Raw genomic sequence first — 346769 nt, 5'->3', positions numbered from 1 at the left:
CTGAAGGGAGCGCAAAGGTAAGAGATCATTTCCGACTTCCAAACCCCGCAGCAAAATTAATTTTTTCCGTTTTTCAAACTCTTCCAGAGCAGCTCCCCGCTCTCCCCCGTAACACCGTCTGCGTCGTTTGGGAGTGCAAATATCTACCTTTTTTATTTATCGGCAAGAATCATAACAAAGAAAATCGCAAAAAATTAGATGGATTTTCGCAGTGCTTTAATTATCAGGACTTTTGTTTTTTGTAGAGTGGTACAGTACTACAAGGCTCTCCGTACATTATGGATTTTGCACGGCTCTGTATAAGAGAAATTATTTTGCCGTAAGCGAATAAAGGAATAGGGAAATCACTGCACCCTTTGACCACAACTGGCCTATCTACGAAAGATTCTAAATCTAATTTTCTTAGACAATCTTCGGAAATCATCACTTCAAGCTCCTTTAAATCACCAATAGCAAAGCCACGGGCAATGGAATTGAGATAGGTAGCTACTAACATAAAAGCCCAATTTGGTACTATAGCATCAACTGTACAGGTAATCGCGACCCATTTTTTTTCATACTGAGTCCAATTAATTTCCTTCAGAGCGGCACGAAAGTCTTTTTCTCTTAAGATCAATTCCTGAAATAGAAATGGTTTCAGGTCAAAAACCACTCGTTCTTCCCGAGGATAGATTTCTTCCAGATTGATCGTGATAAGCGGGCTACTCGCTACTCTATTAACTATCTCGCTCATATTAGCAATGGATTCTTTTTTGATTGAAGAGCTTTAAACTCTTTCAGGTAATTTGGGACGAAATAAGCCAAGTCGGCAAATTCTTCTCTTTGAAACTTCTCATAACCCAATGCCCCTACATAATTCGCTGAAATTGGAATATCTAAAAAAACAGCATTTGGGTGCAGGATAACCTCCGACACTTTCTTTACAGCATCCCCTACAAAATACACCTTACCCCTATCAAGCAAACAAGTGAATGATTCCTCGTCGATGATTTCAGAGTCAAGTTTGTTAACTGAGTGTAATTCCTGATCGAAAACTTCCCGATAAACTTCCATCCGTCTCGCATCGAGCATTGCCACGATCAGCCCATTGTCATTTACATAAGATTTCGTACCATAAGCCATTGCTTTCAAGGTACTGATTGCTATCAAAGGAATTTCTCTGGCAAACGCCAATCCTTTGGCAACCGAAACTCCAATTCTCAATCCTGTGTAGGATCCAGGTCCTTCAGATACAGCAACAGCCTCTACATCTTCTACGGTAAGTTGACATTCGTCCAAAAGAGTATCTATCATCCCCATGAGCTTTTCTGAATGAGCTCCCGGGAGATCAAGTGACTTCTCTCTTATCAATGCTCCACTTTCATGTAGTGCTATAGAACATATCGGTGTAGAAGTCTCCAAAGAAAGAATAACTGCCATACTCTTTATTTTGATGAGGCTGTTAAAACCATTTTTACTTTCTCAAGATCCTTCAAATACTCTTTCGCCAACATTACATCCTCGTCATCCTGCAATCCTGATTCAATCATTCCTTCTTGAAAATAATACCTGGAAACTATCTCCTGAGAAAGAATTTTCTTTATCTCTTCTTTATTAGTCACCAAATCTTGCTCTTTACTGTGATTAACTCTCTTTTCGAGAGAATCAATCTGCGCCTTGATCTCATCGTAGTAATCTACTTTTTCAGCATTCTTGCGCATGTCCTCCACAGATTTCTCTAAGTAGGTTGTGTAATCGTACTCTTTTCCTTCTAGCCAACTCACGAAATCAGCATAGTCTGAATCTGAAATCTCAAAAGTGGCTGCATCTGCAATCTGAGGATGATCATAGAAATACTTCGTACCATAATCAAACACATGATTTCTCGCAACCAAACTATATGAAATCGGCGCATAGCTTTTTTGTTCTACGCTCTCATCAGGCTCAATTCCTGCCCCATCCAATACTGTTCTCCCGTTTTTGGTTTGAAATGCCTTTCTCAATGAATCTGGAACAGTCACCAACTCGTTGCTTTCTCTACTTTGCAAATAGTCAATGGCTTGAATACAGCGACCACTTGGAATGTAGTATTTGGCGGTAGTCACTTTCATCTGGGCATTGTAGGTCAATGGAACTGTAGTTTGCACCAACCCTTTACCAAATGATTTTCTTCCTAATAAAACAGCCCGATCGTAATCCTGTAGCGTACCAGCAACAATCTCTGATGCAGAAGCACTATGCTCATTAAGCAAAACAACCATCGGAATATCCTTATCCACAGGGGTTTTGGTAGTCTTATAGGTGTAATTCACATTTTCAAGCTTACCTATAGTCTTCACCACTTCTTTTCCTTTTGGAATAAATAGGTTAATAATCTCAACGGCTTCATTAACCAAGCCACCTGGATTATCCCTAACGTCCAAAACCAATCGATCTATGCCTTGGCTTTTCAAATCAACAAGCGCATTTCTTACTTCCGTAGAAGCATTGGTAGTGAACTCGGCCAACTTAATGTAACCTGTATTGTCGTTCAATTTTCCGTAATAAGGAACATTCTTGATCGCTATTTTCTTACGAATCACATCAAACTCAAGCGTATCCTGATCTCTTTTAATTTGCAGATGCACAGGCGTATTAGCAGGGCCTTTAAGAAGTGTAGAAACATCTGACGTTCCCAAGGTCGTCACGTCAGTAGAGTCTATTTTCAATATATAATCAGCTATCTTCAGGCCGACCGTCTGCGCAGGAAACCCCGTATAAGGCATGATTACCATGCTTCCTTCTCCCCGATTTCCTATCAAAGCACCAATCCCAGCATATTCCCCAGTCGTCATCATTCGATAATCATCCGAATCCTCCTCAGGAACATAAGTCGTATAAGGATCCAATTCCTCCAACATCGCATTGATACCGATGGTCACTAATTCATCTGGATCAATATCATCCACATAGTAGGAGTCTAGTTCACGTATGAGTGTAGCGAAAATGTCAATGTTCTTAGCTATCGCAAATAGCTTGTCGTTCTTAGGATTGAATGCAAAAAATCCGGTAAGTGCAATTGCTCCCAGTAGGAAGATCAGCAGGGATTTTTTCAATGATTTATGCATGCTGTTTTTGGTTTTCGCTTACAATAGTGGCAAGTTTCTTTAAAGCCAGGATAATTTTAGTCTGAATTTCTGAAAATTCCATCAGATCGGAACTTACATAAATTAAGCCAATCGACATAGCTGGGGCTGTGGGAGGAATCAACGCTTTGTTAAGCCTATAGGCCTCGCGCATCCTTCGTTTTACAAAGTTTCGCCCGACAGCCTTTTTGATCTTCTTCTTCGAAACGGAGAAAAGCACCTGAGAGGTTCCACTACCCTGATCCTTTTTAACAAAAAATTGGACTTTAAAGGGGTACAAAAAAAAAGAGGAACCTTCGTTAAAAAGTTCCTTGATAAGTTTGTCGGCATGAAGCCGCTCACTTTTTGGGAGTCTGTAATTCATCACAAGGACTATAATCGTACGTGAACATACGAAAATCAGTGCTAAGAATTACTTCTTCAATGTCTTTTCAGAAGAAACAGTCAACTTGTGTCTTCCTTTTGCTCTTCTAGCTTTCAGTACTCTTCTACCGTTAGCAGAAGACATTCTTTCTTTAAAGCCGTGCTTATTTTTTCTTTTTCTACGAGAAGGTTGAAATGTTCTTTTCATGATCGAATATCTTTATCTAATTGCTTGCTTGATTAAGTCTCCTTGGTTTGCCTCCCAAAAAGGAATGCAAAGATAAGTACCATTTCCTTAAATGCAAACAAGCCAAATAACATTTGTTTGAATTCATTCAACTTAACCACAATGAAATTCCTAATAGAATCCCAAAATCCAGTATCTCAATTCATACAAATCACGCTATACATTCCTGTAAGGCATCTTTCACAGGTGCGACTACAGCTGCCCGCTTGGAGAGCAGGACGTTATCAGCTTTCAAATTACGTTCAAAATATTCGAGGTCTCCAAGTTATCTCACCAAATGGAGACACAATTTCTCATTCCAAGTTGACTAAAGATCTATGGGAATTCAGTCCCGACCATGTGGGAGAGTACCAGATTCGTTATGAATATTACTGCGCTAAGATGGATGCGGGCTCTTGCTGGGTCGATGACGAGCAACTTTACCTGAACTTTGTTAATTGCTGTTTTGAGGTGGAAGGTCGTTCCGAAGAAAGGATTACAGTAGAAATAAATCACCGGCAGCACTTTCAGTCTTGTACTACCCTACTCAGCGAAAACAATGAATATTTTGCCTCCAATTTTCAGCATTTAGCGGATAGCTCCTTTCTAGCTTCGCAAAGCATAACTCACCAGTCATTTGAAATCGATGAAGTCAAATTCCATTTATGGTTTAATGGAGAAATTCACTTTGACCTTTCAAAATTCAAAACCGATGTGAGGGAATTCGCAGAAAAGCTTATCGAGGCTTTCGGGGAGTTTCCGGTAGAGGAATACCACTTCATCTATCAACTTCTGCCCTATTCACATTATCATGGTGTCGAGCATCAGCGCGGAACGGTGATTACATTTGGCCCTGCTGAGAGTTTGGCAGAAAGAAAGCATAGAAATGAACTCATGGGTGTGAGTTGTCACGAATTGTATCACGCCTGGAATGTGTGCCAGATCAGGCCTATCGAAATTATGCCTTACGATTTCTCCAAAGAAGCCTATCATGAAGCCGGATGGATGGTAGAAGGTGTCACAACTTACATGGGAGATATTTTCTTGTTGAGATCAGGATACTTCTCCCTTGAGGAATATTTCCAAACATTTGAAAAAGTCCTGAACCGTGAAGCAGTGAATTTCGGCTGGCAAAATCAATCCATCTTAGAGTCCAGCTTTGATCTCTGGATAGATGGCTATGTGGCTGGAATACCTGATAAAAAAGTGAGTATTTACACCCATGGTGCTTTGATAGCGTTTTGTCTAGACGAGATGCTTTTGGATGAGAATTCATCTCTTCATCAGGTGCTGAAGATGCTTTGGAAGAAATTTGGGAAAACGAAAATTGGCTATACGCTGGAAGAAGTGTGGGAAGTGGTGCTTTCACAGACTAGCCATCCTATCTATTTCAATCAGTTCTACGACGACTTTATCGCAGGAAAAGAAGATATTTTCCCATTGGTGGAGAAACACCTATCATCGCTTGGTTTTGATCTCACGAAAAAATGTAAAGATGATAGCTTAGCCTCAGATTTTGGAATCATCAAATCAGAGGATGGTAAGGTTGCGAAGGTTCATCCAAAAAGCGAAGCGTATTCCAAACTCCAAATTGGAGATATCATCAAGAAGCAAGAAATATCTGAATCAACTATTAAGTTATCCCTCGATAGATTCGGGAGAAAAATAGAAGTGGTCCTAACTAAATCCAGCGAATTTCTATTTAAAGACTATCAGATTTTAGACAAAAAAAACAACCCTAAAAGAGTTGTTTGGATTGGTAGATAAAGCAAAAGGGCTGACAAAGCTGACAGCCCTTTCTTAACTAACTATTTCAATTCTTAATTGAACACCGAGTCATCCAAATCTTGGTTGAACTCTATAGATGTGATATTAGCTTTAAGAGGCATAGGCAACATGCTGTTGGTGATGACCATAGTCATCGGCATCATCAAACCATCTACTTCTTTGTAATCTTTGTAAACAATTTTCCCAGCAGCGGGAGATTCAGTCTGAAGCTTTAAACCAGAAGCAACACTATAATATTCCGTAGTGTTTCCATCTCCACCAGCATCAAACGCCAGCTTATAGGCTTGCTCACCTTCCACTTCAGCCGTTCCTTCAAATGTGACAGCGATTCCTAAATCATCTAGATACAACTCACGGAAAGCATAAATCTGGTTTTTCAATACTGCTGCAACTTGCTCATCAGTCAACGTTTGCTCCTGCCCCATTGCAGAAACAGTACCAGCTCCGTCTTTGACGACAGTCTTTGACATTACATTACCATTCACCTCCGTGACGTTTAGCATGCGCTCATTTTTCTGATCAGTTATTCCCTGGATGAGCAATTTCATTCCTTGAATTTCGGCTTCCATGTTCATTTCCACGTTATAAATCGCCTTCATCTTGGATTCTCCACCTGTGGCTTTGATGTAGTTATCGATCACTTCTTTGACCGAATTCTCATCTTTGACTATGATTGAACCTTCTTCGGCTACCACATGAGCTTCTGACGCCATTGGAGCTACCAATAGGCTAAATGCCAGTATTATTATTGTCTTTTTCATTTGATTTATTTAGTTAAAATCTGCTTCAGTCAATTCTGGATTAATTTCAAGATTAGTGATTTTTGCCTCCAAAGGCACAGGAATCATAGCTGATTTAATCGTTTGGGTCATTGGAATCAAGACGCCATTTTTCTCTTGATAATCACTGTAAAATGTATCTCCTGAAACTGGGTTTTCATTTTTGATTTTCAATCCAGATTCTACTGAGTAGTAATTGGTTACCGATGACCCTAATGGAGTTGCCACGATTACCTTATATGCTGGAGTTCCTTCTACATCCTTAATGCCATCTAGCGTCAAGGTATACCCCATTGTTCCAAAATATAATTCTGGTATAAAGTAGGTTCCAAGTTTAGCAGCATCAACTTGCTCATCGGTCATAGCCATGGATTGACCTTGAACACTTGCCGTACCTTTACCATCCTTCACGACCGAAGTCTGCATTACATTCCCTCCTACTAGGGTCTTTTGGGCAAATCTCATATTGGCATCATCATGAATCAACTCAATGGTTAACTGAGTACCCATCACTTCGGCCACCATTTCTAATTTTGCCGCTTTGATAGCACTTGCTTTAGCTTTTCCGCCAATTGCAGCTATGTAGTTTTCAATCACTTTTTCAGATGTCATATCTGCATCTACAGCTGCCATTTCTTTGGCAGGGAAGCCCATATTGTCAAACATCATGACCTCTCCAAACTGAGCTAATTTATCCTTGATCTCAGTCCCGTTACCCACTGCTGTAATGTACAGTTTCGAAGGATCAATTAGATCATCAGCTGTTTTGTTAATATCTGCTACGGTCAGCGCATTCATTTTTTGCAAATACGTCTCGTAGTAATCTTTTGGAAGGTCATAACGCTCGATATTCAATGCAAAACTTGCTATGGTAGAAGGACTCTCAAGCGATCTTCCAAATGAACCTGCCAAGTTGGCTTTCGCTTTATCCAATTCTTCCTGCGTTACTCCATCTTTTACCAGTCTATTGATTTCATAGATGAATTCATACACTGCAGAATCCGTCACTTCTGTACGTACCGACGCATTGGCAGAGAATTGACCTACCAATTTGTCTGGAGCAAAAGAGGAATAGGCTCCATAAGTATAACCTTTGTCCTCACGGAGATTCATGAAAAGGCGGGAAGAAGAACCTCCACCAAAAATTTGATTTAGCACTCTACTTGGAATATAATCTTCATCGCCAACTTTCAACTCAATCGGCTGAGCAATATCAATTACCGTCTGTACTGATGAACTTCTATCCACCAAGGCTACCATATTCTTATCTGCTGGCGCAGGCTTAGGATACGTAAATGATGGCACATCACCCTGCTCCCAGTCACTGAAATAAGACTTCACCACTTTCTCCGCTTCTGCTTTACTCATATCTCCGACAATTGCCAGGTAAGCTACATTTGGTTTGAAAAATGTCTCGTAATACGTTTTGATATCTTCCACCGTCACATTTGTCAAAGACTCTTCAGTTTGGACTTCGCCATATGGATGGTCTTTTCCATACACCATCGCATTTGATAGTCTGCTGGAAATAGCACCTGGCTCATCTTTGCTGGTTGCCAAAGCAGTGATCGATTGCTTCTTCAACTTATCTAATTCCTCTTGAGGAAAAACCGGATTGAACAGGACATCAGTCATCAAATCAAGAACTTTGTCCTGATGTTTTTTCAAAGAAGAAGCAGAAACAGATGTAGAAGATGCCCCTAGAGATGCACCGATAAAATCGATTTCCTCATCCAGCTCATCTTTTGTACGGTTAGCTGTACCAGCTGTAAGCATTTCACCTACAAAACCTGTCATCCCAGCTTTATCTCCTTCCATGATCGGGTCTCTTTCAAATACAAGTGTGAAGGATACTCTAGGCAGTTTATCATTCTCTACTACAAAAACTTTCAAGCCATTCTCTAGGGTAAAAGTCTCTGCTTCGCCAATTTTTATTACCGGTGCTGGCCCTGCTTTTGGAAACTGGCTTCTGTCCACCTGAGCAAAGCTCACGATAGACACCAAAAGGCTCAATACAAAGGATATTGTTATTTTCTTCATGTCATTTCGATTTTAAGGTGATTCAATTACTGAGCTGCTTCGGCAGATTTTGGTAAATAATACAATACCACACGGCCATCCAACGTCAAATATTCTTTGGCTACTCTCTGAAGGTCTTCCTTGGTGACTTGACCATAGGCGTCCATTACCTTATTGACATAATTCGTATTGCCATAGATCACATGAGCTTCAGCAAGATTCTCTGCTACACCCGCCATGGAGGAATTTCCACTCACAATATTGTTTTCCATGATGTTTTGTAGCTTTTCAAAATCTCGGTCAGAAATGCCTTCTTCCTGAACCTGTTTCACCAGTTTATCGATTTCTGTCTCCAGATCCTTTGGTTCTACTCCCATATTTGTGATGCCATACATGATAAAAATACCTCCATCTTCTAAGTCAAGAGGAATTGCAGCAAGTGCCAACGCTTTTTGTTGCTTATCTACCAACTCCTTGGTCATCAAGGAAGAATTCCCTCCTGTCAAATACGTAGAAAGCATAGACATTGCATAGGAATCCTTGTGAGTTTTAGGTGGAAGATTGTAAGCCTGAATCACTGCTGGAATCTGAATATTGTCATATACTATATCCCTGATTTCGGCAGTTTTCTTAGGTTCTGTAATATCAGGTCTGTAGATCTCCTTGGTTCCTTTTGGGATTTCGGAGAAATATTTCTTCACCCATTCTTCTGTCTTCGCATAGTCTATATCTCCAGCTATTGTCAACGTAGCATTGTTTGGCACATAGAAATCCTTATAAAACTGCTGAAACTCCTCAATAGAAGCCGCATTCAAATCATCAAGCGAACCTATTGGAGCCCAGCGATACGGGTGAACAGAATAGGCTCTTTTCAACGTTTCGATTAAAATACTACCATAAGGTCTGTTGTCGTAACTCTGGCGTTTCTCCTCTTTTACTACCTCACGCTGCGTCTCTACTCCAGTTTGATCTACTTTGGAATGCAGCATGCGCTCACTTTCCATATAAAGCGCCAGCTCTAACTCATTAGAAGGCAGAGACTCGTAGTAATAGGTAATGTCATTTGAAGTGTAAGCATTCAAAGTACCTCCGTGCGACTGGATAATATTCATGTATTCTCCCCTTTCGATATTCTCCGACCCTTCAAACATCAAGTGCTCAAAAAAGTGTGCAAATCCAGTTCTATCCGGTTGCTCATTCTTAGATCCTACATGGTAAAGAACCGATGTCACCACGATTGGCGTGGTATTGTCCTGGTGCATGATCACATGCAGCCCATTGTCCAAGTCAAATTCCTTGAACTCAATTTTGGTTTGAGCAAAAGCAGGAATACTCAGCATTCCTGCTACTAACCCCAAAGCAGTAAGTTTTCTCATCATTGTATGTTGGATTATATTCTCATTGATAAAATCTTTGAATGGTAACTTCAAAAGACAAATTCAAACTTATTGTTCACCATTCATCCTAAATTTCCCTAAAAAAATAACATTTAACTCTAATCTAAAAATTTAGGAAGATATATTAATAAAAAATAAGGCCCTGAATAATCATTTTTCAGGGCCTTATTTTATGGATTTAGTCTTGCTAAAATATCTTTTGCTTCATGCCATTGAAGCCTAGGACCAAATTGACTTACAATTTTCGAACTCGCCATGGATGCAAGCTTCCCGCTTGAGGCATAACTGTGCCCGTTTGTAATGCCATACATAAAGGCTCCCGCAAACATATCTCCTGCTCCGTTCGAATCGATCGCGGTTGTTGCATAAGGTTCGATATCAATAAAGGTATCTCCATCGAAGATCATGGCACCGTTTTTCCCCTGCGTGATTACAAAGTGCTTAGCTACTTTCTTCAATTCCTCACGGGCTTCAAGCAAATTATCCTTTCCTGTGAAAGTCATCGCTTCTTCCTCATTAGCAAAGAGTAAATCCACACTTGCACCGATCACCTCAGTCATGGGGTCTCTAAAGTACTTCACCATAGCCGGATCGGAGAAAGTCAAGGCTACTTTTACCCCATTATCTTCAGCGATTTTCTTTGCATGCTTCATCGCTTGCTTACCATTCTCAGAAGTGATCAGGTAGCCCTCGATATATAAATATTGAGAATCTTTAATCGCTGCTTCGTCCACATCTGCAGTGGAATAGGTCTGTGTGATCCCCAAAAACGTATTCATCGTACGTTCAGCGTCTTCAGTCACCATCACTAGGCATTTTCCTGTGATACCTTCCGCCAAACTGCTTTCATTCAAGTTGTGAGAGACACCCGCATCCTTCATGTCATTCATATAGAAGTGGCCAAGTTCATCATTTGCAACTTTACAGGAATAGTAGGATTTACCTCCAAACTGAGAAATAGCGATTACTGTATTTCCTGCTGAACCTCCACATTGCTTCTTTGCTTCTTCGGTGTTGATCACCGCCATGAGAGCATTTTGACGATCCTCATCCACCAAAGTCATGAGCCCTTTCTCCACGCCATTGTCAGTAAAAAACTGATCTTTTACTTTGAATTCTATATCTACTAAGGCATTCCCTATGCCGGTTACGTCGTATTTTTTCATTTTTTATTCTGTATTGGAAAATTTTAAAATTGAAATATTGGAAAATTGATTTCAGTGGTTATCGATACTTCGATATTCAACATTCAGCATTCTTCATTCGAAATTACTGTTAAAAGATTAGGCTTAAAGAGACTTCAAAGGCTAATTGGGAGAATATCTCAATAGCATAAAAAGATCTCGTAAATCATAAATCTCAAATCGTAAATGGCGAAGGTCAATCAAATATGCGGTGTCTTTCGAATGGCTTTTCTCGATCAAACAAATAACGGTAGGTATGATGTGTCTTATAAATATCTGCCAAAAGCTGTTCACAAACACGCATCATCTTTGGATTGAAATCGCCAATCCAGTTCATCTCGATAGTTTTGTATTGGAAATCAGGCTTGCCGCTCATCTTGTCGTAGGTGATTATCATCGCACTCTCCACCCCTTTTCCCTGATGCTCCGGCACTACACCAAACACCAAACCCAGCATTTTGTTGGGAGGTGAGAAGGTTTTGTACCAAAGAAATTTGAGTTTACCGATCAAGTCCATTTTGCCATTCACATGCTTGAAGATCTGGTTAATTTCCGGAATCTGAATAAAGAAGGAAACGGGTTCGCCTTTATAAAACCCGAAGTAAATCAGCTTTTCGTCAATAATCGGTTTCATCTTGGCAAACATCATTTGTGCTTCTTTTAGCGCAAGTGATTTCCCCATGTGCCTTGCCCAGGCTTTATTATAGACAGTCATAAAGTATTCCGGCGCCTTTTCCTTTAGCTCCTTTCCCTTCAGGTAATGGAATTCATAGTCAGGATTATCCATAACCACTTTTGCTCTGGCTATCATTTTCTCATCAAAGCCTAAGCCCTGAACATTTCTCGCGTAGGTAAACTGCTTGAAGTAAATCTGGAAACCGTAATCCTCGAAGAACTTTTGGTAGTATTTAAAGTTCCACGGCATATTATAATTAGGCTCTGTGAATCCATCCACGAGCAATCCCCACCATTTGTCGCGCTCTCCAAAATTAATCGGTCCGTCCATGGCTTCCATTCCTTCGCTTTCCAGCCAGGCTTTTGCCGTATCAAAAAGTAAAAATGCCGCATCTTGATCGTCAATACATTCAAAGAATCCTAAACCTCCTGTCGGTTGTTTTTCCTTCATCTTAGGATTGATGAAAGCTGCTACACGACCGATGGTTTCTTGTTTGTCATTTTGCAAAATCCAGCGCTTGGCTTTGGCTCCATTTCGAAATAGCTTATTGGTTTCTTTATGAAAAAGCCCCTCGATATCTGCGTCAAGAGGCCGGATCCAATTTTTTTCATTTTTATATAACCTCACAGCCATCTCGATAAACTCTTTTTGATGGGCTGGCGTGGTGACTTCGATCAATTGCATTCGGGTGATTTTAGAATGCTAAATTAGGTAGATCGGGTGAAAGGGCAAAAATGAGTATGAGGATGGATTGTTTTTAGCCGCTAAGACCGCGAAGAAAGCGCGAAGTAAAGGCAAAATATCGCATGAATTGAACATTAAACTAAAACCAAATCCAAAAGATCAATTCTCTCACTACCATAATAACACCTCCTATCATTAAGAAGTAGATCAAAGCATTTCTCCGGAATTTGTATTCGTAATTGAATTTGTGAAGACCAACTTTGTCAGGAACAATAACCTTTCGGTATAAATAAACACCTATTTCAAATAGGATTATACCGACTAAAATCAACATCTCTTAATTTTTTAAATGCTGCTTCTGGAGAAGCAGCATAACAGTGATTATGTATACCTCAATTCAATTGCTCCAGCAGATTCTCACGGTACCGCATACCAATAGGTATCATTTTACTCCCAATTTTAATTTGATTCCCTTCGATAAATTCTACTTTGGAAGTATTAATGATAAAGGATTTGTGTGTTCTCACGAAAAGCTCCTTCGGTAATTCAGCCTCCATTTTCTTCATCGTCGAAGTAATGATCAACACCTGATTTTCCAAATACACTTTAGCATAATCTCCGAAAGCCTCAAAAAATAAAACATCCTCAAAAGCTGTTCGGTAAAGCTTTTTATCCACCTTCAGCATAATAAACTCTGGAGAATCCTGCTGAGTCTTCAGGCGCTCTCTTACTTTCTGTATGGCTTGCAAAAAGCGATCAAAGGGAATTGGCTTCATCAGGTAATCGACAGCATTAAGTTCAAAGCCATCCAAGGCAAATTCCGGATATGCTGTAGTGAAAATTACCAGAGGCTTATTTGATAAGCTTTTATAAAAATTGATACCAGAAAGCTTAGGAAGATTGATATCCAGCAGAAGCAAGTCCACGGGATTGGACTCAATTCCTGAGATTGACTCCAATGCATCTTTGTATTCTCCAGCGAGAATTAGATCTGGATGATCAGAAATGAATTGTCTCAAAACATCCCGGCTGAGCGGTTCGTCATCTATGATTGCACATCGGATCATATAAGTGTCAAATTAACTCGAAATTCGGATTTGGTTTTTAAAATCTCAAACTCATGAGATTTTGGATAAATAAGCTCTAACCTTCTTTTCACATTTTCAAGACCAATTCCTCCATATTTCCCTTTCTCCATATCATCAATCTGACCCAATTTATTCCTGATCGAAAAAGAGATACCTGTATCCACCTTCAGCTTGATTTCTATAAATGCATGTTTAGAATCATCTTTCATTCCATGTTTGAACGCATTTTCCACCAAAGGGAATAACAACAAAGGTGCAATCACCACACGGTCCAAATCACCTTCAATTGTAAACCCGACTTTGGATCCCTCTTCTAACCTGAGTTTTTGCAACTCGATGTAATTTTCAAGCATTTCCACTTCTTTGATCAAAGGCACTTTATCCTCTTCCACCTCATAAAGCATGTATCGAAGCAAATTAGAAAGCTCCAAAACTGTTTCAGAAGTCTGATCGCTTTTGGCCAAAGCCTGCGAATAAATGCTATTCAGGCTATTAAACAGAAAGTGAGGGTTAATCTGAGTTTTCAGAGAATTGAGTTCAAGAGACAATTTCTCTTTCTCAACTTGCTGCAGTGTGTACCAGGATTTTGACAATTTTATAAGCGTAGTCAAAATCAGATAAATCAAGAAAATACTCAGCAAGACCTGCCACTCTGTGAAGGAAACCATATAGAACTCAGAATCCAATAGCGGAAACATTACCTCAAACGTGAGTTCATGAATCACATAAGTCGCCAATAAAAGCAAGGGAATGCTCAGAAAGTAAAGCAGGTATTTTCCTTGGTCGAGAAACCTGGGAATCAGTACTCTTAAATTGAAATAAACTAGAAAGAACAGAGGAACATGGAAAAGCAAGGCATAAAAAACATCTATAAACTTGAAGACACTCGATATCGAAAAATAATTTCCGATCGCATAAATGGAAAGTATCCAAAAAACCGGATGCTGAAACCATTTTGAGTTGATGAGCTTGATCATAACTCCTGATTAGCTGGCTTTTTGGTAAGTCTCCGTATCCTCAAACACCGATTCATCATCAGAATATTTGTCGATAAATTTCTGAATTTCCTTAGGCTGAGCTGTAATTAGGATCGTTCCGTCCACATTTTCATGTCTCAATCGGATCAGATTACTTTCAAAAAGCTTATTCAGTTTTTGTAAATCAAAAGGAGTCAGGTATAGTTGCATATCGCTGAATTTCAATTTAGCAAAAGTATGCACTGGAATCATATTAGAACCTAAACCCTCAGCTGAATAAGGATCGTCAGGATACAAGTCTAGAAATAAGTCGTTCCCTATTTTGGCAATATGGCCTTTGAATTTAATTAAATCCCCACCTTCCATAATCTCAATAGCGTATTCTTTATTTTTAGATAAGTCGGCAGATTCGGATGAACCAAAAAAATTAGGCCCGGAAGAAGTATTACTAAATTCAACATAATCTTCATCATTCATCTCCCATCGACCTAATAATTCCGGGAAATATACTAGCGTATCATCTGTGTAAATAGGAAACAGTGAATACACACAGGAATTTAATAAGACTACCAAAAGTCCAATTGCGAGAATTGATTTTGCTTTTTGCATAATTAGAATATTTGAGTTGTTGACAGGCTCAAATTGGCTAATTAACTAAGATCGAGAAAAAAATCTCTATGAACACAGCAAATCTCCAGACGAACAAGGGATTTTAAGGATTTAGATTTTTTGGGGTTCTTCGAAATCTGCATTATGAAAACCAAAAATGCTGCTTTCGGAAAAGCAGCATAACTAGTGTCGTTGTCCTGCTTCTCCAGAAGCAGGACTTATTATATTTATCCCTCCACATTAGCATACAGATCAAACTCCGTTGTGCTGCTTCTGGAGAAGCAGCACTATAGAACTAGTACAATCCTACTTTTACCAATCCTTTCCTGCCAGCATAATCTCTCGCGGAGCTGAACAAATATTCCTCTGGTTCATCTACAATCATAGCTTCAACCGGATTTTGATGAATGTAATGCAGTTTCTGTTCCAAAAAATGATTTGATTCGACAGCTACTGCATGGAGCCCATCCATCCAAAACTTATAATTGGTTATTCTACTTTGACTAGCTCCTTTTTCTTTAAAAGCTTTTAAAATCCAAGAAGCACGAGATTCTATTGATTCTTTTTCCAAACTAGCTAAGATCTTTTTTGCTGTAAATTTCTTAAAATCCTGAAGTGTATCACTGAGTCGAAATGCTTCTTTCGACCTGCATAGCAAATGAAGGTGGTTAGACATCAAGCACCATGCAAAAATCTCTAATCCTTTTCTGTCAATACAGAAATTTAGGCTTTCGACTACTTCTAGTTTGTATTCTTTTCTGGTGAAAACATCTATCCATTCCACAATTGTTAGTGTCAAAAAATAAATAGCATGTTGGTCTGAAACCTGGAAAGGCCTCATAAAAATCAGTTTTAAAAGTCTGTTCAATATAGTAAAAATGCTGCTTCAGGAGAAGCAGCATAACCTACTTTACTACCTTATTCCTCCACATCCGCATACAGATCGAACTCTGTAGCATCAGTAACTTTCACATTTACAAAGTCCCCAACTCGGCAATAGAATTTTGAAGCATCGATCAACACTTCATTATCCACTTCAACAGAATCGTATTCTGTACGGCCTACGAAGTGACCGCCTTCTTTTTTATCAATTAGGACTTTGAAAGTCTTGCCGATTTTCTCTTGGTTCAAATCGTAAGAAATCTGTTCCTGAATCTCCATCAAGTTGTTTGCACGCTCCTGCTTCACTTCCTGTGGAATGTTGTCTTCCATAGAATAAGCATGCGTGTTTTCCTCATGAGAATAGGTAAATACTCCCAAACGCTCAAATTTCATTCGCTCTACAAAGTCTACCATCTCCTGGTATTCCTTTTCTCCTTCACCTGGATGACCAGCAATTAGGGTTGTACGTATCGCTATATCAGGCAAAATATCACGGATGCTGTGAATTAAGTTTTCTTGTTTTTCGCGAGTTGTACCTCGACGCATAGCCTTCAGCACATCAGTAGAGCCATGCTGCAAAGGAATGTCCAGGTAATTACAGATATTCTCCCGCTCCTTCATCACTTCGATTACGTCCATCGGGAAACCAGTTGGATAGGCATAATGTAGACGAATCCAATCAATGCCATTCACATCAGAAAGTCTGCGCATCAACTCAGCGAGATTCCGCTTTTTGTAGATATCCAATCCGTAATAGGTAGAGTCCTGAGCGATTAAAAGTAACTCCTTCGTTCCGCCAGCGGCTTTATGCTCCGCTTCCTTCACCAATTCTTCAATTGGTCTGGAAATGTGTCCGCCACGCATAATAGGAATAGCGCAGAAGGAACAAGGTCTATCACAGCCTTCGGAAATCTTCATATAGGCATAGTGCGAAGAGTGTGTCAATAAACGCTCTCCTACCAACTCATGCTTGTAGTCTGCTTTGAATTTCTTCAAAATCGCTGGCAAATCTCTAGTGCCAAAAAATGCATCGACCTGAGGAATTTCCTTCTCCAGATCATCTTTGTAACGCTGCGAAAGACACCCTGTCACATAGACTTTGTCCACCAAACCTTGCTCTTTGGCATCCACATACTGCAAAATGGTGTCGATAGACTCCTGCTTTGCATTGTCAATAAACCCGCAAGTATTGATAATGATGATGTTATTGTCATCCGTGCCCGACTCGTGGGTAGCGTTGATGCCATTGCCTCGAAGCTGGGTAAGTAGCACCTCCGAATCAACAAGATTCTTGGAGCAACCCATGGTTACAATATTGACTTTGTCTTTTTTTAACGTTCTCGCTTTCACAGTTTTCCTACTTTTTGAGGCTGCAAAGGTAGACAAAAAAGTAGCTTCACACTTTTTTGAATTTAAAATTTGAGAATTTGAAATTTAAAATGAGCCTAATCTCTAAACATAAACCACCTAGCCCAAGTCTCATGACTTGTGCTTACCAATTTGCAGTCTTCAGACTGCCTCTATTAAAAAGGCAGCTCTTTCTATTCTTGCAAGTGAAAACTTTCAGGATTGGGATTAATTTTAACTAAACTTCCGAGGTTTGTAAAACCTCAAAGGTTTTGCTTCTCTGATAGAGTTTATGCGAGTTTCAAAATTTTAAATTCTTCATTTTAAATTCTTCAATACCCCGTTATCTCCTTCAACAACTCGAAAAAACCCTTCTTCCGCTCAGAGTTGATTCCCCAATCAACTGGCACACTTTGATACCCTTCTTCAAATCCCTCATCCTTCATGCGGAAATCAAAATAACCCCAGGAAGCGTAGGCGGAAACCGCAGCGGTAAAATTGTTTAAATCCTGATCAAAATTGAAATGATCGTCTTCATTGTAAACGATTGGTTTATCCATATATCCATTCACCTTACGAGTCGCTTCCACCTGCTCAATAATCTTTCTCGGATCTTTCACACCATTGCCATGAAGCAAAATAAAATCGGAAGCTCGCACGACATTTTCCTTTGGCACTTCTCCCCCACCATAGCTAGTGCTCACAAGAAATCGAAACCCATTTTTCTGCTTACTTTTCACCAGATCTATCAATTCATGAACTCGCTCAGGCTGAAGAATTGGATGATCATAGCGAATATTACATTCATTGTTTACTTCGATTAGCACATTTCTATAATCTTTGCTGTGCAACCAGTCAATTACATTGCTCACAGCATTTACCACAGCTTTTTCATCAGCAAGGTTTTCATCCTGCCCAAAATAAAACAGTCCAAGCATAGGCGCCATTCCCAATTCATCTGCTTTATCCAATATCCTCTCCAAGCGATTGAAATAAGCAGGTCGTAGCTCTCCACTTTCGGTGTAGGCAGAATTGATCCAAGGCTGACTTTGAGAATAGCCGTACGGACTTCCTCCCTGCAGGTTAATCGTAAAGGATAACAAGCCGTAAGACTTCCATTTAGCCATATGGCTTACAAATTCATCCGTATTCCGATCTGCATCCCATTTCTTAGTGTCTGGATACACCCAATTTTTAACAGTTTCCGCATTTAGATCATCAAATACTCCTTGCACCATTCTTGAATTCATCAATAAACCTTCAATAGTATGTCCATTCCATATTTGACCAGCATAAGTCAATTCATTATTGATATAAAATTTATCTGAAGAAATGCTGACTAAAGTTTTGCGTGGAGTTTGGGAGAATACAGCAAGGGCAGTTAAAAAATAAATACTGACTAAAAGGGTGAGTGACTTGATTTTCATAGGTGCTAGATTTTGGGTTAAAGTTATGTTCTCAATTTCCATTTTCTTTTGGACATCAGCCTATTACCAAATGATTTTTTTGCTTTCTTAAGCCAATATTATCTAAAGATCATTTCCAACTACATAATCTTAAACTAAGCTTAACTCGCTTTCTGAGTTGGAGCAACCCCTTTTTTCTACTTTTGAGACGTACAGCAAACTTTTTAACTCCTTGCATTTATTTTTCGCCCCGATTCACGTCGGGGCCCTTTTGCAGGGCGCGGATTCTTCCTTTGCCTTTTTGCTTCCTTCCTGTAACTTAGGATGGAAATCGCCATTCCATGGAAATCACTACCGCAACTTTAGCTTTCGACCGAAAGAATCTAACTGATCAAAAACTGATAGAACTCTACGAATCGCTCATCATACCTCGCAGGATCGAGGAAAAAATGCTGATTCTATTACGCCAAGGTAAAATATCCAAATGGTTTAGTGGCTGGGGTCAGGAAGCAATTTCTATTGGGGTAGTAAATGCTCTGAATGAAGACGAATTCATCCTTCCCATGCATAGAAATCTGGGGATTTTCACTGGAAGAAATATGCCTTTGGAGCGACTTTTCGCGCAGTTTCAGGGAAAGCTTTCGGGTTTCACCAAAGGCCGGGATCGCTCCTTTCACTTTGGCTCAATCGAGCATCATATCGTAGGAATGATCTCTCATCTTGGCCCTCAGTTAGCCATTGCAGATGGAATTGCTTTAGCGGATAAGCTATCGCAAGAAAAGAAAGTAACGGTTGTTTTTTCAGGAGATGGTGCAAGTTCAGAAGGTGATTTTCACGAGGGTTTGAATGTGGCAGCGGTCTGGAAATTGCCTGTAATCTTTGTGGTGGAGCATAATGGCTACGGACTTTCTACACCGAGTGAAGAGCAATTCGCCTTCAAACACTTCACAGACAAAGGTCCTGGATATGGAATGGAAGCTATTCGAATCCAAGGAAATAATGTACTCGAAGTATATACTGCCATCAAAAATCTAGCTGAAGATATCCGTCAAAACCCACGCCCTGTTTTAGTAGAAGCCATCACTTTTCGGATGAGAGGACACGAGGAAGCTTCAGGAACCAAGTACGTTCCGAAGCAACTGATGGAGGATTGGAGCAAACTGGATCCCGTGGAAAACTACGAGCACTTCTTGGAAGAATTAGGCGTGCTAGATGGGAAGTCAAAAGAACGGATTAATAAAAAAGTCAAAAAAGCCATAAATGATGGGTTGGATATTGCCTTCGCTGAGGAAGCCATTTCCCCTAACCTAGAAACTGAACTAAGGGATGTTTATGCGCCATTTTCGCAGGAAGTTATTTCACCTTCTCCAAACTCGCCAAAATCCGAAAAGCGACTAGTTGACGCAATCTCAGATGGGCTCCGTCAATCCATGGAAAAATACCCTAATCTCATTCTAATGGGTCAAGACATAGGAGATTACGGGGGAGTTTTCAAAATCACAGATGGTTTCAAGGCACAATTCGGTGCTGATCGAGTGCGTAATACACCACTTTGCGAGAGCGCGATCATAGGAACTGGACTTGGACTTTCCATCAGGGGCTACAAAGCCATGGTTGAAATGCAATTCGCTGATTTTGTTTCTGTAGGCTTTAATCAAATAGTCAATAATCTGGCAAAAATCCATTACCGTTGGGGACAGCAAGCTGATGTGGTAATTCGCATGCCAACTGGCGCTGGAATGGCTGCCGGACCTTTCCATTCCCAATCCAACGAAGCTTGGTTTTTCCATACTCCAGGACTTAAAATTATCTATCCATCCAACCCTTACGATGCGAAAGGCCTGCTGAATGCGGCTTTCGAAGATCCAAATCCATACCTCTACTTTGAGCATAAGGGAATGTATAGATCTATAAGCGCTGAGATTCCAAACGAATTTTATACCGTTGAAATTGGCAAAGCAAATTTGGTAAAAGAAGGAGGCGAAATTTCCATCATCACCTATGGAATGGGAGTTCATTGGGCATTGAAAGCCACGGAAGAACTGGGTTTGTCAGCCGATATTTTAGATTTGAGGACGCTATTGCCTTGGGATAGCGAAGCAGTAAAAACTACTGTCAAAAAAACAGGTAAGGTTATATTCTTACAGGAAGATTGCCTGACGGGTGGAATTGGAGCTGAAATATGTGCTTGGATTTCAGAACATTGTTTTGAATATTTGGATGCTCCTGTCATGCGGGAAGGAAGTCTGGACACCCCAGTTCCCTTTGCATCGAATCTTGAAAAACAGTTTTTGCCAGTAGAGCGATTTAAAGAAAAACTAAAGCGATTGAATGAGTTTTAAGCAGATTCAAAATTCATTTTTTTAGTTTACCCTAGTGTAATCCTAAACCCAGGAAACCATTTTCTAACCCAAATAGACCATAATCGAATTATGCCTTTGGCGATAATAGGATTAAAAGTATTTTTCACCTAATAAATAATTGCGTCTATTATCGTATTCACAACATTCCAATTTATTTTATCAACCCTTTTTAAATACTCAAACTATGAGAAAAAGCTATTTTAAATTACTATTAACATTACTTTTTGCCCTGTCTATTTCGCTAGTCAAGGCCCAATCTTATGTAGGAAGCACAGTTGATAATTATAGCGGTGTTCATTCCGTGCTTATCAACCCGGCAAATGCTGCCGATTCCAGAATGAAATTGGACATCAATCTTTTTTCTGTCAGTGCTTTCGTCGGAAATGATTTCATCAGCATTGATCTCAGTGATATCAGTAAATTCGATAATGGTTTTGACTTTGACACAGATGCCGAAACAAACCCAATGGACAACAATAATTTCTTTGGAAATATAGATGTCCTCGGCCCCTCTGCCCTTTTCAATCTCAATGAAAAAAGTAGTATAGGAATCACTACGCGTGCAAGAGCATTTTTCAACATCCATAATATTGGCGGCGAGCTTTACGAAGTCACCTCTGGCGATGAGGATGTAGATAATTTCAATGTCTCAATGGATGATCTTTCAGGAGTCGTCCACGCTTGGGCAGAATTCGGACTTACTTACGGAAGAGTAGTTGTGGAAAAGGATAAGCACTTCTTAAAGGCTGGTGCCACAATCAAATACCTAGCTGGTGCGGGTGGAGTTTTTGGATTTAGCCCAAATTTATCAGCTAATTACAATTCTACAAACGAAGCACTTACTACGGCAGGTAATCTGAATTATGGTTACACTTCTGGTTTTGACTCAGAGGAAATTGATTTTGCAGATATCACGGGTGGTTTTGGAGCAGATCTGGGAGTGGTGTATGAATTTAGAGATTCAGATAATTGGGATGAAAACCCTTACAAATTAAGAGTTGGGCTAGCTGTGACGGATATCGGGGCTATTAATTACAGCGGCACAAGTAATTTCAGATATGACATGAATGCCACAATTGATGCTAATGAATTTGACGAAAAAGACCTAGAGGAAGTTCTTGCGGACAATTACCCAGGGTCAGAAACGTTAGAAAAAACTAAGTTTGGCCTACCAACAGCTATTCAGGTTTTTGCTGATTATAGCATCACCAATAGGTTTTTTGTGAGTGCTCAAGGAGCACTCTCTGTAAAAAAAGTATCTGATATTCCTGTCAGCAATATTATCAATGCATTCTCAGTCACTCCTCGATTTGAAATGAGATGGATAAGTGTTTACAGCCCTATTAGTGTAAGACAATACGATTCAAGCCTAGCTTGGGGTTTTGGTTTCCGGGCTGGTCCTGTAACCATAGGTTCAGGATCAATTTTGACAAATCTAATTTCCAGCTCTTCCAAAAGTGCTGATGTATATGTAGGCTTGAAAATTCCATTGTATAAGGTTTCCCCTTATTAATGCAAAAAGGTCAGGGATTTCGAAATCCCTGACCTTTTTTACTTACTCTATGACTTTTTCAAATCTGAGCTCTTAGTAATTCCAAAAACTTCCGATCAAGTTTCTCACCGTACCAGTCTTCATATTCCACGTCTTTTCTTCCGGAATTCATTACTCCAAAAGCTCCTGAAAATTCCCAAATCCCAAACCCAATTCCATTTTCTTTTAAAACTGTCAGCACGTCCCCAAACCAACTCAGAAATACCTCATGGGGAGTTTCATTATAGCAGCCGCATTCTCCGCAATGCACACCAATTCCCTGATCAACTAACGCTTTCCAAGGCGCATAATACCGTCTGATTTCTTCAATGCCAAGCGTCCTTTCCCCTTGCGTCAATGGCCAATCTACCGGAGGAACAGTTGAAGGATCTTTATACACCCAACCTGCTTTATAATGTGAAATCGGGAATGGGTGATACCCTCGGCAACTTTGCGCCAGCTCCAAATCCGCAAATTCTGGCATTGCCGTACCTCCCCCACCATTTCCATCCGCTATCACTAATCGAGACTTTTTCACTGATTTGATGGTTTCCAAAGCAGCTTTGGCGACCTGATGATAATCCACTACATCTACTGGTCCCCCCGGACTGTGCTGATCATTGGGATCTTCACGCTGATAAGGCTCGTTGACCAGATCAAAGCTTAATTTCTTCTTAGAGATTCCTTTGTATCGCTTTGCCCACATTTCCCAGTGCGCACAGAATGCATCTTGTGCTTCCTGATCTTTCCAGAGATTATAGGGTTCTACAAAGCCTGCGTTGATGCAAAAACCAGGTGCACGATGCAGATTCAAGCTTACATGCAAACCCTGAGAAATACAGCGCTCGACGAGTTCGTCCACTTTATCCAATCGACTTTCGTCAAAATTCAATACCTCGTCTGGACGAATCGGACGGGAGCGATCTATATCCAGGTAGCTTGGATAGGAAATAGGAATTCTGGCAAAATCAAATCCCCAATCGGCGATCCATTTCACGTATTCTGGTTTGGTGGGTCTGCCCCGATCAGGATGATCTGAGAAAAAGTCCAATAGGTTAAAGCCTTTCCAGGCGGGTAGTTTGTTTTTGGATTTGGCAATTTCGGCAAAAGCCTGAAGTGAAGTACTGCCAGCTAAGCTAAGACCTGTACCAAGCAAAGCGGATTTTTTAAGGAAATTCCTTCGGGAATCTGAGGTGTTCATGGGTTAATTTTAGGTTTGACATCATCAAGATACTAAAGTCCGCTAAAGCAACAGATGAGTATACATAAATGGCTTCTTCTTTACTTTTTTGGAATTCGCTAAACAAACACACCTATTTGTTCCGTATGCATAGCTAACTATTATGATTGTCAGCAATGATGCCAGTAGCGATAGTTTCTTTGCTTTACAGGACGTCCCGATAGTTATCGGGAGACCGATGACCGAAGTGGCCTAAATGCCAACTTTTACCATATTAGAAGTCGCTTTTAGGCCTTTACTGGTGCGATTGCGGATTTACATAACTAACTGTAAGTTTATGCGGAAATCTATACTCCTTCTTCTTTTTCTAGGCATCGCGACAAGTCTAAAAGCGCAGTTTTTCATAGCCGGAGGACACTTCAAAGGTGGCATACCTGTATCGAAGTTGAAGCAAGCAGTGGACAAAACATTTTTCCCAACCCTATCCGGAATACTACTGTATGAATTCTATGCTCAACCTATTCAGGCTGGATTGGAAGTAAGCTACGGAATCTATGGGACGAAAATGGAAGTTAGAAATGACCTCTACCCTGGTTTTGTGGAAGATTTTCGGATCAGAAGAAATAATAATTACACCTCGGGCATGGCGGTCTTTAGATACCTTCCTTCGATGACTAGCAAGCTTACTCCTTTTGTGGAAATACAGGTAGGTGCCAATTACCTCTATTCGAGATTCAAAATACGACCTACTATTTTTGAAGATGTAGTGGAAGCAGGCAAAGACATGCAGGATTGGGCTTTTGCATACAAGGTCGGCGGAGGAATACAGGTTCCCCTGCCGGGAATCGATGGAGGAAAATTGGAACTGCGAGTGAATTATCAAGATGGCGGCAACATGCAATTCCTAACTAGAGGCGATACTAATTATTTACCGGATAAAGGTGATGGTGAATTTGAATATAAACCTCGGAATAGTCCGCTGCAGCTTATTAACGTTTCAGTGGGGATTGTCGTGTATGATGCTTTTAGGTGAGTGGAATTTTTTGTAGGAGAATGACTCTAAGGCCGCTCTTAGGGTATTTACTAGTAGCAAAATCACTTTATTTTAGAAAAGACACAAGTCTTGGTAACTTATTTGGCAAATTCTGATTGGGATTTAAATTTTTTTAGGAGTATAGATGTTTTGAATTGTTATGGCCTGCGAAATCTTATAGATCAAAGATGGGATTCACTTTTCAACCTCATAAATCTGCCTTTTTTTGCATTTTTAGTTCTTGCTTATAATTTTTTCGATTCACCTATTGTTTTTGTAAAAAAAAAAAAACGGTTTAGTTGTAAAAAATTTTAATTACAATAAATCAGAAGTCGGGGATGTGAAAGTGAAAAACGACTTAAAAAATTAAAGAGTAGCCGCGCTAAACCGAAAAGCGAATGAGTAGGTAATAATTGTTTTAATAGATCATATATGAAAAAGAAAATTTCAACTTTAATGAGTGGGTTAATCCTATCCGCTAGCTTGTTTGCAGTTCAGCCTGTATTTGCCGTTGAACAAACTGGCGAATTCGAAAAAGAATATTGTGCCATTAGTTCTGGCTTAAAATGTAAACAAACTGGCACAAGTTGCGACGGAAAGCAAGTTTGTTTCTGGAAAGATCTTAAAGATGTGGCAATTGTAGTCGGCTCAATTGTAGGCACAGTTGCTGCAATTGATAAGCTTGCTGAATAACAATTATTATGCGGCCTTCAATGAAGGCCGCTTTTGCTAATTTATATTATATGAAAAATATCTGGCTCACTTTAGTATGCTTTTTTTTCCTGATAGGATGTTCACAACACATCGAGAGACCTTCTATAGTAATAGAAATCAATCATAAAGCTTTAAACCAAAACACATTGACCTTAAGTGGATCCAAAATCATCCTGATTGATTCTCTAACACTACCTTTTTACGATTATTTCCAATTGATCGAGGAAGAGGACAATTCTTATTTGATTGGGATGAATAGGCAAAGTGTCTCACTAGATTTTATTCCTTTGGGCGGAAATCAGCCTATTCGCCATTTAGCATTTGATGACGATGGGCCTGGCGCAATCAGTCCAGATTTAGATATTTTTCACTATTTCGGAGAAGACAGTATCGTAACGATTCAAGATCGTGACAATCGCTTAAAAGTTTTCAATAGTGATGGAGAGCTAGTAAACTCATATCCCAAAAAGATCCGAGACTCAAAGGGTATGGAAATGTATACAGTAGCTTACTCCTATCTGGGTCAATGGCCAGTTTTTCTGGATTCAGTCTGGATTTTGCCTGTATATCCAGATCTTGATGTGAAATCAAAAGGCTACTATGACCGCAATAAATTCATGGTCTTTGATCCAGTGAATAATGAAGTACTTGGTGAATTTGGGCAATACCCTGGTATCTACAAAGGAGACAACTACTTTGATATCTTACGAGAACCTAGTCTCACACACAATTCTGACTGTAGTTTTTTGGTGACTTTCCCTGCTGACCCTAGTATATATGAATACCAATTAGATCAAGATTCAGTCATTTGGCATCAGTATCCAACTTGGAATAATTTTCAAAATGAGGGAGTGAAAAGAGATTCTGATTTTCAACAGTTCGTCAATCACTACTTGACATCGGCATGGTTTCAGCAGTTGACATACGATCCCTTTCATCATGTCTATTATCGCTTTGCGAAAGAGAAACAAGAACTCCGAAAGGCTAATGGTGAGAAAAAAACAGCATTTGAAGCGGACTGGATGGTTTTTATTCTGAGTGAAGCCTTGGATCCGATTGGCTTCTATAGCTTGGATGCTGTGCGGTTTAATCCCATGTTCTCATTTGTGACGCAGGAAGGTTTATACATCTATGATAATCAACGAGCTAATGATGACCAAATGGTTTTTGGGGTATTCGAATTGGAAGACAATTAGTTTACTGCTTCTTTTAGTAATATTCTCCTGTGCAGAGAATAAAAAAATGGAGTCGTATCCTTATCAGAAGGATTTTCAAGAATATTTGAAGGCGATAGGAGCCGAAATCGTAACTGACGAGGTGATTTTGCTTCCATTAGACAGTTGTAGCTTGTGTGTGGATCAGGTATTAGCCGATTTGGAATACACAAAAAAAGTGATCTCGGTAATATTGTCTGGCAATCAAGTCTCGAATGAGCGACTGGAAAAAGTGAAAAAGTTAGTAAAAAACGAAAATCTGAAAATTCATACTGATGAAGGCAGTAAATCTAAATCCTATGATTTGAATGCATTTAGCCCAATCCTAATCAATACATCTAAAGATAACTTTTCCTATGTATCAATATCTCCACAAAATTCTGCTGCTTACCTTCTTGAGTAGCGCACTTATCATTCAACTTCTTTCCGCTCAGGAAGCAAAGCCAGAGCTCGTTTATGGGTGCGGTAACTGTGTGATCACTTCGTTTCTTCCTATGGGAGAAAACAAAGTCCTGATTTATGCGACTAATAACAAGCCTACGAAACGCAAAATGTATTTACTTGACGATTCGAACCTGATCGTCGATGAAATGAAGATCGATGCTGCCCAATCATTTGTGAAGGTGAATGACTCTATCTTCAGTCCTTTGGATGTAAACTATTCGGTGATGATCAAAATAGAAGCAAATGAGTTGAAGGTAGCGGAGGCCTATGAATTTCACCATGGCATCACGCATGGCATCAATACGCCCAATACTTTTATGAATCCTGAGTATATTATTGGTTTTGATTACATAAAGAATGAACTAGACACAGGTGTTCAGCTTTATTTGATAGATCGGCCAGAGAAGAAATTCATTAACTCCAAGAGATTCCATATGAGTTATGATCTCAAGGAGTTTCCACCTTTTGACTATGGCTCTCTCACCAAAGATGATACTACTGTTATCTTTCAGCCCTATGGCAAGCTGATAGGTAAATCAGATGACACCTTCTCCAGATACTTTGGCTATAAGGATGGGATGACCTATATCTGGGCTGCAACACATAAAACATTCATCCGACTAGATAAAGATGGAAATATGCGAAGAAGTAAGCTACCTATAGAAAATGAAAATACCGAGATGAAGATGTATTATGACAATGTGAGTGGTGAGGCCTATTTTCTGACTTGGGAGTCAGGAATGGAAGAGGAAAACGCAGTCTATAAGCTCTACCGACTTACTGAAGAGGACAAGCTTCAATCTCTTTACAAATTAAGTTTCTTTCCTATGATCATAGATGATGGTTACGCCTATGAAGGGAGAGCGGCGAAGAAATCATTTGAAGTTTATAAATATCCGCTGAAAGGACAAGTCTCCGAAAAAGTGGTTCCGTTTGGGTTTGATGAGAATTGAATAGATTGATTTGAAACTAGCAAATTTCTGTGAGTGGAGAGATTCACCGAGGCAAAATTTTCTACCTCATAAAGGCAACAGAGAATTTGACTACAATCCACGCCAAAGCCCGCTTCAGCTGATCACGGCTTCGGTGGGGATTGTGGTTTATGACGCGTTTAGGTGAAAAAGCACTCACTTATATATTTTCTCTCGTATAAACTGCTCATCAATTTCCATCTTTTTATCTGGCTTCTCGTCTACTAACCGGTGAAAAACTAATTTTCCCCGGTTTTGCTTGGTAAGATTTACTGAGTCACTTTTTATGCTGCTTTGCTTGACTATTTCTACCGATTTAAGGTAAGACTTACCTTCAACTTTAAAGTAATCTATACGGAAATTCACATCACCTCTTGTATAGGAACGCATTAAATTTCCATCATCCTTATAGGGAGAAATTACTTCAATACTTCTGATATGATAGGTATTCCGGTCTATTTCGAAAGAAACCCTAGAACCAGCTGACACTTTGGTAACCTTAACAAAAATCTCTTCGCTTATAGAATATAAATCTTCAAAAAACCAGTCGCCTGTAAAAACCATTTTGGAATCTATAAACAAAGCTTTCTCAAAGGTATTTTTTAATGTGAAAAATTGTGTAAAATATGTATCATCACCCTCAGGCTTGTCAAATGGAAAAGTAAATTGAATCAATTCAGCTACGCTGATAAGTGAATATTTCTGACTTCCCCATAGCTGACTTACATTAATTAAATAGGCCTTATCGTTTCCTACATACTTATTCTTTCCCTTTGCAGTACGAAAACCTTGCGCTTCTATCAATACTTCCATGGAATAATTAAAGTTAGGTTCGTCATCTTCTATGATTTGTTCCTCGTAGGTAGCAAGCCCTGTATAGTCTTTGGTATAAAATGTTTTATCCGCAAGATCAATGGTTTGCTGCAAAAACTCCTGTGGAGAGACACCTATATCAATCACCTTAAATTCTGCTAACTGAATTTCAGATTCCTTAAGTTGAATAAAATTAGGTTCGTCCCGTTTAAGTTCTGCTATAGGTATGGATAATGACTGAAATCCCATGTAAGAAATAATCAACTGTCCATCCAGATCTTTTGCTTGGATTTGGATTTTGCATCGACCATCTCCATCAGACACCGCACCATAGAGTGTACCCTCTACCTGTATGTGCGCATAGGCAATGGGGCTATTGGTCTCGCCAGCGAGTATAGAAAATGAATAGGTTTGTGCAAACAACTTTTGATTGGTCAAAAGACCAAACATCAGTAAGGATATGTATATCGTCCGTATCAATAATTTAGTTTAAACCTGTAAACCACTATTTCCTCATTATCAGGATTATCCAGAGAGCCATCAGCATAGTAATAATCCTCGATCTTTCCGATTACACTAAAGAAGTTAGGAACTTCCACGTCTCCTATCAGACGCTTTTGGTGATAAATCTGCATGCGTTGGGGATTTGTTCCCAGCTCAAAGGAATTGGGATCAGGATTGCCGGTGGTGTAGGTTCTGAAGACCAACTCGTCTTCTGGGATTACCTTAATGTACTTGTAAAATCCCTTTTGAGTTTGATTAATTCGCCAGTAATCCTCCCAATCTTCTACCGTACTAACTTCCCGGTAACTTTGATCCATACCAACTCCCATATTGCCAAAGGCCTCCTGAACTTCAAAATCCTCATCCAGAATATAGATAAGTGAATCGGGTTCAAAACTGATATAAACTTCCTCTTCCAAAAAATCGTGGAAGTAATAATCGAAATGAGGTAAATAACTGTAGTTCAGATATATCGCAGGCCTTTTGCCCAACAACTCTACCACCTTGCCTGTATTTAGATCTACCTTGCCATAAAGAGGAGCTTTCTCATAAAACTCCTTGTGCATTACAAAATTGAACCCTGGGTTTGAGGACTCTATTTTGGTATAGAGAAATCCATCTCTGACTTCCAGTTGATTTCCCCAATATTTCACCTCATATATTCCAATATCATCTACTTTAGGATTTGATTCAACTTCTTTTATATCACTTGAATGACTGAAGTCCAATAATGTTCTATTCAAAAGACTGTTTGATTCATTGAATTCAAACAAAGTCCATCCATTCATAAAAAATTTTCTTCCTTTATAACTAGTATAAGTCTGAAAAACAGGTATCTCTGATGGACCTTCTCCATTAGAAATTGGGATTCGCAAAAACTCACCATCTTTATTGAATTCAATAACCTGCATAGAGAGGCGATCCAAAAAAAGTAGCTTATCCTCCTCAAGCTCTACTGATCCTTTACCAACAAAACCTTCATAGTTAAACTGGACTTGCTCCAACTCCAAGTTCTGAATTACAATATTTGTTGGATCCTGAGAGGTCGCTGTCTCCGAAAGCTCCTCGGTCTTTTGCTGTGCACAGCCAAAACTCAGTGCTAGTAGTAGAATAAAAACACATCTCATTTGAAAGTATGATTAAGTTAGAAAAGGCTCTTCAAACACCTGATGATGAGTTATTGATCCCTAAAAATGAATTGACTCGAATTAGAGATTCTTCTCTTTTATAATTTATAAAAGAATCCAGCTCTTAAAAACTAATTTAAAATAAAAATCGAAATCATTAGTTAAAAAATGCTAATCAACTGCTAATCAAGTAACAACAAGTCTCAATCCTCCACCAACCTCACTTTATAAAACAGGTTATAATCCCGCTCTACTTCTCCGTCGGCAGCTTTGATGATTAGCGTACCATCTGGCAGACCAAGATTTACCGACCCTGCCACTGGGAACTCATTCAGGATTCCTATTTGACGATCTCCTTTCACGATTATATTTCGCAGTTTTCTATACTTGATCATTGCATCTCTATATTCAGGATCTGACTGGAAATTCTCTCCTTTGGCTCTAAAGCCATTATATATATCCTCAGGCATAGCTGTATAGAACTGCACTAATTGATAATCACCAAAAGCTTTGATATCAGCGAAACTTGGATAAATCATCGCTTCTTTTTCTGTATCTGCTACATGTCCCTCCCTATCTGGATGACTTAACTCTACTCCAGTTTCATAAATCAGTTCGTAACCATCCAACCTATACAAGCCCATTTGATTTCCTTTAACTGGCAATGAAGCCACCTTTTTTGTTTTGGGATTGTAGCTTAAGAATGGATAACTCTCACCAACCCATTTTTGGGTTTTCTTAGGTTCCCAATCCTCAGGATAGGTATTTACATAAGTTATTGAATCCTCATCCAGATCATAAATAAAACCAGCGTTCGCTTGGTTATAAAAATCCGCTCCAATCTTCTCATGATCAATTGCTGCTTTGGAAAAGGAATTAGGCTCCTCACCTACTATAAATGATTTTCCCTGTTCTTCAAAAACAGAAAATGACTGCTTATAATTATAAATGGATAGGGAATTCAATTCCACTAGGGTGCCATCAAATTTCTTGATCTTTTTGAAATCCAAATTGTACAAACTGAAATCCATGGTTCCGGAAAATTCTTTAAAGAGATACCCCTCCTCACCATAAAATCGGCCTTCAGCCACCATTTGAATCTGATCGGGGCCTTCACCGGCTATATCACGATTGTCAATAATCTTCCCTTCGCCATTCACCAAGAAAATATTACCTTTTCGAAGTTCCTTCATCAGATACAAATCCTTGGAAGGCAAATAATCTAAAACTGCTAACATTTCCAGCGCATCCACCATAATAGAGTCTACTACTTCAAACTGTAGCACTTGAGCTGGGTTAGCTGGGTTTGAAATGGTTTCTTTTTCAGAACAGGAAAAAAGTACAGTTGCAAAAAGTGTGGTAAGGCTCAAAAGAAGAGATTTAGTCATAGTAAAGAGTTTTGATTTTAAAGTTAGTCGGGAAAGGTGGGAATTATAGGACAAAGGATCTAATATAAATGAAATCATCCCTGCAAATCTAAAAATAATTTTTAGATTTGCAGGGATGATTCACAGGCTAATCGAGAAACCATTCTTAAAATCTATATCACAGTTTCCTGTGACTGGAATAGTTGGGCCTAGGCAGGTAGGTAAAACCACCCTAGCTAAACAGCTATTGCTTAACACAAATACTATTTATCTGGATTTAGAAAAAAACTCTGATCTAAATAAACTGAATGATCCTGAATTATTCTTCTCCCAAAATCAAAACAAAACCATCATCCTAGATGAAATCCAACATCAGCCTGCTATTTTCCCTTTACTGAGAGCTCTCATAGATGAAACTAGAAAGCCGGGACGATTTATTATACTTGGTTCTGCATCTCCTTCTCTGCTTCGTCAAAGTTCTGAAAGTTTGGCCGGACGGATCAACTACCTGGAAATGATGCCGTTTTCTATTTTGGAAACTAATGAAAAAATAACGAGCCAAGATCTCTGGATTTATGGAGGGTTTCCTGAGCCTGCCTTGTCACATGATTCGGACTTCGTCCAAGATTGGTACCGCAGCTTCACCACAAGTTACATTCAGCGAGACTTACCTCAGTATGGATTACCCGCAGATCCAAGGGTAACAAGGCAATTTTTGATGATGATTGCCTCTGTACATGGAGGGGTGCTCAGCTATGCGGCTTTTGCCAAATCATTAGGATTGACCGCGCCCACGATCAAAACTTACCTTAGCTTTCTGCTAGATGCATTTCTCTTGAGAGAGTTACCCTCTTGGTCAATCAATACAAAGAAGCGCCTTGTCAAATCCCCCAAACTATATTTTCGCGATACGGGAATGCTACACTATCTGCTAGGGATCAAGAATATGGATAGCATCTTTGGAAATGTTGTTTTAGGCAGTTCATGGGAAGCATTTGTCATTAATCAAGTTGCGATAGTTCTAAAATCCGATGACGAAATGTACTTCTATCGCACGCAAGACGGTTCAGAAATTGACCTCTTGATCAGGCGTAATAACCAATGGCTTGCAGCCGCAGAAATCAAATTCAGCCTTAGCCCCAAGCTCACCAAAGGCACCTATCTAGCAATGGAAGATTTGGGGATCGAAAAATTACACGTTGTAATTCCACGGGAAGAAAATTACCCGATGGCAAAAAACATTCAGGTGGTGGGGATTACACATTTCATCCAAATGATTTCTGTTTAACAATCTTTGTAAATATGAAAAACCCTTCAACTTCCCGCTAAGGGTAGTTTGCTTTGGGTGACACCTCAACTGTTTCCCAACTCCGCTGCGCCGCCGCGCCGCCGTGAGAAAACTCTGAAAAACCCCTTGCGCCTCTGCGCCTTGGCGGGAGCTATCTTTTCTATGATGGTTTTTTTCCACAACAACACCGGCAACACCCAGAACACCCCCACCATACTGAAAATCAATCCTCCGATAGTTCCTATAGCTAACGAGAACCAGAAAATCTCATTTTGCCCTTCTATAATAAATGGAATCAATCCAAAACAAGTGGACAAAATAGTAAGCAAAATTGGAATAGCTTTTCCGGCTACAGATTTCAAAACATTTCGATTGTATAATCCTTGACTTCGGTTGTTCAGGTCATTGACAATAAAAATCCCCGCATTCACGGCCAAGCCTCCCAGCATCACAAAGGCAGCATAACCGCCCTGATCGAAGTAAAAATCAAAGAGAGAAAAAATCAGAAATAGCCCAATGAAACTGATTGGAATAATCGCAATGATGTAAACTGGCTGCTTGAGGTTTTCAAACAATACCGAGCAAATCATAAAAATCCCAATAATGAGCAAGCCCAATAAGCCATATTGACGCTTTTGCTGATCATAATTCCAGCTATAGGAATCCTTCTTCGCCTCATACCCGATCGGCATAGTCATCTTCATTTCGTCGAGCACTTCATCCAAATATTCATCCCCAAACTTCCTCGAACCCATGTATTCGAAAGCTACAATTCGGATGTATTGCCTGTTTTCTTTATGAAGTGAATTGGTAGTCGTTTCTTTGGTTAACGTACCATAATCGGAGACTTTGTAGATTTTATTTTCACCTCCGATCAGTCCTTTCTGCTCCATGTCAAACTTACTGAAGTCGGCAGCATTACGTTCTCTAATCATCAAACCGTAATTTTTCTCCTCCAGTGTCAGAAAAGTCGACGTTCTCTCGGGCTTTGACATGTCCTGCAACGCAGTCAAAACCTCATACTGGTTCGTCTGCCCCAGTGCCATTCTATTCTGATCCAGGCGAAGTACATATTCCTCCGTTTTTTGCTCTCCGTACCCAGCCCGTTCATTTGTTTTTACTTCTTGGATTCGCTTGTGAAGCAAAAGCTTTTCTGCCAAAACATTGGCTTGCCGCTCCAATTCATCAAAATTGTAGCCCTTCATTTTCACTCGATAGCTAGGAATCTGATCACTGGAACCTCCGGTATAGAACCCTTGTCCTACACCATAGATATTCCATTGAGCTCCAGACCAATCCGTTGACTTTACCGATAGTTTCCCCTTCAGCTGATAAGGCAAAGCACCATTTTCATAAGCTTCTTTAAACGTGATTTCTATACTCCCCTGCTGGCCATTATACACTGAGGTAACGAATTGATCTATGCCCTGCACATCATCCAGGAAAGATTCGAACTCTCGCATAATAAAGTCCATCTGCTCGAGTGTATTACCAAAAGGAAGGCGACAGTACACGTATAGCTTCGTCTTTGCAGCCTCACGATAGCCACTTTTCTCATACACTCCCCGCACAAACATCCGCATGGATCCTCCCAGTGCTTTGTCTACATAAGGACGGATTTCCTCCTGATAGAAGGTATTACCCACGGTCTTGTTGTACCACTCGTGATCATCCCATTTGGCAGGGAGGAAAAATATTGGGGTTCCAAAAAGCAAAATAAGGAAGATGATAAATGTCTTTCTGTATTTGGCCGTCCAAGCTATACTTCTTTCGTAATTCCTCAAATACTTAACACGCTTCCGCAACTTGGGAAGCGTCAATTTGCGGCCTTGCTTCACAGACTCCTTGAACATCACCTGATAGAAGGCCGGCGTAAATACCAAGGCTATCAAAAGCGAAATACCCAACATAACCGAAACTACAATGGAAAATTCCGTAAGGTTTTTGCGGTCTTCCTCTGGCAAGAAAAAGACAATCATCAATGCAGCAATGGTGGTCATGGAAGCTGCCAAAAGCGCAAGAAACACCCGACGGTTTTTGTGCTTGTGCAAGTGATCAATCATGATGATCGCATTATCCACGATCAACCCAAAACTAATCGTCAATCCTGCCAAGGAGTACATGTGGATATCTACTTTCAGGAAATAAAGTACAATCGCACAAAGGCTCAAATTTGCCAAAATCCCTAAAAAGAGAATACTCAGGTATTTGATGTTTCTATTGATAAGAAAAATGAAAACCACCAAAATCAGGATCGAGAGTCCAGATCGTTTATAGATTTTATTCAATTCCTTCTCTAAGTATTCCGTATCGTCGTTTTCCAATCGTACCTCAAACCCAGCTGGAAGTGATTTCCCAGCGTCCTCAATTGCCAATTTCAGCTGTTGAGCTAGTAGGACTTTATTCACTCCATCGCGGTTGTACACGGTAAGTGTCACCGAATTATTCCCATTGATCCTGTAGTACCTGGTCGCCTCAGCTTCTTCTAAGGTCATGCTTGCCACATCACGAAGTCGGACTTCTTTTCCGCCAGTTTCGCTGATGACCAAATTTTCCAGCTGATCCTTGTCCTGAAGTGAGCGGTCTACTTGTACAAAGAGCGTCTGACCCTCATTATTCATCACTGCACCCGGAAATGTCAACCCAAATGCACTCTGAATGCTATTGGCCAACTGATTTCTGGTGACGCCAAAAGATTGCATCTTCTGGATATCGTAGGTGACAAAAAGCTGTAAGTTATTTGCTCCCAGCACTTCCACTAGCTCCACCTCCTCGTAGCGCGTAAGGGCAGGCTTGAGGATATCCTCCGCTATTTTCTTGATTTCAAAAGAAGCAAATGGTCCATTCACACTATAGGTCAAAATCGGGGACTTCTCCTGCGAACTAGTCTGAGAAGATTGTGACACCGAAGGATAACCAACACGCTGATCCATCTGTGGGTAAATCTGCCGGATCATGCTGGAGATCTCAAACTTCTTCATCTCCATATCAGCCTTCTTGTCGAAAGTCAGCGTAATGGAGCCACTGTTGTAATTGGAACTTGAATTGATTTCCTTCAGCTCAGTTAATCTCGAGAAAGCACCTTCCAAGGGAGATGTAGCCAGCTTCTCTACAATTTCAGGAGATGCATTAGGAATGCTAAACCGCACTGATAAAATTGGTGACCGAGCCCTGGGATTCAGATCCACAGAAAGCATAGGGATCACTGCCAACCCAAGGATGGAAACGACTACAAAGACTATCAGAATTCTGAAAGGAGTCATACTATGTCGTTTTCAGTGATTTCTTAGAAACTGTAAACCAGTAAGCCAAAGGCACAAAATACAATGCGGTAAGTGTACCGATAGTCAACCCCCCGATTACTGCAAAGACCAATGGGCGCTGCAAATCAGCTCCCAAACCGCTGCTAAACACGATTGGAATCAATGCCAAAATAGTCGTAATCGAAGTCATCAAGATAGGCTTGAGACGAATCTGACCAGCTTTATGAAGTGCCATTTCCAGTGCTTGTGCGGCAGAAATATCATCCGACTCCACATAAGTTGTTCGAAGCCTATTAATGGTATCGATCTTCAGAATAGCATCGTTTACCATGATCCCGAGCATCACCACAAGTCCAATGGCAGACATGACATTCAGCGAAGCTCCGAAAATCCAAAGTACCAAAAATGCTCCACCGATTCCCAAAGGAAGCGTAAACACCACGATCAATGGCTGGATAAAACTCTCAAACTGAGCTGCCAAAATAAAGTAAAGTAGCAACACAGATATCAACAAGATCCCAATCAACTGGCGGATATTCTCCTTGTCCTTGAAGTACTGACCGACTACAGTTACACCGAGATTTTTGTCCTGTCCCCAGCGATTGTATGCACTAACGTTCTCATCCGGATTCTCAGCGGTCACATTCAGAGATTGATAAATACCTCCTTTATCAGCAGTCACATATTTGTAATGATCCTCGTACCCATATTCTACAAATTCGCCAAGAATATATGAAGTCGTATCCGAGGCCACCACTCTGGTAGTGCGAAGGATATCTTCAAACCGTGCATTTGGCTCCTTCAATCGGATTGGAGTGATCTCTCCAAAGCGTCGAATATCGGTAATCGTATAACTTCCAAATAACCTGGAAATTTGAGTTTGAATAGCATCTACTGGAACCTGATAGGTAGCCATCTTATCTGCACGAAGCGTAAAGACCACTGACGCTTCTTTCATCAACCCAGGTCCTCGCTCCCACTCTTGAGTTGGGAATTGACTGAGCCAAGGATCCATTTTATCCTCCGGAACTGGTTCCTTGGATGCCAGATCTTTCCATCTCACTTCGTAGAAAGGCATGTCAGAACTGAACAACTGATCAAAGGCATTTGGCGCATCCCCCAGCGTAAAGGATGCTTCTGGATAATTTTTTTTCAACGTAGCTTCGAGATCTTTGATGGCCACTTCCTTTTCTTCTACAGATGGGAAAAGGAAATAGAGTAAGGATTGCTGAATGGAGTTTTCCCCATCGAAAAGTAAAAATTGCTTTACACCTACATCCGCTTCAGCCTGAGAATATGTTCCTTCAAGACTTTTGAGGAGCGTCACTACCCGATCTCTATTTTCTGAAGCAGAAATCGGCTCAGACCAATCCACATCAAGGGTCGCGTCCAGCTTCTCTATCTCTGGGAGCCCGGTCGTTTTTAGCATCAAACTAACTCCCAACCCAAGTGGAATTAGTAATAAAAATACCAGCATTGCTGTTTTCCTGCTTCCACTTATTTTGCGGTAGCCAAATTCATACAATCCTAAAACCTTACTAAAAAACCTTCCCTCTCCATCATCATAGGCTTTTTTGCTGCGCGAAAACAGCAGAAAATACAGCATTGGTAGCAGGATAAAAGCCACTGCTAGGGAAACTGAGAGAATTGCCGTCACCGCTACTGCCTGATCGAAAAACAAAGCCCCTGAAATCCCACTCAAAAACACCAACGGCACAAACACTGCCAGCGTAGTCAATACAGAACTAATAAGCGCTCCCATCACCTCATCCACACCTTCTACACAAGCTTCGAACAGCGGTAAACCACTTTCCCGCTTCCGGGTAATATTATCCAAAACGATGATTGCGTTATCAATCAGCATCCCGATCCCAAGTGCCAAACCTGAGAGGGAAATGATATTGATCGAAAGATCAAAAAAGTAGAAAATCAGAAAGGAAATCAGCAAGGAAGACGGCAAACTCACGCCAATAATCAGCGGAAGTCTGTAATCCTTCATAAAGAGGAAAAGCACTGCGAAAGCGAAAACACCTCCAAAAAGTAAGGAAGTTTCCAAGTTGGAAATGGCAGCATTCAGGAGATTTGACTGATCCTGAGTGATCTCAAAATCCACTTGAGGATAATCCTCTTTGAATAACTCGATCGCCTCTTTGAGTGCAGGAATCAACTCGTTCATTTTGGCGGAAGCCTGCTTGTGAACAGTAATCACCAGACTTTCCTGAGTACCAAAAAGGTGATACCCCAGCGTTTCCTGCGTCTCATAATTTACCTCGGCAAGTTTACCCAATGAAATAATCACACCTGAAGATGCCGCTACCGGCAAGCTCTCAATGTCTTTTGGTGTATCAACTCTCGTCGCCAATCGAAGGTAGTAACGAAACTGCCCATCCTTCACAGAAATGCCCGGAAGCTCTGAATTACCGGATTGGATCGCCGAAATCACATTTTGCTGGGTCATACCTAAAGCGGACAATGCCTCCTCATTTGGCTTTACGGTGATAATCCTGTCCTTTTTTCCATTGATATCCACCAGAGAAACTCCGGGAAGCTGCTCTATTCTTTTCTTGAGGACATTTTCAGCCAATAAACTTACTTCTACTTCATCCGCTCCTTCTTTTGGCACCACCTGTACACGAGCGACAGGAATATCTGAAGTATTGATTCGGATGACTTCCGGACGTCCCAGATCTTGCGGCAGTCCATTGGTCAATCGGTCTATTTTCTCATTGACGTCGATGTAAGCCAACTCCATCTGCGTACTATAGTCAAAAGTTAAGCGGATCGTCCCCACTTCTGACCCTGCTTTGGAATCCATTTCCTCCAGGCCGTTCAGCGTGATCAATCCTTCTCGGATTGGATTCAGGACATTTTGCTCTATAGCTTCGGGAGAAGCATTGGGATAACTGACCTTCACCACGATTTGCGGTACGTCGATCGGTGGCAAAAGCGAAATTGGCAGTGTGCGTAGGACGATGAAGGCAAATACCATCAACGCCATAAAAGTCATAAAAACTGCAATCGGCCGGGCCAGTAAAAATCTAACCATGGCTTATTCTTTTACGATTTGAACCGGAGCTTGATGCGCAAGTTGAAGGTTATTGGAAGTGATTACGGTGCTGTTTTCTTCGAGACCATCGAGAATCTCCACTTCCTCTCCATTGTCTTTGCCCACTTCTACGTAATTCCATTTTGACTCTTTGTTCTCTATGGAGAACACTACCGCTCTTCCTGATCGGTAGACTAGCGCATCTTTCGGAACTACTAAGGAGTTGCTTTGCGGAGCACGGATTATTGCCCTAGCATTCATACCTGGCAGGAGATTTTTATTTGCTGCCAAAGTAATGGATACCTGCACTAATCCACTTTCATCTACTTTAGGATTGATTCCTGTCACACGGCCTCTAAGGGCAGTTTGGGTATTGGAAATTGGATAAACCTCAGCATTTTGGTTGATGGATATCAAGCTAATCTCAGACTCCAGCACTTTTACTTTCAGAATGAACTCATTGGTTCCTAAAATCTGGCAAAGCTCAGTACTTGCACCGACCAAACTTCCTGCTTTGTATTTGAGATCCGCCACCTGCCCTGAAATCGGAGCTTTTACGACGCTTCTATCAAATGCCATTTGGGCTTCTTTGAGCTCTACCTCACTAAGAAAAAGACCTGACTTGGCTCGAAGTTGTTCATCTACCACCGCTTTTTGGGCATCATTATCTGAGCTGAAAAGTGTTTCAAAACCCATTTTCTGTGATTCATACTCAGCATTAGCATTTCTAAGAGATATTTTTGCCTTCTCCAATCTGAATTCTGCTTCTGTAGGATCCAGCGTAGCTATAACATCTCCTTTCTTGACAAACTGCCCTTCCCGGACATTTACTTCAAGTAGGTAGCCTGCTTGTTCTATTACCGCTAGAACTTCGGCGCCTGCTTCAAGTTTCCCAGTAGCATTGATTAGGTAATCGAAGCTTTTGCGCTCAGCCGTGGCGACATTTACCTCAGTGGCGGCAACTTCATTTCGAAAGGATTCTGTGGGAGCTTCTTCGACCTTTTCCTTATCTTCCTTACAGGCAGAAAATAGGACTATTAAAAAACCGAAAAGTAGTAGAGTAGAGTTTTTCATTGAAATAGTAGTTTCAGCTAATAAGAAACTAACTAATTCTTCAATGTCAAAATATTTATTTTCAAAAGGATGTTAATGATTCTAAAAATCTGGTAAAGAGGTGTCAATTTCTTTGGAAGGCGGGCTAATGGCTAGATCTACAGGCCTTAACCTCATGGTAGCAGGAGGATCGTCTCCAAAATATTCTATAAGTCTATCGATCTCCTCAATAGTTTCCACTTCGATTCGCACACGAGTAATTCCATCATCCAGCAAACCTAATTGAGTGCCTGCCGCACGGGACAAATCAATGATTCGTCTGGAAGTTTTTGGAAGTCTATCGTTAATCCTCACCCATACAAACTCGCCTGTATCTTCCCGAGTCACTTTGACAAGGGTATTAAATGGCAAAGTTTTATGCGCTGCTGTGAGGCTATCCATATGAAAAACCTCACCATTGGACGTTTTTCTTAAGTGGAATCTGCGACCATAGAAGCTAGCCACTCCCTCTTGTATCAACAAGGCATCAGGCGGCAGTTCGGGCTGATTTGGCTCGGAAATAAGCGAAGCCACCAAAATAAGAAGCCAATTCCACATAGGTAATCTGAATTTCGCCAGCATTTCCAATAAAGATGCCAATTTATGTCAATTGTATCAAATGGCTTGCAGTAAGTCATCCACTGAAGTAACTTAGTTCTTCATTCATTTTTAGCTACGATTATGATCAAAATCCTCCACACCGCAGATTGGCATTTGGGAAAAAGACTTCAGGAATATTCCAGACTGGAGGAGCAAAAACTGGTTTTGGCAGAAATCCAGGAAATAGCAGATCAGGAAAATGTTGACCTGATTCTATTGGCAGGAGATATTTTTGACACATTCAATCCTAGTCATGAAGCTGTAGAATTGCTGTACAAATCTCTTCGCAGGCTTTCAAAAGGAGGAAAAAGACCAATCATAGCTATCTCCGGCAATCATGATAGCACACAATTCGTAGAAGCTCCGGATCCCCTGGCCCGTGAAATGGGGATCTTTTTCTATGGAAAATATGACACAGTCATCCCAACAGGTAAACTTGATAACGGAATAGAAATCACACAATCCGCCACAGGTTTTGTGGAGATGAAACTACCCGAAATTGATTTTCCAATCCGGATAATTTTAGCTCCTTATGCAAATGAGGCTTCTATGAAAACCTACCTAGGCGAAGGTGACCGTGAGGAGGAATTCCGCAATCTGATGGGAGCAAATTGGTCAAAAATAGCAGATCAGTATTGCGATGAGCAAGGAGTAAATCTCTTTGGTGGACACTTTTTCTTTATGAAAGAAGGAGAAAAAGCAGAGCCAGAACCTGAGTCCGAGCGGCCTATTCTCCACGTGGGAGGAACGCAGGCGCTATTCACCAGAAATATTCCTTCACAAATCCAATACGCAGCTTTGGGACATTTGCATCGCTACCATTCAGTTGGTCACGAGCATTGCCCTGTAGTTTATTCCAGTTCGCCCCTCGCCTACTCTTTTAGCGAAGCGGATCAGGAAAAGCAAGTGGTGATCATCGAAGCTGAACCTGGAAAGTCAGTTAGGTTTACGCCTGTCGGTTTAAAAGAAGGAAGAGCGCTGTATCGAAAAACCTTCGATAACCTGCCCGACACCTTAGCATGGCTTGAAGAGAACCCTTATTGCTTTGTGGAATTGACTTACATCACCGAAAGTTCTATCGAAGCCGCAACCCGGAAAGCGATTATGAAAGCACATGACGGCATCGTCAATCTGATTCCGCAGATCAAAAATCCTTTGGGTCGGGAAAACTCCAGTCTTCAGGTCGAAGACCTAGGAAAAGATATGGAAAGCCTTTTCAAACTATTTTACCAAAGTGACAAAGGTCAGGAGCCAAATGAGGAATTACTCTCGATTTTTAAAGAAGTCATCAGCCAAAACGACGAAGCATGATTCCTATCAAACTTGACATTCAGGGATTATACTCCTACAAAGAAAAGCAGACAATAGAATTTGATAAGCTGACGGCAGCGGGACTTTTTGGAATTTTTGGTGCAGTGGGTTCTGGAAAATCCTCCATTTTGGAAGCAATTCTTTTGGCGCTTTATGGAAGTACGGAACGGCTTTCTGATCGCGGAGAAAAGAATAGCATGGTCAATCTCCAAAGTGATCTACTTCTTTTAAATTTCGAATTCAGCTCGGGTAAAAACAATGCAAAAACATATTTAGCACGCTATTCAGCTAAGAGAAATCCGAAGAATTTTGACGACATCAAGCCAGCTGAGCATACTTTCTATGAAAAAGTAGATGGGAACTGGGAGCCGATTTCAGCTAGGGCGGAAGAAATCGTCGGTATGAAAAAGGAGCATTTCAAACAGACAGTCATTATCCCTCAAGGTAAATTCAGAGAGTTCATCGACCAAAAACCTTTGGATCAGGCAAAGATGATGAAAGAGCTTTTTGGTTTGGAGCGATTTGATTTATCCTTCAAAACCGGCTTACTTCTAAAGGCTGTGAAAGAGCAGAAAATCCGTTTGGAAACTCAATTGCAGGGCTTGGAAGAATATTCAGAAGAAGTACTGATAGAAAAGCAAGGTCATTTTTCTGAGCTAAAAACCCATGCAACTGACGCTTCGCAAAAACTAAAAATTACTGAAACTGAAATTCGGCTTCAAGAAAACCTGCGAGCTAAAAACCAGCAATTGCTGAAGTTCAGAACTGAGAGAGAGAGTTTGAATATTCAACGTCCCGAAATTGAAAAACAGCGTCAGCTACATTCAGAATTCATCAAATCCAAAACCCATCTTCGCCCTGTTTGGGACCTGCTTCGTGACACCAACGCTGACTTGGAAAAGTATAAAGTAAGCGTAATTGACTGTGAGCGCTTTAAAATAGAGTTTGCAAAAGAAGTTGCTGATCTGGAAAAAGAAGAGGAGGAGCTCAAAAAAAAGAATCAGGAGCGACCACAAAGGGAAGCAAAAATCCGTGATTTGAAAAAAGTCATAGAAATCCAATCCCTAGAAACTCAGCGAGAAGTTGCGAATGCCACTTTGCTTAATTTGCAACCCTCAATAAAGACTAAAAAAGAGGCTCAAAAGGCATTGGAAACAAAAATTACTGAGCTAGAAACTGAGGCGGAAAAGATAAGCTCTACAGACAGCGCACAATTGGCAAACCTTATTAGCTCAGCTAAAGACTGGAAAACCCTAGAAGTTCAATTGAGCAGACTACAATCTGAAGAGCATGAATTAACAAAGGAAGTAAAGCGAATCGAAGAAAAATTGGAAGCTCTGAAAAGCACTATACCTGCTAAAGAAGACTCTTTCGAAAATTGGTTAACAACCCAGAAAGCAACTATTCAAAAACTGGAGAAAGAGCGCGATATCCTGATGCAAAAGCAAGGACTTGCTGCGCATGTTCATTTGCTTCATAACGGAGAGGCTTGTCCACTTTGCGGATCTTTGGATCATCCAAGTCCACTTCAAGGCGATGATGAAAATACCTTAGCCCAAAAAGATCTTGAAATTCAGGAAGCAAAGGTACTTTTAGATCAGATTCAAACTTCTAAATCCAGTTTCGGAGAGTTGACATTTCATTTAGAAAACAATCAAAAAAATACTGCCTCAAAAAGCTCTGAATTACTAGAAACGAAGCAAAATCTCAGCTCTTTAAATGCTACTTTAGCTAAAGAGGGAATAGAATCTCACGAAGCACTACTTTCGAAAATTCAGGCAATAGAAAGAAACTCTCAAAGTCGGGAAAAGCTGATCCAAGAAGTAAAATCCCTTCGCAAAAACTGGGATGCAGAGCGAATTTCTATTGATCAATCTGAAAAGGAATTGCAACAAGCACAGTTGAAACTGCAATCTGTACTATCCAATATTTCCTCGAAGAAAGAAGAAATTCGAGATATGGTTTTCTGTAAACAGTTTTTCACCAAAGAATCTGAGCAAATCCGATTTGCGATAGATAAAGTGGAAAAAGACATAGAAGACGCATTGAAATCACTGGAAGGAAAGCAAAAGCACTTGCGCGAAAAACGTAGTGTAGCGGATAAAAACTTAGCCGACTTATCAAATTTCATTCAGCTGCGTGATGAGAGTTCGACAAAGCTCGAAAAGCTAACCGCAGATTTTGAAGCTTTGAAAATCAAGCATGGCTTCCAAGATGAGGAGCGATTGATTAGTTTATTCCAGCATTCACTGGATGCGGAGAAGGTAGCTCGGGAAGTTGCGGACTTTGACAGGAAGCATGATATCGCCGAAAATAGAATTCAAGAATTGGAAGCCGAGAAAGGTGTAGCCGATTTTCAGGAACAAGCCTTTCAGGAGCTTTCTACTTCCTTCGAAAACTTAAAAACCAACGCTGAATCTTTCCAAAATCAAGTCTTATTGCTAGACAAGGAAATACAGGAAGCAATCTCAAAATTAGCCGAAAAGAAAAGTTTGCAGGCTGACTTTGTCAAACTTGAGGTCAGAGAAAGCTATCTCAAAGAATTGGACAATCTATTTCGAGGCAGTGGTTTTGTAAAGTTCGTAAGTTCAATTTACCTGAAGGAGCTTTGCAACACGGCGAATGTGCGCTTTATGAAGCTTTGCAAAAATCGACTTAGCCTGGAAATTGACGATAACAATACCTTCTGGGTAATTGACTATTTGAATGGAGGCAAGAAACGCCTACTCAAAACGCTCTCTGGAGGTCAGACTTTCCAAGCTTCGCTCTGTCTAGCATTGGCTTTGGCAGAAAAAGTAAAAGCCCTGAACCAAGCTGATCAAAGTTTCTTCTTTATGGATGAGGGTTTTGGTGCCTTGGATAAAAATGCCCTTCGGGTGGTTTTTGAAACACTCAAATCACTGAGGCATGAAAACCGAATCGTAGGAATCATTAGTCATGTGGAAGATTTACAACAGGAAATTGGCGTCTTTGCTAATGTGGAATTGGATCCTGAGCTTGGATCCCAAGTGAGTTATTCTTTTTGACACATAAAAAACCTCTGACAAACTGCCAGAGGTTTTTTTGAATTAAGAAAACCTATTTACAATATATTCTCGTTGACCCAATCAATTTCTTCCTGACGGATAGTATGATTGGAATCCTTGAAAATCGACAATTTCACTTTTGCCCCCATCCTGCTCAGTAGGGTTTCTGATTCTTTTATTCTAGAAAGGGGTACATGAAAGTCTTGCTCGCTACTTCCAATAAAGATTGGGGTGCCATCAAAATCACCAGAATATTTCTGTTCCTGAATAGTCTCACCAATTAACCCACCCGTGAAAGCGATTACTCCCGCAAGCTTCTGAGGATTTTGTGCAGCAAACTCAAGGCTAAGACAAGCCCCCTGGGAAAAGCCAATAAATACGACGTTTTCCGAAGGAATACCAGCGGCAGCAATTTGATCCCATGCATCTTTAATAGAAGCTAATGATTCTTTTAAAGCTTTCTCATTTGCCTCATCCGGAGCCATGAAACTGTAAGGATACCATGAACCTCCTTCAGCTTCTGGAGCCAAAAGCGCATAATCATCTAGCTTAAGGTACTTCGACAGACCCAAAATACTTTCTGCATTAGCGCCTCTACCATGAATTAGAATCGCAGCTTTTTTGGCTTGATCCAAGGGAATACCTGCTGTTTTTATCTTAGGCATAAGACTCTACATTTAATTTTACTGGAATCAAACTCTCCTCTAGTTTTTTGCGATTTGGCTCAGCCCATTCAGGCAGTTTGATCAACTCACCCAAGTGCGCTTCATCCTCATCAATTGCAAATCCTGGTTCGTCTGTAGCCACTTCGAAAAGAACTCCACCTGGTTCACGGAAATAGATGGAAGTAAAGTAATTTCTATCTTTCACTTCAGTCACCTGATAGCCATTTTTCATCAGCTTATCCTGAACTTGAAGTTGCGAAGCTGCATTTTCTGTGCGGAAAGCAATGTGATGAATTGTTCCTGCACTTTGCATTCCACGGCTCCCAGATTTATCAATCACTATGTCCACAATATCTCCTGGCTTGCCAGCTGTACCATATCGAAATCTGCCATTTTCCTCTCCTATAAAGCGGTAATCCATGTGCTCAGTCAGCAACTTTTCAGTCAACTCCTTAGCTCTTAGATTTAAAGTAGCTCCATAGAAACCTTTAATCGAATGCTCAATTGGCACCTGTCCATAAGACCAGCCCGTTCTATCATCCTGATCATTTGCGATCAACTCAATTCCCATGCTGTCATGATCTTCAAAACGGATCAATTGATCACCAAATCTGGTCAGTTTATCTGAAACAGCAACTCCGAACTTTTTCAATCGCTCAATCCAATAATCCAAAGAACCAGCAGCTACTGAAAATGCAGTGTAAGTAACCTCCCCCGCTCCTTTGGAACCTTTGCGAGCGCCAGTAAAAGGGAAAGTGGTAAATACTGTACCAGGCCTTCCCAACTCATCTCCGAAATAGAAATGGTAAACTCCGGGCGCATCAAAATTGATTGTCTTTTTCACTAATCTCAATCCGAGAATTCCGGTATAGAAATCAATATTTGCTTGTGGGTTTCCAGCAATCGCAGTGATGTGATGGATACCTGTGATTAATGATTGCATAGATTTTCCTTTCTTTTTATTATAAAAAAAGCTGCCATATGGCAGCTTTTAGATTATCCGTTTGCTTCGACAGATTCTTCAACTTGCTGCACTAATTGAACATTGAGGAGTAGACGAACTTGATCACTCACTACTACACTTCCCGCCTCAGTCACTGCTGACCAAGTTAGACCGAATTCCTTTCTGTTGATTTTTCCTTCGATTTCAAAGCCTGCTTTAGTTTGTCCGTAAGGATCACCCGCTACTCCTCCGAAATCAACATCAAATTCTACGTTTTTAGTAGTTTCTCTCAAAGTCAAGTCACCTACTAATTTATATTCGCCTCCGTTATTCTTGATTTTTCCTGAGAAAGTCAATTTAGGATGATTTTCGGCATCAAAGAAATCTGCTGATTTCAAGTGATTATCTCTGTCTTTTTGATTGGTATCAATGCTGTTGATCTCTGCAGAGAATGAAACTGCTGCTCCATCGAAATCCTCAGATGAACTTTCTGCTGAACCTTCGAATGATCTGAAATAACCTGTTACTGTAGAGATAACCAGGTGTTTTACTTTGAAAGATACTTCAGAGTGTGTTGGGTCGATAATCCATTTTGTAGTGCTCATAATGTTTGTGTTTTAGTTAAATTTTTATTTGTATTGATATTAAATGTATAGACACGTATTAGTGTAAATTTTTTAGCCTCGTAATTTATCGAGTAGTGTATTCATCATAACTACTTCTTCCTCATTGAGTTTGATTACCTCATTGTTAAAACCTTCCATGTAAGCTTGTAATTCATTTAAAACCTGTAGCCCTTTATCAGTAATTACAATATCAACCTGTCGCCTATCAGAAGGACATTCCCTTCTTTCTATCAAGAGCTTAGCTTTTAATTTATCTACCAAACGACTTGCATTTGACATTTTGTTAAGCATTCTATCCTGTATAGAAGACACGGTAGTTGGAACTCCATTTTGCCCCCTTAATATTCTTAACACATTATATTGCTCTGGAGAAAGATCAAAAGGCTTTAAAATACCATTTTGAGCTGAAACCAAATAACTGTGAGTATAAAGTAAATTGACCACTAATTTATTATACGGGTCTTTGAACTCCTTCTGTTTGATCGCCTCTTCTAGACTGCCCATATCTTTTGTTATTGTATTTAATGTATATACATGTAAATGTAGTAAAAGGTTTCAGAATGCCATAAAATTTTTGAAAAAAATGAAAAAAGGCCTCAAATGAAGCCTTAGATGCATTAATAATATTTATTTGGTTCTACCCTGAATTTAATGGAAAGGTAAGTTGGCCGCTAAACTAATATCTACAGAAGAAAGTATAGCTTCTGTTTATTATTGAATAATTTTTCTTGAGAGAATCAACATCTCATACACCTTCCTCCATTTTATATAGGCTTTATCTTTGTTACTTTTTGGCGGCCAAAAAGTAACCAAAAAGCCCTGAGCCTCGGTCTTTTCTTTCCGCTGATACCTTTTTTTATTCATTTTAAACAGCAATGCAGCGGAATTTTGTTCTGGATTTCACACCTAAAAATGACTGGATCTCCCTCGTGCCTCGGGAGCTAAGTCATTTTCTTAACGGTGTTCAACCCATTACAAAACCGAAAATCCCGCAAGGCTCACCCATCCGGATGATAACCTCCGGAAACCATCATCAGAAACAAATAACTAGTAAACTCCATTAAAATCGTGGTAGTACCATTTATTTTAACCCGAGTAATTCTTCATCCAGAAGATCAACTTCTCTCAATCAGCCAGTCTCCTATTAATCGATTAACTTCTTTTGGTTTTTCTATAGAGCTACTATGCCCAGCACCGATGATTCTATGCAACTTAGACTTTGGAATACTCATTTGGATAAACTTTGATTTTATTGGTTTGGTTGCTATATCTTCATCGCCGACAATCACCATAGTAGGACAAGTAACGCTTCCTAATTCGTGTTCTATTCCCTTTCTATAAATCACTCCTTCCACGGCCCCTGTGATATTTCTTTTATTTGCCTTTAACTGTGATTTCCAATAATCAATTTTCTGAGCGTTCAGCGGATCTTTTAGCCAGCTATCCGCAAACATGATCTTCATAACTTTGCTCGCCACCGGTGGTACTACCCCGAGCCATTTCACGATTCCATTGAGTGTTTTGTATTTAGGCAAGTTTTCTACAGGTTCTGAATTGGCAGAGGTCCCTAGGAGAATGAGACTTTTGATCAATTCAGGAAACCTAGCAGCCAATCTCATCCCGACAAATCCCCCCATCGAAAGTCCTACAAAATGTACTCGACCTACGCATAGTTTTTGGATCAACTCTGCTGCATCTTCAGCGAGAGTATCCATATCAAATGGACCTTTCACTTCACTCTTTCCCTGCCCTCTATGATCATAGGCAATCACCCTAAAACGTGCCTGCAGAAACGCTATTTGATCCCTAAACATCTTGTGACTCCAAAGTAAACCATGTGAAAAAACAATGGTTTGCTCCCCAACTCCTTGATCCGTGTAGAAAATATCGACTCCGTTTACTTTGATTTGGGGCATTCTATTTTTTGTTTTTATGGTTACTCTTCCCAATCAGGAAAAGTCTTTCATACTCAATTTCAATTTATCTCTTTTCTAAAAATCTAAACCAGGCTGAGTGATTGTAAACCCTTCAGCCTCTTTTTGCCTATCTACTATAACCTTCACATCCTCCAAAAGTTTTTTAGAATCATAGACTATTCCATCCTTGACAGTATACTTTACGCCTCCTACTCTGATTGGTTTATTATTCTCGTCTATCCGGATTGCGCCTGTGCCGTAAAGTACTTTCAGATTTTGAAGTGGATTTTCTTCCAAAATGACAAAATCCGCCAACTTACCTACTTCTACTGATCCAATTTCCTTTTCCATGCCCAGCAGTTCTGCCCCATATAAAGTAGCAGACCTTAAAACTTCCAGTGGATGAAATCCAGCTTCTCTTAACAATTCAAGTTCTCTGATATATGCAAAACCATAAAGCTGATAGATAAATCCTGAGTCAGACCCTGTAGTCACCCTACCTCCTTTATTCTTATACTCATTTATAAAAGTCATCCACAGCTTATAATTTTCCTTCCATAGAACTTCCTCTTCAGTAGTCCAATCAAACCAGTAAGAACCATGGGACTGACGACTTGGGGCATAGAATCTCCAAAGCGATGGAAGTGTATATACATCATGCCATTCCGCAGTGCGGGAACGCATCATATCCCGATTGGCTTCATAAATATTAAATGTAGGATCAAGTGTAAAATCCAATTCAAGCAATTCATCCATCACCTGATTCCAATGATCAGATCCAGGTTGAGCGGCTTGCTTCCAAAGTTTGCCTGCCTCAGCAAACCTATGCTGCTCATTTTGGTAATTATAGTCTAATCTAAAGTCTTGAATCGTTCGATTTTCAAATAAGGCCTCTGGCAAACCGTACCAATGCTCCATTGAAGTCAATCCAGCTCTGGCGGAATTCAACACATTCCATCGAGCTACATCCAACTGTTGATGATGCATAGCAGAGCGAAGTCCAATTCTCTTGTTTTCAGAAATTGCAGCTTCCATTACCTCTGGATTTGCCCCAAAAAATTTAATCCCATCTGCCCCTTTTTTCGCATTCTCATTAACCCATGCCTTTGCTTGCTCTGCCGTTGTGATTGGAGCTTTTGCTCCTTGACCGAAACTGGTATAGGCTAGGATTCGCGGAGCTGTAATTTCATTGGCAGCTGATCTTTTCTTTTGATCAAGAACCCAATCCAATCCGTTCCCTGCCGATGGATCTCTAATCGTTGTGATGCCATGAGCCATCCAAAGCTTGAAAACATATTCAGCAGGCGTCCCCTGACCTCCCCCTCCTATGTGTCCATGAGCATCGACAAACCCCGGAAGCAAATAGTGTCCTTCTAGTTCATAAACTTTGTCATCTGGACCCGCTTTTGGCCTACGGTTTTCATTAATTGGCATCCCAGGATAGCCGACAACCTGAATCTGAGCTATCCTGTTTTTCTCAACGACAATATCTACAGGGCCTACCGGAGGTGCACCGGTACCATCTATCAGGATCACACCTCTTAATATCAACCGTCCATATTGTCCATCGCCTTCGGTTCTGTCTGGAGCGGCTTTTATTTGGCAAAAGGCTGAAAAGGAAAGATAAAAGCCAAAAATGGCCAGGAATAAAAGTCTTTTTTTCATAGGTGATGGTCTTATTCAGCAAATAAGTTAAGTCAAAAAGTCACAACAAAAAACTGAAAAATGACAAAGTAAGGACACAAAAAAGCCCTAAGGACAATTCCAAAGGGCTTTTTTGAGGATTGTTGGTGGAAATTATAAATCCTTAAACTTCTCCATGATGTCTTCAGAAATTCCTGTGAAGGAATATCCGCCATCATGAAAGAGATTTTGCATAGTAACTAATCTGGTGTAGTCAGAGAACATCGTAACGATATATTCTGCACAAGCTTCTGCTGAAGCATTTCCCAATGGAGAAAGAGCTTCGGCAAAATTGTAGAAGGAATCAAATCCGCCAATACCAGTTCCCGCTGTTGTTTTGGTTGGAGATTGAGAGATGGTATTTACTCTAACTTTCTTAAGCTTACCGAATCTGTATCCATAGCCACGTGCGATGCTTTCTAACAAAGCTTTGGCATCAGCCATATCTGTATAGAAAGGGAATACTTTCTGAGCTGCGATATATGAAAGACCGACGATCGACCCCCACTCATTCATCACATCTTGCTTTTCAGCTACCTGCATCATCTTGTGAAAAGAGATAGCAGACACATCGTAAGATTTCATTGCCCAATCGTAATTCAGATCACCGTATGATCTTCCTTTTCTGATGTTTGGGGACATTCCGATGGAATGCAAAATAAAATCGAAGTTACCTCCAAGATACTCTTTTGCTTCAGCGTAGAGTTTCTCGATATCTTCTGTGCTCGTCGCATCCGCAGGAATCACAATAGTATCGCATTCCTTTGCAAGGTCATTGATAGCACCCATTCTCATGGCGATTGGTGCATTGGTCAATACAAATTTTGCTCCTTGCTCTTTCGCTTTAAGCGCTGTTTTCCACGCAATTGAGTTCTCGTCAAGAGCACCGGTGATGATTCCCAGTTTTCCTTTTAGCAAATTATCTGGCATATAGCTAGGGGGTTATTTTCAAAAATTACTGCCCAAAAATAGGAAAAAATAATCATTCACGCCTCGAAATTGATGCAATGAGGCAATTAGCGACGAAGCAACTCCTTTGCACTTTCTATTGCCGAAGCCGATGGTGAGGCTCCCGCAATCATTTTTGCCAACTCCATCACTCGCTCTTCATTTTCGAGCAATTTGATTTTGCTGACGGTTTTCTCAGATGAGTTGTCCTTATAAACAAAATAATGGAGATCACCCTGTCCTGCTACCTGAGGCAAATGCGTAATGCAAATCACCTGATGTCTTTTGGAAATGTCTTGCATCATCCCAACCATTTTCAACGCTACCTCACCTGAAATCCCGGTATCAATCTCATCGAAAATCAAGGTAGGCATGGCCATTTTATCAGCCATCAGGTATTTGATGGCAAAAAGCAATCTGGAAAACTCACCTCCTGAGGCTACTTTTTTCAGGGGCTGAGGAGAAGATCCTTTATTGGCTGAAAAGAGCAATTCGATCTCATCCATCCCATTTACTGCTGGCGCAATCCCCTTGTGTTCCATGACTACTTTGGAATTCTCCATTCCTAATCCGGCAAGTAAGCTTTCCAAAGACTTTTGGAAAGCAGTAAAACTCTCTTGCCTTTTCATACGAAGAATTCTTCCTGATTGCGCAACTTGTGCCTGACTCTCTTCAAGAAACTTCTTTGCTTTTGCTAGCGTTTCGTCAAGATTCTGAACTTGAAAAACCTTATCAGCCAGCTCTTTTTCAAGCTCCATTAATTCTTCTACAGAAGCTACTCCATGTTTTTTCTGAAGCTGATAGATTTTACTTAGCCTATCCCGAGTTTCATCCAATTTCTCAAAATCAACTTCAACCTTATTCTCCTCATCTCCAAGAGTCTCTTCTATGTCCTTCAACTCAATATTCACTGCCTGAAATCTTTCTCTTAGGCTAGCAAACACATGCGCCAATCTTTCCAATGATTGCATTCCTTGCTGAATCTGAGACATTCCTTGGCTGATCCCAAATTGCTCATCTTGGAAGAGATTCAGCATTTCATTGATCTTCAATTTGATCTCTTCAGCATTCTCAAGGATTTCCTGATTAGATTCCAATTCGGCTTGTTCCCCTTCCTTCAGTCCTAAAACACTCAATTCTTCTAGTTGGAATTGATTGAAATCTGCTTCCTTCTGTAGCTCAATTGCCTTTTTAGTCAGCTCATTGAATGATTTTTGAGCTTTTTGAAAAGATTGATAATCCGCTTTGTAATTTTTAAGTTCTTCCTGAGTTTGCGCAAAGGCATCTATTAAGCTGAGCTGATAGTTTCCTTCTCCTAGCTGCAAGGTGTCGTGTTGGGAATGGACATCCATCAAATAGCTACCTAGCGTTTTCAAGGCATCTAATAAGACTGGGGTGTCATTAACGAATGAACGGGATTTGCCTGCTGGACTGATTTCCCTTCTAATAATACAAATTGGCTCGTAATCTAACTCAGCCTTATCAAAAAAATCCTTCAAGCCGTAGTTTGCCACATCAAAAACTCCTTCGATAACACACTTTTTATCTTCATGTAGCAGGACCTTGGTATCTGACCTGTTCCCTAGAAGCAAACCTACAGCGCCAAGCATGATGGATTTACCAGCGCCTGTTTCGCCGGTAATCATACTAAGACCTTGACTTGGCTGCATATGCAGTTTGTCAATCAGAGCATAATTAGAAATGCTGAGAGATTTGAGCATGGGTAATGAGTTCGTTTGGGCAAAACTAAAAAATCGAGCTTAGCTTTTCAGCAGCTCATTGTACTTTCTCGCATTATTCGGGTCAACTTCCAGAAGTAGTTCGACAATTTCTGTCCTAATCTCCAAAGAAGCGTTTTTCATAATCGAGGTAATCTCGTCGCTTTTGGCATCCATAAATGAGATTACGAAGATGCCATTTGGCTGGGTTTTATTTGCCTCCGCCAATATCCGGATGGCCTCAAGCATATTTTGATACGCTTCCTCTGGCTTAATCTGAAGAATATCCAAACCTTGACGATGATATAAATAATAAGCATCTCTAATTACAGAAAAAACCGACGAAGTATAAATGTCATTATTTAACGCATATCGATTTCGACGATCTGATGTACTCTGTGTCCACCCTGGCCGACCGGATTGCTGTGCATTATTTACAATATCATTTGCTGCAGCAAAGAATTCACTTCCACCTCTACTTTCAAATGTATCATAATCCAAGCCTAAGGCTATCTGAGCATAAAATGCCAGCAAGGAACTTATATTATTTAAAAAGGTAAAACGATTAAATTCCAGGGGCTGGGATTCTACGTAATCAAAACTCCAATTTCGATCTGCAAAATTAAAAACCAAGCTCTCATAGTTCGTACCATACACTGGCCTCACCGTCTGGATTTGGACGGTAGCATTGTATGTTCCCACTTGTGGCACATCATTTATCGTTATCAACAAATTCCCTTTGATACGTTCTTCAGGCCGAAATTCATCTGTTGTCCATGACCTTCCATTTAAAAATTGCTCAAAACTGGTCTTCATCTGAGCGAAAATATTGGTATTCTGAATTCTTGCGCGATCACTATTAATGATCACCGTAAAATTTAGCTCCTGAGAAAACCCAGTGAATATTTGACAAAAGAAGAGTAGAAGGATAATTCCTTTTTTCATGTATTTAAGTTAATCTTTCTTTGGCCACAAAGTCAGTTCGATCCCATGGCTTTCTAGATGCATGAACTCCAAACGATTAGTATATAGATATAATTGCATGCCTTGGATCATGATCGATTTCATAGTCCTAAAATAAGGAAATATAAAGGCTCAAACCCAAACAGGGATATTTTTGATTTGATCTATAATAAGATTAGCGATTTGGTTTTTAGGAGCCACATCCGACTCCACCTCTAATCCCGAAGCATGAAAAATATGCACCTTATTTGTATCTACTTGAAAACCTGCTCCAGATTCCTTCATGGAATTAAGCACAATCATGTCAAAATTCTTCTTCCCTAACTTGACCTGCGCATTTTTAGCTTCATTTTCTGTCTCCAAAGCAAAGCCAATATGAACTTGATTTGGCCTTTTCTCAGCCCCAAGTTTTGCGGCAATATCTACGTTTTTGACTAAAGAGAGCAATAGCGTAGAATCACTTTTTTTAATTTTCTCAGGGGCGATTTCTGCAGGCGCATAATCAGCTACTGCAGCAGCAAAAACACAAATATCCATTTGATCATGGATTTTTGAGGATGCTTCATACATCTCTTTGGCTGACTTTACATCCTGCCAATGAAAATTATCCTTATTTACTTTTAATGAAATCGGACCTGAAACGACAAAAACATCTGCTCCTCTGGACATAAAAGCATTTGCTAATGCGAGTCCCATTTTCCCACTGGAATGATTGCTGACGTACCTTACAGGATCTAGGGCTTCTTGGGTTGGCCCCATAGTGATCAGTACTTTTTTTCCTTTGAAATCAGTCTTGGTGGTGAAAAACTTCTGCACTTTAGAAACAATGTGCTCTGGCTCCATCATTCTACCTTTCCCTGATAATCCACTTGCTAATTCTCCGGATTCAGCATCGAGTATGATATTCCCGGATGATTCTAATTTCTGAATATTTGATTGTACAGAAGGATGCTGAAACATGTCCAGGTCCATGGCAGGCGCTACCATCACCGGGCATCTAGCTGACAGGTAGGTAGCAGATAAAAGATTATCGCAAATGCCATTTGCAAACTTGGCAAGGGTATTAGCACTTATAGGTGCTACTAAAAATAAATCCGCCCATAATCCTAGCTCCACATGGTTATTCCAAACACCAGTTTCATCTTTTTGAAATTGGCTTAAAGCAGGGCGCTTGGATAGTGTTGCTAGGGTGAGCGGAGTAATAAAGTCAAAAGCAGAAGTGCTCATAATAATTTGCACTTCTGCTCCTGCTTTAACTAGTAATCGAGTAAGAAACGCGGATTTATAGGCAGCTATACTACCCGTCACTCCTAAGATAATTTTCTTACCCTTAAGGCTCATAGAATTATTCAGCCGTTGGTTCCTCAGGGAATCGGCTATAAACTTTGCCTTCCATGAATTCTTCCATTGCTAACGTGCTTGGTTTTGGCATTCTTTCGTAAAACTTAGAGATTTCAATTTGCTCTTTGTTTTCAAATACTTCTTCCAAATTATCAACAGTAGAGGCAAACTCAGAAAGCTTCATATTCAACTCTTCTTTCAAAGTGTTGGAAATTTGCTTCGCTCTTTGACCTACAATATGAAGAGACTCATAGATATTCTCTGTTTTATCAGCGATTTTATCAAGATCTCTTGTAATGATTGATGGATTAATTGCCATATTCTTGTTTGATTATAATTCTATTTTATTTCTACTTTTTCTATTGTCTTGTTCTCAAGTGCCTTTGCTTTTTGCTCAGCCAAGCGTTGATTGTAGTCGGCTAAAAGAACAGAATGTGAGTCTAATTCTTCTTTAGCCTTCTCTTCAATATCTTTCACTTTTCCTGTAAAAGCGCTATTTGGATATCTACGATAAAATGAAGTTGCAAAACCTAAAGCATCCTTCAATCGATCTTCCTTTTTCAAAAACGCACTGTTCTCGGCATATCCAGTGCTTACCTCAACTAGCTTGTAAGCAAGCTCTTCATTATGCTTACTGTCTGGATAATCTTTCATGAAATTCTGAAAGTTGATAATGCAGGCCCTATAATAATCACCAGGGTACAAACCATCTTTCAGTCTATAATACATAGAAGACTCCATATAGGCTTTTTCCTCAAATCTTCCTTGCAAATCAACTAGCATTTCCATCGCACGCTCATAGCTTGCAGAGGCTGGGAATTTAGTCACGAACTGTTGTATCGCAGACACTGCTTCCTGAGAACTCTGTTGATCAAGGTTGGCATCAGGAGCATCCAAGTAAAGGGAATACGCATTCATAAATAATGCTTCTTCAGCAAGAGGGCTCCTATTATATGTTCTGTAGAAATTACTGAAGTAGCCAGCAGCTTCTATGTATCTTTTAGTCTTAAAATGGCAATTAGCATAATTGTAATCTGCCAATTCTGCCTTCTCACTCCCTCTGATAACCGGCAACACCTTATCGTAAAGGATTATAGCTTTATTGTATTCTCCCTCCTGATAATATTTGTTGGCACCTGCGTATAATTCCTCCCAATTCGTGCTCTTCTCAAGCTTGTTGAATGGGCCGCAAGAACTCGCAGCAAGTATGATAAATAGTAATAGAATGGATTGTACGCGCATTTTCATTTTCAAGACCGCAAATATACGGGATAATTTTTCGGATTCAAATGGATGATTGCTAGTAGGTCAAGTCTTACTTCTTGACAACGAGCTTCTTGGTCACAATATTTTTATTGTCCAAGAAAAGGGTGTAGAAATATATCCCAGGATTGAAATCGGATACGTTGATTGGAAGAGTGCTTCGTTCTGGATCTAATTCATAATCTGCGATAGGATTTCCAATAAAGCTATTTATTGAAATTCTTGCTTTAACAGATTTGTTTTTAATGTTATAGTCAAATTGAGCAGTTCTGACACTTGGATTTGGATACACATCACTTAATACAATATCCTTGTAATCAAATTCATCAACTTTTTCTGATGGATCATCAACTTCATACCTAGCTTCAACGACAAATAGATCTCTTAAATTGCTCTCATTCACAAAAGATAAATCAAAAGACCCTCTTGTTTCAGCGATTCCCATATCAAAAACCAGATACAAATCAGTAAGTAACTCACCAGGTTCTAACGTCAATTTTATTTTAGCTAGGTCCTTTTTGGGGTCGTAGCATTTATCTCCAATACATACACTGACCTTCTGTGAAGACCCAATATTTCCACGAAGACTTTTTAACAGGTAAGTTTTTACTTGATTGGATTCGTTTTGAAGGATGATGGTTTTTCGCTGTGTAGAGCCTAAATCGCCTCGAAATTCTACTCCATCACTCAATACACGCACCTGTTGAGCCTCCGAAAATACGGGAACCAACAGCCAAAGCCATGTAAAAAATATGAGTAATCGTTTCATGTAAAGTTTTAATCGATAAGCCTTCAGTGTTGTAACTGTATTCAATATACGGACAAAAATATACCAATGGCTATGTATTAACAGAAAAATGCGGTTAAAATCTGTTAACCCTAATGAAATTTTTTAGGCGCTAGTACGTTAAGCCAAACCTAACACCCCCTACAACCGTGATGGAATCTTTTTTTCTGGTTTCCAACCGCGTTTTTCCAGTGATTTTTGTATCTCTTCCTCTGTAGGCAAAATTAATTCAACATCCGGCTCATTGAATAAATTTTCTGCATCTAGATCAATTTCTTCAGGCTTTCTCCACAAAAAAATATCTTCAAGTGTGGGCCTTTCCTCAAATCTCCAATTAAACCCTTCTAATCTGGAATTTTCTTCTGTAATAAGTTGGAAAGGAGTGAATTTGCCGTCAGGTTTGATCCCATAGGTGACACGTTGTATAGCACCATCCTTAAACCTGAGTTTGATATTCGCACTGAGCGTTTTATTGATCCCTTGGGAGATTGTATCTGCCTGCAAAGCAAAATAAAGAGATTCTCCATTGCCTTCAATATCAATCCTATCCATCTGGCCATCTCTAAAATACCCATCCATAGTTCGACCCTTCATCTGGTTGAAGTTCATAATTGTATCCTGAGTGATGACAAATACTTTATCCTTCATGAAGACCCGCTCCAGTTCTTCATTTGCAATATAAAAAACCATACTATCAGCGGTAATTTGGCTTTTTTGATTCCACATCACCGGGCTTTTAAATAACTGTATTGAAGAATCCGCATAATTATAAACCAACGAATCTGCGACACCAGACATATCGGATTTCACTAACCTCACCGACCTAAAAGCTAATAAATATTTCATAGAATCAGCTTCACCGTCCTGAGAAATCAAGGAATCTGAAGCCATGTAAAGTGTGTCTTTTTCAAAATACCTCCTTACCAATGCATTCCCATGAACCAAACTATACTTTCGCTCATCCCAATACTCTCCAACATCCCCAAACACTTCCACTTGCCGTTCTTTATTGAGCACACTCACATTTTCTTTACCCTCATAATAGGCATCCAGCTCGCTGTAGTACAACTCCTTCGCCTTAATCCTACTTGTTTCTGTCTCCACAACACCTTCATAGAACCTGAATTTCTTACCCTGAGTATCATAAAAACTACCATTTTGAGCATCGAGGGTATTTCCTTCTGTTGATATCAGATTGGTCAGGCCTTTAGTTTCAGCAGTCTTCGGAATGGTCAAGTAAACCAAATCATTGGTTTTCATGGTATAGTCAGGGTTTACCAGTACCACGTCATTTTTGAAGGTGATTCTCTCAATATTTACTTCATATGTTCCTCTCTCACTAGTCAATACATTTACAGAGTCAACTACTTTCCCTTCATTGAAATAATATGCAATGTTCGCCTCACGGTCATAATCAAGGAATTCGGTAGTAAGTGTAGTTTTTTGGTTAGTGAACACGACATTTTTCCGAAGCTTAGCCAGCTTTGTATTTCCATCATACTCAGCGTATTTGCTAGTAGTCTGTACTGGGTCTTCAGTGTCCACTATTCTCACATTCCCAAAAAGGCGTGCTCTGTTTTCCAACCTGAAGAAATGTGCAGAATCACAATAAATTAGCGAGTTCTGATGCTTCATCTTCACATCCCCTACTAATCTTTCATACCCCTGACTACCGATTAACTCACCCGCACTATTAATCTCCAAAATGGATGTTTCTTGGGCTTGAGAAGAAAATGAAATGACCCAAAAACTCAGGACAAAGAAGAAAATACGAAATAAGGCTGGAGTCATAGCTGCACGAATGTGGACAAAATTACTAGAAAATGATATTTTTGATCAATGGTTGAAGCTTTTATCCGGCATATCCGGAACAAATCAATTTTAAATCCCTCCAAAACCTACCTATTGGCAAGCAGTGGCGGAATGGACAGCATGTGCTTAGGCAATCTTCTTACCAAAGCATCAATCCCTTTTGAAATAGCCCATGTTAATTTTCAGTTGCGGGGAGAAGAAAGCGACAAGGACGAAGAGTTTCTTAGAAATTGGGCTAAATCTTTAAGCATTCCTTTTCATGTTCATCTCGCTGACACCTACAGGTTCGCATCCGAAAGAAATATCTCTACGCAAATGGCGGCAAGAGAGATTCGCTATGATTGGTTTGAGAAATTAAGAGCAGAAAGAAACTTAGAAGGGATAATCATAGCACATCATGAGGATGATCAGATTGAAACTATCTTTCTAAACTTACTTCGAGGTACTGGTATTGAAGGTATTTACGGCATGGCCGAGCGTAGAGGCTGGATAATCCGGCCGATGCTACCTTTCAGCAGAACAGAAATTCAAGAATTTGTTCTGGAAAATGGTATTGAATGGAGGGAAGATAGTTCAAATGAAAAAACCGACTACAAGCGAAATAAACTTAGGCACATCAGTTTGCCAGCGCTTTATGAAGTAGCTGATGATGCAAAGTCAAACCTACTGAACAGCTTTGCCAGACTAAAAGATACAGGAAAGGCTTTCACAGCACTTTTTGAAAACTGGAAATCTGAGAAAATCACAGAATCTGAAGACCTTCAAATCCTATCATCGAAGGACTTAATCCGAAATGCAGGCGCTTCATCCCTATTGTACTTTTGGCTTCGCCCTTACGGATTCAATTCTGATCAAGCCCAGGATATTTTGGAAACCTGCCAATTCGGCGAATCTGGAAAGCTATTCGAAAGCAGCACTCATCTGCTCAATATTGATCGTGATCACCTGATATTAGCACCTATCCCGGCAGAATTTGATCCTATTTCTATCACTAAAAATGACATTGAGTTTTTCTTACCTGAAGGCAAGTATGACCTCCTTAAATTAGAAGCCCAAGAAGCTATAGACAAAAGCCGTCAAAACGCCATGCTTGACTTGGAACGTTTGAGTTTTCCACTTGAGGTTAGGACTTGGCAGGAGGGTGATAGATTTATTCCCTTGGGCATGAAAAATGCAAAGAAAATCTCTGACTTTTTGATAGATTTGAAGGTACCTGTGGTGAAAAAGCGGGGAATAAAAGTATTAATTTCAGAAGATCAAATAGCCTGGGTAATTGGGTATAGAATTGCTGATTGGGCAAAATCAACAGCAGCTACACGTAAATTACTTTATCTAAAAAAGCAATAAGCAATGCGGAATCCATTTTCTAAAACATACACTGAAGCTGAGGAAAATATGTTCCATTTTCTTGGACAGATCAAGTTTTTTGAAAATTTGAAGGATAAAGAAATGGCTCGATTTATCCCTGCTATGCATCATAGAAAGTATGTTAAAGATGAGGTGGTGTTCTTCAGCAAAGATCCAAGCCAGGCGCTTTATTTGGTCAAAAGCGGTGATATATCCTTAACTATCGACGTCAAGGATAATTTTGAAACTATTCTTGAAATCAAAAGAGGTGAGGCATTTGGAGAAAACTCATTAATTGAAAATGCAAAGAGAACTTATACTGCGCTAATTGTGTCAGATGAGGCTGAATTAATAGTTATCCCTCATTTTGCCATACAGGAAATTTTTGATAGTAACCCAAAGATCAAGGCAAAAATGATGACATCACTGGCGGAGTATTATAACCAAAACAATCAAAGACTTTTCCGCTCTTACAGAGAATCCTTTGGCTTCTTCAGCCTCCGTCAAATGTTTGAATAAGACAGTTCAAACCTTAAGCTTACACTTTTGTCAAAAAACCTTAATTCCTTCCAAAGTATTTGAGGCTCAGTTTCGATTCCTAGGCATTGTTTAATAACTTAGCGCCGCTTTTTAACGCAATATATATTCATATAAAAATCTATAAATCTAATGAGCAAAGTAACCGTAGTAGGAGCTGGTAATGTAGGCGCAACTTGTGCAGACGTTTTAGCTTATCGCGAAATCGCTGAGGAAATCGTACTAGTTGATATCAAAGAAGGCGTTGCTGAAGGTAAAGCACTTGATATTTTCCAAAAAGCACCTATCAACCAGTACGATAGCCGTACCACTGGAAGCACGAATGATTACACCAAAACTGCTAATTCAGATGTAGTAGTGATCACTTCTGGACTTCCTCGTAAGCCAGGTATGACTCGTGATGATTTGATCGAAACGAATGCTGGCATCGTGAAGTCTGTGACTGAAAACGTGATCAAACATTCTCCTAATGCAATCATCATCGTGGTTTCTAACCCACTAGATGTAATGACTTATCAGGCACACATCACTGCAGGTACTTCTAGAAACAAGGTGATCGGTATGGCTGGTATCTTGGATACAGCTCGTTACAGAGCTTTCCTTGCTGAGGAGCTGAACGTATCTCCAAAAGAAATCCAGGCTATCCTAATGGGCGGACATGGTGACACCATGGTTCCACTTCCTCGTTACACTACAGTAGCTGGAATCCCGGTAACGGAATTGGTAGCTAAAGATAAGCTTGATGCAATCATCGAAAGAACCAAATTCGGTGGTGGTGAGCTCGTGAAGCTGATGGGTACTTCTGCTTGGTATGCTCCAGGATCTGCAGCTGCGCAAATGGTAGAAGCTATCTTGAAAAATCAAAGAAGAGTATTCCCAGTTTGTATCAAACTTGAAGGTGAATACGGAATCGATGATTGTTACCTTGGAGTACCAGTAATTCTTGGCAAAAACGGTGTTGAGAAAGTATTGGAACTAGACCTGAACGCTGAAGAAAAAGCGCTTCTTGAAACTTCTAGAGGTCATGTGAAGGAAGTAATGGAAGTTTTGAACAAACTAGGTAAGTAATACTAGTTCTTTTATATATCAGACCTGAGATTCTCTTGCTTGTGCAAAGGTTTCTTAGGTCTGATTTTTGTAATATGCCGTCTGAACCATCGCTGAGCCTGTGAAGATCTGGAAAAGCCTTCTTATACTTTTTACCACCCTACTCCTCGCTGCTGGAGGTTTTTGGATTTACAAATCCTACTTTTCTTCTCGCAATGTCAATAGCTTAGAAGTAATCAGTCAGAATGCCGTTTTTGTGTTTGAAACCTACGAAGGCGCAAACCAATGGAATACCCTAGTAAATGACCCTGTTTGGGATATTTTAAAAGCATTTCCAGCTTTTCAAAGACTATCTGATCAACTCATCACCTTAGATAGCCTGAATGGAGGAACAGGCGAAATAGCAAAATCTCTAAAAGGACAACAAGCCACCGTCAGCCTTCATTCCACAGGGATTGAGACATTCGAACTACTTTTTACTATAAATCTCAAGCCATCCACCACTACAGATTTCATCGAAGAAATCAAATCACGTCTCCCTGCAGGGTCAAGATTCCAATCAAGAAAATACTCTGATCAAGATGTATTGGAATACTACAATGCAGATAATAACCGACTTTGGAGTATTTCACTTCTAGGAGATTTGGCAGTGGTATCATCTTCCTCCTTCTTAGTGGAAGAAGCCATTCGCTTTTATGTAAATGAGGATCAATTAAGTTTTTACTCGCTGGCAAAAGCTATCCCGTATAATTCTGATGCGCAAGGTCGACTGATCATCGATGGTAAAGGATTATCCAGCCTCCTGAAGGGTGTAGGTGGATTGAGAGAAAGCCCGACAATTGCTGCTTTGGAAATTATGCCTGGGGTAGCGTCTTTGGACCTTACTTTGGAAGAAAATCAGCTGGTTTTCAAAGGACCGGTAGTGTATGGAGAGGAGGTTAATTTCACCCCCTCTATTCAGGCAAATCTTGCATCTATTGAGGATGTTATCTCTATTAGAACGCTTGCGCTGACCCAGATTAACCTGGAGAGCATCTATGAAACACAGAAAATCACTAATCGCGCTTTTATAGCCAGAGCAACATTCAGTGGAGATATTCAGAGAAAACTGCTTGACAAGGGGTTTTTAGACTCATTTACAGGGGAATTATATTTATTGGATCTAGAAAATACTGGTGGGGCAGATCAAAATCTGGCTCTATTGGCTCGGACTAGAGATGCTGATCTTGCTATCCAGCAACTCAAAGAATTTCAAGAAAGCGAGAGCGACGAAGGTTCTGATTTCTATTCAGGTCATGAGATTCTTTATCTATCCGAGGAAGATTTTCCTGCACATTTATTTGGAGGAAAATTCCCAGGCTTTGGGCAGACGTTCATTACCTCAGACGAAGATGTGTTAATCTTTACCAATTCTCAGCAGGCAATGAAGCTGATGCTAGACGACATCAATTCTGGTAGTACCTGGGGAAAATCTGCTAGAGCCCCAGAAGCCAAAAAAGACTTGACCCCTACCGCTGGCTTTAGTCGCATTTATCTTACTGATAACATTTGGGATACTTGGACAAAAAAAGCAAATCCATCCTGGAGTTCATTCTTACAGAAATATTCAGAGGCATTTCTTTCCTTCCCTTGGGTTTCCTTCAAAATAAATCAGATACAGGACAAAACAGAAGCCACTCTTAGTTTTCCCTATGACGGTGGATCCAAGCCAAATATTGAAACAACTGATGCAATATCCTTGCAGCCAAGCAATAGGATTTCCTTTGACCACCAGTTAATCTATGGTCCAAAATCAATCATAAACTATCAGGACAATACGGAAGATTTATTGGTACAGGACCAGAATAATGTCCTCTATTTAATCAATTCTGCTGGCCAGGAGGTTTACTCAGAGCAACTTACAGGACCTATTGTTTCAGATGCATTTCAAATTGATTACTATAAAAACGGTAAGCTTCAACTGTTAGTCGCAACAGCTGATAAAATCTATGGAATTGATAGACTAGGCACTCCCCTACCTGGATATCCTTTTGGAGCAAATGCTGAGAAAATCACCCATCTCAACCTAGTCGATTATAGTAACTCTAAAGATTATCGCTTTTTCGTCAGCACAGAAGCTGGCAATTTATATTTAATTGACAAAACTGGTAACAAACTGGAAGGTTGGAATCCTAATCGCATTGGAGCCAAAACCATAGGTGCACCTGCGCATTACCGTGTTCCCGGAAAGGGGGATTACATGGTAGCATTAGCTGAAAATGGCGCACTTCACCTTTTTAACCGAAGGGGCGAAAGTCAAGCTGGTTCTTCAATCAAACTTGGTGAATCATTTACTTCTGGTTTGATATCTTGGAGGGATCCGAGCTCTAGATCCAGCCAGTTGGTGGGAATTACCGCAAATGGTGAGGTAATTCATACTAACTTCAATGGAGAAGTTGGCTATAGAAACCAACTGGTCAAAGATGATCGTGATAGTGAGTTTTTACTGATTCCTGATCAGAAACAGAACGATTTTGTATTTATCTCACGACAATATAACGAAGTAAGTGTCCTAGATAGAAGTGAAAAGAGGCTGTTCAGCACAAGAGTCTCGGACGAGAATCTACTCTATCAATACTTTGATTTCGGTTCTGACAGACAATTATTCGCAATCACTGATCTTAATCAAGGCTTTTGCTATCTGTATGATCTGAGTGGGAATCTACAAACCACCATGCCTCTAGAGAGTACTGGCACTATCCAAATTACCTATCAGGCATCTTTAGATCAATATTTAATCAGAACAGTGAGTCGTTCCACACTTACAGAATTTCAATTAGCTAATTAAGCAGAACCAAATTTTCTTTGGCTTGGGCTAGCGAATGGCTAACTTGCAAAAAATCACAGATTCTACTCATGCCGAAAAAGTATTTCCTTTCCTTATTCCTGCTTATTTGGGTTAGCACTCACTCTTTTTCCCAGCTTGTCTTAGATAATCAGGATGATTTAGAAGCTGCCAGCTCAGTAAATCTGAATTCTCCTTACCATACCACTCTCTCTTTTTTCTATAATCTGGAAGAAGGGAATTATCAGCCTGAAAATGCAGCTAAAACACTAGATCTCTCAGATGTTGAAGGTAAAAATGGAGAGCGCCTGGCAGTAAAACTGAAGCAGATTTTTGAGGGAAAAGGAATTCTCATTCGCACAAACGATATTCCAAACGAGCAAAACTATTCCGACAGCACCTCTGCAAAAAATGAGAACATTTATTACTTCGATAAGAAAAAACTACCGGGAATATTTCTTCAAAAAAATGGCGACACTTGGCAATACTCTGCTTTCAGCGTAAGTCAAATAGATAAACTTCACTCTGAGACCTATCCTTTCGGTACCGCAAAGCTTCTCAATATACTTCCCAAAATTGGAAATGAACAATATCTGGGTCTCCATCTTTGGCAATTAGTAGGCTTATTCGTCCTTCTTTTATTGGTATTTCTTGCGCATTGGTTGTTCACCTTGGTTGTTGACAAACTGATACTTTACCTATTTAAAAGATACGGCTACGGCAAGGTAGGTGAAGATTATATCCTGCCCGTCGCCCGGGTTATCAGCATCTATTTTATAGTGGTTTTACTTTCACTTTTTATCCGGGTATTGCAGTTGCCGATAGAGATCTGGTCTTGGATAGTGATTGTATTTAGAACACTTAAGCCTTTCCTGATCACTATCATTTTCTATAAATTGGCAGATGTGGTAGCTGCTTATTTCACCAAGTTGGCTACTAAAACAGAGTCTACTTTAGATGATCAGTTAGTGCCATTGATGCGGAAAACCCTTAAGGCTTTCGTCATCATTGTAGGAACCCTGTTCATTCTAAGAGATGGCCTAAATCTGGATATTATCCCATTCCTGACTGGTCTTTCCATTGGTGGTGTAGCCATTGCATTAGCAGCTCAGGATACGATCAAAAACTTTTTCGGTTCAGTTATGATTTTCATTGATAAACCTTTCCAGGTCGGGGATTGGATTACCTCTGGTGACATCGACGGTACCGTCGAAGAAGTTGGATTCAGATCTACCCGAATCAGGACGTTCAGAAATTCACTGATGTACGTGCCAAATGGCAAAATAGCAGATGCTATCTTAGACAATCATGGATTAAGACAATACAGAAGGTTTTATACCACCTTGACAGTCACTTATGACACTCCACCTGCACTCATTGATGAGTTTGTAAAAGGTCTAAGAGAAATTGTTTTGGCACATCCTGAAACTCGAAAGGATATGTTTCATGTGTATTTCAACAATTTATCCTCTTTTAGTCAAGACATCATGTTTTACATTTTCTTCGAAGTGCCAAACTGGGGTGAAGAATTGAGATGCCGACATGAAATTTTGGTTCAAATTGTAAAGCTTGCAAACTCACTTGGGGTGCGATTCGCATTCCCGACCCAAACCTTGCACATGGAGTCATTCCCCGAAAAGAAAACGCTAGTGCCCGAATATCATGGTCAATATGAAGCGAAGCTGAATGACTTCCTAAAGTCAGAGCTGAAACGAAAAGACGATTAAAAACCTATTTGACCTCAAAGGTTCTTGTGTACTCCTTAGTATCTCCTTGAGGCGTTTTAGATTTCAGCGTGACCTTATACTTTCCTTTTAGATCAGGAAGTTTGATTTCCATTGAATTACGTACAGCAGCTGACTCAGGGGCATCAGACCAGTAAAGAACTGTTCTCCAATCCATGATTCGCTCTTCCTCTATTGGAGCTGAAAAGAGCCTTTCGGTAGATTTCACCTTCGGCTGAATACCTACATAGTCCAGATAAATCGCATTTGACGGTATAGGGAATCCTCCAAAATCATTCTTATATGAACTGAAGCTCATTACCCCTGGAAATTTCTCTTCATTTAAGAAAAACGTCCGAGTCAACACGTCTAATTTTTTGAAATTAGTAGGATCGAAAGAAGCTAGTACATCCGAATCAAAAACAACCAATGCATCAATTAGCATTAGAGGATTGGAGTCAAAGACTGTAAACATAACATTATCCAAAACTCGAAACTCCTTCTTTTTCTTTACATTCCTTTGCGAAATCTCAGGGACATATTCCTTAATCACCGTACCAACCGTCTCAAACCTGATGTAGTCGTCTAGTAGGTAGGTACGATCTTCCAAAAACCCTGTTACCACCGGCATTTGGGTGGCATCATACTCATTGACGAAATAACCCTCTATCTGCCCACCTTTCAACAATTCCTGTAGGTAAATCTGATCTTCAGGACTTATTTCGAGTTGAGGGAAAATAAAATCCTTTTTAAAATGAGTCACTGGAGCAGGAGAAACTATACCAAAATCTAGTAAAGACTCATTTCCATCAGCTTGAGCAACTAAATATTTCCAATTTCGCATCCCTCCTGCATCGAAATACAAGCTACCGTTTGCATCAGGACGATCTGTAAAAAGCGCTGACTTTTCACCATGTAGGGACATGTAATACAATTTGGTAGTATCAATAGCTGTCTCTTCAAGTTTCGCTTCAATGACGTGCCCAAAAAGCTCCGGAATCAAACTATGCTTATCTATAGACTCGTAGGCAAACGAGGAAGAGATTATCCCTTGCTCAGCTATGAAAGGATTCAATGAGGCTATACTCACATTACTAATTTCAATATCAGTTGGAAAATCTATTTTTAGAGTTGTACCGGGAGCGCTCACCTGCTGAGACAGCACGATCTCACTTGACTCATGAATTCTAGAAACCACCTTTCGTTCAGCCACTACTGTAGGAGGAACGGTTTTATTAAATACGGTGATGAATTGTTGGACCAATCCTTCTTCCAAGTTTTGGTATGGGCTTATTCTGGTAAATACCCGAAGCAAGTAATTATCGGATGGCAGGTTTGTCGGAATCTGAAGAAAGTTAAAACTCTGGCCATGCTCTAAGGGCATCTTGGCTATTGCAACTGACTCATTATAACGATTCAGCAATTCTGCATAAATAATCTTCGAGTCTGTAGGGATGTCTCCAATCATAGATTGGCTGTTAATCCAAACTCGTTCGCCTCCAAAATAGATCGTCTTTGGAATAGTAAAAGAGACAGTTTCATTCTCACTAGTCTGTCCTAAAGTCACTGTGATAAAACCCAGAGAAAAAATTAATACGGCGAGGCATTTATGTGATAAGTTCATATTAATCCTCCCAGAAATCAGGTTTTACATTTGTTCCTCTAAGCGTACAATCAGTACATGGTCTAGGCGATCCTCGATACCCAATTGGCTCCAATTCATTGAACTCAGAAAAAATTGGAAAAACAGGAACAAAGCTGCCACTAGCGAATGATTGGGCATATTCAGTTTTGGGTATGGTATCCGGTTCAACAAAACATCCTCCATAAGCGGGCTCATAGACAATCCAAGGTGCTACTTCTTGCACAGATATAAACAATCTCTTTTGTCTAATCGTACCCAAGCTTACGAATCCTACCACAGGTGCATCAGGATCCTGATCATTGTTGATGTTTCCTCCTATATTTGAAGGTAAGGGACTAAAAATCGAACCAATATCATCTGAGTTTTTACGAAGTATCTCCCAGAATTCTGACGCTTTTTTATCCAAGGCTTTCTGGGAAATCAAAATACTGTATTTTAATCCCAGTCGCTCATCATTTTTCAGAATTTGGGTTATTGACTGTCTGAAAACGAATTGATCTTCAAATCTTGAAGATGTTTCCAAGATCAAATCAGAGCTCACTGAACCTCGATAGCATAAGTCAGTTCTTTCATCTTGATCCCTATAAACTATATCTGCTGTCTCAGGATCAAATTTATAATAAGACAGGAATTTAGGGCGAAAAGAATAGGTCTCCTCAAATGTCCACAAGAAATCATCCGCGTTTTCGTCTCCTTTAGTGGTCAAATAAACTTCAACTCCAAGCTCATTTTCCACAAAACCCACATCAATGATCTCAGGCGTGAGAATGGGCTGTAGCAAATCAGAAGTATAGCTTCTTCCTTCATTGGTTGAGATGTAGAGCCTGTAATTCTGATTTTCAGGAATATCATACGCAAACTCAAATTCTCCAGAGCCTAAATCTGTTAAAGGATATTGCTCGCCAGATTCTGATCTCAGAAAAACTACAGCAGATGGATAGCTAGGTAAATAAGAATTAGTAGTCTGAATATTCTGGGTATAACTTAGCTTTAACTTGCTAGGTAATCCCTCTGTATCCAAATACCCCTCCACTACCAAAACAGAAAGATCTGCGGGTTCAATTTCTGGATTGAATGGCTCTCTGCATCCACTAAGGAGCATCCCACAAAATAATATAAGTAGCACAAGTCTATTCATCAGAAACGGAAATTGTAGGTAATAAACGGAATAGGCTGAGCAAATATTGACAATTGATAACCTCTTAATTGACCTTCTACAGGAGTGTAATAAACGGAGTAAGGATTGCTTCTACCTAACAAATTATAGACTCCAAGTGACCAGGAGGAATGTGCCAATTTTTTAATCTTGTGACTCCCCTCCAGGTTGATGGAAAAGTCCACTCTAAAATAATCTGGTATTCTGTAGGCATTGCGATCCGAGAAATACACACGCTCTGATCCTGCATATTCAAACTTAGAAATAGGCAATGTGATTGGACGACCCGTGCTGTAATTAACATTTAAGGAAGTATTCACTCGCTTGCTCAATTCATAATTGGCGGTAACTACCAAGTGATGCGGCTGATCAAAATTACTGGAGTAAAAGTCTCCATTATTAATTTTCTCAATACTTGGGTCATCTGAGGTTCTCATCAACGAACGGGAATAAGTATAAGCAATAGATCCCTGTAGCAAGCCTGTGCTTTTCCTAAGCAAAAGCTCCACGCCGTAAGCTTTCCCATCAGAATTTAATACATCCTGTTCTATATTTTCATTAAGAATAATATTAGCTCCTGATCGATAATCCAGCAGGTTATTCATGTAGCGATAATAAACTTCTGTAGAAAACTCCAGCTTATTTTGCGCAAGATTTCTATAATAACCCACAGACGCCTGTCCTCCAGTTTGAGGCCGGATATAGGTATCGCTCAACTTCCAGGAATCAGTTGGCGCTATGGATGACGTGTTGGACAACAAATGTATATTCTGTCGCATGGTGTTGAACCCAGCTTTAACAGAAGACCTATTATCTAGGGTATACCTTGCGGAAACCCTGAATTCAGGTCCATGATAGGTTTTGACATTTTCGCCATCAGCAAAAGTCTTCTCTCCTATCACATTACTGTCGGTTATCGGAGCTCCTTCCACATATTGGTTCACGGTCATGGGCCCCAACAATTGATAGAACATATACCGACCTCCATAACTCACTGATAGCTTTTCTGAAACTGTAAATTCATCTCCAAAAAATAATGAGACCTCTCGGGCATTTTCCTCATCCAGCTCTTTTTCCAGTACAATGGATTCGGAACCATAGGGACTATTCCTTCCAGGATTTAGCTTATACTGAATACCATGCACTCCAAAATTGAAAATATGCTTATCACTTTTTCGATATTCAAAATCAGCCTTTAAAAAGAGTTGATTAACATTAAATCCAAAATCGAAGGAATTAAGAGGGTTCTCTACTCCGATGATTCCAAATTCATAACTATCGCTCCCAACAGTAAATCTTCCTTCCAAGGCATCATTGAAGAAGTGCTTCCATCCTAATGCAACATTTACATTTTGGTAGGAGTAGGTAGTATCAGGGTCAAATCGAAAATCATCTTGACTCAAATAAGCGGTCAACTCCAACGTGTTTTGCTCATTAATAGAATGCTGAATATTTGCGTTAATGTCATAGAAGGTGATTTTGCTATCATTCAAATCAGCTTCCTCGTCCAAGAGGTTTAAAGCCCAATCCGAGTAAGTTGTTCTTCCTCCAATCATAAAGGTCGTCTTATCACCGATCGGACCATCCAGACTCAATCTACTCGTAAGGATACCTATACCACCAGATCCACCAATTTTGTCTTTTCTTCCAAATTTTGGGTCCACTTGCAATACAGAAGAAAGTCGTCCACCATAGTTGACAGGAATAGACCCTTTGTAGAGTTCTACTCCATTTACAAGGTCTGCATTGAAAGCAGAGAAAAAGCCGAAAGCATGCGTGGGGTTGAAAATCGTAGAGTTTCCATAAAGAATTAAGTTTTGATCAGCTGCTCCACCACGAACATTAAATCCAGAGGTAGCTTCACCAACTGTATTCACACCCGGCATTATCAGAATTCCCTTGAGCACATCCACCTCACCCAAGACCGCAGGAAGCCTTTTTACCTCTGCAATACTGATGGACTGAACCCCCATATCCAGCTTATTCACGTTCGAAAGCGCCCCAGAACTTACTACTACTTCATCAAGGGAAAGTATGGTCTCCTCGATACTCATATTGAATACTCCATCTCCTTTCAAATCTATTTGACGCTGCTCTTGAAAGCCTCCAATATTTTGCACCCAGATGGTATGTCTTCCCTTTGGAAGGGTGAGCTGATACTTTCCATTCTGATCTGTAGCGACCTGATTGTAGTCTACTTTCTCCAAAACAATCGCTCCATTCATTGGCTTGCCAGATTCAATGCTGCTTACCACGCCACTCAATGTTGCTGTTTTAGACTGTGGATTATCCGCTGTCTTCCCAATCACAAATCGCTTGTTCTTATCAAATGCACCTAAGGAATCTCCAGGATTTGCCAGATTATCTTGCCGCTCTTGAACCAAAAAATAATCCTTTGGGAATTCAATCTGAATTTTTGCACCCTTTGTGATCCAAATTCTATTTGACATATCAACTGAATAGGTCAGGCCGGTCTCAGCAAGTGCTTGATTCAAAATCATCCTGATATCCGAATCGTTTGCCTGCAAATTGACTTGAAGATTCTCTATATCTCCCTTTTTGAAGAAAAATTTATAAGTAGATTCTGACTCGATCCGTTCTACAAATCTTTCAAATGGCACGCCTATATACATTCCTGTAAACTTAGGGTTGTATGTCTGAGCCTCTAAATCTGTAAAAAAGAAAACAACTAAAATCAGGAGTAGAATTTTTTTCATTCGGCAAAACCGTTAAATGCGTTTGTACTAGCTTCTCTTAGTTTTGCTAATTCCAGGATATACCTTTCTTTATCGGTAGAAAAATAAAGAGACTTGCCTTTGAAATATTTCCTCACTTCCTTCTTATTGACCCCCAAACTCTTAATGGCTTGTTTTTTTCTCCGAACAAGTACAAATTCACCATCATACCAATAGAAAAAATCCGAGAACTCTTCGAATTTGTGAGTGAATTTACCTACCTCTTTTATTGGGTCTTTAGTCTTGTAATATTTTTTCAATACTTTGATTTTGCCATCACTCTCCACCCTGTAAAACCCATTCTTATCGTGCAGATAGCTTTCATTTCCTTCATATTTCCGAAATACGCTTCCATCTTTGAGTTGAAATTCCTCCACCTTTTCGGCATTAATTAAAATCTTTTGTCGGTGAATTGGGTGGAAAGTAATTACTTCATCCGCGTTTTCATCATATATTAATGGGACTTCTGTATACTTAATTTTATTGATGAACAGTGTACCTTCTCCAAAAGTCCTGTCCAGATAATAAGGGTCGCCTTCATAGTTTCTCGGCGATTCTTGATATTGACCTCCCGTGATGAGCTCTTGAAAATAGGGTAGCTGATCCTTGTATAAAGACAAATAATTCTGAGACTGAGCAAACGAGTTGGCAGCAATCAGAAAAAACAGAAGAAAAGGTGCGAAAAAATTTATTTTTAGCATATGTTGGGCGCTATACTAGAACAGATTAATTTCTCTTTTGGCTAGAATAGTCTGAACGGTAGTTATAGTATTTGAATGGAATAAGCCTTCCATATTTTCAATAAACCTAAGATGAATAGAAGAAATTTACTTAAAACTATTACGCTAGGAGCCACTGCTCTTCCTATTTTACCCGCTTTTGCCTCTACTACGCAAAAAAAGAATGCAACGATACAATTTTCTCTAAACACGAGCACTTTGCGTGGGCATAAACTTGATCTACCAAAGATCATAGAAGTTGCCGCCAAGGCAGGTTATGATGGAATAGAACTCTGGATCTCAGAATTGGAAGCATATCTAGCGACAGGAAAATCACTGGCTTCGCTGAAAAAACTTTTCTCAGATGCAAACCTAATTGCAGTCAATGCCATTGGCTTTGCGCCATGGATGGCTCAGGATTTGGCCAAAAGCAAAGCGGGGTTTGAGCAGATGGAAAAGGAAATGGGAATGCTGGCTGAAATCGGATGCAAACGTGTAGCTGCTCCAGCTATCGGGGCAACAGATCCAATAGACTTGCTTGCAGCCGGCGAGCAATACGCCCGCTTGATCGCTCTGGGAAGGAAAACAGGCGTCATGCCTCAACTGGAGTTTTGGGGTGCTTTCGAGCCCTTTCATCAGTTAGGTCAGGCTTTGGCCACCGCCGCAGCAGCCAATGACCCAGATGCCCGATTGCTCCCGGATGTCTATCATTTGTTCCGTGGCGGCTCTGGATTTGAAGGATTGAAACTTATCAATGGAAGTGCCATCGAGGTATTTCATATGAATGACTTTACTTCCAAACCGAGGCTAGACCAAAAGGACAGTGATCGGGTATATCCAGGAGATGGTATAGGCCCAATGAAAGAAATAGCTGCTACTCTCAAGGCAATGGGTGGTAATAAATTCCTGTCACTTGAGCTTTTCAATGAAACGTATTGGGCGCAGGATGCGCAGGAAGTAGCGAATACAGGCTTGAAGAAAATGAAGCAGTTTTTTTAGAATAAAAAATGATTATAATCAAAAACCCCTTTCAATTGAATGTGAAAGGGGTTTTCGTTTGTAGCTACTTTTCCATTTGATCAACCTCCTTCAAAAAACTTATCAAACCTGGGAAAAAATTCTCAGGATCATCGTATTGACTTAAGTGGCTCCCATTGGGACAAAGTAAAAATTGACCATTTGGCAACTCATTTGACATCCACTCTAAATGAGCTGGATCCATGGTGTCATGAGTACCTGCTATGACTAACGTGGGAACAGTAATTTTCTTTAAATCTGCCTTTCGATCCCAGCCTGCCAATGATGCACCTGGAGTTATCCCAAATTCACTATACCCCTGCATATAGACATAAACCTCAGGATTCACTTCTCCCATCATTTTGTTTATTTCCGCAGGCCATTCATCAGCAGGCTTGCGGAGTACATGATAGGGATAATGATGCTCACCCAGCAATTCCATGTAGCGAGGATTTTCGAAGTCATTGTTCTTCTCTATTTCCATCAGCTCAGCAAATACTTCTTGAGGCATTTGAGGACCTAGAACTTCCTTAGCATATTTTTCATAGTCATCTAGGCTCGCCATCATATTGGAAATGATTAATCCTTTGAGATTCTCCTGATGTTGAAGTGCGTATTCTATCCCCAGCATTCCTCCCCAAGATTGGCCATAGAGGTAGAAATTATCTTTGTTAAGCCCCAGTGCAACTCGCACTTGCTCCACTTCATCCACAAAACGGTCGATTGTCCAAAGAGTGGAATCACTCGGCTGATCTGAAAATGCCGATCCCAACTGATCGTACCATATGAATTCGATTCCTTCTTGGGGTAGAAAGTCTATGAAATTCGAATATTGCTGATGAGTCATCCCTGGTCCACCATGAAGTAGCAAGACTTTAATGTCAGAATTTTCACCTACTCTCTGAGTATACACATTGAATTCTCCCTTTGGAGTTTGTATTGGGATCATCTTGATGCTTTCCTCAAACTCATCTAAAGTTGATTCTGATTCGATAGACTCAGTTTGATTGGATGCTTGACAGGACGAAAAGATAATTGCTGCTGAAAGAACTAGAAACCAACCCGTTTTCATAAGTAAGCCATTTTGTGAATTGTTAATCTAGCAGAAAGAAATCATAGATTCAACTTGAAATGAGCTTGATTTTCTTCATAGGATACGGTAGCTTCTTAAAGCTACGACCATAAAAAAATCCAAGCCTCTCGACTTGGAATTTTTAGACTAATAATTCAGACTTCTGACTTTATATTTCAGACTTTTTCAATCCAATCTACTCCAGTATCCTTCCATGCTCTTGCATATGCTGAAACCGTATCAACTTCAATCAAAACCCATGTCCTCGCTTACCTAATACAATTATTGGTTCTTGAAATTGAATACAGTCTACCTTTTCAAACGTAATCATGGGAACCATACTTTTTATACCTTCAGAAAAATTATCCTCTAGATTTTCAGCACCAATCATTTCAAAAATTATAGGAAAAACTATCAAACAGCCTTTATAAGAAGTTAAATCAATATCATCCAAACTTTTTACAAAACCCATTTCAAGCTCCTCCATGATTGGACGAATTTCACCATCTGCATTTTCAAATTTTGAAATTTCAATCTCTTCGTTAGTAGAAACATAAATCAATAGAGTATACCCCATATACTTTCTATTCGAATTTGCTGGCTTAATTTTTAAAACAAGATTCTGAATAACACTAGTATTGAAATCTTGACTGAAAACACTTTTTGAGATAGTTTGAGAATTACAGACCCAAGCAAAATTTAAAATGAAGGCAAAAGTTAAAAAGCTACGCACTGTATTAAGGTAATTTTTGACTTGATTAAATTATCAAATGACGACAAGGTTATCGGCAAATAACACCTTGAAGAGTTCAGATTTATAAATATTTTTATCGTAAATCACCAATTCTTCAATAGCAACGGAGGCAAAGAGATTGTTAAACAACACATAATCAGGGTAAAACACTTTACTAAGCTCCATTAATTGTTGGGCTTTTTCTATTTGAATTTCAGAATGATTCGATTAATGCTTGAATCATAACCCTTTCAAATCCCTCGCTTACCTGTTACAATTAGTGGCTCTTGAAATTGAATACAGTCTACCTTTTCAAACGTAATCATGGGCATCATACTTTACTGAAGTCATATCCTTTGAGTCAATTTCACGATAGTAACTTTATCAGAAATTATACAATCGAAATCATTGAATTTAATATTAGGATAAACACTCATAATTCCTTCTTCTAAATTATCCTCAAATTCAAAATATGAATTTGTCACCACTAAAACAGGAAATACATATAGACAACCTGAAGGAAATTCAATTCCAAGATTTTGAAATTTTTCGTTCAACTTCGATGAAATAGTTTCATCAATTTCTTGCATGGAAAATCTTTCATCACTTTCAATTATCGCAGTCGAAATTTTTTTATCATCAGAGATAGATAAAACCAAAAAATAACCCTTGTACTTTTTCTTAAATTGTTCATTAGGCCTAATTTCCAAGATCAAATTTTGAATGATTAACTTCTTGAAATCTTGAGGAATTGCATATTCCTGTATTTCCTGCCCAAAATTCTGGACAGGAAATAGAAATAAAATTAATATGGTTATTATAACGGATCGCATGCTGATATTTCACCTTTTTTTAATATACTATTAAATTGGTTCAAAACATGGGTCTTATTAAGTTATAATATAAATGGAGAAAAGGCTAGGAGCATTTTAAGAATGAATACCAGGCTCCTTTAAGCGTTATTCAAAGAGGTAGGTTTTCATTTCTAGACTTACATTAAATTCATGGCAGAACCATTTTTGAAAGAAAATCAAGGTAAATATTTAGCCCGAAAATCAATAATGATATTTCAAAACTATATAGCACCTAATGAACTTTGACATGTTAGCCATTCAAAAAGAGTTCATAATTTCTTTATACAACAAATTCATAAAAGACTAAAAATAAAGAGGACTAGCTAATAATATGACATTCAGATCAGTTAAATATTCGTCAATTTACTACATCTTTTCCAAACTGACGACTGAAATTTTCTCCCAACCCTCCAAGACTCTTTCATAAAATGCCAATCCACGAGAACCATCCATCAAATCTAATGTACCAGTTTCGATGTAAATCACAACAAATTTGCCATTCTTGAAGAAAATAGGTTTTGAAATAATTTGGTATGATCTATACATATTCGAAAGATCAAATAAGCCAGACTGTTCAAATTTTTCTGGATGAGTAGATAAAATATTCTCAATTTCCTTTTGATTGATCAAATGGATGTGACTATCCAACATAGCTGAATCAAAAACAAACCTGTCAGTAGATTGAATTAAAATGGTCTCCCATTCAGTAGAACTCAAAAAACTATTTAGATTTTTAGAAGAAAGTCCCTTCAGCTCTGTGAGATCTTCGATGTCAGAAGAATTTTCTAAATATTCAACGGCCCAAGTGCTATTGGCCTCTGATTGCAATAAAATTAGAGAGTCATTTAATATGTTCTCATAGGCAAACAACCAATTTACAAATTCATAGACATGGTGAGAATTATTATTAGAAGATGGACTTTGGTCACAACCTACCAAACAACTTAATACTATAAAAACACCAATAATTTTCATTTCATTCACAAGCTTTTGTACCAATTGAAACAACTCCTTTATGACTTCCAGTCAATTCTGAATAATACACACTATTAATCCTTACCTTTTTCGCACTACTCAATGAATTATAAACATCAGTATCAGTAAGTCCTGCCCACGCCATATCCATAAAGAAATCATTGTTGTCTAAGACTGACGATGGATACCCTAAAGATTCAGCAAAATAACGCAATTCTACTGCTATATCGTTCAAAAACATATTTTCAACAAATAAATTATGATGAATAGGGTTATAATTTATATTTCCAGAAACATTATATTTACTTATATAATAATTTAAAAGACTGTTCAAATCTTGATTTGCAGAAGGAAAATCCTCTAAAAAAAGAAAGTACGCATGTAGTATTTCATGCAGAATGGTCCGACCAATAGAAAGATCTGAAGCCCTTGATAAAATAGATTTATTCAAGGTAATTTTAGCCTCGTTATTAACCAAAAATGGCTGTGTACAACCAGCCGCAGAATTCGGACAATCCCCGTACTCAAATTTTACATTAAAATTATAAGGCGGTAAAAGTGAACCTGAGAATTTTTCAAAAATTCTTTTAAACCCTTCTTGTGTTGAACCAATTAGTTGATTTACAATCAGCTTATGGCAAGTTGATAACTTAGCCAAATTTATTTCTTCATCCTCATCACAATCCACAGTAACTCCTTCCAGATTTCCTTCAGGAACTTCACATTCTTCATCAGTTGGAGTGGGATCACCTCCACCGCCTCCGCCCCCACCAGTATCACCAGGAGTAGGAGGAGCCATCACCAATTCACATTCCATTCCATTCGTAGTAGTTCCAATTTCTTCCGGTGTTGTACACCCAATACCCTCAAAACAAGTATATTGGAACCAGGTGGTCTCAACTACGTAACAATAAAGTTGAAAGTTGGAGGTTCTTGCAGACGTACCTGCTCCCTTCTTTTCTTGGGTCTTTAAATCCTTAATCCTATGGGTTTTTACCCCATCTTTAACCCTCCAGCCACTGATGAAATCACCATTCCATCTGTAAAAACGATACACCCCAGAGAAATCCGTCGGAATTTTTTGATATCCACCCTCCATAAAATCTTTCAATTTGAATTTCTTATCCGGGCTATCTGGATAAATATTCAAAAAATAAGGGACATAACGCCCATCTTGCTTTGGAAAGAGAATTAAGGTTTGGAGTACTGATGTTTTTTCCAACTTATCTGTTTTCAAATGCTTTGGAATGGCAATTTCCTCAAAATCAAATTGAACCTCAATAACCTTCTTTCCATCCGATTGATGGTACACTTTGGATTTAGACCAGTCAGGCTTTCCTTTTCCATTGTTGACTTTTCTTGCATTTTCTTGACCTCGATTCTGATTTTCAAAGCCCTCATACCAAGATTTCGCCGCTACTATATCTGAGTTTTCAAGCTTAGAAACTTCCTCAAGTTCCTGCTCAATACAGGATGACGCAAGCAATCCCATAAAGACTGCCATCAAAATTCCAACTAACCTAAATAATGGTTTGGTTTGGTTAATATATCATATTATCAAAAATTTAATACCTCTAATAAAACCTATAAACTACATTTTTCAAAGAAAAAAATTGAAAAATATTTAGTCACGAAACTAATGACAACTTTTCAATTACAAGTGGAGAGGTTTCAAGAATAAAAAAATCCAAGCCTTTCGACTTGGATTTTTTAGACTAATAATGCAGACTTCTGACTTTATATTTCAGACTTTCTCTATCCAATCCACTCCAGTATCCTTCCAAGCTCTCTCATTTGCAGAGTTGATTACCGCTTCGCAAACTTTCTGCGTCTCAAATGCATCGCGGAAGGTAGGATGGCAAGCTTCTCCGGTTTCTAAGCTATGGAAGAAATCTGCCACTTGGTGAATAAACGAGTGCTCATACCCAATGGAAGTGCCAGGAATCCACCATCTATCCATGTATGGATGATCGCCATCAGTTACGTGAATAGATCTCCATCCACGAACTTCTCCTTCGTCACTGTGATCAAAATACTCTAGACGAGTCAAATCGTGTAGATCCCAGCGAATGGATGCATGCTCACCATTAATTTCAAATGTGTAAAGTGCTTTATGGCCTCTAGCGTAACGAGTCGCTTCGAACAAACCCAAAGAACCATTATCGAAATGACAATGGAAAACACAGGCATCATCTATAGTTACCTTTTTCTTTTCTCCTGTTCCTTGATGAACCCGTTCCTTGATGAACGTTTCGGTCATAGCAGACACGTCTTTAATCCCACCATTCAGCCACATTGCAGTATCAATACAATGCGCCAGCAAATCACCAGTCACACCAGAACCTGCAGCATCTGCATCCAATCTCCAAAGTGCATCTCCTCCTTGAGGTAAATCTGGGCTAATAGTCCAATCCTGAAGGAAGTTCGCGCGATAATGGAAGATCTGCCCTAACTTACCTGAAGCAACGATTTTCTTAGCAAGTGTCACAGCTGGAACTCTTCTGTAATTGTACCAAACAGTGTTTTTCACACCAGCTTTCTCCACAGCTTCCACCATTCCTTTTGCCTCAGCAACAGTTCTAGCAAGGGGTTTTTCGCAAAGAATCATCTTACCAGCTTCGGCAGCTGCAATAGCAATCTCAGCATGCGTATCGTTTGGTGTACAAATGTCCACTGCATCGATATCGTCTCTTTTTAGGAGCTCTCTCCAGTCAGTTTCTACAGATTTGTAGCCCCACTGATCTGCAAAGGCTTGAGCTTTTTCTTCTCTTCTGGAGCAACAAGCCTGCAATACTGGAACGTATTCGTACTCTGGAAAAAAGTCAGGAACTCTTTTATAACCATTGGTATGTATTCTGCCCATTAGTCCAGTACCGATGAGTCCTATTCTTATTTGCTTTTTATTCATAATTGTAAAATTTTAAAATTGAAAGATTGGAAGATTGAGTTCACATGGTTTAAAAGTACGATAGTGGTAAAGTTTAGACTTAGAGGAGTTATAGTTTTGAAATTATAGTCAATACTATCTAAGCTCTCGTAAATCGTAATTCGTACTTCTCAAATCATTCTTACCATCCATGTGCATTTCTCACTTTCACCAATGCCGCAAGGATATCATTCCAGGTTTGCTGGTCGTTCATCACTGCATTTGGGAACATGCATCCATCCCAGCAGATATGCTTGAACGCTTTGGTTAATTCGCCTTTCTCATCGCGAAGCCAATAGCCAGCATCGTGAGCAATATCTAAAACTCCATTTGGATCAGTGGCTTGGCAATGTCGTCCTGTCTTATCATGAGACCCTGAACCGAAAACCGATCCGTCATTTTGAGCAACGTGGAAATCAATAGTCCAAGGTCTGAGTGCATCTGTAACAGTTTTCAAAGCTGCTTTTACAGCTTCTCGATCTTTTAGATCTGCGTCTTTAGGAAGTATTCTGTGCTCTGGAGCATTGTAGCCCATAGTATACAGAAAGGTATGCGACATGTCTGCCTGGAAACCAATATTCGGTCGATCAACCATCTCTAGCAGCTCCACCATGTATTTCCAGCTATGCATCGCGCCCCAGCAAATCTCACCTTCAGTCGCAAGTTTCTCACCGTAGCCAGCCGCTACATCACAGGCTTCACGGAATGTTTCTGCAATAATTTTCGTATTTCCAGCTGGATCTTTAGCCCAATCTTCTACGCCAGCAGCCGAATCAATTCTAACTACACCGTAGCTTCGAACGCCAAGATCATTTAGCTCCTTACCGAATTCACATGCTTTGCGAACCATTTCTACAAAAGTCTTGCGCTGATCAGCAGTTCCCATCGCAGATCCAGCCCAAATCGGCGCGACTAAAGAGCCTGCAACTAAATTATGTTTTTGAAGCTTTTCCGCTAGAATCTTGGTTTCATCAGAATTATCCAATTTGAAATGAGGCTCAAGCAAACCTAAATCGACTCCGTCAAATTTCACCCCATCAACTTCAGCTGCTGCTGTCATCGCCAGAAGTGAATCAAACGGAATTACAGGTTCAGAATCTGCTCCTTTGCCCACTATTCCAGGCCAGGTAGCATTATGTAGTTTTGGAAAATTATTTTGACTCATTGTTAAGTGGGTTTTTAGTTATTAAATACGGACCGAAGCTGGGAGACAGAAGACGGAAGAAGTCCCCCTTTCAGTATTAAGCATTCGATGTTCTACATTTATTGTTTTCTAGTTTGCTAACTGAATACTGCGACTGAAATCTACTTTATTCCAGTACGTTCAAGTCCGGATTATCAGGACCAAAATGCTTCAGCATGACAATAGGATCAGTCTTGGAGTGGTTGGTGATTTTCACTCCTGCCTGCGCAGCCTTTTCAGAGACAAAATACTCATCATGTGTCAACTGTCCAAAGCGAATCAAAGCTGGAGTTTCAATATCCCAATCATTCATTTTGCCATAGCCTTGCATCATGATCATTCCGTATGCTGCAGAATCTTTGATGGTTACTGTTTGCCCAGGGAAAATTGTCAGCTCTTTAGCACTGTAATCATGTGAACGGTAGCAAATCCATTTGTCATCGTACCCCTTGGCATTCATTTCTGCTCTATCTTCAACTGGAATTGGCTCCATGTAATGGTTATCCATAATGTTTGGATTGACATTCAAATCCCAATCAATCATCTCGACCAATAAGTCATAGTCACCCCAACGATCTTTTGGAGTGGCATTCCAAAGCAATTCATCTGGAATGATTGCTTCGTTCACCAAAGACTGGTACATGGCAAAAATATCAGAAGCTTTCTGCGGCTCATAGGTACACAAAGAACCTGGAGCATGAAGCATTCCTGGAGGCACATTCCAACCCGTACCTGGCTGAAGTCTAAAAGCCTGAGAATAGTTAGTGATTTTATTATCTCCTTTATTGAAATTCTTCAGGCACTCAAGAATAGTTTCTTTGGATGTTCCTGGAGCAATTCCAAAGAAAGTGTATGGGAAATCTCCCCCATGATTATTCACTTGAGGAGGAAAATAATATGCTTCTGGCTTCCCGTTTTGCCCAGTCAGCTTACCAAACTCATCACTCGGATGAATGTGGTGTGGAAGTGGGCCCATGTTGTCAAAAAACTTGGAGTACATAGGCCAGGACTTGTATTTGTCCCAAAGTCTGCTACCTATAATTTCCCCTCCTAATTCGTCTATTGCATCTTTCAAGAGAAATAACTCCGTCTTGCCGCCTTCTTCGAAAGCAACATGACTCAAGCCCTCATTCTTGCTAGTCAGCGGGCCATTTTCAGCTGGCGTGGTAGATGAAAACCAACGTTCATCAATACCTCCACGCTCACCGCCTAAACTATAATAATCATCTGGATGAAGCTTGATTCTTCTGCCTGGCACACAAAATGACCGAGGCACCCAAGTTGGGGTTAATCTAAGGATTCCTTCTCCCTGCTCGAGAGCTTTTTTTGCTAAACTCATGGGTTTATTAATTTGAAATTTGAGATTCTTTATTTGAAATTGAATTGGAAGACTGAAACATTGAAAAATTAGAAAATCCTTCAGAGCATTTCATCTCTTCACATATTTTACATTTTAAATTCTTTGACTGAGGCCCCCTTTAGCACTTCCATCTTGATTTCGTAGGTCCTGCTTTCTCCGGGTTCAAGCAAAATCAATGTTCCATTTTCACGAGCAGCGGCTTGACCGATTGGAGGATTTGTAGCTGGTTCTAGTGCGGTTACATATTCATTTTTACCCCAGTGCTGCCAGTTGATGAGCCAAGGCATTTGCTTTTTGGAGAATGAAATACTTAAGCCAAGCTCTAATTCGTCATTCATATATCCACAAGTGACCTGATCATTTTGGTCCGCTTTTGGAACTATGAAAGCCACATCTTCACCAAAAGCCGAGTGCTCGTCTAATGGCGCTGCGCACTTGGTAAACTTGTTTTGCTTATTAAAATCCGACATAGAATCATCATTATCCCTAGGTTGGATGTCGCCTCTCCATACTATTCGTGTACCCTCATTGATCAAGGGCCAGCCGCAATTGATATGGTATAACACCATGTGAGGAGCAGGTAAATTTCCCCGATTGAAGACCTGGTCTTTGATGTTGATTTCTGCCCTACCTAAAGTTCCTGAAATGGTTCTTTTCAATTCCAGGCTTGGACCAAAAGTCGTTGTCTCACGAATGACGCCTACGATTTCAAAATCCAGATTTCCAGAATAAATATCCGGCTGCTTGATAGAGATCAGTTCGGCAGGTGTATTACTGTAATTGCCATGCAATCCGCGACTTCCAGTATCATCTTCATTAGGAGGACCCATAGAGGAAATCCCGCAGGTAGTCAGCAATCCACCACCGAATGTTCTTAACCAATCAATTCCTTGATTGGAAAAAGGTTGGGAAGCCACATGTCCCGCATTGCTGATCCAAGATAGGCTATGTTCATTGTGAAAGGCATCCAGAATATCCATACCGCGATCCAGCACCACTTTATAGCGGAGTCCTGTGCCAGTATTAATCCAAGCAATACGGGTCCCACGTCCTGCACCGTTATCAAGAATGGAAGTTTCTATTCCGCCTACCTGACGAAAATTGGACAATTTACCTTTCCAATTGGATGGATCTGAGAGGTTCATTATTGGGTCTTTGACTAGTCTGTAATCTATTAAAAAGGCCTTCCGACACTGTCCTGCCCTATATGGGTCAGGTTTGAAAGATCGGGAATAAGTTATGCAACTTATGAGAGAGAAATTAGCCGTTAATAAAAAAATGGGCCCAAGTTTTTCAACGTAGGCCAATTGATTATTACGTATGGTTCAAGGGTTCAGACTTGGACCTAAAACATTGCAGTCTTTAAACTGCTCTTTTACTCAACTTGAAATATATCAAACAGCCATTAAATCCAACTAGTTAATGAGTAAAAAGTGACTAGCGTTTTTTTGCAGTCCGGAGACTGCATAATGATGAGTCCAAGACTGAAGGCTTGAACTAGACGCGTGTAGCAATTCCGAGTCAGGATAAACAAAAAATGCCCCATACTTTTCAGCAGGGGCATTTATACTATTAATCTTAATATTCTACTTATTGCTTCAGCATAATATCCTTGTATTGAACTTTCATCGGTGGTCCGACATGTACCTGCACACCGAGGTATCCGGATTCCATTCTGTTTTTAGGGTCTTCATCATGTACCTCAGACATCAATTGACCATTGACGTAGTGCTTTAAAACATTGCCTTTAGCCACAATGTGAATACTATTCCATTCACCTGCCTTGATCAATGCCCCAAGCTCTGCGCGATCTCCTATTTCCTTTTCTACATTAAGGCCTTTCCAGGCATTCCGCTCTACAAATTCACGGACTCCTACACCTTCAGGCTGAGAGGTGATTTTTGTCTCCTGACCTCTATAGGCCAAGGTAGCTCTCTTGCGTTCTTCGTAGTTTTGACCGGTATAATTATTCTTCCCGTCAATATCTGCTTGGTAACCTTTCAAAGCATAAGGCACATCTTCTACCAGTTCACTTCGGTAATTAATGCCAGAGTTTCCACTTTCAGAAATCATAAACTCAGCTTTCAGCTCAAAATCTCCTGGCTGTCCCCCTTGCCAAATCAGGAAGGTATTAGCTTTCAATAGCGTTTCTGGAGTGATAGTACCAGTAATCGCTCCGTCTTGCACAGACCAATACACCGGATCCCCGTCCCAGCCAGCCAGCGATTCCCCATCAAAAATAGACTTGAATTCAGCCTCTGCACTGATCATTGGTTCTACAGCAATAGTTTTCTCCGATGGCTGCTGGCAATTCACCAATCCAATAACCATCATTGCACCAAAGCCTAAGGCTTCAATTCTTAACCATTTAGACGTAAATAGATTTTTCATTCTTCTGCTTGGGCTTTAGTTTGATATACCTCATGATTAGGATTGCCACCGGACACTAAGTAAGCCATCAAATCTTTCAGCTCTTCCTCATTCAATCTGTTGATCATTCCTGGCATCATGATAGAGATTTTGGAATCTTTGACTAGGACCACATTGCTTTTCTCCACTTTACGCAAAATATCAGGAGAGAATGGATTCTGGGAAACTGAGTAACTAGTTCCATCTTCATTGATTATTCTACCCATCACAGAGCTTCCATCTTTCAGTTCAATCACGCTTGCTACATATTGCTCAGAAATCTCATCACTTGGGTTGATGGTAGCTTCCAAGATATCTTTTGTAGAGAACCGTGTTCCCAACTGAGATAAATCAGGCCCAATGATTCCACCTTGACCACCCATAGTATGGCAAGAAAGACACTGAGATGCTGCAAACATTGCTTTTCCTTTAGCTAAATCTCTACCATGTAGATCTGCCATTAAAGGCTCTGCTTCTTCCACTGTCCATCTTCTACCTGGGCCTTCTGGTTGAATATCCGTATTGACTAGGTCGTTTCCATTTCCCGTTAATAGTGCAGCACCAGAAAGTTCATTGTATTTATCAAAATCACTTTTTGCTACATGGGACAATGCCATTTTTCTAGCTCTATCAATAAAGCCAACATAGCTACGACCTCCTTTATACTTGAACGCATCCTGAATCCAAGTAAAATATTTCTCATGAAGTTCTGGGGTCCAACCAGCTTCTGCCCCACCAAGAACGGTAGCAAGATATGTCTGCTGTGCTGGCGGAACATTTGCCAACATATTTGCTATGTCCAATCCGTACTGCGGATTTCTCATGATTAGATCTGAAGAAGAAGTAAACGTCTTCTGATAATCAGGATCATCTTTCGCATTTTCAAGAAGTGCCAAAGTTTTCTCAACTGCATCAGGAGCATCCAAATACACTAGAAGCACAGCCAATGCACGGTCAAGATTATTATTATTTGCTGGGTAATTCGAATCCAAATAAGCTACTAAATCAGATTTGAGCGAACCTGTTGGCTCACCTTGTCTAGCTAATATCAGTTCAAAAGCACGCAATAAATCTTGCTTACCTTTTTCATTCAAACTCTTATAATCAATCCCCATCAACGCCTGGATCATTGGGGCTCCAGCTCCTTTTTCTGAATGTCTCGCTAAAGCAATCATTGCCTGAGTCAAAACTACCGGATCTTTCTCTGCCAGTGCTTTGGCTTTCCATGAGCTTATTGGCTGATGTTCTACTGCTATTCTGGCAGCATACTGTACAAATCTATCTGGGCTATTCAAGTGTGACCAAGCCAGATCTAGGCCTGAAGCTGGAGCTCCATCTACGTGAAGGGCTTCTAGTTCACGACGGGTTTTGGCCTCAGCAGGAAGATCGTCCATTGTCAATGAGCCTTCATTTCCTTCTATGTCTCCTTCATAATAAACTCTATAAAGATCTGATTCCAATCTCCTACCCCCAGTCATAAAGTACATCGCTCCGTCAGGACCAATTACCCCATCTGTCAAAGGCAATGGAGAACCAGAGATAAATTCTTCCGCATTGGCTTCATACGTACCTCCTTTTGGAGTCAAAGTCATAGAATAAATAATTCCAAAACTCCAATCAAATGCAAAAAGTGAGTTTCTGTACTTAGCAGGGAATTTAGCACCTGTTCCAAACATTACATTGGTAGGCGATCCTTGTCCTATGTTCTGTGTAGCGGGTAGGTTATCAGGATAGTTTGGTGACCACTTCTGGTTACCTGTTCTCCATCCATACTCACTTCCTGAAGTTACGTGACAGATTCTAGTTGGACGGTACCAAGGCATTCCAAAGTCCCACTCCATGTCAGAATCATAGGTAAATAAATCTCCAACTTCGTTGAATGCAATATCAAAAGGGTTTCGGTATCCAGCTGAGATTAACTCCCAATTCTTTCCTTCGGGGTCAATGTTCGCTACCCATCCACCTGGAGCCATTCTGCTGTTTGCATGCCCTCTTGGATCTTTGATTTCCGGGAAAAGATTGTCTTCCTGCCATACTTTAGGAAGTCTGTAAGAATCCATTTCTGGCACATCTGTATGATTTCCGGCTACAATGTAAAGTGACTTACCATCTGGCGAGAGCTTGATGCTATGAGGTCCATGCTCACCTGGCTGACCAGTAAAGCCTTTGATCTTAGTTACCGACTCATATTGATCATCGCCATCCAAATCCTGAATTCTATATAAACCAGTGCTTTCTTCAAAAATCTCATTCCCATTGTGATTTACCATCACATATAGACTGTTAAACGCATACAACAATCCTTGAGCATAACCCATTCCTACCTGCGGCTCAGCGACATTACCGATGATCAGTTTTTCCACTTTTGGCTCCAGAGATGCAGCACCAATCTCAGGGATTTCTAATCTGTATAGAAAACCATATTGATCAGCTGTGATCAGTCTGTTTTTATCATCAAAGGTCATCGCGACCCAAGAGCCTTCATCCTTTTCTCCTGGACTTAGTAGGTGTTCTGCCACAAATCCATCTGGCAGGTTTAGCTTATCTAATTTTGGGTTTCCAGTAAGCTGTCTTGTTTTGGATTCTTCCACGTTATCAGATGCACAGGACACTGAAAAGAGGGCCAGCACTGATAAGAGAAATAAATTCCTTATTGAATAATTTAATCTCATAGGACAAGTGTTAATTGATAGCAATAGTTAGATTTTTAAATTGGCGAATAATTTCTCAACTCAGAAACCACTCATGAAATATACTGTCTATTTTTTTGCTTAGTATTCTTTCAGAAAGTAACAAAAGCAAAAATCAGAAAACCCAACAGTATAGATATAATCATACCTATTTGTTGGGTTATCCTAATCTTTTAATATTAGAAATAAGGACTCAAGTCAGACTCTGCTGCTGGATAAGCATAAAACTTCTTGATGTTGGTAAATGCATTACTTCTTGGAACTGCTCCAGCTATTGGTGGGTAGTAGTAATCAAGAGGGTTTGCAATGATTCGCTGTCCATAAGGCACGATTATTTCCTCGATCCTATCGGTTCTCACTATATCAAACCAACGTTTGTTTTCAAAAGCAAGCTCTACTCTCCTCTCTTTGAAGATAGCCTCTCGCATCTCTGCTTGACTAGTTGCAGTAGTAGGCAAAAGTCCTGCTCTCTCTCTAACATCATTTAAGTATGGCGCAGCCTCACCTGGTTTACCTTGTTCATTAAGCGCTTCTGCCATAAACAATAGAACCTCTGCATAGCGATAGATCACCCAGTTAGTTCCTGTGTTATTATGCTGAGAGTGGTGTTTTGCATGCTTTTTAATGTAAGGATAGTTCTTGTCATCTCTGAAGCTACCCGCAAGGAAAACATTACCGATAGAAGCTTCTTTTCTCAAATCACCTGCCTCGTAAGCAGCAATAATATCTGGCGTAGGGATATTGTTTCCTTCTCCATCAATATTTTGAGGATTGCTTGTTCCCATGATAGGTTGAAGCTCAGCTGCACTGATAGGCCTTGGCATAAATTGATAAATAAAATTACCATTCAATCCAGCTGCCCCCTCAATAAACTGAACTTCAAACACAGACTCCATATTATTCTTGTTTGAGGTATTCCCAGGAAAAGCCATTTCATAACTTGGCATCAATTGATACCCATGAGTTAATACAGGAGATAAGATCTGTTCTGCTGCAGACCATTTCTTTTGATGGATATATACATTTGCTAAAAGGGTTCTTGCCGCCCCTTCAGTTGCTCTGCCTGGTTCCTGATTCGCTTTTTTTGGCAATAAAGGAACTGCCGCTACCAAATCTTGCTCAATCTGAGTATAAATTTCTGCCTCAGTAGCTAAAGGAAGTGCTGCCTCTTCTCTGGTAGCAACCGGAGTCAAATGAAGTGGAACAGATCCAAAATACCTGACTAATTCAAAATAGGCATAAGCTCTTAGAAAAAGCGCTTGACCCTTCACATTTGCTTTAGCAGCAGCATCAAAATCAACGTCATCTATTAAAGAAAGTATTTGATTCGTTCTTGAAATAATGAGGTAATCCTGTCTCCATTGGTTCAATACGTGTGTATTAGCAGTGGTACCATTAGATTCAGGCACTGAGAAATCAGCTAAATCCTCTTGGTTATCCGTCGCACCAAAGAGTACATTTCTTGCATAGTAGGTATTATCGGAGTGCATCTCTGATAGTAACCAGGAACGGTCATTTGTAATTGTCCTCAGCGGAACGTAAGCTGCATTTACAGCCTGTTCAAAGTCAGTTTGATTTTTGAAAAAGGTAGCCGAACTCAATTGAGTTTCTGGGACTACCGTAAGAAAGTCGTCGCAGCCTGTGAGTGCTATAGTTGACACTAAGAAGGCTAAGATATATTTTTTCATTTTTTTTCTTTTTTAGGTGAATGAATGAGGTGAACTACTTTCGATTAGAAAGTAACATTAACACCAAAAGTGATTGTACGAGGCACTGGGTATCCAGCCAAATCCACACCTGGACTTAGGTTTCCTCCATCTCCATTTCCGTTGTTCTGCATACTAACCTCTGGGTTTGATCCACCCCAATAATCCGTAAATACCCACACATTCTGAGCAGAACCATAAATTCTTGCTGATTTGAATGTTTTTGGTAGATTCTTGAATGTATATCCTACAGTGATATTTCTAATGGTGAAATAAGAGGCATCATACACGAAGTTGCTATTTGCCCAGTCACGTTCTATACCAGTCACGTTACCGCCACCTACTGTAGTTCCAAAAATACCTTCACCAGGATTCTCTGGAGATCTAAAGCGATCAGCTACCTTAGCTACCATATTAAACACCCCGTCTAAATTCGCAGTAGAATACAAGTGTCTCATATACAACTGATTTCCCTGAGACCCTGAAGCTGTGATGCTTGCATCCCAATTTTTATAAGCGAAATTATTGATGATACCATAGGTAAAATCCGGGAATGGATTTCCAATAATAGTTCTATCATCATTATCCCCACCGTTTGTAATAACTCCATCACCGTTAATATCTGCAAGCTTAATACTTCCTACAGTAGATCTGCCTGGGACTTTTGGAGAGTTTGCCAAATCTTCTTCATTGGCATAATTTCCTAATTTTTTAAGTCCATAAAATTGTCCGAAAGGCTCTCCTACTTTAGTGATGTGATAATCGCCATAAACTCTATCAATACCATCTGCAAGCTCAAGCACTTCATTTCTATTAAATGAGATGTTTGCATTGGTAGTCCATCTAAAAGCTCCTGTTGTATTTACCGAAGTAACTGAAAACTCATGGCCCCAGAATTTAATCTCTCCGATATTATCATTGAAATTGGTGAATCCTGATTCTTGTGGCACCTGCACTGCATACAGCAAGTTTGTAGTATTCTTGGTATAATAATCATACACGAAGGTGATTCTATCTTCCCATAAGCCTAGGTCCAAACCTATATCAAATTGGGTGGTAGTCTCCCAGCCTAAGTTTCTATTGCTCAATGAGGTAACCGCTGCACCAGGGAATACGGTATTCCCAAAAGCAGCATTAATCGTATTATTAACCAATGCATATTGAGTATAGTTACCAATATTATTGTTACCCGTAACTCCGTAGCTAGCTCTCAATTTGGTAAAGGAAACTGTAGAACTAGTATTTAGGAATCCTTCATCAGAAAGTACCCAACCCAACGAAGTGGATGGGAATATCCCCCAACGGTTATCTTCTCCAAAACGTGATGAACCATCACCTCTAACAGATGCAGTGAATAGATACTTCCCTTTAAAATTATAAGTAAGACGAGAGAAAATTGAAGTCAAAGCCCACTCGTTTACATCTGAAATCGTACCACCTCTGTTAATATTAATCGCTCCTTGAATAGTAGGAAGTCGATCGTCAGCATAGGTATCTGCTGCTATTCTCGTACGATCTTGTCTAAATTTCTGATTGGAAAAACCTAACAACATTTGAAAATTATGATCTCCTATAGAGTTGCCATAGGTGGCAATATTTTCATTCAGCCATGATAAATTTTGATATTCGTCTCTCACTGACCTTGCCACAGTTGGGATGGCCACATTGATTTGATTAGTGGCAGTGGAAGGGTTGAAGAAGAAGTAGTTGGAGTTGTTGAGTTCCGTATTAAAAGTGGTCTTAAGTGATAAACCTTTAATTGGCTTCCATTCAAAATAAGTGTTTGCTAATACATTGATGACTTTCGTCTCATTTGTGATCTCATCTGCCGATCTCAACCAGTTTGGATAAGCAAAGATATTTCCTGTATTGGCAGGGAATCTATTAAACGAGGTCAATTCTCCATTTTCCTCATAAATCGGCATCACCGGCCATGTGTGGAGTGCATTGAACAAAATACCTGTTCCTCTTGATCCATCGGTTTGCGGCGTGTTGTCATACACATAACTAGGAGCAACATTGATTCCCATGTTTACTTTTTCAGAAACGGCATAATCTGTATTTAATCGAAGTGAATACCTTTGGTAGTCAGTATTTCTTACGACTCCTTTCTGATCAAAAAATCCGGCAATAACTGCCGTATTAACCTTCTCCTTATTAGAAGTTACTGTCAAGTTGTATGAAGTAACAGGAGCTGTTTCTAGCATCGCACCATACCAATCATTATCATTATTTCGATAATCAGCAGGATTTTGGAAAATCTCAGGTACAGGCTGACCGGCATCTGTATAATATTCCTTCTTGAATTGAGCAAATTCTTCAGCATTAAGCATTTCCAAACGGCCATTTTCAGGAACTGTCTGCCAGCCTGTAAAAACATTTAGATTTACATTAGTCTGTCCCGCCACACCTTTTTTTGTAGTAATCAGGACCACACCATTTGCAGCTCTAGATCCATACAGCGATGTGGATGCCGCATCTTTCAATACAGTGATCTCCTGGATTTCGTCAGGATTCAAGGCATTAATATCACCTGTGATCGGAAAACCATCCACAACATATAAAGGCGAACTACCACCTGAAACTGACAATTGGCCCCGAATACGAACATTCATTCCTTGACCCGGCTTTCCTGTAGTCTGATTAATTTGAACTCCAGCCAATCTACCCTGAAGCTTTTGGGCTACAGAAGAAACTGGAAGATCTTTTAATTCCTTTTCGCTGACGGATTGAATTGCACCTGTAAGCTCTTTCTTGATTTGGCTACCATAACCTACAACTACTACTTCAGAGAGGTCAGAGGTAGAATATTTAAGCGTCACTAAAATATCAGTTGAATTTTGGGTAACTACCACTTCATTCGTGGTAAATCCAATAAAGCTGACTACCAACGTCTCGCCAACTGAGGCTTGGATGGTAAATCCACCGTCAATGTCTGTTACGGTTCCTGATTGTGTGCCTTTTACGGAAACTAGAGCTCCTGGAACAGGCTCATTATCATCTTCAGACACAACTTTTCCTTTCACTGTTATCGACTGTGCAAATGATGAGGACACAGATACGATAAACAAGGCTAATAAAAACCCAACAAACCGGGTTTTTATTAATAATTGATAATTGTTTAGCATAGGATTGGGTTTAATTATTAATTATAAAACACAACCAATTAACCTCTCTAATACCCCTTTCCTATCCTGCACTATCCTGAAACAAACCATCTTAAAACATATTTAAAAAAATATGCTATACAACAGCACTGTACAGGATAGTTATATAAATTAAATTATATAATAGAATAAAAAACAGCATAAGTAAATAATAGAAATATAATAACAAACACTACCACACATAAAATAAAAACTAGGCATTAGCCCTAATAAATTGAATATCCCGAGCTTTATCCCTATTATTAGACTCCCAATGCTTATCCTAATAATATGCTTAAAAAATCCTCAACTAACCTCTTCCTCCTCGCTCTAATAGGGCTCATCAGCTTTCAATGCTCTCAAAAAGAAACCATTGAATTAAAACCAAACGCCAGAATTGCCCTGATTGGAAACAACTTAGCGTCTAGAATGATGGACTATGGAAGTTTCGAGACAGAAATGCAACTCCGCCATCCTGAGAAAAATCTTTACATCAGGAACCTTGCTGACCCAGGTGACACCCCTGGCTTTAGACCTAGATCTGGCACTAACGATCCTTGGGCTTTTCCTGGCGCTGAGGCCTTTCAGGTAGAATATGCTACTCCTTCCGGGAGCATAGGCCATCTGGAAAAGCCTGATGAATGGCTGACAAGACTTCAGGCAGATATCATCATTTCTTTTTTTGGATACAATGAATCCTTCCAAGGGGTAGATGGATTAGAAAACTATAAAGCAGAGTTGGATGCTTTTATCAAGCACACCCTGCTCCAGAAATACCACGATACGCTTTCTCCCAAGCTGGTCATCGTGTCCCCTATAGCTTTTGAGGACTTGTCAGAGAAAATTGATGTCCCAGACGGCAAAACAGAAAACGAAAATCTGAATCTCTACACTGTAGCAATGCAGGAAATCGCAGAGAAAAATGAAGTAATGTTTGTAGACGCATTTAATCCAAGCAAACAATGGTATCTGGAATCTGAGGAAGACCTGACAATTGACGGTTCACAGTTGAATGAAGCTGGCTATAAAAAATTAGCCGTTCTTCTTTCGGATGAGATTTTTGGAGAAACACCGATCAAGAACGAAGCAAATCGAGAACTAGTGCATGAAGCTGTGCAGGAGAAAAACTGGTTTTGGAGAAATGACTATAAAATCCCCAATGGAGTCCATGTTTTCGGAAGAAGATACGATCCTTTTGGTCCAGATAATTACCCATTTGAATTAGAAAAAATCCGTCAACTAACCGCAATTAGGGACACAGCAATCTGGATGGCTAATCAGGGAGAAAAGAAAGATCTAGCTGAGGCAGATTCACATACCAACGTACTTCCAGAAGTAGAGACAAACTATAACCCTGAAAAAAATGGCGACCTAACCTACCTATATGGTGAGGAAGCACTTGCCAAGTTAAAAGTTGCGCCTGGCTATAAAATCGAACTTTTTGCATCTGAGGAAGAATGGCCAAACCTTGCCAACCCAGTTCAGCTTTCCTTTGACAACAAAGGAAGACTTTGGGTGGCGACTATGCCAAGTTATCCTCATTACAAGCCCGGAGATTCAAGACCAGCAGATAAATTGTTGATCTATGAAGATACCGACAATGACGGTAAGGCAGACAAGGAAACTGTTTTCGCGGATGATCTTCATATTCCAGTTGGATTTGAACTGGCAGCAGAAGGAGTTTATGTTTCTCAGGGAAACAATCTCGTAATTCTGTATGATGATAATAATGACGACAAGGCAGATCGTAAGGAAGTTTTGCTGAGCGGTTTTGACGATCACGATACCCACCATGCCATTTCGGCCTTTACTACTGATGAGTCTGGAGCTATTTATATGGCGGAGGGAGTTTTCCTTCATTCCAATGTGGAAACCTCCTATGGCCCAGTCCGAGCGACAAATGGGGGATTCTACCGATATACCCCAAGCAGACATAAACTGGAGCGCGTGGCTCAGGTAAGCATCCCAAACCCTTGGGGTATTGCCTTCGACGAATGGGGACAAAACTTCTATGCTGAGACCTCTGGCCCAAATGTAAATTACATGATGCCAGCTTCCTTACTTCCTCGCTATGGAAATGCAAACAATAAAGGAAGAAACTTGATTCAAAAAGACCAGATGGTTCGTCCTACCTCTGGTTTGGAATTTATCTCAAGTAGACATTTCCCAGATGATGTGCAGGGAGACATGATCATCAATAACACGATCGGTTTCCTAGGAACAAAACAGCATCAGATGATCGATGAAGAAATCGGTTTTTCTACCAAATGGAGACAGGATTTACTTTCATCAACAGATAGAAATTTCCGTCCGGTTGATATGGAGATTGCTCCCGATGGTTCGCTTTACGTAGTTGATTGGCATAACATCCTTATTGGTCACATGCAACACAATGCCCGTGATCCATTGAGAGATCATCAGCATGGCAGAATCTACAGAATCACCTACCCTTCCAGACCTTTGGTCACCCCAGCCAAAATCGACGGCGCGAGTATACCTGAGTTATTGGAAAATCTAAAATTACCAGAATACAGAACCAGATACAGAACTCGCCGGGAACTGCGTGGAAGAGATCAGCAGGAAGTGTATGATGCTGTGGCTGAGTGGGCTGAGAAATTGGACAAAAGCGATCCAAGATATGAGCACAATGTGCTTGAAGCACTTTGGGTAAGCTGGGGTATCAATAAAGTAAATAAAGATCTATTGGAGCAAATGCTGAAAGCTAAAGACTACAGAGCTAGAGCTGCTGCGGTGCGAGTGCTACGCTATACAGGGCATCAGGTTTCCAACCAAAAAGAGCTAATGACTGAGGCTATCAAAGATGAAAATGGTAGAGTTAGACTTGAAGCAATCGTAGCTGCATCTTGGATGCCAAGAGAAGCAGGTCTCGAAGTACTGTCAGCCGGAGAAGATACAGAAATGGAAGAATGGATCACACCAGCTTATGAGGCAGCAGTTGCACATATTTCCGGACTGTCTGTGAAAGAGAAAAAAGAAGAGGACATCAAGTCTTCTCTGACCGGATCGGATAGAGAACTATTTGTGCTTGGTAAGGAGATCTACGCCAGAGAAGGCTTCTGTAGCACCTGTCACCAGCCCGACGGCCAAGGGCTTTCTGCTTCAGGTTTTCCTCCACTTGCTGGCACTCCTTGGGTAACAGGCAATGAAGAGCGTCTGATCAAAATCGTACTCAAGGGGATGATGGGACCGATTACTGTGAAAGGAAAAGATTATCCTGGACAAGTACCAATGACTCCTTTCGAAGGTATGCTGGATGACTCGCAAGTAGCAGCAGTGCTTACCTTCGTGAGAAATTCCTTTGGGAATCAAGCTTCTGCCATTTCACCTGACTTAGTGAAAAAAGTACGAGAAGAGGTCAAAGATCACACAGGGTTCTTCCAGCCTGCTGATTTGCTGAAAGCACATCCTATGGAAAAATAGTTGGCAGTTGGCAGTTGGCAGTTGGCAGTTAAGAATATTTGGGTCAGAGGGATTGAGTTCCTTTTGGCCCATTATTTTTAAATAAATTAAAAGAGAGAGTACTCATTTAACTAATATTACCTTATGAATTTACTAAACCAAATCACCTCGAATCCAGATACAATTGCCTTTGCAGATGTCATCGCATATATCGACACAAATTTCAATTTCACTCCAACCCGTTTTACCAATGGCGACACAGTAAATGAAGCCGGGCAAAACAATGGCAGCTGCAAGATCTTTTCCTTTGCCAAACTTCAAAACCTCACTAAAGATCATACCTTGGCACTTTTTGGGGATTATTACAGAAAAGATGTAATAGAAAATCCAGAAGGAACAGATCATCAAAATATCCGCAACTTTATGCAATCCGGATGGGATGGGATCAAGTTTGAGGGAGAGGCTTTGTCGGAGAAGTAAGGCTCAGTGGTCAGTGGTCAGATTTCAGTATTCAGTATTCAGTCTCAGTGTTCTGCACACTGCGACTGTTCACTGTTTACTAATTAATCTTCTCCGCTTCCAGCCTTTTCACAGTATTATTAAAAATTTCCCGCATTTCAATAAGCGTATTTTCATAGCCTTTCTTTCCAGCTAAATTCTTTTTCTCTAAAGGATCTTTGTTCAGATCATACAACTCTTCGTGGGCCAAGTCATCCTGATATCGGAAATATTTCCAATCCTTGGTTCTGATCCCTTCACTGGCCGCAATGATTTTGACTTTCCAAAGATGCTCTGCAATAAATTCACTCCTTTCAATGGCAGGATTTTCCCCAATCACGTAATCAGCCAAGCTAATCCCCTGATATTCCTGTGGCAAAATGCCATTTGCAAACTCAAGCACAGTGGGCGCGATATCAATGTTTAGCGCAAAGTCAGAAATCACTCTATGTCCAGGATTTCTTGGGTCATAGATAATCATAGGTACTCGTAGTGAATTATCATACATCAGCCATTTCCCTGCAAGTTGACGCTCGCCCTGGAAGTAGCCGTTATCACCCATAAAGATGATTACCGTGTTTTTATCCATGCCTTTTTCGGCTAGCGTCTTGCGGATTTTCCCGATTTCCAGGTCTACTTCAGAGATCATTCGGTAATAGCCCTTCATACTCTTCTGATATTTCTCCTGAGTATCATATCTCCAATACCAGCGTGTACGATTCTCCCCTGTTTTTACATATTCTGGCTGCTGATCAAAGTATTTTTCCTTTGATAAAAGCGGCTTGGGAAACTTGACATCAGTATATAAATCATCCACATCCGTAGACCAGAAATATTGCTCTTCTGCAGGATCATGAGCATGCGGAGCAGAGAAACTCAGCGAAAGCATAAATGGTTTACCTGCAGATTGATTCTTGATAAATTCCTGAGCTTGGTGGGAAGTGTACTTTGTCAGATGAACAGTATCCCCATCGATAGTTTTATAGAAATACCCACGTCGATCAGCAAATTTCCCATTTCTATCGTAACTATCACTCACGTCAAAAAGCTTCGAGAACCCTGGGTAATTCACTCCAAACTTTCCAAAAAAACCGGTTTCATAGCCTAACTTTTTCAAATGAGCCGGATAGGAATTCTGAGCGTATCCTTCATTTAGCTCCTGACCAAAAGTATAGCCATGCGTCCTCTCATAAAGTCCAGTTAAAACACTTGCTCTACTGGTTGCGCAAATTGGAGTCGTGACAAAGGCATTTTTAAAGTAAACTCCTTCTGCCGCCAATTTGTCCATTTCCGGAGTTTGGATGATCTCATTTCCAGAAAAACCTAAAGCATCCCAACGCTGATCATCCGTAAGAATAAAAATGATATTGGGTTTTCCCTGCTGTGCAAAAGCTGTGGTATTAAGTAGTATAAAGAGGCAAAAAATGAATTTTTGAAGGGTTAGCTTATTTTCCATAGATTCTAAAATAGAGAGAAAAGGTCTACTTAGGTATCCTGTCGCATCCTAATTTTATTTGGAATAACAGAATTTCCATCAATCAAAAAAGAAAGCGCTTCCAAAAGAACCTTACTAAATTACTTTCTCAAAAAACAATTCAATCCTAATCCTAATGAAGCTTTTTTACATATTCCTGCTTTCAATCCTACTCTTACCTTTTCAAGACAGTGAGGATAAATCTGAATATTTGCGTGAGGTGAAAACCGAGCTTCAAAAAAAATGGCCCGGCAACAGAACGGTTAATTTGGTTTTTCATGGACACTCTGTGCCATCAGGTTATTTCAAAACTCCAGTTGTGAATACACTGGAATCCTATCCATTTTTAGCCTACAAGGAAATCACTGCTCTGTATCCATTTGCGGTAATTAACTTGATCAATACTGCCATTGGGGGTGAAGACTCCAAATCTGGTTCTCTCCGCTTTGAGTCAGATGTGCTAACTCACAAACCTGACGTGCTCTTTATCGACTATGCGCTAAATGACAGAAGGATCGGACTTGATAGTGCAAAAATAGCCTGGGAATCAATGATCCAAAAAGCGCTGAAAAAGGACATTAAAATCATCCTATTGACACCTTCTCCTGATCAAAAACTAGATCTGAAAGAAGATGACACCATTTTGGATCAGCATTCAAATCAGATTCGTCAACTTTCTAAGAAATACAATATCGGCTTAGTCGATAGCTATGAACTTTTCAAAAAGGAAGTGGCCTCTGGAGATAGTTTACCTAACTTAATGTCCCAAGGAAATCACCCAAACGAAAAAGGCCATGCCCTAATCGCTAAGGGGATTTTGGAGTATTTTAAATGACTTTTATATGTACTAAGCCTACGGCTCTCCTGTTTGTTTTATTACTTCATATCCACGGGCTAAAGCCCATGGTTACAAAATAACCCGAGCCTACGGCTCTATTTATAGCGAAAATTTTAACCCTAGATTTTACTTTAAAAAGCATTAGGCTGGATATATTATTTAAGGTTGGGCTCTAGGTCTACAAAAAAGCCGTAGGCTTGATCGATACTTTAGGACAGGACTTCAGTCCGGTCTACTGAGCCTAACTCGGTGTCCAGAGTACCGTAGGCAAGGAACATTTATATCAGTCCCATTCAACATGCACCGAGCCTAAGGCTCTCCGACTTAAGCAGCACCTTGGTTTATCCATGGACTGAAGTCCATGGTTACAATATCAAACGAGCCTATGGCTCTTTCTGCCCAAAAATTTATCTTCCTTGATACATGATGTACAGCTAAGCTTTATAGTACACAAAAGTTATAGGCCAGCCTACTAGGCAAGCTTGGCTGATCATATAGCTAAGGATTCAAACCCTTGCAACTAACGCATCAATGAAAACCAGAGTACCGTAGGTACCGCTCATTTTGTAGGTCTGGACTTCAGTCCGGTCCACTGAGCCTAACTCGGTGTCCAGAGTGGCGTAGGCAAGGGACATTTATTCTTAGTACAAAGAACAAAATCACCTCATATCAAATCCTGAAAAAGATACTTTTCATCGTAATCAATTTTAAATTTTATGAGTAATTCTAAATACTCTTCCCTAAAGGTTTGCTTCTTATGATGCTGTTCTTGATTTTCTATGTATTTAAACACTTGGTCAATCTGAGATTGGCTGTAAGAAAAAACTCCATAACCCTCTTGCCACTCAAAATGATCCTTAGTCAAGTGATGGTCATTAATATATTTCGATGACTTTGCCTTGACCTTTTGAACTAAGTCTGAGACTGATACAACTGGTTTTAAACCTAGAAAACAATGCACATGATCCTCAACTCCATTCACTATAATCGTTTTACAGCCTGTTTCATTGATAAGATTGCCTATAACTCCTTGAATTTTGGGACGCCATAACTTGTCTAAAACTGCATTTCTGTATTTCACTGCAAAAACTGCTTGCAGGTAGATTTGATGATAGGTATTTGCCATAGTTATTAAAATTTTATGTTCCGGGCCTACTGGTCTCTTACTTGTTTAATTTTTATTTATCGCGCCAATGGCTCTTCCTTAACTTTCACATTTTTGCCATAAGGATAATTCCACAGATATAAAGTAAAATCCATTTGAATAATCATTCTCTCTACTTATTTCACGATGAATACCTATTTAATCCAAAAGCCGTAGGCTTGATCCATTTTGTAAGGCTGGACTTTAGTCCAGTCTAAACTGTCTAACTAAATTCTCAAAGTGCTGTAGGCACGGCACATCTCCATCTACAACCTAATATAATAACAACAAGTACTATTTAGATATACTAATATCTAGTATTTTAACCATCCTAAAACCATTAAAAATGAAACCCATTAACCTCATATTTTTACTTTTTTGTCTGATTATTATAGGTTGCACTGGCCAAAAAAACATCCCCACCAATACCTTAGACAAAAGCTCTACCGAAGAGAATTTTCACCTCTATCTCCTGATGGGCCAATCCAACATGGCTGGCAGAGGGGAAGTGGAAGCTATCGACACGCTCAGCCATCCACGCGTATTGATGCTGGATAAGGCAGAAAACTGGGTATTGGCAAAAGATCCCATGCACTTTGACAAGCCTGCTGCAGGCACTGGTCTTGGGCTGACTTTTGGGAAAATAATGGCTAACGAAAACACAAATATCAAAATAGGGCTCATTCCTACCGCAGTAGGAGGAAGTTCTATAAACGCCTGGTTTGCAGATTCTATCCACAGACAAACCAACACCTATCCATACGACGACATGATTCGCCGGGCAAAAAAAGCGATGGAATCTGGCACTTTGAAAGGTATCATCTGGCATCAGGGAGAATCAGACTCCAATACGGAAGCAGGTGTTACCGAATACACACAAAAATTTGAGGCTATGTTGAATGCTCTCAAATCAGATTTGGGAATAGCTGACATTCCTGTAGTCATTGGTGAACTAGGCTACTTCTTCTATCCCAAAGCACCTTTTGCTGAAGCTATGAACGGAGTAATTCGTGATATTGCTGCTTCACATGATTGTATAGGCTTAGTCACCGCCCAAGGGCTGAATCACAAAGGAGACGACACCCATTTTGACTCGGATTCTTACCATGCTCTTGGGATTCGCTACGCTGCAGAAATGCTAAAAGTGCAAACAAACTGTACTACCATTTACAAATAAAAACACCCTATAATTCAACCCAAATGAGTTACCTCAAACACTATTTAAGCTTCGCTTTCCTATTAGTTTCTACAAGTATTTTTGCGCAGCAGGATCTTAAAGCATCATACAATTATGGGAAGTCTGTGGCCGTTTTTGGAGGCTCTGTCTCTGTCATACCAGAAAGTGAAGTTGCCAAAAATATGTGGAAAGAAAAGCTGGGAATGACGGTTACAAATTTTGGTGTTGGAGGAGCTGGCTTCTCTTCTCTTCAAGGCAAATCATTACAGCAGCAAGTGGATGAGGCTGGAGTTTTCGACATTTATATACTTTGGGCCTCCACCAATGATTACACCAATAAAAGAGAAATTGGCAGCTATACTGACTACTCGGAGTTCGATGGTTTTGATGAAGAGAAGCTGGTAACTCAAGCTGGAGGGATTAATTACTGCATCAAGAAAATCTACGAAATCAACCCGAAAGCTCAGATTTACTTCTTCACGTCCAGCAAAGCATTCAACGATAGAGGTGCTTATGACCCATTTACCGAAAATGGAATGGCCGAGCACGTAAACATGCAAAAGAAAATCTGCCAACTACATGGCATACCTTACTTGGATCAGTTTACTTTAGGTGGTTATAATACGTATAACAAGGATCTCTACTATACCGATCCTATCCACATGAATGAAGCTGGTTATAAGAAAATAGGCGAGCTTCAGGTGGCATTTTTAGCGTTTCCAGATTGAGAATCTCAACAAAAAATTGAATAATTACGACTAATCATTCAGTCCCTTTCCACTGAGAATCTGCGGTATCAACTTTTCCACTCTAGCCTCTCTAGTTTTAGCCTGCTTTGCTGTCGCAAAATGCAATAGATAGCCTCGTTGTCGTCCAGGTGTCAGGGAATAAAAAGCCTCTTTCAACCCTGGATCAGCATCTAATTTGACTTGAAACTCCTCGGGAATGTCATATTCTTTAGTCTTTTTCAATTCTACTTTCAATCCAGCTTTCTCTACCTCAATCGCTTCAAAAACATAAGACTTCAATACCTTACTCAATTCTATTATCTCTTGAAGATTCGTAAATCGAATCTGCCGTGCACTCTGTACATTCTCGGTTTGCTGAATCAGGATACCCTCTGCATTATTAAGCAAAGCTCCCTTGTGAAAAAGCAGCGCACAGTATTCCTTAAAGCCATGAATCAACACCACATTACTTCCTTGAAAGGTATAGCAAGGCACTCCCCATTTCAATTCCTCGATCAACCCACAGTCAAGAATTAATCCTCTCAATTGCTTGTATTCCTTTTGCCATTTAGAAGCTTTGTCAAAAAAGAAGTCAACTTTTGGATTCATTTTAAAACAATTATTTAGCGGAAGATCAATTTAAACTATAATCCCAACATCGGAAGTTGCTTTACTTGGTGATAGGTTAAAGCAGCTTTGATGCAGTTTTTTAATTCAGTTTCCGGAATTTCTTCATCCATTTTAAAGACAATCGCCCTATTCCCTTCATAGGCAAACACCTCATCGTATGCCAGGCGGAAACTGGGCACCAGTTTACTCGTACATTTGAAATACATCGCATATTGATCAGGATTTTTGGCTTTCCAGTCCATACGAATGGTACTTCCTTTTTTAGCAAGAAAGCTTGGCTCTCCCCATTTGAGCGTTTCCTCCAAGCTCGACAACCCAATTTCCTCAGCAACCTCCAACACCAATCGGCGAAGGTTTAACATTTTATCACGAACCGAGTCTGGATACTTCGAAAAAACTGCTGCTACTTCTAGGTTTGAATTTAATTCCATCTTCGAATTTATTAATAGTACCCTATTTTCATTCCTTGGCCTTTAAACCATCTACTTCTAGGAATTTTTCTTTGAGTTGACTTAGCCCAAATGCTGCTGCCGAAGCAGTAAACACAGAGTAGTCAAACCCTGCTTTGAGCCCAATGGAGAATGCCATTGATAAAGCAAAGATCAACATCAGAACACCACTCAGTTTAGCAAAAAGCTCTGTTTTAAATCCCAACAGAAGAAATAAAGCGAAGGCAATTTCAGCTATTGTAGCAATACCTGCTAGCGCTGGTATAATCGAAACTGGCATCCAGGGATTGATAAGTGCTGTGTAATCCACGAAGCTCTGCCAATTACCCCAAACTGAAACTTCTGCTGGCCACATTCCAAAACGATCTGCCACAGCAGACAAAAATGAAAGGGAAATCGCCAGTCTTAAAAACAGTTTAATGAATTTACTTTTCATGCTTTACTAATTTATAACTCAAAAACATCTCTAATCCTGGCTATTCGAAACCCCTTTTCCAACACCAGTTTTGTCTCTTCACTATTCGGATCTATCACCGGATTGGTATGATTGAAATGGATGAATACAACCTTGGATTTTTCTTCAGTAGTTAAGCCAGCAAACTTCGCCATACTTTCCATAATAAATGGATGAGGAATCTCTGACATATCCCGATTATCAAGCTCCTTCCCACTGAAAAACGTCGCATCTACAAATGCAAAATCCACTTTCCTTATTTCATCTACAATATCCTTCTCCCACTTTTCCCATTTATCAATATCAGGAATAAAAAGTGCACTCTTATTAGGACCAATAATCTTATACCCGACAGTTTCGGAGAATTCATCCCGATGTGGAACTTGTAGCGGTATCACTTGTAATTGCTCGGATAGGATAACTGGTTTTTCATTTTCAATAGGTACCAAGGAAATATTTTCATTGTTCACCAACTGGCTCCAAGGCCCATCATTCTGAAGAAATTCCGTCATTCTCGGCATGGCAAATACGGGTACTCTTTTGGCATCCCGAGCTTCTTTTCCCAAAAACATCAAGCCCGCGTAGTGTCCAATATGTGCATGAGTCAAGAAAATCCCATCTGGCATTTCACTTTTACTTTCAGAACCAAAACTCTTCAAAGTTTTCACCTGTCTAGTGATGTCTGGTGTGGCTTCGAAAAGGTAATTTTTATCAGTTACAGCATCAAACAAACCTAAAGAAACCACCTGTCTGTCTTTATCTGGATTTTCGAAAAGATCCTTGCAGCATTCCTTATTGCAACCGATGTGGGGAGATCCTCCGTCTTGAATTGTGCCGAGAACGACTATGGAGGTTACCTTTGAAGTGCTTTTTGGAGCTTCTATGGCACTACTTCCTGTTGGAGTCTTGCTTTCGCAAGCGAAAAAGAAAAATGAGAGAAATAAAAAAGCAAAAGAACTCTTATACATGAGTCATTAGGTCAATTGGAGGCTAAATACTAAACTAATCCTCAAGATAAGCATCTAACAATTGACAGGAAAATACTTTACGGGATCAAGGTTTTTTCGATATCTCCAGATGCAAAATCGGATAGGGCTTGCCAGTGCCATCCAATTCAGATCGCCCAATGATTTCAAATCCATTTTTCAGATAGAATGCTGTCGCTTTTGGATTTTGCTCATTGACGTCCACTTTGGATACGCCAAGATTCTCTAGCGCATACGTTAATAGAGCTTTACCTATGCCTTTTCCTGCAAAGACGGGATGGACAAAGAGCATTTCCAGATTGCCTTCTGCCACACCGGAAAAACCTAAAATTTTGCCAGAATCATCCCTAACACAATTCAATTCCACAGCTTTTAAATACTCATTCAAAATCAGTGGCTTGAAAAACTGGATATCTTCTTCCGGTAAAAACTCATGCGTAGCACGGACGGAAGCCTCCCAAAGCTCTACAACTTGCGGATATTCTGATGGTGCTATTTTACTGATTGGGTAAGTCATAAACTTTTGGATTTTGTCGCATTGCGAATAAGACTTTAATGGCAAAGGAGCGATATATTTAATACCGAGCAGTGCTAGGTAAAAAAACCTACACCAATTCCGCGTTTCCGATTTGCTTAGCAATCCCATCCCAAAGCGATATTCTTTGCTGAAGTGCTTGTTTGGCAACTTCCAAGGTCTCTTCCCATTTCTGATCATCATTTCCACAGAGTTCTGATATCATTTTTAAGGACAAAGGCCCATGCTCATCGCCATCCAATTCTATATGTCGTTCCAGATAATATCTCAGTTTATTGTAGTGAACATTCTCTACATCCGCCTGTTTCAAGATCGAAATAAACATATCCGGTATCACATCTTCCCTTCCAAAAGTAAATGCGGAAGCAATTAGATGAGGTTTTTGGGTTGCTATCACTGCAAAAGAAAACTTCACAAATTCTTCTACGCTCTCATGTACCTCGACTTCTTCAAATCCTTCAGCAATGCTCATTCCTTCCTGAATATGTTGGACAAATCTTTGGATCTGATTTGTACCTGCTCCAAGTTGAATCATGGCATCTAAGTACATTTCATAATGACTTTTAGGCTCGCCCAATTCATTAATGTCACTTTCCTCTCCGTGAACAATTTCATTGATAAATCTGGCCAGAGTAGGATTTTGGCTAGGAGTCCAAGGGATCTGCACAGTGGTCAATTTCATTTGAAGCGCCTTCAGCAATGACATGAAATCCCAAACTGCAAAGGCATGGTTTTCCATGAAAAGTCTGATATCATCAAGATTCTGAAGGTTACTATAAAGCGGGTGATGCTGCAATTGGCTTCTCAAGCCAGAGATTTCTTGCTCTATATGAGCAATTCTATTCGTGTTAATCATGTTTTCCTTTTCGGTGAGAAATTCGATTTGGCATCAAACCATACGAAGCAACTCATCTATTTGGATGCAAAACTGAAAAAAATACAGGAAGAGTTTTATACTTTATTTAATTTTTTACAATTTAATTAAATATGTATATCCGCTTTTCTACCAGTACGGAGGCAAAAGCAATATAGGATATGTTAAACTTAAATAATGAGGCCGCTTCGGTCTTCGGTCATCGGTCTTCCGACCAGTTAAGCAAAGATTTTAAGGTTACTGGCATCATGGCGGATAATCATATAATTAAAAAGCTTCTGAATTAACAAAAAGGAAAATCCGTGCCTATTCCCATCCAGAAATCACTGTGATAAAAAAGTAGATCGTAATAATAAACCTGAATTGACCTAAACCTTCTTTCGAAGTGACAAGCCTCCCACCAATATGGAAATTCCTGCCACCACAGGTCCAAAAACAATTAAGAAAGAGTCACCAGTATTGAGAATTCCAGTGTAAGTACCAATCGTGATACCGGCACCTATAAAAGTTAAAACGGCTCCAATCCCAATCATTTCCTTTGATTTATCCCGATGTGACTTTTGAATTAGACCCCGATGGATCTGATTATCCAACAATCTAATGATGACCTTTATTTCCTCTTCCTCAATGTTATTCTTTTCCATCTCCTTCCTGGCGTCATAAAGATCAAAGTCCTTATCATTGATCTTCTGAAGGTAGTAATCGACAATTTTTGCTCTTTCCATTGGGCAGATAAGAAAAACTAAACAGTAAGCTAAAACTAATAATTTTTCAAATCTCCTTTCTACTCAGGTTTCAAAAATTATCAATTAAAAGACTCCCGAAAAGCCAGTGGAGAAAGATTGGTTTTGCTCTTGAATATCACACTGAAAGGTTGTGGAAGAAATGGGCTTTAAGAAAAGGTAACTTTCCCAAAAACTCAACAACCCTAAATTTGTACCTTAGCAAACACTCCTTCAAGTCTCAATTCAATAAAATGCAAAAACCTAGACTGACTTCACTCCTTGCAACCTATGCGTTGCTAGTTATTTTATCGATTGCCTGTACCACCAAGGAAAAAGCTATATCTCCACCCAATATCATTGTGTTTCTGGTAGATGATATGGGCCTAATGGACACTTCAGTTCCCTTTCTTACTGACTCAGAAGGCAACCCGGTCAGTTACAATTTGAATGAATTTTATACCACTCCAAACATGGAGAAGTTGGCAAGTCAAGGCATCCGTTTTTCCAATTTTTATGCCCACTCGGTTTGCTCGCCTTCACGAACTTCCATTCTCACAGGCCAAAACTCCGCCCGTCACAGAGTCACCAATTGGATTAGATCTGAGGAAAATAACCGAACAGAATTTGGCCCAACTGATTGGAACTGGAATGGACTGACCAAAACCTCCTTGACTCTTCCTAAGCTTTTGCAGCAAAATGGCTACAAGACAATCCATGTTGGTAAAGCCCATTTTGGACCATTCAACAGCGAAGGTGAAGACCCACTGAATCTTGGTTTTGATATCAATATTGCAGGAAGTTCTATAGGTCAGCCAGGTAGTTATTTGGGTACAGAAGCCTTTGGACATACAGGTGGAAATAAATCAAGGGCAGTTCCCGGTTTGGAAAAGTACCATGGTCAGGACATTTTTCTGACTGAGGCATTGACGCTAGAAGCAAATGCAGCTATCACACAAGCGAAGGAAGAAGGAAAACCTTTCTTTCTTAACATGGCGCATTATGCAGTGCATGCTCCATTTTATTCTGATCCCCGCTTTGCGGAAAAGTATAAAGACTCCGGCATGCCGGAAAAAGCTCAAGCCTACGCCACCTTGATTGAGGGAATTGACAAATCTCTGGGTGACATCATGCAGCATGTGAAGGAGCTAGGATTAGGAGAAAACACACTAATACTATTTTTGGGAGATAACGGTTCGGATGCCCCCCTGCCAATAGAAAATGACTACAGCAGTTCCACTCCGCTAAAAGGCAAAAAAGGAAATCACTGGGAAGGCGGAATGCGGGTTCCTTTCATCGCTGCTTGGGTCAGTCCAGATAACAATTCTCCAAGGCATCAAAAACTACCTATCGCCCAAAATGCAATTCAGGAACAAGTTGGAACTATCATAGATCTGTTTCCTACCCTTTTAACATTGGCAGACATTCCAAATCCCGAAGGACATATCTTGGATGGTTTCCCGCTTCAAACTCAACTAAATGCTGAGCAAAACTCGAGTAGAGACGAGCTGTTTTTGAATCATTTCCCACATGGAAATCACCGCTCCAATTACTTTACCAGTTTGGTAAAATCAGAATGGAAAGTAATCTATCATTATCCTGTAGATGGAGAAGCTACTTATGAGCTTTTTAACCTAAAAGCGGATCCATTTGAAATGGAAAATCTTGCTGAAAGCAATCCAGCCCAGCTAAGGATTATGATGGAAGCTATGGCAAATGAAATGAAAGATAAAAGTGCTAAGTTTCCTGAGAAAGATGGTAAGATATTAGAGTTGATCGTGCCTGAGCAGGTCAAATCCCTATAATAGTTTCGGTATATTAGTTCACCATCTCTTCTATTACTTTCCCAGCTTTTTCATCTGGATAATCCATTCCTAGCAATTTGAAAATAGTGCGTGCGATCATGGCTGATTGCCATTGCCCTTGTACCTTCATTTCTCCTCCAGCTGGGGTATCCGGCCCTATAGCCGCCATCCAGATTTGTCCTGCATCTGGAATAGATGAGCCGTGACCTCTCCAAGAAGTTTTGCTGGTGCCACGCCCGTGATCTGTAGTGATGATCAAGGTAGTCTTGTCTTTGTACTGTGGGTCTGATTGCACGAAATCCCAGATTTCTTTGATGTAGGCATCTGTTTGTTTGGCTGACCAAAGGTACTGATCGTAGTGATTTTCGTGCGCCCAATCATCCGTCTCTCCATAGGATATATATAGTACTCTTGGCTTCTGATTTTTCAAAGCCGCCATAGCATAATTCTGCGTGAAGACATCCAATCTCACCCCTCCCCATGGACCACGGATTTCGGATTGCATTTTATTGGTCAGCAATTCTTCAGGGCTTAGGTTATCACCTTCTGCAATATCAAAACCAGCATTTACTGGCACTCCGCTACGTTCTTCATTTACTATGTAAGGAAAAACATCCCATGACCCAAAGGCCAGTACTTTTCCTTTGAACTCAGGTTTCTGGTTTAAATACTCCAGAAAAGTCACATTTGGATTGTTGATTTTATCGTTGCTGGTAATTCGCTGATCATCTGCGAATCCACTTAACACTTCATTGTAACCCGGATAGGAAAACCATAAAGCATTACTGTTATATACCATATTACCATAAGCTCGGTTACCATAGATTTGACCATGATTAGCAATGGTATTCCATAAAAAGGGAAATAGCATCTCCCTGCGCTTACTTGGATTCACTTCCCAAAAATCAGGTAATAAGGAACCAGGCGTCTCAATCATTCCAGTATCATCCACCAGCAAGGAATCCGCACCTGTGAATACTTCCTGCCATCTCATTCCATCCAAGGTGATCAAAATAACATTTTCAGTTTTGTATTCCTGAGCCTCCACCTTCGCTGTTTGAATAATGAGTAATGCAAAAGCAGCCCATATGATTGATTTCTTAAACATGGTTTTCTTTGAGATTTTGAAAATTGATATGTGAAAAGACAAGTTACCAAAAGTAATCTTAAGCAGGTGGAAGGGGGATTACTAGAAGATTATCATAGAATGAATTTGCCTATTTTGAGATGGTTTGGAATAAAATCCCGTCCGTAAAAATTAAGCCCGGTAATAGGCATCGCTATTACCGTGCTTACCAGCTCACAAAAGGTTTATCTATTCCGACGTAATCCAGCTAAGCCATGGATTATTGCTCACCAAAAGCAAAACTATTCGAAATAATTCAACTCTGAGGTTATAAACCTAAGGCAACAAATTGAATCCTCCTTTGGTAAGAATCACTGTATTGGCATCAAATGAAGCATTTGGTAAAAGCTCTATCATCCCATCGCTTTCCAAGCCTGTCACCACCGGGACTTTTTCCAGTCTATATCCAGCTTCAGACTTTTCCCGTTGTACCAGCACATAGCTTTCTCCTTCCGACACCACCACAGCAGTGACCGGAACAACCCAAGCTTCTTTTGGATCCTGAATTAATTTCGCCTCCAAGAACATTCCTGGAAAAAGTAAAGCTTCCTCTTTTTCATCCGGCAAATGCGCATGCACATTGATCTGACGCTCATTATTGATCGACTGACCTACGACAAATACTTCAGCTTCCAAGGTCTTGCCTGGAAGATCTGGAATGGTAACGAGTACTTTTTGACCTTTATGGATATTTGCAGCATCTTTTTCGAACACCACCAATTCTATATGCAAATGCTCTTTACTGATAATAGTCATTGCTTTCCCCCCCACCGACAAAAATGAGCCCTGCACCAAATGAATCCCATCAACAAAACCTGCAATTGGTGATAAAACGGGAACTTTAGAACGAATATTCTCTGGCTTCAACTGATCAGCGTTGATATTAATTAAAGCCAATTGACGTTTCAAGCTTTCTGCCTTGGCTTTGGTAGCCTGAAAATCAGCTTCAGCTTTAAGGAAGTTTTTCTGTGAAGCGATTTTCTCCCCAAATAAGGTCTCTTGTCGTTCGTATTCTGCTTTTAGGTAATTCAGTTGACTGCTTGTCTCCAAATAATCCTGCTGCAAACGGATGAAGTCTGTGTTTTCCAAGTAGAAAAGCACTTCTCCTTTTCTTACAGGCTCACCTTCGAGTTTATTCAAACCACTTACGTAGCCACCGAAATAAGCCGAAATCTCCTGAATACCCTCTACCGGAACTTTTACCATGCCTTGCACGGAAATTCCCTCTGAAAACTCCTCGAGTTTAGGACTTCCCCAAGTCATTTTCATCGTCTCAAATTGCTTCTGCGAGACAGTAATGAAAGGTCCTGAAGTTGTTCCCGCCTCCACTTCCACTCCTTCGGATTCGGATGTACCAGATCCTGTGCATTGAAAGAAAAACAAGCTACTCGCCAAAAGGGAAGCAGAAAAGATTGATTTTAAGGTGTGATTCTTCATCAGTTCAGAAGGTAGTTGATTTCCAAAATAGTTTGTTGATAAGCAAATTTGCTCTGCAGGTATTGCAAGGTGATCGTCCTAGAGTTCTCCATTAACTGCACATACTGGAGAAAATCAATTTCTCCCTCTTGATAGGATCTCCGGGCCTGTTCTAGGATCTGAAGCGAAAGCGTTTTGCCTTCTTCCTCGTAATAGGTAATCACTCGGATGTTCTGATCCAGCTTTCTGTGCAATTGCTGAGCACGGTTTTCCAGCTGGTTTCTGTATTGCTCCGCTTCCAATTGGATCTTTTGCTGCTGGAATTCACTGCTTTGCACATTTGCTTTTTGAGCTCCATAAAAGAGCGGAATTGACAATCCCGCCTGAAAGCCAGGGTAGACTTTAGCATTCGCTCCTGGGTTTGTCCCGCGAAACACATCCAAGTTAATGTCAGGGAGAAGCTTTCGCTTTTCGGTCTGAATCTGATACCCGGATTGAGTCACAGCACTTTCATAATAGGCCACGCCTGGGTGTGAGGACCAGTCCTGCATCAAAGAAGTATCAAAATCAATCGCTTCCTCAGCGAGCACCAACTCGCCCTCCCAATTCAGTAGAAGCTTCAACTCATCCATGGCCATCAGGTAATTCTCGTTGGCCTCAGATTTCTTCAGACTGATCTCCTGACGCTTTCCTTCAGCAGTCAGCTTCTCCAGGTAATTGCTTTCTCCGGTTTCAAATTTTCGCGAGGCAGCTCGGGAAAACTCCGCATAAAGTGAATCTAAGTAGTCGTAGTTTTGGATCAAATCCTGCCAATACCTCACTTCAATGAAGCCTTTGCTTATTTGACCTTCCAGCTTTCTTTTTTGCAACTCAAACTGACTGAGCTGCATCTCGGCCCCTGCTTCCAAGGCGTTTTTCTGAGCGCCATAAAGCGTAGGAAAAGCAAGGGTTTGACTTATCCCCCACTTTCTGTTGTAAACCCCGTTTTCAGCGATGTCATTTTTATCTTCGGAATAATACACATTAGTCTTATCCAGATTCCAGCCTTGGCCGATCTTGGCATTCGCCATCTCCAGGGATTTGTTGGCAGCCTGAAGGTTGAGATTTTGCTCCATCCCTATTTCAATTGCCCGTTCCAATGTCATCGGAGTTTCCTGCCCAGTAGCAGAAAAAGAAAACACTGAAATCAGTACCAAGGAAGCCAAGACTTTTTTGGAAGTAGATGAGGAACCTCCTGTTTTAGTTTTGAATAAAACGTACAATACAGGAAGTACAATTAGGGTTAGGAAGGTGGCTGAAATCAGACCTCCAACTACCACCGTTGCTAGTGGACGCTGAACTTCTGCTCCTGCGGAATTGGAGATTGCCATTGGCAAAAAGCCAAGTGCAGCCGCTGAGGCAGTAAGCAAAACCGGTCTCAACCGCTCTTTGGCTCCTCTAATCACCAAGTCTTTGATATTGGTATAATGTGATTCCATGGATTTGAAATGTTCGATAAGTACGATTCCATTCAGTACGGCTATACCGAAAAGTGCGATAAATCCTACACCTGCAGAAATACTGAATGGCATGTCCCGCGCCCAAAGCAAAAGCACTCCTCCTATGGCAGAAAGTGGAATGGCCGAGTAAATCATCAGCGCGTCCCTTGAAGACGAAAAAGCAAAATATAAGAGAATGAAAATCAGGAGAAGCGCCACTGGAACAGCAACCATGAGTCTGTTTCTGGCTTTCTGAAGGTTTTCAAACTGCCCCCCATAATCCACCAGATAGCCTTCCGGCAACTCAATCTGATTATTTACAATAGCCTGAATATCATCTACTACAGATTGTAAGTCACGATTTCGCACATTCACGCCGATTACTACTCGGCGTTGGGTATTATCCCGGGAGATTTTCGCAGGTCCTTTAGTATAGCTGATAGTCGCTAATTCTGAAAGAGGTACAGAACCCCCATTGGGAAGCTGAATGGAAGCTTGTTCCAGATTTTTGATATCCTTGCGGAAAGGCTCCGCAAATCTCACCACCAGGTCAAATTGCTTTTCACCTTCGAAAACCGTCCCAGCCGTCATCCCCGCAAATCCCATAGTAACGACTTCATTCAGGTCTGAAATATTCAATCCAAACTTGGCAATTTTACCACGGTTGTATTCGATTTTCATTTGTGGTAAACCATCCACTTTTTCCAGAATAATATCCGCTGCACCTTCTACACCCTGTATTGCAGCTTCGATTTCCTGAGCTGTAGAAAGCAACACATCCAAGTCTTCCCCAAAAACTTTGATCGCCAAATCAGCTCGCACACCTGTGATCAATTCATTGAATCGCATCTCTATGGGCTGGGTAAATTCATATTCCATTCCTGGAATCACTTCCAGCGCTTCTTTGAATTTCTCTGCCAACTCATCTTTGGTTTCCACAGTAGTCCATTCCGAACGGGGCTTCAATGTCACGATTACATCACTTTCTTCCATGGACATGGGATCAGTCGGGATTTCCGCCGCACCAATCCTAGTCACTACCTGCTTTACCTCAGGAAATTGTTTGAGAATGTTTTCAATCTCCGTGATCGTTTCCACTGTATTGGTGAGCGTAGTTCCAGTTTTCAAAAATGGCTGAATCACAAAATCCCCCTCATCCAGTGTAGGCACAAATTCGGACCCCATGGTGGCAAAAATCATGATTGCTCCCACCAAAAGGCCAAAAGCAGAAATCAGTACTACTTTGGTATGATCCAAGGCCCAGGTAATCGCTGGTTCATACACCTTGTTTATTGCATTAATAATTCGTGTAGAAATATTCTTTGGGCCCGGAGGAGTGGTCTTTAGGAATAGGGCTGAAACGACTGGAACATAAGTCAATCCCAAAATCATAGCGCCAACCAAAGCAAAGGAAAACACTTCCGCCATAGGTCGGAACATTTTTCCCTCCACCCCGGTAAGTGATAAAATCGGGATAAATACGATGATGATAATGATCTGTCCAAAAATGGCAGAATGCATCATTTTCGAAGCTCCATTGAAGGATATTTCATCCTTTGCTTGCTGCTTTTTGAGGGCAGAAACTCCAGCAAGTTGGTGATCGGCACGGGTAAATTGATAGGCAATGTATTCCACAATAATCACCGCTCCATCGATGATAATCCCGAAGTCAATCGCCCCCAAACTCATCAGGTTGGCATCTACACCGAAGAGATACATCATGGACAGGGCAAAAAGTAACGCCAATGGAATCACGGAGGCAACTACCAATCCCGACCTGAGATTACCAAGCAACAATACCACCACAAAGACTACAATCAAGCAACCTAGAATCAGATTTTCCGCAATTGTAAAAGTGGTTCTTCCTATTAGTTCAGAACGATCTAGAAACCCGTTTATCACCACACCTTCAGGAAGAGAGTTCTTCATTTCTTCCAAGCGTTCTTTCACACGGTCTATGGTCCCTTTGGAATCAGCACCTTTCAGCATCATCACCTGACCAAGCACTTTTTCTCCTTCTCCGTTTGCTGTGATAGCACCAAATCTATTCGCATGGCCAAACCCCACTTCAGCAATATCCTTTATATAAACTGGCGCGCCGTTTCTTACTTCGACTACTATATTCCCAATATCTTCTAAACTGGAAACGAGGCCTTCACCACGAATGAAAAAGCTTTCATTGGTCTTTTCAATATAGCCACCACCTGCGATAGAGTTATTTTTTTCCATGGCATGAAACACATCAGCGATGTCGATTTGCATGCCTTTCAATCGCTCAGGGTTGATCGCAACTTCGTATTGCTTAAGGAATCCTCCCCAAGTATTTACTTCTACAACACCTTCGATTCCAGAAAGCTGCCTTCTGACTACCCAATCCTGAATAGTTCTAAGATCTGTCGTGCTATACTCATTTTCGTAGCCAGGTTCTACATCGATCACATATTGATAAATCTCACCGAGACCAGTAGAAATAGGCCCCATTGTCGGAGTCCCAAAGCCAGCCGGAATACTTTTTTCAGCCATTTTGATCCGCTCAGCGATCAACTGTCTCGGGAGGTAAGTCCCCATTTTATCTTCGAATACAATGGTAACTACTGACAATCCAAACTTAGAAACGGAACGGATTTCTATGATACCAGGGAGATTGGCCATTTCCAACTCCACTGGGTAGGTCAGGTATTTTTCTACATCCTCCGTCGCAAGATTTCGAGAGGTGGTAATCACCTGTACTTGATTTGTAGTCACATCTGGGACTGCTCCTATGGGAAGATTGCTCAGCGCAAAAACCCCAAAACCTATCCAGGCGGCTATAAAAATGAATATGATGAGCTTATGCCCTATGCTCCATTGAATGATTCTATCTAACATACGGGAGGTAATAATTGAATCACAAAAATGTACTATTACCTTCTCAATGCCCTAAAAACTCTCTTAAGATTGCCTTAAACTTGATTACTAAAAAATCAATCTGAAGATGCTTCCTCTACCTTTTTCACTTTCTACCTCCACTTGTATTTCGGATTCGAGAGCGAGTTTTTTTACTATTGCAAGACCTAGGCCTGTGCCTGGAACCGCGGCGCCAGTTTCATCAAGTTCCCTATAAAATGGATCAAAAATCTTTGCTAAAGAATCACTTGTAATACCTTTCCCTTCATCTTTTACCAAAATAAATGGAGCCCCTTCATGACTTCCTACTTGCATAATAATTTTAGAAGAGGAGGAAGAGTATTTGATGGCATTTTGTAGGAGATTGTTCAAAATCATCTGAAGTGACTTTTCATTGACAAGCCGGAAAATCGGTTTAGAAAGGTTTGTTTCAAATAGGATTTCTCGACCAGACTCCTCTGCTGATTGCTGTGCAAAAGCTTGTGTAAACGAAGTTAACTCAACCTCATCCCGCACCATTTTCCCTTTTCCAACTCTAGCCAGAGAAAGCAATTGATCGATCATCTCTGACATGCGATCTATGCTTTCTAAAGCCAATTTGACTTTTTCCACATACTCCTCGGAAGTTCTTGGCTTGCGAATAAGCACTTCTAATGTCCCCCGCATCACTGCCAAGGGAGTTCTCAACTCATGCGATGCATCTGAGGTGAATTGCTTCTCCCGAGTCAAAGCTTGCTCCAATCTAGCCAGCAAATCATTTATCGATCTGGTAAGCTGGGCAATCTCATCATTGGGTTCGGCTACAGGAATTCTCTCATTTAAATTGCTCTGCGAAATAAGATTGGTCTTCTGAATGATTTTTTGAATAGGCTGGATACTTTTCCCTGCTAGAAACCTCATCGACAAAAACAGGGAAATGAGTATACCGGGATAAAGTATGAGTAGGATATTTCTAAGGTTGGTAAGCAACTGCCTGGCATCCTCAAAAGACTTTGCCACCAACATAAACCCCTCTCTTTTCCCCGCATGATTAAGGGGGATTTGCATCTGTCGAACTTCCCTGCCACCGGTTTTTAAAGTCCAGGCTTCATTTTTCTCTCTTTTATCTCCAGAGAAACTCAGGTGATTCTCACCAAGATTCGGCGATTTATCCATGGAATTTCCCTGCATATCTACAATCTCAATGAAAATCGGATTGAGCTGAATCTGGCTATGCTCCTGCTCCTGCCACTCATCCTTGTGCACAAAACGAATCTCGCCATCCACCAGGAAAATCTGCCCTACGTGCTTATCGGTCTCCAGCTTGAGCTCACGATCTATACTTTGGACCACAGTAAAATCCACCACCAAATAGATAATCGCAAACACAACCAATACGATCATGGCTGTGACTAAAGTTAACCTACTCGCTATGCGTTCCTTATATGAAATAATCATAAATCCTTCGCAATATATCCTACCCCACGGATAGTCTGAATGTAATCTTCATTGGTGGTAAAGTGGAGCTTTTTCCGGAGGGAATTCATAAAAACGTCAATCACACCTGTATTATACTCGAAGTGAATATCCCAAACATCCTCGATAATTTGGGTGCGTCGGCAAACCTGATTCTTGTTTTTCATCAGGTATTCCAGCAAAGAAAATTCTTTTTGTGTCAGCTGAATCTCTTCTTCATTCTTAAAAACTTGATGCCTGTCCGTAAAAAGAGTAATTGGTCCAAGGACATATTTTTCTTCAGAAACCACCTTTGTTCTCAATTGTACCCGTATTCGCTCCAATAATTCGTCGAAATGAAAGGGTTTCTTGATGTAATCGTTCGCTCCGGATTGCAAACCAGTAATGGTCTCATCTACGGTGTCTTTTGCCGTAAGAAAAATAACAGGGGTACTTGGAAATTGCTTTCGAAATTCGCGACAAACTTCAACACCACTTTTTAAGGGTAGCATCCAATCCAAAAGCAACAGGTCATAATCACCGCTTAGCGCAAGCTGAAGTCCTTTGTCTCCGTTTTCAGCTATATCCACCGCATAGGATTCTTCTTCCAAGCCTTGTTTTAAGAAACTGGAGATTCCTGGTTCATCTTCTACAACTAAGATTCGCATGATCGAATGTATTTTAACCACCAAGAGCACAAAGCTTACCCACAGGTCACTTCTGATTTCTCCTTTGTGATTGATTTTGCTCCGCAAAAGTTACAAAATCAATCTATGTCAAGTAATTCTATTGCTTAAGATTGTCTTAAAGTTTTTCCAATAGCTCTATAATTGGTATTTATAGAGCGACGACTGAGGATCATTATTGGCGATTCCCCCTTTTTTAAAGGGGAAAATGGGATTTTCAAAATATCAATCCCCACATTACATCCAGCTTCTGAAGGTGCAGGAAAATATTAAGTAGCGCCCTCAGCGAAACCTCCGTGCACACCGTGGTAAAAAATAAAAAAGACCTTCCATTCTCAGAAGGTCTTCAATAGCTTATGCCATTTCAGCAACTCTTGGTTGAGCCGGCTTTTTCTTGGATGGTTTTTTCTTTCGCTTATTCCACCAGATCAAGGTTCCTGTAATTGGAAGCGAGGTTGCAATCAAACAAGCTACAAACCATAGAAATTTCGAAAATTGACCAAAGATATCTCCTACATGCAGGGATTTTACAGATCGTCCCACCTGCTGACGCCATGGCAAATCTGAAAATAAATTGGCCTCTGTCACCGATAAATCTGCAGCTGATAGTTTCAATTGATCTGCACCTGCTCTGGCAAAAAAACCTGTTCTATACTTACTTACAGAGATAGGATCAGAAGGTTTTGAAGGTAATGAAACTCGGATATTTCCGGGGTAAGGAAGCTCTGTGTTAGTTTTTGCAAAAATATCCTCCAAGGACAAAACCTGAGCAACAGCACTTTCAATCTCCGCTTCTTTTCGAGGCTCATTTCCTCCACGCCCTTCTGCTCCTCTTCCGCCACCAGCAGCCTGACCTTTGGCAGGGGGCTCCTGATAGATATCCCAAGTCTTTTGCCATCCTTCTCTATACCATTCATAGGACCAGAAAGGACCGGTAGCTCCCATAATAAAAAGAAAGATCAGTGAATAAAATGCCAGTGTATTATGAAGGTCATGATTTACACGCTTCCAGTTAGCCGACCATTTGATTTTTAATCCTTGCTTCCAGCTTTTCACTTTATTAGGCACCCAGATCACAATTCCAGTAATTACACCAAGGAGAAAGAGCAAGGTTGCCACACCATTAATAAACCTGCCCAGGTCACGATTACCCATACTTTCCAAAATGGGTTCCTCTATCCTATCCAGCAACAACCATCTGTGAAGACTGAACATATAGCCCATAAATTCCGAAGTAGCAGTTTTATCCGAACTGTTACCCAAAATCTCTGCTGTATATGGATTTACATAGAAAGTACTTCCTCTACCCTCTTCCCCCTCTTTTTTCAAAGTAAACTGTACACTGCGATCTGCATCTTCATTCCACATCAATCCCACGACGTTGGACGCAGAGTTGGCTTCAACCGCGCTTTTCAATTCATCTGCAGACAAACGGTCACCGGCTTGCTCCACAAAGTATAGTTCTGAATCCATGAACTCCCGGATTTCAGTATTGTACACATAAATAGTACCGCTAAGACACACTGCAATCACTACCAATCCGGAAATCAATCCGGCGTACAGGTGAACTTGATCAAAAATATTACGGATACTTTTCCAGGCAGAAGTTTTTTTTGCTTGCATAAAATGGTGCGTTCTAAGGAAGTAAGTCTTGATTCTGTGGCAAAAATAAAAAAAGAATTTTATTATTTAGATTTAATCTAAAGAAAACACAAGAATATTTTTCAGGATTTATCTCCTAAAGGCAAGCAATTGAGATAACCTAAGTCACAAGGCAATGCTTTTTTTATACTCAAACTTCCTTAAACATTTACATTCCTGATTTACAAGGCTTTATTAAGGAGCGAATTTAGTTACATGAGCGACAAGTAAGTTCAAACCCTGTTTTTAATTTTTTATCAAAAAAAATTGTCATTTATGTTCATTATAAAACCACTAATTGATAATTTGACAGCATATATCAGATTTTATTGATTTTTTTTAACCACATATTTAAAAAACTATCAATTCTATCAAAGCAGTTATCAACTGAATCATCCATGTCAGATAAAGAAATAATCGAACGAGAATTAGTTGAAAGGATTAAAAATGATGATGAATCAGCTTTCATTGAAGTTTATGATCTTTTCTGGAAAAAGCTATTCAACTTTGGCTTCAAGAAACTCGGTAAGAAAGAAATAGTTGAAGGCATTGTTCAGGAAGTATTTATTGATTTTTGGTCAAAAAGGAGAAAACTGGAAATCCACACCTCTCTCACCTCATATTTATTCACCTCGGTAAATTACCGTATCATAAACCAATACAAGTCGCAAAGCATCCGGGATAAGTTTACCGAAAAGGAAAAATCCAAAGGAGAACAAAAAACTTCATCAGCAGAAGAAAAAATTCTTTACAACGACCTGAAATCCAATATCAAAAAGGTGGTAGGCGGATTTCCTCCCCAACGTCAAAAAGTTTATAAACTTCGATTCAACAAAGGGCTAAGCTATAATGAGATCGCCCAAAACCTGGAAATATCCGTGAGCACAGTGGAGAAGCATCTCATGAGAGCCTTGAAAGATCTTCGCATTAGCCTTAGAGAACACACCACGGCTGTTTTATTTTATGTTGGTTTAGATCCACTTTTTGAATTACTGATGCCAGTATTTATCCCCTAGCCTATTCCTTTGAAGACAGCCCAAACGCTATCATTTTTAGATTTTTCTAGCCAAAAACCGCAAAAGGTACTTTTGTAAAAAATATTACATCAGGGTACTATTTTTACCTAAGCAGCACCAAAAAATGTATTTTTTTAAAAAACTTGGTTTTTTTTTCACTTGTGAATAGAGGATAATTATGTGTGAATTGACATATATAGTATAACACGAAATTCATGATGGAAAACAATTCCAAAATATTTCAAGATGAAAATTCAGAGTCTAACACAACTCATGAATCGAACTATTTAGACCAACTAGATGAGGCAGAACAACAGGCTCTGAGAAAGAGAATACTAGTAGGAATAAAGTCAGGAATCAGAAGACGAGAGGAAAAAGCCATACAACAAAGGAAAATACTTCACTTTTCAAAAATTGCTGCTTCGTTTTTACTTCTAATTGCACTAAGCTTTGGACTATGGCACGCGGTAAAACAAGAAGTGATACTATATAAAACAGGATCAAACGAAACGTTGAAAATCACCTTACCTGATGGATCTACCGCTTTACTAAATTCCAACTCATTACTTTCCTATAGCTATAGTTGGATAAATGGTTTTGAAAGAAAAGTGGATTTAATCGGTGAGGCATATTTTGACATTGCAAAAAATGACGACATAAAAAGATTTCTGATCAATGAAGGTAAAGTAATAGAGGTTGAAGTCTTTGGAACTGAATTTAACTTTAAAAACCAACACCCTATTCACAAACTGACACTAATTGAAGGAAGTGTGAAACTGGGATATCAGGGAGAAGAAGGTGAGACAAATCGAATGGTATTACCAGGAGAAACAATAAAACTGAACCTAGAGAAGAATCATATAGAAAGTAAAACAGTCCCTGACCCTCTAAGACTTCTTGCCTGGCAGGATCGTAAGCTTCGCATGCAAAACGAAAGCCTAGAAGACATCCTGGGAGTGGTGACTGAATTATATGATTTGGAATTAATTGATCAAAAAATACCACCGACCAACCAACTTATTTCAGGAAGCTTACCGCTAACCGATAATCCCAATGAAGTGATCAATAATATCGAAGTGCTTTTCAATACAAAAATCAACCTTGACAAAAATTTAATCAGAATACAATAGAATACCGCTTGCCTTTCGGCCGGATCGCAAGCAAACCGAATACCATAGAAAATTAAGTTCGAGCAAAAGCTTTAGGCCTAAAACCCAAAGCTCAAAAAGTGCACTAGTGAATCCTAGGTAGTAACCATACCCAAGGGATTGAATGATCAGCAATTAGCCCAAAATAAACGCGAGTAATCATTCTAACCACTAACCTATTCATCTATGCTCATCAAATTTACCCGTTATCTATTGGTTGCCGGGGTAACAGGAGTGCTGGCACTCCCAATCTCTGCACAAGGCCAAAATCTCACACAATTCGCTAAAGGTCCAACTTTTAACGTGAAGTCGGAAAATAAAAACCTAGAATCAACGCTCAAAGAACTCGAAGATCTTTATGCTATTTCTATAGCCTACCCTACTTCAATTGTTGATCCTTACACAAAAATTCCTGCAGCTATAAATTCGAAGCTTACTGCGGAAGAAAATTTACAACGTATCCTGAAAGGAAGTCAGATAAATTTCAGAAAAGGTGCTGGAGACTTTTACATGTTAGAATCCTCACAAACTCAAGCACCCATAGCACCTGCAAACAACTTTAGCTATCAAATACCCACTGCTACTGTTCAGAATATTGAAAGAACCATTAAAGGTGTTGTATTAGACGATGATCAAGTTCCCATTCCTGGAGCCAGTATTTTGATCAAAGGAACGATGAACGGAACTGTCACTGATATAGATGGGAAATTCTCACTCACATTGACTGACGAAACAGAAGATCCTATCCTTATGGTATCATTTATTGGGTTTACCACTCAGGAAATAACAGTGGGGTCAACATCAATGTTCACCATCGAATTAGCATCATCTGATTTAGCACTAAATGAAGTAGTAGTAACGGCTTTTGGACTGGAAAGAGATAAAAAAGCCTTAGGCTATTCCACTCAAAGCGTAGATGGTAGTGCTCTCACTGAATCACGTCCTTCTAATGTGGCAAACAGCCTCTCTGGTAGAGTCGCCGGAGTACAAGTGACAGGCAACTCTATGCCTGGAAGTGGTGCACATGTAGTTATTAGAGGCTCATCCTCTGTGGCGGGTAATAATCAACCACTTGTTGTAGTAGATGGAGTACCGCTGGAGCAGACCTCCAGCAGGCAATACGGAAATGGACTTTCTGAAATCAGCCCTGACAACATCAAGGAAATGACTATCCTAAAAGGCGCTACAGCTGCCGCATTGTATGGCTCACGTGCTGCAAACGGTGTCATCATGGTCACTACTAAAAACGGAGCTGGTTCGAAAGGGATAGGTATAGAGTTCAATAGCAATATGACTATGGACAATCCCTTAGTTAAACCAAATTTTCAGAATACGTATGGCGGAGGTTCCGGTTATAGAACTTGGTATGTAGACGGAAGAAACGGTTTTGATGCGGATGGGATAAGAGGCACCGCGGGTGTAGATGAAAGCTGGGGAGCCCCAATGGATGGCAGTTTAGTTCCTCTTTGGTATTCAGCTCCCGAACGCGTTCCATTGCTTCCACAGCCTAACAACTGGGAAGATTTTTGGGAGACTGGGCAAAGCGTAACAAATACAATCGCACTTTCCGGAGGAAATGACCAAGGAAGCTTTCGGGTAGCAATTGGAAGATTAGATCAGACAAGTATCATGGCTGACAATGATTACTACCGAAACAACTTCAAACTGAACACTTCTTATAAGTTCGTCCCTAAACTTCAAATGAGTGTAAATGCAGAATATATAAAATCAGGATCAGACAATAGAGGTTTTACAGGTAGCCAGGACTTTATCTGGGCCCACAGACATACGGATTACACCAAGCTGAAAAACTGGGAAGATTACTATGATATCCAAAGACAAACCTTCCGACCAGGAGACGATTACCCTTATGCTAACTGGCAACATGAATACTTTTCAAATCCCTTTTTCAACCAGAAGTATCTACCTAGCTCTAATGAAAAAGATCGCCTAGTAGGTAGTATCGCACTAAATTATGACATCAATGAGCATTTCAGCATCATGGCAAGGTCAGGAACTGATTACTGGTCTGATACGCGCATAAATATCAACAGCGCTGAAAGTTTCAAAAACAATGTCAAAAGATTTGGCTCCTACACTGAATCCGTTCTAAACAGTCAGGAAACCAATAGTGATGTTATCTTGACATTTGACAAAGACTTGTTTCCAAGACTTTCCTTGAAAATCCAAGCTGGAGCAAACAATAGAGTAAATAACTACAAAAGCACTTCGGTGAATGTAGGACAGCTCACGATAGATGGGCTTTACAACTTAGGCAATTACGCTAGCCCGGTCACGCCATCTAGCACCATCAGAAAACAAGTAGTGAATAGTGTCTTCGGGTCCGCCCAATTTGGATTCAACAATTACCTATTCCTTGATGTAACGGGTCGAAACGATTGGTCTAGTACTTTACCGACTAACAACAACTCATTCTTCTATCCATCGGTGGCGTTGAGTGCTGTTTTGACAGATATTTTCAATGTTCAGTCAGACATTCTATCCTTTGCAAAAATAAGAGGGAGTATAGCACAAGTTGGTAATGACGCCGATCCATACCTCCTAAATCAAGTTTATTCGTCAGAAGGACTGTGGGCAGGCACCACCCCTACCTATGCTGAATCTAATGAAATAGCTAATAGAACATTAAAACCTGAAATCACCACTGGAAAAGAGGTAGGCTTAGATTTGAGGTTTTTTGAAGGAAGAGCCGGCATTGATTTCACTTATTACCATCAATCTACTGTCAATCAAATCTTAGCAGTATCTATCTCTACAGCTTCAGGGTATTCCAGCCAAATTCTTAATGCAGGTGAGATCACAAACCAAGGGATAGAACTGACAATTAATGCTACTCCAATCAATACTGCATCCGGATTTAGCTGGTATTCCGCATTCAATTTTGCGAGAAACAGGAATAAGGTGGTTGAACTAGCTGAAGGTTTGGAAAACTACATTTTAGCAACTCAAAACTCATTGACGTCCGAAGCAAGAGTGGGTCAGCCATATGGTACGCTTTATGGAAGAAGATATGAGCGCAGTCCAGAAGGAGAAATCATCTATAACAATGGCCTGCCAGTTTTGGAAAGCGGAACTCACATTTTAGGCAATATACAGCCCGACTGGATCGGTGGATGGAGCAACTCATTCGCTTACAAAGGACTTGAGCTCAACATGTTGATTGACATGAAAATGGGCGGAGATATTTTCGATGTAGGAACTGGTCTTGCCAGAAAAACAGGACAATATGCTGAAACTGCTATTGGTAGAGAAGAAGGTGTAATAGGCCAAGGTGTCAAGAATATAGGCACTTCAGAAGAACCAGTTTATGTACCAAATGATGTCATTGCTAGCGCGGGAACATTCTGGAATTCCCAAAATCCGAGAACGTACCACGAATCGGGAATTTTTGACGGGACTTATGTAAAACTCCGTGAACTGTCTGTGGGATATGTATTCCCAAAAAACTTCCTGGGCAATAAGTTCATACAAACAATGAAGCTATCATTTGTAGGAAGAAATCTGGCGATGCTATATAAAAACCATCCCCACATGGATCCAGAAGTTGATGACAAAGGTGGGAACGGTCAAGGGTTTTCTTATGGAGAAATGCCCTCTACCCGAAATCTGGGATTCAATCTTCACGTGACATTCTGATCTAATTCTCTACCTATAAAGAACTTATCATGAAATCAAACATGACTCAGACGTCATCAACAGACATTATTATTTACCATGTGAGATTCCATGTGGCCAAAAACATCAAATAATAAACACATGAAAAGACTATATAAATCAACCATCGCCATACTTCTTCTCTCTTTTGGTACGCTTTCGTCCTGCACCAAGGATTTTGAAGAAATCAACACCGACCCTAACAATCCTGTCTCTATTTCCCCTTCTCTACTTCTGCCAAATGCCATACAAGTAGTAGTAGACAGATACTGGGGGCACAGCACCCGATACCAGAGACTGAATATAGATGCCGCTATGTGCTGGATCCAACATCTATCCAGAAACATCTATATCAATGCAGAAGGAGACAGCTATGAAATACCACTTACCATTTCTTCAGGCACCTGGAATAGTATATATAATGAATCGCTGATCAATTTCGAACGGGTTAAATCCTTAACGGCCGCCGGAGCAGAATATGAAAATGCCAACTACTTAGGAATAGCAATGACAATGCAATCCTTCTCATTTGCATACCTGACGGATGTATTTGGCCCAATACCCTATTCTGAATCCCTAAAAGGAACAGCAGAAGAAGCCATTAACTCTCCTGCATACGATTCAATGGAGGAAGTTTATGCTGGAATTTTAGCTGATTTAATGGAGGCGAACGATCTCCTTTCCACATCGGGACCAGCTGTTGTTGGAGACATCCTCTTTAATGGGGATATCATGAAATGGAAACGTTTTACGAATTCCCTCGCTTTGAGAATGGCAAACCGACAGGCAGCTAAAAAACCTGCAGAATCTAGTGCTATTATGACTCAGATTCTATCTGATCCTGTAAAATACCCAATTATCGAAAACAACGCCCAAGCGGCCGAACTAACTCATTTCGATGTAATTGGAAGCAGAAACAAAATGTTTGATGTATTCTCAACTCGCTCAGACTGGAATATCAGTACTACACTCATCAACAAGCTACTTGAACTTGATGACGAAAGAATCACTGTTTATGCGCAACCATTGGACGATGGTACCTATGCTGGATTGCCAAATGGACTTACAGATGCAGCAGCTGGCACCTTCAACGCTTCGCGAATTGGACTAAAATATTTGGACCCTACGGCTCCTAGTGTACTAATGACCTATGCTGAGGTGGAATTCATCAAAGCAGAGGCTGCATTAGATGGGGATATAGAAGGTGATGCCTCAGCATTTCTTGAAAGCGCGATCAAAGCATCATTCCATCAGCAAGGTCTAACCATGCCAAGTGATTACATGAGCCGAATAGGCGGAGTAACCAAAGAGAGTATCATGACTCAAAAATGGATTGCTCTTTTCGGGCAGGGAGTTGAAGCATGGAATGAATATCGTCGTACAGGCTATCCAGTGATGTCTGCTCCCCATCCTAGCTCGGTCTTTTCCAACGAAGGTGTACTGCCTACCCGAATCGAATACCCTACTTCAGAATACTCCCTTAATAAGACTAATCTGGACGAAGGTGTCAGCAAACTTGGCGGATCTGACAACATGAGAACTCCACTTTGGTGGGTAGAATAACCAAATCAACCTCTAATCATTCAATTCAATTTCTTATGAAAAAGTCATTCAACATATACTTACTAGCGGCAGCTTTCATCACCCTTGCTTTCTCTCAATCCTGTGTGGAAGCAGAAGATTTGGTAACACCAAATGTAGCTTCTCCGGTTTTAATCCTACTCGAAGGAACTTCCTTCGGGGCAACCTCACCTGTCACCGTAGGATCCAAATTTTTGGAACTGGATAAGACCAATATTCTGGATCATACGAAAGGTATAGATTCTATACCTGTTCCAAATCTAGATATCGCGGTATTCATCAACAATACGAATGAAGTGGCCAGACTAGTAACCGGCACTGATGGCGCAGCTGATTTGGTAGTCTCTTGGGCTGATTTGGGGCTCTCCGAGGCTTCCAGCGGAAATTCTGTCAGATTAGAATTCGCAGGAACTTACAAAAATGTTCCATTTAGAAAATACCACACCATAAGAGTCAACTAACACTTTTAATAACATCAAAAAATCATTCAACAACCTTATTAAATCATGATAAACAACTCTATTAACAGACGAACTTGGATCAAATCCAGCCTAATGGCAATGGGAACAATGGCTGTCGCTCCAGCTTTTGCACTACCAAAAAATAAAGCATTGGCCGCATATCAGCCAGACTCTATTCTAAATGAGCACATCCCTTTGTTTAAATACAATGAAGCACGGATAGTTGCCAAGTTAAATGCAAATGAAAATCCTTATGGGCCTTCACCTAAAGTAATTAAAGCCATCTCTGACTCTATTTCCTTAGGCAATAGGTATGGACATGGAGAAGCAAAAGTACTCATCGATATGATTGCCGAGAAAGAAGGCGTGACACCTGATCACATCATGCTATCTCCAGGTTCATCAGATATTCTGGAAAAAGTTGCATTCGTACAGTTCATGAATGGCGGTAACGTGGTATCTGCAGATCCATCTTATATGTCCTTGATGAATACCGCGCAGAAACTAGGAGCCACCTGGAAGCCTTCTCTATTAACGGGTGACTTTCAGCATGACCTAGATGCTATGGCTAAAACCGTTGACTCAGAGACTAACCTTGTCTACATCTGCAACCCAAACAACCCGACAGGCTCCATCACAGACGCCAAGAAACTCAAAGCTTTCTGTTCGACTGTTTCTGAAAAAACACCTGTTTTCGTGGATGAGGCGTATCTAGAATTCCTTCAAAAGCCTGAAGAATCTTCCATGGTAGGACTCGTAGCTGAAGGCAAAGATGTAATCATCGCCAGAACCTTCTCTAAAGTCCATGGAATGGCCGGCTTAAGAATCGGTTACATGGTAGCACTTCCAGAGCGTATTGAAAGCATCACGTCGAAAGTAAGAAGTACAATGGGACTTTGCGTCACTTCTTTAAATGGGGCTATTGCAAGCTTAAAGGATCCTGGATTTATTACGAGTTGTAGAGAAATGAACACCGAATGCAGAGAGTACACTAAAGGTGAAATCGCGTCTCTTGGGTATGATATTATACCTTCAGAAACCAGCTTTATGATCTTCCCACTACGTATGGAGGGACAACCATTCATGAAAGGTATGTACGATAGCGGAGTAGGTATTCGAGTATTCAATATCGACAACAAACCATGGTGCCGAGTAAGCATGGGCACAAAAGAGGAAATGGAAATTTTCGTAGACGCTTTCAAAAAAGTGACAGCCTAGTAAGCAAAAATTCGTATGAGTATTGCACTTCAGAAGACTCTATCGCTGATTCTATTAATAGTTATTGGGATTTTTCTCCAGAAAAAACTACAAAATGAGGATCAGAAAAAAGGGTTAAAAACCATAATTCTAAACATCGCCTTACCGGCAATGATTTTTGTGGCTTTGTTGAAAATCGAAATCAACCCGGACCTTCTAATTCTTCCGGTATTGGCATTGGTTTTTAATATTGTGATGATCATCATTACCAAGTTCTCGCTACCATTCTTTGGTATCAAGGCAGATAGTCCGGCTATGCGAACACTGATGTTGCTTCTCCCTTCTCTTGCACCAGGGTTAACTTGTTTCCCATTTATTGTAGAATATCTAGGAGACGATGTACTGGCTTGGGCAGCACTTGCTGACATTGGCAACAAGTTATTCGTCTTAGTTCTAGCCTATTTGTTAGCAATGTCTTGGTATTACAAAAACCAACAACTCAAGGCTAAATCTAATGGGCAAAAGGTAAAAGAATTACTTCTAGCTATGGTAAGCGAGCCAATAAACCTGGTGATTTTAGTCGCCATTGGATTACTTAGCTTTGGATTTAATATGGAAAGTATGCCAGCATTCCTTAGCTCATCCATTGTTATGATGAAAGACATGATGACCCCGCTTGTCCTCTTATTCATCGGGATAGCAGTGATCTTCAAATGGGACCAGCTACGAATGATTTCATCTATCCTGACCTTTAGGGCAGGGTTCACCTTCTTACTTAGCGGATTATTCATCTGGCTTGTACCAATGCCTTCTGAGGCCGCAGTCTTACTGGCTGTAGTATTTCCTCAAAGCGCCGTTAGTTTTTGGCCTTTTGCACACATGTCCGCAATCAGAAAGCTTGAGTATGAAAATGAATCTCAAAAAGGCAATCCTACCTTTGACCTTGATCTTGGTATCAACGTTTTAGCAGTTTCTATGCCGTACAGCACCTTGTTGATTCTAGGTGTTTTTACATCAGGGAGCTATTTCACATCCCCACTACACGTCATCTCCATAGGAGGACTGCTAGTTGGAACCGCGTTGATTCCAAAGGCAATTCAAGTAGTCAAAAACGCAGATTTCAGTTTTGAAAATTTGAGAGAAAAAGTGCTTAAAGACAGTTCAGTTGAATAATACGATGTAGGTTAATAGAATAACCGATAGGTCTACTAATCAAAAATGCCCTAGCAAATTGCTGGGGCATTTTTTATACTATTTGGCTATGCTTTTACAAAGAACCTATCAACTCTGTGATTGGGTTTGGTTTTGGTGATTTTGATTATCTCTGATGGTGAAGAAATTAGAATCTACATTATTGGAAATCGCATTGATTTTCAATTGAAGACTATCGAGATATTCATGTAGTCCAAAACCAATAATCTCTCCCACTTCTGCAAATTCTAGCTTCGAACGCAATTCGCCAATTGCCTTCTCGGAGGAATTCATATATCCTCCGCCTAAATTTCCGGAAATATTGTGCAGGCATTTCTCTGCTTCTTTAATACAGTAGTAAATAGATCTAGGGAAATATTTATTCAGGACCAAAAACTCTACAACATTGGCAGATTCAATATTTCCATACAATCTCCGATAAGTATTGAATGCGGTGACAGATTTCAGCAATGCCATCCAATGCAAGAAATCGAGAGGCGTCCCTACCTGCTGATCTGCAGGCAAAAGAATGTGATACTTCACGTCCAAAATCCTAGAAGTCTTGTCAGCCCGCTCAAGATATTGCCCTAGTTGCCTGAAATACCAGCCTTCAATCCTCGCCACACTACTATCAGCAATCCCGTAAATCAATAAGATTTGGTTTTTAACCTTTTCAAAAAATGGCCTTGGATCCTCTTTCTTCCACACCTTTTTCTCCAAGCCTTCCTGCATCATATAATAAAGTTCATTGGCTTTCTCCCAAGTCTCCTTGTTGAGATTTTCCCGTATTATACGGGCATTCTCACGGGCATTCTTAATAGTTGAGAGCATTGAGTTCGGATTCTCGGCATCAAACCCTAAGAAGAATAAAACCTGATTTCTTTCGTAGCCAGTACACTTTTTCTCATAAAGAGCCAAATCTCCAGTAGCAGCGATCAGTGGATGCCACTGCTCCTTGAGATCTACAGGAAGATCCTGCATCAGATTGAAATTCACATCAATAAATCGCGCATAATTCTCCGCACGCTCCAGGTATCTACCCAGCCAATAAATACTATTCGCTACTCTACTTAGCATATTCGTTCTGTTATTTTAATATAAAACCCAAGTATCCTTACTGCCTCCTCCTTGCGAACTGTTCACCACCAGGGAACCTTTCTTTAAAGCAACTCTGGTGAGTGCCCCAGGAATTACTTCTATTTCCTCTCCATATAAAATATAAGGCCGCAAGTCCACATGCCTGCCACCAATTCCTTCATCAGTCAAAGTGGGTACGGTGGAAAGTGACAAGGTGGGCTGAGCGATGTAATTGGTTGGATTGTTTTTGATGAGTTCACGGAATTTCGCATGTTCTTCAGCATCCGCCTTAGGGCCGATCAGCATTCCGTATCCGCCCGCAGCGTTCGTTTCTTTCACTACCAATTCTTCAATATTATCCAATACGTATTGCCTGTCCTTCTCTTCTCGGCACAAGTAGGTCGGCACATTATTCAGGATTGGTTCTTCGTCCAGGTAATATTTTATGATTTTTGGAACATAAGCATAAACGGCTTTATCATCTGCCACACCAGTGCCTGGCGCATTTGCCAATGCGATATTTCCTGCCTTGTATGCTTCAAAAAGACCAGGAACTCCTAGCATAGATTCAGGATTGAAGGTTTCCGGATCCAAAAATGTATCATCTATCCGTCGGTAAAGCACATCGATCTGCTGCAATCCTTTGGTGGTCTGCATATACACACGCTTATTTTCTACGATAAGGTCCACACCATTTACCAGCTCTACGCCCATTTGCAAAGCGAGGTAGGAATGCTCATAGTATGCAGAATTATAAATCCCTGGAGTCAGTACTCCAACAACCGGCTTTGGCTTATCGGAGAGATTCTGAAGCATACGAAGGAGTTTTGTAGGGTAATTCGAAACTGGCATAACCCCTTTTTGATTGAAAATATCCGGGTAAACTCGCTTGATGATTTCACGACTCTCCAGCATATAAGAGACGCCTGATGGACATCGAAGATTATCTTCCAAAATGTAATACTCTCCATCTTTGGCCTTCACCAGATCAGTTCCAGTGATATGACACCAAATGCCTTTGGGAGGAGTGAGTCCAATGCAGGGCTCGAGGTAATCCTTACTTTTCAGGATAAGCTCTGAAGGCACTATTCCGTCCTTCAGGATTTTCCGCTCATTATAAATATCCTGAAGGAAAAGATTCAGCGCATGAGTTCTTTGCTTCAGTCCAGCTTCCAATTTCTGCCATTCCGAATTGGGTATTATCCTGGGTATAATATCCAGATGAAGGATTTTTTCCATCCCCTGATTGTCATGATAGACATTGAAAGTCATCCCCATCGAGCGCTGCGTCTGATTGGCAGAATGTTGCAGATGATTCATTTTCCTAGAACTAGTCTTCTTCAGGTGATTGTAAAACTCCGCATAATGCTCTCTGATCTCCCCTTCTGCGGAAATCATTTCATCGTAATGTTCTCCTGCGTTATATCCGTCTGTCTTCATAAGTTTATTTAAAATCAAACTAGGTTCAAAAAGATAGATGAAAAAGCGTAATTGTCAAAAATTTTAAGAAAATAGGCTCAAATTTCGATTAAAATAAATAATAACACCACATTTTGTTAAAAACAAGATTCATTTCTTACAAATACTTCAATGATGACAATCCAGTAGTTTATCTTATCCTCCATCATAAGTTATGAATTTATTCTTGCCTTAGATTGCATTGTTGGCAGAACTGTTGATTAAAAAATTCTATTTTCGAACCATGGTGAAAAGACTTTTAAAAATTCAGGACAATCAACTGGTAAAGAGAATTACGATTTGGAGACAAATCAAAGACGGACTTTTCATAGCTATCGGAGTTGTGATGGCTAGTATTGGCTTGAAAGGCTTTTTGCTCCCCAACGGTTTTTTCGACGGTGGTGCAATGGGCATGTCCCTACTTCTGGAAATGCTCACCCCAGTCAACCTTTCTGTACTTATTATCTTAGTCAATTTGCCATTCATCCTGTTAGGTGCCAAACAGGTTTCCTTACAGTTTGCCCTCAAAAGCTCAATTGCCATCTTTGGCTTAGCTTTTTTGGTACACTTCATAGAAGTTCCAGCAATCACTGCAGATAAACTGCTCATTGCCGTATTTGGAGGATTCTTCCTTGGGTCTGGAATTGGTTTCGCTATTCGTGGCGGTGCAGTTATCGATGGCACAGAAGTATTGGCGATATCAGTCAGCAGAAAATCAAGCCTAACGGTAGGGGATTTTATCACAATTTTCAATGTTTGCCTTTTTATAGTTGCGGCAATATTCGTAGGAATAGAAACGGCGATGTACTCCATGCTGACTTACTTCTCAGCTTCCAAAACGGTAGATTTCATCATCAATGGCGTAGAAGAATATTTAGGTGTGATGATCATGTCTCCACACAATGAAGACATCAAACAAATGATTTCTCACGATCTAGGAAGAGGAGTAACGGTGCTCAAGTCGGACGGAGGCTATGGCGACAAAGCCAATCAACTACCGGATAGAAAAGTATTATTCTGTGTGATTACTCGACTGGAAGTCACCAAAATGTTGTTAGAGATAGAAAAAATTGACTCCAAAGCCTTTGTAATCCAATACCCTATTAAGGATACTAAAGGAGGGATGATTAAGAAGAGACCGTTGCACTGAAATGAGCAATGGACAATTTTCAATTATCAATTTTCAAAGTTTAGTCAACTTGATCATTGAAACTTGAATTTGATAATTGATAATTTATTGCATCATATTCTTCTTCGTATTAAAGATGATCTTACCAAAAATCGCGCAAAGTTCTTCTGATTCCTTCAAAAGAACCGATCGAAGAATTGCATCTCCAAATTCAGAATAGGTTAATATTTTCAAGGTTGATCTAGATTCTTTTAACTCCTTTAAAACTATCCCATTTTTGTGCACAAAATCCTTTTTGCTCTCGGCACCTTGTGCTTCACCATAATTAAGGCACCCACCAGTAGCAGATCTAATTAATTGATTTCGCAAATGATTTTCGGCAAAAGTATCGCCTAAAGAATTACAAAATTTGATGGTTTCTCCAGCAAAACGAACTAGCCGTTCTTCTAAATCATATTTCTTATCCATAAAAAACCATTAAAAAAGCCCAATCGAATTTAATCCAATTGGGCCAAAATTTAATGATCAATTTTCAATGGTCAATAATTAAATTTCAAGGTTGAAGTCCTCAACACTTGTCCATTGAAACTTGAGTTTGAACTTTGATAATTTATGAAATCGTCGATCCACTCGCAGTTCCTTCATGCGGAACCATCAGCTTCAGTTTGCCGTCTTTGTCTTCTGCCATCAAAATCATTCCTTCAGAGTCGATTCCCATCATTTTTCTTGGGGCCAAATTGATCAACATAGTCACTTGCTTGCCTACCAAAAATTCAGGCTCGAAATGCTCAGCTACACCGCTAAGAACTGTTCTTTCACCTAGTCCAATATCAACTTTGAGTTTAAGTAATTTCTTGGATTTTGGCATTTTCTCCGCTTCCAAAATAGTCACTACTCTCATATCCAGCTTCGCAAAATCATCGTAGGTGATTATCTCCTTCATTGGAGTCACTGGTGCATTTTCAGCTTCATTCATCTTCTTGGCATCTAATAGTTTTTGTACTTGTTTTTCTACGGTTACATCTTCGATTTTTTCGAATAGCAATCCCATCTCTCCCAGTGAAGTTCCTGCTTTGAGAAGCTCACCTTGACCAGCCTCGGACCAGTCTATTTTTTCCATCCCAAAAAGATCCACCAGTTTCCCAGCAGTGAAAGGCAAGAAAGGCTCTGATACAATCGCAAGATTCGCAGCGATGTTCAATGCAATGTTTAAGATAGTTCCAGTACGGGCTTCGTCGGTTTTGATAACTTTCCAAGGTTCTGTGTCCGCCAGGTATTTATTGCCCAAGCGGGCCAAATCCATCACAATTCCCAAAGCCTCTCGGAATCGGTATCGCTCGATGGATGCGGCAATTTTCTCAGGGAATTCTGCCAATGCATCCAAAACCTCCTGATCATAGCCAGTCAATTCTCCACGCTGAGGGATGGTTCCCTGATAGTATTTATGTGTCAAAACCACGGCACGATTTACGAAATTCCCGTATATAGCAACCAGCTCTGAGTTATTTCTAGTTTGGAAATCCTTCCAGGTAAAGTCATTATCCTTAGTCTCAGGAGCATTAGCAGTCAGCACATAGCGAAGCACATCCTGCTTGCCTGGAAACTCCTCCAAATACTCATGCAGCCAAACTGCCCAGTTTCTGGAAGTGGAAATCTTGTCACCTTCCAGGTTCAAAAACTCATTTGCAGGGACATTATCTGGCAAAATATACTCCCCGTGGGTTTTAAGAATCGCAGGGAAAATAATGCAGTGGAACACGATGTTATCTTTTCCGATAAAGTGCACCAACTTAGTGTCTTTATCTTTCCAATACGGTTCCCAATCGATTCCCTTTTCAGCAGCCCATTCTTTGGTAGAAGAAATGTATCCAATCGGTGCATCAAACCAAACGTAAAGGACTTTGCCCTCCGCGTCTTGCAAAGGCACTTTGATTCCCCAGTCCAAATCACGGGTCATTGATCTAGCCTGCAAACCATCACCAGCTTCCAACCATGATCTACATTGTCCCAGTACATTATTTTTCCAATCTTCAGCGTGATCCTCTAGCACCCATTTTTTCAGAAAACTCTGATACTTCGCCAAGTCCAAAAACCAATGCTTGGTTTCTTTCAATACTGGAGTTCTTCCGCTTAGTTTTGACTTTGGGTTGATAAGATCTGTAGGGCTCAGCGAACTCCCACATTTCTCGCATTGATCACCATACGCATTTGGATTGCCACATTTAGGGCAAGTCCCTTCAATATAACGATCAGCCAAAAACTGATTGGCTTCCTCGTCATAATATTGCTCTGTACTTTGCTCGAGGAACTCGCCTTTTTCATACAAATCCTTGAAAAATCCCTGAGCAGTCTCATGATGGATCTGAGCAGAAGTACGGGAGTAGTGATCAAAACTGATCCCAAATTCCTGAAAACTCCCCTTCATGATCTGATGGTAGTGATCCACTACTTCCTGAGGGGTTTTACCTTCCTTTTTAGCTTTGATCGTAATCGCAACTCCATGCTCATCCGAACCACAGATGTATGCCACATCCTTGCCTAAGCTTCGCAAATAGCGCACATAAATATCTGAAGGGATGTAACATCCAGCTAAGTGACCAATGTGAAGTGGGCCATTCGCATAAGGAAGCGCAGAAGTAATGGTATATCTTTTGAAATTGGTATTGCTCATAATCATTCTAAGATTCGAAATAGTAAACCCCGCTTTGAAATATAAAATTCATTGCAGAATAAGGGTGCAAAGATAGGGAAATCAGGCTTAGGCTGCCTTAGGCATTTGCAAATTCATTACGGGCTTCATCTGTTAGAATGCCTTTATAAATAATAGAGATAGCCTGATCGTAGATGTCTGCAGGAGGAATCTTCATTCCATGTTGAATTGGCTCAGGAAACTGTGCGATGAATTTCGGATCCATAAGAGACTGTATCGCGGTAGCATAGAGCATCACGACCAAATTGACATTAACAGCAGGATTAACCAAACCCTCACTAATCCCTTGATCCAACAATTGTTTGAATCGTATATAAGCAGATTCCTTTATGTACTGCTCCAAGCCCTCCCAAATTTCAGGCGCATGTTCCCGCAGGTCTTCGAATAACTCAGGATTAATTGGGCCTAGCAGGGAAGCCATCACCGTCAATGTAGATTTAAGCTTCAGGGGAAAAGAAATGTATCGATTATCTACAATTGCCTCCACTTTGGCTGTGAGCTTAGTTTTGGTCACTTCAAAGGAAGCTGCCAGCAATTCAAATTTTCCTGGATAATACTTATAAAGTGTCTTTTTGCTCATGCCTAGCAACTGGGCAATATCGTCCATAGTGGTATGGCGATAGCCTTTTTCCAGAAAAAGCTTGTACGCTGCATCCAGAATTTTGCTTTCAATATTGGCTTTATTAGGCATGGGAGGGACAGAAATAATCAACAGCAAAGGTTTAAAATAATGCGAGGATATGCAATAGACTGCTACCGTCACTCCCCATAGCTGGGCTGATCGTATGAGAAAAAAATATTTGGTACTGTAAAAATTGGAAATAATACGAAAGCAAAATATTTAAACCCAATTTTACTTGACAGATTAGGTGAAAAAATTACTATTTTGGATTCTGACTACCTAAACAACCCATCAATTCAGATAGCAAAGGTCAAAATGATTGTAAGAAGCCGGTTTAATTCTGTAAACTCGATACTATTACCTCTCTTGCTTATTTTATTACTGGGTGCACTCGCCCTTCTTATAATATTCATTTCCTTCGAAGATGTAAAGAATGGGAAGGTAAATTCAATTTTCAAAACGCCAATCTATGGAAGTCTTATTCTATTTGTAGCGATTATTGGGACCGTCATTCACTACATAAAAATGTGTAAATCTATCGAGATTGATAGCAAGGGAATAAACGTCAGCAATCTTTTCAATAAGCAATCTATACTCTGGAGCGAGATTAATACGATTGAATTGATCGGTAAAAGCCAAGTTGCAAATTCCCCCTTGGACGCAACAATCCTTAACCTCAAAAATGGCAGGAAAATCGACTTAATAGCTTCCCGTTATGAAAATATGCCTGCCATCAGAAAAACGCTCCAGCAAATAATTGAGAGCAATGATCAAATTTTGCTCAGCCCACTTAAGGCAACTTCGAAAGTTGACACTACTGACACTATACACCTCAGTAAAATGACAAAATACAGTGGAAACCATATCCTATCATTTAATGGAATTCTGCTTTACGGGTGGATAATCTTCTCAATTTTTATAGTATTTACTTATCCTAATTCTGGAGGTCTAATTATAGGACTCGTTGTAATGTTTGGTGTCTTATATGGTTCTCTCGGCCTCCAACTTCACTATTTTTATATGGACCAAAAAAACCTAGTAGTAAAAAATCATGTATGGCCATGGGTGAATGATAAATACCGAATAGAAGACATTAAACAAGTCATAATAGAAGCACCATATAAAAAATCAACCTCATTAAGAGTAATCACAAATGGCTTCATCTCAAAACTGTATTCTGGGGGAAGTTTGAAATTCAGTATGTGGAAAAAGTTCTTAAAGGATATTCAAAATTTTAATATTGACGCAAAAAATGAAGCTGGCTTTTAGCGCACCATAATTCCTTCGTGCATGTTTCAGCTCATTATGTTTTGTCCTTTCATCTGATAGAATTAACATTTCCATTTCTCCTTTCTTGGCGATCTCTGCGACTTTGCGGTAAGTATATATTATTTTTACAAGCCCTAATTTTTCTAAAAAGCCCATGAATCCACAGGAAGCCGAACAGCGAATTGCCCAACTGAGCCAAGAAATCAACTATCACAACAACCTCTATTACCAGGACAGCAATCCTGAGATCTCGGATTTTGAGTTCGATAAGCTTCTGGAAGAACTGATCGCTTTAGAAACCAACTTCCCTGATTTGCTCGATCCCGACAGTCCAAGTCAGCGGGTCGGCGGGACGATCACCAAGGATTTTCAAACGGTGGAACATAGCACCAAAATGCTTTCGCTGGGAAATACGTATTCTGTAGAAGAACTTGTAGCCTTTGATGAGCGAGTAGTCAAGGGACTCGGACACACGGATTTTGAATACTTCTGTGAAATGAAATTCGATGGTGTTGCCATCTCCTTAGTCTATGAAAATGGGCGTTTGGTAAGAGCTGTCACACGAGGCGATGGATACCGAGGAGATGATGTCACTGCAAATGTGCGTACGATCCGAAATATCCCTTTGGAAGTAAAGGGTGACAATATTCCGGCAAGATTCGAGGTGCGTGGAGAGATATTTTTACCCTTGAAAGAATTCCAGAAAATCAATGCAGAACGTGATGAAGCAGGCGATGCCCTTCTGGCAAATCCTCGAAATGCAGCTTCTGGTACGCTGAAAATGCAGGATTCCTCCATAGTCGCCAAGCGTAGACTGAATTGCTATTTCTACCAGTTGCTTGGTGATGAACTCTCTGTAAATACACATTCGGAAGCGATTTCCCTCATTGAAAAATGGGGGTTCAACGTCTCTCAAACCTATAGAAAAGTAGCGGACATCCAGGCAGTTATCAATTACATAGAAGACTGGAAAGACAAGCGCTTTGAGCTTCCCGTTGATACTGATGGAGTAGTTTTGAAAGTCAATAATTACGATCAACGCGAGGAACTGGGTTTTACAGCCAAGAATCCCCGATGGGCGATTGCTTACAAATACAAGGCAGAAAGTGCGGAGACGGAACTGCTATCTGTGACGTATCAAGTCGGACGAACAGGCGCGATTACGCCAGTAGCGAATCTTTCACCTGTGAGTTTGGCAGGAACTACGGTGAAGCGGGCTTCCCTCCACAATGCCAATGAAATTGAGCGCCTGGATCTACATGAGGGTGATTTTGTCTTTGTGGAAAAAGGCGGAGAAATCATCCCGAAAATTACTGCGGTAAATCCTGACAGAAGAAGTTCAGAAGCAAAACCTATTTCCTACATCACCCACTGCCCGGAATGTGGCACTGAACTGGAGCGCAAGGAAAGTGAAGCCAAGCATTACTGCCCAAATGCGGAATCCTGCCCACCACAAGTACTGGGAAGAATTGAACACTTTGTGTCTAAACGCGCAATGGATATAGATTCCATGGGAACGGAGCGTATCAGAGCCTTGATAGACCAGGGATTCATCATTGACCCATCTGACATTTATGCTTTGGAAGCTAAAAAAGAAGAATTGCTCGGACTGGAAATGTCTCAGGATCAATATGAAACCGAAGGTGATGGCATTCTTTATATCACCTTAGAAAAGGCGCTCTATGCTTTAACTGAAGGAATTACTTCTAAGCAGGTTCATGATTTCTTGGACGAACACACCGAGTTACCGTTGGCAGAAGTGCTGAAGGCTTTTCAGGATCAAATCAGAAAATGGAAGAAGAAAGTACCTTCCAACACTGCAATGATCGATTACCTAATTTCGAATCTCAAAGATCACAACCTTCCCAAGCTTGAAGATTACGTTCCAGTTGCTGTAGTTCTGGACCTATTCCTGAGCAGAAAAGTAGATTTCAACCAAGTCCTTGAAGTCAGCAAAAAAGAAGGAACGGTTCACGGAATTCTTCTTAAACTCAACCTTGATCTCAATCAGGAATTAACAGATCGGATCAAAAAACTCAAAGCAAATACCTTTCAGGACGGAGTCATCAAAAATATGATGGAAGGAATTGCCACCTCTAAAAATCAGCCTTTCGAAAAAGTTCTTTTCGCATTGGGGATTAGAAATATCGGCGAGAACACCGCTCAGTTGCTTGCCAGACATTTTGGTACAATTGAGAAATTGGAAGCTGCTACTTCTGAGCAGTTATTAGATATTAATGGTGTGGGAGAAACGCTGGTTCATAGTATTCACGACTTTTTCGCACAGGCAAAAAACCAAGAGATCATCACTCGCCTGAAAGGTTTCGGATTGAAATTCGAAGTGGATGAAAGCGAATCGGTCAAACTTGGGAATTCACTTGAAGGCAAGAGAATTTTAGCCAGCGGAAAATTAGTGCATTTCAAACGCGATGAAATCAAAGACACCGTCATAGCACATGGTGGACAGTATATTTCCTCAGTATCCAAAAATCTTGATTTCATCATCGAAGGCGAAGATATGGGGCCAAGCAAAAAAGAAAAGGCTCAAAAGCTCGGCGTTCCTATGATTAGCGAAGAGGAGTTTTTGAAGATGATAGGTGGTTCGTAGGGGCGAATCATCATTCGCCCTTTTATAATATCCCTACCATCAAGATTTGTAAAACATATCATCATCCCAATTAGAAGGATTGTTCAAGATGTAATTGGAGATATTGGCATGTGATCTTTCATTCCGAATTACATGGTCATGATAGCTCCTTTGCCACACATTATAGATATCTGTATTTGCCCGATGCCATTTGGTTACACCGATCTTATATCCTCTAACAATGGATCCTATGGTTTTTGAAGGTGACTTGAATTCTGTGTTGGGTAGTTGAAGGGGCGAATCAATATTCGCCCTAGCCCCTTCATGGTAATTGGGCGAATGTTTATTCGCCCCTACAGAATCAACAATTTCAATGATTCCATGAATATGATTTGGCATAACAACAAATTCATGAAGAACAACTTCAGGATAATGTAACGGTATCTCAAACCAACCCTCTTGAACCACCCAACCAGATTTACTAAGGGACATGATTTGTCTCTTTCCTCTTTTCAAAATTTCTCCAAAAAAACATTCTCGCCTATAGCAGCAGATTGTAATAAAATATAGACCAGCCTTAGAATAATCATATCCCTTTAATCTAACAGATCGACGATGATGAAAATTAGGATCGTATGTCATGATAAATAAAAATTTGGTCATTAATCATTCTAAAAAATCATATTAAATATACCAAAAATCAATTTCAACATGATAGGTAGGGGCGAATAATCATTCGCCCTATCGGAACAATGGTTGAGATTGAATCTGGGCGAATATTGATTCGCCCCTACGTAGGCGTTTTTTTCAAAAAACAGAATGTCAATTCCTCTCATCCCATTATCTTTAGCCTCCCAAACCTTATACCCATGCACCAACTTAAAGGAACCGGCGTAGCCCTTGTCACCCCATTTCATGACGATTACTCTATTGATTTCGAAGGACTAAAACGTCTAATCGATCATGTGATCGACGGCGGAGTGGATTATTTGGTGGTTTTGGGTACGACTGGGGAGACAGTTACGCTTACCTCTACAGAGAAAAAACAAGTGCTAAATGCCTGTTTAGAATACAATGCCGGACGTGTGCCTGTAGTCTATGGCATGGGTGGCAATAATACCATGTCGGTATTGAGTGATATCGCAAACACAGATTTCACTGGTATTACGGCAATTCTATCTGTAAGCCCATATTATAACAAACCTACTCAAGCAGGGATTGTTGCGCATTACAAAGCAATAGCCGATGCTTGTCCAGTGCCAGTGATTTTGTATAATATCCCAGGCAGAACGATGTCTAACATCACGGCCGAAACCACCCTTAGTCTCGCTGAGCATTCCAACATCATCGGCATGAAAGAAGCTAGTGGAAACTTGGAGCAGTGTATGCAAATCGCTGCTAAAATGCCAAAAGACTTCTTGCTTGTTTCCGGTGATGACCTAATGACCAAAGCTCTCTATAGTATTGGCGGATCGGGAATTATCTCCGTGATGGCAAATGCGCTTCCTGCGACATTCAAAGCCTTGTGCCATGGTTCAGAAGAAGAAAGTCTTCAGGCCGCATTTTCGCTCTTGCCGCTGAATAGCCTTATGTATGAAGAAAGCAATCCTGTAGGGATTAAAAATCTACTTAGTCACATGGGAATTTGCGACGATCAGGTAAGACTACCCATGTTACGTGCAAGCTTAGGTCTAAACCAAAAGATCAAAGCAGAATTTCAAAAACTCAAGTAAGAATGCAAAATGCCAGATCGATATCTGAACTCAACAGGCTGATACAATTGGCCTTGGAGACGGAATTGGATCCGGTGATTTGGGTGATCGGTGAAATCGCAGATTTTCGCCAGGCTCCGCAAGGGCATGCCTATTTTGAATTAGTAGAAAAGCAGGGAAATACCGTACAAGCGAAGATCAAAGCAAACCTTTGGTCTTTTGCCTATAGAGCCGTAGCAGCAAGATTTGAATCTATTACAGGATCCAGCATCAAGAACGGCATGAAAGTACTAGCTCAAGTAGCAGTGAACTTCCATCCTGTCTATGGACTGAGCATCAATGTAAAGGATATCGACCCCTCCTTTTCCTTGGGTGAAAGAGCTAGAATCCGCCAAGAAACCATCGATAGACTTTCCCAGGAAGGTTTGCTTCGTCTAAATGGAAGGCATATTCTACCTGCAGTTATCCAGAGAATCGCGATTATCAGCAGTCCGACCGCAGCTGGTTACGGTGACTTTGTTAATCAATTGGAAAATAATGCCTACGGTTACCAAGTTTATCACAAGCTATTTCCTTCAGCAATGCAAGGAAATGAAGCGGTGGTCTCTTTGACCAGAAGCTTGGATGAAATAGATGGGTTAAAAGAAGAGCTGGGAATAGAAGCCGTCGTAATAATACGGGGTGGTGGTGCACAATTGGATTTGGATTGCTTTGATGATTACAGGCTTGCTGCCAAAATTGCAAATTTCCCGCTACCGGTCTTAACTGGAATCGGGCATGAGCGGGATGAAAGCATTGCAGATTTGGTGGCACACACCAAACTCAAGACTCCAACAGCAGTGGCCGAGTTTTTACTTTCAGGCTTTCGGGAATTTGAAGAGAATCTTGGATTGGCAATGCTTCGTCTGGATCGGGCAACGCGACAAAAACTTGCCGAAGAGCAAAACAGAATCCATCAAACCTCTCATCAGATAAAGGCTTTGGCGGAAAGCCGACTGAAACTTGAAGCAGAGAAGTTAAATTCTTCGATTACTCGCATACGAATTTCTGGAAGAAACATACTTCAGATTCAGGAAAACAACTTGGCTTCATTTGAGAAAAACATGATTCGGGGATTGGATACTTTTTTGAAAAAGGAAAAGCAAAACCTAGACTCCAAGGAATCTTTGCTTCGCCAATTGGATCCAGCCTCCATATTAGCCAGAGGATACACGCGCTCAGAAATCTATGGAAAGCCCATTAATACTGCAAAAATCCAGCTAGGGGATAATTTGCAAACCCATACGTCCAAGTATAAAATCAGCAGCACAATTACACAAATTGAGGAAAAATGAGTGAACTAAAGTACAATGAAGCTATGAGCCGATTGGAGACAATATTGGCGGAGCTAGAGGAAGGAAAGAAAAGTGTTGACGAACTTTCTGCACTAGTAAAAGAAGCGGCTGAGCTCGTGAAATCCTGCAGAACTAAGCTAAAAACCACAGAGGAGGACATCAAAAAAGCCTTTGAAGGCGCTTAAATTTTTATTTAAAATATACTTTTTTCCGCTTTTATCTGTTTTAAATATAATTCCATGCAGGGTATTGGCATATTTGTTGCCAAATTTGCAATCAAGTCCTACGCTAAGGTCATTTCACTTATTTAGGAATCTCTATTATGTCAACTCTTTTCAAGCTTTCCGCACTAGTTATATTTCTTTTTGCCAGTATAAATTTACCGGCCCAGAGCTTTTATAAAGAGAAAAATTCGAGAGACAATATTCTGAGCATTGGGGTTGGTCCTTCTTTCGCTTATATGGATAATGGTGGACAATACCGAGCTATAAATTTTGAAATAAAGCCTTCAATTTCTGCTTCATTGACCAAAAGGTTAAATGACCGATTTGAGGTAAGGGCAACCGGTGGCTTACAATGGATCTCTAGTGGAGGTGACCCTAACAAAGCTGTAACCGATATATGGGCCGCGAACAATTCAGCATTTACCGCAGTAGGATCTGTTTATTATTTTGACATTATGCCAAGTATGTATGTTGTCCCTTTTGGAAATCATATGAACAGAAGCATGTTTAATTTCTACATTGGCCTTGGCCTTGGAGTAATGCATGCAAACACAGATCAAACCAAATCTTTTAGTGAAGATGAAATACCGACCAATGAAAAAATCACCACAGGTTATGTACCAATCAGAGGCGGAGTGAGCTATACGCTTGGGCCGTATTCAGACATTGCTTTGGAAGGGACCTTGCTAGCAACTTTCACCGACAACCTAGATGGAAATGTAGGTTTCAATAGATTTGGAGACCATCTGGTACAGGGACAAATCGTTTATAGAAGATATTTCTTCTCCCAGTTTAAGGATTAAAAAACCATACAAGACACATTGAAAAGAAAGCCCGTTCATCTCTGAAGAACGGGCTTTCGTTTGTTTAGGAAGTCACCTCCAAAAATTTCCGAGGAAGGGAGATTAGCAGATTTTGGTAAATACCAGGAATTCTAATCAGGAAGTAATCCTTATTCCCTTTCTCAATAACTTCTCCAGTCATATTCTGAAGAGGCCCGCCGATGACTAGTACTTTTTCTCCTGGATCAATACTAGACCCGTCAGATTCAACGCCTACACCAGTTTCTATAACCCGCTTAATAATATCCAGATCTTCTTCTCGTACAGTGGCATGATTCCCGGAAAAATGAACAAATTTAACTCCTCCAGGAACCTGTAGACATTCCCAAAGTTGGTTTCGTTTCGTTTTAACGAAAACATACCCATTGAACATGGCTCTTTGCACTTTCTTCTTACGGTCCGACCATTGCCGCAGCTCCTCAATCATCGGCAAATAGACTTCAAAGCCTCTTTCCTTCAATCTATCTGCCACTTTCTTTTCAGATCGTGAAGTTGTGTACATCACATACCACTTTAGTTCTTCCATCTCTTCATTCAACTATTTGGGATGGCGAACTTACAAATTCCATGCTTGAAAGGGAAAAAATATATCCCTCAAAACATAAAAAACCTCCGAGACATAGCCCCGGAGGTTTTAACAAAAAAAACCACCAACCTTAATCCAATCAAGATTTAAGTTTGCTGATTCTCATGTTGAGTTTATCTGCCAACAAATACATGACTGGTACGATGACTAACGTAAGGAAGGTCGCAAAGGTTAACCCAAATATTACCGTCCAAGCCATCGGCCCCCAGAAAGCTGCGTTATCCCCTCCCACATAAAACTGTGGATCAAATGAGCTAAGCAAAGTCCCGAAATTAATGTTCATACCAATCGCTAAAGGAATCAATCCTAATACCGTTGTGATCGCAGTCAACAACACTGGACGTAGTCTGGTTTTACCAGATTCCACAATACTTGCTATCATCAGTGGGAAAGGCAAATGCTCTTTTGGCCCCATACCAAGCTCGTCTCTTTTTCGCTCACGCACCAAGTTGGTGTAGTCAATCAACACGATCGCATTGTTTACTACAACACCGGCCAAGGAAATAATCCCGATACCTGTCATGATCACAACGAAATCCATATTGAAAATCACTAGGCCCAAAAACACCCCAATGGTACTCAAAACAACCGACGCCATGATAATAAATGGAGTGGTAACGGAATTAAACTGCGCCACTATGATTAAGAAAATCAAGGAAACTGCAATTCCCAAGGCGCCCATCAAGAACTCCATTGATTTCTGCTGCTCTTCCTGCTCACCAGTGTACTTTACTGAAATTCCATCAGGCACTTCGTGGTTTTGAAGAGCTGCTTGAATCTGTGAATTCACCACAGTGGCATTGTAGCCATCGAGCACATTGGAATAAATCGTTATGGCTTTCTCTAGATCTTTTCTTTTTACCGATCCATAGGTAGAACCATATTTCACTTCAGCTACAGCTGATATAGGCACTTCTCGTTTCTCACCAAACTTATCTCTAAAGCCAATCTTCTTATTGACCAAGGTATTGATATCGTATCTAAAACCTTCTTTTAACCTCAGCTGAATAGGATAATCATCCTCTCCTTCTTTGTATTTGGAAACTTCCAAACCAAAAAGCGCAGTCCTAAGGTCAGTTGCTATTTGGGATGTGGAAAGCCCAAATCTCCTAGCTTTTTCACGATCTATATCCAAAATAACTTCTGGGTTGCCAAGTGACAAATCAGACTTCAATTCTTCAACACCCGGAATATTTTGATCGTTTAGGTATTCTCTTGTTTTGTTGACAAAAGCAATCAACTGATCATAGTCTTCTCCAGCAAACTCCAAATTGATCGCTTTTCCTACTGGAGGTCCATTTCTCTGCTTATCTACAGTCACCAAAACACCCGGATATTTCACAGCCAAGTCACGAATCACCTCCATAGCACCATTCGTATTTACGCCTTGTCTGTCGATGTAATCCACAAATCCTATGGTGATCTTGGCTTTGTGCGGAGTTGGCTGATTGCTCGGCCCCTCAATTGGATCGCCTGTACCTTCGCCAACCTGGGAAATAACAGACTCCAAAATATCCTCATAATCTGCTAGCGCCACCATTAGTTCGTCTTCCATCTCATCCACAAAATCATTTGTGGCTTCTATATCCGTTCCGATTGGAAATTCCACAAAGACATTGATCAGCTGCGGCTGGTTATCTGGAAAAAAGAGTACCTCAGGAGCTCTAACTACAAGCAACATCAGGGATAAAACTAGCAATAAGACAGTTCCGCCTAAGAACCCGTAGGGCTTTTTACCATTGAGCGCATAAGTCAATATAGACTCATACATGTTTTCCAACTTAACCAAAAACACTGTCTGAAACCATCGGATTGCCTTTCTCAGCAGAAAGACATTGAAGACAGTCAGCAAGGAACCAATTAGCATCAAAGAACCGAAAGCTGTCCAACCTATCAGATAAAACAGTGTAGAGAAAACCAATAAAACCCCTGCTACAATGATGGATTTTTGCTTCGGCTTATCTTTTGTTACATCCTCAACTTTCATATATAGCGCGGTCAACACTGGATTTATAACCAGCGCTACAAAAAGGGAAGATGATAATACGATAATCAAGGTAATAGGAAGGAACTTCATAAACTCCCCTACCGTATCCTGCCAAAAAGCCAGTGGAAGGAATGCAGCCAGCGTAGTAGCAGTAGAGGTTATAATCGGCCAGGCTACTTCTCCCACACCTTCTTTTGCTGCTTGCACAGCGCTCTTTCCTTCGGACATCAATCGATAGATATTCTCTACCACCACAATACCATTATCCACCAGCATACCCAGTGCAAGAATCAAAGAGAAAAGCACCATGAGGTTCAGTGTAATCCCAAATGCATTCAGCACCAAGAATGAAATAAACATGGAAAGTGGGATCGCGATACCTACAAAAAGTGCGTTCCTGAAACCTAGGAAAAACATCAATACCAACACCACTAGAATCACCCCAAAAATGATGGAGTTTTCCAAATCAGAAACTTGAAGTCTGGTCGCTTTAGACTGATCGTTTGTAATAGTAATTTCGAGATCCGGAGGAAACCTATTTGCTTTAGTTTCATCTATTATCTCCTTGATTTTATCTGCAGCATTCAACAAGTTCTCTCCACTACGTTTCACCACGTTGATCGTGACTACCGGTAGATTCTTGCTTCTGGCATAAGTCGTTCTCTCTTTATAAGTATCTTTTACCTCTGCTATATCCCGTAGGTAAACGATCTTCTGATTATCAGTTTTGACGATAATATCCAACAAATCCATAGGATCTGTAAATTCACCATCAACACGTAGGGTGCGTTGAAAATCTCCAGCACGAATATTTCCTCCTGAGATCGTTACATTTTCTGACTGAATCGCAGAGGAAATATCACCAAAACTCACCCCAACTGATTCCATTTTATAGGGATCGGCGTTGATTTGAATCTCACGCTCTACAGTCCCAGCTAAGTCGGCCTTGGATATTTCAGCAAGTTTCTCAATCTCATCCTCTAGATATTCCCCAAATTTCTTCAATTCTGCTTCTGAGTAATTACCCGAAATATTCACATTCATAATCGGGAAATCGGAGGTATTGATCTCCAATACATTTGGATCTTGATCCAAGTCTGTAGGTAATTCGCTCTTTGATTTATCTACAGCATCCTTTACATCCTGTATCGCCTTAGAGATTTCCACACCTGGATTGAACTCTACTACTATAGAGGAAAAGTCCTGAACTGATGTGGAAGTGATATCCTTTACGTCGTTGATAGATTTGAGCTCCTTTTCAATCGGTCTGGTGATTAGATTTTCCATATCCACTGGGGAATTCCCAGGATAAGGTGTGCCCACATAGACTGTAGGTATTACAATCTCCGGAAAACTCTCCTTTGGCATATTGCGATAAGCACTTAAGCCAAGAAAAGAAATGATCAGTGTAAGGATCACCACTGAGGTGGAGTTATCTACAGATAAACTGGATAACCCAAACTCTCGTGTTTTTATTGGTTTTTGATTTTCCGACATCTTTTTACAACTGAGCTATATTCACATTGAAATTATCTCCTACTTCTCTGAAGCCTTTATCTACAAGCACTTCATTGCCTTCTAAACCTGCTAGGATTTCAGTATCCTTATCAAAAGTCTTTCCTCGCTCCACATATTTTTTCTTCGCAATCCCTTCTTCTACTACAAAGATGTAATCACCCTTATTGTCACTCAGAATCAAATAACTTGGTACAGTCACTGCGTTATTATTTTCATAATCCTGGATTTTCAAAACAGAAATCATATTTGGCTTCACCATCGGCATATTCGGGAGATAAACCTCCACTTTGAATGTTCTGTTATTTGGGTTGATGATCGCACCTACAGCAGACACCTTGGTCTGAATATCTTTATTGATCGATGGAAAGTTCACATCCACTGAGTCTCCTTTAGCCAAAACTCCCACATAGGACTCAGAAATATCTGCCTCAATAAATAAATCACTTTCACCTACAAATTGAAACATCGGAGCACCAGGCTGAACCAATTCTCCCAACCTCACTTGAACAGTTTCTATAGTACCAGAGAAAGGCGCACGAATTACCGACTTAGACAATTCAGTTTTCAAAGAAGCCAAGTTTCTCTCGAGTCCTTCTTTCCTGTTTTTAGCTTCCAAGTACTGAACTTCAGTTCCGATCTGCTGCTTCCACAGTCGATCTTGCTTTTCAAACAGCGTGGTAGCAAGGTCTAAGGTATTCTCCAACTCATCGATTGATCTCTGAATGGATTCTGAGTCGATTCTTGCCAAGACTTCGCCTTTCGCCACTCTCATCCCTTCCATCGCCGGTACTTCCAGAATTCTACCGGAGGTCTCTGCACTGATGCTTACGTTCTTTTTGGAAAGCACCGATCCGGTAACTTCTACGTAATGCTCAAATCTTCCCTTCTTAGCCTGAGCTGTAGTGATCAGAATCGATTTATGATTTGCTTTCGCAAACTCAGGATCAAGCTGAATTAACTCCGCTTCCAACTCCTTAATTTGATTGGTAATTTCGTTTGACTCCGTTTTAAGCTTTTCCAATTCAGCTTTTTTAGCCTCTACTCCATCTTCAGAAGCACAGGAAATGCCAACCAAAGCAAGTGCGATCAAGGGTAAAAATTTATATGTTGCGTTCATGATATAGTGATATTGTCGTGATTGAATGATTCTCTTGCTAGAAAGAGAAGGTCGGTTTAGTCAATGATACCTTCTTTTAAAATCCCCAGCGCCTTTTCCAAGTCAACTTTGGAAATTAGGCCATCGTAAAGAGCACCGAGGTAATTGATTTCTGATTCTATTAATGCCGCATCAGCTTCTACTACTTCTAAGTTGGAGCCTACACCTTCATTATATTTGATTTTGGAAATATCGTAGACTTCTTGAGCTAGTGCCATACTTTCTTTTTGCACAGCCAATACTTCCAAATCATTCGCTAGATTTTGCTTTGCTTGATAAATCTCTAATTGAATATTCTGTCCCAAATAGAATCTTTGGTTTTCTAGCTGCTGCAGTTGAATTCTATTACGCTGAATTCTAGCGCTTTTAGATAATCCGTCAAAAATCGGAATGTTCATCGACACCCCAATCATCGAAGAACTGAACCAATTTATCGATTTGAAAAGTGTATTGAATGAATCTCCTGCACCTGATCTATTGAAATTAGCACTGAGATCCAGCGTCGGCATGTATTGAGATGTATTATACTTAAGATCCAGTTGGGCCAATTCTAGGTTGGTTTCCAACTGATCCATTTCCACTCGGTGCATTCCTTCCATAGTTTGAAGAGCGGCTATGTCTTCTTCAGGATTAAGCTCAGCTAAGGTTTCAGTGATAACGATGTCGTAATTTTTCGGAAGCCCAAGCTGGATTTTCAAAAGTTGCTTAGAAATATCATAGGCAGTGATGCTTCGCTTTAATTGGGAAAAGGTATTGTTTCGTTGAACCTGAATCCTGGAAACGTCAACTTTTTCTGTGAATCCAGCTTGATTCAGGGCTTTTGTTTCTTCCAGAAGTGAATCAATTCTAGTTAGATTCGCCTGCGAAAGCTTAATTCGTTCTGCATTGACCAAAACCCCGAAGTATGCTTTTTTCACATTTTCAATGACATCGTTCTCCACCTTTACCTTGTCAAATTCAGTCAATGCTTTGTAGGTTTTTGCAGCTCTTAAGCCAACGAAAAAAGACCCATCAAATATCATTTGAGTCAAATTAACTCCTGCATTTGCTGAATAGTTTACTCCAAATCGTGCAGGTATTACATCAGAAGGATTGGTAGGATCACCGAAAGGTGGCTCATTTGGCAGGAATACCACCTGCACCAATGGGTTATAATTTATCCCTACAGTTCCGTTTATCTGGGGTAATCCAGCCGCCGTCTCCTCCTTAATTGTAGTCTGAGACACCATCACTTCCAGCTTGGCATTCTTGGCATCTACATTATTCTCTAAAGCATATTGCAGCGTCTCCTTGAGGTTGAGCTGCAGTGTCTCCAAAGGCTGAACCTCTTGAGCATTTGCATCCAACTTGAAAATGCTAAAGGCTAGAATCGTTAGTAAATAAAGCTTTGATTTAAACATGATATAGTTCTAAAAGGGATCTGTACTCTATTTTATTAGGTGAATGAGCTGATTTTCGAAAGGGTATTAAACTGAATTCTGATGTTGCAAATATGATTGCCTGCCTTTTTCGGTAAAGATACCATGTAAAAAATGATCTAGCATCTCCACATGCAGAGATAATAAGCTATAATCATTTCTATTGTAATTGGTAGGGTTCATAGCAGCCGTAATTTGATCAACGCGCATATTTGCCAAGACTTTAGCGTTTATTTCAGGGCGAAAATAGCCAAGAGTCTTGCCTTTCTCTATCACATTGACGATATCTGTCACAATAACATTCTGTTTGAACTCATTAAACATTTCCCACACCTCAGGAAAATACTTTTGAATTTCGAGCAACACCATAGGGTTCAAGGTAGCAAGGCGCTCACGAACCATTCTGGAGGTAAACATTAAATGTTCAATCACCCCATCTTCTTGTTCCAAAATCTTGTTTAATGATTCTTGATCTTCCTTTAGTGCCAAAGAAAAAGTCTCCATCACTAGCTCCTTTTTATCTTTGAATTCTTGGTAGATTGTTTTCTTGGATATTCCAGCCAAGCGCGCAATATCCTCCATGGTAATGGCTCTTACACCATACTGGCTAAATTGCTCACTTGCTATTTCTAAAATCTTCTCTCTCATTTACTTTAATCAACTTGTAATCCGGGCGCAAAACTACGGAAACTTTCATCTACTTGAAAGTTTCTGCCGTATCAAAAACGAACAATATTTGGCATTAATAAAAGTACTATTCAGAAAAGCGCGCGAAAGCGGACATATTCTCTGGATTTTGAAATTTTCAGTGGAGAGGAATTGGTAGCAAGACACCAGTATCAAGTAGCAAGACCTTAGACATAAGATTGGAGAAACAGGTAGCTTCAAGTCTTCAGATCTGTCCGATCTCAGACGGGCTTGGATCTTCTGTTATGAAGTCTTCTGACTTCGTATTTCAATTTCAAAACTTCGCAGCCTGAAGACTGCATGGTAATAGGCACGAGACTAACTATTCAAGATTCGCTCAACTCCTCGGAAATCCCGTAAATCGTATTTCATATTTCGTAAATCAAAACAGATTGCTTTCGCACTAACAAATCCTCTCTCCTCTCGAACTGAAAACTGAGACTGACCTCTGAAAACTGATCAGTATATTTTTCAATCTTTCAATTTTCAAATTTTTCAATCTACCTCTCAATTCCGTACCTTTGCATCTTACCAGCCAAAGGACATGATTTTCTTCTTTGAATCCCCTCTAAAAACCGTTTACGCTGTACAATCTCCACAACCTTTCGCTCCAGAAGACCTAGAAAAGCTGACTTGGCTTTTCGGCGGAGCTACAGCCATCAACACACCATCACTTTCCGGAAAATACTCAGGACCTCGCAAGGAAATGATTACTCCATGGTCAACTAACGCCGTGGAAATCACTGCAAACATGGGAATTCCAGGCGTAATTCGTATCGAGGAGTTTTTCCCGATGAATGAAGGTGACCAGATCGACCCTATGCTACAAAAAGCATACGAGGGAATAGATCAGGAAATCTTTGATATTCACCTGCAGCCGGAAGCGATCGTAGAAATCCACGATATCGCTGCATATAATAAAGAGCATGGCTTGGCACTCAGCCAGGTAGAAGTGGATTACCTGGACAATGTTTCCAAGCAATTGGAGCGTCCACTGACGGATTCTGAGGTTTTCGGATTTTCCCAAGTGAACTCGGAGCATTGCCGACACAAGATTTTCAACGGTACGTTTATCATAGATGGAGTGGAAAAGCCACAGACGCTTTTCCAACTCATCAAAGAAACTTCCAAAGCGCATCCTAACCGTATCGCTTCTGCCTACAAGGACAATGTGGCCTTTGTAGCCGGACCAAAAGCACAGCAATTCGCACCGAAAACAGCGCATCAAGCGGACTTCTTCGAAACCCGTGACATCGATACGGTGATTTCCCTGAAAGCTGAAACACACAACTTCCCAACTACCGTGGAGCCATTTAACGGTGCTGCCACTGGAGCTGGGGGAGAAATCAGAGATCGTATGGCTGGCGGAACTGCCTCTATTCCTTTGGCAGGAACGGCAGTTTATATGACTTCTTATCCTCGTTCCGAGAAGGGAAGATCTTGGGAAAGCAAGCTTGCTGAGCGTCCTTGGTTGTACCAAACGCCTATGGATATTCTGATCAAAGCTTCCAACGGAGCTTCTGATTTCGGAAACAAATTCGGTCAACCGCTGATCTCCGGATCTCTTTTGACTTTCGAGCATGAGGAAGACGGCAAGCACCACGGTTTTGATAAGGTAATCATGCTGGCTGGTGGCGTGGGCTTCACCAATGCCAAGTACACTAAAAAAGATGCGCCAAAAGCCGGTGATCAGATTGTGATCATGGGCGGCGACAACTATAGAATCGGAATGGGCGGTTCGGCTGTTTCTTCCCTGAACACCGGAGAACTTTCCAACGCAATCGAGCTAAATGCAATTCAGCGATCCAATCCTGAAATGCAAAAGCGTGTTTCCAATGTGATTCGCGCCATGGCTGAGAGCGAAGACAACCCAATCATTTCCATCCACGATCACGGAGCTGGTGGACATTTGAACTGCCTTTCTGAATTGGTGGAAGATGCCGGAGGAACAATCCACATCGACCAATTACCGGTGGGTGACCCTACCCTTTCCGCTAAGGAAATCATCGGAAACGAATCCCAAGAACGTATGGGATTGGTGATTGGCAAAAAGGATGTAGATACCTTACATCAGATTTCTGACCGTGAGCGTGCGCCATTCTATATAGTTGGCGAGACAACTGGAGATATGCATTTCAAATTCGAAAATGGCAAAACTGGAGAGAAGCCAGTGGACTGGAACCTGAGCTACATGTTCGGTTCTTCCCCTAAAACCATTTTGGAAGACGATACGACCAACTCAACTTTTGCGGAAGCAAGTTATGAAGCTGACCTGATCCAAGCCTATGTACGCGAAGTACTCCAGCTGGAAGCGGTAGCATGTAAGGATTGGTTGACAAATAAAGTAGATAGATCCGTGACAGGTCGTGTGGCTACACAGCAGACCGTCGGTGAGATCCAACTTCCACTGAATGACGTGGCTGTGATGGCTTTGGACTTCACGGGAAACAAAGGAATCGCAACTTCCATCGGTCATGCGCCAGTGGCAGCTTTGGCAGATCCTGAAGCAGGTAGCCGATTAGCGATCGCTGAGGCGATGACCAACTTGATTTTTGCACATATTCAGGACGGCTTGCAGGGGATTTCCCTTTCTGCCAACTGGATGTGGCCAGCCAAAAACAAAGGTGAAAACGATAGATTGTATAGAGCGGTTGAAGCCGTATCTAAGTTTGCCATTGATCTGGGCGTGAACATTCCTACAGGAAAGGATTCCCTTTCCATGACTCAGAAATATCCTGACGGAAAAACGGTTTACTCCCCGGGAACAGTGATTATCTCCTCCGTGGGTGAATGCTCTGATGTACAGAAAACCGTGAAAACTGCCTTGAAACCTATCAAAGGGAGCAGAATCCTATACATAGATTTCTCCAAGGACGACTTCAAACTTGCGGGTTCCAGTTTCTATCAGGCCTTAAATAAAGTCGGAACTGAAACTCCGGACGTCAAAAACCCTAGATATTTCGCGAAGGCATTTACCGCAGTTCAGGATCTGATCGATCAGACTTGGATCCTGGCAGGACACGACATTTCTTCAGGTGGATTGGTAACAGCCCTGTTGGAAATGTGCTTCCCGGTGCAAAATATTGGGTTGAAAGTAAAACTGAATCGCCTTCATGAGGCTGACATGGTGAAAGCGCTATTTGCCGAGAATCCAGGAATCCTGATTCAGGTAGCCGATGACCATGCAGTGGAAACCTTGTTGGTGGAAGCTGACATTGATTATGTGGAGCTGGCAAAAGTGACTGATTCTGGAAACATTGAGTTTGCAGGAAAAGACCTGACGCTTGATATCGCTGAGCTTCGTGATGTATGGTTCAGATCTTCTTACTTATTAGACAGAAAGCAAAGCGGAGAGCAACTAGCGAAAGACCGCTTTGACAATTATAAAAATCAACCGCTTGCATTTGAGTTTGCAGAAGGATGGAAAGGCAGTTTCGCAACTGCTGGACTAGATCCTTTCCGCACTACCAAAGGCAAGGCGAAAGCAGCTATCATCCGTGAAAAAGGTGTGAATGGCGATCGTGAGATGGCTTACTCCCTTTGGTTGGCTGGCTTCGAAGTGAAAGACATTCACATGACCGATCTGATCGCAGGTCGTGAAAACCTGGAAGACGTACAGATGATCGTCTTTGTGGGTGGATTCTCCAACTCCGATGTACTGGGATCGGCCAAAGGCTGGGCAGGTGCCTTCCTATACAATCCTAAGGCTAAGCAGGCGCTGGACAACTTCTATGCAAGACCTGACACCTTGAGTTTGGGCGTATGTAACGGTTGCCAACTGATGGTAGAACTTGGCCTGGTCACTCCTGATCATACCGACAAACCGAAGATGCTGCACAATGCATCCCATAAGTTTGAATCTACTTTCGTGAACGTAACCATCCCGCAAAACGAATCTGTGATGCTAGGCTCACTTAGCGGACAGAGACTAGGCGTATGGGTAGCACACGGAGAAGGCAAGTTTGCACTTCCTCAATCCGCAAGCGACTACAACTTCGCGATGAAGTACAGCTACGAGGCCTACCCAGGCAATCCAAACGGTTCCGATCACGCTACTGCAGGTATCGCTTCCGCAGACGGTCGTCACCTGGCGATTATGCCTCACATAGAGCGAAGCCTGAAGCCTTGGAACTGGGCTCACTATCCTGCTGATAGAAAGGATGACTTTACACCATGGATGGAGGCTTTTGTGAATGCACGCCTTTGGGTTGAAAATCACACTTCTTAAACTTCGATATTCATCATTCGACGTTCAGCATTCGATATTATTCTGATTGGAAAATTGAAAGATTTGAAGATTGAAAAATTCAGAACCTCAAACAACAAAATATCCCTTAGAGCAATCTGAGGGATATTTTTTGGTATAGGAATAAGTGTATCTTGGACTAGGTTTTTAGAAAGAAGTGAGGGATTACAGGAATTTTGGTTGGGAGATAATGGAAACTGAAAAATAGTGCAGCACTACAAACATGTGACGGTAAACACTTCGCCACATCTTTGCAACACACCTTGTGAAAAACTGGACAGACCAAAGGATTTAACCAAATCATCCAGCCCATTGGACAAATTAGATACATGAAAAATAGCTGCAATTACGAATTTAATGACGTGAGCGAAAATTATTAAACCAACAATTTTGAATAAAAAAAGAAGCACTGCAAGTTTGAGAATTACTTTTTCAATATTCTTAACAGCTCTTGGAGCTATCATATTTATACTTTTCATAGGAGAACTTGCATACGAAGGTTGGATAAATTTTTATACCATCAATTCCGAAAGAGCTGGACAGACAGGCGATTTCATTGGAGGAATAGTTGGTAGCATTTTCACTATTGTTGGAATTGTTCTTCTCTATGAAACTCTTTCACTACAAAGGCAAGAATTTATTGCAAGTCGTAAAGTTTTTCAAACCCAACAATTCGAAAATAAATACTTCTCACTAATTCAACTTTATAATAACATCGTAAATTCATTTCATTTAGAAATCAACAATCACTCATATAAGGGTAAAGAGTTCTTTGCTAAGAAGAAACAAATAATTCTGAGTACATTCATCCCGGCAAATTCCTATTTTAAAGATCAAAAACAAGCAATTGCTTTATATAGTAATTTTTACATAGCTGAGAGAGAAATATTAGGACAATATTTCAGAACTCTTTATCGAATATTTGAACTTATAGAAACAACTATTGAAGACACTGAAGAAAAATTGAGTTACATAAAAATCATTCGCGGTCAATTATCCGAAAGCGAACTGTTTTTTTTAAAATACAATGCTTGGACGACATTTGGAGAAAAATTCAGACCCTATATCATCAACCACAATTTAGTAAAGCATCTTCCAATCCTTGAAAGGATGGAATTCAATCAATTTAAAAAGCAATTAAATAGTGAAGAAAAATCATCGGCTGTGAGCTTAGTATTTGAAGAAATAAACATTTTTCTAAAAACAAAAAATACGGATTACTACAAAACATACTTAAAAGGAATGTTTGCCTTTAAAATTACGCGAGCTAGAGAAAAAGTAGATATCGAAATTTTCCGAACCAACACGGCGACCTTTTCAAATTTTTTACAAGAGGGTTATGGACTAAACAACCTTTCAAATAAAGATATTGAAAAATTGCTTAAATATTGGTTTTTAGAATTTTTCTATTCTCGACACTATATTGAAAACAAAAATCCAAATTTAAAATTCAAAGTTGATATTCAAACAATCAGTCCTACAAAATTTAAAATCATTTGTAACATTTATTCTAGTGATGGATTCGAACTAGCTATCTAGAATTAGAAATTTTGAACTTCTTTAACATGGATTTTGGTCCTAAGATTAATATTTTTAACTCAACGAAAATCATCAGCTCGCCAAGTAGCTAAGCTCACGTAATTAGAGACCGCTACTTTCAATTGCTCAAACTCATTATAGAATGAAAAAAAAATCAGCCACAATTTTAAAAGATTATGATAGTGAAAAATTCTTGCTGGAAGAGTTTGGGGAAGTTATTCATACACTAACTAAATCTCTAATAGGAAAGGAGCTTAATCCCCATCAAATTAATTTTAGAGTTAAAAACAAAGACAGTCTATCTAACAAGCTATTAAGAAAGAGCAATAAGTATACTTCCATAAAGGATATCACAGACATAGTTGGCCTTAGGATTATCACTTATTTCGAAGATGACATAGATAAAGTTGCAGAAATATTAAAAAAAGAATTTGAGATTGACTATCCTAACTCAGTAGATAAACGTCAAGTTGAAGCAGATAAATTTGGATACAGAAGCCTACATTATGTAGCATCACTAAATAAAGAACGTTTAGCACTAACGGAATACAAGAAATTTAAAACATTAAAATTCGAGGTTCAAATTCGAAGTATTCTCCAACATTCTTGGGCAGAAATTGAACACGATCTAGGATACAAAGGAGAGAGTGAAATTCCAGAATCCGCAAAGAGGACATTTTACAGAGTAGCTGCACTTTTAGAACAAGCCGATATTGAATTTTCAAAACTAAGAAAGGAAATTTCCGAGCATGAGTTATTAATTAAACAACAAATTACTACTCCTTCTTCTACTATAAAGATTGACAAATCGGCTATTATAGCCTTTATTAAAGAAAGTAAAACATTAATTAGCATTGAGCATTTATTTGAAAGCGTTATTTGCAAAAGAGGAACTAGTTCAGATTCATCTGTTGTACCGGACGCTGTATTACCTTATCTTCAAAAGATGAAAATAGTATCTGTAAAACAATTAGATGACTTATTGGCAGAAAATAAGGATGAATTAATTAACTATGCAAATAAAGAATTCCAATCCAGAGCGGATCCAAAGCCTAAAACATTCATTCCTGGTGCCGCCTTATATTGGTTAATGAGTATGTTAGACGATAGAACAATTCCTTCGAACAAAGGCACTGCAAATAAGAAACCTCAAATCCAAAAACCAAAATAATTATTAGTCTTCAGCATTTTGTTGAAGTGAAAACAATTGTTGCCTCTACTGGTTTTTCGTAGTGCTTTAACTAGATCTAGGAGTGAGTTTGTAAATATGCTTTCAGATTCTGACAAATTTGAAATTGCTTTAATAATATCAGATACTTGAAGCTGTCAAATTGAATTACTAATTTTCAGAATGGAAGACTCACTATCACTTGGGGTGCAAAACGCAGAAACTTCAATTGCATTCATTAACTTTTTGGCAATCATTATCTCAGTTATTGGATTGCTGATATCTGGAGGTGTATTTCTTATGCACTTTCGTAGGGACAGGAGAGAATCTCAGGCATTAGAAAGAGCAAACAGACTTGATATTGGCGCATTTGTTCTAGTTGCGAAGTACTATGAGTATAAAGGTCATGACCAATTCACTGGTGAATTTCAAGAAGAATATAAACTTGAAATTCCATATCAAATCCATAATAAAAGCAATTTTCCAATAATAATAGAAACAGTATTTACAGTTTTTAAAAACCCAGAAAGTGGAAAACACATAAAGACTTTCGAACAAGATTTCTCCAGAGGTCAAATTGTTATTCAATCGTTAAGTTCGAAAAATTTTAAATTGAACATTCCTATGGCAGATGAAAATAGAATAAAAGAAGTCATGGATATGTCCATCAATCTACGAATAATGATTAGAGGAAGTGTCAATCCTTTTTCATTTGCACCTCAAAAATTGGAAATAGAATTTGATCATTAAAATAATCGTAATGTAAAATCAACCTCCCCCTCTCGGCGTAGTTTGATCGCTCGTGGCACTGGGTGTAGTTTGCCTGCCCTACAAGCTGCCCCATGGCTAAAAACATTCACAGGATGTTTTTTACGCCTTGTCCTACCCAAATAACTTTTTGATAGCAATTTCATTCGTTACCAATAATCAACCTCAATCAAACCTTTCAATCCCGAGTAACTTGCCCGCCGTGGCGGGATTCCTGGCGCTCGAATACAAATAATCTTCCGGCTTTTCTACAATTCCAGATCTTACAGGATTATCGTGAATATACTTCATTCGACTTTCTATGATTCTCGGACGATGAAGTTCGATCGCATGATTATCATGCGTCCAAAACTGTAAGTCACCAGACCTCTTGTTGAATTTCATATGATAATCAAAAACTATTTATAGCCATTCCCGCCAACTTTTCTGGAGAGAGTGGATAGAATCAAAGTAAATATTACATACTGAGTCAAAAATCAATAAATGAATTGTTTGAGAATTCAGTTTATTTTAAGATTCTCTTAATTTCCTTATATGATTGATTTTCCGCTTGAAGTTGAAGCAGTACGAAATTTAACAAAGCTATCATATCAGAACATTTTTCCATTGATTCTTCATCGGTCATTGAATGAATAGCTGTAGAAGAAATATCCCAAAGTTTCGAAATAGGATTATTACCAAGGGAAGCCATTGTTTCAGGAATTAAGGAGTTTGCAAATTCATAAACTTTCTTTTTTTCAATTCCCTTATGTTGATTTTCAATTTCTTCTAACACTTCAGATTGTTCTTTAGTAATTACATTTTTCAAAACTAATAACACCTCTTCCTCTACAATTCTGCGCAAATAAACCATGCATCCAATTCCATATGCATTGCCATAGAGATTCATAGCTTTTTGATACAATTTCCGGCCTTCTTTTGATAATACTTTCAGTACATCAGGGTTTAATTTGTTGTTAAAGGGTGGGTATTGACCAGTTTTCAAAGCAAAAATTTTATGTTCAGGCTTATTAATAGATTTATCAGAAAATACTCGCAAGCTTAATGTAATATATTCAAACCTACACTTTTGACATGGAGCTTTAAAATATTCTTGAAATTCAAAGAAGCCATCATTATCAATCAAATCCATTAAATATCCTGTTTCGGGATGTTTTTCTACCGAAATTCTGAAACGTAGTTCAGAAACCAACTTATGAGTAGTTTCAATATCACATCTCTTACAAAAACAATTAAAACCTAATTCGTGAAGTCCACTAGGGAAAAAGATTAATTCTTCTTTATCTAGTTCAGCTTTTTGATAAAGTGGGAATCTTTCTAAAACTTCTACAATGAGGTTTGGCATAACGTGGCTTTTAAGCAATATATTAAAATTTTCATCTAACCTCGCCTACTCTTATAGTAATTCTAATCGTACCAACGATCAATATGCTCACCCCGTCTGGTTGTAGTTGAATTGTTTTCTAAGGCTAGTTTGCCTGCCCCATTATCTTCACCGATAAAAAATAAGCGTTGAGCAGCATGTATAAAACCTCTTAAAATTAGAATTTACAAAATTATCAATGGCGCCTAGTGAACTGGAGCCATCAATCTTATCCTTGAGAACTCTAACGACTATTATGTACTAACCAAATCGCAGGAGTCCTACCATTCTATTTCCCTTCCAAGTTCTCTAACTGAATTCCAAATAAATAAAGAAAACACTTTTATTAGTTAAACTTTACCAATCAGTAGTGGATGCTCCTAACATTCTGCTTTTGAAATCGTCAATAAGTTTATTCGCATCTTCTTCAAACATTGCAGTAGTATAACCTAGTTCAGTCCCCATACTCTTCTGCGAATAAAACTGGCCATTTGGCGGATCAACTTCTATTCTACATCCTTTCTCTTTTACTCTTAATGTAATAATAGAATACAATGCATCTCTTGAAGCAACGTAAGGACTAGTGCTAACATACCCAGGTCTTACAATGTATTTTCCCTTAATTGTACCTGATTCCTTGTCTGTAAATTGAATGACACTTTCAGCATTATTAAAAGTTTCAACCATCCATTCATTTGCTAATACATAATTTCGCTCTTTATCATGGTCATTCTCAAATGTGGCTATTTTTGGTGGTGGAGTCTCTTGAAGTGACCTAGATCCTACGCATGACACAAATAGAATTGATGCAAGGAAATAAATACTTGACAGTTTTATCTTTTTCATAATGGGTAAACTAAAGTTTAAAAATTAACTGATTAATGTAAATATAATTTTTTACCTAGAGATCACAATTTTTTTAAAAAAATCAGTTATTTATATCCCCACTGATCGAAGACTAAGCGTTGAAGCCACTAGACGTTGCTTTCAACTACGCCTTCCTACCCTTCAGAATTTGTAATTCTCTCTATATAAAAGCTCTTTTTTGAATTAATTAGGTTCAATGAGGTTCCTATTTCTCAATCATCTTTTTCAATAACTCCACCTTTTCCCGCTCGGATTCCAAGAGGCGTTCATAAAGCTTTTTATTTTCTTCAATTACCTCAAAAACCTTATCCAATGCATTAAAGGTGCAATTGGAAGCATGGATAGCACCATTATTGGCACTTTGATCATTAAAATAGTTGAAGAAATTAATCACATTTTCATCAGAAAAATTCTTAATCGCTTCCGCCGGAACCTTTAAAATCTCAGCCACCTGACGCAAGAGCTCCTCCTCCACTTCTTCCTTTTGCTCCAGCAGGCTGATTTTCTTCTGGGACCAGTCAGGCCCGAGTTCGAAGGCCAGCGATTCCTGTTTGATGCCCATCATCTCACGAAAACGCTTGATATTCCTGCCGTGGTGAATTTTTTCGTTCATAGTCTGAAGTATTAGAAAGGGAAATTAAGAAAATCTCCCCAAAGTGTTTAGACTAATTTATTCCTTAGTGATGAGATCAGCAAGGAAATGGAGGTATAGCCTGATAAAACGAGACAAAAGGTGTCGGGAAATGTAATAAAGAATTGACATTCATCATATCATGATCCCAACGGGATCGAACCATGAATAACCACGGGTGAAACCCGTGGCTATGAGGGCAAATGTATGATACCCCATGACCCCGAAGGTGGTCGAACTGCGCAGCTGTCCTGCTATCCAGCTCTGAGCTCATTTCATGAGATCTACCCAAAGTGTTTAGCTGACAAGGTTGTAGGACGAATGATTTATGGTTTGTGGTGTATTTTTTAATATCGGCCATGCCTATGGCATTTCATAAATCATGGGTTTATCATTTTACCAGCCATTGAAATGGCTGGCTACAGGATCGGTCATGCCTACGGCATTGATGCTAGAACGGAATCGGAAAGGAACTGATTTCACAATTACACTATCGTAGTCTCCCCTTTCTGAGTTTTAATTTTCTACCCATACGAAATACTCCTAATACCATGAATCATGAGAGACAACCCACCTGAATAAACTATTCCTTTTCCAGAATGGGATATTCCTTCATGGAATAGTTCACCCCGGTGAATCCTATGAATTTGGATGCATGTCTAATCCAAAAGTCAATCTCTATGAACTATGTCACCAATTACAACATCGGCAATGGAAGCAGAACTATCATTGCTTCTGAGGTCAACACTTATACTACAGTGCAGTTGTTTATTCCACAGCACCTATCTAAGGAAGAAGAACAAAACCCAATTCAGGTATTCTCTCAGTTCTTTGAGACGGAGTATCCATTACCTAAGGCTAAAATCGCAATAGAAGATATGGCTTTAAAAGTTGCCTATGATATCCCACCCCTGTCGTGGAACGTAAAAGAACAAAGTATCTATTTCATTATCCAATTTTCACGCCTTTTGGAGGCAGCTTATCTTATCCGAAATGAATCAAAAATATGCTGGAAGGTTGAAAAGATATCCAAAGAAAACATGGTCCCAAAAAAAGTGCTTAACAAAGGCAGGAACCTTGAAACTATCTTCCCTTATCTCCTAAATTCTCATGACCCACAAGACTGCAAAGATCCCTGCCTAAATTTGCAAGCCATTTTTTTTGACACCCCGATCCAAGAGCTTCTGGATACCTTTAGAACCTGGGGTAAATGTGTCTCAGCTAATTTAAAAGTTGATAAAACCCAACTTTGGAATTCACATTTAGATTTAAGAATTTTTACAATTATTCTCGAGTCCAGCCATCTGATCTATGTGCGGAGTCAAAATGGTAACGATCAGCTTCCTGCAGGGTAAACTAGCACTATTGACCCTCCACCCTTGCCTGTCATCTTCCCGGTATCAAGCCTATCCACATTTTACAAATCCAACCCTAATAAGGGATACATTTCAAATAATTAAACCATATCATGACCAATAGTAAACCAATCTATAAACAGTATAAGAACAATAATATATTGCTCTTACACTGTTTATTCTATGCTAAAACATAATTTTTTAAAAGATTTTTCTAGTGCTATTTCACACAAAAACCTATATTCATCTGTAAATCAAACAGTAAGCATATGGCAAGGATCACTAACTCCATACTAGAGGGGCTATCTGGAAGCGTGGGAGAATTGGTTTTCTACAAAGTGGGTGGGAAAACATATAGCCGCAGGAAACCCGGTAAACAAAGTAAAACTACCAAAGCGAAAACATCTGAAAGAAAGCGCAACTCCCAATCGGTCACTACCCAGACGCAAAAGTTCCTGAAGAATATCGCACATGTATTACGTTTTGGCTATCAGAACTTCGAAAATGGAGCTAGCAGACCGTATCATGCGGCAGTTTCTTATACCATGAAAAACTCCTTCAAATTCGAAGGCACTACTGCATCAAAAATGCTGGATATCAGTTTAGTGAAAGTCAGTCGGGGAAGCCTTCTAGGACCTCAAGATCCTAAAGTAGAACGGGTTCCTGAAGGAATAAAATTCACTTGGACAGATAATTCCTGGCAGGCAGCTGCAACCCCTTATGATAATGTGTTTGTCTTCCTGCTTTCATCTGAAGGAATTCAAAGCGGTTCAGAATGGGAGTTCCTCGGGAATACCAGAGATAAAGGAAGTCATGTTCTACCGGTTTCAAGTGTGTTAGACCATACAAAATGGCATGCCTGGATTGCCTTCAGCCAAGAGAACCCGTGGACGAAAAAGAAAGATTTATCGGATTCTGTTTATCTGGGAATTGTGTAATTTGAATAATAATCTTTTTTTAATAATTACTCCAATATCTTACGCTCACTCAACGAAGAAGAATCATTATGATAGGCCTAGTTAATAACTAATTTTTTGTATTTTATTAACTTTAGGAAGTGGCTGAAGCTCAAATTTTATCCAGTCACAAACCCAACTATGGAATTTGAAAAAACAATCACTCGAATTGGCGATTTTTATTCGCCACTTTCCTTAGCATGCCAGCATGATCTTATTGTCAATTCAAAAATCAGCACATTTAAAAAAGGTGAGATAGTCGTCCGGGAAGGGCAGTATTCTGAAAAAGCTTATTTGATTGTAGAAGGCTGTGCACGTGCATACTATTTAAAAGACGGAAAAGATATTTCTGATTGGTTTGCTTTTGAAAACCAATTTATGGCCTCCATAGTAAGTTTTTTTAGCTCAAAACCCAGCCCTCATTATGTTGAATTTTTAGAAGACTCGATAGTTCTCGAATTTTCAAAAGACACCTTTGAGCGCCTTTCCCACAAGTATCATGACTTTGAGCGCTTTGTCAGCAAGGTCGTGACCGAGACCATGCTAGGTCTATGCGAAAGGCTTTATACCATCCAATTCAACAAGGCAGAAGAACGCTATAAGCATTTGCTAAGTCTCCATCCTGATATCACCAACAGAATTCCACTTACCCATATTGCTTCCTATCTGGGGATCACACTTGAGACCTTGAGCAGAATAAGAAGCCCAAAAAATAGGACTTGATCTATATCAAATGAAAGCTCTGCCATTAAAATGACCTTTGGAAAAAGAATCAAAAAATGGAAGAAAACAACAAACTACCTACATCAATGTGGGGAAAATGGTGGGAGCCTATCCGAAAGTGGTTTTACCCAGGTTGGCTGATCTATGAAACATCACTTCGCTTTTATGCCTATGCAATTTCTGTATATCATTATTTTTTGGGAGATCAAGAAGATCTAGTCTTTTATATTGGGAAAATCGCTACTAGAGCCTTAGCGCTTTTTTGCAGTATTTTCACCTTCGCTGTTTGTACCGTTTTTTTAACAGTACCTGCTTGTTTCATGCTCTATCATTTTTTCAAAACAGAGAATTTGACAGGGACTTTTTATGAAGAAAAGCTGAAACCTATATTCTGATTGCCATGAAATCGAACCTGCCTGAGGCAGACAGGTATGAAGAAAGCGATTCATCATGGGATGATGATTATTCACCCTGCTAGATTCCACATGGCTTTAAACAATAACTTTATAAACACATGAAAAAGATTCTAATCATAAATGGTCATCCGGATGCGGAAAGCTTCAATTATGGATTATCCAAAGCCTATAAAATAGGTACGGAAAAGTTGAATGCTGAAATCAAGGAAATTAATATCAGAGATTTGGAATTCAACCCAAACCTACAATTTGGCTATAGAAAACGAACTGAACTGGAACCGGATTTATTGGATGCCCAAGAGAAATTAAAATGGGCTGAGCACTTCGTTTGGATTTATCCGGTTTGGTGGGGCTCTGTACCTGCAATGATGAAAGGTTTTTTGGACAGAGTATTACTTCCCGGATTTGCATTTAGCAAACGAGAAAATTCCTTATGGTGGGATAAGCATTTTACAGGCAAAACTGCAAGAATAATTTGCACCTTAGATCAGCCCGATTGGTATTACAAATTGGTCTATAGCAGCCCAAGTCATAATGCAATCAAAAAGGTGACACTGAATTACATCGGGGTAAAAAAGGTACACACAACAGCCATCGGCCCCATACGACTTTCCAAAGAAGAGTTCAGAGTAAAATGGCTGAGGAAAGTCGAAAAGCTCGGAGAAAAGGGATTATAAAGCTAAACATATGATTATTAATTCAGAGAAGTCATCTTAATAGAATTGAGCAAAATCCCCCATGGCACTGGGTGTAGTTTGCCCGCCCTGCAAACCGGCCCAAGGCTAAAATCATTCACACAATGATTTTTTAACGCCTTGTCCTACCCAAATATCTTTACCAATTTTTAATTGGTTTAACAGCACTACCAATAATCGCACGTCTGGGTGTAGTCCGATCTTTATCTAAAGGTAGTTTGTAACTACGCCTTCCTATCCTTATCAATTTGCAATTGATCTTTATATTTGGGAGAAATTGCAAGCTCTCCTTAATTAATATCACTATCTAATCTTTTCGAGTAGAATGTATCTAAATCAAGAAACTGAAGAAAGGAAGGAGAAGATTAAAAGGCGCGGAAGTAGAGTCATCATGATTACTTTTGTAGGGATCTTCATTCTTATCATGGTCCTGTTTATAACCGGAACTCAACTCCAACGCGATACGGAAATCAAAGGAAGAGTCCTTTTCAGTTTATATAATCACGGAGACTATTTAATCGTTTTGACGAACCAAATAATTTCGGCTCCAGCTATGGGAGATGAACTCCAAGGGAACTTTATTATAGGAGATGAACTTCAAAAAAACTCCGGCTCGGACACTTTAACTGTTAACTCAAAAAAACATATTTTGCTGAAATTTCAAAACATTGAAAATTGATTAACAATCCACTTTTTAGCACTGGTCTGAGTATAGTTTGTACCTCCGCCCAAATCATTATGCAGTAATAACATCAATAAATATTCCTACCTGGAAAAGAAACCTTATCAGGATCACGACTCTGGTCTTTCAGCTTTTTCATGTGTCATTGCAACACAAATCTTCAATCCAGAAATTGGACGATAAATAAAATCCTAGTAATTGGGACCCGGAATTCCTGGGATTAAAAACAAAAATAATTCTGGAACTACCCAAAGCCCGAAGATAATCATGGTCGAAATTCTTAATTTGGCTTTCGAAACAACCAAAAAGTCATTGGTCTATATGGGGATAATCGCAATAGGCCAATCGGATTTGGTGATAAGAAAATTGGCTTTCAAGCATAAGCCAACATTTTAAATCATATCATTATAAATGAAGCTATTTGACAATTTACAGACTAAAAAAATACCTAAAGGAACAATTCTCCTGTCCAAAGGAGATTCTTGCAGATCCGTTTATAAGGTAATTAAAGGTTGTTTAAAAAGCTATGTAATCGATAAATCAGGAAAAGAACACATTCTACACTTTGCCTCTGAGGACTGGATAATGACCGATATGGACAGTTTCATGAACCAAAAGCCATCCAATATATTCATAGATGCGATTGAAGACAGTGAGGTGGCATTTCTTACTTCCTCAACTTACAACGATATAAGTCAGTTGGATCATGGTGATTTGCTTGAACAAAATAAAAAACTAGTCAATAATTTAATTACAACCAATAAGCGCTTAATTAACTTATTAAGTGCCACCGCCGAAGAGCGGTATATGGATTTCATAGAAACCTACCCCACACTGATTCAAAGACTTCCACTTAAACTAATCGCTTCCTATCTAGGAATGACGCCCGAATATTTAAGCGATGTCAGGCGAAAATTAGCCCAAAAGTGATTTCTTAAGATACCTTAATTTTTATCTTTTTTATTGTACCCACCTTTGTTGTGTAAAAACAATTAAAAGATAAAAATGACAACAACAGCAAAATCAAAAGGGCTAACCATTGCTTTATGGGTAGCTCAAGGGTTAATTTCTCTAACCTTAATTTGGGCAGGTTTCACCAAATTATTTCAACCAATTGAACAAACCGCCGAAATGTTGCCTTGGGCACTTGATAATCCTGGGTTATTAAAATTCACGGGTATCATTGATTTACTTGGCGGCATAGGTATCGTTTTACCGGCGGCTTTAAGAATACAGCCAAAACTAACCGTTTTTGCAGCCTACGGAGTCATTGTATTAATGATAGCTGCCAGCATTTTTCATATATCCAGAGGCGAAGCATCACTTATCGGCATGAACATATTCTTCCTTGCACTTGCTGTTTTTGTAGCTTGGGGCAGAACGAAGAAAGCCGCTATCACTTCCAAATAAGACAGTTTAATCAAAACAAATTCATTATGGTTTTAATAACAGGCGCAACAGGAAATTACGGTAAATCAACCATCGATTTCTTACTTCAAAAAGGTTTCTCTTCCTCAAACATCGTTGCATTAGTAAGGAATGAAGAAAAGGCTTCCGGTTTAAAAGAAAAAGGAATTGCGGTCAGAGTCGGTGATTATGACAATTACACACAATTAGTTGAGGCTTTTGAAGGTATTGACAAATTACTTCTGATTTCAGGTTCTGACATGGTAAACCGTGACAAGCAACATCAAAACGCCGTGAACGCTGCGAAAGAGGCTGGTGTCAACCACATCATATACACGAGTTTTGAGCGTAAAAACGAAACTGAAACATCTCCTATCACTTTTGTTTCTGCCACTCATATTGCTACCGAAAATTGTTTAAAAAGTAGCGGATTAGACTATACAATTTTGAGAAACAGTTTGTATATGGATATGCTACCCATGTTTTTTGGTGATAAAGTAGTGGAATCAGGTATATTTTTACCAGCAGGAGACACCAAAGCTGCCTTTGCACTAAGAGTGGATATGGCAGAAGCTACCGCTAATATTTTAATGACCGAAGGGCACGAAAACAAAACCTACAATTTTAGCAACAGCGAAAATGTATCTATTCCGGAAATGGCTGGAATCATAAGTGAAGTCGTTGGAAAAGAGATCCCATACCACAGTCCGAGCCAAGAGGTCTATGTGGAAACCTTAACTAAAGCAAATGTTCCCTCAGAATATATAGGGATGTTTGCAGGATTTTCGGCAGCTATCAAACAAGGAGAATTCACAGTTGAAAATTCGGATTTAGAAAAAATCCTGGGAAGGAAACCTATCACAGCGAAGGAATTTTTGACCAAAGTGTATGCTTCCTAAAAAGGTCGAACAGTCAACCATAAAATATTATAACGGTTTGGGTATTAACTCAAACCGTTATTGTTTTAAACTAAGTACATTTTTTTTGTTCTGAACAGAACCATAGTCCACCTCAATCAAACCTTTCAATCCAGAGTTCCTGGCCGTGGCGGGATTCCTAACACTGGAATACAGGTAATCTTCTGGTTCCTTCTCTCTCACTGATATTTTTGAATGGTGCAGACTTGATATCGGCCATGCCTATGACATTTTGCCAACTATTTGATTTTTTTTACCAGCCATGGAAATGGCCGGCTAAAAGATCTGTCATGCCAAAAGGCATTAATTCCACAAAATATCATTTATCAGTCCCATCGGGACGGTTTCAACCTCTGGAAAAATTGATAGCACTATCATCTGGCAAAGTCCCAGTGGGACGGGCCATATCTATTCATCCAAAAGGACTGAGTGTAGATTGTAGTTATTCCCAACCTTTTTCACCTTCCACCCATTCGCACTCCCCCTAACCAAAACAAACGATTCCGTAGTATTGGCAAAACTCAAGACCGCTCTTTGCTATGCATTTACTAAATTGGCTGATAATAATTCCTAAAATAATTTACATGAAATCAACTCTATTAACCCTTTTACTCGCCTTCTCCCTGATAGTTTGCAAAGCACAGGACAGTAGGCCTGGACCACAGCTACCGCCTGAAACAGGCGAAACATTCAAAGTTGGGATTGCAGGCTACACCTTTGTGAAGTTTGATCTGGACAAGACACTCGAAACATTGAAAGCCTTGGATGTTCATTATCTCTGCATCAAGGATTTTCATTTGCCAATGACAAGCACAGATGATGAAATTGCTGCTTTTCATGAAAAACTGAAAGCCAATGATATCACAGGATATGCTGTTGGTCCGATCTACATGAAATCTGAGGCCGAAATCGATAAGGCCTTTGACTATGCAAAAAGAGTTGGGGTAAAACTGATCGTGGGCGTTCCCAATGTGGAGCTGCTTCCTTACGTTGATAAAAAGGTGAAGGAGTATGATTTCAAATTCGCCATTCATTTGCACGGGCCGGATATTAAAATCTATCAGGATGCCGACGATGTTTGGAACCACACCAAAGATCTAGATCCTAGAATTGGCATGTGTCTGGACATTGGCCACGACACAAGAAATGGAAAGGACCCAGTAGCCGATATGGAAAAATACCACACCCGCGTATTCGATATGCACATTAAAGATGTAACAGCCCCTACCAAAGATGGATATTCACTCGAAGTAGGACGTGGGGTCATCGACTTTCCTGCAATGGTAAGAATGATCAGAAAAGTTGGTTACACAGGCGTATGCAGTCTGGAGCATGAGAGGAATCAGAACAATCCATTTATGGGGATTGCCGAATCCATAGGGTATTTTCGGGGAGTGATTGAAACGACTAAAGAATAGATTTCGAAGTAATCTTAATAGCAAAAAGGCTGAATCCTAAGGGGTTCAGCCTTTTTTAATTGGGATTTCTCATCTTGCCAAAGGCGAACCAAGTAGAAGCCGAGAATGCAATTCTGGGTGAAAGAAAATGAGTCAACGAGCTCAGAGTGCCAAGGGCAGGATCTGTAGTATAAATTTACGCCCACTGAGGGTAGTTCAAAAAACCCTTCACCAAATGTAATCCACTAAAATTGCCGGCAACAAATACGGTTTCCTATGCTTACCAATTGAAATTATTTAAACCCTCCGATAGCTATAACAGTAGTCACCCACACAATAACACAGGAGATAAAAATACCTATGGTATTTGCCAAAAAAGCCTTTTTCTTATCCATCCCGAAAAGATAACCTGCGATAGTACCGGCATAGACTCCAGTGCCCGGAATTGGAAGCAAAACAAAAAACATAAGACCCCAAAACCCATATTTTTGGACATTTTTACCAGCACCCGCTTTTGCTCTACGCCCTACAAAAATTGCCGCCTTCTTGTAATGATACCATCGCAAGAAATAACGATTAACTACGTCCAAAAAAAATGACATAACAGGGAATACCAACACATTTGCAACAAAGCAAAGTGCAAAAGCTAAATAGATATTTATATCATTTAGTAACGCGTAAGGAATACCTAGTTTCGCCTCTCCAAATGGAGAAATGCTCCAAAGCATGGCGATAATTATTTCCAAGAACATGTAGTGGTGATTAGGTGCTGCAAAAATAATGATTTTCCTATCTGCTACCGCTTAGCAAGCAAGCAAATCATCGCAATGTTAAAACGACCTTTCTGTTAAAAGGATTCCATTTTTTCAAATATCTTGAACTATCCCATGAACTTTGCCAGTACCCACTATACCGATTCGTTTACCTGGCAATTAAAATTCAAATAAGCTGCTTCCGATTGAAAGCAGCTTCTTTGTCTATTTGCTGCTGTTGATATTGACCACCTATCTGATTTATTGAAAGGTACAACAAGAAGGAAAAATTGATCAAATTTGCCTCCACTCAGGTGATTCAGGAAAAGGGCAAGGAACTTAAGAATACTCAAACTCAATTTCTAAAGCTAAAGACCGAGAAATTAAAGCAGGAAATTCAGCTTAAGGACATGGAACTTTCTCCCCGCTTAACATCCAACAACTCGCTACTTCCCAACCTTATACCCCCCAAAGAGATTTTATTTGAACCACTATTTATATATTTTAGGGAACTGGAAGTATCAATCATTTATATAGTTTAAGACAAAACTGCATGCAGGATCAAAATAGTCTAGGGTATTGCAAAAAGTGCGAAACCAAGCTAAGTGGTAGTTATTGTTTTTACTGTGGCGCACCTGTAGAGCTAAAAAGGATTGATAGAAAATACGTGTTCAATGAGATCGGAAGTGTTCTCAATTTTGATAAAGGTATTTTATATACAGTTAAAGAACTGCTCTTGCGACCGGGTAAAACAGTTCAGGAATTTATCCTGGAGGATAGAAACCGAATCGTAAAACCTATTGTCTTTATAATAGTCTGTTCATTGATCTACACCCTGTTCCAACAGTTATTAAATTTTGAAGATGGCTATGTGAACTATTCACAGGCGGACGATTCTACCAATTCACAGATCTTTGAGTGGGTGTCAAATAACTACGGTTACGCCAATATTGTCATGGCCTTATTTATCGCGCTATGGATCAAGATTTTCTTTAGAAAATACGGTTACAACTATTTTGAAATCCTCATTCTGCTCTGTTTTACAATGGGAATGGGAATGCTCTTCTTTGCCTTTTTTGGAATAATTGATGGTCTAAGCGGTCTAAGAATAATCGACAAAGGCATGTTAATAGGAATAGTATACATTGCTTGGGCCATAGGACAATTCTTCGATAAAAAGAAGATCTTCAACTATTTAAAAGCATTTTCCGCCTACCTCCTTGGCTTCTTAACTTTTTCAATAACAGTAGTAATGATTGGCTTCTTGATTGATTATTTGAAGTAAAAAAAGCTGGCCCCACTTCCTAAACTTTCTACCGATTATACCATACAAAGGAGACAGATGCGCCTTCTCAATCTATACCCATCTAAAGGCACTTTATGACTGAATCAATAACATCCAACTTCAAAATTTTCCACCTACTATTTTCCTACCTCCTTCTCCCCACTTTGCAACCTTACTACCAACTGCTCACAACTCCTACTCCTGCTCCGAGCTTTTCTTAGACTTTCTATAGGTATAATTTGGGTAGATAGCACGCTTGGCAAAGCGGTTGATTTTGTCGCTATTGATCATTTTTTGAAAAACCTGTGGAGTCACACCAAAGTATTCGTAGGTATTCCCATCCACAAACGTGATTTCCAATACCATACCCTTGTGATGATAATCAGCAATTCCCGCAACATTGATCGTCTCTGTGTATGCATCTAGGTTAGCTGTATGGGTCTCTGGAGCAATACTCACTAAAAAATGATACCCATCTATAATCCTTCTACTTTGAAGCTCCGCCTCCACTTTCATCGCATCGCCATCTTGGAATTTGTCAGGATGCCACTCCTTCACCAAGTTGCGGTAAGTCTTCTTAAGAGTTGCCAAATCGATTTCTTTTTCTACTCCAAAGAGCTTCTTGTATTCGTTGATGCGTTTCATTCGTGTTTTTTCTTTGCGGCCGCAAAAGTAGGTTTTTATTTGACGGTAATTGCTACTTAATCTTGCCTTTATATAGCAACTCCATTTTTACTACGCTAAACTTTGAATCGCACAACCCTAAAAAACTCAAACCTTAAATTCCTATATTTATTCAAATGCTCGCAAAGGCGATTAACAGAATATCAGACTTTTAACTAACAGACCATGAAAGATTTTTTCATAAGCTATACTGCAAATGATGTTCAGTGGGCTATTTGGATCAGCAAAATCCTCGAAGAGGCTGGCTACACCACTGTTTTGCAGGCAAAGGACTTTCGGCCGGGTTCCAATTTCGTGTTTGAAATGCTCAAAGCTACAGAAGCCAATAAAACGATAGCCGTATATTCTGCTGCCTATTTTGCATCTATTTTCACTATGCCCGAGTGGGGCGCGGCATTTCACTCCGACCCAACTGGCGTAAACCGGGCCATTATTCCTATCAAGGTGAAACCTGGCGAAGTACCAAAAATGCTGCGATCTATTGTCTATGTGGATGTGGTGGGCAAGGATCAGGAAACTTCCAAGCGATTGATCTTGGATGCTGTAGCCAAAGAAAACCCATTTGATTGGAGTAAGGCTGAGTTTCCAGGATCAGAAGCACCCTCTCAGAAGCATACAGGTCTTTCATCTAAAGAAGTCGCTGAAAGTTTATTGGAAATTCTGGATACTGCCTGGACTACTTTCCAAGCTCAGGTAAAACTCCGAAACAAACTTGCCCAAAAGCTCAAAAACCGAATACCAAATACCAAGCGCCTTCAATACGAGGAATTTTTTCATGAGTATTTTGATCAGATGACAGCAGATGAACTCATTCTTCATCGTACGATTCGGGCTTACACCTCCAATGTTTTAGCGGAATACAATCAATCTGCTTTGGATCTACTCAAGCAAAACCGAGCGCTCCTTTCTGATATCCCTAGGCTCAAAGAACTGAAAGCCCACTTAGAATTATGGCTCGCAAAGTTCAAAGGCATCTTTGAAAGCACTCCTTCCAGCTGTTTGGTCTACGTGGGCGTAGAAGAGAAAAAAGGCTTTCCTGTGGGGATAGAAGGAGAATTGAGAGAGTATATTGGGTGAGGGGGAAGTTTGGAAGTGGGATTTTGGAAATGCGATTGTCGAAATACGAGAGGCAGGGTAATTTGAAATACGAGGTACGAAATGGGAGTAGAAACTATCGAATGATGAATAATGAAGGTCGAATATTGAAGTAAAGAACACTTTACAACCTTCATCGCCCCTTCTGGGTGTAGTCAGATAGTGATAGCACTGGGTGAGTTTGCAACTACACCCATCTAAAGAAAATAATTCGAATCAAACGATTTACAAATTCGGAAAGAAATAAAGCTGTAGTTATAAACTACAACTAGTCCTGGTCCACGTTCAAATAGTAGGTGTAAAGTCCTTACGTTTTCGCATGTTCTGTTTTTTAACTGGAATCAACGAAAGAGCAAAAAGACCGTCCCGAAGGACAGCCTTTTCTAGGATTAACTCGTCGTCAAACACTTCAACCCTTTTTCACTTATGATAATCAATTAGCGCTTAGTCATTTGTAGATTGGATGTATGCTACCGTCTGCCTCACCCAATCCGATTCCTGATTCAGCTTAACGTCCGGCTGCACTCCCACCTCTTCATAGGCGATAAATTCTCGCTGACGCATATCGGTAGGATAAAAATTAAAAAGACCAGAAGGCGAATTATAGCTTTTACCATAATTTGACCCGTAGCTAATGGCACCATAAGTCCTCTGTCCGAGTTGAATGGCATCAAAATCATCCTTCAGACGTACGGTAGTCATTTCAGCATTGGATCCAGTAAAAAAATTGGTGAGCACATAGATGTTAACCTTCTTCTTTTTCAGTTCCTTAAGTATTGGAAGCGAAATTTTGTCCGCTCCACCCCCATTGTTTCTGAGATCAATGATCAGATTCTTTGCGGTAAGGCCTCTCGGGATCTCGGCGATAAGCGCATCCCGTTCTGCTGGCTTGGTTACTCGGTTAAAACTATTAAGCCAAACGTACTGAACATCATCCGTCAAGTGGGAAAGTTGATATGCTTCCTCCTCCGGCTTATCTATCCATGCATAGTTGCTTTCAAGGTCTTCCTTCAACACAGAAGGGAATAGCATCCCATGGTCAAAGAATTGAGCTTTTGAGAATTTGAGGTTTTTCTGGCTCGTTCCATAGTGGATGATGTCGTAATGTGACTCGATGTTGGAGTGCTTGAGGTAAGCGAAGATTTGCCCCGGCTCCCAGATTTCAACTTGCGATGATAGAATCACCCCCACCAAACTGTCTGGAGTAACGCGATACACTCCCATCTTTAGCTTGCTGCCAATTTTATAAATTCCTTCTACCTCATCCAGTCTTTTCCCTTCCAGACTTTTTGCCAAATTGGCCACATTTCTGTCGGTCTTAGGGAAATTTTTAAACGCATGACTGTCTCTATATTCTGCTAAGAAACTAGAATCCTGAAGACTTTTCTCCGATAGCCCCAAGGGATTCTCAGTGAGCGCAACATGCTTGTCCTGCACCATGTACATCAGTTGATTCAGTGCCCAAAAGCAATCCAATTTACTCAGCTCCTCATTCATCTGAGCTCTTAAGCTTAAGTAATTCTCCTCGAATTTCGCCTTCTTATCGCCTCTGATCTGGTCCTTGAATGAAGCGGTTGTCTGGACTTGCTCATATACAAAATCCAGTTCGGATGCGCAATCGCAATTGGGTTGTGCTGCCAACTTTAAGTTGAAATTAAGCAGCAGCATTAAGATGAATACCTTTTTCATAGAGATTGAATTATGTGTTTGACTGATTCAAACATACAAACTCAAATCTACCTCTGAAGACAATAAACAGGGATTGTGGCGAAAGTGCGCTATTCTGTGGTGAAATTTACCGCAGCTTTCAAGGACTCCAAGTAAGTCTTGGAGACAGGCACTTCTATCCCTTCACTTAGCCGGATAAACAATTTCCTATTGCCAGTTTTCCACTGATTAAAATGAGCTGGATTGATCAAAAAAGAGCGATGCGTTCGGATCAGTTCTGGGAGTTGTTCCTCTATGGTAGAAAGTTTATTCCGGATCAATTGTGTTTTTAAATTTTCACCCTCTTTGAAAAAAACCTCTATGTAATTATCGGAAGATTGTATGTAAATCAAATCCTCCCTTTGCAGTCGCAGTCCTTCAAAATTGCCCACTCCACGAATCTCTATTTTATCCTTTTCCAGTTGTTTCTCTTTGTATTTCCCAAAAGACCAGCGACCGATTGCCAGAATGGGAAATACTGTCAATGCTGCCGGCAGATAGATAGCTTTCGCAAAATAGTCAATGGTGTAGGCGTAAGGATTTGCATCCATCACGATATAAAAATAAACCAACCATGTAGTAACAAACCCGATCAAAATCAACGTGACCATAAAAATTAGCTCTGAGCGAAGATGCCACCTCCCTTCTTTTCTGGCTAGCCATGATTGAATAGGAAGACAAAGTAAATACCCTACCGCCCCGAACAACCCATAAATCGGCAGAAACTTCAGTTTATCGACTTCAGGAAGCTGTCCTACGTCAAGGGGCTCTGTGAAAAACAAGAAAATAAATATCCAGATTGCCAGACCTAGAGCGATAATCAGGTGATGTTTGATGAATGGGTCGAAAGGGTAGGTATTTTTCAACTTTTTTCTTTAAGCTACAATACTATTTCAAAAACTGACTCCAAAACTGCAAACTTGATTTGAAATTTATCTGTCTGTCTGGGTGTGTTCAGCTTGTTCTTAGAAAGAGAAGGCTGTTCGATGGCCTCATGAAAGTGCAATGATTTACTTATATAATTGTTCTCAAAGATTCCAGTCACTTTCGATTCTTTGCTTATCTGGCAGGAAGACCGATGCCTCATGACCAAAGCGGCCTCCATTCTTAAGTTTTAGATATCCTTTTTGCTTTAGACCCCATACTGGCACAAAAGCGGCTATACATATTTACTTACTTAGATTTTTGCCAATTATTAAGCTTAATCCGATTTTTTAATCCTGAGGCTCCTTGATGAGAACAAAGGAATTTTCCAGTAAAAAACATAATAAAAGGTATTGCAATTGGAAGTTATCTGAAGATATTCGTCCGCGCTAAATCAGAGAGAATTAGGAAGTTGAACTGACTCAACTAATTGATCTCCCAAAACATGGTACAGAAAACGCCCTTAGTTATTACGGTAAGCTTAAATCTACTTTTTAGGGTAGACTTTTAAAAAAATGAAATGAGTTTAATAGATAAAATCAAAAATAAATACATCAGTCTACCAGTAGCAATCCTAAAAATTCTATTCATTGGTTATATAGATTATATAACAGGAGATGAATTTGGCTTTTCATTTTTTTACCTTCTTCCAATAGCTGCATTATCCATTTCTCCTAAAGCAAATGTGTCAGCAATTATCTTTTGCTCTACCTTGGCATCAATTGAATGGTTTGTTTCCGAATACCTTACCAGAGAATACACCTTACTTTTCTTTCCAGTTTGGAACGCCGTAGTACGACTTGCATTCTTTATTTCGGTAGGCTTACTGTTATATTACCTGAAGGCAAATGAACAGAAACTTAAGTCGTTAAATGGCCATTTGAAAGCCATCAATAATGAAAAAAATAAGTTTATTGGAATAGCTGCGCACGACATAAAAGGTCCGCTAGGCATCATTCATGCCTTTTCTGAAATTTTAATTGATGATTATAAGGAAGAGTTCAATTCTGAAGTAACAGAGATCCTGAATATTATCAAAACAACGAGTAGCAATAGCATCACAGTGGTTAGAAACTTACTGGATGTTTCAAAAATTGAAGCTGGTCAACTCTCACTAACTTACAAGACGCAGGACTATATTTCGTTTATCACGAATCAGGTTCATATCAATCAAATTTTGGCAAAAAACAAGGACATTGATATCTCACTTGAGGTGGAGAAAGATCAGCTATTTTCAGATTTTGACGAACATTATTTGAGTGAAGTAATTGGCAATTTTTTATCTAACGCAGTTAAGTACTCTAATAGAAATACGGCAGTTTTAGTAAAGGTCTCTGTAACCAAAACACACGAATTACTCACGGAAGTTATAGATAATGGAATTGGGATTTCAGAGCCAGAGCAGCAAAACCTTTTTAACTATTTCCAAAAAACAAGCTCCAGACCAACTGAAGGTGAGGAAAGTACCGGATTAGGCTTGGCGATTTCCAGACAGATTATCAGGTTACATCAGGGGCAAATTGGTGTAAAAAGTTCTAAAAACAACGGCTCTAACTTTTTCTTCAGCATACCACTAAAAAAACCGATTAGTTAATAGATTTTATGATTATCCATAATGATGCCATTCGAAAGAGCAGCATCTTTGTGGATTTCCGAGCTGGGGCGCTTTATGAAACAGGTGAACTTGCTATACCTATTGCGGAGGGAACCATCACGGAAGTTGATGTGAAAGCGGATATTGTCGAATTAGTAAAAGGAATTCACCCAGGTAGAAGCTCAAGAGAAGAAATCACCCTTTTCAAATCTGCTGGATTAGCAAACGAAGATCTCGCTGCAGCCCTATTTGCTTACAAGAGCTTCTAAGAATTACTTTTCAGGGGCCTGATTTCCAATGGAAACCTATCTTCAGTTGGCTTTTAAATTCCCGTTTTACGCATAAGCATTGAGGCGTCTAAATTGGCTTAGATTTAGCTAAGAGAAATTTGCAAAAAACTACAGCACCCTTTTCTATTCTAATATTGAGAAAAACATGAAAACACCTCTCTTTCTCTTCCTATTTCTGATTACAACCGCTTTTGCGCAAGCTCAGACAGAAATAACCGAGCAAATCAAAACGGATCGTGATAATCAACTGAAGGAGCTCAATGAAAAGCTGAAAAATAACGAAGAGATTGTAAATCGACTCACTGAAAAGCTCGCAGCCACTGACAACAAAACAGCTTCGGATAAGGAAAAAATTGAGGATATGGAAAAACTCCAATTCGCGCTAGATACAAGGTTAAAAATCCTGGAAGAAGCTCCTAAAACCAAGATAAATCTTAACGGACAGCTCGCTTTCACAGAATTGCTGAGCATCCAACGGGACATACAGCCTCTAGAGCTATTTCTTACCTCACAGTCATTTTTTGATCAGTTGGGAAGCATTGGCAAAATCCAGCAATACAAGTCCTTTACGACTTGGAAAACTGAGTTTGATAAATGGTATGAGAAAGATGGTAAATCAGATGCCATGTCTGGTTTACTTCAAAATTCACTTTCATTGATTTCCACGGCATCTTCTACCGTGCCCTTATATGGAACAATGGTGAACACCGCAATTTCCGGAGTCACCAGTCTTATCGGAACGCTAGGTAAAAAGGAAAAAGACCTATACGATAAGACTCCAGAAATGCTTAGAATATTGACTATCTCCAGTCAATTTGAGCAGCAAAAGTCAATCATAGATCATGAATGGAATCTAATCAATCAGGAACTAGAGCAACTTCAGAAGGAAAATGCGCTGTTGCTAAATGAGCAAATGAGCTATTTTGGCATTGATAAACAGCGTTTTGAAAGTAGATATCTAAAAGCCACACTTGACTCTGAGAGAGAGCAATTCAAGAATGAGTGTAGAAAATCAATTTCAGATAAGATCTCATATTTGGATAAATCACCTGACACTAAAGGAAAATGGCTCGGTCAGGTAGAAACTTACATGTATAAAGTCCAGTCGTTACGACTTAGATTTGGTCAGCTCACTACGAGAATGCTGGCTAATATTGATCAATACGATACTCTCTTGAAGAATTATTCTGACCCAGCAAAATTCCCTTTAGAATTTACCTCTAAAATAATGGCAATGAATAGCCCCCTTAATAACCTTAGAAACAAATTCTACTCCAGCTTCAATCCTGCCAAATACGTAGAAGACTCGGCTGTGATGTATATAGAAAGGCAATAGTTAATTTCCTGTTTAAGGTTGAGAAACTGATTTAAGAATGACTTGTTTTATTGACCATCTCAGCTATTCTCAAACATCCAAAGTCCACCTTCCCATTTCGCCAATCCTCTGTAAAGTCTCCTCAGTGATGTACCTCTTTTGATCGATTTGCTGAGGTTGCTCTCTACTGCAGAAATAACTGTGAATGCTCCTTCTTACATTTTCTGTCTCATTCATGGTGCCCCCATGCCATACGTGGGAATTAAAGATGAAGACCGAGCCTGCAGGCGCGATAATCCGGATTTCATCGGGATGCTTGTCCAAAGGATTAGCCATCACTTCATCGGGAAGAGCACTTAGTTTATGGGACTTTGGTACGATCCGTGTTGAACCATTATTCTCTGTAAAGTCATCCAAAAGCCAAATGCTGTTACAAACTTTGTAGGCTCCATTGACTACTGTATTCTTCCAATCGACATGGAGTTTCTGAAGGCCCATACTAGGTTTTGCAGCCCTGTAATTGAGAGAGGAAAGCTTATATTGCTGCCCCAAAACAGCTTCAATACCTGCCAGCACTCGAGGATGGGTGTAAAAAACATCAAAGATCGGCCCCTTATTTACCAAATCAGCTAGGCGGTCCGCTCCTTCCTCTTTTGGGTGTCGGATATATTTTGATTCTGCCAATTCTGCCCCTGCATTTTCACCTTCAGACTGCATCAAATCGGCTACTCTATCATTGATTTTTTTGACCTCTTCGTCGGTCAGTAGCTGACCCAAATTAAGGTAGCCATAAGTTTCCAAAAATTCGATTTCCTGTAAGGTAAGCATAGCTAGATATTTTACTCTAAACTACGAATTGGCAACCAAAACATTGAATCTCCAATGATAAATAACGCAGGAATTGTAATCAATCCACAGCTGCGTAATTAGCCAGAAGTTAACTTGTGTCTGGAAAGACTTTTAAGCAAAAGGAGGATTTTTCAGTTTTGCCATTATTGAAAAGATAGTAACTTCAGAGAATAATGGTCAAGAAGATCATAATTTTTAGCCTGACTATGAATACACTAAGGCTAAAAAGACCATACTTTTCCCCTCAAAAAATAAAATCAACTCCATGAAACCTTTCCTTTTTTTTCTCGCAATAGCCAACCTTTTTTTCAGCTGTTCCAATTCTGAATCCTACGATATCCTGATCAAAAATGGTCAAATCGTAGATGGATCTGGAAATTCTAGCTATGTGGGAGATATAGGAATACGGGGAGATACCATAGCTGCCATCGGGAATCTTCAAGATGCAATTGGGAACTCGGAAATAGACGCTACTGGTTTGGTGGTGGCTCCAGGCTTTATCAATATGTTGAGCTGGGCTACAGAGTCTTTGATCGAAGACGGTAGATCTCAAAGCGATATTCGACAAGGCGTTACTTTGGAAGTATTTGGTGAAGGCTGGTCCATGGGCCCTCTCAATGAAGAAATGAAAGTGGATGAGGAAAAATCACAGGGAGACATTAAATACCCGATCAGCTGGAGGACGCTCAGTGAATACCTTGATTTTCTTGTGAAAAAAGGTGTTTCTACAAACGTGGCTTCCTTCATAGGCGCCACCACAGTGAGAATCCATGAACTTGGATACGAAGACAGAGCTCCAACGGCAGAAGAATTGGAATCCATGAAATCCCTGGTTAGGCAGGCTATGGAAGAAGGTGCATTAGGCGTGGGGTCTTCCTTGATCTATGCGCCAGCTTTTTATGCAAGTACCGAAGAACTAATAGAACTCTGCAAGGTAGCTGCAGCCTACGATGGCATGTATATTTCACATATGAGAAGTGAAGGAGGCAGGCTTCTGGAAAGCTTGGACGAATTGATCCGAATTGCTAGTGAAGCTAACATCAGGGCAGAAGTTTACCATTTGAAGGAAAGCGGACAAGCTAATTGGGGTAAATATGATGCGGTGGTTGCCAAGATAGATTCGGCAAGAGTTGCCGGTTTAGAGATCACTACTGATATGTACACCTACATCGCTGGAGCCACTGGTTTAGATGCTGCGATGCCTCCATGGGTACAAGAAGGCGGCTATAATAAATGGGCTGAGCGCTTGCAGGACCCTTTTATCCGTAAAAAGGTACTTCAGGAAATGAAGACTCCTACCGATGAATGGGAAAGTCTGATGCAAGCGGTAGAAGGACCTGAGAAAATGATTTTAGTTGGATTTAAAAATGACAGTTTGAAATACCTCACTGGAAAGACCTTGGCGGAAGTGGCGGAGCTAAGACAACTTTCTCCTGAAGAAACTGCTATGGATTTGGTCGTTCAGGATGGAAGCCGGGTTGGAACCATCTATTTCCTGATGTCTGAAGAAAATGTAAAAAAACAACTAGCACTTCCCTATATGAGTTTTGGCTCAGATGCTGGCTCCTACTCCATAGAAGGAGTATTTCTCAAGTCAAGCTACCACCCTAGAGCCTTTGGGAATTTTGCCAGGGTTCTCGGCAAATATGTTCGTGAGGAAAAGGTGATCACATTAGAAGAAGCTATTTACAAATTGACAACTTTGCCTGCTACCAACTTGAAAATCAAAAAACGTGGTGCATTGAAAGAAGGATATTTTGCAGATTTGGCAATTTTTGACCCTGCTCAAATCCAAGATCATGCGAGCTTTGAGGAGCCTATGCAATATGCCACTGGTATGGTACACGTTCTCGTGAACGGAACAGCAGTGCTCGAAAATGGCGAACATACAGGAGCATTCCCAGGTCAAGTGGTTAGAGGGCCAGGGTTTAGACAATAACCTATAAGTGACTGAATTTGACTCACTAATTTGAAAAGTCTCGAAAAGTAACCTCGCAGCAAAAGTATTTGCTTCCATGCTAGTACCTAAGTCCCAGTGAAAAGTAACCAATATGTATATGCGCTTTTGTGTTGGTATGGATCAAAAGCAACAAAGGGTATCTTAAACTTAAGAATTGAGTCCGCTTCAGTCTGTCCCTCCAGTGCGGGAGTCAGCGTTCTTCCGACCAGATAAGCAAAGAATCCAAGGTGACTGCCATCTTTGCGGCTAATCCTATTAAACAATTCTATCTCAGCGGATTTATATTTTTACTTGGAGGAGTTTTCATTAGCACAGAGAAAATATCAGAAAGGATCGATATGAAAAAAACGTCAAGAGGCCACTAACCAAATAAAAGAATTTGAGTCCTTTCCTCTAAGGATTTGTATCTTTCCGCAGTGAGAAAACTCTTAATACCAACTATTGCAGCTCTTATTTTTATAGGCGGACTAGTTTCACTGCTATTACCCTTTATTCCATTGGGCTGGCTACTAATAGCACTTTCTTCCTTGCTGATGGCTCCATATTTTAAGGTAATGCGGAAGTTTATTGGGTGGCTAGCCACAATAGATAAAACTGGATTTGTAGAAAAAGCAGGAGAAAAGGCATCTCACCTATACGAATGGGCAGGTGATCCCAAAAGAGCTGAAGAGCTGAAAACTATAATTGAGGAAAACAGCAAGGACGATGGGCAAAAAACAGCTAGAGAGGAATAAACCTCCCTTGCCTATTTTTTATTCTTATCGCGCTCTTCGTTATCTACAGTTTCCTCCTGTACATCATTCTTACGGTCATTTTCCCGTTCAATTTCATTGAATTCTTCTTTTTTAGGAGGTCTAGTTCCTCCTGACTGCCCGGGTGTTTTTCGCGTGGTCCCTTTATCTACTTCTTCTTTCTTTCCCAGTAAATACGCTGAAAATATCCCTGTAGGTTGATTGTTTATAATAAGCATGTTGGTGGTGGTTTTTAATGTAAATCAGTAAATGAACAAATTTTCTTCAGTTCCGAAAATTTATTCCAGGTCGTTACCCAATCCTTCAATTTCCTCTACAGCTACCCTTTTGATGAAGTCATCGTAATACTGATTATCCTCATCTGAATAGGTTCCATAAGCATTAAGCAGAAAGCCCTTTTCACCAGTATCGCTGTGAAGTAAATAAATCACAGCCATATCGGATGGATCTGATTCACCTTCGAACCTGTAAACCTTCACGATCTTTAATTGCTCAGGCTGATAAATTTTGTCTGATCCGTCAAACAAAGCCCCTGCTTGTCTTATGGTTAATTCCTTTCCATATCCTTTTGCAGGCAATTGATTTAATACCTGAGAATAAGTAGTCATTGATTTGGAAGTGCTCATGATTTTTATGTTTATAAAAAAAGCGAAATATTCATTTCAATGTCATATAGCAAGACCAATTCCATCGATGACTTTAGACTTATTAAAACTTTTAAAAAATCAGATAAGCCTTCTAAACGATAAGCAAGGGCATTTTGATTTTTTTTAGCTGTTCCCCAGGCAACCGAAGCATAAGGATAGAAGCGGTTGTTCTACCCCAAAATGGGGTGTTTTTTTTTAAAAATAATTTGGCAGAAACCAGTAAAGAAGCCGTTCCTAGTATTTGAATCTACCAACTGAAACAACACAAAAATAAGCGCCTTGATCTGATTTTATTTCAGTTCAAGGCGCCAAGGTTTTTCCTTTCTTCTTTGATCAATTCCCTAGACTTGCTAGGAAATTATCTACCACCATACTCAAATATTCATTTAGCGCTTGTTGCGTTTTTGCTTTGTAAGCCGCTCTATCAGCCTTTACCTGATGAGATACTTCGAGTTCCTTATCATTGGTATACGCAACCCCATTATAAGTGGTATTGTAACTCACATCTGGCGCGACATATTCCTTAAATTTCTTTTCTTCCATCACGCCAGGGATTTCTATCCCACCTTTTGGGGAATATGACAAAATAGTATTTGCTCCTGACCCATTCATCCCACCTTTCCAAACAATCCGTGCAGCGATTCTGGATGTTTCTATTTTAGAACCTAATAATCCTTCAGCAGATTTAGCAATAGCCACTTCAGGTATTTGGTATTGTACCACACCTTTCATCTTGGTAGCATCTGTCACGTAAGAGCTATTCCCCTCAATAGTCACAAATTGAAAGCTGATGTTCGCTTCAAAAACGGGAATATCTCCCAAATCTTTGGATAATTTAGGTGTAGTATCTACAATAAAAGACCCTTTGGTCTTACCGTCTTTATTCATTGATTTATAGAAATAATCAAAACCAGTAGGCGCTGTAGTTACATATCCTAGTAGTTGTGCTTTCGTAGGAGTTCCTCCTTGGGTCTTTGTCCAATCGCTATAAAAATCAGTTTTCTCCGCTACATCGGAAGTCACAATTTCAATTCCTGCATCGGTTAGTCTTTTTACGACCATAGCGTAGGCATTGTCAGTGATTTCCTGCATGTCTGAAATCTCCACTCCAGTCATACCGACAGCCATCTCTGCTCTGGTCTTGCCTCCCGCACTCGCCTCCGAACTTGCAGCGATCAACTGGTAATTGATATTAAATTGATTTAAATAAATCTTCTTAGGAGCATCCTTCAATTTTTTTTCACCGTAGCTATTATCGCTGAGATTTTTGCTGGTTACGAGTTGCCCATTTGCGATTGTGCAGACAAAAAAGGCAAAGATTAATAAAGTATTTTTCATGGTTTCGAATTTTTATGTTCTGGTTCATACAAATGACTTAATTAATACCCCTTGTTTCAATAAGGTCGATTAGGTATTTTGGCATACCTAATAGTAGGTATATAAGCTAAAATCTGTCGCATTGAGAGTTATCAGCATTTTGTTTTTTTGTCTCTATAGTTTTGCCTCATTTGGACAAACTGAACTGATCGACAGCCTTCAAAACATTTTAAAAAACCAACCAGATGATTCGACCAAAGCAACTGTTTTGGGTGACCTATGCTGGCATTTGAAATACTCTGATCCTCCAAAAGCTTTGGAGTATGGCTATGAGTCTATTCAGATTGCAGAGAAAAAGGGATATCTAGCTTTGCAGGCTTATGCGTCCAATAATGTAGGGGTAGTTTTTTGGGCTAAATCCGATTACGATTCAGCAGCTTATTACCTGGACAAAACGCGCGAACTGTACTCCTCTCTCGAAAATGAACGTGGTGTGGCGGTGACATCTGTGAACTTGGGACTCATCCTTCAAAACATGGGAGATTATGATACTTCCTTGGAATATCAATTAGAAGCACTCCGGATTGTCAATAATTTAGAAGATCAAGGCTTGAAAGGAAGTGTACTGACTAACATTGGAAATGTGCATTTCCTGAATGAAAAGTTTGACAAAGCGAAATCCTACTATTTCGAGGCGCTGGAATTCAAAAAATCACTTCCAGATGATCAATTCCGACAAAATCTTCAAAAGACTTTATTGAACATAGGGAATGTATATGATCGCTTGAATAATCAGGATTCTGCTATTTATTATTTCCAGGAAGCACTGCCCTATGCCATTGATGCTAATGACACAAAAAGCCAAGCATTGATCTACACAGATTTGGGACATGCATATTCAGAAAAAGGAGACTACATACTTGCCAATAATAATTTCGAAAAGGCAATGAAGATCTATTCCTCTGGCAGCTATGAGAATGACTATGACTATTCTATACTACTTTATTCGCTAGCTCAAAATGAGCTTAGAAGAGAAAACACTAGAGGTGCAATTACATTCGCTGAGCAGAGTTTAGAACTCTCGAAGAAACTGAATAATCTAAATCGCTTAAAGGATGGCTATGGGCTTTTGGCGGAAGTCTATGAAGCAAATAATCAATTTGGGGATGCGCTGAATGCGCATAAGTTTCAGAAAATATATGCTGATAGCTTGCTGAATATCGAAACGAACAAAGAAATCGCAGAACTGGAAACCAAGTATGAAACAGAGAAGAAGGACCAACAAATCATTTTATTGGATCAGGAGAATAGTCTACAGCAGGCTACCAATCAGCGGAATTTCATCATTATCCTAGCCTTATTCTTTGTCTTACTTCTCCTACTGTTGGTGTTTTATCTCTGGAGAAAGCAATCCAGAATCAGCCAGCAAAAGGTTCTTAGTGAGCAAAAAACCAGACTTCGCGAAGCTCAAATTCAAGCGGTGATTTCCAGCGAGGAGAAGGAAAGAAAGCGTTTTGCTTCCGACCTCCACGATAGCATGGGTCAATTAGTGAGTGCATTGACTATGAATATCCAAGGCTTGAAGAGTACCAGCAATGATCCGCTGGTGCGAAATGAAATTGTAGACAACTCCACTGTTTTACTCAATGATATTCAGCGGGAGATCCGTAATATCGCCTTCAACCTCATGCCTCAGGTTCTGACAAAGGAGGGATTAATTCCAGCTTTACAGGAATTGATCGCTAGAATCAACAAATCAAACCAGGTAAATGCGAAAGTGCAGGTATTTGGCATTGATGCCCGGTTGAATGAGGTTTTTGAAATCTCACTTTACAGAATTTTGCAGGAGTGGATATCCAATATTTTAAAGTATGCCGAAGCAACTGAGATCTTAATTCAGTTTACCGCGCATGAGGAGGAGATCATTATCACTGTGGAAGATAATGGGAATGGGTTTGACCTAAACACCTTTGAAAACAGCAAAGGAAATGGATGGAGAAATATCAATACCCGGCTTAATCTCATTAAAGGATCAATGGACATAGACACCATGCAAGGAAGAAAAAACACCATGCTCACCCTTATCCTAGACAAATCACTTGCCTTTAAAACAACTCAGGTAGAGATGAATACCTAGTCATAGGTATTGAAACATAGTCCAAACACAACGTACTTTGAAACAAAAAGATGTTGCGTTTATTTAAAAGTAAGACAGAAAAACTGATGAAGAAGTACCGAATACTTTTAATAGATGATCATAAAATCTTACTGGAAGGCACACAAAGTCTTCTCAGCGGACTGGAAGACTATGAGGTCGCAGCAGCAGCCAGTAGTGGCAAAAAAGCGATCGAACTTCTGAAAACTCAGGATTTTGACATCCTTGTCACCGATTATGAGCTACCTGATTTTTCAGGCTTGGAAATCATCAAAATCGCTCATTCCATCAATCCTGACATCAAAGTTATCGTGCTCAGCATGCATGATGACCCATCGGTAGTGAGAGATTTACTCAAGGAAAATATCGACAGCTTTGTGCTGAAAAATGATGCCCATTCTTCTTTGATGCAAGCCCTTGACAAAGTCACTTCAGGAAAGAAGTACTTCAGTGATGAAATCTCGGAGATACTGGTAAGGCAGCTTAATGCTCCTACGGAGAAAAGCGATCTTTCACCCCGAGAAACAGAAATCATTAAACTCATAGCTAGGGATTTTTCTACAAAGCAGATCGCAGAAGTACTGTTTATCAGCGAGAAAACAGTAGAAACCCATCGTAAAAATATTCTCCGAAAGATCGAATGCTCAACCTTGGTAGGTTTGGTCAACTATGCCCATGCACATAATCTAGTGTAGAATCTTAGGTTTCTCTTATTTTTCAGGAACTAAAATGTCTCTTAAAAAGGAAAGTATTTTGCCCCCTCAATAAAGGGCGAAAAGAGTTACTTACGGATTGGAAAAACAGAATGAAAATCTTAAGATAAATCAACGTTTAGGCTGCAGCATCCAACTTTTTGTCCTGAGTAATTTTATCCACCACTAGCGCAATCGCTCCATCACCTGTAACATTACAGGCAGTTCCAAAGCTATCCATAGCAATGTAAAGTGCAATCATCAACCCAACCATTTCCTCGCTGAATCCAAGCATGGATTGAAGTACTCCAATTGCTGCCATAATTGCTCCTCCAGGTACTCCTGGTGCTGCTACCATTGCAATACCCAACATAAAAATAAATCCTGCAAACATCCCAAAATCAAAGGGAACGCCTTCCAAGATCATCAAAGCCATAGCACAAGCAGTGATTTTCATGATACTTCCTGACAGGTGAATCGTTGCACAAAGTGGAATGACAAAGCCAGCGATTTTAGGAGAAACTCCATTTTTCTCAGCTTGCTCCAGCGTCACTGGAATAGTAGCTGCTGAGGATTGTGTTCCTAAAGCCGTAAAATATGCCGGCATCATAGTCGCCAATAACTTAAAAGGATTCTTTTTGACAATCGCTCCTGTGATCACATATTGAAGGATCAGCAAGAAAATATGCATGGCAAAGATCACCCCGATGATATTCAAGAATACAGATAAAATGGAATAAACCTGACCGCTGAAAGCCATATTTGCGAAAATCCCCAAGATGAAAATTGGCAAGAGTGGTATGATTACATTCTCGATCACCTGCATGATGATGGTTTCAAAGTCCTTTACCACCTTTTTCAACGTGGAATTCTCCTGATACGAAAGTCCCAATCCAATCACAAATGCCAAAACCAAAGCAGACATTACATCTATCACGGCAGGTATGGTGATACTGAAATAAGGCACTAAATCATTTCCTCCCTCGGTTACCTCTGCTGCTTCATTTACATGGGAAGCTAGAAGAGATGGGAAAATAGTAGAAGAGGTAAAATAGCTCATAAAGCCAGAGAACAGCGTAGATCCATAAGCTATTGCGGCAGTGATAAGCAGTATTTTCCCGGCACCTTTACCCAAGTCAGAGATTGCCGGCATGATCAATCCGAGGATAATCAAAGGAATGGCAAAATTCAAAAATTGACCAAAAAAGGCATTAAAGGTCGCGAAAACCCGATTGATGGATTCCGGCAAGTACAGACCAAAAACTATCCCTAACACGATAGCGATGAAAACTTTGAAGAGAAGATTAGAGAATAATTGCTTCATTTATTTCTGGAATTCTTATGGAGAAAGGACAATAGCCTTAGGTTTTTCGAAGTGCTAAGATATAAGAATAGGATTTTAGAATTGGATCGATTCATATTTATTCAAAAGCTCAGATTCAAGTCACTTAAATAATTGAGGGAAGTCATTGCCACCTAATTGTCACACCATTCTCCTTCAATTTCCTCTGTATCAGGATAGTCAAATCAATTTCATTTAACATATTGGAGCAACAATAACCCCCAGACCATGCAAAGAACTGCTTTAATAAATATATCTCTAGCTTTCTCGATTTTTCTCTACTCTAATATTCTAGCGATTGCGCAGACTCAGGAGCCACCAAAGTTAGTCGCCGGTTTCCCTGTCAATTATGATGAAGATGCCATTCCTCCTTATACTTTACCTGAGATACTCACCCTGGAGAATGGTAAAAAAGTTACTAATTCAGAGATTTGGATGCATGAGCGAAGACCAGAACTATTAAATTTTATTGCAGAACTTCAATATGGAAAAACACCTCCTGCTCCAAAATCGATAGCCTTTGAAGTTTATGACAAAGAAAGCAAGGCTTTAAATGGCAAGGCAATTCGCAGGCAGGTCAGAATATATTTAACTGAAAACAGCAAAGAGCACCCAATGGATTTGCTCATTTATTTACCCAGGAATTCTAATAAGAAAACACCTGTTTTCTTCACCATTTCCTTTACTGCAAATAATCTAACCGTAAACGATCCAGAAATACGAGTTGGTGAAATGTGGAATAAATCAGGTGAAAAAGTCAAAGCAGATCAGCCAAGTGCTTTTCGGGCTACTAATGTGGAGCAATTTATAGACGCAGGATATGGTTTCGCCACAGTTTACTATGGAGATATAGATCCAGATTTCAAGGATGGTTTTGAGTACGGAATACGCAAGGATTTTCTCAAGCCTGGCGAAACGGAGCCTCAAAGCGATGAGTGGGGAACAATCTCAGCTTGGTCTTGGGGACTCAGCAGAGCCATGGATTATTTTGAAAAAGACGAGCAGATTGATGCCAGTCGCATTGCCTTAATGGGTGTTTCCCGATTAGGAAAGACAGTGCTCTGGACAGGAATAAGAGATACTAGATTCAAAATGATCATTGCCAGTTGCTCGGGTGAAGGTGGAGCTGCTATTGCAAGAAGGGATTATGGCGAAAACATCAAGCATATGTCTGACTCCTCCAGGTATGGCTACCAGTTTGCCCCAAACTATCATGCCTATTCCACGCATGTAAATGACTTTCCTTTTGATGCTCACACGCTCGTAGCGATGATTGCCCCCCGACCTATACTGCTTCAAACAGGAAATACGGATTATTGGTCAGACCCTAAGGGTGAGTTTATAGCCGCTCAGGAGGCTATCCAAGTCTATGAATTATTTGGAGAAAATGGTCCAAAAAACCATGAAATGCCTGCTCCGGGAGACATTTCATTGCTGGAAAACAAACTTGGATATTACATGCATGATGGTGGTCACGGGACTATTCCCTCTGACTACCCTGTCTTTATCCAGTTTATGAAGAAGTTTTTTGTAATCTCTAAACCATTGGAATTTCGGTGGACAGAAGAACGAAATTGCCTCAATTATTAAGTGGATGAATTTTAGTTTGAATTTACCTTTTCAAAAATCAGGTAATGCTGAATTGGTAGGAATTTTCCATTTTCCACCAAATCAAACCCATTAGCTTTCAACTCCTTCTTTGCCTGCTTTTCGGTCATTTTATGAAGTGGCTTGATTGCAATACTCGGATCCTCACCTTTGTATTCGAGTAATACTATTTTACCGTCTGGCTTGAGCGATTTATATATAGCACTAAGCATCTCCTGCGGATACGCGAGCTCATGATACACGTCAACCATGATAACCAGATCCACTTCTCCCTCGGGCAGATTAGGTGATTGCTCAGTACCTTGCACTGGAATCACATTCTCAACCCCTAGCTCATTACTTCTATTTCGGATATAATCGACTGCTTCTTCTTGAATATCCACAGCATAGACTTTGCCCTCACTAACTAAGGGAGCTATTCTAAACGTATAATATCCAGAACCAGCTCCTATGTCTGCAACTACACTTTTGGAAGTGACCGGTAGATTTTCCAATGCATCGGCAACACCTTCTTCACGTGCTCGTTCTGCACGCTCCAACCAGTCCTTTCCAGCAAAACCCATGACTTGGGATATCTCCCTTCCCAGATAGACTTTACCCGAACCATCCCAATTTGGATTTTTAAAAGTGTATGGATCTTCGGTTGTTGTCTGTGCCTGACAGGAAAAATTGAGGATAAAAAAGGCAGTGAGTAGTAAGATGATTGCTGACTTTTGCATATAGGAGCTTTTTAAGTTTAACTCCTATAACTCATGTATGTTTCAAAAATCACGACAATAGAAAACCCCGATTCCTTTCAGAATCGGGGTTTGTTTTATTACTCAACCCCGGTCTGTGTCTTACAGACCGGAACTATGAATGTGTTAAGTGGTTTGTGGAGACCTGCCTACCGGCAAGGCAGGCACAAACTAGGGCAACTGATGGAGGACACAAGCCACCGAGGTCAACCCACCTAATTAAGCTATCTTATCAAAGATTTACTTTCTCATTTTCTTATAGGCATTGATCAAGCCATTGGTAGAGCCATCGTGGGCGGTAACTTCCTCATCACCTTTAAGCTCAGGAAGAATTCCAGATGCTAGAACCTTACCTAGCTCCACTCCCCACTGATCGAAGCTGAATATATCCCAAATAACACCCTGAACGAAGATTTTATGTTCGTACATGGCAATCAAAGCGCCGAGGGTATAAGGAGTGATTTCCTTCACCAAAATGGAATTGGTAGGACGGTTACCTTCGAAAACCCGATGCGGAGCGATTTCTTCGATTTGCTCGTCTGACTTAGCGGCAGCTTTCATTTCTGCTTTTACCTCTTCGAGAGACTTACCTTTCATTAGGGCTTCTGTCTGGGCAAAGAAGTTGGAGAGCAATTTCTGATGATGATCACCAATCGGGTTATGGGAAATCGCCGGAGCGATGAAATCACAAGGAATCAAGTGTGTGCCCTGATGGATCAACTGATAAAAAGCATGCTGACCGTTTGTCCCAGGCTCACCCCAGATAATCGGTCCAGTAGTATAATTCACTTTTTCACCGGAGCGACTTACGTACTTGCCATTGCTTTCCATATTTCCCTGCTGGAAATAGGCGGCGAAACGGTGCATGTACTGATCGTATGGCAAAATAGCTTCAGAACTCGCACCAAGGAAATTAGTATTCCAGATACCTATCAACGCCAGGACAACCGGAATATTTCTGTCAAACTGAGTATGACGGAAATGATTATCCATCGCATGAGCGCCAGATAGTAGTTTCTCGAAATTGTCAAATCCGATGGTACATGCAATTGGCAAACCAATGGCAGACCAAAGGGAATACCTTCCTCCTACCCAGTCCCAGAATTCAAACATGTTTGCTGTATCAATTCCAAATGCTTCTACCGATTTGGCATTAGTAGAAAGCGCCACGAAATGCTTAGCCACTGCAGATTCATCCTTTGCATGTTCCAAGAACCAATTACGTGCAGAATGCGCATTAGTCATGGTTTCCTGCGTAGTGAACGTCTTGGAAGCGATAAAAAATAGCGTAGTCTCAGGATCTACTTTTTTAAGCGTTTCGGCCATATGGGTTCCATCTACATTGGAAACGAAGAAACACTCAATATCAGGGTTCTGATAAGGCTTCAAGGCCTCCGTCACCATTACCGGACCTAGGTCAGAACCACCAATCCCGATGTTTACCAAAGATTTGATCGGCTTACCTGTGTAGCCAAGCCATTGTTTATTTTGGATTTTATCTGCGAAAATCTTCATTTTTTTCAAGACAGCAGAGATATCTTCCATGATATTATGTCCATCCAGAAGTACAGTCTCATCCGCAGGATTTCTCAGCGCAGTATGCAATACCGCCCTCCCTTCAGTGACATTGATAGGCTTTCCAGTAAACATATCTTCAACCGCCTCATGTAGGTTGCACTCATTAGCCAAATCATAAAGTGCATCAAGGATGTCCTGATTTACTCTATTCTTCGAAAAATCTACCAGAATATCTTCCATCGAAATACTCAACTTATCAAAGCGCTCCGGCTGATCAAATTGAGATAGAATGGTCATGTCTTTATGTTCTTCAGCAAGTTGTTTTAATCTTGCCCAGGCTGATGTGCTAGTGGGATTAATTGCGTTCATTGGTTTGTTTGATAGGAATGAGTCACAAAAATAAGGTTTTACTTCAGGGATAAAAGAGATTTGAATTAAAGTGAGACATAGGCTTTAGTTCAAATGGTTTTCAATTTCAGATTTGTTTGATTATAATTAAACTTTACTATTAGTCAATCAAATATGGCGTTCAAAAATACCTTTCGATTTTTTCTCCTAATAACAGCCTTTCTTGGACTTAGCTCCTCGCTTTATAAATCTCAGGATACCCAAATAGTCCGATTGAATAAGCATTTCTACCCGATAGCCGAGGCCGATACCATCAATTATTTCTACAAAGGAATTATTGTCAATCTTAGCGACAGCACATCCATAGAGCGCATTTTCAATCTGAAAAATCAAATAGTTAAAGTTACCCGATATGGTCATAACCAAGAGGGGGATTTTCCTGAGGAAAACACAGAGACTTATGATGAAAATGGGAAGTTGACTTCCAAGAAAATCAAGAATCGCAACAATGGTTTCTACCATGCTATATACTATTCCAAGGGCGAAAAAATAGGCGAAGTGCTTTTTCAGGGTGAAAAGAACTTTGAAATCAGAAAGGCAGGTAGTGAGGAAGTAATTACTGCAGATGAAAATGTGTTTGAGCCAAAGCCAAAACTAAATCAGGATCTTTGGAATCAAACACTGATGCAAAACCTGAAATACCCTGCATTAGCTCGGAGAGATAGAGAAGAAGGAACCGCTATTCTTGGGATGTATGTAAATGAATTTGGTGAGCATGGTGGTTTCGAGTTAGCCAATCCAGAAAATGTAAGTGAATCTTTGGCGCTAGAAGCACTTCAGGCAGCCAGTAAATATGAGGGAGAAATTACTCCTGCTACTAACCATGATGGAAATACGATAGATGCCTGGTTATATATTCCGGTAAGGTTTAAGCTGGATTAGTCTTTCAGTGATTTTAAATGGAGAAAAACGAAAAATTAAATCAATACGAACTGAGAAGATTGGTAGTTAAACAGCGAGAGCAATCAAGGAAACTTGAGTCAATTGCGTTAACAATTCTAACCGTCGCCTCGCTGATTCTGGTAATTCTATGGGGAATCTTACGTACTCAATAACAAAGTTATACAACCAACAAAACCCGCCATTTCTGACGGGTTTTGTGATTTCAAAAGAGCCAAAACTAATTAAAGCCAAGCTCAAAACTAGCAGAGGCTTGCATCGGTCATCCGACAACCAACACCCAACTCCCCTAATCCTTCAAGAAATCCCTCAATACATAATTCAGAATTCCGCCATGCTTGTAGTAAGCAATCTCAACTTCTGAATCCAGTCTCGAGCGTACTTGAATTTTCTTCTCCTGAGATTCTGAAGTGACAATGACTTCGAATTTCTGCGAAGGCTTCAGTCCATCCTCAATTCCGGTAATAGTGAATTCCTCTTTTCCACTTAAACCTAGACTCTCGGCAGTTTCACCTGGCATGAACTGAAGTGGCAAGACTCCCATTCCCACCAAATTACTTCGGTGAATACGTTCATAGCTTTCAGCAATTACGGCTTTGATGCCAAGTAAGTTGGTTCCCTTTGCAGCCCAGTCACGTGAAGATCCTGATCCATATTCTTTTCCAGCTAAGACTACTAAAGGCACGCAAGCTGCCTGATATTTCTCAGAAGCTTCGAATACACTCATTTCTTCCCCGGAAGGAACATAAGTAGTAAACCCACCTTCTTGGGTACTTAATTGGTTTTTAATACGAACGTTGGCAAAAGTACCACGAACCATCACCTCGTCATTTCCTCTCCGCGAACCATAGGAATTGAAGTCCGGTCGCTCCACTCCTCTTCCGTTTAGGTATTTTCCCGCAGGAGTATCAGGTCTGAAAGATCCTGCCGGAGAAATATGATCTGTAGTGATAGAGTCACCCAGTTTCAAAAGAACTCTTGCGTTTGTAATGTTTTTAGGTTCTGGTACATCTACCGCAATCCCCTTGAAAAATGGCGCTTCCTTGATGTAGGTACTGCTATCATCCCAAGGATAGATTTCTCCTTCACCGGATTGTAATTCTTTCCAAATGTCATTTCCTTCGAAAATCTCACCGTAGCTTTTTTCATAATCATCTGGTGTAAGGACTTTTCTGGCAACCTCAGCTATTTCCTCATTAGTTGGCCAGATATCCTTCATAAATACAGGTTCCAAATTCGGATCGTAGCCAATCGGCTCATTATATAAATCCACGTCCACACGACCTGCAATGGCATAAACTACCACTAGCATAGGCGACATGAGGTAATTCATTTTCACCTGCGGGTGCACCCTGGCTTCAAAGTTTCTATTTCCGGAAAGGACAGAAGCTACGACTAGGTCGTTATCCTCCACTGCTTTCGCAATGTGTCTCGGAAGCGGTCCTGAGTTACCAATACAAGAAGTACAGCCATAACCCACGGTGTGGAATTTTAGCGCCTCTAAGTCTTCAAGTAACTCTGATTTCTCCAAGTAATCGGTCACCACCTTCGATCCTGGAGCCAAGGAAGTTTTCACCCAAGGCTTCACATCCAATCCCAATTCCCGCGCTTTTCTGGCCACTAATCCTGCTCCAAGCATTACGGAAGGATTGGAAGTATTGGTACAGGATGTAATTGCTGCGATGACGATAGAGCCATCATACAATTCAAATTTCTCGTTATGAAGATTAACTGAAACAGTCTTCAGACCATTTTTAATCTTAGTTTTGATCTCGGTCTCTGCAGGTGCCTCAACTCCCGATTGATCTTCAGTTTGTCCTCCTCCTTCTTCAAGGAAACGGGATACTTCTTCTCGCTTATCGATAGGAATATATTGACGACCATGAACTGACTCCAAGAGCTCTCCGAATTTCGGTTTGAAATCTCTCACCAAAATCTTATCCTGTGGACGTTTTGGGCCGGAAACAGTAGCTTCAACGGTTCCCAAATCCAATTCCACTACAGAACTGTAATTGATCAGATCCTCGTCTTTTCTCCAAAGCATGTTGGCCTTGCAATAATCCTCCACCAATTTGATCTGATCAGCTGAGCGATTGGTTTTTCCCATATAATCCAACGTACGATCATCAATCGGGAAGTAAGTCACAGTACAGCCAAATTCCGGAGACATATTGGCAATGGTAGCTCTGTCAGGGACGGAAAGATTATCCAAACCTGGCCCAAATACCTCTACAAACTTACCCACTACGCTGTTTCTTCTAAGTAACTCCGTAATGGTCAATACCATATCCGTAGCCGTGGTACCTGCCGGCAAATTACCAGTCAACTTCAGGCCGACCACTTCAGGCATAATAAAGTAAATGGGCTGACCTAGAATAGCTGCTTCCGCTTCAATTCCTCCTACTCCCCAGCCTACTACTCCGATTCCATTCACCATAGGTGTGTGGGAATCTGTCCCGACAAGCGTATCTGGAAAAACCATCCCATCTCGCTCAATTACTCCCTGAGCTAAATATTCTAAGTTTACCTGGTGGCAGATCCCCATACCTGGAGGCACCACTGAAAAGTTATTAAAGGTTTTTTGTGCCCATTTCAGGAATTTGTAGCGCTCAGAATTCCGTTCGTATTCCTTTTCTACATTCTTTTGATAACTGTAATTAGTCCCAAAATAATCCACCTGCACCGAGTGATCTATGACAAGATCTACTGGAATCAATGGATTAATTGTACTTGCATCTTTACCCTTTCGATGCGCTTCCGAACGTAAGGATGCTATATCCACCACCGCCGGAACTCCTGTAAAATCCTGCATCAGAACTCGAGCAGGTTTAAATGGGACATCTTTATCGGAGGGTTGCGGTGACCAATTCATCAAGGTTTCAAGATGCTCTTTAGTAATCGCAAAATCATCAAAATTTCTCAGCGCATTTTCCAATAAAATCCGGATTGAAAAAGGTAAGTGCTTTACCGAATGACCGCTAGCATCTAATTTCTCTAAACTCCAAAATGTATGATCTCCTTTTGAAGTTTTCAATGTAGTTTTAATCTGGAATGGGTCTTGACTCATGTTTGCTATGGGCTAAGGTTAAAAATAGATTCACTTAACTAACTCAAAATTCCTGCTTAGGATTCCATACTTTACATTTGAAATAAAGTTTCCCCATTTTGCAGGCCGATTATTCATCTTTAATTTAACTTAAGAAAATCAAATTTTTACATGGGTTACCTCATCCTTCAAGTATTCAGTGTCTTTTTTATATTCGCTACATTTTTCCCTTTAGTCAAGCTGGATTACTGGTGGGTACGTATTTTTGACTATCCAAGACTGCAGAAATTGGTCATCATCATTGGATTGACGGTTTGTTGGATCAGTTCCCTTGGCTGGTCAGTTTCACTTGAGGCGTATTTCTGGATTACTGCACTGGGAATTTCAGCTATCTACCTGAGTACCAAAGTCTGGCCTTTCAGTCCTTTTGGAAAAAAAATGATCGAAACGGTATCCTACAACGAACAGTCAGGCATCAGCCTTTTGGTGGGAAATGTCTATCAATACAACAAACACTATGAGAAAGCTGTCGCACTAGTCAATTCAGTAAACCCAGATTTAATATTTTTTGTGGAGACGGATAAGGCATGGGAAAGAGGCCTTTCTGAAATAGAAAATGATTATCCAACTCAGATTAAAATCCCGCTAGATAATACCTACGGATTGCTACTTTATACCCGAATGGAAATTGTGAGACAGGAAATAAATTACCTGATCAATGAAGAAATTCCTTCGTTGGAATTAGATATAAAGCTTCGAAATGGGGAAATAATTACCATTTATGCGATTCACCCAACTCCTCCCGTGCCGGGCGAAAATGAAAAAAGTACGGAAAGAGATGCAGAAATATTGATGGTTGGAAAAAAATCAAAGGCCAACCCGAAGCCATCTCTGGTCATAGGAGACTTGAATGATGTGGCGTGGAGCTACACTACGGAGCTGTTTTTGAAAAATTCTGAAATGGCTGACCCTCGTCGTGGCAGAGGTTTATTTAACACCTTTCATGCGAAAGTCCCACTTTTCAGATGGCCATTGGATCATATCTTTTTAAGCAAGCACTTTGGGGTGGCTAGTCTAAAAGTTCAAAAAGGTATAGGATCAGATCACTTCCCTATTTCATTGAAGGCTGTGTTGACACCGACAAACGATACAGAAACAATTAAAGCAAATGGGGAAGAAAAAGAAGAAGCCCGCGAAAAGATTTCCCGCGGGCTCGATGAAAATGATAAAGACTAATTTCTGTTAGTTGTCTGCCTTTTCTGCAGCTTTTGCCTTTCTCTTAAAACCTTTGTTGAATGGCCAGGTATATTCCAAGGCTTCCATTCCACGGTTCAAGTTATAAGTAGCTGAATCGGTATTTTCCAAGGTGCTTTTCAAGGTCTCAGCGAATTCAGGATCATTTAAAAGCATTCCCAAAGAATTATTAGGATCGTTGAACTTATCAGTAATCGCGCTCAGCTTCTGAGTCATTTCTTCAGAATTAGCCGCTGTTTGCTTGAAGCTTTCCATTGTTTGCTTCAACTCATTAGCCATGGTAGTATCGGTCACTAGATCATTAAAGAGATTTCCCTCCTGATTCAATTTCGAAGTAAACTTATTCAACTCAGCAATCATACGATTGCTATTGATGGATGCTTGATCCAAATTTCTAACTATCGCTCTGAAGCTTTCTGCCATTAAGGAGTCGGTCAACGCCGCACCCACCATGCCATCACCAGCAGCAAGTTTGCTAGTCAGGTTTTTAAGGTTGCCTGTGATTTCTACTAGATTCTCATTATTCACCTGCAGCGTTTCCATCATCTGGTCTGTATCCAATGGCATCACTGATTCCAGTCTATCACCATCCTCTACTGGTGGTGCCAAAGTAGTACCGCCATAGATGACGATGATCTTGTTACCAATCAATCCATCAGAGCTGATAGTGGCTTTCGAATCCTTTCTAATAAATTCCACCACTTCTTCCTCCACGTTCATTTCAATTTCTACCTGAGAATCTCCGTAAAAATTGATTTTACGAACAGTACCGATCTTCACACCGGAAAACCAGATGTTGTTTCCAGTCTGAAGACCTCCAATATCATCGAAAACAGCTTTTAGCTGAATCGCCTTTACAAATTTTTTCTGCTGGCCACCAAGTGTCAAAACACCTGCAACCAGGATAGCAATGCCTAAAAAGACAAAAATGCCAACTATGACTGATCTTTTATTTTCCCCTCTCATGAGTTGATGAAATTATAATCGTAAAATGATTTTATGCGTTTGTCTTCTGCGTGAGGAAAGACCTCCTCAAAAGTTCCGACAGCGTCAAACTGTCCATCCAACAATACTGCCATACGATCCCCTGTATCTTTAGCACAGGTCAAATCGTGAGTAATAACGATGGATGAGGTATTATACTCCTCTCGTACTTGCGTGATAAGGCTATTGATCTCTCCGCATGTAATAGGATCCAATCCTGCCGTTGGTTCATCATAAAGCATTATTTCAGGCTCCAAAATCAACGTACGCGCAACACCTATTCTTTTCTTTTGACCTCCGGAAAGCTCTGATGGCATTTGGTTGATAGATTGAGGTAAACCCACACTATCCAGCAAACCTTCGATTTTCATGGTGATTTCTTTCTTAGTCAGGTTCTTTATATTCCTCACCAAGGGAAACTCCATGTTTTCACGAACTGTCATACTATCATATAGCGCTGAGTTTTGGAATGAAAACCCAATTCTCAGACGCAAAGCGTTCAATTCTCTTGTGCTTAAGGTGGAAACTTCCTTACCCAGCACATTCATAGATCCAGTATCCTGTTTTAAAAGCCCAACCATTATCTTGATTAGAACTGACTTTCCAGATCCTGATTTACCTAAAACCACAAGGTTTTCTCCCTTGTGTAGATCCAGATCAACCCCTTTCAATACATCTAAGTCCCCAAAAGACTTCTCCAAACCGCGAATTTCTACAACCTTCTCTTCCATGATTAAAATGCTCGGATTGCGTTAACGATCTGAAGAACCAACAGTTCTTCTATAAATATTAGGAACATCGCCATAACCACTGCTGCATTTGCCGCCCGGCCTACACCTTCTGTTCCTTTGGATGAATTATATCCCTTGTAACAGCCCACTATTCCTATGGTAAAGCCGAATAAAATTGACTTCAATACCGAAGAAATGATGTCCAGAAATGAAATAGATTCAAATACCTGAACAAAGAAAGTGGTCAAACTCACTTTCTCATTAGCACTTACACTAAGAAACGACCCCATTAGGGCTACAAAGTCTGTGTACATCACAAGCAATGGTATCATCAGAGTGGTTGCGATCACCCGCGTCACTACGAGGAAATTAAAAGGATTCGTCGCGGATACCTCCATCGCATCAATTTGCTCAGTCACCTTCATCGAGCCAATCTCAGCACCTATACTGGATCCTACCTTACCGGCAGCAATCAGTGCAGTAACTAGTGGTCCCATGGCCCGAACTACCGCAATGGAAATCAGCGATGGCAACCATGAAGTAGCTCCAAATTCTGAAAGGGAAGGTCTGGATTGGTTAGTAAATACGATACCTACAATGAACCCTGTAAGTGAAATCAAGGGTAACGATTCAACCCCTATACGGTAACATTGGTGAATGACCTCCTTAAATTCATAAGGTGGTACAAATACCTCCTTGAAGAATCGCCTTACAAAATTCCAAGCGTCCGCCAATCCGGTAAAAAACCTATCTATTTTCTTTGAAAGCAGGGGCTTTCTGTCTTCTGCTTTTTCAGTCATACATTCTTTCTGATGGCTCGAAATTAATTAAATTATTCAAAAGGATGGGTGTCATATGCCTCAAAGTCCAAGGATTGATCTTAAGTCTGAATCACTTAGTGGCTTTTCGAAAATTTCACTGATTCTTTTATCTGCATTTGCACGCTCAAACTCCTCCCGATCCACTGACCCTGATTGTAAGATTATCCGTGATTCTGGACTTACTTTTTCTACCTCATCTACAAAATCCCAACCGCTCATTTCCGGTAAATTCAGATCTACTAACAGAAGGTCCACATGAGCTGTCTTAAGATATTCCAAGGCTTTACTTGGCGTATCGAAATACACAAATTCAGTTCCCGAATTAATTTTTAACAAACGCTTCTCTGTTAAAATTTTTTGGATCCTATCGTCATCTAGTAAAAGTATTTTTTTGATCGGGGATATTTGCATCGAGGAAGTTAACAGTTAGGGTTGTGAGTTAATAATACGAAGATTAAAAAAATCTACCTCAAAAGTCATAATCTCATGCATTACTCTTGACCCATACAAAACACTTGGTGCTCACAGGAACTGGTTTATCTGATAAAAAATTTAGGAATGTGAATGTTTAACGTTCTGCTCGTCGAAATGATCCTTTTTCAGAAGCGTGACAATTTTTAGGCGAGACTAATCTTTTTAGCTAAGACAAATTATGATAGACCTAAATACGACTTAATAATCATATAATCAGCTTATTAACACACAAATTAAAAAGTAAAGCTTCTTAACCATACTGACAATTCTGAATCCTTTCGAAGAATCTCCAATTAGATCAGCTTTTAGCAAACCGTAGAATATTTTGCAAAGAAAAATTCCAATTTCACCCTAAATCAGAGTCTGCATTTTGAGTTTTCACCGCTGTTAAACGTTCGAAATCATTTCAAAATAAATTAAGAATTGACAGCAACTGAATGATCAATTCTACTCTTCCACCCTTGTATACCGAATAAAAATCTGCTCAGAAAAAGAGTTAGCAAACAGCACATGTCAGAAGTAGGTTGAGAGAAAAAATCATGAAATACAGAGCCAACACGCTTTGATTATATAATTCGGATTGTCCTTTCTTAACTCTCCTTTTTACCCAACCTATGGATCCTGTCCCACTGGAATCTTACTCAACCCGCCCTCCTGTTTTCCCAATGTGGGAATAAATACCTAATAAGTAAACGAAATCCCAAGCCTGCTTAGCGTTTAAATTGCGATCTAATACCCGAAGATTTATCGGCCATTTTCTTCTCCTTTTTTAGCTCCATTTACATCTCCAAAAATAATTTCAAGATCAAAACCGAGGCATCAATTTCAGCAGCATTTTCCAGACACTTTAGGCTGCATATCGGGGATTACAATCCGCCCTTAGAAAACGGGAACTAACAGAATCTTTGAAGTGAAAATCACCTTGGTTTTACACAGAAACACCAAGTATGAAGGTTACTTATCAGCAATCCTAGTGACCTCTTTCAGGTGAGTAATTAGCTTGCCTCACCTAGGAAGATTTGATTTTAGAATATTCAACAATTACTTCTTAGAAGACTTTCTCCAATTTCCGGTATTCAGACCATAGCCTACAAAAATCCCGAAATAACTACCCTTGGTAACTTGTGTAACTTCACCGATCTGAACAGAATTAGACATCAATGGATTGGTATAGTTGTTCAATCCGGTAATTCCCTGTTGGTATCTCAACCCTACCAAAAAATAATTCTCTTTCTTCGTCATAAACTTCTTACCTACATCTACTCTAATAGCGGTGCCGATCCTATTGATTTGCTGAAGGCTGGATTCTCCTGAACCCTCAAAGCCATTCATCGCACCAAGTGAAGTACTGGTAGAAAGTGTCAATCCGGGCTGGACGTAGAAATCCTGCTTTTTAATAGTAAAATTATACCTCCCTCCTATGGAAAAGGAAGGGGTGTACGCTGGCGGAACTAGGGAGCGGAAAAGATAAAATTCATTTGTTGGATTTTTAATCTCATTTCTCATCCCATTTCTGTAAAACCCAAATTCTGAGTACAAATCCCATTTTTCAGAAATTGGAAATAAAAGACTTAACCCCGCATTTGCCCCAATACTGTTATCCATAGGCACTTTACTCCCATCCACAGAATTTGTGGCAGTAGAAAAAGAGCTAATAGCCCCAGCGCTTATTTCAATGGAAATATTTCGCTGTGCTAAGGCTGAAACTGAAAAGTATAGGAATACGATGAACAGTAGTGAGTGTTTCATGACAAGTTGTATAGGAAGGTTAGTAAAAGAATTAGTTAATCAAAAATACAGCTGAGGATAATCAACCCTAAACTTCAAGTCTAAATTTTTCTTAATCAGTTAGTTAAAAAACCTTACCTACTTATTTCTTACTTTTAACGGCTAATCAAGTCTCCGGATAACTAAATTTGAAAATGAAAAAGCTATTCTTTACCCTGATCCTTGCATTCACTGCTAGTTATTTTGCCATAGCACAAACCTCCACCTACGACGAAGCCCTTGCGAAAGAAGTAGGCGCCGATGACTATGGAATGAAGAAATACGTGATCGCATTCCTATACCGGGGAGACCGTGTCACTGAGTATTCAGATGAGCAGCGAGCAGAAATCCAAGCCGGACATATGGCAAATATCAATCGACTGGCTAAGGAAGGTAAAATGGTCATGGCGGGCCCATTCTTCGGAAATGAAGAATTGCGTGGACTCTTCTTCTTCGCTGTGGAAAGCGTGGAAGAGGCAGAAGAACTCACAGCTACTGATCCTGCCATAAAAGCTGGAGTACTCAAAATGGATCTGAAAGAATGGTATGGTTCGGCAGCCCTGATGCTAATGAGCGACCTTCACAGTAAAGTGGCAAAAGTCGAAATCTAGAATAATGAAAAGGCTAGCTTATCCGTCAAAAGCTCCAATGCACGGATAGACTTGACTGAATTGCCCTTTTCATTCAATTCAGGACTCCACACGGCAATGCTGAACTTATGCGGCATTACGGCGGCTACTCCACCTCCTACCCCAGATTTCCCGGGCATTCCCACCCGAAAAGCAAATTCGCCAGCTTCATCGTAAAAACCGCATGTGAGCATCACAGCATTCACACGTCTTGCATGGCTCTCTGATAGGATTTGACGGTTGGCGAAAATGGAGTACCCGTCATTTGCTAGAAAGGAAAAGGATTTGGCCAGATCAACGCAACTCATCTCCATGGCACAGTGAGAAAAATACACTTCCAACACTTCATCAATTGGATTGTCAAAGTTTTTGAATGATTTCAGAAAATAGGCCAAAGCAGTGTTCCGCTCCCCATGGGCTTTTTCCGAATTCTTGACATCTGGATTGATTTTCACACAGGTCTCTCCAGCCAGCTCATTTATAAAATCAGTAATCTGCTCAATGGGGCTTTCAAACTTACTACACAAGGCATCGGTAATAACCAAAGCTCCGGCATTGATAAATGGGTTTCTCGGAATTCCCTTCTCATATTCAAGCTGAGCAATGGAATTAAAGGGATCACCGCTGGGCTCCACATTCACGCGAGTCCATAGCTTCGAATTAAAGCGATGAAAAACCATGGTGAGGGTATGAACCTTGCTGATGCTCTGGATAGAAAATGGGACCTGATAATCTCCTACGCCGTAAACATTGCCTTTGAGGTCCACCAACGCTATCCCAAACTGATTTGGATCTACATTGGCGATTTCAGGTATGTAGTCGGCGACTTTTCCCTTAAGATTCTCTTCTTGCACCTCATTATAAACTTCTTCGATTAGCTGCTGGTAGTCCATTCTGGAAAAGTGTGGAAAATTGGGAGAGAAAGAAAGAGATTTGTGAGAAAAGCTGGAAGACGGGAGACCGACGACAGAAGCCCGCTTCGGTTTTCTGTCTTCTGTCTTCGGTCTTCTGTCTCTTTTTCAACAAGTAAAATCACACTCTTCTAATTTCTACCAAAGTTTAATAAAAAAAACAAATACCTCAGAATCTTATGTATATAATATTTTTATATATTTGGTGACGCTAGGTAATACAGCAAATTCATGACGAACAATAATCTGATCAAAGGCTCGCTCCAAACCATCATTCTCAAGCTACTCGAGGAGAACGAAAAGATGTATGGCTATGAAATCACCCAGCGGGTAAAGGAACTGACTGCCGGGGAAATCAAAATCACCGAAGGCGCACTCTACCCTGCGCTGCACAAGCTGGAAGCTGAGGGATTGCTTAGCACCGAGATTCAGCAGGTTGACAACCGCGTGCGGAAATATTATAGCTTAACCAAAGACGGACAAAAAGAAGTGACGAGTAAGATGTCTGAGTTGCAGGGCTTCGTGGAAAATCTCCAGCGTATCCTTACTCCAGACCTTAAACCTGGTTTTAACATTTAATTTTTTTTAATATGAGACAGCTTTCAGCACCAGAACTTGATCAGGTAAAAAGAGCTATTGCAGCCAAGGAATTGACTTCAGCGGAAATTCTAGTGGAAATTTATGATCACTATGTAAGCCATCTGGAGAGTTTTGAAAGCACGGAATTCGAAGCAGAACTGGTTGAGTTGGAAGAAAAATTCAACTACTCCTATTGTCATGCGCTTCAGGCGAAATTCATCAAGGAAACAAAAAAGGAGATCTTTAATCTTCAGTGGTCAATTTTCAAGACCTACTTCACGTGGCCAAGATTTCTAATTACCTCTGTGTTCCTAGTCATTTATTTCCTCTTTTGGATGGATGTTGCCAACAAAACCAAAGTGCAACTTTTGATCATTCCAATTGTGGCAATTGTGATTCTATCAGCTTGGATTTTCTATGGGTCTTTTAAAAAAGTATCGAAGATCAAACAAATGATTGCTAGCCCAAAAGTGATTCAATCTTCTCTTTTAGCTTCTATCATGATGCAGCTCTCTCTGATTACTTCTTCATTTAATTTGATGATTTTGCTTCCAAAAGTTTTTGATGTGCCTAATTATTTGGAGAGTCCTTATTTCATAGCTGGAACATTAATATTGTCCTTTATATACGTAAGCTATTCCCTGACGCTTTATGAAGCCTGGAAACTCAAAACTAAAACCGCACTAATTTGAAACTCACCTCCGACCAAATCGCACAAATTCAGTCTTCTCTTTCCTGCGGTAACATCTTCTATGATGACATTAGAATGGAATTAGTAGATCACTTTGCAACTGAGATTGAAGAAAAGATGGACGGGAGCACATCCTTCGATATACTGCTCCAAGAAAAACTTAATGAATTTGACCAGAAGAAATTTCAACGAACTCTCCTACTTCAAAGTCATGTAGGAATGCTGAAAGCTATTTTCAAAAAAATGCTTTCTTTTTGGCTACTCTTTAAAGTAATGTTCATGACCTACCTAATTGGGGGTATTGTTAATCTTTTCTCCACCTATACGCCTGAATTCGCAGAGCGGGTTTTGAAGACAAGCTTTATTTTAACGTTTCTAGTGATTGCTATATTTGGATTGATCAGAACCAGCTTGCTCAAAAATTCTCAAACTGTAGCTGCAGGAAATACATTGTTTATGGTCGCGATGCTAAGTCAGTTTGCATTGCAAACAGAATGGTTGCAATGGACTGGATTTAGCAATCAATCCTTGTTATATGCCTTTGCCTTTTGGTTTTGCCTCCTATTAGTTGCAGGATTTAGAGTACTTTCAGGAACAGTCAAAAGAGTACAGCTTGTATGAAATTATCCCCTTCCCAAATTGACACCCTCAAAAAACTGATTTCCTATAAAGGCTATCCTGAGATCGATTTGCAATATGAGATCCTGGATCATGTAGCCTGCAAGGTGGAAATGCTTTTGGAGGAAAACCCAACACTGTCACTAGACGATGCTTTCCGCAAAGTCCACGGTGAATTTGGGATTTTTGGGTTTTCTGATCTGGCTGAGTCTTATACCAAAAGTATAGAAAGACGCTATCGAAGATTTTTTTGGGAAGAGTTTGTGGATTTTTTCACGAGCCACAGAATCATTTACCCTGCAGGGATTGGATTTATTCTGTATTGGCTGAGTGTTAATACAAGACCGTTTGGGGATGAACTGACATTACCCGTCTGGGCTGTTCTTTTCTTTTTCGCAGGACTAATTTTTATTGCTGCAAGATACTATAGGGTGAATAAAAGTCTTGAGAACTATGTGGCATATAAAAGCACTAACAATTTTATGCTAATCCTTAATTTCTTTTTGCAACTCAATGTAAACGGTTTAAGATTTTTTGAGAACCCAGGTTACGTTATAAATTTTACTTTCAAAGGAGTTTTAATGGTAATTGGCATTCTGCTTATAGCCATATCATTTTTATCAATTTTTCTTTTACCTAAAGTGCTGGACAGATCCATCGCTGAAACCAGAAAACTTCAGGCGATTTATGAATCATAATTGATTCGTACAGGCAGGCTGCCAAAAGCCTAACTGCATCAAGAACACTATTCAATTCACGGGATTTCAGACTTTTAACCTTAGATTTTATAATTCCATAACCTTACTCCAAAATATTATTTGTACTTTTGCGCCTTCAATCAGGCAAACCATGCAGAATATTCGGAATATCGCGATCATCGCACACGTTGACCACGGCAAAACTACACTCGTGGATAAAATCATCCATGCATCTAAGATCTTTAGAGAGAATCAACAGTTTGACGACTTGATTCTTGATAACAATGACCTAGAGCGTGAAAGAGGAATTACTATCCTTTCCAAAAACGTATCGGTTCGATACAGAGACACTAAAATCAACATTATCGACACACCTGGTCACGCCGATTTCGGAGGTGAAGTAGAGCGTGTATTGAAAATGGCTGATGGCGTAATTCTTTTAGTGGATGCGTTTGAAGGTCCTATGCCGCAAACCCGATTTGTATTGGGTAAGGCACTTGACCTAGGCTTGACTCCTATCGTAGTTGTAAACAAAGTAGATAAGGAAAACTGTCGCCCTGACGAAGTTCACGAGTCAGTATGGGAATTGATGTTCAACTTGGACGCTACTGAAGAGCAATTGGAATTCCAAACGCTTTACGGTTCTGCTAAGCAAAACTGGATGGGTCCTGATTGGAAAAACCCAACCGATTCTATCATTCCTTTGCTGGATGCGATCGTGGATCATATCCCAGCTCCAAAAATCGATGAAGGTACACTTCAGATGCAGATCACTTCTTTGGATTACTCCAGCTTCGTAGGTCGTATCGCTATCGGTCGTATCAAGAGAGGTACGATCAAAGTAAATCAGCAAATCGCCCTGATGAAAGCTGATGGCACTGTGAAGAAAATGAAAGTGAAAGAACTTCACACCTTTGAAGGTCTTGGCAAAGCTAGCGTAGAAGAAGCATTTGCAGGAGATATTTGTGCCGTAACTGGTATCGATGATTTCGAAATCGGTGATACTATCTCTGACGTGGAAAATCAAGAAGCTCTTCCAAGAATCTCTATTGATGAGCCTACGATGAACATGCTTTTTACCATCAACAACTCTCCATTCTTCGGTAAAGAAGGAAAATTCGTGACTTCCCGACACTTGAGAGACCGTTTGATGAAAGAGACTGAGAAAAACTTGGCACTTCGTGTGGAGCCAACTGACTCTGAAGACAAGTTCTTGGTTTACGGTCGTGGTATCCTTCACTTGTCTGTTTTGATTGAAACGATGAGAAGAGAAGGTTACGAACTTCAGGTAGGTCAGCCACAAGTAATCTTCAAAGAAATCGATGGTGTGAAATGTGAGCCTATCGAAACTTTGGTAGTAGACGTACCTCAGGAGACAGCTGGCAAGGTGATTGAATTGGCTACTCAGCGTAAAGGCGAGCTGCTAATCATGGAGCCAAAAGGAGATCTTCAGCACTTGGAATTCAACATTCCTTCAAGAGGCTTGATCGGTTTAAGAAACAACATGCTTACTGCTACGCAGGGTGAAGCAATTATGAACCACAGATTCACTGCTTACGAACCTTTCAAAGGCACTATGCCAGGTCGTACCAATGGTTCGTTGATATCTATGGAAGGTGGTCAGTGTACTGCTTACGCGATTGACAAACTTCAAGACAGAGGTACTTTCTTCGTAGATCCAGGAGATGAGCTTTACACAGGTCAGGTAATCGGAGAAAACTCCCGTGATAATGACATCGTGGTAAACGTGCAGAAAGGCAAGAAATTGACTAACATGCGTGCTTCAGGTTCTGATGACAACGTGAGAATTGTTCCAGCTAAGAAGTTCTCTCTGGAAGAGTCTATGGAATACATCCAAAAGGATGAGTACCTAGAAATCACTCCTAAGTCTATCCGAATGAGAAAAATCTATTTGGACGAAGGCGAAAGAACAAGAATGGCGAAAAAAGATTCTTAATTAGAACGTAGAGTCAATACTATATTGAATCCCTCAGACGAAAGTTTGAGGGATTTTTTTGTGGTTTTGTCAACCACAAATGCCAATTGAAATTATAAAGCGGACACCTAATTAAAATCACATTTCATATTAATCCCAAAGAGTCATGACCACGTGAACACTTATTTAACCTCCCACTTGATCAGAATGGTGTCTGTCAGATCAATAGATTTGATTTCAAAGCCTGCTGATTGACTTTGGCTCGAACCGTACCCTACAGAGGTTCCTCTTAGCATTATTCCAGGTACACGGTCAGCCTTTGAGTAAGTGATTTCTTCTATTTCTCCGAGAGTTTTCCCTGTGGATTGGGCAATTAGCTCAGCTTTAAACGTCGCATCCTGAATAGCCGCTTTGATCAGTTCGTTTTTAATTACTTTCAGTTTCTCATCCGAGATGCCAAACCTAAAATTAAACTGCGTACTTGTTCCTCCATCAGCAAAGCGATTAATTATGGTTCCTAATTGTTCTTTGGAAAAAGGGAATTCAGCTTCAATCCGTTGAACCCCGATAAATCCATCGTTGGAACGCGTATCGTTTGAAAACACAAAATTTTCCCGAACATTGAAGTCTGAGGTTTTGATTTTTTCTTTTTCAAACCCCAACTCAGAAAGTATAGCATACAAGCTGTCGGTCTTCGTATTGAGCTGGGTGATGGCTCCTCCAAACTTTGGATCTTTCGTCTCAACAGTAATATTCAAAAATCCTACATCCGGCTTTTCACTAATTTCACCAGTACCTTCTACCGAAATTGTAGTGTTTTGGGCATTGACAACTGAAGTACTGATGAATAATAATATCAAAAACAAGCGAGCTTTTTTTATCGCAGTCATATGTAATAGTTTGTTTTGCTTTACCATTGTCCATGAACCTCCTCACGGACGTATTTATCATAAATAGTCTTGACAGCCACCATCTGTTCATTAGTTAGCGGAGGCAATTGACCGGCAGCTACGTTTGATTCTAATTGAGAGGACTTTGATGCTCCGGGGATCACCACACTCACTTCTTTATACATCAATACCCATCGCAGCGCAATCGCAGCTAATGTCCCTTCTCCTTTGAATAGATCCCGTAGCTCTTCCATAGCCGCAAAACCCTTTTCCAAAGGAACTCCAGAAAATGTCTCCCCCTTATCAAATGCTTTTCCTTCCCGATTGAAATGGCGGTGATCATCTTTAGAAAAATTTGTCTCCGGAGTAATTTTTCCTGAAAGCAAACCACTAGCTAAAGGAACCCGGACGATCAAGCCTACATCTTTTGACGCCGCATGACTAAAAAGCTCTTCCGCTGGTTTTTGCCGAAACATATTGAAAATTACTTGTACTGTAGAGACAATCTCATACTCCATAGCCATCTTAGCCTCCTCTACTTTCTCTACACTAACGCCCATAGCTGCAATCTTCCCTTCCGCTCTCAACTTCTCAAACAAACCAAAAACCTCATCCCTATTATATACAGAAGTAGGCGGGCAATGCAGCTGAATCAAATCCAGACGATTCAACCCTGTATTCCTCAGACTATCCTCCACATGACGGCGTAGTTTTTCGATAGAATACGTTTCATTGATATGTGGTTGTATGCGTCTCCCACATTTAGTAGCTACATAGATCTTTTCACTACGCTGGCGCACCGCATCTCCCACTGCAGATTCACTAAGTCCAGCATCATATACATCAGCTGTATCAACAAAATTAATTCCTTTGTCAAATGCAGTATGAAGAATTTCTTCTGCAATTTTTGGATCAAAAGGACTTCCCCAGCCACCTCCAACTTGCCAGGTTCCCAGTCCTATTTCAGAAATTTTCCAACCGGTTTTGCCTAAAATTCTATAATTCATACTGCTGATTATTAAAAGTAAAGAGAGGTTTATGATGGAAATGGCAGGCTTAATACTAACCAATTATTTAAAAGTAATTTAAATATTTATCTTTAGAATCACGGTTCAAACCAATATTTGTCCGTAAGAATAAACCTTCTAAGCCTTAAGCCTAAAACCAAATCAAATGAAGACAAGACGACAATTTATTAAAACAATCGGCGTGGCAAGTGCCACTGCTGTCTTACCTATAACCTCAATCGCTAAAGAAATGGCAAAACAGAAAATGATTCATCAAGTATATTTTTGGCTACATGACACAGCCAATACACAAGAGTTTCTTACCGAAGCAGTGCCTATGCTGGGTAGATGTAAAACTGTCGGCAAATTCGTAGCAGGTACGCCAGCCGCCACAGAAGATAGAGACGTAGTGGACCATAGCTTCCAAGTTGCTTGCACAGCATATTTTGACAGTTTAGAAGATCAGCTGGTATACCAAACAGATCCTCTACATTTGGAGTTTATAGACAAATACTCACACATGTGGAAAAAAGTCCAGGTATACGATATTGCGATCTAATTAAGATCTAAAAGCACCTCTTACTCGTATTTAATTAAACAACAGCTAAGCATGGCCTTATGAAAAACTCAAAATGGATTTTCGGACTAGTAGTCATTCTCTTTTGGTCATGCCGGGATAAGGAGGAGATCGTTCCTGACCCCCAATCCGAACTAGTAAGAGGTGCTATTTTTGAATCTATGCAAGAATGGTATTTCTGGAATCAGGAACTTCCGGCTGTTGTCAACACTGCTAATTATTCTTCCAATGAGGAATTTCTAGATGCAATAATTTTCAAGCCACTGGATAGATTCTCCTACCTTACTACCCAGGAAGCTTTTAATAATGCCTTTGTAGGAAGAAATGCAGGTCATGGTTTTGGTTTTGCTTTCGATGCCACTGAGAGATTGTATTTAACTTTTGTTTATGATCAAGCTCCTGCAGGTCTTGATGGCTGGCAGCGTGGTTGGGAAATTTTGGAAATAAATGGAAAGCCCATATCAGCTTACAAAACAAGCACGGGAGGGTATGATTTTCAGCTAGGGCCTTCCGATCCAGGGATTACCAATTCCTTCACCTTCAAATTACCGGATGGTTCTACTACCACTAGATCAAATATGAAAGCTGAGTACCAATCCAACTCGGTATTGCATAAAGAAATCATAGATGTAAAAGGTAAAAAAGTAGGATACTGGGTGTACCAAAGTTTTAAAGCTACGGCAGGTCAGTCTCCCACCAAAAGTCTGGAGGTAGATGAATCAATGGCGTTTTTCACGGATGCAGGAATTGAGGAGTTGATCATTGACTTAAGATACAATGGTGGAGGCTCGGTAGCAGTCGCAGAACAAATCAATAATTACCTGATTCAGACTTCCAATTCGGATCAATTGATGTACAAGAACAAATTGAATTCCTTAAAAACTAATCTTGAGAAATCTGTGAATTTCAAGAAAATTGGAAATTTGAATTTAGACAAACTGATCTTCATTACTTCAAGAGGCTCTGCCTCAGCGTCCGAATTGGTCATTAATTCATTGAACCCGTACTTTGATATCACCCTAGTCGGAGACAACACCTTTGGTAAGCCTGTGGGATCTTTCCCCCTTTCTAACTACAACAACACATTAAAGGATAACAATGTGGAGTTGGTACCAATCACATTTGCCACTGCAAATTCAGAAGGTAAAGCTGAATACTTTGATGGATTCCCAGCGGACTTCGCCGTCGGAGACACCCCACAGTTTAACTGGGGAAACCAAAACGATCTTCGGTTAGCAGCTGCACTTAGCGTGATTGAAAATGGAAATGTGGGTGGAAGGCTTGTCAGTTCTTTTTACAGACCAAAATGGGAAATGATTGATCAGTTTAAAGGTTTAGAGCAGGAATTCCCAGCTTATTGATCGCTATTTCTTCCTATGCCGATCAATCAGTACGTCCATTACCTCATCTAACTCATACCCCTTCGCTTCCAGCAAAACTAGGTAGTGATAAAGCAAATCCGCCGCCTCTCCCATAAATAGCTCCTTATTGTCATCCTTAGCTTCGATCACAATCTCCACAGCTTCCTCACCTACCTTTTGCGCAACTTTGTTGATGCCTTTGGCGAAAAGAGAAGCAGTATAAGACTTATCAGTTGGGTTGTTTTTGCGGTCTTTGATAATCGCTCTCAATTGATCTATAAATCCAGTTTTGGATGAATTCACCTCATCAAAACAGGTATCCGCTCCTGTATGACACACAGGGCCTATTGGATTGGCTTTTACTAAAATTGAATCTCCATCACAATCAACTGAAATGCTTACCAACTCCATAAAATTACCGGAAGTTTCCCCTTTAGTCCAAAGACGGTTTTTGCTACGGCTGAAAAATGTAACCTGATTGGTTTCCTTGGTTTTTGCTAAAGCCTCTTCATTCATGTAGCCCTGCATTAGCACTTTGCCAGATATCGCGTCTTGCACTATAGCCGGCACCAAACCATCCATTTTTTTAAAATCTATGTTCATATTTCTAACCTTTGAGGTTTTCAAAACCCCGAAGGTTTTGTTTATTAATTTGTAGTATTTACTTGACTTCGATCCCGGTAGCTATACGGGATGCTCAGTCTGACACAGGCTCCATTTCTTACTTTATCAGATCTAGAATCTAGCGTCTTGATACTTATGTCTTATGTCTCTTTTACTTCCTTATACTGATTTCAGAATCGGAGAGATACCTCTTCAACTCAGGAATCCCAATTTCCTTAAAGTGAAAAATGCTTGCCGCCAAAGCTGCATCTGCTTTGCCAAAGGTAAACACATCTTTGAAATGTCCCATCGTACCGGCACCGCCTGAAGCAATCACAGGAATGGAGAGCGCAGATGAAATTTCCGCCAAAAGCTCATTGGAAAATCCTGACTTTGTCCCGTCATGATCCATGGAAGTCAGCAGAATCTCTCCAGCTCCACGATCACACACTTCCTGAGCCCACTCCTGAGTTTTCAGCAAAGTTGCCTTTCTCCCCCCATGTGTATGTACAAAGTCAATTCCATCCACATTTCTAGTATCGATAGCAACCACAATGCATTGAGAACCGAATTCAGCTGCCATTTCATTGATGATCTGTGGGTTTTTCACTGCCGAAGAATTGATGGAAATCTTATCTGCTCCAGCATTAAGCAATACTTTTACATCCTCCACAGTAGAAATCCCTCCGCCTACTGTAAAAGGAATATTGATTGCTTTGGCCACTTTTGTCACCAATTCCGCTAAGGTTTTACGCTTATCCACCGTTGCAGTGATATCCAAAAACACTAATTCGTCAGCCCCTTCGTCAGAGTAGATCTTCGCCAACTCCACCGGGTCACCCGCATCACGAAGCTCCACAAAGTTCACTCCTTTAACCGTTCGGCCTTCTTTGATATCTAGGCAGGGAATTATTCTCTTTGTTAACATTTTATAGTATTCAAAACTTCAATATTCATTATTCGGCATTATTCATTCGAACTTAAAATTTTTGATTTACGAAGTACGATTTACGAGATCAATTTTAGTGTTAAGCATTATCCCAATATTTAACCCTTCAGGATAGTCAGAATTAGAAATGTCGATTGAGGTTCAATTCAATCTCGTAAATCCAAAATCGTAATTCGTAAATACACTAGTAAATCAAACAAACGCCGCCAATTCCTCCAACGTCACTCTTCCCTCATAATACGCCTTTCCAACTATCGTCCCATAGACACCGATTTTTTCCAGTTCTTCCAGATCTTTAACTGAGGAAACACCGCCACTTGCGATCAATTTTACGCCAGGGATTTCTTCTAAAATCTCTTTGTATAAATCCGTAGATGGCCCTTGAAGCAAACCATCTTTTGCCACATCAGTACAGATCACATAGCTAATTCCTTTAGCGACATAGTCTTTGATAAAAGGAATCAAATCCACGGAAGTAGTTTCTTCCCAACCTCCAACAGCGATTTTTCTATTTTTTGCATCAGCACCCAGTATTATTTTCTCAGAACCATAGTTTGTGATCCAGCTTCCAAAGAGCGCTGCATTCTTCACTGCAATGCTTCCTCCTGTCACCTGCTTGGCTCCGAGGCTAAATGCTTTTTCGATTTCCTCATCCGCTTGAATCCCTCCTCCAAAATCAACTTGTAGGCTTGTTCCTGAGCTGATTCTCTGCAAAACATCCGCATTCACAATCTTTTTAGCCTTGGCTCCATCCAAATCCACCAGATGTAATCGTTGAATACCGGCGCCTTCAAAGCGCTTGGCCATTTCCAACGGATCGTCATGGTATTCTTTTTTGCTGCTGTAATCGCCCTGACTAAGTCGGACGCACTTGCCTCCGATGAGGTCGATTGCTGGAATAATATACATTAGGATTGGAATGTTTTAATAGTGAAAGATTTGAAAATTACGATTTACGATATGGGATTTACGAGCTCAATTGTAGTTTTCCACATCCTACCCATACTTAGCCCTTCGAGATGTTAAGAATTGGGAATGTTGATTGAGGTTCAAGCCAATCTCGTAATTCGTAAATCGAAAATAATTGGCTTTAAATACTGAGGAAATTGCTTAATAATTTCTCTCCTACTAAACCGCTTTTCTCAGGATGTGCCTGAATAGCATAATAATTATCTCGATGTAGCATGGCTGAGAAATCATGAATATAATGGGTCTGAGCTATCGTTAAATCGCTCAACTCAGCATAAAAGCTGTGCACATAATATACAAATGGCTCTGCAGGCAAGTCTTTCAAGAGTGGAATATCCGCAAGATTCTCCAATTCATTCCAGCCCACATGTGGCACTTTGAATTCCTGAGAATTCTCTGGAACAAAGCGCTTCACCTTCACGGGAAAAACCCCCAAACACTCGGTATCGTTTTCTTCAGAATGCTCACAAAGCAATTGCAAGCCCAGACAAACACCTAGAAAAGGCTGTTTCAGGTCTTTGATCAAGGTATCAAGCTTTCGCTCCTTCAAGTACCGCATTGCTGTACTAGCTTCGCCTTGACCAGGGAAAATCACTTTATCCGCGGCTCGGATTACTTCTGGATCATCCGTCAATTCAGCGTTTGCACCTAGCCTCTCCAAAGCATAGAGCACCGACTGCACATTGCCGGAATTATATTTAATGACTGCTATTTTCATTTTTAAGTATCAAGACGCTAGACACAAGATTCAAGAATAGTAGTCTCTCATCTTATGTCTAACGTCTAATGTCTATTTCCTTTTTTCTAAAAGCATCTCCTCAAGAACCTCCTCTATTTCAGGCAGCGACTCATACAGTTGCTCGTAATTCTCGATCACAAAGTATTTATCCTGAAAGCGATCTTTCCAGTATTCCTGATTCATTATCCTTCGAACATCATATTTCAGATGGGCTGGTTCATTTGAAAGGCTGAATTTAGTCTCTCCTGCCGAACTTAGGATCCCCGCGCCGTATATTTTTAATTCACCATCCTCACGAATCAACCCAAATTCTATGGTAAACCAATAGATCCTGCTAAGCAATTGTATCGCCCAAGGGTTATCAATGTGCTTCAAAGCAATCCCTGCGAGCTTTTCTAGAAAGTCTACATAAGGTTGATTAGTCAGCAAGGGCATATGAGCAAAAGCGTCATGAAACATATCAGGTTCTTCCAGATAATCAAGCTGCTCCATCGTGCGAAGCCAAGTAGAAGATGGAAACCTTCTGTTATTCAGCAAGCCAAAGAACAGGTCATCATCGATGAGGCCCGGAACCACCTGCACTTCCCATCCAGTGCTTTTTGCTAAAACCTGATTTAGTTCTTCGAAATTGGCGATTCTATCAGCAGAAAACTTCACCATCTCCACACCTTCCAGATAAGCTTTGGAAGCGGCCTTTGGTAGATTCGGCATCTGTCGCTCGAAGAGAATTTTCCATACTTTGAAGTCCTCCTCTGTGTAAGATTCATACTCCTGCTTAAGCTTTTGGAGTCGGGGATCACTAAAGACCCAGTTTTTTTGTTTTGTGTTTGCGTTCATGGTATTTGGGTATATTCTGTTTCGATTATTACAAATTCTTTACTCGAGCTATTTGGTCTAACTCAGAATTAATTATCTGACTTATTTCTTCCGCCTTATCAACTATCATAAAATGTTCTCCTCCTTCTATTAATATTGAATTTTTATCACCTGTAGGAAGTATTAACTTATCATTCGCCCCCTCAATTTTTAAAACTCTTTCAATTTTTTGTTCATTTCTCCAATTCAACAACTCCTTAACAGCCCATTTGGTAAAATTCAAATTAGAATCATCCAAAATCTCGTGAAGCAAAGTCTTGTTTTCCGTACCAAAAAGGTAGTATGCCAAACCTCTTGGAGGATCAAAAACCCACTTCGGCAGAAACCTGACAAAGCCAATTTTACCTATGAATCTAAAAATTGATCTTAAATCCTTCCTTGTCTCTGCTGATGAAATAAGAATAGTTAGAGTTGGTTTCAACTTTTTACTCATTTCAACAGCTATGAGTCCTCCGAAACTTACACCTAAAACACCAAAATCTTCCGTTTCATCAATTTCAGAGGAAAGTCTAAGAGCATAAGATTCAATGGGCTCATCCTTAAAGGGATCAATCCAATCAATCGGTATAAAATCCGCATTGAGAAATATATTTTCAAAGACTCTTTTATCAGCTCCCAAACCGCTTATTCCATAAATTTTCACGTTGTTCTAATTTGAATTAGCAACTGATAAAAATTTTAATGAAAACCGTGAAATAAAAAAGGCCCATTCCACTAGGAATAGGCCTCTATATATTTTTACCAAAAATCCATAGTCATCCTATTCCTTCATTGAAGATGGTAGTAAGAATGATGTACGTAAGTTCTTGGTGTCGGATTCACTTGAATTTTTTCATTTGAAATGCTTCTTTGCATTTCATACTGCTAAGATAGGCAATGTATCATCAAAAGCAATTTCCTTAAAATCTATCTATATTTTGCGCAGCTTTAAAAAAAACAGAGCCCCCAAACGATCGGAGGCTCCTGCAAGCAAAGAGTGAAGATTAATTATACCCAAAATTACCAATTCTGACGAATGATAAAAGTCATCCAAGTAATATTTACTATTTACTCCATCATACTTTTCTTTACACTACTCCTGATTCTGGGGCTTTTTATCGTAATCCCCTTAAGCATCAGTCCAGCAGGAGGGAAAATATCTTTTTTGTTTATTCGGATTTGGGCAAGGGTATGGTCTTTTCTATCTGGAATTCGATATGAATTCCACGGTCGTGAGCTTATCGATCGATCTCAGTCTTACATCTACATCTTCAATCATCGCTCTTTTCTGGATGCTGCTATAATTCCGCTTGCCATTCCTCAGCAAGTAAGAGCGCTGGGTAAGAAAGAATTATCCAAAATCCCTTTATTTGGCTGGGTGGTAGGTAAAGTTGCTATCTGGGTAGATAGGACTGATGCCGAATCAAGAAGGAAAAGTATAGATCAGTTGGTGGTTTTTCTAAATCAAGGGATCTCGGCTGTGGTGGCTCCTGAAGGAACCCGAAATGACAGTGATGCTCCTTTGCTACCTTTCAAATCCGGGGCATTTCGTTTATCCGTAGAAACAGGCATTCCTATCCTACCCATTGCTGTTATCGGGGCCAACAAGGTGATGAAAAAGGGATCACTTCTTATATGTCCAGGTAAAGTCAAGATTTATTTTTCCAAACCGATTCAGCCCAGTTCAGCCTCTGAAAATGCGGTAAATGAACTTTCGGAAAAATGCCACTCAAGACTAGAAGCGATGCTTCTTACACATGAATAATGTTATCCTTGGGCTCTTCGTCAATGGCATCGATAGTCAACTCTTCAAAGAGAATATAAATCGCTAAATAGCTCATTGGAATAGTGACAAAAATCCCAACAATAAAAAAGAGTAACCCTGCAATATTGAGCGCGAGAAGTACCAGTAGAAATAGGAAAAACTTCAGCCAATTTGTTTGAATTAGTTTACGGCTAAGCTCCATAGAAGTCCAGAAATCAAAGCCTCCAAAAATCACAAACAAGAGACAGAATAAATACCCTACCAGCAGGTAAACCCCGGGTATTATTAGGAGCAATATACCTCCCACAATTAAAATAGAGCTGATCAAATTAGTAATAACCAGATTCCACCAATATTTAAACCCATCAAAAAAATTCTGAAAATCAAGATATTCTTTTTGACTTTGCCGGTTAGCAACCAAGTAAAAGCCGCAGACCAATGCAGGTGCTAAGAAGATACTATATAGAAAGGTATAGTCTTTTAAGTAAAGCGTAAATCCCGCTTGAATTGCACCAACCAAAACCATAAAGCCGATATGGAATAAAGCACGGGATTTGAACATCTCCCAGGCTTTTTCAATGATATCTCCTATGTTAAAATCTACTCCGGAATCAATGATTCGCTGAATTTTATCTTGATTCATATTTAATGTATAATATCGGCAATGATGTCCATCATCCTCTTTTTTTTGATCTAGCGGACGGAAGACAGAAGACGGGAGATAAGTGGCCTCAATGCTAAAGGATATTCTTCTTCGGTCTCCCGTCTTCCTGGTTGCTAAACCAAGAAATTTATGGTTATTGGCAACAGAGAGATAAATAAAATTACTTAGTAAAAGCTTCTAATATATCATGCTTAGTGATGATGTGAATCTGATTTTGCACATCACGAACGAGCACTGCTTTTTCCTTTTCCACCATAGAAGAAAGTACATCTAGCGTACTATCCAATGCCACGAAATGCATGGAATCCTCCATCACATCAGCAACAGTAGCATCTTTCAACGATGGGTTATCAATGATTCTAGCAAGCAATTTATTATCAGTCAGGCTACCTACTACCTCTTCATTTTCCATCACTGGAATCTGAGAAACACTGGTTTTATTCATCAAGCCTATCGCACTTTTTACTGAATCAGTTTTCAAAGTCGAAACCAATGAATAAGCGCCGTTTCGCTGCGCTATGATATCTCTAGCAGTGGAGAAGGTTTTGTCTTCCAAGAAACCATGATTTCTCATCCACTCGTCATTGTAAACTTTACCAAGATATCGCGTACCATGATCTGGAAGAATAATCACCATCTGATCGCCTTCCTTCAGGTTATCCTTAGCCCACTCTAAAGCTCCATGAACAGCCGATCCGCATGACCAACCTACAAACAAGCCTTCTTCTCTGGCCAAACGTCGGGTCATCACCGCAGAATCTTTATCAGTCACTTTGATAAAGTGATCGATCATATCGAAGTTCACATTCTTTGGAAGAATATCTTCTCCAATTCCTTCGGTGAGGTATGGATAAACTTCTTTCTCGTCAAAAATTCCAGTCTCTTTATATTTTTTGAAAACCGAACCGTACGTATCAATTCCCACGGTCACCACATTTGGATTTTGCTCTTTCAGATATTTAGCTGTTCCACACATAGAACCGCCAGTGCCTACTCCTGCAGCATAATGGGTGATTTTTCCGTCCGTGTCATTCCAAATTTCAGGACCTGTGGTCTCGTAGTGAGCTGCTGTATTGGAGAGATTATCGTATTGATTTGGGTAAAAAGAATTCGGGATATCCTGATTCAATTTCTTCGCAATAGAATAATAGGAACGTGGATCTTCAGGAGAAACGTTTGTAGGACAAACGATCACCTCTGCTCCCACGGCTTTTAGGATATCTATCTTCTCCTTTGACTGCTTATCTGCCATAGTGAAGATACATTTGTATCCTTTAGCTACTGCTGCTAAAGCCAAGCCCATTCCTGTATTTCCCGAAGTTCCTTCGATGATCGTCCCTCCTGGCTTCAGTAAACCTGCTTTTTCTGCATCTTCCACCATTTTGATCGCCATACGATCTTTCATGGAGTTGCCGGGGTTGAAGTATTCCACTTTCACCAGCACCTCGCCTTTGATATGCTTTGCAAGTTTATTCAGTCTGATCATCGGAGTATTTCCGATGGTATCGATTATTGAGTTGTAGATCATAGTCGGTTACATTTGGTCCTATTTGGTAATCAAAAATAAAGGAAATTTCCGGGGGAAGCGATTACAGGAAAGTTAAAACAGAATAAAATTCTGCATTATCAAACCAATTATGACCTGGGAACTCGAAAAGCTGCGACTGAAAACTGAACAGTGAGACTTGTTTACACCTCTTTGAATTCCAATCGCTTCAATACATCGAGCGTCACGTGCATAAGGATCGCTGCGACGAAAAACATCCCAAATGTCCCCCCAAACAGTGCCCAGACAAACTGCTTAGATGCAATAAATGCTACTACGCTAAATGCCAAAGCAGGGAATAAACCGAAAAAGACAATACCCCCAATCATAAACGGCTTGATCAATTTTCTATCCCAACCCTCATCCAAAGCGATTTGAGGAATGATATTTATTCCAAAACCCACTAAATATACCTCTACTGTCGCAACTAGAAATAGCGGAATAATGAACCAGTTTAATCCAGCTATAAATACTGCTGGAATGATCAGTGCTAAACAAAACAAAGTGATTTGGAGTATATCCAGCTTGATCATATTCCAAAACTTGGAGGTCCAAGATGCTGGAATCAGAATGAAAAATGGCTTTTTCAGATCTCCCACATTTGCTCTGCCTATTCCAGCAAAGAAGTATAGAAACAGCATAATCAAGAGATATCCATAGACAAAGTAATGGGAAAACCACTCAAAAAGGGATAGCACAGCCAGAACAATCCCTATTCCAACCATAATTAGAGAGTACAGTCCAAATAGTGGGTGAAAATCCTGTCGTGAACTGTGCACGTAATTTCTCCAGTAAAAGGCCTTGGCACCAGTCCCAAAGTCGGGAAGAGCAAGCTTCTTTTTAGTATTTAGACTATAAGAACTTTCTCCAACCTGTTTTTTGCCTTTTACTTTTTCTAGCTTTTCCTCATTGGACTTGGTGGCTTCGAGTACATCTTCATAATAATAACCGGAGAATCTAATCACCAATTTCAAAATCACAAAATAGGATATACCGTAAAGTAAAATGAAGCCAATAGACAGGATGGCATTTCCATGTGATAAGTAGCTACCAATCCCTCTACTCCAACCTACAATCGGAAAAAAATCAAACCAGGGGGAAGAAATCCAAGCAAACATTCCTTGCCAGAATTTCTCTGCCATCAAACCAGGAATGATAATCATCCCTGACAATAAAACGGCTAAAACGATCACCCCAGTGCGAATGAACTCCATCACATCGTACTTAGAGTTTAGTGTGTAAACCAAAAATTTGATCGGGGAAACAATGAAAAAGAATAAGGCAAAAGCCAGTATTAAAAAGATAAAGTTTGCTACAGTAAGGTCAAATGTGTCAATCGCCTGACTTGACCCATATCCCACAAAGATGATTGCACCGCCTAAAGAAGGTAAAATTGACCTTACCATATAGTAAATCAGAATATTCTCTGGCTTGACAGGTGCGGTAAAAAGTAAGTTTACATCAGCCATTTTGAAAAAGCTGACATTTTTTTTTGTGGCGCTATACAACTGATAAATGAGAATAACCAAGGCCAGTATTGTCACTCCTCCCACGATATTTTGCAAGGCAAAATTCACTTCAGGTAGGCCATTTATATCCAATTCTGGCAGTTCCTGGCTAGAGGTATCATCATCCCTGTTTTTCATGCGCAGCCAATACATGAAAAATATGTATCCAGCTATAGCTGCATATGGCAAAAGCCGCATCGGGTTTCTAAGAATTAGCTTAATATTATTGATCAGAATGAGAATATCCTTTCTGAACAGCAGTCGGATTTCATTCATCTTTGGTCATTTCTAAAAAGAGATCCTCTAAAGTAGTTCCTTCACCTTGCAGAGATTGTATCTTCAAGTTTGCCACAGTATCATTACCGACGATATTTCCATCCTTCAAAATCATCACTCGATCAGCGATAGATTCAACGCTATCGATTAGGTGAGTACTAACCAAAATGGTTTTTCCAGCTTCCTTTAATTCTCTGAAAACTTTCTTGGTGTTTTTGATCGCTTTTGGATCCAAACCGATCATCGGTTCATCAAAGAAAAGCACTTGTGGATCTGGAAGTAATGCACAGCAAATCGATACCTTTTGACGCATTCCTTTAGACAAGTCACGTCCGAGTTTATCTTTTTTATCTGCTAATTCAAATAACTCTAAATATTCATTGGCTTTCTCTTTCCACTCTTTCACTCCGTAGGCTTGGGCAATGAACTGCATATGTTCCTGTACGGTAAGCAAATCATATACATAGGGAGTCTCTGGAATGTAACTAAAAAGTCGCTTAGCCTCCACGCTCAAATGATCGAATCCGCCTAAAGTAATTTCCCCGGATGTTTTGCGAAGCAGGCCAACAATACATTTCATAGTTGTACTTTTCCCGGCACCATTCGGCCCCAACAGTCCAACTACCTCCCCACCTTGTAGTTCAAAGGAAATGTCATTGACAGCATTCTGCTTGCCATAAGTCTTTACAAGATTAGTAACACTTAGCATAAAAATAATTTTGAGATTTAACTGTGAACTGATTTCAAATTTGAAATTTCTAATCTCAAATTAAATTATCCTTTTGAACCTGCCAGTAAGTAAAGCACCGCCATTCGTACCGCAACACCATTTTGCACCTGCTCCAGAATAATAGAGTGATCCGAATCAGCCACATCTGAGCTTAATTCCACTCCTCGATTGATCGGCCCAGGATGCATGATTACGATTTCCTTATCCAACTGACTCAAAAGCTTCTTATTGATTCCGTAATAAAGTGAATACTCTCTTAAGCTTGGAAAATACTTGATTTGCTGTCTTTCTAGCTGAATTCGCAGCACATTGGCCACATCACACCACTGAAGTGCTTTTTTTACATCCAGCTCTACTTTCACGCCGAGACTGGCGATGTATTTTGGAAGCAAGGTAATTGGTCCGCAAACCATCACTTCAGCGCCTAACTTTTGTAGGCAAAAAATATTGGAAAGTGCTACTCTGGAGTGCAGAATATCTCCGATAATGGCGACTTTTTTCCCAGCTACATCTCCTAGTTTTTCTTTGATTGAAAAGGAGTCCAGCAAAGCCTGAGTTGGATGCTCATGTGTACCATCACCAGCGTTGACTATGTTAGCATTCACATTTCTAGAAAGAAAATGTGGGGCTCCGGGACTGGAATGTCTCATGACCACCATATCTACTTTCATAGAAAGTATGTTATTGACTGTATCTACAAGTGTCTCCCCTTTTTTCACTGAGCTATTGGAAGAAGAAAAATTTACCACATCAGCGGAAAGTCTTTTCTCAGCAAGTTCAAATGAAAGTCTTGTGCGTGTAGAATTCTCGAAAAACACATTCGCAATGGTGATATCACGCAGAGAAGGCACTTTTTTGATCGGCCGATTGATGACTTCTTTGAAATTCGCTGCCGTGTCAAGAATAAGCTGGAGATCATCCTCTGTGAGGTTTTTGATTCCAAGGAGGTGTTTCGTACTGAGTTGCGACATGGTTAAGCTTTAACTTTCTCTGTGATCCAAATTGCGTCTTTTTCATTCCCCTGCGCTGCCCATTCCACCAGTACATATTGGCTTTCCAGCGTATGCACACGGACTCCATAGTAATCTGGCATGATAGGATAATCCCGGGTGAGCTTGCGATCTACCAGCACCATAAGTTCGACTTTCTGAGGCCTGCCAAATGCGATCATCGCATCCATAGCTGCCCGTACTGATCGTCCCTTATAGAGCACATCATCAACCAAGATTACTTTTTTGCCTTCTACTAGAAAGTTGATTTTTGTTTCGTTGGCTTTGAGCGGAAAATCTCTCCTGCGAAAATCATCTCTATGAAAAGTAGCATCGAGATACCCTGAGGGAACTTTCACTCCTGAAATTTCTTCCAGAAGTTTTACGATTTTATCCAACAATATCGGCCCTCTCGGCTGCAAACCAAGAAGTACGGTATTGTCAAAATCATCGTGATTTTCGATCAGTTGGTGACAGAAACGTCTGAGTATGATCTCAATCTGTCCTTCGTCTAAGACAAGCCTTTTTTGCATGGGGTAGATTTGCGGGTAAATATAAAAAGAAAATCTAGTCTGGGAGTTGTTCTGGCTTATACAAATCCCCGTCTACCACTATTTTGGTGAGAAAGTAAACTTCCCGGATTTCATCTGCTCCAGCTTCATTCAGGAATCTAACACGTTGGGTTCCGGAGAGCAAAAAGTACCTATCATACCAATGAATCAACCTTAAACTTGCCAAGTTCGTGTCACGAATACGTTCCTTCTCATTGACCAAACCTAATTCAAATTCCTGATTTTCGAAGATTTTTTCACCATTTCTGAAAAAACTCAACTTTATAATCTCGTCTTCCACATACATATGGTAAAAATCCTCCCCAACTATCGCAACTTCCCCAAATGCTTCCGGATAAGTCGTTATAAATTCATCATACGAGGTAGCATTGTCCCATAGAACCTGCCCTGTCTTTGCAACTTTTGCGAAGTGCGCAGATACATATCGATACTCAGGTACAGTTTGGTAGCTACTTGACATTGGGAAGCGATTGGCTAAATAGGGATCTGAAAACGTAGTAGCCCCCATTCTGCTCCATCTATCATATCTATATCCTGCGGTGGGAGAATACATTCCGTTTTGAAATCCAGACCTGCTATTTGAGACTGAATATTGATCAAAATAAACGTAATAAGCATCCGGTGTTTGCCGAACGTCTCGTATAGAATAAATACTATTTATACTAGGTATTCTTTCTTTCTCAAGTTCTTTTAGTATTTCGGCATCCCTCTTTCCTTTAGTTTTTTCGTTGAGGTAATTATAAAAATTTGGAAAATCGGCTAAGGTGTAAAGTTTAAAATCAAACTCACCAAATTCATTGATATCCATGATATACATTCCTTGATAAGAATTCCTCCGCTCTAAACCGAAAGCTCCTATCATTGCCTCTTGGTAATTACCCGAAGAAAGTAAAATCCCGTCTATTATTTCTTGACCTGGATCTGCAAACTGATCCACTTTCACTTCCTGGATCACATTTCCGGTCATATCATACGTATTGATAATGATATCACGATTTCTGTAAGCCCCCTTCCTACTCAGTACCACTTCCAATGACCGGATCTCAGGATTTTTTTTGATTTGGAGAATCTGCGTATCATTCCCATAAATCCCCTGTAGGGTATGAACACTTTTGGTCAATATATCATGGATTTGCAAAACTGGTCTACTATCCGAACTCCCCATGAAAATGGCTTTTTGATCTTGCACCAAAAACTCCACTAATTCCATATCGAGGACATTTTCTATCACAAACTCTAGCCCTTGCTTAGTCTGCAAATCCACTTGAAGCAAATACTTATCGGCATTCAGAGCGTACCCTTCAGTGAAAAGAATAAAAAGCTGATTTTGATCTACATCATATCCCAGCATATCGTACCCGTCTTTGACAGGAAATTGAATAACCCCTTCTTTAGAATCCAACCGACTATCAGCAATAAAATACTGAAACACTCTCTTCATGTTCAATCCCTTGTCGGGGAGTGTCCTGAAGCAAACTAATCCAGCTTCTGACTCTATCATTTCAAATAATGGAGCATCCAACTCAGACTCTACTTCAAAACGTTCAATAAATCTGACCTGTGCAAAGATCCCATGACTTAGTACTGAAAGAAAAAGTAGTAGAAGTATCCTTTTCATGAACCCATTTTTAGAAGTAAATCAAATGCTTCTTTGCCTACCGGCAGCACAGAAAGCCGGGATTGTTTTAGCATAGGCAAATCGGATAGCCTATCCTCATCCTTAATGGCAGCTAGTGGAATTGCATTTTTCAAAGGGCTTTTCACCTTCAGTTTTACAGCTGTCCAAGCCTCGTCCTTCGGGTCAGGGAATTGTTCCTGACTCACTTCAGCTATTCCTACGATTGCTTTTTCCTTGCCACTGTGATAAAAAAACACCAAGTCTCCCATTTGCATTTCTCTAAGATAGTTCCGAGCTTGAAAATTCCTCACACCATCCCATATATCTTCATTTTTTGCTACGAAATCGCTCCAAGAATATGAACTTGGTTCAGATTTTACCATCCAGTATTTCATGATATATTTTGGTTGAATGTTAAAAAGTCCTCGACTTGAATAACGTAAATGCATTCTTTCTGTTCAAATCCATTAGAAATAAGAATCCATCTCACTCCTTTCCAATGCTTTGCAAAGCTGATCTAGATAGAATATCACATTTCAATTTTAAGTTAACCCATAGCCCCTTAAATTGAAACATTATTTCAAGACATTTGTCTCATCACTTTCATTCAACCCGATAAATTTTGGATCATAAGACTCTTCTGAAAAAAATCAAACTCAGCATACAGCTGATGGAACTTCACGACGAAAACCCATTCAAAATACGCAGCTACCAAAGTGCGCTGATTTCCTTAGAACGTGGAGATCAGGACATTATGTCGCTAAGCGAAACAGAACTAGCAAAGATTCAGGGAGTTGGAAAAAGCATGGTCGATGCTATACAGCAACTCAAAGAAACCGAGACTTTCTCTTTTCTAGAAGAACTGCTTGCCAAAACTCCGGAAGGAATCTTGGAAGTGCTACAGATTAAAGGATTGGGACCGAAGAAGGTTAAAATGCTTTGGGAGGAACTTGGCATCACTTCAACTCATGAACTTATGGAAGCCTGCCAGTCTGGAAAGGTCGCCAAAATCAAAGGATTTGGAGAAAAAACACAGCATACGGTTATCCAGAATCTTGAATTCAAAGCTTCCAACTCTGGAAAATGGCTTTATGCAGATATTGAGCAAATCACCGGACATTTAAAAGAATCATTTCTAGCGTTAGCTCCAGAGGCAGATTTGGCACTTGTAGGGGATTTTGCCAGACAGCTGGAAATCATCACCGAGGCAGAATTTCTATTTGCCTCAGATGAATTACCTACGGTAAAGTCCCAAATCAAAGCAATGGACTCGATCGAATGGATCTTACTGGAGTCCGGACCGAGAACCTTGCGTGGAAAAATGAAAGATATCGACCTCCGAGTTTCAGTTCATTTTTGTTCCAAAGCTGATTTTCTTTGGAAAAAGCTTTCCTTAACAGCCGCACCACTTCATCTGGAAGCACTGGTGGATGAAAAAGAAACTGTAGCTCAAAAACTTCAGAAAAAGGATTACTCTAGTGAAGAAGAGTTTTTCAGTATTAACAACCTCCAATTTATCCCAGCGGAAATGAGAGAAGGTTTTGGGGAGATAGAACTGGCAAAGGAGAATAAAATCCCTGAACTATTAACAGACCAAGACCTCAAAGGAATTCTTCACAATCACTCCACTTATAGTGATGGAAAACACAGCCTGAGACAAATGGCAGAGTATTGCAGGGAGCTAGGATATGAGTATTTAGGAATCTCTGATCACAGCAAAACAGCTTTTTATGCCGGGGGACTGACAGAAGATCAAATTCTAAAACAACATCAGGAAATCGATGCACTGAACGAGGAAATGGCTCCTTTTCGGATTTTCAAAGGTATAGAAAGCGACATTCTATCTGATGGAAAGCTGGATTATTCTGATGAAGTTTTGGCAAGTTTTGACTTTATCGTTGCATCCGTTCATTCCATTCTGAATATGGATATCAAGCGAGCTACCACTCGGCTGATAACCGCGATTGAAAACCCTTACACTACGATTTTGGGCCATCCTACGGGAAGATTGCTTCTTCGTCGTCAGGGATACCCAATCGATCACAAAGCCATCATCGATGCCTGCGCGGCAAATAATGTAGTCATTGAAATCAATGCCAATCCTTGGAGATTAGATCTAGATTGGAGATGGGTTCGCTACGCCATGGATCAAGGTGTGATGCTTTCTATCAATCCAGATGCACATGCGATGGAAGGCTATGCCGACATGAAATTTGGCGTACTCGTAGGGAGAAAAGGAGGGCTGACTAAAGAAATGACGCTGAATGCTTTAAATGGAGACGAGATAGGGAATTATTTTGATAAAAGGCTGGAAAATTTGAAAGTCAAAAAGTGAAAACCTTGAAAGGAAAGAATAGAAGCTCAGAAGTCTTGTATCTTGCGACTTCAATCAAGGACTAACACATGAAATGGACTAATCACCCACCCAAAATCATCCTTCAGCGCTCGTTTTTATTTGGGATCACTGGCATTGTACTCTGCTTTCTTGCGCTATTGAATTCATATTTAAGAGTATTGGATGCGCCAATGGGTCCTTTAAACGGTGTCGGATTGGCTTTGCTGTTAGTTGGATTGAGTTTGGCTGTATTGGTGATCCGTCAGCGAAAACTTACCCCAGAAATCAAAGAGAGGGCGCAAAAGATGATTGTAGTATTGGCGGTGGGATTGCTTTTTTTTATTTTGACTCTATAAAAACAAAAACTAAGCTGTTATTTTTTCCGTAAGCTCTGAAGCAATTAAACTTCAGAGACCTATGAAATCGCACCTTTCTTACTTCGCAATTCTATTTTTCCTATCTACTTACACCTATGCTCAGCAAGCTGATAATTCTGCTAAACCAGAATTCAAAATAGTTACAATTGTAGAATCAATAAGTTTGAGGGGAAATGGTGAGTCAAGGATAATTGATTCACAAACTGAAGTAGATGATTCTGAATATGCATCTTTTAAAACAGACGGATCCAAAGCTAAAAACAGGGCACTAGAAGGAAAGCATATCAAAATCGACAAGTTAGAAGAAATAAAACTGCGTAATATATTCGATGGATTTGAGGTCGCTCCTAAAAACGTAGCATTCAATGACGCAATGACTTCATCTAAAATCAATAGCATGGTGAAAGAGGGATGGAACCTAGTTTACGTCACTTCAGCAGTAGAAAGCGATGCTGGAGATGGAGACCTAAATGGCATATTAATCACTCGGCTATTTTTTTCTAAGTAAATACGAACCCAGGCGTTTATTAGCACAAAAAGGCAATTAGCTAGTGATTTCTTTATAATCTTCAATCTGTGTAAGCATTTCTCTGGCTTTCATAATAGGATCCCATTCATAGTTGCCAAATAGGAATTTAAACCAACGCTTGTCACGGTTTTCATAGCGAATATTGACAAACAACCAGATAGCAAGTCCTGCAAATGCAAATGTAATAAGCACTTGAATGACCCAGAAAACAGGGTTTCCGGTTCCTATCCAAGAAGAACTTAGAAAGAATGTTGTCCAAAATGGCAGTTGTAACATAAGAATACGCGTAACCCATAAAGTAGAAGATAGCAGGCTCGCAATCTTTTTTTGTGTGCTGATCACTGGTGAATTGATGCTTACTACCGAAATCAGAATCAACTGATAAAGGTATACTCCCACGGCTATTTTATTTACCAATGAGATAAACCCGAAAGAAATCAGAAAGAAGTAGTTTCCTACAGGAAACAGATTAATCAACAATACGTCCAAGAAAAATACCCAGAGAATCCCCACCAGAACTGTGACTATTTTGATGGGCCTCATAGCCGTCAATTCACTTTTCACCTTCATTTTGGTGATATCTAAAGCATTTTTGCGATTGAAAACCAGCTGTTCTTGAAGCCTTTCATCGTAGGATTTCCAAATTTGTTGCAGTTCTATATCTTCCATGATTTTCTTTATTGAGCTGTGATTTTCTTTTTCAATTGTTGTTTGATTCGAGAGAGCTTAGTTGCCACATTGCTTTCTGATAAGCCTAGTACTTCGCCAATCTCAGGGTACAAATAACCATCTAAGTAAAGTAGGATTAGCGCCCGATCGACTTCCTTAAGTTCTTTGATTAGAGACTGTAAAAGATCCCTTTTTTCATTTGCTTCGCTTTTATCCTCTGCCAAGTAAATGGCGGTTTCAGACAATGGCTGAATAATCTGATTACGCTTTCGAGTTTTTCTATAATTAGAAATAGCCACATTCAAAGCGATCCTGTACATCCAAGTACTCAACTTAAAATTCGGATTGAAACTAGGGAAAGCCTTCCATAGCTGTAGGATGATTTCCTGAATTAGATCCTCGCGATCATCTTCATCCTTGCAATAGGAATTTGCGACTTTGTAAATGATCCCTTTGTTGGATTCAATGCTGGTCAGGAAATGTTCTTTTTCTACGGACAAGGACTCGATGGTTGGCTGTAAAACTCTTTCAAACTATTATTCGCAGATCATTCAAAAAAATCACAGTCATGAAAATAAAAATTTAGAATCGTTTATGATTATTATAATTATCCGCAAAGATGCCTGTCACCTTAGATTCTTTGCTTATCTGGCCGGAAGACCGATGACCGATGACTCCCGCACTGGCGGGACAGGATGAAGCGGCCGCAATCCTTAGGTTTAAGGAGGTATCCTTTTATGTTTTTGACTCCATACTGGCGCAAAAGCGGAAATAACTAATGATTTTTCAAAATGAAGGAATTGAACTAAGTAGAAGTCAAAAAAATCAAAATTCCATTTTTGAAAAAATAAGTCAATCGCGTCACTCTGCGAAACCTCTGTGATCCTTGTAGTTAAAAAAAAGCCCCGAACTCGTCATTCGGGGCTTTCAATCTAATTAAAGCAACTGATTAATCAGCTTTCTCTTTTTTCTTTACTACAATAGTCAATTCTGTGCCTTCTCCAGAATAATCGGCAGTGATAATATCGCCTTCAGAAAGATCTCCTTTCAGGATCTCCTCAGCAATAGCATCTTCAAGGTATTTCTGAATAGCTCTATTTAGCGGTCTCGCTCCATATTGCTGATCATAACCTTTCTCCGCCAAGAATTCTTTGGCTTTCTCAGTCAATTCGATCTTATATCCAAGATCTGTGATTCTAGAGAACAATTTGCCTAAGCTGATATCGATAATCTTAAAGATATGCTCTCTGGTCAGAGAGTTAAATACAACGACATCATCCAATCTATTTAAGAATTCTGGGCTAAATGCCTTTTTCAATGCAGATTGAATCGTTGACTTCATCACTTCATCCATATTATCAGATCTGGCCTGACTGGCAAAGCCAATTCCTGCACCAAAATCTTTCAAGTCACGAACTCCGATATTAGAAGTCATGATGATAATTGTATTTCTGAAATCTACTTTTCTACCTAAACCATCCGTCAAGACACCATCATCCAATACCTGCAGAAGAATATTAAATACATCTGGGTGAGCTTTCTCGATCTCATCAAGAAGTACAACTGAATACGGTTTTCTTCTGACTTTCTCCGTCAACTGACCACCCTCTTCGTAACCAACATAACCTGGAGGCGCTCCTACTAATCTGGATACAGAGAATTTCTCCATATACTCAGACATATCAATTCTAATCAAAGAATCGTCTTTGTCGAAAAGGTAAGTTGCCAACATTTTGGCTAATTCAGTCTTTCCAACACCAGTAGGTCCTAGGAAAATAAAGGAACCTATTGGCTTTTTAGGATCTTTCAATCCTACTCTAGTTCTCTGAATGGCCTTAGTCAACTTCTTGATTGCCTCGTCCTGACCGATTACTTTGCCTGACAAATCACCGTTCATATTCAAAAGCTTAGCGCCTTCTTTCTGAGCGATTCTTTTGGCAGGAATACCTGTCATCATAGCAATCACTTCAGCTACATTATCTTCTTCTACTGTAAATCTCTTAGACTTACTTTCTTCTTCCCATCTATTTTTAGCTGTTTCCAATTGCTCGAGCAATTTCTTCTCCTTATCCCTCAACTGAGCCGCTTCTTCATATTTCTGAGATTTCACCACTCGGTTTTTCTCAGTTTTGATGTCTTCTACCTCAGCTTCAAGTTTAAGAATATCTTCCGGCACATGGATATTATTGATATGGACTCTGGCTCCTGCCTCATCCAAAATATCTATAGCCTTATCTGGCAAGAATCTATCGGAAATGTATCTATCGGAAAGTTTCACACAGGCAACTATAGCCTCATCGGTATAATTCACATTATGGTGATCCTCGTACTTATCCTTTATATTATTCAGAATCTGCACCGTCTCCTCTGGAGTAGTAGCATCTACCATCACCATCTGGAATCTACGAGCTAGTGCACCGTCTTTCTCGATATACTGACGATACTCATCAAGTGTAGTTGCTCCGATACATTGGATTTCTCCACGTGCCAAAGCAGGTTTGAACATATTAGACGCATCCAAAGATCCAGAGGCTCCACCAGCTCCTACGATAGTATGAAGCTCATCGATGAAAAGAATGACGTTTGGAGATTTCTCAAGTTCATTCATCACCGCTTTCATTCGCTCCTCAAACTGACCTCTATATTTGGTACCCGCTACTAGGGAAGCTAGATCCAACGTCACTACACGCTTGTTGAAAAGCACTCGTGAAACTTTCTTCTGAATGATTCTCAATGCTAAACCTTCAGCGATTGCTGTCTTACCTACCCCAGGCTCCCCGATCAAAATCGGATTGTTCTTCTTTCTTCTTGAAAGAATCTGAGCAACTCGCTCGATTTCTTTCTCACGACCGATAATTGGATCAAGCTTATCGTCTTCAGCCATCTTGGTCAAATCTCTACCGAAATTATCCAAGACCGGCGTTCTAGACTTCTCTGCTCCTGGCTTAGACGCACCAGAACCACTGCCTGTAGAACCGAAAAGCTTAGAACCATCATCATCGCCATCTTCTGCCTCAGCTTTGGAGCGAGGAGTAGAGTCAGATGACATTTCCAGCATCTCTTTTACCGAATCGTAATTGATTTCAAATTTGTTAAGTATTTGCGTGGCGATGTTGTCTTCATCTCTCAAGATGGAAAGAAGCAAATGCTCCGTACCAATTAGCTGACTTTTGAAGATCTTCGCCTCCAAATAAGTTATTTTCAATACCTTCTCTGACTGTCTGGTCAGAGGGATATTTGCCATATTTTTGACGTTGTGATTTGCGGTGCCTTTAACAGCGCGTTCTATCGCGTTCCGCAATTCATCCATTGGCACTCCCAATTTCTTAAGAATGGAAACAGCAACACCTTCTCCTTCGCGAATCATCCCCAGCAAGAGGTGCTCTGTGCCAATGTAATCATGTCCAAGGCGAAGAGCTTCTTCGCGGCTAAGAGAGATCACCTCTTTGACTCTGTTCGAAAATTTTGCTTCCATTTAATTCCTATCTGATTGTTTAATAATCCTGTACGTATGTTACCGAATTTGTTTTAAAAACACAATCCTTTTGCAGATTGTTCAATGTTTTTTTACAGACTTTAATACTATGCTTTTAGATGCTGGCCCTTCGCAGAACAACAAATCCAGAATGCTAAGGTTGGGATCAAAGTCTAAGCCAAAAAGTTGAAAATAAGACTCAGGCTGATAGTATTCTCGCTCTGAAAAGGGCACTGAGGGCACCAGCTGTCCTCTTATGTCCTGCATCAAGGAAAGATCCTCATCTTTGTTATACACCCGCATCTTGACAGGCATCCCAAGAAGTTTAAGACAGATTGTCAGCAAATCCCAGTTTAGATCCCACAAACTCTCCGTATTCTGACTGAAAACCTTCTCAAAATAAGGGAAATAATATTCATAGAAAGGGGCTTTCCCATATGCACTTTGAATCCCGCGGAGGTGGATTTTCGCCCAATTCTGTGTGTAATCAATCTTAATCTTTTGGAGAGAGAGCCGAGGTCTTCTACCTTGGATCGGAACACTGAGCGTCCCCGTTTTATTCGCTAGACGGATTTGAGTTCGGTTGAAATAGGATTGCCTTTGATATCGTTCTTCTGGAAAAAAGATCAACTCCTCCGCATCAGCAATAGCAGCGAAAAATTCAAGATTCGGAAAATAATGCAGATCTACTGCAATGCGCTTTACCATCCTAGTCTAATTCCTCCACTTTCCCTAAGCCTTCTCGGAGCACTTCCACTTCGTATCCAGTACAGTCCAATACCGTTGAGGCGACATTTTGCCCATAACCTCCATCAATTACAACATCGACGAGATGCTGAAATTTCTCAAAAATCAGTTCCGGATCAGTACTATACTCGATCACCTCATCTTCGTCATTGATGGATGTAGTGAGTATCGGATGCCCCAATTCAGACACCAGCATGCGAGGCACATTGTGATCTGGGACTCTAATTCCGATTGTTTTCTTTTTGCTGTGCAAAATCTTGGGCACCTGATTGCTCGCTTCCAAAATAAAGGTGAATGGGCCTGGAAGCCCTTTTTTCATCATCTTAAAAACCGGTTTATCAATCATTTTGGTGAATTGGGAAATATTGCTCAAGTCGGCACAGATAATCGAAAAGTTGTGCTTTTTGGGATTGATTCCCTTGATTTTGCATATGCGCTCTACTGCACGCAAATTCATTATATCACAGCCCATGCCGTAAACAGTATCTGTAGGATAAATCACCACACCACCATCACGGAGAATGGATGCAATTTCTCTGATCTTGTCAGGATCAGGGTTTTCCTCATATAGTTTTATCAATTCAGCAGGCATATTTTTTTATCTATTTGGCAGAAATTAAGCTATCCCCTATATACTTTATCTACGTGGAAGGAGGAGCGATGGCAGATGACCAAAGTACCACCAAAGCTAGTGTTCAACACATAATAGTTTATATACATATTTCTAATAAAAGGAGATTTACAAGTTCAAAGTTCATTTGATATAATTAATTAGTTGATCCTGAATCTTGTTCCAATTTTCAAATAGCTCATCAACGATAGGAATATCGGCCGGTGCCCAATTAAGGGATTTTATATTTTCTTTTGATACCCAACGTACTTCCTGATGTTCAAGCAGTGTAATTTCTCCACTCTGCCAACTGCAAACAAAGGGCAATAATCGTATCAGTTTGCCTGCAGAATAAGAATACTCACTAGACTTCAATGCAAGACGTGTGCAGACAGAAATTGCCAATTCTTCTTTTATTTCTCTTACAAGACAAGCTTCCGGGCTTTCATTTTTTTCAACTTTCCCACCAGGGAATTCCCAAAATCCTGAAAGATTCATAGTATTAGATCTTTGCGCGCAAAGCACCTTCCCATTCAAAAATATAAGAGCGCAGCTGACTAAAACCACTTCCATGAGACATAATTTTGTCTAGAAAGATATCACTACCTTACCTCAGGCACAAACTCCAACTTAGATTTTTCCCTATTTTTGGCATCAGTATGCTAAGCGAAAAAAGAAAAAACATCTACCTCGTCCTAGTCATTGCCTTTTCGGTTATGGCTATCTCCCTGAGTTTCTATTTCTACCAGATATTCTTCAGCCCAAATGTGCTGATAGAGTCTGATCAGAACTATATGTTGAAAATAGGGAGTAATGACACATTCAAAACCGTATCAAATAAACTTTATGACAATCATGTGGTAAATGACTTGGTGAGTTTTGGCTTTTTAGCCAAAGTCATGGACTACCAGGAAAACGTAAAACCAGGACTTTACACCATCGAACCAAAGATGACAAACCTGGAATTAGTAAGGTTACTTCGGTCAGGCAGGCAAACTCCTATCCGAGTCACCTTTAATAATGTGAGAACCAAGGAGGATTTAGCGGAAAAAATCACTGCTAATATGGAGATTTCCAAAGATCAATTTCTTGACTTAATTCAAGACTCAGTATATATCCGAAAGTTTGATTTTGATGAAGAAACTATCATGTCCATGTTTATCCCAAATACCTATGAAGTTTGGTGGAATACAAGCGCTGAGGCACTTTTTGATAGAATGCACCGGGAATATGAAAGTTTTTGGACAGAAGAGAAAAAGCAAAAGGCCCGCCTACTTGGGCTTACTCCTAAAGAAGTCAGCACCCTCGCCAGTATTGTTCAAGCTGAAAGTCAAAAATCTGATGAGCGACCAAGAATCGCCGGAGTCTACCTAAACCGATTACGGTTAAACATGCCACTTCAAGCTGATCCGACATTAGTTTTTGCACTTGGAGATTTTGAATTGAAACGTGTGCTAAACGTCCATAAAGAAACTGATAGCCCCTATAATACTTATAAGTATGCCGGCCTACCTCCTGGCCCTATAAACTTACCCGATATCAACTCATTGAATGCAGTACTAAATGCAGAAGATCATAAGTTTTTATACTTCTGCGCAAAAGAGGATTTCTCAGGATATCATTCTTTTGCTACTAATTTAGCGCAGCATAATGCAAATGCAAGAAGGTATCAGGCCGCACTTAATGCAGCCAAGATTTACTAAGTATGTATCAAGCAGAAACTCAAATTCGTGTAAGATATGCTGAGACTGACCAAATGAGTTATGTCTATTATGGTAATTACGCGATGTACTTCGAGGTGGCCAGAGTGGAAGCCATGCGGAGTATTGGTTTTTCATACAAGGAAATGGAGGATGAGGGCGTGATGATGCCTGTTGTGGAAAGCCATTTCCAATATCTGAAACCAGGCAAATATGATGAATTACTTACCATTAAAACCACTATTCCAACCCTCCCTGGAGTCAGAATCAGGTTTGAATATCAGGTCTTTAATTCGCAGGGAGAATTAATCACAGAAGGTTGGACTATTCTAACTTTCCTCAAAAAAGACAGTCATCGTCCGACCAGACCTCCACATAATTTGTTAGCTTTATTGAAAGCGTATTTTCAAGAAGTAAGGTAAAGTGATCAAAACAAAAATCCTTAGGTTAGAAGTCAAGTTACTTTGGCAAGCACGCAAGCTTAAGAAAATTCATTTCGGCGATCCGGACAAGAACTTGTTTGATGTAGGAAGGATATTTTTGGTTCAACTACAAAAGGATGATATCATCGAGCGTGCAGGGTCAATGGCATTTAGCTTCACTATCGCCCTATTCCCTTTAATTCTTTTCTTGCTAAACTTGATCCCCTACCTGCAGGACATTTTCCCATACATTACTACGCAAAATATCCTGACCTTTATCCAAGAAATACTACCTGTAGAAGTATATACCCAATCGGAAAACACCATCATGGATATTGTTTCCAAGCCAAGACAGAGCATGCTATCCTTGGGTTTTTTCTTTGCATTATTTGCTTCCACCCAGGGAGTAATGTCTATGATGAATTCCTTTAACTCCGTTTACCAGACCAAAGACAACCGTGGTTTCCTTCAAAGCCGAGGAATCGCAGTGAGCATTGTGATGGTATTGGCATTTACGGTGATCACCGCCAGCATAGTCATGATTGTGGGAGGAGTATTAATCAGAAGACTAGATGAGCTTCAGGTGTTCAATTCGGGATTTATGATTTTCTTATTTTCCAGCCTGAAATTTCTGATATTACTTTTGATGTTTTACATCACTACTGCATTCATTTTTAGATTTGCTCCTGCAGTTCATGACAAATGGAATTTCTTTTCTACAGGAGCCAAATTAGCAGGGCTATTGATCACGTTTGGATTTTATGGCTTCTCCTTTTACTTAAATAATTTTGCCAGCTACAACAAGCTATATGGTTCAATAGGCACTTTGATTGCGTTGATGCTATGGCTTCTGATCACCTCAATTATTGTGATTGTATGCTTTGAGGTGAATGTGAGTTTGGATTTGGTAGAAGAAAATAAGAAGCGTAAAAGAAGTGCGGAACCGGATAGTTCTACTTTAGACACAGAAAGTATTATCGCGGAATAAATATAGATCTGCAATTTTTGTATCCTATCAACCAGAACCACCACTATTCAAAAGATCTACCTCCATTTTTATTATTCAATTTGAGCTAGAACCCGGTAGAAAAGCCCAAAATTTTATTTGGAAACTCTTTCAACCTCATTTTTTTTAAAAAATAATCCCTAAACAATCAGCGGGTTAGAACAAAAAGGCAAAAGAGGCTTTGTAAAAGTTAGCTTTTAATTTACCTTTGCAGACCAAATCAGGGAATTATCCCTGAAGACGACCTAGAGGAATGGCAGAGCGGTCGAATGCGGCGGTCTTGAAAACCGTTGTACCGTGAGGTACCGGGGGTTCGAATCCCTCTTCCTCTGCACCACAAAACCCTAACTATCTGCAAAATTGATAGTTGGGGTTTTTGCTTTTCTAGGCAATCAAAGCATTTCTATAGTTCTAGAAAATGGTTTGTTAGAATTACCAACTTCTAACACAAAATATAGATAGCTAGCTATTTTACTCTATTTTCAAATAGGAGATAATTAACCTTAAAATTATTCGCTGGCCTTATCTAGCTCCTCAAATCCTTATCAATTTTTAACATTAAGCTGACAATGGGTTCCAAACTTGCTAACAACCAATCAACACCCTGATTATCATTGTATTGCTCTATAAAAGCATTAAAGATAAATTTTATTCAGGTCAGTTGAGACCATTTTATGCTAGCTAAAAAAAGCAGCCAGATCAGCCAGAAAAGAATTCATTTTGCTTAATATTGAGTTTAAATTACTCTTCAAATAACACCATGGGAAAAATCATTGCCATAGCCAACCAGAAAGGCGGAGTAGGCAAAACTACCACAGCGATGAACTTGGCAGCTAGTTTGGCTGTCCTGGAATTTAAGACCCTGGTGATTGACGCTGACCCACAGGCTAATACCACTTCTGGGTTGGGTCATGATCCCAAATCCATCAACACCAGTATTTATGAATGCATGGTGGATGGAATTGATGTGAAAGAGATTATCCATAAGACTGAACTCGAATACCTAGATTTGGTGCCTTCCCATATCGACTTGGTGGGAGCGGAAGTCGAGATGATCAATTTGGATAATCGGGAAGAAAAGATGAAAGAGGTAATTCAAGACCTCAAAGAATTGTATGACTTCATCATTATCGATTGCTCACCTTCCTTAGGATTAATTACGATCAATGCGCTAACTGCTGCCAATTCAGTCATAATCCCCGTTCAATGTGAATATTTCGCCTTAGAAGGCTTAGGGAAATTATTGAACACCATAAAAATCATTCAAACTAGACTAAATCCAGATCTGGAAATTGAAGGCATTCTACTGACCATGTATGATGTACGACTGAGACTATCTAATCAAGTGGTGGAAGAGGTTAGATTGCATTTCAAAAACATGGTTTTTGAAACTATCATCCCTCGTAATGTAAGACTCAGCGAAGCTCCTAGCTTTGGCTTGCCTGCTATTTCATTTGATGCAGATGGAAAAGGAGCAGTAGCATATTTGAATCTGGCGGGTGAAATAGTACAGAAAAATGATGTACAAAAAGTGACCAAATAACTATGTCAGATAATAAACCTAACCGAAAAAAAAGTGTCTTGGGAAGAGGCCTTGGAGCCTTGCTTGAAGATAGTCCTGCCAAACACAAATCTGAGGAGATTTTACCTGAGGTAGTTAAAACAGGAATTTTCGAAATCCCTCTTGACCAAATTCAAGTCAATCCATTTCAACCCCGTGTTCACTTCGACACTGCTGCTTTAGCCGAACTTGCCGAATCAATCAAAGTTCAAGGCATCATTCAGCCCATCACAGTCCGTAGACTCGACACAGATGAATACCAGTTGATATCTGGTGAACGTAGATTTCAAGCTTCAAAAATTGCAGGACTAACTCAAATACCGGCTTATGTCCGCACTGCAAATGATCAGCAGATGCTTGAGATGGCTTTGATTGAAAATATTCAACGTGAAAATTTAAATGCCCTAGAAATCGCCCAATCCTACCAGAGGCTTTTAGCAGAATGTGACTTAAAACAAGAGGAATTAGGTGATCGGGTCGGTAAAAACAGAACTACTGTAAATAATTACCTACGACTATTAAAACTTCCACCTACGATTCAGGCAGCGATCCGGGATCAACAATTGTCAATGGGTCATGCCCGCGCTTTGATTAATATAGAGGATGTAGATAAGCAACTCGCTATTTTCAAAAAAGCGGTTGAAGAAGAGTTAAGTGTAAGGAAAGTAGAGGCTTTAGTAAAAGCTTTAAATGAAGGCAAGCCAGAGAAACCATCAAACAAAGAACTTGATCCAGTTCGCAAATACGAAATCAACAAACTCCAGCAGCGACTTGCCTCACACTTTGGGACTAAAGTAGCATTGAAGTCCAACCCAAAAAATAAGGGTGAAATTAAAATCCCTTTTAATTCTGCATCTGATCTTAACCGAATTCTGGAAATCCTAGAAATCATCTAACATTGAGGTTCATCTTTTGCCATAGACTAATTCAACGTAAATCCCCACTCATTCTAGTGGGATTTTTGGTTTTTTGTTTTAGTCTAAGCTCAGCATCTTTTGCTCAGGAATTAGAGGAGAATGAACAGCCAAAGGCTTCCAAGTCAGAGGCCGATTACTCCTTGCTGCCGAAAAATCCAAAAAAAGCAACTATCCTCTCAGCAATTTTGCCAGGCGCTGGACAGGTTTACAATGGAAAATCGTGGAAAGTCCCTTTAATTTATGGGGGTATAATCACCGATATTTACTTCATAAATTTCAATAACAGGCGATATCAAATATTTAAGCAAGCTCTTTCAGATTTTGATAACGACCTTCCAACTGATTTCCCGAGCTTAAATCGGGATGGATTGGTTCGAAATGTAAATTATTGGCGAAAAAACCGTGATCTTTGCTACCTACTATTAGTCGGTATTTATGCCTTAAACTTAATAGATGCAAATGTAGACGCGCATCTATCCGGTTTTGACGTATCGGACGATATCGCATTAAAATTCGAGCCTCACTACGAAAGATTTTCTTCAAACAATACTTCGGTGGGGCTTTCTGTAAAACTCAACTTTTAAATATGAACATTTTACTTCTCGGATACGGGAAAATGGGTCAGTTAATAGGCCAACTCTCAGAATCACGTGGCCATAGTATAGCAGGAAAAATCAATATTGACAATCTTACTGATTTAGATTCTCTAGACCCTGCTACTATCGATGTAGCGATCGAGTTTAGTCAACCAGAAGCTGCTGTTGAAAACATTAAGTGGGCGATTGAACGAGGTATTCCGATAGTCTCGGGCACCACTGGATGGCTTGATAAAAAGCCAGAAATTGAGCAATTAACTAGGTCTAAAAATGGAGCCTTTTTCTACGCTTCAAATTATAGCGTTGGAGTAAACATCTTTTTCAAGGTGAATGAATTCTTAGCAAAACTAATGAATGAGACTACTGGCTATAAAAGCTCAGTGGAAGAGATCCACCATAAAGCAAAAAAAGACGCTCCATCTGGAACAGCCATCACTTTAGCCGAAGGCATAATCAAAAATATAAATGAATTGAATAGCTGGAATTTGTCCGAAGGGGCGAGCGAAAATGAACACTCTCTTCCTATTACTTCCAAACGTATAGATCCAGCTCCTGGGACACATATTATCCGGTACTCGTCAGAAATCGACGATATCGAAATCACTCATACAGCTCATAGCCGTCAAGGATTTGCTCTTGGCGCTATTTTGGTGTCTGAGTGGATTCAAGGAAAGAAAGGTGTGCTTTCCATGGATGATTTTCTATCTTTCTGAACCTAAAAACTAATCATGAGTAAGTCAACTAAGAAAAAATCAGCTGCCCGAGAATGGGGGGATGCCTTGATTTTTGCAGTAGTAGCAGCCAGTTTAATCCGCTGGTTACTATTAGAACCCTTTACAATTCCCACCGCTTCCATGGAAAAATCACTATTGGTTGGGGATTTTCTATTTGTAAGTAAGATGCATTACGGGACTAGATTTCCGATGACTCCACTGCAGGTACCACTAACTCATCAAAAAATCTGGGGAACAGAAATTCCTTCCTATTCAGATGCTATCCAATTACCTTACTACAGACTCCCGGGTTTTTCAGATGTCGAGAGAAATGATGTGGTAGTTTTCAACTATCCTACTGAATTCCAATACCCTACCGATCTGAAAACTAATTATATTAAGAGAGCTATAGGGATTTCTGGTGATGTGGTTCAAATAAAGAGTGGCGACCTATTTGTTAATGATCAACCCGCCGAAAAACCTGAGGAAATGCAGTATTCCTATGATGTGATTTCAAATAGACCTCTTACAGTAGATTTTTTCAAAGATTATGACGTCAACCCTGATAGCTATATACCTTTTAGTGATGGGTCGGGCTACTTAGTATTCGGTACTGAGGAGGTGATCAATAGATTGGAATCATCTCCAGTGATCACTTCAGCGACTAAGCGTATTGAGAAGCCCAAGGGAGATTCACTCATTTTCCCTGATGGACTAGCTCTAGGTTGGAACCGTGACAATTTTGGACCACTTCAGGTTCCTGCAAAGGACTGGACAATTCAAATGACCGCAGACAATGTAATGAGATACGGATCTACCATTGTGAATTATGAAGGACTTGAAAATGTAGAAGCCAAGGACGGCCAACTTTTCATCGATGGTCAAAAAGTAGACAGCTATACGTTCAAGCAGAATTATTACTTCATGATGGGAGATAATCGCCACGATTCACTGGATTCTCGCTATTGGGGTTTTGTACCTGAGGATCATATCGTCGGCAAAGCTTGGTTCCTATGGCTCTCTCTAGATAAGCATGAATCGATGTTCAGCAAAATTCGCTGGAGCAGAATATTCAACGGAATTAATTAAGCATAAAGCCCTGAAATATTTCAGGGCTTTTCCTTTTACCAATCAATAGCTTTTTTACCCTTACCAATTAGATACTCATTTGCTTTTGAGAAATGCTTGCACCCAAAAAACCCGCGATATGATGAAAGCGGACTTGGATGAGGAGCTTTAAGCACTAAGTGTTTTCTAGAATCTATTAATGCTGATTTTTTTTGAGCATATGCTCCCCAAAGTAAAAACACGACGTTTTCACAAGTATCACTGATCGTGCGGATCACCTCATCTGTAAACTCTTCCCATCCTTTTTTCTGATGTGAGCCCGCCTCATGAGCTCTTACAGTCAGGGTCGCATTTAATAAAAATACTCCTTGATCTGCCCAGCGGGTAAGATCTCCATATGCGGGCGTTGGCTTCCCCAAATCAGATTCAATTTCCTTAAAAATATTCTGCAGACTTGGTGGAAAAGGAACTCCCGGTTTTACAGAGAAGGATAACCCATGCGCTTGCCCTGGACCATGGTATGGATCCTGTCCCAGAATAACAACTTTGACCTGATCTATAGGGCAATGATTGAATGCACTAAAAATTTCTTTGCCTGGTGGGTAAACCTTAGTGCTTGCATATTCGTCTCTGACAAAAGAAACTAAGTCTGTGAAAAACTTCTGTTCAAATGTTTTGCGCAAAGCCTCGTTCCAGCTTGGTTCTATATTTACTACCATTGGTATTTATTGAAATTAAGACTATAAATCATATCTTTACGAACTTTTAAATTGTTTTATTTTATGGTAATAGCAGTTACATCTGGAATTCAGGTTAGTGTTGAAGTCACTTACCAGTCAGAATTTTCAAGTCCACATCAGCACCATTTCGTATTTACTTACAAAGTAACTATTGAAAACAAAAGCAGCCAAACAGTACAGCTATTACGAAGAAGATGGGAGATTTTTGATGCGGCAGAAACTAAAAAAATTATTGAAGGTGACGGAGTGGTAGGACAGCAGCCAATTTTAGAACCTGGAGAAACCCATAGCTATGTATCAGGCTGCAACCTCAAATCAGGCTTGGGCAAGATGACTGGAGTTTACAGTATGGAAAAACTTTTTGACGGAACTAAGTTTGATGTGACTATCCCGGAATTTCAAATGATCGCAAGTTACTTCCAAAACTAATTTGCTTACTAAAGTTTACCCACTTCTTTCCTTTGTCAGATATTGGCTAATGAAAGAGGATAAATACTCACTTCAGTCTCCATTATTATTTAGTACCTACCAGGGACTTCAACATTATTTTTATTCGAGAAAGGAAGAAGACCTGGAAATTGAAGCTTATAGACAGAACCTTCTCAATTCTGATGAAATAATCGAAGTCACAGATTTTGGAGCAGGCTCAAAAAGTGTGAACACCACTCTTAGAAAAGTCTCTGCTATAACAAAATTCAGTACAAGCAATAGAAAATTTGCCCAACTGTACCAATACTTCTGCACACTTACCCCGGCGGCAACTGTATTAGAACTAGGAACATGCATGGGGATTACAAGCAGATATCTATCTAAAGTTACTCAAGGAGTCCTTTTTACATTTGAAGGAGCAGAGGAGATTGCAAGGGTAGCCAAGCCAAACCAAGATTTTAAAAACATCCGCATACAAGTTGGAGAACTTAGAAACACTCTCCCAGCCACATTGAATATGTTGCAAAATGTGGATTTCGTACTCATAGATGCCACACATACATACGAAGCTACCATTCATTATTTTGATCAAATCCTAAAAAAAACCCATTCCCATTCCATCGTCGCTATAGGCGATATACATTGGTCAAAAGAAATGGAACTGGCTTGGAAGGAAATTAAAATGAAACCAGAAGTAAAGCTCAGTTTAGATTTCTATGAGTGTGGGATTGTTTTTTTTAATTATTCTGGACCTAAAGCGGAGTACGTCCTAGATTATTGAGTTTTCCAATATCATAAATATTTCAGCCCCCATTCGCTCTGGAATTGAGTTGTAACATGGAGCTATGGTCTTTATGGTAAAAAATTGTTCAAAAAGATTAAGGTATTCATCTTTTTTACCCCCAAAAGGCGGTCCATCGAAGTCAAATTCCTTATCAAACCAAACACCCACCAATTTTCCGTTTGGCTTGAGTAGCTCCTTCATTTTTTTAGCATAATTGATTCTCAATGTAGGATCCAGAGCACAAAAAAACGTTTGCTCCAATATCAAATCGTAAGAACCTTCATGTTCAAAGAAATCCTGATGATGAATTTGATCAGCAGGAAACTCTGGATGAATACTTCCAAATCGTGCCAAAGCAGTAGTTGAAAAATCCAAAATATGCACATTTTTAAAGCCCTCTTTTACGGCATAAGCTACTTCATAACCCGAGCCAGCTCCAGGGACCAAAACTTCTAAGCTCTTATTTTTAATTTGGTCTAAATATTGTACCAAAGGAGGTGAAGCATAACCAATATCCCAGCCAGTTTTGCCAGCAGAGTATCTTTCAGTCCAATAATCTTTGTCTAAAAAAGTCATTCTAACGTCCTATTCTAATGAATACTGAATTTGAAAAAAATACGCCCCAAAAGAAAGATCAGGGTAAAAATATTATAATTATTGTATTGATACTTCTAGTAATCATAAGCGGTATCAAACTCTATACGGATTACATAGATCGAACTAAAAAAACAGAAGAGATCCTATTGCTTTCTACTGAAAACAATGACCTGAACAAGCGTCTGGATTCTGTCACTTATCAGTTAGATCTTAGAATTCAGGAAATCGAGAAACTTGGAGGAGATGTTCAGGCACTTGAGGAGGTCCGTGATCAATTGATAGCCGAAAGAAACACGTCAAGACAAAGAAGCTCTGCAGAGATAACCGCATTAAATGAAAAAATAAAAAGTTACAATTCTATGATCGTTGAGAAAGATCAGGAAATCCTAGAATTACGTGCATTGAATCAACAGCTTTTTACAGAAAATCAAGATTTAAAAACTACCCAAGCTGAAATAGAAGAAGAAGTCGCACAACTTAATCTTCAAAAGGAGGATCTTCAGGCTAAAGTCAATGTAGCGTCTATGCTGAAAGCTGAAAACATTGAAATTGCTGCTGTCAATTCCCGGGGCAAAGAGCGAGTAGAAACTACTAAAGACTTTAGAAATCGTCAGATCGAACGGATCAAAGTAAGCTTCAATCTAGCCGATAACAAAGTAGCTGAAAAAGGACCTAGAAATATCTATGTACAAGTTTTAGCACCAAATGAGCAGCCCATTTTTGATGTTGCTAAAGGTTCAGGAACCTTTATGATGGATGGTGCGGAGAAATTCTATACTGTAAAGCAGGATGTCATATTTGATAACACAGAGCAGGAATTGACATTTTTCTATGAAAAAGGCTCTGATTATGTATCCGGAACTCATCAAGTCATAATATTTGTAGATAACTACCAAGTCGGCTCAAAGACTTTCACAGTGAAATAATTCAAGCCTCCTTCGGGAGGCTTTTTTTTAGACATAAGCTCCTTTTGATTTAGCTAGTTGTTTGGAATACAGGAGTATTTACCCTACTTTTGCATCCTGTTTATTAAATTCCTTAAACACATTAAAAAAATGTTCCAAAGAAATTACGAGACGGTATTCATTTTAACTCCCGTTTTATCTGATGTTCAGATGAAGGATACTGTCGACAAGTTTGTGAACTTGTTAAAAGAACTGGGGGCAGACGTTATTAATGTGGAAAATTGGGGTCTTAAGAAAATGGCTTATACCATTGAGAAAAAGACTACAGGTTTCTACGTTATGGTTGAATTCAAGGCCGATCCTACGCTTATCCGCAAATTCGAAATAGAATTTAGAAGAGATGAGAAAGTGATGAGATTCTTGACTACTGTTTTGGATAAGCATTCAATTGTTTATGCCGAAAGAAGAAGAAAAGGAGAGTTTAACAAAAAAGTTGAAGCTAAGGAGGAAGCCACCAAATGACATTAGTTAACGAGCCAATCAATAGAGGCGAAATCAGAAAAAAGTATTGCCGATTCAAAAAGCACGGCATTAAGTACATTGACTACAAGGATCCAAATTTCTTATTGAAGTTTGTCAATGAGCAAGGTAAAATTCTTCCTAGAAGACTTACTGGTAACTCTGCAAAATTCCAGAGAAAAGTAGCTCAGGCTATCAAAAAAGCAAGACATTTGGCGTTGTTGCCATTCGTAACCGATGGGTTGAAATAATCGTCCAATCACAAAAGATCATTACAAATGGAAATCATACTAAAAACAGACATCAAAGGTCTTGGCTATAAGAATGACTTGGTAGATGTAAAGCCAGGGTACGGAAGAAATTACTTGATCCCTCAAGGTTTCGCAGTACTTGCCACTGGATCTAACAAGAAAATTCTTGCTGAGAATATCAAGCAAGCTGCTCACAAAGCAGAAAAGATTAAAACTGAAGCTCAGAATATCGCAGAAAAACTTGAAGCTCTTACGTTAGAGATCAAAGCGAAAATCGGTGAATCAGGTAAAATCTTCGGTAAAGTAACTACTCTTCAGATTGCTGATGCACTAGCAGCTCAAGGTATCGACATCGACAGAAAGAAAATCTCTATCAATACGCCAGTTGATGGTGCTGGAGAATTTGCTGCAGAAGTTGACCTTCACAGAGAAGTGAAAACTAACGTAAAATTCAACGTATCTGGAGAATAATCACTCCTAACATTGATAAAAATAAAACCCCGATCACTCGGGGTTTTTTTATGTTTAATTCAATGCTTTTTCAAGGCTCTCTACCAATTTTTTAGAAACTGCCTTGCTATTTTTTTCTCTAGCTTCTTTGAAAAGCTCTAGAGCGGCCTGACCTTTTTCGATTACGCCTACTGGATTCTGATCATTTTGGAAACTTACCCAGCACCAAGATAATTCCGCAGCCAAAGTTTCTGATTTCAACTTTGTTAATTTCTGTACCACCTCAGGCACTGTTTTTTCTAATTTGTCAACTTGCATAGTAGATAATGGTTTAATAGTTTGTCAATATTTCGACAAAAATGAATAAACATTTCTAATTAAGCAACATAACGCACTCACTATTAACAATATCACAATTTTAAACCCAAATATTTTCAATTATTAAAAAAGAGAATTAATGGTTTGAAAAACAAAAAAACGAGTCCACTAAAATTAAAAGCGCTTTATTTTCAGCTGATTAAAAGATAATTAAGCCTAAACACAAAAAATGTTTTCGGGCTAGCTTGGAAAAAAAGAACCAAGACTTTACCTTTGTGACACTTTAAGAGAGACCCAAAAGGAATCTCATCCAAAACTGGTCTATGGTGTAACTGGCAACACGTCTGATTTTGGTTCAGAAGAGTCCAGGTTCGAGCCCTGGTAGACCAACAGAAAGTAAAAAGCCGCTGAAAATTCAGCGGCTTTTTTTTGTTTGGTCGAGACCTAAGACAACCTACTCATCTCCAACACCTGGATTAGCCTATTTATATCTTCGGGGGTATTAAAGACATTCACTGAAATTCTCAAATTCCCCCCTCTATTAGAAACAGAAACTCTATTTTCCAGCAAATTATTTTTCAAAAGCTCAGGATCAATATACTCAGGAAGTTTTAAGCCAAAAAGATGATAAGATGTGTATTGTTCATCTTCAAGCACCACATTTCTGCTTTTCAAGTAATCATAAAGTGGTGCAGTGAGCTCACTGCAATATTTCTCTATTTCCGCCACCGTCCATTCGTTGATCTGCTTTAGTGAGGCATTTAGCATAGGCAAAAGAATGAAATTACTCATCTCGCCTACATTGTATCGCCCTGACTCCTCTGTGTACTCGTGGTCGTATTTTGTCAAATTGCCAAAATCCTGAGAATTGGTACGATTGAGCCAAGACTCTTCCAAAGGCTCTCCGCCATCAAACGCTGGCCCAAAGAAGGAAATCCCAATCCCATAAGGGCCAAAGAGCCATTTGTAACTTGCACAGATCAGGGCATCAATTTTAAAGCGCTTTACGTCCATCTCCGCAGCACCAGTAGACTGTGTGCCATCTACAATAAAAATAGCTCCTTCAGTTTTACATTTTTGACCTATACTCTCCAAATCGAATTTCAGACCACTCATCCAGTGTACAGAAGACATCAGCACCACGGCTGTCTCTGAAGTTATGCTATCAAGTATTTTCCTGTTCCAACTTTCTCCTGGAGTAGAAGCATCCTTATCAGGACCTATTACCCTTAGTATCGCTTGATTTTTGTCACACCAGGTTTTAAGAGAGAAGTACCCACTCGGAAATTCATCCTCCAAAACGATCGCATGCTGACCAGGCTCACAAGAAATATTACCAAGTGCTGTAGCAAAGCCATAGGAAGTGGAAGGAATCAAAGCCACTTGTAAGGGATCACAATTTACTAAATCAGCAAACCTCCCTTTTACTTCCTTGGCGCCTGTAAAGAAGTCTTCCGGAGCTATGCTAGTGGGGTTTCGTTCTCGAATTAATGCTTCTATTGCAGCTTGCTCAGATACCTTCATGAGCGGTCCTTTATAGCCGCAGTTGAGGTAATGAATATCAGGATCAAGGCTGAATAGGTGTTTTTGAGATTCCATACGCGTTGAATTATTTCATATTACTAAAACACAGTTTGACCAAGCCAAACTATTACTCTAACACACGTAATCTATATGCGTTCATTGCATATCTACCTAAATGCTCAGTCAAGCGATAATTCGCTATTGCACCCACTCCTGCTCCCACAACTGGAATTAATTGTGCTAGCTTGGCGAGGTCGATGTAGTCTCTATAATCCAGTTGAAAGGTCTTCCAGTCAAACTCCTTGAAGTCTTTTGGCAAAGTACTTCTATATTCTTCCCAGTTTTCAATAAGCCCAATCAGATCATTCCTCCTGTGCTGGGATGAGAAACTTAGCTGAAAAACATAAAGGAGAAACAAACGCTCTTGGAAATCTTTTGTATCAAAACCGTAAAGAGCTGCTATATCAAAAAGCATCTTCATTTTGATCGTCAGAAACGCCGGAAAATCTGCAAAACCCATCAATATTCCTCCAGCTCCGGTCACCGCACCTTCAACGGAAGCAGTATTTCTATACCACTTGATTCTACTTCTTACTTTGAATTCCCGCTGCTTTAAAGTCAAACTCTCATCTGGTTTTGGCACAATCCAGCTCGAGCCAGTAAGCACTACTTTCACCATATTCTCAATGGCTGCTGTCACTACTTTGTGGACTTTTTCAGGAATCCAGCTATTGATTTTATTCTGTACCCCATGCGTTAAGCGCCCGCCGAGACTTGGCTTCTTTTTCATTCTATACTGCCAAAGCGCGAGTTCGGCATGGGCATAATGTAAATACGAGTCCATTTGATATCTATATTAAAAGTATTTGGCGTTTTAATTAGCCAATTATAGCATACGCATATAACTAAAGAAAGTAATAAATCATTCTAAACTTTTTAACCAGTGCACCTTTTAAAAAAGAAAAACCGCCTTGATAGAGGCGGTTTTTCTTTTTACAGAATTGCTATTCTATTTATATAAGCCATTGAAGAGCATCTTAAACGTACCATGTGACTGAGCTCTGAAGGTAATCTCTGGCCCAAAAGCATAGAACTTTCCTTTTCCTATTTTAGCTTCAAAGGCGGTGACACCATTTTTCAGATAGGATTGCCCCCATGCCCATCCGCTTCTCAATGGCTCCTCTTCTCCAAACCAAGCAATTGGTTTTACCCCCTTATTTGCAGCAGAAGGTGCCAATTTGAATACCGGACTTCTATTGAACATGATATAAGCTTCTTCTCCCATCCCATAGTTGATCGGTACAGAATTATCTACGTGCATTTCCAACACAGAACCTGGCACATAATACTTCTCTCCGCTCAGCGATCTGGCTTTGCCATTGGCATCGACTTCTACAAGTGCGTCCTCTACTGGCAATCCAAAGTGAAAGGCAAGTTCTGTAGCTGAGCCTACCGAAATAACCTCACCACCATTTTCAATAAATTCTTTCAATTGAGGAACAGACTCTTCTGCCGTGAAGCTCCCTAACATATGTCGATACTTCTCATCGATTTCTTCTGGCTTGGGTTGTGATCTACCATAGCCCCTAGAACCAACTGAAGGAATTCCTGAACTGATAAACAATAAAACATCATATTTATCATTCAGACCGCCAGCATTTATTTCTTCTGGGAAAATCAATTGGTAATCAAAGTGGAATTGCTCCATCATCCAACGAACCCAACCTGAAGGCATAGACCCACCGTAGTAGTCATACAAACCAATTCGTGCTGGTTGAATCTGGGTAGCGTTTTTGGGCATAGAGGCAGGCACAGGATACACACCATACTCTTTGGCTGCCACTTCCAACTCCTTTTTACCCCCACTCACATAAAACGAGCCTGTAGGCAAGCCATCGACGGGAGCAACAGTTCTATAGACCTTTACTTTGGCTTTTAGCAAATCATTCACTGCCATAAAACTGTTATTGTTTCTGGCATCAAGTAAATAACCAGAACCATTTGCAAGGACTTTGGAAGGCGGTGATTGGATTTCACCGTATGGGATTCGCTCAAATGGACCTTCAAAACCTTCGTATAATTTATCTACTTCCACTCCCATTTGCAAAGCTAATGTCCAGCCTGCTGCATCATACGGACGAATTGGAGGTCCACCAGGGTAGAGAAAATCATTTGGATGATCTTGCGCCTCAAACATGTCAATCACGTGGGGGCGGAATGCTTGGGCAGTTTTCACGATAAATGAATTAGCAGGATAGGTTTTACCATTTACAGTAAATTCCTCTGTAGCCTTTTCCACCAAAATACCCGACTTGATCAGCGCGTTCATGAACTTCACTGCTGTAGGAAAATCAGGTTGATCTGCAGAAAGAATATAACCTCTAGGATCCCGATTAGCAGGGTCTGTATAAACGGTGTCATAGAATTGTGTCGGGAATCTTGATCTAGTGCTATTTTCATCTCCCTTGCTTTTCTGAGCTTCTTTGAATGCATCTTCGACAGCTTGCGCATATTTAGGATACATAGTCCAGTTATCTTGGCTGCCTTTGTCAATAGACTTCCTACCCATCAAATAAATATTCATAAGCAATTCATCTCCGTGACGAACGGCATGGTTGAAGATTGCATAATTCAAGGAGACTGAATAATCAATCGACTGTCTAAAATGCCATTCCTGAGGAGTGACCGGATACGGAGTTCCGTTATTCGGAATCAAACGCTCTGGTACCAAAGGTATCTCCATAGGCGTAGGATTGCCTATGATTTCAGTCAGTATCCCTATGATGTTATGATAATAAGGTGTTGTGCGCAAGCCACCATTCCACCACGTGGAAAAAACTGATCCATCTAGTCTGGTATAGCCAGGCCGATCTTCTTGGTGCATTCTATTGATCATAGCAGCGCCTACTGCATCAAGACTAGTGATGATCAGCGGATCAAACACGTGATTGAATGGGTCCCTATATGGAGGGCCAGCTACTACGGTTCCTGCCGGGCCAGTCTGATGGTGATTGTAAATTACCTGAGGAATCCACTCTACATACTGCTGAAGTGACATATTAGCCGCCTCACTCATATTATTCATATAGAAATCACGGTTGTTATCGTGTCCTACATATTTCTGATAGAGAATAGGGATATTTTGATCGCGCTCTTTTGGATCTTCTTTTCTCATGTACCAGTCAGACATGATTTCCATCCCATCCGGATTAGCATGTACCAGTAGAATAATGACATTATCTAAGATTTTCAAAGTCTCAGCATCATCTCTAGATGCTAGTTGATATAGCGTTTCGATCAACTGGTGTGGACCTACCACCTCGTTAGCATGCAGACCACCATCGATCCAAATCACTGGTTTACCTTCGATAGAAAGTTTTTCTGCTTCCTCTTTTGTTATTTCAGCATGCGCAAGAGTCTGTGAAATTTCCTTGTATCGATCGAGTTTTTCGAAGTTGTCTGGAGCCGTCACAATCATCATAGGCTGAGATCTCCCATATTCGGTTTTGCCTATTTCAAGCATTTTCACCCGATCACTCGCATCAGCCACTTTCTTAAAATAAGCCTCAGTCTGAGTAAAATTGGCAAGCTGGTAATCATCTCCAATGTTAAAACCAAAGTGGGATTTTGGTGTTGGGACAGACTGCGCAAACACTCCGAGTGTCAAAGAAGTAAGCAGTATTATTAGTGTAATTTTTAATCTCATATGTATATGGGTTGATATAATTCTGATATTTCGCATTCTAAAATAGTATGAAAAAAGAGGCCATCATTGAATGAATGCCAGTTTTATCGAAATTTTACAGGATCGGAAAATTGAGTAAAAAAAGTACAACTATTAGAAGATGTAACTCAATATCAAGAAATAGCAATAATTAGAAACATCAACTGTAAAGTAGAGCTTTGTATAAATTTCAAAATTTGTTCCATGTACCATTAAATTTTGTACGACATAAAAATTCTCAGAATGTGCTTAATCCTCCCATAAACCAAAATTATATTCTGAATCAACAACAAGTATCATAGCCATCCATTCAAAAATTATTACTTTTGATCTTAAATCCATTCCACATCTTTCCCGAAAAAAACAACTAACCATGTCCGAGGTTAAAATCTTTTCAGGCACTAACAGCCAAACTCTTGCACAAAAAGTAGCTAAAAACTATGGCAAAAAGCTAGGTGATCTCACCCTTTCTAAGTTTAGTGACGGTGAATTATCTCCCAGCTTTGATGAATCCATTAGGGGCTGTACGGTCTTTTTGGTCCAAAGTACTACACCTCCTAGCGATAATCTTTTGGAGCTATGTCTGATGATAGATGCAGCCAAAAGAGCCAGTGCGTATAAAGTTTGTGCGGTAATTCCTTATTTTGGATATGCCCGACAAGACAGGAAAGATAGGCCTAGAGTTAGTATTGCTGCAAAAGCAATTGCCAATATGATCACTTCAGCAGGAGCAGATCGCATTATGACTTGCGACTTACATGCCGGACAAATTCAAGGTTTTTTTGACATACCTTTGGATCATTTAAATGGATCAGCTATTTTTGTGCCCTATTTGAATTCGCTAAGGCTGCCGGACATGATTTTTGCATCACCAGATGTAGGAGGAGTGGCTAGAGCCAGAGCTTATGCTAAGCATTTTGAAGTAGAAATGGTCGTCTGTGATAAGCACAGAAAAAGAGCCAACGAGATTGCTTCAATGCAAGTAATCGGGGATGTAGAGGGTAAGGACGTTATACTTGTAGACGATTTGGTGGACACAGCAGGCACACTCTGCAAAGCAGCCGAAATGGTCATGGAGAAAGGAGCTAATTCTGTAAGAGCCATTGCAACACATGGAGTTCTCTCAGGAAAAGCTTACGAAAACATCGAAAACTCAGTTTTAGAAGAATTGGTCATCACTGACACCATCTTCCCAAAACAACAATCATCCAAAATCAGAGTATTGACAGTAGCAGATCTTTTCGCAAAGGCAATTCATGCCGTGACTGGAAATACTTCTATCAGTTCTTTGTTTATATAAGAACCAATTTAATACAAATACACTATGAAATCGAGCTTGGAAAAGCATCTCAAGGAGGGATGTAATCCATAATGCGAGATTCCATATGACAATTAAAAATCAATAATTACATATGAAAAATCTAGAGATTATAGGGTTTAAAAGAGCAAATCTCGACAGTGCCAGTCTTTCTGAATTGAGAGAATCAGGTAATGTTCCCTGCGTGGTTTACGGACCTGGTATCAAAGAGCAGATTCACTTCTACTCTCCAATCATCCTATTCAGAGACTTGATATACACTCCTGAAGTTCATATGGTTTCTTTGAATATCGAAGGAACTATCATCAAGGCAGTATTGAAAGACGCACAGTTTCATCCAGTTAGTGAAATGCTGATGCATGCTGACTTCGTAGCATATGCAGAAGACAAGCCTATCAAGTTTGAGATCCCTGTTAAAGTATCAGGAAGCTCTCCAGGACTTGCAAAAGGTGGTAAATTAGAATTAAAAACTAGGGTATTGAAAGTTAAAGGTCTTGCAAAAGATTTCCCAGACGTCATCCCTGTTGATATTTCTAACCTTGATTTAGGTAAATCATTCAAGGTTGAGGACTTAAATGTAGAAGGCTTTGAAATTCTTACTAGTCCAAATGTTTCTATCGTGACTATTGGTATTCCAAGAGCACTTAGAGGCAAGAAAGGCGGAGAAGAATAATCTCAACTTCTTAATCATTCAAAATCCTGCCCGTAACTGGGCAGGATTTTTTATTTTCAAGCCGGATAGCTACAAAAGATGAAATACTTAATCATAGGCCTAGGGAACATAGGGCCAGAATACGAACTTACCAGGCACAACATTGGATTTTTGACCGTGGATAGACTTGCAGATGCGAAGCAATGCTCATGGAAAAGTGATCGTCTTGCCTTCAAAACAGAATTCAAGTTTAAAGGCAGAACAATTCACCTAATCAAACCAACCACTTATATGAATCTTAGTGGTAAAGCAATGAACTACTGGATGAAAGAACTACAAATCCCAAAGGAAAACACCTTAGTAATCGTAGATGATGTAGCCATTCCCTTCGGGAAACTTCGAATGAAACCCAAAGGAAGTGCTGCTGGTCATAATGGCTTGAAAAATATCGAAGAACTTACAGGAGGACAAAACTACCCAAGGTTGAGAATGGGAATTGGAGACGATTTTCCTAAAGGTAGACAAGTCGATTTTGTGTTAGGGAAATTCACCCAAGATGAATTCGCTGAATTACCCACTATGATGGATAAAGCGATAGAAATGACTCTAAGTTTTTGTGCGACAGGAATTGATCGCACCATGAATCAATTTAATGATTGATTAATATGCATATCCGCTTTTCAACCAGTAACGTGGCAAAAGCAATGTAAGTAATGTTAAATTTAAGACCCGACATCGGTCAACGATCTTCCAACCTGATAAGCAAAGATTCTCAGGTGACTGGTAACATTGCGGATAATCATAATTGATTAAATAAGATTTGGATTTCCCCAAATCTAGGTCTTTCTTTGCATCACTTCAGGCAACTGATTTATAAAGAAGAGGCGAGAGATTAGGCTCTATGACCCTCTGGCAACCATCCCGAAACGGAGAACGGTGCCAAATCCTACCCTTTGCGGGAACTATAGATTGGCTTACTTCACAATAATCCCTTTTAGTTCGTTTACCGCTTTTGGGTTTGATTTTCTCAAATCTGCTTGATTAGTCATGTCAAAATATTAACTGATCAATAAATGAGTAAGCATTTCGAAACTAATTCTGTACGGATCTCCACTTCCAAATCCAGCCAGAGAGAGCATTCTGCTCCGATTTACCTTACATCTAGCTTTACATTTGACTCTGCCGAAGAAGCCAGAGCCACCTTTGCTGATGAAAAAGAAGGAAATATCTATTCTAGGTATGCCAACCCCAACTCCAGTGATCTCATTGAGAAAGTTTGTGCAGCGGAAGGAACTGAAGATGGGTTTGCAACCGCATCAGGAATGGCTGCGATGTTTGGAAGTATTGCCGCATTGCTTCAGCAAGGAGATCATGTACTAGCTGCCCGTTCCCTATTTGGTTCTACGCACCAGCTGTTGACTAAAGTGTTTCCGAAGTGGGGGATAACCTCTACCTACGGAGATATTTCAGATTATCTAAACTGGGAAAAACTCGTACAGCCCAATACCAAAATGCTCTTTATTGAAACTCCATCCAATCCAGGTTTGGAAATAATCGATTTGGAATGGGCTGGAAAATTCGCTGCTGCACACAACCTAATCCTAGTTGTTGATAATTGCTTTGCAACGCCATACTTACAGCAACCAACTAAGTGGGGCGCACATATTGTGACTCACAGTGCGACGAAATACATTGATGGTCAAGGAAGAGTACTTGGAGGTTTGATCTTAGGAAAAGCCGACTTGATGAAAGAAGTGCAGTTTTTTGCCAGACATACAGGTCCTGCCATTTCTCCATTCAATGCTTGGATTCTTGCCAAGAGTATGGAAACCCTAGGCTTAAGAATGGACAGACACTGTAGTAACGCGCTGAAAGTTGCGGAATATTTTGAAGGCAACTCTGAATTGCTAGCCGTAAAATATCCTTTCTTGAAGTCACACCCACAATACGAAGTAGCTAAAAAGCAAATGAGCCAGGGAGGCGGTGTGATCACACTTGACCTGAAAGGCGGAGTACAACGCGCTCAGCGATTTATAGACAAACTTCAGATGATTTCCATTACAGCAAATCTTGGAGATAGCCGAAGTATAGTGACGCATCCAGCATCGACTACGCATAGCAAACTATCTACTGAAGAAAGAGCTCAGGTGGGGATCTCGGATGGACTAGTAAGACTATCCGTGGGTCTGGAGCACTACGAAGATATCATACAAGATGTGGAAAGAGCAATAGACTCCTCCAAATAAAAAATGCCCCTGAATACATATCTTTAGGGGCATTTACATTTTAAACCAATTTTTTATTTACCATGTAGTATGTTTCATTGTAGGGAATGCTCTGATTATATCACTAAGGCTTATTTGACCTAAAAGCACGCCATCTTTCATTACTGGGAATCTTCGGATTTTATGTTCTAAAAATAAAGATGCTGCATCGAATATTGATAAATCAGGAGAAAGTGTAAGCACATCAACGGACATGTGTTCACTTACTTTTGCTGGAAACTTCGGTGTATTGGTATACTTCCCTTTGATTATCTCCTTGAGACAATCCACTTCTGAGATAATGCCAACCAGCCCACCGGATGCATCTATTACAGGTGCGCCTGAAATTTTCCGCTTGGTGAGAACCTCCATCACCTGATCGATGGTATCATCTGGCTTGAAAGTAATCAAACTGGTACTCATATACTCTTTGACGAGAATTTGTGGAATCGGGGCTTTTTTGGGCTCTGCCATCCTTACCCCTTGATAACTTTTTACCATAAATTAAAAATTAAAGTTGAAAGAATAAATTACTGAATATATACTACAATTAAAAATTATAGTTTAAAAAATAGATATAATCAGTACTATATTTTTAAAATCGTCATCAATTCAAAATACACTAAACCCCTCTACAAACAAAGAGTCACTTATAATTAAGTGACTCTTTGTTGAATTAATTAAACAGGAAGGTAACTTGACTTATCCTGCTATCACTTTCAAAAATTGTTCAACCACTTCCTTGTCAATTCTAAGATGGTGTGTGAATGATTGTGGATCATCAGAGAATGACAAATCTGGGTTTACAAATTGATTAGCGGAAGGAATTCTAGTCTTGCAGGAAGCGTGGATTTCTTGCAAAAATCCAGTTTTCCTCAACTCCAACACATGCGCTGGTTTAGTTCCTCCACCTGGCATAATACTAATCCTACCCTGAGCTTTCACGAGTAATTCTTTCAGGATATCCATCCCTTCGGTTACAGAATTTTTACCTCCAGATGTCAATATTCTATCAAATCCACAGGAAATGATTTTCTCCAAGGAATCAAAGAAATCAGCTGAAGCATCAAATGCACGATGAAAAGTACATGGCTTTCCAGAGGCTGCTCGTAAAAGAGTTTTACAAGAATCGCTATCCACATACCCCTGATTATCCAAAACACCAAAAACAAAACCATCAGCACCATGCTCCCCAAGCAATTCTATATCGCGCTTCATCACCATCAATTCCTTTTGAGAGTATGCGAAATCCCCTCCTCTTGGACGGATCATTACAAATACAGGAATATCTATTTCTGTCTTTAGAAATTTTAGCATTCCTATGCTTGGCGTCTCTCCACCCTCCGGAAAATTAGCACAAAGCTCCAATCTATCCACTCCAAATTGAGCTGCATCTAAAGCTGCCTCAACATTGAACACTGGAGATTCTAAGATTATTTTACTCATCCTTTTTTGAAATGAGAACCCGAGTCAATCATTACATTGTTTTGCAGCGTCGCTTGTGCAAAGTTGAAACCTGGATGAACGGCATAAGCCCCTACTTCTCCATCTTTATTCATAGCTAGGAATCCAGCTTGTATATCTTTAATATCCTTGCTGTTTTTTGCAATCAAACGTCTAACTGCTTCTTCACACGCTTCCTGAGGAGTGCGTCCCTGACGCATTAACTCAACGATCAAAAAGCTTCCGCAAATCCTAATAATCGATTCGCCAAGTCCTGTTGCAGTAGCTGCTCCTACTTCATTATCTACAAATAATCCAGCCCCAATTATCGGGCTGTCCCCCACTCTTCCATGCATTTTGTAGGAAAGCCCACTCGTAGTACAACTTCCTGCAAGATTTCCTTTCGCATCCATACCAATCATTCCGATAGTATCGTGGTTTTCAATATTGATCACAGGCTTGTATTGGCTAGTTTCCTTCCATTTAAGGTAGGCTTTTTTTGCGCCGGGGCTCAATTCCTCTTTCTCTATAGGAAAGCCTTCAGCAATAGCCAACTGCTTGGCACCCTCTCCTACTATCATTACATGAGGAGTTTTTTCCATCACCACTCGCGCCAGTGAAATCGGATGCTTCACTTGTCTCACGAAAGCCACAGCTCCACAGGAGCCGTCACCAGACATAATTGAAGCATCAAGAGTGGTAATCCCCTCCCGGTCTGGTAAGCCTTGCAAGCCTACTGAAAGGTTACTTAAATCTAATTCCGTATCCTTTACCCCAGTTTCAACCGCATCAATAATACTTCCTCCTGACTTCAATTTTTCAACCGCGGCAGCATTTGCTGGCAATCCATGATTCCAGGTAGAGAGGATTAGGGGCTTTTCTCCTTTGAAAAGCGAAGGAGCTGTTGCTTCCGCTATAGATGATACTCCAGGTATAAATAAGGCAGAGCCCATTAGGGATTGCTTGATAAATTTTCTTCTTTGTGACATTCGCGTTAATTTAGAATCAGGCCTCAAATTATTAAAATTGGAGCTAATTAGGCTAACCATCCTTCACTTCATTTAAAATCCGTTGATGAAATAAGCCGTCCAAGGCAACTGAAAACGAGAATATCACTGATCAAATTATCTCCATTATACCAACCTCAAGTAATATAATACATATGAAACCCTACCTACTAGCTGAATCAAACTGGAAAACACTAAAAGATCATCGTTTTGAATTGGCTGTGTTGCCTTGGGGAGCAACTGAAGCGCATAATTATCATATGCCCTATGGTACGGATGTCTATGAAGCAGATGCTGTAGCCAGTGAAGCTGGAAGAAAAGCATGGGAAAAAGGAGCCAATGTCACAATTATGCCTACTATCCCATTTGGAGTAAACACTGGGCAATCAGACATCTACCTGGACATCAACCTAAATCCTAGTACGCAGCTATTAATTCTTAAAGACATTATCACTGTGCTGGATCGTCAGGGAACCAAGAAGCTATTAATCCTAAACAGCCATGGAGGAAATGATTTCAAGACCATGCTTCGTGAGCTGGGACTGCAGTTTCCTGACATGATGCTTTTCACCTGTAATTGGTTTCAGGCTCTGGACAAAACGAAATACTTTGAAGAAGCGGGAGACCATGCTGATGAAATGGAAACTTCCATCATCATGCATCTACATCCAGAGTTGGTTTTACCGCTAGATCAAGCGGGAGATGGGGCGGAAAAAAAATCTAAAATTCAAGGAATAAAAGAGAAATGGGCTTGGGCTGAGCGGAAATGGTCAGAAGTCACCGAAGATACAGGAATTGGTAATCCGAAAAAATCCTCACCAGAAAAGGGCAAGAAATACCTTGAGGACGTGACTGATAAAGTGGCTCAACTTATGGTAGATATCTGCCAAGCAAAAGCTGGAAATCTTTACGAATAATTAGTCCATAGCAGCCTCCTTAATTACTTAACATTCTCTTTGTCAAGGCAAAAGAATAATTCTTCCTAATCTAGATTAACCTTTAATTTTCTTTTTTGCTTGCAGCAGGTCTAAAAATCTGAAAGAATTCGTCAGTAGATCGGATTTCTTCAAAAATCGGATCTACCAGAGCTTTTTGATAAAGCAATTCACTGGAATGGATCGCTCTGTCCAACTGCAGAAGCGCTACTTCTGCTTGGCCACTTTCGGCTGCTATCATAGCCAGCCCATAAAAACCATAGCCATAGTTTCTCCCAGCCATAACAGACTCCTCAAAAGACAGACTAGCATTCGCAAAATCCTTTGCAAGATAATAGGCCAATCCCTTGTTGAAAAAATCCTTAGGCTCGGTATAGTTGTAATTAAAACGAAGTGTGGCCAACTTATAATCACCTCTCAAAATATCCAATGCACCTCTCAAGCTTTCATTGTACCTGAGGAAATTATCATTCCGAGTGAGTACTGAAGCATCCGAAAGTTTCTTATACGCCTCCCAAGTTTTGCCCTGCAGAACCATGATCTGCCCTTGATTATGTAGCACATAGGGATTGGTGTCAATTTTGGCAGCTTGGTACAGAAGCTCATTTGCTTCTTTCCACAGCGCATCTTTCGCCTCCTGATCCAGGGTTCGCTGTGCCAAGCGCATCTTTACTACTGCCAAATTATTATACGGAATCACAGACCGAAACAATTCCGTCATCTTACTGTAGATCTTAGCCTTGTCTTCCAACCTAGGGGTAGTTTCTCCAGCAATAGCCCAATCAGCCATATCAAGCTCAGAATTCCCATTACTTTGCTCAAGTGCTTTTTGGAGAATCATAGACTGAGCCTGATTAAGCCCCAGAAGAGGTTTAGCTACTACTTCAATTTTTGCAACTCTCAGATTTGGGAATAAATCACTTGCCACTTGATTAAAACCTGATATTTTTCTTAATGCCTGAGATTGAGTCTGATAATCCAATTCATTTAACAATACTGCATAGTACTGATCCTTACGCTGTGTAGAAATTTTTTCATACTCACGGAGCAGCAAACGAAAATCGAACCAGTCATTCCATCTCGAAGACACTTCTAAAAGGCTATCTCTTATCGAAATATTAGATTCTTTTAGCAATCTATTTACTGCCTCTGCTCTATCCATCCCTAGCTTACTGCTACTACCTTCTGCAGTTTCAGGAGATTGCACGCCAGTGATTTTAAATGATAAAACTGACGAGTTCTCAGTGAGGAAAGTCTTCAAATCGGCGATTGCTTGCGTGTTTGCACTATTCATTTTGATAGTGGAAGACCCAGCATCGAATTTGATTAAAAACTCTTTGGACCGTGACAGATCTGTATCCATGATTCCTGTCGATATAAAAAGCCCTACCTGAGGAATAGGTTCATCGTAATTCACCTTCCCTACTTTCGCCAGTAATGGCGTTGTTATTACTCCCCGCGCCAAAACCTTCTTCTGATACGGTTCATCAAGCGCTTTTTTCCCTTGAAAAAACTGAATTTCCAGAAAAGCTCCTTCCATCCAAGGCTCATAGGCTAAAGTAAAGGATTGATTATAAGAGTAGTCCCCTACATTTTTGGTCAACTCAAGTGCTTCAAAAAGCAGGGAGTTTTCCGAAGATTTGAGAAGAACATTAATTTTAGGATTTTTGGGACTAAGGGCAGATTCAATTGGAATTGTACCTGTCACTTCGAATCTCACAGAATCTCTGATAAACTCCAACTTACCCGGGACCACTTTCGAATCTTCCAAAAAGTCAGTTTCGGGCATAATTATTGAACCGCAAAGTATTGGGAATAAAACAAATAATAACAAAACAGGCTTTTTCTTAAACAATAGGTCTAACATTCTTATTTATTAATTCACCAGACTTTTTTCTAAATTTACCGCAACGAAATCATCTATAACCATGGAAAAGCTGAAAATATTTTTCGAAGAAAGAGCCTTTGGGGTATGCTCACGCTTGGGTGAAAAACTCAATTTTCCAATTGACAGTATTCGTTTATTCTTCATTTATGCCTCATTTGTCACAATGGGCTCACCGGTTATTCTTTACGTAAGTATGGCCATGACTATGAAAATCAGAAAGTTTTTCAGGAAAAAGAACAATCCAGTTCTTTTCGATTAAAGTTGATCAAAGGTCTTTTTCCCTAGAACTTTCCAGTTCCAAAAGATCAGACCTACCTTCCCCCTTCTTGGTATTTCCTTTCTTCCTTCCATGGTAGGATGGAATTTATTTATTGCTTTCTTTTTATCTCCAAAGTGTTTGTAAGCATTCAAAACTGCTTTCGCAAATTCTTTTCTGCCTTGGCTCATGTAGCTAATTGCAGCAAGATGCTCTAACAAAGACTTGACCATAAAAATTTTGAGGAATCTTGATGAGCTCTCATTCTTATAAATCATACTCAGACTATTTCTAATATTCAGGTATAATTTCTTCGGACTTGCTCTGTCAAGCGTGGCTCCTCCTAAATGATAGACTGCCACTGGTCCGTAATAGCCAATCTTCCAGCCTGATCTTCGCATTCTCCAACAAAGATCTATTTCCTCCATATGCGCAAAAAAATCTGAATCAAATCCAGACAAATCGTGGAATAATGAGGCATTAACTACCATACAGGCTCCTGAGGCCCAATCCACATCAATTATGTCATCGTATTTACCAGAATCTTTTTCTATAGTTTCCCATATTCTACCTCGACAGTAAGGGTAACCATAGCGATCCAAAAACCCTCCACCGGCACCGGCATAGTCAAACACACCTCTCTCCTTCCATGAGAGAATTTTTGGTTGGAGTGCTGCGTAGTCCTGATGAGCCTTCATCCAAGTGACCATAGTATAATCCCAATCAGGGCTTACTTCCACATCGGAATTCAACAGAATGTAATATTCATACTGTCCCCTAATCGTAGCCAAACCAGCATTATATCCTCCCGCGTAACCAAAATTTTCCTCAAGTTTGATTTGCTTGATCTGAGGGAAGTTAACGTCTAAAAAATCTATGGAGTCGTCAGTACTTGCATTGTCTATCACCCAAACGTCATAAATACTATGCATACAAACTGAAGGAAGAAATGTCTTTAGCATTTCTTCCCCATTGTAATTCAGTATGACGATGGCACAGGTTTTCATCCAAACATGCTGCCTAGATCCATTCCAGGAATATTAGGCATCATTCCTTCGGTGGCTGCTTTCATCTCAGCTTTGATTTTCACATCAATAGAGGTCATCGCTATATTCGTAGCCGCGACAATCAGATCGCTCAGCATTTCCTTGTCCTTAGATGAGATCAATGAATCATCAAAGTCAATACTTACTACTTTTCTATCACCATTCACAGTGACTTTCACCATACCAGCACCAGATTCACCAGTTGATGTAAGGTGAACAAGCTTAGCTTGAGTTTCTTTGATTTTTGCTTGGGCTTCTTTCACTTTGCCCATCATGCCCATTATATCAAACATATGTTCTTAATTAAGTTATACCCACCAATTGTGAGTTAAATTTTACTTTAATCGCTCTATAGCTTCTTCTAAACTTACAGATTCTTGAATTCCTGTTTCTAGGTTTTTCAAAGCAATTTGACTGCTTTCAATCTCCGAATCCCCACAGATTCCAACAAATGGAATTGACTTTTTCGAAGCAAAATCAAGTTGCTTTTTCATTTTTGTGACATCTGGATATAGCTCTGCTTTGATTCCCGCAGCTCTGAATTTCTTCAACAAGCCTAACGCATAAACAAATGCTTTTTGGTCAAAGTGCGTCAACAAAACTTTGGTGCTCTGAAGACTGTCCTCTGGAAACAAGTTCAATTCCTCCAGCACATCGTACAGACGATCTACACCAAAAGAAAAACCAACTCCAGACATTTTCTCCTTCAATCCGAAGTTCTCAGTCAGATTATCATATCGACCACCTCCACTGACGGATCCGATGGACACATGGTTTACTTTCACCTCGAAAATTGCACCTGTATAATAAGAAAGTCCTCGAGCAAGCATGATATCTAAATCCACAAAATCTAGACTTTCACCCATCTCTCCCAAGATTTGGAACACTTCTTCCAATTCGCTAACTCCCTGAATACCTATCTCACTGTCAGCCAAGAACTCTTTAAGAAACGCTAATTTACCGGTCTGATCAGCTTCCAATTGCACAAGCGGAGTCAATTTCTCTATAGAATCAGCAGCAAAACCTCGCTCAGTTAATTCCTCTTTGACTTTTTCCCAGCCAATTTTATCCAGCTTATCTATCGCCACGCAAAGCGGTGCTTCCTTGCCTGCTTCCCCGATTGCTTCAGAGATGCCTGTGAGTATTTTTCTGTTGTTCAGCTTGATGCTGTAATCGCTCAGTTTCAGTTTCTCAAAAACCGAACGGATCATTAGAATTATTTCTGCTTCGCACAGCAAACTATCCGTCCCTACCACATCTGCGTCACATTGATAGAATTCTCGGTATCTTCCTTTCTGAGGACGATCTGCTCGCCAAACTGGCTGAATCTGAAAACGCTTGAAAGGAAAAGTCAGCTCATTCCTATTCATCACCACAAAGCGGGCAAAAGGCACCGTCAAGTCATAACGAAGTCCTTTCTCAGAAACCTTCGGTAAAGTATTCTTAAATCCAGCATGAAGATCAGCCTCCTGCACATTCTTGAGGTAATCTCCGCTGTTAAGGATTTTAAACAATAACTGATCTCCCTCATCTCCATATTTTCCAGTCAGCGTACTGAGGTTCTCCATAGCAGGAGTTTCGATCTGATTGTAGCCAAAAAGTTGAAACGTACTCTTAATGGAATCTAGAATATAATTTCTTCTGGCCATCTGGATGGTTCCAAAATCTCTGGTTCCTTTTGGCAGACTCGGCTTTTGCATAGCTTGTTTTTGGTGATTAGCTGCCAAATTTATTCAAAAAAAAGGAAACGCTCCTTGATATCGTGAAAGTCAAAGAATTAAATCCTAAATTATTTTAGGCAGAAAAGAAATGTTTGTTTACTTTTGCGACTCGTTTCGAAACAATACTATTAAAAATATACGACCATGGCAGTTACTACACTGAAGAGAAAACTTAAAAGAAAAAGACAATCTCAGACCACACGTGTGATTAAGATCAAGCAATTGTCTGCTCAGCCTGTAATCAGAAACGTGGACGTTGAAGAGCTTAAGAAGTCTTTCACGAAATAAGTATTATTTCTGAAAAAACATTTAAGGCGGTCATTTGATCGCCTTTTTTTATGTTCTTTTTTGAGACTTTAGATGCAAGACTTAAGACAATAGAAGTATCTTCAAAATAGAAGATCTCTCCAACTGCTTACCGTGACTGATTCCTTAGAACTATCGACCTAATATATTTCACTTCTTGCCTCTAACACTAGTCACAACTCACAAAACCTTCCCCCTCTTCCCCAATTCCACCACTCGGAGATTTTTGACTTGCCCGGCCTCCAAGTCAAATAACAACATTGTCCGCATCACATGAAAGCCATGCTGACCTATAGCTCCTGGATTCATGTAGAGACAATTCACTGTCTTATCAAATTCAACCTTACAAATATGCGAATGCCCACAAATGAATAGTTGAGGTGAAGATTCTTTGATTCTTGCCTTGATGCCAGTTGCGTAGCGGGGAGGTTTACCCCCGATATGGGTCATCAGCACCTTCACTCCTTCTAGTATAAATTCCTGCCATTCTGGATAAGTCTGCTGAATAGAACTGTCATCTATATTTCCAAAAACAGCCCTCACAGGCTTTCCTGTAGGCAATGCTTTCATCACATCCTCACTTCCAATATCTCCAGCATGCCAAATTTCATCAACTTCATCCAAATAGGTGAGCGTTTTGTGGTCTATAAAACTGTGGGAATCGGATATGAGAGCGATCTTGGTAGGCATTTGATGTTAATCTTGCTAAATTTTCATTTCAATATGGAATAGCAAACTCTCACATCAAACTCTCGACCATGAAACTTCAAAAAATTCTTTTCCTGGCAATTGCCATCGTCCTAGTAAAAATAGACTTTGCGCAAGCTCAAACATCTGAAGTAAAAACCCTTAAGCCAGCTCAATTTGAAGAGCTAATGAAAAACAAGGGAGCAGTAAGAGTGATTGACGTACGAACACCCGAAGAAATAGCTGAAGGAAAAATTCCAGGCGCTATTACTATTGACATTAAAAACGAAAATTTCAAAAGCGAGATTGCTAAGCTAGATAAGAAACGAACCTATTTGGTCTACTGCAAAGCAGGAGTCCGGTCAGAAAATGCAGCGAGTATCATGAAGGTTGCAGGATTCACTCATTTATATTCATTGGATGGGGGAATAGATGCTTGGCGTGAAGCAGGAAAAACTATAGAAAAATGACACTGATCAAATCAATTAACCCCTACACAAACGAAGTATTAGCAGAATTCCAACCCCACACTGAAGAGGAACTTGAAGCCAAACTAAGTGCAGGATCCATGGCATTCTCAAGTTGGAAGGATACTAGTTTCTCAAAAAGGGCCGAATTGATGGGCAATGCGGCAAAGGTATTGAAAGATAACCGTGAGAAATATGCTAAAATCATTTCCTTGGAAATGGGAAAAGTTCTCAAAGAGTCTTTAGCAGAAGTTGATAAATGCGCTTTGGCATGTAATTATTATGCCGAAAATGCGGCTGAGTTCTTGAAAGAAGAACCAATCGAATTGCCTGACGGCGCGAGAGCTAAAGTCATACATCAGCCGCTTGGGATAGTCTTGGCAGTAATGCCATGGAATTTTCCTTTCTGGCAGGTATTCCGTTTTGCAGCCCCAACATTGATGGCTGGTAATGTCGGCGTTTTGAAACATGCTTCCAATGTCCCACAATGCGCTTTGGCAATTGAGGAAGTTTTAACGGAGGCAGGTTTTCCTGAAGGTGCCTTCCAAAGCCTCTTGATAGACTCCAAGGCGACCACCAACCTTATTGAGGACGCACGCATAAAAGCAGTCACCCTTACGGGAAGTGAAAAAGCTGGCGCATCTGTCGCATCTACAGCTGGAAAACATATCAAAAAATCTTTGCTTGAATTAGGTGGAAGCGATCCATTCATAGTTTTGAAAGACGCTAATATTAAGAAAGCAACAGAAACAGCTGTAAAAGCAAGAATGATAAATTGCGGACAAAGCTGCATTGCGGCTAAACGATTTATCGTGGAGGAAGATGTCTACGAGGAGTTTTTAGCTCATTTCGTTGAGCACTTCAGCCAATTGAAACAAGGCGATCCTATGAATGAAGAGTCAGATTTCGCATGTATGGCTAGACCAGATTTAGCAAAAGAACTATATACTCAACTAGACAAATCTGTAAAAGCCGGCGCTAAACTCATTTACGGAGGAGAAGCACCGGAAGAAAATTCAGCTGTATTTCAACCGGCAATTTTAACGGACATACCTACTTCAGCTCCCGCCTATTCAGAGGAGCTTTTTGGACCTGTAGCTACTATTTTCAAAGTCAAAAATGAAGAAGACGCAATCGCCATAGCCAATGATTCAGAATTTGGATTAGGCGGGTCCATTTGGTCTGAGAACAAGGAAAAAGCAGAACAATTAGCCTCAAAAATCGAAAGCGGTGCGGTCTTTATTAATGCCATGGTAGCTTCCAATCCGCACCTACCATTTGGTGGGATAAAAAAATCTGGATATGGGCGAGAATTGAGCAGATATGGGATTTTAGAGTTCGTTAATTCGAAAACTGTCTATTTGGGCTAATCTATTAGGGATTAAGCGGTCTTTATTTTTGGTTTTGGCCAATTCCTTTCTATTTTTACGAGCCAAAATTTTGTCATAAACTAATGAGAGAAATACAGTTTCGAGAAGCCTTAAGAGAGGCAATGTCCGAAGAAATGAGACGTGATAAAGACGTTTTTCTGATGGGCGAAGAAGTTGCTGAATATAACGGAGCATATAAAGTATCCCAAGGAATGCTAGATGAATTCGGTCCGGATCGTGTCTATGACACACCGATTGCCGAGCTTGGCTTTTCAGGGCTTGCTGTAGGAGCTGCGATGAATGGATTGAAGCCCATTGTGGAGTTCATGACTTTCAACTTCTCTCTAGTAGCCATAGATCAGATTATCAACTCCGCAGCTAAAATGCTAGCTATGTCAGGTGGAGCTTATAGCGTACCGGTCGTTTTCAGAGGTCCAACTGGTAATGCTGGTCAGCTGGGAGCTACACACTCTTCCAACTTCGAAAATTGGTTTGCCAATACTCCAGGCTTGAAAGTGATTGTTCCTTCTAATCCTTACGATGCAAAAGGCCTTATGAAAGCCGCCATTCGTGACCCAGATCCAGTGATCTTCATGGAGTCTGAGGTGATGTATTCTGACAAAGGTGAAGTGCCTGAGGGAGAATACTTGCTTCCAATCGGCGTGGCTGATATCAAGAGAAAAGGAAAAGATGTCACAGTGATTTCATTCGGTAAAATGATGAAAGTAGCTCTAGAGGCTGCAGAAGAAATGGCTAAAGAAGGCATTGAAGCGGAAGTGATCGATTTGCGTACAGTTAGGCCTATTGATTATGCTACTTGCATAGAATCAGTAAAGAAAACCAACAGAGTAGTGATCGTAGAGGAAGCTAATCCTATCGCAGGTATTTCATCTGAATTGACCTATCATTTCCAGCGGTATGCCTTTGATTACCTAGACTCTCCAGTTATTCGTGTGAACTCTATGGATATTCCGTTGAGCTACTCACCTACTTACATCGAAGCTACTTTGCCAAATGTAAAGAGAACTGTAGATGCGATTAAAAAGGTCTGCTACAAAAACTAGTCAATCTATTTTAACATATCAAAGCCAGATTTCATTGATTTGAAGTCTGGCTTTTTCATTTTTATCATTATCCGCAAAGATGCCAGTCACCATAAATTCTTTGCTTATCAGGCTGTAAGACAGATACTCCGGCTACGCTCAGCACAAGTGTCCGTAAACCGAAGTGGTCTCAATTAAGTTTTACTTATCCTACCTTGCTTTTGCCACCTTACTGGCAGGTTAGCGGATATTCATTCTTAATGAAGTCATTGGTTACAATAAAAGAAAATCGGAAATAGTTAAGAGATTGGAATGGGTAAGTCCTCAAGCTATCTGCTTCGCAGTTTTCTTACTTTGATCAAGTAGTGTTCCTTGTCTTAAGCTCTGCAATCACGGCAATTAAGAAGCATAAAAAAACCCACCCATAATTCAGGGTGGGTTTTCTAAATATAACCCAATCTACTATTTAATACTTACGCTTATTTGTTTTGCTGCATCTCAGCTGCTCCTCCATCGCCTCCGCTTTTCAAATCATCGTTAGTTACAGATCTCTTCTTTCTCTTATTCTGATCTACACTTAACTTACCGATTCTGTAGCTGAAATTGATTTTGAAGTTCATGTTACGCATGATGTTCGTGCTATTCTGAACGATAGTAGCTGTATTGATTTCATTCTTCATCTTAAACTCCTTTGTAAGGAAGTTATCAGCGCCAAAACCTATAGTGCCTCTCTTCTCATCAAACTGCTTGTTGATTCCCATTCCATACATGTAGAATCCTCCTGATGAACCTTGCAACTGAACCTGGCGACCTCTAGCAAAAGTAAAAGCCTGAATCTGCCAGTCATTTGGTAAAGAGTAGTTACCAAACAATCTTCCGCTAACTACAAAACCTTCATTCGATGCTGCATACTTAGGATCAGTCAGGCCATTGTCAAGCATGGCGTAATATGCATCCACACTTGCATTTAAAGAGATTTTGTTATTGACACTAATATTTGTGAAGATGTTAGTACCTATAGCATTCTCCTGGCCGATATTGTCATACCCTGTGTAGATCACTCCGTCTTCAGCTACAGTTCTGATTGATTGAATAGAACCGGAAGTATTTCTGAAAAAACCACTAAAGCTTACCATTGTGTTTTTGAAGAAGGTACTATAGCCTAACTCATAGTTATCCGTGTATTCAGGATCCAATTCTGGATTACCCTGAGAAACCTGAAGCGGGTTAGATGAATCAATGTTTGGATTCAAATATCTAAGCGATGGACGTGAAATTCTTCTATTATATGAAGCTTTGATCATGTTACCATTTGCCAATTTTCTACTCAAGTTCAAGCTAGGTACAAATGTACCGTAGGAAGGAATGTCAGCCGCAGTAGTCTCAGTCTTAAAGTCAGCATTGATCGTAGTGTACTCGTATCTTATACCTGGCTTGATTGTATAGTTTTTAAACAAGGTAGCTGTGTACGAAACATAACCTGCAGTCACATTCTGATCATAGCTAAATGCATTACTCAAATTTGGATTTGGATTCTCGACATATGCTCCATCTGCTCCATCAGCTTGGAAGTAAGCAAAGTCAGAGTAAGCTTTTCTCAAGATATTTTTAGCGCCATATTCTAAAATCGACTTACCTTCTTTTCCAAGTGGCTCTACTAGGTCAAGTTGAACGGTAAACTCTTCATTTTTGCTTGGGTTATTATTCTTCAATCTTGAATCGATTGTAGACATATCTTCTTCAAAAAGGGTGTTTACAAAGGAATTTTCGCCGTTGTTTCTGCTATACAAAGTCAACAAGGAGATTTCCTTACCTTTCTTCTCAAATGTTTTAGTATAATTTAAGCTGACATCTACCGAATTCGAGTTATCCTTAGTGTCTGTTTCTCTCAGTTGGTTTCTTACTAAAACGCCATCCAAGTAATTTTGAGTCAGGAAATTCTCCTGATTGCTGCTTCTGTTTCTAATCCCAAAATTGACAGCTGCGGTCAAGAAGTTGTATTTATTCACCTCATAATCTACACCGAAGTTATATCTTCCAAAAAGCTGATTGCTTTTAGTATCAGCAGATTGTTGGATAGTGGAAATAGAATTATCTGGGTTAGTCACTAATTGTTTATTGGCAAAACTACCGTTGATATTATACCCTGACCTACCATGACCTCCTAATGTGAATCCAAACTTACCTTTTCTAGCACTTGCATTAAGCCCCAGATCAGAACCTCTTAGACCAACTCCTGTACGGATATTTGCAGACATCCCCTGAAGGTTATTCTTTTTGGTAATGATATTGATAACACCAGAAGTACCTTCTGCATCGTATTTGGCAGAAGGAGAAGTGATCACTTCTACCTCTTTAATCTCCTCTGCAGGAATTTGCTTCAATGCATCAGTGATGCTGCTTGCTGCAATAGCCGAAGGTCTCCCATCAATCAAAACAGTGATATTGCTACTACCTCTCATGGACACGTTTCCATCCAAATCCACAGATAACATGGGAACTCTTCTCATCACATCCGTGCCATCACCACCAGCAGTAGTTCTATCATTTTCAGCTTTATAGATTGTACGATCCACACGCTCTTCGATCAAATCACGCTGTCCTTGCACAGTTACTTCTTCCAAAGCTAAGCCTTCATCAGACATTTCGATTTCGCCTACATTCACGTCTCCTGTTTTGGATTCAACTTTGATTCCACTTACGGTTTTGGTTTCAAAACCTAAAAAGCTAAGCTTCAAGTCATAGGTACCTGGAGCCATACCCGTGATAAAAAACTTACCGTCACCATCAGCAACAGCTCCAGCGATACTGGTTTCGCTCCCCGTTGCATATAGAGCGACTGTAGCATAGGCTACAGGTTCACCCGAACTAACATCCTTGGCTATACCAACGATTTTAGCAGGAGTAGTTGCATTTACAGTAGTCTGCTGGGCCATTAAGCCACTTGTGCTGATTAGTAGTAGAGCTGCGATAATGTTTAATAACTTTTTCATGTATTGTAGATAATTGCTCAGTTAGGCTGGTGAAGGAAAGTGACTGTACTTATTATTTATCAGAAGCCCCTTTCGTTTACACCAGATTTTTCAAATTCTTGGGCCTCGTGCTTATTGTTACCACAAAACAACAAGGTTTGTTTCGCAGTTTTCAACCAAATAGACGGCTAGGGTGTATTCATCGACAAACACCCCGTTTCGTCTGACTAAAGGCCAATATTTATCTGCGAATCGCTTTATCTAGTCAATGGGACTTTTGGCAGTCTTATTCAGCTAATTCGTAGATTATATTTTATATAAAGAAGTGCTTTGCGTTAGTTTGAGTACTGAAAATCAGATTTATGATCAATCTAAGTCCCAAAAGGAGCGTCTCTATTCTTGTACATATTCTTGGCTGGTCCATGCTCAGTACGGTACTCCTCCTTCTATCTCCTCTCTCATGGAGAATCGATATTCCGGTTGAGTTTTGGGTAAGGCAGGTGTTTATGGCTCTTCTTTTAGTGTGTCTTTTCTATGTGAATATGCTCTGGTTTGTGCCAAAGGTTCTACTCAAAGGAAAACACGCGATCTACCTCATATCCATTATACTTGGAGGAGTTTTTTTTGTAGGAATTCTTATTTATGCGGACAACTTTCTACATCTACCGGAATTGCTGCATAAAGCTTTCAACCCAGATGAGCCCTATATTCAAAAGCCAAGAAGAGTTTCAGGAGACATCTTTAACGTAATGCTTTACTTATTAACTATAGGTATCAGTACTTCGGTGGCTTCGGTACAGAAATGGCAAAAAGATGAGGCACTGAGAAGAGAACTGGACCAACAGAGAATCAACACAGAGCTGTCTTACCTTAAGGCGCAGATCAATCCGCATTTCTTTTTCAATACACTTAATAATATCTATGCACTAACTAATCTGGATGTGAAAAAGGCTCAGGAAGCTCTTTTGAAATTATCTAGAATGATGCGCTACGTATTGTACGAAAACCAGAAAAATGAAACCCTTTTAAGTAGAGAGGTTAGCTTCATCAACGATTACATTGAATTGATGAAAATGAGGTTGACTGAAAAAGTCACGCTAAATATTTCCATCGACGAACCAAAGGATGACTTAGTGATCGCACCTATGCTTCTCCTTCCATTTATGGAAAACACTTTCAAGCATGGAGTAAGTAGCCAGCAACAAAGTGAGATCATGATTAAGCTGGAAATCATGGGAACTACCGTCTTCTTTGAAACGAGAAATCACATTTTCCCTGTCCATATAGATAGCCCGGAAGCCAAAGAAAATGGCATTGGACTGGTAAATACCCAGAGGAGATTAAGTTTGCTTTACCCAGATAAGCATAGACTGAAATTTGGAAAAGACGAAGCTAAACAAGAGTATTGGGTAAACCTTACTATTAATCTCGAATGAAATCGACCATGACTCAAGCGTCAAAGAATGTGATGAATATAAATTTTGGGAGATTCCATAGCGTGTCCCGATTTTTCGGGATGATGGCTAAAAATCAAATTATAAGCTCATGAAACTCAACTGCGTTGCTATAGATGACGAGCCTCTTGCTCTTGAGTTATTGAGTAAATTCATCGAACAAACCTCCTTTCTAAATCTCATTGGTAAGTTTTCTAATGCAATTGAAGCCTTAGGCTTTATCAATCAAAATGAGGTTCAGCTTGCCTTTATGGATATCCAGATGCCTGATTTATCAGGCATGGAGTTAGCACGGGTATTGGACGGAAAAAAGAATTCTGATAAAACCAGAATCATTTTTGCAACAGCCTATCATCAGTTTGCCATAGAAGGCTACAAAGTAGAAGCGCTGGATTACTTGCTAAAACCGTACAGCTACGAGGACTTTTTGAATGCAGCTACTAAGGCCTTTTCCTACTTCGAAAAACAAACTAAAACCAAAACTGAAGGCCCAATCGCTGAACCTGCTGCTCCAGAATATATTTTCCTTAAAGTAGAATATCAGTTAGTCAAAGTGATGCTTAAAGATATTGGGTATGTAGAAGCATACAAGGATTATGTGAAAGTGCATTTACTTTCCAAGCCCAATCCTTTGCTTTCATTGACCAGCTTGAAAAGCATGGAAGAACTGCTGCCTACTGACAAATTCATGAGAGTTCACAGATCTTATATTGTGGCGTTGGACCACATAGACTCCGTGTCAAAAAATGTAATCCAAATCGGTAAAAACCACATCAGCGTAAGCGATAACTATAAAGAGGCTTTTCTGGAGTTTATGAGTAGGTGGATGAATTGAGGTGGTTTTGATCAAAAAAATGCTGTTTCCGAACCCGAAAACAGCATCTCATTTTATACACCTTTATCAATTAATCTTGACATAGGGGGTTGATATTGTACAATAAGCATTCGGCGGGCAAATGAATGAAAGTTGAGTAAAATCAAGTTCAATAGCATAATCCGCAATAAACTCATTCCCACCTGAAAGCGTTAAATCTGCTTTTGGCATGTAATAGATATCAAAGAAATTCATCGTGTATGATTCCTTCCATTCTAAAGTGACTTTTTCATCGACTATTGTATAAGTACCATTAAAATAGGATCTATAGCCTAGTATTTCATCCTTACCTGCTTCAGTGGTATAATTTTCAGCATAAAATGTACCGTCAGATTTTAAATTCAGCGTATTAACTAGATCGAGTTTTCCTCCTGTCGTTTCAATTTCAACAGTAGACACATATTTACCTTCTATTCTTGAATTTGGAGATGGTCCCTCTACATCTTTGCAACTAAAAATGACTAGAACTATAGCGATCAAGGGGAAGAGTTGTGTTTTCATAATGGCTTGCAATTTAAGTAAAGATAAAATTTGGTTAGGATAAAGAACAACGAAATCTTAAACTTTACGGAGAGTAGTTCCCAAACGCTACAGTTTAGTGCCCAGCTTCAGGAGAAGCGGGACAACTCAGGATTCGCTACTCCAAAACTCCGCCCCCTCTGCGCCCGCCGCTGTAAATACGTCAAAAAGCAAAAAACCCGATCTCTCGACCGGGTTTTGAATTATTATCTTCTGCCTTTTCCTGGAGGAAGCATCTTGCTCATGGCAGCTTTGGCACCGCCCATTTTGTTCATTTGCTTCATCATCTTACGCATATCTGCAAACTGCTTCATCAGGTTATTCACCTCCACGATCGTTCTACCAGATCCTGCAGCAAGTCTCTTTCTTCTATTACCATCGATAATATCAGGTTGTTCCCGTTCCGCCGGAGTCATCGATCTGATAATTGCTTCGATCGGTTTGAATGAATCATCATCGATATCTAAGCCCTTTATGGCTTTACCCATTCCTGGGATCATCCCTAGCAAATCTTTGATGTTACCCATTTTCTTCACCTGCTCCAGCTGGGAAAGGAAATCATCAAAGTTGAAATTATTTGAACGGATCTTCGAATTGATTCGCTTCGCTTCGTCTTCATCAAAGGACTGCTGCGCTCTTTCCACCAAGGAAATCACATCTCCCATTCCCAAGATTCGCTGAGCCATACGATCTGGGTGGAATACATCCAGATCTTCCATTTTCTCACCCGTAGAAATAAACTTGATCGGTTTATTCACGACGTGGCGGATGGATATCGCCGCACCACCTCGAGTATCGCCATCGAGTTTGGTGAGCACAACTCCGTCGAAATTCAAACGCTCATCAAAGGTCTTGGCAGTATTCACTGCATCCTGACCAGTCATGGAATCGACTACAAAAAGTGTTTCAGATGGATTCAAAGCTTTTTTCAAAGCCTCGATCTCATTCATCATCGCTTCATCCACTGCCAAACGACCCGCAGTATCGACTACAACCGTTTTCTTTCCTGTCTTTTTTGCATAAGCGATCGCATTGTTAGCGATTTCTAGCGCATTTTTATTCTCGGGCTCAGCGTAAACTTCTACTCCGATCTGCTCACCTAATACTTTCAACTGATCAATCGCAGCTGGCCTGTAAATATCACAAGCTACAAGTAAAACCTGACGGCCTTGCTTCTTCAAGTGTGCGCCTAGCTTTCCAGTAAAGGTGGTTTTACCAGAACCTTGTAGACCTGAAATCAAAATAATCGAAGGATCACCGGAGATTTTGATGTCCTCCTTTTTCCCTCCCATAAGCTTGGTCAACTCCTCCTGGGTGATTTTGATCAATAACTGCCCTGGAGAAACGGCGATCAAAACATCCCGACCAAGCGCTTCTGTCTTGATCGTATCAGTGACTTCTTTGGCTACTTTATAGTTAACATCGGCGTCAATCAAAGCTCTTCTGATCTCTTTGACGGTTGTTGCGACGTTTATTTCGGTGATTGTCCCGGTTCCTTTCAGCGTTTTGAAAGCCCGGTCTAATTTTAAACTTAAATTATCAAACATTCCTTATGTGGCTATTTGGTGCAAAAGTAATGAATTTCATGAGCTATAGAAAGGAGTCTATCATCTATTCCCGCTTGATACTACCTATTTTTGTAGCAGGCGTTTGCCCATAAATCCCTAATTTGCGTCCGCATCCATTATCCAAAGAAAAACTCTTTTCATGCAGCTGAATTTCAAAAAAGACGTACTTCCCCATTTATTGGGAATCGCCATTTTCTATGCTATTGTAGTCGTTTATTTCGCTCCTGTAGTATTGCAGGACCAGGTGATCATGCAAGGTGACATTCTCAAATGGGAAGGATCAGCTACGGAAGCATTGAATTATCGAGAAGCCACAGGAGAAGAGGCACTATGGACAAACAGCGTCTTTGGCGGTATGCCGGCCTACTTTGTCAGTCTGGAGTTCGCAGGTGATATAACTACATCTCTTCTTTCCATCATCACGCTAGGTCTTCCCCATCCCGTAAATAGTCTTTTTCTAGGCATGGTGGCTATGTACGTACTGATGCTCACATTCGGTGTAAGGCCAGTTTTTGCGATCATTGCTAGCGTTGCATTTTCGCTTAGCTCCTACAATCTTCTGAGTTTGGCGGCTGGGCACAATGCTAAAATCTGGGGAATATGCTTAATGCCACTCATTCTACTCGGGATTCACTTGGCATTCAAAAAGAAACGGATACTTGGAGCCGGTGTATTGGCGCTTGGGTTATTACTTCAATTGAAGTTTAACCACGTCCAAATCACCTATTACACCTTGATAATCGCCGTGATCTATGTCTTGGTGAGACTTATTTTTGAATGGAAAAAGGAAGGTTTCGCAGAAATCGGAAAAACAATTGCTTTCTTACTATTAGGTGCCATATTAGCCGTGGGCGGAAATATCGGACGCCTGGCAACCGCAATGGAATACGCTCCTTATTCAACGCGTGGCAAAGCGACTTTGGAATCTGCCTCTGCAGGCTTGGACAAGGATTACGCATTTTCCTGGTCAAATGGCAAGCTCGAAACCCTCACTTTATTAGTACCAAATTTCTATGGAGGAGGAAGTAGCACGCCACTTGGAGAAAACACGGCATCGGAAAAAGCTTTGCGAAGCAATGGACTAGATCCAGCTCAAATCAATGGATTCCTGAAAGGTGCACCTACTTACTGGGGAGACCAGCCTTTCACAGGTGGACCTATTTATGGAGGAGTGATTCTCGTATTTCTTGCTATCATAGGAATCTGGGCTGCACCAAAAGAGAGCTTGTACACTTTTGGTGGGATCATCATTCTTTCGTTGATGCTTTCATGGGGAAAGAACCTGAGTTGGTTTAACTACCTACTTTTTGACATTTTACCAGGATACAATAAATTCAGGGCTGTCTCCATGGCTTTGGGAATGACACTTTTTGCTATTCCAGCTTTGGGAGCCATTTCATTGGAAAGAATTTATAGAAGTAAGGATTTTAAGGCCCTTTATATTGCAGGGGCTGCTGTTGGAGGATTATTGCTAATCCTGGCGGTAGGCGCAGGGATTTTCAGATTTGAAGGAGCTGCTGATTCTGGCTTACCTGATTGGTTGATAAACGCACTACGTCAGGATCGAAAAGCTATGCTTTCGGCTAGTGCCTGGAGAAGCTTCGCTCTCGTCGGAGCCTCCTTTGCTTTGATTTATTTTGCACTGAAAAATAAAATCTCTGATTTAGTTCTTGGCCTGGCAATATTTGGGTTGGTGACCATAGATCTCTGGTCTGTTAATAAGCATTACCTAAACGATGATTCTTATCAGGCAAATCCTGCGAGAACCTATTTCACCGAAACTCCTGCGGATCAGAAAATCGCCAAGGATGATTCCTATTTCAGGGTTCTAGATCTCACGGAAGGACTAACCTCAACTGGCAAATCGCCATATCGTTTCCACAGCCTTGGTGGATATCATGGAGCCAAAATGCGGAGATACCAAGATCTACTAGACAATAGATTGAACTTCGAGTTGAATGATTTTGTAAAAAAAGCACAGGAAGGCAACTTTGATTTTGAAGGTATTCAGACCATCAACATGATGAATACCAAGTATGTCATCGCTGGGACTGCGGCTAACTCAGTTTTTGAAAATCCTGAAGCAAATGGTCCAGCATGGGTTCCATCGCAGATAGTTACTGTACAGACAAATCAGGAAGAAATGGATGAGTTGGGCAGGATAGACACCAAAACTCAAGCGACTGTAAATACTTCTGAATTCGGTGAAATAAATGCCGGATCAGGTGAAATTACGCATACTTACTATGCTCCGAATGAGTTGAAATATCAAGCGGAAATGAGTGCGGAAGGCTTGGTTGTTTTCTCAGAAATCTATTATCCAGTGGGCTGGACCGCGACAATCGATGGGAAAGAAACTGATATTCTGCGAACTGATTACCTTCTTCGTGGATTGATAGTACCAGCAGGAACTCATGAGATTGTTTTCAAGTTTGAACCTAAAAGCTACACTGCTACCAAAACACCTATGATCATTTTCCAATACTTGATCGTATTGTCCCTGATCGCTGGGGTGTTTGTCACGATCAAGAAAAAAGATGGAAGAGGATAAGGATAACGTCTTCAGTTTTTATGATCAGTTTGCCGAAAACCAGGAAAAACCTGGGATAAATTCCCGCCACCTAAACATCCTGGATAAGATCAAAGCTACTGGGTTAAATGCGAATCATAGTGTTCTTGAGGTTGGCTGTGGAATAGGAATAGTGAGTCATCTGCTGGCAAATCTAGTAAAACAAGGTGAAGTATTGGCTCTGGATATTTCTCTTGAAAATATCAGAAAAGCGAAAATTCTTTGGAAAGATCAAACTAACCTGAAATTCGAAGTTTCAGATTTTGCAAACTTCAACAAGCAGGGCCAAACTTTTGACTATTTCGTTTTTCCGGACATTCTTGAGCATATCCCGATAGATCAGCACCATAGCCTTTTTCGTAATGCACACGAGGATTCAGTGATATTTATTCACATTCCTGCGCCACGTTTTTTACAGTTGATGATAGAAAATGATCCTCAGAAACTACAGGTAATTGACCAACCGTTGGACTCAGGTGACCTGATCAAAAGCATCACTTCCAACGGCTTTTACCTAGAAAAAATGCAAACATACCCAATCTTTTTCGATGAAAAAGACTATCAATATTTTGTTTTTAAAGCATCTAAACCCTTATTAAACGCTACTCCGAGAAATAAATGGGCAGTTTTCAAAGAGCAAATTGGGATCAGATTAAGACATGGAATTTTAAACTAGCAATATGAAAATAGCAGCAAACACAGTCGTCGGACTTACATACGAACTTAAAGTAAGCAAGGAAGCTGACGAGATAGAATCAGCACCATTCAGTGTAGAAATCCGCGACTCGGAAGATCCTTTTTACTTCCTTTTCGGGGCAAGTGACTTGCCTGAAAAATTCGAAGAATTATTGATAGGCAAAGAAGAAGGTGAAGACTTTTCCTTCGTGATTCCTGTAGCAGAAGCTTATGGTGAGATCGACGAGGACCTGATTGTCAATTTGCCAAAATCACAATTTTCAGGAGAAAATGGCTTTAATCCAGAAATGCTAGAAGAGGGCAATTTCTTGCCACTGATGGATGAGGACGGCTATCCTATGCAGGCTAAAATTCTTAAAGACATGGGAGAAGAAATCTTACTCGATTTCAATCATCCCTTGGTGGGATTCGATTTGCATTTCGAAGGAAATATTGAGGAAGTTAGAAACGCCACTAAAGATGAATTAGCTCATGGCCATGTTCATGGTGCACACGGCGCTCATGACGAGGAATAAATAGTAAACGAAATTACTAGAGGTAAGGGGTTAAAAACTTAACATCTTACCTCTTAATATTTCAACTAATTTTCAACCCCTTCAATTTGCTCAGAAATCTGACCTTACTTTTGGTTGCCTTTATGGCTTGCACTCAAAAACCCAAGCAAGAAGTGATCGACACTTCTGATCTAAAAGAGCGGGAATACATTCGAGCAATCGAGGGTGTGGACGAGGTTTTAGATCCTGAGTTAGTCAAGCGTGGAAAGGTGCTTATCTCTTATGCTGACTGTGCATCATGTCACAAGCCAGAGGAGCGGGCAAAAGGCCCGGCCTTTAAAGACATTGCTCGGAGATACCCGATCAGTCAAGTTTACATTAATCTCCTAGCCCGTAAAGTCATCTCAGGAGGCACTGGCTCATGGGGAAGTCCAGTGATGGCTGCGCATCCCCAACTTACCATGGAGGAAGCTACTGCAATGGTGAGCTACATCCTGTCCTTAGATTAATGGGTTTTAAACCTGCTCATTTTCAGATTCATTTTTGAGTTTTTCCTGAGCAATATCCGCCAAGTCTTCCTCCAGTACCCAGCCTTCCGCGAGTGCATAGTGCGATGCTTCAATGGTATTTTTCACGAGCAGCATCTTCACTCCTAGCTCCTTCAATTCCTGCCTGACTTTATCAACTGTTGCATGCTTGGAAACGTGGACATCACGGATGAAAATCATCAAAATTCTCCCTGGAAATTCCTGAACAATTTGGAGATAAATGGAAGGATCTTCCTGCCCACTATCGCCAATCAGCATAAAAGGCAGCTGAGAATATGTAGCCAAAATATGACGGATTTGCTCCAATTTATGTTCTGAATGACTTCCTGCAATCAACTGGGTGCGGGATAAGCCAATATCCCGAAGCATCAAAGGACCTTTGGGGATATGATGTATTTGGAGTAACTCCTGTAGAAAATCAAAAAGATTCCAAGGACTGCTGGACACATAGAAAAAAGGATTACTCTCGATCCCATCTGTTCCTTTTTGCAAAGCCTTATAAAAAGCAGAGACACCTGGGAAGGGCGTTCGGGTATGTGCATTCTTGGCAAAAGTGGTTTTCAGCATCTCGGTCATCCGCATAGCTCCGGTGGGAATGATCGTATCGTCTATGTCAGAAATTATCCCATAATCAATATTCCCCATTGGTAAAAACACATCTGCAAATGCGGTCACCTCACCTTGATTTCTGATCACCCGCTCCACCAAAGTCAATTTGATCTGCTGCCAGCGTGCGGAAAATGGGATCCGTTTATTGGGATGAATTTTAAACTCAAAATACCCCTCTTCATCCGTTTTGACGAAGTATTTTTCTCCTTGAAATTCTGCCATTACCTCCACACCTGGAATTACCACAGTCATAAATCTCCTGCGCATTTTTCCGATATTCTGCCAGACAGTATCTTCAGGTGTCGAAGCCCCTACCCTATTATCGCGGATTACCCGGCCTACCAGTAAAATCTCTTTTTCATTACCAAACCCTTCAAACGGTACAATCAAGAGGGATTTCACCCAGCCCAATTTGATCCATAGCCATAAAACAGCCTGATTGATAGCTAGCTTGGTTTCGTATAGAACGGTAAGAGGTAAGTTTCTTTTTTGAGTGGAAGACATTGGTAAAAAAATTTTCCGTGTTAAAGCGTCATCAACTTGGCATCATCCCAAGATAAGTACACACGATCACCTATTTCGTGTTTTCTCAGTGAATCATCCACTTCCCACGTGATTCCACTTTCTTTGAGTTGCACCTGAAGAGAATTATAATGCACCAAAAATCTCAAATCTGTCACATGTGCAAGTAATCCGCCTTTGGTTCTCAACTTTACATCAGCGGGTCTGATATAGCTATTCTTAGAATTGGGAAGTTTATTTATTGGGCTGAAAAGCTGGGCGACATATTTAGTCTTTGGCTTTTCACAGAGCTGTTTTGAGGTGCCCTTTTGAGCGATTTTCCCCTTCTGCAAAATAATCAGACTGTCTGTCAATCGGAGGGCATCGTCCAAATCGTGTGTCACAAATATAACCGTGGTCCCCAGTGCTTTGAAAATCTCCCTCAACTCTGATATCAGCCGATGTGTCTGAATCGTGTCCAGCGATGAGAAAGGCTCGTCGAGCAATAAAATATCTGGTTCTACAGCCATAGCCTTACCAATCGCCACTTTTTGCTTTTGCCCTCCAGAAAGCTGACGAGGAAATCTATCTCTATATTCATTCAACCCTAAAAGTTTAAGCAAATATTCAACTCTGCTTTTTGCATATTCCTTTTCGTAGTGAAGCAATTGCCTGGAGATATTTTCCTCCACCGTAGAATTGGGATATAAATGGAAATTCTGATGAATCAATCGGATCTCGTCGTACCCGGAAACGATTTTCTGATTTGGGTTCAAAATCGGCTTGCCATCTAAGAAAACTTCCCCAGAATCCTGTACTTCCAGACCTGCCATGATTTTCAGAAGAGTACTCTTTCCTGATCCGCTTTCTCCTACGATTGCCAGAAAATCCCCTTGGGCCATTTCAAGTGAAAACGGATACAATGCTGGTAGCTCATCGTAGGATTTGGAAACATTTGAAATGGAAAAATAACTCATGGGCGAATTTCAGCTTGAAGCTTTTTGGTCAAGCTGCCAAAGATAAGGGCGTAAGAATGATCCGCCAATTCCAAAATCAAGCGATCGGGAACATTTCCAACTGTGCTCACCGAATTCCACTGCTGCTTATTCATGTGATAACCCGGAGTAATTCCATCGTATTGCTCGCACAACTCCACAGCCCGCTCAGGATCGCACTTCAGGTTGATGTATTGAAATTCCGAAATGGAGCAGATCGAAAAGATTTTATTGCCCACCCGAAAGCAAAGTGCATCGGCATCAAAAGGCGTATCTTCAGTCACTCCAGGCTTTGCTAGACAATAATCTCGGTAATATTCTAAGGTCATAGGAAACGTAATTGAGAAAGAAAATTAATGAAAAGAGCTTGGAGAAAAAATGTCCATGCTTTTTACAGGACATACAATTCACTATTTTCCAATTATAATCGAACCTCAACTCTTCTCTAAAACTCTATGAGAATAAATTTACTTGCTTGTACCTTGATCCTAATTGTTGCAGGTTGTCATTCATTGACCAAATCTAAAATCACTAAAAAAGACTTAAACAAGGATATAGAACTAGTCACTACTGAAGGATCAATTGTCATTCGTCTCTATGATGACACTCCCTTAAGTCGCAATAATTTCCTCAGTTTGGTCAAAGAAGGGATGTATGACAGCATCCTCTTTCACAGGGTCATCGAGAAATTTATGATTCAGGCAGGGGAAAGAGTTCATGAGGATTCATTTACCAAAAAGAAAGAATTGCTCGGCTTCGATGAACTTATTCCAGCGGAGATTACCAGTTCACATTTTCACAAAAGAGGAGTTCTGGGGGCAGCCCGGGAAGGTGATGATTCAAATCCTACGCAAAAAGGAAGCTTTATCCAATTCTATATTGTGCAAGGAAGAACCTACACGGATAGCACGCTTGATATTGCTGAGAAACGCATCAATAAAGGCCTTGCATACAACCATGTCATAAACGATCCTGCTACCAGTTCTACTTTTGCAGCATATCAAGAATTATTGAAAAATCGTAACCCAGACGATAAGGAGGCCATCGGCATCTTGAAAAGCCAGCTTGATTCCCTAACTGAAAACTACTTGAAAAGCATGACTCCATATCACTATCCAGAGTCACATCGTGAGGCGTATAAGACTGTTGGTGGAGCAGCACATTTAGACCAAAACTACACTGTATTTGGTGAAGTAATCTCTGGAATGGATATCGTCGATAAGATCGCAGCGACCGAAACCAGCAATCGCGATCGGCCTTTAGTAAATATCCTGATCTTAGGTACCAATTTGATTGAGAGAGAAAAATAATTCTAATTCCTCCTTTTATTCCAAGGACCAAAAGCTTCAAAATCCCTTAAACCTCATTTCCTAACCAGTTTTAATTTTTCCCTTAGCATGGCGATTGTATGAATAGGCCTATTAACCCTATCATTCATTAAAAACCAAAACAATATGGGAATTGTAAAAGTATTGGAGGTAATCGCCTCCTCAGAAAAAGGAATTGAAGATGCAATTCAAAATGCAGTAGATGAAGTTTCCAAAACTGTCCACAACATTGACTCAGTCTATGTGAAGGATATCAAAGCGCACGTGAAAGACGGAAAAGTTACTTCTTACGGATGTGTCTGCAAGGTTTCCTTCAGGGTCGATCAATCGAAAAACGTTTAATTCGAGCTCACGAGTGTGGCAGCCGCCGCACTCATTTTTATATTTACCTAGCTCGTTCAGGTAGGTTGTTCTATCTTTTTTACTTTTAGAGTCAACATTGTTTTACTCTTCATGAACACCAAACTAGTCATGACTTCCAGCGCGATACTAATGTATGCGGCAGGAATCATCCTCACCTTCGCACCTGATTTGATTTTGCAAGTTTTAGAACTTAGTACTGATCAAATCTCCTTGTTTTTGATGCAAATAGTAGGTGCTCTTTATTTTGGTTTTGGAATGCTGAATTGGATGAACAAAGGCCGACCTATCGGCGGGATTTACAACCGCCCTGTAGCAATAGCTAATCTGAGCCATTTTATGATAGCGGGACTTGCCTTGCTAAAAGGACTTTTATCTACTCCTGAATTACCATCCATGATTTGGGTTGTTGGAATTCTTTACATTGGATTCGGCATCACCTTCGGTGTGCTTCTTTTTAGACATCCAATTGCAGACAGATCCAAAACTAAATAAGGTTAAATTTGGTTGGTGACAAAGCGCACAAATTGACTGGCATTAATTACCCATCTTTGCACCATGGAAAAATACATCAAAGCAATTGCTGACGGCTATTATGGCTATTGGAATTACTTTATTGGAGAGATCCTGAATCCTAGCTGGCACAATTACTTTTACTGGCTAGTGGGAGCCTCTTTGGTGATATATGGCCTTGAGATTCTTTTTCCTTGGAGGAAAAATCAACCACTGATCCGAGAACATTTCTGGCTGGACATTTTCTATCTTTTTTGGAATTACTTCCTATTTGCGCTGGTCGCATACAATGCCCTTTCTATGGTGGCTGTGGAGGCCTTCAATGATTTTCTAGGATTATTTGGCATCACTAACACTGTCGCTATTAAAGTGGATCAGCTACCTGGCTGGCTGCAATTGGTAATCCTATTTATAGTCAGAGATTTCATGCAGTGGGCGATTCACCGCATGTATCACCATGTAGGCTGGATGTGGGAATTCCATAAAGTCCATCACAGCACGCGAGAAATGGGGTTTGCAGCGTTGCTCCGCTATCACTGGATGGAAAACATCCTATATCGTACGCTGGAATATATCCCGTTGGCGATGATTGGTTTTGGGATTACGGACTTCTTTATTGTGCATATTTTCACGTTGGTCCTTGGGCAACTTGGCCATGCTAACCTCAATATCCCATTAGGACCATTCAAGTACATCATTAATGGTCCTCAGATGCACCTTTGGCATCACGCCAGAGAGTTACCGGAAAGTCATCCGCATGGATTTAATTATGGAATTTCCCTGAGTCTATGGGATTTCCTTTTCCGAACTAATTATTGGCCCTCTGATGATGAACATCTGCCAGTAGGCTTGCCTGACGAGGACAAGTTTCCAGAGGATTTTGTAGGGCAGACAACGGAGCCGTTTAAGCGGATTTTCACTAGATCAAAACCCTAGCTATAGACCTTTCTTTTAACCATATAGCCTATCAAAGGCACTGTAAAGTTAGAATGAGTTCAATTTCATTTTCGTGGATCTCTTCTTGAGATCTTATTTATCATTCTTTAATCTATCTTAGTATCATCGATAGGACAGCCTCATCATTTCAATCCTTCGGTAAAAAACTAGCATACATTTTTACTTAATTTTTCGAACCAACTTTACTTAATTCTCATGTTAAAATTGACACTTAGCTTAGCTGTTTATTTCAGTAGTGTTTTAGTGCTATTCGCTCAAAACAAGGAAACCTGTTTGAGCTATGAACTTTTCACTCCCCTCCCCAACCACACAGTTTCTAACTGTGAATACCGGGAGTTTGACTCGCACGAATTCAACAAACAAGAGAATGGAGGCAGCCGGGAATACTTCGTAAAAGAAGGCACAAAATCCGTAATTTCTTACAACTGGAATGGAGAATGGGAAAATCGCCCATCTACAGTTTTAATTTATAAGAATTACCAAAATGCAGTGGAAAAAATCGGAGGAAAACTACTCTACAGTGGATCAGCCGCTTATTTCTACTTAGAGAAAGGTGGAAATAACTATTGGATACATGTGCTTTCAGACGGCAGTGGCATGTACAGTGTGACTACCATCATGGAAGCTACCATGCAGCAATACGTAGATTTCAATGCGGCTGAAATTGAAAAGTTGATGGCCGTAGATGGGCAAGTAACATTCTATGGAATTTATTTCGATTCCGATCAAGCTACCATTAAAACAGAATCTTCTGGCTTAATTCATGAAATCGCAACATATCTCAGGAATAATCCCACTGTAGAGATTTACCTAGTAGGACATACCGACAATACAGGAACTGCCGAACACAACATGAAGCTATCCAAGGCAAGAGCCGCAGCTGTGGTAACCGAGCTCACAGAAAAACACAATATTCCTTCCACTCAAATAACTGCAGAAGGAGTTGGGGTATTGAGTCCAGTGGCCTCAAATTCTACCGAGGAGGGTAAAGCCAAGAATAGAAGAGTAGTGATGGTTTCCAAAAAATAAAACCCAATCGCTTGGGCTTTAATTGAGCTAAAAAAAATCGGTAGAAAATGAGAAGGCTTTGACTTTTCTTATTTTCTACCGAAAAATGCTTATCACTTAATCTCCACGATTTTAGTGTGAACAGACTCATTGATAAAATAAACTTTTTTACCTCCAAAGGATTTCTCTTCCGCGTTATAGCTTGCTGCCTGAACCAAACCAGAAGAAGTAGCTTTCAATCCACTTAATTCAGATGCGGAGAACGTAACAGAAGTTGCTTTGGATTCTTTAGTAACTGTTGTTTTACCATCAGAAATCACCCAAAGGATGTTATCTGTATTTGAAGTCATTGTCTCGATCGACAGTGTAATGTCTGAGCCTTTGCTAAAGCTAGCTCCAACTGAAGAAGCAAATTTCACCTGAGAAGGCATTTTCTTTGTAGTAGTATGCGAAAATGCATCAAAACCACTACCTCCTGCTACTTGCCATGAATTAGATTGACCTGCCACTAGTGAATAAGAAAAATCGGTAGGATTATTAATGTAAGCATTCCCTCCAGGTATGGTAAGCGCCTTTGAGTTCAATTTCACTTCACCTACATTGACCAATGTGCTACCAACAGCTCCATTGAAAAATGATCCTGAAGCTACATCAATAGCAATTCCACCTACTCCAGGTACGCTTGGCACCGAACTAGGCAAATCTGAATACGACAGTACCGCTGCCAACACGGCGTTAGCATCACTTGGTGCTGTTGGCGTTGGGCTGGTCTGAGTCGGTTGAGTAGGATCGTTATCATCATCCGAGCTACAAGCTGAAAAAGTTAGAACGACTCCTAAAAGTAAAGTCCAAAGTGTAGAGTTATAAGTTTTCATAGTTTTATAGATTTAAAATACTTTTCAAATGTATAACTGCATGATTCCCCTCGCCATACGACAAATAGCGTATATTGATTAGGTACAGGTAGGAAGATGCAAAGGCTGTTCTTTTCATTCAAGCAGAAGATTTTGATACCTTCGCAGCATCCACCACATTCAGCCGCAAAATCTTCCTATATGGATAACATCCTTGCCTTCACCCTTTCTGTTTTTACTGGTTTTTTCGCCATTATGAACCCGATTGCGAATGTGCCAATTTTCGCTTCTTTGACAGATGACTTGGATAAAGCCACCAAGCGAAGTGTTAGCAAGAGAGCTACCATTACTGCCTTTGTGATAGTTGTTGTTTTTGTAGTACTGGGGAAATTTATCTTCGAACTCTTCGGAATCACCATTCCAGCTTTTAAAATCACTGGGGGTATTCTGATTTTCTATGTGGGTTTCGAAATGCTACAGTCCAAAAAATCGAGTGTCAAACATATAAAAGAGCCAGAGACTCACGAAAACATAGCAATTTCACCCTTGGCAATTCCTATTCTAGCAGGGCCAGGCACCATCGTTACTGCGATGAACTTTGCTTCCAAAGGCAATTACATCAATATTCTAATTGTAATAGCCGTATTCGCTGTGATGTGTCTTTTAACACATATTGCATTTGAATTAGGCGAAAAAATCGTAAAACGTCTTGGTAAAAATCTGATCGTGGTGATCGGAAAAATCATGGGTTTGATCATCGCAATCATCGGCACCAATATGATTATTACAGGAATTAAAGCTGCTTTCTTCGAATAATATGATTATCCGCAATGATGACCGACCTTAGGTTCTCTGCTAATCAGATTGGAAGACCGATACTTCGGCTACGCTCAGTACAAGTGATCGAAGATCGAAATGGGCTCAATTATTAAGTTTAGCATATCCTACATTGCTTGTATCACCTTACAGTTAGAAAAGCGGAGTACATATTGAACTACAAAGTCCCCCTTACTTCTTCCCTAACACATAAAACAAATCCAATCCTTTCGAAGGGTCATCCACCATCGGGTAATCTTCGTGGGTGATATCTACCACGCTTTTTCCCTGCTGTTGATGAAGTTTGTTTCTATTCCTGCGATTGAGAATTTCATACGGCATTCTCAAAATGGATGCAGGCAATTTGTATTGCAGATCAAAAATATCGAATCGCATGATTTTCTGTACAGACTTGCGGTTAGCCTCATGGTAAGCCCACACTTTCTCATTGCCTCCGACTCCTTTTGCCTCCACACTATCAAATATAGACGTACATAAATCAATCAATTGCTGAGGAGTATATTCCCGCTCATGCCATGGATTTCTTGAAAGCGTATGGTTGATATTCGGAGTAGAAATCACGGCTTTGCCTCCTGGCTTCAACACACGGTAAATTTCCTCTAGAAATAACCTGTCATTTGGAATATGCTCGATCACCTGAAAACTCACCACGGTATCAAAGGAATTATCAGGGATTCCAGCAAATGGCGGAATCACCGCTTGCTGAAATTCGACTTTCGGAAAGCGAACTTTAAGCTCGTCAATCACTTCCTGGATTTTATCCAAACCTAGATAACTGTCCGCAAAAGGCAAAAGTGTCTCCACACCACGGCCTTCTCCACAACCAACTTCCAGCAATTTGCCAGAAATCCAAGGCTGAGCAGCAATGTATGCTTTCAGTAAGCGTTGATGAATAGGATTGTCACTGACCAACTTGTCAGAGGCGATTTCCGTTGTATAGGTAGCCATACAAAAATTTACTATTTTGGCAAAAGTAAGGTTAATTTTGAAAACCCGAGATCAACACCCGATGAACTGTAAAACAAGCCGACTCCTAATTTTTTTGATCCTCTTCGCTGGATGCTCATTACCCACCCTAGCTCAAAAGACATTAAGCAGTCTAAATCAGACACTTCGCTATTCAAGATACTCTAGACTATCTCTAAAAATCATTCCTATCAAGGTATCAGAGACGAAGTACAAACTTCAATTACAGGTCGAAAAAATCGAAGAAAATCCTGTTTTGAATACATTTAGTTTTACCTATTCTGTTTTGGATAGCTATGAGGAGGAAATCATTTCTGACAACACCTATATTTTAACCTCAGATGACCTGAAGTACGACACAGATAGGCATTGGGTATTTGAAAAGACGGTAGAAATACCGGCAACTAAGAAAACTGCAATCGCCTTATTTACTGCTTTGGACACGAGACAGGGAGATGAATATTACTATTCTACTGACCTCAAAAGTAGTTTCATCTTTGATGTGCCAAATTTCGGGGCATATTATGCTAATTATGTAGGTTTTGACCAGAACTACCTAAACGTTGGTGAGTCTTTACTATTCAAATCTGATGGGGGGCCAACATTACATAATTTTTACTATCCAATTAGTTTGGAGGTGCCTTATCCACCCATGGAAACCAAGCCGGTAGCAGTACCTCGAGAATTAGAGGTGATAGACTCCGGAGATTTCTTGGAAAACATCCCTAAATCTTTTGATCAAATCGGCTATTATTTCATCCAAAGCGATACTTCTGCCAGTACAGGACTTGTTCTGAAAACTACTCATGAGGCATTTCCAAAAGTTAAGGATTGGGACGAAATGGTGGATATGGTCACCTACATTTCCACCAGAAAAGAACATGATGACCTGAAAGCAGCTGAAGACAAAAAGAAGGCTCTGGACACCTACTGGTTGGGATTGACGAGAAATCCTGAAACTGCCAAAGAGCTGATTCGGGAATATTTTAGACAGGTAGAATTTGCAAATATCCTTTTCACCGACTTCAAAGAAGGCTGGAAAACGGACAAGGGAATGATTTATATCGTCATGGGCCCTCCGCAGGAAGTCAACTTTTATTTGGATAGAGAAGTGTGGAGTTATGGAGGAACTAATGAGAGTTCAAGAATTCGCTTTACCTTTGCGCGGGTTAAAAACATACTTAGCCCTCACTATTACACCTTGAATCGCTCCCGCGCTTACCAGCCGGTTTGGTTCAAAAACATATCCATATGGAGAAGCGGAAAGATGGCTTTTTGATTGAAAAAGGCGAACACGAAAAAGATTTTATTTTTGGAACACGAGCTGTCATGGAATCTATCCATGCAGGCAAAGACATTGACAAGGTGTTGGTTCAGAAAGAAATCAACAATGACCTAATTAAGGAATTGATTAAGCTTTGCAAAGCTGAAAAAATCCCCGTAGTCAGAGTTCCTGATGCTAAGCTCAATAGAATCACCCGCAAAAACCATCAGGGTGTAGTAGCCCAGATGTCCTCCATAGAATACGCTTCATTGGATCATGTAATCGAAAGCTGCTTCAACGTGGGCAAAGCTCCACTAATTTTGATATTAGATAGAATTACTGACGTGAGAAATTTTGGTGCAATCGCTAGAACTGCAGAATGTGCCGGAGTAGATGCAATAGTAATTCCCGAAAAAGGCAGTGCCCAGATCAACTCTGACGCAATAAAAACGTCGGTTGGTGCATTGAACTTCCTTCCTGTCGTTAGATCAAGAAACCTTTTTTATACGTGCAGAGACCTTCAAAAATCAGGTTTAGTATTGGTAGCCATCACAGAAAAAACTGAGAAAACCATGTATGAAGCTGACTTCTCCGTGCCAGTTGCGATGGTGATGGGATCTGAAGAAGATGGGATATCCACCGAACTAATGGGAATCGTAGACGAAAAAGTGAAAATCCCAATGGCAGGGAGAATCGAAAGTTTAAACGTTTCTGTTTCTGCCGGAGTGGCGATTTACGAAGCAATCAGGCAAAGAAAATAATGATAAAAACATTGTGGAAGGGGAAGATTTTAGATAAAGTCTTCTCCCTTCTTTTTTGCGTTGGATACAAATTCACGGAATTTTTTCTCAGCGTCTAGTTTGCAGATTAAAAGCACATTATCTGTCTCGTTGACCAAGTAGTTTTCCAGGCCTTGAACTACAACTAGCTTATCCCCCTTTACTTTAATATAGCTGTTTTCGGTTTCGTAAAGAACGGCATTTGCGTCCACCACATTGTTGTTTTCATCCTTATCTCTTAGCTCAAATAAGCTATTCCAGGAGCCCAAGTCTGACCAACCAAAATCTCCCAAGATGACGTACACCTGGCTTGATTTTTCCATTATCCCAAAGTCGATGGAAATGTTTTTGACCTGTGTATAAGCCGTAGATACAAATTCAGCTTCCTTGGCAGTGCCATAAGCTGCTCTGCCTTCTTCAAAAACCTCTGCCAAATCGGGCATGCATTCTTCGTATGCCTTTATCAGGCTTTGCGCCTTCCAGACGAACATTCCTGAATTCCACACAAAATCCCCACTTTCTACGAATGTCTTTGCAAGCTTAGAATTTGGTTTTTCAGTGAAGGTCTTTACTCGATACGCGATGTTATCTGGGCTTTCTATGTACTGGATATAGCCATAGCCAGTATCTGGTCTATTTGGCTTGATTCCTAGGGTTATGAGTCTGTCAGAGTCTGCTGCCTCTAATGCTTGATTGATGGTACGGGTGAATTTTTTCTCCTGCAAGATGAGATGATCTGCAGGTGTCACAATAATCTTAGCCTCTGGGTCCAAAGAATGTATTCTATAAGTAGCATACGCTATACAAGTTGCAGTATTCTTACGAAGAGGTTCAGAAAGAATCTGATGATCTTTCAGTTCAGGAAGTTGTTCTTTTACCAGAGCAAGGTATTTACGATAAGTGATCACAACAAACTGCTCAGGTTCGGCGATTTCCAAAAATCGATCATACGTCATTTGCAATAGTGACCGACCTGTGCCCAAAACATCCAAAAATTGCTTAGGCCTCTTCCTACGGCTGTATGGCCAAAATCTTGTGCCGATTCCTCCGGCCATTATAAGAATATAGGGTTTATTGTGCATGCTAAAAGTTAAACAATTCCTTCTTTCATCAATTCATGAATATGAACAAAACCTGCGATTTTATCCCCATTCATGGCTACAAGCTGCGTGATATTATGATTTTTCATCATATTCAAGGCACGAACGGCATATTCCTGAGTCGAAATCGATTTGGGATTTACCGTCATAATATCTGAAGCTTTGAGAAATTGAATATCTAGTGATTTCTGAAGCATTCTCCTCAAATCTCCATCCGTAATAATTCCTTTTAGATTTCCTTGCTCATCAGTTACAGAAGTCGCACCTAATCTTTTGCCGGAAATCTCTAAGATCACTTCAGCCAAACTGGCATTTTCGGTAACTACTGGGATTTCATTTCCCCCCAGCACATCACCAACTCTGAGATACAACTGCTTACCCAAAGATCCTCCTGGGTGATATTTGGCAAAATCCTCTGGAGTGAACCCTCTCGCTTCAAGTAGGCATACTGCTAATGCATCTCCAAGCGCTAAATGTGCTGTCGTGCTGGTAGTGGGAGCCAAATTATTGGGACATGCTTCCTCACCAATGGTGGCGTTTAGCACATAATCTGCCTGCTCAGCAAGGAAACTTTTTGTATTGCTAACTAAAGCGACAAGTTTGGAACCAAGGTTTTTAAGCAAAGGAACCAATACTTTGATCTCAGGGGTATTGCCACTTTTAGAGATACAAATCACGATATCCTCTTCCAAAATCATTCCCAGGTCTCCATGAATTGCATCTGCGGCATGCATGAAAATGGCTGGCGTTCCCGTAGAATTAAGTGTGGCAACTATCTTATTGGCTATAAGCGCACTTTTACCTACTCCTGTGATAACTACCCTTCCCTTTGAATCCAAAATATGGGCTACACAGGCTTCAAAATCGCCATCTAAAAAATCAACGAGATTTAACACGGCCTGAGCCTCGTTTTGCAATACTCTCGTGGCTGTATTTCTAATATTTTTAGCTAAATTCAATTTTACCTGTGTTTATAACTAATTTTGAACCTGGGTATAAATGTAATAAATCATTCCTGTTTACAGGCTTTAGTTACCCTTTTAGCCCCCTAACAAGTGGAAGAAAAAGTAAAAGCAGATCTTAAAAAAATCTTTGGGTTCAGCAAATTTCGCGGGAACCAAGAAATGATCGTCGATAATTTGCTAAACAAGCGAAATACCTTCGTAATCATGCCTACGGGTGCTGGTAAATCTTTGTGCTATCAATTGCCCGCAGTGATGAATGAGGGTACGGCTATCGTGATTTCTCCGTTGATAGCTTTGATGAAAAATCAGGTGGATCAGTTGCAGGCATTGGGAATCAATGCTCATTTTCTGAACTCAACCCTCAATAAATCTGAAGCTACACGCGTGAAAAGCGAAGTAATGAAGAAGAAAACCAAACTTCTTTATGTAGCGCCTGAATCCTTGACAAAGGAAGAAAATGTAGAATTTCTCAAAGCAGCTACTCTAAGTTTTGTAGCCATCGATGAAGCTCACTGTATCTCTGAGTGGGGTCATGACTTCCGGCCAGAATACAGAAGAATCAAATCCATCATCGCACAGATCGCGCCTAACTTGCCGATCATCGCACTGACTGCAACTGCCACACCTAAAGTGCAGCAGGACATCCAGCGCAACCTGCAGATGGAAGAAGCTGATTTATTCAAATCTTCATTTAACAGAACCAACCTTTTCTATGAGGTTCGTCCTAAGGTCAAAAATGATTCAAAAAAGGATTTGATCAAGTTCATCAAAGGACACAAAGGGAAATCCGGAATTATCTATTGCCTCAGTCGCAAAAAAGTAGAGGAAATCGCTCAACTACTCAAAGTAAATCAGGTAAATGCTGCTCCTTACCATGCAGGACTTGATTCCTCTGTTAGGATCAAAACTCAGGAAGATTTTCTAAATGAAGAACTGGATGTGATTGTGGCCACTATTGCATTTGGAATGGGAATAGACAAGCCTGATGTTCGTTATGTGATCCACTATGATGTGCCAAAATCTTTGGAAGGCTACTATCAGGAAACAGGGCGAGCAGGACGAGATGGTTTGGAAGGACATTGCCTCATGTTTTATAGGTATGAAGACATTGTAAAACTCGACAAATTCAACAAGGACAAGCCGGTCACCGAGCGTGAAAATGCCAAAACCCTTTTGCAGGAAATGGCTGCTTATTCTGAAACTGGAGTTTGTAGAAGGAAATTCATCCTGAATTACTTTGGTGAGACGATGAATGACGATTGTGGCTTCTGTGACAATTGTAAGCGAAACCGGGAGACATTCGAAGGGATGGACATGGTGACTACCGTACTGGAAGCTGCCAAACAAACCAATGAACGTTTTGGCTTAGATCACCTGGTGAAAGTAATTGTAGGCGAATCCACAGATTATGTGCTGAGTTACTCACACGATAAGCTTCCTGTTTTCGGAAAAGGGAAAGATTCTTCTGAAAAAACCTGGATAGGAGTAATCCGTCAGGTAATGATTCTAAACATGCTTGAAAAGGACATCGAAAGTTATGGGGTCCTAAAATTAACTTCCAAAGGCAAAGAATTTCTTGAATCTCCTTTTGAGGTTGACCTACACCATGACCACGATTTCGCAAAAGAAGTAGAATCAGGCCAAGCTGAAATTGTCATCAGTGCCGGAATCGCCTATGACGAGAAGCTATTTGAACTTTTAAAAGCAGAGCGTAAAAAAGTAGCCCGTTCCAAAGGCCTTCCTCCCTATGTTATCTTTCAGGACCCTTCTTTGGAAGAAATGGCAACCGTCTATCCAACTACGAGAGAAGAGCTAGCGCAAATCATTGGCGTTGGTATGGGAAAAGTCCTTAAATTCGGGTCTTCATTCCTGAAATTAATTGAGAATTACGTTGAAGAGAATGAGATAGAAACCGCTTCAGATGTCGTAGTAAAGTCATCTGGAACTAGGTCAAAAGTAAAAATTTCAATAATCCAGCAGATCGACCGCAAGGTAGGCTTGGACGAGGTAGCAGAAAACCTCAACATAAGTATGAGTGATTTACTGCACGAAATAGAGCAGATCATTTATAGCGGAACTAAACTAAATATAGATTACTACATAGAAGCGATCATGGATGAGGATCGGGAGGATTTGCTCCACGATTACTTTATGAATGCTACTAGTGATCAGATCAAAGCAGCCTTAGATGAACTCGAAGACGAGGATTTCGCAGAAGATGAATTGCGAGTCTACCGGATCAAATTCATCTCTGAGCATGCAAATTAACTTGAATTGAGTCAATGAATATACTCTTATTAGGGAGCGGAGGCAGAGAACACGCGTTCGCTTGGAAGATCGTACAAAGTACCGATTGCACCCAATTATATGTCGCTCCAGGTAATGCTGGCACAGAATCCATAGCTACCAATGTCTCCATCAGCATCACTGATTTCGACGCCATACGAGATTTTATAACCTCAAAAAACATAGGCCTTGTAGTCGTAGGCCCCGAAGAGCCTTTGGTAAAAGGGATAGTAGATTACCTTCAAAACCAACCTGAAACTTCATCAATTCCCGTGGTGGGCCCCTCCCAATTAGGAGCTACACTGGAAGGCAGCAAGGACTTTTCGAAGCGTTTTATGCAACGAAATAATGTCCCTACTGCAGCTTACGAAACGTTCACTGCAGATCAGCTAGATGCTGGTTTGGCTTACTTGGACAAACAAAACCTTCCTATCGTATTAAAAGCAGATGGACTTGCCGCTGGTAAAGGCGTGCTGATCTGCTTGACTTTGGAGGACGCAAAAACTTCCTTGAAGGAGATGCTCTTGGATCAGAAATTTGGCGAAGCATCCTCTAAAGTTGTAATTGAAGAATTCCTGACAGGAATCGAGCTTTCTGTGTTTGTTGCTACTGATGGAAAAAACTATAAGATTTTGCCAGAGGCAAAAGACTACAAAAGAATAGGCGAAGGAGACACTGGCCTGAATACAGGAGGAATGGGAGCTGTGAGCCCCGTTATTTTCGCAGACGAAGCCTTTATGGCAAAAGTGGAAGAAAAGGTCGTGAAGCCTACAGTGGATGGTCTTGCGAAGGAAAACATCCCGTACAAAGGATTTTTATTCATAGGCCTAATGAACAAAGACGGTGAGCCACAGGTCATTGAATACAATGTGAGAATGGGTGATCCAGAAACGGAAGCAGTGCTTCCTAGAATTGAAAGTGATTTCTTGGGATTACTTCATGGCATAGGTACCGGAACTCTGGATTCTTATGAGCTTAAGATTTCTCCAGATTATGCAACCACCGTAGTAATGGTAAGTGGTGGATATCCGGGATCTTATGAAAAAGGGAAAGTAATTTCTCTTCCAGAAACCGTTGAGGGTGCCGAGATTTTTCATGCAGGCACAGCAAGAAATGATAAGGGAGAATTAGTCAATCAAGGTGGTCGAGTAATCGCTGTGACAGGAAGAGGCACGTCAATGCAGGAAGCTTTGAGCAATGCGTTCACCACTGTGAAGAGCATTGATTGGGACCAAGCCTACTACCGCAAGGATATCGGAATGGATATCCTGAACTTAATGTAATTAAACCCAAAACTAACCAGGGCTCAGCCCCTGTCTATATATTATGTCTGGATGTAGCACATGCTCAACCTCCTCAGGAGGGACCGGAGGATGCCAAAGTAACGGCACCTGTGGCACGAGTGATTGTAATAAAATGAATGTTTTCGATTGGCTATCTCACATGGGAATTCCCGAGGTAGACAACTTTGATATAGTAGAAGTAAAATTCAAAGGAGGAAGAAAAGAATACTACAGAAATGTGGATTTTCTTGCTTTAAATACTGGTGATCCTGTCGTAGTAGACGTCCCAAGTGGACATCACATAGGCTATGTATCACTCCAAGGCGAACTTGTTCGTCTTCAGATGCAAAAAAGAAAAATCAGGAATGACGACGAAATCCTGAGAATATACCGCGTCGCGAATCAAAAAGACATGGAAAAGTGGGGAGAAGCTCAAAACCGTGAAATCCCTACGCTTTATAGATGTCGTCAGATTGTGGAGGAATTTGGGTTGAAAATGAAAATGTCGGATGTCGAATATCAGGCAGATAATTCCAAGGCTACTTTTTATTATTCCGCAGACGACCGCGTAGATTTCCGTGAATTGATTAAAGCGCTGGCGGGTGAATTCAGAATCCGTGTAGAAATGCGCCAAATCAGCCTAAGACAAGAGGCGGGAAGGCTTGGAGGTATCGGAGTTTGTGGAAGAGAACTATGCTGTTCCACCTGGTTGGTTGATTTTAAAAACGTCAGCACCTCAGCGGCGAGATATCAAAACTTATCTCTAAACCCCGGAAAACTGAGTGGTCAATGCGGAAGACTGAAATGCTGTCTAAATTATGAGTTGGACACCTACATGGATGCGATCAAAGATATTCCATCCATCGATCGTCCCCTTCAGACCGAATCGGGCCCAGCAAAACTTCAGAAAACGGATATTTTCCGCAAGCTGATGTGGTTCAGTTATAATAATGACAACGATTGGCATAGCATTACCTGCGAGCGAGTAAAAGAGATACTTGCGATTAATGAAAAAGGAAAAAAAGTCTTCACTCTCCAGTACAATGAAGCTTCAGAAATTGAAGATATGGCTGCCAAGTCTACGAGAGAATTAGAGCTTCTGGATAAAAAGTTTGCTTCTACAAGCCCCAAACGGAAGAAAAAACCTCGTCCACAAAACAGAAATGCAGGTGGGAACAGAAATCAAGATAATTCCAATAAACCACCTCAAAAGCAAAATCAACCTCAGGCTCAGCAATCTGCTTCTCAAAAAGCCAATCAAGGTCCAAGACCGGCGGGAGATCATCCTAAAAAACGTAGGAATAAAAACAGGAATAAGCCTAGGAATCCAGAGGCCAATGCTGGACAGGCTCCAGCAGCTCAACCTCAGCAGACAAAGCCGCAAAACGGCCCTCCAAAGAGGCAAAACGTGCAGAAGCCAAAAGCTAATGATGGAAATGCTGGGAACGCTTCAAACCCGAATGCTGGTCCGGCTAAGCCAAAACCACAAGGAAAAAAGAGGTTCCCTCCTAGAAAAAACCAAGGGCCAAATCCAAATAAACCTGGAAATGAATAAGGTAAAACATTGCCTATTAGTAGTACTTATTCTCGTAAGTGTAGCCTGTACTGACGGCCGCATTTACGAGGATTTTCAAAGCCTACCCAATCAAAACTGGGGTGTCACTGATAGCCTTATTTTTGATTTTCAGGATGTAGAGCTGATTAACACGCCTAACTTGGTGGCGATGAAATTTAACGAGGAATATGCTTTCTCCAACTGCTACCTGAGAATCATCAGTAAAGATTCGGCAGGAGTTATTCTAGACAATAAGTTGGTAAACATGGTTTTATTCGACCCGAAGTCTGGAGAGCCGCTAGGAGAAGGTTTTGGGAATTCTTACACGCGCTACGATACACTTCCTTTCTTATTTGATCAGCAGACCAAAAGTGTTACGCTATTGCAATACATGCGGCAGGATTTACTGCCAGGAGTAGAGGCAGTTGGGATTAAGATTCTGAAATAAATGTAAAGCTGAAAAATTGAAGAAGAGATACCGAGGTAGGTTTTACATCATCGCATACAGTAAGCATGAAGCGACCTAGAGTAAATGGCTAGAAGTAAAACTTGACAGAGTTATGGAAAAAAAGCCGTGAGCCCTATTTCTCCTCGCATGACCTGTGGGGTTATATTTTTTTTTGAAAGCATACGCTATTGTCCATCCCAATGTATTGTCCATAGTTTGGAATGAGAACGTATCCCTGCTTTTTATAGAGTGCAAGAGCTTCCACCTGCCTTTTCCCTGTTTCGAGTACGCATTTATTATAATCTAATTCGGCAGCCCAAATTTCCAATTCTGTCAATACAAGAGATGCAAAGCCTTTCCCTCTAGCTTCAGGAGAAGTAAACATGCGTTTCACTTCCATAGAATTCTCATCAAATTCTTTCATTGCACCACAAGCTATTGGGGTTTCATTTTCATAGCAAACCACCACATTTTTCAGGTTGACGATCTTATTAAATTGATTGTAAAAATCATGGTCTCTTCCATCCTTCTCGGCCAGGTATGCATCCAGCAACTTTACCAGAGCTATAAAATCAGGATTGGAAGAATCTGTGCGCATGAGTGTGATCATGGGAGGTAGGTAAATTCACTAAATAAAACAATCAACTAATTGAAATAATAAATTTAGAAACTTATAGAGTAGTTTTAGCCAAATACCTATATTAATGAGACTAAAATTAAACCTAATGATTAAAAAATCACTATTCCTCTACTTCCTTTTACTTGCCTTAGTTTCTTGCGCGAAAGAATCGTCTCTCATCCAAGATCAAAATGTCATAGTCACAAAAGTCTCAACAACCACCCGTCATTCCTTGGATGATAAATTATTTAATGCAAAAACTGGAGATCCCATCTCCATGGAGGAATTTTCGCAAATGATAAAGGAAAATCCAACTATCAGCTTGGAGAAAATTTATGACGAATATGGAAATCCTGAAAAATTCCTATATCACCCAGACGACCCAAATAAAAATCATTCTCAAAGAGATCCTGCTTTCCAGCCTCAAGTTGGACAAAAAATCTCTGATTTTGTCTTCAAAACTATAGATGATAAAGAAATCTACTCCGAAGAAATGATAGGAAAATGGGTGATTGTTAGGTTTGATTTTTTTGTGGATAAAATGGACAAAGAAAACTACGCTTCCTTCTCAAACGCCATCAACAAGGCATCAAAATCAGGAAAATTAACAACTATTTTATGTTCTTTGGATTCAGAGGAAAATATTGAAAATGAACTAACCATGTTTTCTGATGTAATTCATTTGGTCGGTAACGGGCAAGGCTACTTTTCAAAATATCACATAACCACCATGCCTACCACTATCTTAATCGATCCAAATCAAACGGTGGTTAAATATTTGGATAAAAATAACTATTCAGAAATTCAATCATTGATCAAGCAATAGTCTTTTTTCACTAGAGTTTTAAAGAAGAACGCAACACCGAAAGCTCGTTAGCACCCACTTTTCTCAGAAAAAGAAGATAAAATCGTTATCCTATTGAAAGCATCTTTGTTATAAAATCATTTCCTATCTTGAGGCAATAAACCTAATTTAACACCAGAGATGAACAACAAGCGCCTTTTCGCTACAATTCTAATTTTCCTTCTTTTTTTAAGCAGCATTAGCTTCGGGCAATCCATTTCCAAGCCCTTTGTTTACGGAGACCTCTTACCTGATGCTCCAGAATTAGCAGCCCGAGGCGAATATGCAGTCGGTGTCCAAACCCTTGATTTAATTCATAAAAATCAGCTTGACATCTTAAACTATGGCAAGGGTGAAGATTCACTTTACAATAGACCATTGAAAGTAGAAATCTGGTATCCTACAGAAGCAGCATCCAATGAATTGATTTCTTATGATGAAGTAATGGGGCAGAATGGCTCTCCAACCAGACCTCTTATTCCTTTTACTTTTCTAGGCAGAGCAACAAGAAATGCAAAAGCAGTTTATGAAAAGGAGCCTTTCCCATTGGTAATAGTATCCCATGGATATACAGGTTCTCGCTATTTAATGACTTACCTCACAGAGAATCTTGCTTCAAAAGGCTATGTAGTAGTCGCAATAGACCACACAGAAGCCACATTCAGAGATGCAGCTGGCTTTCAAAGCACCTTACTAAACCGTTCTCTGGATGATCTTTTTGTCCTAAATGAAATGGCAAGACTAAGTGAAGATCAGGAGTCTTTTTTGAAAGGTTTAGTGAATGCTGACAATACCGCTCTGATTGGCTATTCGATGGGAGGCTATGGAGCTGTAAATGTTGCTGGTGGAGGTTATAGCCCACAAGCCGTCCAACTCTTTGGAGGTATGACTGGCGGAAGTAAGGCTTTGCTAAGACGTTCGGTTGGCAACCCTGAATTTGAAGCTTCGATCGATCCACGAATTAAGGTAATTGTTGCTTTTGCTCCTTGGGGCATGCAACGCGGGGTTTGGAACGCGGAAGGCTTGGCTGGCATTAAGATTCCTTCCCTATTCGTAGCAGGAAGCAAAGACGATATCTCAGGCTATGAGGATGGGACAAAAGCAATCTATGAAGGCGCGATAAACTCAGAGAGGTACCTCCTAACATATATTGACGCTAGGCATAACACCGCTCCAAATCCTCCTCCAGCTGAAGCGCTTGAGCCAGGAAGACCTATTGATGAGTATTTGAGATATGCAGACTCAGTTTGGGATATGCGCAGGATCAATAATATCAACCAGCATTTTGTCACAGCGTTTTTGGGCTTTTACCTAAAAGGTAATGAAACCTATAAAGGCTATCTCGATGTGAATGCAAATCCTGAAGCTAAAGAATGGCCAGGGTTCAAGCCAAGAACAACCATAGGTTTAGAAATGAACCATGAAAGTCCAAAAGACTAGGCAAACTCCTTTTTCAAAATCCCAGCATAATTACCCTTTTACTTTAAGATGAAAAAGGCTATTAACTTTCTCAAACTGCTAAAAGAAAACAACAATCGGGAATGGTTCTCTGAGCACAAATCACAATACGATTTGATTGCAAAGGAAAACAAAGCGTATTTCAACGAGATTTATACGGAACTGCAAAACCACGATAGTTTATCCGGAATTCACATTTCCAGAATCTACCGGGATATTCGTTTTTCAAAAGTTAAAACTCCTTTCAAAACCAATTTCGGGGCTGGATATTCTCGGACAAAGCCATTGTTAAGAGGTGGATATTACATGCAAATAGAGCCAAATAACAGCTTTGTAGGCGGTGGGTTTTGGGCTCCAAACAAAGAAGACCTGCTAAATATCCGCAAGGAATTTGAAACGGACACTAGAGAAATTCAACAGATAACTTCTGATAAAACTTTTGTGAGATATTTTGAAGAACTCCAAGGGGAAGATGCTGTAAAAAATGCCCCAAAAGGCTTCGATAAAGATCACCCTGCCATTGATTTGATTAAGAAAAAGCAATTTGTGGTGAAAAGAAAATTTACTGATAAAGAGGTTTTATCGGATGATTTTCAGAAAGAAGTCATTCTTACATTTCTAGCAATGCGCCCATTTTTTGATTACATGAGTGAGGTCCTTACTACAAATCATAATGGGGAATCGAAAGTGTAATCACTAACAACAAAAAACCCAAGATAATATTCTTGGGTTTAAATTACGTTAAGACTGTTTATCCCAATCCGTACTTTTCTCCCATAGACTGGATTAGCTTGTAACCATTCTCAGCCATATCCCAAGGTTCAGAGAAATTCCTCCACACTCCAATTGAATTTGCAAAAGCAGGATCATTTCTGGTAAAACCTTCAATAGTCAACCAGCCCTTATACTTCACATCAGCCAAAGCTTTAAAAGCCTCGTCGAAGTTCACATGACCTGAACCAGGTGTTCCTCTGTCATTTTCAGAGATATGGAAATGCCCCAATTGAGGAGCAATAAACTTAATTGCATCGGACAAGCTCTTCTCTTCGATATTTGCATGATGGGTATCAAACATAGCCTGTACATTCGGGTGACCCACTTTTTTCAGCAAATACGAAAGCTGATCCATGGTATTGCAGAGGTAGCATTCAAAACGGTTCAATGCCTCAGGCGTTAGTAAAATCCCTGCACCTTTAGCATAGTCCCCTACTCCGTGAAGCACTTCGGCTGACCAAGAATACTCATCTTCGATTGGTTCTCGCGAGGCAAAAACAGTGAATCCCGAATGAAAAGGTCCACAAAGTACTTGCGCATTTAGATCATGGGCTCTATCAATAACCCATTTCAGTTGCTCACTTGCCGCCGCACGAATTTTAGCATCTGGTGAAATTGGATTTTGGTCTGCTCCCATCACCGTCACTGCAGTCACTTCCAGGCCGATATCTGCGCAGTGCTTTCCAACTAATTTGAAAGATTCCTCAGGTGAACCTCCTATGAAAAATTCTGCACCGTCATAGCCGATTTTTTTTAAACGATCTAAAACAGGCAACAGCGCCTCTGACATTTCTGCCGACCAAGCCAGCACATTAAATCCTATTTTGTTCATGAATTCTAATCTTTCTTATTGAGTCTATTCATATTGCCCTTCATTATTTCTCATTCGCTATTCATGATTCAACATTGAAAATAAAGAATGCGGAATGATGAATTTTAAATAATGAAGTTTACAGTTCTACTATTTGAAATCTTCGACCCTCATTCCCTTCCTAAAGCTATCAAATCCAAACATAGTCGGTTCGTAGCTACCTACAATTTCCACAGAAAGTTCGGGGGTGATCACTTCCGGCATATCCAACAACCAAAAGGAAGCATTCACGATCAGGCGGCGCATATCTTCTACCTGAAAATCTATAGATGAACCTAGGGTACTCCCTAATACTTTACCTGTTTTTCCTCCATCTAGCGAATACTCCTTTGTCCAAGCTATTGGCATTATAGATTTATCCCACATTAAAGGAGACTCTGGAGTCATACCTGCTGTTGATTGTCCATATAGAAGCACATTGGCAGACGAGGGCAAATTCTTAATCGAGTAAACATCGGTTGGAGCCCAGATATCATCAACTCCTCTCAATATCGGGTGATCAGCATCACGGTCAACTCCATCAATCAAAGCTCTTGTTCCCTCAGATTTGTGGATACCATGGTGTGCTACCCAGGTTTCACCAACAATCTGCTGACCAAAGCCACCTTCCCAACCAGCAACTTTACTGTTCCAAGTCCATTTGGCGTAAGGAGAATTCTTGTCTTTGATTGCGAAAGGGTGAGTTGAGGTCCGAAGTGCAATAAATGGTTTTCCTGATTTGAAATAATCTTCCAAGTGCTTCATTTGATCCATTGGAAGGTCTCTAAAACGAATGAGCATGATCACGAGATCAGCATTCTTGAGATGCTCCAAACCTGGTATATTATTTTGGTAGCTCGGAACTACGTTGCCCGATTCAGGCTCAATCGGAAATAATACAGTGGTATTAAATCCATAATGCTCTGAAAGAATTTTTGCCATCATCGGCATGGATTCCTCAGATCGGTACTCATCATCTCCTGCTATTAGAACGACATTCTTTCCTTGACCTGGGCCACTTTTGCCATTGAATTGTAAAAAAGATTGACCGTTTTGAGCTGAAACACAAGATATTGAGAACACAGCAATCAGAATCAATAAAAAAGCAGGCTTTTTGGAAGATGAGTTTTTCATGGTTTTTAAGAGAATGAATTGGGAAAATAGTAAAACTTTCAAGGGTTTTCATCCTGTTCTCAGAATTCTATTTCGGTATCGATTCCGTTAATTGTTTAGCCTTTCAACATAATTATGGAAAGACTAGCGACAAAAATTACCTACTTTCTCATTCTAAAATCAATTAATGACAACCATACATCCTTCAAATATGATCTCGAGCACTTCATATCTTACACAATTTTGGATGATAGGCGAGATTCAATGTGGTCTTAAAAAAACAATAATAAACTCATGAAAACGGACAGAAGAAATTTTCTCAAGACAGGCTCACTAGCCGCATTAGGACTTAGTGGGATTTCTATAGTTCCATCTACGGTACTAGGCAAATCTATGGGTCACACAGCTCCCAGCGATAAAGTTAATCTTGCTTGCTGTGGTATAGGCAATCGTGGCGCTCAGATTATGAATGCACTTTATGACACTGGGCTATGTAATATCGTAGCGCTTTGTGACGTAGATATGGGAGCGCCTCATACGACAGCTATGATGGAGAAATTTCCAAATGCTAAGCGATTCAAAGATTTCAGAAGAATGTTTGATGAGTTTGGAAATGGATTCGAAGCTATTACTGTAGGAACTCCCGATTTTTCCCACTTCCCGATCACCATGCTAGCGATGTCTGAAGGCAAGCATGTTTATACTGAAAAACCAATGGCTCGTACCTTCAATGAGATCACCCTCATGATGGACTCTGCCAAAAGACATAAAGTGGTAACCCAAATGGGAAACCAGGGTCACTCTGAAGGCAACTACTTCCAATTCAAAGCTTGGAAGGAAGCTGGTATCATCAAGGATGTGACTGCAGTGACGGCTCATATGAACAGCCCAAGAAGATGGCATGGGTGGGATGTTAATATGCAAAGCTTTCCAAAAGCTGAAGCACTGCCATCCACACTTGATTGGGATACCTGGCTGATGGCTCGATCAGAACACGACTACAACAAAGACTTCATCAACGGACAGTGGAGATGCTGGTATGACTTCGGAATGGGCGCTCTAGGCGACTGGGGAGCACATACAATGGACACTGTCCATGAATTCCTTGAACTAGGCTTGCCATATGAAGTGGATCCAGTGATGCTTAAAGGACACAATCCGTTCTTCTTCCCTATGTCATCTACACTGGCGTTCAAATTTCCGGAGCGTGGTGATATGCCTGCTTTGACACTTACTTGGTATGATGGCGTGGACAATGTACCTCCTGTACCTGCAGACTACGGTACTTCCGAATTGAATGCTGATATTCCTGCAGCCAGTAACGGGCAGATTCAGCCTGCTAAGCTAAATCCAGGTAAAATCATTTATGGAAAAGACCTGACTTTCAAAGGTGGATCGCATGGCAGTACACTTTCTATTATTGGCGAAGAAAAAGCTAAAGACATGGCTAGCAAACTTCCTGAAGTACCTGAAAGTCCATCAAACCACTTTGCAAACTTCCTGAAAGCTTGCAAAGGTGAGGAAGAAACTCGTTCAAGGTTTGAAATCGCAGGTCCACTTAGTCAGGTATTCTGCTTAGGAGTTTTAGCTCAGCAATTAAATACCACATTGAAGTTTGATAGAGAAACTCAACGCATCACGAACAATCCACTAGCAAATCAGCTGCTAAGAGGTGAAGCGCCAAGAAAAGGATGGGAGGAGTTTTACACCCTTTAATTAAAAGTAAAGTTTAACATCAAAAGCTGGAATGAGAAATCGTTTCAGCTTTTTTTATGAATAGTTCTCGCGGCGGAACAGCTACGTAACGGAACGTCCTCCCGTCAAGTTGCGAACAAACAGCTTTCCTTTATTCAAGCGATAATTAATGTTTTTAACACCCCTGCTTTTCGAGCCTTGACGATATATATATTCCTAAGCGGCACAGTCAAATGGAAATATTTATTCTGATTTCTGTGACTTAAAAATTGCACCATTGGGCCACGTCTAAATTGCCTTTTGAGACTCCGCAGAGGGTATCTTAAAACTTAGGGCAAGGGAGAAGCGTGTCTCTCCTTCTTGGCTGGCCTTGGCTGTTATTTGGCAGAGTCCATGACAAACTTAACTCATGGGCTCCACCTGATTGAATCCCTAACTGAGAAACCGTGTAATCAAAGCTGTATCCGACATTCAGGCCAGAAAGCAAATTCAAACCCACCATCATTACGATAGCATCCCGATTGCTTTGCTCTTCCACCTTTTTGTACGGCAGTCCTCTATACCAAACTCCAAAAACAATTGGCTCCACGTAAAAATAGGCGCCTACATCCAATTGCTCGAATGGACCTTGCTTCTTATAATTGATGGTAGGTGTTAAATATCGTTGTTTTCTTATATGGGTGAAATCTCCACGCATGGACCCTTCCCCCAAATTAATTCTATAGCCTGCATGTGCTGAGAATTTTACAGGCAGAGGGCTATCTCCATAGATAAAAGATTGATTGGGCTTGTTCACATGATGGGCCGAGCCGCCAATCCAAAAATCCTCTGTAAAGAATAACCCCCCAAACGAAAGGGAAAGCATATTAACCGGATCACCTAAACCAGGGATATCTGAACCTGGGAATATAGGTCCAAACGGATCGTTTGGATTAATTTGATTCGCAAAAATGAGATTTTCATAAAATCCAATTTCTCTTCGGATATAGCTAGCCTGAAAACCTGGACGGAAAAAAGTTTTTTCTCCAAGCTTCAATTCGTAAGAATATATAGCTGAAATGGTAGTAGACCGAAGTTTGGAAGCTCCCTCTGTATCTTGCATAACCATTACCCCTATCCCTGAGTTGTAATCATTCAGGTAGGTGTCGTAATAAGCAGAAAATGTTGTGAACTGGGCATCGATACTTGGCCATTGGTTTCTATAGTTGAATCCAACACGGCCAGTCAACTCAGATCCAGCAAATGCTGGGTTTAAGTAAAGAGGTGCCGCATAATATTGGCTATATTGCGGATCCTGTGCGTAGGCATTGGTTCCTACAAATAGTCCAACCACACAAAGAAAAACAACGTAAACCAGAGACCTTAACAAGTATTTGTTCGTTAATTTGAATATTCAGTAGGCTTCTTCAACGTTACAGAACGTATGTTGTTTTAGAAGCAGTTCGAAAATTATGAAAAGCAGCCCTAATTCCATAAGGTTACCCTACATTTTTACGATTACCCTCCTATTTACAACTTTTGTATTTAATACTGCGGTGTATTCGCAGGGATTTAATGACAATGAGTGGATATTTGGCTATTGCGGTGGATCAACAGAAAATAATTATTTATCCTTCGGAAAAGGAAATTCGCCTAACGTCCAGTCAATTCCTGGCTCAATTGTTTTTACCAAAAACAATTCTGCACTTGCTATTGATCCTATCACAGGACAACCTCTGTTTCTCACCAATGGTGAATTAGTTTACGACTATAGTCAAAATCCTATTCAAGGAGTTGGCTCAGGGCTGAATGGAAATATTGACGGAATACAGCAAGTAGCAACTGGTTTCTTAGAATATGATCCAGAAGGGAACAAGCTTTTTTATATTTTCTATCTCTCGCTGGGCGGAGAGCTTCAGTATGCAGTAGTGGATATGAATGCCCCAGGCCAAGCTACTGGAAATGAGCGGCCATTGGGTGAAATTACCTCTAGCGACAATGTAATAGGCAATGGGTCTGGAGCTGTTTTGGTTGTAAAAACGCCAGCTTCACCTTCGTATTTGATCAGTTTTGATAATGGAAACCTTATTTCTAGAAGCATTGATTCAGGTGAGGGAAGTTTCACCGTCACAGACAATCAGGCTATATCTTCCACTCCAAAACAGATCGTTTTTAATGCGGAGACAAGCCAGTTAATCATCATACCTGAATCCAGTACTGACCCTATTTTGATATTGGACTTTAATACTAGTAGTGGCACTTTTGGTTCACCAACCCCTATTTCTCAATCATCCGGAAATGGTAACTATGGAGGAGCAGAAGTTTCTCCTGATGGTAATTACATTTATTATTCTGCGGGGGATTCACTTTTTAGAATTCCTGTCTCAGATCTTTCAGGCACACCAGAAGTCCTGCCTATCGAAGGGCCAGGTACTCCGCCGGAGGGAATTTTCGCCATTTACGATATCAAAGCGGGGCCAGATGGAAGTATCTATTATATCTACGAGGAAGTAGATGGAGGCCCGCAAATGATAGGAAAAGTAACGAATCCTAACGAAGCTGATTTGAACTTGGTGGAGATTGAGGAAGACCCATTTGCCGGTGTAGACTTCTGTGGGACGATATTTCCGATTTTTGCTCCAAATGCAGACGTAGATCCCACAGTTGATTTCACTTGGGACCCAGAAATGCCCTGTGCAAACAACCCAATTCAATTAACTTCTCTAACCACTCCAGAGAACTATAGACCGGTAAGTTTTTCGTGGAATTTCGATCCTCCACTTACAGACTCTACAGGTAATGCATTGCCAGCTGATTATGCTCAAGAGCATTTTTTAATCCCGGCAGATGCAGCATCCGGACAAAGTCTAAATGTAACACTGGATGTCACCTTCGCTGATAGCACCACACTATCCGTAAATCATACCATTACCCTAACAGAAAATAACCTTCAGGCTAATTTTTCTCCACAAGACACCACTTTATGCGAAACTTGCCTAGATCTCAGCCCACTGCTATCAGCTCAGGCTGGTGAGGAAGACGGTGGAGCTGGAGGCGGAGGTGGAGTTGGAAGCGGACAAGGTGGCGGTGAAAATTATGAATACTTCTGGTCAAACAAACGTGATCAAGGATGGATTGGTGAAGAAGCCAATGAAGTTTGTACTCCAGGTCTGTATTGGGTTTTGGTACGTGAACCGGGATCTTCCTGCTATGCTTATGCTGAGATTCGCGTCAAAATGTGGGATGTCCAAGATCAGACAAACAACATCTGGTACTTTGGTGATGGTGCAGGGCTTGATTTCAACCCTGACCCAGACGATCCTGATGCTCCGACCCCACGCCCAATAGCAGCTAGACATCCTCAAAACATACCAGCAGGAACTACAACCATCTCCGATCAGGCAGGCCAAGTGCTCTTCTACACAGATGGCCAATCAGTTTGGGATCTCAATGGGGATTTAATGGAAAACGGGGAAGATATAGGTGGTGACAATTCTAGCAGTCAAGGTGTAATTGCAGTTCCAGTTCCTGCTGAGGAGACACTATTCTACCTTTTCACTACGCAACTTTCTGCAAATGGAACCAACGAGGCGAAATACTCTTTGGTAGACATCAAATCAGAAAACCCGACCGGGGTTGGAAATGTCGTAACCAAAGACAATTTCCTTTTCAGTCCTTCTTCTGAGCACACCGCTGCATTGGATGCGGGAGACACAACTTGGGTTGTCTATCATGAACTTGGGAATAACACTTTCCGTGCGTATCCAGTATCTGCACAAGGCATTGGTCAACCAGTTCTAAGTTCTGTAGGTTCTGATCACGGCTTCAATTCTGGCGTTGGCGCTATGAAATTTAATTCGGATGGAGATCAACTTGCTGTAACCATTTCTGAAGGTGGATGTAATAAATTAGAGATTTTTGATTTCGACAGTGACACTGGAGAAATGACAGAGTACGCAAGAGTGGATCTCGGTTGTGACGGAGATGTTTATGGAATGGAGTTCTCCGAGGATGGAGAGCGAATCTTAGTATCATATAGAAATGGCGGTCCTGGAATAGAAGAATTTATAATTAAGGCAAACGAAAATGATGATTCGTCTGCTGCAGTTTGCCCAGCATGTTTTGATGGAGCAAGCACAAGAGCACAAATAGAAGCCTGTATCATCAGCACAAAAAATCAAATAAGTCAAACGAGTGGACTTAATTTGGGAGCACTGCAGATAGGACCAAATGGTCAAATCTATGTCGCTGTAGTAGGCGATAATAGAATTGGTCAAATCAACGTAGGTTCAGGTTGTAATTCTCAAAGCACCTTTACCCAGGACGGTGTAGAAGCCATGCCAGGAACCTCGAATCTTGGCCTACCTTCATTTGTCCAAAACTCAGGTAGTTCGATTCCAGAACCAAGTCTAGCTGCACCTGCCAGACTTTGCTTGGATCCAGAACTCGGAGCAGGTGCACTTCTTGAAGGTGGAGGAGAGCCCGATATTGACAGCTATTTCTGGACAATTACAAATCAAGATGATGGGACAATTATCCGAACCGATTACGGTGGTCCGGGAGATGAATTCCAGAATCTAGAGCAGATATTTAATAACCCTGGAACCTATACTGTAGAGCTTAGAGTAGATAGATGCGGTGATGCTGAATATTTCCGGGCGACTACTGAAATTTTGGTTGAAGCTCCACCAGAATTGACTCTAGCTGATGACGCAACGCTTTGTGCAGGCAACCCTGTCACTTTAACTGCAATAGATGGATATGATCCTGCAGAAGGATTGTATGATTTCGAGTGGACAAATGCTGCAGGGCAAGTTTTTGGAGATGAAAATTCTAATACTATTACCGTCGATGAAGAAAGTATCTACACAGTAAGTGTCAGCTATAGACTGCCAGCAGGACTGTCGGAAGATGAAGCCTTGCTTTATGAAACATGTCCTGCTACGGCTGAAATTTTTGTAGGCCCAGCATTCGAATTTGACCTCACTCAGACAGCATCAGAGGTATGTTATGAAGAGATTTCGGTTACATTCGCACCGAATACCCCGATCACAGGAGAATGGTTTTACGAGCTTAATGGTGATCCAAATAGAGTTGCTTTAGGCGAGTTTTTCGAGTTAGAATTGTTCATCAATACACTTCCTGGACCTGGGCAATATGAAATCATTTTCGTGACCCAAGACCCAATTTTAGAAGGTTGCGTCGTTGAGAAAAAATTAGATTTACTGGTAAATGAATTGCCTATTTTCACGGCAGTTCAAACTACTCCGGCAACAGATTGTAATACTCCTGATGGTTCATTTGAGATCACGATGCAATCAGATGCTACCACTTTGACCGTATTAGAGACAGGTGATACCTTCACCAATTTAACCGCGGGAAGTTCTGTTCAAGTTATGTCAGTTCTTCCGGGAGTTTATACCATCGAAGCAGAAAATAGTTTTGGTTGTACTTATGCCGGGAGCGTCACTGTAGAGAACAGTAATCCTCCCGCAGGATTTGAATATACCGTCACGCCTACTGAAGAAATTTGCGGTCCATCTGGAGTTCAAAATGGCATGTTGGTTGTCAACTTCACCATTTCTCCTCAATCTGGCTCTTACACAGTAACTCGACAAGGTGACGGACAGACTTTCCAAGGGACATTTACTAATACAAGTCAGTTTGATATTTTGGTTCCTTATGGAGATTATGCAGTAGAAATTCAGGACCCGACTGGTTGCGCTATCCCGGATCCAACGATTTATAATATAGCTCAGAAATTTGAGGTAGTATTTTCAGTCCCTTCTGACTTGACTGCCTGCGAAAGCTTCACCTTTGCTCCCACTTCTCCAGATGTATTGACTTACACGGTCACAAATTCTGCTGGTTCTTTGATTTCCCCGGATGCAAATGGAGAATTTACAATCACTCTTTCTGACACCTATACCGTGAGAGGCGAAGATCCAACTGGCGTCAATTGTCCAAGAGAAGAAACAATCGTGGCTAACATTACACAGCCAATAGATTTTGAGATTTCACCCCCAATCGTGGACTGTCAGGTAGGCATTCAATATGAAGCTGTATTGAATAATGCTTTACCTGCAGATGTGATTTTCCTATGGAAAGATGCATTAGGTGTTATCGTAGGAAGAAGACAAATCTTTGTTCCAAGCAGATCTGGAGATTACACCTTGGAAGTTCAGCCGGTAGCAGGCGGGTTATGTCCAGTCGATAAAAAATCTTTCTCCGCAGAAGTAATTTCCCAGCGAGTAGAGGTCAGCTTGGATATAGTGCCATTTTGTATCGATCAAACTAGCACTACTATTACAGTAGATGCGGATATGACGAATGTAGCTGATATCGAATGGTATTCTGTGCTCAATGGTACACGTACCAGAATACCTGCTTTTGATGGAATGCCAATCATAGAAGTTTCTCAAGAAGGAACTTACGAAGCCTTACTTAGAAGTAGTGTAGGCTGTGAGCTTGGCCGTGCCAACGGTGTAGTTTCAAAATCGACTATCAGTCCGCCGATAGTTCCTGCTGGATTCACTATTTGTGCTATTGAAGGTGTGACTCAGACTATTGACCCAGGGACATACGATAACTACTCGTGGAAATTAAATGGAGTTGAAATCTCTCAGGCACCTATTTTCACACCTACTGAGGGCGGAATCTATGAACTTACCGTATCCGACAATTTGGGTTGTGCTTATGTAGCCACCATAGAAGTTGTGGAAGATTGCTCGTTGAAAATAGTCTTCCCAAATGGCGTAGTGCTTAATGATCCGAATAGAAACTTTATCCTATATGCAAATGAATATATAGATGATGTAGAAGTCTATATTTACAATCGTTGGGGTGAATTGATCTTTTATTGTGAGCATGAGAATATTGAGCCAAAACAACCTTTCTGTCCATGGGACGGCCAAGTCAGAGGAGAGCTTGTGCCAAACGGAACATATGCGGTAGTTGTGAAGTTTACCAGTACAGACCAAAATATCACACAAAAAGTAATAAAGTCTATTACAGTAATTCAATAGTATGCTTATCCTTATTTCACCAGCAAAGACGCTGGACTACAGCACCCCAAGTTTCACAGAATCCACACAACCTGATTTCCTAACTGATACGCGCGCCTTAGTGAGAATCATGAAAAAGAAGTCGGCCAAAGAAATTGGAGAATTGATGCAGATCTCTGAAAATTTGGCAGAACTAAATAATGAACGATTTAAGACGTTTCAGAAAGACTTTACTGAGGAAAATTCCAAGCAGGCATTACTGGCTTTCAAAGGTGATGTATACACCAAAATCGATGTAGACGAATATTCTAAGGCGGATTTTGATTTTGCTCAAAAGCATTTGAGAATTCTTTCTGGTTTATATGGTTTATTGAAACCATTAGATTTAATTCAGCCATATCGGTTGGAAATGGGGATTAAATTAGAGAATAAAAAAGGGAAGAATCTTTATGAGTTTTGGGACAAAAAAATCTCAAAAGCCATCAATAACGCTGCAGAAGGCAATACTATAGTTAATCTTGCATCCCAGGAATACTTCAAAGCCGTTCATTTGGAATCCTTAAAAAGCCCTGTGATTACGATCGACTTCAAGGAATATAAAGACGATAGTTATAAAATTGTGGGCTTTTTTGCCAAACAGGCTCGAGGCATGATGAGTAATTTTGCGATTAAAAATAGAATCACGGATACAGAGCAACTAAAAACTTTTAATGAAAGTGGCTATGAGTATTCTGAAAAACTGAGCAAGGAAAACAACTGGGTATTTGTGAGATAACAGGCTAGGATATTATTAAAAACCTGGATTTCATTTTTAATTGTTGGATTTTTTTTGACCTCATTTAAATAGTAGCTTAGAGGTCTGATTCTCACCGTTTTTATATCTTCAGTTGAAGTTCATAGGCAATAAAACGTTTAAACTAATTACTTTAATGCTGCTTTCGGCAGTAGTAGGCATTGGTTTATCCTTTTCCTACATCCTTAGGGACAACTCAAACAAAGAGCTTGCTGCATTAACTAATGTAGCAGATCCTGAGTTGACTGGTCCTGACAGGATATGTAACATTTTTGGTAGCGTGGTGGGAACGTTCTCAGGAGGAGGAGACCCAGCTACAGACGTATATAAATGGACTATCTTAGCTCCAGATGGCAGTCTATTATTCACACGTCCTCCAGGATCGTTTCCAAACATTGAATACACATTTGAGCTTCTCGGAACGCATAAAGTTAAGCTTGAGGTGAGTCGTGGTGGGAAACCAATTGCGGACTTGGAAAAAGAAGTAGATGTAATAAAAGGACCTGTGATTGCTTTGACCAGCACATATAATGTTTGTCCAGGACAATCAATTGAATTACAAGCTATATCCCCTGCTAGTTCTAATTTTTCGAATTATATTTTTGAATGGAAAAATGAAAGTAATCAAGTTGTAGGCACTGCAAATATGCTCACTGTTAGTACAGCGGGCACATATTCTGTTACTTTTTACTTCCCTGATGATAAGGGAAACCCTGTGTGTAACAATACGCTTACTACCAAAGTCAGTGTTTTAAATTCTATCTCTATAATACAGAGTGCCTCCACAGTTTGTAAAGACGGTAGTATCACTTTCACTGCTGACCCAATAAGTATAGGAAGGTGGTTTTTGAAAATGCCAGGCGAGCCTAATCGCATTGATTTGGGGAATTCATCTTCTGTGACCCTCTTGCCTGAAAAGGATTTAATGGCTTATGGAGAGTATAGTATTGAACTTATCATTGAAAACGAAAACAACCCATCCTGTATTCCACAGGCAATCAGTATATTCAATTACAATGAGCAGCCTGCTATATCTGTATCTTCAGTCATAGGTTCGAGTGGCTGTCTCAATCCTGATGGAGGGTTGGAGCTTATCGCAGAAACTAACCTGGACTTGGTAAGAGTTGGTACTTCAGGATCCACCTACGGCCCATTCCTAGCTGGAGAAACTATTGTTATCAATAATCTCAAATCCGGAGGCTACACCTTATATTCCTTTCTTAACGGTTGCCAAAACACCTTGGGAGCTGTAGTTCCCCTGAATGATCCACCTTCTGTTTTAAAATTTGAAATTGAAAATATCACTGCAGAATCGTGCACTACAAATGGAAAAATAAACGGATCATTCGATGTAAATCTCGAAAACGGGATAATTGAAGGCTCATTTCGTGTCATCAATGAAAAAGGCGACGTAGCATTAAAAGAAGCCTTACCTACTGCCAACCCATTCAAAATAGAACTTGGCGGAGGGAAATATTTCTTCGAAATTCTGGATAAGGACAGCTGCAACCTACCTACCAGGGAATTAATTGAGATTCCAAGCAAGCCCCAGACTTCTTTTTCTATACCAGACTCCCTCACGATTTGTGGTTCTTTTGAGTTAATTCCAGAAACCTCACAAATCCTTCTTTTTACTCTGACAGATCCTTCTGGTAATATTAGCACAGCAAAAGCTGGAGATCCTTTGACCCTCACAGAGGCAGGTGAGTACAGTGTAATTGGTACAATTCCAGATCAAAGTGAAATTTGTCCATCTGAACGAAAGCTATTTGTAAGTACTACAGAACCTATAGCATTTGAGCCAAAACTCAAAAGTGAAGATTGTGTGATTGGAAACCGAGTCTATGAAGCAGACATCAATGGCTATGATCCCTCTTTAGCAGAGTTCTTCTGGAGAAATTCGGATGGAGACACGATTGGTACTGGCCAAACACTATTTTTATCACCTACATCCAACGGACTTTTTTCGTTAGAAGTCCAACCCAAAAACTCCGAAAATTGTCCTATATCCCCAAAGGAATTTACTGTTAATGAACCCGTTCTATTTGTGGATGCTTCAATAGTAACGACCAAATTATGTGAATTCGGCCCAGAAGCAAGAGTGGAGCTAATCACCACTTCTCCAGAAGCTGTCACAGACATTAGGTGGAGACGATTTAATGAAGACGGTGAAATAGTCCTACTACCAGAATTCAATAATCAAACCATCATCACCACAAGAATAGGTGGCACCTACGAGGCTTCAGCTTATAGCATCCTACCTGAAATCAATAAAAATTGTGAGCTTGGCAGAACAACTTTTCAATTGGACTTAACTCCGGATAAAGTACAATTTGATATCCCTGAGGTACTCGCTATTTGTGACTACTACGAATTAGTACCCCAAACCAACCAAGATTTAGAATTTTTCCTTACCACGCCCTCAGGTGCAGTGATCGAAAAAAATTCCGGGCAATCTTTCACAATTGATGAAGCAGGCGTCTATATATTTCTAGCATTTGACAGAAATAGCCCAACAACTTTTTGTCCTGAGCAAAAAGAGATGAATGTAACTCTTGCTGAGACTGTCGATTTCACACCTATACTGTCTGAAGAATTTTGTGATGGGAAAAAAATTTTTCAGGCATCAGTTAGTAATTATTCAATAGATGATGTTGATATCTCTTGGTTAGACGAAAATGGAAATGAAGTTGGGACAGATGAATTTTTCATGATAGATCGTCCGGGGATCTACTCTTTGGAAGTGCAGCCATCAAATATAATCCCTTGCCATATTTCTCCTATTTCTTTTGAAGTATTGCCTCCAGTACTGGCTTTAGATGTAATGCTCTTGGCAGATCCTCTTTGTCCTGATTCCCCTTCCGCAACTATTAGAGCAGAGGCAGACTTTAGTATGGTGACTTCCATAGAATGGTGGTACACCTTTCCGACCGGTGAGCAAATAGAGCTCGCAGGCGAACGGAACAAAGAAGAAATCTTAGCAATTCGGGAAGGCACCTATGAAGTGCGTATTTACAACGATGTTCCATGCATTTTGGGATTTGACCAGGTTTTGATATTAAGAAGCACAGATACCGTCAGGCCGGAAGTAGAAGAAAGCTATCAAGTTTGTCCAAAATATGATATCGGCCCTACAATTAATCCTGGCAGTTTTGCCAGCTATGAATGGTATTTTGAGGACCAACTTGTATCCACTAATTCGGTTTATAAGCCACAGTCCATTGGAAACTATAGGCTCCTTGTGTATAGTGCTGAAGGGTGTGCATATCAGACAGACTTCATCACCGAGGAAGAATGTGAGTTGAAGGTCATTTACCCTAATGCTGTACAACCTGACAATCCAGATAAGCAATTTCTAATTTACACAAATTACCTAATCGACGAACTCGACTTAGTTATTGTAAATAAATGGGGACAAGTAATTTTTGAGTGCACTCAAACAAACCTTATATCTGAAGAATCCACTTGTGCATGGGACGGCACATACAATGGAAAAGCAATTCCAAACGGGAATTACGCTGTACGAATTAATTTTAAAAATTATCAACAAAAGATTTCAAAATCGGATTTTGGCTCCATTCTCATCATAGAATAGGTAATCAACTAGAATCCAAAGTAGGATTGGAACATTTTTTGAACTTGCATCATCCGACAGCAATCCATTAAAGAAATGGTATTGCTATCTTTGCACGCACCCTAATTAGATTTCATTGAACCCTATTAACCAATTCCCCGCAAGGATGATTGGGATGATTTTGGTTTGGATTATCCTTATTTCATCACCCTTTATCAACTTAGGGAGAGAAATAATAACCCCAAGCAAACCTGAAGTTGCCTATTCTACACATGCAACTCCCCTACTCACAGGGGATTCGAATTTATGTATTGTAATAGGTGGAGTAATCGGTACATACAGTGCTGGAGGTGACCCTGGCGATGTATATGAGTGGATAATAACAAAGTCCACAGGGGAAGAACTATTAAATAGAAGTGGTGGTGATCAGTTTGAAACCATACAATTTTTATTTGCCGAGATCGGAGAGTACACGGTTTCATTAAAAGTAAGAAGAGGCACTAATCCCAATTTTTATCAGGAAGATTTAGAAGTCAAAATCCAAAAAGGAGCTGAATTGGCTTTAAAACAAGACTACCTGGTTTGTGGTGATCAACCTGTTTTGCTGAAAGCATTAGACCCAAATACACCTAGCCTATCTGATTATACTATCATTTGGAAATCTCTCGATGAGAACGGTGATGAAGTAGAAATTGGCAGAGGAAATGAATTTTTGACGTACGATATTGGCTATCATTTCGTGGAATTTTATTTAACAAATTCTGACGGAACTCAAGCATGTACTATTAGAGGGTCCACTTTTGTAGGTCCTTCAATCGATTATAAAATCACACAGTCAAGTACCCAAATTTGTGAGGGAAGTAGCATATCCATAGGAACAGACACTCCTTTGACTGGAGAATGGTCTATTCGAAAGATTGGTGCTGCTGCCAAAACTAATCTGGGAGATGCATTTGAGATCTCTCTTGAATCCAGCGAACTTGATGGACCAGGTACTTATGAAGTTTTTTTTAGTGCTGTGGATGAAAACTACCCAGACTGCCCTTCTGAAAGGAAAATAGCCTTTGAACTTTTAGAATCGCCGCAAATAAGTATCCAAAATATAGTGTTTCCAGATGACTGTGTCACTGAAAATGGAAGCTTCCAAATCACCAGCACTACTGACTTGGATTCCTTAGAAATCCCTGAACTTGGAGTCAGTTTGTCATCAGTTTCTGCAGGGCAAGCCTTTTCCTACACTAACCTTAAGCCTAAAATTTACTCAGTAATTGCTACCCAAAATGGGTGCAAAATCACCAAATTAGTACAGGTATCAGCCAAAAACCCTCCTGCAACTCCAAGCCCTCCAAATCAATTTACACCAACTGTCACCATCGAGCCTGAGGCCTGCTCTCCAACAGGAGTAATGCAGGGAAAAGTAGAGGTGGATTTTGGCCAGTCAATAGGTACTGGAGAATATCGTTTATTCTCCGATTCAAAAGGTGTTATCGATGCAGGTCCTATACCAATAAATGGTCTATTGACCCTCAATGTTTCATCGGGAAATTATATCTTGGAACAAATAATTGATGGCTGTACCTACCCAAACGAAACTTTTTCAATTGCTAAACAACCTCAAGTTGAATTCAGCACACCGGGTGATTTTAATATCTGCGATAATTTCGAATACATCCCAGAGACAAGCCAAAACCTACTATTCACGCTGACATATCCTGATGGAACCACTCAATCTTTGAGTTCCGGTAAAGGCTTTTCTCTAACTTCTGAAGGATTATACTCGTTAAAAGCTGCTCCAATTAGTTCCTCTTCAACTTTGTGTTCGCGGGTGGAAGATTTTCGGGTGACTTTTTCTTCAAAATTCACTTTTGAACCTGTCAAATTAGAAAAAGGGTGCTTTGACCCTATTCAATATGTGGCAGAAATCCAAGGCTTACTTCCTGATGAGACCAGTATTAGGTGGATCAATTCAGATAATGAAATTGTAGGTAGAGGTGTAGAATTCTATCCGGCCACGTCTGGTCTATTTTCGCTTATCATCCAACCCTTGGCTAGTGGGTTTTGTGAGCCTGCACCTGTAGAATTTGAAGTCATTCCACCGATCACATCTGTAGCGATGACGCTAGAAGCTACCAAAATCTGTCCTGAACCCGGAACAGCATTGGTCACTTTGAAGACCGATGAGGATGAGGTGCTAGAGACAGAATGGATTTTTTATGATCTAAATGATCAACGTCAAGAACTCCCAGAATTCAATAATCTTTTTGAAATAGAAGTGGATGCCCCAGGCACTTATGAAGTTGTGGCATATAACAAGTTTCAATGTGAAATTGGTAGAAACCTTATTTTGGTAGAGGAAAGCACCCTTTTGACCCTTCCAAATCTGGATGAAAGCTATCCTGTCTGCACGAAAGACAATAATTTACCTCCAATCGATGCTGGAGAGTATGAAACATATGCATGGTATTTTGAAGAGCAATTAGTCTCTTCGGAGAGGCTATATAAGCCAACCCAACTTGGGAATTATAGATTAATGGTCACTACAATTGACGGTTGCGAGTTTGAAGACAATTTCAGAACCTATGATGTCTGCAATTATCAAATAGTATATCCAAACGCCATGATCCTTGGAAACCCTGATAAGGATTTTAGGGTATTGATGAGCGAAGGGGTTACGGAAGCTGAGCTCTTCATCCTAAATCGTCAAGGTGAGTTAATCCACCATTCCTCAACAACAGATATTCCTATGGAAGAACCAATTCTTAATTGGGATGGAAAAGTGAATGGTGTATATGTGCCTACAGGAAATTACGTAGTGACAATTATGGTTCGAAATGCCCTCTATGGGCTTGAAGAAAAGGAAATAGGATCCTTGCTGGTATTGGATTAAAGATATAATCAGAAAGATTTTTTTGATTAGCGGGAAAGCTGAATGCAATATTTTTCCTACTTTCCCATCTTTGGAAAATATTGTTAACAACCCAAAATTCTAAAACCTATCATCATATGACTCAAACCATCAACAAAAGTGCGCTTTTCAACGCAAGTTGTTTTGCGCTTATTACAACTGCTTTCTCATTCAGTATCAGTGCGGGTACATTAAAATCACTTGGTGAAGATTTGGGGTACACCGCTGAAAAATTAGGGTACTTAAATTCACTTTGGTTCTTCGGTTTCCCAATCGCAATGATTATTGGAGGACTGATTTATCATTCTATTGGTCCTAAAAAGATCATGAAAATCGCCTTTCTTTCTCACTTTTTAGGTGCAGCATTGACTTTGTACGCGATTTACTTTGTTTCAGATTTAAGTTATGCCATACTCCTCGTTTCTAATCTACTTATGGGAATTGGATGTGGCTGTACTGAGGCTGCTTGTAATCCTATGATTGCAGACATGTATACTGGCGACAAAATGAACAAAATGCTCAACAGATTCCACATGTGGTTTCCTGGGGGAATATTTGTAGGAGCCCTACTTTCAGAATTGATGTCTACACTTGGATTCTCATGGCAAAGCCAGTTTTGGTTAATCCCAATTCCAGCCCTAGTGTACGTTTACTTATTTAATGGAAAAACCTTCCCTAAAGCAAGTGTAGAACAAGCAAGTTCACTATCTGAAAACTTTAAGGCGATGTTGACTCCTTTATTCCTATTCATTTTTGCATGTATGGCACTCACTGCAATCACTGAGTTTGGACCACAAAAATGGACTGGATTAGTTTTAGAAAGCTCTGGAGCTAAACCTATGTTGATCCTTGCACTTACTACGGGGTTAATGGCTGTTTTAAGATTTTTTGGAGGACCGGTTACTAGCGCACTTGGTCAAACTGGAGTATTACTTCTAGGAGCAGTAATTTCCACTTTGGGGATTTACCTTTTCAGTACTCAGACAGGCGTAATGGTATATATAGCTGCAATTTTCTTTGCCACAGGAGTAGCATTCTTCTGGCCAACTATGCTCGGATTTGTAGCTGCCAAAATTCCAAAAAGTGGTGCCTTGGGCATGTCAATAGTAGGTGGAGTTGGTATGTTTTCAACGTCAATTTTCCAACCTTTCATTGGTAGCTGGATTGACGATGATATTGCTGAGCAAACAGCCCTAGGTCTTACTGGAGCAGATCTAGATCTTGCAGCGGGCCAAGCTACATTATCTACAATGATGACTTTCCCGATAATACTGATAGTTGCATTTACTCTGTTATTTTTCTGGCAGAAAGGCAAAAAACCAGCCGCAGTCGCAGCTCATTAATAGTAAAAAAAGCAGCCTTAGGGCTGCTTTTTTTTGCTCTTTTGGTTATTGGGAAAAATCCATACCTACATATTTTTATTCCTATTTCCCTATTCTATTCTTCTTCAAAAATCTCCTTTAACTTTTTAGCGTAAGCTTTGGCATACTTGGACATCCCCAAATCTGTCGGATGTGTACCGTCCACAAAATCATCTATACCCATTCCAATTTCATCTTTTGTCAACGTGTAAATCCCTGTCACTCCATTGCTCGTTAACTTTGTAAAACTTTCCTGGAGCCAGGCATTCAAATTCTCATAAATCTCAGCTCTTGGCTCAAAAACTAACCCATCAGAATAACCTGCATGCTCAGTCAATAAAATAGGAGTGTTTGGATATTTTGACCGAAGAGTGTTGACTGCATAAATCAGTTTGGTTTTGACCTCATTTTCAGAAAAGCTACCTAAGTTTGGAAGACAGTCTAATACAAAAACTGCAGGATCAATCTGAGAGACATATTCAATCACCTCCTCCTCCATCCTACCGTTTCCTGAGAAAGCCAAATTGATCATTGGCATATCCACGTCCCTTGACAGAATGTTTGTCCAAGCCATACCCGGTCTGGATGCGCAAGCTCCCTGAGCAATGGAAGTCCCGTAAACTAGAATCGGTTTTTCAGTTCTTTTGGGAGCAAAAGCAAAAACTTTATCATCTGGAACACCTATCTGCAGCTCACTCAACCCATTATAAAGAGGCAGGAATAGTTGAAACTCTTTTGACAAGCCCGCATCATTGGATAATTGAAACTGATATGTGATTTGTTCCCCAAACTTGTAACTTCCTCTCACCCAAAGAAGCTTTCCAGAACTATCCTTCACATACAAATCCACCCCACTGACACCAGTAGCAGGCATGTGCGGCATTTCCAATCGTGTCGAAGAAGGTGTATAGGATACGTGAATTTCGGGACTGTCTGAAGTAAAACGCAAAGAAAGACCTGCTGTCTGCCTCGATAAATTCCATACTGGCAAACGGACTATGGCTTCTGCAGAATCTGGAAGACGATTGAATCCAATTTCATCCCATCCTCTGCCTTCCAGCGCATTCATCATTTCGGTACTTTCTCCATACCATCTGGTTTCTTGGCCAAATGTGGTATTCCAAATCAGGATTAGACATAAATGGAGAGTGATATTAATGGCTTTTTTCATACCTAAACTTAGGATTTTCAAGCAAATAAGAAGTTAACTATACCCTAGAAATTCTAAACAATTCTCCCGTTGGTCCTTAAACAAACCGTGGTTCACAGGGGAAATTGAAATAATACGGAAAACATATAAGAGTAAAGAGGCATATCACCTACCTTATGACATGCTATTAGCCCCATTTCATAACTTTTCCTTAATTTGATAGCTTGTTTTCAAACCCTAATAACCGCTCATCCTATGTTTAAAAAAATCACACTACTAAGCTTGTTGAGCTTATTACTTTTTTCCTGTGAAAAAAAGCATGTTCAACTCACAGATGAAGAATATTCAAAACTCACTGACGAGCAAAAAAGATCATCTGAACATGCGGTAGATGGAATTGTCGTCGCAGACCAACGATTGGAGCTTACACTTTTCGCATCCGAACCTATGATGTCCAATCCTACCAATATGGATATTGATGATCGTGGTAGAGTTTGGATTGCAGAGGCATATAATTATCGTACGTCCCTAAACCCAAGAAACCCTACCCGAGCTGAAGGTGATCGAATCCTAATTATGGAAGATACCGATGGAGATGGAGTGGCTGATGAATCAAAGGTTTTTTATCAGGGGAATGATATCAATGCAGCCTTAGGTATTGCAGTATTCGGAGATAAAGTTTATGTCTCAGTCAGCCCATATGTATATGTTTTTACAGATGCTGATGGCGATGATGTGCCAGAGAAAAAGGAAATTTTATTCGAAGGAGTAGGTGGTGAGCAACATGATCATGGGATGCATTCTTTCACCTTTGGGCCAGATGGTAAATTGTATTTTAATTACGGAAATGCTGGCGAAGGTCTTCATTACGCGGACGGCTCTCCTATTATGGATCCACTTAGCAGACCAGTCAATAACAAAACTCAACCTTATAAAGAGGGTATGGTGTTCCGGATGAATCCCGACGGTTCGGATGTAGAAGTGCTAGGTTGGAATTTCAGAAATAACTACGAAGTAGCCACAGATAGCTATGGCAGAATGTGGCAATCTGACAATGATGACGATGGAAACAGAAGTACAAGAATCAACTACGTCATGGATTATGGCAACTATGGCTTCAAGGATGAAGTGACAGGCGCAGACTGGAGAGCTAGAAGAATCAATATGGAAGACTCCGTTTATGAGCAGCATTGGCACTTAAATGATCCAGGTGTAGTCCCCAACCTTCTTCAGACCTATGCAGGTTCGCCTACAGGAATTTTAGTGTATGAAGGTAAATTACTCCCTGAGGAATACCAGAATCAGGTCATTCATTCCGATGCTGGACCAAATATCGTAAGATCGTATCCAGCCGTTCCCTCTGGAGCTGGTTTTACTGCCAAAATCATCAATCTTTTGGATGGAAATTCCAGAGATAATTGGTTTAGACCTTCTGATGTGACGGTTGCTCCAGATGGATCACTTTTCATTTCTGATTGGTATGATCCGGGAGTTGGTGGACATGCCATGGGAGATCTGGACAAAGGAAGAATCTACAGACTTGCCCCTAAAGATGTTGACTATAACGTGAGCAAGCCGGATTATACAAGCATTCCTTCTTTAATTAATTTACTTCAAAGCCCAAATCGCGCTACTCATTTTAAAGCGTTCATGGCATTGGTAGAAAAAGGCGGCGAGGCAAAAGACGCCTTGGAGCAATTATTTACCGAAGGTGAAAGTAGGATGCGAGCAAGAGCTTTCTGGGTACTTACTAAGCTACCAAATGGGAATGATTACATCAAAACTGCTGCAACTGACTCAGATGAGAATATCAGAGTAGCCGCCATTCGTGCTTATAGAAATAACAAAATGAGTGACGTATCCTTCTTGCTAGAAATGGCCGGAGACGAATCTCCTCAAGTTCGAAGAGAAGTAGGATTAGCAATTCGGTACAAGCATAATCCTGAAGTTTGGCTAAAACTTGTTAATGGGTATGAGAACGGAGATCGCTGGTATTTGGAGGCGTTGGGAATAGCTGCAGAAGGCTTCTGGGATGATTATTTGCCTGCGTACTTAGAACAAACAGGTTCAGGATGGATGGAAAATCAGGAAGCTAAAGACATAGTCTGGAGATCTCGTGCATCAAATACTGCAGAACTTTTAGGAAAGATTATCCTTTCTCAACCTGGCCGTAACAATCAATCTTTCTATCGAGCTCTTGATTTTCAGTCAACTGAGGCCAAAAACAAAACCCTGAAATCACTCTTAGCAAATGCTCCTGAAGAGGATCAACTCATTATCCTTAGACAGATTACTTTTGACCCAGTTTCGCCAGATCGAGAGATTCTCACCCTTGCAAAAAATACTGCCGGAAGTATCGCAGATGACCGGGATTTTTTAGATATCGTAAGCAAATATCAGTTGAGAGATCAAAAAGTCAGGTTGGAAAAGCTTATCTACCAATCTGAGAATAGTCAGCATTCCCAAATGGCGGCAAATAGTTTTGCTGCCATGTATGGAATGGGAGAAATAGAGAAGTACTTTGCTAATCCTTCTGAAAAAAAAGCGGTGGCTTCGATTGAGAAATTTGGAGTAATAGATAATGAGGAAATGGCAAAACTCTTGGCCGAAGTTTATCTCAATGAATCTCACTCTTTAGAAATGAGGACTGCTGCGATGGAAGCTGCAAAAGGGTATAATTCTGAGCCGTATTTATTAGAATTGGCAAAAGCGGATAAGATCCCAGCTGATATGCTTCCTATAGCGCAGAAAATCCTTCTATCTTCTTGGAATGGAACTATCCGGGCCGAAGCCAATGAGAAATTTGGAGAAGCATCTTCAAACGCAACGGTTGATTTGCCGAAGCTTCTAGCTCAACAAGGAGACGTAGAAAAAGGACTGCTCATTGCAGACACTTATTGTCTGGCCTGTCATAAAATTGCCGACAAAGGAATTGATTTTGGACCAGGCCTATCCGAAATTGGAGATAAATTATCCAAAGAAGGGCTATTTAATGCCATCATCAATCCATCCGAAGGAATGGGTTTTGGATATGAAACTCAACTTGTTAAAATGAAAGACGGAACAGAGTTTACCTGCATCGTCAATTCTAAAACAGAAAATGATCTAGTCGTGAAATTGGTAGGATCAGCCGAGCAGAAGATTTACAAGCTGGTGGATATCGAGAGTGTCACCCAGTTGGAAGAATCACTGATGCCTAAATTTCCACTATCAGAAACTGAACTGGTGGACTTGGTTAGTTATTTGGAAACGCTGAGAAAATAATATTTAATGAAATAGGCTCTACAAATCCCAGTTTATGAAAATAGGCTGGGATTTTGTTTTGAATAAACATGTCATTTACTTTCACTTATTGCTTTCAATCAATGAAATCCTTTGTTTTTTTCTTCCTATTGTTTTTCCGGATCTCAGTTCTTTTTGCCCAAGAAAATTCTTTTGTCTACAAATCCGAGACTCTACAAATCGAACAGATCAGCCCAAACACCTTTGTTCATATTAGCTACCTAAATACCGATGATTTTGGAAAAGTGGCCTGCAATGGGATGATCGTAATCAATGAAGGGGAAGCACTGGTTTTTGACACGCCAGCCAATGAGGAAGCAAGTTTAGAATTGATTAACTGGCTTGAAAACGATCAGAAAACAGTAGTCAAGGGAGTAGTTGCTACACATTTCCATTGGGATTGCTTGGGAGGGCTGGACGAGTTTCACTCCAGAGAAATCCCATCCTATGCCTCGGACCAAACCATAGCATTGGCAAAAAATGCAGGATATCCGCTTCCTCAAATTGGTTTCAAAAAGAGACTTAATCTTCAAGCTGGAAAAATTAACGTGATAAATCAATTTCTGGGGGAAGGGCACACGAGAGACAATTTTGTGTCCTATGTTCCTTCCGACAAGGTGCTTTTCGGAGGCTGTATGATCAAAGCGCTAGGAGCCGGAAATGGCAATTTAGAAGATGCTAACGTCGGCAAATGGTCAGCCACAGTGCTAAAAGTTAAATCAACTTTTCCGGAAATTATTATTGTGATTCCAGGGCATGGCAAAATTGGTGGGACGGAATTGCTGGATTATACGGAAGAGATGTTTGAGAAGAAATAACTCGAACATTTTAAGATTGTAAAAAGAAATATCCCTCCCGCTGAACTCAAATCCCTGCCAGCTGTTTTTGTATCTTATATTGATTAACACAAAACCATGCAATCACTACAAGGAAAAGTAGCGCTGATCACTGGCGCAGGAAAAGGATTAGGAAAAGCAATTGCTTTGGCGCTGGCAAATGAAGGAGTTCATCTGGCGATATTATCCAGGACAGAATCAGATTTATTACAGGTTAAGGAAGAAGTCGCCTCAATCGACTCCTCGTTGAAAGTCGCAATAGCTGTCGCTGATCAATCTGATTTTTCAAGCATCAAAACCGCTATTGCTTCTTTGATCTCGGAACTCGGAGTTCCTGATATTTTGGTAAATAATGCCGGAACTGGCAAGTTTGGGAAATTCCTTGATCTGGAAGTAAGTGAATGGGAAAATATCGTAAAGGTGAACCTATTCGGAGTTTACTATGTGATTCACGAAGTACTTCCGGGAATGCTGGAGAGAAAATCTGGAGATATTGTAAATGTGTCTTCTACCGCCGGACAGAAAGGTAATGCGATGACTAGTGCTTACAGCGCATCCAAATTTGGATTGAACGGATTGACAGAATCATTGATGATGGAAGTCAGAAAATCAGATATCCGCGTATTCAGTATGAGTCCTAGCACTATTGCCACTGACTTAGCCATGGACAATAATCTGACGGATGGAAATCCGGATAAAGTATTGCAGCCGGAAGATTTTGCGGAGTTGCTTGTAGCCCATTTGAAATTGCCAAAAAGAGCATTGGTGAAAAACGTGGAGTTCTGGTCAACGAATCCATAAGAAAGACCGGGTTTTATACATAAATTTTAAGCTTTCATTTATGCAACATTATTGCATAAATGAAAGCTTTTTTTACCTTTGCCCATACAACAACTTTTCAAGCGGAATGAGCACATTCGATGTAATAATTATAGGTGGAAGTTATTCAGGTCTTTCTGCTGCTATGACACTAGGCAGATCTCTCCGAAAAGTTTTGGTCATCGACGCGGGCAAACCATGCAATCGCCAGACCCCTCACTCCCATAATTTTTTAACACAGGATGGAAGTACTCCCGCCGAAATCTCAATTATAGGTAAAGATCAGGTAGCAAAATATGATACCGTAACTTTTCTTGATGGAATGGCAGTCGAGGGAAAAAAGACTCATTCAGGTTTTGAAATCAAAACCGGAAAAGGAGAACTATTTGAAGGTAAAAAGCTGATTTTCGCTAGTGGAATAAAAGACATTCTTCCGCCAATCCCAGGTTTAGAAGCATGTTGGGGCATTTCTGTCATCCATTGTCCATACTGCCATGGATATGAAGTCAGAAACCAACGAACGGGTATTTTGGCAAATGGAGAATTCGGTTTTGAGTTTGGTAAAATGATTACCAATTGGACCAAAGATTTGACTTTGTTCACCAACGGAAAATCTACACTCACCAAAGAACAAAAATCTTCACTTGAGTCCAAAAATGTCAAAACCCTCGAAACTGAAATTGAAGAAATCCAGCATCAGGAAGGGCAAATTCAATGTATCAAATTGGCAGATGGGAGCTCAGTTTCCTTAAAAGCGTTATATGCCAAACCCAATTTTGAACAAAATTCTTCGATCCTTGCAGCCCTTGGCTGTGAGCTGAAAAGCAATGGATATCTGGAAGTAGACCAGCTTCAAAAAACGACTGTTCCAGGAGTTTTTGCTTGTGGAGACAATACCAACATGTTTAGATCAGTGGCATTTGCGGTATCATCTGGAACCATGGCTGGTGCTGCTTGTAATAAGGAATTGATTGACGAAGAATTTTAGATTTACCAATCTTAAGCATTTAACAGTAGTTCTCAGATTGCTAAAGCGGTGCTTCGATAAACGAATAATCATGGTTAATTCGTTTGGTACAAGTATTAATTGATTGCTTTATTGATTATTAACAAGTCATAATTCTATTTTTTGACAAAAGTCAAGGCATAAGCTTCCCCATGTCCTTAGCTTTGAAGGAATTATTTCAATCAATTAACGCCCCATGAAACTACTTGGATACCTCGCACTTGTTAGCATTACAATTATTGGATTTAGCTGCAGCAGCTCCTCTAATGAACAGACTTTTGACAGTTCTGAACTTCCTAGAATGACTCAGGAGCAAACGGAAAAAGTCATTGAAGATTTTATCATGGCTGAGGATGGGGCGACGATTGAGATCCCTGGTGGATTCTATGAGTTGAATACTCAGCTGATTATTGACAATAAGTCAAATATCACAATCAAAGGAGCTGGGCTGATGGAAACAGTTCTCTCCTTTAAAAACCTTACTACGGGAGGTGAAGGCATCAAGCTAGTTGGAAATAATATCACAATCCAAGATCTCACAGTAGAGGATGCGCCTGGTGATGGAGTCAAAGTGCAGCATACAGATGGAATTACTTTTCGTAGGATCAACGTCACCTGGACGAATGGAGACAAGTCTAAAAACGGCACTTACGCGATCTATCCAGTGCAATGCAAGAACGTGATGATCGACGAAGTAATCGCTTCCCACTCCCGGGATGCAGGAATCTATGTAGGTCAGTCTGAAAATATCGTAGTAAAGAACTCTCTTGCCTTCGGAAATGTGGCCGGAATAGAAATCGAAAACTGTGACAATGCAGAAGTTTTTGGAAATGTAGCACGTGATAATGCAGGCGGAATTCTGGTTTTCAACCTTCCAGGTTTGCCAAAAGCAGATGGTGCTAAAACAAAAATCTACGATAACGACATCATCGAAAACAACCATGAAAACTTTGCGACTGCCACTGGCGAAGGAGCAAATGGCAATACCGTAACGATGATTCCTCCCGGATCTGGCGTTATCCTTTTGGCAGCAAAAGAAGTGGAAATCTACAATAACCGCATCCTTCGCAACAAGACTACGGGGGTGGCTATTGCCAGCTATCAAATCACTGGTTTCCCAAGCGAAGCCCCAAACTGGTCACCTTTTACCAGCGACATTTACATTCATGACAATGAATATGACCGTACAAAAGGTTTCCCAGATCTAAGCAGGGAACTTGGGCAGTTGATCAGTATCTATAATGCCCATGGCAAAGCCAAAACACAGGACATTATTTACGATGGCATTTGGGATGAGTCGATCAGCAAGGATATCTCCACCAATCCTATGAACATATGTCTGTCAGAGAAAAATATGAATGACCTTCTTTTCACTAGGTTTGATCTTAGCGAAGGAGAAGATAATATCAAAGCTTTTGCAGATGTGACCCCATTTCAAAATTGCTCTGCTCCAGTAAAAACCAATGTTGCCTCTTTAGCTGAAATGTAATGAGAAGTAGTTCCATTTTCTGGGGAGTCCACCTTTTTCTAGCGATCACGATTTTCATGGTTGCCTGCAAAACCGAGCCCAAAATCAATAACGAAGATCCTGTGCCCGAAAAAGAATTGGCAGATGGAAATTACCCCTATGGAAGGCTTTCGACCTACGGATTCTTTACAGGAGAGTTAAATGAGTTATCTCCAATAAAAGACGTGCTTCCTTACAAACCTGCCTCTTCGCTTTTTACTGACTACGCACTCAAAAGTCGCTTTATTTTCTTTCCGGAGGGAGAAAAAGCCACTTTGACCTCAAATGAGTTTGATTTTCCAAAAGGCACCATTTTAATCAAGAATTTTTATTATCCAGTAGACTTCAGAAAACCTGAAGGTATCCGAAGAATTATTGAGACCAGGTTACTGATCAATGAAAAGAATGGTTGGGTAGCCTATCCATACATCTGGAATGAAAGTCAGACGGAAGCAATCCTAAAAGTAGTAGGAGGACAAATGGAGGTTTCATTCACCGATGCTACAGGGAAAGACCAGGTAATCAATTACATCGTTCCTAACAAGAACCAGTGTAAAACATGCCACAATAAGAATGAGACTCTGGCTCCAATTGGCGTAAAAGTTCAGCATTTAAATAATGAGCTGGAATACAGTTCAGGAGAGTCAAATCAACTCGCTCATTGGACAGAACTGGGAAAACTAGAGGGTTTTGAGGGGAAGAACGCTCATCCTGCGATGATCAATTACGAGGACAAAAACCTTCCTCTGAATGACAGGGCAATGGCATATTTGGATATTAATTGCTCACATTGTCACAGCGCAGAAGGCCCTGCCAGTACCTCTGGGCTTTTTCTTACTTACGATCAAACGGATCCAAGAAAACTTGGAATTAATAAAATCCCCGTTGCTGCGGGCAATGGCGCAGGAACATTTGATTTTGACATCGTTCCAGGCAAGGCTGATGAATCCATTATTACTCATCGTATGAATTCCACAGAAGTCGGAATCGCAATGCCTGAACTTGGTAGAACGACTGTCCACAAAGAAGGTGTTCAGCTGATCAAGGATTGGATAAATGGGATGAAGGAAGCCCGATAACCTATGGCAGATGCAGGGAACCCGTTGACTATAAAAATTTTTAAATGCTTTTCTATCTTCTTATTATAAGACAGAAAATTCATTGACGGCAAATCGGACGGAGGAAATTAGCCTTCTCTCACACCGACCGCACTGAACATTTCCTATTCCAAAGCTGCGAACTCTACGTCCCCTTTTTGATCTTTTCGGTTAAAAATCACCAAAAAAAATGCCTCCGATTTAAAGTCGGAGGCATTTTACATTACTAAATTATTCCTTAGAAAGTATAGCCAGCGGATAATTTGAATCCTCTGTTGTACACATCTGCATCACTATCCTTGAAAATCGGAGTTAACCCCAAATCATAAGATGCCTGTACATTAAATCCTTTGGGTAGATTATATCCTACACCCATCGCTACTCCAAAGTCTGTTTCTTTGATCGCATCAGAGTCATAGGAAATCGTGTTTCCAAAGAAATCCCCCTCAAATTTTGAATTGAGTAAGAAGGAAATTTGCGGTCCTGCGAAAATATTAAAGCCTTCTGCAGGATAAAGTCGGAAAAGTACCGGCACATCCACATAGCCTAAAATCGCTCGGCTGTCTGCAAAATCATCATTTTGAGTCCCTTTCACAGAGTAATACACACCTGGCTCAAGAGCTAGACGATCCGTCATAAATAACATTGTGTATCCACCTACATGGAATCCTACACGATTGGTGTAATCATTTTCGGAAACATCATCCCCGCTAAAATTGAAAAGACTGGCTCCACCTCGAACTCCAAATCCACCTGGTTTTTCTGAGGATTGTGCTTGAGAAAGTTGGACCATTCCTAGTCCAAGGGCGATAAATAACACTACTTTTTTCATAGTCAAATACTGGTTGGTTTTCCCAACTGTATTCCCACGACCATGCCAAACGATTTTTCAGAACCAATTTCTAGATAACTTTCTTGTCTATGTAATCCGAATTTAGCAGGCTAAGTGCACCCATATACTTCATATCGAAATTCAAGGTATCACCAACTTTATACCCCTGCGGGTTTTCGCCCAAATTGATAATTAACATATCAGAACTACCTCCCAAAATCTCGTAATTCCCATCAGCAGGAATTAGGTATTTTGGATCTACATCCAGCAAACCTATATCAATGATTGCTCTAAAAGAACTTTGTCCATACAGCGTTTCATCTATCTCAGCAGTCTCTCCTTGTGGGTTAGCTGCCAGATTACCAACGGGTAAAAGCGGCTTTTCCTGCATTTCAATGATTTCCGCATGCAGTTCAAACACATCCCCGTTCATTCCCTCGATGACTTTTTCCTCAAACAAATCAAGACCAAAATATAAGGTCTCTCCTACCCTGAAATGATTGATTCCTTTCGGTAATTGATGAGTCAGCATCAATGGAATGGTGACTGATGTACCAGCAGAAACCCAGGGTATTTTCTTGTTGAATTTTAGCTCAATAATCTGCTTGTAGAGTGACAGCTGTATGAGCTTATCGGTGGATGGCATTACCCCATTTAGGCAATTCAAATTCGTCCCTAAGCCTATTATTTCAATGTTTGGAAGGTGGAAGATTTGGGAATAAAATTCCACTAATCGCTCACCCATTACTCCTTCGCGAAGATCTCCCGTCTCCACCATGATGATAATCTTGTGTTTCTTATCCTGCTTCACGGCTTCCTGACTTATCCAACGGATAGTTTCCAACTCACTATTCAAACTGACGTCAGCAAACTGAACCATTTTACGCACGTATCTTTTGGATACAGGCTTGATGTAAACAGTCTGTAGATTGGGATCTAGACCTTTAGCAATTTCGAGATTTCCAATCCTGCTGTCGTGAACCTCCTTTACTCCAAGGTCTATTAATTCCTGGAGAAAAAGTTTGTTACCACAAAGCAATTTGGATACGACACCCCAGGAGATGTCGCTTTTTGCAAAGGTCTTTTTGAGAAACTCAAAGTTCTCTTTGAGCTTAGCTCTATTTAATGTCAGGTAAGCCATTTCACTTAGTCAACCTCATTTCAAGGTACTTGTTTGTAAAGCCGATTCTTTCATACAATTTCTTCGCAGGATTGTCTGGTTCCACGTGCAAAGCGATAGAGCCATTAGCCATTTTAATAGCCATATCCATGATTTTTCCGCCTATTCCTTTACCTCTTTGGGCTGCATCTACGGCAATATAAACCAGGATATTTTCAGGAATATAACCCGACATACCTGTTTTATTCATGATAAGTGCACCTAGGATTTTATCATTCTCCCTCGCCATTACTACAAAACCACCGGCATGTAGACTTTGGTCTAAGGCATAGTCCAGACACTTCATAATATCTTCCTTTGGATCACCATACTGACCGAGGTGGACAAAAAGGAAATCTGCGATCTCATTTTTTTGTAAATAAGTCGCATTATCAATAGTAGATAGAGTTTCTAGTTTGATCATATAGATTTTAACTTTGAACTGTTATTTTTTTCGAAATAAATCACTGACAAAAACGTCAGCAAAGAGAGCGTGAGCCCAAATAAATTGGCATCTAAGCCAAAAGGAAGTGACACTTCGGTTATAATCAAACCTGCAGTCAAGGAACCTCCCGTAATCATAGATGCAGTGGCTGCTTTTGCACTGGTCTGATTGAAAAACAAACCTGCCAGCACCGGCACTAAAAGCCCAGAAACCATAAAAGCATAGGAATATAGCATCAAACTCAAAACTTCCGTCATCTGCCAAGCAATAATAATTGCTACTATTCCAATTGCCAAAGTGAGCAACTGAGAGATTTTCATCTCTTCTTTAAGAGATTTTGAAGTGTAATATTTTCCAAGAATGTCGGTAGTCAGGTTTCCCGAAGCTGCCATCAGACAGGAATCTGCCGTAGAAAGCACTGCTGAAAAATAGGCTGACATCATCAATCCTAAAATACCAGCCGGTAAGATCTGGCTCAGCAAAACCGGAAGCCCCATTTCCGGATCCATCGCGGTGGTAAACCCCTCCAATGCACCCTGCTCTACGGCTACTCTGGATAGTAAACCCAAAGAAACCCCTAAAAGTGCCATAATAGGCCATTCAAATAGTCCGGCGATAAACCAAGCCTTCTTTGCAGACTTTACATCACGCGCGGCAAAAATCCGCTGATAAAGCGTCATACCCACAAACCAAATCGGGATAATCGTGATCCCCCAATTCGCAAGATCCTGCCAAGTCAAATTAGTAAATGAGAAAAACTCCTGGGGCAAAGTGCTCTGAATACCATCCCAGCCACCTACATAATTGTAAGAAATAGGGATTCCGATAAACATCAAACCTGCCATCAAAACAATCCATTGTATCGTATCGGTATAAATAACAGCCTTCAGTCCACCCATCACGGTATACACAACCGCAACTGCACCCATGATCAAAAGCGCATAGGAAAGATCAAGCTCTTCGAAAGTTCCTGAAGCGAGCTTGGCACCTGCCAATAATTGTGAGGAAGTAAAACCAAGATATCCGAGAAAGCAGATTACGGCTGCAACTTTGGCGGTGGTGGAATTGTATAGATGACCGATGATCTGTGGAAAGGTAAAAAACTTAGCAAATGCTGGGTCGGACTTTACTCGTGGAATCAATACTACTGCTGCGAGCCAAGCGCCCAAAAGTCCTGTAAAAAGCATCCAGGAACCAGACATTCCCATCACAAATCCCAAGCCACCAAGCCCAATGGAGAAACCTCCTCCTACGTCAGTCGCTACAACCGAAAGCCCGATATGCCAATGGCCGATATTCCTTCCGCCCACGTAGTAATCCTCCTGACCTGAGTTCTTCTTCATGTAAAAATACCCCACTCCCAGCATAGCCAGCATGTAGGCGACAAAGATCCCCAGTTCTATATAACTCATATCTAATTTGTATTTGTGACAAAATCTTCTTAAAATATAATTTTTCAAAGTTAAGCATAAAGGCTCACATTCAAAATTTTAATTGGTTTTAAGAGGTGTTTTGATCTTTCAGTGCAATTACGAATTGGAATAGTATAAAAAAACGTACAGCCAACTTAAAATCGCCAAACCGAAAAAGCCGACTCTCACCGGCTTTTTTCATTCTTTATCAACTCATTTTTCAATTAGACATTTTCTCTTTTCACAGAAGCAGAGAATTACTCCATGTCAATTAAAGCGATAGTACCAAGGAGATTCCCTAATGTCCAAATATACTGTGGCATCTTTAGGGACTTAACAGGAACCGAAAAGCGTGTTCAACTTTCAGTATTTATCATTCCAAAATTTGACCTAAACGGATCAATTCCTCTCTAATCTTGGTATAATCTATATTTTGAACCGGCTTAATTTCATCAACCGCCATACTGGCAATTACTGCCGAACTTTGACCCAGAACCATAAAAACAGGCTCCATACGAATTGATCCAAATGCAATATGCGATGCACTAAGGGAGACTGGAACCAGTAGGTTAGTACATTCCTCTTTTTTCGGAACAATAGAGCGATAACTAATTGGAAAAGGAGCCTTTACATGAGCCTCTACATTGCCCTCATTGGATACAAACCCATCGGAATTCACATAACGCTTCACATGATGGGAATCCATCCCATAGGCTGCCATTCCAATTGGATCACTCACCACCTCCATTCCTTCGCAGTTTTTTTGAGTCATTACATAGTCACTGATCATGCGTCTAGCTTCCCTAATGTACAGCTGTTGCTGCCAGCCGTCTTCACGCTCATATTCATCTTTGCAAGTTCCCCATTGGGACACCTTCTCTCTTACTTTAGCTGGAATACGGGGATGATAAGCTAAAGTCCACATGAGACCTTGCTGATACTGTCGATGGCGCTCTACAATTTCTTCACGTTCTTCATAGGAAGCTTCGGGATAGTCCCAGTTTTGACCTATAAAATCCGTTGAAAACCCCTTTTGATTGTTCGTGTCAGTTTTTCGGTTGGGCATTGCTGAATTTATCCAAGGTACCAAGGGATCACCATACGAATACATCTCTTCTATAGGACCATCTGCCGCTTCATAATTACGAAAAAGTAATTCATAATCCAGCTCCTTGTAATTCTCAGGTTTGGCAAATGGTATTCGATTGTCTGGATGGTCAGTCAGCGTCATTCGGAAGCAATAAGCCTGAATGCGATTATCTCCTTCTCCATCTATTCCAGGTCCACCTCCGGTAATAAAAGGAAGGAGGCCACTCTTAGGATCTCCTTTGACTATGTAAGGATCTACACCCTTGATGAAGTTATGGTAAACACTATTATTTGAAACTGATCCCAGGAGCGTTTCACTCTTATCGTTGGCTTGTACACCATTCAACGTTTCTCCATATTGAGAATTAGCCTCTCTGCCTACTGTATAAGACACGCCCGCACTTGCCAAAAGATCCCCTTCATACGTCGCATCTATAAAAACTTTCCCTTGGTAGGTTTCTCCCGATTCCATAGTAATGGAAGTAATTTCCCCTTCGAATTTGGCAACGCCTGTAGCTCTATCAAGCCGCTGCTTATAGATGATGGTAATAGCCAGATTTTCAAGCATATTATGATAAACTTTCAGCGCGGCGGAAGGCTCAAAAGTCCACATCGCATCCTCATCCTTGCCTGAGCGAGTTTGCCCCCCATCTACATAGTCAGATCTAGCTTGCCACACCCAGTTGGTGGAATCCTGGTAATGAGATTTTATATTTCTGTAAAATTCCCGGGCTATTCCCCCAACTACCTGCTTATTCCCAATATCAGTCTGTCCAAGACCGCCAGTGGTAAGCCCGCCTAAACGAGTACTCGGTTCAATAAGTATGACAGACTTCCCCATTCTTGCCGCTTGAATGGCAGCAGATAGGCCCGCAGAAGTTCCTCCGTAAATCACAATATCTGCTGACTTAGCACTCGCGTTAGCGTCATCAACTATACTGCTTTTGTTAGTACAAGAGGCAAACCCACATATCACTAAGAGAAGAATGGCAGATGTTATTTTTGATAGTTTCATTTATACTACTATTGAAATCCATTTATGTTTTCGCTAAAATACTGAATGTACAAGCCAAACCTACTAGTTGCGCGAATGCTCAGCCAATACTATACAGCCTTGCGAAATGCCAACTATGCTCCGAGTAATTTTCGGGTCTGTCGCTGTTGAACCACTAAGTCTGGCGCTGAATGAATTTCAACTTGTATATTTCTTTGATGAAAGCTACTTGTTAGAGTTAATTGGCTGGATTCATCGTAAAGGTGAGGATCCAGATGATTTTAATGCGGATTGGAAGTCAGGAAAATTGCTAGTAACGTTTGGCTATGAGCAGATGGGCCTCATAAGTTACTTACCTGTCAGCTTAGACCAAAGTTTTTTAAAAGTATTATAGTTTTGTTTATCACTGTCCGCCCGCTTGCTTATAGGTATTGTTGGCGCCAGAAGTTCTTCTTTTTTTAATATTCCGTTCCAGTTAACTGTAACTCGCTCAGTCGGCACATTTTGGTTAGATTCGAGTTTTTCACCTTCATTGTCCAAGCTTATTACAGCACTCATTTTATCTTCTGGATTGTCTTTATAATACCTGAATGCTTTAATTATTTTCTCTCCTTTCTTTTCTAGTCCGATGACTATTTCCCCGCTTATTAGCTCTTTAATGCTTGTCAAGGCAAGTTGTATAGCTTTTTGTCTTTTTGTGTCTTCATCTTTATCATCATAAATATAGGTCTCATAGTGATGATGATCAAAGTCGGTGAATATGGTGATTTCTTGGTCGTTAATGTCAAAAACTACATCTCCAAATTTAGGATTGTCAGGTGAGACTGAGAAACAAAAGTTGTTAGGATGCATTAAAGGCTCTCTAAACTCAATTCTGTTCTTCAAGTCGGGAAACCATTTTCTGAATAGTCGTAAACAGTCCTTTTGTAATTGGTTTGTGGGTCTATATTTCGGGTTGTCTTTCAAGTCTTTATTCAATTGGCGCCAACGGTTCGGGTATCAAACGTAGGGCATTCGAAGCACGTAACTGTCCGCCCGAAACCAAGCTTGCTACAAGTGCAAAAGTTGCAAGTAAAAGTCCACCCGACATAAGCTATATGCGTTGTTGCACTAAACCTGCGGTAGTTTCAAGAACAGCCAAGAAGCGGTAACTTTTTAGAACATTCATTAACTCTTATTAATCATGAAAAAAAAAGAAAACCATCCTCCAGGCTGCCTGTTCCAAGATAGCTGGATTTGCTGAACTATTAGCCAAGTTTGAGCAGAAAGTTGTCGTCGCCGGCAAAAGCAAAAGCACCCTATCAAACTATGCCAGACATCTGGCAAAACTGGCTATCCATTTCAATGAATTACCAACCGAAGTGGACCCTGACCGGATCAACGATTTCCTGCATCTGGTCAAACGAGGACCACCAAAAACCGTCTTTTCCGCTCTCACAAACCAATTTTAGTTCCTGGTTTTACTCGGGCTACCTGCCCGCCGCAGGAGGGGGAAGCCTATGCCCATGCAATAAAAAAAGCCTTTCCAAAAGGCATTGGAAAGGCTAGAAACAACAATACTTTTTTTGAATCGATACCGAATCTACTCGTAGGTATTACTTTTTAATCTAATTGGAAACCCCACTTCCTTCAAAAAATCCTGACTCAATCCCCATAAGAACCTCTCCGGTTCTCTCGACACGCTACGCTCTCGGGACAGGCAGTGCAACACCGGTTTCATCGTTCGTGCTACGCACGTGACGAAAACCTAGTTGTTGTGTGGCGTTTTTATCTTTCTATTTTATTCATTTTAATTGTATCAACAGGGTTTCTGAAGCCTATTAAGTTGTCTTTTTTGTCAATAGTCATTGTTAGTGAGTCTGCTTTCAAAATCCAATTACCGTTTTGATTTTTGCAAGTGCCATCCAAGAAGCCCCAAGAAGAGCCTGGTCTTAGGCTGTAAGTCATACTAAATTCGTCACTATTTTTCCATCTAATTAAGGTATATGTTGTATCAGCCTTGTTGAACTCCCAACTTTCTAAAGTTCTGTTTTGGTGTCTGTCAATTCCTTCACCAAATAGATAAAACATCATAATCGAAGCAATAACAGAGTTGATAAAGAATACTCTTGAATTTTCTTTCTTTTTCGTAAAGAATAGCACTGCTGCAATTATCAAATTCAACACAAAAACAAACGGAACTAGAAGAATAATTCCAATAGACACACTTGGGTCAGGGTCCATTTGGTAAACCCACAACCAAATCAGTCCAAAGTCAATGACTGTAAGTCCTAATATTTTGTATAGTGTCTTCATTTCAATGCCACAACGGTCTCGGATATGAAATGTAGGGCATTTTGAAGCTCTTAACTGTCCGACCGAAGCGAACTTGGTTAAGAGCCGAAAACTAGCGGAAACCACTATCTGCCCTATGTTTTATACCCATCGTTGTAGCCAGTTTTTTTATTTTTAATTTTTCCCCAAGCCAAAACTTTGACTCCTCTTGAATAATGAATTTTGTTTGGTTTTTCGTTTATTAATTTTTGAAATCTGGGATAATTCAATTCCAATTTTTGTATGTCAATTTCGTTAATTGGCCATTCCAAATGATGGATTTCAAATTCGTTTATGGAATCGTCTGTGTCTTGGAAAAGAGCATATCTTTCAGTTAGCCATTTGTCCAGTTCAGTTTTTTCTTTCAACTCCTTTCCAATCGTAAATTCAATGTCAAGCCTGTCGTTAAATTCCGAATTTCTGGATTGATATTTTTTGTCGGTCCGCTTAATTTCTGAAAATCGATACGGAAGTTCCGAAATTCCCTTTGCGACTTTACAGGACAGTTTTTTTCCGCCCTCAATGCTCAAAAAATATACTCCAGTCTTGTTAGTCGATCTAACATAAGTCCGAATATTTATTTCATCAAAATCCGATATTGGTGGAAAAGAAGGCAGGTTTTTCGGTCTTATCTTTTCCATTGTAAAGGCAACGATTGAAATCCACGGTTTACCATCAAAAAGGTCAATTACCAATTCTTTGGGAACAAGCTTTTTTAATTCGGTCAAGTCTACTTGATAATTAAGAAATATTGCATTATTCCACTCTTGATAGAATTTCCAACTGCCAGTCGGAATCTCCCATGGTCTGTGTTCTGTTTTGCTTAATATTTCTTGGTTTGTCATTCGTTTTTTTCAAATTGGCTACAACGGTTGGGCGCTTGGCGAAGAAGCGGATTTCGAAGCACTAAACTGTCTGCCAGCACTGAACTTGATACGAAGCACAAAGCTTTATTTAAGCACTGAACCCGCTTTTTTGCCAAACGCCTGTTAGCACCAGTTGTTTTTCTATTTGTCGCCATAATCAAATATTGTGTTACAGGTCTTACAAATTTTGTTAGGTCTTTTCAGACCAGAGTCAAAACCTTTTTGTCCACAAACTAAGCAAGTATGATTGTCGTCAGGCTCCTCAACAAAGTAGCTTATGTAAACAGGAAGTTTGAAATAGTCTGAAAGTTGTTTTCTGATTTTTTCTCCTTCTAAGTTTAGTTTTCCTTTTTTATAATTCGTTAGCTCTTTGTAAGCTTCTTTTTCAAAAAGTCCACTTTCAAGCCAACTGGAGTAAATTCTTTCGTGTTTTGTCTGCCAGTCTTCAAGTTGAATTTCAAGCGGTATTCTGGAATATGAAATTTGTCCAAAACAGTTGCTACAAGTCAATTCGTCAATAAACTGTAATGAACGTCCTTTTAAAATGTAAAAGTCAGACTTGTCGCACCCGCAATTCGTCACATTGTCAACTTCAATAATAACGTCTCGTTCTTTGAGTGTCTTAGGTTTCTCAGACAGCAGCTTGACAAACTTAGTATACCAAAACTCTTTTACTTCTATATTCTTGTTCCAGTTCTTGAACGAATAGTTGTCACGAAAAATCACAATCAACTCTAAAATGTTTTTTTCTCTTCTTAATTCACGGGGTTTTGGAAAAATCAAATTCTGTCTATAAAGAGTGGCTGATAAACCAATAAATTCTTCTCCTGTCGATTTGCTGTCAACTAAGGTTAAAAGAATTTTTGCTGGAAATGGTTTGTCTGTCATTTTATAATTTTAGGTCGTGCTGTATCGTCCTCACGATTGGTGCTAACGGTTTGCATATGGCTTGTGGCGGTTTTGAAGCACTTTCCTGTCCGCTGAAACCAAAGTTGGTAACGGAGCGAAAACCATGATGGTGGCCGTTCACCCGCCATAAGCTATATGCTTTGTTAGGGCACGTTTTTATTTTTACAGTTGGAGCCAAATAAACAAATTATTCGTCCTTTAAATTTTGTCGTGTCAACATTGCTTTTCAAGCGATCAATAAATTTTAAAACTTCATTGTTTGAATAAGAATACGACATATTCATCCAATAAAGTTTGTTGTCGGAAGTCATAACGTAATCGTTCGTAGGACTTAGTCTCCATCTTGTGAAGTCGTCACTGTCAGGTGCATTAATTGAGTCGTTCATAGAAGTCTCCAATTTTGTTACAACCTGTTCAAGCTGTTCCTTTTTGTTGTAATTGACTTCGACTATGTAAATCCTTAGTTTTTTCTTTGTGTTGGGTTCAAAAAGATAGTGTCGAACAATTCTTTCCGAACTGTCTTGATAAAGTAGCCAAAAAATTCCGTGTCCTTTTGTGAAGATTTCAGGATTATCAGTCTTGAAGTTGAATGTGTCAGATTTTAATTCGAGAGAATACTTTTCATCTTTCAGTACTTTCAATAGAGAGTCAGCTTCTAACTGAAATCTATTAATGTCAAATTTTTTGATCTTTGGTTTGACTGGTTTTTCAATTTTCAAGGTGTCATTTGAAATTGAATTTATGTCAACTGCTTGTTTCGTCTTCTCTTGTTGCACATTGTCAGTACAATCTAAGAGTAAAAAGCAAATCATTATATAAAGTATCGTCTTCATTTCAAATGTGCCCTAACGTTCTTGCTATGCGCAGTGCGGGATTAAAAAGCCGAAACTTTCCATCTGGCACAAACGGTAGCCAAAGCTGCGTTTTGTGTTTTTAAATTTATTCAACAAAAACGTCAAACCGGAGCTTTGGCGGGCTAAAATCACCGACCTTTCGTTTATTCCTTCAGCCCGCATTGCGTATAGGTTTTGTTGCACTAAACCTGCGGTAGTTTCAAGAGCAGCCAGAAAGAGGTAACTTTTTAATTCATTCTTAACCTCATATCAATCATGAAAAAAAAAGG

General features: G+C 40.2%; 299 protein-coding genes, 2 tRNA genes and 1 riboswitch. Of the genes, 136 read left to right on the top strand and 165 right to left on the bottom strand.

What is annotated here, in order from left to right:
* Nucleotides 1-245, top strand: a 245-nt coding sequence (locus QOL76_RS16310) for a hypothetical protein (RefSeq protein WP_283414039.1), incomplete at its 5' end; no start/stop codon positions are given.
* Here QOL76_RS16310 and QOL76_RS16305 read toward each other — a convergent pair.
* From QOL76_RS16305 to rpmH, 5 genes are read right to left on the bottom strand one after another with little or no spacing between them, the layout of a single operon-like run.
* The gene (locus QOL76_RS16305; RefSeq protein WP_283414038.1) at nucleotides 224-733 is read right to left on the bottom strand and encodes a DUF2480 family protein; all 510 of its coding nucleotides are present in this window, start codon (nucleotides 731-733) and stop codon (nucleotides 224-226) included. The genes QOL76_RS16310 and QOL76_RS16305 overlap by 22 nt on opposite strands.
* Nucleotides 730-1419 (bottom strand): tRNA (adenosine(37)-N6)-threonylcarbamoyltransferase complex dimerization subunit type 1 TsaB, encoded by a 690-nt coding sequence (tsaB, locus tag QOL76_RS16300; protein WP_283414037.1) that lies wholly within the window; start codon nucleotides 1417-1419, stop codon nucleotides 730-732. The genes QOL76_RS16305 and tsaB overlap by 4 nt, the downstream gene beginning before the upstream one ends.
* 5 nt (nucleotides 1420-1424) lie before the next feature.
* Entirely contained in the window at nucleotides 1425-3086 is a 1662-nt protein-coding gene (locus QOL76_RS16295) for a S41 family peptidase (protein ID WP_283414036.1), read from the bottom strand.
* Nucleotides 3079-3468, bottom strand: coding sequence for a ribonuclease P protein component (rnpA, locus tag QOL76_RS16290; RefSeq protein ID WP_283414035.1), 390 nt, complete (start codon nucleotides 3466-3468; stop codon nucleotides 3079-3081). Before rnpA ends, QOL76_RS16295 begins: the two co-directional genes overlap by 8 nt.
* A 48-nt stretch (nucleotides 3469-3516) precedes the next feature.
* A complete protein-coding gene (gene rpmH / locus QOL76_RS16285; RefSeq protein WP_091698287.1) occupies nucleotides 3517-3675 on the bottom strand; it encodes a 50S ribosomal protein L34 in 159 nt (52 codons plus the stop codon).
* Between the two features lie 141 nt (nucleotides 3676-3816).
* Between rpmH and QOL76_RS16280 the strand changes: the two genes are divergently transcribed.
* Complete coding sequence (locus tag QOL76_RS16280) at nucleotides 3817-5460, top strand: M61 family metallopeptidase (RefSeq protein WP_283414034.1); 1644 nt, start codon at nucleotides 3817-3819, stop codon at nucleotides 5458-5460.
* 53 nt (nucleotides 5461-5513) lie between these two features.
* Here QOL76_RS16280 and QOL76_RS16275 read toward each other — a convergent pair whose 3' ends face one another.
* From QOL76_RS16275 to QOL76_RS16225, 11 genes are all read right to left on the bottom strand, one after another.
* A complete protein-coding gene (locus tag QOL76_RS16275) occupies nucleotides 5514-6242 on the bottom strand; it encodes a peptidase, M16 family protein (RefSeq protein WP_283414033.1) in 729 nt (242 codons plus the stop codon).
* A gap of 9 nt (nucleotides 6243-6251) precedes the next feature.
* Entirely contained in the window at nucleotides 6252-8300 is a 2049-nt protein-coding gene (locus QOL76_RS16270) for a M16 family metallopeptidase (RefSeq protein ID WP_283414032.1), read from the bottom strand.
* A gap of 26 nt (nucleotides 8301-8326) precedes the next feature.
* Nucleotides 8327-9655 carry a M16 family metallopeptidase gene (locus tag QOL76_RS16265; protein ID WP_283414048.1) on the bottom strand — a complete coding sequence of 443 codons (1329 nt, stop codon included), beginning with the start codon at nucleotides 9653-9655 and terminating at the stop codon, nucleotides 8327-8329.
* Nucleotides 9656-9846: 191 nt separating this feature from the next.
* Nucleotides 9847-10842 (bottom strand): adenosine kinase, encoded by a 996-nt coding sequence (locus QOL76_RS16260; protein WP_283414031.1) that lies wholly within the window; start codon nucleotides 10840-10842, stop codon nucleotides 9847-9849.
* A gap of 214 nt (nucleotides 10843-11056) precedes the next feature.
* Nucleotides 11057-12220, bottom strand: a complete 1164-nt coding sequence (locus QOL76_RS16255; RefSeq protein ID WP_283414030.1) for a hypothetical protein — start codon at nucleotides 12218-12220, stop codon at nucleotides 11057-11059.
* Between the two features lie 392 nt (nucleotides 12221-12612).
* Nucleotides 12613-13287, bottom strand: a complete 675-nt coding sequence (locus QOL76_RS16250) for a LytR/AlgR family response regulator transcription factor (RefSeq protein WP_283414029.1) — start codon at nucleotides 13285-13287, stop codon at nucleotides 12613-12615.
* Nucleotides 13284-14285: a sensor histidine kinase gene (locus QOL76_RS16245; RefSeq protein WP_283414028.1), complete on the bottom strand. Its 1002-nt coding sequence runs from the start codon at nucleotides 14283-14285 to the stop codon at nucleotides 13284-13286. The genes QOL76_RS16250 and QOL76_RS16245 overlap by 4 nt, the downstream gene beginning before the upstream one ends.
* A 9-nt stretch (nucleotides 14286-14294) precedes the next feature.
* On the bottom strand, nucleotides 14295-14894 hold the full coding sequence (locus QOL76_RS16240) for a hypothetical protein (protein WP_283414027.1): 600 nt from the start codon (nucleotides 14892-14894) through the stop codon (nucleotides 14295-14297).
* 295 nt (nucleotides 14895-15189) lie between these two features.
* Entirely contained in the window at nucleotides 15190-15735 is a 546-nt protein-coding gene (locus QOL76_RS16235; RefSeq protein WP_283414026.1) for an REP-associated tyrosine transposase, read from the bottom strand.
* Between the two features lie 77 nt (nucleotides 15736-15812).
* A complete protein-coding gene (gene rimO, locus QOL76_RS16230; protein ID WP_283414025.1) occupies nucleotides 15813-17126 on the bottom strand; it encodes a 30S ribosomal protein S12 methylthiotransferase RimO in 1314 nt (437 codons plus the stop codon).
* A gap of 329 nt (nucleotides 17127-17455) precedes the next feature.
* Nucleotides 17456-18550, bottom strand: a complete 1095-nt coding sequence (locus QOL76_RS16225) for a hypothetical protein (RefSeq protein ID WP_283414024.1) — start codon at nucleotides 18548-18550, stop codon at nucleotides 17456-17458.
* A 320-nt stretch (nucleotides 18551-18870) separates the two neighbouring features.
* On the opposite strand from QOL76_RS16225, the gene QOL76_RS16220 reads away from it, so the two are divergent.
* Both QOL76_RS16220 and QOL76_RS16215 read left to right on the top strand, forming a co-directional pair.
* A complete protein-coding gene (locus QOL76_RS16220) occupies nucleotides 18871-20871 on the top strand; it encodes an alpha-ketoacid dehydrogenase subunit alpha/beta (RefSeq protein ID WP_283414023.1) in 2001 nt (666 codons plus the stop codon).
* Nucleotides 20872-21076: 205 nt separating this feature from the next.
* A complete protein-coding gene (locus QOL76_RS16215; RefSeq protein ID WP_283414022.1) occupies nucleotides 21077-22405 on the top strand; it encodes a DUF5723 family protein in 1329 nt (442 codons plus the stop codon).
* A gap of 58 nt (nucleotides 22406-22463) precedes the next feature.
* Here the strand turns inward: QOL76_RS16215 and QOL76_RS16210 are convergent, their stop codons facing one another.
* On the bottom strand, nucleotides 22464-23624 hold the full coding sequence (locus QOL76_RS16210; RefSeq protein ID WP_283414021.1) for a cellulase family glycosylhydrolase: 1161 nt from the start codon (nucleotides 23622-23624) through the stop codon (nucleotides 22464-22466).
* Between the two features lie 316 nt (nucleotides 23625-23940).
* Here QOL76_RS16210 and QOL76_RS16205 point away from each other — a divergent pair, with 316 nt between their 5' ends.
* From QOL76_RS16205 to QOL76_RS16185, 5 genes are all read left to right on the top strand, one after another.
* Nucleotides 23941-24636, top strand: coding sequence for a hypothetical protein (locus QOL76_RS16205; RefSeq protein ID WP_283414020.1), 696 nt, complete (start codon nucleotides 23941-23943; stop codon nucleotides 24634-24636).
* Nucleotides 24637-25068: 432 nt separating this feature from the next.
* The gene (locus QOL76_RS16200; protein ID WP_283414019.1) at nucleotides 25069-25329 is read left to right on the top strand and encodes a hypothetical protein; all 261 of its coding nucleotides are present in this window, start codon (nucleotides 25069-25071) and stop codon (nucleotides 25327-25329) included.
* A 50-nt stretch (nucleotides 25330-25379) separates the two neighbouring features.
* A complete protein-coding gene (locus QOL76_RS16195; RefSeq protein WP_283414018.1) occupies nucleotides 25380-26546 on the top strand; it encodes a DUF4221 family protein in 1167 nt (388 codons plus the stop codon).
* A 46-nt stretch (nucleotides 26547-26592) separates the two neighbouring features.
* Complete coding sequence (locus QOL76_RS16190; protein WP_283414017.1) at nucleotides 26593-26967, top strand: hypothetical protein; 375 nt, start codon at nucleotides 26593-26595, stop codon at nucleotides 26965-26967.
* The gene (locus QOL76_RS16185) at nucleotides 26921-27961 is read left to right on the top strand and encodes a hypothetical protein (RefSeq protein WP_283414016.1); all 1041 of its coding nucleotides are present in this window, start codon (nucleotides 26921-26923) and stop codon (nucleotides 27959-27961) included. The genes QOL76_RS16190 and QOL76_RS16185 overlap by 47 nt, the downstream gene beginning before the upstream one ends.
* A gap of 174 nt (nucleotides 27962-28135) precedes the next feature.
* Here QOL76_RS16185 and QOL76_RS16180 read toward each other — a convergent pair whose 3' ends face one another.
* From QOL76_RS16180 to QOL76_RS16170, 3 genes are all read right to left on the bottom strand, one after another.
* Nucleotides 28136-29242, bottom strand: a complete 1107-nt coding sequence (locus tag QOL76_RS16180) for a carboxypeptidase-like regulatory domain-containing protein (RefSeq protein WP_283414015.1) — start codon at nucleotides 29240-29242, stop codon at nucleotides 28136-28138.
* A gap of 26 nt (nucleotides 29243-29268) precedes the next feature.
* A complete protein-coding gene (locus QOL76_RS16175; RefSeq protein ID WP_283414014.1) occupies nucleotides 29269-30423 on the bottom strand; it encodes a hypothetical protein in 1155 nt (384 codons plus the stop codon).
* 203 nt (nucleotides 30424-30626) lie between these two features.
* Nucleotides 30627-31811, bottom strand: a complete 1185-nt coding sequence (locus QOL76_RS16170) for a hypothetical protein (RefSeq protein ID WP_283414013.1) — start codon at nucleotides 31809-31811, stop codon at nucleotides 30627-30629.
* A gap of 115 nt (nucleotides 31812-31926) precedes the next feature.
* Here QOL76_RS16170 and QOL76_RS16165 point away from each other — a divergent pair, with 115 nt between their 5' ends.
* Nucleotides 31927-33078, top strand: coding sequence for an ATP-binding protein (locus tag QOL76_RS16165; RefSeq protein WP_283414012.1), 1152 nt, complete (start codon nucleotides 31927-31929; stop codon nucleotides 33076-33078).
* A 65-nt stretch (nucleotides 33079-33143) separates the two neighbouring features.
* On the opposite strand, the gene QOL76_RS16160 is transcribed toward QOL76_RS16165, so the two are convergent.
* The 4 genes from QOL76_RS16160 to QOL76_RS16145 all read right to left on the bottom strand — a co-directional run bounded on the left by QOL76_RS16160 (nucleotide 33144) and on the right by QOL76_RS16145 (nucleotide 41037).
* A complete protein-coding gene (locus QOL76_RS16160; protein WP_283414011.1) occupies nucleotides 33144-36341 on the bottom strand; it encodes an efflux RND transporter permease subunit in 3198 nt (1065 codons plus the stop codon).
* A gap of 1 nt (nucleotide 36342) precedes the next feature.
* Entirely contained in the window at nucleotides 36343-39387 is a 3045-nt protein-coding gene (locus tag QOL76_RS16155) for an efflux RND transporter permease subunit (RefSeq protein WP_283414010.1), read from the bottom strand.
* Nucleotides 39388-39390: 3 nt separating this feature from the next.
* Nucleotides 39391-40461 (bottom strand): efflux RND transporter periplasmic adaptor subunit, encoded by a 1071-nt coding sequence (locus QOL76_RS16150; protein WP_283414009.1) that lies wholly within the window; start codon nucleotides 40459-40461, stop codon nucleotides 39391-39393.
* A gap of 81 nt (nucleotides 40462-40542) precedes the next feature.
* Nucleotides 40543-41037, bottom strand: a complete 495-nt coding sequence (locus QOL76_RS16145; protein WP_283414008.1) for a septal ring lytic transglycosylase RlpA family protein — start codon at nucleotides 41035-41037, stop codon at nucleotides 40543-40545.
* A gap of 123 nt (nucleotides 41038-41160) precedes the next feature.
* Between QOL76_RS16145 and QOL76_RS16140 the strand changes: the two genes are divergently transcribed.
* Entirely contained in the window at nucleotides 41161-42390 is a 1230-nt protein-coding gene (locus QOL76_RS16140; protein WP_283414007.1) for a metallophosphoesterase family protein, read from the top strand.
* Nucleotides 42387-45416, top strand: coding sequence for an AAA family ATPase (locus tag QOL76_RS16135; protein WP_283414006.1), 3030 nt, complete (start codon nucleotides 42387-42389; stop codon nucleotides 45414-45416). Before QOL76_RS16140 ends, QOL76_RS16135 begins: the two co-directional genes overlap by 4 nt.
* 56 nt (nucleotides 45417-45472) lie before the next feature.
* On the opposite strand, the gene QOL76_RS16130 is transcribed toward QOL76_RS16135, so the two are convergent.
* From QOL76_RS16130 to QOL76_RS16065, 14 genes are all read right to left on the bottom strand, one after another.
* On the bottom strand, nucleotides 45473-46081 hold the full coding sequence (locus QOL76_RS16130; RefSeq protein WP_283414005.1) for an alpha/beta hydrolase: 609 nt from the start codon (nucleotides 46079-46081) through the stop codon (nucleotides 45473-45475).
* Nucleotides 46074-47024, bottom strand: coding sequence for a ring-cleaving dioxygenase (locus QOL76_RS16125; protein WP_283414004.1), 951 nt, complete (start codon nucleotides 47022-47024; stop codon nucleotides 46074-46076). Before QOL76_RS16125 ends, QOL76_RS16130 begins: the two co-directional genes overlap by 8 nt.
* A 53-nt stretch (nucleotides 47025-47077) precedes the next feature.
* Complete coding sequence (locus tag QOL76_RS16120) at nucleotides 47078-47629, bottom strand: YceI family protein (protein WP_283414003.1); 552 nt, start codon at nucleotides 47627-47629, stop codon at nucleotides 47078-47080.
* A gap of 72 nt (nucleotides 47630-47701) precedes the next feature.
* Nucleotides 47702-48154, bottom strand: a complete 453-nt coding sequence (locus QOL76_RS16115) for a MarR family winged helix-turn-helix transcriptional regulator (RefSeq protein ID WP_283414002.1) — start codon at nucleotides 48152-48154, stop codon at nucleotides 47702-47704.
* Between the two features lie 611 nt (nucleotides 48155-48765).
* Nucleotides 48766-49566 (bottom strand): alpha/beta fold hydrolase, encoded by an 801-nt coding sequence (locus QOL76_RS16110; protein ID WP_283414001.1) that lies wholly within the window; start codon nucleotides 49564-49566, stop codon nucleotides 48766-48768.
* 75 nt (nucleotides 49567-49641) lie between these two features.
* Complete coding sequence (locus QOL76_RS16105) at nucleotides 49642-51231, bottom strand: amidohydrolase family protein (RefSeq protein WP_283414000.1); 1590 nt, start codon at nucleotides 51229-51231, stop codon at nucleotides 49642-49644.
* 132 nt (nucleotides 51232-51363) lie between these two features.
* Nucleotides 51364-52179 (bottom strand): enoyl-ACP reductase FabI, encoded by an 816-nt coding sequence (locus QOL76_RS16100; protein ID WP_283413999.1) that lies wholly within the window; start codon nucleotides 52177-52179, stop codon nucleotides 51364-51366.
* An 86-nt stretch (nucleotides 52180-52265) separates the two neighbouring features.
* The gene (recN, locus tag QOL76_RS16095) at nucleotides 52266-53918 is read right to left on the bottom strand and encodes a DNA repair protein RecN (protein ID WP_283413998.1); all 1653 of its coding nucleotides are present in this window, start codon (nucleotides 53916-53918) and stop codon (nucleotides 52266-52268) included.
* A gap of 39 nt (nucleotides 53919-53957) precedes the next feature.
* A complete protein-coding gene (gene porD, locus QOL76_RS16090; RefSeq protein WP_283413997.1) occupies nucleotides 53958-54860 on the bottom strand; it encodes a type IX secretion system protein PorD in 903 nt (300 codons plus the stop codon).
* 150 nt (nucleotides 54861-55010) lie between these two features.
* Nucleotides 55011-56219, bottom strand: a complete 1209-nt coding sequence (gene coaBC, locus QOL76_RS16085) for a bifunctional phosphopantothenoylcysteine decarboxylase/phosphopantothenate--cysteine ligase CoaBC (protein ID WP_283413996.1) — start codon at nucleotides 56217-56219, stop codon at nucleotides 55011-55013.
* A gap of 4 nt (nucleotides 56220-56223) precedes the next feature.
* Nucleotides 56224-56538, bottom strand: a complete 315-nt coding sequence (locus QOL76_RS16080) for a DNA-directed RNA polymerase subunit omega (RefSeq protein ID WP_283413995.1) — start codon at nucleotides 56536-56538, stop codon at nucleotides 56224-56226.
* 20 nt (nucleotides 56539-56558) lie between these two features.
* Nucleotides 56559-57467 (bottom strand): outer membrane protein assembly factor BamD, encoded by a 909-nt coding sequence (locus QOL76_RS16075; RefSeq protein ID WP_283413994.1) that lies wholly within the window; start codon nucleotides 57465-57467, stop codon nucleotides 56559-56561.
* Between the two features lie 67 nt (nucleotides 57468-57534).
* Nucleotides 57535-58251: a T9SS type A sorting domain-containing protein gene (locus QOL76_RS16070; protein ID WP_283413993.1), complete on the bottom strand. Its 717-nt coding sequence runs from the start codon at nucleotides 58249-58251 to the stop codon at nucleotides 57535-57537.
* Between the two features lie 159 nt (nucleotides 58252-58410).
* A complete protein-coding gene (locus QOL76_RS16065; protein ID WP_283413992.1) occupies nucleotides 58411-60060 on the bottom strand; it encodes an OstA-like protein in 1650 nt (549 codons plus the stop codon).
* 48 nt (nucleotides 60061-60108) lie between these two features.
* Between QOL76_RS16065 and tilS the strand changes: the two genes are divergently transcribed.
* The 5 genes from tilS to QOL76_RS16040 all read left to right on the top strand — a co-directional run bounded on the left by tilS (nucleotide 60109) and on the right by QOL76_RS16040 (nucleotide 67563).
* Entirely contained in the window at nucleotides 60109-61428 is a 1320-nt protein-coding gene (gene tilS, locus QOL76_RS16060) for a tRNA lysidine(34) synthetase TilS (RefSeq protein ID WP_283413991.1), read from the top strand.
* Nucleotides 61429-61431: 3 nt separating this feature from the next.
* Nucleotides 61432-61947: a Crp/Fnr family transcriptional regulator gene (locus QOL76_RS16055; RefSeq protein WP_283413990.1), complete on the top strand. Its 516-nt coding sequence runs from the start codon at nucleotides 61432-61434 to the stop codon at nucleotides 61945-61947.
* Nucleotides 61948-62097: 150 nt separating this feature from the next.
* Nucleotides 62098-63033, top strand: coding sequence for a malate dehydrogenase (gene mdh / locus QOL76_RS16050; protein ID WP_283413989.1), 936 nt, complete (start codon nucleotides 62098-62100; stop codon nucleotides 63031-63033).
* A gap of 100 nt (nucleotides 63034-63133) precedes the next feature.
* A complete protein-coding gene (locus QOL76_RS16045; protein ID WP_283413988.1) occupies nucleotides 63134-65839 on the top strand; it encodes a hypothetical protein in 2706 nt (901 codons plus the stop codon).
* A gap of 68 nt (nucleotides 65840-65907) precedes the next feature.
* Nucleotides 65908-67563, top strand: a complete 1656-nt coding sequence (locus tag QOL76_RS16040; RefSeq protein ID WP_283413987.1) for a mechanosensitive ion channel family protein — start codon at nucleotides 65908-65910, stop codon at nucleotides 67561-67563.
* 4 nt (nucleotides 67564-67567) lie between these two features.
* On the opposite strand, the gene QOL76_RS16035 is transcribed toward QOL76_RS16040, so the two are convergent.
* From QOL76_RS16035 to QOL76_RS16020, 4 genes are read right to left on the bottom strand one after another with little or no spacing between them, the layout of a single operon-like run.
* Nucleotides 67568-69184 carry a hypothetical protein gene (locus tag QOL76_RS16035; RefSeq protein ID WP_283413986.1) on the bottom strand — a complete coding sequence of 539 codons (1617 nt, stop codon included), beginning with the start codon at nucleotides 69182-69184 and terminating at the stop codon, nucleotides 67568-67570.
* 1 nt (nucleotide 69185) lies between these two features.
* Nucleotides 69186-70343, bottom strand: a complete 1158-nt coding sequence (locus QOL76_RS16030; protein ID WP_283413985.1) for a DUF4249 domain-containing protein — start codon at nucleotides 70341-70343, stop codon at nucleotides 69186-69188.
* Nucleotides 70343-73078: a carboxypeptidase-like regulatory domain-containing protein gene (locus tag QOL76_RS16025; protein WP_283413984.1), complete on the bottom strand. Its 2736-nt coding sequence runs from the start codon at nucleotides 73076-73078 to the stop codon at nucleotides 70343-70345. The genes QOL76_RS16030 and QOL76_RS16025 overlap by 1 nt, the downstream gene beginning before the upstream one ends.
* Complete coding sequence (locus QOL76_RS16020) at nucleotides 73075-73797, bottom strand: hypothetical protein (RefSeq protein ID WP_283413983.1); 723 nt, start codon at nucleotides 73795-73797, stop codon at nucleotides 73075-73077. Before QOL76_RS16020 ends, QOL76_RS16025 begins: the two co-directional genes overlap by 4 nt.
* A 111-nt stretch (nucleotides 73798-73908) precedes the next feature.
* On the opposite strand from QOL76_RS16020, the gene QOL76_RS16015 reads away from it, so the two are divergent.
* Complete coding sequence (locus QOL76_RS16015) at nucleotides 73909-74814, top strand: sugar phosphate isomerase/epimerase family protein (RefSeq protein ID WP_283413982.1); 906 nt, start codon at nucleotides 73909-73911, stop codon at nucleotides 74812-74814.
* A 64-nt stretch (nucleotides 74815-74878) separates the two neighbouring features.
* On the opposite strand, the gene QOL76_RS16010 is transcribed toward QOL76_RS16015, so the two are convergent.
* The 14 genes from QOL76_RS16010 to QOL76_RS15945 form a co-directional block, all read right to left on the bottom strand.
* On the bottom strand, nucleotides 74879-75904 hold the full coding sequence (locus QOL76_RS16010) for a proline iminopeptidase-family hydrolase (RefSeq protein ID WP_283413981.1): 1026 nt from the start codon (nucleotides 75902-75904) through the stop codon (nucleotides 74879-74881).
* A gap of 250 nt (nucleotides 75905-76154) precedes the next feature.
* A complete protein-coding gene (locus QOL76_RS16005) occupies nucleotides 76155-76637 on the bottom strand; it encodes a hypothetical protein (protein WP_283413980.1) in 483 nt (160 codons plus the stop codon).
* A 33-nt stretch (nucleotides 76638-76670) separates the two neighbouring features.
* On the bottom strand, nucleotides 76671-76823 hold the full coding sequence (locus QOL76_RS16000; RefSeq protein WP_283413979.1) for a hypothetical protein: 153 nt from the start codon (nucleotides 76821-76823) through the stop codon (nucleotides 76671-76673).
* A gap of 161 nt (nucleotides 76824-76984) precedes the next feature.
* Nucleotides 76985-77470 carry a hypothetical protein gene (locus QOL76_RS15995; protein ID WP_283413978.1) on the bottom strand — a complete coding sequence of 162 codons (486 nt, stop codon included), beginning with the start codon at nucleotides 77468-77470 and terminating at the stop codon, nucleotides 76985-76987.
* 387 nt (nucleotides 77471-77857) lie between these two features.
* On the bottom strand, nucleotides 77858-78466 hold the full coding sequence (locus QOL76_RS15990) for a hypothetical protein (protein WP_283413977.1): 609 nt from the start codon (nucleotides 78464-78466) through the stop codon (nucleotides 77858-77860).
* A 1-nt stretch (nucleotide 78467) separates the two neighbouring features.
* Nucleotides 78468-79778 (bottom strand): hypothetical protein, encoded by a 1311-nt coding sequence (locus QOL76_RS15985; protein ID WP_283413976.1) that lies wholly within the window; start codon nucleotides 79776-79778, stop codon nucleotides 78468-78470.
* A 432-nt stretch (nucleotides 79779-80210) separates the two neighbouring features.
* The gene (locus QOL76_RS15980; protein WP_283414047.1) at nucleotides 80211-81377 is read right to left on the bottom strand and encodes a Gfo/Idh/MocA family protein; all 1167 of its coding nucleotides are present in this window, start codon (nucleotides 81375-81377) and stop codon (nucleotides 80211-80213) included.
* Nucleotides 81378-81534: 157 nt separating this feature from the next.
* A complete protein-coding gene (locus QOL76_RS15975; protein ID WP_283413975.1) occupies nucleotides 81535-82557 on the bottom strand; it encodes a sugar phosphate isomerase/epimerase family protein in 1023 nt (340 codons plus the stop codon).
* 145 nt (nucleotides 82558-82702) lie between these two features.
* Nucleotides 82703-83914, bottom strand: a complete 1212-nt coding sequence (locus QOL76_RS15970) for a cupin domain-containing protein (RefSeq protein ID WP_283413974.1) — start codon at nucleotides 83912-83914, stop codon at nucleotides 82703-82705.
* A gap of 107 nt (nucleotides 83915-84021) precedes the next feature.
* Nucleotides 84022-85080: an aldose 1-epimerase family protein gene (locus tag QOL76_RS15965; protein WP_283413973.1), complete on the bottom strand. Its 1059-nt coding sequence runs from the start codon at nucleotides 85078-85080 to the stop codon at nucleotides 84022-84024.
* A 445-nt stretch (nucleotides 85081-85525) separates the two neighbouring features.
* Complete coding sequence (locus tag QOL76_RS15960) at nucleotides 85526-86206, bottom strand: 3-keto-disaccharide hydrolase (RefSeq protein WP_283414046.1); 681 nt, start codon at nucleotides 86204-86206, stop codon at nucleotides 85526-85528.
* A 116-nt stretch (nucleotides 86207-86322) separates the two neighbouring features.
* Complete coding sequence (locus tag QOL76_RS15955) at nucleotides 86323-89016, bottom strand: c-type cytochrome (RefSeq protein ID WP_283413972.1); 2694 nt, start codon at nucleotides 89014-89016, stop codon at nucleotides 86323-86325.
* A gap of 197 nt (nucleotides 89017-89213) precedes the next feature.
* Nucleotides 89214-90722 carry a RagB/SusD family nutrient uptake outer membrane protein gene (locus QOL76_RS15950; RefSeq protein WP_283413971.1) on the bottom strand — a complete coding sequence of 503 codons (1509 nt, stop codon included), beginning with the start codon at nucleotides 90720-90722 and terminating at the stop codon, nucleotides 89214-89216.
* Nucleotides 90723-90766: 44 nt separating this feature from the next.
* Nucleotides 90767-93868 (bottom strand): SusC/RagA family TonB-linked outer membrane protein, encoded by a 3102-nt coding sequence (locus QOL76_RS15945; protein WP_283413970.1) that lies wholly within the window; start codon nucleotides 93866-93868, stop codon nucleotides 90767-90769.
* 309 nt (nucleotides 93869-94177) lie between these two features.
* On the opposite strand from QOL76_RS15945, the gene QOL76_RS15940 reads away from it, so the two are divergent.
* Both QOL76_RS15940 and QOL76_RS15935 read left to right on the top strand, forming a co-directional pair.
* Nucleotides 94178-97327, top strand: a complete 3150-nt coding sequence (locus QOL76_RS15940) for a PVC-type heme-binding CxxCH protein (protein ID WP_283413969.1) — start codon at nucleotides 94178-94180, stop codon at nucleotides 97325-97327.
* 123 nt (nucleotides 97328-97450) lie between these two features.
* Nucleotides 97451-97786 carry a HopJ type III effector protein gene (locus QOL76_RS15935; protein WP_283413968.1) on the top strand — a complete coding sequence of 112 codons (336 nt, stop codon included), beginning with the start codon at nucleotides 97451-97453 and terminating at the stop codon, nucleotides 97784-97786.
* Between the two features lie 79 nt (nucleotides 97787-97865).
* Here QOL76_RS15935 and QOL76_RS15930 read toward each other — a convergent pair whose 3' ends face one another.
* Entirely contained in the window at nucleotides 97866-99260 is a 1395-nt protein-coding gene (locus QOL76_RS15930; protein WP_283413967.1) for a sulfatase family protein, read from the bottom strand.
* Between the two features lie 154 nt (nucleotides 99261-99414).
* On the opposite strand from QOL76_RS15930, the gene QOL76_RS15925 reads away from it, so the two are divergent.
* Entirely contained in the window at nucleotides 99415-100113 is a 699-nt protein-coding gene (locus tag QOL76_RS15925; RefSeq protein ID WP_283413966.1) for an SGNH/GDSL hydrolase family protein, read from the top strand.
* 667 nt (nucleotides 100114-100780) lie between these two features.
* Here the strand turns inward: QOL76_RS15925 and tnpA are convergent.
* A complete protein-coding gene (gene tnpA / locus QOL76_RS15920) occupies nucleotides 100781-101242 on the bottom strand; it encodes an IS200/IS605 family transposase (protein WP_283413965.1) in 462 nt (153 codons plus the stop codon).
* A 364-nt stretch (nucleotides 101243-101606) separates the two neighbouring features.
* On the opposite strand from tnpA, the gene QOL76_RS15915 reads away from it, so the two are divergent.
* Nucleotides 101607-102437 carry a sialate O-acetylesterase gene (locus QOL76_RS15915; RefSeq protein ID WP_283413964.1) on the top strand — a complete coding sequence of 277 codons (831 nt, stop codon included), beginning with the start codon at nucleotides 101607-101609 and terminating at the stop codon, nucleotides 102435-102437.
* Between the two features lie 23 nt (nucleotides 102438-102460).
* Entirely contained in the window at nucleotides 102461-103165 is a 705-nt protein-coding gene (locus QOL76_RS15910; protein ID WP_283413963.1) for an SGNH/GDSL hydrolase family protein, read from the top strand.
* A gap of 30 nt (nucleotides 103166-103195) precedes the next feature.
* Here QOL76_RS15910 and QOL76_RS15905 read toward each other — a convergent pair whose 3' ends face one another.
* From QOL76_RS15905 to QOL76_RS15875, 7 genes are all read right to left on the bottom strand, one after another.
* Nucleotides 103196-103774 (bottom strand): YdeI/OmpD-associated family protein, encoded by a 579-nt coding sequence (locus QOL76_RS15905; protein WP_283413962.1) that lies wholly within the window; start codon nucleotides 103772-103774, stop codon nucleotides 103196-103198.
* 35 nt (nucleotides 103775-103809) lie between these two features.
* Nucleotides 103810-104226: a DUF1801 domain-containing protein gene (locus QOL76_RS15900; protein WP_283413961.1), complete on the bottom strand. Its 417-nt coding sequence runs from the start codon at nucleotides 104224-104226 to the stop codon at nucleotides 103810-103812.
* Between the two features lie 28 nt (nucleotides 104227-104254).
* On the bottom strand, nucleotides 104255-104680 hold the full coding sequence (locus QOL76_RS15895) for a DoxX family protein (protein WP_283413960.1): 426 nt from the start codon (nucleotides 104678-104680) through the stop codon (nucleotides 104255-104257).
* Nucleotides 104681-104691: 11 nt separating this feature from the next.
* Nucleotides 104692-105666, bottom strand: a complete 975-nt coding sequence (locus tag QOL76_RS15890; RefSeq protein WP_283413959.1) for an MBL fold metallo-hydrolase — start codon at nucleotides 105664-105666, stop codon at nucleotides 104692-104694.
* Nucleotides 105667-105751: 85 nt separating this feature from the next.
* Entirely contained in the window at nucleotides 105752-106201 is a 450-nt protein-coding gene (locus QOL76_RS15885; protein WP_283413958.1) for a GNAT family N-acetyltransferase, read from the bottom strand.
* An 88-nt stretch (nucleotides 106202-106289) separates the two neighbouring features.
* Nucleotides 106290-107075 (bottom strand): DUF3050 domain-containing protein, encoded by a 786-nt coding sequence (locus QOL76_RS15880; protein WP_283413957.1) that lies wholly within the window; start codon nucleotides 107073-107075, stop codon nucleotides 106290-106292.
* Between the two features lie 386 nt (nucleotides 107076-107461).
* Complete coding sequence (locus tag QOL76_RS15875) at nucleotides 107462-107818, bottom strand: hypothetical protein (RefSeq protein WP_283413956.1); 357 nt, start codon at nucleotides 107816-107818, stop codon at nucleotides 107462-107464.
* A gap of 251 nt (nucleotides 107819-108069) precedes the next feature.
* On the opposite strand from QOL76_RS15875, the gene QOL76_RS15870 reads away from it, so the two are divergent.
* Entirely contained in the window at nucleotides 108070-109620 is a 1551-nt protein-coding gene (locus QOL76_RS15870) for a sulfatase-like hydrolase/transferase (RefSeq protein ID WP_283413955.1), read from the top strand.
* Nucleotides 109621-109633: 13 nt separating this feature from the next.
* Here QOL76_RS15870 and QOL76_RS15865 read toward each other — a convergent pair whose 3' ends face one another.
* From QOL76_RS15865 to QOL76_RS15840, 6 genes are all read right to left on the bottom strand, one after another.
* Nucleotides 109634-110728, bottom strand: coding sequence for an alkaline phosphatase family protein (locus tag QOL76_RS15865; protein WP_283413954.1), 1095 nt, complete (start codon nucleotides 110726-110728; stop codon nucleotides 109634-109636).
* Between the two features lie 294 nt (nucleotides 110729-111022).
* Nucleotides 111023-112183, bottom strand: coding sequence for an efflux RND transporter periplasmic adaptor subunit (locus QOL76_RS15860; protein ID WP_283413953.1), 1161 nt, complete (start codon nucleotides 112181-112183; stop codon nucleotides 111023-111025).
* Nucleotides 112183-116508 carry a CusA/CzcA family heavy metal efflux RND transporter gene (locus tag QOL76_RS15855; protein ID WP_283413952.1) on the bottom strand — a complete coding sequence of 1442 codons (4326 nt, stop codon included), beginning with the start codon at nucleotides 116506-116508 and terminating at the stop codon, nucleotides 112183-112185. Before QOL76_RS15855 ends, QOL76_RS15860 begins: the two co-directional genes overlap by 1 nt.
* Before the next feature lie 87 nt (nucleotides 116509-116595).
* Entirely contained in the window at nucleotides 116596-117963 is a 1368-nt protein-coding gene (locus QOL76_RS15850) for a sensor histidine kinase (protein WP_283413951.1), read from the bottom strand.
* The gene (locus QOL76_RS15845) at nucleotides 117960-118628 is read right to left on the bottom strand and encodes a response regulator transcription factor (protein WP_283413950.1); all 669 of its coding nucleotides are present in this window, start codon (nucleotides 118626-118628) and stop codon (nucleotides 117960-117962) included. Before QOL76_RS15845 ends, QOL76_RS15850 begins: the two co-directional genes overlap by 4 nt.
* A 372-nt stretch (nucleotides 118629-119000) precedes the next feature.
* Nucleotides 119001-120269 carry a PepSY-associated TM helix domain-containing protein gene (locus QOL76_RS15840; RefSeq protein WP_283413949.1) on the bottom strand — a complete coding sequence of 423 codons (1269 nt, stop codon included), beginning with the start codon at nucleotides 120267-120269 and terminating at the stop codon, nucleotides 119001-119003.
* A gap of 416 nt (nucleotides 120270-120685) precedes the next feature.
* Between QOL76_RS15840 and QOL76_RS15835 the strand changes: the two genes are divergently transcribed.
* The 7 genes from QOL76_RS15835 (at nucleotide 120686) to QOL76_RS15805 (ending at nucleotide 130538) form a co-directional block, all read left to right on the top strand.
* Nucleotides 120686-121303, top strand: coding sequence for an RNA polymerase sigma factor (locus tag QOL76_RS15835; protein WP_283413948.1), 618 nt, complete (start codon nucleotides 120686-120688; stop codon nucleotides 121301-121303).
* Nucleotides 121304-121518: 215 nt separating this feature from the next.
* Entirely contained in the window at nucleotides 121519-122433 is a 915-nt protein-coding gene (locus tag QOL76_RS15830) for a FecR family protein (protein WP_283413947.1), read from the top strand.
* A gap of 204 nt (nucleotides 122434-122637) precedes the next feature.
* A complete protein-coding gene (locus QOL76_RS15825) occupies nucleotides 122638-126108 on the top strand; it encodes a SusC/RagA family TonB-linked outer membrane protein (RefSeq protein WP_283413946.1) in 3471 nt (1156 codons plus the stop codon).
* A gap of 120 nt (nucleotides 126109-126228) precedes the next feature.
* The gene (locus tag QOL76_RS15820) at nucleotides 126229-127689 is read left to right on the top strand and encodes a SusD/RagB family nutrient-binding outer membrane lipoprotein (RefSeq protein WP_283413945.1); all 1461 of its coding nucleotides are present in this window, start codon (nucleotides 126229-126231) and stop codon (nucleotides 127687-127689) included.
* 35 nt (nucleotides 127690-127724) lie between these two features.
* Complete coding sequence (locus QOL76_RS15815) at nucleotides 127725-128168, top strand: hypothetical protein (RefSeq protein WP_283413944.1); 444 nt, start codon at nucleotides 127725-127727, stop codon at nucleotides 128166-128168.
* Nucleotides 128169-128213: 45 nt separating this feature from the next.
* A complete protein-coding gene (locus tag QOL76_RS15810; RefSeq protein ID WP_346771416.1) occupies nucleotides 128214-129386 on the top strand; it encodes a pyridoxal phosphate-dependent aminotransferase in 1173 nt (390 codons plus the stop codon).
* A gap of 15 nt (nucleotides 129387-129401) precedes the next feature.
* On the top strand, nucleotides 129402-130538 hold the full coding sequence (locus tag QOL76_RS15805) for an AEC family transporter (RefSeq protein WP_283413943.1): 1137 nt from the start codon (nucleotides 129402-129404) through the stop codon (nucleotides 130536-130538).
* 108 nt (nucleotides 130539-130646) lie between these two features.
* On the opposite strand, the gene QOL76_RS15800 is transcribed toward QOL76_RS15805, so the two are convergent.
* Together QOL76_RS15800 and QOL76_RS15795 are read right to left on the bottom strand one after the other, a co-directional pair.
* Nucleotides 130647-131633 (bottom strand): alpha-E domain-containing protein, encoded by a 987-nt coding sequence (locus QOL76_RS15800; RefSeq protein WP_283413942.1) that lies wholly within the window; start codon nucleotides 131631-131633, stop codon nucleotides 130647-130649.
* Between the two features lie 15 nt (nucleotides 131634-131648).
* Entirely contained in the window at nucleotides 131649-133073 is a 1425-nt protein-coding gene (locus QOL76_RS15795; RefSeq protein WP_283413941.1) for a circularly permuted type 2 ATP-grasp protein, read from the bottom strand.
* A 262-nt stretch (nucleotides 133074-133335) separates the two neighbouring features.
* On the opposite strand from QOL76_RS15795, the gene QOL76_RS15790 reads away from it, so the two are divergent.
* Nucleotides 133336-134241, top strand: coding sequence for a YitT family protein (locus QOL76_RS15790; protein ID WP_283413940.1), 906 nt, complete (start codon nucleotides 133336-133338; stop codon nucleotides 134239-134241).
* A gap of 84 nt (nucleotides 134242-134325) precedes the next feature.
* On the opposite strand, the gene QOL76_RS15785 is transcribed toward QOL76_RS15790, so the two are convergent.
* The 3 genes from QOL76_RS15785 to QOL76_RS15775 all read right to left on the bottom strand — a co-directional run bounded on the left by QOL76_RS15785 (nucleotide 134326) and on the right by QOL76_RS15775 (nucleotide 137621).
* Nucleotides 134326-134688 (bottom strand): four helix bundle protein, encoded by a 363-nt coding sequence (locus tag QOL76_RS15785; RefSeq protein WP_283413939.1) that lies wholly within the window; start codon nucleotides 134686-134688, stop codon nucleotides 134326-134328.
* Nucleotides 134689-134830: 142 nt separating this feature from the next.
* A complete protein-coding gene (gene metG / locus QOL76_RS15780) occupies nucleotides 134831-136891 on the bottom strand; it encodes a methionine--tRNA ligase (protein WP_283413938.1) in 2061 nt (686 codons plus the stop codon).
* A 97-nt stretch (nucleotides 136892-136988) separates the two neighbouring features.
* Nucleotides 136989-137621 (bottom strand): TetR/AcrR family transcriptional regulator, encoded by a 633-nt coding sequence (locus QOL76_RS15775; protein WP_283413937.1) that lies wholly within the window; start codon nucleotides 137619-137621, stop codon nucleotides 136989-136991.
* A 456-nt stretch (nucleotides 137622-138077) separates the two neighbouring features.
* Between QOL76_RS15775 and QOL76_RS15770 the strand changes: the two genes are divergently transcribed.
* Together QOL76_RS15770 and ligA are read left to right on the top strand one after the other, a co-directional pair.
* Entirely contained in the window at nucleotides 138078-138821 is a 744-nt protein-coding gene (locus tag QOL76_RS15770) for a hypothetical protein (protein WP_283413936.1), read from the top strand.
* A gap of 154 nt (nucleotides 138822-138975) precedes the next feature.
* Nucleotides 138976-141429: an NAD-dependent DNA ligase LigA gene (ligA, locus tag QOL76_RS15765; RefSeq protein WP_283413935.1), complete on the top strand. Its 2454-nt coding sequence runs from the start codon at nucleotides 138976-138978 to the stop codon at nucleotides 141427-141429.
* Between the two features lie 39 nt (nucleotides 141430-141468).
* Here ligA and QOL76_RS15760 read toward each other — a convergent pair whose 3' ends face one another.
* Nucleotides 141469-141900, bottom strand: a complete 432-nt coding sequence (locus tag QOL76_RS15760) for a transposase (protein WP_283413934.1) — start codon at nucleotides 141898-141900, stop codon at nucleotides 141469-141471.
* A 377-nt stretch (nucleotides 141901-142277) separates the two neighbouring features.
* Between QOL76_RS15760 and dapA the strand changes: the two genes are divergently transcribed.
* The 4 genes from dapA to QOL76_RS15740 all read left to right on the top strand — a co-directional run bounded on the left by dapA (nucleotide 142278) and on the right by QOL76_RS15740 (nucleotide 145481).
* The gene (gene dapA / locus QOL76_RS15755; protein ID WP_283413933.1) at nucleotides 142278-143141 is read left to right on the top strand and encodes a 4-hydroxy-tetrahydrodipicolinate synthase; all 864 of its coding nucleotides are present in this window, start codon (nucleotides 142278-142280) and stop codon (nucleotides 143139-143141) included.
* A 2-nt stretch (nucleotides 143142-143143) separates the two neighbouring features.
* Nucleotides 143144-144454, top strand: coding sequence for an exodeoxyribonuclease VII large subunit (gene xseA, locus QOL76_RS15750; RefSeq protein ID WP_283413932.1), 1311 nt, complete (start codon nucleotides 143144-143146; stop codon nucleotides 144452-144454).
* Complete coding sequence (xseB, locus tag QOL76_RS15745; RefSeq protein ID WP_283413931.1) at nucleotides 144451-144639, top strand: exodeoxyribonuclease VII small subunit; 189 nt, start codon at nucleotides 144451-144453, stop codon at nucleotides 144637-144639. The genes xseA and xseB overlap by 4 nt, the downstream gene beginning before the upstream one ends.
* 137 nt (nucleotides 144640-144776) lie before the next feature.
* Nucleotides 144777-145481, top strand: a complete 705-nt coding sequence (locus QOL76_RS15740) for a hypothetical protein (RefSeq protein WP_283413930.1) — start codon at nucleotides 144777-144779, stop codon at nucleotides 145479-145481.
* A gap of 64 nt (nucleotides 145482-145545) precedes the next feature.
* Here QOL76_RS15740 and QOL76_RS15735 read toward each other — a convergent pair whose 3' ends face one another.
* From QOL76_RS15735 to QOL76_RS15715, 5 genes are all read right to left on the bottom strand, one after another.
* Nucleotides 145546-146046: a UpxY family transcription antiterminator gene (locus tag QOL76_RS15735; protein ID WP_283413929.1), complete on the bottom strand. Its 501-nt coding sequence runs from the start codon at nucleotides 146044-146046 to the stop codon at nucleotides 145546-145548.
* Between the two features lie 139 nt (nucleotides 146047-146185).
* Nucleotides 146186-149590 carry an efflux RND transporter permease subunit gene (locus QOL76_RS15730; RefSeq protein ID WP_283413928.1) on the bottom strand — a complete coding sequence of 1135 codons (3405 nt, stop codon included), beginning with the start codon at nucleotides 149588-149590 and terminating at the stop codon, nucleotides 146186-146188.
* 4 nt (nucleotides 149591-149594) lie between these two features.
* Nucleotides 149595-150728, bottom strand: a complete 1134-nt coding sequence (locus QOL76_RS15725; protein WP_283413927.1) for an efflux RND transporter periplasmic adaptor subunit — start codon at nucleotides 150726-150728, stop codon at nucleotides 149595-149597.
* 56 nt (nucleotides 150729-150784) lie between these two features.
* Nucleotides 150785-152167 (bottom strand): TolC family protein, encoded by a 1383-nt coding sequence (locus QOL76_RS15720; RefSeq protein WP_283413926.1) that lies wholly within the window; start codon nucleotides 152165-152167, stop codon nucleotides 150785-150787.
* 66 nt (nucleotides 152168-152233) lie between these two features.
* Nucleotides 152234-152833, bottom strand: coding sequence for a TetR/AcrR family transcriptional regulator (locus QOL76_RS15715; protein ID WP_283413925.1), 600 nt, complete (start codon nucleotides 152831-152833; stop codon nucleotides 152234-152236).
* Nucleotides 152834-153416: 583 nt separating this feature from the next.
* Here QOL76_RS15715 and purL point away from each other — a divergent pair.
* The 4 genes from purL (at nucleotide 153417) to QOL76_RS15695 (ending at nucleotide 160575) form a co-directional block, all read left to right on the top strand.
* Nucleotides 153417-157100, top strand: a complete 3684-nt coding sequence (gene purL, locus QOL76_RS15710; protein WP_283413924.1) for a phosphoribosylformylglycinamidine synthase — start codon at nucleotides 153417-153419, stop codon at nucleotides 157098-157100.
* A gap of 408 nt (nucleotides 157101-157508) precedes the next feature.
* Complete coding sequence (locus QOL76_RS15705) at nucleotides 157509-158657, top strand: putative phage abortive infection protein (protein ID WP_283413923.1); 1149 nt, start codon at nucleotides 157509-157511, stop codon at nucleotides 158655-158657.
* Between the two features lie 142 nt (nucleotides 158658-158799).
* Complete coding sequence (locus QOL76_RS15700) at nucleotides 158800-159828, top strand: GTP pyrophosphokinase (protein WP_283413922.1); 1029 nt, start codon at nucleotides 158800-158802, stop codon at nucleotides 159826-159828.
* Between the two features lie 180 nt (nucleotides 159829-160008).
* Nucleotides 160009-160575: a hypothetical protein gene (locus QOL76_RS15695; protein ID WP_283413921.1), complete on the top strand. Its 567-nt coding sequence runs from the start codon at nucleotides 160009-160011 to the stop codon at nucleotides 160573-160575.
* 183 nt (nucleotides 160576-160758) lie between these two features.
* Here the strand turns inward: QOL76_RS15695 and QOL76_RS15690 are convergent, their stop codons facing one another.
* The 4 genes from QOL76_RS15690 to QOL76_RS15675 all read right to left on the bottom strand — a co-directional run bounded on the left by QOL76_RS15690 (nucleotide 160759) and on the right by QOL76_RS15675 (nucleotide 163436).
* A complete protein-coding gene (locus QOL76_RS15690; RefSeq protein ID WP_283413920.1) occupies nucleotides 160759-160977 on the bottom strand; it encodes a hypothetical protein in 219 nt (72 codons plus the stop codon).
* 121 nt (nucleotides 160978-161098) lie between these two features.
* Nucleotides 161099-161938, bottom strand: coding sequence for a hypothetical protein (locus tag QOL76_RS15685; protein WP_283413919.1), 840 nt, complete (start codon nucleotides 161936-161938; stop codon nucleotides 161099-161101).
* 375 nt (nucleotides 161939-162313) lie between these two features.
* Complete coding sequence (locus QOL76_RS15680) at nucleotides 162314-162802, bottom strand: DUF4468 domain-containing protein (RefSeq protein WP_283413918.1); 489 nt, start codon at nucleotides 162800-162802, stop codon at nucleotides 162314-162316.
* Nucleotides 162803-163028: 226 nt separating this feature from the next.
* Nucleotides 163029-163436 (bottom strand): XRE family transcriptional regulator, encoded by a 408-nt coding sequence (locus QOL76_RS15675; protein ID WP_283413917.1) that lies wholly within the window; start codon nucleotides 163434-163436, stop codon nucleotides 163029-163031.
* Nucleotides 163437-164134: 698 nt separating this feature from the next.
* Between QOL76_RS15675 and QOL76_RS15670 the strand changes: the two genes are divergently transcribed.
* The 10 genes from QOL76_RS15670 to QOL76_RS15625 all read left to right on the top strand — a co-directional run bounded on the left by QOL76_RS15670 (nucleotide 164135) and on the right by QOL76_RS15625 (nucleotide 172023).
* Nucleotides 164135-164809, top strand: coding sequence for a hypothetical protein (locus QOL76_RS15670; RefSeq protein WP_283413916.1), 675 nt, complete (start codon nucleotides 164135-164137; stop codon nucleotides 164807-164809).
* Nucleotides 164810-165078: 269 nt separating this feature from the next.
* Nucleotides 165079-165747, top strand: a complete 669-nt coding sequence (locus tag QOL76_RS15665; RefSeq protein WP_283413915.1) for a DUF6266 family protein — start codon at nucleotides 165079-165081, stop codon at nucleotides 165745-165747.
* A 159-nt stretch (nucleotides 165748-165906) separates the two neighbouring features.
* On the top strand, nucleotides 165907-166488 hold the full coding sequence (locus tag QOL76_RS15660; RefSeq protein ID WP_283413914.1) for a Crp/Fnr family transcriptional regulator: 582 nt from the start codon (nucleotides 165907-165909) through the stop codon (nucleotides 166486-166488).
* A gap of 56 nt (nucleotides 166489-166544) precedes the next feature.
* Nucleotides 166545-166883 (top strand): hypothetical protein, encoded by a 339-nt coding sequence (locus QOL76_RS15655; protein ID WP_283413913.1) that lies wholly within the window; start codon nucleotides 166545-166547, stop codon nucleotides 166881-166883.
* A gap of 119 nt (nucleotides 166884-167002) precedes the next feature.
* Nucleotides 167003-167581, top strand: coding sequence for an NAD(P)H-dependent oxidoreductase (locus tag QOL76_RS15650; protein WP_283413912.1), 579 nt, complete (start codon nucleotides 167003-167005; stop codon nucleotides 167579-167581).
* Between the two features lie 343 nt (nucleotides 167582-167924).
* Nucleotides 167925-168278, top strand: coding sequence for a hypothetical protein (locus tag QOL76_RS15645; RefSeq protein ID WP_283413911.1), 354 nt, complete (start codon nucleotides 167925-167927; stop codon nucleotides 168276-168278).
* A 414-nt stretch (nucleotides 168279-168692) separates the two neighbouring features.
* Nucleotides 168693-169211: a Crp/Fnr family transcriptional regulator gene (locus QOL76_RS15640; RefSeq protein ID WP_283413910.1), complete on the top strand. Its 519-nt coding sequence runs from the start codon at nucleotides 168693-168695 to the stop codon at nucleotides 169209-169211.
* A gap of 75 nt (nucleotides 169212-169286) precedes the next feature.
* A complete protein-coding gene (locus QOL76_RS15635) occupies nucleotides 169287-169691 on the top strand; it encodes a DoxX family protein (protein WP_283413909.1) in 405 nt (134 codons plus the stop codon).
* A gap of 26 nt (nucleotides 169692-169717) precedes the next feature.
* The gene (locus QOL76_RS15630; RefSeq protein ID WP_283413908.1) at nucleotides 169718-170587 is read left to right on the top strand and encodes an SDR family oxidoreductase; all 870 of its coding nucleotides are present in this window, start codon (nucleotides 169718-169720) and stop codon (nucleotides 170585-170587) included.
* A 602-nt stretch (nucleotides 170588-171189) separates the two neighbouring features.
* Nucleotides 171190-172023 (top strand): sugar phosphate isomerase/epimerase family protein, encoded by an 834-nt coding sequence (locus tag QOL76_RS15625; protein WP_283413907.1) that lies wholly within the window; start codon nucleotides 171190-171192, stop codon nucleotides 172021-172023.
* A gap of 272 nt (nucleotides 172024-172295) precedes the next feature.
* Here QOL76_RS15625 and QOL76_RS15620 read toward each other — a convergent pair whose 3' ends face one another.
* The gene (locus tag QOL76_RS15620) at nucleotides 172296-172754 is read right to left on the bottom strand and encodes a COG2426 family protein (protein WP_283413906.1); all 459 of its coding nucleotides are present in this window, start codon (nucleotides 172752-172754) and stop codon (nucleotides 172296-172298) included.
* 553 nt (nucleotides 172755-173307) lie between these two features.
* Here QOL76_RS15620 and QOL76_RS15615 point away from each other — a divergent pair.
* Complete coding sequence (locus QOL76_RS15615) at nucleotides 173308-174039, top strand: DUF3667 domain-containing protein (protein WP_283413905.1); 732 nt, start codon at nucleotides 173308-173310, stop codon at nucleotides 174037-174039.
* 195 nt (nucleotides 174040-174234) lie between these two features.
* Here the strand turns inward: QOL76_RS15615 and QOL76_RS15610 are convergent, their stop codons facing one another.
* Complete coding sequence (locus tag QOL76_RS15610) at nucleotides 174235-174684, bottom strand: KTSC domain-containing protein (protein WP_283413904.1); 450 nt, start codon at nucleotides 174682-174684, stop codon at nucleotides 174235-174237.
* A 204-nt stretch (nucleotides 174685-174888) separates the two neighbouring features.
* On the opposite strand from QOL76_RS15610, the gene QOL76_RS15605 reads away from it, so the two are divergent.
* Complete coding sequence (locus QOL76_RS15605) at nucleotides 174889-175800, top strand: toll/interleukin-1 receptor domain-containing protein (RefSeq protein WP_283413903.1); 912 nt, start codon at nucleotides 174889-174891, stop codon at nucleotides 175798-175800.
* Between the two features lie 462 nt (nucleotides 175801-176262).
* Here QOL76_RS15605 and QOL76_RS15600 read toward each other — a convergent pair whose 3' ends face one another.
* Together QOL76_RS15600 and QOL76_RS15595 are read right to left on the bottom strand one after the other, a co-directional pair.
* Nucleotides 176263-177507: a S41 family peptidase gene (locus QOL76_RS15600; protein ID WP_283413902.1), complete on the bottom strand. Its 1245-nt coding sequence runs from the start codon at nucleotides 177505-177507 to the stop codon at nucleotides 176263-176265.
* Nucleotides 177508-177596: 89 nt separating this feature from the next.
* Nucleotides 177597-178391: a LytTR family DNA-binding domain-containing protein gene (locus QOL76_RS15595; protein ID WP_283413901.1), complete on the bottom strand. Its 795-nt coding sequence runs from the start codon at nucleotides 178389-178391 to the stop codon at nucleotides 177597-177599.
* A gap of 578 nt (nucleotides 178392-178969) precedes the next feature.
* Between QOL76_RS15595 and QOL76_RS15590 the strand changes: the two genes are divergently transcribed.
* The 3 genes from QOL76_RS15590 to QOL76_RS15580 all read left to right on the top strand — a co-directional run bounded on the left by QOL76_RS15590 (nucleotide 178970) and on the right by QOL76_RS15580 (nucleotide 181669).
* On the top strand, nucleotides 178970-180043 hold the full coding sequence (locus tag QOL76_RS15590; protein WP_283413900.1) for a sensor histidine kinase: 1074 nt from the start codon (nucleotides 178970-178972) through the stop codon (nucleotides 180041-180043).
* Nucleotides 180044-180051: 8 nt separating this feature from the next.
* A complete protein-coding gene (locus QOL76_RS15585; protein WP_283413899.1) occupies nucleotides 180052-180312 on the top strand; it encodes a hypothetical protein in 261 nt (86 codons plus the stop codon).
* 166 nt (nucleotides 180313-180478) lie between these two features.
* Entirely contained in the window at nucleotides 180479-181669 is a 1191-nt protein-coding gene (locus tag QOL76_RS15580) for a coiled-coil domain-containing protein (RefSeq protein ID WP_283413898.1), read from the top strand.
* A 69-nt stretch (nucleotides 181670-181738) separates the two neighbouring features.
* Here the strand turns inward: QOL76_RS15580 and QOL76_RS15575 are convergent, their stop codons facing one another.
* A complete protein-coding gene (locus QOL76_RS15575) occupies nucleotides 181739-182476 on the bottom strand; it encodes a phytanoyl-CoA dioxygenase family protein (protein ID WP_283413897.1) in 738 nt (245 codons plus the stop codon).
* A gap of 286 nt (nucleotides 182477-182762) precedes the next feature.
* Between QOL76_RS15575 and QOL76_RS15570 the strand changes: the two genes are divergently transcribed.
* Nucleotides 182763-184436: an N-acyl-D-amino-acid deacylase family protein gene (locus tag QOL76_RS15570; RefSeq protein WP_283413896.1), complete on the top strand. Its 1674-nt coding sequence runs from the start codon at nucleotides 182763-182765 to the stop codon at nucleotides 184434-184436.
* A 437-nt stretch (nucleotides 184437-184873) separates the two neighbouring features.
* Nucleotides 184874-185191, top strand: a complete 318-nt coding sequence (locus QOL76_RS15565; RefSeq protein ID WP_283413895.1) for a hypothetical protein — start codon at nucleotides 184874-184876, stop codon at nucleotides 185189-185191.
* Nucleotides 185192-185202: 11 nt separating this feature from the next.
* On the opposite strand, the gene QOL76_RS15560 is transcribed toward QOL76_RS15565, so the two are convergent.
* The 3 genes from QOL76_RS15560 to QOL76_RS15550 form a co-directional block, all read right to left on the bottom strand.
* Nucleotides 185203-185427, bottom strand: coding sequence for a hypothetical protein (locus QOL76_RS15560; RefSeq protein ID WP_283413894.1), 225 nt, complete (start codon nucleotides 185425-185427; stop codon nucleotides 185203-185205).
* 60 nt (nucleotides 185428-185487) lie between these two features.
* Nucleotides 185488-185835: a hypothetical protein gene (locus QOL76_RS15555; protein WP_283413893.1), complete on the bottom strand. Its 348-nt coding sequence runs from the start codon at nucleotides 185833-185835 to the stop codon at nucleotides 185488-185490.
* A 354-nt stretch (nucleotides 185836-186189) separates the two neighbouring features.
* Entirely contained in the window at nucleotides 186190-187194 is a 1005-nt protein-coding gene (locus QOL76_RS15550) for a hypothetical protein (RefSeq protein ID WP_283413892.1), read from the bottom strand.
* A 121-nt stretch (nucleotides 187195-187315) separates the two neighbouring features.
* On the opposite strand from QOL76_RS15550, the gene QOL76_RS15545 reads away from it, so the two are divergent.
* Nucleotides 187316-189310 (top strand): tetratricopeptide repeat-containing sensor histidine kinase, encoded by a 1995-nt coding sequence (locus QOL76_RS15545; protein WP_283413891.1) that lies wholly within the window; start codon nucleotides 187316-187318, stop codon nucleotides 189308-189310.
* 86 nt (nucleotides 189311-189396) lie between these two features.
* Nucleotides 189397-190023: a response regulator gene (locus QOL76_RS15540; RefSeq protein ID WP_283413890.1), complete on the top strand. Its 627-nt coding sequence runs from the start codon at nucleotides 189397-189399 to the stop codon at nucleotides 190021-190023.
* A gap of 136 nt (nucleotides 190024-190159) precedes the next feature.
* Here the strand turns inward: QOL76_RS15540 and QOL76_RS15535 are convergent, their stop codons facing one another.
* Nucleotides 190160-191344, bottom strand: a complete 1185-nt coding sequence (locus tag QOL76_RS15535) for a dicarboxylate/amino acid:cation symporter (RefSeq protein WP_283413889.1) — start codon at nucleotides 191342-191344, stop codon at nucleotides 190160-190162.
* Nucleotides 191345-191590: 246 nt separating this feature from the next.
* Here QOL76_RS15535 and QOL76_RS15530 point away from each other — a divergent pair, with 246 nt between their 5' ends.
* Nucleotides 191591-192952: an alpha/beta hydrolase family protein gene (locus QOL76_RS15530; protein ID WP_283413888.1), complete on the top strand. Its 1362-nt coding sequence runs from the start codon at nucleotides 191591-191593 to the stop codon at nucleotides 192950-192952.
* Between the two features lie 11 nt (nucleotides 192953-192963).
* Here the strand turns inward: QOL76_RS15530 and QOL76_RS15525 are convergent, their stop codons facing one another.
* Together QOL76_RS15525 and pgi are read right to left on the bottom strand one after the other, a co-directional pair.
* Complete coding sequence (locus tag QOL76_RS15525) at nucleotides 192964-193689, bottom strand: class I SAM-dependent methyltransferase (protein WP_283413887.1); 726 nt, start codon at nucleotides 193687-193689, stop codon at nucleotides 192964-192966.
* Nucleotides 193690-193947: 258 nt separating this feature from the next.
* A complete protein-coding gene (gene pgi, locus QOL76_RS15520; protein WP_283413886.1) occupies nucleotides 193948-195594 on the bottom strand; it encodes a glucose-6-phosphate isomerase in 1647 nt (548 codons plus the stop codon).
* Nucleotides 195595-195747: 153 nt separating this feature from the next.
* Between pgi and QOL76_RS15515 the strand changes: the two genes are divergently transcribed.
* Nucleotides 195748-196515: an energy transducer TonB gene (locus tag QOL76_RS15515; protein ID WP_283413885.1), complete on the top strand. Its 768-nt coding sequence runs from the start codon at nucleotides 195748-195750 to the stop codon at nucleotides 196513-196515.
* Nucleotides 196516-196822: 307 nt separating this feature from the next.
* On the opposite strand, the gene acnA is transcribed toward QOL76_RS15515, so the two are convergent.
* Nucleotides 196823-199600 (bottom strand): aconitate hydratase AcnA, encoded by a 2778-nt coding sequence (acnA, locus tag QOL76_RS15510; protein WP_283413884.1) that lies wholly within the window; start codon nucleotides 199598-199600, stop codon nucleotides 196823-196825.
* 150 nt (nucleotides 199601-199750) lie between these two features.
* Between acnA and QOL76_RS15505 the strand changes: the two genes are divergently transcribed.
* On the top strand, nucleotides 199751-200815 hold the full coding sequence (locus QOL76_RS15505; RefSeq protein ID WP_283413883.1) for an endonuclease/exonuclease/phosphatase family protein: 1065 nt from the start codon (nucleotides 199751-199753) through the stop codon (nucleotides 200813-200815).
* Nucleotides 200816-200821: 6 nt separating this feature from the next.
* On the opposite strand, the gene QOL76_RS15500 is transcribed toward QOL76_RS15505, so the two are convergent.
* From QOL76_RS15500 to QOL76_RS15480, 5 genes are all read right to left on the bottom strand, one after another.
* The gene (locus QOL76_RS15500) at nucleotides 200822-201799 is read right to left on the bottom strand and encodes an MlaD family protein (RefSeq protein WP_283413882.1); all 978 of its coding nucleotides are present in this window, start codon (nucleotides 201797-201799) and stop codon (nucleotides 200822-200824) included.
* Nucleotides 201796-202548, bottom strand: coding sequence for an ABC transporter ATP-binding protein (locus QOL76_RS15495; RefSeq protein WP_283413881.1), 753 nt, complete (start codon nucleotides 202546-202548; stop codon nucleotides 201796-201798). Before QOL76_RS15495 ends, QOL76_RS15500 begins: the two co-directional genes overlap by 4 nt.
* Before the next feature lie 2 nt (nucleotides 202549-202550).
* Nucleotides 202551-203348 (bottom strand): MlaE family ABC transporter permease, encoded by a 798-nt coding sequence (locus QOL76_RS15490; protein ID WP_283413880.1) that lies wholly within the window; start codon nucleotides 203346-203348, stop codon nucleotides 202551-202553.
* Nucleotides 203349-203408: 60 nt separating this feature from the next.
* Nucleotides 203409-203780 (bottom strand): response regulator, encoded by a 372-nt coding sequence (locus tag QOL76_RS15485; RefSeq protein WP_283413879.1) that lies wholly within the window; start codon nucleotides 203778-203780, stop codon nucleotides 203409-203411.
* 1104 nt (nucleotides 203781-204884) lie between these two features.
* Nucleotides 204885-205592 carry a hypothetical protein gene (locus QOL76_RS15480; protein ID WP_283413878.1) on the bottom strand — a complete coding sequence of 236 codons (708 nt, stop codon included), beginning with the start codon at nucleotides 205590-205592 and terminating at the stop codon, nucleotides 204885-204887.
* A 173-nt stretch (nucleotides 205593-205765) separates the two neighbouring features.
* Here QOL76_RS15480 and QOL76_RS15475 point away from each other — a divergent pair, with 173 nt between their 5' ends.
* A complete protein-coding gene (locus QOL76_RS15475; protein WP_283413877.1) occupies nucleotides 205766-206221 on the top strand; it encodes a YciI family protein in 456 nt (151 codons plus the stop codon).
* Here QOL76_RS15475 and QOL76_RS15470 read toward each other — a convergent pair.
* Nucleotides 206218-207132 carry a glutaminase gene (locus QOL76_RS15470; protein WP_283413876.1) on the bottom strand — a complete coding sequence of 305 codons (915 nt, stop codon included), beginning with the start codon at nucleotides 207130-207132 and terminating at the stop codon, nucleotides 206218-206220. The genes QOL76_RS15475 and QOL76_RS15470 overlap by 4 nt on opposite strands.
* 249 nt (nucleotides 207133-207381) lie before the next feature.
* Between QOL76_RS15470 and QOL76_RS15465 the strand changes: the two genes are divergently transcribed.
* The 5 genes from QOL76_RS15465 (at nucleotide 207382) to typA (ending at nucleotide 211693) form a co-directional block, all read left to right on the top strand.
* Nucleotides 207382-207729: a PadR family transcriptional regulator gene (locus QOL76_RS15465; RefSeq protein WP_283413875.1), complete on the top strand. Its 348-nt coding sequence runs from the start codon at nucleotides 207382-207384 to the stop codon at nucleotides 207727-207729.
* An 11-nt stretch (nucleotides 207730-207740) separates the two neighbouring features.
* Nucleotides 207741-208421: a hypothetical protein gene (locus tag QOL76_RS15460; RefSeq protein WP_283413874.1), complete on the top strand. Its 681-nt coding sequence runs from the start codon at nucleotides 207741-207743 to the stop codon at nucleotides 208419-208421.
* The gene (locus tag QOL76_RS15455; RefSeq protein WP_283413873.1) at nucleotides 208418-209041 is read left to right on the top strand and encodes a hypothetical protein; all 624 of its coding nucleotides are present in this window, start codon (nucleotides 208418-208420) and stop codon (nucleotides 209039-209041) included. Before QOL76_RS15460 ends, QOL76_RS15455 begins: the two co-directional genes overlap by 4 nt.
* Complete coding sequence (locus tag QOL76_RS15450) at nucleotides 209038-209736, top strand: hypothetical protein (protein ID WP_283413872.1); 699 nt, start codon at nucleotides 209038-209040, stop codon at nucleotides 209734-209736. Before QOL76_RS15455 ends, QOL76_RS15450 begins: the two co-directional genes overlap by 4 nt.
* A 151-nt stretch (nucleotides 209737-209887) precedes the next feature.
* Nucleotides 209888-211693 carry a translational GTPase TypA gene (gene typA / locus QOL76_RS15445; RefSeq protein ID WP_283413871.1) on the top strand — a complete coding sequence of 602 codons (1806 nt, stop codon included), beginning with the start codon at nucleotides 209888-209890 and terminating at the stop codon, nucleotides 211691-211693.
* Nucleotides 211694-211854: 161 nt separating this feature from the next.
* Here the strand turns inward: typA and QOL76_RS15440 are convergent, their stop codons facing one another.
* Both QOL76_RS15440 and QOL76_RS15435 read right to left on the bottom strand, forming a co-directional pair.
* Entirely contained in the window at nucleotides 211855-212562 is a 708-nt protein-coding gene (locus QOL76_RS15440) for an SIMPL domain-containing protein (protein WP_283413870.1), read from the bottom strand.
* 20 nt (nucleotides 212563-212582) lie between these two features.
* On the bottom strand, nucleotides 212583-213569 hold the full coding sequence (locus tag QOL76_RS15435; RefSeq protein WP_283413869.1) for an aldo/keto reductase: 987 nt from the start codon (nucleotides 213567-213569) through the stop codon (nucleotides 212583-212585).
* 166 nt (nucleotides 213570-213735) lie between these two features.
* On the opposite strand from QOL76_RS15435, the gene QOL76_RS15430 reads away from it, so the two are divergent.
* Together QOL76_RS15430 and QOL76_RS15425 are read left to right on the top strand one after the other, a co-directional pair.
* Nucleotides 213736-214128, top strand: coding sequence for a Dabb family protein (locus QOL76_RS15430; RefSeq protein WP_283413868.1), 393 nt, complete (start codon nucleotides 213736-213738; stop codon nucleotides 214126-214128).
* 59 nt (nucleotides 214129-214187) lie between these two features.
* The gene (locus tag QOL76_RS15425; RefSeq protein ID WP_283413867.1) at nucleotides 214188-215507 is read left to right on the top strand and encodes a S41 family peptidase; all 1320 of its coding nucleotides are present in this window, start codon (nucleotides 214188-214190) and stop codon (nucleotides 215505-215507) included.
* Nucleotides 215508-215510: 3 nt separating this feature from the next.
* Here the strand turns inward: QOL76_RS15425 and hisIE are convergent, their stop codons facing one another.
* From hisIE to QOL76_RS15395, 6 genes are all read right to left on the bottom strand, one after another.
* Nucleotides 215511-216110 (bottom strand): bifunctional phosphoribosyl-AMP cyclohydrolase/phosphoribosyl-ATP diphosphatase HisIE, encoded by a 600-nt coding sequence (gene hisIE, locus QOL76_RS15420; RefSeq protein ID WP_283414044.1) that lies wholly within the window; start codon nucleotides 216108-216110, stop codon nucleotides 215511-215513.
* Nucleotides 216111-216282: 172 nt separating this feature from the next.
* Nucleotides 216283-217038 (bottom strand): imidazole glycerol phosphate synthase subunit HisF, encoded by a 756-nt coding sequence (hisF, locus tag QOL76_RS15415; protein WP_283413866.1) that lies wholly within the window; start codon nucleotides 217036-217038, stop codon nucleotides 216283-216285.
* 213 nt (nucleotides 217039-217251) lie between these two features.
* Nucleotides 217252-217968: a 1-(5-phosphoribosyl)-5-[(5-phosphoribosylamino)methylideneamino]imidazole-4-carboxamide isomerase gene (gene hisA, locus QOL76_RS15410; RefSeq protein WP_283413865.1), complete on the bottom strand. Its 717-nt coding sequence runs from the start codon at nucleotides 217966-217968 to the stop codon at nucleotides 217252-217254.
* A gap of 181 nt (nucleotides 217969-218149) precedes the next feature.
* Nucleotides 218150-218746, bottom strand: a complete 597-nt coding sequence (hisH, locus tag QOL76_RS15405; protein WP_283413864.1) for an imidazole glycerol phosphate synthase subunit HisH — start codon at nucleotides 218744-218746, stop codon at nucleotides 218150-218152.
* Nucleotides 218747-218818: 72 nt separating this feature from the next.
* Nucleotides 218819-219604 (bottom strand): phenylalanine 4-monooxygenase, encoded by a 786-nt coding sequence (locus QOL76_RS15400; RefSeq protein WP_283413863.1) that lies wholly within the window; start codon nucleotides 219602-219604, stop codon nucleotides 218819-218821.
* A gap of 28 nt (nucleotides 219605-219632) precedes the next feature.
* Complete coding sequence (locus tag QOL76_RS15395; RefSeq protein WP_283413862.1) at nucleotides 219633-220286, bottom strand: alpha/beta hydrolase; 654 nt, start codon at nucleotides 220284-220286, stop codon at nucleotides 219633-219635.
* Between the two features lie 372 nt (nucleotides 220287-220658).
* Here QOL76_RS15395 and QOL76_RS15390 point away from each other — a divergent pair, with 372 nt between their 5' ends.
* Nucleotides 220659-221387 (top strand): lysophospholipid acyltransferase family protein, encoded by a 729-nt coding sequence (locus QOL76_RS15390; protein ID WP_346771414.1) that lies wholly within the window; start codon nucleotides 220659-220661, stop codon nucleotides 221385-221387.
* Here the strand turns inward: QOL76_RS15390 and QOL76_RS15385 are convergent.
* The 8 genes from QOL76_RS15385 to QOL76_RS15350 form a co-directional block, all read right to left on the bottom strand.
* Entirely contained in the window at nucleotides 221374-222030 is a 657-nt protein-coding gene (locus tag QOL76_RS15385) for a hypothetical protein (RefSeq protein WP_283413861.1), read from the bottom strand. The two genes, QOL76_RS15390 and QOL76_RS15385, sit on opposite strands and share 14 nt — an antisense overlap.
* A 181-nt stretch (nucleotides 222031-222211) precedes the next feature.
* On the bottom strand, nucleotides 222212-223579 hold the full coding sequence (locus QOL76_RS15380) for a pyridoxal-phosphate dependent enzyme (RefSeq protein ID WP_283413860.1): 1368 nt from the start codon (nucleotides 223577-223579) through the stop codon (nucleotides 222212-222214).
* A gap of 161 nt (nucleotides 223580-223740) precedes the next feature.
* A complete protein-coding gene (locus QOL76_RS15375; protein ID WP_283413859.1) occupies nucleotides 223741-225381 on the bottom strand; it encodes a putative ABC exporter domain-containing protein in 1641 nt (546 codons plus the stop codon).
* Complete coding sequence (locus tag QOL76_RS15370) at nucleotides 225374-226090, bottom strand: ABC transporter ATP-binding protein (RefSeq protein ID WP_283413858.1); 717 nt, start codon at nucleotides 226088-226090, stop codon at nucleotides 225374-225376. Before QOL76_RS15370 ends, QOL76_RS15375 begins: the two co-directional genes overlap by 8 nt.
* Before the next feature lie 65 nt (nucleotides 226091-226155).
* The gene (locus QOL76_RS15365) at nucleotides 226156-227082 is read right to left on the bottom strand and encodes an aspartate carbamoyltransferase catalytic subunit (protein WP_283413857.1); all 927 of its coding nucleotides are present in this window, start codon (nucleotides 227080-227082) and stop codon (nucleotides 226156-226158) included.
* A gap of 2 nt (nucleotides 227083-227084) precedes the next feature.
* Nucleotides 227085-227633, bottom strand: coding sequence for a bifunctional pyr operon transcriptional regulator/uracil phosphoribosyltransferase PyrR (pyrR, locus tag QOL76_RS15360; protein WP_283413856.1), 549 nt, complete (start codon nucleotides 227631-227633; stop codon nucleotides 227085-227087).
* Between the two features lie 34 nt (nucleotides 227634-227667).
* Nucleotides 227668-229290: a transcriptional regulator gene (locus tag QOL76_RS15355; RefSeq protein ID WP_283413855.1), complete on the bottom strand. Its 1623-nt coding sequence runs from the start codon at nucleotides 229288-229290 to the stop codon at nucleotides 227668-227670.
* On the bottom strand, nucleotides 229287-229685 hold the full coding sequence (locus QOL76_RS15350; protein ID WP_283413854.1) for an EVE domain-containing protein: 399 nt from the start codon (nucleotides 229683-229685) through the stop codon (nucleotides 229287-229289). Before QOL76_RS15350 ends, QOL76_RS15355 begins: the two co-directional genes overlap by 4 nt.
* Before the next feature lie 275 nt (nucleotides 229686-229960).
* On the opposite strand from QOL76_RS15350, the gene QOL76_RS15345 reads away from it, so the two are divergent.
* The 3 genes from QOL76_RS15345 to QOL76_RS15335 all read left to right on the top strand — a co-directional run bounded on the left by QOL76_RS15345 (nucleotide 229961) and on the right by QOL76_RS15335 (nucleotide 232510).
* Nucleotides 229961-231625: a helix-hairpin-helix domain-containing protein gene (locus QOL76_RS15345; RefSeq protein WP_283414042.1), complete on the top strand. Its 1665-nt coding sequence runs from the start codon at nucleotides 229961-229963 to the stop codon at nucleotides 231623-231625.
* A 68-nt stretch (nucleotides 231626-231693) separates the two neighbouring features.
* Nucleotides 231694-231981: a hypothetical protein gene (locus QOL76_RS15340; protein ID WP_283413853.1), complete on the top strand. Its 288-nt coding sequence runs from the start codon at nucleotides 231694-231696 to the stop codon at nucleotides 231979-231981.
* 61 nt (nucleotides 231982-232042) lie between these two features.
* On the top strand, nucleotides 232043-232510 hold the full coding sequence (locus tag QOL76_RS15335) for a hypothetical protein (protein ID WP_283413852.1): 468 nt from the start codon (nucleotides 232043-232045) through the stop codon (nucleotides 232508-232510).
* A 36-nt stretch (nucleotides 232511-232546) separates the two neighbouring features.
* On the opposite strand, the gene QOL76_RS15330 is transcribed toward QOL76_RS15335, so the two are convergent.
* The 6 genes from QOL76_RS15330 to QOL76_RS15305 all read right to left on the bottom strand — a co-directional run bounded on the left by QOL76_RS15330 (nucleotide 232547) and on the right by QOL76_RS15305 (nucleotide 238605).
* The gene (locus tag QOL76_RS15330) at nucleotides 232547-233200 is read right to left on the bottom strand and encodes a hypothetical protein (RefSeq protein ID WP_283413851.1); all 654 of its coding nucleotides are present in this window, start codon (nucleotides 233198-233200) and stop codon (nucleotides 232547-232549) included.
* 8 nt (nucleotides 233201-233208) lie between these two features.
* Complete coding sequence (locus QOL76_RS15325; RefSeq protein ID WP_283413850.1) at nucleotides 233209-233700, bottom strand: RNA polymerase sigma factor; 492 nt, start codon at nucleotides 233698-233700, stop codon at nucleotides 233209-233211.
* Nucleotides 233701-234149: 449 nt separating this feature from the next.
* Nucleotides 234150-236675, bottom strand: coding sequence for an ATP-dependent Clp protease ATP-binding subunit (locus QOL76_RS15320; RefSeq protein WP_283413849.1), 2526 nt, complete (start codon nucleotides 236673-236675; stop codon nucleotides 234150-234152).
* An 81-nt stretch (nucleotides 236676-236756) separates the two neighbouring features.
* Nucleotides 236757-237383: a WbqC family protein gene (locus tag QOL76_RS15315; RefSeq protein ID WP_283413848.1), complete on the bottom strand. Its 627-nt coding sequence runs from the start codon at nucleotides 237381-237383 to the stop codon at nucleotides 236757-236759.
* A gap of 1 nt (nucleotide 237384) precedes the next feature.
* A complete protein-coding gene (locus QOL76_RS15310) occupies nucleotides 237385-238014 on the bottom strand; it encodes an L-threonylcarbamoyladenylate synthase (RefSeq protein WP_283413847.1) in 630 nt (209 codons plus the stop codon).
* A gap of 162 nt (nucleotides 238015-238176) precedes the next feature.
* Nucleotides 238177-238605 (bottom strand): (deoxy)nucleoside triphosphate pyrophosphohydrolase, encoded by a 429-nt coding sequence (locus QOL76_RS15305; RefSeq protein ID WP_283413846.1) that lies wholly within the window; start codon nucleotides 238603-238605, stop codon nucleotides 238177-238179.
* A gap of 86 nt (nucleotides 238606-238691) precedes the next feature.
* Between QOL76_RS15305 and mltG the strand changes: the two genes are divergently transcribed.
* The 9 genes from mltG (at nucleotide 238692) to lepB (ending at nucleotide 246036) form a co-directional block, all read left to right on the top strand.
* Nucleotides 238692-239735: an endolytic transglycosylase MltG gene (mltG, locus tag QOL76_RS15300; protein WP_283414041.1), complete on the top strand. Its 1044-nt coding sequence runs from the start codon at nucleotides 238692-238694 to the stop codon at nucleotides 239733-239735.
* A gap of 2 nt (nucleotides 239736-239737) precedes the next feature.
* Nucleotides 239738-240154 (top strand): acyl-CoA thioesterase, encoded by a 417-nt coding sequence (locus QOL76_RS15295; RefSeq protein ID WP_283413845.1) that lies wholly within the window; start codon nucleotides 239738-239740, stop codon nucleotides 240152-240154.
* Nucleotides 240155-240158: 4 nt separating this feature from the next.
* Nucleotides 240159-241142, top strand: a complete 984-nt coding sequence (locus tag QOL76_RS15290) for a YihY/virulence factor BrkB family protein (RefSeq protein ID WP_283414040.1) — start codon at nucleotides 240159-240161, stop codon at nucleotides 241140-241142.
* A 265-nt stretch (nucleotides 241143-241407) separates the two neighbouring features.
* Nucleotides 241408-241492, top strand: a tRNA-Ser gene (locus QOL76_RS15285).
* A 428-nt stretch (nucleotides 241493-241920) separates the two neighbouring features.
* Entirely contained in the window at nucleotides 241921-242703 is a 783-nt protein-coding gene (locus QOL76_RS15280; protein WP_283413844.1) for a ParA family protein, read from the top strand.
* 2 nt (nucleotides 242704-242705) lie between these two features.
* Nucleotides 242706-243617 (top strand): ParB/RepB/Spo0J family partition protein, encoded by a 912-nt coding sequence (locus QOL76_RS15275; RefSeq protein ID WP_283413843.1) that lies wholly within the window; start codon nucleotides 242706-242708, stop codon nucleotides 243615-243617.
* 2 nt (nucleotides 243618-243619) lie between these two features.
* On the top strand, nucleotides 243620-244222 hold the full coding sequence (locus tag QOL76_RS15270) for a DUF5683 domain-containing protein (protein ID WP_283413842.1): 603 nt from the start codon (nucleotides 243620-243622) through the stop codon (nucleotides 244220-244222).
* A 2-nt stretch (nucleotides 244223-244224) separates the two neighbouring features.
* Complete coding sequence (gene dapB / locus QOL76_RS15265) at nucleotides 244225-244947, top strand: 4-hydroxy-tetrahydrodipicolinate reductase (RefSeq protein WP_283413841.1); 723 nt, start codon at nucleotides 244225-244227, stop codon at nucleotides 244945-244947.
* A 15-nt stretch (nucleotides 244948-244962) separates the two neighbouring features.
* Nucleotides 244963-246036 carry a signal peptidase I gene (gene lepB / locus QOL76_RS15260; protein ID WP_283413840.1) on the top strand — a complete coding sequence of 358 codons (1074 nt, stop codon included), beginning with the start codon at nucleotides 244963-244965 and terminating at the stop codon, nucleotides 246034-246036.
* A gap of 35 nt (nucleotides 246037-246071) precedes the next feature.
* On the opposite strand, the gene ung is transcribed toward lepB, so the two are convergent.
* Nucleotides 246072-246734 (bottom strand): uracil-DNA glycosylase, encoded by a 663-nt coding sequence (gene ung / locus QOL76_RS15255; RefSeq protein WP_283413839.1) that lies wholly within the window; start codon nucleotides 246732-246734, stop codon nucleotides 246072-246074.
* Between the two features lie 63 nt (nucleotides 246735-246797).
* Here ung and apaG point away from each other — a divergent pair, with 63 nt between their 5' ends.
* Nucleotides 246798-247184: a Co2+/Mg2+ efflux protein ApaG gene (gene apaG / locus QOL76_RS15250; protein ID WP_283413838.1), complete on the top strand. Its 387-nt coding sequence runs from the start codon at nucleotides 246798-246800 to the stop codon at nucleotides 247182-247184.
* 49 nt (nucleotides 247185-247233) lie between these two features.
* Nucleotides 247234-247965 carry an O-methyltransferase gene (locus QOL76_RS15245; RefSeq protein WP_283413837.1) on the top strand — a complete coding sequence of 244 codons (732 nt, stop codon included), beginning with the start codon at nucleotides 247234-247236 and terminating at the stop codon, nucleotides 247963-247965.
* Here QOL76_RS15245 and QOL76_RS15240 read toward each other — a convergent pair.
* A complete protein-coding gene (locus tag QOL76_RS15240; protein WP_283413836.1) occupies nucleotides 247954-248544 on the bottom strand; it encodes a methyltransferase in 591 nt (196 codons plus the stop codon). The two genes, QOL76_RS15245 and QOL76_RS15240, sit on opposite strands and share 12 nt — an antisense overlap.
* Nucleotides 248545-248561: 17 nt before the next feature.
* On the opposite strand from QOL76_RS15240, the gene QOL76_RS15235 reads away from it, so the two are divergent.
* The 4 genes from QOL76_RS15235 (at nucleotide 248562) to rplI (ending at nucleotide 250711) form a co-directional block, all read left to right on the top strand.
* On the top strand, nucleotides 248562-249491 hold the full coding sequence (locus QOL76_RS15235) for a hypothetical protein (RefSeq protein ID WP_283413835.1): 930 nt from the start codon (nucleotides 248562-248564) through the stop codon (nucleotides 249489-249491).
* 129 nt (nucleotides 249492-249620) lie between these two features.
* Entirely contained in the window at nucleotides 249621-249992 is a 372-nt protein-coding gene (gene rpsF, locus QOL76_RS15230) for a 30S ribosomal protein S6 (RefSeq protein WP_283413834.1), read from the top strand.
* Entirely contained in the window at nucleotides 249989-250240 is a 252-nt protein-coding gene (gene rpsR, locus QOL76_RS15225; protein WP_057937597.1) for a 30S ribosomal protein S18, read from the top strand. The genes rpsF and rpsR overlap by 4 nt, the downstream gene beginning before the upstream one ends.
* Nucleotides 250241-250267: 27 nt before the next feature.
* On the top strand, nucleotides 250268-250711 hold the full coding sequence (gene rplI, locus QOL76_RS15220) for a 50S ribosomal protein L9 (RefSeq protein WP_283413833.1): 444 nt from the start codon (nucleotides 250268-250270) through the stop codon (nucleotides 250709-250711).
* A 54-nt stretch (nucleotides 250712-250765) separates the two neighbouring features.
* Here rplI and QOL76_RS15215 read toward each other — a convergent pair whose 3' ends face one another.
* The gene (locus QOL76_RS15215) at nucleotides 250766-251008 is read right to left on the bottom strand and encodes a hypothetical protein (protein ID WP_283413832.1); all 243 of its coding nucleotides are present in this window, start codon (nucleotides 251006-251008) and stop codon (nucleotides 250766-250768) included.
* 317 nt (nucleotides 251009-251325) lie between these two features.
* Between QOL76_RS15215 and QOL76_RS15210 the strand changes: the two genes are divergently transcribed.
* Nucleotides 251326-251398: transfer RNA gene (locus QOL76_RS15210), tRNA-Gln, on the top strand.
* Nucleotides 251399-251452: 54 nt separating this feature from the next.
* Here the strand turns inward: QOL76_RS15210 and QOL76_RS15205 are convergent.
* The 3 genes from QOL76_RS15205 to QOL76_RS15195 form a co-directional block, all read right to left on the bottom strand.
* On the bottom strand, nucleotides 251453-252607 hold the full coding sequence (locus tag QOL76_RS15205; protein WP_283413831.1) for an aminotransferase class V-fold PLP-dependent enzyme: 1155 nt from the start codon (nucleotides 252605-252607) through the stop codon (nucleotides 251453-251455).
* Between the two features lie 52 nt (nucleotides 252608-252659).
* Nucleotides 252660-253376 carry an EcsC family protein gene (locus QOL76_RS15200; protein WP_283413830.1) on the bottom strand — a complete coding sequence of 239 codons (717 nt, stop codon included), beginning with the start codon at nucleotides 253374-253376 and terminating at the stop codon, nucleotides 252660-252662.
* Between the two features lie 165 nt (nucleotides 253377-253541).
* Nucleotides 253542-256238 (bottom strand): M14 family metallopeptidase, encoded by a 2697-nt coding sequence (locus tag QOL76_RS15195; RefSeq protein ID WP_283413829.1) that lies wholly within the window; start codon nucleotides 256236-256238, stop codon nucleotides 253542-253544.
* A 391-nt stretch (nucleotides 256239-256629) separates the two neighbouring features.
* On the opposite strand from QOL76_RS15195, the gene QOL76_RS15190 reads away from it, so the two are divergent.
* The 4 genes from QOL76_RS15190 to QOL76_RS15175 all read left to right on the top strand — a co-directional run bounded on the left by QOL76_RS15190 (nucleotide 256630) and on the right by QOL76_RS15175 (nucleotide 260472).
* Nucleotides 256630-257556, top strand: a complete 927-nt coding sequence (locus tag QOL76_RS15190; RefSeq protein WP_283413828.1) for a ribose-phosphate pyrophosphokinase — start codon at nucleotides 256630-256632, stop codon at nucleotides 257554-257556.
* 112 nt (nucleotides 257557-257668) lie between these two features.
* Nucleotides 257669-258247, top strand: coding sequence for a 50S ribosomal protein L25 (locus QOL76_RS15185; protein WP_283413827.1), 579 nt, complete (start codon nucleotides 257669-257671; stop codon nucleotides 258245-258247).
* 78 nt (nucleotides 258248-258325) lie between these two features.
* Nucleotides 258326-258886, top strand: coding sequence for an aminoacyl-tRNA hydrolase (gene pth, locus QOL76_RS15180; RefSeq protein ID WP_283413826.1), 561 nt, complete (start codon nucleotides 258326-258328; stop codon nucleotides 258884-258886).
* 208 nt (nucleotides 258887-259094) lie between these two features.
* Nucleotides 259095-259197: riboswitch (SAM riboswitch) on the top strand.
* A 102-nt stretch (nucleotides 259198-259299) separates the two neighbouring features.
* Complete coding sequence (locus QOL76_RS15175; RefSeq protein ID WP_283413825.1) at nucleotides 259300-260472, top strand: trans-sulfuration enzyme family protein; 1173 nt, start codon at nucleotides 259300-259302, stop codon at nucleotides 260470-260472.
* A 57-nt stretch (nucleotides 260473-260529) separates the two neighbouring features.
* On the opposite strand, the gene QOL76_RS15170 is transcribed toward QOL76_RS15175, so the two are convergent.
* From QOL76_RS15170 to QOL76_RS15160, 3 genes are all read right to left on the bottom strand, one after another.
* On the bottom strand, nucleotides 260530-260991 hold the full coding sequence (locus tag QOL76_RS15170; protein ID WP_283413824.1) for a CBS domain-containing protein: 462 nt from the start codon (nucleotides 260989-260991) through the stop codon (nucleotides 260530-260532).
* 201 nt (nucleotides 260992-261192) lie between these two features.
* The gene (locus tag QOL76_RS15165; RefSeq protein WP_283413823.1) at nucleotides 261193-261936 is read right to left on the bottom strand and encodes a copper homeostasis protein CutC; all 744 of its coding nucleotides are present in this window, start codon (nucleotides 261934-261936) and stop codon (nucleotides 261193-261195) included.
* Nucleotides 261933-262922, bottom strand: a complete 990-nt coding sequence (locus QOL76_RS15160) for an isoaspartyl peptidase/L-asparaginase family protein (RefSeq protein ID WP_283413822.1) — start codon at nucleotides 262920-262922, stop codon at nucleotides 261933-261935. The genes QOL76_RS15165 and QOL76_RS15160 overlap by 4 nt, the downstream gene beginning before the upstream one ends.
* Before the next feature lie 173 nt (nucleotides 262923-263095).
* Between QOL76_RS15160 and QOL76_RS15155 the strand changes: the two genes are divergently transcribed.
* Nucleotides 263096-263857 (top strand): creatininase family protein, encoded by a 762-nt coding sequence (locus tag QOL76_RS15155; RefSeq protein WP_283413821.1) that lies wholly within the window; start codon nucleotides 263096-263098, stop codon nucleotides 263855-263857.
* A gap of 82 nt (nucleotides 263858-263939) precedes the next feature.
* Here QOL76_RS15155 and QOL76_RS15150 read toward each other — a convergent pair whose 3' ends face one another.
* Nucleotides 263940-265664 carry a hypothetical protein gene (locus tag QOL76_RS15150; RefSeq protein WP_283413820.1) on the bottom strand — a complete coding sequence of 575 codons (1725 nt, stop codon included), beginning with the start codon at nucleotides 265662-265664 and terminating at the stop codon, nucleotides 263940-263942.
* A gap of 139 nt (nucleotides 265665-265803) precedes the next feature.
* On the opposite strand from QOL76_RS15150, the gene QOL76_RS15145 reads away from it, so the two are divergent.
* Nucleotides 265804-266022: a PspC domain-containing protein gene (locus QOL76_RS15145; RefSeq protein WP_091695064.1), complete on the top strand. Its 219-nt coding sequence runs from the start codon at nucleotides 265804-265806 to the stop codon at nucleotides 266020-266022.
* Here the strand turns inward: QOL76_RS15145 and QOL76_RS15140 are convergent.
* From QOL76_RS15140 to hisS, 3 genes are read right to left on the bottom strand one after another with little or no spacing between them, the layout of a single operon-like run.
* Nucleotides 266019-267026, bottom strand: a complete 1008-nt coding sequence (locus QOL76_RS15140; RefSeq protein ID WP_283413819.1) for a glycosyltransferase family 2 protein — start codon at nucleotides 267024-267026, stop codon at nucleotides 266019-266021. The genes QOL76_RS15145 and QOL76_RS15140 overlap by 4 nt on opposite strands.
* Nucleotides 267023-267358, bottom strand: a complete 336-nt coding sequence (locus QOL76_RS15135) for a YbaB/EbfC family nucleoid-associated protein (protein ID WP_283413818.1) — start codon at nucleotides 267356-267358, stop codon at nucleotides 267023-267025. Before QOL76_RS15135 ends, QOL76_RS15140 begins: the two co-directional genes overlap by 4 nt.
* A 42-nt stretch (nucleotides 267359-267400) precedes the next feature.
* On the bottom strand, nucleotides 267401-268765 hold the full coding sequence (gene hisS, locus QOL76_RS15130) for a histidine--tRNA ligase (RefSeq protein ID WP_283413817.1): 1365 nt from the start codon (nucleotides 268763-268765) through the stop codon (nucleotides 267401-267403).
* Between the two features lie 165 nt (nucleotides 268766-268930).
* Between hisS and QOL76_RS15125 the strand changes: the two genes are divergently transcribed.
* Entirely contained in the window at nucleotides 268931-269074 is a 144-nt protein-coding gene (locus QOL76_RS15125) for a hypothetical protein (protein ID WP_283413816.1), read from the top strand.
* 198 nt (nucleotides 269075-269272) lie between these two features.
* On the opposite strand, the gene QOL76_RS15120 is transcribed toward QOL76_RS15125, so the two are convergent.
* Nucleotides 269273-269782, bottom strand: coding sequence for a metallophosphoesterase family protein (locus QOL76_RS15120; RefSeq protein WP_283413815.1), 510 nt, complete (start codon nucleotides 269780-269782; stop codon nucleotides 269273-269275).
* A 68-nt stretch (nucleotides 269783-269850) separates the two neighbouring features.
* On the opposite strand from QOL76_RS15120, the gene QOL76_RS15115 reads away from it, so the two are divergent.
* The 3 genes from QOL76_RS15115 to QOL76_RS15105 all read left to right on the top strand — a co-directional run bounded on the left by QOL76_RS15115 (nucleotide 269851) and on the right by QOL76_RS15105 (nucleotide 272680).
* A complete protein-coding gene (locus tag QOL76_RS15115; RefSeq protein ID WP_283413814.1) occupies nucleotides 269851-270249 on the top strand; it encodes a rhodanese-like domain-containing protein in 399 nt (132 codons plus the stop codon).
* A complete protein-coding gene (locus QOL76_RS15110) occupies nucleotides 270246-271616 on the top strand; it encodes an NAD-dependent succinate-semialdehyde dehydrogenase (RefSeq protein WP_283413813.1) in 1371 nt (456 codons plus the stop codon). The genes QOL76_RS15115 and QOL76_RS15110 overlap by 4 nt, the downstream gene beginning before the upstream one ends.
* 83 nt (nucleotides 271617-271699) lie before the next feature.
* Entirely contained in the window at nucleotides 271700-272680 is a 981-nt protein-coding gene (locus tag QOL76_RS15105; RefSeq protein WP_283413812.1) for a pyruvate dehydrogenase complex E1 component subunit beta, read from the top strand.
* A 458-nt stretch (nucleotides 272681-273138) separates the two neighbouring features.
* On the opposite strand, the gene QOL76_RS15100 is transcribed toward QOL76_RS15105, so the two are convergent.
* A complete protein-coding gene (locus QOL76_RS15100; RefSeq protein WP_283413811.1) occupies nucleotides 273139-275652 on the bottom strand; it encodes a TonB-dependent receptor in 2514 nt (837 codons plus the stop codon).
* A 341-nt stretch (nucleotides 275653-275993) separates the two neighbouring features.
* On the opposite strand from QOL76_RS15100, the gene QOL76_RS15095 reads away from it, so the two are divergent.
* Nucleotides 275994-277067, top strand: coding sequence for a sensor histidine kinase (locus QOL76_RS15095; RefSeq protein WP_283413810.1), 1074 nt, complete (start codon nucleotides 275994-275996; stop codon nucleotides 277065-277067).
* Between the two features lie 109 nt (nucleotides 277068-277176).
* Nucleotides 277177-277920: a LytR/AlgR family response regulator transcription factor gene (locus QOL76_RS15090; protein WP_283413809.1), complete on the top strand. Its 744-nt coding sequence runs from the start codon at nucleotides 277177-277179 to the stop codon at nucleotides 277918-277920.
* 66 nt (nucleotides 277921-277986) lie between these two features.
* Here the strand turns inward: QOL76_RS15090 and QOL76_RS15085 are convergent, their stop codons facing one another.
* Both QOL76_RS15085 and ffh read right to left on the bottom strand, forming a co-directional pair.
* Nucleotides 277987-278460, bottom strand: coding sequence for a hypothetical protein (locus QOL76_RS15085; RefSeq protein WP_283413808.1), 474 nt, complete (start codon nucleotides 278458-278460; stop codon nucleotides 277987-277989).
* Nucleotides 278461-278684: 224 nt separating this feature from the next.
* Complete coding sequence (gene ffh, locus QOL76_RS15080; RefSeq protein WP_283413807.1) at nucleotides 278685-280025, bottom strand: signal recognition particle protein; 1341 nt, start codon at nucleotides 280023-280025, stop codon at nucleotides 278685-278687.
* Nucleotides 280026-280185: 160 nt separating this feature from the next.
* Between ffh and QOL76_RS15075 the strand changes: the two genes are divergently transcribed.
* The 4 genes from QOL76_RS15075 (at nucleotide 280186) to QOL76_RS15060 (ending at nucleotide 284314) form a co-directional block, all read left to right on the top strand.
* Nucleotides 280186-282597 carry a YfhO family protein gene (locus QOL76_RS15075; protein ID WP_283413806.1) on the top strand — a complete coding sequence of 804 codons (2412 nt, stop codon included), beginning with the start codon at nucleotides 280186-280188 and terminating at the stop codon, nucleotides 282595-282597.
* The gene (locus tag QOL76_RS15070) at nucleotides 282584-283291 is read left to right on the top strand and encodes a class I SAM-dependent methyltransferase (protein WP_283413805.1); all 708 of its coding nucleotides are present in this window, start codon (nucleotides 282584-282586) and stop codon (nucleotides 283289-283291) included. The genes QOL76_RS15075 and QOL76_RS15070 overlap by 14 nt, the downstream gene beginning before the upstream one ends.
* Nucleotides 283292-283295: 4 nt before the next feature.
* Complete coding sequence (locus QOL76_RS15065) at nucleotides 283296-283826, top strand: FKBP-type peptidyl-prolyl cis-trans isomerase (protein ID WP_283413804.1); 531 nt, start codon at nucleotides 283296-283298, stop codon at nucleotides 283824-283826.
* Nucleotides 283827-283912: 86 nt separating this feature from the next.
* A complete protein-coding gene (locus QOL76_RS15060) occupies nucleotides 283913-284314 on the top strand; it encodes a c-type cytochrome (RefSeq protein WP_283413803.1) in 402 nt (133 codons plus the stop codon).
* Between the two features lie 6 nt (nucleotides 284315-284320).
* Here the strand turns inward: QOL76_RS15060 and QOL76_RS15055 are convergent, their stop codons facing one another.
* The 3 genes from QOL76_RS15055 to QOL76_RS15045 are packed head-to-tail and all read right to left on the bottom strand — an operon-like array spanning nucleotide 284321 to nucleotide 286787.
* Entirely contained in the window at nucleotides 284321-285466 is a 1146-nt protein-coding gene (locus tag QOL76_RS15055) for an App1 family protein phosphatidate phosphatase (protein WP_283413802.1), read from the bottom strand.
* Nucleotides 285467-285486: 20 nt separating this feature from the next.
* Nucleotides 285487-286440: an ABC transporter ATP-binding protein gene (locus tag QOL76_RS15050; protein ID WP_283413801.1), complete on the bottom strand. Its 954-nt coding sequence runs from the start codon at nucleotides 286438-286440 to the stop codon at nucleotides 285487-285489.
* Nucleotides 286437-286787, bottom strand: coding sequence for an MmcQ/YjbR family DNA-binding protein (locus QOL76_RS15045; RefSeq protein ID WP_283413800.1), 351 nt, complete (start codon nucleotides 286785-286787; stop codon nucleotides 286437-286439). Before QOL76_RS15045 ends, QOL76_RS15050 begins: the two co-directional genes overlap by 4 nt.
* Nucleotides 286788-286913: 126 nt before the next feature.
* Between QOL76_RS15045 and QOL76_RS15040 the strand changes: the two genes are divergently transcribed.
* The 5 genes from QOL76_RS15040 to QOL76_RS15020 all read left to right on the top strand — a co-directional run bounded on the left by QOL76_RS15040 (nucleotide 286914) and on the right by QOL76_RS15020 (nucleotide 290645).
* Complete coding sequence (locus QOL76_RS15040) at nucleotides 286914-287768, top strand: peptidylprolyl isomerase (protein WP_283413799.1); 855 nt, start codon at nucleotides 286914-286916, stop codon at nucleotides 287766-287768.
* A 144-nt stretch (nucleotides 287769-287912) separates the two neighbouring features.
* A complete protein-coding gene (locus QOL76_RS15035; protein WP_283413798.1) occupies nucleotides 287913-288128 on the top strand; it encodes a dodecin family protein in 216 nt (71 codons plus the stop codon).
* 111 nt (nucleotides 288129-288239) lie between these two features.
* Nucleotides 288240-288641, top strand: coding sequence for a hypothetical protein (locus QOL76_RS15030; RefSeq protein WP_283413797.1), 402 nt, complete (start codon nucleotides 288240-288242; stop codon nucleotides 288639-288641).
* 63 nt (nucleotides 288642-288704) lie between these two features.
* Nucleotides 288705-289595, top strand: a complete 891-nt coding sequence (locus QOL76_RS15025; RefSeq protein ID WP_283413796.1) for a sterol desaturase family protein — start codon at nucleotides 288705-288707, stop codon at nucleotides 289593-289595.
* Between the two features lie 216 nt (nucleotides 289596-289811).
* Nucleotides 289812-290645 (top strand): OmpA family protein, encoded by an 834-nt coding sequence (locus QOL76_RS15020; protein ID WP_283413795.1) that lies wholly within the window; start codon nucleotides 289812-289814, stop codon nucleotides 290643-290645.
* Between the two features lie 92 nt (nucleotides 290646-290737).
* On the opposite strand, the gene QOL76_RS15015 is transcribed toward QOL76_RS15020, so the two are convergent.
* The gene (locus QOL76_RS15015; RefSeq protein ID WP_283413794.1) at nucleotides 290738-291499 is read right to left on the bottom strand and encodes a hypothetical protein; all 762 of its coding nucleotides are present in this window, start codon (nucleotides 291497-291499) and stop codon (nucleotides 290738-290740) included.
* A gap of 180 nt (nucleotides 291500-291679) precedes the next feature.
* Here QOL76_RS15015 and QOL76_RS15010 point away from each other — a divergent pair, with 180 nt between their 5' ends.
* A complete protein-coding gene (locus QOL76_RS15010; protein ID WP_283413793.1) occupies nucleotides 291680-292294 on the top strand; it encodes a MarC family protein in 615 nt (204 codons plus the stop codon).
* A 192-nt stretch (nucleotides 292295-292486) separates the two neighbouring features.
* On the opposite strand, the gene QOL76_RS15005 is transcribed toward QOL76_RS15010, so the two are convergent.
* Entirely contained in the window at nucleotides 292487-293263 is a 777-nt protein-coding gene (locus QOL76_RS15005) for a class I SAM-dependent methyltransferase (RefSeq protein ID WP_283413792.1), read from the bottom strand.
* A gap of 61 nt (nucleotides 293264-293324) precedes the next feature.
* Between QOL76_RS15005 and QOL76_RS15000 the strand changes: the two genes are divergently transcribed.
* Together QOL76_RS15000 and rlmB are read left to right on the top strand one after the other, a co-directional pair.
* Complete coding sequence (locus QOL76_RS15000) at nucleotides 293325-294560, top strand: GWxTD domain-containing protein (protein WP_283413791.1); 1236 nt, start codon at nucleotides 293325-293327, stop codon at nucleotides 294558-294560.
* Nucleotides 294533-295306 (top strand): 23S rRNA (guanosine(2251)-2'-O)-methyltransferase RlmB, encoded by a 774-nt coding sequence (gene rlmB, locus QOL76_RS14995; RefSeq protein ID WP_283413790.1) that lies wholly within the window; start codon nucleotides 294533-294535, stop codon nucleotides 295304-295306. Before QOL76_RS15000 ends, rlmB begins: the two co-directional genes overlap by 28 nt.
* A gap of 29 nt (nucleotides 295307-295335) precedes the next feature.
* Here rlmB and QOL76_RS14990 read toward each other — a convergent pair whose 3' ends face one another.
* Together QOL76_RS14990 and QOL76_RS14985 are read right to left on the bottom strand one after the other, a co-directional pair.
* Complete coding sequence (locus QOL76_RS14990) at nucleotides 295336-296406, bottom strand: mannose-1-phosphate guanylyltransferase (RefSeq protein ID WP_283413789.1); 1071 nt, start codon at nucleotides 296404-296406, stop codon at nucleotides 295336-295338.
* An 8-nt stretch (nucleotides 296407-296414) separates the two neighbouring features.
* Nucleotides 296415-297383: a KpsF/GutQ family sugar-phosphate isomerase gene (locus QOL76_RS14985; protein ID WP_283413788.1), complete on the bottom strand. Its 969-nt coding sequence runs from the start codon at nucleotides 297381-297383 to the stop codon at nucleotides 296415-296417.
* 96 nt (nucleotides 297384-297479) lie between these two features.
* Here QOL76_RS14985 and recQ point away from each other — a divergent pair, with 96 nt between their 5' ends.
* From recQ to QOL76_RS14965, 4 genes are all read left to right on the top strand, one after another.
* Nucleotides 297480-299657, top strand: a complete 2178-nt coding sequence (recQ, locus tag QOL76_RS14980) for a DNA helicase RecQ (protein ID WP_283413787.1) — start codon at nucleotides 297480-297482, stop codon at nucleotides 299655-299657.
* A 14-nt stretch (nucleotides 299658-299671) separates the two neighbouring features.
* Nucleotides 299672-300958: a phosphoribosylamine--glycine ligase gene (gene purD / locus QOL76_RS14975; RefSeq protein ID WP_283413786.1), complete on the top strand. Its 1287-nt coding sequence runs from the start codon at nucleotides 299672-299674 to the stop codon at nucleotides 300956-300958.
* A gap of 133 nt (nucleotides 300959-301091) precedes the next feature.
* On the top strand, nucleotides 301092-302513 hold the full coding sequence (ricT, locus tag QOL76_RS14970; protein WP_283413785.1) for a regulatory iron-sulfur-containing complex subunit RicT: 1422 nt from the start codon (nucleotides 301092-301094) through the stop codon (nucleotides 302511-302513).
* Nucleotides 302506-302961 (top strand): gliding motility lipoprotein GldH, encoded by a 456-nt coding sequence (locus QOL76_RS14965; RefSeq protein ID WP_283413784.1) that lies wholly within the window; start codon nucleotides 302506-302508, stop codon nucleotides 302959-302961. Before ricT ends, QOL76_RS14965 begins: the two co-directional genes overlap by 8 nt.
* Nucleotides 302962-303121: 160 nt before the next feature.
* On the opposite strand, the gene QOL76_RS14960 is transcribed toward QOL76_RS14965, so the two are convergent.
* Nucleotides 303122-303571 carry a GNAT family N-acetyltransferase gene (locus QOL76_RS14960; protein WP_283413783.1) on the bottom strand — a complete coding sequence of 150 codons (450 nt, stop codon included), beginning with the start codon at nucleotides 303569-303571 and terminating at the stop codon, nucleotides 303122-303124.
* A gap of 115 nt (nucleotides 303572-303686) precedes the next feature.
* Here QOL76_RS14960 and QOL76_RS14955 point away from each other — a divergent pair, with 115 nt between their 5' ends.
* From QOL76_RS14955 to QOL76_RS14945, 3 genes are all read left to right on the top strand, one after another.
* Nucleotides 303687-304406 (top strand): TlpA family protein disulfide reductase, encoded by a 720-nt coding sequence (locus tag QOL76_RS14955; protein WP_283413782.1) that lies wholly within the window; start codon nucleotides 303687-303689, stop codon nucleotides 304404-304406.
* A gap of 159 nt (nucleotides 304407-304565) precedes the next feature.
* Complete coding sequence (locus QOL76_RS14950; protein ID WP_283413781.1) at nucleotides 304566-305864, top strand: alpha/beta hydrolase family protein; 1299 nt, start codon at nucleotides 304566-304568, stop codon at nucleotides 305862-305864.
* Nucleotides 305865-305912: 48 nt separating this feature from the next.
* Nucleotides 305913-306575: a DUF2461 domain-containing protein gene (locus QOL76_RS14945; protein WP_283413780.1), complete on the top strand. Its 663-nt coding sequence runs from the start codon at nucleotides 305913-305915 to the stop codon at nucleotides 306573-306575.
* A 58-nt stretch (nucleotides 306576-306633) separates the two neighbouring features.
* Here QOL76_RS14945 and QOL76_RS14940 read toward each other — a convergent pair whose 3' ends face one another.
* Nucleotides 306634-307488 (bottom strand): sugar phosphate isomerase/epimerase family protein, encoded by an 855-nt coding sequence (locus QOL76_RS14940; RefSeq protein WP_283413779.1) that lies wholly within the window; start codon nucleotides 307486-307488, stop codon nucleotides 306634-306636.
* A gap of 129 nt (nucleotides 307489-307617) precedes the next feature.
* The gene (locus QOL76_RS14935) at nucleotides 307618-308640 is read right to left on the bottom strand and encodes a ThuA domain-containing protein (protein WP_283413778.1); all 1023 of its coding nucleotides are present in this window, start codon (nucleotides 308638-308640) and stop codon (nucleotides 307618-307620) included.
* Nucleotides 308641-308913: 273 nt separating this feature from the next.
* Here QOL76_RS14935 and QOL76_RS14930 point away from each other — a divergent pair, with 273 nt between their 5' ends.
* Nucleotides 308914-310335 carry a Gfo/Idh/MocA family oxidoreductase gene (locus QOL76_RS14930; protein ID WP_283413777.1) on the top strand — a complete coding sequence of 474 codons (1422 nt, stop codon included), beginning with the start codon at nucleotides 308914-308916 and terminating at the stop codon, nucleotides 310333-310335.
* A gap of 301 nt (nucleotides 310336-310636) precedes the next feature.
* On the opposite strand, the gene QOL76_RS14925 is transcribed toward QOL76_RS14930, so the two are convergent.
* Complete coding sequence (locus tag QOL76_RS14925) at nucleotides 310637-311683, bottom strand: PorP/SprF family type IX secretion system membrane protein (protein WP_283413776.1); 1047 nt, start codon at nucleotides 311681-311683, stop codon at nucleotides 310637-310639.
* An 82-nt stretch (nucleotides 311684-311765) separates the two neighbouring features.
* Here QOL76_RS14925 and QOL76_RS14920 point away from each other — a divergent pair, with 82 nt between their 5' ends.
* The 5 genes from QOL76_RS14920 to QOL76_RS14900 all read left to right on the top strand — a co-directional run bounded on the left by QOL76_RS14920 (nucleotide 311766) and on the right by QOL76_RS14900 (nucleotide 325912).
* Nucleotides 311766-317318: a T9SS type B sorting domain-containing protein gene (locus QOL76_RS14920; protein WP_283413775.1), complete on the top strand. Its 5553-nt coding sequence runs from the start codon at nucleotides 311766-311768 to the stop codon at nucleotides 317316-317318.
* Nucleotide 317319: 1 nt separating this feature from the next.
* Nucleotides 317320-318072, top strand: coding sequence for a peroxide stress protein YaaA (gene yaaA, locus QOL76_RS14915; RefSeq protein WP_283413774.1), 753 nt, complete (start codon nucleotides 317320-317322; stop codon nucleotides 318070-318072).
* A gap of 154 nt (nucleotides 318073-318226) precedes the next feature.
* Complete coding sequence (locus QOL76_RS14910; protein WP_283413773.1) at nucleotides 318227-321685, top strand: gliding motility-associated C-terminal domain-containing protein; 3459 nt, start codon at nucleotides 318227-318229, stop codon at nucleotides 321683-321685.
* Between the two features lie 115 nt (nucleotides 321686-321800).
* Nucleotides 321801-324551 carry a hypothetical protein gene (locus tag QOL76_RS14905; protein WP_283413772.1) on the top strand — a complete coding sequence of 917 codons (2751 nt, stop codon included), beginning with the start codon at nucleotides 321801-321803 and terminating at the stop codon, nucleotides 324549-324551.
* A gap of 116 nt (nucleotides 324552-324667) precedes the next feature.
* Complete coding sequence (locus QOL76_RS14900) at nucleotides 324668-325912, top strand: MFS transporter (protein WP_283413771.1); 1245 nt, start codon at nucleotides 324668-324670, stop codon at nucleotides 325910-325912.
* 94 nt (nucleotides 325913-326006) lie between these two features.
* Here the strand turns inward: QOL76_RS14900 and QOL76_RS14895 are convergent, their stop codons facing one another.
* Entirely contained in the window at nucleotides 326007-327101 is a 1095-nt protein-coding gene (locus tag QOL76_RS14895) for an SGNH/GDSL hydrolase family protein (protein ID WP_283413770.1), read from the bottom strand.
* 234 nt (nucleotides 327102-327335) lie between these two features.
* Here QOL76_RS14895 and QOL76_RS14890 point away from each other — a divergent pair, with 234 nt between their 5' ends.
* The 6 genes from QOL76_RS14890 (at nucleotide 327336) to QOL76_RS14865 (ending at nucleotide 335609) form a co-directional block, all read left to right on the top strand.
* Nucleotides 327336-330344: a PVC-type heme-binding CxxCH protein gene (locus QOL76_RS14890; RefSeq protein ID WP_283413769.1), complete on the top strand. Its 3009-nt coding sequence runs from the start codon at nucleotides 327336-327338 to the stop codon at nucleotides 330342-330344.
* Nucleotides 330345-330445: 101 nt separating this feature from the next.
* Nucleotides 330446-331180: a subclass B1 metallo-beta-lactamase gene (gene bla, locus QOL76_RS14885; protein WP_283413768.1), complete on the top strand. Its 735-nt coding sequence runs from the start codon at nucleotides 330446-330448 to the stop codon at nucleotides 331178-331180.
* A 96-nt stretch (nucleotides 331181-331276) separates the two neighbouring features.
* Entirely contained in the window at nucleotides 331277-331999 is a 723-nt protein-coding gene (locus tag QOL76_RS14880) for a 3-ketoacyl-ACP reductase (RefSeq protein ID WP_283413767.1), read from the top strand.
* A gap of 106 nt (nucleotides 332000-332105) precedes the next feature.
* Complete coding sequence (locus QOL76_RS14875; RefSeq protein ID WP_283413766.1) at nucleotides 332106-333005, top strand: NAD(P)/FAD-dependent oxidoreductase; 900 nt, start codon at nucleotides 332106-332108, stop codon at nucleotides 333003-333005.
* 214 nt (nucleotides 333006-333219) lie between these two features.
* On the top strand, nucleotides 333220-334512 hold the full coding sequence (locus QOL76_RS14870) for a parallel beta-helix domain-containing protein (protein ID WP_283413765.1): 1293 nt from the start codon (nucleotides 333220-333222) through the stop codon (nucleotides 334510-334512).
* Complete coding sequence (locus tag QOL76_RS14865) at nucleotides 334512-335609, top strand: SO2930 family diheme c-type cytochrome (RefSeq protein WP_283413764.1); 1098 nt, start codon at nucleotides 334512-334514, stop codon at nucleotides 335607-335609. Before QOL76_RS14870 ends, QOL76_RS14865 begins: the two co-directional genes overlap by 1 nt.
* Nucleotides 335610-335865: 256 nt before the next feature.
* On the opposite strand, the gene QOL76_RS14860 is transcribed toward QOL76_RS14865, so the two are convergent.
* The 5 genes from QOL76_RS14860 to QOL76_RS14840 all read right to left on the bottom strand — a co-directional run bounded on the left by QOL76_RS14860 (nucleotide 335866) and on the right by QOL76_RS14840 (nucleotide 341579).
* Complete coding sequence (locus tag QOL76_RS14860; RefSeq protein WP_283413763.1) at nucleotides 335866-336459, bottom strand: porin family protein; 594 nt, start codon at nucleotides 336457-336459, stop codon at nucleotides 335866-335868.
* A 70-nt stretch (nucleotides 336460-336529) separates the two neighbouring features.
* The gene (locus tag QOL76_RS14855; RefSeq protein WP_283413762.1) at nucleotides 336530-337600 is read right to left on the bottom strand and encodes an alanine racemase; all 1071 of its coding nucleotides are present in this window, start codon (nucleotides 337598-337600) and stop codon (nucleotides 336530-336532) included.
* A gap of 1 nt (nucleotide 337601) precedes the next feature.
* Complete coding sequence (locus QOL76_RS14850; RefSeq protein WP_283413761.1) at nucleotides 337602-338042, bottom strand: GNAT family N-acetyltransferase; 441 nt, start codon at nucleotides 338040-338042, stop codon at nucleotides 337602-337604.
* The gene (locus QOL76_RS14845) at nucleotides 338039-339475 is read right to left on the bottom strand and encodes a sodium:solute symporter family protein (protein WP_283413760.1); all 1437 of its coding nucleotides are present in this window, start codon (nucleotides 339473-339475) and stop codon (nucleotides 338039-338041) included. The genes QOL76_RS14850 and QOL76_RS14845 overlap by 4 nt, the downstream gene beginning before the upstream one ends.
* Before the next feature lie 373 nt (nucleotides 339476-339848).
* Entirely contained in the window at nucleotides 339849-341579 is a 1731-nt protein-coding gene (locus QOL76_RS14840) for an FAD-dependent oxidoreductase (RefSeq protein ID WP_283413759.1), read from the bottom strand.
* 115 nt (nucleotides 341580-341694) lie between these two features.
* Between QOL76_RS14840 and QOL76_RS14835 the strand changes: the two genes are divergently transcribed.
* Nucleotides 341695-341952: a hypothetical protein gene (locus QOL76_RS14835; protein WP_283413758.1), complete on the top strand. Its 258-nt coding sequence runs from the start codon at nucleotides 341695-341697 to the stop codon at nucleotides 341950-341952.
* On the opposite strand, the gene QOL76_RS14830 is transcribed toward QOL76_RS14835, so the two are convergent.
* The 5 genes from QOL76_RS14830 to QOL76_RS14810 form a co-directional block, all read right to left on the bottom strand.
* Complete coding sequence (locus QOL76_RS14830; protein WP_283413757.1) at nucleotides 341907-342443, bottom strand: hypothetical protein; 537 nt, start codon at nucleotides 342441-342443, stop codon at nucleotides 341907-341909. The two genes, QOL76_RS14835 and QOL76_RS14830, sit on opposite strands and share 46 nt — an antisense overlap.
* An 882-nt stretch (nucleotides 342444-343325) precedes the next feature.
* Complete coding sequence (locus QOL76_RS14825; RefSeq protein ID WP_283413756.1) at nucleotides 343326-343853, bottom strand: hypothetical protein; 528 nt, start codon at nucleotides 343851-343853, stop codon at nucleotides 343326-343328.
* A gap of 113 nt (nucleotides 343854-343966) precedes the next feature.
* Nucleotides 343967-344716, bottom strand: a complete 750-nt coding sequence (locus QOL76_RS14820) for a YqjF family protein (RefSeq protein ID WP_283413755.1) — start codon at nucleotides 344714-344716, stop codon at nucleotides 343967-343969.
* A 162-nt stretch (nucleotides 344717-344878) separates the two neighbouring features.
* Entirely contained in the window at nucleotides 344879-345625 is a 747-nt protein-coding gene (locus QOL76_RS14815; protein WP_283413754.1) for a DUF2310 family Zn-ribbon-containing protein, read from the bottom strand.
* 164 nt (nucleotides 345626-345789) lie between these two features.
* Nucleotides 345790-346479, bottom strand: coding sequence for a hypothetical protein (locus QOL76_RS14810; RefSeq protein WP_283413753.1), 690 nt, complete (start codon nucleotides 346477-346479; stop codon nucleotides 345790-345792).
* Nucleotides 346480-346769: the final 290 nt, after the last annotated feature.

Source organism: Algoriphagus winogradskyi (assembly GCF_900182815.1).
In the GTDB taxonomy this organism is placed as follows: Bacteria; Bacteroidota; Bacteroidia; order Cytophagales; family Cyclobacteriaceae; genus Algoriphagus; species Algoriphagus winogradskyi.
This window is presented reverse-complemented; position numbering and strand designations above follow the sequence as displayed.

What these genes read in the sequence shown, in the direction of transcription:
- xseB (WP_283413931.1), top strand. Translation starts at nt 144,451, where the DNA reads ATGAGTGAACTAAAGTACAATGAAGCTATGAGCCGATTGGAGACAATA.
- ffh (WP_283413807.1), bottom strand. Translation starts at nt 280,025, where the DNA reads ATGTTTGATAATTTAAGTTTAAAATTAGACCGGGCTTTCAAAACGCTG.
- QOL76_RS15660 (WP_283413914.1), top strand. Translation starts at nt 165,907, where the DNA reads ATGGAATTTGAAAAAACAATCACTCGAATTGGCGATTTTTATTCGCCA.
- QOL76_RS15140 (WP_283413819.1), bottom strand. Translation starts at nt 267,026, where the DNA reads ATGAAAACCTGTGCCATCGTCATACTGAATTACAATGGGGAAGAAATG.
- QOL76_RS16040 (WP_283413987.1), top strand. Translation starts at nt 65,908, where the DNA reads ATGCCGAAAAAGTATTTCCTTTCCTTATTCCTGCTTATTTGGGTTAGC.
- QOL76_RS15790 (WP_283413940.1), top strand. Translation starts at nt 133,336, where the DNA reads ATGGTGAAAAGACTTTTAAAAATTCAGGACAATCAACTGGTAAAGAGA.
- QOL76_RS15685 (WP_283413919.1), bottom strand. Translation starts at nt 161,938, where the DNA reads ATGCCAAACCTCATTGTAGAAGTTTTAGAAAGATTCCCACTTTATCAA.
- QOL76_RS15820 (WP_283413945.1), top strand. Translation starts at nt 126,229, where the DNA reads ATGAAAAGACTATATAAATCAACCATCGCCATACTTCTTCTCTCTTTT.
- QOL76_RS15535 (WP_283413889.1), bottom strand. Translation starts at nt 191,344, where the DNA reads ATGAAGCAATTATTCTCTAATCTTCTCTTCAAAGTTTTCATCGCTATC.
- QOL76_RS15640 (WP_283413910.1), top strand. Translation starts at nt 168,693, where the DNA reads ATGAAGCTATTTGACAATTTACAGACTAAAAAAATACCTAAAGGAACA.
- QOL76_RS15040 (WP_283413799.1), top strand. Translation starts at nt 286,914, where the DNA reads ATGAGAATAAATTTACTTGCTTGTACCTTGATCCTAATTGTTGCAGGT.
- QOL76_RS15860 (WP_283413953.1), bottom strand. Translation starts at nt 112,183, where the DNA reads ATGAAGAATCACACCTTAAAATCAATCTTTTCTGCTTCCCTTTTGGCG.
- QOL76_RS16080 (WP_283413995.1), bottom strand. Translation starts at nt 56,538, where the DNA reads ATGGCAATTAATCCATCAATCATTACAAGAGATCTTGATAAAATCGCT.
- QOL76_RS15015 (WP_283413794.1), bottom strand. Translation starts at nt 291,499, where the DNA reads ATGAAAACTTATAACTCTACACTTTGGACTTTACTTTTAGGAGTCGTT.
- QOL76_RS15490 (WP_283413880.1), bottom strand. Translation starts at nt 203,348, where the DNA reads ATGACTGAAAAAGCAGAAGACAGAAAGCCCCTGCTTTCAAAGAAAATA.
- QOL76_RS15785 (WP_283413939.1), bottom strand. Translation starts at nt 134,688, where the DNA reads ATGGATAAGAAATATGATTTAGAAGAACGGCTAGTTCGTTTTGCTGGA.
- hisA (WP_283413865.1), bottom strand. Translation starts at nt 217,968, where the DNA reads ATGTATATTATTCCAGCAATCGACCTCATCGGAGGCAAGTGCGTCCGA.
- QOL76_RS15205 (WP_283413831.1), bottom strand. Translation starts at nt 252,607, where the DNA reads ATGGAATCTCAAAAACACCTATTCAGCCTTGATCCTGATATTCATTAC.
- QOL76_RS14920 (WP_283413775.1), top strand. Translation starts at nt 311,766, where the DNA reads ATGAAAAGCAGCCCTAATTCCATAAGGTTACCCTACATTTTTACGATT.
- QOL76_RS15075 (WP_283413806.1), top strand. Translation starts at nt 280,186, where the DNA reads ATGCAGCTGAATTTCAAAAAAGACGTACTTCCCCATTTATTGGGAATC.
- apaG (WP_283413838.1), top strand. Translation starts at nt 246,798, where the DNA reads ATGGTAATAGCAGTTACATCTGGAATTCAGGTTAGTGTTGAAGTCACT.
- QOL76_RS15025 (WP_283413796.1), top strand. Translation starts at nt 288,705, where the DNA reads ATGGAAAAATACATCAAAGCAATTGCTGACGGCTATTATGGCTATTGG.
- QOL76_RS15315 (WP_283413848.1), bottom strand. Translation starts at nt 237,383, where the DNA reads ATGGTAAAGCGCATTGCAGTAGATCTGCATTATTTTCCGAATCTTGAA.
- QOL76_RS15940 (WP_283413969.1), top strand. Translation starts at nt 94,178, where the DNA reads ATGCTTAAAAAATCCTCAACTAACCTCTTCCTCCTCGCTCTAATAGGG.
- pgi (WP_283413886.1), bottom strand. Translation starts at nt 195,594, where the DNA reads ATGAACGCAATTAATCCCACTAGCACATCAGCCTGGGCAAGATTAAAA.
- QOL76_RS15995 (WP_283413978.1), bottom strand. Translation starts at nt 77,470, where the DNA reads ATGCGATCCGTTATAATAACCATATTAATTTTATTTCTATTTCCTGTC.
- QOL76_RS15295 (WP_283413845.1), top strand. Translation starts at nt 239,738, where the DNA reads ATGTATCAAGCAGAAACTCAAATTCGTGTAAGATATGCTGAGACTGAC.
- QOL76_RS16170 (WP_283414013.1), bottom strand. Translation starts at nt 31,811, where the DNA reads ATGACTAAATCTCTTCTTTTGAGCCTTACCACACTTTTTGCAACTGTA.
- QOL76_RS15680 (WP_283413918.1), bottom strand. Translation starts at nt 162,802, where the DNA reads ATGAAAAAGATAAAACTGTCAAGTATTTATTTCCTTGCATCAATTCTA.
- QOL76_RS15740 (WP_283413930.1), top strand. Translation starts at nt 144,777, where the DNA reads ATGTCAACTCTTTTCAAGCTTTCCGCACTAGTTATATTTCTTTTTGCC.
- QOL76_RS15385 (WP_283413861.1), bottom strand. Translation starts at nt 222,030, where the DNA reads ATGAATCAAGATAAAATTCAGCGAATCATTGATTCCGGAGTAGATTTT.
- QOL76_RS15460 (WP_283413874.1), top strand. Translation starts at nt 207,741, where the DNA reads ATGAGACAGCTTTCAGCACCAGAACTTGATCAGGTAAAAAGAGCTATT.
- QOL76_RS15470 (WP_283413876.1), bottom strand. Translation starts at nt 207,132, where the DNA reads ATGGACTACCAGCAGCTAATCGAAGAAGTTTATAATGAGGTGCAAGAA.
- QOL76_RS14950 (WP_283413781.1), top strand. Translation starts at nt 304,566, where the DNA reads ATGAACAACAAGCGCCTTTTCGCTACAATTCTAATTTTCCTTCTTTTT.
- typA (WP_283413871.1), top strand. Translation starts at nt 209,888, where the DNA reads ATGCAGAATATTCGGAATATCGCGATCATCGCACACGTTGACCACGGC.
- QOL76_RS16105 (WP_283414000.1), bottom strand. Translation starts at nt 51,231, where the DNA reads ATGAAAAAAAGACTTTTATTCCTGGCCATTTTTGGCTTTTATCTTTCC.
- QOL76_RS14880 (WP_283413767.1), top strand. Translation starts at nt 331,277, where the DNA reads ATGCAATCACTACAAGGAAAAGTAGCGCTGATCACTGGCGCAGGAAAA.
- QOL76_RS16035 (WP_283413986.1), bottom strand. Translation starts at nt 69,184, where the DNA reads ATGAACTTATCACATAAATGCCTCGCCGTATTAATTTTTTCTCTGGGT.
- QOL76_RS15590 (WP_283413900.1), top strand. Translation starts at nt 178,970, where the DNA reads ATGAGTTTAATAGATAAAATCAAAAATAAATACATCAGTCTACCAGTA.
- QOL76_RS15160 (WP_283413822.1), bottom strand. Translation starts at nt 262,922, where the DNA reads ATGTCACAAAGAAGAAAATTTATCAAGCAATCCCTAATGGGCTCTGCC.
- QOL76_RS14870 (WP_283413765.1), top strand. Translation starts at nt 333,220, where the DNA reads ATGAAACTACTTGGATACCTCGCACTTGTTAGCATTACAATTATTGGA.
- QOL76_RS15525 (WP_283413887.1), bottom strand. Translation starts at nt 193,689, where the DNA reads ATGCAAAAGTCAGCAATCATCTTACTACTCACTGCCTTTTTTATCCTC.
- QOL76_RS15760 (WP_283413934.1), bottom strand. Translation starts at nt 141,900, where the DNA reads ATGTCCCTTAGTAAATCTGGTTGGGTGGTTCAAGAGGGTTGGTTTGAG.
- QOL76_RS15715 (WP_283413925.1), bottom strand. Translation starts at nt 152,833, where the DNA reads ATGAGAGAGAAGATTTTAGAAATAGCAAGTGAGCAATTTAGCCAGTAT.
- purD (WP_283413786.1), top strand. Translation starts at nt 299,672, where the DNA reads ATGAATATACTCTTATTAGGGAGCGGAGGCAGAGAACACGCGTTCGCT.
- QOL76_RS15730 (WP_283413928.1), bottom strand. Translation starts at nt 149,590, where the DNA reads ATGTCGGAAAATCAAAAACCAATAAAAACACGAGAGTTTGGGTTATCC.
- QOL76_RS16030 (WP_283413985.1), bottom strand. Translation starts at nt 70,343, where the DNA reads ATGAATAGACTTGTGCTACTTATATTATTTTGTGGGATGCTCCTTAGT.
- QOL76_RS16275 (WP_283414033.1), bottom strand. Translation starts at nt 6,242, where the DNA reads ATGAAAAAGACAATAATAATACTGGCATTTAGCCTATTGGTAGCTCCA.
- QOL76_RS15145 (WP_091695064.1), top strand. Translation starts at nt 265,804, where the DNA reads ATGGAAAAGCTGAAAATATTTTTCGAAGAAAGAGCCTTTGGGGTATGC.
- QOL76_RS15105 (WP_283413812.1), top strand. Translation starts at nt 271,700, where the DNA reads ATGAGAGAAATACAGTTTCGAGAAGCCTTAAGAGAGGCAATGTCCGAA.
- QOL76_RS15935 (WP_283413968.1), top strand. Translation starts at nt 97,451, where the DNA reads ATGAATTTACTAAACCAAATCACCTCGAATCCAGATACAATTGCCTTT.
- QOL76_RS14960 (WP_283413783.1), bottom strand. Translation starts at nt 303,571, where the DNA reads ATGATCACACTCATGCGCACAGATTCTTCCAATCCTGATTTTATAGCT.
- QOL76_RS15700 (WP_283413922.1), top strand. Translation starts at nt 158,800, where the DNA reads ATGAAAAAAAAATCAGCCACAATTTTAAAAGATTATGATAGTGAAAAA.
- QOL76_RS15515 (WP_283413885.1), top strand. Translation starts at nt 195,748, where the DNA reads ATGGCGTTCAAAAATACCTTTCGATTTTTTCTCCTAATAACAGCCTTT.
- QOL76_RS15905 (WP_283413962.1), bottom strand. Translation starts at nt 103,774, where the DNA reads ATGAATCCAAAAGTTGACTTCTTTTTTGACAAAGCTTCTAAATGGCAA.
- QOL76_RS14835 (WP_283413758.1), top strand. Translation starts at nt 341,695, where the DNA reads ATGCTCCGAGTAATTTTCGGGTCTGTCGCTGTTGAACCACTAAGTCTG.
- QOL76_RS15805 (WP_283413943.1), top strand. Translation starts at nt 129,402, where the DNA reads ATGAGTATTGCACTTCAGAAGACTCTATCGCTGATTCTATTAATAGTT.
- dapB (WP_283413841.1), top strand. Translation starts at nt 244,225, where the DNA reads ATGAACATTTTACTTCTCGGATACGGGAAAATGGGTCAGTTAATAGGC.
- QOL76_RS15930 (WP_283413967.1), bottom strand. Translation starts at nt 99,260, where the DNA reads ATGGAAAATAAGCTAACCCTTCAAAAATTCATTTTTTGCCTCTTTATA.
- QOL76_RS15725 (WP_283413927.1), bottom strand. Translation starts at nt 150,728, where the DNA reads ATGAACGCAACATATAAATTTTTACCCTTGATCGCACTTGCTTTGGTT.
- QOL76_RS15945 (WP_283413970.1), bottom strand. Translation starts at nt 93,868, where the DNA reads ATGCTAAACAATTATCAATTATTAATAAAAACCCGGTTTGTTGGGTTT.
- QOL76_RS15890 (WP_283413959.1), bottom strand. Translation starts at nt 105,666, where the DNA reads ATGTATAAGAGTTCTTTTGCTTTTTTATTTCTCTCATTTTTCTTTTTC.
- QOL76_RS16145 (WP_283414008.1), bottom strand. Translation starts at nt 41,037, where the DNA reads ATGTGGAATTGGCTTCTTATTTTGGTGGCTTCGCTTATTTCCGAGCCA.
- hisS (WP_283413817.1), bottom strand. Translation starts at nt 268,765, where the DNA reads ATGCAAAAGCCGAGTCTGCCAAAAGGAACCAGAGATTTTGGAACCATC.
- QOL76_RS15070 (WP_283413805.1), top strand. Translation starts at nt 282,584, where the DNA reads ATGGAAGAGGATAAGGATAACGTCTTCAGTTTTTATGATCAGTTTGCC.
- QOL76_RS15965 (WP_283413973.1), bottom strand. Translation starts at nt 85,080, where the DNA reads ATGAACCTCTCAGATCCATCCAATTGGAAAGGTAAATTGTCCAATTTT.
- QOL76_RS16270 (WP_283414032.1), bottom strand. Translation starts at nt 8,300, where the DNA reads ATGAAGAAAATAACAATATCCTTTGTATTGAGCCTTTTGGTGTCTATC.
- QOL76_RS15000 (WP_283413791.1), top strand. Translation starts at nt 293,325, where the DNA reads ATGAACTGTAAAACAAGCCGACTCCTAATTTTTTTGATCCTCTTCGCT.
- bla (WP_283413768.1), top strand. Translation starts at nt 330,446, where the DNA reads ATGAAATCCTTTGTTTTTTTCTTCCTATTGTTTTTCCGGATCTCAGTT.
- QOL76_RS15915 (WP_283413964.1), top strand. Translation starts at nt 101,607, where the DNA reads ATGAAACCCATTAACCTCATATTTTTACTTTTTTGTCTGATTATTATA.
- hisF (WP_283413866.1), bottom strand. Translation starts at nt 217,038, where the DNA reads ATGTTAACAAAGAGAATAATTCCCTGCCTAGATATCAAAGAAGGCCGA.
- QOL76_RS16305 (WP_283414038.1), bottom strand. Translation starts at nt 733, where the DNA reads ATGAGCGAGATAGTTAATAGAGTAGCGAGTAGCCCGCTTATCACGATC.
- QOL76_RS15610 (WP_283413904.1), bottom strand. Translation starts at nt 174,684, where the DNA reads ATGAAACGCATCAACGAATACAAGAAGCTCTTTGGAGTAGAAAAAGAA.
- QOL76_RS15665 (WP_283413915.1), top strand. Translation starts at nt 165,079, where the DNA reads ATGGCAAGGATCACTAACTCCATACTAGAGGGGCTATCTGGAAGCGTG.
- QOL76_RS16175 (WP_283414014.1), bottom strand. Translation starts at nt 30,423, where the DNA reads ATGAGATGTGTTTTTATTCTACTACTAGCACTGAGTTTTGGCTGTGCA.
- QOL76_RS15215 (WP_283413832.1), bottom strand. Translation starts at nt 251,008, where the DNA reads ATGCAAGTTGACAAATTAGAAAAAACAGTGCCTGAGGTGGTACAGAAA.
- QOL76_RS15345 (WP_283414042.1), top strand. Translation starts at nt 229,961, where the DNA reads ATGGAACTTCACGACGAAAACCCATTCAAAATACGCAGCTACCAAAGT.
- rpsR (WP_057937597.1), top strand. Translation starts at nt 249,989, where the DNA reads ATGACATTAGTTAACGAGCCAATCAATAGAGGCGAAATCAGAAAAAAG.
- QOL76_RS15485 (WP_283413879.1), bottom strand. Translation starts at nt 203,780, where the DNA reads ATGCAAATATCCCCGATCAAAAAAATACTTTTACTAGATGACGATAGG.
- QOL76_RS16115 (WP_283414002.1), bottom strand. Translation starts at nt 48,154, where the DNA reads ATGGGCAGTCTAGAAGAGGCGATCAAACAGAAGGAGTTCAAAGACCCG.
- QOL76_RS16150 (WP_283414009.1), bottom strand. Translation starts at nt 40,461, where the DNA reads ATGAAAAACTCTACTCTACTACTTTTCGGTTTTTTAATAGTCCTATTT.
- QOL76_RS15810 (WP_346771416.1), top strand. Translation starts at nt 128,214, where the DNA reads ATGATAAACAACTCTATTAACAGACGAACTTGGATCAAATCCAGCCTA.
- QOL76_RS15845 (WP_283413950.1), bottom strand. Translation starts at nt 118,628, where the DNA reads ATGCGAATCTTAGTTGTAGAAGATGAACCAGGAATCTCCAGTTTCTTA.
- QOL76_RS14865 (WP_283413764.1), top strand. Translation starts at nt 334,512, where the DNA reads ATGAGAAGTAGTTCCATTTTCTGGGGAGTCCACCTTTTTCTAGCGATC.
- QOL76_RS15035 (WP_283413798.1), top strand. Translation starts at nt 287,913, where the DNA reads ATGGGAATTGTAAAAGTATTGGAGGTAATCGCCTCCTCAGAAAAAGGA.
- QOL76_RS15530 (WP_283413888.1), top strand. Translation starts at nt 191,591, where the DNA reads ATGCAAAGAACTGCTTTAATAAATATATCTCTAGCTTTCTCGATTTTT.
- QOL76_RS16110 (WP_283414001.1), bottom strand. Translation starts at nt 49,566, where the DNA reads ATGCCCCAAATCAAAGTAAACGGAGTCGATATTTTCTACACGGATCAA.
- tsaB (WP_283414037.1), bottom strand. Translation starts at nt 1,419, where the DNA reads ATGGCAGTTATTCTTTCTTTGGAGACTTCTACACCGATATGTTCTATA.
- QOL76_RS15630 (WP_283413908.1), top strand. Translation starts at nt 169,718, where the DNA reads ATGGTTTTAATAACAGGCGCAACAGGAAATTACGGTAAATCAACCATC.
- QOL76_RS14930 (WP_283413777.1), top strand. Translation starts at nt 308,914, where the DNA reads ATGAAAACGGACAGAAGAAATTTTCTCAAGACAGGCTCACTAGCCGCA.
- QOL76_RS15350 (WP_283413854.1), bottom strand. Translation starts at nt 229,685, where the DNA reads ATGAAATACTGGATGGTAAAATCTGAACCAAGTTCATATTCTTGGAGC.
- QOL76_RS15170 (WP_283413824.1), bottom strand. Translation starts at nt 260,991, where the DNA reads ATGGTAAAAAGTTATCAAGGGGTAAGGATGGCAGAGCCCAAAAAAGCC.
- QOL76_RS15580 (WP_283413898.1), top strand. Translation starts at nt 180,479, where the DNA reads ATGAAAACACCTCTCTTTCTCTTCCTATTTCTGATTACAACCGCTTTT.
- QOL76_RS16065 (WP_283413992.1), bottom strand. Translation starts at nt 60,060, where the DNA reads ATGACTCCAGCCTTATTTCGTATTTTCTTCTTTGTCCTGAGTTTTTGG.
- QOL76_RS16225 (WP_283414024.1), bottom strand. Translation starts at nt 18,550, where the DNA reads ATGAAAATCAAGTCACTCACCCTTTTAGTCAGTATTTATTTTTTAACT.
- QOL76_RS15815 (WP_283413944.1), top strand. Translation starts at nt 127,725, where the DNA reads ATGAAAAAGTCATTCAACATATACTTACTAGCGGCAGCTTTCATCACC.
- QOL76_RS15365 (WP_283413857.1), bottom strand. Translation starts at nt 227,082, where the DNA reads ATGTCGCAACTCAGTACGAAACACCTCCTTGGAATCAAAAACCTCACA.
- QOL76_RS16195 (WP_283414018.1), top strand. Translation starts at nt 25,380, where the DNA reads ATGAAAAATATCTGGCTCACTTTAGTATGCTTTTTTTTCCTGATAGGA.
- QOL76_RS14850 (WP_283413761.1), bottom strand. Translation starts at nt 338,042, where the DNA reads ATGATCAAACTAGAAACTCTATCTACTATTGATAATGCGACTTATTTA.
- QOL76_RS15975 (WP_283413975.1), bottom strand. Translation starts at nt 82,557, where the DNA reads ATGAGTCAAAATAATTTTCCAAAACTACATAATGCTACCTGGCCTGGA.
- QOL76_RS16265 (WP_283414048.1), bottom strand. Translation starts at nt 9,655, where the DNA reads ATGAGAAAACTTACTGCTTTGGGGTTAGTAGCAGGAATGCTGAGTATT.
- QOL76_RS15450 (WP_283413872.1), top strand. Translation starts at nt 209,038, where the DNA reads ATGAAATTATCCCCTTCCCAAATTGACACCCTCAAAAAACTGATTTCC.
- QOL76_RS15430 (WP_283413868.1), top strand. Translation starts at nt 213,736, where the DNA reads ATGAAGACAAGACGACAATTTATTAAAACAATCGGCGTGGCAAGTGCC.
- ung (WP_283413839.1), bottom strand. Translation starts at nt 246,734, where the DNA reads ATGGTAGTAAATATAGAACCAAGCTGGAACGAGGCTTTGCGCAAAACA.
- yaaA (WP_283413774.1), top strand. Translation starts at nt 317,320, where the DNA reads ATGCTTATCCTTATTTCACCAGCAAAGACGCTGGACTACAGCACCCCA.
- QOL76_RS15895 (WP_283413960.1), bottom strand. Translation starts at nt 104,680, where the DNA reads ATGAAAAGTAAATTCATTAAACTGTTTTTAAGACTGGCGATTTCCCTT.
- QOL76_RS15555 (WP_283413893.1), bottom strand. Translation starts at nt 185,835, where the DNA reads ATGAGCACTTCCAAATCAATGACTACTTATTCTCAGGTATTAAATCAA.
- QOL76_RS15695 (WP_283413921.1), top strand. Translation starts at nt 160,009, where the DNA reads ATGGAAGACTCACTATCACTTGGGGTGCAAAACGCAGAAACTTCAATT.
- QOL76_RS14940 (WP_283413779.1), bottom strand. Translation starts at nt 307,488, where the DNA reads ATGAACAAAATAGGATTTAATGTGCTGGCTTGGTCGGCAGAAATGTCA.
- QOL76_RS15970 (WP_283413974.1), bottom strand. Translation starts at nt 83,914, where the DNA reads ATGAGTTTAGCAAAAAAAGCTCTCGAGCAGGGAGAAGGAATCCTTAGA.
- QOL76_RS15500 (WP_283413882.1), bottom strand. Translation starts at nt 201,799, where the DNA reads ATGAGAGGGGAAAATAAAAGATCAGTCATAGTTGGCATTTTTGTCTTT.
- QOL76_RS14900 (WP_283413771.1), top strand. Translation starts at nt 324,668, where the DNA reads ATGACTCAAACCATCAACAAAAGTGCGCTTTTCAACGCAAGTTGTTTT.
- QOL76_RS15050 (WP_283413801.1), bottom strand. Translation starts at nt 286,440, where the DNA reads ATGAGTTATTTTTCCATTTCAAATGTTTCCAAATCCTACGATGAGCTA.
- QOL76_RS16295 (WP_283414036.1), bottom strand. Translation starts at nt 3,086, where the DNA reads ATGCATAAATCATTGAAAAAATCCCTGCTGATCTTCCTACTGGGAGCA.
- QOL76_RS15375 (WP_283413859.1), bottom strand. Translation starts at nt 225,381, where the DNA reads ATGAATGAAATCCGACTGCTGTTCAGAAAGGATATTCTCATTCTGATC.
- QOL76_RS15620 (WP_283413906.1), bottom strand. Translation starts at nt 172,754, where the DNA reads ATGTTCTTGGAAATAATTATCGCCATGCTTTGGAGCATTTCTCCATTT.
- QOL76_RS15120 (WP_283413815.1), bottom strand. Translation starts at nt 269,782, where the DNA reads ATGCCTACCAAGATCGCTCTCATATCCGATTCCCACAGTTTTATAGAC.
- QOL76_RS15280 (WP_283413844.1), top strand. Translation starts at nt 241,921, where the DNA reads ATGGGAAAAATCATTGCCATAGCCAACCAGAAAGGCGGAGTAGGCAAA.
- QOL76_RS16190 (WP_283414017.1), top strand. Translation starts at nt 26,593, where the DNA reads ATGGAGTCGTATCCTTATCAGAAGGATTTTCAAGAATATTTGAAGGCG.
- QOL76_RS15275 (WP_283413843.1), top strand. Translation starts at nt 242,706, where the DNA reads ATGTCAGATAATAAACCTAACCGAAAAAAAAGTGTCTTGGGAAGAGGC.
- QOL76_RS15010 (WP_283413793.1), top strand. Translation starts at nt 291,680, where the DNA reads ATGGATAACATCCTTGCCTTCACCCTTTCTGTTTTTACTGGTTTTTTC.
- QOL76_RS15800 (WP_283413942.1), bottom strand. Translation starts at nt 131,633, where the DNA reads ATGCTAAGTAGAGTAGCGAATAGTATTTATTGGCTGGGTAGATACCTG.
- QOL76_RS15575 (WP_283413897.1), bottom strand. Translation starts at nt 182,476, where the DNA reads ATGCTTACCTTACAGGAAATCGAATTTTTGGAAACTTATGGCTACCTT.
- QOL76_RS15670 (WP_283413916.1), top strand. Translation starts at nt 164,135, where the DNA reads ATGAACTATGTCACCAATTACAACATCGGCAATGGAAGCAGAACTATC.
- QOL76_RS14935 (WP_283413778.1), bottom strand. Translation starts at nt 308,640, where the DNA reads ATGAAAAACTCATCTTCCAAAAAGCCTGCTTTTTTATTGATTCTGATT.
- QOL76_RS15775 (WP_283413937.1), bottom strand. Translation starts at nt 137,621, where the DNA reads ATGCCTAATAAAGCCAATATTGAAAGCAAAATTCTGGATGCAGCGTAC.
- QOL76_RS15675 (WP_283413917.1), bottom strand. Translation starts at nt 163,436, where the DNA reads ATGAACGAAAAAATTCACCACGGCAGGAATATCAAGCGTTTTCGTGAG.
- QOL76_RS16155 (WP_283414010.1), bottom strand. Translation starts at nt 39,387, where the DNA reads ATGGTTAGATTTTTACTGGCCCGGCCGATTGCAGTTTTTATGACTTTT.
- QOL76_RS15190 (WP_283413828.1), top strand. Translation starts at nt 256,630, where the DNA reads ATGTCCGAGGTTAAAATCTTTTCAGGCACTAACAGCCAAACTCTTGCA.
- QOL76_RS15865 (WP_283413954.1), bottom strand. Translation starts at nt 110,728, where the DNA reads ATGTTTAAGAAATCAATCATATGGGCTGCTTTTGCATTACTCATTATT.
- QOL76_RS14945 (WP_283413780.1), top strand. Translation starts at nt 305,913, where the DNA reads ATGAAAAAGGCTATTAACTTTCTCAAACTGCTAAAAGAAAACAACAAT.
- QOL76_RS16280 (WP_283414034.1), top strand. Translation starts at nt 3,817, where the DNA reads ATGAAATTCCTAATAGAATCCCAAAATCCAGTATCTCAATTCATACAA.
- QOL76_RS15480 (WP_283413878.1), bottom strand. Translation starts at nt 205,592, where the DNA reads ATGAAACACTCACTACTGTTCATCGTATTCCTATACTTTTCAGTTTCA.
- QOL76_RS14965 (WP_283413784.1), top strand. Translation starts at nt 302,506, where the DNA reads ATGAATAAGGTAAAACATTGCCTATTAGTAGTACTTATTCTCGTAAGT.
- tilS (WP_283413991.1), top strand. Translation starts at nt 60,109, where the DNA reads ATGGTTGAAGCTTTTATCCGGCATATCCGGAACAAATCAATTTTAAAT.
- mdh (WP_283413989.1), top strand. Translation starts at nt 62,098, where the DNA reads ATGAGCAAAGTAACCGTAGTAGGAGCTGGTAATGTAGGCGCAACTTGT.
- QOL76_RS15310 (WP_283413847.1), bottom strand. Translation starts at nt 238,014, where the DNA reads ATGCCTGCTGAATTGATAAAACTATATGAGGAAAACCCTGATCCTGAC.
- coaBC (WP_283413996.1), bottom strand. Translation starts at nt 56,219, where the DNA reads ATGAGCCTTAAGGGTAAGAAAATTATCTTAGGAGTGACGGGTAGTATA.
- QOL76_RS15110 (WP_283413813.1), top strand. Translation starts at nt 270,246, where the DNA reads ATGACACTGATCAAATCAATTAACCCCTACACAAACGAAGTATTAGCA.
- QOL76_RS15155 (WP_283413821.1), top strand. Translation starts at nt 263,096, where the DNA reads ATGAAACCCTACCTACTAGCTGAATCAAACTGGAAAACACTAAAAGAT.
- QOL76_RS14845 (WP_283413760.1), bottom strand. Translation starts at nt 339,475, where the DNA reads ATGAGTTATATAGAACTGGGGATCTTTGTCGCCTACATGCTGGCTATG.
- QOL76_RS15175 (WP_283413825.1), top strand. Translation starts at nt 259,300, where the DNA reads ATGAGTAAGCATTTCGAAACTAATTCTGTACGGATCTCCACTTCCAAA.
- QOL76_RS15990 (WP_283413977.1), bottom strand. Translation starts at nt 78,466, where the DNA reads ATGAAAATTATTGGTGTTTTTATAGTATTAAGTTGTTTGGTAGGTTGT.
- QOL76_RS16025 (WP_283413984.1), bottom strand. Translation starts at nt 73,078, where the DNA reads ATGAAAAAAATTCTACTCCTGATTTTAGTTGTTTTCTTTTTTACAGAT.
- QOL76_RS15635 (WP_283413909.1), top strand. Translation starts at nt 169,287, where the DNA reads ATGACAACAACAGCAAAATCAAAAGGGCTAACCATTGCTTTATGGGTA.
- QOL76_RS14825 (WP_283413756.1), bottom strand. Translation starts at nt 343,853, where the DNA reads ATGAAGACACTATACAAAATATTAGGACTTACAGTCATTGACTTTGGA.
- QOL76_RS15440 (WP_283413870.1), bottom strand. Translation starts at nt 212,562, where the DNA reads ATGACTGCGATAAAAAAAGCTCGCTTGTTTTTGATATTATTATTCATC.
- xseA (WP_283413932.1), top strand. Translation starts at nt 143,144, where the DNA reads ATGCAAAATGCCAGATCGATATCTGAACTCAACAGGCTGATACAATTG.
- QOL76_RS14890 (WP_283413769.1), top strand. Translation starts at nt 327,336, where the DNA reads ATGTTTAAAAAAATCACACTACTAAGCTTGTTGAGCTTATTACTTTTT.
- QOL76_RS15330 (WP_283413851.1), bottom strand. Translation starts at nt 233,200, where the DNA reads ATGGAAGATATAGAACTGCAACAAATTTGGAAATCCTACGATGAAAGG.
- QOL76_RS15090 (WP_283413809.1), top strand. Translation starts at nt 277,177, where the DNA reads ATGAAACTCAACTGCGTTGCTATAGATGACGAGCCTCTTGCTCTTGAG.
- QOL76_RS14820 (WP_283413755.1), bottom strand. Translation starts at nt 344,716, where the DNA reads ATGACAAACCAAGAAATATTAAGCAAAACAGAACACAGACCATGGGAG.
- QOL76_RS15690 (WP_283413920.1), bottom strand. Translation starts at nt 160,977, where the DNA reads ATGAAATTCAACAAGAGGTCTGGTGACTTACAGTTTTGGACGCATGAT.
- QOL76_RS15615 (WP_283413905.1), top strand. Translation starts at nt 173,308, where the DNA reads ATGCAGGATCAAAATAGTCTAGGGTATTGCAAAAAGTGCGAAACCAAG.
- ligA (WP_283413935.1), top strand. Translation starts at nt 138,976, where the DNA reads ATGAATCCACAGGAAGCCGAACAGCGAATTGCCCAACTGAGCCAAGAA.
- QOL76_RS15085 (WP_283413808.1), bottom strand. Translation starts at nt 278,460, where the DNA reads ATGAAAACACAACTCTTCCCCTTGATCGCTATAGTTCTAGTCATTTTT.
- QOL76_RS16235 (WP_283414026.1), bottom strand. Translation starts at nt 15,735, where the DNA reads ATGAGGCCTTTCCAGGTTTCAGACCAACATGCTATTTATTTTTTGACA.
- QOL76_RS15825 (WP_283413946.1), top strand. Translation starts at nt 122,638, where the DNA reads ATGCTCATCAAATTTACCCGTTATCTATTGGTTGCCGGGGTAACAGGA.
- QOL76_RS14810 (WP_283413753.1), bottom strand. Translation starts at nt 346,479, where the DNA reads ATGAAGACGATACTTTATATAATGATTTGCTTTTTACTCTTAGATTGT.
- QOL76_RS15135 (WP_283413818.1), bottom strand. Translation starts at nt 267,358, where the DNA reads ATGTTTGATATAATGGGCATGATGGGCAAAGTGAAAGAAGCCCAAGCA.
- QOL76_RS16130 (WP_283414005.1), bottom strand. Translation starts at nt 46,081, where the DNA reads ATGCCTAAGATAAAAACAGCAGGTATTCCCTTGGATCAAGCCAAAAAA.
- QOL76_RS15850 (WP_283413951.1), bottom strand. Translation starts at nt 117,963, where the DNA reads ATGATTATTTCATATAAGGAACGCATAGCGAGTAGGTTAACTTTAGTC.
- QOL76_RS15115 (WP_283413814.1), top strand. Translation starts at nt 269,851, where the DNA reads ATGAAACTTCAAAAAATTCTTTTCCTGGCAATTGCCATCGTCCTAGTA.
- QOL76_RS14815 (WP_283413754.1), bottom strand. Translation starts at nt 345,625, where the DNA reads ATGACAGACAAACCATTTCCAGCAAAAATTCTTTTAACCTTAGTTGAC.
- QOL76_RS15505 (WP_283413883.1), top strand. Translation starts at nt 199,751, where the DNA reads ATGGGTTACCTCATCCTTCAAGTATTCAGTGTCTTTTTTATATTCGCT.
- QOL76_RS15200 (WP_283413830.1), bottom strand. Translation starts at nt 253,376, where the DNA reads ATGGACTCGTATTTACATTATGCCCATGCCGAACTCGCGCTTTGGCAG.
- QOL76_RS16075 (WP_283413994.1), bottom strand. Translation starts at nt 57,467, where the DNA reads ATGAAAATGCGCGTACAATCCATTCTATTACTATTTATCATACTTGCT.
- QOL76_RS16250 (WP_283414029.1), bottom strand. Translation starts at nt 13,287, where the DNA reads ATGATCCGATGTGCAATCATAGATGACGAACCGCTCAGCCGGGATGTT.
- QOL76_RS16125 (WP_283414004.1), bottom strand. Translation starts at nt 47,024, where the DNA reads ATGCAATCATTAATCACAGGTATCCATCACATCACTGCGATTGCTGGA.
- QOL76_RS15900 (WP_283413961.1), bottom strand. Translation starts at nt 104,226, where the DNA reads ATGGAATTAAATTCAAACCTAGAAGTAGCAGCAGTTTTTTCGAAGTAT.
- QOL76_RS16220 (WP_283414023.1), top strand. Translation starts at nt 18,871, where the DNA reads ATGGAAATCACTACCGCAACTTTAGCTTTCGACCGAAAGAATCTAACT.
- acnA (WP_283413884.1), bottom strand. Translation starts at nt 199,600, where the DNA reads ATGAGTCAAGACCCATTCCAGATTAAAACTACATTGAAAACTTCAAAA.
- rlmB (WP_283413790.1), top strand. Translation starts at nt 294,533, where the DNA reads ATGGAGAAGCGGAAAGATGGCTTTTTGATTGAAAAAGGCGAACACGAA.
- QOL76_RS14955 (WP_283413782.1), top strand. Translation starts at nt 303,687, where the DNA reads ATGATTAAAAAATCACTATTCCTCTACTTCCTTTTACTTGCCTTAGTT.
- QOL76_RS14895 (WP_283413770.1), bottom strand. Translation starts at nt 327,101, where the DNA reads ATGAAAAAAGCCATTAATATCACTCTCCATTTATGTCTAATCCTGATT.
- QOL76_RS15380 (WP_283413860.1), bottom strand. Translation starts at nt 223,579, where the DNA reads ATGATCTACAACTCAATAATCGATACCATCGGAAATACTCCGATGATC.
- metG (WP_283413938.1), bottom strand. Translation starts at nt 136,891, where the DNA reads ATGAGCAATACCAATTTCAAAAGATATACCATTACTTCTGCGCTTCCT.
- rpmH (WP_091698287.1), bottom strand. Translation starts at nt 3,675, where the DNA reads ATGAAAAGAACATTTCAACCTTCTCGTAGAAAAAGAAAAAATAAGCAC.
- QOL76_RS15305 (WP_283413846.1), bottom strand. Translation starts at nt 238,605, where the DNA reads ATGGAAGTGGTTTTAGTCAGCTGCGCTCTTATATTTTTGAATGGGAAG.
- QOL76_RS15355 (WP_283413855.1), bottom strand. Translation starts at nt 229,290, where the DNA reads ATGAAAAGGATACTTCTACTACTTTTTCTTTCAGTACTAAGTCATGGG.
- QOL76_RS16245 (WP_283414028.1), bottom strand. Translation starts at nt 14,285, where the DNA reads ATGATCAAGCTCATCAACTCAAAATGGTTTCAGCATCCGGTTTTTTGG.
- QOL76_RS15960 (WP_283414046.1), bottom strand. Translation starts at nt 86,206, where the DNA reads ATGATCAGTGCAGAGGCTGAATTCAAGTCTATTTTTGATGGGGAATCG.
- QOL76_RS16255 (WP_283414030.1), bottom strand. Translation starts at nt 12,220, where the DNA reads ATGCAATTGATCGAAGTCACCACGCCAGCCCATCAAAAAGAGTTTATC.
- rplI (WP_283413833.1), top strand. Translation starts at nt 250,268, where the DNA reads ATGGAAATCATACTAAAAACAGACATCAAAGGTCTTGGCTATAAGAAT.
- hisIE (WP_283414044.1), bottom strand. Translation starts at nt 216,110, where the DNA reads ATGAACATAGATTTTAAAAAAATGGATGGTTTGGTGCCGGCTATAGTG.
- QOL76_RS15195 (WP_283413829.1), bottom strand. Translation starts at nt 256,238, where the DNA reads ATGAGATTAAAAATTACACTAATAATACTGCTTACTTCTTTGACACTC.
- QOL76_RS16070 (WP_283413993.1), bottom strand. Translation starts at nt 58,251, where the DNA reads ATGAAACGATTACTCATATTTTTTACATGGCTTTGGCTGTTGGTTCCC.
- QOL76_RS15655 (WP_283413913.1), top strand. Translation starts at nt 166,545, where the DNA reads ATGGAAGAAAACAACAAACTACCTACATCAATGTGGGGAAAATGGTGG.
- QOL76_RS15045 (WP_283413800.1), bottom strand. Translation starts at nt 286,787, where the DNA reads ATGACCTTAGAATATTACCGAGATTATTGTCTAGCAAAGCCTGGAGTG.
- QOL76_RS16240 (WP_283414027.1), bottom strand. Translation starts at nt 14,894, where the DNA reads ATGCAAAAAGCAAAATCAATTCTCGCAATTGGACTTTTGGTAGTCTTA.
- QOL76_RS16020 (WP_283413983.1), bottom strand. Translation starts at nt 73,797, where the DNA reads ATGCTAAAAATAAATTTTTTCGCACCTTTTCTTCTGTTTTTTCTGATT.
- QOL76_RS15400 (WP_283413863.1), bottom strand. Translation starts at nt 219,604, where the DNA reads ATGAACGCAAACACAAAACAAAAAAACTGGGTCTTTAGTGATCCCCGA.
- QOL76_RS15185 (WP_283413827.1), top strand. Translation starts at nt 257,669, where the DNA reads ATGAAAAATCTAGAGATTATAGGGTTTAAAAGAGCAAATCTCGACAGT.
- QOL76_RS14860 (WP_283413763.1), bottom strand. Translation starts at nt 336,459, where the DNA reads ATGAAAAAAGTAGTGTTATTTATCGCCCTTGGACTAGGAATGGTCCAA.
- QOL76_RS14875 (WP_283413766.1), top strand. Translation starts at nt 332,106, where the DNA reads ATGAGCACATTCGATGTAATAATTATAGGTGGAAGTTATTCAGGTCTT.
- rpsF (WP_283413834.1), top strand. Translation starts at nt 249,621, where the DNA reads ATGTTCCAAAGAAATTACGAGACGGTATTCATTTTAACTCCCGTTTTA.
- QOL76_RS15005 (WP_283413792.1), bottom strand. Translation starts at nt 293,263, where the DNA reads ATGGCTACCTATACAACGGAAATCGCCTCTGACAAGTTGGTCAGTGAC.
- QOL76_RS15540 (WP_283413890.1), top strand. Translation starts at nt 189,397, where the DNA reads ATGAAGAAGTACCGAATACTTTTAATAGATGATCATAAAATCTTACTG.
- QOL76_RS15840 (WP_283413949.1), bottom strand. Translation starts at nt 120,269, where the DNA reads ATGCAAGCAAAAAAAACTTCTGCCTGGAAAAGTATCCGTAATATTTTT.
- QOL76_RS15245 (WP_283413837.1), top strand. Translation starts at nt 247,234, where the DNA reads ATGAAAGAGGATAAATACTCACTTCAGTCTCCATTATTATTTAGTACC.
- QOL76_RS16135 (WP_283414006.1), top strand. Translation starts at nt 42,387, where the DNA reads ATGATTCCTATCAAACTTGACATTCAGGGATTATACTCCTACAAAGAA.
- QOL76_RS15645 (WP_283413911.1), top strand. Translation starts at nt 167,925, where the DNA reads ATGTATCTAAATCAAGAAACTGAAGAAAGGAAGGAGAAGATTAAAAGG.
- QOL76_RS15320 (WP_283413849.1), bottom strand. Translation starts at nt 236,675, where the DNA reads ATGGAAGCAAAATTTTCGAACAGAGTCAAAGAGGTGATCTCTCTTAGC.
- QOL76_RS15370 (WP_283413858.1), bottom strand. Translation starts at nt 226,090, where the DNA reads ATGCTAAGTGTTACTAATCTTGTAAAGACTTATGGCAAGCAGAATGCT.
- QOL76_RS16185 (WP_283414016.1), top strand. Translation starts at nt 26,921, where the DNA reads ATGTATCAATATCTCCACAAAATTCTGCTGCTTACCTTCTTGAGTAGC.
- QOL76_RS16205 (WP_283414020.1), top strand. Translation starts at nt 23,941, where the DNA reads ATGCGGAAATCTATACTCCTTCTTCTTTTTCTAGGCATCGCGACAAGT.
- QOL76_RS15495 (WP_283413881.1), bottom strand. Translation starts at nt 202,548, where the DNA reads ATGGAAGAGAAGGTTGTAGAAATTCGCGGTTTGGAGAAGTCTTTTGGG.
- QOL76_RS16260 (WP_283414031.1), bottom strand. Translation starts at nt 10,842, where the DNA reads ATGAAAAAATACGACGTAACCGGCATAGGGAATGCCTTAGTAGATATA.
- QOL76_RS15625 (WP_283413907.1), top strand. Translation starts at nt 171,190, where the DNA reads ATGAAATCAACTCTATTAACCCTTTTACTCGCCTTCTCCCTGATAGTT.
- lepB (WP_283413840.1), top strand. Translation starts at nt 244,963, where the DNA reads ATGAGTAAGTCAACTAAGAAAAAATCAGCTGCCCGAGAATGGGGGGAT.
- QOL76_RS15570 (WP_283413896.1), top strand. Translation starts at nt 182,763, where the DNA reads ATGAAACCTTTCCTTTTTTTTCTCGCAATAGCCAACCTTTTTTTCAGC.
- QOL76_RS15030 (WP_283413797.1), top strand. Translation starts at nt 288,240, where the DNA reads ATGAACACCAAACTAGTCATGACTTCCAGCGCGATACTAATGTATGCG.
- QOL76_RS15925 (WP_283413966.1), top strand. Translation starts at nt 99,415, where the DNA reads ATGAAGCTTTTTTACATATTCCTGCTTTCAATCCTACTCTTACCTTTT.
- QOL76_RS15475 (WP_283413877.1), top strand. Translation starts at nt 205,766, where the DNA reads ATGAAAAAGCTATTCTTTACCCTGATCCTTGCATTCACTGCTAGTTAT.
- QOL76_RS15020 (WP_283413795.1), top strand. Translation starts at nt 289,812, where the DNA reads ATGTTAAAATTGACACTTAGCTTAGCTGTTTATTTCAGTAGTGTTTTA.
- recN (WP_283413998.1), bottom strand. Translation starts at nt 53,918, where the DNA reads ATGCTCAAATCTCTCAGCATTTCTAATTATGCTCTGATTGACAAACTG.
- QOL76_RS15340 (WP_283413853.1), top strand. Translation starts at nt 231,694, where the DNA reads ATGAAATGGACTAATCACCCACCCAAAATCATCCTTCAGCGCTCGTTT.
- QOL76_RS15465 (WP_283413875.1), top strand. Translation starts at nt 207,382, where the DNA reads ATGACGAACAATAATCTGATCAAAGGCTCGCTCCAAACCATCATTCTC.
- QOL76_RS14855 (WP_283413762.1), bottom strand. Translation starts at nt 337,600, where the DNA reads ATGGCTTACCTGACATTAAATAGAGCTAAGCTCAAAGAGAACTTTGAG.
- QOL76_RS15795 (WP_283413941.1), bottom strand. Translation starts at nt 133,073, where the DNA reads ATGAAGACAGACGGATATAACGCAGGAGAACATTACGATGAAATGATT.
- QOL76_RS16100 (WP_283413999.1), bottom strand. Translation starts at nt 52,179, where the DNA reads ATGCCAGATAATTTGCTAAAAGGAAAACTGGGAATCATCACCGGTGCT.
- QOL76_RS15165 (WP_283413823.1), bottom strand. Translation starts at nt 261,936, where the DNA reads ATGAGTAAAATAATCTTAGAATCTCCAGTGTTCAATGTTGAGGCAGCT.
- QOL76_RS15950 (WP_283413971.1), bottom strand. Translation starts at nt 90,722, where the DNA reads ATGAAAAAATATATCTTAGCCTTCTTAGTGTCAACTATAGCACTCACA.
- pth (WP_283413826.1), top strand. Translation starts at nt 258,326, where the DNA reads ATGAAATACTTAATCATAGGCCTAGGGAACATAGGGCCAGAATACGAA.
- QOL76_RS15560 (WP_283413894.1), bottom strand. Translation starts at nt 185,427, where the DNA reads ATGCTTATTATAAACAATCAACCTACAGGGATATTTTCAGCGTATTTA.
- QOL76_RS14910 (WP_283413773.1), top strand. Translation starts at nt 318,227, where the DNA reads ATGCTGCTTTCGGCAGTAGTAGGCATTGGTTTATCCTTTTCCTACATC.
- QOL76_RS15550 (WP_283413892.1), bottom strand. Translation starts at nt 187,194, where the DNA reads ATGAAAAATACTTTATTAATCTTTGCCTTTTTTGTCTGCACAATCGCA.
- QOL76_RS15855 (WP_283413952.1), bottom strand. Translation starts at nt 116,508, where the DNA reads ATGTTAGATAGAATCATTCAATGGAGCATAGGGCATAAGCTCATCATA.
- hisH (WP_283413864.1), bottom strand. Translation starts at nt 218,746, where the DNA reads ATGAAAATAGCAGTCATTAAATATAATTCCGGCAATGTGCAGTCGGTG.
- QOL76_RS15095 (WP_283413810.1), top strand. Translation starts at nt 275,994, where the DNA reads ATGATCAATCTAAGTCCCAAAAGGAGCGTCTCTATTCTTGTACATATT.
- QOL76_RS16000 (WP_283413979.1), bottom strand. Translation starts at nt 76,823, where the DNA reads ATGGAGCTTAGTAAAGTGTTTTACCCTGATTATGTGTTGTTTAACAAT.
- QOL76_RS15650 (WP_283413912.1), top strand. Translation starts at nt 167,003, where the DNA reads ATGAAAAAGATTCTAATCATAAATGGTCATCCGGATGCGGAAAGCTTC.
- QOL76_RS15065 (WP_283413804.1), top strand. Translation starts at nt 283,296, where the DNA reads ATGAAAATAGCAGCAAACACAGTCGTCGGACTTACATACGAACTTAAA.
- QOL76_RS15235 (WP_283413835.1), top strand. Translation starts at nt 248,562, where the DNA reads ATGAATACTGAATTTGAAAAAAATACGCCCCAAAAGAAAGATCAGGGT.
- QOL76_RS15055 (WP_283413802.1), bottom strand. Translation starts at nt 285,466, where the DNA reads ATGTCTTCCACTCAAAAAAGAAACTTACCTCTTACCGTTCTATACGAA.
- tnpA (WP_283413965.1), bottom strand. Translation starts at nt 101,242, where the DNA reads ATGGCAAATACCTATCATCAAATCTACCTGCAAGCAGTTTTTGCAGTG.
- QOL76_RS15835 (WP_283413948.1), top strand. Translation starts at nt 120,686, where the DNA reads ATGTCAGATAAAGAAATAATCGAACGAGAATTAGTTGAAAGGATTAAA.
- QOL76_RS16010 (WP_283413981.1), bottom strand. Translation starts at nt 75,904, where the DNA reads ATGAAAACGGGTTGGTTTCTAGTTCTTTCAGCAGCAATTATCTTTTCG.
- purL (WP_283413924.1), top strand. Translation starts at nt 153,417, where the DNA reads ATGATTTTCTTCTTTGAATCCCCTCTAAAAACCGTTTACGCTGTACAA.
- ricT (WP_283413785.1), top strand. Translation starts at nt 301,092, where the DNA reads ATGAATGTTTTCGATTGGCTATCTCACATGGGAATTCCCGAGGTAGAC.
- QOL76_RS16015 (WP_283413982.1), top strand. Translation starts at nt 73,909, where the DNA reads ATGAATAGAAGAAATTTACTTAAAACTATTACGCTAGGAGCCACTGCT.
- QOL76_RS15955 (WP_283413972.1), bottom strand. Translation starts at nt 89,016, where the DNA reads ATGAGATTAAATTATTCAATAAGGAATTTATTTCTCTTATCAGTGCTG.
- QOL76_RS15830 (WP_283413947.1), top strand. Translation starts at nt 121,519, where the DNA reads ATGATGGAAAACAATTCCAAAATATTTCAAGATGAAAATTCAGAGTCT.
- QOL76_RS15885 (WP_283413958.1), bottom strand. Translation starts at nt 106,201, where the DNA reads ATGACTTACCCAATCAGTAAAATAGCACCATCAGAATATCCGCAAGTT.
- QOL76_RS15100 (WP_283413811.1), bottom strand. Translation starts at nt 275,652, where the DNA reads ATGAAAAAGTTATTAAACATTATCGCAGCTCTACTACTAATCAGCACA.
- QOL76_RS16210 (WP_283414021.1), bottom strand. Translation starts at nt 23,624, where the DNA reads ATGAACACCTCAGATTCCCGAAGGAATTTCCTTAAAAAATCCGCTTTG.
- rnpA (WP_283414035.1), bottom strand. Translation starts at nt 3,468, where the DNA reads ATGAATTACAGACTCCCAAAAAGTGAGCGGCTTCATGCCGACAAACTT.
- mltG (WP_283414041.1), top strand. Translation starts at nt 238,692, where the DNA reads ATGCTAAGCGAAAAAAGAAAAAACATCTACCTCGTCCTAGTCATTGCC.
- pyrR (WP_283413856.1), bottom strand. Translation starts at nt 227,633, where the DNA reads ATGCAAAAAAGGCTTGTCTTAGACGAAGGACAGATTGAGATCATACTC.
- QOL76_RS15585 (WP_283413899.1), top strand. Translation starts at nt 180,052, where the DNA reads ATGATTATCCATAATGATGCCATTCGAAAGAGCAGCATCTTTGTGGAT.
- QOL76_RS15910 (WP_283413963.1), top strand. Translation starts at nt 102,461, where the DNA reads ATGAGTTACCTCAAACACTATTTAAGCTTCGCTTTCCTATTAGTTTCT.
- QOL76_RS15435 (WP_283413869.1), bottom strand. Translation starts at nt 213,569, where the DNA reads ATGAATTATAGAATTTTAGGCAAAACCGGTTGGAAAATTTCTGAAATA.
- QOL76_RS15335 (WP_283413852.1), top strand. Translation starts at nt 232,043, where the DNA reads ATGAAATCGCACCTTTCTTACTTCGCAATTCTATTTTTCCTATCTACT.
- QOL76_RS15125 (WP_283413816.1), top strand. Translation starts at nt 268,931, where the DNA reads ATGGCAGTTACTACACTGAAGAGAAAACTTAAAAGAAAAAGACAATCT.
- QOL76_RS15880 (WP_283413957.1), bottom strand. Translation starts at nt 107,075, where the DNA reads ATGATTAACACGAATAGAATTGCTCATATAGAGCAAGAAATCTCTGGC.
- QOL76_RS15870 (WP_283413955.1), top strand. Translation starts at nt 108,070, where the DNA reads ATGCAAAAACCTAGACTGACTTCACTCCTTGCAACCTATGCGTTGCTA.
- QOL76_RS16140 (WP_283414007.1), top strand. Translation starts at nt 41,161, where the DNA reads ATGATCAAAATCCTCCACACCGCAGATTGGCATTTGGGAAAAAGACTT.
- QOL76_RS16200 (WP_283414019.1), top strand. Translation starts at nt 25,069, where the DNA reads ATGAAAAAGAAAATTTCAACTTTAATGAGTGGGTTAATCCTATCCGCT.
- QOL76_RS16180 (WP_283414015.1), bottom strand. Translation starts at nt 29,242, where the DNA reads ATGTTTGGTCTTTTGACCAATCAAAAGTTGTTTGCACAAACCTATTCA.
- QOL76_RS14840 (WP_283413759.1), bottom strand. Translation starts at nt 341,579, where the DNA reads ATGAAACTATCAAAAATAACATCTGCCATTCTTCTCTTAGTGATATGT.
- QOL76_RS15150 (WP_283413820.1), bottom strand. Translation starts at nt 265,664, where the DNA reads ATGCCCGAAACTGACTTTTTGGAAGATTCGAAAGTGGTCCCGGGTAAG.
- QOL76_RS15425 (WP_283413867.1), top strand. Translation starts at nt 214,188, where the DNA reads ATGAAAAACTCAAAATGGATTTTCGGACTAGTAGTCATTCTCTTTTGG.
- QOL76_RS16055 (WP_283413990.1), top strand. Translation starts at nt 61,432, where the DNA reads ATGCGGAATCCATTTTCTAAAACATACACTGAAGCTGAGGAAAATATG.
- QOL76_RS15240 (WP_283413836.1), bottom strand. Translation starts at nt 248,544, where the DNA reads ATGACTTTTTTAGACAAAGATTATTGGACTGAAAGATACTCTGCTGGC.
- dapA (WP_283413933.1), top strand. Translation starts at nt 142,278, where the DNA reads ATGCACCAACTTAAAGGAACCGGCGTAGCCCTTGTCACCCCATTTCAT.
- porD (WP_283413997.1), bottom strand. Translation starts at nt 54,860, where the DNA reads ATGAAAAAAGGAATTATCCTTCTACTCTTCTTTTGTCAAATATTCACT.
- QOL76_RS16165 (WP_283414012.1), top strand. Translation starts at nt 31,927, where the DNA reads ATGATTCACAGGCTAATCGAGAAACCATTCTTAAAATCTATATCACAG.
- QOL76_RS16215 (WP_283414022.1), top strand. Translation starts at nt 21,077, where the DNA reads ATGAGAAAAAGCTATTTTAAATTACTATTAACATTACTTTTTGCCCTG.
- QOL76_RS16120 (WP_283414003.1), bottom strand. Translation starts at nt 47,629, where the DNA reads ATGAGCACTACAAAATGGATTATCGACCCAACACACTCTGAAGTATCT.
- QOL76_RS15735 (WP_283413929.1), bottom strand. Translation starts at nt 146,046, where the DNA reads ATGGAAGAACTAAAGTGGTATGTGATGTACACAACTTCACGATCTGAA.
- QOL76_RS15390 (WP_346771414.1), top strand. Translation starts at nt 220,659, where the DNA reads ATGATAAAAGTCATCCAAGTAATATTTACTATTTACTCCATCATACTT.
- QOL76_RS15720 (WP_283413926.1), bottom strand. Translation starts at nt 152,167, where the DNA reads ATGTTTAAATCAAAGCTTTATTTACTAACGATTCTAGCCTTTAGCATT.
- QOL76_RS15770 (WP_283413936.1), top strand. Translation starts at nt 138,078, where the DNA reads ATGTGTAAATCTATCGAGATTGATAGCAAGGGAATAAACGTCAGCAAT.
- QOL76_RS14990 (WP_283413789.1), bottom strand. Translation starts at nt 296,406, where the DNA reads ATGCACAATAAACCCTATATTCTTATAATGGCCGGAGGAATCGGCACA.
- QOL76_RS15600 (WP_283413902.1), bottom strand. Translation starts at nt 177,507, where the DNA reads ATGAAAAAGGTATTCATCTTAATGCTGCTGCTTAATTTCAACTTAAAG.
- QOL76_RS16160 (WP_283414011.1), bottom strand. Translation starts at nt 36,341, where the DNA reads ATGACTCCTTTCAGAATTCTGATAGTCTTTGTAGTCGTTTCCATCCTT.
- QOL76_RS15605 (WP_283413903.1), top strand. Translation starts at nt 174,889, where the DNA reads ATGAAAGATTTTTTCATAAGCTATACTGCAAATGATGTTCAGTGGGCT.
- QOL76_RS15875 (WP_283413956.1), bottom strand. Translation starts at nt 107,818, where the DNA reads ATGGAAAGAGCAAAAATTGTCGATTACTACCTTCAGAAGATCAATGAT.